Source organism: Bradyrhizobium sp. OAE829, assembly GCF_040546575.1.
In the GTDB taxonomy this organism is placed as follows: domain Bacteria; phylum Pseudomonadota; class Alphaproteobacteria; order Rhizobiales; family Xanthobacteraceae; genus Bradyrhizobium.
The window spans coordinates 2701547-3155768 of record NZ_JBEPOE010000001.1 but is presented as its reverse complement, the minus strand read 5'-3'; the positions used below and the strand labels follow the sequence as shown (position 1 = coordinate 3155768).

The window sequence follows — 454222 nt, the reverse complement described above, 5'->3', positions numbered from 1 at the left end:
ATCGTCAAGAGCGACGCGTTAAAGGAAGCCGCGCAGTTCGCGGAGGCGATCGGCGCGCCGGCCTATCAGTGTTCGACGCCCTACGGCGCGCACTTCCTGTCGGAGAGCCCGTGCTTCATGGGCGCGCTGTCGCGCCTGCAGAAGCAGGTTCGCGAGGTGCTGTCACCTTATGATCTGATGATCGTGCTCGGCGCCGATCCGCTGCGGATGTCGGTCTACAGCGAAGTCGATCCGCTGCCCGATGGGCTTGGCATCGTGCAGATCGGTTTGGTCGACTGGGACCTCGCCAAGAACTACGGCGCCGAGATCGCGCTCAAGGCTGATGTGAAGGAAACCCTTCGCGCGCTGGTGCCGGCGCTGAAGGCCGCCGGTGGTGGCGCGCTGGAGACACGTGCGAAGCAGGGCGTGGCCGCGCTGGCCTCCAAGAACTGGACCGCGAAACGGAAGCCGCTGATTGAACAGATATCGAAGGCCAGCACCAAATCACCGATCGATCCGGATTGGCTGGCGTTGCAGGTGGTCGAGGCGATGCCTGACAATGCGATCCTGGTCGACGAAGGCCTGACGTCGTCGCGCCAGATCCTGGCGCTGCGGCCGCACCGCGACCGCTACGGCTATCACGCGCTGGCCTCGGGCGGCATCGGCTGGGGCCTGCCGGCTTCGGTCGGCGTCAGCCTCGCCAATCCCGAGCGCCCGGTGGTGTGCTATTCCGGCGACGGCAGCTCAATGTATTCGATCCAGTCGCTGTGGACCGCGGCTAACCACAAGCTGCCGCTGACCTTCGTGATCGTCAACAATGGCGGCTACCGCATCATCAAGCAGCGCCTGCTCGCCTTCCACGGCGACGACCATTATGTCGGCATGGACTTCGTCGATCCGCCGGTGGATTTCACCGGCGTCGCAAAGTCGCTCGGGCTGGAAGCGATCAAGGTCACCGATCCCGGCGAGTTGAAGTCGGTGCTGGCGTCGGCGATTGGTCGCCCCGGCACCAAGCTGATCGAGGTGGTGGTGAGTAATTCGGTGAATTGATTGAATGCTGTCGTAGGGTGGGCAAAGGCGCACTTGCGCCGTGCCCACCATCCATCCAGATCTCGGTCTCCAATGGTGGGCACGCTTCGCTTTGCCCACCCTACGGACTACGGAGACGGTCTACTCCGCCGCCTTCACCCGCGCACCCGGCCGATACTGGCTGGCTGGATGCTGCGCCGTCAGCCTTGCGCGGCCGTCGCCGAACAGCTTCTCGCGCAGCGTGCCCTCGGCATACGCGCTCTTGTATCGTCCGCGACGCGTCAATTCCGGCACCAGCATGTCGGCGATATCCTCGAAATCGCCGGGCGAGGTCGCGAAGGCGACGTTGAGGCCGTCGACGTCGGTCTGCTCGAACCAGGCTTCGATGTCGTCGGCGACCTTCTCGGGCGTGCCGACCACGACGGGCCCGGCGCCGCCGATGCCGACATGTTCGATGACTTCGCGCACGGTCCAGACCCGGTCCGGATCGGCGCGGGTGACGTTATCGAGCGCGGAGCGGCCGGCGTCGTTCTGGACGTGGCGGACCTGCTGGTCGAGGTCGTAGCCGGAGAAATCGACGCCGGTCCAGCCCGACATCAGCGCCAGCGCGCCCTCGGGATTGATGTGCTTGCGATAGTCGGCGTATTTCGCCTTCGCCTCCGTCTCGGTGCGCCCGAGGATGATCGTCATCATGCTGAACATCAGGATCTCGGCCGGGTTACGCCCGATCTCGCGTGCCAGGTCACGGATCGCCGCGACGCGCGGCCCGATGATCTTGGCCGACGGGCCCGACATGAACACGCATTCGGCGTGCCGGGCCGCGAACTGCCGGCCGCGCGGCGAGGTGCCGGCCTGGTACAGCACCGGCGTGCGCTGCGGCGACGGCTCGCTCAGATGAATCGCATTGAGCCGGTAATGATTGCCCTCATGCGAGATTGGATGCACCTTCGCAGGGTCGGCGAAGATGCCGCGCGCACGGTCGCGCAGGACGGCGGCGTCTTCCCAGCTGCCTTCCCAGAGCTTGTAGACCAGCTCCATATATTCATCGGCGATCTCGTAGCGGTCGTCATGCGCGGTCTGCTTGTCCTTGCCGGCGCCGCGCGCGGCGCTGTCGAGATAGCCGGTCACCACGTTCCAGCCGACCCGTCCCTCGGTGAGGTGATCGAGCGTCGACATCCGCCGCGCGAACGGATAGGGCGGCTCGAACGACAGGTTGCTGGTGACGCCGAAGCCGAGATGCTTCGTCACCGCCGCCATCGCCGGAATCAGCATCAGCGGTTCATTCGAGGGGGTCTGCGCGGCGTTGCGCAGCGCCGCGTCGGGGCTGGAGCCGAACACGTCATAAACGCCGAGCACGTCGGCGAGAAACAGGCCGTCGAAACGCCCGCGCTCCAGCGTCCTGGCGAGATCGAGCCAATAGGGCAGGCGGTTATAGTCAAGGGTGCGGTCGCGCGGATGGGTCCACAGCCCGGGCGATTGATGCGCCACGCAGTTCATGGCAAAGGCGTTGAGCCGGATCTGTTTCTTCATGATGGTGGAACCTTGGGTATTCCCGGATACGCCGCCCGGTCGGGTGCCGGCTGTTGGCGGAAATTGTTGCATTCCATGAGGCTTAGCAAGGCCCTATTCGGTCCGACTCGTGCTACTTCCAGTAGATTGATTGTCTGGCTACACTAACCAGTGATACGTTCGCGAACGCAAAAGGAAAGAGCATGACGACGAGAGCCGACGCGATTGAAAATGTCCGTCAGCAGTTTCACTCCGGCGAATTCCTCGCCGAGCTCAACCGCCGGGTCGGTTTCCCTACGCAGAGCCAGGAGCCGCTGCCGGGCGATCCCCTGCGCGCCTATCTCGTAGAAGGATTGCAGCCGGCCTTTGAAGAACTCGGGTTTTCGACCCGGGTGATCGAATCGCCGATCGGCAAGGGCCCGTATCTGCTGGCGGACTATCGCGAGGATCCTTCGTTGTTGACGGTCCTCTCCTACGGCCATGGCGATGTCGTGGGTGGCATGGTCGGCGAATGGCGCGACAATCTCAATCCGTGGCAAACCACGACCAAAGGCGATCGCGTCTACGGCCGCGGCACCGCCGACAACAAGGGGCAGCACAGCATCAACATGGCGGCGTTGCGCGCCGTCCGCGAAGCCCGCGGCGGCAAGCTCGGCTTCAATGCCAAGTTCATCATCGAGACCAGCGAGGAGATCGGCTCGCCGGATCTGGCTGAGGTCTGCGAGTCTCTGCATCAAGAACTTAAAGCCGACCTCTTGCTCGCTTCCGACGGCCCGCGGCTTTCCGCCGATCGTCCCACCATCTTCCTCGGCTGCCGCGGCGGCGTGCGCATCCATCTCGACGTCAACCTGCGCGAAGGCGGCAATCATTCCGGCAATTGGGGCGGTCTGCTCGCCAACCCCGCGACCATCCTGGCCAACGCGATCGCCGCGCTGGTCGATCACAGGGGACGGATGAAACTCGACATCATGAAGCCGCCACGGATATCGAACCAGATCCGCGCCGCACTGGCCGATGTCGAGATCGAACCGATGGCGGATGAGCCGCAGGTTTCCGAGGATTGGGGCGAGGATGGCCTCTCCGCCGCCGAGCGGGTCTATGCCTGGAACACGCTGGAAGTGCTGGCGATGTCATCGGGCAATATCGAGCAGCCGGCGAACGCGATACCGGGGGTAGCTCGTGCCGTGCTGCAGCTTCGCTTCGTGGTTGGCACCGAATACGAAAAGGTGGTCGACGCTGTCAGGACCTATCTGCACGCCAACGGCTTTCCGATGGTTGATGTCAGCGGACAGCAGAGGTTTGGCGCATCGCGCACCGATTTCGACAGCCCCTGGGTCAGCTGGGCGGCGAACTCGATCCGCCAGACCACCGGAAAGGCGCCGGCGATCCTGCCGAATATCGGCGGTTCGCTGCCCAACGGCGTCTTTGCCGAAGGACTCGGTCTGCCGACGATCTGGATTCCGCATTCCTATCCCGGCTGCTCGCAGCACGCGCCGGATGAACACATCCTCCTGCCGGTCACCGAGGAGGCGCTCGCCATCATGGCGGGCCTGTTCTGGGATCTCGGCGAGATGCCGCGTAAATCGTGATGCCGTTAATGGTTCGTGTGACGGAATAAGAACGATGCTGCGGCGCGAAATGGCCGTATTACGCTACAAAATTTACCTTGGCGTATCGTCAGGCGAAATATTGCTCTGTCGCCCGCGCGCCGCGCTCTCTAGGATCAGGGGAGCGCGATGCGGGGGAGGGCGGCATGAACGCGACGTCACCTAAGAAGAAGCCAGCGCTGTCCGTCGTCGGGCAGCCGGCCAATTTCAACGCCATCCAGAAGGTCTGCGCGATCCTGCGCGTGCTGGCGCAGAACTCGCCGCTGCGGCTCACCGAGATCGCCGACGCCACCTCGCTGAACAAGGCGACGGCGCTGCGCATCCTCGGCTCGCTGATCGAGGAGGGCTTTGTCACCCGCGTGACCGGCGCAAAAACCTACGAGCTTGGCCAGGAGGCGCGGGTGATGGCGGTCAGCGCGCGCCGCACCGTCGACATCGCCGAATTGGCGCAGCCGAGCCTGCTGCGGCTTTCGGAGCGATCCGCCGATACCGCGCTGTTGTCGGTGCGCAGCGGCGTCGAGGCGCTGTATCTGGCGCGCTCCGTCGGCAGCCATCCGTTGCAGCCCAATTACCTGCAGATCGGCAGCCGCCGGCCGCTCGGCGTCGGCGCCGGCAGCCTTGCGCTGATGGTGTGGCTGCCGGATGCCGAGATCGACGCGATCATCGAAGTCATCATGCCGCGGCTGGCGAAATCGCCGCGCATCACATCGAAATATCTGCGCGAGCGGATCATGGCTGCCCGCAAGCATGGCCATACCGTGCAGATCGACGCCGCCCTTCCCGGCATGGGCGGGGTCGGCGTGCCGATCCGCGACGATGCCGGGCAGGTGATTGCGGCGCTGAGCGTCGGTGCCTCCAGCGACCGGATCAGGCGGCGCGAAGCGGAACTCGCGGAGATGCTGAAGAAGGAAGCGTTGATCCTGACACGGGCAATGGCGCAGCCGGCGAAACCGGGTGCGCTGAAAGTGATCAAGACGAGCTAGGCCGCTCGGGGGATCAAACCCCTTCATCCAGCGCGACCAGCTCGCGCTTCTTGCGCAGCGAGGGCAGCAGCGGTCCGACCAGCAGCACCACCGCAAGCGCCAGGCAGGTGGCCGAAATCGGCCGTGTCACGAAGGTCATCAGGTCGCCCTGGGAGAGGATCAGCGATTTGCGCAGGTTGTTCTCCAGCATCGGCCCGAGCACGAAGGCCAGCACCAGCGGCGCCGGCTCGTAGCCGAGCTTGCGCATGAAATAGCCGATCACGCCGAACGCGATCATGACGTAGACATCGAACACGTTGTTGCTGGAGCAATAGACGCCGATGATCGTGAACAGGACGATCAGCGGAAACAGGATGTTGTACGGTAGCTTCAGCAGCTGAACCCACATCCCGATCATCGGCAGATTGAGCACCAGCAACATCACATTGCCGATATACATGCTGGCAACGATGCCCCAGAACAGGCCCGGGTTCTGGGTGATCAGCAGCGGTCCGGGCTGCAGCCCGTGGATCACGAACGCCCCCAACAATAGCGCCATCACCACGTTCGGCGGGATGCCCAGTGTCATCAGCGGAATGAAGGCGCCGCCAGCCGCGGCGTTGTTGGCGGCTTCGGGTCCCGCCACGCCTTCGATCGCGCCATTGCCAAAACGCTCCGGCGTTTTCGACAGCCGCTTCTCCAGCGCGTAGGACGCAAACGACGAGATCACAGCACCGCCGCCCGGCAGGATGCCGAGGAAGAATCCGAGAACGGTTCCGCGCGCAACCGGCCCGGTGCTGGCCTTCCAGTCTTCCTTGCTCGGAAACAGCTGCGTGATCTTGGCGTTGATGATGTCGCGCTTGATGATCTGCTCGGTATTGAGCAGCACCTCGGCGACGCCGAACAAGCCCATCACCACGGGGACGAGGCCGATGCCGTCGATCAATTCAATCCGGCCGAAAGTCAGGCGCGGCTGCGCCGTGATGCTGTCCAGCCCGATCAGGCCAAGCACGATGCCGATGCAGGCCATCAGCAGCGCCTTCGCCATCGATCCCTGCGTGAGGAAGGTCAGCACCACGAGGCCCAGCGCCATCAGGCTGAAATAGTCAGCCGGTCCGAACGCGATCGCGACGCTGGCCAGTGACGGTGCCACCAGCATCAAGGCGATCAGCGCGAAGGTACCGGCGATAAAGGAGCCGAACGCAGAGATGCCGAGCGCCGGCCCGGCACGCCCTTGTTTCGCCATCTGGTGGCCGTCGATGCAGGTGACGACGGAAGCAGCTTCCCCGGGAATGTTGACCAGGATCGACGTGGTCGACCCGCCATACATCGAGCCGTAATAGATGCCGGCCATCATGATGATGCCGGATTCCGGCGTTCCCGACAGCGTGACCGGCAGCAACAGCGACATCGCCGAGATCGGCCCGATGCCGGGCAGCACGCCGACCAGCGTGCCGATGAAGACGCCGATGAAGCAATAGACCAGGTTGACCGGCAACAGAGCGATGCCGAAACCGTGCGCGACGTTGATGATAGTGTCCATATCGCGGTCAACCGATTTCAAAGATGCCCGAAGGCAGCTGGATCAAAAGCAAACGTTTCAGGATCCACCACATGCCGAGCGGCGCGATGACGGCGATCGGGATCGCCAGCGACCAGCGCACCGGATCGATCAGCCGCAACAGCAACACCATCAACGGGATCGACGACAGCAGAAAGCCGAACGTATCGAGCGAGAAGGCAAATGCGGTGAGGGAGGCGATAACGATCAGCGGCTTGGTCCAGCGCGCATTCTCCCAGCGCGAACCGAAGGTCGGTCCGCCCTCGGTGAGCGACGCAATGATGATCGATGCCGCGAACAGGCACATCAGGATGCCGGTGTAGAACAGCACGTAGCCGGAGCCGGGATCGTTGATGGTGCCCAGTTTCAGCTTGAGCCCGGACCGGATGACGAAAAGGCCGAGCCCGAGCCCGATCACCCCACCCCACAATTCGGAATTGTTGAAGCGGAATTTGACGTTGCTGTTATTGCTCATGGATTGCTCTCTCGGCCGTTCCCCGGGACGCTGCGCAGCACCATAAGCGCGCTTACGCGTGTCTTCCACACGCTATGGTGATGCGCTGCAGCGCCGGGGTGCATCTTGCTGTGTTGTGGGTCCCGGCGCCGCGGAGCAGCGCTTCGCGCCGCACCGCGTCCGGGACATGAGGATGGTCTATGCTACTTCTTCGCCAGCCCGAGCGAGTCGATCACCTTGCGCTCGGAATTGGTGACCTCGACGACGAACTTCTTGTAGTCCTCGGTGTTCTTGTAATTCGGCACCATGTCGTATTTCGCGAGCGTTGCGATCACGGCCGGGTCCTCGATGGCCTTCTTGAAGGCGTCGTGCAGCTTGGCGACGATCTTCGGGTCCATGCCCTTCGGTCCGGCGATGCCGAACGGCGAGTCATAGACCATGGGATAGCCGAGTTCCTTCAGCGTCGGCACGTCGGGGAAATTCGGCGAACGCGCCGAGGTCCACACCATCAGCAAGCGCAACTTGCCGGCGTCGACCAGCGGTCGCCATCCGGTCGAATCCGCCTGCAGCATGGTGTGCTGGCCGAGCACCGCGGCATTGGTCTCCGCGCCGCCCTTGAACGGCACCTGCGTCAGCTTGATGCCGGCCAGGGTTGCGATCTGCTCCATGCCGATATGCAGCGACGTTCCGGCGCCCGGGGTCGCATAGGTCACCTTGCCGGGATTCTGCTTGGCGAAGTCGACGACGTCCTTCCAGGTCTTGAACTGCGACTCGGCATTGGTGGTGACCCCGAAAGTATAGCCGGTGAGGTGGATGATGTAGGAGAAATCCTTGGACGGATCCCAGGATACTTCCTGCATCAGCGGCAGGCGGAACACGGTGATTGGTAGCTGCGCGATGGTGTAGCCGTCGGGCTTGGCGGCGGCCGCCATGGTGGCCGGACCGACGGTGCCGCCGCCGCCGGCCTTGTTATCGATCGCGATCGGCTGGCCGAGAATCTTGGAGGCGCTTTCGGCGATTGCGCGCATCGTGAGGTCGGTCGATCCGCCCGCCGGCCACGGCACGATCAGGGTGATCGGCTTGGTGGGATATTCCTGCGCGCCGGCGGCGGCGGAAATCAGCATGCCGACGGCGGCGACAGCGAACATCAAACGGCTTGGTCTCGACATCTCAAACTCTCCCTTGCGGCCCGTTGGAAGCGAGGCCTCTTTTGTTCTCTTGATGCCTTCAATCTTCCCTGAAAACGCAGGCGAAGAAAAGCGCATTGACCGCGCTAACGTATGCAATCGGCTCAGCAATTGGCCGGAATTGACATCTGCGACAATTGGTCTGCCGCGGCATCCCGAGATACGGAATTTACCGGGTCACTGTGTGCGGCAAGCATGGTTGCACGGCGCCAGCGCCGTGCCGCAAACCTTGCGACCACGGAATGTTCGGGCCATCATATCACGATGTGACGGACCGGTTCCGTTCTCCCGATGCCGTTATTGCCGGAAACCCCCTGGAGCGCATGAGTTTAGCTTCGAACGCGACCGACACTGCGGTTATCAAAGCATTCGCGACAATCCCCGCGCTGCTCGAACAGGCGCCGGAGCTGATCGTTCGCGGCCGGTTTCTCGACTGCGAGTGTCTGCTCGGGCCGACCGGCCATCCTCTTCACGCCTCGATCCGTGCCGGCCGGATCGTCGATTTGACACCGGCGCCGGTGCTGATGCGCTCCTGGCGGTTTGCCTATCGCGCTTCGCCGGCGGCCTGGGCGGCGTACTGGCAACCCGCGCCGCGGCCGGGCTGGCATGATCTGCTCGCTCTGACCAAGCGCGGCGAGGCCATTATCGAAGGCGATCTGCATCCCTTCATGACGCATCTGCAGTACTTCAAGGATGTGCTGGCGTTGCCGCGGCAGCATTTCGCGGTGGCGGCATCATGAGCGGCTATGTCGAGCCGCTGGTCGGCCGCTATGTCCATGTCGACATCGGCGGCGAAATGCATCGCATCTATTTCGAGGAAAACGGCACCGGCATTCCGCTGGTGTGCCTGCACACCGCGGGCTCCGATGCGCGGCAATGGCGGCATCTGCTTGCCGACGCAGAGTTTGCGAAGCATTTTCGGATCATCGCCTTCGACATGCCCTGGCACGGCAAATCGAATCCGCCGGCGAGTTGGAACGGCGACGAATATCAGCTGACCACGGCGCGCTATACCGAAACCATCCGCGCCTTCTGCAAGGCGCTGAAACTGGACAAGCCGGTGGTGATGGGCTGCTCGATCGGCGGCCGCATCGTGCTCAATCTCGCGATCGATCACGCCGCCGAATTCCGGGCGTTGATTGGCTTGGAAGCCGCCGATTTCCAGGCGCCGTGGTACGACACGTCATGGCTCAACCGCCCCGACGTTCATGGCGGCGAAGTCTGCGCCGCGCTGGTGTCGGGTCTGATTGCGCCGCAGGGCCCGCAAGCGGCGCGGACCGAGACGCTGTGGGGTTACAAGCAGGGTGGACCCGGAGTCTTCAAGGGCGATCTTTATTTCTATCGGGTCGACGGCGATCTGCGCGGCCGGGTCGAGAACATTGACACCGATGTCTGCCCGCTGTTTCTGCTGACCGGCGAATATGACTTCTCCTGCACGCCGGAAGATACTCAGCGCACGGCGGCAGCGATCAGGGGCGCCCATGTCACCATCATGGAGCAGCTCGGCCATTTTCCGATGAGCGAGAACCCCGAACACTTTCGTCGTTACATTGAACCGGTGCTGGCCCAGATCGTCGCGTCGGCCAAAGCTACCGGCTAGCCGCCGTCGCCGCTTCAAGCCGCGCGGTGCAAGGCGAAGGGTCCGCCTTCGATCGCCGGCGGCTTGCGGTCAATCAAATCCGCCGTCAGCCGCGCGCTGCCGCAGGCAAGTGTCCAGCCGAGCATGCCATGGCCTGAATTGATGAACAGCCCATCAAGCGGCGACCAGCCGATGATTGGGCGGCTGTCGGGCGTCATCGGGCGAAGCCCGCACCAGGGCTGGACGTCGCCGCCGGCGTCGATACCGAGCAACTCGGCTGAAGCGCGGCGCAGCGTGTCGATGCGCCCGACATCCATCCTGGCATCGTCACTCTCGAGGTCGGCGATGCCCGCGACCCTTATCGTCGTCCGTTCGCCGGACGTGAGCGGCGCGAACACCAGCTTGCGTTCCATATCGGTGACGCTGTGGCGAAGCGCGTGGGTTTCGTCAGGCGGTGTGAGGGTGATGCTGTAACCCTTGACCGGATAGATCGGCAGGTAGAATCCGCAAGTGCGCGCAAAGGCACGCGATGCCGCGCCCATGCACAGCACAAAGCGGTCTGCCTGCACACGCCCTTTCGTGGTCTCGACCGCCAAGAGGCGGCCGCCGGACCGGATCGGCCCAACCACCGGCGTGCCCAGCAGCCATTCGATGTTGCTTCGCTGCTTCATGCGGGCCGTGAGCCCGGCGCAGAACGCCGCACAATCGCCGACTTGCTCGGAGGCCGTGTAAACCCCGCCCGCGAGCTCGCGCACGTCGAGCTTGAGCCCAGGCTCCAGCGCCAGGCACTCGGCAGGTGTCAGGACCTGTTGCTGATCATCACCGGTGCCCATCCTGGCAATTGCGCCTCGCGCCGTGTCGAATTCCTTGCCTGTCCGGAATACGACGAGCTTGCCCGCAGTCTTCAATCCGAACGCGAGCCCAAGGGCCTCGGACAGCTGTGCCAACTCGCTCCGGCTCAAGGCGGCGAGCGCGAGTTGGGCGCCAATGGTCTCTCGCACGGCGTTCGAGCGGCAGGCGAGCAGGAAACGCGCGCCCCACGCCACCAAAGCAGGGTCCAAGCCCGGCCGGATGCGAATAGGCGAACCCTTCGACATCAATAGCGATGGAAGCTTCACCAACAGCGCCGGCGAGGCCAGCGGCGCCACGAAGGCGTAGCTGAGTTGGCCGCCGTTCGCAGCGCTGGCGTCCGCCCCGGTGGAAACGTTGCGGTCGACGACGATGACATCGTGTCCGGCTTCGGCGAGGCGCCACGCTGTGGTAAGGCCGATGACGCCGGCTCCAAGCACACAAATTTTCATTTCGATGTCTCTTTTTGAAACGGCCGCCCGATCGAAACGTAGCTCGGGACGAATGGATGGTGTGGACACCGCCAGACTAGGCCGTTCACTCACCGCCACTGATGCGAAGGTCGCATAATGCAAAACTTGCATCATCGGCCGCGGCGTAGCACGCTAGCGAGGGGTGATGGTTTTGAGCGGGTTGCGGGCCGGGTTATGACAGGGCGCCGATTGATCGGGATGGACCTTTCGGCGACGGCCGGGCGCCGTGATGCAAAGCTTGCATTGGTCAAGGCGCATGCCGATTGGCTAGGTTCCGCGCATGGGGGATCACATTCTTGACCGGCAACGAGCACCCGACGCTGTTCGCTGCCTTGCGCTGCCTGGAGAGGCGCCGCAGGTCGGAGCGGCGGCGCCACGCGTCCAGGCAAGGTGCGTGATGGAGCTGCGCTGGCTGCAGGATTTTTTGATGGTGGCCGAGACCGGCAACTTTACGCGAGCGGCCGAGCGACGAAATACCTCGCAGGCCGCGTTCAGCCGCCGGATCAAATCGCTGGAGGCCTGGCTCGGCTTCGACCTGATCGACCGCAGCGTCTATCCGACACAATTGACGCCGCAGGGTGAGCGGTTTCGCGAACATGCCGGCGAGCTGCTGCGGCAAATGCTGGACGCGCGGGTGGAGCTTGGCGGCAAGCCGGTTCGGCGTCACGAACATATAAGGATCGCGTTGCCGTTTGCGATGGCGACTTCCCGCCTGCCGCATTGGTGGCAGCTCTGGTCACAGGAACGGCGCCTGAGCTGCTCGGTCGTGGTCGGCAATATCCACGACCTCGTCACCTCGCTGGTTTCGAACAATGTCGACCTGATGATCTGCTACCACCACGCCCAGCAGCCGATCCATCTCGATCCGGACCGCTATGAACGTGCGATCCTCGGCACCGAATTTCTGAGGCCGTATGCCAGCCAGGCGCTGGTGACGAAGGGGGGCGCCTCGCTGCCCGGCCGGCCGACCCATCCGGTGCCGCTTCTGATGTACTCGCCGGGCGTCTATTTCGCGCGCCTGGTCGATCTCATCCTGGAGAATGCCCCGGTTTCCGGCACCCGGGTGATCGAAAGCGACATGTCCGACGTGCTGTGCGAAATGGCGCTCGCCGGCCGCGGCGTCGCCTGGCTGTGCGAGAGCACGGTTGCGGCGTCCGGCCGCAAGGGGCTGACGGCGGTCGGCGGTGACAAATGGGCGCTGCCTTTGTCAATGGTCGCCTTTAGAGATAGGACGAATAGCCAGCGGTCGCTAAATCTGTTTTGGTCTGAGTTATGCAGGTATAGTGCCGGACATGATGGGGGCAATCAGGAAAGGACCGCCTCGAGATCGTCGGCCAAATCACCTTCCAGGTCGTCGAGATCGAGTGGATGATGAATTTCAAACCAATAAAGGGAGAAGTCACGTGAAACACCGTCATATTATCGGCTGTCTGCTGGCCAGCGCGTTGTGCGCCACGCCGGCGATGGCGCAGGAACTCACCGGAACGTTGAAGAACATCAAGGATACCGGCGCCATCACGCTCGGCTTCCGGGATTCGTCGATCCCCTTCTCCTATCTCGATGACAGCCAGAAGCCGGTCGGCTACGCCATGGACATCTGCCACAAGATCGTCGATGCCGTGAAGAAGGAGCTCAAGCTCGACAAGCTCGAGGTCAAGCTCAATCCGGTGACGTCGTCGACCCGGATTCCGCTGCTGGCCAACGGCACCATCGATCTGGAATGCGGCTCGACCACCAACAACGCCGAGCGCCAGAAGCAGATCGCCTACACCAACACCCACTTCCTGACCGCGAGCCGCTACGTCTCGAAGAAGTCGAGCAAGATCAACTCGATCGACGATCTGAAGGGCAAAGCGGTGGTTTCCACATCGGGCACCACCAACATCAAGCAGCTCACCGAAGCCAATGCGGAAAAGAAGCTCGGCGCCAACATCATTCCGGCCAAGGACCACGCCGAAGCCTTCCTGATGGTCGAGACCGACCGCGCGGTGGCGTTCGTGATGGACGATATCCTGCTGGCGAGCCTGGTAGCCGGCTCGAAAGCGCCGGATGACTACGTGATCTCCAAGGACGCGTTCTCCAAGCCGGAGCCCTATGGCATCATGCTGCGCAAGGACGACCCGGCCTTCAAGAAGGTGGTCGATGCTGCCACATCGGCGCTCTATACGGGCGGCGAGGGCCAGAAGATCTACGACAAGTGGTTCACCCAGAAGATCCCGCCCAAGGGCCTGAACCTGAACTCGCCGATGAGTGCGGAGCTGAAGAACCAGTACGCCAAGCCGTCTGACTCGCCGGATCCGGACGCCTACAAATAAGCAAACAGGTGCTTTTGCCCATGCAATGGCCCAACCATTGCATGGGCACGTTTCGGCGACGTAGCGGATGGTAGGCCTTCGTGAATTACAATTGGAACTGGAGCATCTTCTTCGAGCCGGCCCCGGGCGGGACCGGCACCTATTTCCATATGCTGCTGACAGGCCTGTGGCTGACCATCCAGACCGGGATCTTCGCCTGGATCATCGCGCTGATATTCGGCTCGATAGTCGGCGTGTTGCGGACGCTGCCGTCGAAGACAGCCTACTGGGTCGGCTTCGCCTGGGTCGAATTCTTCCGCAACATGCCGCTTCTGGTGCAGCTTTTCCTCTGGTTCTTCGTGCTGCCGGAATTGCTGCCGCGGAGCTGGGGGCTGTGGCTGAAACAGATGCCAAATGCGCCGTTCTATACCGCGGCGATCGGAATCGGCCTGTTCATGTCGGCGCGCGTCGCCGTGCAACTGGCCGCCGGCATCGCTTCGCTGCCGCGCGGACAAAAACAAGCCGCGACTGCGCTCGGGCTGACGACGTTTCAAGGTTATCGCTACGTGCTGCTGCCGATTGCGTTTCGAATCATCATGCCGCCGCTGACTTCGGAGTTCCTTAACACCATCAAGAACACGGCGGTCGCGATCACCATCGGCCTGATCGAACTGACCGGCCAGGCGCGATCGATGCAGGAATTCTCGTTCCAGGTATTCGAGGCTTTCACCGCCGCGACCGTGATGTATCTCTTGATCAACATCATCGTCGTCACCGGCATGCGCTTCCTCGAACGCAGCCTGGCGATCCCCGGCTACATCACGGGGAAATAGCGCATGTTCGCCACTTTCGATTTCGACGTCATCCGCCGTTCGCTCGGCTACCTCTTCCTCGACGGCATGGCGTTTACGCTGACCTTGACCGCGCTCTCTGCGCTCGGCGGGATCATCTTCGGTACGCTGATCGCGCTGATGCGGCTGTCCGGTTTCAAGGTGCTGGGCCGGATCGCCGGGCTTTACGTCGACTTCATGCGGTCACTGCCGCTGGTGCTGGTGATCTTCTGGTTCTATTTCTTGGTACCCTATGTCGGGCAATGGCTGACCGGCGCGTCGCGCCCGATCAGCGTCGGCGCCTTCACCTCCGCGCTCGTCACCTTCATCATGTTCGAGGCGGCGTATTTTTCCGAGATCATGCGCGCCGGCATCCAGTCGATCTCCAAGGGCCAGCCTGCCGCGGCCAATGCGCTCGGCATGACCTACGCCCAGACCATGCGCTACGTCGTGCTGCCGCAGGCGTTCCGCAACATGTTGCCGGTGCTGCTGACCCAGACCATCGTGCTGTTCCAGGACACTTCGCTGGTCTACGTGCTGTCGATGCCGGATTTCCTCGGCGCTGCGAGCAAGGTGGCGCAGCGCGACGGCCGGCTGGTCGAGATGTACCTGTTCGCGGCGGTGGTCTATTTCACGATTTCCTGCGTCGCCTCGTTTGGCGTCCGGCGCCTGCAGGCGCGTATCAGTATTGTTCGTTAGGGAACGCGCATGATCGAAATCAATCACGTCAGTAAATGGTACGGGTCGACCTTCCAGGCGCTGAAGGACTGCACGACCAAGGTCGCCAAGGGCGAAGTGGTTGTCGTGTGCGGTCCGTCAGGCTCGGGCAAGTCGACGCTGATCAAATGCGTCAACGCGCTGGAGCCGATCCAGGAAGGCGAGATCATCCTCGACGGCATCAAGGTCAACGATCCCAAGACCGACCTGCCGAAGCTGCGCGCCCGCGTCGGCATGGTGTTCCAGCATTTTGAACTGTTCCCGCACCTGAAGATCATCGAGAATCTGTGCCTGGCGCAGGAGAAGGTTTTGGGCCGGTCGCACGACGAAGCGATGGCCAAGGCCGCCAAGCTGCTCGACCGCGTCGGATTGAAGGTTCATGCTAACAAATACCCGGCCGAACTGTCCGGCGGACAGCAGCAGCGTGTGGCGATTGCACGCGCGCTGGCGATGGATCCGATCGCCATGCTGTTCGACGAGCCGACCTCGGCGCTCGATCCCGAAATGATCAGCGAAGTGCTCGACGTGATGGTCGATCTGGCCCGCGAGGGCATGACCATGATGGTCGTGACCCACGAAATGGGCTTTGCCCGCAAGGTGGCGCATCGCGTGATCTTCATGGACCAGGGCGAGATCGTCGAGGATGCGCAGAAGGACGACTTCTTCGGCAAGCCGCGCAGCGACCGCGCGCAGAAGTTTTTGTCGAAAATTCTGTCGCATTAGCTGCCACAGTCATTCCGGAGCAGTCCGACAGGACTGAATCCGGAATCTCGAGCTTCTCCGATGTGCACTTGCACATCGTAGTTCGATGCTTCGCATCGCCCCGAATGACGTTGAGGGTTTATCCGCATTAGCAATTTGCGTATATGAGTCCTCAATCCCTCTTCGCGCTCTCAGGAGACTTCGCTTGGAACAGATCGCTTACGTCAACGGTTCATTCGTGTCCATGGCCGACGCCAAGGTGTCGATTCTCGACCGCGGATTCCTGTTTGCCGACGGCATCTATGAGGTCGCCGCCGTGCTGGAAGGCAAGCTGATCGACAATGCCTCGCATCTGGCGCGGCTCGAGCGTTCGGTTGGCGAGATCGAGCTGGCGCTGCCCGAGACCATCGAACGGATTCAGGAAATCCAGAAGGAACTGGTGACGCGCAACAACCTCGTCAACGGCATGGTCTATCTGGAAGTGACGCGTGGCGCCGACACCGGCCGCGATTTTGCGTTTCCAAAGGGCGTCAAGCCGACGCTGATTATGTTTACCTCCGTGAAAGACATCATCAACGCACCGTCGGCCAAGACCGGCATCGCCGTCATCACCGTGCCCGATCTGCGCTGGACCCGCCGCGACATCAAGAGCGTGGCGCTGCTGGCGCAAGTGCTGGCAAAGCAGGCGGCAGCGGTGGCCGGCGCCGGCGAGGCATGGATGATCGAGGACGGCAAGATCACCGAGGGCGGTTCGTCCTCGGCCTTCATCCTGACGCAGGACGACGTGCTGGTGACGCGGCAGAACGGCAGCGAGATCTTGCCGGGCTGCACCCGCAAGGCGGTGGTCAAGCTGGCCGAAGAACGCCAGCTCCGGATCGAGGAGCGCGCGTTTACGGTGGACGAAGCGCTCGCCGCGAAGGAAGCCTTCATCACCAGCGCCACCGTGTTCGTGCAGGCGGTGGTGTCGATCGACGGCAAGAAAGTCGCGACCGGAAAGCCCGGCCCGATGACCGATCGCCTGCGCGAAATCTATGTCGAGTTCGCCAAGGCGACGGCGGTTTAGGCGGCGCGACGCCGCCGCAGCCTTCGCTCTTACCGGGTAAATGGCGCCGAGGCCGATGGCGATCAGCCTCACCGCCTCAGCTCTTCGAATTGAAGGACGACGCCCTGCGCCAGGCTGACGACGGCAATTGCCGCGATCAGCCGCTGCGACCATTGCCGGAAACAGGCGTCGTCGATGGCCTCGAGCAGGATTCGCGACAGCTGCGTTCCGAGCAGCGCCGCCACGATGGCGAGCACGATCGCGACCGGTGAAATCGTGCCGCCGCCGGCGAAAAGCGCGTGACCGAAATAGACCAGCTTGATCAAATGTCCGCCGGTGTTGATCGCGGCCTTGGTCGCGACAATCTGCCGGGTGCCGAGATCGGAGCGCACGAAGAACAGGTCGAGCATCGGACCTGAGACGCCGCAGGTCAAGTGCAGCGCCGTGCAGAGCGTGCCGCAGCCGACGGCCTGCCGATGGTCCATGACGTTGGGCGTCCACCGGGCCGGCAGTGCAAGCCCGACCAGGCTCACCAGGCCAATGAAAATTAGGGCCATCGGCTTGGTGGGCGTGACCGGTCCGAACGCGATGGCAAGCGCTGCGATCAGCGCGCCGGCGGCGTAGCGCGCCGCGATCGGCCAGCAGATATGCTGCCGCCAGAGCCAGGCGCGGGCAGCGTTGGAGGCGATCTGGGTGATGGCGTGCAGCGCCATTGCGGGCGCCAAAGGCATGAATGCCAGCAGCAAACCCATCAGGATCATGCCGCCGGCCATGCCGAACACCCCCGAAATGAACGAGGTGGACAGCACGGACGTGGCGAGCGCTGCGGCGAAAGGCACACTGATCATGGTGACCTCCATGGAATTCGATGGGCCTTCATCGCGGATTTGACAGCCGCCGCGCAAACGGGTTTATCTGGCCCATAGGCTCAGGAAAACTTGGTCTGTCCGATGCGACGCCTGCCTTCGCTGAACGGATTGCGCGCCTTCGAGGCGGCTGCCCGCCATGGCAGCTTCGTCGGCGCCGCGGCCGAGCTGAACGTGACGCAGGCGGCTGTCAGCCGCATGGTGCGGCTGCTCGAGGAGCGGTTCGGCTTTCAACTGTCGAGCGCCGGGCCAACGGCCTCGACCTGACGCCGCAGGGCAAGGCGCTGCAGCCCGGCCTGACTTCGGCCTTTGACGCCATCGCCGGCATTGCCGAGCAGGTCACGGCGATGCGCACCACGCCGGTGCTGACACTTGGGGTCGGCCCCTCGTTTGCGGTCCGCTGGCTGATCCCGCGGCTGCGCGGCTTTTACGAACAGCATCCCGAAATCGACGTCCGGCTCTCGACCGGCGGCGCGATCAATCCGTTTCGCGACGACTGGACCTGCGGAATCCTGCTCGGCGACGGCAACTGGGAAGGCTACGAATCCGAATTGCTGTTTACGACCGACCTCTTTCCGGTTTGCAGCAAAGCGGTCGCGGCCCGTCTCAGCAGTCCATCGAAGCTGACCCGTCAAGACATGCTGCAGGTGTCGCACTCGCCGGAAGACTGGAGCCTGTGGCTCGCGGCGGCCGGGGTGAAGCCGCGCGGCAAGGTGCACGGGCCGAGCTTCGGCAATTACGCGATGGCGCTGCAGGCAGCAGTGGACGGAATCGGCGTCGCGATCGGGTTGCGCCCCTATGTCGAGGACGACATGGCGAGGGGACGTCTGGTGGCGCCGTTTTCAATCACCGTACCGAAGAAACGGGCCTGGTATCTTGTCTATCGCCCCTTCCGCCGCGACGATCCCGGTCTGGCCGTCCTGCGCGCCTGGTTGCTCGAATCGTTGGGATCGAAACCAACATCTGCTTGATGGCGGTTTGTGGTATATTCAAACATGCAATTTGCGCGCGATACGAAGATCCTGTCCGCCCTGTTGACGCTTGCCGCATGCCTCGCTTGGTCGAGCCCGCCCGCCTTCGCATTCTATCCCGACCGGACCATCAGGATCGTGGTGCCGTTCGCACCGGGCGGCGGCACCGACGTGATCGCGCGGACGCTGGCGCAGGAGATGGCAAAAGATCTCGGCGCCTCCATTATCATCGAGAACAAGCCGGGCGCGGGCACCATCATCGGCACGCAGTCGGTCGCGGCCAGCGCGCCTGACGGCTACACGCTGCTGATGGGAACCTTTGCCAATGCCGTCAATCCAAGCCTGAACGCGAAGCTGCCTTACGATGCGCATCGGGATTTTGCGGCGGTGGCGTTGATCGCGCGTTCCTTCAACCTCGTCGTGGTCAATCCGGCGTCGCCGATCAAATCGATTGCCGACCTGATTGCGGTGGCCAAGGCCGAGCCGAATAAATTGTCGTACGGCACCTATGGCACCGGCACCTCGGCGCATCTGGCCGGCGAATTGTTCAAGCACATGGCCAAGGTCAACCTGACCACCGTGCCGTACAAGGGCGCGGCACCCGCGATCACCGACCTGCTCGGCGGCCAGATCCAGGTGATCTTCACCACGGTTGCCAGCGCCGCCTCGCTGGTCGCGGCCGGCCAGTTGCGCGCGATCGCGGTGACGTCGGCGGAACGCTCGCCGGCATTCCCACAATTGCCGACGGTGTCGGAAGCCGGCGTTGCCGGTTACGCGGCCGAAGCCTGGTACGGCCTGTACGCGCCCGCCAAAACGCCGCCTGACATCATCGACCTCCTGAACAAGTCGGCCGCCAAGGCCGTGCAGTCGGAGGCGTTCAAGAAACTCGGCGTCAACGAAGGCCTCGTGATGGTGGCTGAGCCGCCCGAAGCACTCGATCGTTACTTCAGCGTCGAGGAAACGCGCTGGCGCAAGGTGATTCAGGACGCCGGGATCAAGATCGAGTAGGCATCCTACCGCTTCCCGCCACGAATCTGTTGCGCAGGGTGCCGATACCGGTGATGTCGATCTCGACGACGTCGCCGGCCTTCAGATCCGGCGAGGCGCCGTCGGTGCCCATCCAGATCACGTCGCCCGGCCACAGCGTGAAATATTTCGTCAGCTCGACGATGAACGGCACGATGCCGAAGATCATCTCGTTGGTACGGAAGCGGCCGGTCTCCTTGCCATTGACGCGGATCGCGGTTTCCATCCGATCGAGGTCGACGTCGGTTTCGATCCAGGGTCCCATCGGCTTGAAGGTGTCGGCGTTCTTGGATCGCCACAGGCTGCGATCGGCCTTCTGCCAGGTCCGTTCGCTGACGTCGTTGCCGATGGTGTAGCCGAACACGCAGGACATCGCGTTGGCTTCGTTAAGGTGTTTTGCTTTCTTGCCGATGACGACGACGAGTTCGCCCTCGTAATGGATTTTCTCGGTCGCGGTCGCCGGGATCACCACATCCTCATCATGGGCGATCAGCGCGTTCTGCGCGCGGTAGCCGATCTCGGGACGATCAGGCACGTTCGGAACCGTGCCGGCCTTATCGGCGGCTTCCTTCAGATGCTTCAGATAGTTCAGCCCGACGCAATAGAACGTGCGCGGGATCAGCGGCAGTTCGATCTTCACGTCCTTCAAAGCATGCGACTGCGCGCCGCGCTGCCACTCGCCAAAGGGATCGCCGCTGACAGGGATGACCTTGTCGCCCTCGACGAGGCCCCAGGATGTGTTGCCGGCGGCGGTGAATTTGAGCCAACGCATGAAGTGTCCTTTTGCTTTATTCGGCTGCGGCCTGCGGCTTGGCTTTCCAGGCGCCGGCTTTGGTGCGGGGCAGGCCGAGATTCTCGCGCAACGTCTTGCCGGCATAATCCTTGTGAAACAGGCCGCGGCGCTGCAGTTCCGGCACGACATGCTTGACGAAGTCGGCGTAGGAGCCGGGCACGATGGTGGCGGCGATGACAAAGCCGTCGCAGCCGCGCTCGACGAACATCTCTTCGAGTTTGTCCGCGATCTCCTTCGGGCCGCCGACGATCGCGTCCTGCACCTGGCCGCGGCCGGAGAAGGTGACGAAGTCGCGCGCGCTGGGATTGGTCTTGCCTGAATTCTTGAGCACGCCGTCGCGAATGCCGAGAATGCCTTGCATGCTCTTGAGCTCTTCTGTTGTCAGAGGCTCGTCGAGCGGCTTGGAGGCGAAGTCGTAATTCAGCGCTTCCGCAAGCAGCGACAGCGCATCGATCTGCAGCGGCAGCTTGTTGATGACAGCCATCTTGTCCTCGGCCTCGCTCCTGGTCGCACCGCAGACGGGGGTGGTGAGGTTGCAGAGGAACATCTGGTCGGGATCGCGGCCGGCTTTCGCCGCTTCGTTGCGGACCGCGGCATAGCCCTCCTTGGCGGCAGCCACGTTGCGCGCGGCGGTGAAAATCACCTCGCCCCATCGTCCCGCAAAGCGCTGGCCGCGGCCGGACGCACCGGCCTGGATGATGACGGGATGACCCTGCGCCGAGCGCGGCACGGTGAACGGCCCGCGCGACTTGAAGAATTGACCCTTGTGGTCGAGCCGCCTGACCTTGGCCGGATCGGCGAAGCGGCCGCTGTTCTTGTCCATGATCAGCGAGCCGTCCTCCCAGGTGTCCCAATGGCCGAGCACGACTTCCATGAATTCGTCGGCGCGGTCGTAGCGGAAGTCATGCTCGAGATGGGCATCCTTGCCCATGTTGTGGGCTTCGCCGTCATTGAGCGAGGTGACGACGTTCCACCCCGCGCGTCCGCCTGTCATCAAATCGAGCGTGGCGAAGCGGCGCGCGACATCGAACGGCTCGAAATAGGTGGTCGAGCAGGTCGAGGCCAATCCAAGTTTCTCGGTGACCATGCCCATCGTGGTCAGCACCACGATCGGGTCCATCTTCACGCAGCGGATGCCGTATTCGACGGTGTGGGCATGGTCATTGCCGTAGCGGTCCGGCATTGCCAGGCGATCGTCGAAGAACGCCATGTGGAATTTGCCGGCTTCCAGAATCCGGGCGATCTCCTGATAGTAATCGGCCGACATCGAATCGTCGCGCGAATCCGGGTGCCGCCAGGAACTCGGCAAATTGGTGCAGTTCTGCGCCTGCAGGAAGCCGACCATCGCCATCTGCCGTGTCATATCGTTCTCCCCGTATCGGCCAAGCGCGGCGTCATGTCAGATCGAGTTCGGCCGCGAGCTTGTACTCGCCGGCCAGCGCCCGCAATTTTTCCCAGGTCGCGTCCTCGATTTCGATGCCGGAAACCTTGCGCTGCTGCTCGCGGATATATTCGACCTCGCCCGGATAGAACACGCCGGTGGAGCCTTCGGATGGCGGCGTCTCTTTCAGATAGCGCGCGAATTCGGCGACTTCCTTCTTGAAATCCTTCAGCGGCCGGAACGCGGCGACGTTGAACACCGCCATGAAGCATCCGTCATTGTGACGCCCGGTCGGCTCGACGCCGAAGCCGAGCCCGGTGAGCAGCCCGCATAACACCTCGACCATCGCGGCAAGGCCGCTACCCTTGTAACCCTCGCTGCCGCCGAGCGGCAGCAGGGCGCCGCCCTTCCTGTATTCCCTGGGGTCTGTGGTGTGCCGTCCCTCGGCATCGACGATCCATCCCTTCGGGATTTCCTCGTTGCGCGACACGGCCAGCGCAATCTTGCCGGCGGCAACGGCGGAGGTTGCCATGTCAAGGTAAAACGGCGCGTCGAGATCAGAGGGAACGGCGATCGAGATCGGGTTGGTGCCGAGGCGTGCCTCGCGGCCGCCGAACGGCGCCACGATCTTCGGCGAGCGGCCGGAGTCGGCGGTCGCAATGCCGATCATGCCCTCCTGCATTGCCATCAACGGATAGGCGGCCAGCCGGCCGACATGGCTCTGGCGAAACACCGTGCAGGCGGCGACGTTGGCGGTCTTCGCCTTCTCGATCGTCAGCGCCATAGCCTTGGCGTTGATGTGAAACCCAAAACCCCAATGGCCGTCGATCACGGTCGTGGTCGGCGATTCCTGCACGATGGTCCACTTCGCCCCGGGCACGATATGGCCGGCCTTGACGCGGTCGATATAGGTCGGGATCGCGATGATGCCGTGGGAATCGTGGCCGGCGAGGTTGGCGTTGACGCAGCCGACGGCGACCGCTGTGGCTTCCTCGTCCGATGCGCCGGCGGCCCTGAGCAGTGCCGCGCCGATGCGTGTGAGACGGTCGGCCTGAACGTTCGGCATGGATTTCCTCATCGAATGCCCGCGAGCAGCGGGTCTTGCTTGTTGTTGTCGCAGCATGGTCTCAAAGCGGTGGCGGGAGAGCAAGGCCAGAATATCCGTACCGGGCATGCCCGTGAGGCGGGCTCGCGCGGTTCGGATTTCACCTGACGAAAATTGGCTATCGCGCCGCCCAGGCCGTTGGCCGCCGGAGGCCCGCCGCAGCCATGGCTGATAAATCGTGAACAGAACCGTAGTTCTTCGGAGGACGGCCTTGCGATGTTGGGCAGGCATTTACTCTGAATCGCAACTTCCGGCCGCCAATAACGACCATTTAGGCCTCTCCCGCGCATAAAATTCCGTGGGGCAGCAGGCCCTTATTGTCTGCTGGGAGCTTGAGAGCCGTGAAGACCAGTATCGCGCGTACATTTGCAGCGTTGAATGCGACCAACGAAGCGATCCTGTACGCGAAATCGCCGGAAGAACTGTACGAAAAGGTCTGTGAAGCCGCTTTCTCCAGCGGGGACTTCCTGGCCACCGCCGTCTTCTTGCTGGACCCGGATACCAATCTGCTTCGGTTTGCGGCCGGCTTCGGCGAAGACACCGCAAGGCTGCGCGGCATCGACATTTCGATCCTGGCCGATGCGCCGGAGGGCTCGGGGGTTTGCGGTCAGGCCTTTCGCGATCAAAAGCTCTGCATCAGCAACGATTATCTCAACGACGCGCATTCGCTGGCCTGGCGCCAGGGCGCCGCTGCCGGACAGGTCGGCGCGGCCGCAGGGTTGCCGCTGACCTGCAACGGCCGCAGCATCGGCGTCTTCCTCGTCACGAGGCGCGAAGTCGGGTCGATCGACGCTCCGGTCGTCGCATTGCTCGAACGCATGTCGGCGAACATTTCATTCGCCCTCGACAATTTCGATCATGAAGCTGCGCGCAAGGATGGCGAGCGGACGATGCGGCGGCTGAATCGCATGTTCGGCGCCATCAGCGCGACCAACGAAGCGATTCTTCGCGCCAAGACCGAACAGGAGCTCTACCAGCGCGTTTGCGACGCCGCCGTTTACAGCGGAAAGTCGGTCGCGACGGTGGTCTTGCTGTCAGAGCCGGATTCGATCTGGCTGAAGCCTGCGGCCGGCACCGGCGAGAGCCTCGATCTGCTGACCCGGACGCGCTTCTCGATCGATGCCGACAATGACTACGGCAAGGGGGTTGCCGGTCAGGCGTTCCGGACGCAGCGGCTTTGCGTCAACCACGACATCTCGCTGGGTGGCCCGTGGCAGCAGGCCGGACGTGAGGCCGGCGTCGTTGCCTGCGTCGCCGTGCCCCTGATCAGGGCCGGGCAAAGCGTCGGTGTCGTGATGTTCTTTGTCGGCAAGGCATGGGCGGCGGATGAGGAGATCATCGCGCTGCTGGCGCGGATCGGGGAAAACGTCTCGTTCGCCCTCGAAAACTTTGAACGCGCCAACGCCAAGGCGAAAGCCGACGAACAGAAGGAGCGGTTGACGCGGATGTTCGCGGCGCTCAGCGCGACCAATGAAGCGATCATGCGGGCCAGGTCGCGCACCGAGATGTTCGAACTGGTATGCGCTGCCGCAGCACAGGGGGGCCGCTTCAATTCGACCAGCATCCTCCTCGTCAGGTCAGGCAGCGATTCCTTCAACATGGTCGCCTCGGCCGGGCCGACGGCGGAAAACGCCCGCCGTCTGAAGGTCTCGATCAGCGCGGCTGTTCCGGAAGGCCGCGGGGTCTGCGGGACGGCGTTCCGTTCCCGGCAGGCCTGCATCAACAACAATTTCCTGGCAGGCCCGCAAAACAATGCGTTTGATCAGGTGATTAATAACGACGGCGCCAAATCAGGCGCCGCATTTCCGCTGCTGGTCGAGCAACGGATCGTCGGCGTGATGCTGTTCATTTCCTCCCAGGCGGACACGTTCACCGCGGAGTTTGCCGAACTGCTGCAACGGCTGGCCGACAATGTGTCTTTTGCGCTCGAAAATTTCGATCGTGCCGACGAGAAGGCGAAGACCGAATTCCAGAAGGAGAGCCTGACACGCATGCTCGCGGCGCTCAGCGCGACCAATGAGGCGATCGTTCGGGCGGGATCACGCGACGAGCTGTATCAACTGGTTTGCGAGGCGGCGGCAACCGGCGGCAGGTTCACCTCCACCACCATCGCGCTGGCAAAGCCCGGCAGCGATTTCATGGCAATCGTGGCCGGTGCGGGTCCGACCGGCCAGAGCGCACGGCAGATCACGCTGTCGATCAATGAAGCGCATCCGGAAGGCCGCGGTGTTTGCGGGATCACGTTCCGCTCGGGCCAGGCCTGTATCTTCAACGACTATCTTACCGATCCGCGCGCCGCGGCATTTCACGCCAAGGCCCGCGAACTCGGCTCCAGATCAGCCGCCGGCTTTCCGCTCTTCGTGCGAGGGCGGGTGGTGGGCGTCATGCTCTACGTCTCCCTGCAAAGGGACGCGTTCACGCCTGAATTCACCGAACTCCTGCAGCGGCTCGCCGACAACGTGTCGTTCTCGCTGGAGACGTTCGAGCGCGCCGACGAGAAGGCGAAGACCGAGGAGCAGAAAGAACGCTTGACGCGCATGCTCGCGGCACTCAGCGCGACCAATGAAGCGATCGTGCGGGCGACGACCCGCGCTGAGTTGTTCGATCTGGTGTGCCAGGCCACCGCAAACGGCGGCAAGTTTACCGCCACTTCCATTGCGCTCACGAGAACCGACAGCGATTATCTGGACATTGTAGCGGCCGCCGGACCGACCGCTGCCAGTTCGCGCGAGGTGCGGGTGTCCGCCAATAAGGCCCTTCCGGAAGGACAAGGGTCCACAGGCATGGCGATCCGCTCGGGCAAGCCCTGCATCATCAACGACTACCTCGCCGACCCGCGTAGCCAGGTGTTCCATGCGCGCGCCCGCAGGGATGGGACCCGTGCGAGCGCAGCCTACCCGCTGCTGGTGCGCGGGCGGGTCGTTGGCGTCATGATCTTCGTTGCGATCGAGAAGGATACGTTCACGCCGGAATTCTCCGAACTGCTGCAGCGGCTCATCGACAATGTATCGCTGGCGCTGGAGAATTTTGACCGCGCCGACGAGAAGATGCGGGCGGACGAGCGGATCGAATATCTGGCCTCGCATGACAGCCTGACCAACCTTCCGAACCGCGAGATGTTCAACGGCATGCTGCGCCGGGCGATCGATGCCGCGGAGCGCTATCAGCGGTCATTTGCGGTGCTGTTCATCGATCTCGACAGGTTCAAGGTCATCAACGACTCGCTGGGCCATGACGCCGGCGACATGCTGCTGGTGGAAATCGGAGGCAGGCTGCGTAGCGCGCTGCGTTCGAGCGATGTGGTGGCGCGGCTCGGCGGCGACGAATTCGTCGTGATCCTGGAAGAGGCCGCCGAACCGCACGAGGTCGAACGCATCGCCGGCGGGCTCTTGTCCGTGTTGAGCCAGCCCTTGCAGCTCAGCGGGCATGAGTGCCACACCACGGCCTCGATCGGCATCGCGATGTATCCGTCTGACGGCGCCGACATGCAGACGCTGACCAAGAACGCCGACATGGCGATGTATCTTGCCAAGGAGGACGGCAAGAACAGCTTCCGCTTCTTCACCAGGGAGATCAAGGCGCAGTCGATCGAGCGTCTGACGCTGGAGAGCGCCCTGCGCCGCGCGCTGGAGCGTGATCAGTTTTCGCTGCACTACCAGCCGAAGGTCGATATGGCGAGCGGTCAGATCACCGGCGTCGAGGCGCTGTTGCGCTGGAACCATCCCGAACTCGGCCTGGTGTCGCCGGGGCAATTCATTCCGCTGGCGGAAGAGACCGGGCTGATCGTGCCGATCGGCCGCTGGGTACTGACGGAGGCCTGTGCGCAGAACATGGCCTGGCAACGCCGCGGACTGCGGCCGGTAACGATGGCCGTCAACCTGTCGCCGCGGCAGTTCGCCGACGCCAATCTGTTGCATGATGTCGACGAGGCGTTGCTGGCAAGCGGCATGTCGCCGGTGCTGCTGCAGCTCGAAGTTACCGAAAGCATGGTGATGCGCAACGTGTCGCGGGCGATCAAGCTGCTCGACGCGATCCAGAACCGCGGCATCCGGCTTGCAATCGACGATTTCGGCACCGGCTATTCGTCGATGTCGCTGATGAAGCAATTCCCGATCGACACCATCAAGATCGACCGTTCCTTCGTCCGCGATCTGCCTGTTGATTCAGAGGACCAGGCCATCACGCAGGCGATCATCAGCATGGGCAAGGCGCTGGGGATGACCGTCATCGCCGAGGGCGTCGAGACCATCGAGCAGCAGACGTTCCTGCGCAATCATGCCTGCGATGAAATGCAAGGCTTCCTGTTCAGCAAACCGCTGCCGCCGCAGCAGATGGCGGATATGCTTCGGACCGAGCCGCTGCTGGCCTCGCCGCCGCTGCAACCCGACGCCGGCGATGCGCGTGAACCGGCTTCGCCTTCAAGGCTGGAAAGCACTGTCGTCTGACGGCTGCGCATGCAAATCGCGCACGTCGGAATCCGTGGACCTCACCTTGCGCGAAAAGTCATAGGGCCAGGGCTGGATGACCTGGCCAGCCAGGGAATGGAACAGCACGCCGGCGCCGTCGGCGTAAGTCGCACCATCGGGTAAACCCAATCTGGCGCTCCAACGCGCCGGTAGCGCCTGGGCGATATCCCGCACCCCGACCGCCGGTCCCCACCACCAAGCCGGAGCGGGCGGCCGGTCATCCTCGGCGAGCGCCCGCCATCGCCCAAATTCGACGACAACGCGCTCAAATTGCAGTTTTGCCGCCGGATGCATCGGAAGGTCCCTTCTTGCCGATGATATCCGCATCTGCGGCCGGCGCAATGCGCGCCGGTTAACCATTCAATAACCATACCTTCACATAGGCAAAACCCCGCCGGAAATCAGGCATCGTTTTCACGGAATTGACCGTTGGAGTATCGCAGGCGTTCCAAGCTTTTGTCCCGGGGCATCCGGAGCCAGCTCGATCAGGCACTGTTTATCTTAACGGCGAAGCGTTGTTTGAAGCGCTCAAGCGATCCTTTATTGTAGCAATCTGATCGGGATCGATCTCGATCGCCGGTCGCTCAGGACATCATGACGGGAAGTGGCGTGACTAAAAGCGTAGCATTGATGACCCCGACCTATCGCGGCGACCTCGATCGCTTCGCATTGCTCTGCGAGAGTCTCGATCGGTTCGTCAGCGGATACGAACGGCATTACGTCATCGTCAATGACGATGACCTGCCGTACTTTGCCCGGTTCGAGAATAGCCGCCGCACCGTGCTGCCGAGTTCGCGCTTCCTGCCATCCTGGCTGAGGGCGTTGCCGCCTTTTGTTTCGCGCAAGGGGCGCAGGACGTGGTGGTCGTTCCGGTCGGGCCCGCTCCACGGCTGGCATATCCAGCAGCTTCTCAAGATCGCGGGCGCCTTGCACCTGCCGCATCAGCGCTATTGCATCGTCGATTCCGATAACACGTTCTTTCGTCCGTTCGATGTGGCCGCCTATGCCGGCGCGGACTTGACCCCGCTCTATGTCGACCGTCTGGCGATTCCGGCCGATAAGCCGTCGCATTCCGTCTGGGTTCGAAACAGCGACCGCCTGTTGGGCAGCAGCACCACCGCGTTCCCGGCCGACGATTACATCGGCAATGTGCTCGTCTGGGACAGATCGACCTTGCGGGACATGACCGCCACGATCGAAGCCGTCACCGGAATGCCGTGGGCGGTGGCGCTTGGCAAGACGCGCTCGTTTTCCGAATACATCCTCTATGGGTACTTTGTGAACCAGTCGCCGGCCCACAGGGCGACGCACCGAATGACCACGCAAAGCCTGGCGACTTCCTACTGGGAGCCGGACCAGCTGGACGAGAAGGCACTGCTCGCCATGGTCGACAGCTCGCCGCCTGACGTCGTCGCACTTTGCATCGAGTCGTTCTCGGCAACCCCGGTATCGCTTATTCGCAAGGTCGCGGGTTTATCGAATAACGACGCGCCGTTGCAGCCGCAAGGTCCCGCTTCGGCGCAAGGCGCGAATGCGGTCATGACCAGGGAAGCCGTCTGAACTCGTCGTTTCCGCTAAGAACGCCGGACACGTCCGCGAACGAAGTTAGTTGCTGGAATAGAATTGCAGCACTGCGGCTATTTCTCTTCCGCTCCAGTCGAGGTCGCCGGACCTTCGCCCATGATCAGCAGAACGGCATCTTCATCCTTGGCGCCGTCCCAATGCACTTGTTTGGCGAAATGCGTGACGAAACTGCCCGCAGGCATCGGCGTCGTGTTGGCGGGATCGAATTTCGGGCCTGAACCGACCCACCAGGTACCCTGCAGCACGACGATATAGCGGTCGTTGGGATGGAAATGCGGGCGGCTGAAATGATTGCCCTTGGTCCATCTATTGTAGACCATATAGAAGCCCGGCTTGCTCGGATCGCCGACGACGACGGCACTTTGCGCGCCCGCGGCATTGACCGGGCCCCACGGAATCTGGTCCGGCAATTTGTAAGTGACGGCGGCAGGATTGAGTTCAGCCGCGGAGGAGATGCTGAGCATCCCGGCGAGAGCCAGGGGCGTCACGAGGTATCGCCAAAGCCGGTTGGTCGCCGTCATGGCCTGCTCCCTTTTGTCATGCGTGAGCTGAAATGCGCTCATCTGTGTTGTCGTGGATGCTAAAGCGTGATGGCATTAAGTTCGATAGCCTGAATTTTTGAGGTAGTTGGCACATTCCTCTGAGGTGAAGGCATCGAGTGCGTAGCCGATTGCGGCGCAGACCGCGTCGACGGTTCGCGCGGCAGCTTTGCGGACCAGATGCTTGAGCTTGGCAAAGACCTGCTCGATCGGGTTCAGGTCAGGCGAGTATTTTGGCAGGAAGAAGAGTTTGGCGCCGACCGAACGGATGAGCTGGCGAACTGCTTTGCTCTTGTGGCTGCCGAGGTTATCCAAAACGACGATATCGCCGGGTCGAAGGATGGGCAGAAGAACCTTCTCGACATAGGTGCGAAAGCTCACGCCATCGATCGGCCCCTCGATAAACCATGGCGCATCGATCCGGTCATGGCGCAGGGCCGCCAGGAAGGTCATGGTCTTCCAGCGGCCGTGGGGAACCTTGGCGTGAAGCCTGCGCCCGCGCGGCGCCCATCCCCGCAAGGGAGCCATATCGGTCCGCGTCCAGGTCTCGTCGATGAAGACCAGTCGCTCAGCTTCGACGCGACCTTGATACTTTGTCCATTGGAGGCGCCGCCGCGCCACGTCGGGTCGATCGCGTTCGTCAGCCGCCACGCTTTTTTTTGAAGCTGAGCTTCTCGGCATGCACGAAGTCCCACACCGAGTGGTAGTCGACCTTCAGGCCGCGTCCGGCAAGCTCGGCAACGAGCCCTCGTATGGTGAAATCGCCGTCTTTGATCCGTTGCGACAGCCAAACCGCATGGTCTCCCGAAACTGCCTTCGGCTTATGACCACCCATCTGGCCCGGAGCAACGCTGCCAGTATCCTCGACCCGCTGCATCCAACCGATCGCTGTGCTGATCGCGACCCCAAACTGCTTGGCTGCCTGATTGCGGGACATCCCGCCCTCGATCGCGGACACGACACGCTTGCGAAGATCCAGAGAATAAGGCTTGCCCATCCATGCTGGCCTCCGTCCAGCCATCATGGTGAATCAGAAACCCACTGATTTGGGAATCCCAAATCGATTCAACCTAACCCCATCCCGCTTTAGCCGGTCTCGTTCCCAAGGGGCAAGCCGCGTGCCTGCATGTGTGACAGGCGAGAGCGGATGATCGCGGATATACAGGGCAGCCGGGGGCAATCCGGCTTAAACCGATCGCACGTCGATGCACACTCAGCCGTTTTTGAGCGGATGAGCCTTCCTATGCCAGGCCCAGGCGGTGCGGATGATGGTCGCTAGATCCGAATAGGCGGGGCGGAAGTGCAGCGTTTCGTGCGCGGCGGAAGCGTCCGCGACCAGATAGGTCGGGTCGCCGGCGCGACGTGGCTTGACGACGTGCGGGACTTCGCGCCCGGTCTCGCTCGCGATCGCCGCGAGGATCTCCCGCACCGAAAATCCCTTGCCGGTGCCGAGATTGAAGACGCCGCCGGAATGCCCTTCGAGCAAGAGCTTCAGCGCCAGCACATGGGCGGCGGCAAGGTCGGTGACATGGATGTAGTCGCGGATCGCGGTGCCGTCCGGCGTCGCGTAATCGTCGCCGAATACCGCGAAGTCCGGCACGTGTCCCTGCAGCGCCATCATCGCGCGCGGAATGAGATGGGTTTCCACTTCGCGCTGCTCGCCGATGCCGCCGGCGGGATCGGCGCCGCTGGCGTTGAAATAGCGCAGCGCGAACGATCCGAGCCCATAAGCCCCGCGATAATCGGATAGCACCCGCTCGATCATCCATTTCGAGGCGCCGTAGGGATTGATCGGCGCGCAGGGATAGTTTTCGGGCAGCGCCTTGCTGTCGGCGTTGCCGTAGACCGCGCCGGTCGAAGAGAACACCAGGCGGCTGCAGCCGGCCTCGCGCATCGCATCCAGCAGTGCCAGCGTGCCGGCGAGGTTGTTGACGTAGTATTTCCGCGGGTCGACGACGGATTCGCCGACCAGGCTGGACGCGGCGAAATGCATGACCGCGACGATGTCATGCTCGGCGAAGGCGCGCGCCAGCGTGGCCTTGTCGGCGATGTCGCCGGTAACCAGCGCGCCCGCGACGAAGCTGCGGTGGCCGGTCGAGAAATTGTCGTAGCAGACGGGGAGATAACCGGCCGCATCAAGCGCCCGGCAGCAATGCGAGCCGATATAGCCCGCGCCGCCCGTGACCAGGATGGCCGGACGATCGCTCGCCAGACCGGCGCCCATCAGTCCAGGGCCCGTTCGGTGGCCGAAGGCCGGCTCTTGTTGAACAGCAGATAGAGCGCGCGCGGATTGGTGGTGAAATAGCGCCAGAACAGCCGGCGCGGTTCCAGCCAGATGCGCCAGGCCCATTCGAGTCCGACCGCCTGCATCCAAGACGGTGCGCGAGCCCGGCTGCCCGACAGGAAGTTGAACAGTCCGCCAGAGGTCTTGATCACGCCGACCCTGAACAGGCGCGAGGTGTATTCCTCGACAAAGGCCTGCTCATAGGGAACCCCGAGCGCAAGCCAGAGGTAATCGGGTGCCAGCGCGTTGATTTCGTCGACCTTGGCCCGCAGCGCGTCGCCGCGGAGGAAGCCGTGCGAATGTCCGATGATCTTCAGGTCCGGATAGAGCCTGCGAACGTTGGCGACGGCGGCGGCGTTCTCCGCCTCATCGGCGCCGAACATGTAGAAGGTCAATCCGGCCGCCTGCGCCTTGCGGGCGACAACGTGGAACAGGTCGGTGGTCGCGACGCGCTCGGGCAGCGGCGTCGACGATTTCAACCGCGACACCGTCACGAGCGGCTGGCCGTCGGCATTGATCAGGTCGGCGGAGCGAAACAGCCGGTCGGTCATCGGTTCGGTGGAGCAGCGCGCCAGCACCTCGCCATTGGCCGAGGTCAGATAAAGCGGGCGAGCGAGCCGGCGTTGCGGGAACACCATCTCGATCATGAAGTCCGCGGTCTGCTCGAGGTCGAGCACGGCAAGCCGCAGCCCGCCCAGTGTGATTCGGGGAACGCCGGCAGTAACGGCTCTGCCGAGGGGGTTTAAGCGACGCTCACGCATACTGTTTGTCTCGCTGACGGTTGACGGCCGTGGGGGTGAGTTCGTTGATGACGACACCGACCAGCTTGCGCTCGGTCTCGCCGAGCGCGGTGATGATGTCTTCCATGCTCTCGTTGATGTCGAGCTTGACTGGCAGGATCGCGACCAGCCCATCGGTGGCATCGAACAGCGCGTGGTCGGCAGGGCTCCACGGCATGGCGGGCCCGTCGAGGACCACCAGATCGTAGTCGCCGCCGATGCGCGCCTGCGCAATCGCCTTCCGGATGGTGTCGCTTGCCTTGGTATCCGAGGCCTTGAGGGCCGGCAGGATCGAAATTCCGTTCGCACTCTTGATGGCGCGCGCAGCCTTGACGCCAATATTGAGCCAGCCGAGACGGCCGGTCTCTTCCTTAGCCAGGTGAGCCACCTTGTTCGACAGCGTATGGGTCTTCTGATCGGCGTCGATCATCAGCACCCTGGCGCCATCGCGGGCGGCCGAGAGCGCGACGTTGAGGGCGGCAATGCTGCGGTCCTCGCCATTGCCGGCGCCGATCACGGCCAGGACGGACGCGGTGTCCTTGGCCGCGCGCGTCGCCAGTGCGGTCCGAATTTCGCGCATGGTGTTGAGGAACGTCATCAGCGGGAAACCGGCGCGGAGCGTCGGCCAGCCGAGCCTGACGACATCGAGGGTGCCGCCCGTCGCCAGGATTCCGCCGAGGGTGCGCACGACGTCCGATTCCTGGAGCCGGGTGATCGACGGCTTCGCGATCAGGCTGACGGCGGGCTGCGGGGTGGCGGACGGTTGCCTCGTGGCCGCAGGCGTCCGATTTTGCGCGGCGGATGAGGCCGGTGTATCGGGTCGAACCGGGTTGGCGCCAGGCGTCAACCGCTCGACGGCGATGATCCAGGCCGCCGAGGCGAGCCCGCCCAGCATAAAGCCGATCATGGCGAACAAGGCCATCCCCGGCGGGAAGGTGCGCCGCTGCGGGACGGTGGCATCGCCGATGATGCGGGCGCTCGAGGTGTTCAGGGTTTCCTGCTCTTCGGTCTCGCGCGAGCGCTTGAGGAACGACTGGTAGACGTCGCGGCTGGCTTCCACGTCGCGTTCGAGTTCGCGCAGCCGGACCGCGGCCTGGCTCATCTGCACGCTCTGGCGCTTCTGGGTTTCGAGCGCCTTGTTCAGCGATGCCTCGTAATCCCGGGCGCGGGTCAGGTCATTCTTCGCCGCCTGCAGAAAGCGATCGGTTTCCTCGCCGATGGTCCGGCGTAGATCCTCGACCTGCTTCTCCATCTGGCGCAAGGCGGGATGGCGCGGCCCCAACTCGCTCTGCAATTCGGCCTGGCGCTTCCTGGCTTCGGCATATTGCGAACGCAGATTGGCGATGGTCGGCGATTGCAGCGCTTCGGGAATGGCGCCGGCGTCTGCCGACGTCTTGCGGCTGGCTGCGATCTGATCGTACTTGGCCTGCGCGTCGAGCGTCAGCGCCCGCGCGGCGGCAAGCCGCTGGTTGCTGGCGGAGAGCTGCTGGTCGCTGATCAGGGTGTCCTGGGTGCCGACGAAATTGTTCTGCGCCTTGTAGACCGCGAGCGCATTTTCGGCGTTGCGTAGCCGTTCCTGCAATTCCGTCAGCCGGCTGGAAAGGTCGCTGGTGGCGCGCCGGACCCTCGCGGCCTGCGATTGCGTGGTTTCGGCCAAATAGGCCTTGGCGATCGCATTTGAGAGCATCGCCGCTTTCGCCGGGTCAATCGACCAGACGTCGATGTCGACGATGAAGGTCTTGTCGGTCTTCTTCACATTGATGTGGCGGATCAGGGTTTCCAGCGTCGCCATCTCAACGAGCTTCCGCTGCTCGGCGGTCGGGCGCAGATCGATTCCGAACAGGCCAAGCAGCGTACCGAACAGGCTCTTGCCGTCGCCGCCGCCGAATTCGGGGTCCCTCTCGAGATGGGTCTCGCGGATCACTTGCAACAGCACGTTGTTCGAGGTGATCACGCGCCCCTGGCTCTCGACCACCATCGCGAGGCCGGACAGGTCCGGGGCGCGCGGCGTGAGTTCGCGATCGACCAGCTGCAATTCGCGGGGATCGACGTAAAGCTGGGCCGTTGCGGTATATTTCGGTGTCAGGCTCTTGCCGATCGCCACCGCGACGCAGGCGCAGAGCAGCGCCGCCGAGGCGATCGCAATCTTCCGCCGCCACAGCAGCTGAACCAGATCGAGCACGCTGAAGCCACCCAATGCCGGCATTGCGGCGTGCCGGGGGTCAGGCTTGGCCTGGTTTATCGGCTCGTCATAGATAAGCATCGACCCCAGCTTCCATTCCAACTGCCGCAGACATCGGCTGAGGGGTTACTCTTCGCTTTACGCCACGCGCGCGGGACTTCAACGCGCCAAAAACGCAACAGGGAAAATTAACCATACTCATTGAGGGACTATTCACCGAAATGGCAAACAAAGCGTTTATGCGCGGGCGCATCGCAATGCCTCCGCCATGGTCATAGCCGGGATTTTCCGGCGCGCCGCCGCCTCGAGGGCGTGGTTGAGCAGTGCTGGCGAGCAGCCCCAGGGGCTCGGCTGTTCAGCGACGTCGTGGCCGTAGAAAATTAACCATCCGTTATTGGTTTCGGCCTCGTCGAACATGCGTTCGATCCCGGCGCGGTCCATCTGGCCGTCGATCAGCGGCACGGCGCGAAGAAGCTGTAAATCGACTGTGCCGCTGTTGATGCCAGGTTCGATGCTGCGGCAGGTCTGGAACTGATCCTTGAGCTGGTTCTTCCGTCCAACCGATCCTAGTCCGTAAGGATAGGCAAAAGTCTCGGTTTCGATCGAGGCGTCCAGCGCGCGGAGGTAGCCGCGGTTTCGCATGATTTCGTTGGCAAGGGCGGCCACGTCGAGATCGCTGGCGCGCCGGTGCGAGAATGTATGACAGCCGATTTCGTGGCCACGGCGATGCAGGGAAAGCAGGTCGTCCGCGTCGCCCGTCGGCCATTCCCGCGTTTCGCCGCCAATCAGGCCTCCCGATACATAGAAGGTGCCCCGCGCGCCGTGTGTTTCGAGCAGATCCGCGCCGGTCGTAGCCGCGCTTTTCGGCAGATCGTCAAAGGTAAAGCTGACCATCGGCGTGGCATTGCGCATCTGGAAGGAATTGGCGTGCAGGTGCATCGCCAGCCGGTGGCTGACCTTCGCTTTCGCCTCTGAGAACATCGCGTTCATTCTCAGCGCTTCCTCAAGATCACGTGGTAGTCGCCGTGCCGCACGTCGGTCTTGCCGGGCAGGAAGACGTTCAGCACCTTGGCGGCCGCGTCGATCAGGCTCGCGAACAGCGGCTTGCGCCGGCGCATCTCCGGATAGCGCGGGCTCTCATACTGCTTGCAATAGATCATCTGCAGCCCGTGCCTGTCGGCGAAGGCTTCCAGGTTCGCCAGCGTGACAAGCGGATGAAAATGAGTCGGGAACGGCGCGCAGCCGGGCAGGCCGGCGTTCTCATCGCCGCGGATATGGCGGTAGAACCAGACGTGGAACCAGTGCGGCGAATATTTGGTGACGACGCCGGACAGCGACCTTGGATTCGGCGCGCCGATCAGGATCAATCCGTTGTCCTTTAGCGCCTGGCAGAAGCCAAGCAGCGCAGCTTCCACGTCGGGCACATGCTCGATCACGTTGTAGCAGATCACGAGATCGAAACTGCCGGGCGCGAAGCGATGGGTCTGGATGTCGCCGAGGATCGTCTCCTGCGCGTAATCATTGTTGCGGATCTGGTCTTCGTCGATATCGACCACGGTGACGTGGGCGCGCTTCAGCACGCTAAGCGGCAGGAAGCTGGTCGAGCCGCCGCCGGCTTCATAAATTTTAAGGTCGGTCGCGGGCAATTTCGCTTCGAGAATGCTGTGAACGGTCAAGAGGCTCTGACGGGCCTCGCCGGGCGGCAGGTCGAGCAGCGACTGCGGATGCAGCGCGGCCGGCTTGTCGGCGGCGTCAGTGAAAGCCGAATGAAGGGGATTGAGGGCAAATGTCTTGGTCATTTGTTCTTATCCGTTGATGTTTGCGAATTTGGCCCGGAACATCGCGAAGCCGGTTTTCAGGCGGCCGCGAATCCGGGAGATGTCGAACAACCAGCACAGGGCCGCGTAGGTGATGAGTCCGGCGCTGGCCAGCACGGCGCAGGCGGTCAGATCGGCGACATGCAGGTTTCTGTCGAGCGCAGCGACGGCTAGCGCCATGACCAGTCCGGCGATCATGATCAGCGCCAGCCGGCCGAGCGGCAGCGGGACCTTGAATGCAAAGCGGCTGAGGACCAGCGCGCAGGAAAACCCGACTACGTCGGCGCCGAGCCGCGCCCAGGCCGCGCCGACCGTGCCGTAATGGCTGACCAGGACGTAGGACAGGATCACGTTTGCCGCGATGATCGAGGCGGTATTGATCAGATAGAACGAGTTGCGTCCGGAGAGCAGGAAGCTGGCATGCAGGTATTGCTGGGTCAGGATCTGGAAGACCACGGCTACCGCGATGATCGGCATGGTCTGCGCCGCCAGCTCGCGAAAATCCGGCCCGAGAATGATATTGGCGACATGGGCGGAAATGACGGCAAAGCCGAGGCAGGCCGGCAGCGTGATGCTGAGCAGCAACTCGACACAATCGGACAGATGCGATCGCACCGCGGCGTCGCCCTTGCTGGCGTGAATTTGCACCGCCATCGGGAAGAACGCCGCGGCGGCGCTCATGGCCGGCATCATCAGGGTCTGCCGGACCAGATCGAGCGCGGCGACATATTTGCCGGCATCCGCTGCGCCGACCAGATTGGCGATCATGAAGCGATCGGTGACGCTGGAAATCGCGAGCAGGGTAAGTGAAAGGGTGAGGGGCAGGCCGGTCTTCGCCAGCGCCACAAGGCCGGTGCCGTCGAATTTGACCTTGGTGCCGCGCCAGGCAGTGCGCGACTGGACCAGCACCGCAAGCAGGTAGGCGAGCGCGGACGACAGCAGCAGCAGGAAGCCAGACGGGCTGACAAGTGCTACGACAGCACCGAGGCCGAGCACAGCAACGGCGCGGACCAGCGTGGCCTTCATGACTGAAAGTGCCATCAGCCGGGCGCGAACCAGGTCCTGGGTCAGTTCGAACAGCCCGATCGCGACGGAAAGCACCACCGCCGCCAGCGCCGCGTTCGTATCCAGTCCAACCAGCCGTCCCAGGACGTAGGCGATCGGCGCGGTGAGACAGCAGATCAGGTAACCCGAGATCACGCGGCCGCGCACGTCGGGACCATCGTCGCGGGCGTGTCCACTCAGAATGAGATTACGAAACCAGCCGACGAGGAAAACGCTGATGACGGACGCAAAGCCGATTCCCAGCAGATAGACGCCATAATCATGCGGCGAGAACAGCCGCGTGAAAATGAACACGCTCAATAGCCCCAGCAACGCCGAGAGGATATTGGCGGTCAGATTGATGCTGGCTTGCCCAATCAGCATGGCGCTGCGAGCCCCGCGGGATTGCCCGTGACTCCGCGCCCGAGCATGGCGTCGCACGACGCTACTCGGTTGATGTCGGAAATTTCGCTGGCGATGACGTTCAAGGCGGGCACTTTCTGGACGCGGAATCCCTTTGCCAGACCATTGAGCAAGATCGGTGCCGAACGGTTCCGCTAACGGTCGCGGCGATCCGGTGTGGTTAATTCTGCGTTCGGTTCACCGTCGAAAGCGGGTTAACCGCTCGCGGTAACCACGATGCCAGCGCAATTCGTGCGCGAAGCGGCGGTTTTGCGGAGTTGCCCGGATATTGCAGAGCACGATTCCGCTTCGCCGATGTTCATCGCCATGAGTGCTCCCCATGACAGATTGCGCGCCATTCCAATCCAATTTCGCTGCGCCCGGTGAGGTCGCGGTGGCTTCAACCCGTTTCGGCACACCTTTGCTGTCCAAAGTGTCCGCTTTTGAAACGGTGAAGACCGGACTCGGCCGCGGCAGTGTCGCGAGGGCTCAGCAATGAAGTACCGCGCGGATATCGACGGGCTGCGGGCCCTCGCTGTGGTTCCGGTGGTTCTTTACCATGTCGGTGTACCCGGATTCGCGGGCGGCTTCGTCGGCGTCGACATCTTCTTTGTCATCTCGGGTTATCTGATCTGCGGCATGATCGATGCGGATATCCGCAACGGATCGTTCTCGCTCGGAAATTTCTACAAGCGCCGGATCCTGCGCATCCTCCCCGCGCTGTTCGTGATGTTCCTGGTGACGAGCGTCTTCGCCTATATCTATTTGCTGCCGGCCGAACTGATCGGCTATTCAAAGAGCCTTGCCAGCGCCATCGGCTCAGTCTCCAATGCCTATTTTGCGCAGACCGCCGGATATTTCGATGCGCCGGCCGAAACAAAGCCTCTGCTACATACCTGGTCGCTTAGCGTGGAGGAGCAGTTCTACTTCATCGCGCCGTTGTTGATGCTTTTTGTCTATCGCTGGGTCCCGAAGCACGCCAAATTCTTGTTCGCGGTTGTCGCTGCGCTCTCGTTAGCGGCTGCCATCGCCATGAGTACGAGAAATCTCACCTTTACATTCTATCTCACGCCGTTCCGCGCCTGGGAGCTGGCGCTGGGTGCGATGCTGGCCGTCAAATTCATTCCGGTGCCGGAAACCACATTCGGGAAGAACATTTGTGGCGGAGCGGGGCTGCTGCTGCTGCTCGGCGTGATCCTGCTTGGATCGGCATCAGCGCCGCTTCTCTTGATGACGTCATTGGCCTGCCTCGGCGCGGCGCTGGTGATCGCGTCCAGCGAAAGCGGGGTATCGATGGCCGGACGATTGCTGTCGCTGCCGCCATTCGTCGCCATCGGGCTGATATCCTATTCGCTCTATTTGTGGCACTGGCCGCTGATCGTGTTCCAGCGCACCGACATGGTGTTCGGCGCGGAATCGGCGGCATCGACCACGCTGACGTTGATCACGCTGTCGGTGGGGCTCGCCTATCTGTCGTGGAAGCTGGTCGAACTGCCGTTCCGTTCGATGGCGCGGGAGACATCGAAGGTTGCCGTCTTCGGCGCCGCGTCAGCCGCGATCGGCTCAACGTTTGCACTGTGCGCATTGGTGTTCGTCGCTAGTGGCGCGCCGTACCGTTTTCCGCAACGAGTCGTCGATATCGGCGCCTATCTTGCCTACGATTCGTCCGCCGCGTTCCGGACCGGACGCTGCTTCATATCGGCCAACCGCCAGCGGTTCGACGCCGAGACTTGCCTGAAGCTGGATCCGGCGCGGCCGAACTATCTGCTCATTGGCGACAGCCATGCCGCGCACCTCTGGTCCGGGCTGTCGGTCGCCATGCCGCAGGTGAACATCATGCAGGCAACTGTCAGCCAATGCCGTCCGGCTGTTCCGGCGGGGGCGCTGGTCGAAATGAAAGCCTGTCGCGATTTGATGGAACTCGCGTTCAACGATTTCCTCGTCAACAACCATGTCGACAAGGTGATTCTCTCCGCGTCATGGAAGGATGAAGACCTGCCTAGCCTGTCGTCTACGCTGGATACCCTGAAATCCAGAGGGATCGATGTCATCGTGCTTGGACCGATCGTCGAATACGATGCCCCTCTGCCGCGACTCCTGATCGACGGGATTCTCCGCGACCATCCTTCGCTTGCAAGCACAAAACGCACACCCGGAATCCGGGAGCGCGATCTTGCGATGAGCGCCCTGGTAAAGGCTCGCGGCGCGACCTATGCGTCGGTCTACGATGCAGTCTGCCGGGACGGTCGTTGCGATGAATTTGTCGAGGCCGATATTCCCTTGCAGTTCGACGCGGGCCATCTCACCGACAAGGGCGCAGCCGAGGTCGGCCGGAGGCTGTCTCGTACCTTCGGCAACAAATTGACGAGGACGTCTAATGTTTCGAACTGACCGCCCCGCGCCTCGCCGCCGGGTGGGCCTCAGGCGCCTGGTATTTTTCCTGGTGGCGTTCGTGTTGAGCCTGCTGTTGCTCGCCCGCGTCGACACCAACGCGGCCCCGCGCGTCAATTCCAGTCCTGCAAAGTTCGCCGGAGCCTTCGTCGATTGGGGTCCCGTTGGGCGCGAGCGCACGCTGCAGGCCTGGGAGAAATGGTTGAAGCAGCCGCCATCGTCGGTGGTCGGCGTGGATTTCTACGGCCAGGCGAACTGGGAAGATTTCCACAAGTTGACCTGGGTTCCCGGCATCTGGAAGAAGCTCAACCCGTCGCGGAATGTCGTCTGGTCGGTGCCGCTGACCGTTCCGGGGACGCCGCTCGCCGACGTCGCCAATGGCTTGCACGACGGTGAGTTCGAGGCGGCGGCGCGTGCGATCGCGGAAGCGCAGCCGAGGGCGATCATCCGTCTCGGCTGGGAGATGAATCTGTCGCAGATGGCGTGGTTCGCCAAGGATCATGACGCCGACTACATCGCGGCGTTCAGGCGCGTGGTCGGAATCTTCCGGCGCCACTCCAGCGAGTTCAAATATGATTGGTGTCCGGGATGGGGAACGCAGGATACGCCGGCCGACCTCGCCTATCCCGGTGACGATGTCGTCGACTACATCGGCCTGGATATCTACGATTTCAAGCATGAGGGCTCGCCGGAAGAGCGTTGGAACGCCTTCTATCTCAAAGCGCCGTTCGGTCTGGAATGGCACCGCGACTTTGCCGCCAAACATGGCAAGCAGATGAGCTATCCCGAATGGGGCGTCGGCAATTTCGGCGACAATCCATACTTCATTCAGCAGATGCATGACTGGTTCGTGAAGAACAGGAACAACATCGCCTACGCCGCCTATTTCGACGTCGACGGATTGTGGCCCACGCGGATCTCCAACGGGCAGTTTCCCAAATCCCAGAAGCTGTTCGGAAAGCTGTTCAGCCGCTGAGCGAGGGGCCTGAACCTGATTTAATTCAAACTTAACCCCGTCCATTAACCGTCGGGAACAATTCGCCACCACCAGGCATCCTGTCGGACCGGATATTGCAGCAATGCTCTTGTATCGTCTGGACCCATAGCAAACGTCATGCGCCAGAGTTTGAACGGATTGCCCGCCGATGGAAACCGCTGACACCATGCCGAACGCTGCCCGCGCCCTGGCGGCGATCTCGCCGGCCCTCGATCCTGCTTCGATCGGGATCGTCGTCTGCATTCCCTGCTTTCGCCGGCCGCAGCATCTGCGGCAGACGCTGGAATCGCTGGCCCGCCAGCGCACCGGCCACCGCTTTGCGGTTGTCATGGTCGAGAACGATGCGTTGCGGAGCGAGAGCGTTCCGGTTGCGACCGAGTTCCTGGCATCGAACAAGTTTCCCGGTCTCTGCGTGGTCGAGCCGCGTCAGGGCAATTGCCATGCGATCAACGCAGCGTTCGAGACGGCGCTGGCAACCTTCCCGGCAGCGTCAAGTTTCCTGATGATCGACGATGACGAAATTGCCTCGCCGGACTGGCTGGAGCGCATGATCTCGACGGCCGAAGCCACCGGGGCCGACATCGTCGGCGGGCCGGTCATGCCTGACTTCGACGACGCGCAAAAGCGCGGGCTGCGTCGTCACCCGGCGTTCGCCCCGGCCTACGACACGTCAGGACCGGTCCCGGTGATCTACGGCTGCGGCAATTGCCTGATCCGGCGCTCGGTGTTCGAGCGCGTCGACGCCCCGGCGTTCGATCTGCGTTTCAATTTTCTCGGCGGCGGCGACACCGATTTCTTCTACCGCTGCCTGCGTCTTGGCATGCGCTTTCACTGGGTGGCGGAGGCCACGATCAGCGAGACGGTGCCACCGAGCCGGACCAGGCTGAGCTGGCTGATCAGCCGCGGCCTGCGGATCGGCGCGATCAATTATCACGTCCAGCGCAAGGCGACACCGACACTCTGGCTGCGCGCCCGGCTGACGCTGAAATTGCTGGCGGCGTTTCCGCTGTCGTTTCTCCAGGCCGCGCGGGCGGCCCTGATCGAGCGCGACCGCATCATTGCGATGCATCCGATGACGGTAGCGATCGGCAGCGTGCTGGCCGCAATCGGCATCGAACCTCAACCCTACAAGGCCTCGAAGATCACGTGAGCCAACTCGCCATCACGTCTCAGCTTCGTATCGTCGCAGGAGGGGTTTGGCGGCAGCAAGTGCTGGATGTCGTTCGCTGCGCCGCGTTCGTCGGAGCGCTGGTGCTGGCATGGATTTCCTTGCGGCCGTTCGCCGATCTCGGCGACATACAGATCGGTGAAGTCAGTACCGGCAATGAGGCGCCGACCTATCTGGTGTTCGGCGCCCTTGCGGTGCTGATGATTACCCTCGCGGCGCGTAACAACATGCGCGGGCTCGCCACGTTGCTGACGCCATCGTTCCTGCTGTTTGCCGGATGGATCTGTGTGACGGTGGTTTTGTCGGTCGATCCTGCCACGTCGATGCGGCGGTTTGTTTTGACGGCGTGCGTTATCGCTGTGACGTCGAACATGCTGCTGCTGCCGAAATCGCAAAACGAGCTGATGCGGTTCCTCAGTATCGCGGCGCTGATCCTGCTCGCGGTCTGTTACCTCGGAATCTTGCTGGCGCCGCAATTTGCGATCCATCAGGCGACTGACCCGCAGGAGCCGCTTCTTGCCGGCGACTGGCGCGGCGCCTTCGGTCACAAGAACGTGGCCGCCGGCGTGATGGCGATGCTGCTGTTCCTGGGGATCTACATCGCGCGTTCCGGCGCCCTTCTGTCCGGCGCGGTCATTATCGGCCTTAGTTCGTTGTTTCTGTTTCATGCCGCCGGCAAGAGCTCGCTGACGTTGTGTTTCGCGGTGCTGCTTTTGACCTCGCTTACATCTGTGTTTCGCTCGTTCTGGGTGCGGGCGATCCTGCTCCTGACGCCGCTGCTATTGCTGAACATGCTAAGCGTCGGCACCGTGATGAGCGAAGGCCTGGCTGCGGTCGCCAAGCTGCTGCCGCTGGATTCGACCTTCACCGGCCGTACCGACATCTGGAATTTTGCGCTGGACGCGCTGCGGCAGCGGCTGGCAACCGGCTACGGCTTCGTGGCGTTTTGGGGCAGCAAGGCGTTCGAGGAGTTGCCGGCGGGCAAGGAATGGGCCGCGTTCGCGGCGCACAGCCACAATGGTTATCTCGATACCGCGCTCGGCATGGGCCTGCCCGGCCTTACTCTGCTCATCGTCGTGCTTGTGATCGCGCCGCTACGGAACTTCCAGCAAGCCGATCAGGGCGGCAACAACGGTCCGCTGGCGATGGCGCTGTTGCGCATCTGGCTGTTCGGACTTTATCTGTCGGCGATGGAGAGCTTCTTCCTCGACCGCGCGGATCCCCTGTGGTTCACCTTCCTGGTGGCGGTGTTCGGCTTGCACTTTCTGGCGCGATTTCGCGTCCGGGAGTGAGGCTCAAAGCTGCGCGCGCACCGCGTTCGCGACGTCCTGCCACCACCCATCGAAATCGAACGCGGCTTGCACCGGCGGCCGTTCCAGCGCGGCAACGATGCCATCGGCGTAGGCGTCCGCGCTCGATCCCCGCGGCACGAGCACGATGGCGCCGCGATCGATCAATGCCTTGAAGCGCAGATGATGGTCGAATTCGTCAGGCAGAGCAGGGCCGGTCACGATCAGCGGCCGGCCGGCCTGCACGCAGGCGAGAACGCTGGAGCGACGCGCGGTGAGCCCTTCGTCGAGCGGATAGCAAAACCCGTCGACCGCGCCGAACAGCCCGAACACCTCGTGATCGGAGGCGACGAAACCGGATACGATCACATCACCGGCGATTCCGAGCTCCGTGGCGCGGGCGTGGAAGTCCTCCTCGACATTGTCGGTGCCGCGGATGAAAGAGCCGACATAGACGATCAGGGGGCTCAGCCCACGCTGCTTCAGGATCGCGCCGATCTCCAGCAGCGCATTGGGTTGCTTGGCCGGATAGATCGAACCGAAATGGCCGATCACCAGCCGGCCGTCTTGCCTTGCAGCTGTGAGACGCCGGCGCAACTCCGAATCCGCCATCCCTGCAGACGCCTCTATGTTGGGCGGCAGCGGGGCTAGTACGCATTTCCTCGCGGTCCAGCCCACCAGGGAATCCTCGGCGAGTTCCCGCCGCACCAGCGGCGAGAACATGACGATGGTGTTGGCGAGCAGGAGGGCCGGCATGTAGGTGATCCGGCGCAGCCAATGCAGCCCGGCCCATTCGTGCTGAATCAGGACAGTTTTGCGCCGCCGCAACCGCGCCATGGCCATCGCCAGCAGCGGCGCGAACATCACGCGCTTCCAGGCCACGATCGGAAAGTTGCAGACCACGCTCCGTGCGGAGCCGACGGCGCGCCAGATATCGCTTAATGACCCTTCCGATCGCGTCAGGGTTAACGTCGTGCAGCTGCCGGGTTCGGCCTTTTCGATCCACTCGCCCAGCAATCGCGTGAATTGCCCGACGCCGCACTGCATTTGCGGTCCCGCGCCGAGAAGCAGCGCCCGATATTGCGGTTCTGTAGCCATCGTGGGGTTCGCCGGCGCTCTCTCGGTTATGCCAACGTTAGCCATACATCCCAGACCTTATCGTCCGGTAAGTGGGTGCGACACCCCTGCGGCATCCTTCTTGCCAGTTAGAGCGTGAAGGTTGTCCGGCCGTCTCATAACGGGACATCGGATGACCGACGGCGTGGCAGCCATCTGAGATTTCGGGACAGCGTGCAGGCGCAGATCGGAATCGGTCGTCATCCGGACGAAAAAAATTTGGTCAAAAGGAGTTGGACGATGGCAGCAGATCGCATTTTTAGTCATTGGGACGAGACCCATTCGGTGCTGTGGGGACACGCACCAATCCGGCTTGCGCACAACATGCACAAGTCACCGTTGTTCTCGATGGATCATCTTGCCGCACTGATCGAGAATTATCCGCGCGAGCACTACAGCCTGATGCAGACCGGCGTGAAGGGCGACAAGCGTATCTGGCGGCACGGCGATATCGGCAATTTCAGCGGCCATCAGGTCATCGACGCGATTTCCAGGGGTGACCTCTGGCTCAACCTGCGCATGGTTTCGGATATCGACCAGCGCTACAGCGACCTGCTGGCCCAGATGTTCGCCGAAATCGGCGAGAAGGTCCCGCACTTCGCGCTGCCGCACCAGTACAACGCCGGCATTCTGCTCTCGGCGCCGAAGGCGCAGGTTCACTACCACGCCGATCTTCCCGGCCAGAGCCTGATTCAAATCGCCGGCCGCAAGCGCGTCCATATCTATCCGTCGAACCCTCCCTTCGTGACTCCGAAGAATCTGGAGGATATCCAGCTGTTCGAGCTCGAACTCGATATGCCCTATCACGAATGGTACGATCGCTATGCGACCGTGCTCGATCTCGAGCCCGGTCAGATGCTGAACTGGCCGCTGAACGCGCCGCATCGCGTCGACAATCTCGGCACCGTCAACATCTCCATGACGGTGGGTTACGAGAATGAAGAGATCCGGCGGACCCGGATCGTCAATCTGGCCAACGGTCTGTTGCGCAATCGCTTCGGATATGCGCCCAAGAGCCGTTCGCTCAAGGGGCCGGCGTTCTGGGGCAAGGCGGTGATGCAGAAGGCACTGCGCAACACTTCCTGGGTCAAGCGCGAGCGCAAGGCGCGCAACGAGATCGAGTTCCGGCTCGACCATGACCATCCGGAGCAAGTGGTCGATCTTCCCAAGGCGGCATGAAGGCGGCTTGATCGTGACGACACTGACGAACGACGCGGCACGGCATGTGGGGCGGAACCGCACGTCGCAGGTTGCGGCGTTCTCCGTGGATTTCGACAATTGGGATACCGTCGCAGGCAACTGGGACGGTGCGTATCGTCGTGGACAGGCCACCATCTTCCAGCATGAGAAGTGGCTCGCGGCGTGGTATGGCGCGTTCGCCGGACAGCCCGGTATCGAGCCACTCATTGCAACTGTCAGGGACCGTGCGACAGGCGAAGTCGCACTGCTTCTGCCGCTGATCAGGCGCAAGCTGAAGCGCATCTGCGTCGTCGAGTTCGCCGACCTCGAACTGACCGACTACAATGCGCCGCTGCTCGGTCCGGCCGCGCCGCGCGAACCCAAGGCGGCAGCCATCCTGTGGCGTGAGCTGCGGCTGGCGTTGCGCCGGCTGCCTGGCGGCGCTGATCTCATTCGCTTCAAGAAAATGCCGCTCGATCTGCAGGGCGGGTCCAACCCGCTGGCGATGCTGGATGGAGCCGGGCTGTGCTCGCTGAACGGAAATCTCGTCACCACAGGCGAGGATTTCGATCAGTACAAGCGTTCGCTGAAGCGCGACGTTCGCAGGGTTCTCGAACGGAGCTGGCGCGCGTTTACGGCCTATCCCGGTGCTGAATTCAGGATTGCAGGAGAGAACGACGAAGCCTTGCGCGTTCTTGCCGCCCTGGATGCGCAACAGAGCGCCCGCATGCAGCATCTGGGGGCGAACTTCATTCTCGGCGACGGGGCCTGCGCCGATTTCTATCGAAACCTCGTGCGTGATGGCCTCAGTGAAGGCTATGCCGTGTTGTCGGCGCTGACGGTCGGCGAGGAAGTCGTCGCGACGTTGTTCGGCGTTCGCAGTGGCCCGCGCTATGTCATGCTGCGGGTCAGCAATGCCGGCGACAAATGGTCGGCTTGTTCGCCGGGCCGGCTGGTCATCGAACGTACCATGGCCGCCTTGCACAGAGACGGCGTGCGCGAGTTCGACTTCAGCGTGGGCGATTATGACTATAAGCGGCGTTTTGGCGTGACACCGCTGCCGCTGGTCGACATCAGCGCCGCCTTGAGCCTGCGCGGATTGCCCTACGCATTGCGCGACCGCGCCGCGCGCGAGCTGCGCAACTATCCGAAGCTCATGGCTTATTTGAAGCGCGCGCCCGGTAAACCCTTGCCGCGCGAAGAGAATTGACGCTGTGGCAGAGACGACACGGTCGTGCAAATCTGTCACACTCGGCGGGATTGTGCGGCTGTTCTACCTGTGTTCGCAAGAGTTCATGATCGCCTTTACGGCAGCGGCGTATGCTGATGGTCGGGTCAAGGGCTACAGCTGAATGCTTCCGTGGGGAGTGCCGACATGCCAGCCTATATCCACCATCACGACAACATCGAGCCGGCTTTCGTCATTTGTCCGAGCTGCATCGGGATTCCGATGTTTGTAAGGGACGTCGAGCCGCATTGGAGCATGGCGAAGATCGACTTCACCTTTGAATGCGCCGACTGCGGCGCCGAAGTTCGCCAGACCGTGGTCAAGCCGCAATTGCAGCACTAGCGCCGTTTCATTCCGGTTGGATTGCAACGTACTTCGCTATCTCATTTTGTGGCGAAAGCAGCGCCTCCCGGCTTTGCCCGTCCTGCGGAACTTCCTGTGGGCGACAGTCTCGAATACGATCGAGCATCGCAATGCCAGACGTTCGTCGTGGAAGACCGGTCTAGACCTGCCGCACCACGCCGGGTTGGCCCAAGTCGCATTCCAGCGCGTCGCGATCCCATTTCGCCGAAATCGCCGCGGCTTCATAGGTGCTTTGCAGGAAATCCAGCAACGCCTGGTCGGGATCGTCAGCCGTGCGCACGGCATCATAGGGCAGGATGAATTCGCCGAGCGCTTCGCTGAAGAACGCCGCGTCCGGCCGCACCTTCGTAGCGCGAAAGCCCGCAGGCTCCGGATAGGCATAGCAATAGAAGGCGGGATAATCGATCGCGCCGCTTCCCGGCCAGAAGCCGGCGCTGCTGACCTCGTGCGAATAGGCCTCCCAGGCGACGTCGTCGGAGAGATGCGGTACGCCACCGGGATGACGTGGCGCACGACGGCCGGAGAAGCGGGTCACCGCCAGATCAAAGCTGCCCCAGAAGAAATGCACCGGGCTGGCCTTGCCGAGGAAGCCGGTGCGGAATTGTTTGAAGATGCGATCGCAGTTCACGAGAATCTGCAGAAAGCCCTTGATCGCTTCGGGATCGTAGGAGGCGTGGACGTTATCTTCCGAAAAGCGGACCGGGTCCGGCAGTTCGTTCGGCATCTCGTCGATGGTGACGGAAATGTCCAGCTCGGTCAGCATCATCATGGTGGCGGCGTAGAAGCTGGCAACCGATTTTCCTCGAAGCGCGAACTGCTGCTTCGCGCCCTCGCTGGTTGAGATGCGCAAGACGTGATCGATGAAATCAAGATCGATCTGGAACGTTCGCGTGCCGTCCGGGACTGGCGACGTCGTCAGCCCGCGCGGAGTAACATAGAGCGCCACATGCCAGGAATGGTTCAGCCAGGGGGCCTTGCTCAACCTGATCTTGCCGACGATCTGGGTCCAGAGATGCAGCGTCGCATAGGTGTCACGCCACGCCGCTGTCGGCAATTCCGGCCACGGGGGTTGCGAAAGATTGCTCATGCCTGAACCCCGTATCGGTGAATAGCGAGTGGTGGATTCCGTATCACGAATCCGTTTCGTATCACGAAACCGTCAGACCGATTTCACGATTTGGTGCATTCCGGACAGCGCCGCTGGCCGCGCGAGGCGCGGAAAAGGCTGCGGCACCACCAGCGCCGTGCAATCGCCTGCAGCGGACGGCGCACCAGTTGGGCCATAAAGAGAAATTCGACCATCGCTAAATCCATCGCCCCTGACGGGTAGCTAGGGCGGCAATCTCAAATGAGAATGCCGCCCATCTCGGATCAGCCATGCAGTTAGCAATGGAGTTAGCCATGGAGTTTCTTGGCGGTCTCCGCGATCACGCGTCCTTGATAGCGCGCGCCGGCGAGCTCGTTATCGCTTGGCAGACGGCTGCCGTCGCCGCCGGTGATCGTGGTGGCGCCATAGGGCGCGCCGCCGGTGACTTCATCGAGCTTCATCTGGCCGGCAAAGCCGTAATTGAGGCCGACGATCGTCATGCCGAAGTGCAAGAGATTGGTGATGATCGAGAACAGCGTGGTCTCCTGGCCGCCATGTTGTGTGGCGGTTGCGCTGAAGGCGCCGCCGACCTTGCCGTGCAGGGCGCCCTTGGCCCACAGGCCGCCGGCCTGATCGAGAAAATTGGCCATCTGCGAGGCCATCCGGCCGAAGCGGGTGCCGGTGCCGACGATGATGGCGTCGTAATTGGCAAGCTCTTCGACCTTGGCGACGGGGGCGGCCTGATCGATCTTGTAATGCGAAGCCTTGGCGACCTCGACGGGCACCAGTTCGGGCACGCGCTTGACATCGACAGTGACGCCGGCTTCGCGTGCGCCTTCGGCAATGGCGTTCGCCATCGCTTCGATGTGACCGTAGGCGGAGTAATAGAGGACGAGTACTTTGGCCATGATGGCTCTCCTTTGAGGTTGAAAATGTAGGGTGTCGTCATGGCCGGGCATAGCCGTCCGAAGGACGGCGTCGCTTCCGCTCGCCTATGCCCGGCCATCCACGTCTTTCGATCTGCTGGGGGAAGTCGTGGATGCCCGGGTCAAGCCCGGGCATGACGACGATTGTGCTTGACGCCTACGCCGCGTCGACCAGCACCAGTTCGGAATCTTCCAGCGCCGTAATCGTCAGCCTGGCCTCATCGCGGATCGCAGCGCCATCGCGGGCGTTGACGCGCACGCCGTTGACTTCGACGCTACCCGCCGCCGGCACCAGATACAGATGCCGCGCCTTGCCGGCTTCGTATTCCGCGCTCTCGCCGGCCTTCAGCGTGGTGGCGAGCACGCGAGCATCGGCGCGGATCGGCAGCGCATCCCTGTCGCCGGCAATGCCGCTGGCGATGGTGACGAGCTTGCCGGAACGGTCCGACTTCGGAAACGGCTTTGCTCCCCAGGTGGGTTGGCCGCCTTGAGTGGTCGGCTCGATCCAGATCTGGAAGATCCGGGTGTTGGTCGGCTCCAGATTGTACTCGGCATGACGAATGCCCGATCCGGCGCTCATCACCTGCACGTCGCCGGCTTCAGTACGGCCCTTGTTGCCAAGCGAGTCCTGATGGGTGATCGCGCCTTCGCGCACATAGGTGATGATTTCCATGTTGGCATGGGGATGGGCGGGAAAGCCGGTGTTGGGGGCGATCTCGTCGTCGTTCCACACCCGTAAGGTACCGTGACCCATATTGTCAGGGTCGTAATGGCTGCCGAAGGAGAAGTGATGCTTTGCCTTCAGCCAGCCGTGGTCAGCGCCGCCGAGTTTTGCAAAGGGTCTGAGTTCGATCATGGGAGTATTCCTTTGAAAGTGTTTGCGAGGGGCGAGGCGCAACGCGCCCGGCTTCTCTTGGTTGGACTGGTCAGGCGCCGAAGCCACCATCGACGTTGAGCACGGTGCCGGTCACGAACGAGGCGTCCGGGCTGGTGAGGAACACGACGCCGGCTGCGATCTCTTCGGGGGTGCCGTAGCGTTGCAGCGCGTGCTGCGTACGCTGGGCTTCGGCGAAGTCGCCGCCATCCTTCGGGTTCATGTCGGTATCGATCGAGCCCGGCTGCAGCACGTTCACGGTAATGCCGCGGGGGCCGAGGTCGCGCGATGCGCCCTTGCTGTAGCCGACGATCGCCGCCTTGGTGGCGGCGTAGTCGGCGAGGCCCGGGAACGAGGTGCGGGTCGCAATGCCCGAACCGATGGTGACGATGCGTCCGCCTTCGCCCATCAGCTTCGAGGCAGCGCGGATCGCGGTGACCACGCCATGCACATTGATCGCGTCCTGCCGCGCCAGTGCCGCGGTGTCGGCGCTGGCATCATCGACTGCGCCGCTGACGGCGACGCCGGCATTGTTGACGAGAATGTCGAGCCGGCCAAAGTGCTTGGCGACGTCATTCACCAATTGCTCGACCTCGAGAGATGAAGCCTGGTCGGCCTTGAAGGCGCGAGCTTCGACACCTCTCGCTTTCAATTCCTTGACGACGGCTTCGGCCTTGTCAGGGGAGGCGACATAGCTGATGGCGACGTTGGCGCCCTGATCCGCGAGGGCGCGGGCGCTGGCTGCGCCGATACCGCGGGAACCGCCGGTAACGAGGGCTACCTTGCCCGAAAGTTTCTTGGCCATTGGATTTCTCCGTTGCTTGAATTCCGATGGCCATTGGATATGCCTCCCGACATGGTATATAAATAGAAACTATCGAAACACATTGTTTCTATTTGTGAGCTAATGGAAATGCCGCCTGTCCCGGACATCCATATTTGGACCCCAAGCCGCGGAATCGGCCTCCTGGACCGAACCGCCGGGCGGCTTGCCCAGACTGATGCCAGTCACTCGGGCGCGAGGCGCCGGGGAGGGGCGTCGTTCGGCGCCGTATGGAGGAGTTGCGCATGAACGCCGTTCGCCGCGGAGTATTGGGATTGATGGGAGCGCTGCTGGTGGCGGGACCGTCAGACGCCGGCGGCCGGAAGCCGGCCTCGTCCGGTCAGGATGCCGCAGCGAAAGCGCGGCGATTGGCGGTGAAACCTCGCCACGTTGTTTGCTTCCTTGGCGGTGCGAACGGCCTGGCGAAGCTGTCGGACGCGGCTTCAATGGCCATCCGCGATTTCGCCACCGGCTTCAGCATCGATCACACCTATTCCCAGGACAAACCGGATCCGCGCATGAGTCGCTCGTTTGGGGTTTCCTGGGATCGCGTGCATCCCAATGCCCGCTCCAGCGCCGATCAGGACGCGGTGGAAAACCACCAGTCGGTGCTGTACGTGCTGGGCCCGCCGATGACGCCGGAAACCGCCATGGTCGTTTCCACCGGTGCCTTGATGTTGGTCCATCAGGTCATCAAGGCGGGGGCTACCGCCGTCAAGGGCGAGAGCGCCGGTGTCGCGCACGGCCTCGTCAAATGGAACGAACTCATCCTTCAGGCCAGTGCCGCGCTGAAATCCGATGATGACTTCGCGTTGCGCCGCGTTTGCCGCCTGGCATTTGCCAAGCGGCCGCTGGCCTCGGACGATTATCTGGAAAGCGTGGGTTTTCACCTGGCGGGATTGCCCGAAGTGTTTGTGCCGAAGTCCCATGGCAGTGAACGCGAAGCCGTCGCGACCATGGATGCGGTTGCTGACGAGATCGCGCGGCAAGGATTGGAGGCAACGCTCAAGTCGCGCCGCGCCAAACTGTCGTTCGAGTCCGATTACGCGGAAGGCGATTTCAAATTCAGTCCCTATGGTATCGTCAAGCTTGCATCCTGATTTCGGGCAAGGCCCGAATCCGATCTGACAAGGCGGGCCGAATGGCGAAACTTCCGGATTTCGAAGCGCTGGCGATTTTCGCGAAGGTCGTGGAATTGCGATCGTTCGCGGCGGCTTCGACCGAACTCGCGCTGTCCAAGGCCACGGTGTCGAAGGCGGTGAGCCGGCTCGAACAACGCCTCGGCGCGCGGCTGTTCAATCGCACTTCGCGGCGGCTTGCTTTGACCGACGCCGGACAAAAGCTGGCCGAGCGCGCGACGCAGCTCCTGGTCGACGGCGAAGCGGCCGAGAACGAGGCGCTGTCGCAATCGACGGCGCCGCGCGGGCTGGTGCGGCTCGCGGTGCCGATGACGTTCGGGGTCAAGGCGGTGGCACCGCTACTGCCGGAATTCCTGAGCCAGTATCCGGAAGTCGCGATCGACCTGCATCTCAGCGATGCGACGGTGGATCTGATCGGCGAGGGCTTTGACGCCGGCCTGCGCATCGCGCGGCTGCCGGATTCATCGCTGATCGCGCGGCGGCTCTGCGCGATGCCGCGCTACACGGTGGCCGCGCCGTCCTATCTCAAGCGCCACGGCCGGCCGACCCATCCGATGCATCTCTCCCAGCACAAATGTTTCGGCTACGCCTATCTCTCGACGCCCGGCGTCTGGCACTACACCAACGCCGCTGGCGAGCAGGCCAGCGTGCGCCCGGCCGGCCAGCTCCGCGTCAACAATGGCGAGGCGGTGTTGCCGTCGGTGATTGCCGGGCTCGGCATCGCCGATCTGCCCGACTTCATCGTCGGCGACGCCATCGCCTCCGGCGAGGTCGAGGTGATCCTCAAAGGCTGGAAGCAGCCGGAAGGCGCGGTGCATCTGGTAACCCCGCCCGGCGGCCCGCGCCCCGCCCGCGTCGAGGTGCTGGCGGAGTTTCTGATGAAGCATTTTGCCAAGGGGAAGAAGAAGGCATCCTGAGGCGGCGCGACGAACGGCGCCTTTGCCCATGGGACCGAGTTTCGGCTAGGCTACCGCCAATAACCAAAACAAAACTCCGGGGGAACTGCCAAATGAATCGCCGCGAACTTCTCAAAGCCGCCGCCGTGCTGCCGCTGGCGCAAACCGCGCTCTCGCATGCGGCGTTTGCGCAAGGCGCGTACCCCTCGCGCAACATCACCATGATCGTGCCGTTTCCGCCCGGCGGCCAGGCCGATCTTGCGGCACGGCCGGTGGCGCAGGCGCTGGAAAAAATCCTCGGCAAGCCTGTGCTTGTCGACAACCGTGCCGGCGGCGGCGGCGGATCGGTCGGCAATGCGGCAGCGGCGCGCGCCGAGCCCGACGGCTACACATTGTTGATGACGTTGTCGTCGCTGGCGGTGCTGCCGGAAGCCGACCGGCTGTTCGACCGCCCGGTGGCTTACGAAGTATCGCAATTCGCGCCGGTCGCGCGCGTGCTCGCCGACCCCACGCTGCTGGCGGTGCCGGCCTCGGCTCCATGGAAGACGCTGCAGGATTTCGTCGATGACGCCAAAAAGCGCCCCGGTCAGATCCCTTACGGCTCGTCGGGGCCCTATGGCACGCTGCATGTGGCGATGGAAATGTTCGCGGCGAGCGCCGGCATCAAACTGCTGCACGTGCCGTTTCGCGGCGCCGCCCCTGCGTTGACCGCGCTGCTCAGCGGCACGGTGCAGGCGGTGGCCTCGGCGCCGGGCACGCTGAAGCAGCAGGTCGATGACGGCAAGATGCGCGTGCTCGCGAATTGGGGCGCCGCGCGCATCGCAAGCTTTCCCGATCTGCCGACCTTCCAGGAACTCGGCTACAAGGACGTCGAGTTCTACATCTGGGCGGGCTTGTTCGCGCAGAGCGCGCTGCCGGCGCCGATCATGGCGCAGTTGCGCGGCGCGATGGCGCAGGCGGTGAAGGCGCCCGAGGTCATCAAAACCTTCGAGACCGCGGGCAGCCCGGTCGCCTACATGGACGCGCCGGAATTTGCAAAATTCGTCGCCGACGACAGCGCGCGGCTGGTCGCCGCGGTGAAGAAGATCGGCAAGGTGGAGTAGGGGCCTGCCTCAGAATTCGCTGCGGATGGCGCCCCGCAATGTGTGCCGGTCGAAGCCCGGTGCAAACGCGCCCTCGTAGGAGGCCTTGAACGACGTCGAGGCCGTCAGATCCCACCGCGCCTCGAGGCCGGTGAGCGCCGTGGTACGGGCGCGTTCGACGCCGGTGATCGCGAACTGGATTCCCGGTGCGCCTTCGAAGGCCGCAAGCATGCCTGGCGCATTGCCGGAAAACTCATGGCGCGCGCCGAGTGTCACGCCGAACTGCGCCGGAAGGCCATTGGCCATCACGGTTTGATGCATCAAGCGCAGACCCGCGGTGCCGAACAGCGCGTCGAAGCCGCCAGCCTGTACCATCTGATTCACGCCGGGGGCGCCGGTTTCGCTGAAGCCGTTCTGCCGCGTCGCATACCAGTCGAGGTTGGCAAAGGGTTCGGCCTTGAAGCCGCCGAACTGGAACGGCCGGGCGATGCCGAGCGTGGCGGCAAACGTGTTGGCGCGGGACTGGCCGGTGGCGGTTTCTCCCAGGAAGGAGATCGCGCGCGAGGATTCCAGCGCCGCGAAGGAATAGCTGATGGCCGATGCGACGTTGAACCCGTAGCTCTCGCCGCGCGCATAGAACCCGGCGTGGCCGGCATTGGCATCGATCCGGTCGGCGCGGACCGCCGACCGGATCTTGCCGGTCGATGCGCCGACTGCGAGGCCGACTGTGGCACCGGGGCTGTTCCACAGATCGACACCGAGCGCGGCGCCGCCGATGCTGGTGTTGGTGCCGAAGGCGATGTCGGTCGCCGCCACCCTGTCCCAATTGCCATAGCCACCGAACCACACGCTCTGCGCCGGTGCGGCGCGGCGCGCGCGAAGCGCCTTGCCGATCGGGTCGGTCGGCTCCGGCGCGTAGGAAGAGGCCGACATCCGCACGGTCTCGCCGCGCGACTGGGTGCCGGCGTTCCACATGAAATTCTGGAAGGCACCGGCTTGATCGGTGGTGAAACGGCGCCCGTCGGCGTGAATTTGTCCGGCGAGATCGTCGAGACCGGCCTTGATGCCCGGCGTATTGAGCGCGGCAAGCGTGTTGATGGCGGTGGAGAGTGGCCCGGACGCGCCGCCGAGCTGCGCCTGGTCCAGCGTCGTGCTGACGGCGGACTGGTTCGGCGTCAGTCCGGTGAGCGTGCCGAAGCCCGCGACCTGTTGCAGCAGGAAATATACGTTGTTGGCATCGTAGCTGAGCTGCCCCGAAACCAGCGGCGCGGTCAGCGGCGCCAGTGAAGCGAAGGTACCGGTGACGCCGCCGGCCGCGGTGACGATCGTATATTGCGTGTTGGCGAGAAAGCCCGTGCCGAGCGGCACGATCTGCACGGTGCCGCCATTGAGGGTCGCAGTGCCGGTCGCGGCGATCTTGTCGGATTGTCCGGCGGCGTTGATTTCGACCTGATACGAGCCGGCGTTGAAGGTGACATTGCCGTTGACGTTGATGGTGCCGATTGAATTGCCGGGGGCGACCGTACCGAAGTTGTTGACGACGAGACCGCCGATCGTGCCGCTGCCGCCGAGATACCCGCCATGGACGGTGACGACGGATGGCAATGTGCCGTTCACGATCAGGCCGCCGGCTTCCACCGTCGTTGCGCCGTTGAAGGCGGTGGCGCCGGTCAGTGTCCAGACCGAGATGCCCGTTTTGCGCAGCAATTCAAACTCGTCATATTGCAGGCCGGCGCCGAGATTGCCGAGATTGCCGAGATTGAACGTGGCGCTTCCGGTCCCGTCAAATCCCAGCGTGTCGATGCCTGTGCCGCCGAGCGCTTTCCCGGTGATGGTCGATCCCGGCACCAGTGTAAGCGTATCCGCGCCGCCGTTGAGGTTGATCGCAGTTCCGCCCCCACCTGTGACGACGCCGGAGTTGAAGACGGTGTCAACGCCGGTCGAACCCGTGATTCCCGTATCGGTACTTCCGGAGATCGTGCCGGCATTGTTGATGACGTTGCCGCCTGCGGTGAAAGTAATTCCCTGCGAGCCGAGAACCGATCCGCCGGCCAGAATATTGAACACGTTTGAACCCGATGTCCCGCCGACATTAATGCCTTTCGCGCCGAGGGCGTTGCCGAACACGGTGCCGCCAATATTGATGGTGTTATTGCTTGAATTGAAAAGAACAATGGCGGGCGTGGCGTTGCTGGTCGTCGTGACAAGGCCGCCGGTTGCAACCGACACCGTGTTGTTGTTGGCTGAGCCGGTGAGTACGATTGCGTTGAAGGTGGTGCTCTCAACCGTTGCCTGCTCTCTAACGTTCACCTGCGATGAGGAGGTGCCGTCCAACACAATGGTGTGTAGTGCGGTAGTAAGCGAGGCTGCGGCCGCGCCGGTGCCGATATTCACCGTGACGTCGGTTTTTCCGGTCGCGTCGACGAGGTCGGTATTGCCGACGCCCGTGCAGGTCGCCACGTCGTTGGTGTCAAGTGCACCGATGGTGCCGGTGCCGACCACCGTGCAGGCGGCGTGCGCCGGGCCGGGTGCCAGCGAAAGCAGTCCCCCGAGCACGAGCGGCGCCAGCGCGGTGGTGACGAGCAGCCTGTTGCGCAAGGTATTCGCCATCACGGCGCTTTGGGCGCGGGCCTGTACTCCAGTCGGCATCGACAATTCCTTCGTTGCAGTATCCGAACTGCTAGCGGGAATGTTGCGGCGCTTCTTGGAGCCGTGCGAAACGCGTTATGGCTGAAGGCGCAGGACGCCGGTTTGCGCCGGCCTGTTGCGGCGATGTCACGGACGGGCGGTCCGGCGGCGCGACGGGTTCCCGCATTGAATGGACTACAGCGCAAATTGTCATGGCCTGGCGCGCAGTTGTGCTGGAAAACGTTGCGCCGGGCAGCCAACGCGATATGGATATTCCGTTACACGAGCCTGGAGACGTGCGCGCTTATGGCGGCCGACAGCCAATCGACCCGCGGCGCGCCGCGCCTCGGCTATGCCGGCGACCCGCATGGGCCTGCCTATGACGCCTGGCGGGAGGAGTTTTGCCGCCGCGTGATGTGCGGCGATGTGGCGCCCCTCGCGGCCGGGCCCGTGCGATGCGACGTGACCGCGGTGCCGCTGCCTGGCCTGATGATGTCGGGGGCCGCAGGCTCGCCGATGCAGTTCGTTGCGACCGGCGCCGACCGCGACAGCGCGCTCGCCTTCGTGATGGCCACGGCCGCGCCGGTGCGCATCACGGTCGGCGGCCGGTCGGTCGATCTTGAACCGATGGGCACCGGCCTTGCCGATGCGGCCCATGAAGGTGCCGACGTTTCGCAATTGGTCGAAGGGCGCTTCAAGTCGCTGTTCATCGAGCGCCGGACTCTGCTCGCCTATTGTCCCGACGCGGAAGATCGGATTGCGCGGCCGCTCGCGCATAACCCCGCGCTCGCGGCGATGTTGCACCAGTATTACGACCTCGCGGTTCAGCATGCCCCGGGTCTCGACGCACTGGCGCAAAGTGCTGTCTCGCAGCATCTTCTGGACCTGGTGGTGCTGATGCTGGGGACGGGACGCGACGAGACCGTTCTGGCGAAAGACCGCGGCCTTGCGGCGGCTCGCCTGGAAGCGATCAAGGCCGACATTCTGTCGCGCCTCGGCGACGGCAGGCTCACGCTCGCCGACCTCGCGCAGCGCCACCGCGCCAGCCCGCGCTCCATCCAGATGCTGTTCGAGCGCGCTGGCACCACGTTTTCGGAATTCGTGCTGGAGCAGCGGCTGCTGCGGGCGGCACGGCTGCTGCGCGATCCGCTGCGCCGGGCGAGCAAGATCAGCGATATCGCCTATCTCTCCGGCTTCAACGACGTCTCGTATTTCCACCGGTCGTTTCGCCGGCGTTTTGGCATGACGCCGCTGGACGCGAAAATGCGGCCCTCGGAACAAGAGTAGCATCACCTGGCGATGCGACGTCGCACGGACGGACGCTCGTGACGCGCCTCGCGAGGCGATGGCGCTGAAGATCGACAAGGAAGATCGGCAAGGCGGGGTAGGGAACTCCATTCACATTTTCTTGTCTACGCGAACGTTGCTTGGCCGCATTCATTGGAGAGTTTTGGGAGCGGTGCGAGTTGGAAACCGCATCGCCACACCACTCGAATGAAAGGACCGGACATGAAACGAGCGGACCCGGCCGCCCCACGCATCGGGCTCAGCCTTTTTGTGGTCAGACTTGCCCTCGCAATCGGAAGCGTTGGCGCCCTGCAATCAACCGCATTCGCCCAGGAATATAGGGGAACCTGGGAACAGCAGATGGCCTGCACCCCCGACGTATGGCGACTTTGCAGTGATCAGGTTCCGGATGTCAGCCGAATCGTGACGTGTTTGCGGCAGAATACGCCGCAGCTCTCCAACAATTGCCGCGCCGTGTTCGAGTCGCAGGCCAATGCACAACAGCAGCAACCGGGCGGACGGGGCCCGCAACAGCAAATGGCGCCGCGCGGCCGCGCAGCACCACTGGTACAGCCCCAGCCGCTGCCGCCGAGACCCTACTATCAAGACGACGACGATTAGGCGGTCGCTTCGCTTTCGGTTCTGACCTCGCAGACATCGACCCATTCGGCCGAGGTCAGTTCCGCCATGCGCGCAGGCGTGATGCGCACCGCGCTGTGGGTCGAGCCTGCCGCCGGAACCACGATATCGAACGCCTTTAGCGATACGTCGCAATAGACCGGAAGCGGCGTCTTCAATCCGAACGGACAGACGCCGCCGACTTCATGGCCGGTGATCTCGGCGACCTCGTCGAGCCCGAGCATCTTCGGCTTGCCCCCGAACAGCGCCTTCACCTTCTTGTTGTCCATCCGCGAAGTGCCGGCCGCCACGATCAGCACCACGCGTTCGCCGATCCGCAGACTGAGCGTCTTGGCGATCCGTGCCGGCTCGACGCCATAGGCCTCGGCCGCGAGCGCGACCGTTGCCGAACTCATGGTGGATTCGATCACCGTAATTTCGGGCGCCTTCTCGGCGAAGAAGGCGCGGACGGAGGCAAGACTCATTTCAGGACCTTTGGGCAGACACCAGGGCGGGAAGCTCGGCGAGACCATGGATGCGATGATCGGGCGCAACGCCGAGCTCGTCCATTTGGGTGCGCAATATCTCGAACATCGTCAAGGGCGGCAGCGTCTCGCTTTCGAGACAGGCCTGCGCCATCGCCTCCGGCGTCACCCGCTCGATCCAGGCGACGTTGAGGCCGAACGCCTTGGCGCCGCAGGCGTCCCACGGGTTCGAGGAGATGAACAGGACCTCGTGCGGCGGAATGTGAAGCGTGCTTTCAATCAAGGCGTAGGCGTCCGGGCTCGGTTTGAATACTTTATTGGCGTCGATGCTGATGGTGGCATCGAGCACGCGGTCGAGGCCACTGTTCTTCACCAGCGCGCCCAGCATGTCCGGGCTGCCGTTGGAGAGAATGGCAAGCTTCTTGTCCCTCATCGCCGCCAGCGAGGCAAGCGCATCGGGATAGAGATCGAGATGCCGGTACTTGTCCATGATCCCAGCGAAATCAGCCTCGTCGTATTTCAGGCCGAGGCAGCGCAGCGTGTAGGCCAGGGATTCCCGCGTCACATCAGAGAAATCCTGATAGCGCCGCATCAGCGAACGCAGCCAGGTGTATTCCAGCTGCTTGATGCGCCAGACCTGCGTGATGATTTCGCCGTAACCGGGAAACGCCTGCTCGGTGACTGACGCCACCGACTGGATGTCGTAGAGCGTGCCATAGGCATCGAACACGACGGCTTTGATATTCACGGCGCCGCCTTACCGATGGTGGTGTCGAGAAAGTCGCGCAACGCCTCGGTCGATTGATTCGTCGCCGACTGGTTGAATTCGAGATGATGTCCCTTCAGCAGGAGTGGCGTTGTGAGCCGCTGCGCATCGAATGCGTGGTAGGCGCCGGGAAAGACCATCAGCTTGATCGGTACGCCCTTGTCCTTCTGGCGCGATATCCCCCAGTCGTCGCGGCCCTCCACCACGTTCCGGCATTCCCTGGCCAAGGCCCAATCGTCGAGTTCGCCGATCAGGATCAGCGCCGGCGCGGTCATCTCGCCCTTGAGGCCAAGACAGGATGGATAGAATGCAACGGCCGCGCGGAACTTGGTTGGCGATGCCTGTTCCAGATAGCCACGTTCGATCGACATCAGGGCCACCCGGCCGCCGTTCGCAAAGCCGATCACCGCTACACGATCGGGATCGACGAATGGATCGCGCGCCAGAAACTTCAGGGCACGATAGGCGTCCTCGCTCGAATCGCTCGGAGCCCTGCCTTCGCAGGTCTTGAGTCCGCGTGGACCCAGGCTATCCACAGTGAGCACCACATAGCCCCAGGCCGCGATCTGCCTACCCCAGCTTTGATCGATCCGTTTCCAGTCGCCATGGCAGCTATGCAGCAACACGACGGCGGGCGAGGGGCCTACGCCGCCGGGTTGCCGGAGATAACCCTGCAGCGGATTTGAACTGGCAAGCGGGCTCTCGATCTCAACGGCAATCGGCGGCGATTCAGCCGCGAGGCACTGAACGATGCTTGCCGTCGAGATCGCGGTGACGAGGACAGCGATTTTGGCAAGTTGGGTCACTGGCCACCATCTCGTTCAACCGTCCGCCTGCGAAGCGAACGCCCCTTTATATACCCAAAATCTTCCGCGCGTTGGCCTTCAATACCTTGGGCCGGATCTCGTCGCGGATGTCGAGCTTGGCAAAATCCGCCAGCCAGCGGTCCGGCGTGATCACAGGCCAGTCCGAGCCGAACAGCATCTTGTCCTGCAGGATCGAGTTGATGTAGCGCACCAGGATCGGCGGGAAATATTTCGGCGACCAGCCGGAGAGGTCGATATAGACGTTCGGCTTGTGGGTCGCGACCGACAGCGCCTCTTCCTGCCAGGGGAACGACGGGTGGGCGAGGATGATCTTCAGGTCGGGGAAGTCAGCCGCGACGTCGTCCATGTACATCGGGTTGGAATATTTTAAGCGCATCCCCATGCCGCCGGGCATGCCAGAGCCGACGCCTGTCTGGCCGGTGTGGAACAGCGCGATCGCGCCGCCCTCGTTGATCGCCTCATAAAGCGGATAGGCCATGCGGTCGTTGGCATAGAAGCCCTGCATGGTGGGGTGGAATTTGAAGCCGCGGACGCCGTATTCCTCGATCAGCTTGCGCGCTTCGCGCACGCCGAGCTTGCCCTTGTGGGGATCGATGCTGACGAACGGGATCAGGACGTCGAGATGGTCGGAGGCGACTTCCAGCATCTCGTAATTGTTGTAGCGGCGGAAACCGGTTTCGCGCTCGGCGTCGACGGGGAAGATCACGGCGGCGATCTTCTTGGAGCGGTAATAGGCCGCGGTTTCCGGCACCGTCGGCGGGTGCTTGTGCGGCGACTTGAAATAGTCGGCCATCTGCGCCTGGAAATCGTCATAGCCGTCGTCGCCGTGCATGCCGCAGGGCTCTTCGGCGTGGGTGTGGATGTCGATCGCCACGACGTCGTCGATATTGGGCAGCTTGAGCTTGGCCATTTGGGGTTCCCCGCGGCTTGATTTTTCGGTCTGGGAAATTGATTATACTATATAACAAATTCCGCAAGGCGGCAGAATCAAAGATCGCGGAAAAACAGGGAGGATGGCATGGCGCAGGCGGAAGCCTTCGAGACCGATTTCTGGAAAGACGCCAATCTGCGCAAGGCCTGGGACGACATCGTGCCCGGCGAGCCGCGCGCGACCATCCCCTACACGCTGACCAAGGAAGCGATCGAGCTGTACTGCAGATCGGTCGGGGAAGATCACCCGATCTATTTCGACGAGGCTTACGCGAAAACCACCCGCTATGGTGGCCTGATCGCGCCGCCGTCGATCCATATCCTCTTGATGTTCTCGTGCACGCCGGCGGACGACTGGATGCGCTCGCCCGGCACCGTCAACGCCGGGCAATCCTGGAGCTACAACATTCCGGCGCGGCCGAATGACGTCATCACGTTACAGGCGCGCGCGCTCGACAAGTTCATCAAGCGCGAGCGGCTGTTCGTGGTGCACGACAACGTCTTCTTCAACCAGCATGGCGACGTGATCTGTTCCGGCCGCGGCTGGACCATCCGGCCCGAATGAGCGGAGAGCGTCATGACCACCAGCTTTGAAGACCTGAATGCCGGCGACAGCATCGATGGCCCGAAATTCGCGGTGTCACGCGAATCGATCCGGCTGTTTTGCGATGCCTCGCTCGACTACAACCCGCTGCATCTCGACGACGACTACATGAAGGGCAATTTCGGCAAGACGAATTTCGGTGGCATCATCATGCACGGCATGAACAATTTCGGGCTGATCTCGCGAATGATTACCGACTGGGCCTATCCGGCCGGCGCCATCCACCGCCGGCTGGAAACAAGATGGGTCAAGCCGGTGAAGCCCGGCGACACCATCCAGCCGACCGGAATCGTCAAGTCGAAGCAGGTGACCAAGACCTCGCGCTGGGTGCTGATCGACGTCATGGTGCGCAACCAGGCGGGCGAGAAGGTCGCAACCGGCGAGGCGATGGTCGAGTTTCCGAACTAAGCGGGATGAGATCAGGCTGTGAATCATAAATCTGCTGGGCGGCCGGCTTGTGCCGCGCTTGAGGTCGTTGCGGCTGGATCAGCGCATTCGGCGAGTCCGTTATGGTCACCCTACCGAGGCGATAATGCGCACCGGTCCCAGCGGGCGGCGTCCGCCGGAAACGTTCGGTGCGTGTGCTCCTGGCAGGTTCGGGCGGTAGTCGAGCGCGATGACTCCGATTTGGACGAGATGCTCGGCGACCGGTCTGTGATCTGAACCTGTTTCATATCGATCGACGGGACAGTTGCCGGAGCTGGATAATTTTGCCTGGATCGGCCCCTCCGGGCTCCGTGGCTTCGCCAACAATCTGAGGAAGCCCACACAAAATCCGAACGGCTCAAGCGCATATTGCTTCATGGCGGCCTCCGCGCAGGATGGCGTCTCTCTGCTCAGCATGATGCGTTGCGCGGGACTCACAATGCGGAAGGCGCTAAGGTAGCCTCAGGCTAGGCTGAAGGCTCCGATCCTATGGCTGAGCGATTTGATCTCACTGACCTTCGCTTGTTCCTGCACGTGGCGGACGCCTCGAACATCACCCGCGGGGCGCTTCGCGCGAACATGACTCTGGCTTCCGCCAGCGAGCGAATCCGCGACATGGAAGTCGATCTTGGCACGCCGCTCCTGGTGAGAAAGCGCCGAGGCGTCGAACTGACGGCGGCGGGAACGGCGCTCCTTCATCATGCCCGTCTCGTCATCCAGCAGCTCGAGCACATGCGTGGAGAATTGAACGATTATGCGAAAGGACTGCGGGCGCAGGTTCATGTTCGCTCCAACACGATGGGCATTTCGGTATTTCTTCCCGCGCGCCTGGCGCGTTTTCTCTCGGCCCATCCGAACATCGACGTGGATCTGGAAGAGGGCAGAAGTCGCGACATTGTGAGGGCGGTCGCCGCTGGAAAAGTGGAAATCGGTATCGTTGCCGAGGGGCTCGAAGCCGCTGCCGAGCTTGAGACGATGCCAGTCGGCGAATACCGGTTTGTACTTGTCGTGCCGCTCAGGCATCAGCTCGCGCGCTGCCGTAAAATACCGTTCAAGGAAGTGCTGGATTACGATCTGGTGGGCCTTCGAGCTGAGACTGCCTGGCAGGACTTTCTGAATGAGCAGGCAAAGCGAGCCGGCAAGAGGTTGAAACTGCGTGTGCGGCTGGACGGCTTCGATTCGATTTGCCGCGTGGTTGAAAACCGGATCGGGCTCGCCATCGTTCCCGAACCTGTTGCCCGGCGCTGGACCAGCAAGCTGCGCATCATTCCGCTGGACGAAGTCTGGGCTCTCCGTCACCTCACCCTGTGCGTGCGAAAGCTGGCATCGCTGTCTCCGCATGCGCAAAATCTCGTGAAATACCTGACGAAATCTCCCCCCGCTCGAAAGCCTGTCCCCTGACGGCGCCATGCCGCGTTCCGACAGATTACAGAAGCCTGGGGGCCGACATGCTGTGATGGTGTGATGAAACAGGATTTGGCGCCGGTCGTCGGAGCTGTCGGCTTCGCGGCGCAACAGCTTTTTCTTCTCGAGCGCGATGATGCCGTGTCGGATCTCCGCTTGCGGCCGAGCCAATCTGGCTGCTGGCTAGACCGGCGTAGTCAGGACCATCCGCCCCAGGTCGGTCAGGCCGACCGGGGGCGACTTCTGGTCGAGGTAGCCGTTTCACTCACAGCCGAATTGTCGGGACTTCGATTGCGCCGCGATAGTTGCTCTCCATCAGCTGCTTCTGAGCGATCATGAAGTCGGCCCTGACGCCAAAGCCAGTCGGATGCAGATGGATATATCCGCCCCCCGTGACGGCGGCGAGGTCGTTCTCGGTGAGGTCGCGAAGATCGCTCCGATTCCCGTTAGACATGGCACATTCTCCCTCTAGCTCGACCGGCGCGATCATTCGCCCCGTTCCGTCGATGCCGGGAAAATGCCTCACCTTGCAATGATGCGCTGTTCCCCCGGTAACAGCCAATAGGTGACCAGCATCACACGCCGAGGTCTCCCGCGCCCTCGATCATTCGCACCCTGCTTCAGGAAGTCCTCAAGGCAACCTGCGCGTCCGTTCGAAGTCGGCGAGGCGCCGCCGGATCATTTCCTCCTCGCTCACGTCTTGCCTTGCTTGCCGAAGTGGCAGGAGCGTTGTGGTTGGAATCTGTGCCGGCGCGGAATTATTGCGGACATGACGGCATACACAAAAAAGGCCGCCTGCATTGGCGCAAGCGGCCCAAGTCTAGGGAGGAAACGCCCAAAGAGGGCAGCGATAGCGCGAGGGGCGCTACCGCACCCCCTAGCTAAGACGATCGCGATCGGCGGCTCAATTGGACGTAGGTAAACGTCGGGTATCTCAACGGGTCGCGGAACTATACGAAGGTTTATGGCGCTCGCCCCTAAAGCCGACCACTTCCGCAAGGGGGTCAAAAGCGCCGTTCCGGCGGTCTGTCGGCCACTTCCGCTCTACCTCGATAGGCAGAAATAGTCCGAGTTTCTCGGCATGTCTTTAATCGTGCCAAACCCAGACATAGCGGATGCAGTCTTGCACAAAGAAAAACCGCCCGAAGGCGGCTTCCAAACTCAAAACCTGAAACAGTCAAACGACCACCAGTACCAAGTCTGACTTCCGACGATTTCGATCGAGGTGCACGATGGCACCCTCGATCCGTCATCCACGAAGCTTGTCAATTACCTTCCGAGCCGATTCGTTATACTTTTCCGTTATTCTCGTACCGCCATTCACCGCGTCGAGTTCGGCGGTGGTCAGGTCTGCCGTTTCCAGGTCGGGAGCTTTGGTGGTTTTCGCTTCCTCGTTTTGCTTCCTGATCTTGGCCATAGCGGACCTCCGTTGTGTGACCGCAGGTCGAACGAGACCACGGGTCGGTTTCGGGACGAGTTCGCAAGACATAGAAAATGACTTCATCCGGATTGCAGCATTGTTTCACGGCCCGGGCAATGGCTTATTTGATCTCCGGTGTGCGGAGGCGCAGCAAGTCTGTTTTAAGTCATTTGCGGAAGTCAGCGCCTGCATTGGCGAGGTCGCTCTGCTCCCAAAAACGGACGTCATCGGTTCGGCGGTCCGCGGCCGCCGTCCGCGTCCTAGAGCGTTTTCCAGCGAAGTGAATCTAGAGCCCCGTTCCGATTCAATCGAAACGGAAAAGGCTCTGGGTGCTGCACCGGCGCGCCACCTTACAATTCACCGAGCGCCGCCCAAAGCGGCACATGGCCGGCGAGTTTGTCGAGCAGGCGTTCGAACGCCTTGCGCTCCGGCTGCGTCAGGCAGGCAAGCATGTTGCGCTCGCGCTCGCGCAGCGCTGGAATGTACTGCGCATAGAGCGCGCGGCCGGCCGGTGTGATGAACAGAATCTGGCGCCGGTTGTCGGTGCTGTCGGCTTCGCGGCGCAACAGCTTTTTCTTCTCGAGCGCGATGATCCCGCGGCTGATATTCGCCTTGAGGTGGCCGGTATATTCGCAGATGTCGCTTGCGGTCACGCCCTCGCGAAAATTCAGGAAGATCAGCGTGACGATCTCGGGACGGGTCAGGCCGAACTCCATCTCGATCTTCCGGAATGAAGGCTCGCGGTAGAAGTTCAGCACGTAACCCATCTTGTAGGCGATCTTGATCTCGGTGCCGCCGAGCACGTCGGCGATCGCGCCGGCCGCACCCTGACGCGCGGTGCGGGCCGGTGCGGCCTTCGGTCTAGATAGTCTTATATGTGACTTTTTTAGTCTCATCTGTGACTTTCATCTTGCATCAGAATCGGTGCCACCTTAGCATCGCCGGACAACAAGAAAGATCAATGCGAGCGACAGGGAGGGTGGCATGGACGCCGTGCCGGCCCAGCGGGAATTCATGCCTGGGTCATAAGACAATGCGCCGCCTGCCTTCTACGCGGGAGCTGCGGCCCATCCCATCTATGTCGATCACATCCGTCCGACTGAACGCGTGCCCGGCAAGGCGCCTGTCGTCATGGTGCATGGGGGCGGCCATACCGGCGCCTGCTATCTGGCGACGCCGGACTTGCGGCCGGGCTGGGCGCCGCGCTTCGCCGCCGCGGGCCGCAGCGTCTTTGTGCCTGACTGGCCGGGCCACGGCCGCTCGCCGATGGGGTCGGACTTTGCAAGGCTTGGCACGCAAGATGTCGCAAGCGCGCTGCTCGGACTTCTGGAGCGGGTCGGGCCCGCGGTGCTGCTGGTGCATTCGGCCAGCGGACCGATGGCGTGGTGGATGGTGGAGCAGCGCCCCGATCTGGTGGCGGCGGTCGTCGCCATCGCGCCGGGACCGCCCGCGAACCTGCTTGCAGACCTGCCCGACGATCCAGCCGCCATTCTGCAGCTGCGCGACGACGCGCGCGCGGGCTGCCCGGTCTATTCCGGGGAGGACAGGCCGGTGTGGTTCGGCGCCGAATTCGCCGCCGCCTATTGGGCGAACGCGCCGCGCTTTCCGAGCCAAGCCTTCGGGAACTACCGCCGTTCGATCGTCCCGGAGAGCGCGCGCATCCTCAACGAGCGATTCAACATCGGCGGACGCGGCTTGAGGATCAGCGATCCGGCCAGTCTCAAGGAGCACCGGATTCTGATCGTGACCGGCGATCACGACGCGCGCCACCCCCGCGAGGTGGACGAGGCGACGGCGAGGTATCTCGGCGCGGAGTTCGTATGGCTGCCGGAGCGCGGCATCCGCGGCAACGGTCACATGATGATGATCGAGGACAACAGCGACGAACTCGCCGCGATGGTTCTCGACTGGCTCGACGCCAACGGCTGCTGACGCAAGACCACCAGAAAAGACCATCAGAAAACGCTTATGGGGAGGAAATCCAGGATGAGGCTGAATGTACTCGGCGTTGCACTCCTGACCGCATTGCTGCCGGCCGCGGCGCAAGCCCAGATCAGCGGCGATGTCGTCAAGCTCGGTGTTCTCACCGATCTTGCCGGCGTGACGGCCGATATCACCGGCAAGGGGTCGGTCGCCGCCGCCGAGATGGCGGTCGAGGAAATCGGCGGCACCGTGCTCGGCAAGCCCGTGCAGGTGATCTCGGCGGATCACCAGCACAAGGCCGACATCGGCCTCTCGATCGCGCGACGCTGGTTTGACGTGGACGGCGTCGATGCGATCGTTGACGTGCCGAACTCGGGCGTCGCGCTCGCGGTGCAGAATGCGGCGCGCGAGAAGAAGCGGATCGCGCTGTATTCCGGCGCCGGCACCACCGCGCTCACCAACGAACAGTGCTCGCCTTACGGATTCCACTGGACCTATGACACCTACGCGGTGTCGCACGGGACGGCCTCGGCAGTTGTGAAGGCGGGCGGAACGTCCTGGTTTATCCTCGCCTCGGACTATGCATTCGGGCACCAACTCCAGGCCGATGCGACCAAGGTGATCGAAGCCGCCGGCGGCAAGGTCGTAGGCGCCCTGCGGCATCCGCTCAACACCGCGGATTTTTCTTCCTTTCTGCTTCGCGCGCAGTCCTCCGGCGCGAAGGTCATCGGCATCGCCAACGCGGGTAATGACACCACCAACACGATGAAGCAGGCCGGAGAGTTCGGACTTGTGCAGGGCGGTCAGAATCTCGCCGCGCTGATCTTCTTCCTTCAGGATGTTCATGCCCTCGGATTGAAGGCGACACAGGGCACCTATCTCACCACCGCCTCCTACTGGGACGCGAATGAAGCGACGCGCAGCTGGTCGAAGCAATTCATGGCACGAACCGGGATGATGCCCTCGATGCTGCATGCCGGCGTCTACGGCGCGGTTCGCCACTATCTCAAGGCGGTCGCCAAGGCCGGCACCGACGACGCCGATAAGGTCGCCGCGGAGATGCGCACCATACCGGTCGATGACGTCTTCTCGGAGAACGCGCAGATCCGCGACGATGGCCGTGTCACACGCACGATGTATCTCGCGCGGGTAAAGAAGCCCGAGGAATCCCGCTACCCTTGGGACTATCTCGAGATCGTGCGCTCCATTCCGCCCGAGGAGACCGTGTGGCCGCTGTCCGAGAGCAAGTGCGCGCTGGTCAAGAACGCGACCCGCTGAAGCCTTTACTTTCGCCCGAGCGAGAAGCTCACCCTATCTTTGCATGGGGTTGTTTTCGCGATTTTGCGTCCCGGCCCCTAACCCTATTCGTTCGGGACGCCGGTCGAGCCGCGCGTCGTCAGCTTGCTCCCGGCAGTCTGCTTTGCCAGATGCGCGCTCGGCGGCACGACGTCGCTGGCGAGGCCCAGCCACGCCAGAAAGCGAATGGTGAGCCAGGTATTGTCCATCTCCCACCAGCGATGACCATGGCGCGCCGAGCGCGGATCGGCGTGGTGGTTGTTGTGCCAGCCTTCGCCGTTCGAGATCAGGCCGACGATCATGTTGTTGCGGCTGTCCTCGTCGGTCTCATAATTCCGGTAGCCCCAGACATGCGTCACCGAATTGACCGCCCAGGTGATGTGCCAGACCAGCACGGTGCGGACGAAGACGCCGAACAGGAGAATGCTGAGGCCGGTCTGGGTTGCGTCGGCCGGCGTGGCGCCAAACAGCCACGCCACAGCGAAACCGGCGGCGAAGAACAGCGGCATCTGGATGAGATTGATCCAGATCAGCCAGTGATGGCGTTCCAGCGCGACATAGAAGCGATCGCGCAAAATGTCCTTGGCGTAGCGCTCATAGATCCCGAGCCGCGACAGCTCCGGCTGATGCACCAGGATCCAGCCGATATGGGCCCAGAAGAAACTTGCCAGCGGGCTGTGCGGGTCCGGCTGCTGGTCGGCGAATTGATGGTGCCGGCGGTGGATCGCGACCCAGCGCGCCGGCGTTTCCTGCAGGCAGGACATCGCGATCACCACCATCGCGTGCTCCAGCCATTTCGGGCATTTCAGGCCGCGATGGGTGAGCAGCCGGTGGTAGCAAAGGTTGATGCCGAACAGCCCGCACAGATGCGTGCCCACGATGGCGACGATCAGGCCGCTCCAGCTGAAATAGCCTGGCAGCAACGCCAGCAGCGCCAGGGCGTGGTAGGCGCCGATCCCCAGAATGTAGGGCCAGTTGAGCTGATACGGCAGCACGCCGGCCGGCAGCAGCAGCCTGGCGCTTGGGCGCAGGTTAATCGGGGCGTCAGGGGTCAGCACCGCAGTCTTGACGGTCGGCCGGGGAGCGGTCGTCATAAGGAAGTTAGTTCCATTCTGCGGCGAGGCGCCGTCGGCGGCGCAAGGGAGCGATTCCTCTTATACGGTTCGCGCTGGCACCGGGGTCTAAAATCTGGGGCTAATTGACGCTGGATTCTCGAGAAAAATTGCTGGAGAATCAGCTGACTAGCAGCCCCCCGAGGCAGATGGATCGGATTTCGCAGGGTTGATTGACATTCTCCCCCGCGATGGCTTAGAAACCGCCCCGTCCCGGGCGGTATGGCCGCTGGCGGGAAAAATCTCATTTTCCCACTTTCGGGTAGCGCAGGTTCGGCCTCCATCACGGCCTTTCAACGCATCAGGATTGTCCCATGAAGGTCCGTAACTCGCTGAAATCGTTGCGCGGTCGCCACCGCAACAACCGTCTGGTCCGCCGCAAGGGCCGGGTCTACGTGATCAACAAGGTGCAGCGCCGCTTCAAGGCCCGTCAGGGCTGAGGTCGGCTTTTCGCCCTTAGATTCCGTCCCGCTTCACAGGTCTTTGACGACGTGCTGCTTTGCAGCGCGTTTTTGTGCGTCTAGACTTGCCCCATGGCTTTGAGATTCCTGCAAGCTCCTAACTGCCGGATCGCGATCCTTGTCGCCGCTGTCATGACAGCCGTGCCGGTGATGGCGTTTGCCCAGAACGACCCCCGGATCATCCCGCCGCCCAAGCAACAGAAGAAGCTGCCGGAAGCGCCGAGCAAACTGCCGAAGGTCGGCGCCGATCGGACGCGCGGGCTGGATTTCCTGTTCGGCGCGCTGAAGGCTGCGCCCGATGAGGCCAGCGCCAAGCATGTCGAGGCGCGGATCTGGGCGCTGTGGATGCAGACCCCGAGCGATACCGCGGCGCTGTTGATGGTGCGCGCCAAGGCGGCCATGGACGCGCAGAAGGCCGACGTCGCGCTGAAGCTGCTGGATGCCGTGGTCAAGCTGCGACCCGATTATGTCGAAGCCTGGAATCGGCGCGCGACGCTGTATTACCTGAAGAACGATTACGCCCATTCGCTCGAGGACATAAGGCAGGTGCTGGTCCGCGAACCGCGCCATTTCGGGGCGCTGGCCGGGCTCGGCATGATCATGCAGGACATCGGCGAGGAAAAGCGCGCGCTGGAAGCGTTCCGCAAGGCGCTCGCGGTCAACCCGTACCTCGAAAAGGTGCCGGAACTGGTCAAGACGCTGACCGAAAAGGTCGAGGGCCGCGATATCTGATTCAATCAGAAGCGCTGCGGTCCGTCGCGGTTAACCCTGTTTCCGGACAGGCCGGAACGTTTCCCGCCAACGCATTATTATCGGCCGTCAGCTTGTCAGGAGCGAAGCCATGAAATCATTGCTGCTGGCCGGCGCGGTGATTGTCACTGCCGGCACGAGCGCTTTCGGCGCAGACTATTGGGTGGTCGGCGACCGCGCGGCCAACAAATGCGAGATCGTCACCAGCAATCCAGTGATCAACGCGCAGGTCGGCGGAAATATCTGGTTCGGCAGCGGACCCTATCGATCGCTCGACGATGCCAAACTCGCACGCACGACCCTCAGCGCTTGCCCGAAGGTAGAACAGCCTTCCTCCGATGCGGGGGATGAGGACAAGTCGGACTAAACAAGTCGGACCAAATCAGGCTGAAGCGTTTTCAAGCCAAGCATGCCCTCGGATTTGGATCCGGGGGTGGATACCGTTTCGCGTAACGTCCTAGTGCAGCACGTTGCTGCCGCGCGCCATGCCGTCGAGGCCTGCCGCCGCGTAGAACTGCGCCAGCTCCGCTTCCAGCTGTTCATTGACCAGCAGCAGCGCCTTCAGCGCGCCGCGCAGGTCGCCATTGCAGGTCGCTACGATCTGGTCGATGGCCGCTTCGCTTGCGTCGGAAATCATGGGTAGTCCTCCGATTGTACCGTGGAACAATGTGTGGTCTTCGCCTGCGTTCCGGTGAGTTTTGGGTACAAGTTTCAGGTTTCGGCCACACCTCGATCAAACACGTCGACACATGGCGAAAGTGTTAGCGTGAATGTATAAAAAGCCCAGTGACGGCAGTATGACCCCGCTATCCACAGGGTTGGGCGGTCTGTGGAGAACTCCCGAAACCCGCACCCATTCCGGCCGTATCTCGTTGGTGCCAAAGATCATTCGGACATTCTCAATGGTGGTAGCGATTGTCGTGGCGACGCTGGCGATCCTGGCGTTGGTCACGCAGGGTGGGGTGTGGCTGACGCAGCGGGCCCATCCCGCCCAGGGCAGGATGGTCGAGGTTGCCGACGCGACCCTTCATGTTGTCGATATCGGCCCGCGCGATCCGGCCAGCCCTCCGATCGTGATGCTGCATGGCGCCAGTTCGAACCTGGAGGTGATGCGCCAGCCGGTGGGTGACCGGCTTGCGAAAAGCCATCGGGTGATCCTGATCGATCGTCCCGGTCACGGCTGGAGCACGCGTGCCAATCTCGGGGATTCAACGCCCGCGGTTCAGGGGCGGATGATCGCCGAGGCGCTGGCGAAACTCGGCGTCACCAAAGCGATCTTCGTGGTGCATTCCTGGGCCGGTGCGCTCGGCGCACGCATCGCGCTGGATTATCCGCAAGTGGTCGCCGGCATGGTGATGCTGGCGCCGGCCGCCTATCCCTGGCCGGGCGGGGTCGGACGCTACAACGAACTCGTCGCGACGCCGGTGATCGGCCCGCTGCTGGCGTACACGATCACGCTGCCGCTCGGCACATTGCTGATGGAATCCGGTATCCGCGGCGTGTTCTTGCCGCAGCCGATGCCGGCTGGCTTCATCGACAGCACCGCCACGCGCCTGTTGCTGCGTCCGCGCGAGTTTATGGCCAATGCGCGGGATCTCTCGACGCTACGGGCCGCCATGGCAGAACAGTCGCCACGCTACGGGGAGATCAAGGCGCCGATCACGATCATCGTCGGCGATGCTTCCGACAAGACGGTGTCAACCCACATCCATTCGCGGCCGCTCGCCGCCGTCGCGCCGAACGCGAAGCTGATCGTGCTCCCTGGCGTCGGCCACATGGTGCAATACGCGGTGCCTGATCTTGTGGTCTCGGAGATCGAGGCGATGATTGGCGGCATGGCGCAGAACACCGCCGCCGCAGCGAACTGAAGCGTTTTTGAGCGAAGCGTGCCCTCGGCTTGAGCCGGCGCGGCAAGCGGTCGGCGTCAGGAAGACGCATCAGACAAGAAGCTGGAGCTCCGGTTCTGGTTCAATCAGAACCGAAGCTCTGCAATCGCGATATTGGCGGCCGCTACTTCGTCTTGCCGTCCTTGTCGTATTGCACAAGGAACGCCCAGAGGTCGTTGGCCTCTTTCTCGTTCTTGATGCCGGCGAACACCATCTTGGTGCCGGGAATCTTCGCCTTCGGCTCCTTGATGTATTCGAGGAACACATCCTTGCCCCAGGTAATGCCGGAATTCTTGTTGGCCTCCGAATAGGAGTAGCCTGCCGTGGTGCCGGACTTGCGGCCGTCGAGCCCGTTCAGCTCCGGCCCGACCTTGTTCTTGGCGCCTTCGCCGATTGCATGGCAGGCCATACACTTGTTGAACGAGGATTTGCCGGCGGTGACGTCCTGCGCCAGCGCGCCCGACACGGCCATCAATGAGGTGACAACAACCAGCGTACCCAAGATCGGTGTTTTCATGTGGTGCTCTTCGTCTCTTTCCCTAGAGGTCGATTGCTTTTGGCAGGCTCGTTCCGATTGGACAAGCCACGAAACTTTGACAGGTTCCGGCACCGCAGGCTTGCCCGAGAGCGAACTCACGATTTGGGAGAGGCAATCCGACATTGGTGTGATGGCCTACCCAAATGCGCCCAGACGTGCTTGATTTACCGCGACAAATCGATAACGCGCTAGGCCCTGGAGGAAACGCATGGCCATTATGATGCCGGCCTCCGATCAGGCCGTTCTGGATCGCCGCGACGCCATTGTGGCCGCATTGCGGGGGATCGTGCCGGGTGAGGGCGTGATCGACAGCGCAGCCGAAATGCTCCCCTACGAGTCCGACGGCCTGATGGCCTATCGGCAGCCGCCGATGGTCGTGGTGTTGCCGGACACGACGGAGCAGGTCTCCAAAGTCCTGAAATATTGCTTCGAGCAGGGCATCAAGGTGGTGCCGCGCGGCTCGGGCACCTCGCTGTCCGGCGGCGCGCTGCCGCTGGCCGATGGCGTGCTGCTGGGTCTCGGCAAATTCAAGCGGATCCGCGAGATCGATTTCGACAACCGCGTGGTGGTGACCGAGCCCGGTGTCACCAACCTCGCCATCAGCCAGGCGGTGGCGCATGCCGGGTTCTATTACGCGCCCGATCCCTCGTCGCAGATCGCCTGCTCGATCGGGGGCAATGTCGCGGAAAATTCCGGCGGCGTGCACTGTCTGAAATACGGCATGACCACCAACAACGTGCTGGGCTGCGAAATCGTGCTGATGTCAGGCGAAATCCTGCGCATCGGCGGCAAGTCAGCCGAGAATAGTGGCTACGACCTGATGGGGATCATCACCGGCTCCGAGGGCCTGCTTGGCGTCATCACCGAGATCACGGTGCGGATCCTGCAGAAGCCGGAAACCGCCCGTGCGCTGATGGTCGGCTTCGCCGAGGTCGAGGCCGCCGGCGAATGCGTGGCCCGCATCATCGGCGCCGGCATCATTCCGGGCGGCATGGAGATGATGGACAAACCGGCGATTCACGCCGCCGAAGCCTTCGTCCATGCCGGCTACCCGCTCGATGTCGAGGCGCTCCTGATCATCGAGCTCGATGGTCCCGGCGTCGAAGTCGATGAACTGATCGGCCGCGTCGAGGCCATCGCCAAAGGCTGCGGCTCCACCACGCTGCAGATTTCCACGTCTGAAGCCGAGCGCAACCTGTTCTGGGCCGGCCGCAAGGCGGCGTTTCCGGCCGTGGGCCGGATTTCCCCTGATTATCTCTGCATGGACGGCACGATTCCACGCGGCGCGCTGCCCAAGGCGCTGGCGCGCATCCGCGATCTCTCGGCCAAATACGACCTGCGTGTCGCCAATGTATTTCATGCCGGCGACGGCAATCTGCATCCTTTGATCCTCTACGATGCAAACCAGCCCGGCGAGATGGAGCGGGCCGAGGCGTTCGGCGCCGACATCCTGCGCTGCTGCGTCGAACTCGGCGGCGTGCTCACCGGCGAGCACGGCGTCGGTATCGAGAAACGCGATCTGATGCCGGAAATGTTCAGCGAGATCGACCTCAACCAGCAGCAGCGGCTGAAATGCGCGTTCGACGCCCAGGGCCTGCTCAATCCCGGCAAGGTGTTTCCGACCCTACACCGCTGCGCCGAGCTCGGCCGCGTGCATGTGCACGGCGGCCGGCTGGCATTTCCCGAATTGCCGCGGTTCTAGCCGGATATTCCGGCTTTCGATCCAGAGCGTTTTCAAGCGAAGTGGATACCGGTTCGCGTGTAAGAAAACGCGTCAAAACAAAAAGATAGGGCCCCGTTCAGATTCCATCGGAACGGAAAAGGCGACGTGGTGCTCGCCTTCGGTGCGTCAGCACGGAGAAAATGGTCCTTTCCTGTCCGTTGGTGTTCAGGCTGGAATCGGTGCGACGTCGTTGCCGTGCAAGAAATTGATGCTTTCCCGCCAAAGCGCCGGACGCATGGCTTCCAGATGCATCAAATGGGTGCCTCGGCTGATCTTGATGTCGCGCTTCACGGGTGCTTGCGTGAACGCGTTGAATAGCCACCGCGCATCATTATCCAGCATCAGCCCATCCCATTCGCCGCGGATGATTGCGACCGGCGATTTGACCTGGGTCGGGTCGTAGGCAAGCTGGCCGTGCCACGCCTTGATAATCTCACTGAACGGACCGAGGGGTGTCTTGACGCCGGCAGGATCGCGTGAGCGGCCCTCCGGATCGCTGTCGAGATACAATTGGCTCCATTGGTCGAAGTGAACGCGCGAAAGCACCGGCGGCTCATGCGCGGGCACATCTTCGATGAACCTGTTCCACTGATCCTCCGTGGTCACGATGCGCCACGCAGGGAGCGCTGCTGGAGTTTCATAGCGCCGCGGCTCGCGTCGCCCGATCGGCGCGAACAGCACGAGCCGGTCAATCAGCGCCGGATGGGCCGATGCGAGCAGGCTCGCAGGCATCGAACCCCAGGAGTGTGAGATCAGCGAAAGTTTGTCGACATTCTGGTGGCCGAGGATGAAGCGGACTGCCGCTTCCAGTTGCTTCGCCGCATCCTGGGCTACGCAAAGCGGAGCGCTGTCTCCCGCCGGCTGATCCATTTCCGGATAACGGCCGGAGTGCCCGAAGCCGTAGAAGTCCAGTCCCCAGACATCGAAGCCGGCCTCCGTCAGCGCGTCACGCCAGGATTTGCCGTCAAATCTGTGCGCGATGGAAAGCGCGGATGGAAAGGTCGCGCCATGGACGTAGAGCACGACGCGACGCGGCCGGGATTCGCTATTTGGAACAGGCAGGAAGCGAAGGAACAGCGACAATCCCTCGCGCGGGCCAGGAAGCCGGAAATGCTGTTCCCGGGGGTCGAGTTTTGGCGCGGCCGAAACATCCGTCATGCGATTACCTGACCACGATTTGCGCTGATGGAACTTGCTTCGGAAACATCCGGCAGGCGCGTGAAGGTCCAGACAACCATCGCGCCTCGCCGGTATCAGTTTCCGCCGATCAATTCGATCACGGTCGAAGTGATGGTGCGTCGCAAGCCTAAAGCAAGGTGTATTGCATGCGCTCACGCTTGGTGAGAAGCGGCAGTGCTTCGCGGGCGATGTAGGTGTTGAAGTACACACTTTCCTGATGCGCATCGAACGCGGCCTCGTCACGGAACAGTTCGTAGAACAAAAACTGCGCCGGGTTTTCCTTGCCGCGTCCGATCAGGAACAGCTTTACGCCGAGATCGCGCTGAGCCTCAGGCAAGAAGCGCTGCAGAATATCGGCCACCTTGTCCGCCTGGCCTTCTTTGGCTTCCCATTGTGCAACCACCAGCAAACCACCGCCGCTGATGGCCTCACTGACGGTCTCCTTGTCCATTGCATATTGACTCACGTTCATCGCTCCCTGGTTTTGCTCGGATCGAGATGATGAAATGGCGAAAGGCGAGAAGTTGACGATCGCCATCACTGCACCGAATGTTCCGATTACCGATCGTCGGCTAAGCATTTCGGTGAGCGGCGGTTCGCGCCGCGTGACATTCGAACTCTGCATAATTTGCTCCATCGATTGTTGTCGGTCGCCGACCAACGCGACCTTGCATCGATGGTTCGCAGGATTCAATTCGGCCGCGGTCGAAGTACTCCCGTAAGATATAGTTCGATCGTAATCGAAGCGTTCAGGTGGAACGGCGTGCGAAAGAGCGCGTTGGTGCCCGACCGAACCTGGAGGCAGCAATGGCGACCATCGTCCCGCAACTCGCCGAAATCGCCCAACTGGCGGCGGACCCCGGTCGCGCCAATATTCTGTCGGCGCTGATGGATGGGCGCGCGCTCACTGCGGGTGAATTGGCTGCCGTCGCCGGGGTCACCCCGCAAACGACGAGTTCGCACCTCGCGAAGCTCGTCGAACGCGAGCTCTTGACGGTCGAAAAACGCGGGCCGCGCCGGTTCTATCGGCTGGCGACGCCACTCGTGGCGCGGATGCTGGAAGGGATGATGAATGTGGCTGTGACCGGGCCGCCGCGATTCCGGCCGCCGTCAAAAATCGACGATCAGATGCGCAGGGCGCGAACCTGCTACGATCATCTGGCGGGCGAACTTGGCGTCACGCTCACCGACAGCATGATCGAACGCGGGCATCTCACGCTTGAAGCCGACGCCGGCGAACTGACCGCGCAGGGATCGACGTTCCTGGCCGGCCTCGGTATCGATCTCAATTCGCCCGGCCGCGGCCGGCGAGCGTTCTGCCGGCCCTGTCTCGACTGGAGCGAACGGCGGCCGCATTTGGCGGGACGGGTTGGCGCGTCGATCGCAAATCTCGCCTTTGCGCGGGACTGGATACGCCGGCGGCCTCAGGGCCGATCGGTCGAAATCACCGAGGACGGCATCGCAGCATTCAGGGACTTGTTCGGGGCGCGAATTTGATTTCGGTCGCGAATTTGGCTACCCGCTAAGGCGTGGACACTCTCAAAGTACGTGATGCCAAGGACGTCGAGCAGGTGGTGCGGGCGGCGATCGCCAGCGAGCAGCCGCTGGAGATCGTTGGCCATGGTTCCAGACGCCTGGTCGGCCAGCCGATGGCGACCAATGCCCTGCTTGAGCTGTCGGCGCTGAACGCAGTCATCGCCTATGAGCCGAACGAGCTGATCATCACGGTCCAGGCGGGGGCGCCGCTTGCCGATGTGCTGTCGCTGATCGACTCTAAGAACCAGCAATTCGCGTTTGAGCCGATGGACACTTCGGCGCTGCTCGGCGTCTCCGGCGCCGGCACCATCGGCGGCATGATCGGCGCAGGCCTTGCCGGCCCGCGCCGCATCAGGGCCGGCGGCGCCCGCGATCACCTTTTGGGGGCGCATGCGGTGTCCGGTTTCGGCGACAGTTTCAAAACCGGGGGTAAGGTGGTGAAGAACGTCACCGGTTACGATCTCTGCAAACTGCTGGCGGGGTCGTGGGGCACGCTGGCGGTCATGACGGAAGTGACGCTGAAGGTGATGCCGAAACCCGAAAGCGAACGCACGCTGGTGCTGAGCGGGCTCGACGATGTCACCGCCAACCGGGCGATGACGGCGGCACTGGGCTCGCCCTACGACGTGTCGGGTGCGGCGCATCTGCCGTATCAGGCGTTCCGGCCCGCGGCCGGCGCCTTGGCCGGGCTCGGCGCGCCGGGGCAGGCGGCGACCCTGCTGCGGCTGGAAGGCATCGCGGCTTCCGCCGCCGACCGCGCCGGCTCGCTCGGCAAGACTCTGGCGCCGTTCGGCGCAGTGGAGGTCCTGCAAGACGCTGTTTCGGCCGCGATCTGGAGTTCGATCCGCGATGTCCTGCCGTTTGCCGCCCAAGGCGCGCTGGGGGCGTGGCCGGTGTGGCGGATCGTGTGTCCGCCGGCTTCCGGCGGCGCGCTCGGGCAGCAGCTTGCGCGCGACACCGGCGGCGACGTGATCTACGATTGGGGCGGCGGGCTGATCTGGGCAGCGTTGCCGCCCAGGCCGGACGCGCAGGCGGCGCTGCTGCGGGCGCGCGTCGATGCCGCCGGCGGCCATGCGATGCTGATCCGGGCGTCCGAACTGGTGCGGCGCAATGTCGACGTGTTCCATCCGCAAGCCGGCGGCGTGGCCGCCTTGAGCGAGCGCGTCCGCCTGAGCTTCGATCCCAGGAACATCCTCAACCGGGGCCGCTTGCTGCGGGCGGTCGCGACATGAAAACCGAATTCTCACTCGCCCAACTGGCCGATCCTGACATCGCTGAAGCCGACAAGATCCTGCGGGCCTGCGTGCATTGCGGGTTCTGCACTGCGACCTGTCCGACTTACGTGCTGCTCGGCGACGAACTCGATAGCCCGCGTGGCCGGATCTATCTCATCAAGGAGATGCTGGAGAAGGACCGCCCGCCGACCAAGGAGGTGGTCAAGCATATCGACCGCTGCCTGTCCTGCCTCGCCTGCATGACGACCTGCCCATCGGGCGTGAACTACATGCACCTGGTCGATCAGGCGCGGGTCAGGATCGAGCGGGATTATTCCAGGCCGCTGGGCGAGCGGGCCTTGCGCGCGGTGCTGGCCTTTGTGCTGCCGCGGCCGGGTCTGTTCCGCGCCAGCATGATCATGGCGCGGCTGGGCCGGCCGTTCGCGGGCCTGTTGCCGACACCGAAGACCGCACCGCCGACACCCACCCTGCTGCGGCGGATCAAGGCGATGCTGGCGCTTGCGCCCGGCAGCCTGCCGGCGCCGGGACCTGCCGCCGGCAGTGTTTTCCCGGCCATTGGCGACAGACGCGGGCGGGTCGCGCTGCTGCAAGGCTGTGCCCAGCAGGTGCTGGCGCCGCGCATCAACCAGGCCGCCATCAATCTCCTGACGCGCCACGGCATCGAGGTGGTGCTGGTCAGGGACGAACAATGCTGCGGCGCGCTCACCCATCATCTCGGGCAGGACGGCGACGCACTGGCGCGCGCCCGCGCCAACGTCACGGTCTGGCAAAGCGAAGCGGAACAAGGTGGCCTCGACGCCATCCTGGTGACGGCGTCAGGCTGCGGCACGGTCATCAAGGACTATGGTTTCATGCTGCGCGAGGACCGCGAATTCGCCGGTCCCGCTGCACGAATATCCGCGCTGACAAAGGATATCACCGAGTATCTCGCCGGCATCGATCTGCAGCCATCGAGCCAGCAAGGCGACGTCACCGTCGCCTATCACTCGGCTTGTTCGCTGCAGCACGGACAGAAAATCACGCACGCGCCGAAAGAATTGCTTTCCAAGAATGGATTCGTGGTGAAAGATGTGCCCGAGAGCCATTTGTGTTGCGGTTCGGCGGGGACCTACAACATTCTCCAGCCTGACATTGCGAGCAGATTGCGCGATCGCAAGATCGCCAATATTGCGACAGTCAAACCGGACATGATCGCTGCGGGCAATATTGGGTGCATGGTGCAGATTGCCGGCGGTACGTCAGTTCCTGTGGTGCACACGATTGAGCTTCTCGATTGGGCGACAGGAGGTCCAAAACCTGAATTGAAGGGGTCTGGACTGAGGCCGGCATTGAACTAATCGATCGGCCGACTATTCGAGCGCTCGACTGACACGACCAGCGGCAACAGGAGGACCACGATGGCTAAAGCGAAGAAGAGCAAGAAAAGCAAGAAGGCTAAAAAGGCCAAAAAGGCGGTAGCGGCGAAGAAGAAATCTGCGAAGAAGTCGTCGAAGAAGGCCGCCAAGAAGTCGGCAAAGAAATCGGCCAAGAAGGCTTCGAAGAAGAGCGCAAAGAAATCCGCCAAGAAGGCAGCGCCCAAGAAGGCTGCCAAGAAAGCCGCCAAGAAAGCCGCCAAGAAAGCTGTGGCGAAGAGCCCGGCGAAGAAAAAGAAAGCCGCCGCCAAGCCTGCTGCGTCCAAGCCGGCAGCCCCGGCGGCGGCTCCGGCGCCAGAGCCCGAAGCTGCGCCCGCTCCGAGCTGGGCAACGCCGAGTTCGGAGTCATCGACCCCGTCATGGGGCTCCGGCTCGTCCAATGGCGGCGATCAGCACTAGGTCGTCCGCGACCCGTCAAGGTTGATTGATCGGAAAGCCGCAGCGTCCACCGCTGCGGCTTTTTCCTTGAGGCCGGCTGATCAATCTCACCACGGATTTCTACGGAGGCTGTTGATTCGGCTGCTGTTCAGGCAAGCGGGGGCTGATTCCTAGTTTTGCCGGTTCCAGATGTCGCCTAACGGACACGAGGACCGCCAAACTTGTTGTGGGAATGCAACACCCGCAGACAACATTTTCCGAAACGGGTAGAACGCCTAAAAAGGCGGCAGATGATTGTCTTTTTTGCTTCACGCCCATGACGGCAAGTCCCAGATTGCAATCAGAATTTGGTTGCAGTCGGTTATCGCTTGCCCTGGGGGGCCACCGGAACGGGACTGTTCTAGAAGGTGATGGGGATCGTCATGAAGAAACTGGCTTTGTTAGCAACGGCGCTGGCAATGGTATCGGGTTCGGCTCTCGCGGCAGACTTGCGTGTCAAGGCTGTGAAGGCCCCGCCGCCTGTCGCGTTCGATCCCTGGGATATCGCCTTCGGCGCCGGCATCACCAACGATTACATCTTCCGCGGCATCACCCAGTCCAACCACAAGCCGTCGGTCAACGCCTATTTCGAGCCGCGCTACAACGTCACCAAGGACTTCCAGCTGTATGTCGGCCTGGGCGCTGCCAGCATCTCGTTCCCCAACCGTGCCGCCGCTGAAGTCGACGCCTACGGCGGTGCCCGCCTGACCGTCGGCGCCTTTGCCTTCGATGTCGGCGCCTGGGGCTACATCTATCCGGGTGGAACCTGCCAATACGGCGGCGGCGCCGTCGCCGATTTCGCCGGCGTTCCGCTCAGCGCTGAATGCCAGGCTAACACCCTGCTCAATCTCAACGTGCTCAAGAAGGACGTCAGCTTCTTCGAGGTCTACGGCAAGGTGAACTACACCTTCAACGACAACTTCTCGCTGGGCGGCACCGCCTATTATACGCCGAGCTTCCTCAACAGCGGCGCCGAAGGCACCTATGCTTCGATCGTCGGCAAGGCGATCGCGCCGAGCGCCTGGTTCGGCACCAGCGGCCTCGGAATGTACGTGTCGGGTGAGTTCGGCCGTCAGTGGCTGGGCACGTCGGACTCGTTCTACGGGACCGCGGTATTCCCGAACGGCATCAACTACGCCGACTACAACACCTGGAATATCGGCATCGGCTTCACCTACAAGGTGTTCACGCTGGACTTCCGTTACTCCGACACCAACCTGTCGAAGGGCGATTGCAACGCCTTCACCAGCGACTTCACCGCGCGCGGCGAAATCAACGCCTTCACCGGAACCAATGTCACTGCGATCAATCCGTCCGGCGTGGGTTCGAACTGGTGCGGCGCAGCCGGCATCGTCAAGCTCTCGGCTGACCTGACCGCGCTGACCAACCTGAAGTAATATCTCTTCGCGAAGATCTGGGGGCGGCAGAGCAATCTGCCGCCCCTTTGCTTTTGGGGCGGCTCCGATGCAATGGGATTGGCGGCGCACCGCGCGCGCGATCTATCACCGGAGGCGCAGCCGCGCGAGCTGATCGGCGGCCAGGTCATCAGCGCTAGGAGGTGGCTATCGGGCTTACGCCGGCTGGGCGCTGACCGCTTCCCGCAGCGTGAACCGGTCGCCGTCGCGGACCATGGCGACGTGGCGCTGGTGGAAGGCCTCGAGCGTCGAGCGGTGGCCGATCGAGACGATGGTGGTTTGCGGCAGTTTCGAGCCAAGCAAATTGTAGAGCGCGGCTTCCGAGGGTTCGTCGAGCGAGGCGGTCGCCTCGTCGAGGAACAAATATTGCGGCGCGTGCAACAGCGCGCGCGCCAGCCCGAGGCGCTGCTGTTCTCCAAGCGAGAGCATCCGGTTCCAGTGCGATTCCTCCTCCAGCCGCCCGGCAAGCTTGGGCAGGCCGACCAGGGTAAGCGCTTCGCTGACCCGATCGGCGCTGAAGGTTTCGGTTGCGCCGGGATAGGCGATCGCCCCATGCAGCGATCCGATCGGGAAGTAGGGCCGCTGCGGCAGCATCATGACAGACGCGCCGTCCGGAATGGCGATCGAGCCGCTGCCGAACGGCCAGATGCCGGCGATGGCGCGGAACAGGGTCGACTTGCCGGAGCCCGACGGGCCGGTGAGCAGCGTACGTTCGCCGCCGCGGAGGCTTAAGGCATCGGCCGAGACCAGCGGCGTGCCGTTGGGCAGGCGCAGCGTGAGCTCGCGCAGGTCGATCGCCGTGCCGCCCTCCGATGCGACGACGTCGATCGATTCGCTCGATTTCTCCAGCGCCGTGGCGCTCGCGATGGCTGCTTCAAACCCGTCGAGACGGGCGACGATGGCGCGCCAGTCGGCCAGCGTGCGGTAGATCGTGACGAAGATCGACAGCGCCGACTGCACGCTGCCGAACGCGGACGCGGTCTGGGTCAGGCCGCCAAGCTGGACCTTCTTTTCGAAGAAGGCCGGTGCCACCAGGATGTATGGAAAGATCACCGCGGCCTGCGAATAGCTCGCGGTGAACGTGGTCAGCCGCTTGGTTCGGCTCATGATGCCGTACCAGTTTTCGATCACATGGTGGAAACGCGCCCAAAGTCCCAGGCGCTCCGCGCGCTCGCCTTGCAACAGCGCGATCTGCTCGGAGTTCTCCCGTGCCCGAACCAGGTTGAAGCGGAAATCAGCCTCGAATTGCTGCTGCTTGAAATCAAGCCGCACCAAAGGCGAGCCGATCCATTGCGTCAGCGCCGTGCCGAGGACGGCGTAGATCAGCGCGCCCCAGACCAGGTAGCCCGGGATGGCGTACTCCTTGCCGAACAGGTGCAAGGGGGCTGCTGCCGACAGGCCCCACAGGATGATGACGAAGGAAAGCAGCGTCACCACCGAATTCAAAAGGCTCAGCCCGATATCCAGCGTCCGCTCGACGAACAGTCTTACGTCATCGGCAATGCGCTGGTCCGGATTGTCGGCGGCGTCGCCCTGCAATTGCATGCGGTAGTGATTGGCGCCGTGCATCCATTCGCCGAGATAGTGCCGGGTCAGCCAGCGCCGCCAGCGAATCTGCAGCCATTGATTGAGGTACAGCTGGTAGACGGCAAGTACGACGGCGCAGCTCGCCAGCACGCAAAAGACGCCGATCTCCCTGACGAAGACGTCCCAATTGTATTCCTGCAGCGCGTTGAAGAAGCGATTCTGCCACTGGTTCACGAGGACGTCGATCGCCACCAGCGCCAGTTGGATGGTGATCACGGCAGCGAGCAGCGCGCGGCCGGCCCATTTGTCCTCGGAACGGAAATAGGGAGCGGCGATCCGCCATACGGTCGCGAGCGTCGAGCGGATGTTCTTCACGATGGTCTCCGGGGAGGGGCCCTTAAAGGCCTGAAAGAATGGAAGAATTGGACGTTGGACTAAAGTCGTAGATTTTGCGGCCTGCGGCGACTTGTCGCGGGGGCCAGGCAGACCCTAGCATGGCTGTCACGGCGAGGGGCGGGGGACCTCTGGACTTCGCGAGGTTGTGAGCGGGTTTCGGCGAACTGCCGAACCAGCAGTCGATCTCGCGGATGAGAGCAACGCTTCCGCAGGCGCCAGGCACACCAGACCGTCCACACGGCCGGGTGCCCAATAATAATCCGGGGAGAATCCGAACATGTGGAATCAAGTCTACAATCCGCTGGGCAACGCGACCTTGTCGACGCTCGCCGCTGCCGTGCCGGTGGTCACACTCCTGGTGCTGATCGCCAGCGGCAAGGTCAAGGCGCACATCGCGGCCATCATTGCGTTGATCGTCGCCAACATCGTCACCATTGCCATCTACCACATGCCCGCGGGCATGTCGGTCCGGGCATCTCTGCTCGGCGTGGTGGTCGGCTTCTTCCCGATCGGCTGGATCGTCCTCAATGTCATTTTCCTCTACCGCATCACGGTCGAGACCGGCCGCTTCGAATTGTTGAAGCGCGCCATCGGCGGGGTCACCAACGACCGTCGCCTGCAATTGCTCCTGATCGCGTTCGCCTTCGGCGCATTTTTCGAGGGCGCGTCCGGTTTCGGCACGCCGGTCGCGATCACAGGCGCGGTTCTGATCGGGCTCGGCTTCTCGCCGCTGGCGGCCTCCGGCCTGTCGCTGATCGCCAACACCGCACCCGTTGCCTATGGCGCCTTGGGCACGCCGATCCAGGGCCTGGCCCAGGTCACCGGCCTCGATCCCTATATTCTCGGCGCGATGGTCGGCCGGCAATTGCCGCTGTTCTCGCTGATCGTGCCGTTCTGGGTGGTGTGGGCCTTTGCCGGCTGGAAAGGCATGAAGGACGTGTGGCCCGCGATTCTGGTCACCGGCGTCACGTTCGCGATTCCGCAATTCGTGATCTCGAACTACATCAACCCCTGGATCGTCGACATCGGCGCTTCCCTGATTTCGATGGGATGCCTGATCCTGTTCCTGAAAGTGTGGCAGCCCAAGGAACTCTGGTTGTCGCCCGCCTTGCGCGGCAAGGATGAATCGGCCGCGACCATGACGACGCCGAAGCCGATGGACAGGACGCCGCTCACGCAAGGCGAATTGTGGAGCGCGCTGCTGCCGTGGATCATCGTCTGTGTGGTGATGCTGATCTGGGGCAATGGCGGGTTCAAGAGCTGGGCGAACGCCAGCTTCGTCTGGAAATATCAGGTCCCCGACCTGCACAACCTGATCAACAAGGTGCCGCCGGTCGCCGCCAGGCCAACACCGGAAGCCGCGCTGTTCGACTTCACCTATCTGTCGTTCACCGGCACCGGCATGCTGATCGCCGCGATCATTTCCGGTTTCCTGATGAGCTTCTCGCCGGCGAGGATGATTGCGGAATACGGCCGCACCATCAAACTGTGCGCGATCTCGCTGATCACGATCTCGGCGATGCTGGCGATCGGCACGCTGACGCGGCTGTCCGGCGTCGATGCCACGCTCGGTCTGGCCTTCGCGGCAACCGGCGTGCTCTATCCCTTCTTCGGCACCTTGCTCGGCTGGCTCGGCGTGGCGCTGACGGGATCGGACACCGCCTCCAACGTGCTGTTCGGCAATCTGCAGAAGATCACGTCCGAGCAGCTGGGCCTGCCGCCGATCCTGATGGCCGCCGCCAATTCCTCCGGCGGCGTCATGGGCAAGATGATCGACGCGCAATCGATCGTCGTCGCCTCGACGGCGACCAACTGGTACGGCCACGAAGGCTCGATCCTTCGTTATGTGTTCCTGCATTCGATTGTGCTGGCCTGTCTGGTCGGCGGACTGGTGACATTGCAGGCTTACGTCTATCCGTTCACGTTGATGGTTCTGCAGTAGGGCGCAACCAAGGCCCGGCCATTGATCCCCGCGGCATTGTCCGCGGGGATTTTCCTGTTTGTACGGCGTCCGATTCACTGTGTGCGCCAGCTCACATTCAAGCGATGATGCCTGCTGTAGTTACGGACAGCCGAAGCAAATGGGTCCAGGAGCTTCGCGCAGGATGCAGTTGTAGCTCAGTTGGTTAGAGCGCCTGTCTGTGGAACAGGAGGTCGGTGGTTCGAGCCCACCCAACTGTACCAACAAAAACATCATCTTAGTTTGTAGCAATCTTCCGGAGTTTTCTCCGGGGTAACCTGCCGGGTAACGAAGCCATCATTTGCATGGGTGTGAGTTTCCTGGCTCGTTCTGGTTACGTTCGGTGCGCGCGAATGGGGAATACATATTTCACAAACCCAAAGGTGGTTTGGATATCCACACTCTCCGCTTTTAGGAGACTCCTCACTCTTGAACGGTGAGCGCAGTTCCGATACAAGGAACACATGTCGAACGGCGATTCCATCAAATCGGCCATTGAGGCCATGAACGCGGAAAAGGCGCGGCGGCTGGCGGAAGCCGCAGCCGAGATCGACCGCGACATGGCTGCGGACATGGCCGAATTGGAGCGGCTATCTGTGTTGGCCGCCAAGTATAACCTGCGGGTGGTCAGTGCAGATGCGGGCGGCCACATTACAACCGACCTAGCCGCTCTTACCGGCTCCACGACGATCAGCCACAACGGCATGACCGTTAAACTGATCTCCGACAAGTCCTGCGTCCAGACCCTAGCCGAATTGGCAACGATTTATCGCTCTGATGAGCGGTCGCCGTATCGCGCGCTGCGCTTCAAAGTGCGCGACGGCTACGACAGCATTATCAACCGCATTCTTGACGAATGCGGCCATATGTGTCTGACCGAATTGAACGCCGATGGCATCCAGCACCTTTATGACCGGTGGTCGGATGGCGGGACTAAACTCGCGACCGGTCACACGATGATGACGAGGCTTCGTGGCCTTTTCAGCTTTGGCACCACGACTCTTGATGACCCCGGCTGCCAGCGCCTCAGCACGATTATGAGCAAGATGCGCTTTCAGAACCCTGTGGCGCGCACCGAACAACTTACGCCCTTCTTGGTCAGCTCTATCAGAGCGAAGGCCCACGAAATGGGGAAGCCCTCTATCGCGCTGGCGCAAGCTATTCAGTACGAACTGATGCTCGCTCAGAAGGATACGATTGGGGAGTGGGTACCCGCCTCGGAGCCGGGAGAATCCGACATCGTCGTCGATGGGACCAAGTGGCTGCACGGAATTCGTTGGTCGCAGATCGACGACAATCTGATCCTTCGCCATGTGACAAGCTTCCGGCAGAAGAGTGTCGAGATAGATCTGAAGCGCGCACCGATGGTTATGGCAGAGCTAGAGATGCAGTTCGGCGGAGTACTACCCAAAACGGGACCGATTATCCGCTCTGAATGGAATGAAAGGCCTTGGTCGTCGGCGGAGTTTAGGCGGTGGTGGCGGAAGATTGCTGACGCCGCTGGAGTGCCGAAAAATATCAAGAACATGGACAGCCGTCCGGTGGAGCATCGCTCTGTCACGACGCGCAACTCACTGAACGCAATCCAGCGTCGGGAAGGGGTCGTCCATTGACACAAAACGGCGGGCAATGTCCGCCGTCTGAATCCTTCCTGCACGCAGGCCGTAGCACTGATGCAGGGGGTCTCCCGGGCGGCCGGGTATGATGGTCTTCGCGGGCCGTCGTCTAGGACCGGGGGAGCTGCGGAAGCCCCCGGGAAGGAGGTGGATTATGCAACCACCATAGAGTAGGCGTGGCGCGTTACCGGTCTGACCACTGGTAGCGCGTCACGCCCCTATTCTAGTAAAGCATTGAATAAATGCAAGGAATCCTGTGGGTAAACCCCAGCCTGGCGCACGATATAGGGAAGCTAAGGCCCAACGCGGTTCCTGCCCGGGGTGGTGGAGCGCGACAGGCTTGCTCGAGAAACGCGCAGAAATGGCCTTTTAACAAGAGTAGCAGCGTCCCCTTAGAAGGCTCTGACCAAAACGTAAGGCCCTCTCACGGCCTATTTCATTGCCCCACGCTCTTGCCGGATACAGTTTTCGCGGTCTCACTAATTGCCCGTGGTTCTTCGGGGGAGAACAGAGTCGCACCCGGCGGGTTAGTGCTCCCAGCCGTGCGCGTCGCCACTTTTCGCACTGGCCTGTTTAGACCCCATGGGCGGGCTCAACACCAGTGACTATCCGTAATCGTCCGAGGTACTGATCTAATGTCCGTTAGCGTACAACTGCCGTCATGATGCGATTCAAAGACACTGATCCCCAGCCTGCGAGAGTTGCGGCGACCAATGCTCGCGGCAATGAGGCAACTTGGCTCATCGCCCATGGTCTTTGCCTATAAATGCGAACCGTGCGCTTTCGCCATTCAGTAGAGGCAGTAAGTGCGGCCTCTGTTGTCCAATAGGGCACGAGACGTACGCCAGGCTAACCCTTCGGCCCTCCCATCAACCCGAGCTGAGTAATCGTCGTATCTGTAGTGACGCGCTCGTCCAGCCATCTGAGTGCAGCATCTCGCTGAGCTGGATTCACGTGAGCCGCAATCGCATCGATGATCACTTGCTCGACTTCATCGTCATAGCCACCGTACGTGCTCTTGGCCTACATCCATCTTTTTCAATATCCAGCCGGGCAGGTTGTGGCCCAGACATGGATTTTGCCCGTTGCCAATGGAGACCGCGCCGATCGCCGAGCCATCGCCGAGCACGATCGGTGACCCGCTCATACCGCTCTCGATCGCACCATCCGATACCCATAAAGGTCCCCCTAGATTGCGCACGGTACAGCGCCGCCACTGCATATCAAGCGAAAGCATCCAAGCAGCCTCGGATTTGCGACGGCGCACTTCGCTAATAGCAATCGGATCGACGCCGTCGAGGAGCGCGTTGTACGCGTCCCTTTGGTCGTAAAGATCATCATGAGAGGGTGGACCCAGCACCGCAATGTCTGCGATCGGATCGACGAACAAGCACTCAATCCAAACCGTCGGCTCCTCTCCCACCGGGCCGACAAAGTTTGGATAGGTTCGCTCTTCGTCATAGGACGCAGCATGGCTTGGCGGAAGGCGGGGCAGGCCATGCGCCGCCGTTACTACTAATTTTTCCCGCTCGACCTGCACGACAAAACCACGACCATTGCCAACCCTCACAATCGAGGGCACGATGCGATCAAGTTTCATGATGCCTATTCCTCCGCTTTAGGCATTACGGCAATCGCGGAAGCATAAGGATAATTCGCGCCATTGCAGCTTTGAAGCGGTTTTGTTGCCCCATCCCGGGAAACGGCACCGCGAACCGTTGAGCGTCGCTACCAGCTGCAGTTGCCGCAGCATCGACAATACTTTTGATGCCAATCATAAGTGAGACGATCGCTAACGGCTTGTATTCCGCAATTCGCGCCGCAAGGCTGGCCTGAGCACCCAAGCATTGCGCGTCGCGGTCTCGCTTCGTGAGATGATTCACCGGCGTTAAGACCAAATCGTCGAGATACCAGCCGTAGGCTTTGAAGCGTCGGAGAAAATCATCGTTTACGCCAAGCGCCTGTTCGACGACGCGCTTCATGTGAGTCAACATGGCGTTGTTGCCGTCGTAGAAAAAATCTCCGCTGACGGGGGCGGATTCACCCACGAATAACGTAGTAATAGTTGCCGGGCGAAATCTTGCCCGAGTGGCTTCGACAGCTTCCAAATCGTGGCCCATGTGCGCCGCCCGCCACCTGTCGGTCGAGTTGCAAATAGGCTAGCATAGGCAGCGCTTTCAACCAGTCGATTCTTTACCCTTCGGTTTGATAAAGTCATTTTTCAATGGCATCATTTTCTGAATTCCTTTCGACGTTCGATGCCGACATAAACCGGCGCGGAAGGCAATTCGAGCGCTTTGTAAAATGGTTTTTGAAGAATGATCCTGAATGGGCGACGCAAGTCGACTCCGTATGGCTTTGGGATGAATATCCCGGTCGATGGGGACGGGATTGCGGTATTGATCTAGTTTTCAGGAGCAAAATTGGAAAGACGTGGGCAGTACAAGCAAAGTGCTATTCCGTTAATTATGATATTTCAAAGAACGACGTTGATACGTTCCTAAGCGAATCCAACCGCAAGCAAATTGATCACCGGCTCCTAATCGCGACTACAGATCGTGTTGGCGCAAATGCGCGGCAGGTTCTTGATGCTCAAGAAAAGTCGGTTGTCCGGTATCTATTGTCGCATCTCGAGAGTGCTGCCGTCGAATTTCCGACCAGCATACAAACCCTATCTTACGGTAAGCGTAAACAACCGCCCGAATTAGATCGACCGCATCAAATAGAAGCCGTTGATGCTGTGTTATCCGGTTTCCAGAATGCCAGTCGCGGGCAGCTCATTATGGCTTGCGGCACAGGTAAAACATTTGTCTGCCTGTGGGTGAAAGAACGGCTGAAAGCCAAGCGAACCCTCGTTCTCGTGCCGTCGCTTGGCCTGCTCTCGCAAATGCTGAATGAATGGACGTTTGCCGCACGTGAGCCGTTTGACGCGCTGTGTGTATGCTCGGACCGGACAGTCAACGCTAGGGACGACGACGAAGCAATCAGCCGGGCTGCTGACTTTGCATTTCCTGTTACAGATGACGTTAATGAGATCGCCGACTTTCTGAAGGCGGACACGGATCAAGTTATTTTTTCGACCTACCAGTCATCGCCGCTGGTTGCTCAGGCGCAAAAACGCCCTGACGTGCCACAGTTTGATCTGGTCATCGCAGACGAGGCGCATAGGTGTGCCGGTAAAAGCGATACTGTGTTTGGGACGGTTCTAGATGATCGGCTGATCAAGAGCGATAGGCATCTGTTCGCCACTGCCACGCCCCGCGTTTATCGAACGGGCCTGAAAAAGGCGGCTGAAGATTTCGGTGTCGAAGTCGTTGACATGAACGACGAGGAGCGTTTCGGAAAGCGGTTTCATACCCTGACGTTTGGCGAGGCCATCAAACGAGAGCAGCTCACCGACTATCGCGTGCTGATCGTTGGTGTAGACGACGAACGCGTCAAGGAGTGGATCGAGAACCGTCGGCTTGTCGCAACTAGTACCGGGCTTGCAACCGACGCCAAATCGCTGGCGGGACAAATCGGACTGCTGAAAGCAATCAAGGACTGGAATCTTCGCAGGTTGATCTCCTTTCATGGCCGCGTGAAGGGAGCGCGCATATTTTCGGAGGATATCGTCGAAGTCGCCGAATGGCTGGATGACGATCACAAACCCTCGGGCAATCTTTGGGCAGACCATGTCTCGGGTGAAATGCCTGCCATCGTCCGCAGGCAGAAACTCAAGCGACTGAAAAATGTCGGCAACGGCGATATCGGGCTTCTATCGAATGCGCGTTGCCTGTCGGAAGGCGTAGATGTTCCGGCGCTTGATGGTGTTGCCTTCATCGATCCGCGAAGAAGTGAGATCGATATCATCCAATCGGTTGGACGTGCGATCCGTTTGAGCAAGAACAAGACAATGGGGACTATCGTGATCCCTGTCTTCATCGAGCAGAGCGACAATGCGGAAGAGACACTGGAAGCCAGTGATTTTAAGCCGATCTGGGACGTGCTAGAGGCGCTGAAATCGCATGACGAAAGGTTGTCGGATGAACTCGACCAGCTGCGGATTGAACTGGGCGCGAAGCGCCAAAGGACAGTTGCAGAGGGTGATCTGACGAAGATCGTATTTGACCTTCCTACGTCAGTGAATGGAAGTTTTGCCCAATCACTACGTACTCATGTTGTCGAGCAAACAACTGAATCATGGATGTTCTGGTACGGGCAGTTAGAGGGATTTGTAAAGAAACATAGTCATTGCGGTGTTACTTTGCGCTACAAGACTGAGGATGGCTATCAGCTTGGTAGGTGGGTTGGAAGCCAGAGAACAAAGAAGTTGACGATGGACCCAGATCGTCGGCAACGCCTAGAGGCACTGCCGAGTTGGTCATGGGACGTCTTTTCCGATCAATGGGAAAAGGCATTCTCTCAGCTCGAGCAGTTTTCTGAACGAAACGGGCATTGCCGTGTCCCCAGACTCTACAAGAGCGATGACGGTTTCGTACTCGGCTACTGGGTTAGTGGACAGCGAAATGCGAGGGATTCAACAGACCCAGATCGTCGGCAACGATTCGAAGGGCTGCAAGGCTGGTCATGGGAAATCTTTTCCGACGTGTGGGAAAAGGCATTCTCTCAGCTCGAGCAGTTTGCTGAACGAAACGGGCACTGCCGTGTGCCCAGATTCTACAAGGGCGATGACGGCTTTAAGCTAGGATCTTGGGTTAGCCGTCAGAGAACTTTTAATACCCGGGGCAGGTTGGACCCTGACCGTCGGCAGCGCCTAGAGGCGTTGCCGGGTTGGTCATGGGAGGTCCCCTCAACTCGGTGGGAGGAGGGCTTCGCTCAGCTTAAACAGTTTGCAGACCGAGAAGGGCATTGCCGAGTTTCTCCGGGTTACAAGACCGAAGGTGGCTTTGCGCTCGGAACGTGGGTTAGCTATCAAAGACTGGTTAAGACTAAAAATGAACCTGGCCGTCGTCAACGGCTAGAGGCACTCCCGGGTTGGGTTTGGAAAGTAGAAAGATAACACGGCACCCTACAGATGCGGGTTGTCTTGTCGCTAAGCCCATCAGAGCGGGGGCAGATCGGCTACTGACTATGTTCGCCGACGGTGAGCTACAGGCGAACCACTGAGTGAAGTGTTGTTGGCTGCCCTATCAAGCACGAGATCGCCGGAATTCCGCGCTCGGAGTATGCTAACGTGGGTCCATTAGCATCAAATGGAGATTCATATGCCCGCCTATTTTATTGTCCAAAGCACGATCAAGGACGAAGCGCAGTATCAGAAATACGTGCAAGCCGTCGTGCCGTTCATCGGCAGCTTCGGCGGAACGCTAGTTGCCAGACGCGCAAAAGTGGAAGTGCTGGAGGGGGAGCATGACGAGCGGCCAGTCGTTATGTTTGAGTTTCCGAACATGGAGGCGATCCATGCGTTTTGGAATTCGCCAGATTACGTTCCGATCAAGAAGCTGCGCGAGGGGATAGCCACGCTAAACATTTGGGCCTTTGCCAGCTCCTGATCGTTTGGGTCGCGAGGCGGCATCGAGCGCTTATTCGGTGGAGATTGAGAGTTTTGATGGGTTCCGCTGTTTTCCGGATGGGTCCATTAGTTATTCAATAACTTTAGAAAGTGGTTCGTCATGTGTGTGCAACTCGTCGAGCAAGGCCTGGGCTTGCTTCAAGTCCAACGTTTCAAAGCCTTCGGTGAACCAGCTGTAGATCGGAGTCAGAAGTTCTCGGGCTTGATCTCGCTTTCCTTGATCGCGCCACAGCCGGGCCATGCTTATCGCCGCGCGCAGCTCCCAGGATTTCGCCTGTTGTTGGCGCGCGACGGCAAGGGCACGCTCGAAATACCCCTCAGCTTTAGCTACATCCGGCACAGGCAATATGAGCGCAATTTCACCAGCAATTCGCTGCGTTTCAGCTTGCCACCACCACGACTTTGTTGTTGCTGCAGCGCTCATGGCGTCGTCAATACAGCGCGCGGCATTTTCAAACTGATTGAGGTCGGCGTAGGCGACTGCCAAATACGATAAATATAATGGCATGAATAACGTCGAGCCCGTCGAACTCGTAGCACCGATCCCGCAGGCGATCATTTCGACTGCGTTCCGGGGGCTGCCGGTCAGCGCAAACACGAAACCTTTAATGATCGTGCCTGGCGCTTTCCACAGCAACGCGCCTTTTTCGTCCGCCAAAGCCACTACTTCATCAGCTTGCGCGTTTGTTGTCTCATAGGCCCCACATTGGATGCAGGTCAAGGGCACGTGGCTCAACGCAAACATCAACGTCGTGGCTTGGCCAATCGAGCGTGCATTCTTGAGTGCAAGGTCTGTGTCTGCAAGCGCAGCCTCGGGATAGCCGAGTAACCACAGGGCCAACAACCGAAATGATAAGCATGCCACTTCGATGTCTTGGCCAAACCGCATCGCCAGTGGACGATGCTCGATGGGATTATAGAGCGCGATCGCCCGATCGTAATGCATCTTAGCTTCCGCGATGTCCCCAGTAAGCAGCAGGGAGCTGCCCATGAGACGGTGCCCTATCATGCGCGGGACGGTCTCTCCTTTCCTTTCTGTAAGCGCGAGGAACTGTCCCGCGAGCCCGCAGCAGACATCGCCATTGAACGCCACAAAGCTTGAGACCCAGGAGCTGTAGAGGACCGAGAACAGCAGCAATGGGTCTTCAGGAGGCTCTCCCAGTGCCTCCGCTCGCTCGATAGACACGCGCGCAAGATCGACAGCAACCTTAGTCTCGGCAGCGGCATAGCCTTTCGTGTGCATCATCGCAGTGGCAAGCGCGACCTGGAGCTTGATTTCTTCACGGCGCAGCGCGGGCGTCGTGGGCAAAGTGGCGATCTGGTTGAGGGCATGATTAAGCTGAGCTGCACCTTCGAGCAGGGCCGAGCGTGCCAGTGACCGTTGTCCCGCCTCGCCCCACAGCGCCGCCGCCTTCTCGATCAGCCCAGCCTCGGTGCAGTGATGTGCCAGCAACTGCGGCTGACTTGCGGTCACGTCCGCAAATTCGCCCTCAAGAGTATCGGCGATGCGGACATGAAGCGCGCGCCTCGGCCCCGTAGCAGCGTGCTGTAGGCCGCGTCCTGCACTAGTGCATGCTTGAACAGGTATGTCGCATGCGGCGGCATGCCCTGCCGGAACAGCAAACCAGCCGCAATTAGACGGTCGAGTTCCGTTCCTAGCTCCGCGTCCGGCTTGCGGGTCACCGCAGTCAGCACGCGACTTCCGGCCTACCTAGGTGAATGGGACATTCTCAGGATAGGCGGTCAAGTCTCAAATTGCCTGTCCGGACGCATTAGGCGTTGGCCTGGCGATACCGCGCAGTGCCTCGTCTCAATTGAAGGTATGCAATCTAAGTTTCAGCGAATTATCCGCTTGGCGCTCGAACACGTGCGTAGCGATGCCGGAAAAGTCCGCAGGCTTGCCATCCTTGTCCTTGCCTTTGGCGCTCCACTTTGCCGTGCCATATATGACTTTGTCATCGCCCCCGGCGTCGATCACTTCAAGTTTGTGGTTCGTTACGCCGTTGGCGTGGAGCCCAGCAAAAAACTTTTCGATCGCCGCCGGGCCCGAAGCAACCTCATGAGTTGGCGGTAGCACCTTTGCGTTCGGCAAGTATGCGGCGGCAATGGCCTTGGCGTCGCTCTTGTTGAACGCCGCATCCCATGCGGCGTAAGCCGCCGTGACATCGCTTTTGGCATCAGCGGCAAACAACTCCACCGGAGCAACTGTCAGCATCAATAGAGCGACGGCAGATGCGTGAATCAAGCGCATGAAATCCTCCCTTAAATTCTCACTCTATTATTGCCTTTGATTTTTGGGTGAAGGTTATGCTCGCGGTGTTACAACGTAAAGGCCAGTTCGCCCCGGAAGAATACCGTCAGCGACACTGCCAGAGCCCGCCTGGCCGACGCACTTAGGCTTAAAGGCGGCAGCGGTGCGCTCCATTGCTTGCGCCGAGCGGTTCCACAGCGGCCCGTCAGTGGATCAAACATGGCCTTAGAGCCTTTCGCGTAAAATTATCTCCGTTGGGAATAGACGGTAGCCTCCCGGCCTGCGTTGATAACTTTCTTTCGCTCGATTAAACCGTCCGCCGCCATGCCTCCCTATTTCTCTTTGGCGGTGACATGCGACCACAAAGAAACGCGCTTCCAGATTTCGAGAGCAGTGATTGCGTTCTCTTCGCCAATGGGTATGGAATTGATCAACTCGCGGGGGTAGGCATTCGATTGATCTCGGACAATGGCCTTACCTTGCAGTTGAAATACTGACGAATTGCCTGAGGCTGTTGACCAGCGGGCCAGCCTGAGTTGTCTATGCACAGCGCCTCACTCTCACGCTGTTATTTCCCAGAGTGGCCGATGAGCAACAGAGTACATCTTCCTGCTCGGCAATCGCACATTTCAGTTTACGCGCGTTTCGTTTCGCTCTTTGTTTCATGTACCGGGGCTGGCAGCGTTTCATACTTATCCATTTCAAACCCGGCGAGCCGCAGCGCGCCAATGCTTGGGGCTTTTGGGCAACCTCGGGATTCTAAGCACCGCCACCAACCGGCCTAGAGTAGGCGTCGCCCAGTGGCCGCTTCCAGAGGCCCTTTGCCGGTGCAAGCAGCGCCCGCACGTGCATTTTTTGGGCTTCCGCTGAAATTCGCACCGCACGTAAAGGCACCCCACAGCGGCTCCCGCGCGCAGCACAAATTTCGCAAAAATCCATTCATAAGACGCCTTTCATCGCTGCAGAGTTGGGCGCCGATGCCGACCCGTTCATGTTGCATCTTTACGCCGCGCTGGCTGAAAAAGAGCGGGCTCTCATTTCGCGACGCACTCGCTGCCAAAAAGGCGCAAGGCGCTAAACTGGGTGGGCTCAACGCGAGGGGCATCGCGAACCGCGTCGAGGCGTTGGAACGGGCCGAGCAGTTGCGTCCGATCCTCGCTGAACTCGCGGGCACGTCCGCGCGGTGCACGCTACGACGGATCGCGACGACCCTGGATCAGGTTTCGGACATCCGGCTGCTACATCTAGCAAGGCTCGATGACGGCGGCCGGATCATGGCCTGCCTCAAGGCAATGCTGAGAGCCGTCGGCAGCGCGCGCATGAGCGACTATCAGGATGCCGAGGCGATGCTCGAAGAGTTTCGGCCGCTCGTTGACGCAGCGCGGCGGCAAAGTTTCAACTGAGGCTTATCGGGTGTCCGTCATGAGAATGCATCTCTGGTCCGTTCTAGCCCTTCGTGGCGCTGCACAAAATCTGAGAGCGAAGACCTTATTAGATCGCACATCTGAAAATTGCACGGCGTCAATTCTCGCGAAACGTCCTCTTACCATCGCTCGGCAACGTCGCCGTGCGGGGGGACGCGGAGTGTCCTTCTCCCCGTTGCGTTGCACACTTGCTTCGCCGTTGACGTTTGCGTCGATTGGTTTGTAAGGTTCGGTCCGCTGTGTGGCTTGGCCGGGAGAAGGGTCGTATGAACCGGTGCAGGTCGGCCTGCCCCATCACCTAAAGAATTTTAAGCTATTTTTTCAGTTCTTTGACGACGTGAAAGGAATTGCGATGAAAAGCCGTTTTCTACTAGGTGTCGTGGCGAGCGCATTGCTGTGTTTTGCATCGTCTGCTGAAGCACAATACGCGCGACAGGCTATGCTTCCGTTCGAGTCCACCAACGTTTCTGCTTCCGACTTTCTGCAAGGGAAGAAGGGCACGCCGGTCATGATCGCCGGGCACTTACGACTGCCGAAAATGGAAGGCAAACAGCCGGTCGTCGTACTGATGCACGGCGCGCCTGCGGTCGGCGGAAGTGAAGCCCAGGTCGATACCTGGGCTCGTGCACTCAATGAAGCAGGAATCGGCGCCTTTGTCGTCGACAGCTTCAGTGGTCGCGGCGTCAACTCATTCGCGGATCTAGGCAAAATCTCACCGCTTGTGAGAGTCGCCGATGCCTACGGTGCGCTGAATACCCTTTCCAAACACCCGCTGGTCGACTCGTCTAAGATAGCCGTCATGGGATTTTCCCATGGTGGACCTTCAGCCATCTACTCTGATGTGCAACGCTTCCAGAAGATGCTGGGGCCCGACGCGAAGTTCGCGGCGCACATCGGCGTCTATCCGATCTGCAACGTCGCATACAAAGACGATGCCGAAGTTACGAGTCCGCTACTCTTGCTGCACGGCGCGGCGGACGATTGGGTTCCGTCGAAGAATTGCAAGGAATATGCGGATCGCCTCACGAAAGCCGGCAAGCACGTGCGATACATCGAGTACCCGGATGCGCACCATGTGTTCGATGCTCCCGTGTTCAAGCAAGAAATGAAATTTGCTCAGATCAATTCTCTACGGAAGTGTCATTTCGCTGAAAGTGAGGGAGGCATCATCATCAACGCCGAGTCGAAGCAGCCGACTGGACCGAATGATCCCTGTTTCGAGAAAGGGGTCACGGCGGCCTACAACGAAGCTGCCACGAAGAAGGCGCACGAAGATGTGAAAGCTTTCCTCAAAGGGGTCTTCGGAAGCTAGCCTTGCAACGCGGCGGCCTCAGTTCCCCGGTGTCGGCCCACTTTTGAACTTAACTTCGGAACGAATGAGTTCGGCGTAGCTTACCCTGCCGGAGGACTGCAACGAGGCAGTAGGGGAGAGGCTAAGTGAGCGATCGCGTCACGGTGCTGGTTGTCGAAGACGACCAGCTTATCCAAGCTTTGGTCGAAGAGGCTCTTTCAGACGGTGGCTTCCAGTCAGCCATCACAGCATCCGGCGAAGAGGCAATTGCGCTTCTCCAGGGCAACAAGTCTCAATATCGGGCGGTCGTCACTGACATCAATCTTGCCGGTAAACTCGAAGGCTGGGACGTTGCTCGCACCGCCAGAGAAGGCGACCCGTCCATGCCGATAATCTATATGACCGGCACCAACGGCGAGGAATGGGCGGCCAAGGGTGTGCCGAATAGCGTCCTGCTCGCTAAGCCATTCGCGCCAGCGCAGCTTGTGACTGCCATTTCCACACTGCTCAATACGGTAATCCCGCTAGCCGCACCGACAGAGTAAGGCCGCCTCAGTTGGCGGCCTCCTTCATTTGATCTGATGCGATACCATGTCGCCTGTTGGTACTTTTCGGAAGTCGTTCCCCCGATGCGCCATGTGCGCTGTAGGGAGCAGAGCGGAAGTCGCCTCTCCCGGGCGCTCCGACAGCTTTCGACCCAGGAGAGGACGACTACTCTAGCCCAATGGCTACCGAGCATGCTTTGATGCGTCCGCAAACGAAAACCATGGGGAAGCGGATGCGATACCTGATTTTGGGTGCGGGCGCGCTCGGGGGATTCTTCGGCGGAATGCTAATCAAGGGCGGCGCTGACGTGACTTTTCTCGTTCGGCCAAAGCGCGCCGCGCAACTTCAGCACGATGGACTGGTCGTAAAGCTACAGGACGGCAGTGAACTCCGTACGAAGGTAGTGACGGTCCAGCAGGGAGACCTGAACGGGACCTACGATGTTATTTTGCTGACTTGTAAGGCTTACGATCTTGATGGTGCCGTCGATGCCATCGCTCCGGCAATGACGGACCAGAGTGTAATTTTGCCCGTGTTGAACGGCGTGCGTCATATCGACATTTTGACGAAAAGGTTTGGCCAATCTCGTGTTCTGGGTGGCCTCACCACCATCAATGCTGCCCTCATGCCAGATGGAACGGTCCAGCAGAGTCCGCTCCGGATCAATCTCAATGCAATAGGAGAGCTTGACGGTCGTACTTCCGACCGCTGCACAGGCATCAAAATGTCCCTGGAAGCTGGCGGGATTCCCATCCAGATCAGCGACACCATCGTTGCAATGATGTGGGCCAAGTTTTTCGGTTTTGTTATTAGTGCGACGATAGCTAGTTTAACAAGGTCGCGAGCAGGAGCGGTTGCCGCGTCAACTGCCGGATCGCAGTTCGTCTCTGCCGTAATCGACGAATGCGCACGGGCCGTAACGGCGGCTGGCCATCCACCAGCTTCCCCTCCTGCCCCTGATACAGCTAGCATTATGCGTGCTATGTTTGCTCAACCAGGATCGACCTACGGGCCATCGCTGCTGATCGATATGGAAGACGGGCGGCCTACCGAAGGCGAACACACGGTTGGTGATCTGGCGGAACGCGCGGTCCAAATGGGCATCAGCGCTCCCCTCCTTACGGCGGCGCGATGCAATCTACAAGCATACGAAATCAACCGTCAAAAGTTGAAGTGGGTCGTTACTTCCGAGCTGTCGGGCGGATTGCAAATTCATTTGAGGGTATGAAACATGCGCTTAGAGGGAAAAGTTGCCGTTATCACGGGTGCCGGACAACAGCAGGGAGAGAATATCGGTAATGGTCGGGCTGCAGCGGTCCTTTTCGCACGTGAGGGTGCAAAGCTGCTGTTGGCAAATCGGAGCATGGCGTCCTTGGAGGAGACCCGTGACCTTTTACGCAAGGAAGGTTTCGACGCCGAATGTATGATTGCCGATATTAGCAAGGAGGATGACTGCGCGGCACTCGTCAATACAGCCACTTCGAAGTTTGGCCGCATCGATATTCTCCACAATAATGTCGGTATTGGTGCGCTGGACGGCGATACGGTGAATATCGAGAGGAGTGTTTGGGACAACGTGTTCAATGTAAATCTTGATGGGGCTATGCTGATCAGCAAGCATACATTGCCGATTATGCGGTCGCAGAAGTCTGGGAGCATCACACACGTTAGCAGCGTCGCTGCCATCGCTTCATCTCCGCTGATAGCCTACAAGACATCCAAGGCTGCATTGCACGAGTTTGTCCGATGGCTGGCATTTGAAAATGCGCGGCACAACATCCGTTGCAACGTGCTGATGCTTGGCATGATTGACACGCCAATGGCAATTGAAGGTTATCACAAGGTGACAGGAACGCCGCGTGATACCTTACGCAAGCAGCGAGATGCACAGGTCCCGATGGGCCGGATGGGTACGGCCTGGGAGACGGCCAAAGTTGCATTGTTCCTGGCCTCAGATGATGCGTCCTACCTTACAGGCGCAGTCATTCCCGTAGACGGCGGCATGCACACTCGCGTAGGATAACAGCCGTCGTATCACTCAGTCGTTGGCACTTTTTGGGCCTCGCGGCTGATCGTTCCGTGGACAAGCGCTGACGCCACGGCCGGGTTTGCGACGCGGCACTTACATCCGCATCAAGTGCGACGACCATCGACATCTGATACTCTAAAGACCCTCCCCTCGAACGCCATGGAGGATCGGATGAAGCGTCGCGAGTTCATAGCGGCTACTGCGGCACTACTTGTTTCGCCACGGCGTTCGCTCGTGCCGACGAGGTGATCGAATAGACGGAGCGGACAATTGCAGGGACGCTCGGCTCCGCAGATTACGAAGCCAAGCATCTTTTTTGGGTTATTGAGCCGTAAGGCTTGGTAGCCCGTGAGCTTTCGTCACCGGCGGCGGATTCCACTTGCCCGTCAGCGCCTCGGATTTAGGAGCATACAGACGCATCGTCAGATTGAATGAACCCTTGGGCGCAGGCAGCCAATTGGCTTCCATGTCCTTTCCGGGACTTTCGTTCTGGAAATACAGATCGAGCGAACCGTCCGCATTATACTTGAACGGCATCCAGCTACTAACTGCGAAGCGGTTCAGGACATTGCCGACCTGAAAACCCTCCTGATCGTAGAGAGTGATTGACCAGAACGCATCTACAGGGGGCGCTGCACCTTTTTCAAAGGTGATCGTGTATTTGTTTGCGCCGTCGAGCGGCCTTCCGCTTTCGTCACCCAGATTGAGAGGATAGATGGCGTCCTCCACCACATTCGCGCCAAGCCCCTGCTGCGAAAGAATTGCCCGCTTCAGGTAATAATTGCCGTACACGCCCACTGTGTCGGTATTCATCGACCAGCCGTTCACTACGCGTGCTAACGTGGGCAACTTCCAAACCATCAACTTCTGCCCGGCCTGCGGCGCGCTCTCAAGCGCCTTTTGTACCGCTGGATCGAGTTTGCTGATGTCAAAGCTCTTACCGACCTCGATGCCGATCTTCTTCATTCGAGCGAGGATCGGCTCGTCGGTAATGTGGGGTGGATGTTGCTTGAGCAATTCGGCTGCGTAGGCGAAATACTTTCCTGCCGACATAGTGTCTACTTGGACCTTCGGCGGCGTCTTCATATCGACGCTGGGGTCCGGCTTGAACTCTACTGGCTTTGGCGCTTTACCAACCTCGGAGAGAAGGGTGATCTTATAACCGGCCTGAATTTTACGGACCGCATCATAGTCAGGCGGGCCATCGGTTTTGGTGCGACCGATAAGCCAAACATAAGGTGTCGGTGCCTTGATCTGCGTCATCCCGCCAGGGACCGTCCCGTTCCAACCCGGAGGCGTTACCAGAAAATTCCCGGCTTTAGTGCCCGTGGTGCGCCAGCCTGGGGATGCAAAAACATCCGTCCACATGTCCAGCATGGGGAGTAGGTAGTAGCGTCCATCGGTATCCGGGGCTGAGATAACGACGGGCTCTTTGGTCATGTCCAGCCATGAGGCGGAGTACAGCGTATCGAAGTTTGACCGCACGACACCTTTGAAGTCCGCAGGCGGGTAGGCAGGCACGTTCATGAACGTATTCATCGGACTTTTGAAGTCGCTGGTGCCGTTGGTAAATTGCTTTCGAGAAACGTCCATAGACAGCAGCGGGTAGAAGTAAACATAGGCATCCACCGCGATAGACTGCGCTTCCTGTTCGGTCAGCGCGCTCTGTGCGTTAGCGACTAGCGGAAGTGTGGGAGCAATCAGGAACCCCAAAATAACGGCAGCCGTCAATTTTTTACTCAATTTGTGTCCTCCTATGCGCGAGGTTTGCGATCTATTGAACGTTAGATACTGATCGACGAACAGACTATGCAATTTTTGGCCCTTGCGTATCCGAATTGTCAGTCCGCATGCCTACCGGAGGGAGCCGCACGGCTGGGTTTGGCCTTTTGAGGCATGCCGACCGGCCGTGACTATGTCTGCTTTCGGGTGCAGATCGCAAGTCATCGGCCAAGACCCACCCGAAAGAGGCAATTAGTTGACAACTCAATTTTAGTTGACAACCTGGGGCGCGGACTCATTAGCGCGCAGCCATAGCCTGATTGATCCGGTTGAAGAACCGCTCGACCCGGTTCCGATCCCGGTAGAAAACAATGTCTTCGGATTGCAACGCGCTACGACAGGCTTGCCGCCAACTACCTTGCCTTGGTCCAGCTTGCATCACGCAGCGCGTTGCGAGAGAAATCAAAGTTATCTGGGATAGCGGCCGGACAAGCTACTTCCGCGACCTCCCGGCCAATGTTCATACGGCGTGACGGCCCTACCTGGCCTTGGAATACACGGGCACGGTACCAATCTCACGGCCCGCGTCGTTGATGATGGCGTTGCGGCGCTCAGGGTCGTCTCTGGGCTTGTCGATTGAAACTCCTACGGCCAACACCGTCGCTCTGATGAGAGCGGCGGTATCGTCGTCGCAAACAACCTGTTGCATCAAAAAGCCTGTGGCCGCTCTTACCGTCAAAAGTAGCGGGGCATGCAACCTCCATGTTGCCAAGCTCCTGCAAACAGCAATGTTCCGATATAAGGCCGCCCCTCCACTCTACGATCTGTTGACGCTGGGAGAGGGCAAAGCAGAATTTCAACAGGTCACCTCGGATAGGTCTATCCCGAAGAAAACCAGGGATTGGCGCGCCCCACGGACTTCAAATAGAGGCAACTCTAAGAGGACTGCAGGAGGAGCCGTTTCTGACTGCACAACATCATTTAGGCTTCGCGTCATGGCGAACCTGACGTGTCTATTTCTCATGGTTGTTGCCGCTCATTTTTTCCTGTTGCTGTGCAGATTGTGCCATTATCGGTATATCAGCTACCCGACGACAGGTGCGTTCGTAATTGTGCTGATGTGCCCCCGCTTCAAGCGTGCAATGATAGCCGCAGCCCCACGGATACGGGAGGGTGCGATGGCTTCCGTTGATCTGATGGTTGCCGCGCTTGATTGGCTTGATGCCTATCGTGCGGGCGACCTTTTCATAGTTGATTGTTATGCCGAAGATGCTTTCGTGCATTGCAACTGCGGGGACAAAAATGAATGGCGCGGCACGGACGCCATTACTGCGTACTGGCACCAATGGCTGGTTGAAAAGCCGCCCGGCGACCTCATCGACTTGCAGTGGAACGGCAGCGATGTTGTCCTCGACTTCCGCGTAGCGAGTGGTGTCGTACGGGCGTTGCTGACGTTCGATGCCGACGGGTCGCTTCTGCGTAGTCAGTGCGGCCCGCTGAATAATCAGGTCGCGACTGCAATATAAATGGCGAATCCGTGTTGCTTTATGGGAAATTGCGAAACGCCCGTTCGCGCGGGCGAGCGTATCCGAAGCGCGCGGCCGCTCGCTTCAGTCGTAAGTGTTAGGATTGATGAGTAGCTGCCGGTATTGCTGTTTGACCGTCTCAAAGCACTCGCAGGCGCTGTCCTTCAAGCCTTCAACGTCCATTATTTCTATCCGGCCTCTCGTGTAGTTGATCATCCCGGATGCCTGAAGCGTTTTGGCGACAGTGGTTACGCTCGTCCGTCGCACACCAAGCATTTCACCAAGAAACTCTTGGGTAAAGGGAAGCTCGTTGCTTCCCGTTAAATCGCGGGCGCGCAGAAGCCAACGGCAAAGGCGCGCTTCAACTTCGTGGTTTGCCATGCAAGCCGTCGATTGCTGGGCTTGGGCAAACAAGGTTTGTTCATGACGCATTACAATCGAAATCAAATTCTCCGATTGCATAGCGATCCGTCTGAAAACCGTTGGATCGCAGGACAATGCGTCGCCACTCAGTTGAACGATGGCTCGGCTGAGGGCAATCTTCCCATCCAGGGCTGATGCAATGCCAACTGCTCCATCACGACCCACCATCGCGGCTTCGGTCGTTTCGCCGGTTGCAAGCGTCACAACCAGAGAAATGACCGCATTTGTCGGAAAGTAAATCGATGGAATGGCGTCGCCGACCTCGTAGAGCACTGTCTTTTGCTTCAGATAGGTAGGCTTCAAGTGGGGCCGGAAAGCGGCCAATTCCCTTTCCGCCAGGGATGCCAAAATCACATTAGAAGTGTGCAGCATGTTTGCACTCCCTTCACGAGGCGGGAGTGCAAACATGCAAGAACTCTCGGTGCCAACGGCCCAGTGTCTCGGTCGGCAGTGGATGGACCATAACACTCCACCACGCTTGAAAGCGTACGGTAGACGACTCTCCGCCTGATGATTTTCCGTTTCTGCGAGCCACTTTTTCATGCTGTGGCGCACAATCAGCCGAACTTGAAATCGCAATTTCCGAGTCGTCTGGCGGACAGACGCTCCTGATTCGAGAGGAATAAAACTGGCAAGGGAGGCAGCCGTACCGGGAGAAATTGCCATGGCGCAGGTACGCCGACGGATCAAACACAAAACCACATTTGAAGAGCGATTAGCAGAAGAGGCTGAACGTTTCCGGCGGGCGGCTGAAAAGCAACCAGTCGGCAGCGCGGCACGCGAGCTGCTTTTGCACCGTGCGTGTCAGGCCGAAGCGGCATCTCATATGAACGATTGGCTGAAATTGCCAAGCCTGCGAAGCCCTAAATAGCCATGCCTTGGGGATACTATGCCTATGTCATCGGTGACGACGGACATATTCGAAATCGCATAGAAGTGCGGTGCGGAAATGACGATGAAGCCAAACGCTGCGCCGAACAGTTGGTCGACTGGTATGCGATAGACGTTATGGCAAGAGACGCGCAAGGTAGCGACCTTCAAACCCAAGTCTGAAAAATGAAAGCTCTCACATCCAAAGCTCCGATCCTTGTGCAGGTATCAGACGTGCTGCAACGCGCACGGAAGCTTCCGCCTGGACCGGGTCGTAATGACCTTCGGCAACTTGCGCAGGGTTTGCTGAAGCTTCACAGGGCGGGCATGCGGGCAGACGGGCAGATCATTGAACGGTCGCCGTCTCCCTTAAACTAACGCTTTGCTGATCAGGCCTACTTTTGAGAAGAGCAGTCGGCTGCCGGTTGCTCACCATCCGCGACGTCTGGGTTTGGCACTTTTGAGACATGCCGACCCCGCCCTCCGCATCAAGTGCGACGACCATCGACATCTGATACTCTAAAACCGTCTCCTCGAACGACATGGAGGATCGGATGAAGCGGCGGGAGTTCATCATTGCACTCATAAGTGCGGCATCCATGCTGCCACAGGCTGCATGGTCGCAGAATCCGACGAAGGTGTATCGGATCGCAATAGTGCATCCGTCACATCCGATAGCTGAGTTGAGCGAAGCCAGCCGGTTCCGTTACTATCGCGATTTCTTCGGGGGGCTTCGCCAGCTCGGGTATGTCGAGGGACATAATCTGGTGATCGAGCGGTTCTCGGGCGAAGGTCGGGTCGACAACTATCCTAAAATCGCCCGCGAGGTCGCAGCTCGCAATCCAGACCTTGTATTCGCGATCAGCGTTTCGGTCGTCGCTGCGTTTAAGGAGACATCGTCAACTATCCCGATTGTTGCCATGACAAGCGATCCAGTCGGCCACGGTATTGCAGCGAGTATCGCTCGGCCAGGTGGAAACATAACAGGCGTCACCGTGGATGCCGGTCTGGAGCTTTGGGCAAAACGCCTTCAGCTGTTCGAGGAACTCGTTCCAAGGATATCGAAACTCGGAATAATTGCTACACGCAAGAACCCGGAAGGAGCCGCAATGAAGGAGGCGGCTGAGAAAGCGGGCATCACGGCGGTTGGTCCATCCTATATCGACAGTGGGACTGATGAGGAATACCGATCTCTCTTCGCCACTATGTCGCAGGCGGGCGTTGACGCCCTTTTTGTTGACGGTAGTCCAGAGCATATCACAAAGCGACAACTGATCGGCGAGTTGGCTGCGAAATACCGAATACCCGCCATCTACCCCTTCCGTTCGTTTGTTGAAGCTGGTGGGCTCTTGGCCTATGGCATCGATCTCGTGGAGATTTTTCGTCGGGCCACTCGTGTCATTGATCTAATCCTAAAGGGCGCGAAGCCCGCTGACATTCCTTTCTATCAACCCACCAAGTTCGAGCTATCGATCAATCGCACCGCCGCAAAGGAAATCGGACTGGTAGTTTCGGAGTCGCTGCTCGCACGGGCCGACGAGGTAATTGAATAACTGTCCGATGTCAGCTTTGGCACCTTTGAGACATGGTGCCTATCCCCGAGAATGTCCGATCACCGAAGTAGACCGGAAGTCTCCGTGATCCGGCCAAAGCGACGCGAACGACTCGAGACGGACATTGGCCTAGCACCAGCATGTTCGCTGGGCTTACGTGCGACGCCCCCTAGTGGACACTGGAATGCCACACGGCGCGCTATGCTGGTTGTAATCTTCGATGTCGGCTTTTCGGCTGTTTAGCGGACATGGACCGCGCGCCTCGACTGATGTCACCTTTAGGCCAGGAGGCCGCACGTCAACGGAAATGGAACAATGTCCAAGCGAACTGATTGGAAATCGTTACGGCTTGGCTGGGATAGACAAGGAAGTATTCCTATCAGGGACGGAGGAGCAAAAATGGACGATGAACGAAAATCATCAAAAGCGGGGGAACGTGCCGCTGAAGGCTTGCGCGAGGCGGCTGCTAAGGAAGAAGCGAAAAAGGAGAGCAAGACGGGGCACGATCTAGCTAAGGGGGCTGATCGCTTCGAAGAACGCTCTAAAAGCTCCGATGGCAAAAGCGCAAAAGAAAAACAGAAAGGCTGAACTGATCGAGTTGAGCTTGGGCGGTGCCAGCGCCACGTCGTGGGGCGGATGCGATGGTGAAAGGTAGTTTCAACAGCTTATCGTGGCCAACCTATTCGAAGTGGCCCGCGAGACAGATCAAGGTCCGCGTATAAACGGGCCGCTGTCATTAATCACCACCGTGACAGAGGTACATTCCGAGGTTTGTGAGCGTAACGTGCGATCCAAATGTAGCGTGCGATGCGATATATCCACTTGGAGAGAATGGCTGGCCACTCGCCGTCCGCCGCTCGTTGCGCGTGTCCAGCCGCCTAGGGGCGCTGGGGCCGTTCTTTTGGAACCTCGCGACGCTTCATGAGTCGATTCGGCGCTCCCGGATCGATGTCCCCCTAAAAGCCACCGGGAGAAAACCCCAACTGGGTTGGCGGCTCTAGCGCGTCCCGCTGGGGCCGTTTTTGATTGCAGTTTTAAAGCTGGAGAGGAAACCGAAGAGACCGCAATGAGGTACTCCGGACTAGTCCCGAAAATCAAGCGAGCTGCGTAACTTACGCAGGCCGTCGGCAATCCGCCGTTGCCGAATCGGTTGGAATGGGCTGCCCCAGTGCACGCCAGTAGGCTGAGGCCGCTTATCCACGGTTCAGGGAAGCTCAATTGAGTTTTTGATCCTTTTCGAGAACTTCAGCGCGTCCTGTCTGCTCAACCTGTTGAGCAAATGTTGAATGCGTGACGGCGCGTCATGCTCGTGTTTTGAGAGATGCATCCGAAGCCGATGCCCTATTTCCTCTCGGATTTCGGCGTTGTGGTCTGAATCGGGGATGTTGGGGACGTTTCTGTGGGACATTGCATGGCCTCATGCATTTGCCCTGCCTGAATAGATCACGCGGGAGCTAGACAATCGTTCCGGCACAAAAGTACGAAAGTGAACTTAATGCGCCCAGGCTATAACGAAAAGAGTCCGCCAACAGAGTCGACCTTACTCCTTATTCAGCTTCCGCATTTGCTCGCGAAGCTCAGCTTCCAGAATGCGGATCATCTCGGCTGTGGGTCCCTCACGGAACTCCGATGCCAAATCGCGGCATTTGGCGAGCTTCTCCTCGATTGGGTGTTTTTCCCGATCTCGGTCCATGAACATAGGGTGCCTGGAAAGGCTAAAGGTCTCAAATGCCCGCGTTTCAACTAGGCCCGATGTTCCGACGCGAGTGTGCCGGGAGCGGTGGCCCGGGCCAGCACGACGGCATAATCACCGCAAAGGACGATGTGGGATCGTACCGCACTGGAGGCAGCCGGTTATTCAGGATAAAACCTTCACCGCGCTGGCCCAATTTGTGTGGAGGCGGTTACCCGCTTTTCAATTGAGAACGCCCTTCTGCGACCGCCCTGATCGCCATGTTGGTCAGCCGCATTCGACTCCTCACGCCCGCTCGCCATGCGTTCGCTATGGCGTTAGCGGCTAAGGTCTGCGCCTCCCGGAAATTCACGGCTTGCTCGGTGCGAATGAGATAGTCCATCGCGATATCGAGCGCTTCGTCCATCACGTTGTCGAAATCACCATGCGGCCAAGGGTACATCGAACGAACCGGAAGCTTGCCTGCTCATCAAGATTGCTGCGTGACTTGCCCGACGCGGGGGGTATCGGCCAGCTCTAACCTCTCGGCGTCTTTATCGAACTGTTTGGAAAGCTCCTTGAGCTGCGCGCACGCTTGGTTGTCGCTGACGCTCAATGCGAGGCGTTCCGCTCGTCGGGCTTGGTCTCTGAATTGTTCGCTTTGCTTGCTCATTCTGAGCCTCGCGCTGAGTCCGGTAACCGACACAAGATGAGTTCGTTCCGGTCGTGCGCGATTCGCGAAAGATTAATTTCTAGCCTTGAATGTTACGGAGTTGTTCCGCGAATGGAACTTCGCAAGCTGGCGTGCTTTTAAGAAACGCGCCGTGTCGGGTGCCCGACCGTACGCCATCAAAAATGCAGCTAAAAGTAAATGCGATCATGATTTAAGGTAGGCACCGTACCTTATGCCTAGCAACGAGATTAAAAATCTGCTTCTTGCGGCTCTTCCACGAAATGCGTTTGAAGCGCTGCGTCCCGATCTCGTCCATGTCGAACTGGAAAGCAGAACCCCAATCTATCTTCCAGACGATGAGGTCGAATGGGTCTATTTTCCCTCGACCGGCATGATCTCCATCTTACAATCCACGGCGGACAGTCGAGGCATTGAGCTTGCTACCGTCGGTAAAGAAGGCGCTCTTGGGGCAATTGCCGGGTTCGGATTAAACCGCGCTCTAACGGCAGCGGTCGTTCAAATGCCTTTGACCGCACTGAAAATATCGGCTGTCCGCTTTCGAAAACACCTTACGCAGTTTGCTTCTCTCCAAGAAATGGCTCTCAAATCCAATGAAGTCATCTTAGCGCAGACTCAGGTCACGGCGGCCTGTAATGCGCTTCACAATGTAAAACAGCGGTTTTGCCGGTGGTTGCTGCAGAGCTGGGATCGTTCGGAGGGCGACACCATTCCGCTGACCCAAGAATTTCTGGGCGAGATGCTAGGTGTAAGAAGAACATCGGTTACCGAGATTGCATCGCAACTGCAAGCTGAGGGTATTATCCGATATCGACGGGGAAACATCGAAGTTGTTAAACGCCGGGAACTGGAGAAGCGTTCTTGCGAGTGCTTCCACGCAGTTCGCCGGGTTGAAAAGGCAATAATGGGGATTGAGCTAAAACCCTAGAGCCTTTCTCTAAGTCGCACTTCCCAGAATCAATAGTCATTCGCGTGCACAGAACCCTCGGTGCCCTGTGCGACACGCGGCCGTTAGGGCCCTCGTATGAAACACCGGCATGCTTGTCTTCTTAGCCGCCCATGGTACGCCCCGTGAACGGTCATTATCAGCTCGGGCAGCTTTGCTCAGAGCTTAATTCTGAGCACCTCGTCAACGCATGCGGGCAGAGTCGGCGGAATGATCAGAACAAGTGCCTTCGCAGTTCTAGATTGACGACCAGTACGATCTTTGGTGCTTGCTTATTGCCTGCATCGCACCACGCGCATTCCTATTCAATCACCTCGTCGGCGCGAAGGAGGAGAGAAGCGGGAATTTTGATTCCCAAGGACTGCGCTGTCGCCGCATTGATTACCAATTCGAACGCTGTAGGTTGCTGAATAGGTAGATCACTCGGTCGAGCACCTTGTAAGATGAGAGCCGCGTAGATGCCGACTTTTTGAGAATTTTTGGCAAGGTTCGGCCCGTAACTCATCAGGCCGCCAACCGCCGGAAATTCACGGAATTCGTAGGTCGCCGGAAGCGAATGCCGGTTCGCCAATGCGACAAGTTGCATGCGCAGGCTCACAAACAGCGCATCGTTGCTGACGAGAACGGCACCGACTTGAGCGCTGACAAGCTGCGTGAATGCTGGTTCAAGGTCATTAACGTTGCGCGCCTTAGCGACCACCAAGGGCTGGCCGGTCGAACGGGCAACGTTCTCGATCTCCAGCAGCAAATCTTGATTTTCGGGGTTTACCAAGAAGCCTACGGTCGCGTTTTGTGGAAGGAGCTCCCGTATTAGTTCAAGCCGTTTAAGGGTGAGCGTTGCCGTCATCATGGCTATGCCGGTGGCGTTGCCTCCGGGATGTGCGAGGCTTTTTGCTAGTCCAATCTTCATTGGGTCCGACGCGATAGTGAATACGATGGGAACGGTTGAAGTAGCACGCATGGCGGCGAGCGCGACAACATTGCCTCCCACCCTGATTAAGGCCGGGTTGAGGCGCAGGAGTTCTTGTGCCAGCTCGGGAAGCCTATCGTAGTTTCCTCGTGCCCACCGATGTTCTATCATGACGTTTTTTCCGACGACGTACCCCCTTTCCGCGAGACCTCTCTCGAACGCTGCCTCAATATCCGGGACCGGTGAATCACCCGCGCTAAGCACACCAATGACCGGGATCGTTGGCTGTTGCCCTTGAGCCACTAGCGGCCATGTCGCCGCCATGACGCAGGGGAGAGTAATGAAGTCGCGCCGCCTCATGCCCACTCCGAAGGTCAGGTGACGGCATCATAGCCCATCAGTCGCATGCATGATAGCTATTCGATCACCTCGTCGGCACGAAGGAGTACGGACGGAGGCGCCGTCAGGCCGAGCAACTTCGCGGTCCATAGATTGATGATCAAATCGAATTGAGTGGGCTGCGCAACTGGCAGATGGGCCGGTCGCTCTCCCTTTAGAATCCGATCATACGTCGCACTTTGTCTCCAAGCGCAGGCGAGTTAGCACTGTACGACATCAGCCCGCCGCTTTTAGGAAATTGAAGAGCCACAGATGCCGATGGCAGCCGGCATTTTAGGAAAAGTTCAGCCAGGCCCGTTTGGAGCAGTGTCGGCTGAACGACCACAGCGTCCGCTCCATTCTCTTGGATCTTCCGAAGTATCGGGTCAAGTTCATCTGCCGAGGTTGCTTCCACTCGTTCCAGTTCAATGCTCAGCCTGCTTGTCGAGCCCTCAACGGCCGACAGGAAGGGCCTTGCGAATGGATCGGCAGAATTTATCAACACAGCAAGACGAGAGAGACTTGGAATTATCTCCCGCAAGAGCTCAACATTCTTCGAAGCGACTTCAGCCGCGATGCCAGATGTGCGCGTTATATTACCGCCGGGACAAGAACGGCTTTCTACTAGACCAGTGGCTACAGGATCGCCCGCCGACTGCCATTGCCACCTGTTCCCGAAATTTGCGTGCGAATGTCGGCTAGCGGACAGACAAAGTTCGGACCAAGAAATTAGCGTTAGGGAGTTGCCAATCCAGGATGGTACTCGACTCTTTGATTGCTCGACCCCTCTCAAATTGCCCGGCCTTTGAGCCGGGCGTTTTTTATTAGTGGGGTGTGTGAAATCTGCGAGGATGGCGCGCATCGCTTGGGCGATCATGGCCAAAGGAGGATACTCTCGAGCGCCGGAACTTGCTGTAGCCGCCTGAAGAGGCTTGGCAATGGGAGCATGAGGCGACAGCGGAGCAAGACAATCGATTGCGAGGGTGATGAGGGCGTGATGTGAAACGGTCGAGCCGTCGATTGGGACACCCCGCTTCTGGGTCATGGGCGTCAAAGCCCGGGCGATAGATTGGGACCCGATCCGCGAACTACATCAGGGCCAGCGGTCATGGTGCCGCGCAAACAGGCCGGACAAATGACTTGCACCCGACCGCAAGCCGAACGTCAGGATCTTCTTGCAATGCGGGCGTCGTCCACACATGACCCCAAAGCGGAAATAGGCGCTCTCAGACCGGTCTCGGCTTGAAAAGCGGGCTCGTTCAAAGCAAACTTGGTCGCTTGAGGGCTTGGGGGCACACCATGACATTTGTGACCAATCGCGGCGTACGTATTCACTATCAAACCATTGGCGAGGGTGATCCTCTTGTGTTGCATCACGGGCTTGGTGGAAGCGGGGCGGACTGGATTGATCTCGGTTACGTTGACGCGCTGAAAGATCGGCATCAAGTGATCCTGATTGATGCAAGAGGTCACGGACAAAGTGACAAGCCACACGACCCAGCAGCCTATGATCTGGTGGTTCGCGCATCCGATGTCGTCGCGGTACTTGACGGGCTGGGACACCGTACATCGAATTTCTTTGGCTATTCGTACGGTGGAAACGCAGCCTATGGCCTCGCCCAATACTATCCAGAACGGATCAGATCATTGGTAATTGGAGCCGCCCACCCATACGCCGAGAACTTGCAGCCCTTCCGTGACCTGTTTCCGAGCGATCAGGCGGCATTGGCTGCATCAATCGACAAGATTTTTGGGCATCTCGTACCTAACAGTTGGCGCACTAGACTTGTTGCAAATGATGTTGCTGCGATCCACTTGGCTGCGCGGGATCGTTCGTCGATAGCCGATGACGCATTACCGAAGATGACCATGCCCTGCTTGTTCTTCGTCGGCGAATTGGACCCACGCTTGGCGGCAGTCCAAGAGTGCGCATCGCAGCTAACGAATGCTACACTGCTCGTGTTGCCGGGTTGCGATCACATGACCGCTCTAGGACAAACTGAGACCGTTGTGGCGCGCGTTAATACGTTTTTGGCATCTAGCCGCTGACAGTCCACTCGTGGCACTTTTCGGACCTGACAGGCTCAGACGATGTCCGTTATTTAGGGCAAAGCCGACCTCCCGGTTGAGCATCCGTACTTCTGAGTTTGACCCATCTCGGACCATCCGAAGCAAAATTCCGATGGCAACTGTTGACCTAAACTGTGCTCCGACGCCGCATACCGTCCTGTAATGTACTGTGGTATGTTTCTAACCACAGCATTGGACGGGCTACATGGAACGCCGCGCGTTCTTTACCTTACTAGGGGGCGTAGTGGCGTCACCTTTTGTTTGCCCACTCGTCGCGCGTGCGCAGGGGAAGACATGGCGGCTCGGCTTTCTCACACCCGGAGCAGCCGAGACCAATAATCCCGGGAGTGTGCGACAAACAACCCTGAAAGTACTCGCGGATCGAGGGTTCAGTGAGGGACGTAACCTTATCTACTTGCCTGCGGGAGCCGATGGAAATTTGTCGCGCCTCCCCGGGCTCGCCAAAATGCTTGCTGAGCAGCGTGTCGACGTAATCATAGCAGTAGGCGCGCTGGCGGCTCGAGCCGCCATGAGAGCGTCCCCAGGGACTCCTGTCGTTCTGTCTTTTTCCGGTGACGATCCGGTGCAGGGCGGCCTCGCGGCTAGCTTGGCCCGTCCCGGCGGTTTGGTCACCGGTATCTTTTTTCGGGGTATTGAGACAGACGCGAAGCGGCTCGAGATCCTTCGCGAGGCTGTTCCCGCCGCACGCGTGTTCGGCTTTCTCGCGACACCGACGCTGGAGCCCGAGCGCTCAGAACTTCTCGCGGGAACTGCCGCCAAGCTGGACATTTCGCTGGCGACGCGTGTGGTCCAAAGTCCCGCTGACTACGTGGCCGCGTTTGATGCGTTCCACGCTGAGGGTGTAAGCGGAGTGCTGGTCATGGGGTCAATAATCTTTGCTGCCGATGCACCGATTGTATCCCAGCTTGCGACGGAGCGTGGAATGGCAACCATTTGCGAGTGGGACCACATGGCGCGGGCGGGGTGCATGTTGGGATTTGGACCCGACTTGGTTGGGCTAAGACGGCTCACAGGGGATTACGTGGCAAAAATCTTCAATGGTGCGAACCCTGCCGATCTTCCCATCCAACTGCCGGACCGCTTTAATCTTACAGTGAACCTTCGTGTCGTGGGGCAACTGAAACTGCAGCTTCCCACAGTCTTTCTCGGCCGCGTCGACGAGGTGATAGAATAGTAGCCGCGACTTCTGAGTTTGGCACGAAGGGGAAGAGCCGATCCGATCTGGCGATATCCGTTGACGGGGGTAAACCGAAAGTGGCTGGCCCACCGTCAAACAGACGCGATCCATGTGGTGGACGACGCCCGCTCCAGGCATCGAATGTGCCAAAGGGGCGATCGTTGAACAACGAATCACCGGAGGGGGTCGTCCACATGCATGTAACGCTGATCTCGCCAAGAACGTATTCCAAGTTCACTGCGTGGATAGTGCGGGCAAGGTTATCTTCACCCGACAGTTGCGGCGCAAGCACCGTGCGATTGATTGGGACCCGATCGGACTACATCAGGGCCAGCGGTCACGGTGCCGCGCAAACAGGCCGGACACATGACTTGCACCCGACCGCAAGCCGCACGTCAGATTCTTTTTGCAATGCGGGCGTCGTCCACACATGACCCCGAGCAGTCCTAACATCTGGATCGCGCGGTCCTGGTACGAAAACAAAAAAATTAGGTCAAAGCTGCTGCCCGAATGAGCTATCTCCTCCGGTCGGCCGCCTGGAAAGCTGCTACCCAAGGATCGTTCACAGGGCTATGCTCTCCTCCAGTGCCTCAGTCACCAAGGTTAAGTTTGATTCTAACGTTTGGGTAGCGCGCGCCGCTAATCAGTATGCGTGGGGAGGTTACGATGACACCATTCTCCCGTCGCCGTTTGCTCGACATTGCTGGCTCTATAACTGCTGCGTCTGTTCTCAGCGCACTGCGCCCCGTCCGAGTTGCGGAAGCGGCGGAGGATAAGAGCACATGGAATGTCAAAGGCCTCTTCATGGAAGCTTGCAATTGCGAGGCAATGTGTCCCTGCGTCGTGGGAAATGCCCCAACCCCCGGCATATGTGGGGTTCTTCTCGGCTACCATATTGAGTCCGGCCGAAAAGGCGATGTTGCGCTCGCTGGATTGAACGTGGTGAGAATGAACTTCTCACCAAGTCATATGGCGAAAGGTAATTGGCGGGGGGCGTTCTACATCGACGAACGCGCCAACCCTGCGCAGCGCGAGGCACTGAGCGCGATCTTCTCCTTCAAACCGGGCGGTGCGTTTGCGGCGCAGGCCGGGTTGGTCGCCGAAGTGCTCGACGTTAAATTCGTGCCAATCACGTTCGCGGGCCAAGGGCGGCAATGGAAGATGGTAATCGCCGGAATCGGGGATGCCGACATTACTGCGATCGAGGGGTTCGACGGCAAGGAGATCCGCGTCGAGAACTTACGCGGAAGAGCGTTTCCACACGTGGTCGCGAAATCCACGCATACCGCGTACAAAGACTTCGATCTCCAGTGGGAGATCAGCGGCAAGAATGGATTCTATGCGCCTTTCGCCTTCAACTCGGCCTGAGATTTTACGCCTGCTCTCGGTGGAGGTTTGGCGCCTTTTGCCGGTAGGAGCCGTGCTCGGGCTCTTGATCGGAGCGGGGTGGGCATACCTTGTCTACATGGCTTGGGGCATGCGCCACATGGATGCCGGTATGGACATGTGGATCATGCCGCAGATGGTGGACTGGGACGCGACCGATCTTGGCCTTGTGCTGCTGATGTGGACCGTGATGATGGCGGTGATGATGCTGCCATCGGTCCTGCCGGTGATCCTAGTTCTCGTCCGCTTCGGCGGTTCTGCGCACGCCGCTGGATTCATCGTGGGATATCTTGTGGCGTGGGGCGGGTTCAGCGTCGCGGCGACTCTCGTGCACTGGGCCCTGCTCAAGGCAACCCTAGTCACGCCGATGATGGAGAGCGCGAGCGTGCCCTTGACCGCCGCTGTACTGGCAGTCGCTGGCCTCTTTCAATTCACTCCATTGAAGCACGCGTGTCTCATCCGCTGCCGTTCGCCATGGGGTGCGGTGCTGAATCCGTCGAGTGCTACAATGGCGACGCGTGAGGGCTTTCGCCATGGCGCTTTCTGCGTCGGCTGCTGCTCGGCGTTGATGGCACTGCTGTTCGTCGTAGGCGTCATGAACCTGCTTTGGATCGCGGTCATTGCCGCCTACGTCATCGCAGAGAAATGGGCGCCGGGCGCGGAATGGTTTAGCCGCGCGGTGGGTGCGCTGTTGTGCTTAGCGGCGGTCGTGGTGGTCGGCGTCGGCGCAAGCTAAGAAGCCGTTCTTAACCTTCGACCCCGCCGACGATCACCATGTTGTCAGGCCCTCTGGCATTAAGCCTCAACGGAAGGAGCGCCTGATATGCCGGTGACTCATACCAAGCGCGCGCCGCTGCGAGCGTGGGAAACTCAACAATGAGCAGGCGGGTCGGCGTCCAGCCCTTATCGCGTCTGACTTCCCGTACGTCGATGTCGGTGGTTCGGACGATGACTCTGCCACTGTAAGGAATTAAAGTATCGAACGCTTTCTCCTTATAGGGCTTCATTGCTTCAAGATCGCCGCCCGGTGGGACATCAAAGATTACGTAGGCTGCCATTGCCTCTCTCCGAATAAAGCGCTGTACGCCGCCTCGCGATCCAAGACGATCAGGAGCTGGCAAAGGCCCAAATGTTTAGCGTGGCTATCCCTTCTCGCAGCTTCTTGATCGGAACGTAATCCGGCGAATTCCAAAACGCGTGGATCGCCTCCATGTTCGGAAACTCAAACATAACGACTGGCCGCTCGTCATGTTCGCCCTCCAGCACTTCCACTTTTGCGCGTCTGGCAACAAGCATTCCGCCGAAGCTGGCGATGAACGGCACGACGGCTTGCACGTATTTCTGGTACTGCGCTGCGTCTTGGATCGTACTTTGGACAATAAAATAGGCGGGCATATGAACCTCCATTCGACACCCACATTTGCATACTCCGAGCGGTGGCGACAGGCGGATCAATCCCATTGGCGCGAGAAACACTCAATTCTTCATGGACCATTCGATAAGCGACTGGTTCGCTCAAGCTATAGCGGACGAAGCCCTGCGACCCATAGCGGACATAAGGCCGCTATTGTTTGCTCAGTGAGGATTAATCCTTCCGGTCCTGGAATGAAGCAGCGCCACAGCGGGGTCATACTTCCATCGCGGCTGTCGTAGGACGTAGGAATCGTACTCAGCGGCTCGCTGGACCCAGATAAAGGACTGCGACTTTCCACAAATGCACCCAAAGCGACATAAGCGCCTACGCTGTAGCAGTGGACAAAGCTCGCCACCCGCCCGGCGATCTTAGTTTCACCGTAATGCACCGCCGTCGTTCTATGGGCAATCAAGGGGGCTGGGGCGATGCTTTCTTCCGAAAAATTGGCGCTCTTTATCGATGGCCTGAGCCTCCATCACACGGCGAAAGCCTTGAACTTCAGCATCGATTTCAAGAGGTTTCTCGCCGAGTTTAGGACACGTGGCGTGCTTGTGCGTGCGTATTACTACACGATTATCGCAGAAGAGTTTCAAACGACTCGGCCCCTCATCGATTGGCTCGAATATAACGGTTTCACAGTGCGTACAAACTCGGTCAAAGAGTTCGATGATGGTGAGGGCCGACGGAAATTCAAGCGCAATATTGGTATCGAACTCGTAGTCGATGCGGTCGAGATTGCGAAGCATGTAGACCACATATTGCTGTTTTCTGGGGAAGGCGATTTTCGTCCCCTCGTGGAAGCGCTCCAGCGCATCGGTCCCCGCGTCACGGTCGTATCGAGTATGCGAACGAACCCTATGACGGTCGCTGACGAATTGCGTCGGCAGGCGGATACGTTCCTTGAATTGGACGACCTCAAGGCTGCAATAGGGCGGACCACCGGGGAGAGCAGACTGCGCAACCAGAGGGATGAGTTCTCGTAGGGACAACATTCCCCACCGGCATTCTCGACATGCCGCGAAGCTGGTAAACCGAATTGAGCATTGGTCTTCATGTCCACCTTTGAGACATGCCCGCATATCCTGAGAATGTCCGTTCACGTGGGTAGACCGGAAGTCGCCTACCGACGCGAATGTAATCGTCGATGTCGGCTTTTCCGCTGTTTAGCGGACATGGACCGCGCCTCGACTGAGGTCACCTTTACGCCAGGGAGCGCACGCGCCTCAATTGAACTGGAACAATGTCCAAGCGAACTGATTGGAAATTGTTACGGATTAGCTGGGATAGACAACGAAGTATTCCTTGGAAAAGCGGTGTTTATCACGGAAGGAGCATAAAATGGATGACGAACGAAAATCATCAAAAGCGGGGGAACGTGCCGCTGAAGGCTTGCGCGAGGCGACTGCTAAGGAAGAAGCGAAAAACGAGAGCAAGACGGGGCACGATCTAGCTAAGGGGGCTGATCGCTTCGAAGAACGCTCTAAAAGCTCCGATGGCAAAAGCGCAAAAGAAAAACAGAAAGGGTGAACTATACAGCAGACCCGCCTAACCGACCAGCGCCCGGCATTGGCAGAGTCCGTTATGTGCGGCAAAGCCGCCATCGGGGCTCGCTTAGTGTCGTTTGATCCGCCCGGCAACGAAACCTCAGCCGCCGCGCCGCTCGCGCACTGAGCGTCGCGCGGGCTTGCCAAGCCCAACGTGCGGCAACCCATGCATACAGCGTCACCACGACGACGGTCTTCACCCACTGCCGTGCTTAAACAGTACGTTGATGACGGCGATCAAAGCGTCCAGGCGTGTCACTTCAGAACCCGCATGCTGCCACGGGTCTTCATGCGCTTAAGCGCTGGGACCATGTCCGACCGCTCCAGTACCATGACGGGCCGGTGAATTGTACTTGCGGGGTGCTGCATCGCTCCGGACTTGAAGTGTTCCCCAAGGATGCGCTGCGCGGCCTCACATGCATCGCGATCCGTGGCCATCTAACCTGGTTACATGTAGTCCTCCTCTTTTTCACTGCAATGCACGGCAGGCTAAGGTGTTCCATGTTTATCGTGCCGGACTTTGGGTTTTACGCCGACATCTCAGTTCGAGGAGCCGGTGCGGTAATAAGCGCCGATCTTGCCTTAGGTTTGTGTAGCGATTTGATCGATGCCCTCGGTAAGGCATGCACATCCTCACTCCGTTAGACCTGTGAGGTAATACAGTTCCATCTCGCCCTTGCCTCTAACTTCTACCGTACCACGTTTCTCAAATTGAAAGGCCTCGCCCAACGCGCGCTTAGTATCTTCAGTCACCTGTATCCTGCCAGCGCTGCCGTGCGATTCCATGCGCGAAGCGGTATTCACGGTGTCGCCCCAGACGTCATAGAACAGCTTGCGAGTGCCGATCACTCCGGCAACGGCGGGGCCGGTGTGAATCCCGACCCGCACCGCCAGATCCTCATGCAATTCGGCGCTCAACTTGCGCGTCACGTCCAGAATCTCCAACGCCATGTTGGCGACGTCAGCCGCGTGGCCAACTTGCGGGTCAGGCATGCCCCCGGCGACCATGTACGCATCACCAATCGTCTTGATCTTCTCCAGTCGATGCTTTTCAGCAAGTCGATCAAATTCAGAGAATACCCGGTTTAGGTATCGCACTACTTCGCGAGGCGGCGACTGGCTGGCACGCGGCGTAAAACCGACAATGTCCGCGAACAGGATCGTCACCTCGTCAAAATGATCGGCAATGATCTCGTTCGGATCATTCTTCAGCCGTGACGCAATCGACGTCGGCATCAGGTTCAGCAGAAGACCTTCAGATCGATCGAGTTCACGTTCCAACGCCGCTTCGGCGTTCTCGAGCATGCGAATCGCGAAATACACCGCCATAAAAATAAGCCCTATCACCCCGCTTACGCACGCTGCCCTGATCCCCATCAGCAGAGTCGGTGAGGCAGGCGCAATTGAGCCCTGCGGGGGGAAATAGAGTTCAACCAGCAGAAACAACACCAAGATGCACACAGTAATGAAGGCCGCGACCCGCACATGATGAGGACCAAAGAAAACGATCGCGGCAGGCGCTGCGAACAGGAAGAAGTGAACGCCGGAAGCAGTCCCGACGATGTAGGCCAAGAGCGCTAGTGCGCCGCCATTGATGACCGCTATCGACAGCATTGCTGCATAGTCGTTGACGCGATGAAGTATGGGAGGGATGACAAAGAGCGGCATCGTCGCCACTATCGCGATCACTAACGGGCGCAGCGCGTGCCAATCCACCGACGCATAGAAGGCAGCGAAGAGCCCGTAAAGAACAAAAATGAAACCGTTGAACGCATTAGTCTGCCGAAGTCGCCGGGCAGTTCCTCTGGAGTAATTGTCTGTGCCGTAATTCACGATTCTGGCCAAGACAGAATTCGATAACATGGACAAATTTTCCCACATCATGTCAGCAACCTCTCGTTGGATGCGGATATGTGAAAAGACTCATTACCATACGCCTCGGGAAGCCACTGTCACTGGACCTTTCCGGGGACTCAACTAGGTACCCAAACTGCGATCGATTGGGGGAAACGGCCGCTACTCCAACAGCATCGCGCTCGGCGTTGATGACGTTGCCCGTCCGAAGCGCGCTTGAAGGACGTTCGTGGCAGGCGGTTAAAGTACAAAACAACTCACTAGATCGGGCAAAAGCCGCAGGACCGTCAAAAGCAAAAGCTCAAACCTAACTGACTGACAAAGAGAAGTCCGAGCGGTTCAAGAAAACCGCTCGTTATGCCATGGCTTGCGCATGGCGGAAGGGACCACTCTTGCAGCTATACTATCCGAACCAGCGCAGATCCTCTATTGTTTGCACTCGGTGTTAATGGTCTGTCTTAGGGTCGGCGGTTCGGCTGTTGATTCCCACCTCGATCTTCGCAATAGACGCGGATTAGGCTATCTCGAACGCCGGACATCGCGCGAACTCGATTTTCTAGATGAGATATCTGGTATGACGGCCACAAGTGTGCAGCTCGTCTCGCGACCAGGGTTTGATCTCCTATCCAACATTTTCAGAACAGCGACGATGGGACGGAATGATAACTCGGATCAGCAATACGCTTTCAAGTGGATTATCGACGGTGAAGAGCTCCTTAGAATGGTGTCAGGATTTCTCAGTGCCCACTTGGGTCCGGAAAATGCTTCCGGGCGGAATGGCTATTGCATTCTTGTTCGTTCAGTCATGCTCTGCTCTCGCCTCGAACAAAATACCGCTGCCGCGACCGCGTCCGATAGAAGTGTCCCCGAGCACGCCCCCGGACAAAGGAATACCTGAGGTTCCTTCTGCCTGTCAGATTTCCCTAGCCGATCACATTGCGATCGCTCCAATTATGCCAACAATTCGAGAGCCAGGTGGATGTGGCGGCGAGGATCTGGTCCGTCTCGAGGCCATTATTCTTCAAAATGGCTCACGCGTGTCCTTAAAACCCGCTGCGGTCGTGCGCTGTCCCCTTGCAAAAGCGATCGCTGAATGGGTCCGGGACGATATTGCTGCTCTGGCGGCGAACGTCGGGGTGCTCCGCGAGATAAACATCGCCGGATCCTATGAGTGCCGAGATAGGAACAGAGCTTCCGGCGAGAGATTGTCCGAACACGCGCGGGCGAATGCGATCGATGTAGTAGGGATTAGCTTGCGCAGCGCGGGACCCTTATTGTTCACGGACAGACTCGCCTCGCGGGACCTGCGAGAAAAAGCACGCATCTCCGCATGCAGCCGATTCCCCACCGTTCTTGGGCCGGGATCGGATGGTTATCATGAAGATCACATTCACCTTGATCTGTTAGAGCGCAAGAGTGGGTACAGGATCTGCCAATGGAACGTATTGAGTCCCTAAACCTTCAAGATGCGGGAACTCGACTGGTTCGAATCGCTTATCGAGTATTGGAGAACGCTCGATGATAGGTCGATGGGTTGGGACTTTGCTGTTGCTTTCGCTGATATCTCCGGCTGTGGCAGCCAGCCTTGATGCCCCGTCGATTAACAATGCCGAATACCGGTCAAAGGCTGCGTCCGAAGATAAGATCGATCCTGCGGTCGTGAAGGCCCAGGTTCTTCTCGACCGCGCTCAATTCTCTCCAGGTGAAATCGACGGAAAGCTCGGCGAGAACGCAGAAAAGGCGCTTCGAGCCTTCGCCGACGCCAAAGGCCTTGCCTCCGATAAACCTCTTACCGAGGAAGTCTGGAAAAAGCTCGTGGAGGCAAGTCCCGACCCGGCCATCACTGACTACAAGATCTCCGAAGCCGACGTAAAGGGACCGTTCCTGGAAAAGCTTCCCGCCAAGATGGAGGAGATGAAAACCCTTGCTGCGCTCAGCTATACCAGCCCGCGCGAGGGGATTGCGGAAAAGTTCCACATGAGCGAAGGGCTGCTCCAGGCGCTGAATCCGGGCAAGAAGTTTGATCGCGTAGGAGAAATTATTGCCGTCGCCAACGTCGGCAATAAAGACAGCAAATTGGGAATTGGACGTATCGAAATCGACAAAAGGCGTCAGACTCTCAAGGTCTTTGCGACTTCCGGTGAATTGCTTGCGTTTTTTCCAGCGACAGTGGGAAGCAAGGAGAAGCCGACTCCGAGCGGCACTCTTAAGGTCGTGTCTGCCGACGCCAATCCCAATTACCGCTACAATCCGGACTATCAGTTCAAAGGCGTAAAATCCAAGGTGGCCTTTACGATCAAACCCGGACCCAACAACCCGGTGGGATCATTCTGGATCGGTCTCTCGGCGGAAGGCTACGGCATTCACGGCACTGCGAATCCTTCCAAGGTCAGCAAGTCTGAATCTCATGGGTGCGTCCGCCTTACCAATTGGGATGTAGGTTTATTGGGGAGGAATGTAAAGAAAGGTACGCCCGTCGAGTTCGTCGAAGAGCTAAAGACTGGCCAAAAGAATTGAATTGCTGCCGTCGGGCGACGCTTACCGCTAGGCTTGGCATCAGCCTATATGACCGGCCTTTCGCAATAATAACGGCTCCAGTGGCGGGGCAGCGAGTGGAGCCGTCTTTTATCGCATGCGCATGGGGATTCACGCACCCGGCAGTTCAGAAGTAATCATTCCTCCGGCGGCGGAAGGTAGTTAGGGCGCGGGCTCGTAAAATCCGTAGCTATAAAAGTACGTGCTGCAGAAAGATCTGCAGACCGCCAAGTCGCTGAAACCGAGCAAGACATCGAGCGGCTGAGGATGTGTCCGAAAGGCGCGCCCGACCCTCACGCGGAACCGATCCAGGAGCGCGCTGACAACCGTGCTCGGCGCCCGTTGGACGTCCGGCCTCATTAATTCTTCGGTCAGTTTGTTGCTGCTCTAGGTATAGTTGACGAGCGCGAATTAGACTGCGCCGCAGCAGACAGAGCGTACTGGTCCAATTCGCTTTTGAACGCGGATCACTGTAGCGGCGTGCCATCTTCCCCCATCTGGCGTCGCTATCTTGCGCTCGTTCAGCGCGGCGGCCATTGCCCGCGCGGACCGGCCCGCGAGTTCGGCAAGGATCGGACGCAAATGCTCGGCGCGTTCCATCGCCTCGTCACGGTTCGCAATGCCCCTTGCGTTGAGCCCACCTAGTTTTACACCCTGAGCCTTTTTGGCGGCGAGCGCGTCCCGAGTGCGACGGGAGATCATCGCCCGTTCTTTTTCAGCCAGCGCGGCGTACAGATGCAACATGAACGGGTCGGCATCGGCGCCCAACTCTGCGGCAATGAACGGCGTCTTGTGCGCCATCAGCCCGCTGATGAAATGGACGTCTCGGCTCAGCCGATCGAGCTTGGCAACGATGATCGGCGCCTTCAGCTTTCGAGCCGCCTTCAGCGCCGCCGCGAGTTGCGGTCGGCGATCGAGTGCATCCGTACCCTTGCCGGTTTCGATCTCCTTGAAGGTCTGGACCAGGTCGTAGCCCTCGGCTTCAGCAAATCTGGCCAGCGTTGCTTGCTGGGCCTCGAGTCCAAGGCCCGATTTCCCCTGGCGCTGAGTCGAGACCCGGACGTATGCAATGGCGGTCTTGGTCATAAGATTATAATCCTACTAACGTATAGCACACCGACGACCGTTGGCGTGTTTCAATCCATCTAACATACTGTAACTGAATGACTTTTTGTGAAATTTTTGTCCGACGCGCGAGCTGCTGTAGGATGCCTTTTGGCTTGGTGGCAAATTCACGCGGAAGCTCGAAAAATTGCCCCTGCGGGCGCTGCTGCACCGGCAAAGGGGTCTCTGGAAGCGGCCACTGTGCGACGCCCACTTGGGTCGGGCCGGAGGCCGCTTGTTGGCGCTACTGGCGCGGAGAATCCGGAAACCCCGGGCAAAGGGAGGCACGGCCAAGAAGTGCTATACCAGCCCGCTGTGGGCTGGAGAATTCTATTTTCGCCTAAATGCCTTGTAAGTAATTGGTTTCGCTGTTGAATTTAAGAATGAGACGGCGTTCAGGCCCGTTGCTGGGCGGCACCGAGGCCCAGTGGCTACAACCACTCAAAACTCGTGTCGTACGCGAGCTCGTCGACTGGCCAATAGGCCATCACCACTGCGTCGGCGAGGTTTGGGGAGCGTGTGCCCTCGGGCTGCTTGTCGATGATTAACTTCATCCGGGAATTCTTGCTCATGGTCGGTTGGCTCAATTCCTTTTCTAGCGTGCGCAGCAAGGGAAGCGTTGAGGGTAGGCTTATCAATTCCATCTGGTCGTACTTAACGCCGTCCCGCACAGCACGGTGCGTGCGCTCGAACCTGAGCCGCAATTTCCACCACGCTTGCGCTTTCAGATTTCCATAGAAGTCCTTGTTGAGCGGTGACTCGTCGTCCTCTGCGATCACGCGCTTGTCCGGGTTGAGCACCGCAGCGCCTGCATTCCATGACACGAGGCCAACGAACTTCGGCATCAGGCCGTCGTCCTTGAGGCGATTAGCCTCGGCCTTGACCCCAGCGCCGACGCCCACCGAGTCGTATTGAAGTTTTATACGCCGCCCTTTGCGTGCGTAGGCCGAAGCAGCATCAAGGGCTCGGCGCGTGGTGATGCCCGTGTCTCGTTCTCCCCACTGCTCAACGGACCGCAGGGTGACACCTTCCCGTATCGCCATTGCGTTACGGTCGCCCCCTCCGTCAGCTACGTCGAGCCCGCCGTAGCACGCGTGCTTGGTCTCATCTCCGAAATCCAGTCTCTCATGGGCGTCTATCGCGGACCGCACCCACTCGGCGGGAATCACCACGCCCTCGACCGAGGCGGAATAGTTTCGATCCACTTCCTGAGCGAATACGTGCAACAGTCCGGCATCGACGGCCAAGCTGCGGCGCTCCTCGTACCAATCCTGGGTCTTGTCCGGGTGATCACTCCAGTTCATCACGAACACGTTGGTCTTGCCTCGAATTGCTGGCCTGCCAGGCTCCCATTCGACGCCTGCTTCGCGCTTGCGGTGGAATACATTGCCCAGACCGTTGACGCTGGAGATGTCGATCTGAACTCTGGTGTTATCTGAAAGGGCTGCTTCGATAGCCTCGGGGTGCTCGTAGTGAGCCGACTCGTCCTTGAAGTAGATGAGAGTACGGCCACCGCGCCCGATGTCGTCGCCGGATTCACCCGTGATGCTGGAGTGATCCGAATAGATGCGCATGTAGGACATCGTCGAGTTGGGATCAAAGCCGGGGGGCCAGAACACCGGCGGCATCGAACGCAGGAGCCATCGCATTTTCTCGAAGATGCTCGACATGTCGCCGATCTGATCGACGCTCGCAGCCTTGCGGCTGCCCCAGCCAATGGTCGCGTCGCGCTCGAACAGAAACAACCAGGCACTGAACGCGACGCACAGCCACGTCGCACCCATGTCGCGGGACTTCTCGATCAAGCCGCCAGTCTCACTTCGCAGACAAGCGTGCAGGAACTCAATGAATTCGCGCTGACGCGGGAACAGCAGGAAGGGTATCTTGGTCGGCCTGTCGGTGCCAGCGTTGCGGGGGTCGAACGTGTAACACCAGTGCTCGATGAACTCGACGGGACGCGTGCGATAGTAAGCGCGGCCGACGGCAGCGCTCTCGAGACTCTCCAGCAAAATGTCGGCGCGTGCGAGGCGCGCCATCATTTCGCGTTTATAATCCGGCGGCCAAACATGCTGTGAAGTGCGATCAAGCATCCGTTGGATCCTGATCAATCATCAACGGCGGCGACGCAACGTCGATCGTTTCGAAGGCGGCCTTGATGCGACGCTCGAAGTTGTTGATCATCTCGTTGAGTGGCATGTTGACGGTTATGTTGGTCGCACCAACACTGCCCACGTGTTTGACGTTGGCTTGCACAGGGATCAATCGCCCGAGCAGGCTCGCGAACACCTCCGGTTTGTTGTCGGCCAGGTACAGAGCATAACCTTCCAGTGTCTTCGAAGCGGAGTGTTTGCTTAGCTCGGCAGCGTTGATGAGCGCCTCTTTAATCTCGCGCGTCATCTTGTTGGGTGTACCCTTGGCGCGACCCACTCTGCGCTCGCCTTTACGCATTGGACGCATGTTCTGGGGCATTCCACGCGGCATAACTAATCTACATTTTTCCTAGTTCAGGTTATCGTGCTACACATTTAATAGCACATTGCCGCCGGTTTGCCCAGTCGCCCAAGGATAGCGGCCGGGTGTGCTGGGCGTGCCGCCCGTAAGGCGACCCTCCGCATAGCCGCCACTAGGCCCGTCAGTCCGGTTGCGGGCGCCACCGGTGCAGGGAATCGCTTGGGCTGCGCCTAAGGCGCCTCGGCAAGGAGGCGCGTGCAACGCTGCAGATTGGCAGGCGTACGGCCTGCATAGGTGGCCCGCGCTCGACGCAAACCCGTAGGCACACCACCGGCCGCGTCTGTCTGTAGGCCAGGCTTTAGCGGCCTACAGACTGCGCTGCTGGGGTGCCCGCCCGTCTGCTGCGCAGTCCCGCAGTCTGTATATAGGTTTCCAGACTGCGCGCGGCCCTGGCGCAGTCTGCGCGGACAATCTGCGCACATACTGCGGAGACTACGCGGTTTGAAACTAAAAAACCTCATCGTCGGCCTCCGCCGGTGCCGCCTTGAGAACCTCGTATACCTTGACCTGCTTCTTGCCCTTGGAGCTATACCGCTCGACAACGCGGATAAATCCCGCCCTGACCAGTTGGCCTAGTGTTTCCTTTGCATGCTTTTTTGACAGATTGTACTCATCCTGCAACAACGCGTCGGCGCGACTAGATTTCGGGCCGTCAGCCGCTGCCGTGAAGGCTTCCCCGTTGCTCCTACCTTGCTTGAGCCGGTCCAAGAATCTCGGAAGCCACTCCGCCGTCAGTACGTCGTTGCTTCGTTGTTTCCACGGCTCGTGAACAAAGCGATAGTCGTCGGTGCCGTCTTCCAGCAGCACCGGGAGCTTGACGCTTTTCTTCCGAAACCATTTCGGGACGGAGTTGACGGTGTAGGACTGCTTCGGATCACCCAAGCGGCAGTATCGCATAAAGGTTTCTTGCTCGCTCTCGGGCAGTAGGTCCTCAGCTTCCGCCTTTGTCATGTTAGCCATGATGATTACGACGCGCGCCGCGTCGGTCATGGCGCTGGTCCCACGCGCGGCGTTCTGATCGTCCACCGTTCCCTTAGACATCTTGTTGGTATGGGAAACCAGCACCACGCCACAGTTTGCGCGGGTCGCGATGTCGTCGGCGGCGTTGTGAAGCTCTTGCATCTCGGCGGAATTTTCGTCGAGACCAGTGTGCAGGCGGATGAGCGGGTCGAGAATGACCAGATCAATACCTTGGTCGATGATGTCCTCACACAGTTCCTCATGAAACGGGGTTCGCTGAGCACCATCATTCTTCGCAGAACCCTTCGTGACCAAGGCGACGTTCTTGCCTTGGTAAATGAACAGCTTGCCCTTCAAACGCTCCTTGAACTTCTCGATGTCGACGGCCTTGTAGCCAACCCTATCAACCTCGATCGCAGCGATGCGCCGCCTTATCTCATCGAGCGGCTCCTCCCCCGATACGAATGCTATCTTCAGATTCTTGCGCATCGGGTGAAACCCCGCGAAGTCTTCGCCTAATGCGAACGCAATCGCTGCCTGGAGAGTGAACTGCGTCTTGCCGGTTCCTCCGGCCGCCGAGATGATGGTCACGGCCTTGCGGAGCGCCAAACCGAGCGCAACCCACGGCGTACCGGTCAGTTCCGAATGCTTGAACTCTAACGGCATCAGAACCGGCTTGCGCTTGGCCTTGACCTCGGCCACGGCCTTCACTTCAAGCTTGGATATGGTGCTCACGATCGCACCCCCGCGTCCAGCATCCTGCGGTAAAGTTGCCACCACGTGGGATCGTGTTCGTCGGCAAGCCGATATATGTTGTCGCCGCAGTGTCCGGGTCCATCGATGCACTGCTCCCAGCCCTTGCCGCCCCAGTCGGCGAACAGATCGGAGCCAGCATCGCCCAATTCGGTTCGGGCTGCCGAGCCAAAGGCGAACTGATACTTCTTATCGAACGGCAGGCGAGCGAGTGCGGCCCATATCTTGAGACGCGGATTGCATCGCTCCCAGTAAGGGTCGGCCAGCTTGGCGAGAGCTACCAGCTTGGCCATGCCGCTGAACCTTGTCGGGGGGCATTTGGTGATCGTGGTCCAGCGGTCTTCCGTCTCGGCTGCGTCGTATTTGGTGCTCTTCCGCGACCAGGCGTGGAGTATGGGAAGACCTTCCTCGCTGCCGCAGGTTGCGTGCCATATCGCCATGGCCTGCGTATTCCAGTCGTCCCACCCGAGGTCCCGGTTCGGAATGGCCCTGCATGCCAGCTTGATCCGCTCGATACTAGGAACATCATTGTCCTCCGGCAGGAGCGACACGCCCTTGCCAGCATCGGACTCCTCCAATGCATCGATCATGACCTCCAACGCTGGATTGCAGGGCTTGGCAGGTCGTGCGACATCCGCCCTTTTCTGCCGCACACCTTCCGACTTGGGCACTATTTCGATCAGCCACGATGGCGCGTCGGCTACGTCGAGGTCGTTGAGCCACCGATACTGGCCACCGCGCGGATGGTTCGACGGCGGTGCAATCACCATGCCGCCTTCGCCTCGAACGTCGATGCCAAGCGCGCGGGTGCCACCCTCGATAACGATCTCGGACGCGCTATTCTTAATCCTCATGCCTGGCGGCAGTCGGAAGTAATAGTGGACCGATCCCGTTGGCGATTGCGCCATTAACGTTGGTGGCAGCGGTCCGTACTTCTCCTCCAAAGCGCTGAGGGCCGCAAAACCGTCGTTCTTGTGATCAGCGGCGGTATCGACGTCGAGGACGAACAAACCGTTCACCGATCCCGTCGGAATGCCGAGGGGATCGTCGGGAAAATTGGTCCAGAGTTTTTGTATCTCAAGCGGGTCTTTTGTCATGGCCCAGTTAAGGCCGTTGGTTTTCTTGCCCGACCAGCGACCCTGCTTGTTCCACTTGCCGTTTTTCAGCGGCTTAAACCGCGCCTGGAACACGAACCAACCGCGCGCGGCGCAGGCCAGCGCGGCGTTGCGATGCGCGCTCATGCTGCAACACCTTCCGTAATCGCGGCCTCGACGATGGACAACCAGTCGGACTGCGGCATCGGATCAAACGTGATGCCAAACCGGTGCTTGATTGCGTTACAGAACTTGCGGTAGTTGCGAAGTTTACGATGCCGAAAATGCGTGTCCGTGCACACGCCCTTGATCGATACTAGCCAATCGGCCGTGCCGCCCGGCCCGCGCCGAAGGCTGGTGATTTCGGGGCGGTTGCCTGTGGTGGCGGTTTCAGCTAGGCTTGGAGCACTCTCATTAAGTACAGCAATGCCCTTTGCCCCGCCCGCAGTTGCCACTGCGGCGGGGCGTTTGCTTTTTTGCGCCATGCTCACGCGACCTCACACGAGCTGATGGCACTGCGCAACATCCGGCTTTTAAATTCCTCGAGCGCGCGGCGCGAGCGAAAGTTTTTCGTTCGGATTTTAATCGGGCGCGGAAATTTTAGGTTCGCATCATTCGTCCAGCGATAGAGCGTCATCGACGTGATGCCGAACTCTTTCCAAACAACAGGGTCGGGCACCAACTCGTCAGGCGGCTGTTTTTGCATGTAAGGCTCCAGCGTTAGCGTTACTAACTGGGGCCAACTATGCAGGTTACGTGGCCTGCCAACTACCGCGCCTCATGTGTCTTCTGTCGCGAAAAAACTCTGCCGATTATCTCGCCGCTTTTGCCGTTTGGCGTCGCCGCTTTTCTGCGACCCGGCTTGGGGGCCCGCTTGGCTTGGCGGCGGCCAGCACTGCTTCAACGGTCAGGCCCGCTGCTTCCTTTCCGAAATATTCCTTGCAGATATCTACGGCAAAGTGTTCGGCACTTATTCCGGCTTGTCTCTCGTCTCGTGTTCGGTTCAGCTTGCCGTACTGCTTCCGCCAAAGCGCCCGAATGTGCCGCGCATATTCTGCGGCCGTCTCGGCGACATCTGCTATCATCTCGTAGTTCGAGTATTTATTCTGCCCTTGGCTCCGTTTGGGCGAAGAAATGCAGTCGGCAAAATGCGGATAAAGTTTCTGCAGCCCCTGAGGATGTCCGGCCCGCGCTTCTTCGATGCAAATTTCTTCCCAGGTCGGTGCATTCGCGTTGGCATCACGATTTTCTTTAACAATACAGTCGTATATCTGATTACTCAGCCAAACCAGCATCTGTTTTCTCCATTGGTTCTGCTCAAGACGACTAGCTTTGGGTGGCAGTCTAAATAAGTCTGGTGCACTCGCGTTCATTGAGGATCCTCCAGCGGCACGACGTTTGCGCCGCCGCCCACCATGTCGTGGAGGCGCACGGACCAGCGCTGCAATGCGTCGGCTTTCTCGGCGGAGAATTCGTGCTTCTGATAGACGGAAACAATTCCACCGAACGAGCCGCTGACGTGATTTAACAGCCGCTCGATCACCGGTAACGACACACCGAGCCCGGCCAAGCCGCTCGCGAATGTTCTGCGCAGATCGTGAACGCGCCATGGCGTGACGGCGCCATTCGTGATCTTTGCCATCTCGGCATCGAGTGTCCTCTTGGCTTTCGAAAAGCCGCTGACTGGCGCCTTGCCGTTGGTGGTGAACACAAACCCGGCCTCGCTTTCGATCAACGGTACGCTGGTGATGACATCGAGTGCTAATTTCGGGAGGGGCAGCGCGAGCGTTCGGTGATTCTTAGTTCTAGTACCGGGGATTTGCCAGATGCCATCGTCGCCAAGCTCACTGCGCATCATGCCGCTCACTTCACGCAGCCTGCAACCGGTCAGCAGCAGTGTCTTGAACAGCGCGCCGAATGCGCCACCAACGCGATCGGCGGCCTGCCAGAATGTCACGATCTCGGCGTCGCTTAATGAGCGCTCGCGAGCTGCGGGTGGCCCCGGACGATCAACCCCGGTCACCGGGTTCACCGTGACGCGACGCTTCCGCCGCAGCCAGCCGAACACGACACTAAGCGCGGCAAATAACCTGCGTGCCCGGCCGTTGCTGCCGTGCTTTCGCGCTTCCTCGACCACGACGTGCACGTCGTGACTGTCAATTACCGCGACCGGCTTGTCGGCCCAGATGTCAGCTAGGCTGCCCTTGATGATTTCCGGCTTGGCAGTCATGAGGTCACTGCCCGGCGGATATCTTAATCCGAGCACAGCTGCATCGTCCCGCCAGCGCCGGGGCCGGGTCTGCCGCTTTGTCCGATATTCGACGAAGAACTCGCGGACGCACGTCCCGAAGCTATTGGCTGCGCGATCGGTAGCGGCGGTGCGCTGGCGCAATTTTTCGGCCTTGCGCTCCTCAACCACATCCACGCCCCGGGCGCGCTTGCGGTCGATCTCCGCGGCGAGCTGCCGGGCCTGCCCTAGGGTAAGCGCTCCGCCCATCACAGGTTCGTCGCTGGTCTCTTCACCGCCGGTATCGACTGGACCCAACGTCACCTTGGCTGTGCGGCCATCAGGCTTGCGAAGGCGGACCGCCCAGCTCATCGTTCCACTCGGTTGGATAATGAGGAAGAGACCTTGAGCCTTGCTATCGGCGATCTCGCGGCGGTCAGCGTGTGGTTTATATTTCTGAATTGCAGCGGCGGTAAAAACTGGCATTTATCCCCCCGGGTAACGGTGGGGTAACGCTTGGTGGCCGTTATATCGCGTTACCCCGTGTGGCTAACATAAGGTAACTTGAGCCTGAAAACTACGCTATTTCAAAGGATAAATGCCGAGGTTTGTTAGCTTGCGTTAGGCCGGGTGGTAGTATGTCGCAGGTCTGTGGAACAGGAGGTCGGTGGTTCGAACCCACCCAACTGTACCAGCCTTTCAAGGCGGTCAAATCAGCTTCCATCACAAAACCCATTTGCCTGGCCCATCGGGCCGAACCAAACGATTTGGTGAACGCAATTTCACTGCGGCCGACGTCGCAAGTGAGCAGCGAGGAATTGCACCTGCGGCGCTGGTTTGCGACTTCAATAAGTGCTGACGATCGTCTTCGCCTTCATCGCCGAGCGGACATCTGAACAACTGTTCAGAAATTTTCCATGAACGATGTCAATGACGCGCGCGTCAAACAGCCATGCACACGACTAGACACATTGACACGATCGACGACGAAGCAATTTCGACGCGCGTCATTGTGGCGCACGTCGAGATGAATGCGCAGTTCGTGTCTGATTTGCCTTGCGAATTCGCTTGCAGGTCCACGCTTCAAGAAGAGGCGAGTGCACCAACGTGTTTCAGCTCACGTTCAGCCGCAGACAACGATCATAGGGTTCGAACTACGGAGCAGATCCCCTGCTACCAGAACCCAAGGAGCTACCATGTCGTTTCGTAAAGCAATCCTCTCTGCAGTCGCTGCAACCGCCATCCTGGTCGCCGGCGTCTCCGCAAGCAGCGCGGGGCATTGGCATCACCATCATGGTCATCATCACCACGGCTGGCATCACCATCATGGTCATCACCATCATGGCCATTACTGGCATTGGCGCCGGCACCATCATCATCATGGCCATCACCATCACCACGGCCATCATCACCACCACGGTCACCACCACCACCACTAACGACAAAAAGCCGGCCGACGCCGTCGGCCGGCTTACCACCTCGGCTGGATCGCTGTTGATCCACTCTGATCACGTCCCTCCGACGCCTGTCGGCAACCGAACATCTGGAGAATGACAATGAAGAAGTTTCTAATGGTTGCTGCGCTGGTGGCTTCGTCCGCCAGTGCCTGGGCGCACGATCACCAGGGCACGAATGGCGGCAGGGTCGAGGATGCCGGCTCGTATCATGTCGAGCTGGTTTCGAAATCCGAAAAGGTCGATCTCTACATCAGTGATGCGAACCAGAAGCCGATCCCCGCAACCGGCTTCAAGGCCATCGGCATCTTTGTCGTCAATGGCAAGGCCCAGCGCGTTGCTATGGAACCTGCCGGAAGCGCGCGGCTTTCCGGAACCGCCAGCGACGCGCTGTCGGCGCAGCCGAAGGGGGTGGTGCAACTGACCTCACCCGATGGCAAAACCGTGCAAGCCAAATTCAACTGAGGTTGGGGTGCCAACCGTAATAGTATTCAGTTTCGAGCGTGGATATACACCCTGTCTGGACCGGCGGCCCCGTTCATCAAAGCCTCGTGAACCGTTGCTGGCCTGAAGACGACAGAAAGATGCAAGACGACTACAAATGGCCCGCAGCACGCGTTAGCCATCTTTAACCTGACCTATGCAGTGCCGAGAGCCCTGTGATATTGTGAGCATGATGAACGCGAACCCAAAGCTTTGGCAGTTTATTTGTGCGGTGATCGTCCTGATCGCCGTTCAATTTGCGCCTGCCTTGGCCCGTGCCCATGCCGACCAGGCCCACCGCCTGCAGGGACATGTCCACGTTCATCATCATGCGGTGCCTCACGGCGCCCATGCGCCGGTGGCGCATCACCTCACCAAGGCTGCGTTTACCAACGACGTCTTTGCCGACGCCTTCACCAAAACCGACGATTCTATCCCGCACGCGCTTATCCTGACCGCAAGTCGGCCGCCGGGCGCAGCGCCGATCGATGCGGACGGATGCGTGGACGGTTGTTGCGGGGCGGGCATGGGATGCTGCGGCGGCGCTGCTTTGGTCGCAGCCTCGCAATGTTTGCCTCCCGCGGTTCATTCGCACCGTCTTGATATCACCGGTGCCGTGCTTGCTTCGGGCATAGAACCCGCCAGCCTGCGTAAACCCCCCCGAGCGTTCACCTGAGCAACGATATCGCGGCGGCACGATGTGCCGGCCGCGCGAGCGAGAACACGCTTCTTCTCAGGTGAGTCATTCAGATGTCTTTTTTGTTCCGTGCCGCGCGGTGCGTGGCGGCTATGTTATTCCTGATCACGGCAGGTCCGGTGCTGGCGCACGAAGGCCACGATCATGGCGCGCCCGCTCCGGCGCCGAGCGCCAGTCTTACGCCGCGTGCCGAGACCGACTCGGACGCGCACGAACTGGTTGCGATTGCGCGCGAAGGCGTCCTCGTCATCTATCTCGACCGGTTCGCAACCAACGAGCCGGTGGATGGCGCCGAAATCGAAATCGAAACGCCCGCCGGGCCGCAGAAGGCCGAAGCCAGGCCGGGCGAGCCCTATCGCCTCGACGCGCCCTGGTCCAGCAAGCCGGGCGCTTACGACCTGATCTTCACGGTCGCGAAAGACGGCAATATCGATGTGTTGCCCGCCCGGCTGGTGATTCCGGATCTTCCAGGGGCGAAGGCCGGACCGACATCGTGGCTCTCGACCTCGGCCATTGCGGGAGAGGTCGGCTATCACTTCAATCACGACGGCCCGGCGCTGTTCATCGCAATCCTGGCCGGGCTTGCTGCCGGCATCGGCGTCATGGCGCTGATCCGGCGGCGTCGCAGAGCGGCGGCAATGGTTCTCCTCGTCGCCGGCGCGTTCGTCCTGTCCAACAATCCATCCCGCTCCCATGACGGCCACGATCACACAGCTCCGACAGCAGCGATGCAGTCGGTTCGCGACCTCGCGCAGCGCCTGTCTGACGGAGGCGTGTTCGTGCCAAAGAGCACGCAACGCATTCTCGCCCTTCGTACCGTGATGACCGAATCCCGCGCGCACCCGCGCGCCATCGAGCTGCCGGGCCGGATCATTCCCGATCCGAACGCCAGCGGCTTCGTGCAGGCTTCCGTCGGAGGTCGCCTCTCTCCCCCGCCGGGTGGCTTTCCGAGGCTGGGGACGCCGGTCAAGAAAGGCGACGTGCTCGCTTATGTCGACCCGCCGATGCAGGCCATCGACGTGTCGGATATGCGCCAGCGCCAGGGCGAACTCGACCAGCAAATTTCCATCGTGGAGCGCCGGCTCGCCCGCTATGAAACGCTGGTGCCGAGCGGCGCCATTGCCCGCTCCCAGCTCGAAGACACGAGGTCGGAGCTGCAAGGCTTGAAAGACCGCCGCGGATCGCTCGACCGGGTGCGGCGTGAGCCCGAAGCGCTGGTGGCTCCGGTCGACGGTGTGATTGCCGAGGGCACGCCGGTAGCCGGGCAGATCGCCCAGTCCAATGCCGTGATCTTCCACATCATCGATCCGACCCGTCTGTGGGTCGAGGCCCGCAGCTTCGACCCGCTGGCGGGCGTTCGCAGCGCGACCGCCAATCTCGGGACCGATCGCATCTTCACGCTGGTCTATCAGGGCTCCGGCTTTGCGGACCGTAATCAATCCATTCCGGTCCAGTTCGCCATTCAGGGCGACCATTCCGGCCTTCGCGCCGGGCAGTTCGTCACGGTGCTGGCCACCACCAATGAGGAAAAGGTCGGGCTTGCGGTGCCGCGGGCCAGTCTGGTGCGCAACGCCAACGGCCAGGAGGTGGTTTACGAGCACGTCGCGCCCGAGCGCTTCGAGCAGCGCCCGGTGCGGGTGGAGCCGCTCGATGGCGACCGCGTGTTCATCGCCACGGGCCTTGCCGGAGGCAAGCGCCTCGTCGTGCAGGGCGCTGAACTGCTCGACCAAGTGCGCTGAGGAGCAGGGCAGATGTTTCGCTTTCTCGTTACACAATCGCTGCGCAACAGCCTGCTGGTCATGGCGGCCGCGCTGGCCCTGGTGTTGCTCGGCATCTTCAGCGCCGGCCGGTTGCCGGTCGACGTGTTTCCCGACCTGAACAAGCCGACGGTCACGATCATGACCGAGTCGGACGGGCTCGCGCCCCCCGAGGTCGAACAGCTCGTCAGCTTTCCGATCGAAACCCAGATGAACGGTGTTCCCGGCGTGACGCGGGTCCGCTCGGTTTCCGGGATCGGCCTTTCGATCGTCTATGTCGAATTCGACTGGGGTACCGATATCTATCGTAACCGGCAGCAGATCGGCGAACGCCTCAACCTGATCCGCAACCAGTTGCCGCCCAACACTGTTCCGCAACTGGGACCGATCAACTCCATCATGGGCCAGGTGCTGCTGGTCGCGGTGACCAGCGACCGGGCCTCGGCGATGGAGGTTCGCGAGACCGCCGATTTTGTGGTGCGGCCGCGGCTGCTCACGATCCCCGGCGTCGCGCAGGTAATTCCGATGGGGGGCGAGGTCCGGCAATACCGGATCGCGCCCAATCCGCCGGCGTTGCGCAGCCTCGGCGTCACCTACGAGCAGGTCGAACTCGCCTTGAATCAGTTCGGCGTCAACACCGGCGGCGGATTTACCGATCAGCATGCCCGCGAATATCTGATCCGCAACATCGGGCGGACCACCAATCTGGACGACCTTCGCAACGTGGTGGTGGCGCAGGTCAATGGCGGACCGGTCTATCTGAAGCAGGTTGCCACCGTCGAGTTTGCCCCCAAGGTCAAGCGCGGCGACGCCGGCTATATGGGCAAGCCCGCCGTCGTCGTCTCGGTCGAGAAGCAGCCCAACGTCGATACGATCAGGCTCACGCGCGAGATCGAGCAGGCCCTGAAGGAAATCACGGCCTCGCTGCCGACAGGCATGAAGGCCGACCAGATCATCTTCCGCCAGGCCAATTTCATCGAGACCTCGATCGGCAATGTCGAGCGTGTCCTGCTGGAGGCCGGCGCGGTCGTCGCCATCGTGCTGTTTCTGTTCCTCATGAACTGGCGGACCACGGCGATCTCGCTGGCCGCGATCCCGGTGTCGATCCTGACAACCGCGGTCGTGTTCTATTTTGCCGGCCTGTCGATCAACACGATGACCCTTGGCGGCATCGCCATCGCCATTGGCGAGCTGGTCGATGACGCCGTCGTCGACGTCGAAAACATCTTCCGGCGCCTGCGCGAAAATCGTGCTTTGGAGCATCCGCGCTCCGCGTTCGATGTGGTCGTCTCGGCATCCCAGGAAGTCCGCTCCGGCATCGTCTATGCGACCGCCATCATCGTTCTGGTGTTCGTGCCGCTATTTGCGCTGTCGGGTATCGAAGGCCGGCTGTTTGCGCCGCTCGGCCAGGCCTACATCATCTCGATTCTCGCCAGCCTTGCGGTCTCCATCACCCTGACGCCGGTGATGGCGTATCACATGCTTCCGCATCTCAAGCGCCTCGATCATGGCGACAGCGCTCTGGTCGCGATGCTCAAGCGCGCCAATGCGGCCTTGCTCGAACGGGTTTTCCACCATCAGCGCGCCCTGATGGTTACCGCACTCGCGGCGGTCGTCATCGCGGCGGCTTCCGCATTCTATCTTCCCCGCGCATTCCTGCCGCCCTTCAACGAGGGCACCTTCACGATCAACATGCTCTTCAATCCGGGAATCTCGCTCGCCGAATCCCACCGCGTCGGGTTGATTGCCGAGCGCCTCGTCCTTGAGGTGCCCGAGGTCAAGACCGTTGGCCGGCGAACCGGGCGGGCGGAGCTCGACGAGCATGCCGAAGGCGTCCATTCGTCGGACCTCGAGGTCAATCTCAAGCCATCAAAACGGCCAAAGACCGAAATCGTCGCTGATATCCGGGCCCGGCTCGCCGTGCTTCCCGCTGCGATCAACGTAGGCCAGCCGATTTCGCACCGGCTCGACCATCTGCTTTCGGGCGTGCGAGCCGAAATTGCGCTGAAGGTGTTCGGCGACGATCTGAACAGCCTGCGCGCGACCGCTGACATGTTGCGCGGCAAGCTTTCTGAGATTCCGGGTCTCACCGACCTGCAGGTCGAAAAGCAGGTGCTGATTCCGCAGCTGGAAATCCGCGTCGATTATGGCCGTGCCGCGCTCTATGGCGTGCAGCCGGCCGCCGTGATCCAGCAGCTCAGCCGGCTCTCGAACGGCCGCGTCATTTCACGGGTGGTGGACGGCTATCGCCGGTTCGACGTCACGATGCGGCTGCCGGACCGGCTTCGCACCACGCAAACCTTGGGCGACCTCTTGATCGAAACGCCGGCCGGATGGATCCCGGCGCGGCAGATCGCCGACGTCAAGGAGACCGAAGGCCCCAACCAGATCCTGCGTGAGAACGGCCGCCGCCGTGTGGTGGTGCTGGCGAACGCCGACGGGACGGCCGACATGACCGACATCATCGCGGCGATCCGCAAGGTGACCGCGTCGACCAGGCTTCCCGAAGGCTTCTACGTTCGGCTGGAGGGAACGTTCCAGGCCCAGGAGGAAGCAAGCCGGACCATCGGCGTACTCTCGCTGCTGTCGTTGTTGCTGGTGTTTGCCATTCTCTACAGCCGCTACCGCTCGAGCGTGCTCGCCTTCATCATCATGGGCAACGTCCCGCTGGCGCTGATCGGGTCGGTCGCGGCGCTCTGGCTGGCGGGCCAGCCGCTCTCGGTTGCGTCGATGGTCGGATTTGTCACGCTGACCGGCATTGCGGTTCGCAACGGCATCCTGAAGATCAGCCACTACATCAACCTGGCGCTGAAGGAAGGAATGCCGTTTGGCCACGATCTCGTGGTTCGCGGCAGCGTCGAGCGGCTGACGCCGGTCCTGATGACGGCGATGTCGGCCGGCGTGGCGCTGGTGCCGCTGCTGATCGATGCGGCAACGCCCGGCAAGGAGATCCTGCATCCGGTGGCCGTGACGATTTTCGGCGGGCTCCTCAGCGCGACCCTGCTCGACACGCTGCTGACGCCCGTTCTCTTCCTTCGATATGGCGAAGCTCCTCTGGAGCGGCTGCGGCGAGGCGCCGAGGGCAAGGCGGGAACGGCCCCGGCAAATTCAGCCGCCGAAGCTTTTTGACATCAACATGCGGAGAATGACGGTGAATGCGAAATTCTTGATGGTTGCGGCCATGTTGGCCTGGTCGACTTGCGCCTCGGCGCACGACGAGAAGGGAACGAATGGCGGGTGGGTCGCGCATGCCGGCTCGTATCACGTCGAACTGGTGTCGAAATCCGACAAGCTCGAACTCTTCGTCAGCGACGAGAACCAGAAATCGATTCCGGCCACGGGGTTCAAGGCGATTGCGATCCTCATTGTCGACGGCAAATCCCAGCGGATCCTGCTGCAGCCTGCCGGGAGCGCGCTGCTTTCCGGCACCGCCAGCGTCGCATTGCCGGTTCAGCCAAAAGGTGTCGTTCAACTGACCGGTCCTGATGGAAAGACGGCGCAGGCAAAATTCGACTGAGCGGATTGCGAAGCAAGACCCGGATCGATCAACCAGATCCCCGCGGCGCAGCCCGCGGGGTTTTCTTGTCGGTGCGGCATTTTGCGCCTCAACCGACGCAGGACAGAAGACCGCTCCGAACCGGACGGCTCTAGAGCATGTTCCGATTGAATCGGAACGATGCTCTAGATTCTTGATTTGACGCGTTTTCTTGACGCGAACCGGTATCCACTTCGCTGGAAAACGCTCTAGCCAATGACATACTTGTTCAATAGAACGGCGCGATATCGGGGTTGAGGATTTTTCGAGAGAGGTTGCATGGTTTCATTCGCGCGCATGGTGAAGCTCGCAGGCGTTGCTTCGGTGCTGCTGGTTTCCGCCGTCCCCAATGCGGCTCAGGCCCAGGCCGACAACGGCTTTCCGTTCGGAATGGAAATGACCATGGATGTCCCGCCGCAGCCCGGCTCCAAGCGGATACCCAATCTGGAAATCGGCGACCGCGGCGAAGTGGTGCTCGAACTCTGGTGCAAGGGCGGCAAGGGCCAGTTTTCGGTGGCGGGCAACACCGTGATCTTCGTCGCCGGCGCGATGGAGAACCGCAATTGTCCGGCCAATCGCGCCCAGGCCGACGACGAACTGATTGCCGCGCTGACCGATGCCGCGACCTGGAAGCGGCAGGGCGATGCGATCTCTTTCATCGGCACCAGAACGCTGCGCTTCCGGCTCAATACGAACTAAAGCGTTTTCAAGCGAAGTGGATACCGGTTCGTGTCAAGAAAACGCGTCAAATCCAGAATCTAGAGCCGTTGCCATTCCGATTCAATCGGAACGGCAAAGGCTCTAGGCGCGCGAGCCGAGCCGGCGGCGGCCGCTACCAGCGGAATGAAAAGAAAACCTTCGGCGGCAGCGGCTGCGGATTGAGCGCGACCCAGTCCAGCTTGGAGGTGAACTGGCGCTGCAATCCGCCCACGATGATGATGCCACCCGCAACGCGGTCGAGTTCATCTGATGTCAATGCTTCGGTTTTGACGGGAGTGAAGTCGGTCATGGCTGTCTTCCCTTGGTTAGGCGCCGCACGATGCTGCGGCGAACCGGATTTTGCCTTTCTCCGCCCCGGCTTGTTCGTGATCCAGATCACGCTTGCCTCGCGATCGTCCTGGCTTCAGGCCTCCCGTGCATAGCGCTTGAGGGACGCTTTGAGGATGCCAAGCATTTCGTCCCTGATGGAATCGCGCGCGCCGCGGGTCCAGGCGGCTGCGAGCGGCAAGCGGTTCATGTCTGATCCCGCGAGCGGAACGAACCGAACGCCACGCGCCGCCATTCGCGACGTCCATCGCGGCACGATGGCAACGCCGAGTTCGGCCGCGACGAGATTCACGATGGTCTGCTTTTCATTGGCAATCTGGATGATTCGCGCCTGCAGCCCGGCCTGCGCAAACAGTTTCATGGTCAGATCGTGGCTATGCGGCCGCGAGCGGCGCTCGGGTACGATCAGCGGCTGTTCGGCAAGATCGGCGACGGTCACCCGTTTTCTCGACGCGAGGGGATGATGGTCCGGCACCGCGACGACGGCCGTCTCGTGCAGGAGAAACAGAAATTCGAGCCGCTTGTCAGGTTTCTGGGGAGGGCGCACCAGGGCCATGTCGAGCCGGCCGGAGAGCAGCGCCGGCAACAGCCGGATCGTCTTGTCTTCCGTCAATCTCACCGTGACGTCCGGCCTCTGTTCGCGAAAATCCGAAAGCAGCATCGGCAGCAGCCCCGCCGCTGCGCTGTCGATCGCGCCGACGCGGATGATCGCGCCCTGCTTGCGGCCCCGCGCCTGGAATTTGACCGCCAGATTGTCCGCCTGCGCCAGCAAGGCGCGGGCCTCCTTGAGCAGGACGACGCCATCATCGGTCAGCGTCACGCTGCGCGTCGTTCGCGTCATCAGCCTTGTGCCGAGATCGTCTTCGAGCAGCCGGATGTAGCGCCCGAGCGCGGAGGGCAGCATTTCCAGCCGCTGCGCCGCACGCCCGAAATGCAGCTCCTCGGCCGCCGCCACGAAGCAGCGAAGCTGGTGCAGTTCCATGTTTCGTCCTCCCCGGGCAGATTATATCAAATATTTGTATAATCGTATGCCGATTGAAGGCGCGTGACCTTTGGCCGTAGCTTGTCCGGAAGCGCTGAAATCAGCCAACCAACCAATTTCAGGGAGCGGTCCAATGCGGTTCAACCGTCGCACGATCCTATCCGGCGCCATCGCGGCCGCGTCGCTATGGGCGTCACAACCAGCCTTCGCGCAGACCGCCTTTCCGGCAAAACCGATCACCATCATCGTGCCGGCGGCGGCCGGGGGGCCGACCGACACCGTGGCCCGCCTCATCGCGGAATCGATGGGCCGAAGCCTCGGCCAGACCATCCTGGTCGAAAATGTCGGCGGCGCCGGTGGCACGCTCGGCATGGCGCGCGTGTCGAAGTCGGCCGCCGACGGCTACACGCTCGCGATCTGGCACATCGCGCACGCCACCGCGCCCGCGCTCTACGACTCCCTCAAATATGACGTCGTCGACGATTTCGACCACCTCGGCCGCATCACCGACGTGCCGATGACCCTGGTGTCGAAGCCGACACTCGCTGCCACCAATGTCACCGAGTACGTGGCGTGGATTCGCGCGAGCGGCGAAAAGGCCGTCTACGGACATGCCGGCATCGGTTCCGCCTCGCATCTTTGCATGCTGATGCTGATGAAGGAGCTCGGCGTGCAGATGAACGGGATTCCCTATCGCGGCACCGGGCCCGCCATGAACGACCTGCTCAGCGGCCAGTTCGACGTGATGTGCGACCAGACCACCAACACCACCAACCAGATCAAGGAAGGCAAGATCAAGGGCTTTGCGGTCACGACCAAAGCCAGGGTCTCGTCATTGCCCGACCTGCCGACGCTCGATAGTGGCGCCGTCAAGGGTTTCGAGGCCGCAGCCTGGCACGCCTTGTGGGCCCCGAAGGGATTGCCCAAAGACGCCACTGACAAGCTGGTCACAGCCCTTCAGGCTGCGCTGAAAGACCCCAAGGTGATCGAGCGGTTTGCCAATCTCGGCACCGAGCCGGTCGCGGCGGAGCTGGCGACGCCGGCGGCGCTCAAGGCGCATCTGACAGCCGAAGTGCCGCGCTGGGGCGCCGTGATCAAGGCTGCAGGCGCCAAGGGAAACTGAGCTCGAAATTGAACCCGCCGCCGCAAGCGTGCGGTCACCCAAAGCTGACAACGACATTCGCAATCCGGAGACCAATCGATGAAGACGTACGCCATAGCAGCCATCCCGGGCGACGGGATCGGCACCGAAGTCATTGCCGCAGGTGTCGAGGTGCTGCACGCGCTGGCCGAGCGCGACGGCAATTTCAAATTCAAGGTCGATCATTTCGACTGGGGGTCCGAATACTACAAGAAGCACGGCATCATGATGCCGGAGGATGGCCGCGACCAGATCAGGAATCACGACGCGATCCTGTTTGGTTCGGCCGGCGCGCCTGATGTGCCCGATCATATCACGCTGTGGGGGCTGCGGCTCGCCATCTGCCAGCCGTTCGATCAATACGCCAATGTCCGCCCGACGCGGATCCTGCCCGGCATCACCAGCCCGCTGCGCAACGTGCACGGCAAGGAACTCGACTGGGTGATCGTCCGCGAAAACTCGGAAGGCGAATATGCCGGCGTCGGCGGCCGCGTCCATAAGGGCCTGCCGCTCGAAGTCGCAACCGACGTCTCGATCCTGACCCGTCCCGGGGTCGAGCGCATCATGCGCTTCGCCTTTAGGCTCGCACAGTCGCGGCCGCGCAAGCTGCTCACCGTCGTGACCAAATCCAACGCCCAGCGCCATGCCATGGTGATGTGGGACGAGATCGCCACCGAGATCGCGGCCGAGTTCAAGGACGTGACCTGGGACAAGATGCTGGTCGACGCGATGACCATGCGCATGGTCATGAAGCCGGAGACGATCGATACCGTGGTGGCCACCAATCTGCATGCCGACGTGCTGTCGGATCTCGCTGCCGCGCTCGCCGGCTCGCTCGGCATCGCGCCAACCGCGAATCTCAATCCGGAGCGGACCTATCCCTCGATGTTCGAGCCTATCCATGGCTCGGCCTTCGACATCATCGGCAAAGGCATCGCCAATCCCGTCGGGACGTTCTGGTCATCGGTGATGATGCTGGAGCACATCGGCGAGCCGGCGGCCGCGACGCGGTTGATGCAGGCGGTCGAGCGTGTCACGGCCGACCCCCGCTTTCACACGCCGGACCTCGGCGGCAAGGCCAGGACCGACGAGGTCACGGCCGCGGTCGTTGCTTCCATCCACGGCGCAAACGACTGATCGCGCTATCCGTCGCGGCGATCCGAAACGAAGAAAGGGCGACCTTGCGGCCGCCCTTTGCATTGCCGGTTTCCTTTGCAGGTCCGGCAAAGTCCATCAGGTAACCCGGGTCACACCGGTGGACTGGCCGTACTTGTTGTGGCCGACAATGTACCAATGGCCGCCCATTTGGTAGTAGGTGGCCTTGCCGCCGGTGACGGCTTCGAGTTCGTGGTCGGCAAGTGCGCGCGTGTCGAGGGTACCGGCATTCCTGATCCTGGTATTCATCGCAGTATCTCCCTTTGCTCCGGGCGGCGCGACCATCGCGTCCGCTGTCCGGTGAGGAGGACAATGCCTGCTGCCGCGCCGGCGCGCTGTTCCCCAGGTGACAGGCGGGGGCGGGCGAGGAAATGCGGGGCCGGGTAGCTCCCGCACCGGCCGGCTTCGAAGATTTCGGTCTGGCTTCAGCTTGCGGAAGGTCTCAATAATCAGGAGTATTCACGCGCCAATTCGGGAGCCAAATCCCGGGATAAATAATTGAGGGGAGACGCCTATGACGGCTTTCACGCGCCGCGATCTGTTGTCGGCTGCCGCAGGCGCGGCAGCAGCCACGAGCCTGCCGTTCAATCAGCCCACCCGCGCCGCCACGCCGCCAGCGGGCAAGCAGACCGCCGGCTGGTACCGCTACAAGATCGGCAGCATCGAGGTGACGGTGGCCACCGACGGCGTCAACCGGTTCAAGATGGCGGAGGATCACGTCACCAACATCAAGAAGGATGTGGTGAACGCCGCGCTCGCTGAGGTCTTCATGGAAAAGGACATGATGACCACGCCATACAACCCGATCGCCATCAACACCGGATCGAAGCTGGCGATCATCGATACCGGCACCGGCGAGAGCAATTACAAGAAGAGCAACGGCACCGCCGGCCAGTTCGTGACCAACCTCGCGGCCGCGGGCATCGACCGCAACGCCGTCGATGTCGTGATCATCTCGCACTATCACGGCGACCACGTGAACGGCCTCCTGATGGACGACAATTCACTGACCTATCCGAACGCCGAGATCCTGGTGCCCGCCAGGGAGCACCAGTACTGGATGGACGACGGCGAAATGAGTCGCGCCCCCAAAGGCCGTATCGAGGGCGTCTTCAAGAATGCGCGGCGGGTCTTCACACCGGAGGCTCTGAAGCGTGTGAGAACCTATGAGGGAGGCAAGGAAGTGATTCCCGGCGTCACCGCGCAGGGTACGCCCGGGCACTCGCCCGGCCATAGCTCGTTCGTGATCGCTTCAGGCCCGGACTCCGTCTACGTGCAGTCCGATGTCACCCACGTGCCGTTCCTGTTCGTCCGGCATCCCGACTGGCACGTCTTTTACGATCAGGACCCGGCGATGGCGGAAGCGACCCGCCGCAAGGTTTACGACATGCTGGCGGCCGACAAGATGCGGGTGCAGGGTTTCCACTATCCGTTTCCGTCGCTCGCGCATGTCGAGAAACACGGCAGCGGCTACCGGGAAATTCCGGTGATGTGGAATCCGAATATTTGACGGGGGGTCGGTGACGCGGCGGCGGGCTCGCTGCACCTCTCCCGCTTGCGGGGGAGGTCGGATCGCATCGGAAGATGCGATCCGGGTGGGGGCTTTCTCCACCCGACGACTCGTGGAGAGAGCCCCCACCCCAACCCTCCCCCGCAAGAGCGGGAGAGGGAGCGCACTTCCTTCGCGGTCGCTATTTCATCCCGCTCACGCAACCGCCGCTATTCCACCTTCAGCCCGAGCTGATGCACGAGCTTGCTCCACTTCTTCTCTTCCTTGTCGATGTCGTCGGCGTACTCGGCCGGCGTCGAGGCCAGGGGATCGCCGCCTTCGAGACGGATGCGTTTCTGCACCTCCGGATCGCTGACAAGTTTGCGCAGCTCGGCGCTGAGGAGTTCGACGATCTCAGGCGGCGTGCCTGACGGCGCCAGCAGCCCGTAATGCAGCACGGCTTCGAAGCCCGGCATCCCGGACTCGTCGAAAGTCGGCACGTCAGGCAGTAGCGAGAAGCGCGCCTTGCTGGTCACGGCGATGGCGCGCAACTGGCCGGCCGCGATATTGCCGAGCGCCGGCGGCAGCACGCCGAACGCGACAGGCACATGGCCGCCGAGCAGGTCGTTCATCACGGGCGCCGTGCCCTTGTAGGGAATGATAGCGGCATCGATACCGGATTCGGCCTTGAACAGTTCCGCGCACATGTAGCCGCCGGTGCCGACCGGCGATGTGCCGATATTGAGTTTGCCCGGCTCCTTTTTTGCGAGCGCGATCGTTTCAGCAACCGTCTTGGCTGAGAACGACGGGTGCGCGAGCAGGGCCACCGGCATCGACGCGACGAGACCGATCGGCGCAAAATCCTTGCGCGGGTCCATGCCGAGCTTGGTGTAGAGGCTGGGATTGATCGACAGCGTCCCGGTGTGGCCCAGCAGCAGCGTGTAGCCGTCAGGCGCGGCGCGCGCGACAGCGCGGGTGCCGATGGTTCCTCCGCCGCCGCCGCGGTTGTCGACGGTCACGGTCTGGCGGAACGTGTCCGACAGTTTTTGCGCCACCACGCGCGCCATGGCGTCGACGCCGCCGCCGGCCGGGTATGGGACGACGAGCGTGATGCTGCGCGCTGGAAACTCGGCGGCATGCACGACCGCGCTTGCCACCAGCGGGCCTGCGAAGGCGATGGCGGATGCAACGGTGATCACGGCATTCATGACATTGCGACGATGTGAGAGCTTAACCACCAGATTGCCTCCCTCCAGCGATGTCGATCCACGTTCTTATGGGTGGCCTCATTTCACCGCAAGCCCGGCGCGTAGCCGCGGATGACGGCCAACCATAGGCCTGACCTTGAACTGCCTGCCAAGGCCGCATAGGTTCGGTGATTGGAAACGCCTGCCGGGCAACAAGCAACAAGAGGGATACCCCCCAGTCGATGAGCTCCGCGTTGCGGCGCCCTTTTGCCCACCGCCGGGGCCTGATCATCGTCGCGACCTTGGCCACGGCCTATGTCGCCAGTCATTTTTTCCGCGCCGCCAACGTCACCATCGGCCTCGACCTGATGCGCGACCTCGCCATCGGACCGGAAGCCTTGGGCGCGCTGACGGGCGCGTTCTTCTTCGGCTTCGCCGCGATGCAGATCCCCTGCGGCCTTCTGTTCGACCATTTCGGCCCGCGGCGCACCGTGGCTTGCATGCTGATCCTCGCCACGACAGGCGCTGCGATCTTCACGCTGGCGCCCAGCTGGCCGGTTCTGCTCACCGGCCGCGTCCTGATGGGCGCCGGCTTCGGCGTCATGCTGATCGGCAGCATGGTGGTGATCTCGCGCTGGTTTCCACCGGATCGTTTTTCCACGCTCACCGCCATGGTGCTGTCGATCGGACTGCTCGGCAATCTCTTCGCCACCACGCCGCTGGCATGGGCCTCGGGGGCCGTCGGCTGGCGCGCCGTGTTCGGGGCTGTCGTCGTCTTCATCGCACTCGCCACCATCGCCGTGTGGCTGGTGGTGCGCGACGCGCCGCCCGGCCATCCGTTTCTCGACCGCACCCCGGAGCCGCCACGCCAGATGCTGCAAGGCCTGATCGAGGTGCTGGGCAACCCGCGCCTCCGGCCGATCCTGGCGATGAATTTCTGCAACTATGCCTGCACCTTCACCGTTCAGGGCCTGTGGGGCGGCTCGTTCCTGCGCGAGGTGTATGGCATGAGCCCGATCGAGGCCGGCAACGTGCTGTTGGCCGCCGTGATAACCTACCAGCTCGGCATCGTCGCCTTCGGCCCCCTGGACCGCGTGCTCGACACGCGCAAATGGATTGCCATCGGCGGCACCATGGTGACCATATCCATGCTTGCGACGCTGGCGCTCGCTTCCCGCCCGCCGGTCTGGGTGCCCGTCGGCGCCATCGTCGCCATCGGTTTCTTCAGCGCCTCCAGCACCATGGTGATGACGCATGGCCGCGGCATCTTCCCGGACCGGCTGATCGGCCGCGGCATTGCGACCATCAACACCGCCGTGATGCTGGGCGTCGCCTGCATGCAGACGTTGTCGGGCATCATCGTCGGCGGGTTCGAGCCCCTGGCCGATGGCGCCCGCTCCGAGACCGCCTACCGCGCCTTGTTCGGCGTGCTTACCGTGGTGTTGATATCGGCCGTTGCGATCTACAGCCGCTCGCAGGACGTCAGGCCCAGCGACGAAATGCGCGCCCGGGCGGCGGCGTGATGCCTCAACGCGGCGGCCCACGTGGCTTGCCATGATGCGGGTAAACCTGTGAACATGCCGCCATGAACCTCGGCGCGCTGAAAAGCAATATCCGGCGGCTTTACGAAAGCGACACGCCGCTCGGCGTCCGCTTTCGCTACGCGCTGCTGGCGTTCGACATCGTCACGGTGCTGTTCATCGTCGTAACGTCGTTCCTGCCCCCAAGCGAGATCGTCGAAACGCTCGACGTCCTGTTCGGCGCGGTGATCCTGGCCGATTTCGCCGCGCGCCTGTTCATCAACCGTCGTCCGTTGCGGGCATTTACCCGCATTTCGACCTGGACCGATCTGATCGCGATCGCCTCGTTCCTGGCCCCGCTGGCGGGAGAAGCGGGCGGCTTTCTGCGCATCCTGCGCACCTTGCGGCTGCTGCGCGAGGTTCAGATGCTGACCCGGCTGCGCGGCGACAGCACGTTTTTCCGGCGCAACGAGGAAGTGATCTTCGCCGTCACCAATCTTGCGGTCTTCATTTTCGTGATGACCGCGATCGTCTACGAGACCCAGAAGTTTCGCAACGAGCAGATCACGAATTATGCCGACGCGCTGTATTTCACCGTCACGGCGCTGACGACGACCGGCTTTGGCGACATCACCCTGCGCGGAACGGTCGGCCGCATGATTACGGTCGTGATCATGATCTTCGGCGTGACGCTGTTCTTCAATCTTGCCCGCGCGCTGCTGTCTCCGAGCAAGGTGCGTTTTCCCTGCCCCTCCTGCGGCCTGCAGCGCCATGACAGCGATGCCGTGCACTGCAAGGCGTGTGGTGTGGTGCTGAATATTCCTGACGAAGGGGCGACGTAGCGAGCCGTGCGGCGATCAGGATGGCCTCGCTTTGGGGCGGCATCAGGAATGATGCGATCGGGAGACTGACCGTCGAAACTGTCCCGGTGGAACGCCGAACTCGCGCTTGAATGCGCGATTGAAGGCAGCCTCTGAATCATACCCGACCTCCGACGCGATCTGGAGCACCGCGTCGCGCGTCGTCTGCAGCATCCTTGCAGCCAGCTGCAATCGCCAGCGTGCGAGGTAAGTCAGTGGCGGCTCGCCGAGGAAGCGGGAGAACCGCTCGGTGAGAACCGAGCGCGAGGTCGCGAGCTCGGCGGCAAGTTCGTCCAGCGTCCAGTGATGCCGGGGCTTGCGGTGCAGAAGCGCCAGCGCGCCGCCGACGACCGCATCCCGCGCGCCCGCAAGCCAGCCGGTCTGCTCCGGTGGCAACGCCTCCATATAGCGGCGAATGGTCTCGATGAAGAGCGCCTCCGCCATCTTGGAAAGCAGCACCGATTGTCCCGGTCGCGCCGATCCGGCCTGCGAAACCAGGTGACGAACCGAGCTCTCTAGCCATTCGCCGGCCGGGTCGCCGCGAAGATTGATCTTGATCATCAGCGGCAGGCCGGCAAGGAAAAGCCGATCGGCATGCCGCTCGCAGCCGAAATAGCCGCAGACAAATCGGGTCATCTCGCCGCCGCCGCCCAATCGCATGGTGGTCTGACCGCCCGCCAGGAATTCGGCGAGCGAGACGCCGCTGTCGATCAGGGTTGACGGCGAGCCGTTCGAAACCGTGTGGGCATCGCCGTGGGCGATGATCAGGATGTCGCCCGCCGTGACAGCAATGTCCTCTTCACCGGGGAAGGTCACCACCGCTTTCCCATCGGTGACCAAATGATAGCTGACCAGTCGCTCGGTCCCGGGGGCCAGCACGTGGGCGACGTCCTGCAAATGCGGCACGCTGAACCCCCAGGGAGCGGTGCACTCCGCGTGATAGAAGATCGCGCCGGTCATGCGCACCGACGCCAGGGCTTCCGACAAGGCATCCATTTACTTGCTCCGGCCGACGGCGGAACCTTCTGCCAAGCAAAGAAGCACGGATTTTCGGCAAAGTTTGGAATTTGAAGCTCTGTCATGTTGATCCCCTGAAGGTCAGCGTCGCTGCCAGTTAGCCATGCGGCAAACGGCCCGCGCGCAAGCACTGAGGGAGATTTCGATGGGCAAGGCATTCGATGTGATCGTCGTGGGTGCGCGATGCGCCGGTTCCTCAACCGCAATGCTGCTGGCCCGCAAGGGCTACCGCGTGCTCGCGGTCGACCGTGCATCGTTCCCGAGCGACACCGTCTCAACGCATATTCTGCATCCCCTCGGGGTGGCTGCCGTCTCGCGATGGGGGCTGCTCGACCGCCTCATAGCGACCGGATGTCCGCCGATCCACACCTACGCCTTCGACTTCGGCCCCTTCACGATTGCCGGCGCCCCAGGCACCGACCAGCATCCTCTCGCCTATTGTCCGAGGCGGACGATCCTCGACAAGCTGCTGGTCGACGCCGCTGCCGAAGCCGGCGCGGAGATCCGTCAGGGCTTTACGGTCGAGGAGATCATGATCGAAGGCGGGCGTGCCGTCGGCATCAAGGGGCGATCAAAGCAGGGCGGGTCGGTCACGGAGCACGCCGCAATCATCGTCGGGGCCGACGGCCGGCATTCGATGGTGAGTGAGGCGGTTCAGCCGGAGCAATACCGCGAGAAGCCGCCCTTGCTGGCGGGTTACTACAGCTATTGGAGCGGGCTGCCGATGAACGGCCGGCTGGAAATTTATAGCCGCGATATGCGCGCGTTCGCGGCAGTGCCGACCCATGACGATCTGACGCTTGTGATCGCCGGATGGCCTTACGCAGAGTTTGCAAAAAACAAGCAGGACATCGAGGGAAGCTACCTGAAGACGATCGAACTGGCGCCGGCCTTTGCCCAGCGCCTGCGTAGCGCGACCCGCGAAGCGCCATTTGCCGGCGCCGCGGTGCCGAACTATTTTCGCAAGCCCTGCGGCCCCGGCTGGGCCCTCGTGGGGGACGCCGGCTACAACAGGGACTTCATCACCGCGCAGGGCATTCTCGATGCGTTCCGCGACGCCGAACTCTGCGCGAGCGCGCTCGACCAGTCGTTCTCGGGCGCGCGCCCATTCGAGGATGCCATGGGTGAATATCAGCGCACCCGGGACGCGCAAGTCGGGGCGATGTACGACTTCACTTGCGAACTCGCGACGCTGGAACCTCCGCCGCCCGAGCTGCAACAACTGCTCGGGGCAGTTCACGGCAACCAGGCGGCCATGGACGGATTTGCACGCCTCAACGCCGGCACGATATCGCCGACTGAGTTTTTTGCACCCGACAATGTCGACGCGATCTTCGCCGCAGCGGCTTCAAGGGCTACGGGTTAGCGTGCTTTGCCTTACGCCTCACTCTTCGCTGGCATCGGGCAGTTCGGCGAGCCGCGGAATCAGCCGAACCTCGATATTGGCTTCGTTCAGCATTTGGCCGGAGATGGAGAAATCCTCGGCCCAGTTCGAGTTCGGCCGGTCGGGTGCGTAGGCGACGAGCGCCGTGATGCCGCATTGGATGATGGCCTTGGTGCACTCGACGCAGGGAAACCAGGGAACGTAGATGGTGCAGCCCTTGAGCGCGACGCCAATGCGGGCCGCATTGAAGATCGCATTCTGTTCGGCGTGGCAGCTCCAGATATATTTGGCGCCAGTGATGCGCGAATGGCGCTCCTCGAGGTCATCGCGAACGCCGCGCGGCAGCCCGTTGAAGCCGGTCGAGCGGATTTCATGATCCGGCCCGACGATCACGGCGCCGACGCGCCGCCCTTTCTCGATACTCCAGGAGGCAAGATGATGCGCCAGGAGCATAAATCGCTCATCCCATTTTGGATCCAGCAATACCGTTCCCTCAAAAATCAGTGCGCTCTATGCGCCAATGTTCCACCATCAACCATGGCGAGACAACAGCGAGAGCATCCACATCCCGTTAATGCCCGTGTGGCCGCGGTCAGCACCTGACAGTTTTAAGCCCGGCGGTAGCCGCTTGTCGATGACTGCTTGGATCGTAAGCTTAACGCCTGGATACGCCTATTCCTCGTCCGCGCCCGGCGCCGGCCTCAGCATGAAATGCCCGAACGCCGAGGCGATCGGTTTGGTCCGGTCGTCCTGCCAGGCCTGCGCCTCGAAGGCGACGACGCGCCGGCCCTGCTTGACGATCGAGACGTTGGCGTAGCTGTCCAGCGCGCGGCCGGAGCGCAGATAATTGATCGTCAGCCCGATCGGCTTCGGCAGCGACACGCCGAGTTCGCGCGTCACGCCGACGATGGCGGTGGTTTCGAGAAAAGCGCCGGTCATGCCGCCATGGATCGCGGGCAGGATCGGGTTGCCGATGATCTTCTGTGAGAACGGCATCACCAGCGTGCCGTCGTCACTGACGCGGATGCCGAGGGCGCGCGCGAACGGGCTTTGGGCGAACGGGCCGGTCGGATCTTCCGGCGCTTCAAGCGTCGGCAGCGCGAGATCCTCCCTCGAGCGGCCCTTGAGCATGTTGGTGCGGTTGGCGCCGACCATGAAGCAGGCCGTTGCGGTGGCGACCGGATCGTCCTCGGTCTCCTGATAGGCGGTCGCGCGCACGAAGGCGATCGAGCGGGTGACGCGGTAGCAGATCGCATGCGCCCTTATGTCGAGGCCGGGCGTTGCCGGCTTCAAATAGTCGATGCGCAGATCGAGCGTTGCGATCGCGCGCGTGCCGTCGAGCGCGAGCTGGACCGCCATGCCGCAGCTCTCGTCGAGCATCGCGGTGACGACGCCGCCATGAAGCACACCGGTTCCGGTGTCGCCGACGAAGACCGGGCGGTAGGGCAGGCTCGACCAGGCTTCGCCAGGGGCGGCGCGGTCGAGCTGAAGCCCGCTGATGTGCCCATAGACGGAGCGGTGGCTCTTGATGGCGTCGGCCAGTTCGTCAAACGGCAGCGGCGTGTCGACTTTTGATGCTTCGGACATACGGACGTTCTAGACCATATTGATGGACGAGCCAAAGACGGCTCAGCCGTTCGTCGCGTGCACGCTGGGCTTCCGTCCCGAGTTCCACTTTCCGCCGAGCGCGCGCTCGATCTGCGCCGCCAGCTGCAGCAGCAGGCTGTCATTGGCCTGCCTGGCTTGGGCCTGAATGCCCAGCGGCAGGCCATGCTCATGCTGTGCCATCGGCAGCGAGATCGCGGGAATCCCGCACAGATTGGCGAGCGGCGTGAACGCAAAATTGCGCCACAGATTGCCGAACCAGTCCAGCACCGACGGATTGTCCGAGATGGTCAGATATTCCGTGGTGCCGACCTTCGGCGTCGGCAGCGCAGTGATCGGCGTCAGGATGATGTCCCAATCCTCGAAGAATGCGCCGAAGCCGCGCGAGGTCGTGTTGAAGACGGCCTGCATGCGCGCCCGCTCGGCGAAGGTCGTGTGCCGGCCGGCTTCCCAGATCCGGATGTTGACCGGTTCGATGAGGTCCGCCGGCGGCTTTTCGAGCCCGCGGACGGCGAGCATGTTGCTGATGACCACCGCAAAATTGCTGATGTAGCAGGTGGTCTGGGCTTCAAACGCGGCGCGGTAGTCGACCGCCGGCAACGCGTAATCGACGTGATGGCCGAGGCCTTCGAGGAATTGTCCGGCCTTTTTCAGCTCCGACGCGATCTGCGGTGTCGCCTGATAGTCGCCCCATTGGTGCGAGAGCGCGATTTTGAGCCTCCCCGGATCGCGCTTGATCATGTCCTGATAGGGCTCCGGCGCGGTCCAGAACGGCATCAATTCGCCGGGCGCGGGACCGCGGCAGGCATCGACGAAGGCGGCGGTATCGCGCACCGTGCGCGACTGGCAGCCCTGGATCGACACCAACCCGCTCAAGTCAGAGAGATGTGGCGCGAGCGAGAACACGCCGCGTGAAACCTTGAGACCGATGTTGCCGTTGACGCCGGCCGGAATGCGGATCGACCCCCCGCCGTCGGTGGCATGCGCGATCGGTACCGCGCCCGCCGCGACCATCGCGGCGCTGCCGGCCGACGATCCGCAGGTGGTGTAGTCGGTATTCCATGGGTTGCGCGTGACGTAGACGGCGGGATTATCAGCCGAACTGCATACGCCGAACTCCGGCGTGGTGGTCCGTCCGATCAAATTGAGTCCGGCCTGGCGCATCTTCGACGTCAGGAACGTATCTGACGTGGCGCGGTTGCCGCGCATCAGCAGCGATCCCATTTCCTGCAGGCGCCCGTTCATGGTCGGACCCAGATCCTTCATCAGGAACGGCAGGCCGGCAAACGGCCCCGCAAGATTGGCGCCGGCCTTGGCGGGATCGTCGATCGCGTCCTCGAACACTTCGACCACGGCAGACAGCGCCGGATCGACTTTCGCGATGGCCGCGGCCGCCTGGCTTGCCAATTCCTGCGCCGTCAGCTCGCCTTTCCTGACGCGCTCCGCCAGCGCCACGCCGTCGTGCTGCGCCCATTCGTTCCAGTTCATCGGCAAAGTCATTCGGTCGATTTCCTTACGCGCGGCGTCCTAATGGGACGCCGCTTCATGCGCCAATCCGGTTTCCTGTATCGCCGGCATCCACAACCGTGCCAGCACCGGGATCACCAGCAGGCTACAGATCGGGGACAGCAGCATTCCGCCGACGATGACGCAAGCCAGCGGTTGCTGAACCTGCGAACCGATTCCGGTCGAGAACGCCGCCGGGACCAGGCCGATACAGGCCGACAACCCGGTCATGAAGATTTGCCGCATCCTTGTTTCGGCGGCGCTGATGATCGCGTCCTCGGTTCCCATGCCTTCATCGATTTCGCGCCGGATATAGGACATCAGGAGAATGCCATCCATCGCTGAGACGCCGAACAGCGAGATGAATCCGACCGCGGCCGAGACGCTGAAATTCAGGCCGCCGATATAGAGCCCCAGAATGCCGCCGGCCACCGCAAAGGGGATGCCCGACAGCGCCAGCAGACTGTCGCGGATCGAATTGAACAGGCTGTACAGCAGCATCAGGATCAACAGCAGGCTGAGCGGCACGATCAGCGCGAGCCGCTTCTTGGCGTCGACCAGCGCGCCGTATTCGCCGGACCATTCCATCGAGTAGCCTTGGGGAACCGGGACCTTCTTCGCGATCCGGTCCTGCGCCTCGACCACGGTCGAGCCGAGATCGCGGTCGCGAACGCTGTATTTCAGCGGGATGAAGCGCTGGCTGTTCTCGCGGTAGATATAGGCCGCACCGCTGACGAGCTTGACCTCGCCGAGGTCGCCGAGCCGGATATAGGCGGTCGGCGTCTTCGGATCCGAATTCGGCAGCGCCACCGGGATCGCGCGGATGGCATCGACATCCCTGCGGAATTCGGGCGCCAGACGCACCGTCAGCGCGAAGATCATCTCACCTTCATAGACCTTGGAAACCTCCTGGCCGCCGATCGCGGCCTGGACCACGGAATTGATGTCGCTGATCGAGAAGCCGTAGCGCGCGGCCTTGGCGCGATCGATCTGGACGACCAGATTGGGCTGTCCGAGCAGATTGAAACTGGCGGGATCGGCGACGCCGCGCACGCCGGAGAGTTCGGTCTTCACCGATTTCGACAGCCGCTCCAGCTCAGTGAGGTCCTTGCCGAAGATCTTGATCGAGTTCTCGCCTTTCACGCCGGAAACGGCTTCCTCGATATTGTCCTGGATGTATTGCGAGAAGTTGAAATCGATGCCGACGAATTCGCGGTTGAGCTTCTCGCTCATCTGCTTGACCATCTGCTCCTTGGTCAGCCCCGCCGGCCAGGTGTCGGCCGGCTTGAGCGGGACAAAGAACTCCGCGAGGAACGATCCATCAGGGTCGGTGCCTTCCTCGCCGCGACCCTGCTCGGAAAACACGGTCTGGACCGGCGGGTAGCTCGATATGATGGCGCGGATCTTGGTCACCGTTTCCATGCCGGCTTCGAGCGTGATGGTCGGCGGCATCACGGCGCGGATCCAGAGATTGCCTTCTTCCAGCTTGGGCAGGAATTCGGTGCCGAGCCGGAAACTCAAGCTGAGGCACAGCGCGAGAAACACCGCGGCGATCACAGCTGACCTTCGATAGTTGCGGACCGCGGGCACCAGGATGGCCTGGTAGACGGTCCGGATATGGCGGACCACGAAGGTTTCGACTTCCCTGACATGGGCCGGCAGCAGGATCGAGGCCAGCACCGGCGTCACGGTGAAGGTGGCGATGACGGCGCCGAGCAGCGCATACGCATAGGTGCGCGCCATCGGCCCGAAGATCTGGCCTTCGACGCCCTGCATGGTGAACAGCGGCAGGAAGGCCGCGATCGTGATGATCACCGAGAAGAAGATCGCCTTGTCGACTTCGATGGCGCCGGTCAGGATCCGGTGCAGCTTGTCGCTGAGCCGCGCCCGCCGGTCCGGGGCCACCCCCGGCGTGTGGTGGGCGATATGGCGGAAGATGTTCTCCACCATGATCACGGTGCCGTCGACGATGATGCCGAGGTCGATGGCGCCGACCGACAACAGATTGGCGGACTCGCCCCGCATCACCGTGATCATGACGGCCAGGAACAGCGCCACCGGAATGTTCGCCGCGACGATGACCGCGCAGCGCAGATCGCCGAGAAAGACCCACTGGATCAGAAAGATCAGCGCGATCCCGAACAAGAGGTTATGCAGCACGGTCTGCACCGTGATCGCAACGAGATCGCCGCGGTCATAGAACGGCACGATCTTGACGCCTGACGGCAGCGATCCGTCGGTGTTGATCTTCTCCACCGCCGCGCGCACGCGCTTGACCACGTCCATGGTGCGTTCGAGCTTCTGCATCAGCACGATGCCGGTCACGACGTCGGTCTTGTCGTCACGGCCGGCGAGACCGAGCCGGGGCGCGAACCCGATCTGGACCTTGGCGACGTCGGATACCAGCACCGGGACGCCGCCCTGCTGGGTCAGCACGATGTTGCCGATGTCGTCCATCGAACTGATGACGCCGATGCTGCGGACATTGACCGACTGTTCGCCGATCGAGATGGTGCGGCCGCCGACATTGGAGTTGCTGCCCGAGATCGCGGTCATGATCTGCGGCAGCGTCAGCCCGTAGGCCATCATGCGGTCGAGATTGATCTCGGCCTGGAATTCCTTGGTCTTGCCGCCGAGCACCGCGACGTCGGCGACCCCTGGCACGATGCGCAGCTTGCGCTCGACCACCCAGTCCTGCAGCGCCTTGAGCTTCATCACGTCCATGCCCGGCGGGCCGACCAGCTCGTAGCGGAAGATTTCGCTGATGCCGCCGGCGGGCGAGATCACCGGCAGCACGCCGGCCGGCAGCACCGCGTCCTTCAGCCGGTTGAGGGTCTGCTGGCGCACGAAATGATAGTCGCGGCCGTATTCGAACTGCAGGCGGACGAAACCGAGCCCGTAGACGGTATTGGAGCGAATGAACTTCAGCCCCGGCGTCGAGGCGACCGCGATCTCGATCGGGATCGTGATGTAGCGCTCGACTTCCTCCGGCGACTGGCCCGCCTGCTGGGCGATGATCTCGACGATCGGCGGCGCCGGGTCGGGATAGGCCTCGATGTTCAGCATCAGGAAGGTGACGTAGCCGAGGCCGAGAAAGGCCGCGAACGCGACCATCACCAAGAGCCGCCGCGACAGGCAAAACGCAATCAGACTACGCAGCATCCGTGGCCCCGGCTTCTTTATTTGACGCGTTTTCTTGACGCGAACCGGTATCCACTTCGCTTGAAAACGCTATCTTCATTGACGCCACTCGTTGTCGACGAAGATCGCGCCGCGCGCGAGGACTTTTTCTCCGGCCTCGAGGCCGCTGCGAATTTGCGTCAGGCCGTCCTGCTGGATTCCGATCTCGACCGGGCGGCGTTTGAAGAGCAAGGGCTCGGTCTCGACCCAGACGGTGGCCGCTATCGCCCTCGCGAATCACAGCGTCGGTCGGCACCGCGGGATTTCGCGATGTTTCACCGATGCTGATCCTGAACATCGCGAACATCTCGGATTTGAGCGCATGATCCGTATTCTCGATCTCGGACCGGACCACGACACGGCGCGTCGTCAGGTCCGACGTCGCGTTGATGGCGTTGATGCGGGCCTTGAACACCCGGTTCGGCACCGCGGAAACCCTGGCCTCGATCTCCTGGCCGATCCGCACCTGCGCGATATCCTGCTCGAAGATCTGCGCCTTCAGCCACACCGTCGAAAGGTCGGCGATCGTGTACAGGGCCTCGCCGGAGTCCGCTTTGACAAATTGCCCCGGTCCGACCTTGCGCGAGACGACGGTGCCGTCGATCGGCGCGGTGATCGTGGTCACGCGGCTCAGCATGCCATCCTGCTCGAGTTTCGAAATCTCCGCATCGGTCCGGCCTAAAATCCGCAGGCGGACGCGGGCGGCTTCGAACGCCGTCTCCGCCGATCGCATGTCATGTTCGGCGGCGGCAAGCTGCGCCTCGGCCTGCTGCAGGTCCTTGGAGGGCGCAGCCTTGCCTTCATGGAGATCGCGAACGCGCTTCTCGAGGATGACAGCCAGATTGTGCTGGGAGCCTGCCTTGCGTCTTGCCGCCTGGGCGGCGATGAAGTCGTTCTGCGGGACCAGCTGCTCGGGGCTGTCGATTTCCAGCAGCGGATCGCCCTTCTTGACCCGATCGCCGAGCTTGGCAACCAGACGGGTCACCCGGCCCGAGAACGGTGTCAGGACGATCGTGGAGGCATCCTCATTATATCCGATCTGGCCGATCGCCGATCTTTGCGGGCGAAACGCAAACGTCTCAACCTTCGCGACCTCCAGCTGATGCATTTGATCAGGGACGACCCGGACAAAGTCCGCCCCCTTCATGGTGCCTTCGGCCAAAGCAACCGATGTCACGGCGGACGATGTCATCAACGACACGCCGAACAGGGCAATCAGCCAGGAAAAATGCGTTTTCGCCTTAATTGACATACCCCGGACGATACCCAGCCGCGCAACCCAAAACAAAGAAATTCGCGCGGACCAAAGCATGCCGGCCGGGCCGCAGCTAGGGGCGTTGAGGCTCAAACCACCGGAAAGGCAGCCGCATCAAACCTCAATTGCCGAGCGTGATGTTGGCTTCCTGAATGATCCCTGCGAACTTATCCGATTCCGAACGGACGAAGGCGCGCAGCTCGGCATCGGTCATGCTGCGGGACACGATGCCCTGGATCGCCAGTTTCTCGGTGATATCGGACCGCTGCATGATCTGCGGCATCACCTCGGCGAGACGGGCGAGGATCGGCGGTGACGAGCTGGCGGGTGCGAACATCGCAAACCAGTTGAGGAGCTCGTAGCCGGCCAGTCCCGGAGCATCGCCGAGCGGCGCGACATCGGGCAGTTGCGGCATGCGCTCGCGCGAGGTGACGGCGACCGCGCGGATCTTGCCGGCCTGGATCAGCGGCAGCGCGGCGGCGAGGCTGCTGAAGCTCATGGTGACGGCGCCGACCGCGACGTCGGTTACCGCCGGCGCCGAACCGCGATAGGGCACGTGCTGGACGTCGGTGCCGGCCATCTTGTTCATCAGCTCGCCGGCGAGATGCTGCGGATTTCCCACGCCCGAGGACGAATAGCTCAGTTTGCCCTTGTTGGCCTTGGCGTAGGCGATCAGGTCCGCCGGCGTCCGCACCGCCGACGCGTCGGCCACGACGACCACACAGGGCACAATGCCGGCGAGCGCGATCGGCACCAGCTCGGTCTCGGGCTGATAGGTCATCTTTTCCTTGTAGAGATGTTTGTTGACCGCGATCTCGCCCGAAGCCGCCATCAGCAGCGTGTGGCCGTCATTGCCCGCCTTGGCGACGGCCTGGGCCGCGATCATGGCCGCCGCGCCGGCGCGGTTCTCGACGATCACGGGCTGCCCCAACACCTCCCGCATCGGATCGACCACGAGCCGCGCCACCAGATCGACGCCGCCGCCGGCCGGATAGCCGACGAGAATGCGCATCGTGTGATCGGGATAGCCGGATTGGGCCAGTGCTGGTTTGCCGCCCGTGAGCGCCGCCGCACCGGCCGCGATGAACAAACGGCGGGAAATCATGGTGGTCTCTCCCAATGGGTCGCGCTTATAGGCGATTTTCCCGCGGCCTGCGTGGTCCGCACAGTTTACGAAATTGATCATGCCGACACTAGTCGGCGTGACATTGTAAACGATCGAACCAGTTTGTCCTACGGTCCTGGGATGATGGTTCTTAAAGCCTGATCGCCTGCCGGCGTTATGCAGTACGTCCGGCCGTCTGGTTGTTTTTCAATCCAGCCTTTCGCAAACATTCCCGCAATAACCTGCTTCCCTGCTGGATGCATCTGTTCCGGCTTGAGCCCGCGTGTTGGGCTCATCTTTTGTAACGCAGTGCGCTCGGTGGCGTGCGGAATATGACTGGGTCGCGCTGGCATTCAATTCCTCTTGGTCTTCAGCCCCAGCTCTACACGCTTCGGGGCATTCGCTAATATGTCAGCGGCAGCACGCGTTGCACAATCGCGCCGAGGCAAACGAGCACCACGAGCAACTTGAGCAGATTTGCCAGTCGGCCGTCGGTGGCGAACTTGTCGATCGCCCAAAAGCAGATTGCGCCGACGACGACGATAATTAAGACCCCAATCAAAACTGAAATCATGTTGCCCTCGGAGTGTTGTCGATTCCTATTTCGCCTTCGCCTTTAGACCCAGTGCCACCAGGCGGCGGATGGCGTGCGCTCGGGTCAGCGTTTTGTCGGATGACGATGCAATCCAGGCATCAATTGCGACCAGTTCGGAAGGGTGCCAGCGCTCGCCAACCTGAACGCCCTTGCCAGTCGGCGGCGGCCCCCGTTTTTTCTTTGGTACCACACCTGTCTTTGCCATAAACCATGGTACCATAGAAACAAGCCGGGCCGAAGCTGGAACTTCCCCTCCGGCGCTTGCTCGAAGAGGCCGCAAACTGAGGCGCCGCTGTTCGGTTTAGACCGCTTTCGAAAGAAATTTGTATTTCCCTGGGAAGAGGTGAGGGGGCTCCGGTATTCGGAATTACTCCGAAGGCACACCTTTGTCGCGCATGCCTTGTTCGGTCTGGTTCGTCATCATTGTACTGCGCGGGCGGATTGAGCCGGAGGCGTAATCCGCCATCTGTATTGGCAACGCGAGATCTGCCTTAAAGGCCTGCCCCTTGGATATTCGCAATACCCTCATTTCCGCCTCTCATGAGGTCGAGCAGGCTTCCGCCTTCCAAATAATTTCCGATTTACGGAAATTGCTCTTGACAGCTTCGCTAAATCAGAATATATCGGTTTTGTCTCATCCCTTCACGAGGGGCGTATCGCGATCGTCACGGACGTGGGGTGGGATGCGGTGGACGCCGATGTTGCGCTTGACGGGCGCAGCAGAGGCGTACGGCGAAAGCGTGTGGTCCTGGCGCCCGTAACGGCGTCAAGTCTTGCGGAGCGATCCGCGAGGCGACGGTGGCAATAGAGGCCGTCTCACCGGGGAGATCACGTCATAAGCCGTAAAGCCATTGCGCAGGGGATGTCGGATGTTCTCCGCTGCCCTGTATGCTCATGTGCAGTGTTCTTAGCACAATTCGCACATGAGACCGCGGGTGCAGCGCGCATCCGGCATTCCCTGCTCCCTTGTTTTTGGGAGAAACGGCATCAACCACTCGGGCGCATGGCGTCGCGAGATCGCGAATTCGTATTCAGGTGTCATCGCCCGGCTTGACCGGGCGACCCAGTATTCCAGAGACGTCAATGATTGAATCGATCGGCCGCGGCGTACTGGGTCCCCCGCTTTCGCGGAGGACGACAGGTGGGTGCGGAGCGACACCGACTCCGTCATTGCGACCCATAGGCTCGCAATGACGCCCTGGCTGTTTGAAAACCAAATCCGAAAGTTTCACTGCATCGAGGCCGCAATCTTCTCCGCCGACATCAGGACCGGAAAATTGGTGTTGGCGCAGGGCACGACCGGGAAGATCGAGGCGTCGACGACGCGCAGGCCCTGCACGCCCTTGACGCGGCCCTCGGTGTCGACGACCGACATCGGGTCCTCCGGCCGGCCCATCCGGCACGAGCACGAGGCGTGCCACACGCCGATGGTCCCCTTGCGCACGAAGGTCTCCAGCGCCTCGTCGTCGTTGATCACGTCGTCGAACGAAAATCCTTCGACCACGAAATTGTCGATCATGTAATGGCGCAGCGCCGCCGGGCCGTCCATCAGGGTGGCGGCGATCTTGGTGAGGATCCTGTTCTTGTTGTTGACCACGCCGATCTTGCGCACGCGGTCGGTATAGGAGGCCGGAAACGGCTTGTCGGTGACCGCCCTGACGGCGTCGCTCATTTGCACCGCCGCCATCTTGCGGAAACCGCTCATCAGGCGATCGAGGTCGCGCCGGTCGGACAACAAATTGAACTCGACGATCGGTTCAGCCGCCGGGTCGCGCGAGGCGAGCTTGACCTGTCCGGTTTCGGAATAGGTCTTGTTGACGAATGTCAGGGCCGAGCCGATTTGCTCGCCGACCGCATGCCAGGCCGATTTGCTGAGCACCACGACGAACATGTCGCCCTTCGGCACGCCGGGCAGCCCGGACGAATAACGCAAGCCGACCTGCATGTGACGCCTGGTATGCCCGTTCATGCGCGCGCCGCGGCGGACAAAAGAGGATAGCGAAATCGAGGGATGATCCATCAGGCGCTGGCCGACGCCTTCAAGTCCCATCAGCACGGGAATGCCCATGTCCTTGAGATGACCGACCGGGCCGATGCCGGCGCGCAGCAGATGCGCCGGCGAATGGATGGCGCCGCTGCACAGAATGATCTCGCGGCCGCGGAATTCCTGCTCCTTGCCGTCGACGAGGGCCTTCACGCCGACGCACTGCGTGCCTTCGAACAACAATTCCCTGACCTGCGTGTTGGTGGAGATCGTGAGATTGGCGCGCTTGCGCGTTTCGCGGTCGAGATAGCCCATCGCGGCCGAGACGCGTTGCTCGGCCTGGTTGGAATGCGTCACCGGGAAATAGCCGTCGACGAACTCGCCGTTCTGGTCCGGCAGGAATTGATGGCCGGCTTGCTGGAAGGCGTCAGCGAAAGCCTGCGAATGCTTCGTCCAGTGCTCCCGCGGGATCCGGCGCACCGGGATACGGCCGTCCTTGCCATGGTACGGTCCGTCGAAATCAAGATCGCGCTCGACCTTTTTGAAATAGGGCAGCACGTCCTTCCAGCTCCAGCCGGTGGCGCCCCGCGTGTCCCATTCATCGTAGTCGGTCGGCGCGCCGCGGTTGGCCATCTGGCCGTTGATCGAGGAGCCGCCGCCGAGAACCCGCGCCTGCTCGTATTTGCGTAAGGGAGGACGCCCCTCGTTGGGATTGTTATGGCTGACGATCTGCGTCGTGACCTTGAGTTCGGTCCAGTGGAAGCGCGGATCGAAATAGGCGGTGCCCGGATAGCTGTCCCTGATCTCGGCCGGCTCGTTGCCGGGCGGGGTGTCCTGGCCGGCCTCGCACAGCAGGACTTTATTACTGCTTTTCGCCGACAACCGGTGCGCCATGACCGAACCTGCCGAGCCGCCGCCTACGATGATCGTGTCATACACTTTGGCATTCCCTCTATTTTTTTGTTCTCTTGTTGATCTCGTTGTTGCCGGGAGGCTAGCGCGGCTCCGCGCCCGGGTCACGCCGGCAGAGTTAGCCCTCTCGCAAAATCATGTCGGCGCAGACACCGGCCGATTGCACGACGCCGGTGTAGCCGCCGAAACCGGCATAGGCGGATGCCAGATAAAATCCTGATACCGCCGTGCGCGGCGAGCGGAACGGATTGCTCCAGATCGTCTGTGGCGGGGTCGGCGCAAATCCGTAGACGGCGCCGTCAGGCGCGTTGAGATATTGCCGCACCGACAGCGCGCTGTTGAACGAGGATGCGACGACGGCTTCGCCAAGCCCCGGATAGATCGAGGAGAGATAGCGCACGATCGCCTCCTGCCAGCGCCCGCGCTTCTCGCGATAGGCGTCCATGTCGGAGGCGTCCCAGTTCGACAACAAATCGGGGCCGAGGATCGAAAGCACATAGGGCGGCGCCGGCACGCCGGAATCGATCGCGGCATAGTCGACCACCGACATCGGCGGCATGCGCTCGCCGGGCTCTTCCGCCATCAGCGTGGCGCCTTGCGCGTAGTCGGTCAATCGCTTCATCCAGGGCGGCAGCAACTGCGTGGAATAGGCGGCGATGCCGAATTCGCGCGGCGGTTTTGATAGCCCCAGCGTCAGCGCGAACAGCGAGGTCGAAGGCGCCTGCCGGGCATAGCTTTGGTTCAGCTGTTCGGCGGCGTCCGCCTGCATCAGGGGTTCGAGCGCCGCGGGCGCGGCGTTGCCGATGATCCGTGCGCATTGCACGGTCCTGGGATCGCTGCCGTCCTTGGCGGTGTGGGTGATGGATTTGGCGCCGTCGCCGAGCGCAATCGCGCTGACGACACGGCGCACCAGAACTTCGCCGCCGGCCACCTTGATGGCGCGGGCGAGCGCGCTGGAGAGCCGCTGCGAGCCGCCCTGCACGTAGCGGCCGCCGCTCTGCAGATAGCTGCCCTGCGCCATCGCGAAATAGATCCACCACAGCGTCGTGGGGTCGTCGTGGAAATAGGACAGGTTGGCGGCGAGGGCGCATTTGACGGCTTCATTGTCGCCGAATACGCGGTCGAGCTTTTGCGACAGCGACAGTTGCCAATCCGCGGCGTCAGGCAACAGCTTTATCAGGGCGCCCAGACGGTCGCGCGAGGTTTCCGTTGCGTGGTCGCCGTGCGAGAACCGGTTCATGACGCCGACGATCGTTTGCATCTCGCCGAGCAGTTGATCGATGCCGGCGCGGGCCTCCGGGAAGCGCTCGGTCAACGCACGGCGCGCGGCGTCGAAATTGTCGGGCATCAGGAACGGCGGATCGAGCGGGCCGCCGCGCGCCTGGTAGAACGCACCGGACGGAATCCATTTGACGGCGTCGATCACGCCGGCACGCGTCAGCACGTCATGTTTGGGGTCGCGCGGGTCGTGCGGGTCGCTGGTCTCGTGCAGCGATCCCTCGACAAAGAGTTCGCCGGATTTGTAGCTCGACGCCGCACCGCCGACGGAATTGCTGCGCTCGACCACCAGCACCTTGCGGCCGGCGCGCGCCAGGATCGCTCCGGCAGTGAGGCCGCCAAGGCCGGCGCCGACAACTACGACATCATAACGTGTCATTCAGCGTAGAACCCTGGAAGCCATTGCAAGATCAGGGTGTTTCATTGCCGCTCGGGTGCGACATGTCAAATGCGCTGACCGCATGGAGCGGTGCGCGGAAAGCCGCCTTCAGGGATTTAGAAAGGATCGAGAAAGGGAACGGCTGGAAACCTCTATTTCCAGGTCGATTTGTCGATGTCCCAGCGCTGGCCCTTGAATTCTCTGGCGAGGGCTTCGACCGAACCATTATCGTCCTCCGGTTCGCCGCCTTCCTCCTCGCCGCCGGCGCCTTCGGACAGGTTCAGCTTGGGACCTGCGCCTTCGTCGATGGTCGACGTCACCGGGCTCGAGATCCACAGCATCAGCCGGTCCGATGCGCCGGGTTTGTCGGGCGAGACCAGCGCGGTGACCTCGATGCTGTCGGTGAGGCCGAGCGCCGGGTAGATCTCGCTCGGCCGCTTGAAGGTCAGTGTCAGCTTGCCGGTGTTGGCGTTCCACGTCGAACCCGCCGCCTTGGCCGCGAGCGTCTTCGACAGCACCGCGGATACTGCGGCGGCGATCTTGTCCTTGTTGATCTTGTCGCCATCGCGCCAGTCGGCGGCGGCAAAACGGATGGTGCGGTCCATCTCGACGATGCCGGTGGTCCATCCCGCGGTGACCACGCCCGGTGTCGCCTTGGCCTTGGCGATCAGCGCCGCCGACCGCTCCGGATCGGCGGTGAGATTGATGGTCTGCTCGCCGGCGCGGAGCGCGTCGCAGGAAATCGACAGGCTGCTCAGGCCGAGCTCCACCTCCTGGCCCTTCAGGCCCTTGAGGAAATCCAGCGCCGCATCCAGCTTTATCCGCACGCCGACCGATTCCGGCGATACTTCGGTGAAATCCTTCGGCGCCGGCGTGATGCCGTCATCGGTGGTCTGGTTGTCCAAAAACTCCTTCTCGCTGAGATCGGAATTGTCGGTCGAGGCCACTTCCGTCACCGCCTGGCCGATGGTGATCCGGCCGCGGAATTCGAAGCCGTCGGCGCTGGCCTTGCGCGCGAGGTTCACGGTGACCGGCAGCTTGTCACCGATGCTTTGCGTCGAGCCGGTCAGGGTCTGGCCGCTGACGGTGAGGTTGGCGACGAAGCGGTCCTTGCGCTCGGAGCCCTTTTCGACGGGGTAGCAGACGTCGAGCACGGCCGCGGTGACGGTTTTGCCCTGGCGGATCTCCTTGAGGACCACGTCGGCGTTGCCGCTCATCAATCCGTCGATCGAGGTGAAGTACCGGACTTCGCTGCCGCCGGGTGCCGGTGCTGCCTTGGAGGGGAGCTTCATCTGGGCGACAGCGAGATCCGGGGAGACCGTCACCAGACCGAACAGGCAGAGCAGGAGTGCGCGCATGGGAATTCCTCAAGGGAGAGAATCAGCGTCGTCGTAAGTAGCAAACCTCCCAGTCATTTCCCCAAAAAAGAAGGCCGCCCGGAGGCGGCCTACTATGATTGTTGGCATTGGTCGGCGGGGCTTAGAAGCCCATGCCGCCCATTCCACCCATGCCGCCGCCACCGCCGGGCATTGGCGGGGCCGGCTCCTTCGGCAGTTCGGCGACCATGGCTTCGGTGGTCACCAGCAGGCCGGCGACGGAAGAAGCGTCCTGCAGGGCGGTGCGCACCACCTTGGCCGGGTCGATGATGCCCTTGTCGACCATGTCGACATACTGCTCGGTCTGGGCGTCGAAGCCGAAGGTCTCGGACTTGTTCTCGAGGATCTTGCCGACCACGATCGAGCCCTCGACACCGGCGTTCTCCGAGATCTGGCGAACCGGAGCTTCTAGCGCCTTCAGCACGATGTTGATGCCGGCCTGAACGTCGGAATTGTCGTTCTGGATGCGGCCGACCGCCTTCTTGGCGCGCAGCAGCGCCACGCCGCCGCCCGGCACGATGCCTTCCTGCACGGCCGCGCGGGTTGCGTTGAGCGCGTCCTCGACGCGGTCCTTCTTCTCCTTGACCTCGATCTCGGTCGCACCGCCGACGCGGATCACCGCGACGCCGCCGGCGAGCTTGGCAAGGCGCTCCTGCAGCTTCTCGCGGTCGTAGTCCGAGGTGGTTTCCTCGATCTGCGCCTTGATCTGGCTGACGCGGGCTTCGATCGCCGGCTTCTTGCCGGCGCCGTTGACGATGGTGGTGTTCTCCTTGTCGATCACCACCTTCTTGGCGCGGCCGAGCATGTTGACGGTGACGCTTTCCAGCTTCATGCCGAGTTCATCGGAGATCAGCTGACCGCCGGTCAGGATCGCGATGTCTTCCAGCATCGCCTTGCGGCGATCGCCGAAGCCCGGCGCCTTGACGGCGGCGACCTTCAGTCCGCCGCGCAGGCGGTTGACCACCAGCGTCGCCAGCGCCTCGCCCTCGACGTCCTCGGCGATGATCAAGAGCGGACGGCCGGACTGCACCACGGCTTCCAGCACCGGCAGCATCGCCTGCAGGCCGGAGAGCTTCTTCTCGTGCAGCAGCACGTAGACGTCCTCGAGCTCGGCGGTCATCTTTTCCGCGTTGGTGATGAAGTAGGGCGACAGATAGCCGCGGTCGAACTTCATGCCCTCGACGATGTCGACTTCGGTCTCGAGCGACTTGTTTTCCTCGACGGTGATGACGCCTTCATTGCCGACCTTCTGCATCGCCTGCGCGATCATCTTGCCGATGGCGGCATCGCCATTGGCCGAGATGGTGCCGACCTGGGCGACTTCGGCGGAGGAGGCGACCGGCTTGGCGCGCTTTTCGATGTCCTTGACCACGGCCAGCACCGCGATGTCGATGCCGCGCTTCAGATCCATCGGGTTCATGCCGGCGGCAACCGACTTGGCGCCTTCGCGCACGATCGCCTGGGCGAGCACGGTCGCGGTGGTGGTGCCGTCACCGGCGGTGTCGTTGGTCTTGGAGGCGACTTCGCGCAGCATCTGCGCGCCCATGTTCTCGAACTTGTCCTCGAGTTCGATCTCCTTGGCGACGGTAACGCCGTCCTTGGTGATGCGCGGGGCGCCGAAGCTCTTGTCGATCACGACGTTGCGGCCCTTCGGGCCGAGCGTCACCTTCACGGCGTTGGCGAGGATGTCGACGCCGCGCAGCATGCGGTCGCGGGCGTCTCCGGCGAATTTAACGTCTTTGGCAGCCATTTTATGAACTCCTGAATGATTGGATACGGTCGCTCGCCGCGTTTCCCTTGCTGTCATTGCCGGGCGTAGCCGTCTGAAGGACGGCGTCGCTTCCGCTCGCCTATGACCCGGCAATCCATCGCCTGCGCAAGACTCTTCCGAAGCGGATGGATGCCCGGGTCAAGCCCGGGCATGACAAATGAGGGTGCGGCGGCAGTCAGGCGTGCTTAAACCAGCACGCCCATGATGTCGGATTCCTTCATGATGAGGAGTTCCTCACCGTCGAGCTTGACCTCGGTGCCCGACCATTTGCCGAACAGCACGCGGTCGCCGACCTTGAGGTCGATCGGGATCAGCTTGCCGGCTTCATCCCGGCCGCCCGGGCCGACGGCCGTGATTTCGCCCTGCGAGGGCTTTTCCTTGGCGCTGTCGGGAATGATGATGCCGCCCTTGGTCTTCTCTTCGGCGTCGATACGCTTGACCACGACGCGGTCATGCAGCGGGCGGAATTTGGATTTGGCCATGAGGTTTCCTCTTTGGAAGGCTTGGTTTCAGGTCTGATTGCCGTCAAAATGGCTGCTAATGCCGGGTATTCGACACCGTCCCGGGCGGGACGGCCAAACTCCTTACTTGCCTTAGCAATCGTCGCATTTGAGTGCTAATGTGTGGCTCGGGGAATATGGCTTGGCGCCGATCCTGTCAAGCAAGGGGGTTAAGGCCCAAAAAAGGTTAAGGCCTTGGTGAGGCCAATATAGGATGCTCCCTGGGAAACCAAATCGGAGCGGCGGCGTAATTTGATGGACGTCATTGCTCCGGCACGTGTTTTACGGTTGGCTGCAGGACGGGTGCGGCCAAAAAACTTGTTTGGGGGAATGCGATGATCGGGTCCGGTACTGCGCGCGTGGTTGCCAATCTGGCGATCGCCTCAGCGCTCACAATACTCCTGGGAGCATGCAGCAGCATGAGCCTGCCGTCGCTGTCATCAAGTTCCGCGCCTCCGCCCGAGCCGGGCGTGGCTCCCGACATGCCGGCGACCATCCGCTCCGACGAGATCGTCGGCCGCTGGGGTCTCGCCTCGTACCAGAATCCGAACGACCGGGCCCGCACTGAAAAGATGGCCCGCGATCAGTGCAGGCAGCCTTATGTGATCACCGCCGGCACCTCCGGGGGCGTGGTCATGCATCTGGCCGACCAGGCGACCCCGCAGGAACTGCGCCTCAAGGGCTCGCCGAGCGGCAAGAACTATATCGGCCCGGCCGGACCGACCCCGGGCGAGCAGGACCGCGAGATCGTCTCGTTCGACGGCCGCGTTCTGGTGACCCGCTTCGTCGACAAGGATGCCGGGGTTCGTTACGGCAACATGGTCTATGTCCGCTGCGCGCCGCGCGCCTGAGCCGACAAAAGCCTTAACCTCATCCGCAATAAAAAAACGCCGGCTTCGCGCCGGCGTTTTCTTTTTCACGATGTGACGCTGCCAGGAGTTGCCACCCGGCGCGCCGGAATATTAATCGAACAGCGCGTCGATATCGTCCTGCGAGGCATGGCCGACGTCGCCGTCGAGCTTCGGACCGTTGAGCAGCTTGGCGTCGCCTTCACGGGTATCGACGATCGGGGTCGCGTGCGCCTTCAGCGCGTCGACGCCACCCCAGATGTCCATCATGACGTTGATGTGGTTCTCGATGAACTTCATCGTGGTCATCACTTTGCTGATGCGCTGACCGGTGAGATCCTGGAAATTGCAGGCTTCGAAGATCGCGATGACGCGTTCCTGGATTTCCTCGCTGAGCAGCTTCTGCTGGTCCTGCGAAGTGTTCTTGGACAGCGCGGTCGCCGCCTGGTCGATCGCCTCGGTGGCTTCGAGAATCTGCTGCGTGGCCTGCTCGGTACCGCCGACGACGGCGCCGAGTTCACCATTGACCTTGGCCATTTCGCCGCCGTCAAAGCTCTTGCCGTGCAGCGTTGCGATTTCGCGCTTGGTGCGGTTGATGGCGTCGTGAATGAGGTCGAGTTCGACCTTGAGCTTTTCGCACTGCTCGATCTGGGCACGATAGGTTTCCAGCAGCGCCTGGGCTTCGGCAACCTCGCGCGCCACCGACGCTTCCGCCGATTCAGTCACGACGGAACGGCCTTGACCGCCCGCGGCCATCTGGGCGCGGATCGAGCGCAGCTCGCTCATGATCTCGCGATGCATCGGGCCGATGTCGCCGCCTTCGGCAACCGCGGACACCGGCATTGGCACGTCGCCCAAAATGGCTTGTTCGATACGAAAACGTTTGCGATTAACCGACATGTTTATTCCCACCCCTTACTCCGTGAGCTGTTTTAGACAGATGCGATTTAACGTGAGGTTCACGCGGGGAACACATCGCGGCGTAGTCTTCCGCGGGGCGCACACCAGGGATTAACCATGTGTGCGCGGCGTTCACTCAAAATAAACGCTACCGGACAAATCAGCGCGCAATCGGCGACGTGGTGAATCGAAACGCCGTTTCTGTTTACCAAACCGATGTGGTTTTGACCCTTTATTGACCACGTGCAACGGCGCCGCTCAGGCGTCGCCAAGATCTAACAGTGACGAAACAGTACAGAGTACGTCGATGTTCAGAAAAATGTCTCTCGCGCTCCTTGCGGGCGTGTCGTGCCTTGGCTTCTCCGATTCCGCGTTGGCGATCGACGCCTCCCCGCTCGCCGAACCCACCGTGATCTACGCCAATCAGCCCGCGCAACCTGCGCCGGTACGCATCGCTTATGCCGAACGTTCGCAAATGGGCGGCGGCTTCATTGAATTCCTGTTCGGCGATGGGCCGGTGCAGGGCGGCCGCTATCAGCAGCAGCCGGATTACCAGCAGCAGCCGGGTTACGGATATGGCGGACGGCGCGGCACCCTGCCGCCGATGGATCCGCAACAATCGATGCGTCAGCAGCAGGAAGAAGCGATCGAGCCGGCACAGCGCCCGGTCGATCCAAAGTACAACAAGCAGGTTGTCGACTATCACGGCAAGGAAGGTGTCGGCACCATCGTCGTCGATACGCCCAACAAGTTCCTGTTCCTGGTGCAGGGCGACGGCAAGGCGCTGCGCTACGGCATCGGCGTCGGCCGTCCCGGCTTCACCTGGTCCGGCGTCAAGACGATCTCGGCGAAGAAGGAATGGCCGGCCTGGACCCCGCCGCCGGAAATGCTGGCACGGCGTCCCGATCTGCCGCGGCACATGGAAGGCGGTCCGCAGAATCCGCTCGGCGCCCGCGCGATGTATCTGGGATCGACGCTCTATCGCATCCACGGCTCCAACGAGCCCTGGACCATCGGCACCAACGTCTCGTCCGGCTGCATCCGGATGCGCAATGAGGACGTGATCGATCTCTACGGCCGCGTCGGCGTCGGCGCCAAGGTCGTTGTGATCTGAGCAATAGCGTTTTCGCGCGAAGTGGGATGCCGGTTCGCGTAAAGAAAACGCGTCAAAAGTAGAGTCTCCAAACCGACAAAAGCAAACGGCCGCTCGATCGAGCGGCCGTTTTCTTTTTCAGACGTGGCGCCGTTCAGGCTTAATCGTCGTCGCCGCCGCCGTCACCATCGAAGCCGTCATCCATGTCGTCATAATTGTCGTCGTTCGATGCGTTGTCGAAGTATCCGCTGCGTGAGCTGTCACCGCTGTTGTTGTCGTCGAACAGCCCGGTGCGCGAACTTCCGGACGAGCCGATGTCGTTGGCGCCGGCCTCCCGCGCCAAATCGCCGCCGGATTGATCGCTGCCGCCCGGCCGCCGGTCTTCGACGCTGCCACGATGACCACCGGAATCGCCGCCGAAAGCCGCCTGCTGGTTGCCGCCGCCGCCCATCATCGAGCGGATGCCGCCGAGCAGCATCGATCCGCCGACCACGCCGGCCGCTGCCGCCGCTGCCGTTCCGAGGAACGAGCCGCCGCCTCCGCCGCCGAGCGGCGGCGGCTGTTGCGCGCCACCGTACGGTTGACCATAGGCCGGCTGCTGCCCGTAGCCGGGCTGGCCGTATTGTCCGGGTCCTTGTTGTCCTTGCGTCTGTTGCACCACCTCGCCGCTGTTCCAGACCGGGCGGCCGCCCATGCCGGGCGAGCGGACGTTAGGTACAGAGCCTTGGGGCATCGAGCCGCGCGGCTGGCTCTGTCCGAAGATGGTGTCACGCATCGAATCGAGGAAACCGCCGGGTTGATTCTGTTCGCCAGCGTGTCCGGCTTCCAGTTGCTGGATGCGGTCGTTGGCGCGCTTCAGCGCCTCGTCCTGCACCAGCGCCGTCTGCACCAGCGCATAGACGGCATTGGGCGCACCACGCAGGCCCTGCACGATCGCGGACATGGCTTCGGGATCGCGCGGGGTGTTCTCCAGCTTGGCAAGGCGGTCGAAAAGATCGTCAATCAGTTGGCGTTCTTGCGGTGTCATGGCGTTCTCCATCGCATCGAGTGCCTCGAAGCGCGGGGCAGATGTAGGGCGGAGTTTGTGTCGCAAGTAGTGGGAGGGCAGATTAAATTTCTGTATGCGACAAAACGACCGGCCGGTTTATTGAGCAAATTCAAGCCAGTGTAACATTGTTCCGCGCCAGCAGCGGCGGCAATTGCGCGCCGGCGAGAAACGCGTGCTCGCCTTCGCGCTGGGTGGTCAGGGGATCGAGGCTGATGAGGGTTTCGTCGACAAAGCCCGGATGACACATCACGAGCCCGCCCTCCGGCATGCCCTGCAGGAATTGTCCCATCAGGACGCCGAAATCGGGCGTCTTCGAAAAATCATAGGCGCCGGCAAAGGCCGGATTGAACGGGATACCGGCACGGGTGGCGAGCTTGCGAAACCGCGAGCTGAGAACATCGAGCAGCAGCGCCTTGGGCGCGCCGAGCCGTTTGGCCAGTGGCTGCAGGCGTCCGCCCTGGCGAACCCAGGCGGCGGGCGCGGCCTGCTTCACCGCGCGCAGAAACGCATCGCGCACCTGCGGGAAGAGCTGCGCATGCTGATGGCCGTCGACGAAATCCGGCGGGCGGCCGAACAGATCCTGGAACGCCGCCAGCTGATCGATCAATTCGGCATGGATCATTTCAGGGTCGAGCCGCCGCAACAGGCCCGATCGCAGCATCGCCGGCAGCGGCAGAAACATGCCGCCATCGGTCGGTCTGAAGTGCATCGTCAGCGGCCGGAACGGCGCGGTCAGCGTTGCATGCAGGCCGATCGCGCAGCGCGGGCTGCCGGCGGCGGCGTCCTGCAGCGCAGTGACCTCGCCGCGGCCGATCGCCGGGCCGACCACCATCACCGATGTCGCATTGAGCCGGCCCTGGCCGATCAGCTCGCGAATGGCGCGATTGACGCCCTCGCTGATCCCGTAATCATCGGCGCACAGCCAGATACGGCGCGGCGGCGCGGCATCGTTCATTCCGCGGCGGTCCGTTCGGGGCTGGTCCGTTCAGAGACGCTTGCGGTGGTCGTTTCGTCCGCGTGCTTCTCGGAGTGTTCGGCGACGAAATAGATCGGACGCGCTTTCAGCTCCGACAGGATCTTGCCGATGTATTCGCCGACGATGCCGATCATGATCAGCTGCACGCCGCCGATCGTCATCAGGCCGATCACGAGCGAGGGATAGCCGGGGACCTGCTTGCCCGTGGTCAAGACTTCCCAGAGAATGGTCAGGCCGAACAGAAAGGCGCCCACGGCGAGCAGCACGCCGAACAGGCTGGCAAAGCGCAACGGCGCCACCGAGAACGAGGTCAGCCCCTCGATCGACAGGCCCACCAGCCGGCCGGCGCTGAAGGTGGTGACGCCGTGCGCGCGCGGCGCCGGCTCGTAATCGACGCGGATCTGGCGGAAGCCGATCCAGCTCGCCAGACCCTTGAAGAAACGATTGCGCTCGGGCAGCTGCTTGAGCGCTGCCGCGGCGCGCGGCGACAGCAGGCGGAAGTCGCCGGCATCCTCGGGAATTTTTTGCCGTGCGCCGTAGTTGATCAGCGCGTAGAAGCCGTGCACGGCCAGACGCCGCAGAAACGATTCATTGTCGCGATGCGCCTTTGCCGTATAGACGACGTCGTAGCCGTCATCGATCCAGTGGCCGACCAGCTTCTCGACCAGGGTCGGCGGATGCTGGCCGTCGCCGTCCATGAACAGCACCGCGCCGCGCCGCGCATGGTCGAGCCCCGCCATCAAGGCGGCTTCCTTGCCGAAATTGCGCGACAGCGACACCACCTGAACGTCGAGCGCGTCGGCCTTCAGGGTGCGCGCGATGCTGAGCGTGGTATCGGCGCTGCCGTCGTCGACATAGACCACTTCGCTGGCGAGGCCGTAACGCTGCCGCAATGTCCTGGCGAGGCCGATCAGCCGCTCGTGCAGCAACGCGAGCCCGGCGGCCTCGTTATAGACAGGCACGACAATCGACAGCCCCCGCGCTGCGGCGCTCGCCGCGGTGGTGGACAGGCCGGAAACGTCAGAGCCAAGCGTCATCGATCAGGTTCCAAATCATCCATATGTTTTGAGCATGATCTCTTCGGAAAACCGGTGTCCACCTTTCCGGATCATGCTCCCAACAGCATATGTTACTTGCCACTAGCTGTCGCTACGATGAACGAAAACAAGAGCCGCTTTGAAAACACAGCCGCCTTATTGTCGCAGGAACGCCTCGAGCCTGGCGAACAGCGGGTTCTCCCGGTCGAGCACATAGTCGAGGGCAGCCACCGAAACCGTGTCGGCGCCGTGCTCGCGCAGGAAGCTGCCGAGCGCGTAGAGCTTCGACGGCGGGCAGTGCAGCGTCAGCATGCCCGACGAGGTCGGGCCGCCGAACGGGGCGACGACACCGAAGCGGTTATGCGCCTCGGTCAGCAGCCTGTCGTTGCAGCCGGCAAAGCGGGTGCGGACTTCGCGATATTTGCTGGCGCGGGCACGTGCGGCGATGTGATCGAGGATGACGCGCGCGGTCTCGCGCGCCCCGCTCGACCAGTCGGCATCCTTTGAGGCGACGAGGTTGGCCTGGCTGCGCAGGATCACGCCGTCGTCGAGCACCTTGAGGCCGTTGGCGACAAGGGTGGCACCCGTTGTCGTGATATCGACGATCATCTCGGCGGTGCCGACCGCGGGCGCGCCTTCGGTGGCGCCGGCGCTCTCGACGATGCGGTAGTCGACCACGCCATGGGTGGCAAAGAAGTTCCGGGTCAGGTTGATGTATTTGGTCGCGACCCGCATGCGCCGGTTATGCTGCGCGCGGAAACCCGTCGTGACGTCGTCGAGATCGGCCATGGTGCGGACGTCGATCCAGGCCTGCGGTACCGCGACCACGACATTGGCGCTGCCGAAGCCGAGATTGTCGATCAACAGCACGCGCTTGTCGGCGTCGACGATGCTTTCGCGCAGGAGATCTTCGCCGGTCACGCCAAGATGCACCATGCCGCGGGCGAGCTGCGAGGCAATCTCGCTCGCCGAGAGATAGGCGATCTCGACATTGTCGAGCCCGGTGATGGTGCCGCGATAATCGCGCGCGCCGCGCGGCTTGGCGAGGCTGAGGCCGGCGCGCGAGAAGAACGCCTGGGCTTCTTCCTGCAGGCGGCCCTTGGAGGGAACGGCGAGAACGAAGGGCGCGGTCATGATGCGTTCCCGACCGGTTTGCGGAGTTGCGTCAGGGCTTCGATCCAGACCGAGAAGCCGACCGCCGGGATCGGCGCCGCCGAGCCGAGCTGGGTCATCAGCCCGTCATAGCGCCCGCCCGCCACCAGCGGCTCGACGCCGTTGTCCTTGACGTGACCTTTGGCGTGCAGTTCGAATTCGAAGCCGGTGTAGTAGTCGAGGCCGCGCCCGAAGGCGGTCGAAAAGCGCGTCAGGCTGGTGTCGATGCCGCGCGCGGCCATGAAGCCGACGCGGCTTTCGAGCTGATCGATCGCCGCCGTCAAATTGAGGTTGGTGTCCTCGGCCAAGGCGCGCAGTTGCGCCACGGCGTCATCGGGATCGCCCGCGATGGCAAGAAAGCGCTTGATGGTCGTGAGCGCGTCGCGCGGCAGCGCGCCGCTCTTGAGCGTCGATTGTTCGAGAAAGCGGTCGGCGATTTCGGCGACCGTGCGGCCGCCGACATTGGTGGTGCCGGCGATCGACATCAGGTCGGTGACCAGCGCCAGCGCGGCCTTGCGGTCGGAGCCGGCAAGGGCTGCCAGCACGCCTTCATATTCGTTGCGGCCGGGGGCGGTCACCAGTGTCAGCTGCTCGATGTCCTGGGTGAGGCTGACCTTGCGGTTGAAATCCTTGATCAGCCGCCGCTTCCAGACCGGATAAAGCTCGAGCGCATCGATCAGCGCGGTGAACAGCGCGACGTCGCCGGTGCGGATTTCGACATCGCTCAGGCCGAACGCCGAAGTCGCCTCCAGCGCCAGCGCCAGCATTTCCGCATCCGCCGCGGCGCGATCCTGCCGGCCGAAGGATTCGATGCCGGCCTGCAGGAACTGGCTCGGCTGGCCGTCGCGATAGCGGAACACCGGCCCAAGATAGCTGAAGCCCGCGGGCTGGCCGGCGCGCCCCGAGGCCAGATAGTCCCGCGCCACCGGAATGGTGAGGTCGGGACGAAGGCAGAGCTCCTCGCCGCTGGCGTCTGATGTCAGATAGAGGCTCTTGCGGATGTCCTCGCCGGAAAGGTCGAGGAACGGCTCGGCCGGCTGCAGGATCGCCGGTTCAGCCTGGACGTAGCCGGCCTGCGCAAACGACAAAAGCAGCGCGTCCGCCCATGTGGCGGACCCGGCGGCACCATCGATGGCGGCGGTTACGGTCATTTCGCGTCCAAATATCCCGAAAAACGGGTTCCAAGAGGTATCAAGCGTTTATTGGCGGAGGCCTTAGCATGGCCCGGGCAGGGTTTCGACAGAGATTGGTGTCGTCGCTTAACGCGGGGTTCAATGAGGCTTAACGGCCTCGGCTGCCTAACCCGGTCCGGCCCAGTCGCCGAGCGCGGCCTGCACCAGCGCCAGCGCCGCGACGCCGGCCGTATCGGCGCGCAAAATTCGGGGGCCGAGCGAAAGCCGCAGCGTTCGCGGCTGGCGCAGCAGCAGCGCGCGTTCTTCCTCGGCAAATCCGCCTTCGGGTCCGATCAGGATGTCGATGCCGTCAGCCGTTAACCCGCTTTGCAGCGCCTGCAGCGGCGAGGTGGTTTCCGCCGCCTCGTCGCAGAAAACCAGGAGGCGCTCCGGCTGGCGCTGGCCCAAATAGCGATCGAGCGGCATCGGTTCGGCAACATCGGCCAGGCTCAGGATGCCGCATTGCTCGGCGGCCTCGATGACATTGGCGCGCATCCGCTCGCCATTGACCCGCGAGACCTGGGTGAAACGCGTCAACACCGGCTGCAGCTTCGAGGCGCCCATCTCGACCGCCTTCTGCACCATGTAGTCGAGCCGGGCATGTTTTAACGGCGCAAAGACGTAGGCGATGTCCGGGAGCCGATCCTGCGGCCGGTTCTGGACGAGGATCTCAAGGCTGTCGGGCCGCTTGCGCCCGATAATCTGCGCCTGCCATTCGCCGTCGCGGCCGTTGAACACCAGAATTGATTCGCCGGCCGATAGCCGCAGCACATTGCCGAGATAATTGCTCTGGTTGCGCTCCAGCGGGACCTTTTCGCCCGGGCTCAGGGGGGCATCGACGAACAGGCGAGGGGCACGAAAATCGAGTTCAGGCATCTGTGATTGTTCCGTTTCGCGCCGGTTTTAGCCTAAAGGGTTAGAATCCGGGGACAATTTAATGATTCGGTGCGGCCCAGCGCCGCGCTGCCGCCTAAATCCACGGGTTGTTAAGGGCCGGCAGGAATCGTAAAAAGCCCCGTCGGAATTGTGCTTCGATCGGAAGTCGCCCGGGCCCTGCTGGACCTTTGCCGGAGAAACACCTTTGATAATCCGCCGTCTCATTGTGCCCCTGACGATTGCCGTCGTGACCATTCACGCGGGGCAGGCCTTTGCGCAGACCCCATTTCCGGCGCCACTGCCCAACGGACAGGCTGCACCCGCAACCGCAAGCAGCGCGTCGCCGTTCCCGCCGGTGAACGGCGCGGCGCCTGCGGCATCGGTGGGTGGTCCTTCACCGTTCCCGTCGGCGGGAGCCGCCCCGGGCGGGGGCTCGGCATTCGACCGTGGACCGCCGCCACAAGCCAGCGGCGCGGCGGATGCCTGCATGAAGGGCTTCGTTCCCTTGCGCGAGGACGCCGAGAAGCGCGGCAAGCTGATCAAGGCCGCCAGCGATCGCAAGGCGTCGCCGGACGAGGCCTGCAAGCTGATCGGCAGTTACAGCCAGGCCGAACTCAAGATGATCAAATATGTCGAGACCAACTCCGCGAAATGCGGAATTCCGCCGCAGATCGCCGAGCAGCTCAAGAACGGCCACAAGAACACCGAGAAAATGCAAAAGCAGGTCTGCACGGTTGCGCAGCAGGGAGCACAGGCGCAGCGCGCGGCCGCGCCGAGCCTGAGCGAAGCGCTCGGCTCTTCGGCGGCGCTGCCCGAGGCGCAAACCGTTCGGAAGGGCGGCAGCACGTTCGACACGCTGAACGGCAACGTTCTCACCCGATGACCGCCTCCCGATGAGCGACGTCACGGCCCGCGTTGCCGACGCCACCGGCAACTGGGTCGATACGCGCGCGCCGTCCTGGTCGCGGCCCTATCTACGCCTTTCCCGTTTCGACCGGCCGATCGGCTCCTGGCTATTGCTGATGCCATGCTGGTGGTCGGCGGCGCTGGCCGCCGGCATCGGGCGCGACGCCGGTCAGTTGCTGTTCGTGATCGTGCTGTTCTTCATCGGCGCCTTCGTGATGCGCGGGGCGGGGTGCACCTGGAACGACATCACCGATCGCGACCTCGATGCCAAGGTCGAACGGACGCGGTCGCGGCCGATTCCCGCCGGGCAGGTGAGCGTGCCGCAGGCACTTGCATGGCTGGTGCTGCAGGCGCTGATCGGGCTCGCCGTGTTGCTGCAGTTCAACCGCTTCGCCATCATGACCGGCATCGCGTCGCTGATCATCGTCGCGGTCTATCCCTTCATGAAGCGCATCACCTGGTGGCCGCAGGTCGTGCTCGGCCTCGCCTTCTCATGGGGCGCCTTGATGGGATTTGCGGTCACGCTCGGACGCATCGACCTCACGGCGCTCGTGCTCTATGCCGGCTCGATCGCCTGGGTGATCGGCTACGACACCATCTACGCGCATCAGGACGCCGAGGACGACGCGCTGATCGGCGTCAAATCGACCGCGCGTCTGTTCGGCGCCGCGACCCATCGGGCGCTGGTCGTGTTTTATTCACTGGCGGTGGTGCTGATCGGCGTCGCGATGGTGCTGGGCGGGGCGCGATGGCCGGCATGGATCGGCTTGGTCGCGTTCGCTGTTCATCTGGTCTGGCAAATCCGGCGCCTGGACATCAGCGATCCCACGCTGTGCAAGCGCATCTTCCACTCCAACCGCGATGCGGGCCTGCTGCTGTTTGCGGGACTGCTGGTCGATGCGGTGATGCGCTGAAGCGTCGTTCGTAGGGTGGGCAAAGGCGCTCTTGCGCCGTGCCCACCATCCATCTCCGAGTCTCAATGAAAAGGGTGGGCACGCTTGCGCTTTGCCCACCCTACAAGATCGAACGACCTCAATCCCTTGCGATGATCTCGCGCTCGCCCTGGTGAATATTCGCGGGGTTGAGCAAGTCGCCGGCGCGGCGGCGCACCAGGAATTTCGGGCGGCGGGCGCGGATCGCGTTGTGGCGGCGGCGGCGCTGGGCCGGATCGCGGCGCTTGTCCTCCGGCAATAGCGGAAGCGCGAAGATATCGCTCCACATCTGCCAGGCGGAAGAAATCTCCTCGGCATCGGAGCTGACGCCAAGCGGAATGTTCAGCGAAGGGTCGCGATGCACCAGCACCAGCATCTGCGCGTCGTCGAGACCGCGCAAAGCCACGCCGAGAAAATCGCTGACGCGAACGTTGACGGCCATCTGCATGCCGCGGATAGCACGGCGCAGCACGACGCGTTCGCGGTGAAGTTCGATCTGCCGCACACCGCCGTCGGCGCGGGTGTCCTGCGCATCGAAGCGGACCGGAAGGGAAAGAGGGTCGAGCCGCAATACGCGGCCCGACCCGGCGGGATTGATCCCGCTTGTTGCTGTTTGACGCCTCACGGCTTTTAGTCTCCCCGCCGGAATTATGTTCCCGGTCGATGCGTGAGACCTTAGCCGAGCGGTTTCCGTTTTGGCTTAAAAAGGCTGGTTAACCCGAGGTCACCGGCGTTGCTTCTGCCCGCATGATTGACAAGAGCTTGGCGCGCATGATTGACGAGTCCTTGATTTGAAGCCGAAAATGATTGGCTTTTGAGGCGTCAAAATGCTTGAAATCCCCGTGAATCAGGCACATCTGATGGGTCGGCTGATTTGCGTCCCAACTCGCTTCAATGTCAGGGATTTTGTTTGTGAACTCTTCACCATCCAAGCCTTCATCTTCCGCGACCTCCGACCTGTTCGACCAGTCGGCGCTCTCGACACTGGCGCAGCAGCTGGTCGAGGCCGCCAGGCGCGCCGGCGCCGATGCGGCTGATGCGGTCGCGGTGCGCGGCGTCAGCCAAGGCGTCGAAGTGCGCGATGGCCGCGTCGAGGAATCCGAGCGCTCGGAAGGCGACGATGTCGGATTGCGCGTGCTGGTCGGACAGCGCCAGGCCGTGGTCTCGACCAACGACGTCAGCGGCGATGGCATTTCGAAACTCGCCGAGCGCGCGGTCGCGATGGCGCGCGTCGCACCCGACGACAAATATGTCGGTCTCGCCGATCCCTCACTCCTGGCACGCGAGTTCGCCGATCTCGATCTGCTCGATCGCACGGTTCCCTCGACCTCCGAACTGGAACGCCGCGCCGTAGAAGCGGAGGCCGCGGCGCTTGCGGTCAAGGGCGTGACGCGATCCGGCGGCGCGTCGGCATCGAGCGGCATCGGCGGCATGGTGCTGGTGACCTCGACCGGGTTCCACGGCTCGTATTTGCGATCGAGCCAGGGCATCTCGATGACCGCGATATCAGGCGAAGGCACCGGGATGGAGCGCGACTACGACTACACGTCGGCGCCGCATGCCTCCGATCTCGCCGCGCCCGAAAGCGTCGGCCGCAAGGCGGGCGAGCGCACGGTGGCGCGCGCCAATCCGCGCAAGGTCGAGACCTGCAAGGTGCCGGTCGTGTTCGATCCGCGGGTCTCGGGATCGCTGGTCGGCCATCTCGTCGGCGCCGTCAACGGCGCTTCGATCGCGCGCAAAACCAGTTTCCTGAAAGACCGCATGGGCGAGCAACTGTTCGCCAGGAACATCCGCATCATCGACGATCCCCTGCGGGTGCGCGGATTGCGTTCGCAGACCTTCGATGCGGAAGGCGTCACGGTGAAGAAGCTCGCGATCATCGACGAGGGCGTGCTGACCTCGTGGCTGCTGGACACCGCGACCGCGCGCGAACTTGGACTGGTCACGACCGGCCATGCGCATCGCGGCGTGTCGTCGTCGCCGTCGCCGGGGTCGTACAATCTGCACATGGAGGCGGGCGAGCCGACGCCGGCCGAGTTGATCTCTGATATCAAGCAGGGCTTTTACGTCACCGATTTGATCGGCTCCGGCGTCAACGGCGTCACCGGCGATTACAGCCGCGGCGCGTCCGGCTTCTGGATCGAGAACGGCGAGATCACCTATCCCGTCAGCGAGGTGACGATCGCGGGCCACCTCTTGCCGATCTTCAAGTCGCTGACTGCAGCCAACGATCTGGAATTCCGCTATGGCGTCAATGCGCCGACGGTGCGCATCGAGGGTTTGACGCTTGGCGGACGCTGATACGCTGGGCACGACAAACGCGCGCGACGCCGCGCTGCTGACGGAGACGGTGCGCGAGGCGGGGGCGCTGGCGCTGTCGTTGTTTCGCACCGAGTTGAAGAACTGGACCAAGGGCGCCTCGTCGCCGGTGTCGGAAGCCGACATCGCCGTCAACGATCTCGTCGAAAGCCGGTTGCGTGCGGCAACGCCTGATTATGGCTGGCTGTCGGAAGAAAGCGTCGACGACGACACGCGCCTCGGCAAGAAGCTGGTCTGGATCGTCGATCCCATTGACGGCACCCGCGCCTATCTGGCCGGCCGCGAAGACTGGTGCGTGAGCATCGCGCTGGTGGCCGATGCGACGCCGGTGCTGGCGGCGGTGTTCGCGCCGGCGACCGACGAATTCTTCTTCGCGATGCGCGGGCAGGGCGCCACGCGCAACGGCAAGCGCGTGCTGGCGACCGCAGGCACGGATCTGGATTTTTCCCGCATGGCCGGCCCCAAGCCGCTGGTGCAGCGGCTGAGCCCGTCATCCGATGAGATCACGCTGTTTCCGCGAATCGGCTCGTTGGCGCTTCGGCTGTGCCGGGTCGCCGACGGCAGCCTGGACGCCACTTTTGCGGGCGGTCAGAGCCGCGATTGGGACCTTGCGGCGGCGAATTTGATAGTGCACGAAGCCGATGGTAGGATGACGGCGCTCTCGGGGGACACGATTGAGTACAATCGCCGGGAGGTGACGCACGGGGTGCTGGTGGCTGCGGGACGTGATCGGCATGCACGCATTGTCGAGCATTTTCGAATCCGTCCGCTGCCCTGAACACGCCGGACCTGCGTCACGGTTCGTCACGCCACTCATCATGCGATACGCCTCAACAACCTTGCTTGCCGGGCACCTCGTTAGGAACAACCATCATGCCAGATAGTGCCCCGCCGCAACTGCTTCATCTCGTCATCGGCGGCGAGTTGACCGACCTCGAGCACACGACGTTCAAGGATCTCGACCAGGTCGAGATCGTCGGCGTGTTTCCCAATTACGCCACCGCCCATGCGGCCTGGAAGGCGAAGGCGCAGCAGACCGTGGACAACGCCCACATGCGCTATTTCGTGGTCCACCTCCACCGGCTGCTCGATCCGGGACAGGATACGAAGCAAGACGCGAAGCCTGCCCGTTGAAACGTTTCCTTCGCGATTTGCTGCGCAGCAGCTGGCTTCAGCGCGCGCTCGGTGTGCTTGCGGCCGAATATCTGCGGCTGGTCTGGATGACCAACAAGTTCAGCTACGAACCGGCTGACGTCTATGACAAGGTCGAGCCCGTCATGCCGGCGATCCTCGCCTTCTGGCACGGCCAGCATTTCATAACGCCGTTCATCAAGACCAAGAAGAGCCATCGCGCCAAGGTCCTGATCTCGCGGCATCGCGACGGCGAGTTCAACGCCATTGCGGCCGAACGGCTCGGCATCGGAACCATCAGAGGTTCCGGCGACCATGGCGGCGCGTTCCACCGCAAGGGCGGCGTCGGGGCGTTCCGGGAGATGGTGCAGGCGCTGGAGCAGGGGTGGAATGTCGCGACCACCGCCGACGTGCCGAAGCGGGCTCGGGTGGTGGGGCTCGGCCTCATCATGCTGGCGCGGGAGTCCGGGCGGCCGATTCTCCCCTTTGCGATGGTGACCAGCCGGTTCATCCGGTTGAAAAATTGGGACTCCTCCACCATCAATTTGCCATTCGGCAGGGGTGCCGTGGTAGGCATCGATGCGGTTTTCGTGCCGCCCGACGCCGACGCAGAAACCATGGAAAAGCTGCGCCAACAGGTAGAGACTTATCTGAACGAAGCGACCCGTCGCGCCTACGCGGCTGTCGGTCGTCCGGAGGCCGCCCTTGGTTAATTCGCTGCCGCTGCCGCTACCGCTGCGCGTCTACCGGAGCCTGTCGTCCGCGATGGTGCCGCTGGCGCCTGCGTTCATCAACCGGCGGCTGAAGCTCGGCAAGGAAGATCCGGCGCGCGTCAGTGAGCGCCGCGGCGTGAGCGCCGATGTTCGCCCGGTCGGGCCGCTGGTATGGATTCACGGCGCCAGCGTCGGCGAGGTGCTGGCCTCGGCAGCGCTGGTCGAGCAGCTGCGGGCGCTGAACCTGCGCATCCTCCTCACCTCCGGCACGGTGACCTCGGCGGCGGTTGTCGCCAAGCGGTTTCCGCCCGACGTCATTCATCAATATGTCCCCTACGACTCGCCACGCTATGTCGCGCGGTTTCTCGACCATTGGCGTCCGTCGCTGGCGCTGTTCATCGAGTCCGATCTGTGGCCGAACTTGATCCTGTCGAGCGCGGCGCGGCGCGTGCCGATGGTGCTGATCAACGGCCGCATGTCGTCTCGCTCGTTTCCGCGCTGGCGGCGGGTCTCCGGCACCATCTCGGCGCTGCTCGGCCGGTTCGAGCTGTGCCTCGCGCAGTCGGAAACCGATGCCGACAGGTTTTCGACGCTTGGCTGTCCCAACGTCGTGACGACAGGCAATCTGAAGCTCGACGTTCCAGCACCACCGGCGGATCAAGCCAAGCTGGAGCGGCTGATGTCGATGACGCGCGGCCGTCCGGTCGTCATCGCCGCCTCCACCCATCCCGGCGAGGACGAGATGCTGGCGGAGGCGCACAAGACGCTCGCCGGATTCTTTCCGAACCTGCTCACCGTGATCGTGCCGCGGCATCCCGACCGCGGCGAGGCGATCGCGCGCATGGTCGAGGCGACTGGCCTGCATGCGTCGTTGCGTTCGCGCGAGGAATTGCCTGTCGCTGCGACCGACATCTATGTCGCCGACACCATGGGCGAGCTCGGGCTGTTCTACCGGTTGTCGCCGATCGTGTTCATGGGCGGATCGCTGGTCGAGCATGGCGGACAAAATCCGATCGAGGCGATCAAGCTCGGCGCCTCGATCGTCCATGGCCCGCACGTGTTCAATTTCGGCGACGTCTACGAGGCGCTCGATCGGGCCGGTGGCGCGCGAAAGGCCGACACCCAGGAAGCCCTGGTCAAGCAGCTCGGTCAGCTGCTCGCCGATCCCAGGGCGCGCGAAGTATCGCTTGCCACCTCCGAGCGCGTGGTCGAACAGCTCGGCGGCGCGCTGGATCGCACGATGATCGCGCTCGAGCCGTATCTGTTGCAGCTGCGGCTCGAAATGGGAGCCGCGAATGCGTGAGCCGCGCTTCTGGCACGGCCCGCCTTCCTTCAAATCCGATCTATTGACACCGCTCGCCGCCCTCTACGGCGCCATCGCCGCGAGACGGATGCAGCGCGGGGGGCTGGACGCCGGCGTCCCCGTCATTTGTATCGGCAATTATCACGTCGGCGGCGCCGGCAAGACGCCGACGGTGCTGGCGCTGGCGAAGCTGCTCCGCGAACTCGGCGAAACGCCCGTCGTGCTCAGCCGCGGCTATGGCGGAAAATTGCGCGGCCCGGTGCGGGTCGATCCGGAGCGGCATGCCGCCGCCGATGTCGGCGATGAGCCGCTGATGCTGGCGGCGACGCTGCCGGTGGTGGTCGCGCGGCAACGCGCCGACGGCGTTCCGCTGGCGCGTTCGCTGGCGGCGTCCGTGATCCTGATGGATGACGGTTTTCAGAATCCCTCGGTCGCCAAGGACGCCTCGCTGATCGTGATCGATGCCGGCCGCGGCCTCGGCAACGGGCAGGTGTTTCCCGCAGGCCCCCTGCGCGCGCCGCTAAAGCCGCAACTGGCGCGCACCGATGCGCTCATCATCGTCGGCAACGGCAAGGCAGCGGACGGCGTAGCGGCCGATATCGCCGCGCAGGACAAGCCGGTGCTGCGCGCGCGCCTTGTGCCGAACCAGGATTCTGTGGCTTCGCTGCGCGGCAAGCGCGCGCTGGCCTTCGCCGGCATCGGCGATCCCGCACGGTTCTTCGGCACGCTGACGGCAAGCGGCGTTGACGTGGTCCGGCAGCACGCCTTCGCCGATCACCACGCGTTTTCCAGGGCCGAGATCGGCAGCCTGATCGCCGAGGCCGGCCGCGATGCGCTGACGCTGGTGACGACGGAAAAGGATCTGGCGCGGCTGAGACTCGGCGGCGGATTGCCGGATTGGGCGACAGCGATCGTGCCGTTCGCGGTGACGCTGGAGTTTGAGGACGGCGCGAAGCTGAAGAGGTTGGTGACCGATCAACTCTTCAAGGCGCGCGAGAAAAAATTTCGTTCCGCGTCGTCCCGGGCTTGACCCGGGACCCATACGCCGCGGCCCATCCGTGAGAGCGCTGGCGTTAAAGACCTTACTGTTACAATGACCGCCGCGGCGTATGGGTCCCCCGATGCGCAATTGCGCATGAGCTCAAGGCCGGGACGACGGCTGTCTTTATCCTTCCGTCTTCAGCGCGCCGGGAAAATGCCGCTGCAGCACGGCTGATGGCACCGAATAGGCTTCCTGCAGATCGACGCTCCAGTATTTCAACTCGTCGAGCGGGATTCGCACATCCGATATGGCGCAGCGCACATAGGTTCCCGGCGAGACCACGCGGAAATCGCCATCCAGATATTGCACCTGCGCTTCGCCATGTCCCGAGGGACCGAATTTATTCAGCACCGTAAACTCTCCGGCAGGTCGGCCAACTCTAGAGGGCCGACTAAAGTGTATTTTCCAAATCCGATCTATCACAGATAGGTTGGGCTGTCCGCTCCCGAAACCCACCTGCAAAAAACCACTTGATTGTGATGAATTTCCGCCGATTACGCATGATAACCTCCTGATTATGGTACGCTTTGCCCCAAGCGCCATAACCACCCGGCGAACACGGATGCGCCCAGCGACGCTGCTATTCCTGACGCTGTTTGCCGCGGCCTGCGCTGGCGTGCACGCCACTTCGGCCGCGCCATTGCCGGCCCCCAAACAGGTCGATATCCCCGCGCCGAAGCTCAACTTGCACGCCCAGCTCTACAAGCCTGACGGCGACGGTCCGTTTCCGACCGTGATCGCGCTGCATGGCTGCGGCGGCCTGAGCGGGCATTCCGAGCTGGTGCTGTCGCGCTACCGCGACTGGGTTGAACAGCTACTGAAGGCGGGACATGCGGTCGTGCTGCCGGACAGTTACGGCTCGCGCGAACTGGGCCCGCAATGCCGCGACAAGGAGCGCCGCGTGCTGGCGCGCCGCGAGCGGGTGGCCGATATCGTGGCGACGCGGCGATGGCTGGCGCAGCAGGCCTGGGTGGCGCAGGATCGCGTCAGCCTGATGGGGTGGGCGAACGGGGCCAGCGCGCTGTTGTGGGCGGTGCGTCCGCAAGCCTGGCGCCATGACGGGCCGGATTTCCGCTCGGCGGTCGCGTTCTATCCGGATTGCCGGATTTCCGCCGGCCTCGGCTGGAGCGCGCGGATGCCGACGCTGCTGCTGATCGGTGCCAAGGACGACGTCAGTTCGCCGTCGGCCTGCCGCCAGATGGTGGACGGCGCCCGCGGCCGCAGCGCGCTGGCGCGGATCGAAATCTATCCCGGCGCGCCGCACGATTTCGACCGCGCCAACCTGCCGCTCCGTGCGCTCGGCGGCGGCGATGCCGGCCAGCCCGAACGCGGCCACATCGGCACCGACGCCGAGGCGCGCATCGATTCGCAAAAGCGCGTGGCGGAATGGCTGGCGCGGTGAACCCAAGAATGTCATTGCCGGGCTTGACCCGGCAATCCATCTCCTTGGAAAAGCTTTTTGCGAAGAGTGATGGATGCCCGGGTCAAGCCCGGGCATGACGGGAAGAGATTCCCGCCTAAAACAAACTGCCCTGATCGACCGGCTTGACTGCGCGCTTGGGCGCAAGTGTCTTGGTTTCTCGCCGGGCAAGTGTCGGCTGGCTCGTCGGTGCCGACGACGTCGCCGCCGGCCGGTCCGCATCGGCTGTTGCCGCCACGCGGCCATCGGCGAATTCGATCGAGAGCGGCGCGCCCGGCCCGATCGAGGCGGCGGCATGCACGGCGTGGCCGTGTTCGTCGCGCACCAGGGCAAACCCGCGCGCGAGTACGCCACGGTATGACAGCGCCGACAGCAATTGGCCGCTATGATTGATGCGGGCGTCGAGCCGCTGCAATGCGGTCTTGAGCGCGCGGCGCGCGCGCTCGGCGAGCCGATGCGTGCGTTCGCGGTCGCGCGCGATTGCATTTCGCTGTGCTTGCGCGTTGGAAAGTTTCGACGCTTTCAGCCTGACTTCAAGCCCGGCAAAGCGATCGCGCCGGTTGCGCAGCAGCGCGCGCGCGGAAAGCCTGATGCGCTCGCCGGATACGGTGAGACGGTGCCCCGCCTGCGCGACCTGTCCGCGCAACACCTTCAATGTCAGGCCGGCGCTGAGCTGCGAGAAACGGCGATGATGCGCGTTGGTGTTGGCTTTCAGGCCGCGGGGCAGGGCGCTACCTGCGCTGTCCAGCCGCTGCCGTGGGATCGCCAATAATTCGCTGGCTGCGGGCAGGGCGCGGGCCGCGGCGCGCAATTCATTGCGGCGGCTTTCCTGGCCGCGCAGCCAGCACACCATGGTGCGCCGCGCCAACCCTGCGACCTCGACCAGCAATTCGCTGCGCACCGGCACCGCCATTTCGGCGGCCGCCGTCGGCGTCGGCGCGCGCTTGTCGGCGGCGAAATCAATCAGCGTGATGTCGGTCTCGTGGCCGACCGCCGAGATCAGCGGGATCATGCTCTCGGCCGCGGCGCGAACCACGATCTCCTCGTTGAACGACCACAAATCCTCCAACGAGCCGCCGCCGCGCGCGACGATCAGCAGATCCGGCCGCGGAATTTTGCCGCCTTCGGGCAGCGCGTTGAAGCCGCGGATCGCGGCCGCGACCTGTTCGGCCGAGCCTTCGCCCTGGACCTTCACCGGCCACACCAGCACGCGGCGCGGAAACCGGTCTTCGAGGCGGTGCAGGATGTCGCGAATGACCGCGCCGGTCGGCGACGTCACGATGCCGATCACTTCCGGCAGCCACGGCAGCAATTGCTTGCGCGCCTCGTCGAACAGGCCTTCGGCGCCGAGCTTCTTCTTGCGCTCTTCCACCAGCGCCATCAGCGCGCCGATGCCGGCGGGCTCGATGGCTTCAATGACGATCTGGTATTTCGACGAGCCCGGATAGGTGGTGAGCTTGCCGGTCGCGATGATCTCGAGCCCCTCCTGCGGCTTGAACCGCATTCGGGAATGCACGCCCTTCCAGATCACCGCCTCGATCTTGGCGCTCTCGTCCTTCAGCGCGAAATAGCAGTGTCCGGAGGAATGCGGCCCGCGGAAGCCGGAGATTTCGCCGCGGACCCGGACATGGCCATAGGCGTCCTCCACCGTCCGCTTCAGCGACGAGGACAGTTCCGAGACGGTGTATTCGGGCGCGTTGAGCAGGGGTTCGGTCGCGGGCATCTCGTCCAATCGAATCAGGCTTTTGGAGCTTCCACGCAAGGTAGGGATTTCGCCCATCCCCGCCAATCTAAGCTTGCGTTGCAGATAACTCTGTAATATAGAGTTCTCTAAGATGAACCGAATGATGAGGAACGACCATGTTCAGGCAGTTGGTACGCGGCAGCTTCAGCACTTTGAAATGGGCGCTCAGCGCCGTTGGCGCGATCGCTTTGCTGATCACGGGGCTGGTCGCCACGCCATTGACGCGCCCCCCGGAGCTGCCATCGATCTCGGCTGCCCGCGGCACGGTTGATCTCAGCACCTTGCCCGCGGTCGAGCGGTTTCAGGCGCGAGACGGCACTGCGCTCGGTTTCCGCCACTATGCCGCTCATGGCCCGGCGACCGGCCGTGCAGCGATCGTGGTCCACGGCTCCTCCGGATCGAGCGGCGGAACTATCCACGCGCTGTCCTCTGCGCTGGCCGCGCGCGGCGTCGAAACCTGGGCCGTTGATATTCGCGGCCACGGCACGTCTGGCACCCGCGGCGACATCGGCTATGTAGGCCAGCTCGAGGATGACCTCGCCGATTTGGTCGGCATTATCCGCAAGACTGCGCCCGCCAAGCCGCTGACGCTGGTTGGCCATTCCTCCGGCGGCGGTTTTGCGCTGCGCGTCGCGGGCTCGTCGATCCAGGACCTGTTCGAGCGTACGGTGCTGCTCGCGCCCTATCTCGGTCACGACGCTCCGACCGGCCGGCCCAATTCCGGCGGCTGGGCCAAGGCCGATGTTCCGCGCATCGTTGGTCTGCTCGCGCTGCGAACCATCGGCATCACCTGCTGCGACGCGCTGCCGGTGCTGGCGTTCGCAGTGCCGCCGAATTCCGAGAAGAACCTGGTCGGAACCTACAGCGACCGCTTGATGCGCAATTTCGCGGTCCGCGACCGCGATTTCCGCCGCGATTTCGCGGCGGCCAGGAAGCCGATCACGATCATCTCCGGCGCCGATGACGAACTGATGTTCGCGGACAAATATGCGCCTTCTGTGCATGCCGTCGCGCCCGCGGTTGACGTCAAGCTGATCGATGGCGTCAATCACATGGGCATCGTCAGCGTACCCCGCGCGGTATCTGCGATCGCCGAGGACGTCGCCACGCGCGGCATAACCGGGTCGTAACCGCGATCGAGGGGAAGGCGACATGATCGACAGCCAGCAAGCTTCCGAGGCGCTCGCGGATATCAGGGAGATCGCGCGCCGCGTCCGCCAGTCGCGGATCTACAATCTGGCGAGCCTGTTGATGATCATGTGGGGCGCGCTGGTGTTCATCGCCAATGCCGCCTCGTTTGGCTGGCCGCGCCATGCCGGCTACATCTGGATCGCGGTCAATGTGGTCGGCCTCGCGGGCTCGTTCGTGGTCAGCGCCTTCACCCATTCGCGGACCGGCGTGCGCACCTTCGACCTGCGGACGCTGATGGCGTTCCTGCTGTTCTTTGCCTTCGGGCTCGCCACCTGCATGCTCGCCCATTTCGGGCCGCGCGAACTCGGCGTGTTCTGGGCGATCTATTTCATGCTGTTCTATACCATCGCCGGGCTCTGGGTCGGTCTCGCCTTTGTCGTCATCGGCGTCGGCATCTCCGCGCTGACCTTGATCGGCTATTTCCTGGCCGGCAACTGGTTCGAGCCGTGGATGGCGGTAGTGAACGGCGGCGGGCTCGTGCTGGGCGGTCTCTGGATGCGCCGGGAATAGCGATGACGGGGCTCGACGACATCATCCACCAGCCGCTGCGCTTGCGAATCATGGCCGCCTTGAACGCGTTGCCGCCGGGCACCGGGCTCGAATTCGCCAAGCTGAAAAAGCTGACCGGCGCCACCGACGGCAATCTCGGCGCCCATATCGAGACGCTGTCGAAGGCCGGCTATGTCGCGGTCGACAAGGCCTTCGTCGGCAAGAAGCCGCAGACCACCGTGACCGCGACCGCCGCCGGCCGCGGCGCCTTCGCCCGCCATGTCGCGATGCTGCAGGAAATCATCGCGGGGTCGGGAAGGTAGGCATAATCTATCCGTCATTCCGGGGCGATGCGAAGCATCGAACCCGGAATCTCGTGCTGGGGACGCCGGCATCAAACAATCTCGAGATCCCGGATCGGCGCGCAGGCGCGCCGTCCGGAATGACGGTCGTTCGCTGTTGATATCCCCTTGCAGACGGCGGGAGATTCGTGCGACCGACGGGCCATCGGTCCCCACATCTGGCTCCAGTCATGAACATCCTCCTGCTCGGTTCCGGCGGCCGCGAACATGCTCTGGCATGGAAGATCGCCGCGTCCCCGCTGCTCACCAAATTGTGGTGCGCGCCGGGCAATGCCGGCATCGCCAAGGATGCCGAATGCGTCGCGATCGATATCACCGACCATCCGGCCGTGGTCGATTTCTGTAAGGCGCACAAGGTGGATTTCGTCGTGGTCGGCCCCGACGCGCCGATCGCGGCCGGGATCGTCGACGATCTCAACGCCGCCGGCTTCAAGGCGTTCGGACCGACCCAGGCCGCGGGCCGGCTCGAGAGCTCGAAAACCTTCACCAAGAATCTCTGCCGCGACAACAGCATTCCGACCGCGGCCTATGAGCATTTCACCGAGGCCGCGAAGGCAAAAGCCTATATCCGCAAGCAGGGCGCGCCGATCGTGATCAAGGCCGATGGCCTTGCCGCCGGCAAGGGCGTCGTGGTCGCGATGACGGAGCAGGAGGCGCTTGATGCCGTCGACATGATGTTCGGCGGCGGGTTTGGCGATGCGGGCGCCGAGGTCGTGGTCGAGGAATTCATGGTGGGTGAGGAGGCCTCGTTCTTTGCGCTGTGCGATGGCGAGCACGCGCTGCCGCTGGCGACCGCGCAGGACCACAAGCGCGCCTTCGACGGCGACCAGGGCCCGAACACCGGCGGCATGGGCGCCTATTCCCCGGCACCGGTCATGACGGAAGCGATGTGCGCGCGCGTCATGGACGAGATGATCCATCCGACGCTGCGCGCGATGAAGGCGATGGGATCGCCCTACAAGGGCGTGCTCTTTGCCGGCGTGATGGTGACGAAAGACGGCCCGAAACTCGTCGAATACAACGCCCGCTTCGGCGACCCCGAAACCCAGGTGCTGGTGATGCGGATGATGTCGGATATCTTGCCGGCGCTGATCGCCAGCGCCGACGGCCAATTGAAGAATTTCAGTCTGCGCTGGTTCGACGACGTCGCGCTGACCGTGATCATGGCGACCAAAGGCTATCCCGGCAGCTACGGCAAGGGCTCGGTGATCTCTGGTCTCGACGACGCCGCAAAAGTCGAGGGCGTCGAAATCTTCCACGCCGGGACGATTGAGAGGGACGGAAATATTCTCGCCAGCGGCGGCCGCGTGCTCAACGTCTGCGCCATGGGCAAGACGGTGACCGAGGCGCAGAGCCGCGCCTATGCGGCCGTCGATCGCATCAACTGGCCGGAAGGCTTTTGCCGGCGCGACATCGGCTGGCAGGCGGTGGCGCGGGAGCGCTGACGCCGGCTGCATTCCGCGCAACGCTTCCCCGCGCTTTGGCCCACTGGACACGCATCTGCTGCGCTGTCCAAAATCGCCAAAACGGAGGAACTGCCCGATGGCGATTATCGATTCCCAGGTTCATGCCTATGAGGCGAACACGGCGAAGCGGCCCTGGGCCACAGTGCCGAACTGGCCCGATCACGTCACCGGCGACGAGATGGTGGCGGCGATGGACAAGGTCGGTGTCGACGGCGCGATCTTCATCTCGGCCTTTTCGATGTACCGCTACGACGCCAGCTATGCCGTGGAAGTGGCGCGCGCCCATCCCACCCGGCTCGCCATCGTCAAGCCCGTCGATCCGGATGATCCTGATGTCGCTGACGTCGTCGCCGAGTGGAAGAAGACGCCGGGCGCGGTCGGCATCCGGATCATGCTGACCAAAGAGAACAAGCGCGAGCCCGGTCACCCCGGCATCGACCGCATTGCGCGCGCGGCCGTTCAGCATGATTTTCCGGTGAACCTGCTGTGCTGGGATAATCTCGACGCCGGCACGACGCTGGTCGATCGTCATCCCGACACGCGCTTCATCCTCGACCATCTCGGCATCCTGCAGCCGCGCACGCCGCCGGCGCCCGCGCAGCCCTGGTCCCCTTGGGCCGAACTGCCCAAGGTGCTGGCGCTCGCCAAGCGCAAGAACGTGGTGATCAAGGTCAGCGGCGCCTGTACGCTGTCCAAAGAGCCGTATCCATTCCCCGACATCTGGGACCCGCTGGCCCGCGTGTTCGACGCCTGGGGTTTCGACCGTTGCCTGTGGGGCACCGACTGGACCCGCGCCTTCGCCGTCGTCAATTATGAGCAGGCCGTCACGCCCTTCCTCAAGACGGATCGCCTCAGCGCTACCGAGCGCGCGATGCTGATGGGCGGTGCCTGCGCCAAGGCCTATGGCTGGTCGCCGAAGAAAGGCTAGCGCATTTCAACAGCGGCCCTAGCCCGGGGATTGCAGCCCACTGACCATCGAAATAACCGCACGTGCGAGATCGGCGGGAGAATCCACCAACTGGTCTGCGCCGGCCGTCTCAAGTTCGTCCCTTGTGCCATAACCCCAGAGCACGCCGAGACCGCGCATCCCGACCGCGTGGGCGCCGGAAATATCATGCCGGCGATCTCCGACCATCAGGCTGTGAGACGGCGACAGACCATGCCTGGACAGAATATGGGCGAGCAGCTCGGGCTTGTGATCCAGCTCGCCGCTCGGCACCGAGCCGTGGATGCCATCGAAGTAGGCGGCAAACCCCAGATGCTCCAGAATGCGGCTCGCGAAAATCTCCCGCTTCGAGGTCGCGAGATAGATCCGCAATCCGCATCGCTTCATCTCTGCAAGGGAGTTGCCAATTCCCGGATAAGGCACGCTGCCGAGAAACCCGCTTTCACCGTAGTGCTGACGATAGGCCGTGACGGCTTCACCGACCCGGTCGTCTCCATATGACTGCAGCAGCGTTTGCATGATCTCTTCGAGCGGCGGCCCGATGATGCGTCTTATGTCGAGGGTTTCATCCGGTTCATGTCCAAGGGCGCGCAGCGCCGCCAGGCAGCTTGCTGATATGCCGGGATACGAATCGATCAGGGTGCCGTCGAGGTCCAGAAGAACGGAGCCAGTCATGATCCGACGCTAGCGGCCAAAGCAAACCTGTACAAGTTTGCTTAACTTCGTTCCTGTTTCGGGTCATTCGCTGCAAGGGGCAATGCAGCGGCAAGTCCAGCCATGTCGGCGGTGACGCCGAAAGCGGAAAAACGGGTTAGCGACGTCCGAGTCTTATCCAACGCAGCCACCGCCCTCGTTTCCCGTTACTAGCCTAAGCCGATCCGATGGCTTATTCTGAGGCCCGGGGCAGGCAATGACACCACGTTCTGCAGCAGGCGGCGGATCAAAAAAGCCGCAAAGCCGTACGGCGAAGCCGCGAAAGCGGAGCATTGCGCCAAAGGTCGCGCGCGCTTCCAGGTCAGCGAAAACGGACGTCGAAAATCCAGCGCAAACCGAGATCGAACGACTTGCCCTCGAACTCCAGCAAGCCAGAGAACGCCAGGCCGCGACATCCGAGGTCCTGAGCCTCATCGCCGACGCGCCGACCGATCTGGCGCCGGTGTTCGACCGGATCGTCAGGAACGCAGCGCGGCTCTGCCAGAGCGTGCTGAGCGCCGTCTATCGCCGCGATGGCGATCAGGTCCACCTGGTCGCGCATGATCAGTTTTCTCCGGCATCGGTAGCGGCGGTGCGCAAGGCCTATCCGGCGCCGCTCACCAGCAAGAATCTGATCTCGGTGGCGATCCGCGAGCGGCGCGTCGTGCATGAGCCGGATGTGCTGGTCTCCGGCGGCTACAGCGAACTGCAGAAGACATCGGGCTATCGCAGCATCCTGATCGTGCCGATGCTGCGCGACGAGGTCGCCATCGGCGCGATCGCGGTGATGCGGCTGGAGCCGCAATTGTTTCCGAAGGCGCAGGTTGAGCTCCTGAAGACCTTCGCCGGGCAGGCGGTCATCGCCATCGAGAACACGCGGCTGTTCACGGAAGTGCAGGAACGCACTAGGCAGCTGTCGCAATCGCTTGAAGATCTCCGCGCCGCGCAGGGCAGTCTGGTACAGACCGAGAAATTGGCGGCGCTGGGACGGCTGGTGGCGGGCGTCGCGCACGAGATCAACACCCCCGTCGGCACCAGCCTCACCGTTGCCTCCGCCTTGATCAACAAGACCAAACGATTTGAAGCCGATGTCGCCAAGGGCGACGTGCGCCGCTCGACGCTCTCGGAATTCATTGCGGCCAGCCGCGAGGCGGCGTCGCAGATCATGTTCAATCTTGGCAACGCGGTCGAACTGATCCAGTCGTTCAAGCAGGTTGCGGCCGACCGCAACGTTTCGGACCGCAGGCGCTTCGATCTCGGCGAGGTGACCGAGCAGGTCGTCAGGGGATTGCGGTTCGGGCTGCGAGGTCAAAACCTGACGGTCGCCGTCGAATGCGAGCCCGATCTTGTCATGAACAGCTATCCCGGACCTTACGGCCAGGTGCTCACCAATCTGGTTCTCAATTCCGCGGCGCACGCCTTCCCGGATGGCGGCGGGGGATCGGTCCATATTGCGGCGCAGGCGTCGGGCAAGGGCAATGTCGAAGTGCTGTTTTCAGACGACGGCTGCGGCATGAGCCCGGAGGTCAAACGCCAGGTGTTCGACCCGTTTTTCACGACCCGGCGCGACCAGGGCAACACCGGCCTCGGGTTGCACATCGTCCACAACATCGTGACCAATCGTCTGGGCGGCCGGATTCATCTGGAAACCAAACCCGGTGCTGGAACGAAAATCCAGATCATCATGCCGCGCGAAGCGCCGCGGGAGTCGGCGGCGGAGTAGGGCGGGGCTCTCACGTCTTGTCATTCCGGGGCGCGCGTAGCGCGAGCCCGGAATCCATCAGGCCACATGCACTGTCGCACCATGGATTCCGGGCTCTCGCTTCGCGAGCCCCGGAATGACGGCGGAGAGAGGTGCGACAAATTAACCCGTCGGGCTAAATTCCACTTTCCTCGTCGGGCAAATCAGCGGTTTGAATCGTCGCGTCCCGCCCGACAAGAGGGGCGTGCGCACGTCACGAACGCGCGGCGGGATGCGGTGGACGTTTGTTGCGCCTGACGACGGCGTATACAGGCGTACGGCAAAACCGTGTGGTCCTGGCGCCCGTTGCCGGCGTCAAGCTGTCGAAGAAGCGCGAGCGGAAACGGCAGCGACGGAGTCAACCCAGAACTCGTCTCCGGGGAGAGCGCGGCATAAGCCGTAAAGCCATTGCGCAGGGAAGGCCGGGTGTTCACCGCTGCCCTGTATGCTCGTGTGCAGCCTACTTAGTGCAAACCGCACACGGGACCGCGGGTGCAGCGCGCACCCGGTCTTCCCTGCGCCCTCTCAATGAGAGGGTAAGGAAGTTTCCAGCGAAGCTCGGGCGCAATGCGTCGCGAGAATGCGAAACTGCGTTTCGGATGATGTTGCCAACAACAAACACCGCCGTCGTCCCGGCCTTGAGCTCAGATGCGCAATTGCGCATCGGGGGACCCATACGCCGCAGCGGTAGTTGTTTCGCACGATAGTCGACGGCTTCTTTCAACAACAGATGACCGGGGTTATGGGTCCCGGCGTTCGCCGGGACGACACCTGTATTTATGCGACGCCTACAGCAAATCCCCACCGACAGCGCTCGCCGTCGTGCCATGCTCGCGGAACGCCTTGATGACGTTCTTGCCGATCTTCCACCGGTGCACCTCGTCCGGACCGTCGACCAGCCGCTGCGAGCGCACCTGCGTGTACCATTTGGCGAGCGGCGTATCCTGGCTGAAGCCGAGCGCGCCGTGGAGCTGGATCGCGGTGTCGATCACCTTGTGCACCATGTGGGCGTGGTAGACCTTGGCAATCGAGTTCTCCTGCCGGATATCGAGGCCCTTCTCCGCCTTGTAGGCGATATGGAGAAGCATGAGCCGGCCGATATAGAGCTGCTCGGCGCAATCGGCGAGCATGAACTGCACGGCCTGGCGGTCGGCGAGCAACTGCCCGAAGGTCGAGCGTTTGGTGATGTGGCCGACCGCCATGTCGAGCGCGCGCTGCGCCTTGGCGACGTTATGCATGCCGTGGCGAAGGCGGCCATAGGCGAGACGGTGCTGGCCCATATTGAAACCGTTGCCTTCGCCGCCGAGCAGATTGTCGGCCGGCACTTTCAAATCCTTGATCTCGATCTCGGAGTGGCCGCCATGGATCGCGTCGGCATGCGGCCCCTCGATCGCCATGTTGGCGACGTTGCGCTTGATCTTGTAGCCGGGGTTCGGCAGCTCGACGATGAAAGTCGAGTGCTGCTTGTGGCGCGGCGCGTTCGGATCGGTTCTGGCGACCACCAGCGCCATGTCGGCGACGCTGGCCGAGGACGAAAACCATTTCTCGCCGTTGAGGATGTAGTTCTCGTTGCCGTCCTTCACCGCCGTGGTCTGCATGCCTGTCGCGTCGGCGCCGGCGGCCTTTTCGGTCATCGAGAAGCAGATGCGCTTGTCGCCGTTCAGCAGGGGTTTAAGGAACTTCTCCTTCTGATATTCCGTGCCGTGGGCCAATATCGTCATCATCGAGGCATCGTCAGGGCCCTGCGTGTTCATCGACAGCGCCCCCAGCATGCTCTCGCCGAGCTCCATCTGCACCAGCGCATTGGCGAGGGGGCCTAAGCCCATGCCGCCATACTCCTTCGGCACCCACGGGCACCACAGGCCGCGCGCGCGGGCCTTGGCCCGCAGCGGCCCGAGCACTTCAGCGAGCGGCTTGGTATCGAGTTCCTTTTCCGCGGGGATGCACTCTTCCTGCACCCATTTGCGGACCTTCTCGCGGATCGCCTTGGCTTCGGCCGGAATCTCGAAATCGATCGACATGGCACTTCCTCGCTTTTTGGTTCTTGTTGGGCAGACTTGATGAATGGCATAAACCCCGGACGTGCCAGCGGCAACGCCAAACAATGTTTAAAGCAGCGGCCCGCCGCGAAGGGAGCGCTCACCATGCCTGATCTTGCCGACCTGTTTCCCGGCTATGCCTCCGAATGGATCAACACGTCAGCGGGCCGCATTTTCGCCCGCGTCGGCGGCAAGGGGCCGCCGCTGTTGCTGCTGCACGGATTTTCATCGACACACGTGATGTGGCATCCGGTAGCATCACAACTGGCTGATAAGTTCACGCTGATCATCGCCGACCTGCCCGGCTATGGCTGGTCGGACATGCCGCGCACCGACGAGCACCACACCCCCTACACCAAGCGCGCGATGGCCAAGGTGATGGTCGAGGCGATGGAGCAGCTCGGCCATGTGCATTTCGCGCTCGCCGGCCACGACCGCGGCGGGCGGGTGTCGTACCGCCTCGCGCTCGATCATCCCGGCCGGTTATCAAAGCTCGCCGTGCTCGATATCGCGCCGACTTATGATTACTGGGAGAAGCTGAACCGGCTCTCCGCGCTGAAAATCTACCATTGGGCGTTCCTGGCCCAGCCGCATCCGCTGCCGGAAACGCTGATCGACGGCCACGGCGAGTTTTTCCTCAGGCAGAAGATGGCGAGCCAGACCAAGAGCCAGACGCTTGATGCCATCGACCCGCGCGCGCTGGAGCATTACCTCGCGCCGTTCCGCGATCCCGCCCGCGTCCACGCGATGTGCGAGGATTACCGCGCCGGCGCCTATGCCGATTACGAGATCGACAAGGCCGATTTCGACGCCGGCAAGAAGATCACGATTCCGATGCTGGCGCTGTGGGGCGACGCCGGCGTCGCCAGCGCCGCGACCACCCCGCTCGACACCTGGAAGAAGTGGGCGACCAACGTGCAGGGCGCGCCGGTCGACAGCGGGCATTTCTTGCCGGAGGAGAATCCGGAGGTGACGGCGAGGTTGTTGAGGGAGTTTTTTCTGGCGTGATGTGTGTTGCGGCTCACCGGCAACGAAGGTGCGCTCCCTCTCCCGCTTGCGGGGGAGGCGTAGGCGGCCTACGGCCGCCGTTCTTGGGGTTAAGAACGCCGATGCGCAGCATCGGCTATGGGTGGGGGCTCTCTCCGCGAGTCATGGTGTGGAGAGAGCCCCCACCCGCCGCGCTTCGCGCGTCGACCTAAGAGCGAGCTTCGCTCGTCTCGACCCCCGCAAGCGGGAGAGGTGCACCGTCATCTCCTCACCCTGAAAAAATCCTTCAGCAGCGTCGCCGCCTCGGTCTCACCGACCGACGAATACACCTCCGGCACGTGATGGCAGGTCGGCTGCGCAAAGAACCGGACGCCGGAATCGACCGCGCCGCCCTTCGGATCGGCGGCGCCGTAATACAGCCGCCGGATCCGCGCAAACGAGATCGCGCCGGCGCACATGGTGCAGGGCTCGAGGGTGACATAGAGGTCGCAATCGACCAGCCGCTCGGTCCCGATGGCGTCCGCGGCCTGCCGGATCGCCAATATTTCGGCATGGGCGGTCGGATCGCGGTCGGTCAGGGTCCGGTTACCGGCGGTGGCGATGACCTCATAACCCCGGACAATGACGCATCCGATCGGAACTTCGCCCGCCTTGGCGGCGTTTTTGGCCGTTTTGAGCGCCAAATCCATGAAAGAAGGGGCAGTCATCCCTCGTATCATCGGAAGAAACCTGCTACTAGAAGCGCCTTCAGCAAACGTGGATACCGGTTTTGCGTGAGATTGCGCCTTGAGCCAAGTGCGCGCGCGTTACCGCTATGACAGCCGATCCACATCCGCCTGATCGCCATTTCAGCTACGAACGAGAGACTATTCATGCCCCGCGACAACGACAAAGACAACGATTCCCGCGGCCGGCGTGATCGCCCCGGCGGTGGCCGACCCTCGGGCGGCCAAGGCCGCGCCGGCGCTAGTAAGGGCCGTTCGGGCGCGGCCAGGGGACCTGAGAAGAAATTCGCCAAGCGCGGTTTTGCCGGTAAGGGTGACGGCGACAAGCGCGACGGCGAGCGACGTCCCTATGCCGGCAAGCCAGACGGCGCGCGGTCGTTCGACAAGAAGCCTTATGCGGGCGGGGCTAAGCCCTACGCCGGCAAGCGCGACGGCGATCGTCCGCCGCGCCGCGATTTCGACGCGCCGCGCCCGCCGCGTGGCGACCGGCCGTTCCGCGATCGCAGCGAGGGCAGTGATCGTCCGCCACGCTTCAACCGCGATGACCGTCCCCGTGGCGACCGGCCGTTTACCAGCCGTCCGTCCCGTGGCGACGACGGCGAAAAGCGCTCGTTCAAGCCGCGCGAGGATCGTGGCGGCGAGAAGCGCCCGTACACGCCGCGCGGCGACCGCCCGAACTTCAATCGCGACGACCGTCCGCCGCGCCGGGACCGCGAGGGCGGCCCTCGGGATAGCAAGAGCGGCCCTGGGGATCGCGATAACGCGCGTCCGGCCTCGCGCTTTGGTGAGAAGAAATTCGGAGAGAAGCGTCCCTATACGCCGCGTGGCGAGGGTGGTGGTGAGAAGCGGCCGTACACGCCGCGTGGCGACGGCCCTCGCGGCGATCGGCCGGATCGGAAATTCGGCGGCGACAAGAAATTCTCCTCACGTGGCGCCCCGGACCGCGGACCACGCAAGAGCTTCGGTGCCGATCGCGGCGATTCAAAGCCGTGGCAGAAGCGCGAGGATCGCGGCGATCGGGATTCCCGCCCGCCGCGCGATGGCACGCGCAGTTTCGACAAACCGCGCTTCGACCGTTCCCGCGACGACCGCGGCGGTGAGGAGCGTCCGCGCTTCTCGCGTTCGCGCGAGGATCGTCCCGCCGGCGATCGTCCGAAGTTTGATCGTCCGCGCCAACGCCCCGAAGGCCGCACCGACTGGCGGGAGCATCCGCGCAGCGAGCCGGGTGACGAACGTCCGCGCCGCGAGAACGAGGACGACAGCAGGATTTTTGCAAAACGTCCGGCGTTCGGCGGCCGTGGCGCTTATCGCGAGCGCAAGACCGAATTCGAAAAGCGCGGGCCGAAGCCGCCGAAGGTCAAGAAGTCAGGTGAGCGCATCGCCAAGGTGGTGTCGCGCGCCGGCCTGGCCTCGCGCCGCGATGCCGAGGAATGGATCACGCAGGGCCGCGTCAGCGTCAACGGCCGCGTCATCAATTCGCCGGCGCTCGACGTCACCGCCAATGATGCGATCACCGTCGACGGCAAGCCGTTGCCGCCGCGCGAGCGAACGCGTCTGTTCATGTTCCACAAGCCGCGTGGTTTGATCACCACCCATGCCGATCCCGAAGGGCGGCCGACGGTATTCGACAATCTACCCGAAGGCCTGCCGCGGCTGATCTCGATTGGCCGGCTCGATTTCAACACCGAAGGCCTGCTGCTGCTGACCAATGATGGCGGGCTGGCGCGCGCACTCGAACTGCCCGACACCGGCTGGCTGCGGCGCTACCGCGTCCGCGCCCATGGCGAAGTCACGCAGGCGCAGCTCGATGAGCTGAAGAAGGGCGTCGAGGTTGACGGCGTCAAATACGGCTCGATCGACGCGACGCTGGAGCGTGACCAGGGCGCCAATGTCTGGCTGGTGTTTGCGATCCGCGAAGGCAAGAACCGCGAAGTGCGCAACGTGATGGCGCATCTCGGCCTCGAGGTGAACCGGCTGATCCGGGTCTCCTACGGCCCGTTCCAGCTCGGCGAACTCGCCGAAGGCCAGGTCGAGGAAGTCAAAACCCGCGTGCTGCGCGAGCAGCTCGGCGAGAAGATTGCTGAGTTGGCGGGCGCTGACTTCAACCGGCCGATGCCGGGTGACAAGGAGCCAACGCCTCCCAAGCCCGTGACCCAGCGAGGCGTGATCGCCGACCGCAAGGGCCGCCGTGTGCTGGTGCAGCGCACCGGCAGCGAGGAAGCCCGCGCGCGCAACGAGGAGGAGGCCAACGGCTACGGCCCGCCGCGCCGCCCGCAGCGCGGCTATCACGGCAAGCGCGATCTGAAGCCGCGGGACGAGTAGCTGCGCTATGCGTGTCGTCGGCGGACGGTTGAAGGGTCGTAATCTGGCCTCGCCCTCATCGCGCGAGATCCGCCCGACCGCGGATCGCTTGCGCGAATCCGTGTTCAATATTCTCGTCCACGCCTATGACGATCCGATCGAAGGCGCGCGCGTGCTCGACCTGTTCGCGGGCACCGGCGCGCTCGGCATCGAGGCGACCTCGCGTGGCGCATCATTCACGCTGTTCGTCGACAACGGCGCCGAGGCTCGTGCGTTGTTGCGCAATAATGTCGAGGCGTTAGGGCTGGGCGGCGTGACAAAAGTCTATCGCCGCGACGCCACCAATCTCGGTCCCGCGCATCCGATGGAGCCGTTCTCGCTGGTGTTCCTCGATCCGCCCTACGGCAAGGGCCTCGCGGAAAAAGCGCTGGCCTCGATGCGCGAGGGCGGCTGGCTGACGCCGGGCGCGCTGCTGGTGGTGGAAGAGGCGAAGGCCGCGGCGTTCGCGGCACCCGAAGCATTCGAGGAGCTGGAGCGGCGGGCTTATGACGATACGGAGTTCGTGTTCCTGCGATCACGGTGATCCGTAGGGTGGGCAAAGCGCACCGTGCCCACCATCAAGTGCTGAGTGCCGATGGTGGGCACGGCGCGAGGCGCCTTTGCCCACCCTACAATTCCGTCACCGTCGCCCGAACAGCTTCTCGATATCCGACAGCTTCAATTCCACATAGGTCGGGCGGCCGTGGTTGCATTGGCCGGAGTTCGGCGTGTCTTCCATCTCGCGCAGCAGCGCGTTCATCTCTTCCGGCTTGAGGCGGCGGCCAGCGCGCACCGAGCCGTGACAGGCCATGGTGGCGGCGACGTGCATCAGCCGGCGCTCCAGCGGCAGTGCCTCATCCCATTCCGCCATGTGCTCGGCGAGGTCACGGAGCAGCCCCGCGGCATTCGCCTTGCCGAGCAGCGACGGCGTCTCGCGCACCGCAACCGCGCCGGGGCCAAAGGAATCGATCGCCAGTCCGAACGTCGCCAGTTCCAGCGAACGATCGAGCAGCTTCTCGACCGTGGCCTCGTCGAGTTCGACGATCTCGGGGATCAGCAGGATCTGCCGCTGCACGCCGTTCTTCGCCAGCGAGGCCTTCAGCTTCTCGTAGACGATGCGCTCATGGGCGGCGTGCTGGTCCACGACGATCAGTCCATCGCGGGTCTGCGACACGATATAGGTCTCGTGGATCTGCGTTCGCGCAGCACCCAGCGGACGATCGAGCATGTCGGCGGCGGGCTGCGCCTCGAAGCGCACATCGGCCGTCGGCGTGCCGACATCGAATGCGGCCTGTCCGGCTTCCGCGAACGCCGGCGCCGCCGAGCCGGCGAAGGCGGGCATCGGGCCTGTCGGATAGGAAGGCGAGCTGCGCCAGTCCCAATTGCTTGGGCGCGGCGCGAATGACGGGCGGAACGAGGCGAGCGCAGCACCGTCGGTGTTCGCAGCCGTGCGCCGGCCTTCGCGCGCGAGGCCGTCCTTGAGCGCATGCACGATCAGCGCACGGACCAGGCCGGCGTTGCGGAACCGGACCTCGGTCTTGGCGGGATGCACGTTGGCATCGACTTCCTGCGGCTCCAGCGTCACGAACAGCGCCACGACCGGATGGCGGTCGCGCGGCAGATAATCGGAATAGGCCGCGCGCACCGCGCCGAGGATCAGCTTGTCGCGCACCGGGCGGCCGTTGACGAACAGATATTGCCCGAGCGCATTGGCGCGCGTCAGCGAGGGTGCGGCGGCAAAGCCTTCGACCACCACGCCTTCGCGCTCGCTGCGCACTTCGATCGCGCTGGAACGGAAATCCGCGCCGAGGATATCGCCGAGCCGCGTCAGCCGGCCCGGAGCACCGGGCAGTGCTGCGGCCCAGGTCACCGGCGCGCGCTCTTCGCCGGCCAGCGTAAAGGCGATGTCGGGCCGCGCCATTGCCAGCCTGCGAACCACTTCGCGGATCGCTTCGGCTTCGGTGCGGTCGGTCTTGAGGAATTTCAGCCGCGCCGGTGTCGCATAAAAGAGATCGCTTACTTCTACACGGGTGCCCTGGCTCAGCGCCGCCGGCATGATCGGCGACTTCGCGCCGCCTTCGACCGACAGCGACCAGGCATGCGGCTCGCCTGCATGGCGTGTGGTAATGCCTAATTTAGCCACAGCGCCGATCGAGGGCAGCGCCTCGCCGCGGAAACCCAGCGTGCGAATCCGGAGCAGATCCTCGTCGTCGAGTTTGGAGGTGGCGTGGCGATCGACCGCCAGCGCCAGGTCGGCATGCGTCATGCCGCTGCCGTCGTCGGTGATGCCGATCCGCCGCCGGCCGCCGCCATCGGTGAAGATGTCGACCCTGGAGGCGCCGGCGTCGATGGCGTTCTCGACCAGTTCCTTGACCACGCTCGCAGGCCGCTCCACCACCTCGCCGGCGGCGATGCGGTTGACGACCTGTTCTGGGAGCTGGCGGACGGGCATGGGCTTCGTTCAGGGACCGATTCTGGGCTTGTCGCATTCTAGGCCGCCGTGACGGCAAATGCATTGGGCGGCGACCGAATCGGTTCCCGCTGGGGATGAGCACTGACTATCACATTGAAGATGCTGATGTTCGGCGCCGCAACGCGGGGCTCGCGAGAGCTTTCGCTGTCCACGACGTGGGATTGTGAGGTCGCCTGCGCAGGTATATCGTTTAGAAAAGTTATAAACTGACGGGAGGACTGCCATGTGCCAGCTGTTCGCGCACCAGCCGCAACGCGACTACGAATCGCAGACCCGATCGCTGCGGATCGGTGGCCATTGCACCTCGATCCGGCTGGAAATGTCGTTCTGGGACACGCTGGAGGAGATCGCGGCGAAGGAGGGAATGAGCCTCGCGAAATTCCTTACCAAGCTGCACAACGAAGTCCTCGACCACCATGGCGAGGTCAACAATTTTGCGTCGCTGCTGCGGTGCTCGTGTCTGATCTATCGTTCCAGGAGTGCGTTGGCAGTGAGTGCCGCGGCGATCGCGGAGTTTGGTGGCAATGCGCCCGTCATTCTCGACGCGGCCGAATAGAGCTTGCGCCTTCCAATAGAATGCGGCCCTGTCCGGGACAGGGCCGCATTGTTATTCAGGCAGCTAGATCTCCTTGCGTTGCATCGCACCTGCGATGTGATCCGCCTGCCGGATCGCCAATGAGACGATCGTCAGCGTCGGATTGCAGGCAGCTCCGCTGGTGAACTGGCTGCCGTCGGAAATGAACAGATTCTTGATGTCGTGCGTCCGGCCGAACTTGTTGACCACGCCATCCCTTGGCTTCTCGCTCATCCGGTTGGTGCCCAGATTGTGGGTGCTGGGATAGGGCGGCGTCGGATAGGTCACCGTGGCGCCGATCGCCTCGTAGACGGCGGCGCCCTGCTTGTAGGCGTGATTGCGCATCGCGATGTCGTTGGGATGGTCGTCGAAATGCACACTCGCCACCGCCATGCCGAACTTGTCCTTGGCCTTGGGATCCAGCGTGATGCGGTTGGTTTCCTGCGGCATGTCCTCGCCGACCAGCCACATGCCGGCCATGCGCGGATAGGCCTCCATCGCGGCCGAGAACGGCCGTCCCCACGCGCCCGGATTGAGGAATGCCGCCATGAAGGGCACACCGATCGACAGCGTTTCCATCTCGTAACCGCCGACGAACCCACGCTTTGGATTGTTGGTGGCCTCATCCCGGATGATGCCGGCCATCGTGGTGCCGCGATACATATGCACCGACTTCTCGAACGCCGCGTAGACGCTGCCGGTCATGTGCCGCATGTAGTTGCGGCCGACCTGGCCGGACGAATTGGCAAGACCGTCGGGGAACATGGTCGATGCGCTGTTGAGCAACAGACGCGGGCTCTCGATCGAGTTGCCGGCAACCGCCACCACGCGCGCCTTCTGGCGTTGCATCGCGCCTGACGCGTCGGCATAGACGACGCCGGTCACTTTGCCCGACGCATCGTGCTCGATCTTGATCGCCATGCTGTTGGGCCGTACCTCGAGATTCCCGGTGTCTTCACCCTTTGGAATCTCAGTATAGAGCGTCGACCACTTCGCACCGGACTTGCAGCCTTGGAAGCAGAATCCGATCTGCTGGCAGGCGGCGCGCCCATCGCGGGGCTCGCTGTTGATGGCCATGTTGCCCGTATGCACGGTCTTGTAGCCGAGCTTCCTCGCGCCGGCCTCGAGCACCCTGAAATTATTGTTGCCGGGCAGGCCGGGAATGCCGTTGGTGCGCGTCACGCCCATCTTGTTTTCGGCCTTGGCGTACCATGGCTCCATTTCGGCGAGTGTGATCGGCCAGTCCAGCAGGTTCGCGCCGGGCAATCCGCCATAGGTCGTCTTCACCTTGAATTCGTGCTCGTCGAAACGCAGCGACGCCCCGGCCCAATGGGTCGTCGAGCCACCGACGGCCTTGACGATCCAGGCCGGCAGGTTGGCGAAGTCCTTGGCGACCCGCCAGCTTCCCGACGTGGTGCGCATGTCGGTCCATGCAAGCTGGGTAAAGCTCTCCCATTCGTCGTTGACGAAGTCATGGTTCTCGATGCGGGCGCCGGCTTCGAGGATCACGACGTTGACGCCCTTCTGTGCAAGTTCATTGCCCAATGTTCCGCCGCCGGCGCCTGAGCCCACGATCACCACCACGCCGCTATCATTCAGATCGAATTTTGCCATTTGGATTTCCTCCTCACCGCTGTTTGTTGAGTTGCCTGGGCCTAGACCTTCGGCAGCCAGTCGATGTCGGCGAAGCCACGTTTGATGTAGCCGCCATGCTCCGCGGAGGAACCTTCGTAACCGAACTTCGGCCACAGCTCTTTTTGGTTGTAGAGCGAGACGACGAGGTCGCCACGAATCTTCTGGAAGAATGCGGTCTGCTCGATCCGCTGCAGCAACACCACGCGGTCCGCTTCCCAGGGCACCTGGGCATAGGCAACCTTGTGTCGGTCGTTGGCGTCCTGATCCAGCCGCGTGACGCCGTCATTGATCAGCGACTTCACCGCCGGGTCCTTCGCCGCCTTGCCGTCCCATGGCTTGATCGCGGTGATGTAATAGCTGTCGCCGAGAAAATCGTGCGGATAGATATCGCGCGCCATCTTGACCAGCGTCTTGAGTGTCGCAGGGGTCAACGACGTGGCACCGTCGGCCCAGGCTTCCCCAATGCCGAGGCCTGTGCTGGTAGCAATCGCAACGGCCGGTACCGCGGTTGCCGCGCCTTGGAGAAAGATGCGGCGATTGTATTTGCTTCGACGATCGACTTCTCTCATGGGTTCCTCCATTGAACGTTTTATTGATTGCGACTAACCGAAGCGGCCACCCCGCTGGATCACTTCGATCTTGTAACCGTCGGGGTCGGTGGCGAAGAAGAAGCGCGCCAGCGTCCGGCCGTCATGCTTGAAGTCGCGCAACGGTCCGGGAGATAGCTTCTCTCGTTCAAACCTGACGTGTTCGGCATCGACGTCGTCGACGACAACGGCGAGATGGCCGTAGCCATCGCCGAGGGAGTAGGGCTCCTTGCGATCGTAATTGACGGTCAGTTCGACCTCGAAGGGCGAGGAGGGATGGCGCAGATAGATCAGCGCAAAATCCGGAAACTTAAGATGATCGGCGACTTCGAGCCCGAAGGCGCGCGCGTAAAAGTCCAGCGACTTCGCCTCGTCGAGCACGCGGATCATCGAATGAACGGGTTTTGCCATTCAGTTCAGCTCCTTTGGGCAGGCGATGATGGCCGTTCGCGTGCACAGAATTTAGGTCGCTGTCCGCAAGCGGTGGTAGTAGCGGGCTGTTTCACGGCAGAACAAAAGCGGCCGGGTTCCGGAAACGGGCGAGATCGGGGTGCTAAAAAACTTGCCAGTCCGCGAACCGAAAGCCCGGCGGGGCGGCTCTATGACACGAGAACGGACAGTTCTCTCGTGAAATCAAAGGAGCTAGAATGTTCTATCGCAAGAATCTGCCGGGCTGGGAGCGGGCGATACGGGGTATCGGGGGCATCATGATGATCGCCTATGGGCTGATGGCGATGCCGGGCACGATGGCCGGCTATGCGATCGCCGGCGCCGGAGCGGTCGCGATCGCGACCGGATTCCTCGGCTTTTGCCCGATGTGCGCCATGGTCGGCCGCCGGCTGCCCTCGCCATGAATGCGCTGGTCCGAACCAGCCGCTGCGATCCCGCCCTGGTCGAGGCGGCGCGGGGCGGGGACGCCGACGCGCTGGTGTCGCTGATATCAGCGGCCCAGCCTGACGTCCGTCGCTACGCGGCGCGCAACTGCCGCGCGGCCGACATCGACGATGCGGTTCAGGAAACGCTGCTGCTGCTGTACCGGCGCGTCGGAACGCTGCGGGCGGTGACGTCGTTTTCGGCGTGGCTGTTCGCGGTCGCGCGGCGCGCCTGTCTGCGGCTCCTGCGCCGGTCGGTCGGAATGGCCGACGCGCCGGCGGAAGACACTGAAACGCGTCTGGCGCATTGGCGTCCCGAAGACCTTCGCATCGACCTTTCGCGCGCCATCCAGTCGCTGCCCGAGCATTATCGCGAAGTGATCCTGCTGCGCGACATCGAGGAATTGTCGATTGACGAGATCGCCGGCGTGCTCGGCCTCTCTCGCGAAAGCGTCAAGGCCCGCATTCATCGCGCGCGGATCATGATCCGGGAATATTTGATTCGCGACTGACACAACGACAGTTCCACGCGCCGCATATTGGGTCGATCCGTGGCCAAGTTTTCGTGAAATTGCCCCGAAATCCCTAAACGAAGACCACACGGCGCGGATTGTCTGGTGCGTGCGCCGTTCGCGACAAATTGCTCTGTGCGATGGGCAGGTCCGGACGGATGGCGCGTGGAACAACCGAACCGCTCATCGCGATCAAACCCAGGAGAACTGAATGAAGTTAGTAAAAACCTCGGCGATCGCGCTTGCCATCTCGGCCATGGTGGCCGGTCCCGTGCTGGCGCAGGGTACCTCGTCCGATAGCAAGATCCGCGGCGGCATGCAGGGCAAGAGTCAGATGCAGGGCGGGACGTCGGCCACCGACGACGAGGAACTCAGTGCGCAGCCGAGTGCGGCCGGACAGAAAGCTGCGAAGACCGGTGCGAAGGGCACCGTCGGCGCCGGCAGTGGCGCGGCCAAGGGCACTGGCGGTACAGCCGGCGATACCGCGACCGGCGGCAAGCGCTACTAGAGCGTTTTCCAGCGAAGTGGACACCGGTTCGCGTGAAGAAAACGCGTCAAAACAAGAATCTGGAGCCACGTTCCGATTCAATCGGAACGGGGTTCTAGTCCCGCGCGAGCTTCAACAGGTTCCAGTTACAACTCGGAAACTCCGGTCGCGCGTCGGCCGGAGTTTTTTCTGACTCGATCAGAACCGAAGCTCTGGCGCAGCAGACCAATGCCCGCCGCCAACTCCGTCAGTCGTCGAAGCGCACCGCGCCGCGCTTCGACTTGACGTCGCTGCGGCTCTTCTTGCCTTCCAGCCGCCGCTGCTTCGAGCCGAAGGTCGGCTTGGTCGCGCGCCGCGGCACCGGCCTCACCATGGCTTCGCGCAACAGTTCGAGCAGCCGGTCGATGGCATCGGCGCGGTTGCGCTCCTGGGTACGGAAGCGCTGGGCGTGGATCACGATCACGCCTTCCTTGGTCATGCGCTGGCCGGCGAGCCGGTTGAGCCGCAGGGCGGCGTCTTCCGGCAGCGTGATCTTGCGCGTGTCGAAGCGCAATTGTGCGGCGGTCGAGAGCTTGTTGACGTTCTGCCCGCCCGGACCGGAGGCGCGGACAAAGCCGATCTCGATGTCGTTCTCGTCGATTGAAAGGTCGCGGGAGACCCGCAGCATGGCGTTCACCGGGCGTGGATTAGAATCGGTGCGCGCAAGATAGCGTTTTTGGACAGAAGTTGCTCTGTCAGTTCGCCTTCGGCGGCGGGGCAGCAACAGCCGGCTGGGCGGCGGCTTGCGGGGCGCGGCCGACGATCACGGTGAGCAGGCCCTTGCCCCACAGCCGCTGTGCGGCCTTTTTGGCGTCGTCGAGCGTCACGGCATCGACGAGGGCGTTGCGCCGTTCGATGTAATCGATCGGAAGCTTGTCGAGCTGGTACTGCAGCAGCGCTGCGGCGAGCTTCGAGGAGGTATCGAGCGCCAGCATCTGCGAGCCCTTTAAATAGGACTTGGCTTCGTCGAGCTCCTTCTGGGTCGGGCCGTCCTCGGCGATACGGCGGATCTCCTTTTCAACGGCATCGACCGTTTCACCGGCGCGGTCGGCGCGGGTGCCGGTATTGCCCACGAACAGGGCGGAGCGGTCCATCCAGAGCAGGGATTGAGAGATCGAATAAGCCAGCCCGCGTTTTTCGCGGACTTCCTTGTAAAGCCGCGACGATGATCCGCCACCGAGGATGTGGTTCACGACATAGCCGGCCATGAAATCCGGATCGTGGCGGCGGATGCCGGGACCGCCGAACATGACGACCGTTTGCGGCACGTCGAGCGGAACGAAGGCGCGCTGCGGCGGCGGGGCGGCCTGGATTTCGGCGACCGGCGTCAGGCCGGCTTTGGCCGGCAATCCGCCGAACGTCTGGTCCAGGAGCTTGCCGAGCGTGTCGGCGTCGACATCGCCGACCACGGATATCCGCAATGTGTCCTTGGCGATGATGCGGCCGGCATAGGCCTTCATGTCCGACACGTCGATCTTGGGCACGCTGTCCAGCGTGCCGTTGGACGGACGGCCATAGGGATGATCGCCGAACGCGACTTCCAGGAACTTGCGGCTCGCCAGCGAGGAGGGGTTGGTGGTCTCGCGCCGCAGGCTGGAGATCACCTGCGCGCGGATGCGCTCGACGTCGGCGGCGTCGAAACGTGCCGAGGTCAATGCCAGCTGCAGCAGGTTGAAGGCTTCGTCCTTGTTGTCCTTGAGCATGCGCAGCGAGCCGCGGAAATAATCCCGCGTCGATGAGAAGCTGAGCTCGATGGCGCGGCGGTCAAGCCGCTCGTGAAAGGTCTTTGAGTCGAGATCGGCAGCACCTTCATCGAGCAGGCCGGCAACCAGATTGCCGGTGCCGGGCTTGTCGGCGGGGTCCTGGCTCGAGCCGCCGCGGAAGGCATATTCCATCGCGATCAGGGGCACGGTGGCGTCCTGCACGAACCAGGCTTCAATGCCGCCGGGAGAGATCAGGCGCTGGATTTTTGCGGCGGCGTGCGTTGGTGCCGAGGTCAGCAACAGCAGTGCCGCGAGGGCGGCAATGGCCGATGTGAAGCGCTGCGCGCCAATCGAAAAATGGATCACGAGCGCTTCTCCTCGCGTTTCGGCGTGGGGTCCTTGATCAGATAACCCGTCACCGAACGCTTCTTGTCGAGCCATTTATGGGCGGCGTTACGGACCTGTTCGGCGGTGACGGCGCGGATGCGATCAGGCCAGCTGCGGATGTCCTCGATGCTCAGGCCGGTGGTGAGCGCGCCGCCATACCAGCGCGCCAGCGTCGCCTGATTGTCCTGCGCGTAGATCGCCTCCGCGATCAGCTGGGTCTTGACGCGTTCGATATCCTCGGCGCGGGCGGGATTCTGGATGACGTCCGTTATCACGTCGTCGATCGCCTGCTCGACTGCCGAGAACTCCACCCCGGGCTTCGGCGAGACCGAGATCGAGAATTGCGACGGATCGAGCGAGGTACCCTGATAGCCGGCACCGGCGTTGATCGCGAGCGGGCGGTCGATCACCAGCGCGCGGTAGAGATAAGAGTTGGAGCCGCCGCCCATCAGTTGCGCAAGCACGTCGAGCGCCGGGCTTTCGCCGGCGGCCGCGGTCGTGGAAGAGGGAACGAGGTAATAGCGCCGCAGGCCGGGCTGTTCGACGCGGGGATCGGACAGCGTCACGGTGCGCGGTGCTGCGGGCACCGGCTCTTGCGGACGAATGCGCTGCGCGGGAATTGCCGGCTGTGCGGGCACCGCGCCATAGGCGTGCTCCACCATCGCGCGGATCTCCTTGGCGTCGACATCGCCGGCGATCACCAACGTGGCGTTGTTCGGCGCGTAGAAGCGCTTGTAGAACGCCAGCGCGTCCTCGCGGTCGAGCTTCTCGATCTCCTGGCGCCAGCCGATCACGGGGCGGCCATAGGGATGGTTGAGATACAGCGCGGCCATCATCTGTTCGTTCAGCCGCGCGTCCGGGTTGTTGGCGACCCGCATGTTGTATTCCTCGAGCACGACGTCGCGCTCGGGCAGAACATTTTCGTCCTTCAGAATGAGGCCGGTCATGCGGTCGGCCTCGAATTCCATCATCCGACCGAGCTGCTCGCGCGGCACGCGCTGGAAATAGCCGGTATAGTCGACCGAGGTGAAAGCGTTTTCGTTGCCGCCGATCCGGCGCACGGTTTCGGAGAATTCACCGGCGGGATGCTTGGCGGTGCCCTTGAACATCAAATGCTCGAGGAAATGCGCCAGTCCCGATTTTCCCGGCGTCTCGTCGGCGGAGCCGACCTTGTACCAGATCATCTGCGTCACGACGGGGGTGCGGTGATCGGGGATTACCACCACGTGCAAGCCATTGCCGAGCGTGAAGCTGGCGGGACGCTCCGACGTCACCGTGGTCTGGGCCGGCGCGCCGCTGCTGGAAAAAGCGATTGTCGAAATCAAAGCGGCAGCGAGCGAAACGGCAAAGCGATGGGGGGACATCATGACCTGTCTGGAAGCCCGAACCCAAGCGTTCGGGACAAAGCCGCGGGATCGTACACCGCGCGTATCACGCCTGATGTCACGATGCAGAGAGCAAAACGCCTGGCGGTACCAACAGCGGTCCTCACCGGTGAGGGCGCGGAGCCGAAATTGGCGTCAGCGTTCCTTGCCCGTCATGACGTCGTAGTTCTTGTTCAGCGATTCCTTGGGCCCGGTGCCGTAGGCATAGTTCGGCGAGGGCGTCTGGTACCCAGCCGGAGGCTCGACCAGCGACTGCCGCGGCGGTTCGCCCTTGAACTCCGCCGACTCGGACTTGTTGCCCTTGAACATACCGAACAAACCGCCTTCATAGCCGAGCTGCGATGGGCTCAGCTGGGGGGCGTTGTTGGTGGTGCCCGGCTGGATCGGATCGTTGTTGGTGCGCGTGGGCGCGGCGGTCCTGCCGACATTGAGTTCGGACGGCGTCAGGGTGCGGGCCGACAGGGTCGGGTCCTTGTTGTCTTTCTTGCGGGCCGCGATCGCAGCCCTGCGGCGCGCCTCGTCCGGATCCTTTGGCCAGTTCGGCGCGTTCGCGGCGGCCGAGGAGCCGGCCGGCCGCGGCAGATCGAGTTTCGGGGGCACCACCAGCGGAGATCGCTCGCGGTACTCGATGCCCTTGCTTTCCATGTTCGTGCCGCCGAGGCCGCTCATGATATTGCCGATGATCTTTTCCTCGAAGGTCCTGTCGTCTTCGTCATCGTCATCGGCCGCGCGCACGGGACCGGCGGCCATCACGAGGCCGACGCCCAGGGCAATGGCGGCGAACCGCATCGCCCGCGTCAGCGAGGTTGTCTGCACCATCCAGAAGCTGGCTTCGGTCTCGCGCATCGCGCTCGTTCCCATTTCAAATTTCCGCAAAACTTGCAAACTTCTACAAAACTTGCCGGCTGGCCTTGAGGCACAATCCCGAGTTTGCGAGGCAATATTACCGCCAAGGAGCCGCAACGGCCCGTATCGACCGGGATCAGGGCGCTTTTGCGGCGGGTACCCCCAGGAAGGAATCATACAATAGGGCTGCTACCCCGGCAACAATGGCCACATCGGCCACGTTAAACACGTACCAATTGAAGGTATTTCCCCCGATCTCGACGTGGAAGAGGGCAAAATCGACCACCGCGCCATAGGCGACCCGGTCGATGGCGTTGCCAACAGCCCCGCCGATGATCAGGCCGAGCGCCACGGTGGCCAGCCAATTGCGCGAGTGGGCCATCCAGACCGCCAGAACGACCACGGCCACCGCCTTGATCGCGGTCAGGATGGCCTGGGCCAGGAAGCCGTCGTTCTGGAACCAGCCGAAGCTGATCCCGACATTCCAGGCCAGCACCAGATCGAAAAACGGCGTCACCTTCACCGCACCCCGCCGGCCGATATCGAACACGAACAGCAGCCAGAGTTTCGAGGCCTGGTCGAGCACCAGGGCTGCGACGGCGGCGATGATCCCGGGGCGGAGGTGAGGGCTCATGGGCGTGACGCCAGCACAATGCAAGCTGTCGTCCCTGCGAACGCAGGGACCCATACGCCGTGCTGGTTATTGGTTGAAAGACCGTGGATCATCTTCCTTGTTCTATCTCAGACGCCGGTGGTTATGGGTCCCTGCGTTCGCAGGGACGACGATAGGATCTTAGACTCGCACTCCAGAATCCTAGACGCCCACTCCGAGCGCTTTCCACTCCCGCAGCGCCTGCGCGTCGCGCGGCGAGACATCAGGATATTCGGCGTCGTCGCCCACGGTCGGCAGGATCTTCCACGACCGCGCGCATTTGGTGCCGACGGCCTTTTCGACCACGACCGCGACGCCGGGAACGTCGGCGAGGGTGAAGGCCGCGGCCGGCGCGTCGTCGTTGGTCACCATCGCATTCGAGGTGATGCACACTTCGGCCAGATCGACGTCGAACAGCGTGTTGAAGATCGCCTTGTCCGACACATAGACCAGAGGCGACGCTTCCAGCGACGAGCCGATGTTCTTGGCGGCGCGTTCGAGTTCGAGCGCGCCGGTGACGACGCGCCTGACGTTGCGGATGGTTTCCCATTTCGCAGCCAGCGCATCGTCGCGGAATGAACCCAGATCCGTCGGGAACAGCGTCAGGTGCACCGACGGCGCGGCGCCCGGCCGGTACATCCGCCAGGCTTCGTCGGTGGTGAAGCTGAGCACCGGCGCCAGCCATTTCAGGATCGAGTCGCAGATGATGTCGATCGTGGTCAGCGCCGCCTTGCGCACCGGCGAGGACGGCGCGTCGCAATACAGCACGTCTTTGCGGATGTCGAAATAGAACGCCGACAATTCGGTGTTCATGAACGCCGACAGGCTGGCGACAACCGTCTTGTAATCGAACTCGGCATAGGCCTGCCGCACGATCGCGGCTTGTCCGCCGAGTTGATGCAGCATCAGCCGTTCGAGTTCCGGCATCTCCTCATGCGCAACCGCGTCACTGGGATTGAAGTGGTGTAGTGTGCCGAGCATCCAGCGAATCGAGTTGCGCAGTTTCTTGTAGGTCTCGACGGTGTTTTTCAGGATCTCCGCACCGATGCGCTGGTCGTCGGCATAATCGGTCGAACAGACCCACAGCCGCAGGATATCTGCGCCGGAATCCTTCATCACCTTTTGCGGTTCGACGGTGTTGCCGAGCGACTTCGACATCTTGCGGCCGTTCTCGTCCAGCGTGAAGCCGTGCGTCAGCACCACGTCGTAGGGCGCGCGGCCGCGGGTGCCGCAGCTTTCCAGCAGTGAGGAATGGAACCAGCCGCGATGCTGGTCTGAGCCTTCCAGATACATCACGGTATCCTCGCCGCCGTCGACCTTGCGGACGATGTTGCCGAGCGTGGGGAAATTCTGGTGGTCTTCCAGCACGAAAGCATGCGTCGAGCCGGAATCGAACCAGACGTCGCAGATATCGTCGACCTTCTTCCAGTCTTCGCTCGCGCGGGACCCAAGAAAGCGTTCGCGGGCGCCGTCCATGTACCAGGCGTCGGCGCCTTCCTCCATGAAGGCCTCGGCGATGCGCTGGTTGACGATTTCGTCCAGCAGGATTTCGGCGGAGCCGTCGCCCTTTTCGCGCACGAACACCGCGATCGGCACGCCCCAGGCGCGCTGGCGCGAGATCACCCAGTCGGGGCGGCCGGCGATCATGCCGTTGATGCGGTTCTGCCCGGCGGGCGGCACCCATTGCGTCACCGAGATCGCATGCAGCGCGCGGGCGCGCAACGTATCGCCGGGCTTGGTCTTGCCGTTGTCAGCGATGTCCTTGTCCATCGCGATGAACCATTGCGGCGTGTTGCGGAAGATCACCGGCTTCTTCGATCGCCAGGAATGCGGATACTGATGTTTGAGGCGGCCGCGCGCCAAGAGCTTGCCGCCTTCGATCAGCACCTTGATCACGGCTTCGTTGGCGTCGCCCTTTTCGCCCTTGTCGTTGATCACGCGCTTGCCGGTGAAGCCCGGGGCGTGGTCGGTGAAGGCGCCGTTCTCGTCGACGGTATAGGGGATCGCGGTGTTGATGCCGCGGCTGTCGAGTTCGCGCGCATTCGCCATCCACGCATCGAAGTCTTCGCGGCCGTGGCCGGGCGCGGTGTGCACGAAGCCGGTGCCGGTGTCGTCGGTGACGTGGTCGCCGGGCAGCAGCGGCACGGTGAATTCGTATCCGCCGCTGAAGCCTTTCAGCGGATGGGCGCATTCCACCGCGTCGAGCGTGTCGGCCGGCAGCTCGCGCACCTTCTTGTAGGCGGTAACGCGGGCCTGCTTGAACACGCTCTCGGCGAGCGCGTCGGCGAGGATCAGGAGGTCGCCGTTCTTGGCCCAATTGTCCGCGGGCGCGTCGGTGACCTCAAACAGGCCGTAGGCGATCTTCGGCGAGAAGCTGATGGCGCGGTTGCCGGGCAGCGTCCATGGCGTCGTGGTCCAGATCACGACGGACGCATTGGCCAGCGCGCCATGCGCCGGCGAGGTGACCGGAAACTTCACCCACACCGTATCCGAGGTGTAGTCCTCATATTCGACCTCGGCCTCGGCGAGCGCAGTCTTCTCCACCACGCTCCACATCACGGGCTTGGAGCCGCGATAGAGCGTGCCGTTGGCGGCGAACTTCATCAGTTCGCGCGCGATCTGGGCTTCAGCGGGATAGCTCATGGTGGCGTAGGGATGGTCCCAGTCGCCGATGATGCCGAGCCGCTTGAACTCCTCGCGCTGCACGTTGAGCCAGTGCGTCGCATAGGCGCGGCATTCCTTGCGGAACGCCACCATCGCCGTGGAGTCGCGGAAGTCGGGCTTCGGCTTGCCCTTGGAGCGGTAGTTCTCTTCCTCGATCTTCCATTCGATCGGCAGGCCGTGACAGTCCCAGCCCGGCACATAGTTGGAGTCGAAGCCGAGCATCTGCTGGCTCTTGGTCACGACGTCCTTGAGGATCTTGTTCAGCGCGTGGCCGATATGGATGTTGCCGTTGGCGTAGGGCGGGCCGTCATGCAGCACGAATTTAGGCCGCCCGTCGGCCGCCTCGCGCAGCTTCTCGTAGAGGCCGATCTTGTTCCAGTGGTTGAGGATTTCCGGCTCGAGCTTGGGCAAGCCGGCGCGCATCGGGAATTCCGTCAGCGGCAGGAACAGGGTCTTGGAATAGTCTGGTCCTTCGGATTTTTCGGACTTTTGCGGTTTTTCGGACATGAATGCTCTGGTTTGGCTGAAAAGGCGCGAGATACGCTGGTCATTCGCGGGGTAAACGGGGAAATCCCGGTCTTGCGCCGAGCCAAAGCTCAGGCGGAAGCCGGGCCGCTAATGGGGATGGTGCGCCGCGCAAACATGGGCTTTCCATAGCAGCCGGAAGGGGAAACCGCAAAGCCCTGCAGGGGTGTCCCCCCGCATCTCAGGACGACTGTTTCGGCCTTGCCGGGTTTCCCGTGACGGTCACGTCAGCGCCGACGTCGCGCGTGACCACGCTGCCGGCGCCTATCACGGCACCGTCGCCAATGGTGACTCCCGGCAGGATTATGGCACCGCCGCCGATCCAGACGTCGCTGCCGATCCGGACCGGGCGCCCGAATTCGAGGCCTTCGCGCCGAGTCTTGGCGTCGCGGGGGTGGTCGGCGGCGTAAATCTGCACCGCGGGCCCGATCTGGGTGCGGTCGCCGATCGATACTTCGACGACATCCAGGATGACGCAGTTGAAGTTCATGAACACGCCGTCGCCGATGCGGATGTTGTAGCCGAAATCGCAGAAGAACGGCGGCCGGATCACGGCATCCTTGCCGACATGGCCGAGGCGTTCGCGCAGCAGCGCGTGCCGCTCCGACACCGGCTGTGCCAGCGCCGCATTGTAACGCACCAGCCAGGCCTTATTGACCGCCTGTTCGGCGCCGAGTTCGGCGTCAGGGCGATACAGTTCGCCTGCGAGCATCTTCTGCTTTTCAGTCTTGCTCAATCAATCACTCCAAGCTTCGGATACGCATCGGGTGCGGCCGCGAGCGCGGCGCGGGCCCGGGCGCTGTCGTCGTCCATCTGGCGGATCAACGCCTCGATGCCGTCGAATTTAAGTTCATCGCGGATGAAGGCGATGAAGGCGACGTCGAGCACCGAGCCATAGAGATCGCCTTTGAAGTCGAACAGGAACACTTCCAGCAGCGGTGCGCCATTGTCGAAGGTCGGACGGCGGCCATAGCTCGCCACGCCGTTGAGCCGTTCGGTTCCGAGCCCGACCCGCACCGCATAGATGCCGTGCTTGAGCGCGCAATTCTTGTCGAGGCGGATGTTGGCGGTGGGATAGCCGAGGTCGCGGCCGCGCTTCTCGCCATGGATCACCTCGCCGGTTGCAAACCACGGTCCGCCCAGCATCGCGGTGGCGTCGTCGATCTGGCCCTCCGCCAGCGCCATGCGGATGGCGCTGGAAGACACCGGCCGCTCGGCGATGTCGACATGGGCCTGGACATCGACTTCGATCCCGAGCCGCGGCGCTTCGCTGACCAGAAGGCTGGGCGAGCCGACCCGGCCCTTGCCGAAATGGAAGTCGTAGCCGACCGCGATGCCGCTGATCCCGAGCCGACCGATCAGGTCATGGTGAATGAAATCTTGCGCTGACGTTCCGGCGCGGCCCTTGTCGAAGGTCATCACCACGGCGCCGGCTAGCCCGGTGGCGGCCAGGAGCCGGAGCTTGTTGGTCTCGTCCGTGAGGCGGAATTGCGGGCTGTTCGGGCTGAAAAAACTGCGCGGATGCGGCTCGAAGGTCACCGCAAAAGCGGGTTTTCCGTGGGCGTGCCCCATGTTCAGTGCAGCTGATATCACGGCCCGGTGACCGAGATGGACGCCGTCGAAATTGCCCATGGCGACCACCGCCCCCTTGGGGATGTCGGCGGCGGGGGTGGTGTCTCGAATAACGGTAAAACCAGTTGTCATGTGACGGATTCTTGCAGGATTCTTGCGGGTTCTAAAAAGACCTTGGGCCGCGATGCGCGCGGCCGGACCGTGACGTGGGGGCGCGGGCGAAGTCAAGCCGGACGGCTTTGGTTCAAAACCGAGGCAATCCACCCGCGCCCGATTAACGCGCTGTTTAACGCCTTGATGCTAGGGGTTGGGCGAGGACTGCGGGTCGCGCAGGCCTGCCGATTTTTAGTGGCATAAGCGTTAGTGGGGGAAGAGATGGCGGTTGATTTGTCGATGTCGGTTCTGGTGGTCGATGACTACAACACCATGATCCGGATCATCCGAAATCTTTTGAAGCAGCTCGGCTTTGAGAATATCGACGATGCCAGCGACGGTTCGGAAGCGCTGAACAAGATGCGCGGCAAGAAATACGGGCTCGTGATTTCCGACTGGAACATGGAGCCGATGACCGGCTACGACCTGCTCAAGGAAGTCCGTGCCGATCCTAACCTCGCCACCACGCCTTTCATCATGATCACGGCGGAATCCAAGACCGAGAACGTGATCGCGGCCAAGAAGGCCGGCGTGAACAATTACATCGTCAAGCCGTTCAACGCGGCGACGCTGAAGACCAAGATCGAGGCGGTCTTCCCGGATATGGCGACGGCGTAAGGCGCCTAGCGGCGATTAGCATCCAAATCTTCGTCATGGCCGGGACAAGCCCGGCCATGACGAAAGCTGTTTCAGCCGCGCGCTACCACTTCAGCTCCCGCATCAGCGCCTTTGGCGGATGGCCGAACAATTCCCTGACCGAGGCCGGGTCGAGCTGGTCGATGCCTTCGAATTCCTCGGAATGGATGCCGCGGGTCACGAACAGGCAGTCGATGCCGAAACCCAAGGCCCCGGTGAGGTCGGTGCGGACGGAATCGCCGATCGCCAGCACCCGGTCGAGCGGGGCCGCATGGCCTCGGTGTTCGGCGGCGAGCGCCATCGCGCGTTCATAGATCGGCCGGTGCGGCTTGCCGTAGAAGATCACCTCGCCACCGAGTTCGCGATAGAGTTCGGCGATCGCGCCCGCGCAATAGACCAGGCGGTCGCCGCGTTCGACGACGATATCAGGATTGGCGCAGATCAGCGGCAGCTTGCGCTCGCGGGCCTGCAGCATCATCGCGCGATAGTCTTCGGCTGATTCGGTTTCGTCGTCGAACGGTCCGGTGCAGACGATGTAATCGGCCTGTTCCAGCGGAGCCATCACCGGATCGAGGCCGCGGTAGATCGAATTGTCGCGCTCCGGACCGAGCCAGAAAACTTTCTGCCCCGGATGGTCGGCGACAAAGTGCCGGGTGAGATCGCCGGAAGAGACGATCGCGTCATAGGTCTCGTCGGCGACGCCGAGCTTGCGCAACTGCCGCTGCACCGAATCGGCGGGCCGCGGCGCGTTGGTGATGAGGATGACGGTGCCGCCGCGCTGGCGAAACGTGTGCAGCGCCGCGCAGGCCACCGGGAATGCCTCGAGCCCGTTATGCACCACGCCCCAGATATCGGAGAGGATGACTTCCACGCCATCGACGAGGTCGCTCAGGTTTTCGACGAACCGGAGTGTGGTCATGACATCGGGCGCCGGTTAGCCCGGTCCGGCGGCGCGGCGCGCCAGCGCGGCATTGCCGGTCGCCCGTGTCGAAGGTTCGACGATCGGCGTGGCGACGGGAGCAGGGGTGCTGGGGGCATTGGAACCATTGGTGCTGTTGGAAGGCGCCCCGCCGGTAGCAGATGCCCCCTCGGGCCGCAACGGCCGGGGCGGCGCGAACAGGAAGCCCTGGCCGAACCGCACGTCGAAATCCAAGAGATCGACCACCGCGCGCTCGCCCTCGATCTTTTCGGCAATCAGGTCGATGCCGAAGCGGCCGAGCAGATCCGACAGGTCAGAGGGGTGAATGTCCGACGTCGAGCTCTGCCTGGGATCGAGCAGCAGCGCCGCTGGAACCTTGATGAAGCGGACGCCGCGGTCGGCGAGTTCCCGCGGTTCGACCCGCAGATCGCTGACATGGTCGATCGAGAAACGATAGCCGCGCTGCGACAGCGCCGCCAGATGCTCGGTCTCGGTCGGGCCGAGGTTGCGGAACGTGGCCTGCTTGAACTCGAGCACGAAGGACGGCGCCAGCGCGCGATTGGCTTCGAGGAAATCGAGGCATTGCGCGAAGGTGGTGGGATTGGCCAGCGTCGCGGCGGAGACGTTGCAGAACACGCCGACATCCTTGTTGCGCACCATCAGGCGGCGCAGCACCTGCACACAGCGCAACATCACCATGTGGTCGATGCGCCCCATCAGGCCGCCGGCTTCGGCGGTGGCGATGAAATCGTCGGCGGCAAGAATCTGGTCGTTGTCGTCGCGCAGCCGCGTCACCGCCTCGTAGAAGCGCACCTTGCGCTGCGGGAGCGTCACCATCGGCTGCAGATAGATGTCGAGCCGGTTCTCCTCGATGGCGTTCTTCACCGCGGCGAGAAGCTGCGGCTGGCTGCGCGCGGCGGCTTCGGCCGGCGCTGGCGCGGTGACCGGTGCCGGCCTGGCGACGACGGGCGGCGCTGCGGCTTCGGTGGATAATGGCGGTGAGATTTGCGGCTCGGCGACGGGCGCAGCCACGATCGCGGCTGGTGCCGGTGCCGGTGGCGCTGCCGCCGCGCCCGAGGCAAACAAATCCTCATGGCTGGCGACGGAGACCGCGAGCTGCTTGACCAGCACGCCGAGTTCGTTGATCTCGCCGACCACGGCCTGGATGCGGTCGCTGCTGGCGGAATTCGCCGACACCACGCGGCCCTCGACGGCCGCGAGCCGGCGGCCGAATTCGGCGACCTGGCGGGCGAGGTCGGCGGTGCCGCGCGACAGGTCCGCGATCTGGCCGCCGACATCGGAGCGATCGCGCAGCCGCATCGAAACCGCGTTGTAGAGGATCAGGAAGGTCAGCGCCGTCAGCGCCACGATCGCGGATTCGGTTCCGCTGATGCCGGCGACCGCATGCAGGACCAGGCCAAGCGAGGCTGCGACCAGCACCATGCAGATGGCGATAAAAATCGTCGAAATGCGAATCATGTCGCGCGCTACGCCTTCAGGTCCGAACTACCCCACCCGGGAAAACGCGGAAGTTGTCAGGCATCGTCCGGTTTGCGCTCCCCCAAGCGCAATGACCTTAGCATCAATGTTGATTCGCAGGTCTAGTGTTCTTTCAGGAGGCTGGAACCGCCGGTCCCAGCGTATCGGCCATGGCGGCATCGCGGCTGCCCAGCGGCTTTCGATGGCCGACGGTGGTATCGACCGCGGTCTGGTGCTCGATTTCCGAGTTCAGCTCCGCCCCGAACAGCACGACGATGGCCGACATCCACATCCACATCATCAGGCCGATGGCGGCGCCGAGCGAACCGTAGGTCGCATTGTAATCGCCGAAGTTCGACAGATACCAGGATAGCGCCGCGGAACCGGCGATCCACAGCAGGGCGGCAAGCAGCGTGCCGATACCAAGCCATTCCCATCGCGGTGCGCGGCGGCTCGGCCCGAACCGGTAGAGGAATGCAAGCGCCGTCAGCAGCGCCGCGAACAGCAGCGGCCACCGCGCGAGGCTCACGATCAACAGCCTATCCGGGGCCAGACCAACCAGACCAAGATGATCGAGCGCCAGCGGAAACGCCACAACGGCGCCGACCATAACCATCAGGGCGGCGATCCCACCGACGGTGAAGGACAGCGAAAGCAGGTTCAATCCGATGAAGCTGCGCTTCTCTCGTTCGTCATAGACCACGTTGAGCGCATCGATCACTGCCTTGACGCCTGCATTGGCACTCCAGAGGGCAAGTCCGAGGCCGAACAGGAAGGTCCAGCCCAGCGCGGTGCTGCCCTTTTCTAGCACCCGTGCAATCTGCTCCTGCACGATCTGGAAGGAGCCTTCCGGCAGCATCACCGCCAGCGTCTGCAGATTGGCGCCGATGGTCGAGGGGTCGGCGAACAGCCCGTACGAGGAAACCAGCGCGGTTACGGCCGGGAACACCGCGAGCAGGCCGAAGAATACGACGCCCGCGGCTGTGGCGAGCAGACGGTCGTCGTTGAACTCGTCATAGGTGCGCCAGAGAATATCTTTCCATCCCGCCCAGGGAATGCTGAACGGGCTGCGCGCGCGCCGGCCGTGGCCATGCTGGGCGAGTTCGCGTGTAAAGTTGCCGTCTTTCGTCGCCGCGGGGCTTCGGGGTTCGGGCGTGGCAGGATCGAGGGGTTCGGGTGCGAACGTCCGGAAGTAACGCTGCGCGCTCAGGATCACGAGGGTGGTGGCCGCGATCAGGATCAGATTATCCGTATGCTCGGAGCGGGCGCGGGACATCAGACTTCTACGTGCCGTGCCTGCTGCCGCCGGCGCACCGCCGCGTAGCCCAACAAGCTAGCCATCAGGATCAAGCCGATTTGCACGTTTCTACTGTCGTGTCCGGACCGGCCGCGACGGCTCCGATGTCCCACGGGCGCCGCGGGGGCTTGCAGGATCGCCGCAGCGGTATCCCGGACGGCCTCGATCTGGTCGGGCTTGACGGGGCTGGCCTTGAGCGCCACCCGCAAGCGGCTGGTAAGCGACGGGAACTGCGGCGGAGGCCGTTTGAGCTTGACGACGGCTACAGCGGCGCAGATGCCGGCGATGACCGCGAGCAGGCCGCCGATGGCGCCAAACGCCCAAAAAAGTCCGTAGTTGATTTCAACCCAGCGAAACAGCGCTGTCGCGCCGACGAGGAGCGCCGCGATCAGAAAAATACCGGCGGCCGCGAAGAGACCGGCGGCGATGGCGTAGGAGGTGACGGTGCCGGTGGCCTGGTTGGTCCGGTCGCGCAGATAGGATTGCGTCGCGCGCTTGACCTGGTTGAGCTTCAGCGCAATGCCAGCGCGCAACAAGCCGCTCGAAGGCCCGGGCATATCAGTTTTTCCTCCACCGGCGACGGCATGATTGCCTCCGCCATGAATGAACGCGGTTTGTTTTCGAATGTTCCGGAAAGTGACTTACGCCAGCGCCTAAAGATCGTCGGCCGTAATATAAAATACTTCGGCTTCCGAATCCTCGGTGTCGAGCCACATCAGCGGCAATTGCGGATAGGCTGCTTCAAGCGCGGGCCGGCAACGGCCGATTTCGCAGAGCAGCCCGCCATCCGGCGTCAGATGTTGTTTGGCCTCGTCGAGGATGCGCCTAACGATGTCGAGCCCGTCAGCGCCGCCATCGAACGCGAGTTTTGGTTCGACGCGGCATTCGCGCGGCAGCGAGGCCATACCTTCGGCGTCGACATAGGGCGGATTTGAAATGATGAGATCGTAGCGTTTGTCGCCCAGCGGCTTGAACAGGTCGCCGCGGTGCAGGTGGAGGCGATGTTGCAGCCCGTAATCGGCAACATTGTGCGCGGCGACATCGAGCGCATCCCTTGAAATATCGACCGCATCGATTTCGGCGTTGGGGAAACTCCGGCTCGCCAGGATGGCAAGGCAGCCCGAGCCGGTGCAGAGGTCGAGCACATTTTCCACCGCCGCCGGGTCCGCGATCAGCGAACCGCCGGTGACGTCGTCGTCGCCGCCGAAATGGGAATCCAGCAATTCGCCGATGAAGGAGCGCGGCACGATGGTGCGCTCGTCGACAAAGAACGGCAGGCCGCGCATGTAGATCTTGTTGACGAGATAGGCGGTCGGCGTCCGCGTGGTGACGCGGCGCTCGATCAGGCTGAGGATCTTCTTGCCTTCGGCGGCCGTCACCCGCGCGGTCGCGAACGCTTCGAACTGGTCGGGGTGAAGATGCAGGGTTTCGCAAACCAGGAACGCCGCTTCCGATACCGGATCGGTGGTGCCATGCGCGAAAACCAGGTCGGCTTCGATAAAGCGGCTCACCGCAAAGCGGACGAAATCCAAGAGCGTCAGCAATTCACCGGCGCGGACTTTTGGAAATTTCGGCTTGATGTATTTCGGCAGACCGCGTTTGACGGGAGCCTTGCTGGGTTTGGCCATCAGGATTTGGTCCAGCGCGCCGCGGCGTCGTCGTCATGGCCGCGCGCCTCGATCCAACTCGTTCCCTTCGCGCTTTCCTCGCGCTTCCAGAACGGTGCGTTGGCCTTCAGATAATCCATCAGGAACTCCGCCGCCTGAAACGCCGCCTGGCGGTGTGCCGACGCCGCCAGCACCAGCACGATGTTCTCGCCCGGCGTGATGCGTCCGAAGCGATGCACCACGGTGAGGCCGGTGAGCGGCCAGCGCGACATCGCTTCGTCGGTGTGCCGCTTGATTTCGGCCTCCGCCATGCCGGGATAGTGCTCGAGCGTCAGTGCCGCGATCGGCTCGCCGTTCTCGCTGCCGCGGCAGATGCCGCTGAAGGTCACGACCGCGCCGACATCGCTGCGGCCCTTGGTCAGCGCCGCAATCTCCTGAGCGATGTCGAAATCGGCTTGCTGGATGCGGATGGTCGCGGCGGCGGTCATTGGAGAGGTCAACCGCCGGTCATCGGCGGAAAGAACGCGATCTCGCGGGCGCCAGATATCATCGCGTCCGGCTTGACATGGGTATGGTCGATCGCCGCGCGGATCACCTTTGGCTTCTCGAACGCGTAGGCATAGGTCTCGCCGCGCTTGGAGAGCCAGCCGATCAAATCGTCCACCGTGCGCACGGCGGCCGGCGGCTCGACCATTTCCTCCGAAATGCCGATCCGTTCGCGCACCCAGGCGAAATATTTGACCTTCATCCCTCATCCTCCTTGATGAGGTGGTGGATGCCGGCGCGGAAATAATCATAGCCGGTATAGATCGTGACGATCGCCGACGTCCACAGTAGGGCGATCCCGATCATGGTGGTCGGGGCGAAAATCTGTTCGCCCGCCTCGCCGGCGATCAGAAAGCCGATCGCGACCAACTGGACGGTGGTCTTCCATTTCGCGAGCTTGGTCACGGGGACGCTGACCCGGAGCGCCGCGAGATATTCCCGCAAGCCCGAGACCAGGATTTCGCGGCACAGGATCACGATGGCGGCCCACAGCGTCCAGCCATGGATGCTGTTGTCGGCGGCCAGCATCAACAGGCAGGACGCCACCAGCAATTTGTCGGCGATCGGATCGAGCATGCGGCCGAAGGCGGATTGCTGATCCCACGCCCGTGCATAATAGCCATCGAGAACGTCGGTCACGGCGGCGGCGATAAAGAGCGCCAGCGCCACCCAGCGCAGCCACAGCGGGCCGTCCATGATGGATTGGGCATAGACGCAGCCGACCACCACCGGGATGGCGGCGATGCGGGCATAGGTCAGGATATTCGGGAGGGACAGGCTCTTGGACTGGCCCTTGGTGGTTGCGATGTTCATCCGTCTTACCAATACCGCTCAGGCGTGAAGGTCAACCGTGCAGGCCCCAGATGATCTGTCGCAGGCGACGGCCAAATGAAACGCCCAGGTGAACGTCATGTGAATCCGCTCCCTTTAACCCGGTTGCGCATGGAAAAACTCGAAAATCTTGCGGGCGCTTTCGGCGCTGACCCCTGGAACCTTGCCAAGGTCGGCAATCGAGGCCCGCTCGATTTCCTTCAGCGTTCCAAAGTGATGCAGCAAGGCACGTTTGCGTGACGGGCCGATGCCCGGAATCTCCTGCAAACCGGCTTCGCGGATGTCCTTTTTGCGCAGTTTGCGGTGCGATCCGATCACGAAACGATGCGCCTCGTCGCGCAGCCGCTGGATGAAATACAGCACGGGGTCGCGCGGTTCGAGCTTGATCGCCTCGCGGTCCGGCATGAACAGCGTTTCCCGGCCGGCGTCGCGGTCCGGCCCCTTGGCCACGGCCAGCAGCGTGACTTGCGTCAGTCCGAGGGTCTCGAAGATCTGCCTTGCCGCGTTGAGCTGGCCGCGGCCGCCGTCAATAATGACCAGATCCGGCCATTGCGGAAACGAATCGTCGTCGGCCTTGATCTCGGCTTTTGCTTTGGCGGTATCGTCTTCCGGCGGTTTCAACAGCCGCTTGAAGCGCCGCTCCAGCACCTCGCGCATCATCGCGTAATCGTCGCCGGGCGTCAGGCCTTCCGACTTGATGTTGAACTTGCGGTACTGGTTTTTGATGAATCCGTCAGGCCCCGCCACGATCATCGCGCCGACCGCGTTGGTGCCCTGGATGTGGCTGTTGTCGTAGACCTCGATGCGCTTGGGCGCATGCGGCAGCCCGAGCGTCGTGACCATGCCCTCCAGCAGGCGGCCTTGGGTCGCGGTATCGCTGAGCTTGCGGCCGAGCGCCTCGCGGGCGTTGGTCAGCGCATGTGCGACCAATTCCTTTTTCTCGCCGCGCTTCGGCGTCGAGACTTCCACCTTGTGGCCCGCCTTGACGGCGAGGGCGTCGGCCAGCAAGGCGCTTTCCTCGATCTCGTGCGACAGCAGGATCAGTTTGGGCGGCGGCTTGTCGTCGTAGAATTGTGCCAGGAACGAGGCCAGCACTTCCTCCGGCGTGAAGGATTTCTCCGCGCGCGGGAAATAGGCGCGGTTGCCCCAGTTCTGGCCGGTGCGGAAGAAGAACACCTCGACGCAGGAATACCCGCCCTCCTGGTGGATGGCGAACACGTCGGCCTCTTCCACGGTGCGCGGATTGATGCCCTGCTGCGACTGGATCGCCGAGAGTGCGGCGAGGCGGTCGCGGTAGAGCGCGGCAGTCTCGAATTCGAGTTCGGCGGACGCCTTCTCCATCTCGCCGGCCAGTTCTTTTTTGACCAGATGGCTGCGGCCGGACAGGAAGTCGCCCGCCTCGCGCACCAGCTCGGTATAGCCGGGGAAATCGATCTCGCGGGTGCAGGGGCCGGAGCAGCGGCGGATTTGATAGAGCAGGCAGGGCCGGGTGCGGCTCTCGAAGAAGCCGTCGGTGCAGGAGCGGATCAAAAACGCGCGCTGCAGCGCCGTGATGGTGCGGTTGACGGCGCCGGCATTGGCGAACGGCCCAAAATACCGTCCGGGCCGCGACTGCGCGCCGCGATGTTTGAGGATCTGCGGCGCCCAGTGGTCGCCGGTGATCAGGATATAGGGAAACGACTTGTCGTCGCGCAGTTGCACGTTGAAGCGCGGCCGCAGCTGCTTGATCAGATTGGCCTCGAGCAGCAGCGCCTCGGTCTCCGTCGTGGTCGAGATGATCTCGACCGCAACGGTGGCCGCGATCATGCGCAGGATTCGCGCCGGCAGCGGCGCGTTGACGCGGGCGTAGGAGGCAAGCCGCTTGCGGACGTTCTTCGCCTTGCCGACGTAAAGCACGTCGTTGCCGGTGTTGAGCATGCGGTAGACACCGGGCGAGGTCGGCGCCAGGCGCACGGCATTTTCGATCGCGGCATGGCCGACCGCAAGCGGACCTTCGGCCACCGCCTCCGTGGTGTCCTCGGCGGTTTCCTCCGCGGGTTCCGGCAGGCGGGCCTCATCCTCGTCCTCGGCGGCAGACGTCGCCGGATCGAGATCGGCGGGGCCAGGCTCCTGAGCAGGGTCCTTTGCAAGGTCCTTTGGGAGCAAATCCGGCTGGGAACCCCGCTGCGGCTTGCCCGGAGCTTTCGGATGGTCGGTAGAATCGTGATCCATGGGCCTAAATTAAGCGCTGCTGGGCGCCATCGCCAGCGTGCCGGCGGCGACCGAGCCCGCGCCCGGTAACACATTCTTAAGACTGATGATCGGGCGGTAAGAGGGCTTAACAACCCTTTAACTTAAAACTCTCGATAAATCTTACAGGAAAAAAGTGGAATTCCGTAACCAAGCCGGCCTCGGCCGGAAGGGTGCGGCTGTTGCGTGGTGGAGTTGAGTGATGGGCAGCTTTGTTTTGCGGGCGCTGGCGGTGGTCGCCGCAGCCTGGACGATGTCGGCGCAGGCGGCCGACATGAATTACGGATCGCGCGCGCCCTATACCGTCAATCAGCCGCTCAACGCCTATAGCTGGGCCGGTCCCTATCTCGGCGGCAATCTCGGCTATGCCTGGGGCTCGGTCGACAACAACCCGACCAAGCCGTCGGGCTTCGCAGGCGGCGTGCAGGCCGGCTACAACTTTCAGAACGGGCCGTGGGTGTTCGGCCTCGAGGGCGATATCAACGCGACCGGCGCGGCCGACACCTTCGCGCCGTGGAAGTTCTCCAACCCCTGGTTCGGCACGCTGCGCGGCCGGGTCGGCTACGCCTTCAACAACGTGATGTTCTACGGCACCGGCGGTCTTGCCTTCGGCGAACTGCGCGCCACCACGTTCGGCCTGTCGGAATCCCATACCACGGCGGGCTGGACCGCGGGCGTCGGCGCTGAAATGGGCTTTGCGCCGAACTGGAGCGCCAAGGTCGAATATCTCTATGTCGACCTCTCCAACACCAGTTTTGTCATCACCGGAGCATCGAACGGCTATAGCTTCGGGCTGATCCGCGCCGGCGTGAATTATCGCTTCTGAGATCAAGAAAACGCAAAGAAACCATCTGTTGCAGCCTCCCGGCGGCGCCAAGCCGCCGGGATTTTTTTGTCTCGTGGACAGTGCGCAGCGGCACGCCTAAAATTGTTCGATGCAGCCGGGGCAGCCAAGTCTGACCGCGTTGGGCGCCGCCCGCTTGCGCGCGGCGCATCAGGTGCTGGATAACGCATCGATCCTTTGGGATCCGCTGGCGTTACGCATTCTCGGCGACGATATCCAGGTCTCGCTCGACCATGCCCGGGCCCACACGTCCGGGCCACGGTTGCGCTGGTTCATCGCCGCGCGCTCGCGCATCTCGGAAGAAGCGCTGACGGAAGCGGTAAACAATGGTGCGACGCAGCTCGTGGTGCTCGGTGCAGGGCTCGATACGCTCGCCTACCGGACGCCGCTCGCGGGTGGCCTGCGAATTTTCGAAGTCGATTTTCCCGCCACGCAAGCACGCAAGCGCGAGATGCTGGCCGCTGCGACAATCGCCGTGCCGGACACGCTGACCTATGTCGGGATAGATTTCGAACGGCAGACATTGGCCGAAGCACTGGACGCCGCAGGCTTTGTCGCCGCCAAACGCAGCTTCTTCAGCTGGCTCGGCGTGGTGCCGTATCTGACCGAGACGGCGGTGTTCTCGACGCTCGGCTATATCGGGCAGCTAGAGGGCGGCGCTGAGGTGGTGTTCGACTACGTCAACCCCGCAAGCTCGGTCGCACCGGCCGGCCGCGCCGCGCATCAAGCGCTTGCCGAGCGGGTGGCCGCGGTTGGCGAAAGCATTCAGAGCTATTTCGATACCGCGCCGCTTTGCGCCCGCATGAGCGCGACCGGCTTCCGGCATGTCGATGATGTCGGCCCTGACAGGATCGCGGCGCGGTTCTTCCCCGAGAGCGAACGCAACGCACCGGGGCGCGGCGGCCACATCATGCACGCGTCCACGTTCTGAGCCGCGCCTCGCGCTCAGTGGGATTTGGTGCAGGCAAAACTTCAGTCCGCTTTCACCGAGAAGCTTCAGCTCACGCGTCAGCTTACGATGAAATCACCAGGTTGACCGCCTTGGGGCCTTTGCCCTTCTTGTCCGGTTCGACCTCGAATGTAATGCGCTGTCCTTCAGTCAAATCCTTCAATCCGGCCCGCTCAACGGCAGTGATGTGAACGAACACGTCGCGGCCGCCGTCATCGGGCTTGATGAAGCCGTAGCCGCGTTCTCCATTGAAGAACTTGACTGTACCAGTCATGGCCATCGGGAAAACTCCTCCCCCGCATTGCTTTGCCGCTACGCGCAATTCGCGTATCGGCCGACCGGACATTCGTTGTCGGAAGCTTGGCCACCTGAACCGATCGGGTCACGCACCGATCAGTCTGGATTTTTTTAGGCCTTGATCACTCCGCCGCAACCATTCGCGGAAGCGGAACGTAAAGCCAGTCATAACAACCGAGCATAATACGGTTCCGCGCAAATTGACTATGGCTCAATCGTACTTTTCGGCCCAATGCACTGCCTTGAAGGCTTACCTCGAAAGGCTTGCTTTCAAGGCTTGCGTTCAAGACTAGCGTTCAAGGTTTGGGCGTCTCAAGCCTGAAGCGGCCGGCGCCGCCCTGGCCGAGCGGTTTTTCCAATTCGGGTAAAATGGTCTTCAGCTCGCCCGCCAGCGTCCACGGCGGGTTGACGATCAGAAGCCCGGTTGAGGTGAGGGGACCGCCGGCCTGCTGCGGTGCGACGCTGAATTCTAGCCGCAGACATTTCCCGGCCGGCTTGCCAGTCTCAGCCACGGCGGCGACATGCCGCGCCAGGCCGTCGGTGATGCGCCGGCTCTTGACCGGATACCACAAGAGATAGCTGCCGGTCGGCCACTTCGCATAGGCCTCAGCAAAGCCGTCGGCGAGCTTTTCGAACTCGTCCTTTTGCTCGAACGAAGGGTCGATGAGCACGAGGCCGCGCCGCTCGTTCGGCGGCACGAAGGCCGGCAACGCCGTCCAGCCGTCGAGATCGACCACCCGGGCCTGGGTGTCGCGGCGCAGCGCATCGATCAATTGCTTGTGGGCTTTCGGCTCGATCTCGCACGCCGTGAGGCGGTCCTGCGGCCGCAGCAGCGCGCGCGCGATCAAGGGCGATCCGGGATAGGCTTTCAGCTCGGCTTGCGCGTTGAAGGCCCTGACGATGTCGAGATAGGGCGCCACCAGCGGCAACGCATTTTCCGAGAACCGCGCCTGCATCACCCTTGCGATGCCGGTCAGCCATTCGCCGCTGCGGCGGGCCTCGTCGCCGGACAGATCGTAGCGTCCGGCGCCGGCATGGGTGTCGATGACGCGAAAGGCGGCGGGCTTTTCCTGCAGATAGGTCAGCATCCGCACCAGCACGATGTGCTTGATGACATCGGCAAAGCCGCCGGCATGAAAGGCGTGTCGGTAGTTCATGGTTGACCGGCTGACTCAATTTGAGAAGACGCAACGTCTTCTACCCGTCATGGCCGGGCATAGTAAGTCTGCTGCGCAGACTACGTAAACTTGTCTGCGCTCCCGGCCATCCACGTCTTTGATCACCAGACGAAAGAAGACGTGGATGCCCGGGTCATCTAGCGCGAAGACGCGCTTCGCGCTTCTGCCCGGGCATCACGACGAGGGAGGTTTTAACTCCCCCGCACCGGCGGCATCACGACCTCGTCGCGGCGGCAGGCGCGGCGGTCGATTTCCTCGCAGGAGCGGAATTGCAGGTCCTTGCTCATGCAGACCCTGACTTCGCTGAGGCGACGGCTGCTGCAGACGACCGAAATCGCCGAGCTGCTCAGGCCGGGATTGACCTTGATGAAGGCTGCCTCGAGCGCCTCGGGGGCGATTGTCTTCGATTCCGACAATTGCAGGAATTCCTCGGGGATCTTCACCGCGGCGCGGGCTTTGCGGATGTTCTCGAAATAGGCCCGCGCGCCAAGGCCGGAACAGGTGCCGTGCTTGTCCCATTCGTTGAAGATCAGCCCGGGCGCCGGCATCAGGTCCAGCATCGACGTCATGATGTTGCGGTCGAGACGGGGCGACGGCCGCTGGCAATATTCGGGAAAGCCGCGCTCATATTGCGGCCACAGGCCGTGGACCACGAAGGAAAACGGGCGCTCGCACTGGATCTGCGCAGAACGGCCGCTATTGCCGCGTTCGGAGGCCGCCTCGCAGAAGGAGGGCGACCACGACAGGGCCAGCACGTAGAAATCGAACTCGCCAGGGGCGTTTTGCCGGCGGTCCTGCGCGGCGGCGTGGCCCGCGGTGACAAAAACAAGTGCCAGCGAAATCAGCAGCCGCGAAACAATGACCGATGGAAACATCAACCGCTCCCTTACTCGCCAAGCATGACGTACTCGATTACCCGAGCCTAGCAGGGAACCGGAACATTTCAAGAACAAAAATAGCGTTAGGCGCGAATCGGGTAGCGCCGGCCACCGCGATCGAAAAACTCAGGAAGTGTGGGGATAAGCTTAAGGCCGTGCGGCCTTGCAGCCGGGGTTATAGGCCCAGTTGCGGTCCAGCCCGGTGACGCACCATTCGACGCCCTGGCCGAACCCGGCAAAGCCGCCATCCTCGACGATCGAATAGTGCACGTGGCGCACCTTGCCGTCGCTCAGCATCACGTCGCCGGTGCAATAGCGGCGCGGAATGTTGTCGGATTGCCAAGGCCGGAACGTGGTTTCGTGGACCCGGCCATAGGCGGTGATGGTCAGGGGCGAATTCCAGAAGGTGCTTTCCTTCTCGCGGAACTGCGAAATGATGGTCGGCAGCGCCGATTCGCACGGCGCAACGCGCCCGTCATAGCGGGGACCGGACAGCCAGAAATTCAATTCCAGCGGATTGGCGGCCTCTGCCGACTGGCCGAATGCCAGCACGGCAAGTGCCGCAGCCAGGCCGAAGGTTTTCAACGATGTGAAGAGGGTGCGCATGGGAATTCCGCCGGTCATCCAACCCTCCGGACCGTGCCGTGAAGCCCGGACGAGGTCAAGTGCAGCGCGGCAACACCTTGCAGACAAGTAGGGGTTCGGCCGTAACCCATTCTTTTCACAGCCGCCGGCGCACTCTATGGTGGCCCCAGCGAAATGGAGTCGGCAATGCAAAGAATTGGGGCCGCGTGCCTGGTTGCGATGTGCGGGATGCTGGCGGCTGCGCCGGCGCAGGCCGACTGGGTACCGCCGTTCAAGGGTAATGATACCGGCGGTATCATCGCCTATTCGCTGGCCAGGCAGGCGGATGCGCGCCAGCTCGCGGTCGATCACTGCGCTGGCTACGGCAAGGTGGTGAAATTCCTCGCGGTGCAGCCCTATGACGGCGGATACGTCTCCTTCGCCTGCCGCTGGGTGCCCTATGGGGCCAACGCCCGGCCGCTGCGCACGCTCTACTGAGCCGGACCTGAACGCCTCATCCACGACCAGCGGAGCGTGAGCATGGCGCGACAGCTTCATTCATTTTGTTTGGCGCTTGGGCTGCTCGCGATGTGGCCTGCGAGCCATGCCGGCGCCGTCGAGCTGCCGGTGCGCAAGGCCGGCCTGTGGGAAATGAAGGTGGTGCAGACCGGCTCGCCGGTGCCCGAGATGACGATGCAGCAGTGCACCGACGCGACCACTGACAAGGATATGAGCACCTCGTTCTCGCCGATGGCCAAGGACGTCTGCTCGAAAAACGATATCCAGAAGACCGCGACCGGCTATGTCACCGATTCCGTCTGTGGCTCCGGCGGCATGTCGGTCAAATCGCGTGCCGAGATCACCGGCGATTTCAACTCCGCCTACACCGTGAAGTCGACCTCGAACAGCACCGGCGCTCCGGCCGGCGTGCCGCGCGACTCCACCACCACGATCGAGGCGAAGTGGTTAGGGGCCTGCAGGGCCGATCAAAAGCCCGGCGACATCATCATGCCCGGCGGCATGAAGATAAATCTCAAGGACATGGAAAAGCTGAAGGGTTTGCTGCCGAAGCAGCCGCCGAAGTAACCCGCGGGAATTTGTAGATGGGGTAACGGGCCCCGGTCTGCCTTCCAAGCAAGCCGCGCTTGCTACGGCGCTGTTGGGTGCGCGCTTCGCGCGGCTTGCTTGGAAGGCGGGCGGTCGTCCCTCACATGGATGGTGTTTACGGAGTCGAGGATGGACCTCGCTCCAAGCATCAAGGAGAGACGACCATGGAGTATTATGCAGGAATCGACGTGTCATTGGAATGCTCAAGCGTGTGCGTTGTTGATGGGAACGGCAAGATTTTCCGCGAGAGCAAGGTGGCAAGCGAGCCGGCGGCGCTGATCGGTTGGTTCACCTCGCTCGGGATCGGGCTGGGCCGGATCGGGCTGGAAGCTGGGCCGCTGTCGCAATGGCTGTACGCGGTGATGAAGCAGGCTGGGCTCGCAGTTGAGCTGTTGGAGACGCGGCACGTGCACGACGCGTTCAAGGCGATGCCAGTGAAGTCGGACCGCAATGACGCACGGGGGATCGCGCAACTGATGCGGCTGGGCTGGTTCCGGCCGGTTCACTGCAAGTCGGTGGCGGCGCAGGAAGTGAGAGCCTTGCTGACGGCGCGCAAGCTGGTTCAGAGCAAGCTTCTGGACGTCGAGAACAGCCTGCGCGGGATCTTGCGCGGCTTTGGGCTGAAGGTCGGCAAAACGACGGGAACAGATTTTGCTGGACGGATCAACGAGTTGGTGAAGGGGCATCCCAACCTGGAAGTGATCGCAGAAGCGCTGCTCAAGGTGCGGACCGTCCTGCTGAGCGAGTTCAAGGCCTTCGAGAAGCGGGCAGGCAGGATGTCGCTGATGAATGCCAAGGCCAGGTTGTTGATGTCGACGCCTGCGGTGGGGCCAATCATCTCACTGACCTATGCCGCAGCGATCGATGATCCCGCGCGGTTCACATCCTCCAAGCAAGCCGGGTCGCATTTTGGGTTGACGCCGAAGAAGCACCAGTCCGGCGAGACCGACCGATCGGGCCGGATCAGCAAGATCGGCGACGCTTCCGTGCGCGAGGCGCTCTACCAGGCCGCTCACATCATGCTGACGAAGCCGATCAAGGGATGTTCGCAGCTCAAGAGCTGGGCGATGCGGATCGCCAAACGGGCCGGCATGAACAAGGCTAAGGTCGCGCTGGCCCGCAAGCTCGCCGTGATCATGCATCGCATACTCAAGGACGGTGCGCCCTTCAATCCGGCCACCAAGGCTAACGCTGCAACGGCTTAGGAGCAAAAACGACAGGTTTTCGGGCGGGTCACGACACCAGCCTTCCCGAAGCGAAGTCCCTTCGCCGGGACGATGGATCAGGTCAGGCCGACATCCGGGATGTCGACACATCGAACGATGTGATCACGCTTCCGTAGATTGGCCGACCTATCCTCTTACGAACCCCATCAGGCGACGGCCCTTGCGCCGATCCCGTACAGAAGCAAGTTCCCGGCGAGCGGATGACGCAAAAGGGATTGACTAATCGAGGCCCGTTACAGAAGCCCGGATGAAGCGCAGCGAAATCCGGGGGGGCTCGCAGGCGGCGAAACCGTCCCGGATTGCGCTGCGCTTCATCCGGGCTACAGGGCTCTTCTTACACCGGCACCCTGACCGCCGCTCTTAATCCCCCCATCGGACTGTCGCCGAGCGTGATGTCGCCGCCATGCGAGCGGGCGATGTCGCGGGCGATCGCCAGCCCAAGGCCGGTGCCGCCTTCGTCCTGGTTGCGGGCGTCGTCGAGCCGCAGGAACGGCTTGAACACTTCCTCGCGCATGTTGGCCGGAATGCCCGGTCCATCGTCGTCGATCGTGACCGTCAGATAGCGGTGGTCGCGATGACCGGTGATCGAAATCGTATTGGCGTGCCGCGCGGCATTGGAGACGAGGTTGGCGAGGCATCGCTTGAACGAGGCCGGTTTGACGGTCACCACCGGCAGGCCGTGGAACGCCACCGTCGCGGTGTGGCCGTGGCGCTCGGCATCGCTGCGCAACTCCTCCAGCGCCATCGACATGTCGGTCGGCTGCGCGACCTCGCCGCTGTCGCCGCGGGCAAAGGCGAGATAGGCCTCGAGCATGGCGGACATCTCGTCGACGTCCTTGCGCATGCCGTCGACCTCGGGAATGTCGCCGATCAGCGCGAGCTCGAGCTTGAAGCGGGTCAGGATGGTGCGCAGATCGTGGCTGACGCCGGCGAGCATCGCGGTGCGTTGCTCGATCGAGCGTTCGATGCGCCCCTTCATCTCCAGGAACGCCTGCGCCGCGCGCCGCACTTCCCGCGCGCCGCGGGGACGGAAGTTCGGCGCCTCGCGGCCCTTGCCGAAACTTTCGGCGGCGTCGGCGAGCCGCAGGATCGGCCTGATCTGGTTGCGCAGGAACAGCACCGCGACGATCAACAGGATCGAGGACGTCCCCAGCATCCAGAAGATGAAGATCTCCGAATTGGAGGCATAGGCGGCACTTCTTTGCGCGAAAATGCGCATGACTGCGTCGTCGAGCTGAATGCGGATCTCAACGAGGTTGGATTTGCCGACGGTATCGATCCAGAACGGGCGGCGGATCTGACGGCCGATCTGCGCCGACAGGGTCTGGTCGAGCAGCGAGAAGAACGGCTTCGGCCCCGGCGGCGGCATGTCGCCGACCGGGAGGAAATCAACCACGAGCTGCAGCCGCTGCCCGACGAGGCGCAATTGCGCGCGGTCCTTGTCCTGCGGAAAGAACTTGTAGATGTCGATCAGGCTGGCGATATCCTGCACCACGGCAGCCGACAGGCGCCGCGTCACCGTGTTCCAGTGCCGCTCCATGAACACGAACGCGACCACGGTCTGCAGCACCACCATCGGCACGATCATGATCAGGAGCGCGCGGGCGTAGAGGCCGGTCGGCATCCAGCCCTTGAACGCGTTGCCCATCCAGCCATTGACCTTGGAGACCCGGCCGGCGGCGGTGCGGATCAGCGTGAGGCCGGTGTCGAGCGTGCTCATCGCGCTTGGTTCGTTTGGCTCACGGCGACGCCACCAGGCGATAGCCGATGCCGCGCACCGCCTGCAGGAACAACGGATTGGCCGGATCTTTTTCGATCTTGCGGCGCAGCCGGTTGATCTGCACGTCGACCGCGCGCTCGTTGACGGTGCCGCCGCCGGTCAGCGCCGCGCGCGGCACCGTCTCGCCGGGGCTCAGGCTCAGGATGCGCAGCATCTCGCGTTCGCGGTCCGTCAGGTGGATGATCTCATCGCCTTCGCGCAGCTCGCCGCGTTCGAGATGATAGACGTAGGGCCCGAACGCGATCTGCTCCAGCGCTTCCACTGCCGGCGTCGCGGTGCGCTTGAGGATGTTGCCGATCCGCAAGACCAGTTCGCGCGGCTCGAAGGGTTTCGCCACATAATCGTCGGCGCCGATCTGCAGGCCTTCGATGCGGGCTTCCGCCTCATGGCGCGCCGTCAGCATGATGATCGGCACCGAGGATGAGGTGCGGATGAAGCGGGCGAGATCGAAACCGGTTTCGCCGGGCATCATGACGTCGAGGATCAGGAGGTCGAAATGCAGGCCGAGCAGCTTGGCGCGGGCGTCGGTGGCGCTCGCCGCGGTCGTGACGCGATAGCCCTCGCCGGACAGGAAGCGCGACAGCAAGTCGCGGATACGGCGGTCGTCGTCGACCAGCAGCAGATGCGGGGCGTCGTCGGCCATTTGCCGCGGCGTCCGCACGGTAGCTGCGGCGACGGTTGGGTTGGCAGTCGCGTTTGGAATTCCGTTCGGGGTTACGTTTGGGGTTCCTTGGGCCACGGTCACTCCCTTGGCTTCTTTCCGCTGCCGAAGATCGTCTCCAGCACCTTGTCCGGGTCGTCGCGATCGATCATCGCGCGCAGGAACTGCCGCAGCACTTCCTGGCCAGCGGTATCGATGTCCTGCATGGCGCGGTTGATACGATCGGTCTGCAGCCCGGCGAGCTTGCCCACCAGGGCCTCGCCCTTCGCCGTGGCGTAGAGAAGGCGCTGCCTGCGGTCGTTATTGCCGGTCTTCTGCACGATATAGCCTTCGTCCAGCAATTGCTTGAGCACCCGGCCCAGCGACTGCTTGGTGATGCGCAATACGTCGAGGAGGTCGGCGACCTTGAGGCCGGGGTAGCGGTGGACGAAATGCATCACCCGGTGATGGGCGCGGCCGAACCCGAACGCCTCGAGCTCATGGTCGGCGTCGCCGACGAAGTCGCGATAGGCGAAGAACAGGAGCTCGATGATATCCCAGCGCAATTCGCCCGCACGCGGGGCCGGCGACACGCCGTCAGGCCCCCTCGAATCGGGGTCACCGGCAGGCCTTGAGAAATTTATGTCAGTCATGTTGACATATCTTGGGTTCAATGTTACAAAACTACCAGCCACGACGAAACTTTAAGTCGTTTCGGCCTTGGCAACGTAAGGGGCGGCCGGAGTAAGCCAGCGATGGCGGCAACGGCCGCGAATTGGACTACCGTGCGATTGTCGTGCGGCATTTGCGCAAACATACTGGACTTCGGCATTCCGCAAAAGCGTGTCCTCAAGGGACTTGCCAGCGATGGAAACCAGCGGCAAGGCCGGTGGTGGTGAAGTTCGGACCAATCAAGCAAGCAGGCTTGACGAAACAGGCCTGCGCCAGGAAACGCACCGGTTCCGACAGCAGGAAGCAAGGGCGGGAAGCAAGACAATGAGTTTGAAATTCGAAATCCGGCCAACGCCCACTCCGACATCCGAGCAGGAGCGCACGGCAAAGCTCGCGGACCCCGGCTTCGGCCGGGTCTTCACCGATCACATGGCGATCGTCCGCTACAACCAGGCCAAAGGCTGGCATGACGCGCGGGTCGAATCCCGCGCCAATTTTCCGCTCGATCCTGCCGCCGCCGTGCTGCACTACGCGCAGGAGATTTTCGAGGGCCTCAAGGCCTACAAGCGCGACAACGGCGTGAACCTGTTCCGCCCCGACGCCAATGCGAGGCGCTTCAGGAATTCGGCCGAGCGCATGGCGATGGCGCCGATCCCTGAGGACGTCTTCATCGAAGCGGTCGAACAACTGGTGCGCATCGACAGCGCCTGGATACCCGGCGGCGAGGGCAGCCTCTATCTGCGGCCCTTCATGATCGCGAGCGAGACCTTCCTCGGCGTTAAGCCTTCCTCCGAGTACATCTTTTCCGTCATCGCCTCGCCGGTCGGCTCTTATTTCAAGGGCGGACCCGCGCCGGTGTCGATCTGGGTGTCGGAGAACTACACGCGTGCCGCGATCGGCGGCACCGGCGCCGTCAAATGCGGCGGCAATTACGCAGCCAGCCTGCGCGCGCAGGCCGAGGCGATCGAGCACGGCTGCGACCAGGTGGTGTTCCTCGATGCGGTCGAGCGCCGCTACATCGAGGAGCTCGGCGGCATGAACGTGTTCTTCGTGTTTGACGACGGCTCGCTGCTGACGCCGCCGCTCGGCACCATCCTGCCCGGCATTACGCGGGATTCGATCATTGCGCTGGCAAAGGATTCCGGCACGCGCGTGCGTGAAGAGCTCTACACGATCGACCAGTGGCGCAGCGACGCCGCCAGCGGAAAGCTGAAAGAAGCCTTCGCCTGCGGCACGGCCGCGGTGATCTCGCCGATCGGCAAGGTATGTTCGGCAAGCGGCGATTTCCTCATCAGCGGCGGCGCTGCCGGCCCCGTCGCCATGGGAATGCGCAAGAAGCTGGTCGACATCCAGTACGGCCGTGCGGACGACCCGCACGAGTGGATCCGAAAGGTCCTGTAACCGGCGACGGAATTATTCCGCCGCTTCTGAGACAAGCAACGTTTTTTCGACCTGAGCACGGGGCCGCGCGCGCCTCGCGGAGTCGCGCGCCGTGCGCGGTCAAACTGGGAGAGAGGCCATGGGAATTTCCTTCGACAAGATCGATGGTGTCATCTGGTACGATGGCAAGCTCGTGCCGTGGGCTGACGCCAACGTCCATGTGCTGACCCACGGCCTGCATTACGCGAGCTGCGTGTTCGAGGGCGAGCGTGCCTATGGCGGCAAGGTGTTCAAGAGCACGGAACATTCCGAGCGGCTGAAGAACTCGGCCAACATCCTCGATTTCGAGATTCCGTATTCGGTCGCCGAGATCGATGCCGCCAAGCAGCTCGTGATCGACAAGAACAATCTGCCTGACGCCTATCTTCGCCCGATCGCCTGGCGCGGTTCGGAGATGATGGGCGTGTCGGCGTCCTCAAACACCATTCATCTGGCGATCGCCGCCTGGGACTGGCCGAGCTATTTCGATCCGGCCACCAAGATGAAGGGCATCCGCATGTGCCTTGCCGAATACCGGCGGCCCGATCCGCTGACGATTCCGGCGATGGCGAAGGCCTCCGGCCTCTACATGATCTGCACCATCTCAAAGCACAGAGCGGAGCGTGCCGGCTATGCCGACGCCATGATGCTGGACTGGCAGGGGCGGGTCGCCGAATGCACCGGCGCCAACATCTTCTTCATCGCCGATGGCAAGATCCACACCCCGATCGCCGACTGCTTCCTCGCCGGCATCACCCGCGCCACCGCGATCGATCTCGCGCGGCGTCGCGGCATCGAAGTGATCGAACGCCGCATCATGCCGGACGAACTTTCTGGTTTTACCGAGTGCTTCATCACGGGCACTGCCGCCGAAATCACCCCGGTGGCTGAAATCGCCGAGTGGAAGTTCACGCCCGGCAAGATCTCGGAACAGCTGATGGTGGATTTCGCGGTCGAAGTGCAGCCGAAGGGCAAGGCCGTCGCGGCGTAAGCTCTTCCCCTCTCCCCTTGTGGGAGAGGGTGGCACGAACGCAAAGCGTTCGTGACGGGTAAGGGGTTCTCTCCCCACGGTAAGATTTCACGCCGGGGATACAGACCCCTCATCCGGCGCTTCGCGCCACCTTCTCCCACAAGGGGAGAAGGGAAGTGAACTGTTTCGCCCCCTTGCGCGACCAACTCCCGGACTTGCGGATAGCGGTGCGTGAAATGGTGACAATGACCTCAGTCCTCTCGACATGCTCGAAATGCGTCGTCGCGGCCGCCTTCGCGGCGGCGCTTGCGCTTCTCGGCTCCCCTACAACGAGTGTCCGGGCCGAAGACCGTTCCCCCGTGATCGACTTTCGCAATGGCGACCCGGAGATCAATGCCGCGATCGCGCAGGCGCGTTCCACGCTGCCGAAATTCTGGGCCTCCTACGACGCGCCAAAACCGTCGGAGACCGGTCACTCTCTCAAGGCGCGTTTTCCATATCCGAACAACAGCGGCGAGCATATCTGGATGGCCGAGGTGAAGAAGATTGGAGACGGTCGCTATTCGGGCAGGTTCGCCAATGCGCCGCGCCATTTGCCGGGCAAGCGGGCCGGCGACCTGGCCGAGTTCAGGGAGGCCGACATCTCGGATTGGATGTTCCTGCGCAACGGCAAGATCGTCGGCGGCGAGACCATCCGGCCGATCCTGAAGAAGATGTCGAAGGCCGACGCCGATGCGCTGCGCGCCAGGATGGAAACCCCCTAAACGCCGGGCAGGACGTTCTGGCCAAAACCGGCCCGGTGGGCTAAGTGCGAGGGATGGGCTTGGCGAAACGAGCCCACCCTGTTTTTCCCGGTGAGTGCGGCGCCAGAAGTGGCTTTGCCCACCCTACACAAGTTGCAACGCCGCCCATGGCCGACAAATCCAAGAAACCCCAGAAGCTGAAGGCGCGCCTGCCGCGCGGGCTGGAGGATCGCGGTCCCGCCGCGATCTCGGCGACGCTGCAGATGGTCGAGAAAATCCGCGAAGTCTATGAGCGCTACGGTTTTGAGCCGGTGGAAACCCCGGCGATGGAATTTACCGACGCGCTCGGCAAATTCCTGCCCGACCAGGACCGGCCCAACGAAGGCGTGTTCTCGTTCCAGGACGACGACGAGCAGTGGATTTCGCTGCGCTACGATTTGACCGCGCCGCTGGCGCGCTATGTCGCGGAAAATTTTGACTCGCTGCCGAAGCCCTATCGTTCCTATCGTTTCGGGTGGGTATTCCGCAACGAGAAGCCGGGTCCGGGTCGCTTCCGCCAGTTCATGCAGTTCGACGCCGACACCGTCGGCGCGCCGACGCCGGCCGCCGATGCCGAGATGTGCATGATGGCGGCGGATACCATGGAAGCGCTCGGCATTCCCCGCGGCAGCTATGTGGTGAAGGTCAACAACCGCAAGGTCCTCGACGGGGCGCTCGAAGCGATCGGCCTCGGCGGTGAGGAGAATGCCGGACGCCGGCTCACGGTGCTGCGCGCCATCGACAAGCTCGACAAATTTTCCGCCGACGAAGTTCGCAAGTTGCTCGGTCCCGGGCGATGGGATGGAGGCGAAGAAGGCAAGGGCGACTTCACAAGCGGAGCCGGCCTGAGCGCCGCGGACGCCGACATCGTTTTGGCCGTCACGCAAAAACGCGACGACTGGAAAGAGGCAATTGCCGCCGCGGATGCTTATCTCGCCAGGAGCGACGTGGGTCAGGCCGGTGTCAGCGAGTTGGAAGAGATTGCCAAACTGGTCACAGCATCCGGTTACGCATCGGATCGCATCCGGATCGATCCTTCTGTCGTCCGCGGTCTCGAATATTACACCGGTGCAGTCTACGAAGTTGAGCTGCTGCTGGAAACCAACGACGAAAAGGGCCGTCCCGTGCGTTTCGGCTCGGTCGGCGGCGGCGGACGTTACGACGGCCTGGTCTCGCGCTTCCGCGGCGAACCCGTTCCCGCAACCGGCTTCTCCATCGGCGTGTCGCGGCTGCAGGCGGCGCTGACGCTGATCGGCAAGGTCGATACCAAGCCCGCTGTCGGGCCTGTCGTCGTCACCGTGTTCGGCGGCGAAATCGCCGATTACCAGAAAATGGTCGCGACGCTGCGCAACGCTGGTATCCGCGCGGAACTATATCTTGGAAACCCGAAGCACAGCCTCGGCCAGCAGATGAAATATGCCGACCGCCGCAACGCGCCCTGCGCGATCATCCAGGGCTCGGACGAGCGGGCCAACGGCAAGGTTCAACTCAAGGATCTCATCCTCGGAGCGGGCCTGACCGAGATCAAGGACCGCGAGGAATATCTGAAGAAGCAGTCCGAAGCCCAATACGAGGTCGATGCAAGCAAGCTCGTCGATGCCGTGCGCGAAGTTCTGGCGCGCCATGACGTGAAGTGGAATTAGGTCCGTCATACGCGGGCTTGACCCGCGTATCCATCTTCCTTGAAAAGGGATGGATTGCCGGGCATAGGCGAGCGGAAGCGACGCCGTCCTTCAGACGGCTATGCCCGGCAATGACAGTGTGCAAGTACAGCAAGAGCAAAGGGAGAAGAAAAAAATGCCCGAGATTACCGTGAGCATGGCCGCCGGCCGCACCGACGAGCAGAAGGCCGGCATGATGCGTGACATCACCCAGGCGCTGGTCAAGAACCTCGGCGTCGATGCCGATGCGGTCGTGATCCAGATCAACGAAGCCCCGCTCGCCCACAAGATGAAGGGCGGCAAGACGTTCGTCGAACGCGCGGCCGCGGCGAAGAAGTAGTTTCATCCGTCGTCCCGGCCTTGAGCTCAGATGCGCAATTGCGCATCTGAGCTCAAGGCCGGGACGACACCGGTTTTGTGGAAACCACCCATGGACGCACGCGAAATCATAAAAATTGGTATGAGCGCCGAGCGCACCCTGGTGGTGCCGCCGGAGCGCACGGTTGGGCATTTCGTGCCTGATATGCCGATGGTCTATGCGACGCCGATGATGATCCTGGAAATGGAGCTGGCGTCGGGCGATGCCATTCGTGACTATCTGCAGCCGGGCTGGATCACTGTCGGCACCGAGGTCGATATCCGCCATCTCGGCGCTTCGCTGGTCGGCTCGACCGTGCGGACCACGGCAAAAGTGGTCGCGGTGGAACGCCGCGTGATCCGCTTCGAGGTCGAGGCGTTTGAGGGCGAGCGCAAGATCGGCGACGGCCGCCACGCCCGCGGCCTCGTCAATGTCGAGATGTTCAATAAGCGGTTTGGGGCGAAGTAGCTGCAGTCGCCAGCTGCGTAGGGTGGGCAAAGGCGCATCTGCGCCGTGCCCACCATTTTTACGCATGTGTAGCTAGTTGGTGGGCACGCTTCGCTTTGCCCACCCTACGATACCCAGCTACTTCGCCAGGTCCTTCGAGCGCTGCGTCGCCGCGGCCACCGCGCGCGTCATCAGCTTCTGCATTCCGTCAGAACCCATCAGCACTTCGAGCGCTGCCGCCGTAGTGCCGCCGGGAGAGGTGACGTTCTGGCGCAATGTCGCCGACGACAGGTCCGAGCGATGCAGCAGTTCGCCGGAGCCGGCGACGGTTTCCCGCGCAAGCTTGGTAGCAAGATCCTCCGGCAGTCCGGCCGCGACACCGGCGCGCGCGAGTTCTTCGGCGAGCAGGAATACGTAAGCCGGCCCCGAGCCGGACACCGCCGTCACCGCGTCCATCAGGCCTTCCTTGTCGACCCATTCGACCGAGCCCGTCGCGCGCAGCAGCGCGTCGGCGATCGCGCGCTGCGCGGCGCTGACTTTCTTGGCGGCGACCGCAACCGTGATGCCGCGGCCGATCGCGGCCGGCGTGTTCGGCATGGCGCGAACCACGCTGCCGCCGACGATCGCTTCGAGCACGGCAATCGTCGTGCCCGCCATGATCGAGACCACCAGCGTCGAGGATCCTACGAAAGCCTTCAGCGTCGCACCGGCTTCGCGGAACGATTGCGGCTTCACCGCCACCACCAGCGTATCGACCTCGCCGGCATCCTTCGGCGTTGGGTTCAGCCGGATGCCTTGCGCCGCCAGCGCGTTGATCTCGCCGGCAGGATGCGGCTCGATCACGACGACGCGCCGGGGATCGAGCCCCTGAGCCAGCCAGCCGGTCAGCATCGCGCCGCCCATCTTGCCGGCGCCCGCGAGCGCGATGGTGCCGTGGACGGATTTCAGTGCGTTGGTTGTGCTCAAGGTGATCACCACGAATTCGCTGTCGTCCCGGCCCGGTGCGCAATTGCGCACCAGGAGCCGGGACCCATAACCACAGCCGGTTCTAGTGAAGCGAGGGACAGGCCACAAGCAGTTTGCTTTAGCCATTGACGTCACGGCGTATGGGTCCCCCGATGCGCAATTGCGCACTGAGGTCAAGCCCGGGACGACACCGACTATGTGGAGGCGGTTCGGGCTAGAGCGCCTACGCCTCGCCCTCGGTATCAAACATCGCGGCGCTCATGGCTTCCGCGGCGGTCTTGCCGGCCCAGACCACGAACTGAAACGCGGGGTAATAGCGTTCGCAGGCGTGGATGGCGCCAACCAGCATGGCTTCGCATTGCGCGGTCGAGGCGGTGAGGCCGTTCGGCAACACCAGCGCCTGCCGGTACATGATCATGCCGGTGTGGGTCCAGATGTCGAAATGGCCGATCCACAATTGCTCGTTGATCGCTGATATCAGCCGCTGCACTTCGGGCCGGCGCGCGGGTGGAATCTTCATGTCGAAGGCGCAGGCCAGATGCAGCGCCTCGATCTCGCCCATCCAGGTGAAGGAGAGCTGATAGTCGGTCCAGTCGCCCTTGGAGACGATGGTCACCTCGTCTTCGCCGGAACGCTCATACGCCCAGTTGTTATCGCTGGCGATGTCCTCGACAACCGCGAGCGGGTTGTTCGGGGAATCGATAATGCTTTCGAGGAGGGACATTCCGTCTCGACCTTGCCATTTCACGTGAGTTGATACGCACAACGGGGACCGGCGGGCGCGGGAGGTGGTGCGTCGCTGCCGACTGCAATCCCCTGATTATTCCTGATCGTCTTTGGGGCTTGCCGGCTCAAGTGATGTGATTTGCGGAATCTGCGCAACCGACCCCTGAGTCCGTCCACAGCCAATGCGCGGGCCGTCCACAGCTCTTCGTCGTCGTAATTATTAATTTGAGAACAAATCGGAATCGGATTCTGTGGATTGGTGTCGGCCGCCACCGGAAGAGCACCGGCCCGCCACAATGGTTAATTTTTTCTTAACCTGAATTGACAGCCGCTTCGGTCACGGCGCATATTTTTCCACAGGGTGGATACGACCCGCTGCTTGCGCCCCTTCGAGGGTACGGTGAACGTATCGAGCCGTTCGAGGCCTCCTTTGCCCAGCGAACGAGTCAGTAACGCAAGCGCCTGACACACCTTGTTCGCCAATGCAGAGGAAGTATCCCATGCGCGATTTTCGCGATGCCAAGGCTATGGCGCATTCGTTGCGCGAGGCTCTCAAGGCCAAATCGGTTTCTCTCACCCACAGCGAAAGCCTGGAACTTGTCGCCAGGACGTTGGGCCTGCCCGACTGGAATCATCTCGCCGCGCGAATTGAGTCGAGCCTGCCTCCGCTCATGCCGGCCGGAGCAACAAATCCGGTAACCGCGGGCATCCCGATCGTGCCGATGCGGGACCTCGTGGTGTTTCCGCAGATGGTCGCGCCGATTTTCGTCGGGCGCGAAAAAACCCGGCGCGCGATCGAGCGCGCGATGGCGACGGACCGCCGCGTCCTCGTGGTCACGCAGCGGCGCTCGGCCGACGACGATCCGCAACTGGACGCGCTCTATCCGGTCGGCGTCACCGCAGCCGTGATCAATCGCGTGGTGCTGACCGACGGAACGCTCAAGCTGGCGATCTCCGGCCTCGAACGCGCCGCGGTCGGCAAGGCGGTCGCGGACGAATTCCTGGCGGCCGAGATTGCGCCGATCGAAGAGAGTAACGGCCAGACCGACAAGGCCGTCCTGCTGTCACGCCTCGTCCTCGATGCCTACCGGATGTTTGCCAACGTCGATTACTCCAACGTTCCGCCGCAGCTTCAGGCGCGTCTTCACCTTCCCGACATCGGAGACCCCAGTCTGCTCGCCGACACCGTGGCGCCGCTGCTGCCGGTCAGCATCGAGCAGCGGCAAGAGCTGCTGGAAACCAGCGACGTCACCGCGCGGCTTGAGGCGATCCTCGACCTGATCAAGGCGGCGCAAAAGGCGGCTTAGACACGATGAGATTGGGTTGAGCTGTATCCACGACGGCGCGCGCTCCCTCTCCCGCACTTGCGGGGGAGGGTTGGGGTGGGGGTGTCTCCGCGGGCGACACCGATCGTGTGGATAGACCCCCACCCGCCGCGCTTCGCGCGTCGACCTTCGCCGCAAGCGGGAGAGGTGAAGTGAGTCCGCGCGAATCCGCCCGCTGCCCTGTCCCGCCGTCATGGGGATCATGCAGATTCCCGGTGCTGATGGCGCTTGCCGATGCCGCGGCCTTTGGTCATATTTGCCGACAGGTCGTCCATTCCGGGCGGCCGATGTTCTCAGGGCGGGGTGAAAATCCCCACCGGCGGTAAGGGTGACGTAGCCCAAGCCCGCGAGCGCCTTCTTCTCCCGAAGAAGGGTCAGCAGATTCGGTGTGATTCCGAAGCCGACGGTTAAAGTCCGGATGAAAGAGAACGGTTGCGGCGGCCCGCGCGTTTGCGTGGGTCAATCGTCGTTCCGTGTGCCCTGATTCTGGTCCTGAAAGAGGAAAGCCATGAATCAGATGTTGCAAGAGCCTGAAGCCCAAACCCAACAAGCCCAAACGGTGGAATCCGAGATCAGGGTTCCCGACACGCCCGAGCGCCCGCCGGCGCCCGTGCATCCGCGTTTCGTCAAGCCGCAGCGGGTCGCCTTCGTGCAGGCGTCCTGGCACCGCGACGTGGTCGAGGAATGCCGCATCGCCTTCCTCGAAGAGATCGAGGCGCGGCATATTTCGCGTGCGCAGGTCGATCTGTTCGAAGTACCCGGCTCGTTCGAGATCCCGCTGCATGCGCAGTTGCTCGCCAAGACGCGGCGCTACACCGCGATCGTGGCGGCGGGGCTCGTGGTCGATGGCGGCATCTACCGCCACGAATTCGTCGCCGACACCGTGATCAAGGCGCTGATGGACGTGCAGCTGAAGACCGAAGTGCCGATCTTCTCGGCGGTGCTGACGCCGCAGCAATTCCACGAAAGCGCGGTGCACCACGATTTCTTCCGCAAGCATTTCGTCATCAAGGGCATCGAAGTCGCCGAAGCCTGCGCCAACACCCTGCACAGCCTCGAGCGGCTGCGCGGACAGGTCGCCGCGGGGATTACGGGGTAGGGCCGTAGGATGGGTAGAGCGTAAGCGAAACCCATCATCTCACCTCGTCTCAAGTCATTGATGGGTTTCGCTAGCGCTCTACCCATCCTACGATCAGGCCGCGGCGGCGATATGTGCCGCCGCGACCGCAAAAAAATCACAGCAGGGAGCAAGGGCCATCATGACCGGACAAAATCCACCCGATTGGCTCGGCCTGACAGGCCGCGTGTGCGTGGTGACGGGCGGCGGTGGCGGCATCGGCCGCGCCACGGCGCTCAGCCTCGCGCAGGCCGGCGCCCGCGTCGCCGCGATCGACCTCGATGAGCGCGGCCTCGAAACCACGCGAAGTGAACTGCGCCACTTCGGCGCCGAACATTTCGTCGGGCGCTGCGACACCGCGAATGCCGAGAGCGTCGCCGGCGTGTCCGAGGCGGTCGAGCAATCGCTCGGGCCATGCAGCGTCCTCGTCAACACCGCCGCGGTGCTGCGGCCGGGTGGCCTTGAGAATCTGACGCTGGCCGAATGGAACGCGGTGCTGGCGGTCAATCTCACCGGCTACTTCCTCTGCGCGCAGAGCTTCGGCCGGCAGATGCGTAAATCCGGGCGCGGCAGCATCGTTCACGTGTCGTCGATCGCCGGCAGCCATGCGCAGGGCCACAGCGGCGCCTACAGCGTCAGCAAGGCCGGCGTCATCATGCTCTCGCGCCAGCTCGCCAGCGAATGGGGACCGGCAGGCATCCGCAGCAACGTCGTCAGCCCCGGCATGGTGATCACGCCGATGAGTCAGGCGTTCTACGATACGCCCGGCGTCACCGAACGCCGCTCCGCCGTGGTGCCCTTGCGCCGTGTCGCCGTGCCGCAGGATATCGCCGACGCCATCCTCTATCTCGCCAGCGACCGCTCCTCCTACGTCAATGGCGACGAGATCACCGTCGACGGCGGTTACGCCAACATGCTGATGAACCTCGTGCCGCGACCGGGATTTGAGTGACGAAGAGGTGGTCTTGCGCACCCTCACTGCTGATCTCTCAATCACGCTCGTTCAATTTGTGCAATGCGCGACGCGCTTTGCGCAGCGCTGTTGCTTGTCTGCTCGCGTGCGACCTTTCAGCTTAGGGTTGCCAAAGCCGCCGGTACTCCACAAAAAAACAACAATCCGGTCAGCTAATGGCGTGGCGCATCGAGGGACATGTCATGGTGCACCGCACCGACGTCGCCGGGGAATGTTGGGGGCAGGCAAGCCCCGGCAATGACCGCGTGTGCCGCGCTGCACTGAAATCGTCCCCGCCTCGAAAACGATCCTTCGCCCCGACCAATTCTTCATTCGGACCAATGCCCGCTTCTCAGTCAGGCGGCATGAAGTGCTGCCGTCTAACGACGGCAGTCCCGCCGGTCCATGCCATCCATCTCGAACTGCCGACCCCATGAGGCTTTGATACCTGAAGAGGCTTTGACACCAGAACATCCTGCAAGCGTCGCGAAGAAAATTCGACCCAACAAACAAACACAAAGGGAGGATGCAGATGATTTTCTACGGACGATCTATTGTCGGCTGCGCCGCGCTGGCGGTAGCTGCCCAAGTCACTGTCACTGCCGCCGTCTCGCCGGCGCGCGCCCAGAACGCTGCGGCGCTGAATGCCGAGGCGGCCATGAACGACTGGCCGACCTATCACGGCACGTACAAGTCCTATCATTACAGCGGCCTCGACCAGATCAACGCCGGCAACGTCAAGAATCTCGAAGTCGCCTGGATGCATTTTCCGGAGCGCGCCACCCGCGGCCTGCAGTCGACGCCGCTGGCCCTTGACGGCGTGCTGTATTATTCGGGCTCCTACAGCCGCGTCTACGCGCTGGATGGCGCGACCGGCAAGACGATCTGGGCCTATGCGCCGGAGCTCGACGAGGAGCTGGTCGCCAAGCAGACGCACTCGCCGTACAACCGCGGCATCGCCATCGGAGGCGGCAACCTCTATGTCGGCACCGTCGACGGGCGCCTGATCGCGCTCGATCTGAAGACCGGCAAATCGGTGTGGGACACCAAGCTGCTGGATTCCAAGAAGGTGACCGTCGGCTTCACCGGCGCGCCGCTGGTAGTCAAGGACATGGTGATCATTGGTGCGCAGGGCGGCGAGTGGACCGGTCGCGGACCGATCTTCGGCGTGGACGGCAAGACCGGCCAGAAGAAATGGGAATTCTTCACGGTAGCCGGGACCGAAGAGGCGATGAAGACCTGGGGCGGCGAGTCCTGGCGGACCGGCGGCGGCGGCGGCTGGATGCCCGGGACCTATGATCCGGAAACCAATTCGGTGTGGTGGGGCACCGCCAACCCGGCGCCGCTCTACGACTGGTCGGGCGCGGACTGGAAGAAGAGCGGACCGCGGCCGGGCGACAATCTCTATACGACATCGGTCATCGCGCTCGATCCCGATACCGGCAAGCTCAAATTCTATCATCAGGAATTGCCGCACGATGCCTGGGACTTCGACTCTTCCGTCGGCGAGTTCGTCATGATCGAGCGCGGCGGCAAGAAGCTCGTCGTGCACGCCAACAAGAGCGGATACGTCTTCGTCTATGATCGTTCCAACGCCAAGGTCGAGAACGTCTGGGCGCTGGTAAAGAACATCAACTTCGTCAAGGGCATCGATCCGAAGACCGGCGAACTGATCGGTCGCCGCGACCTCGTCGAAGGCAAGGTGGACCCGCCACTGTGTCCGGCCATCGCCGGCGGCATCAGCTGGAACTCCGGCGCCTACAGCCCCAAGAACGGGCTGTTCTACCGGATCGGGCAGGAGTGGTGCATGGAGATGAGCGTCGAGAAGACCACGCCGATCATGGAGCCGATGGCCCAGCTCAACATCGGCGCCACCTTCAAGATCGTGGCGCCGCCGGACGGGCCGGCCCGTGGTCATCTCAGCGCCCGTGATCCCGTCACCGGCGCCAAGAAGTGGGAGGTCGCCTACAAGCAGCCGCCACTCGCCAGCGTTCTGGCCACTGCCGGCAACCTGGTCTTCGTGCCGGACGCCGAAGGCGTCGTGCACGCCTACAATGCCGACACCGGCGAAGAGCTCTGGTCGCGCAACAACGGCATGGGACATAATGCCGGCATCATCAGCTACATGGCCGGTGGCAAGCAGTACGTCGCCGTACCGGCGGGTTGGGGCAGCCTGGTGGCCGATGAGTTCGTCGCGCTCTATGGCGAGCCCTTCAAGAGCATGTCGAAGAATACCGGCGCTCTGATTGTCTACGCACTCAGGCAATAATGGTTGGTGCGGGCGGCAGGGATCTCCTTGCCGCCCTCGCCGTCAAGGCCCTTGCCGCCCTCGCGGTCAAGGCCCTTGCCGCCCTTGCGATCAATACATTGCCGCGCTTGCGGTCAATAGGATGCTGGAATGCGAATACCGTTGCTAGTTGTTTCGACCATCGTCTGGCCATTTCTGTCGACCGCCGCGTTAGCCCAACAGGCTGCAAATCCGCTGCCGCAAGCCGAAGCCTCGCCTGATGACATCGAGGGCGGGAAAATGTTCGCCACCACCTGTGGCTTCTGTCACCAGGAGGGCGGCCGCCATGCGGGCAGGGGTCCGAAGCTGTCGAAGTCCGAGCGCAGCGACGAATACCTCGTCGAGCGCATCAAGAAGGGCAAGGTCGGCGCCATGCCCGCCTATGGTTCGGTGTTCAGTGACGGCCAGATCATCGCGATCCTGGCCTACATCAGAGGGCTTGATGACTAAAGCGGCGTGGAGACCGCGATATCGCCTCTCGCGATGCGCGGCAGGTCTCGCGTTGCTGATGCTCTGGAGCGCGCCGGTGGATGCCCGCTCGCTGGAAGCCGTCATCGAGCGCGGCGCGTTGACGCTCTGCGCCAGCCCCAACGCGCTGCCGTTTGCCAGCAAGTCCGGGCCGGTCCCGGGATTTCAGATCGAACTCGGCGAAAAAATTGCCGGGCAGCTCGGCGTCAAGCTGACGCGGGAGTGGGTGGTCAGCGCGATCCAGTATCGCCGCGCCGATTGCGACCTCGTGCTCGACGTCATCGCCCGCAAGGATACGCCGCCCGCCGGCGGTGTGCGGACCTCGCGTCCTTACCATCGCAGCGGCGTCGTGCTCGCGGTGCGCGGCGATTCACAGGCGTCCTCGCTGGCCGGCCTCGGTCCCGACCAGCGGGTCGGGGTACCCGTCGGCTCGGTGGTCTCGATGACGCTCGCCAAGGGCGGCGCCGCCACGTCTCCGTTCGCCTTCGAGGAAGATATTGTTGCGGCGCTCGCCAGTCGTGAGATCGAGGCTGCCGCCGTCACCCCGATGACGGTCGGCTGGTTCAATCTGCAGCACGCCGACAAGCCGTTGCGCCTGATTCCGGCGTTCGGCGACGATCAGGACCTGAACTGGAATATTGCCGCCGGGCTGCTTCGCCCCGACGACCAGCTGCGCGCGCGTGTCGATGCGGCGATCGAGGCCCTGCTGGCCGACGGCACCATCGCGCGGATCTATGCCCGCTACGGCATCGAGCTGCGACCTCCGCAGTGAGGCGCGGTATCGCGCGATGGGTTGAAGCAAACCTCGCACTTGTGTGAAGCGAGGTTTGAAAATAACCCACCTGAGACATTGGCTCGGGACTTCTTTCCCGCGCTTTGCTTTTAGGACCACGGCGGCTCTTCGCTCGCCCCGGCTGCCTCGTGGTGGGTCGTGACACCCGCCGAACGCAACCCGGTCAGCAATACAGTTCTCACGGAGGCAGGATCAAATCCAATTTCCTTGGCGTTTGGTGGATGTGCTTCGCTGCCCTTCAATCGGAGCGCCAGGTGCAATTGCTCGCAAAGATGCTGAACGACGAGATTGACCTGATCGTCAGTCATGATCGGCTCTCCTGCTGCCAGTTTGCACCCAACTAAGTAGCACACATGAAAATAGGGTGGTACGCGATTGGACCGCCCTTGCGCGCGCTGACGCCGTAATTGAATAGCCCTGCTCTTCGCTGCAGTGCACGAGCCCGCTATTGGCGGCTTTCAGGCCTGCCGAAGCGGCCTGACGACGTCCGTTCATCGGCATTCCCGACAAAGGAACGCCGCTGGAGGAACGCCGCTGGTTCAGGCGCGTTAAAAAAGGCGAAGCAAATCCATTTTGCCCGGTCGTGCTTGTGACGTCGCGGGGTGACGATTTGTCGGCTCAAGCCTTTTCCCTGACGGCGAGCGAATGTCACGCCTGGGGCTGGTCTGGTCGAACAGGTGGGAACAATGAGGATCTGCGGAGTGGTGCGGGTCGGTTTGTTGACCGCATTCATTGCGGCGGCTTGGCTCGGCCAACTGGTCCGGGAGGGGCTCGCCCAAACCCGACCATCCGTTTCTGCGAGTGAACGCGCCAAAGCGCCTGCGCCCAAGGCGAGCGCTCCCAGGAAGGAAGCGGGAGCAGCTGTGAGCCCGTACACCGCAGGATTGGTAACCGGTCCGCCGCAAAGCACCGAGTTCGCCATAACTCAAGACATTGCGACAACCTTGGCCACCGGCCAGGAGACCGGTCCGCGCGGCGAGGTCGCATTGCGGGTGCTCCCGATGGTGGGAAACGGTGGCATCCGTAACATCCTGGACGTGCTTACGCTGGCGGGTGCCGACATGGCGATCGCGCCTGTCGTCCTGGTCGACCGGCTGCGGGAGACAAGGACGATCCCGGACATCCAGAACAAGCTCGTCTACATCACCCCGCTTTTTATCGAAGAGTTCCATCTCCTCGCGCGCTCCGAGATCAGGAGCCTGGCGGATCTTGAGGGAAAGACGGTCAATCTCGGCGAAGAAGGCAGTGCTGCCGCGCTGCTTGGCCGTGAGGTGCTCAACCGTCTGGAGGTGAAGATCAGCGAATTGAACCTGGGGCTGGACGCCGCGCTGGATGGGATGAGGAAGGGGCAAATCTTCGCCAGCCTGCTGGTGTCGGGAAAACCGGTCAACGCGCTCGCCCGCACCGCGCAAATGGATGGCATTCACCTGCTGCCGATTCCGTATTCCCGGGCGCTGCAGCAAGATTATCTGCCATCGACGTTCCGCCGCGAGGATTACCCAAACATCGTTGGGACCGATGAAAGCGTCGACACGATCAAGAGACATCGACGATCACAAGCTATTGGAGGCGCCGGGGTTCGCTGGCGCAGCGCTTGACCACGTCAGCATCTACTTCAACCCGGGTCACCCCGGAGTGGACCTGCCGCATTATCACTTCGTGATCTGGCATGTGACCAGGAAGCAGGAAGCGCGTGTTGCAAAATGACGCGCGCCGACGATGTTCCGTCCTTGCGATAGAAAGGATATGATGGAGCGGATATGATCCGGGACACTCAGTCCTCGGCGGCACCGCCAGACGCATCCCCTCATGGGTTCGCCCCTGGCGATGTCGAAGATGTCGGCCGACTGTGAAGTAGTTTACAGTCCTGTGTTGTTGGCCCGGGCTAGGATGGCGGAAGGCTTCTTTCTTGAAGGAGGCATCAGATGCTCGAGACAATCAGGAACTCCCGATATAGCGCTCGCGGATGGGTGACGATGGCTGGTGCGCTCGTTGTGCTCCGCGCCCTGAATGCATTGCGACAGAGGGGTGAAAGCAAGCGAAGGCCGCCACTCTGGAAACACTTCGACGACACCCATCATTGGGACTCAAGTGCGGAGGAATGGGTCCCCAACGATGATCGTGATCGTGCAACGCATCATGCGTCCCGCACGCCGAATTCCGAGACTCAGGGTCCCTCTCGCTGACCGGGCCCGTCGAGCGGTGCGAGCGCGACAAGTGGCTGGATCGAGATGTGTGTGTCTGCTGGCCGCCTCATAGTGGTCAAGCGATGGGCCGGCGTGGGCTCAAAGCCGCCGGGGCGTTCCATGCGGATGGCAAGCCGCCGGCGTGTGGCCGGGTTACTCATACGAACCACCGACCTTCCCAGCCCCGTTGTTGTGCGACAAAACAACGCGACGGGCAAATCAATTCTGATTTAAAGAAATCGTGTCAAGCCCCGAAATAAAAAATATTTCGCTTTTCACGAAGGGCAAATCAGGGGCATGTTTGTCGCCATCCCGTCCTGGTCAGAAGGGCGTCGGCCGTCGTCACGGACGTTGGGCGGGTTGCGGTGGACGCTGGTTTACGCCTCGACGACGGCGTGGATGAGCGTACGGCAAAACCGTGTGGTCCTGGCGCCCGTTGCAGGTGTCAAGCTGTCGGAGAAGCGCAAGCGGGAACGGCGGCGACGGAGTCAACCAAGAACTCGTCTCCGGGGAGAGCACGGCATAAGCCGTAAAGCCATTGCGCAGGGAAGGCCGGGTGTTCTCCGCTGCCCTGTATGCTCGTGTGCAGCATTTCTTGTGCAAACCGCACACGGGACCGCGGGTGCAGCGCGCACCCGGTCTTCCCTGCGCCCTCAGTTTGAGAGGGCAAGGAAATTTCTGGCAAAGCTCGGGCGCAATGCGTCGCGAGAATGCGAACGTGCGTTCCGCGCACAATGGAGCAACAAACACTGCTGTCGTCCCGGCCTTGAGCACAGATGCGCAATTGCGCATCGGGGGACCCATAACCACAGGGAGAAGTTTTGCGGATGGTCTCTGCTATCGAGGCTTTGTCGAGAGATCACGCTGTATGGGTCCCGGCGTTCGCCGGGACGACATGAAGAGGCGACGTTGCGCCCCTTAATCAAACAAGCTCGAAACAGACTCTTCCGCCGCGGTGCGGCCGATGGCTTCGGCGATCAGCGGCGCGATCGACAGCGTGCGGATGTTGGCGGCCTTGTTGACCGCTTCCGTCGGCAGGATCGAGTCGGTGATGACCAGCTCTTTCAGCCTGGAGCCGGCGATGCGCGCTGCGGCGCCGCCCGACAGCACGCCATGGGAGATGTAGGCGTAGACTTCCTTGGCGCCGTTGGCGATCAGGGCGTCGGCCGCGTTCACCAGCGTGCCGCCGGAATCGACGATGTCGTCGATCAGGATGCAGGTATAGCCGGCGCAGTCGCCGATCACGTTCATGACTTCGGATTCGCCGGCGCGCTCACGGCGCTTGTCGATGATGGCGAGCGGCGCGTTGATCCGCTTGGAGAGGCCGCGGGCGCGCACCACGCCGCCGACGTCGGGCGACACCACCATCACATTGGCGAGGTCGAAGCGTTCCTTGATGTCGCGCACCATCAGCGGCGAGGCGTAGAGATTGTCGGTCGGGATGTCGAAGAAGCCCTGGATCTGGCCGGCATGCAGGTCGAGCGTCATGACGCGATCGATGCCGGCATGCGTGATCAGATTGGCCACCAGCTTGGCCGAAATCGGTGCGCGCGAGCCGACCTTGCGGTCCTGCCTGGCGTAGCCGAAATACGGGATCACCGCCGTGATGCGGCGCGCGGACGAGCGGCGCAGCGCATCGGTGATGATCAGCAATTCCATCAGATGGTCGTTGGCCGGAAACGACGTCGACTGGATGATGAAGGCGTCCGAGCCGCGCACGTTCTCGAGCACCTCGACGAAGATTTCGTTATCGGCAAAGCGGCGGACGCTGGCCTTGGTCAGCGGCAGATCCAGCCCTTCGGCGATGGCCTTCGCCAAAGCTGGGTTCGAATTGCCGGCGACCAGCTTGATGGAGCCATTCTTGGCGGACATCGAGGCCTCTCCCCGCGCCTTGCTGGATACGACGTTCAGCATCTGGGATACCTGTATACCGGCGGGTTTCGATGCGCGAGGAGATATCAGGCAGGTGGCGCGGCTGGCAACCCGTCGCAGCTGTTTTCCCGATTAAAAATGAGCCGATACGGGACTTTACGGGGTAGGCTTAATGGCTGCTGAAGCCCAGCGCGGCGACACCGAATGCACCCTCGGCGGGTGCGGTCTGCTCCACGCTCGCGACCGCGGAGCCGCGGAGGCTGGGGGCCGCCGGCGCGGGCTGCGGTGCTCCCGGTGTGCCGTTGATCATGCCGCTGAGGCCGCTCAGGCCGGCCTGCGCGATCTTCCGCAGCACGAGATCGTCGGCGGCGGCCCAGGCGTCGCGTCCGGCCTTGCCCGCCGGCTCCTCGCCGGACAGCCGCAGCGCGCGCTGCTGGTTGTTGTCGTAGACGTCCCAGACCCAGGCGATCATGGTCTTGCCGCGCACCACCTGCGCCGAGAGATAGCTGCGCACGCGATAGGAAGCGCCGCCCTCGCGCGAGACGATCTGCAGGTTCCGCAGCTTCGATTCGCTGTCGATGACGCCGACCATGCGGTCGAAGACGTGCGGCGGCGGGCCGTCGATCGATTCGAACGCCACGGTCGAACCGCCGCCACTGGTCGCCATCGCGAACGATCCGCTCGCCGCGCCGCCACCGGCGCAGCCGCCAAGCGCGCACGAAACGGCGAACAGCGCCGCGGCGATGATCGCGCGCGGGGCTCGCAGGCAGGAGGCTGGGATGAGGTCCCTCATCGCCCTGCGATATCGTTAAAAAGCATTAAGGTCTAGGGCAGGGAAGCCACAGCAATGGTTCAAACCCAATCACGGTTCCAAGGCGATGGCGTGAACATGCCTTCCGTAATCCGGCTCTTTCCGATGCACCGAGCGGCGGTAGCTGTAGAAGCGTTCGTCGGAATAGGTGTCGACGCCGATGTCGTCGATCATCAGCACGCCGGCATTTTCCAGCCGCATCCGGATGTAGCCGGCAAGGTCGAACATCGAATGGCCGGCGCGCTCCGAAGCAATGAAGTAGGCGGCATTGCCGGCATCGGCATCCAGAAAACGTTCGACGAATTCGCCGCCGACCTCGTAGGAATGCTGGCGGATCAGGGGGCCGATCGCCGCCACCATGCCGCTGCGGTCGGCGCCGAGTCTTTCCATCGCATCCACGGTGGATTCGATTACCCCGGTCAGCGCCCCCTTCCAGCCGGCATGGGCCGCACCGATCACGCGGGCCGTGGGATCGACAAACAATATCGGCCCGCAATCGGCCGCGGTGACGCCGATCGCAAGGCCTTCGGTGCGGGTGACGAGGGCGTCGGCGCGCGGCTTGTCGCCGGTCCAGGGGCCGGTCGCCACCACGGCATCGGGCGAATGGATCTGGTGCACGCTGAGAAAACGATCCGGTGCGACGCCCATCTGCTCGGCCATCCGGCGGCGATTTTCCGCGACGTGGGCGGCATCATCGTTCGAACCGAGGCCGCCATTGAGGCCCTCGTAAATCCCGCCCGATACGCCGCCCTCGCGGGTGAAGAAAGCGTGGCGCAGGCCCGGAATGGCCGAAAGCAACGAGGATCCGTAGGTCATGACGCCTCTTCGCCGGCAGATTCCTGTTCGTCGGACAGGCCCGCGACCGAGGTGAGATGGGGCTCCGTGATCGCCAGCACCTTGAACATGGAGCCCATGCCGCCGCGGCCGCTGTCGGTCAGCCGCTTCAGCGCATTGGAAATATCGGCGGATACTTCCGGCGTGGTCTTGCCCATCAGCGTGAGGGCGCGGGTCTCGATGCCGAGCCGCTTGAGGAACTCGCCTTGCGTCACCGGGCCGTGGGCACGGGCGCCCATGTCTTCGGCGGCGCGCACCAGCGCCTGGAAATCGACATGGGCGGTCACGTCAGCCTGTCCCGGATTCTTCAGGGGATCGGCGAAGCTGTGGCGGGCGATGGCCTGGAAGGTGTCGCCCGCGTCGCTGCGCAGATGGCCGTAATCGATGATCAGCGCCGCGCCGTCCTGTTCGCGAACGCGCTTGGCGATCTTCATGATCTCGGCGTCGGGCCGCCATTCGAACACGGCGCCGACGGGGGCGGCACGCACCAGCGGCGGCAGCAGCACCTCGAAGCGCGGCGTCGGCTCGTCGGCGGCCGCGAATACCAATTTGCCGCCGTCGTCGAGCTTGATCACGCGCTCGTGCCAGCCGGTCTCGCGCTTCACCACCTGGTGGATCGGCAGCACGTCGAAATACTCGTTGGCGAAAATGACCGCGGGGCCCTCGGGCACGTCGTCGATGCTGTCGTGCCAGCTGAGATTGCGAACGCCCGACAGCGTCGCGCGCTGCTTCTCGCGCAGCACCGGATTGATCTCGACGAGGTGTGTGCTGAGCGACTGATAGAGCGGCGGCAGCACCCGCAGCGCGCGCAGCGCGTCCGCCATCATGGTGCCGCGGCCGGGCCCGAGCTCGACCAGCCGCAGCGCCGGCGGCGAGCCGATCGCCCTCCAGACCGAAGCGGCCCACAACCCGAGCAGTTCGCCGAACATCTGGCTGACTTCGGGCGCGGTGGTGAAATCGCCCTCGCGGCCGAGCGGATCGCGCGACACGTAATAGCCGTGGTCGGGATGCATGAGGCACAATTCCATATACCGCCAGACCGGCATCGGGCCTGACGACTGGATCAGCTTCCTGATCTCGGACTGTAGCGGCGAAAGTTCGGTCACGGCCTTCCTTGCCTTAAATGGGCTTCTGCAAATGCTCCGGCGCCTTGCGCCATGCCATCACCACCAGGATGGCTCCGGCAATGATCATCGGCACCGACAACAGCATACCCATTGTCAGCCCGCCCCACAAAAATCCAAGCTGCGGGTCCGGCTCACGGAAGAACTCGCTTATTATTCGGGCAATTGCGTAGATCGCGATGAAACTGCCGAGGATCAGGCCCGGCCGCTTCAGGGCACCCATCCGAATCATGACCGCCAATATCGTAAACAGCAGAATGCCCTCGAGCGCCGCCTCATAGAGCTGGCTGGGGTGGCGCGGCAGCGGCCCGCCATTTGGGAATACCATCCTCCAGGGCACGCTGGAATCGGCCGGCCGGCCCCACAACTCGCTGTTGATGAAGTTGGCGATCCGCCCGAGGAACAAGCCGATCGGCCCGACGCCGGTGGTGATGTCGCCGAGCGACAGGATCGAAATGCCGTGCTTGCGGCAGAACAGCATCACTGCGGCGACGCAGCCGAGGAAGCCGCCGTGAAACGACATGCCGCCGTTCCACAATTCGAAAATCTCGGCCGGGTGCTGCGCAAAGTAGGCGGGATTGTAGAACAGCACGTAGCCGGTGCGGCCGCCGACGATGATGCCGATCGTGACCCACAGGATGAAATCGTCGAGCTGCACCAGCGTGATCGGCGCCGGCCCGCCCCATAATCTCTCATTTTTGACCAGCGACCGCGCATAAATCCATCCCAGTACGATGCCGCCGATATAGGCGAGCGCATACCAGCGAATGGCGATCGGTCCGATCGAGAGCGCGATCGGATCGAATACCGGAAAGGCGATGGTCAGGAAGGGCATCTGGCTCACAGGGCTTTGGTGTAGACGGCATAGGCCACGCCGAAAATCGGCGGAGCGTCATAGGCTTTGACAAAACCCATCTTGAGATACATCGGCAAGGCCACCGTCATGATCGGACTGGTGTGGAGCGCAATCAGCGGTGCTCCGTCGCGTTTGGCCCTGGCGATACATTCCTTGGTCAATGCGTGCCCGATCCCTTTACAGCGAAATGCGGGATCGACGATGAGCATGCGGATGATCGGCCAGCTTTGATCGAAGAACGGGGCCTTGGGACGGTCCGGCCCGAAATAGGCGACCGCGCCGGCGAACTTGTCCTGCAATTCGGCAATGATGACTTCTCCGGTCGTGCCAAGCGCCGAGGTCTTCGACAGGCCGGCGAGCATCGCCGGCCAATCATTGTAGTGATCGCGAAACTGGCCAAAGGCAGCGACGGCTGTCCGATTGAGGTTGTCCGCATCCGAACCTTCATAATCCCTGATTCGGATGTCAGTCATCTCTGCCCTACATCGGAACCTTGCGATCAGGCGGCGAGGTTACGGCGATAGAGCGCCAGCAGCCGCTCCCAATGCCGCTCGGCGGCGTCGCGGTGATAGACCGGCCGCTTCGGGAAGGCGAAGCCGTGATGGGTGCCGGGATAGACCTCGACCTCGTTGTTCGATCCCTTCATGCCCTGCTTCAGCTGCTCGATGATTTCAGCCGGCGCGTAGATGTCGGTTTCGGCGCAGGCGAAGTACAATTCGGCCTTGGTCTTGCCGGCGGCAATATGCGGGCTGTCCGGCTGGTCGGTCGCCAGATGCGTGCCGTAGATCGAGGCTGCGGCTTTCACCTGGTCCGGAAAATGCGTCGCCGCGTTGACCGCGTAGCGGCCGCTCATGCAGTAGCCGACGGTGCCGACGATGGCGGTGTTCGCGGCCTTTTGGGTCGCGGCATAGGCGAGCAGGGCCTTGGTGTCCTCCATCACCATCGGGATGTTGATCGAGGCCATGAACTCGAACATCCGCTTGCGCTCGGGCGCTTCCGGGTCCGGCGGAATCGGCCCCAACTCCATCACGCCGGAGCGGTAATACATATTGGGCAGCATCACGTAATAGCCTGAGGTTGCGAGCCGCCGCGCCATGTCCCGCAGTTCCTCGCGGATCGCGGGCGCATCCATGTAGAACAGGATGACGGGAAACGGTCCGCCGCGCTCGGGATGGGTGATGAAAGTGGTGGTTTTGCCGTCCTTGGTCTGGATGTCGATCTGCTGGTCGATCATGTGCGTTTCTGTTTTCTGATTTTGGTTCTTGGGGCGGGCGCCCGCCACGATTGCAAGGAAAGGAGGGCATGACAAGGCAAACGGACATCACCTTGGCGTTGAACGGCACTCTTGAACCCGGGCGTTTGGATCGCCATTGTCTTGGTGGAAGCAGACCCAGTTGCAGCGACCGGAGCGTTTAGCGATGACCCAGACCAACAATCGGTTTTTCGACGAGATCGGTCGTTTGATGAACGACGCCGCCGGCGCCGCCCAGGGCGTCAAGCGCGAGGTCGATGCGGTTGTTCGCAACCAGGCCGAACGCATCCTGCGCGACCTCGACCTCGTCAAGCGCGAGGAGTTCGACGCGGTAAAGGACATGGCCCGGCTGGCGCGCGAGGAAAACGAGGCGCTGAAGACCCGCATCGAAGCGCTGGAAGCCAGGCTAGGGGGTTCTCAGCCGGCGACCAGTTGAGGGTCTATGTCATGCCCGGGCATAGCCGTTCGAAGAACGGCGTCGCTTCCGCTCGCCTGTGCCCGGGTATCCATCAATCTTCATGAAAAATCCCGCGAAGAGGGATGGATTGCCGGGTCAAGCCCGGCAATGACAGGCTTTGAAGGGGGGCAGAAAAATCCCCTGATTTCCTTGTCATTTTGGTGCTTTGGGGCTAAAAGCCCGCCACGTCCGCAGCCCCCGCACCCCTGGAGGCTTGCTGTCGGACGCTACCGGGCCGCGTTGCGGCCTTTAACTTTTTAGAAAACAAGGACTTAACACGATGGCGACCGTCAAGGAATTGAAGGCGACCGCGCGTCCGCAGAGCGGCAAGGGGGCCGCCCGGGCAGAGCGTCGCGCCGGGAGAGTTCCCGGAGTGATCTATGGCAACAACCAGCCCCCCGTGACCATCTCGGTCGACGACGCCGAACTGCGCCAGCGCATTCTGGCCGGCCGGTTCCTGACCACGATTTACGACATCGATCTCGAGGGCAAGAAGCACCGCGTGATCCCGCGCGACTTCCATCTCGATCCGGTGCGTGACTTCCCGCTGCATGTCGACTTCATGCGGCTCGGCGAAGGCGCCACCATCCGCGTCAGCGTTCCCCTGCATGTGGTCAACGGCGAAGTCTCGCCCGGCGTCAAGCGCGGCGGCACGGTCAACATCGTCACCCACACCATCGAACTCGAGTGTTCGGTCGACAATATTCCGCAGTACATCGAGGCCGATGCCAGCACGCTGGAAATCAGCCACTCGCTGCATCTGTCCGACATCAAGCTGCCCGCTGGCGTGAAGTCGCTGTCGCGTGAAGATGCGACGCTGGTGACCATCGTGCCGCCGTCCGGCTACGCCGAAGAACTCAAGGCGGCGGCTGCGGCTGCCGCTGGCGGTGCTGCGGCTCCTGGTGCTGCTCCGGCGGCGGGGGCTGCTGCTGCGCCCGCAGCGGGTGCCGCTGCTCCGGCGGCGGGTGCGAAGGCGCCGGCGGCTGGCGCCAAGGCGCCTGGCGGCGACAAGAAGAAGTAAGCGAACGCGGGATGCCGCGTCATGCGCCTGTTTGTCGGCCTCGGTAATCCCGGCACGAAGTACGCGAACAACCGGCATAATATCGGTTTCGCGGTCGTCGATGAAATTGCGCGGCGTCATGGTTTCGCACCATGGCGCCGCCGTTTTCAGGGCGAGACGTCGGAAGGCACGCTTGAGCGCGAGCGCGTGGTCCTGCTTAAGCCCACGACCTACATGAACGAGTCCGGGCGTGCGGTGCAGGAAGCCGCGAACTTTTTCAAGCTCGGGGTCGGTGAGATCATCGTGTTTCAGGATGAGCTCGAACTGCCGCCGGCGAAAGTGCGAGTCAAGGTCGGTGGCGGCATTGCCGGCCATAACGGGTTGCGCTCGATCTCCTCGCATATCGGCAACGACTATCGCCGGGTGCGGCTCGGGATCGGTCATCCCGGCGTCAAGGAGCTGGTACACAGCCATGTGCTGTCGGATTTCGCCAAGAGCGATCGGCCCTGGGTCGAGGCGCTGTGCGAGGCGGTCGCCGACAATGCCGGCTTGCTCGCGACCGAGCGCGCCTCGACGTTTCAGAACAAGGTGCACCTGGCGCTGCAGGCCAAGGGATTTTTAGACAAGGGCGATGACGGCGCTGCGTAACGCGCCGCCGACCGCCAGCAACAGACTTCAGGACACGTCATGGGATTCAAATGCGGTATCGTAGGCCTGCCCAATGTCGGCAAGTCGACGCTGTTCAACGCGCTGACCGAGACGGCAGCGGCGCAGGCGGCGAATTATCCGTTCTGCACCATTGAGCCGAATGTCGGCGAGGTGGCGGTGCCTGATCCCAGGCTCGACAAGCTGTCGGAGATCGCCAAATCAGCGCAGATCATCCCGACGCGGCTGACCTTCGTCGACATCGCGGGCCTGGTGCGCGGCGCCTCCAAGGGCGAGGGCCTCGGCAACCAGTTCCTCGCCACCATCCGCGAGGTCGACGCGGTGGCGCATGTGGTGCGCTGCTTTGAGGATTCCGACATCACCCATGTCGAAGGCAAGATCGCGCCGCTGGCCGATATCGAGACCATCGAGACCGAGCTGATGCTGGCCGATCTCGACAGCCTCGAAAAGCGCGTCGACAACCTTTCAAAGAAGGCCAAGGGCAACGACAAGGACGCCAAGGAACAGCTCGACCTCGTCAACCGCGCGCTGGTGCTGCTGCGCGACGGCAAGCCGGCGCGGTTCCTCGAACGCAAGGCGGAAGAAGAGCGTGCCTTTGGCATGCTCGGCCTGTTGACGTCGAAACCGGTGCTCTATGTCTGCAACGTCGAGGAAGGCTCGGCCAAGGACGGCAACAGCTTTTCAAAACAGGTGTTCGAGCACGCCAAGAAAGAGGGGGCGGTCGCGGTGGCGATTTCGGCCAAGATCGAATCCGAGATCGCGACTTTGTCACGCGAGGAGCGCGCCGAGTTCCTCGATACGCTCGGCCTCGAAGAGGCCGGCCTCGACCGCCTGATCCGCGCCGGCTACCAGCTGCTCGACCTCATCACCTATTTCACCGTCGGGCCGAAGGAGGCCCGCGCCTGGACCATCAACCGCGGCACCAAAGGGCCTGCGGCGGCCGGGGTGATTCATACCGATTTCGAAAAGGGCTTTATCCGCGCGGAAACCATCGCCTATGCCGACTATGTCGCGCTGGGTGGCGAAGCCGGCGCGCGCGATGCCGGCAAGCTGCGGCTGGAGGGCAAGGAATATGTCGTCGCTGACGGCGACGTCATGCATTTCAGGTTCAATAACTAAGCATGATCCGGAAAAGTGGGCACCGGTTTTCCGAAAGGATCATGCTCAAACAAGAAATAAAGCGGGATGACTGTTAGTCATTGCGCTCAATGCGTCTGGCCCTGGTCGCGGATTGCGCCGAGGTGCTCGTTGATGCGGAACACAATCAGGATGAATTCTGCGGCGATGCGTGAGAACACCACGCCGACCACGACGCTGGCGATCGAGGACAGCAGCACGATGAATCCGCCGAACGGGCTGATCGCCATCGCAGCTAGCCCTGAGAAAATGCCGGATATGCCGAACAGCACGATCAGGCCGATCACCAGCCAGTAAAAGGTCTTGATGATCGTGGGCGTGATAAAACGGTCCCACTGAAACAGATCCTGAAAATCGAACATCGGTGGTTCTCCCGGCAAGTCGAAAGTGATTCGCGTCCAGCCTCGCTCCTGAGAGCACAGGGCCTAGCTCCGAATGGGGTCCCGAGCAAGCCGAAGGCGGGCACCGGTCGCGACGGTGTTCGCCCCGTCGGGCACGAGCCATGCGGGTGGACGGGTTGAGATTGCTGCAAATAACGGCCACAATCGGGCTTCCGCACTGTAAAATCCCATCATGACAACGCTCACCTTCGAAGATTTCAAACCCGGCCATTTCGGTACGTTCGGACCGCGCCACGTCACGCGCGAGGAGATCCTGACTTACGCTGCGGAGTACGACCCGCAGCCGATGCATCTGGACGAAGCGGCCGCAGCCAAGTCGATGCTGAAGGGCCTTTCCGGGTCGGGCTGGCATCTTTGCTCGCTCATGATGCGGATGATGTTCGACGGCTTCATCGGCCGCACCGCGTCGATGGGCTCGCCGGGCGTCAACGAGATGCGCTGGCTCTCACCACTTCGGCCGGGTGATGATTTGACGCTCGATATCGAGGTCGCGGAGGCGCGAGTCTCGCGCAGCCGTCCCGAGACCGGCATCGTGACGTTCAAGGGTGTGGTCAAGAACGCCGCCGGCGTGACGCTGTGCGAGATGGTGTCGCCGATCATCGTGCGCCGTCGCGCCGATGCCGCGGCGGAATAGGATCTTCGATGCGTTTCTTTGAGGACATTGAAATCGGATCGCGGCGTGAGCTTGGATCGTTCACCTTCACCGCCGAGCTGATCAAGCAGTTCGCCGCGCAGTTCGATCCGCAGGCGTTTCACCTCGACGAGGAGGCGGGACGCCAATCGCTGTTCGGCGGGTTGGCGGCGTCAGGATGGCATGTCGGCTCTGTCTGCATGAAGCTCTTGGTCGCCGACGGCCAGCGTCTGACGCGGGAGGCCATCGCGCGCGGCGAGGAAGTTGCGGTCTGGGGACCGTCGCCCGGCTTTCGCGAACTGCGCTGGATCAGGCCGGTACTGGCCGGTGACACCATCAGTTTTTCGAGTGTCGTCGAAACCAAGCGCACGTCGGACAAGCGTCCCGAATGGGGCATCCTGCAGGCCCGCAATACCGGCGCGAACCAGCGTGGCGAACAGGTGTACTCGTTTTTGGCCACCGCCTTCGTGCCGCGGCGGAACGCGGGTTCCTGACCCGAGCCGGTATGCTTAGCGAACCGTTTTCTTAGTCCGGGCGCAGTTTACCATTCTGCGAAGCAATTTATTTGCTAACACATTTTGAACTTTCTGCCTGCCATATGAGACCTAGGGGAAGTACCGAGGGCACGACCATGGCAGATCGCAGTCACCTGAAACTTGTCGGCTTTATTTTCGCTACCGTCACGCTTTGCGTGATGCTGACGACTGCGATGGTGGTGAAGGGTTATGCCGACGGCGGCTACACGCTCGAGAGCACGTCGTCCGTCCAATAAGGTCAGGCTTTGCTAACCATGGCGCTGGATCGTACCAGCACCTGGAACTGATCGTCGCCGGATCAGCTGTTCCAGATCAGCGTCATCAGCACCACCGCAACCGTCAGCAGTCCGACGAACCGGACCATGAGCGTGCCCATGCCATGTGCCGAATGCGGCAGTGGATGGGTGTTGTTGGGCTGACCGTTTTGCATCTCGTATCCCTGGAAGTTTGCCTACCGTTGGTGGCGGCACCCGTCCCTTGATCCCGACGCGCTGCTTATAAAGTTCAAAACAGCCACATATCAAACGAAACCGCCGCCTTCTGTTGAAGAAGACGGCGGGTGTAGGATTTTTGCAACGGTCTGGAATCAGTAAAAGATCCCGGATCAGCCAAGATCCCGGATCAGCTGTTGCGCAGCCCGTCGGCGGCGCGCTTCCACTGCGTGACGTTGTCGGCGATCATGCGCGTCGACTTCATCGCCGCCTGGCTGAGCTGCGCATAGCCGGAGATCTCGCGCTGAACGCGCTGGCCTTCGGCATGCAGGAGATCGCGCAGGCTCTCCAGTTCCGAGATCAGCTTCTCGATTTCAGCAAGCGAGGTGCCGGCGACGCGCTGGATCAGCGAGTTGACGTTGTTGACGGTGGCCTCCGCGCTGGCATCGAGCGGCACGGTTTCCGTGGCACCGGCAGGCGGACGGCGCAGATAGGCGATGTCGTTGCGGACGAAGTCGCGGATCCCGGCCTCGACTTCCGACACCGCAGCGAGGTTGCTGTCGACGACATCCTCAGTTGATTCAACTTGTTCGGTTCGATTGGTAGCGTTCATCGGCCATTCCTCTGTTTCGCGAAAAGCGAGCGCGGACGTCCCCCGCACGACGAAGTGAAGCGTTCCTATCAGTAGTGCGGAATTTGACCGCATCTGGGCCAATATGCGGCAATGCTGCATCATTCTGAAAAGGATTGGCGAAGAAGTGCAGGGGCTTACCAGCTGCGCTTGAAGCCTGCGCCAAAGCTCTTGTTAACCACGCCCGAGGGGGTCTCGCCGACCGAACCCGAGATGGTGACGCCGTCGAACAGCTTTTGCTCGGCGCCGACCTTGCGCAGCCATTTGTCGTCCGCGGTCGACAGCGTCTGGCCGGCCATGAAGCTCGTGCCGGTGTCGGCGATGCTCAGTCGCGCCGACTGGTCGGTCTCATAGCTGCGGGTCGGATGGCTGATGATGCCGGGCACGGGAACGATGCCCTGCTGGATCAGATTGTAGCTGTTCTGCAGCGTCAGCGAATATTGCTCGTTGAGCGGCAGCGATTTGCTCAGGGAGGTGCCGAGCTTGCTCTGGTCCGCCCCGGGATCGACGCGGGCTTCGACTGACGTCTTGTCCCAGATCGCGCCGACACCCGGCGCTGTGATCGCGGCCCAGGCGGTGCCGGACGATTGCGGCAGGCTGCCGCCATTGGCGAGTTTTTCCGACAACAGCTCCTGGGCCGTCAGCGTGCCTTGCCGGGCAACCGTCATGTCGGCGCCGATCCGCGCATCCCAGAACGGGGTCAGCGATTGCTTGACCGACACGGCGGAGCTGCCGTTCGCCTTTTCGTTCGCCGACCAGGCCATGTCCGCGCTGGTCGCCGCTGCGGCTTTCGACGCGGCGCGGGTTTTTGCGCCAAGCCCGGTCAGGGGCGCGGCATCGAGGTCGAGCTGGCTCCAGTCGAGCTTGCTGACGTCGATATCCTTCATGATATCGAGGTCACTGACATCCGGCGCCGCCGCGACGTCGGGCGCCGCTTCCTCCGCCGTCTCCTCGGTGTCTTCATCGGCGGGCGGCGTTTGCGCCGCCACGGCCAATACCGCGGCCAGGCTGAAGCCGGCCACCAGCAACGGCAGCCTTATCCAGCCAAATCGTGTCGAGGAAATCATAACCCGCCCGCATTCCAAATCAGGCAGAGAATGCGTCGGCGGTGGTGCGAAATTATGGCGAGGGCGCATTCGCGCGCCCTCGCACTCCGTCATGTCCGGGCTACAGCGCCGAGGGCGGCCTCGCTGCTCGATCAAGCGCGAAGCGTGCCTCGACGTGTTGTCGCAACCACGTCTTCCAGGGGCTGGTGAGGAGGACGTGGGTCCCCGCGATTCTCCAGCGCGAAGACGGGCTTCGCGCTTTTGTCCGGCCATGACGAAAGGGATTGGCGGCTAGACCGCCATTCGCGGCAGATGGATGGGATAACCCACCGCCTGCTCGACCAGGTCGAAGGTGTCGACCAGCACGCGCAGGTTGGTCAGCTTGCCGGCCTTGAACTGCGCGAAATGCGCGACCCGCAGGCTGATCGGCTTGTTCGAATCCAGCGCGGTCAGTGAGTAGCGCATCATCGAGGCGGCCGAATCGACCCCCAGCATGATCGACTCGCGGTCGAAGCGATGGACGCGGACGTTCTCGGCGATCTGCCTGACTACCTCGATCACGGCCGCTTTGCCCCGGCGCGAGCCGAAGAACGGAAACATGTCGATCGGGCCATAAATCGCCCAATCGACGTCCTCGTCGAGCAGGGCGTCGAGATCGGCGGGCTGGCGTTCATTGATCGCACGATGCAACGCGCGAGAAAAACGCCAGAGACTATGCTCTGTCATTTGAGATGGTCCTTGAAACTGATTTCAAACGGCAACGGCCCAGGGGGCGTCCGCATCGACGCCGTGCCAGTCGCTAAATTCATTCGTACACTAACAATAGGCGTTTTTCGCTAAAATACAACCGACGTTTTTGCATTGCCCAAATGCAGGATTTTCCGTGTTTTTACCGCCCCTGGCGCCGCTTTTACCGCTCCCGGCGGCGCACCGGCTCGCGCTCGATGGCGATTTCGGCGTCCTTGATCGCGATCACGCCGAACAACAAAGCGCCTGCGATCCCGCCGATTGCGGCGCCCAGCGGCATGAAGGTGAAGAACACCAGCATGCCGTTATAGCCTTCAAAACTCGTGACTTTAAAGATTTCGACCCAGGCGAGCCCGGCCCCGATTCCAAGCGCTGCACCTCCCAGCGCCCCCAACGCCAAACCCAGCAGAGCCAGCAACGCGATCTTCATATGTTCTTTTGCCCCGGAAAAAGCCTTGTGGTGTGTCGCCGCCGGGGCGGTGAGGTTCAACGTCGTCGGGAAAATAAGGCCCGGACGGCCAGGGCCAAAGGCCGGCTCTATTCCGGCTTGTCGCCCTTCAGGATCGCGCTGACGTCGCGCTCCAGCACCTGCTCGACCATGTCGAAAGTGTCGATGATCTCGCGGATCTGGGCGATGCGGCCGTCGCGGAAGGTATAAAACGCCGCGATGTCAAAATGCACCATCCGCTGATTGCTGCGCTTGCGGAAGAACACCCGGATGTTGGCCGCCACCCTGTCGCCCTCGGCGACCAGGATCGGCACCTCGCAGCGCATCTCGGAATAGCGGGCGTGGACGGTGGTCCACATCTCGCGCATCGCTTCCGTGCCCCGCCGATGCCCCATGTGGGGAAGCAGGTCGACCGGGGCGTTGGCGACGAATTCGACGTCGTCGGTGCAGCGCGCCAGCGCGCCCTCGATGTCGCCGCCATAGTAGACGTCGAGGAAATTCAGTAGGCGCTGCCGATGCAGGTCCGCGGTCATCCGATCTTTCTCCGCCGAGTCTCAACCTGCGCCGCGGCGGCCGGTTCCACAGCGAACGCCATAACAAAGCGGCCGATCCGCAAAAGCAGGCACAAAGTCTGACGTCGCCAGCGTGGAAACGGTTCACTACCGCCAGCTGCAAGCCTTCAATCTACACGTGCAGCCGACGCCCGGATCCATTGTGGGCCGAACCGCTGGATTGGCAATGCGAGGAACTACGGAGACCGCTGGCGTACGCTGCACCAGCGCGGCCGACGGTGCGTTCGCGTGCGAATGAAATGGATTCGAATTTCAAAGAGCCAGGCCGTCTTACCGACGATGCCACTCCACACCGTGCTGTCGTCACCCGCCACCGGGTCGGCCGAATGGCCGCCCGATGACAGGCTCCGGTCGGGTGATCCAGTACGCCGCGGCTTATCGGTTCTATCATCGGCGTCTCTGGAATACTGGGTCGCCCGGTCAAGCCGGGCGATGACAGCTGGGTGTGTGGCCGCATTCTCGCGACGCATTGCGCCCGAGTCTTGCTTGAAGTTCTCGCCCTCCAAGAATCCAGAGGGCGCAGGGAATGCCGGATGCGCGCTGCACCCGCGGTCTCGTGTGCAATGTGCACAAGGAAGTGCGCACACGAGCATACAGGGCAGCGGAGAACATCCGACATTCCCTGCGCAATGGCTTTACGGCTTATGGCGTGCTCTCCCCGGTGAGACGGCCCCTATTGCCACCGTCGCCCCTCGGAAGCGTTAGCTCCCGAAAGACTTGACGCCGTTACGGGCGCCAGGACCACACGCTTTCGCCGTACGCTTCAGTCGCGACCGTCAATCGCAACTGTTACGTCCACCGCAACCCGCCCCTCGTCGTGACGACGGCCGACGCCCCTCTGAGTGGGACGGGATGGCCAAAGATATGCCTCTGATTTGGGTGGATGGAAACAAGAATATTTTCGCTTTTCAGAAATTATTGTCTTGACACGATTTCCGTAAATCGGAAGTGATTTGCCCGTCGTGCCGTTTTGCCGCAGCTGGCTACTATTGTAATCGTCGTCCCGGCGAAGGCCGGGACCCATACCCACCAGCGGCAATTGGTACAGACGCTGGTCGTTATCTTCCTTTTTCACCAACGTCCGCCGCGGCGTATGGGTCCCGGCCTTCGCCGGGACGACAAGACTCACAACGCCTCACCCCTGCGGCGTCACCTTGCGGGTGGCGAGATCGATGATGAACTTGCCGCGCTTCTCGTAGCCTTCCGGCACGTACGCCTCGCCGCGCGAAAGCTTGCCGAAAACTTCCTTCGGCCTCGGAAACCCCTTGCGGCAGGCCTTCCTGATCGTGCTCGCGTCGGCATGGCGAACCGTCACGGTCACGGTCTGCGGCCGCGGCCCGGCCTTGATGTCCGAGACCTCGAAATATTTCGAACGCTCCTTGCAGGTGACGACGTTGGCGCCATAGGCGCGAATGGAATCTACCGCGGTGATCAGAAAATCCGGCGAGATGCTGACGTTCCTGCCGTAGTCCTGGGTGAACACGAACTCAGCGACGCCGGTTTCCAGATTGCCCTGGCCGATATGGCCGGTGATGCACATCAGCCAATCCTGCTGCGCGCTCCGGGCCATGTTGATGCAGTCATTGACCTGCGAGCCCGGCTGGAAGCTTCGGAAAATGCTTTTGCCGCCGCTCTGCTCGAACACGACCGAGCCGCCATTGTCGGTCGCGTGCGGCTCGCATCCGCTCTCGTAATTGACCACCAGCAGCGGATTGCCCGCGGCGATGAACCGGCCGCTATGGCGATCTGCGGTCAGCTTGACGTCGCATTCGCGGTTTCCCGCATCCGGATAGTTCTTCGCCCGCTTGCAGGTCGATCCCTCGATATCGGCGGCGTCGCAAAACGTCGACAGCAGCGCACGGTCGGCATCGTCGGCGCGAGCCGGACTGGCGAGCAGGCAGGCGCCGGCAATGGTCAGCGCAACGAAGGCATGAATTTTCGGCATCGGGCAGATCATGTTTCGGTCGGCGGGAACAATTAGTTCATGTTGGCTTGGTCGGCGCAAGGCGGGGCCGCGTTCACGCCGGGAACGAGTCCGGCCTGTCCCGCGTTTCTCCTCCTATCAATGGAGAATCTGATGACCAAACCGCTTGAAAAAACCATTACGCCCGTTCCCGAGGAGAACAGGAGCCACAAGGGCCCCGGCAGCACGCCGAAGGTGCCCGTCGACACCACCAAGGGCCATCGCGACGACGAGAAGAACAACATCAACGAGCAGGGCGACCACGGGAATATGACGCAGAACACGAGCAACCGGCGGTCGGGGTGATCGCTTCAACCTCGCCCCGCTTGCGGGGAGAGGTCGCCCGGCGAAGCGTAGCGAAGTCGGGCGGACGAGGGGGTACAGGTCCGACAATTGCACCGATCTCGCGGTGAGAGCCCCTCACCCCAACCCTCTAAGAGCGAGCTTCGCTCGTCTCGACCCCGTAAAGAACGGGGAGAGGGGGTAACTTGAATCCGTGACACGCATCACGTCACACCCCTGCGCAAGCACCTATCCTGGCGGCATCAACGTCCCCAAGGGGACCACAGGAAGCCGCCGCCATGAACGCCATGTCAGCCCCGAAATCCAACTCGCGGAACCGTCTCGAAGGCTTTGTGCTGACCGCGCTGTTCCAGGGCTTCCCCACCTTCGCCGCCGCCGCGCTGATGCTCAAGCTCGTCGGCAGCCATGAAATCGTCGGCCAGCGCTACGGCGCCGCGATCTTCGTCGTGCTGGCCGCGCTGTTCTACGCCCTGTTGACGCCGTGGCTCGCGCGCAAATTCCCGAAGCGGTTCGGGTACGGCTTCGAACCGCTGTTCTTCGACGCCAGCCTGTCCTTCATCGAAAAGATCGCGCGCTGGCGGACACAGCCGCTGACCTCGCTGCAACTGGTGACCAACGTGATGCTGCTGTCGCTGCTGGCGGTCGGGATCGCGAGCGTGGGGTAGGGCTGTTGTGCGTTAGCTAAAGCGGTTCGAATTCTCATTCCGTCTCCAGTCGTTAAGTTGTATTGCGCGCACACGCTTGGTGGATGAGCCGCGCGGCGACAGGCCGCGCTCTCGACCAACGGAGGTGTATCATGCGCAAGAACAGCGATTACGAAAACCTCCCCTGCTTTCAGCGTCACGCGTAAGCGGCGGAAGTCATTCCCCTCGGAAACCCATGTCAAGCGTGGACGGCGTGTGGTCCATGGCGATGTCGAGCTGATCGAAAAGCTTGGCCGCAATGATTTGTGCCCGTGCAGTTCCGGACGCAGGTTTCAAAGCCTGCTGCATGAAGTCCGGTGCTTATGATGGATCGAACCGGGATTATTACTTTTAGGGAGTATCGGTGGAATCTCCGCCGTCATTCCGGGGCGCCGCGAAAGCGGCGAACCCGGAATCCATAACCACGATCGGGAGTGTGGATTCCGGACAGCCGCTGCGTGGCTTCCGGAATGACGACGACCTTAATCCGTTTCAACAACCGCAAGAAACTCTTCGGCCTTTGCGCGCGTGGGAAAACGACCAAGCTCGCGATAGTCAGGATCGTGTTCGGCCGAACTCGGCGAGCGAATGGCGACAAACTCCGCACCGTCCGGCGCGATAATTTCGGTCAGGTCCTCGCTATGGCACGGCGACATGTGCCGTGCGCCGCAGTGCGGGCAATCGTCGTCGCAGGTGCAGGACCACTCGTCGGTCCAGACGCGCGTGCAACGGGCGCATCGATAGACATTGAGAAACCATGCCACGTATTTCCTCCTACGATCGCAAACGATAATTTCCTCGGGAAACGAATTCGATAAACCCTCGGTCACGTAGAAACTGTAGCTGCTGGCGTATCTTTGGTTTGACGTTCTGATTGCCGGGATAGAGCTTTGCCAGCCTTTCCTCGAAGGCATAGATCTCATCCAGCGTGAAGTCCCGTTTTCCAAGCGCTTCCACGCATTTCATGACGTCGAGCAGCCAGCCTCGGGTCTCCAGTGATTGGTCTCTCAGAAACAGCGTTCTTTGCCATTCCCCGAGAACGGCGTCCTTCGGTCGAATAACACCGCCCTTGACGATGTGAATCTTGCCCGACTCCGGAATCCGGCTGAGCAGGATGTTCGACCCGATCCATCCAGCGCGCCGCGCAGTCGCAGCGAGCGGCTTACGTTCTTCGATAATGTCCCGGACAAAGAAGTGCTTGGGCACGATGAGCAAATTGACGACCGCAAGTGATTGGAGGTCGTAGTTCATCAGCAAGAGGCTTGGATTGTTCTTGGCGGCAAGCCGTTCGCACTTCGTCCTGAACGCGCCGTCCACGACCCTCCTGCCAAATTTGCCCTTCTGGCTCTTGAGTTCAAACTCCTCGCTGCAGGACGGGCAGAAGAAATCGGCAAGAGGACTGTTGTTGGGGAAGGGAGAAATCCTGGCGCCGCCGCAGTGCGGGCAATACGCCCAGGCGCGGACCCACGCCTCCGTCCATGCCTTGGCCTTCTGGGAGCCGCTGCTGTAGCCGGTTTGCGATTCTTCGAAGCCGAGTTTCATGGCGTCAGCCTAGCGAGACTCGCTCGGATTGCCAGCGCGATGGGAGGCGAATTACCAAGTTCGGATATGCCGGATCGCACCAACAAGCTCGCCCGAGGGTTGCACTTATTCGGACGGTCCGCCATGTTCGTTCCTGCCAACGGTCGTCCGCTCGGTGGAGAATTCGCAAGGGGAGGCTATGAACCCTCACAGCTTGTATTTATTGAAGTTGTTCTGGGGCACCGTTTTCGCTGGCGTCTTTCTTTGTTGGTTCTTTTCTTTCTTGAAGCGGGCCGCGAAGGCGAAAGGTGTGAAGTATAACTGGTTCGCTGTTGTGTTGTCGTTTTCCACGATGGGACTCGCCTTGTATCTGATTTTCTTTGCTCAGATTTGAGTCTGGTAAGGCAAGCAGAGCCAACATCTTCCTACCTCTTCTTCCATCCGCCCCGATGCCCCGGTGCGCCGCCGCTCGATCGCGGCGACGGGCCGAATTCCGGGCCAGATTGGCGCGAGTCGGTGGGCTGGAAGATTTTGGTGTTGCCGCTGATGTCGGGCTTGCGCGGTTTGGCGCCGCTGGGGCGGTAGGGCAGTGATTCCGGGCCGTGCATTTCGTCGAGGTGGGGTTTGTGGACTTTGGAGGTGGAGCCACGAGCACCACCCGTGCGATACCCCTCTCCCTGACCCTCCCCCGCAAGGGGGGAGGGAACGGAGGGACCGCCGCTGCGGGACGAGCCGCCGCGCATTCCGCCGCGCTTCTTCGAGGCGCTGGCGGGCAGGTTCGCGGAGTCGCCGTATTTCTTCGTGCCCGCGTACGCCCCGGCCTTCGCCGCGACGCCGCGCTGCTTGATGGTGGGGTCGTCGACCACGGCTAGCTCCGTGGCGCGGAGGCGTTTGACTTCGTCGCGTAATCTGGCGGCTTCCTCGAAATTCAAATCGGCGGCGGCTTCACGCATTCTGGTTTCGAGGTCGTTCAGCACGGTCTCGAAATTGTGGCCGATCGAGATGACGTCGTCGGCCATGCCGCCGTCGCCGATTTCCACCAGCACATGGTCGCGCTCGTAGACACTGTTCATGATGTCGCCGATGGACTTCTTGATGCTTTCGGGCGTGATGCCGTTGGCGGTGTTGTATTCGACCTGCTTCTCGCGGCGGCGGTCGGTCTCGGCGATGGCGCGCTCCATCGAGCCGGTCATCTGGTCGGCATAGAGGATCACCTTGCCGTCGACGTTGCGCGCGGCGCGGCCGATGGTCTGGATCAGCGAGGTCTCGCTGCGCAAAAAGCCTTCCTTGTCGGCGTCGAGGATCGCGACCAGCGCGCATTCGGGAATGTCGAGGCCCTCGCGCAAGAGGTTGATGCCGACCAGCGCGTCGAACGCGCCGAGGCGAAGGTCGCGGATGATCTCGATGCGCTCGATCGTGTCGATATCTGAGTGCATGTAGCGCACGCGAATCCCCTGCTCGTGCAGGTATTCGGTGAGATCTTCCGCCATCCGTTTTGTCAGCACCGTGATCAGCGAGCGATAACCGGCCTGCGCGGTGGCGCGGACTTCGCCGACGAGGTCGTCAACCTGCGTGCGCGCCGGGCGGATGTTGACCGGCGGATCGATCAGGCCGGTGGGGCGGATCACCTGTTCGACGAACACGCCGCCGCTCTCGTTCAGCTCCCAGCCTGATGGCGTCGCCGACACCGCGACCGATTGCGGGCGCATCATGTCCCATTCCTCGAAGCGCAGCGGACGGTTGTCCATGCAGGAGGGCAGCCGAAAACCGTATTCGGCCAGCGTCGCCTTGCGCCGGAAGTCGCCTTTGAACATGGCGCCGATCTGCGGCACCGTGACGTGGCTTTCGTCGGCGAACACAAGCGCGTTGTCGGGGACGTATTCGAACAGCGTCGGCGGCGGCTCGCCGGGGCGGCGGCCGGTGAGGTAGCGCGAATAGTTCTCGATGCCGGCGCAGCTTCCCGTCGCTTCCATCATTTCGAGATCGAACGTCGTCCGCTGCTCCAGCCGCTGCGCTTCCAATAGCCGGCCCTGGTTGTTGAGCTGATCGAGCCGCAGCTTCAATTCTGATTTGATCGACTTGATCGCCTGCACCAGCGTCGGGCGCGGCGTCACATAGTGCGAGTTGGCGTAGATCTTGATGAACTCGAGATCGTCCTGCTTGTGGCCGGTGAGCGGATCGAATTCCTCGATATTTTCGACGGTGTCGCCGAACAGGTTCACGCGCCAGGCGCGGTCTTCATAGTGCGCCGGGAAGATGTCGATGACGTCGCCGCGCACGCGAAAAGTGCCGCGGGTGAAATCGGCCTGGGTGCGCTTGTATTGCAGCGCCACGAGGTCGGCGATCAATTGCCGCTGGTCGATGCGCTCGTTCTTCTTCAGCGCAAATGTCATCGCGGTGTAGGTCTCGACCGAGCCGATACCGTAGATGCACGACACGGAGGCGACGATGATGACGTCGTCGCGCTCCAGCAGCGCGCGCGTCGCCGAGTGGCGCATGCGGTCGATCTGCTCGTTGATCGAGGAGTCCTTCTCTATGTAGGTGTCGGTGCGCGGCACATAGGCTTCGGGTTGGTAGTAGTCGTAATAGCTGACGAAGTATTCCACGGCGTTGTCGGGGAAGAAGCTCTTGAACTCGCCATAGAGCTGCGCCGCCAGCGTCTTGTTCGGCGCCAGGATGATGGCGGGGCGCTGGGTAGCCTCGATCACCTTGGCCATGGTGTAGGTCTTGCCGGAGCCGGTGACGCCGAGCAGCACCTGGGTGCGGTCGCTGCGCGCAATGCCTTCGACCAGTTCCTTGATCGCGGTGGGCTGGTCGCCCTTCGGCTCATATTCGGACTTGATCTCGAAGCGCACGCCGCCTTCAGACTTCTCCGGGCGCGGCGGGCGGTGCGGCGTCCAGACCTTCACGCCGCCGCCTTCGCCCTTGAATTCGGGGCGGCCCTCGCGGATCAGATCTTCCAGCGCATCGGCCGTGGCCTGGACGCCGAGCGCCTCCATCTTGTTGCGCGGCGGGCGCGCCAGCGCGGCGGCGTCTTCCTCTTCGGTGGTGAAGCCGAATTGTTTTGCCAGTTCCGGATCGAGCGTCGGGATAGTGGCTGACGTGCCGTAATTGGCTTGCGGGGCTTCGTCGAGGCTGTCCGGGCTTCGTGCGCCCGGCGGCTGCGGATTCGGGCGCAGCGGTTGCGGATAGGGATCAGCGGAACTCGGCGGGAAGTTCTTGGGCGTCGACGATCGCGCGCGATGCACGGCGGCCTCGCCGCCGGAACGGCGGTCCTTCGAATTGTCCGGCGGCGGCTGCAGGCCGGTGCCCGAGCCCATGCCGGCATCGCCGCGGTTGATCGCAGGATTGAGCAGTTCCGCCAAGGCGGGCCCGATCGGCTGAACTTCCGGCCGGTGAGCTTTGGATTTCGGGGTTTTGCCGGATTTTTTTGGGGAGTCGGGTTTCTTCGCCATGGGGCGAATATGGGCCCAATCGGCGCGCGAAAAAAGGGCAAAGCCGGTGCTGATTTCACCTCGTCATGCCCGGCCTTGTGCCGGGCATCCACGTCTTGGCTGGATGTGTGAAAAAGACGTGGATGGCCGGGACAAGCCTGGCCATGACGGTGTTGATTATTGCAATGTCAGCAGATGTCAGCGTCAGGCGAAGACGTCGCTGGAATCCGCAACCGTCGCGGCCGGCGAATCCGCCTTGACGATGTCGAGATGGATGCCGCCGCACTTCGTGCAGCGCATGGTCCAGTATTCGACGCCAGCCTTGCCGGGGATGATGCGCAGCACCGCGAGGGAGGCGCTGCATTGCGGGCAGTTCGACATCACCTGCCGGGAGGATTGTGTCGCGGGCTCCGGTTCAGGTTGCGACATCGCAGCAGCCTGCTTCAGGCCGCCGCCGTATAGCGTTGCCGGTTCTGGTCGATATAGGCTTTCGCATCCGCGATCGCCGCTTCCGGATCGGACCATGCAAAGCCGACTTCGAGCGTCGGAAACGACAAGCCATCGATGACGACCGGCGCGAGATCGGCTCGTTGTATCCTGGCGTGCCATTGCCCTCTCCCCGCTTCGAACGACTGAATTTCAAAGCCGCCGTAAATCATGGCTGAACTCCCGGCATCACGATCGCCCCCCGCGATCATCCGGGCCTGATCAGACCATGGTTTTTCGACCGCCGGTGTGAACCGGTTCACATCTCGGCGTATTTTCGGGCAGAGGGAACTTCAGCGGCGGGCGGCGATGTGATCGGCGAGCACGGCGGCATCGTCGCCGACGCCGGACAAAAAGGCGGAATACAGTTTCGACAGAAACGGCAGGCCGAGGAAGTAGAGCCCCGGTACCTCTGACACGCCACCCCGATGGACCGGTTCGCCGCTGCTGTCCCTGACCGGAAGGTCGATCCAGCTGAAATCGACGCCGTAGCCGGTGGCCCAGATTACCGCATGGATCTCCTCCTTGCCGAGGTCGATGCGCCGGATCGGTTCGGTGACGCAGGGCGGGTCGGCCAGCACAGTACGGGCGGCGGGGTCAGCGGGCAGATGGAGGCCGTGCTGTTCGACATGCGCGTCCATCATGTCGAGGAAACCTGCATAATAGGCATCGCCGGTCGCGAGGCTCTCGGCCAGGCCGGGGCCAATCTCGAGCACGCCGTCGCGCGCCGCCTGCACCCGTCCCAGCAGCGTGATGCCGTCGGCGGCGAACTTGCGGAAGTCGATGGTGTAGCCGCCATAGGCGCCTGTGATCGACGGGTTGACCCGGATCGGGCCGCGCTGCTCCGCCGTCATGTCGAACAGGCGAAGGGCGCCGAACCACCAGGTCAAATCCTGTCCGCGGTAACGGCGCGGCATGCGGGTGTGCTGGCCGACCGCAAGAAAGACCCGGAGGCCGGCGCGATGCAGTTCGTCGGCGATCTGCGCGCCGGATGCGCCTGCGCCAACCACCAGCACGGCGCCCGGTGGCAGCTGGCCCGGATTCCGATAGCTGTTGGCATGGATCTGAAACACCGGATGATCGCGCAGCAGATCCGGCACCAGCGGCTGCTGATAGGGCCCGGTCGCGACCACGACGTTGTTGGCCTCGATGATGCCATCAGCGGTCTCGGCGATGAATCCGGCATTGCCGCGCTTCAAACGCGTTACCTCGACGCCGCAGCGGATTGGCGGCGCGACGAATTCGGCAAAGGCGTCGATGAACTCCACGATCTCGCCTGATGTGGCGAAGGCGTCAGGATCGCTGTGCGGAAAGGCAAAATCGGGCAGCTGCACCGACCAGTTCGGAAACTGGAATTTCAGCCCGTCCCAACGTTCGCTGCGCCAGCGCTCCGCAATGCGCGCCCGCTCCAGCACGAGGTGCAAAATGCCGCGCTGCTTCAGCCGGTAACTCATCACGAGCCCGGCCTGGCCGCCGCCGATCACGAGCGTGTCGATGCGTTCAATTGGCATGGCGCGGGCCCTTGCGGCGGGCGGCGGGCTCGGCGGCCGCGCGGATGATCCAGCGCCGGAACGCGACAAAGTCGCGCTGGCCGGTGCGGAATTCGCGATAGACCAGGTACCAGCGCATGCCCTTGGGCACGCTCAGCGCAAACGGCGCCACCAGCCGGCCGGCGGCGAGGTCGTCGTCGATATAGGGGCGGATGCCCATCGCGACGCCGAGACCGTCGACCGCGGCCTGCAGCGCCTGGCCGTAGAATTGAAACTCCGGACCGCGCGCGCTGACGCGGGCGACGCTTGCCGCCTTCAGCCATGACGGCCAATCGTCGGGCGAATGCGCGACGCGTAGCAGCGTGGGCCCCTTCAGATCGCCGGGCCGCTTGAGCGAGCTTGCAAGGCGGGGCGCGCAGACCGGCAACAGGTCGGCCGCGAACAGCGGCTCGGCGATCAGCCCCGGCCATTCGCCGTCGCCGAGCTGGATGCCGCAGCTCCAGTCCTCGCCGAACGGCGCGGCGGCGCCGCCGGTGGTGATGCGCACGTCGATGTTGGGCTCCTGCTTGTGAAAATCGGCCAGCCGCGGGATCAGCCAGCGCATCGCAAAGGTCGGCCCGACGCCGATGGTCAGCACGCGGACGGTGGAGGGCGCCGTGACCTGCGCGGTCAGGCTCGCCAGCGCGTCGAAGATCGGCGTCAGCCCGCTCTGATAGGTGCGCCCGGCGGCCGTCGTCACCAGGCGGTTGGCCTTGCGCTCGAACAGTGCCACGCCAAGCCGGTCTTCCAGAAGATGCACCATCCGGCTGACCGCCGCCGCCGATACGTTGAGTTCGCTACCAGCCGCCGCAAAGCTGCCGCTCCGCGCCGCGGCCTCGAATGCCTTGATGCCGTTGAGGAAGAGCAGCCGCCGCATTCGAACCCTCAGGAAAACTGATGCCAGGGCAAGATAACTCAGTTTGCACGCGCCGTCCAAGCGCGGCAGAAGTATGTCAGGAGATTCAAGATGACGCCGCTTCTGATCGCAGCACTTGGCTTGTTGATGGTCGCGACAGCTTTCCTGTCGGGCCTGTTCGGCATGGCCGGCGGCATGATCCTGATCGGCGTGCTGCTGGCCCTGATGCCGCTGCCGACCGCGATGGTGCTGCATGCGATCACGCAGATGGCGTCCAATGGCTGGCGCGCCTTCCTGTGGCGCGCGCATATCAGGTGGCGGCCGGTCGCGGTCTATCTGATCGGCTGCGCACTGGCGCTCGGGCTCTGGTCGCTCTCGCGCTACGTGCCGGACAAGCCGATCGCGCTGCTGCTGCTCGGGGTCACGCCGTTCATGGCGCGGCTGATGCCGGCGAATTTGAAGCCGAACCCCGACAGCATCTGGCAGGGCAGTTTCTACGGCTTCATCTGCATGGGACTGATGCTGATGACCGGCGTATCCGGGCCATTGATGGATACGTTCTTCCTCGGCGGCAAGTTCGACCGCCGCGAGATCGTCGCGACCAAGGCGACCTGCCAGGTCGCGAGTCACCTCGTCAAGCTGGTCTATTTCGGCGGCATCATCGATCAGGCGGCGACGCTCGATCCGGTGCTGGCGGCGGTTGCGATCGCAGCCTCGATGCTCGGCACCACGCTGGCGCGGCGCATCCTGGAAGCGATGAGCGACGCGCAGTTCCGAACCTGGGCGGGACGGCTGATCACGACGGTTGCCGGCTACTACATCCTCTACGGCGGCTGGCTCCTGGTCACGCGCTCCAGCGCGATGGCTTTTTGATAGCGACGGCATTCCGGACGAAGGAGGACCCGATGACCGAGACGACAGACGCACTGGTGCTCGATCTCGTCGAATGGGTGGCGCGCGAGCCGAGACTCTATTCCGAAGTAATCGAGACCTGGCGCACCTCATGCCCGCGGCTGACGATCTGGGAAGACGCGGTCGAGCGCGGCTATGTCGCGCGCCAGCCGGTCGAAGGTCTCGGCGTGCGCGTCGCGATCACCGAAGGCGGCAAGAATTTCCTGCGGGAACACGGCCGGGCGAACTGATCGTTTCCCGCGCGTGCGGGAAGTCATCACATTCGCGCGCACGGCACCAATTCCATTGACTCCACGACGCGACACGACCACATTCATGCATCCGCATCCTTTTTGCGATGCGTGCAATTTCATCAACGCGGGACCGTGCCAATGATCGACCTTCATTACTGGACCACGCCGAACGGCCACAAGATCACGATGTTCCTCGAAGAGACCGGGCTGAAGTACAAAATCTTTCCGGTGCAGATCGGCAAGGGCGAACAGTTCAACCCGGAGTTTCTGGCGATCGCGCCGAACAACCGCATTCCGGCGATGGTCGATCACGAGCCGAAGGGTGGCGGCAAACCGATCTCGGTGTTCGAGTCCGGCGCGATGCTGCTGTATCTCGCCGAGAAGACCGGAAAGTTCCTGCCATCAGATATCTATGGCCGCTATGACGCGATCCAATGGACGTTCTGGCAGATGGGCGGGCTCGGGCCGATGGCCGGGCAGAACCACCATTTCCGCAACTACGCCCAGGAAAAAATCAAATACGCCATCGACCGCTACGTGAACGAGACCAACCGGCTCTACGGCGTGCTCAACAAGCGCCTCGCCGACCGCGAATTCATCGCCGGTGATTACTCGATCGCCGACATGGCGAGCTATCCCTGGATCGTGCCCTACAAGAACCAGGAACAGAACATCGACGACTTTCCGCATCTGAAGCGCTGGCTGGAAACCATCCGCGCGCGGCCCGCGACCGAGCGCGCCTACGCGCTGGCGAAAGAGGTCAATCCGAATTTCGGCCAGCCGGTCAACCGCACCGAGGAAGAGCGCCGGGTGTTGTTTGGGCAAACCGCTGCGGTGGTGCGGTAGGACACATCTCTAGCGCCGTCATTGCGAGCGCAAGCGAAGCAATCCATCGCGCGGCAAGCGAGTGGATTGCTTCGTCGCTTGCGCTCCTCGCAATGACGGTTAGGGTGGTGGCTGACATCGCTTAGGTTCTGCATCTGTGACTCTCAAACTCTTCGAACTCGTCGGCGCCGACGCCGCCCGCCCGTTCAGTCCGTACTGCTGGCGGACGCGGATGGCGCTGGCGCATAAGGGGCTTTCCGCGGAAACCGTTCCGTGGTGTTTTACGGAAAAGGACGCGATCGCGCCGCACGGATCCGAAAGGGTGCCGGTGCTGCTCGACGGCGAAACGTCTGTCGTCGATTCCTGGACGATCGCGAACTATCTCGAAGACAAATATCTGGACCGGCCGTCGCTGTTCGGCGGCGAGGGCGGCCGCGCCATGGCGCGCATGCTGAACTGGTGGGGCGATGTCGCCGTGATCGGCGGCTTGTCTCCGATGATCGTCGCCGACATCCCGTTAAACCTGAAGCCGGTGGACGCCGCCTATTTCCGCAAGTCACGGGAAGTGCGCTTCGGCAAGCCGCTGGAAGAGGTGGTGGCGGGCCGGGACAAGGCGGTCGAAGGCTTTCGCAAATCGCTCGACCCGTTGCGGCTGACCTTGAAGACGCAATCCTATCTCGGCGGTGGGCAGCCGAACTATGCGGACTACATCGTGTTCGGCGGGTTTCAGTGGGCGCGCGTGGTCAGCCCGTTCAGGCTGCTTGAGGAAGACGATCCGGTCTATGCCTGGCGCGAGCGGCTGCTCGACGCTTTCGACGGCATGGCGCGCAGATCGCCGGGATTTGCGGTGTAGGTTCCGGCGCGCGACAGCGACAGCCCGCTTGACAGAAACCGGTCGTCTCCGTCATTCTTTCAGGGCTGCATGTAGGGCGCATCGGCTTTCGCCGAAGGGGCAATGCCCACCTACGTAACGTCAACCGTAGCTGCGCCCATGCCGAATCTCGAAAACCTCAGGAAGCAGGCCAAGCTCGTTCTGCGCTGGCATCGTGACCGCTATTATCCGGTCGCGGCACAGATCAGGTCGGGCCTGCCTCGCTATGGCCAAATGACCGATTCCGAAATCCTCGCGCAAAGCTTCAAGCTCGGCGATGCGCAGGAACTGGTCGCGCGGCAGTATGGCTTCGAGAACTGGCAGGCGCTCAAGACAGGACTCAACACCATGTCAGATCATGCAGACGTCATTTCCACCAAAGCCGTCATATCAGCCGCCGAGCCGCAACTTTTCGTCGCCGATATCAAGGCTTCCTGCGATTTTTTCACCGGCAGGCTGGGCTTCGCCGTTGCGTTCACCTATGGCGAGCCGCCGTTCTATGCACAGGTGAAGCGCGACGGGGCGCGGCTCAATTTGCGTTGCGTCGAGGGGGCGATGATTGACCCCGGTCTGCGCGACCGCGAGCAATTGTTGTCCGCGTCACTCACGGTCGCGACGGCGGAAGCGATCAAGCAACTCTTCCTGGAGTTCCAGGCTGCGGGTGTCACGTTCTTCCAGACACTGAAGCGAGAGCCATGGGGCGCCAGGGATTTCATTCTGAAAGATCCAGACGGCAATCTGCTGCTGTTTGCCGGGCCGGCGGAGTAGTCCGGCAACCACCACGTCATTGCGAGCGCAAGCGAAGCAATCCATTGGCGCCGAGGAGCGAAGTGTGGATTGCTTCCGCCTTCGCTCGTGAGCTACGGCGGACAAGTCGTCGCGTTGCTCTCTTGAGCAAACGCTTCGCGTTTGTCGCCGGCAATGACGGTTGCTACGGGCAGCACAATGCCGCCTAGCCGACATCACCGGCCGCGATAGCTCGGCGGCCGTCGCTCGCTCCAGGCGGCCAGGCCTTCGCGGAGGTCGCTGGTCGGCACCATGGCGGCGAACTGCTCGCTCTCGACTTGCAGTCCTTCGCCGATGGCCATGTTCAATCCGCGGGTGACTGATGTGATGATGCTGCGGACCGCAAGCGGCGAGTGACGCATGATCCGGTGAGCCAGTTGGCGCGCCGCGGGCAGCAATTCATCATGCGGCACGACTGAATTGACGAGACCGATCTCCAGGGCCCGCGCGGGCGAAAAGGGATCGCCGGTTAATAGCAGCTCCAGCGCGCGTTTGCGCCCGGCCAGCCGCGGCAGGCGCTGGGTTCCGCCGAAGGTCGGCGGCATGCCGAGATTGATTTCCGGTTTTGCAAACTGCGCCCGGTCGCTGGCGATGGCCAGATGCACCGCCTCGGTGATCTCGCATCCGCCGCCGAACGCCAGGCCATTGACCGCGGCGATCACGGGCTTTCGGAACGCCTCAAGACGCACCGTCATCGCCTGTCCGCGCCGGACGAAGTCGCGTATCGCCGCATTCGGGCCCTGCCGAACGCTGCCCGAAAACTCCTTGATGTCGGCGCCTGCGGAGAACGCCCGCTCGCCGGCGCCGGTCAGGATCACGGCGCCAATGCCGGCATCGGTCTCGATCGTGTCGAGCGCGGTCATCAAACGATCGATCAGATCGTAATTCAGCGCGTTGAGTTTTTCGGGCCGGTTGAGCGTGATCAGCGCAATCGCGCCTTTGGTTTCGAGCAGCACGGCGTCGGACATGACGGTCTCCGCAAATGTCGGTGTCGGTGGTACCTTAGGCGCGGCATCACATTGTGTATATTCACTGGTCGGTATACATAGACACATGGCGAAATCGGAAACTCCCACCCGCGAGCGGATCGTTTCGGCGGCAAACGCGCTGTTTTACGCCGACGGTATCCGCGGCGTGAGCGTCGACGCGGTGGCGGCGAAGGCCGGCGTCACCAAGCGGACGCTGTATTATCATTTCAAGAGCAAGGATGACTTGGTGGCGGCTTATCTTGCCGGCCGAGACCAGCCAAATCTCGCGCTGTTCAAGCAATGGTTCGCGGAGGCTGACGGCGGATTGCCGGTAAAGATCGAGCGGATTTTTCGCAATCTCGCCCGCTCGGCCCGGCATCCCAAATGGAAGGGGTGCGGCTTCCTGCGCACCTCGGCGGAACTGGCCAACATGCCCGGCCATCCCGCGATGAAGATCGGCGCCGCCCACAAAAAGAAGTTCGAGCACTGGCTGCGCGCGACGTTCGAGGCCGAGGGGATCGCCGAAGCAGCGCAACTCGCCCGGCAGATATTGCTGTTGCTGGACGGATCGTTCGCCGTCGTCCTGCTGCATCGCGATCCCAGCTATATGGAGACCGCAGGTCAAGCCGCGCATGCGCTGACCAAGGCGGCGCTGCCGGCGCGGGGGAAATCGCGGGCGCGATAGATGCGGTAGTCCGTCATTGCGAGCGAAGCGAAGCAATCCACGCCCGCCGCAAGCGGAGATATGGATTGCTTCGCTTCGCTCGCAATGACGGCTACGACGAGCGGCGTCCAAACCCACCGCGCGTTCGCAGCACCTCAAGCACCGCGCCGAGATCGTCCACGACAGCCGCGCATCGGGCGCGCGATTCATCCGTCGGCGGCACCATATCCGGCACCATGATCGTGATCGCGCCGGCGGCATGCGCGGATGTCACGCCATGATTTGAATCCTCGACGGCCACGCAGAACTCCGGGTTCAGGCTGAGCCTGGACGCCGCCAGCAGATACAGATCAGGGCTCGGCTTGCCGCGCGTGACGTCGTCGCGGGTCAGAACATGGTCGAAACGGCTGCGGATTCCGGCCAGCGTCAAATGCGCATCCGCCGTGCGGCGTGACGACGAGGTCACGATCGCCATCGGGCATTCGCTGCCCTGCAACGCATCGAGCAATTCGACGGCGCCGCGCTTCAGCGGCAGGCCGGCGCCAAGAATTTCGTCGCGCCGTGCGATGAAGGCCTCGTTGATCGCGGGCAGCGGAAAGTCCTCACCATAGCGCGCAATGAGCATGGCCTCGCAGTCCGGGGCGGGCAGGCCGACCATCGCATGGCACAGCGTCTCGACAGCGTCGGTATAACCGAACGCGCCGAGCGCCGAGACCAGGCTGTCGAAGTAAACCCGCTCGGTGTCGAGCAGCGTTCCATCCATGTCGAGCAGAACGGCCCGGACGTCCCATTCGCCGGTCACGTTGCGGCCGCGCTCGAGGCGCGCGCCGCCGCCTGGCGCAGGCAAGCCGGGCACAGGCAATCGCTGCCGTCCAGCGGCATCGGCATCCGGAAAGCTTCCTCGCTGCACCAGCACGGCCCGGACAGGCTGCAGGAGAACTCGGTGCCGCAGCCGGCGCAGTCGAGGCGGCGCGAGGGAGGATTGTCTGACCGATTTGTCATGAAACGAGGTGTTTTCTAACCGGGTTTTAATTCGGGCTTCATCCCGAAAGGCGTTATGCTTACCGGCAAATCATATACCGGGGACGTGCTGAGGGAAATCCGATGGCCCGCGATTCGCAAGCCGCATTGGTCGCGCTCAATCGCTTCGGATTCGGCGCGCGCGGCGGCGCATCCGGCGATTTCGTCAATGCGGCCTCCGATCCCAGAGGTTTCGTCAAGGCGGAAATGAGCCGGCCCAACGGCGTGCTGCTTGAAGTGCCCGGTTTGCAGTCAACCGCGGCGCTCGGCAAGGCGGTGTTCGACTATCAGTTCGAGATCCAGCAGGGCCGCGACGCGGCTGCCAAATCGGCGCCGTCGGCTGCGACCGAGGGACCGCAATCGCCTGTCGATGCGAAAGGGCAACGGCGAAATCTGTCGCTGAACAGCATCGCCATGGATATGGCGCCGAAGGAGTCGCCGGCAAAGCCGCAGGAAAGCGCCAATGCGTCTATGACGCCTCCCGAGACGATGCAGCCCGCCGCGCCAAAGCCGCCGCCACAACCGCTCAACATCATTCAGAAGACGTTCCGCGCCGAAGCGCTGGCGCGGCTGCAGCGGGCTATCATCGCCGATTGCGGGTTCACCGAGCGGCTTGTCGTGTTCTGGTCCAATCATTTCTGCATCTCCGCCAACAAGGGCGGGGTGGCGCGGATGTGGGCGGGCTCGTTCGAGCGCGAAGCGATCCGGCCCTTTGTGCTCGGGCGCTTCGGCGACATGCTGAAGGCGGTCGAGCAGCATCCGGCGATGCTGTTCTTTCTCGACAACCAGCAATCGCTGGGGCCGGATTCGCGCGCCGGAAAAAACCGCAACCGCGGCCTGAACGAAAATCTCGCGCGCGAAATCATGGAGCTGCATACGCTCGGCGTCGGCGGCGGCTATTCGCAGGACGACGTGACGTCGCTGGCGCGAATCATCACGGGGTGGACCTATGCCGGACGGCAGGGCCAGCTCGGCGCGCCCGGCACCTTCGTCTTCAACGCCAATGCGCACCAGCCGGGCGCGCAGCGCGTGATGGGCAAGAGCTACGAGTCCAATGGCGTGGCGCAGGGCGAGGCGGTGCTGGCGGATATCGCGCGGCATCCCTCGACCGCAAAGTTCATCGCCACCAAATTCGTCCGTCATTTCGTCGCCGATGATCCGCCGCCGACGCTGGTGGCGCGGCTGGCCGATGTATTCGGCAGGACCGACGGCGATCTCAAGGCGCTGGCGACGGCGCTGGTTGATTCCGACGAAGCCTGGAAGGCGCCGCTGACCAAAGTGCGCTCGCCGTATGAATTCCTGGTCGCGTCCGGCCGGTTGCTGGCGCAAATCCCCGGCGATCCCGGCCGCTATCTCAACGGCCTCAACGTGCTGGGTCAGCCATTATGGGCGCCCGCCGGCCCGAACGGTTTTCCCGACAGCAACGCAGCATGGGCGGCACCTGAAGGCATGAAGCTGCGGCTCGATATATCGGCGCAGATCGCCTCGCGCCTCGCCGACACCATCGATCCGCGCGACCTGCTTGAACTCGTCGCTGCGGACGCTGCGTCGATCGAAACAAGGCGCACGGTCGAGCGCGCGGAATCGCGGCAGCAGGCGCTGGCGTTATTGCTGATGTCGCCGGAATTCCAGAGGAGATGACGCCAATGGAAACGACACCAAGGGAGACGACAACGGATTGCTGCGAAAGCCCGACATCTCCTTCGCGCCGCGCGATGTTGCTCGGCGGCGCTTCCTTTGCGGCCTGGGCTTACTTGCCGAAATTCGCGCGTGCTGCCGATGGGCGAGATCCACGTCTGGTCGTCGTCATCCTGCGCGGCGCGCTGGACGGCCTTGCGACCGTCGCCCCGATCGGCGACCCCGATTATGCCGGCCTGCATGGCTCGATCGCGCTGACGTCGAGCGGACCCAACGCCGCGCTGATGCTGGATTCGTTCTTCGCGCTGCATCCGGCGATGCCTGAATTCGCGCGGATGTACCGCCAGAAGCAGGCCGCGGTGATCCACGCGGTCGCGACCTCCTATCGCGAGCGCTCGCATTTCGACGGGCAGGACGTGCTCGAAAGCGGCTTTGCCGGTCCGGGCCGGGTGCAATCCGGCTGGCTCAACCGTGCGCTGGAATCATTGCCGAAGGGCGAACGGGTGACGAGCGCGCTCGGCGTCGGCCCGACCACGCCGCTGGTGCTGCGTGGCGCGGCACCGACCGTCGGCTGGACGCCCGCGGCGTTGCCGCAGGCCGCCGAGGACACCGCAATGCGCCTGATCGAACTCTATCGCCACCGCGATCCGGCGCTGGCGGCGGCGCTGACGCAAGGGCTCGCGCTCGACAAGGCCGCGCAAGGCGACGACATGAAACCGAAGCCCGGCACCAATGGCGCAGGTGCGATGCGGCTGGTGGCGCGCGGCGCCGCCAAGCTGATGGCGGCCGATGACGGCCCGCGGATCGGCGCGCTCGCCTTCGACGGCTGGGATACCCACGCCAATGAAGGCGGGCCGGTCGGCCGTCTGGCGCAACTGCTGTCGGGCCTCGACGGCGCGCTCGCGGAATTCGAAAGCGGGCTGGCGCCACGCTGGCGCGACACGGTCGTGGTCGTCGTCACAGAATTTGGCCGCACCGCGCGCATCAACGGCACCGCCGGCACCGACCATGGCACCGGCACCGTGGCGCTGCTCGCCGGCGGCGCGGTGAAGGGCGGCCGGGTGATTGCGGATTGGCCCGGCCTGAAGGTAGCCAATCTCTATCAGGCCCGCGACCTCGCCCCGACCACAGACCTCCGCGCCGTCATGAAAGGCGTGCTGCAGGACCAGTTCGGCCTGACTGAGCGCGTGCTGGCGGAAGCCGTGTTTCCGGATAGCGCGTCAGTGAAGCCGATGAAGGGGCTGGTGGGGTAGGGCGGCCCCACTCACAGTGTCGTCCCGGCCTTGAGCATCTAGCACTCGTCGTCCCGGCCTTGAGCCGGGACCCATACGCCGCGGCCCATCGGTGAGATCGCCGGCGTTAGCGACCTTCTGCAACAATAACGGCCGCGGCGTATGGGTCCCGGCGTTCGCCGGGACGACACTGTTTATGTTGCCTCCACTACCCCTTCGTAATCGCATCGATCTCCGCGAGCTCCTGCGCGCTCAGCGCCCAGCTGATCGCTTTCACGTTCTGCTCGACCTGTTCGACGCGGGTGGCGCCGGCGATGACGCTGGAGACTTGCGGGTGCGAGGCGAGCCAGGAGAAGGCGAGTTCGAGCATGGTGTGGCCGCTCTTGTCGGCGAAGGCCTGCAGCTTTTCGACGATGTCTTCGTTGCGCGGCGTGACGTAACGCTCCTTGAGTGCAGGGGCTTTTGCAAAACGCGTGTCGTCGGGCGCCGCGGCGCCGCGCTTGTATTTGCCGGTGAGCAGGCCGCTTGCCAGCGGGAAGAACGGCAGCAGGCCGAGTTTGTATTCTTTCGCGGCGGGCAGCAGATCGTTTTCGATGCCGCGCACCACGAGGCTGTATTCGTCCTGGCAGGAGACGAAGCGGTTGACGTTCATCTGCCGCGCGACCAGTTCGGCTTCTGCAATGCGCCAGGCCGGAAAATTCGAATTGCCGATGTAGCGGACCTTGCCCTGGCGGACGAGATCGTCGAGCGCGCGCATGGTCTCCTCGATCGGCGTCAGGGGATCGTAATCGTGCTGCTGGTAGAGATCGATGTAGTCGGTCTTCAGCCGTGTCAGGCTGGCCTCGACCGCGGACATGATGTAGCGGCGCGAGGCACCCTGCTTGGTGCCGTCCGTGCTCATCGGCTTGGAATATTTGGTCGCCAGCACGATGTCCTTGCGGCGGTCGCCGAGCACGGTGCCGAGCACGGTCTCGGAGCCGCCCATCCCGGCATAGATGTCGGCGGTGTCGAACAGGGTGATGCCGAGGTCGATCGCCTTGTGGATCACCTTGCGCGAGGTTTCGAGGTCGGTGCGCTGGCCGAAATTGTTGCAGCCAAGGCCGACGGCGGAAACGCGCAGGCCGGAGCCGCCGAGATTGCGAATTTGCATGGGAGATCCTGTGGGGTGGGCGAGGGGGCCGCATAGTGGCCCGCGCACCCCTGAGCCCGCAAGATGCGGTCTGACCGCGCACGGCATGCCTGAGCAGCAGTTCCGGCGTAGCTCGGCGTAAAGGGTATGAAAGTGCTGCGAAAAAAGATGCGGCCCCGGTCAGACGCGGCGACTGACGGGGGCCGCTGGGGGCGCGTGATCTGAGACGGGGGGCCTGATCAAACGCAGGCGCAACCTAACCGGGCTTTGTTACGCCCCGGTGACATCTGGATTTATCCACAGGCCGCTCAGAACACCTTGCGATAGACGACAATCCCGGTCTTCTCCGCCACCTTGTCGTAAAGCTGCATCGCGGTGTGATTGGTGTTGTAGGTGAACCAGTACACGCGCGGCGATCCGGCGAGCCTGGCCTGTTCGTAGACGCCGTTGATCAGCGCGCGGCCGACACCTTTGCCGCGTGCGGCTTGGCTGGTGAACAGATCCTGCATGTAGAACGTCGGCTCGATCGCGGTGGTTGAGCGGTGAAGCAGAAAATGCGCCAGCCCGAGCAGTTCGCCGTCGCGTTCGGCGACCAAAGCGTGCACCGGCTCGTAGGCATCGAAGAAGCGCGCCCAGGTCATCGCGGTGATGGCGGGATCGAGCGCGGTCGGTCCCGTCCGCTCGTAGAACGCGTTGTAGCCGTCCCACAAAGGCAGCCAATTTGCGTAGTCCTGTCTTGTGACAAAACGAATCGTTACATCGTCGGGCATGATTGATTCCGTATTCGGGAAGGGAGCGGCGTCGTCGACGCGCGGGCTGATGGCGACAGCCTACAGGCGCCACCGCGACGGATCAATCGGGAGAGAGGCTTTGCCGCGTCGCTGCCGCTATTCGGCGGCGCGCAGGTGCCGCGCCAGGCTGCGTTCGCTGCCGCCGCGCAGCGAACGGTAGTAGTCGGCATTGCCGATGTCGTCGGTATGGCGGACGAGGTCGGTGACCGGCGTATAGCTCAGCATGCGCCCGCCATCGGGCAGCGCCGTGCAGGAAAAGCGCAGCACCTGCCCGTCAGCCATCTTGATGTTGATCGGCGTGGAATCGCCAGCCCGCATCATCTCGGTGCGCTGCGCGATGAAGAGGCTCAATTCGTCTTCCGGCAGCTCGTAGGCGCCGGTGTCGCGGCCGTGATACATCAGCGCGATGAACGGCGGCTTGGCGTCGGCCTGCTGGTCGGACAGCGAAAAATAATCGCGAAAGGCGCGGTTGATGAATTCGGCGCGGGTATCCGAATCGAGTAGCACGATGCCGATATCGACCTGGTCGAGCGCGGCCGACAGCCGCATCGCGGTGGCATGGTGCTTCTGCTCCCAGGCGAAGGCGTCGATCCATTTTTGCCGCAGCATCCCGGTGATCACAGCGGTTCCGACCGCGGTCGCCGCCAGCAGCAGCATGCGCATCAGGTCGGAGGCGTCATAGCCCGGCACGGCGCGATGGTTGAGGAAGAACAGCGCCGAGGACACCACGGCAATCGCGGCGCTGGTCAGGCCGGAGGCGAGCCCGCTGACTGAACTGGCCAATGCCACGATGCAGACGAAGAGCGGCGCGGGGTTCGGAACCGCAATGACATAGCGGTCGACAAGGAAGGCGGCGAGCGCCGTCGCTGTCGTCAGAGCCGGACCGGAGATGGCGCGCCAGTCGAACTGCATGCCGGTTCTCGCTGCCTCCCAAGGCGTTGATCGAGCGGCCGTTTGAGGCCGTTCCCGTTGCGTCGAGAATAAGGCACGCAGTGTGACGGATGTTTCGTTTTGTGGCGGGTTTTCTTTTTCTGTCATTAAGACGGGGTTGACTGCCTGCGCAAAGCTTTCGCGTTTTTAAGTTCAAATGCTATGCGAAACGGCTGGAACCGGGCTCCGCGCCCGCTCGTTAGCGCACGAAATTCATGAGGACATCATGCCGACCGTCTCCCCGCAGATCCTGCCGATATTGATGCTGTTCGCCTCCAACGTCTTCATGACCTTTGCCTGGTATGGCCATCTCAAGTTCAAGCAAAGCCCGCTGGTGCTGATCATTCTGGCGAGTTGGGGGATCGCGTTCTTCGAATACTGGCTGGCGGTGCCGGCCAACCGCTGGGGCAGCGCGGTCTATTCGGCGGCCCAGCTCAAGACCATGCAGGAAGTGATCACGCTGGTCGTGTTCGCGGCATTCTCGACGCTGTATCTGAAGGAGCCGCTGGCCTGGAATCACGCTTTGGGTTTTCTCCTGATTGCCGGCGGCGCGTTTTTGATTTTCCACAAGTGGTAGCAAAGCGTTTTCAAGCGAAGTGGGTACCGGTTCGCGTCAAGAAAACGCGTCAAAACAAAAAGTATCAAAGCCCGGTGATCGAGCGGTAATGATCGAGCAGACTCTTGCCGGAGTCATAGATGATGTTGGCGATGCGCCAATCGTCGTCCGGGCCGATGACGTGAACCAGGATCCGGTGCGGCTGGCCGCGATGCTCGATCTCGACGCGGATGGTGGCCGGCCCCATCTCGTCGCCGGAATGGTGCTCGACCTTGCCGACCTTGATCTCGGCGCCCGGCAGCACGCCCCAGCCGAAGAAGGCGTTGAGCAGCGGGCCGATCGTCTGGCTCTTCGGATATTGCCGCGGCGCCTGCATCAACCGGCGCATGCCGGGCGAGAACAGCGCGTGGAAGTCGTCGTTGCTGGGCGGGGTTTTGGCGGCGTGCAGGCGCGCCTGCTTGTAATAGGTGGTTTCGACGAATTCCCTGAGACTGAGGCCGCCGCATTCGGCGCGGCCGGGCCGCGTGGCGGCGAGCAGTGTCAGGGCTCCCGACAGAGCGAAAACAAACTGGCGCCGGTTCATGCGTTGCGTGTCCGAAAACTGTTGGACCTTGCCTTTGGTCGCAGCTTCCCGTTCACGCGTTCATCCGCGTTTTGGCGTCATCACTTTACGGAGGGCGACACCCGCAGGATGCGTCCGTTGGAGCTGTCGGTCAGCAGCCACAGGGCGCCGTCCGGGCCTTGCCTGACGTCGCGAATCCGCTCGTGCAGATTTTGCAGCAGGCGCTCTTCGCCCGCGACGCCGTTGCCGTTCAGCGACAGCCGCACCAGCATGCTGCCGGACAGCGCGCCGACGAAGAGGCTGCCGGACCATTTTGGAAACAGCTTGCCGGTATAGAACAGCATGCCGGATGGGGAGATCGACGGCACCCAGTATTTGACCGGCTGCTCCATGCCGTCTTTGGCGGTGCTTTCATGGATCTTGCCGCCGCTGTATTCGAGGCCGAAGCCGATCACCGGCCAGCCGTAATTCTTTGCCGTCTTGATGATGTTGAGCTCGTCGCCGCCGCGCGGGCCGTGCTCGACTTCCCAGACGTCGCCCGACGCCGGGTTGATCGCCAGGCCCTGTCCGTTGCGGTGGCCATAACTCCAGATTTCCGGCTTGGCGCCGGCGCGGCCGATGAACGGGTTGCCGGCGGCGGCCGATCCATCCGGTGCGATCCGGATCACCTTGCCGAGATGATTGCCGAGCTCCTGGGCCTGGTCGCGATGCGAACCATGATCACCCAGCGTCACGAACAAATTGCCGTCGTCGGCCTGCACGATGCGGCAGCCATAATGATTCCCTGATGACAGCGGCCCTTCCTGGCGGAAGATGATCTTGGTTTCGTCGAGGCGGCCGGCGGCGTCGTTGAGTTTGGCGCGCGCGATCGCGGTGCGACCGCCGCCGCCGGTCCGCTCCGCAAAGCAGAAATAGATCGTCTTGTTCTGCGCATAGGATTTGTCGATCGCGACGTCGAGCATTCCGCCCTGGCCGGACGCCCACACGTCGGGCACGCCCTTGAGCGCCGGCGACAGCTGTCCTTCCGCGGATACGATCCGGATTCGGCCTGGCCGTTCGGTCACCAGCATCCTGCCGTCGGGGAGGAACGCCAGCGACCACGGATTGACCAGACCCCTTGCAAAGGTGCGCACTTCGAGCGCGCCGGCGGCCGACGGAAACTCCGTCTCTTCGCCGCGGGTGCCGGTGGCGATCACCAAGGTCGCGGTCAGCAGGATCGCTGCCGTCAGCGCCACGGTCACAAGTCCGACAGGTGTCTTCATCTTCGTCCGCCCGCGATGCCAATCATCGTGCGTTGCGCTCGGAAAAGGTCCAATCAGGAAATGCCGGAGTCACGCCGGAATCGGCATGGCCATGGTCACCTTGATCGAGAGCACTGTCAGCGCAACGACGAGGCACAGCGACAGCGTACCGATCGCCAGAGAGGCGGCAATGGCGTTGGTCAGTCGGGCGGAAGCGACTGGCGCAGAGCGGCTTTCGAAGCCGGCCGTGCCGGGCGACCGTGTCATGGGTCTAATTCCTTCAAGACGCGGGCGAATCACCTGCGACATCGGGAAGTTCACAATTGTGGCCGGCAATATTGGGGCGCGAGAGTGCCAAAAATGGCGAAATCACGGCAAAGGTTAACGTTATTCCCGCTGTCCTTAACCTTCGGGCGCCTCTTCAAGCGAACGTGAATCGGACCGCGCCTCAGGCTCCGGCGGCGACGCTGGCGGGGTCCTCGACCTCGGCATCCGGCCGCCAGTCCATGGTCACGAAACCGGGGGTCTGTTCGACCCGCCGCAGCCAGGCGCGGATCGCGGGGAAGGTCGCGAGGTCAAAGTCGCAGCGGTCGGCGACATGGGTGTAGCCGTACAGCGCGATGTCGGCGACGGTGAGCTGGTCAGCGGCGAAATAGGCCCGGGTCTTGAGATGGTTTTCCATCACCTGAAGCGCGGCGTAGCCGCGCTCCATCCAGTCCTCCAATGCGTGGGTCTGCAGGTCGCGGCCGCCCTTGACCAGCGACAGCCAGAAATAGGCCGCGCCGAGATTGGGCTCCAGCGCGTGCTGTTCGAAGAACATCCACTGCAGCGCCTCGGCGCGCTCGACCCGCGATTCCGGCGCCAGCGAGGTGCCGCCGGCGACGTACCAGAGGATGGCGTTGGATTCGGCGAGGTAGCGTCCATCGGCGACTTCCAGCAGCGGCACCTGTCCGCTCGGGTTCATCGCCAGAAAATCCGGCGTCCGGCTTTCACCGCGCAGGATGTCGACTTCGATCGCGCAATACGGCGCTTTGAGCAGCGACAGCGCAAGGCGAACCTTGTAGCTGTTGCCGGAGCGCTGCATCGAATAGAGCTTGTACATCGTATGAATTTCAATCGATCAGTTGCACGTCTATCGCGCGCGGATCGCCGCAACGCGGATAAACAATGATGCCGTTAGGGTTGCGTCGCAAGACCCGCATTATGGAAAAAGTCGAAAACTCTACCGCACTGCACGCGCGCAGAACGCCATGCCTCGACGGAGCGATCACGTGGTCGGGATTTGTGATCGGAACGCTTCAAGCTTTCGCGACATTGTCGATGCGTGCAGGCGCGGAATTTGAAATCTCCGCGAGATGGATCGACGTCTATTCTGAATTGACCTCGGAGCAATCCATCGCGGCACCCGATCGCGCCAGAGGGCTATACCCCGGCGGCGTGCGGGCCGGGATGATCAGGCCGTCGCCCAATCGCCAAGACCGTCGCGGCCGTGCCGGTTTCCTTCGCGGGTTTCCTCCACCGGTTTCCTTGGCCAGATATGAGTCATTTCGGCGCAGAATTTTTCCAAATATTGCGCCGATCGCGCCTGCGACCGCGTAAAATTTGAGCCTTTCGGGCCAAGCTTCTTGCGATGCGGCGCTGAGCGCTTTAGGGTGCGCCGATCCCAACATTTGGAATCACGGATCATTCCCGAAACGGGCACACGTGTGCCCACACACGCCATTCCCAGGAGATGATGATGCCTTTTCTGTCCGCTGCGCTCGACCGTGTGAAGCCGTCCGCGACGATCGCGGTCACGGATAAAGCACGCGCGCTGAAAGCGGCCGGCCGCAACGTCATCGGCCTTGGCGCAGGCGAGCCCGATTTCGACACGCCCGCCAACATCAAGCTGGCGGCGATCCACGCCATCGAGGCCGGCAAGACCAAGTACACCGCGGTCGACGGCATTCCCGAGCTGAAGGAGGCGATCATCGCCAAGTTCCAGCGCGAGAACGGCCTGACCTACAAGCCGAACCAGATCATCATCGGTACCGGCGGCAAGCAGGTGCTCTACAACGCGCTGATGGCGACCATCAATCCGGGCGACGAGGTCATCATCCCGGCGCCCTATTGGGTCAGCTATCCGGAAATGGTGGCGCTGGCCGGCGGCGAGCCGGTGTCGGTGGTGTGCCCGGCGGAGCAGGGCTTCAAGCTGCAGCCCGACGCGCTGGAAAAGGCGATCACGCCGAAGACCAAGTGGATCATTCTCTGCTCGCCGTCGAACCCGACCGGCGCTGCCTACTCGCGCAGCGAGCTGAAGGCGATCACCGACGTGCTGGTGAAGCACCCCAATATCTGGGTGATGACCGACGACATGTACGAGCACCTGGTCTATGACGACTTCGAGTTCACGACGCCGGCGCAGATCGAGCCGAAACTGTACGACCGCACGCTGACGGTGAACGGCGTGTCGAAGGCCTATTGCATGACCGGCTGGCGCATCGGCTATGCCGGCGGCCCGGCCGAACTGATCAAGGCGATGGCGACGATCCAGTCGCAGTCGACCTCGAACCCGTCATCGATCTCGCAGTGGGCGTCGGTCGAGGCGCTCAACGGTCCGCAGGACTTCATCCCCGCGAACAACAAGGTGTTCAAGGAACGCCGTGACCTCGCGGTGTCGATGCTGAACCAGGCCAAGGGCATCGAATGCCCGCGGCCTGAGGGCGCGTTCTACGTCTATCCGTCCTGCGCCGGAACCATCGGCAAGACCTCGCCGTCCGGCAAGGTGATCGCGAATGACGAGGACTTCGTCACTGAGCTGCTGGAGACTGAAGGCGTTGCCGTGGTGCAGGGTTCCGCGTTCGGGCTTGGCCCGGCGTTCCGGATCTCCTACGCCACCAAGACTTCCGATCTCGAAGACGCTTGCAAACGCATCCAGCGCTTTTGCGGCAATCTGAGATAACGCGTTTTGAAGCGAAGCCTGTTCCGCAGATGATGCGGGACAGGTTTCGGTTTGTTTCCAATAATTTCTGTAAAGAAAGCGCGCAAAGGAAACGCGTCAGAATAAAGGCGTGTCAAATCACATCACGCGTAGACCTCATGATGTTTTGAAGTCTTCTTTTTGCAAAGCGCCATGTTTTGGACACGGCGCTTCCTTCCTGTCCCCCGCACATTCAGTTCATCAAGCGGGGACGACACATGCTTTTCGGAAAACGTTTTACGACCTTCGGCATCGCGATCGCGGCGCTCGTTGCGCCGATCGCGAGCGCGGATGCTGCACCGCCGGTTCGCGCCGGCGTCCTGCAATGCCAGGGCGGCCAGAATGTCGGCTATGTCGTCGGCTCCGTGACCAGCCTCGAATGCGTGTTCAAGAGCGAAGGCCGCCGGCCGGAGCCTTACATTGCCACCGTGCGTCGCTACGGCCTCGATCTCGGCATCACCGCGCAGACGCAATTGGCCTGGGCGGTGAACGCGCCGAACAGCCGCGTCAGCCGTGGCGATCTCGCCGGTAGCTACGGCGGCGTCGGCGCCAACGCGTCGGTCGGTATCGGCGGTGGTGGCAACTTCCTCGTCGGCGGTCCGGCCAATTCCTACGCGCTGCAGCCGCTCAGCGTGCAGGGCCAGACCGGGCTGAACGTCGCCGCCGGGATTGCCGACATCCAGCTGGAGCCGTTCCGCGGCTATGGCCCTCCGCGCCGTCACCACCGCCGGCATCATCGCCGCGGTTGAAGATAGTTTTGATGAAAAGGCCCGCGGAAGCGGGCCTTTTTTTGTTGGCAACATCTGCCGTCATTCCGGGTTCGATGCTGCGCATCGCCCCGGAATGACGAGCTAAAGCCCAAATCTGGAACCGCCGCGACTGTTGTGCCATAGAGAGGCGCGCACTTTTTTCGTGCACCTTCTCTGCTCGCATCACATCGTTTCAGCCGGAGATTCTTCATGCATCGCTCGCTTCTCCTTGCCGCTGCCGCCATCGCCGTGTGGGCCACCTCGATTCCCGGCGCCAATGCGCAGCAGGTGGCGCGGGTGCAGGTCGGCATTCTCGAATGCCGCGGCGGCGCCAGCATTGGCTTCATCGTCGGTTCCGTCACCAATCTTGGTTGCGTGCTGCGCGCCGACGGCATGCCGGAAGACCGTTACGTCGCCACCATCCGTAAAGTGGGTCTCGATCTCGGCATTACCCAGGAATCCGCGCTGGCATGGGGCGTGTTTGCGCCGTCGGTGCAGCTCGGGCCGGGCGGCCTCTCCGGCAATTATGTCGGCGCGCAGGGCAGTGCCACGCTCGGCGTCGGCGTCGGCGGAAACGTGCTGGTCGGCGGTTCGGCAAACTCGATCGCGCTGCAGCCGCTCAGCCTGCAGGGCCAGGTCGGCGTCAGCATCGCTGCCGGATTGGAAAGCCTGGAACTTCGGCCGGGACGATGATTCAGTCAACCGACTTAGAAAGGGCCCGCGTGATGCGGGCACTTTTTCTTCAGTCAGTATTTGGCGACGACGCCGTAATTGCCGAGCCTGTAATTGACGCCGAGCTTGACGGCATGAATATCCAGGTTCGTTTCGACGGGGATCCCGACGGAATTTGACAGGGTGCTCGTGTTGCTGATCGTCGTGGTGTTGTCAAACCTCATGAAATTGTACTCCGCTTTCCACGACCAGTTGCCGAGGAAGGCGTTCTCGATGCCGGCCCCCACGGTCCAGCCGACTCGCGTCGCATGAGCGTCGTTACGTATGCTGCGCAACGGAGCTGTCAGCGCGTAGGTCTCGTGCATTACGGCGGCGCCGCCCTTGCCATAAGCCAGCCAGCGGTCCCAGGCGTAGCCCACGCGCCCCGCGAGAGTGGCGGTCCAGTCAACCTCAGTCTTGTAAATGAAGGGGCCGGACCCGCCTGCATCGACAACGGAGTTTGCACCAAGGCTCGCGGCTGAAAGATCCGCCTCCAGCCCGACCACCCAATTACTCGCCTGCCGATTGAAGCCGATTTGCCCGCCACCCACGAAGCCGGTCGGATTTTGCGTGAACGGCGGCGTGACCACGTTCCCGGCGACTGCAAAATATGTGGCACGGAAATCCCGCCCAGCGGCTGCCCAGCCGGCGTGTCCGCCGATGTACAACCCGGTCCAGTCATACGCGCTCGCGATCGGAGCTTTGTAAGCCAGCGATGGCCGAACACCTGCAGCGAGAACGGGGCCGCCGAACCTGTAGTTTATGCCAGCCTTGACGAGGTGAAGGTTTACATCGGTATGGGACGTGACCCCCGTATTTGTTGATACGGAGAGGGTGTTGGTGATGCTGTCGTTGCCGTCAAACCGCATGTAGCTGTATTCGGCTTTCCATGACCAATTATCCAGAAAGGCATTTTCGATACCCACGCCGACCGTCCATCCGAGCCGGGCGACCTTGGCGTTGAGGTATGGCGAATCCGGTGTGATCAGGCCGGGCGCCCTCAGGGCATAGGTCTCGTGCATCACCGCGGCGCCACCCTTGCCGTAAAGCATCCAGCGGTCCCACGCGTAACCGAGGCGCCCGGTCACGCTCGCGGTCCAATCGATGTTCACATCAAAGGCCTGGGTAATCAGCGGAAGTGTGGGAACGGCAACGGTGGTCGAACTGCGAAGCGTGGTGCCGGTAAGCTCTGCTTCAAGGCCCCAGACCCAATCCCCAGTCTGGCGGTTGAAGCCGATTTGGCCGCCACCGGCAAAGCCGTTTGGATGCTGCGAAAAGCCGGGATTGACAACCAATGTGACGACCCCGTTGCCGACAAAGGTTCGTTCGAACGAGCGGTCGGCGCCGGCCCAACCTGCGTGGGCACCGATGTACAGGCCGGTCCAGTCATAAATAGTGGCGATCGGCATCGCCTTATAGGCCGGACGCGGTCCGAGATCGGCCGCGAATGCAGCAGAGAGACTGCCCAATGAGATGGCAGCGGCTGCGAACGTCGTCCGCGATAGATGATGCATGATGTTGCCCTGAACAATTCTGCTGATGAGTCCTGGTCCTGAATCGTCAGGTCCGAATTCGCGAAGTCCTGTTTCATTCTTACCAAGGCCCCAATAATCGCTTTGTCCTGGCTGGCCCTCGATTTGCACCGTGTGGCATCGCCTCCTGATTGCCGGCGAGCGTTGCAATCGCGCCACGGGTTGCGAAACTGGCTGGTACAATTGGTTTAACTGGCACTGTCTGGATCGTCCCGATGCAGCTATTTTATCTTGATCGGGATTAGCTCGAAGCGAAGCGAATTTTCAGGGCATCGCAGGCGATGGACGTTGATGAGTTCGGCGGAAAAGCCGTTGGCGGCAGGATCCAGAAAGTTGTTTTTGCGTCAGAGCAACTTCCGTCCCATCTGAACGGTCAGGAAAAATTCTCGCATTGGCAGGATCAGTGGAATGCGGTTTATGGTTCAGTCGATCATCAGCGCGCGGATGACCGCCCGTTCACGGTGAACTTTGAATTCGTGCCGATCGGCGCGGCTGGTATCGGTCAGCTCGACGGCAGCATCGATCGGATAGAGCGCAGCCAGCGCGACGTCGCTTCCGATGGTGCGGACAATTTTTGCGTCGCGCTTCATAGCGGTCGCTCCGATATAATCAGCATCCAGAACGGGCAGGAGGCGACGATCAGCCGCGACACCGCGGTGCTTCTGACTGCCGAACCCGGCGAGGTGCTCAGAGGTCCGGAAAATGGCTGGTATGCGATCAATATTTCGCGCGCCCGGCTTCTTGCATTGGTCCCAAACGCTGACGACCTCATAGGCAAGCCGCTCGATGCGTCCTCACCGGCGTTGCGTCATCTCGGCCGGTACGTCGAGTTTCTCATGGGCCTGAAGCAGGATGGCGATCCGGCGCTCGACCGGCACATCGAGACCATGCTTGTCGATCTCGTCGCACTTGCGCTCGGCGCGCGCGGCGATCCGCCGGAGATTGCGGTGAGCCGCGGCGTGCGCGCAGCACGATTGCACGACGTTCTTGCGGCCATCAAATCGGGCTTTCACGATCCGGAATTCTCGTCGCAGAGCGTTGCGCAGCGTTTGGGCCTGTCGCGTCGCTACGTGAACGATCTGCTGGCCGAAAGCGGATCTGGTTTCGCCGAGCGCGTGCTTGAGATGCGGCTGCATGAGGCGAGGGTGATGCTGCTGGATGCAGCCCACGATCGATTGAAGGTGAGCGAAATCGCATGGACCTGCGGGTTCAACGAGGTCCCTTACTTCAATCGCCGCTTTCGCCGCCGTTTCGGCATGACGCCGACCGAACTGCGCGAAGCGTCGCGCCGAACGAAATAGGGTGACGAGCCGACCGTTCCGCGAATTTCAATCGCGCGCTGTCGTTGAGCTTACGCGACCCAAGCCTGCACAGCATCGTTGGGCTGGAAAGCCTGGAACCTAGGCCGGAGCGTCAACTTTTCTCCCTCGGCCGCCGCCGCGGGAGGCGGGTGAGCCGGCCGCCCCCCCCCGCGCCGGTCACGATGCAGCGCAGCAACTTTTTCTGACTTGCCAAATCGTCGCGGCGGGCGGAGCATCTGACCCGCCGACCCAATCATGGGCCGAGCTCCAAACAAGGAGGCGGCAATGGGACAAGACGTCAGAAGTCCCCCAGGTACTAAAGAATCGGGTCCACGGTGCATTGCGCTGGTGGGCCCTTTCCAGAGCGGTAAAACTACACTTCTTGAAGCCATATTGGCGCGCACAGGCGCCATCCACCGCGCCGGCAGCGTCGATGCCGGAACTTCGGTCGGCGATTCCAGCCCCGAGGCGCGGCACCACAAGATGGGCGTGGCCTTAAGCGCGGCCACCACGACCTTCATGGGCGACAGCTATACCTTTATCGATTGTCCCGGCTCGATCGAGTTCGCGCAGGACATGCGCGCCGCGCTGCCGGCGGTCGATGCCGCGATCGTGGTCTGCGAAGCCGATGAAAAGAAGCTGCCGCAGCTGCAGATCATCCTGCGCGAGCTGGAGGAATTGGGCATTCCGCGCTTTTTGTTTCTGAACAAGATCGACAAGGCCAACAAGCGGATCCGCGAAACGCTGGCGACACTGCAGCCGGCCTCGCGCGTGCCCTTGGTCTTGCGCCAGATTCCGATCTGGAACGGGGAATTGATCGAAGGATTTGTCGATCTCGCGCTGGAGCGCGCCTTTGTCTATCGCGAACACAAGCCCTCGGAAGTGATCGCGCTGGACGGCGGCAATCTCGACCGCGAGAAGGAAGCGCGCTTCTCGATGCTGGAAAAGCTCGCCGATCACGACGACGTGCTGATGGAGCAGCTCCTGGAAGACATCCAGCCGCCGCGCGACGCCGTGTTCGACGATCTTGCGCGCGAATTGCGCGAAGGCCTGATCTGCCCGGTGTTGCTGGGTGCCGCGACACGCGAAAACGGCGTGCTGCGGCTGATGAAGGCGTTGCGGCATGAAGCGCCCGGCGTGGCCGAGACCGCCAAGCGCCTCAGCGCCTCTTCAGGCAAGGATGCGCTGGGCTATGTGTTCAAGACCGTGCATCAGCCGCACGGCGGCAAGCTGTCGCTGGTGCGGCTGCTCGCCGGGCACCTCGATGACGGTGCGACGCTGCAATCCTCGTCCGGCGAAGCGGGCAGGGTCTCCGGCATCCTCGCGGTCAGTGGCGGGCACGACAGCAAGCGGGCGGCGGCGGAAGCCGGCGAAACCGTGGCCCTCGGCAAGCTCGACGCCATCAAGACCGGCGACACGCTCTCGAGCGGCAAGACCGCGCCGACCTCGCTCGCGCGGGTCGAGCCGACGCCGCCGGTGCTGGCGATGTCGCTGGCCGCGAACGATCGCAAGGACGACGTCAAGCTCGGCCAGGCGCTGCTGCGGCTGAACGAGGAGGACCCGTCGCTGACGATGATCCACAACACGCAGACCCACGACATCGTGCTGTGGGGGCAGGGCGAGATGCATCTGCGCGTCGCGCTCGAGCGGCTCAAGGATCGCTTCGGCGTCAACGTCAAATCGCAGGCGCCGGCGATTGGCTATCAGGAGACGATCCGCAAATCGATCACGCAACGCGGGCGCCACAAGAAGCAGTCCGGCGGCCACGGCCAGTTCGGCGACGTGGTGCTGGAAATCAAGCCGATGCCGCGCGGCTCGGGTTTCGAATTCCACGAAAAGGTCGTCGGCGGTGCGGTGCCGCGCAACTATATCGGCGCGGTGGAAGAGGGCGTGGTCGACAGCCTCGCGCGCGGGCCGCTCGGCTTTCCCGTGATCGATCTCCACGTCACCCTGACCGACGGCTCCTATCACAGCGTCGATTCCTCCGATCTTGCCTTCCGCACCGCGGCGCGGCTCGGCATGAGCGAGGCGCTGCCGCAGTGCCAGCCGGTGCTGCTGGAGCCGATCCACATGGTGGAGATCGTCTGCCCGACGGAGGCGACGGCAAAAATCAACGCCATCCTGTCGGCGCGGCGCGGCCAGATCCTCGGCTTCGACACCCGCGAGGGTTGGGCCGGCTGGGATTGCGTCCGTGCCACCATGCCGGAGGCCGAGATCGGCGACCTGATCGTGGAATTGCGCTCGGCCACCGCCGGCGCCGGCGGCTTCACCCGGCAGTTCGACCGCATGGCCGAAGTGACCGGCCGCGCTGCCGACCAGATCATCGCCGCGAACCGGGTCGCGGCGTGATGGTTTGACGCTGGTCTTTTTCGTCATGGCCGGGCAGAGCCGTCTGAAGGACGGCGTAGCTTCCGCTCGCCTATGCCCGGCCATCCACGTATTTCTTGGTTAGGTGAAGACGTGGATGCCCGGCACAAGGCCGGGCATGACGAGTTTGGCTACAAGCAACAGCTCCATACTGCCACCCCACCCCAGCATTGACACCGCCGCCGCCATGGCCGAATTGACTGCCATGACCCGAGCAACCAGACCCCCCGCCGCGTGCCTGATCGGATGGCCGGCCGCGCATTCGCGCTCGCCGCTGATCCATCATTACTGGCTGCGCACGCTGGGGATCGAGGGCGGCTACGTCATCGAAGCGGTGCCGCCCGACGAGTTTCAGGACTTTGTGTTTCGGCTTTCGCTGCGCGGCTTTGTCGGCGCCAACGTCACCATTCCGCACAAGGAGCGCGCGCTGGCGCTGTCGAAGCCGGACGACCGCGCCCGCGCGGTCGGCGCCGCCAACACCTTGTGGTTCGAGAACGGCGAGCTGTGTTCGACCAACACCGACGTCGAGGGTTTTATCAATAATCTCGACGCCTGCGCGCCCGGATGGGAGCGGGCCGAGGATGCGCTGGTGCTGGGCGCCGGTGGTGCGTCGCGCGCGGTGCTGTTCGGGCTGATCGAACACGGCATCAAGCGCGTGCATCTGGCCAACCGGACCGGGGAACGCGCGCAGGCGCTGGCGGATCAATTCGGCGCGCGCGTATTGCCGGTGGCGTGGGATGCATTGAGCGAATTGCTGCCGCGCGCGGGACTGCTGGTGAACACGACCTCGCTCGGCATGCACGGCCAGCCGGCGCTGGAACTCGATGTCGGCCGGTTGCCGCAGGGCGCCGTCGTCAGCGATCTGGTTTACGTGCCGCTGGATACGCCATTGCTTGTCGCTGCGCGCCAGCGCGGGCTGCAGACCGCCGACGGGCTCGGGATGCTGCTGCACCAGGCGGTGCGCGGCTTCGAATTGTGGTTCGGAAAGCGTCCCGAGGTGACATCAGAACTTCGTGCGATCGTCGAGGCCGATCTCAACAAAGTTTGAGCGGGAATATCGTTGCGGGAATTGGGGTCAATGGCTACGTGGTGGCCTACCGGAGATCTCTCATGCGCAACAATCTGTCCAAGCATCGTTCTACACTCATTCGTCCGCTGCTCGCCGTCGCGATGGTGGCCGCGTCCACCATCTACGCCATCGCCCAGCAGCCGCCGACGCGGGTTCGCGGCACCATCGAGGGCGTCGCGGGCGACGTGCTTGCGGTCAAGTCGCGCGGCGGTGAAGACGTCAAACTGCACATGACCGGCGATATCAGGGTGGTCGGGGTTACCAAAATCTCGCTGTCCGACGTCAAGGTCGGTTCGTTCATCGGCGCCACCACGGTGCCGGGACCGGACGGCAGCCAGAACGCGGTCGAGGTGCATGTGTTTCCCGAGGCGATGCGCGGCACCGGCGAGGGCTCGCGGCCGTATGATCTGCGCCCCAACAGCACCATGACCAATGCGACGGTGGATCAGTCGGTAGCCGGCAATGACGGTCACACGCTGTTGATCAAATATAGGGGTGGCGAGAAGAAGGTTCTGGTCTCACAGGAGACGCCGGTCGTGACCTTTGTTCCCGCCGACAAATCCGATCTCAAGCCTGGTGCCAAGGTGATCGCGGCCATCAAGCAGCTGCCGGATGGCTCGTTCGAAACCAACCGCGTCAGCGTCGGCCGCGACGGGCTGACCCCGCCGATGTGACGCGCAGCGTCATTCCGGGATGGTCCGAAGGACCAGACCCGGAATTTCGAGATTCCGGGTTCGCGCTTTGCGCGCCCCGGAATGACTATGGGAATACGCATTCCCTCCCGGTGTTCGCGTTGAGGGGACGCTCAAGGACATCGGAAGGGATACCGCCATGCGGATGACGTCACGCCTGCTCGCTGCTGCATTGACATTTGCCACCGTGTTTGGGGCGTCCGCCTGGGCGCAACAACCGCCGACACCGACGGTGCGGATCCGCGGCACCATCGAGGCCGTCGATGGATCTGTCCTGTCGATCAAGTCGCGCGAGGGCGCCGACCTGAAGGTGCGCATGACCGACAATGTGGCGGTGTTCGGTGTCGCCAGGACCGAACTGTCTGACATCAAGGAAGGCTCCTACATCGGCGTCACCGGCCTGCCGGAGCCCGACGGCACCCAGCGGGCGGTTGCCGTTCACATCTTCCCCGAAAACCAGCGCGGCGCCGCGGAAGGTTTCCGGCCCTGGGATGCGCGCCCGAACTCGACCATGACCAACGCCACCGTTGCCCAGACGGTCAAGGGCACCGATGGCCAGAACATCCTGGTCAAGTACAAGGACGGCGAGAAGAAAGTCGTGGTGCCGCCGGATACGCCTGTTGTCACCTTCGTCGCGGGCGACAAGTCCGAACTGAAGCCGGGTGCCAAGGTCATCATCTTCAGCGCGACGAAAAAGGAAGACGGCACGCTGGAAGCCGCCCGCGTCAATGTCGGCCGCAACGGGATCGCACCGCCGATGTGAGGCGCTTTTTTTTCCCTCTCCCCTTGTGGGAGCCGAGACGAGCGAAGCTCGCTCTTGGGGTGGCTTCGCGAAGCGAAGACGGGTGAGGGGTTCTCTCCTCACGGTAAGGGTTGCGATGAGGATAGAACCCCTCATCCGGCGCGCTTCGCGCGCCACCTTCTCCCACAAGGGGAGAAGGGAAGTAAGGAGCCGGGACGACGAGAATTTTTGTGGCCCCTAAATCGCCAGCACGTGATCGTCGATTTCGGCGATGGTGTTGACGCCGCACAGGCCCATCGTCACCAGCATTTCGTTGCGGATCAGATCGAGCGCCTTGGCGACACCCTCTTGTCCGCCGGCGCCGAGGCCGTGGACGAAGGCGCGGCCGATCATGCAGGATTTGGCGCCGAGCGCGAGCGCGCGCATGACGTCCTGGCCGGACCGGATGCCGCCGTCGAACATGATCTCCATCTTGTCGCCGACCTCATCGACGATCTCGGGCAGCACCTCGATCGACGACGGCGCGCCGTCGAGCTGGCGGCCGCCATGGTTGGAGACCACCATCGCATGCGCGCCGGTCTTCACGGCCTCCTCGGCATCCTCGACGTCGAGAATACCCTTGAGGATCAGCTTGCCCGGCCAGATCGAACGGATCCAGTCGACATCCTTCCAGCTCAGCGTGGTGTCGAACTGCGCGTTGGTCCATTGCGAGAGCTGGGTGATATCGTCGGTGCCTTTGACGTGGCCGGCGATGTTGCCGAAGGTGCGGCGCTTGCCGCGCATCACGCCGGCGACCCAGGCCGGCTTGGTCGCGAAGTCGATCAGCTTCGACAACGACCATTCCGGCGGAATCGTCATGCCGTTCTTGATGTCCTGGTGGCGCTGTCCCATCACCTGCAGGTCGACGGTCAGCACCAGCGCGCTGCATTTTGCCGCGATCGCGCGCTCGATCAGGGATTTGATGAAGCCGCGGTCCTTCATCACGTAAAGCTGGAACCAGAACGGCTTGTCGACATTGGCGGCGACGTCCTCGATCGAGCAGATCGACATCGTGCTCAGCGTGAACGGAATGCCGGCGGCCTGCGCAGCGCGGCAGGCGGCGATTTCGCCGTCGCCGTGCTGCATGCCGAGCAGTCCGACCGGGGCGAGGCTCAGCGGCAGTGCGGCCGGCTCGCCCAGGATCGTCGTCGACGTATCGCGCCTCGACACATCGACCAGGATGCGCTGGCGGAACTTGATCGCTTCGAGATCGGCGCGGTTGGCGCGCAGCGTGTCCTCGGAATAGGAGCCGCGATCCGCATAATCGAAAAACGCCTTCGGCACCCGGCGCTTGTGCAGCTGGCGCAGATCTTCGATGCAGGTAATGTGCTTCATGGACGATCCGGCCCCTTCTTGAATTTCTTGTCTGTGTCGTCATCTAGCATGGTTGGTACCTCAGCCAAATCAGGCTTGCGGAACCCTGCGGTGAGGACATTCCATGACCGGATCCGATCGTCATCCAAAGCCTGATCTCAAGCCTGTTCGCACGCCCCGCGAGAGCGCCGAAAAGCGCCGTTTGGACGAGGCCCTGGAGGAGGGGCTGGAGGAGACTTTTCCGGGCTCGGACGCCGTGAATGTGACCCAACCGGCGCCGTCGAAGGGCGACCATCACATCAAGCGGCGCGATTAAGGAGTACCCAGGAAGCGGGCGGGTTGAAAAAGATATTGTTTTGCAATGGGTTAGTCGCCGATCTCGATTTCCGATGCCGGTAATGATTCATCATATTTTTTGAAGCCATTTTAGCGCCCGAGAGACTATAAGGCCGGTGCACGCTATGATGGTGGGCGTTCGCTGCTTCTTGCCGGATGGCTTAAGAGGCGCGGAATTGCTGGGGGGTATATGAGCCGCAAATATTTCGGTACCGACGGAATTCGGGGCCGTGCAAATGGTCTGATCACGCCGGAGCTCGCACTCAAGGTGGGGCAGGCGGCCGGCCTGGTGTTTCAGCGCGGCGATCACCGCCATCGCGTCGTCATCGGCAAGGACACGCGGCTGTCCGGCTACATGATCGAATACGCCATGGTCGCGGGCTTTACCTCTGTCGGCATGGACGTGCTGCTGCTCGGTCCGATGCCGACGCCGGCGGTCGCGATGCTGACCAAGTCGATGCGCGCCGATCTCGGCGTGATGATATCGGCCTCGCATAATCTGTTCGAGGACAACGGCATCAAGCTGTTCGGCCCGCAGGGTTTCAAATTGTCCGACGACGTCGAGAAGCAGATCGAGCAATTGCTCGACGAGCCGATCGACCGGCGTCTGGCGCAGAGCGCCAGCCTCGGGCGCGCCCGCCGCATCGACGGCGTCCATGACCGCTACATCGAATTCGCCAAGCGTACGCTGCCGCGCGAACTTTCGCTCGACGGCCTGCGCGTCGTGATCGACTGCGCCAACGGCGCGGCCTACAAGGTGGTGCCGGAAGCGCTGTGGGAACTCGGCGCCGACGTCGTTGCCATGGGTGTCGATCCTGACGGTTTCAACATCAACAAGGAATGCGGCTCGACCTCGCCGGAGGCATTGAGTCGGAAAGTGCGGGAAATGCGCGCCGACATCGGCATCGCGCTCGACGGCGACGCCGATCGCGTCATCCTGGTCGACGAGCGCGGCCATGTGGTCGACGGTGACCAGCTGCTCGCGGTGATCGCACAGAGCTGGAAGGAAGACGGCCGTCTCGCCAAGCCCGGCATCGTTGCCACCGTGATGTCCAATCTCGGGCTGGAGCGTTTCCTCGAAGGCATTGGGCTGGAGATGGTGCGCACGCCGGTCGGCGACCGCTATGTGCTCGAGCAGATGCTCAAGCAGGGCTACAATCTCGGCGGCGAGCCGTCGGGCCACATCATCCTGTCCGACTATGCGACCACGGGCGATGGTTTCGTCGCGGCGCTGCAGGTGCTGGCCGTGGTGCAAAAGCTCCGCCGCCCGGTGTCGGAAGTCTGCCACAAATTCGATCCGCTGCCGCAAATCCTGAAGAACGTGCGCTATCGCAGCGGCAAGCCGCTCGACGACGCCGAGGTCAAATCCGCCATTGTCGATGGCGAAAAACGCCTCAACGGCTGCGGCCGCCTGCTGGTCCGCTCGTCGGGCACCGAGCCCGTGATACGCGTGATGGGCGAGGGCGACGATCGCATCCTGGTCGAGGACGTGGTCGATCACATCGTCACCGCCCTCGGCCACGCCGCCGCGGCTTAGGCTAGCTCTCTCATGCGGCGTTTCTTCCCTCTCCCACAAGGGGAGAAGGGAAGAAGTGCCTGCCAGCGCACCCCAACGCATCGCAGCCATTAGCTATTGATGCTGGTCGCAGCACCGCGCGCGGCGTAGGAACGGGCATTATTGCAAGTCGATATTCGGGAATCTCGCCCTTGAACAAGCCCGTCACCGTCTCCGAGGAAGCCCTCACCGCGCCCGTGGTGATGCCCGACGTGGCGCCGGCGCTCGCCGCCAAGGCGGCCGCCGCAGGGCCGGCCTATATCGTGCTCACCGGGATCAGCTTCTCGCACTTCCTCAACGACACCATGCAGTCCCTGATTGCGTCGGTCTATCCGATCCTGAAGCACAATTACGCGCTGGACTACGCGCAGATCGGCCTGATCACGCTGGCGTTCCAGTTTACCGCGTCGCTGCTGCAGCCGCTGGTCGGACACTTCACCGACAAGAAGGCGCAGCCGTTCTCGCTCGCGATCGGCATGGGGTTCACGTTCTTCGGCCTGCTGCTGCTCAGCGTCGCGCATCAATACGCGGTCATTCTGATCGCGGCCTCGCTGGTTGGATTGGGATCGGCCGTGTTCCATCCGGAATCGGCGCGGATCGCGCGGCTTGCCTCGGGCGGGCGCTACGGTTTTGCGCAATCGGTGTTTCAGCTCGGCGGCAGTTTCGGCACCTCGATGGGGCCGGTGCTGGCGGCGTTGATCGTGGTGCCGTTCGGCCAGCCCAGCATCGCGTGGTTTTCCTCGATCGCGTTTCTGGCGATCGTGATCCTGTGGCGGATCGGCGTCTGGTACCGGCCGCAGATCACGACGAAGAAGTCCGCCGTGGTCGAACGCCATCCGGATGCGCCGGACGCGCGCCGCGTCAAGATCGCACTCGTGGTGCTGGTGGCGCTGCTGTTTTCAAAACAGCTCTACGTGTCGAGCCTGTCGAGCTATTACATCTTCTATCTGATCGACAAGTTTGGCGTCTCGACCCAGGCAGCCCAGCTCTATCTCTTCATCTTTCTCGCCGCCAATGCCGCAGGCGCGTTCTTCGGCGGGCCGCTCGGCGACCGCTATGGCCGCAAATACGTCCTCTGGTTCTCGATCCTCGGCGCGCTGCCGTTCACATTGGCGCTGCCCTATGCCGGCCTGTTTGGAAGTGCGGTGCTGACTGTCATCATCGGGTTGATCCTGTCCTCGGCGACGTCGTCGATCATCGTGTTCGCGCAGGAACTGATGCCGCATCGCTTCGGAATGATTTCCGGCGTGTTCTTCGGCGTCGCCTTCGGCATCGGCGGGCTCGGGGCGGCGGTGCTCGGCAAGCTTGCCGATCACACCGGCATCGCCTTTGTCTACCATCTCTGCGCCTTCCTGCCGGCGCTCGGCCTGCTTGCCGTGTTCCTGCCGAAGATGCCGAAGCTCGCGCGTTAACGAAGCGTTTGCAAACGGCGCGGGCAAGCAAGCGGGTAGGTCAGCATCCGTGTCATTTCCGTCAACGCATCGTTAGGATGTATGGCGGTTTCGCCATTTTCTGTGCTGCAAATGCATCAGATTGCATGCTGCATAAACGCGCGCGCGAAAAATGTGTGAGCGCGATCAGAAAAAGTGGATTCCGGTTTTTCGTCCGATCGCGCTCAAAAATATAAGTGGCGCATGATCTTATCGCCGAACCGCGACGCACTTCGGCGGATCATGCGCAACGGATTATCAACCTTAAAAATTAGGGTTAAGCGCCGCTTAAGCATTTGCTGGCATCGTCCGCCCGTGAGTTTTTGATGTGAGGCCTCCGCAGTCGCCTCACCGGACAAAAGGACGAAGCCAATGCGTAGCGTTAAGTCTCTTCTTGCCGCCGGAGCGGCATCCCTCTTGTCGTCGGTGGCCTTCGCCGCGGACATGCCTTCGATCGCACCGCCGCCTCCGATGGCCTATGCACCGGCTCCGGCGCAGGATTTCGGTGGCTGGTATCTGCGCGGCGACATCGGCATGACCAACACCCAGAGCAAGCTGCACGTCAACGCCTACGACACCCTGCCGGCCAATACGGTCTGGACTCAGAACGGCCATGGCTTCGACAGCGGCATGATGTACGGCGTCGGTATCGGCTACCAGTTCAACAGCTGGTTCCGTGCTGACATCACCGGCGAATATCGCTCGAAGGTCAGCTTCAAGGGCAACGACTTCTTCATGTTCAATCCCGGCGGCGGCCTCGCTGATACCTACAGCGGCGGCTACAAGAGCTGGGTCGGAATGGTCAACGGCTACGTCGACCTCGGTACCTGGTGGTGCATCACGCCGTTCATCGGTGCCGGCTTCGGCGCAGCCACCATCAAGACCACCGGCTTTAGCGATGTCGCGACGTTCCCGGCGTTCGATGGCCGCAGCAGCGCGTACTTCGCCGAGGGCGCGAGCAAGACCAACTTCGCCTGGGCCGTGCATGCCGGTCTTGCCTACAAGGTCAGCAACAACTTCACGGTCGAACTGGCGTACCGCTACCTTGACATGGGTACCGGCATCCACGGCAACGGCCGCTTCTTCGATGGCACCAATGCCGGTCCCTCGACCTTCCAGTACCGCGACATGACCTCGCATGACCTCAAGCTCGGCGTGCGCTGGAACCTGGAAAGCCCACAGGTCTATGCGCCGGCGCCGTTGATGCGCAAAGGTTAATTGCGACTGCCATCTGTTAAGGATTGCGGACGGCGCGGGATCTTCCCGCGCCGTTTTGCTTTTGGCGCGATCGCACCTGGCGCCAGTCGCAAGCAGGAAAGGCGTTTGGCTTTTTCCCGCAAGATCACGTCGCATCGGGGCCTGCGATAACGATTGGTTAGGGTTAACGAGCGATGATCAACGCAAGTTAGAGTTGCTCGATGGAGTATTGCGATGCGTCGATTCTTGCTGGTGGCGATGATGTGTGGCGCGGCGGCTGGCGCGCAGGCGGCAGATATGCCGGACTATCTCCGCGGCAGTTTCACTGACGGGCTGAGCAGAATCGAAGTCAACTGGTCGGGCGTCTATGTCGGCGGCCAGGTCGCGCGCGGCGCTGGGGACATGGACTTCACCAATTCCACCACGGACATGATGACCCGGCTGGTCAACAATTCCTCGGCTGACACGCAGTTCAACGTCTCGCAATGGCCCTTGCTCGGCAAGGCGCATGCGCCGAGCAACTCCGCCTACGGGGCTTTTGCCGGTTACAATTTTCAATGGAGCGACGTGCTGATCGGCATCGAGCTCAACTACAGCCATGGCGCGTTTGGGGCCTCGAGCACCGGCTCGCAGGTGCGGACCGTTACATCTAACAATGTGACGACCAACGTCATCGCCCTCGCCAGCGGTTCGATGCGCGTGACCGATTTCGGTTCGCTTCGCGTCCGCGGCGGCTATGCGGTCGGAAGCTTCTTGCCCTACGCCTTCGTCGGCGTCGGATTGGGGCAGGCCGATATCAACCGCAGCGTTGAACTCGTTGTCAGGTACGATGCGCCGGGTGTGGCTTCCACTTTCGCCCCTCGCATGCTCCTGACCGACAACGCCAATTCTCACTTCGTCACGGGATTTGCCGGCGGTCTCGGCATCGACATGATGCTGTATGCGGGCCTTTTCCTGCGCGCCGAGTGGGAATATCTCCGGTTCACTTCCAGCGTCGATACCACCGTCAACACGGTCCGCGCAGGCCTGGGCTACAAGTTCTGATGGGCTACAGGCTCAGACGACTTGGCCTCAGACTTGGCCTGGTCCGTCGTCGATCCTGATACCGTTGACAGATTTGCCGCAGGCTGTTGCACTGTCGCCATAACGAGGGCGGCCGCGCATGAAAATCTACGGCGATACCAATTCCGGCCAACTGCCTGAAGGTGAAGTGGGTGTGCGACAAACTCGCGCTGCCTTATAGCTGGGTTGCGATCGACACACTCAAGAGCCAAACCCGCACGACCGAGTTCCTCAAGCTCAACTATGCCGGCCAGGTGCCGACGGTCGAATTCGACGACGGCCGCACGCTGGCGCAGTCCAACGCCATCATCCGCTATCTCGCCCGCGGCAGCGACCTCATTCCGACGGATGCGTTCGCCGCCGCCAAGATGGACGAATGGCTGTTCTGGGAACAATACAGCCACGAGCCCTATATCGCGGTCTGCCGTTTCCAGATGTTCTATCTCGGGAAATCTGCCTCCGATCTCGACCCCGACAAGGTCAAGCGCGGCTATGCGGCGCTGGCGCGGATGGAGCATCAGCTCGCCACCACGCCGTTCCTGGTCGGCGACGCCGTCTCGCTCGCCGACGTCTCCCTGCTGGCCTATACAAGACTGGCGCATGAAGGCGGTTTCCATCTCGATGGCTATGCCGCCGTGCGCCGCTGGATCGGCGAGACCGAAAAATTGCTCGGCCTGCCGCCGGCGCGCTGAGTTTCACCGGAAAACCCCATGGCCGCCGTTTCGCAAGTCACCATCCGTCGCGCGCGCCGTGACGATGTCGGTCACATCGTCGTCATGCTGGCGGACGATCCGCTCGGTGGCCCGCGCGAGCGGCTCGAAGATCCGCTGCCGCAAGCCTATTTCGACGCGTTCGAACGCGTCGCGGGCGACCGGAATATCCATCTCGTGGTCGCCGAAGACGGCGAGGGCGCCGTCGTCGGCTGCCTGCAGCTGTGCATCCTGCCCGGCCTGAGTTCGCAGGGCGCCTCGCGCGGTTTGCTCGAGGATGTCCGCGTCGCCAGCCATTGCCGTAGCCGGGGCATTGGCGAGCAACTGGTGCAATGGGCGGTTTCAGAAGCACGCGCCAAGGGCTGCAAGCTGGTGGAACTGCTGACGCATCATACGCGCGTCGATGCGCAACGGTTTTATGAACGGCTTGGGTTCGCGCGCAGTCATGTCGGCATGACCTTGAGATTCTGAGCTTTATTCTTGTGCAAAGTTGAGTCGCGGCGCAGGCAATTGCCTGGAGTAGTCGTGACTCTGCAATCCCATTAACAGGCGATAAACTACCTCGACCTCCGTGATTTTACGGAGAGGAACGTCTCCGCTATGTCAGCGTCTCCCATGGGGCCGTGGGCAACTCTGGGGATTTTCGATGAAGGATTTTTCGATCGTGCGGATCGGCAACGAATATGTCGTGCAGGCTGGCGAGAAAAGCGTTTTGAAAACCTCGAGCCGGCGAATGGCCGCCAGGCTGATCAACGATGCGGCTGGACTGCTGGAGCAGCAGCCGGTTTCGTCCACCGACGTCGATGCTTCAATCACCTGTGATGTCAGGGACATATCGGAAGCGTCCGAAGTTCCTTGACGATCGGGCGCGATTCCCCTAATCACCGCCGCGGGACACCTCCCCCCAACGGGAGGCTTGCTATCTGGAAGGATAGAATATGACCGTAGCGAAGCCCGCTTCGCGGCCCAACGTGCCGCATTTCTCCTCCGGCCCCTGTGCCAAGCGCCCCGGCTGGAACCCCGCAAATCTCAAGGACGCCGCGCTCGGCCGATCGCATCGCGCGAAGGTCGGCAAGGCCAAGCTCAAGCTCGCGATCGAACTGACGCGCGAAGTGCTTGAAGTGCCGGCCGGATACAAGATCGGCATCGTGCCCGCGTCCGATACCGGCGCGGTCGAAATGGCGCTGTGGTCGCTGCTCGGCGCGCGCCCCGTCACCACCATCGCCTGGGAATCCTTCGGCGAAGGCTGGGTCAGCGATATCGTCAAGGAACTGAAGCTCAAGGACGTCACCAAGCTGCACGCCGGCTATGGTGAAATCCCCGATCTTTCCAAGGCCGATCCCGCATCCGACATCGTCTTCACCTGGAACGGCACCACGTCCGGCGTGCGCGTGCCCAATGCCGACTGGATCAAGGCTGACCGCCAAGGCCTCACCATCTGCGACGCAACGTCCGCCGCTTTCGCGCAGCCGCTCGATTTCGCAAAGCTCGATGTGGTGACGTTCTCCTGGCAGAAGGCGCTGGGCGGCGAGGCCGCGCACGGCATGCTGATCCTGTCGCCGCGCGCGGTGGAACGGCTGGAGACCTACAAGCCGGCGTGGCCGTTGCCGAAAATCTTCCGCCTGACCAAGGGCGGCAAGCTCAACGAAGGCATCTTCGAAGGCGAGACCATCAACACGCCGTCGATGCTGTGCGTCGAGGATTATCTCGATGCGCTGAATTGGGCGAAATCGATCGGCGGCCTCAAGGCCCTGATCGCGCGCGCCGACGCCAACACCAAGGCGATTGCCGACTGGAAGGCCAGGACGCCGTGGATCGACTTCCTGGCCAAGGATGCGGCGATCCGCTCCAACACCTCGGTGTGCCTGAAGTTCGTCGATCCCGCGATCACCTCGCTGACGGCTGACGCGCAGGCGGACTTTTCGAAGAAGCTGGTCGCGCTGGTGGAAAAGGAAGGCGCCGGTTACGACTTCGCCTATTACCGCGACGCGCCGGCGGGCCTGCGGATCTGGTGCGGCGCCACCGTGGAAGCCTCCGACGTCGCGCTGCTGACGCAGTGGATCGACTGGGCATTCGCCGAGACCAAGGCCGCGTTGCCGAAGGCTGCTTGATTTCACTTCGTCATCGTCATGGCCGGGCTTGACCCGGCCATCCATCAAACAAGATGGACCCGCGGGTCTCAAGCGCGAAGACGCGCTTCGCGCTTTAGCCCGCGGGTGACGACATCGGTACATCGCCCATCACAGGGAAGCTCACATGTCCAAACCCAAAGTTCTCATCTCCGACGCGCTGTCCCCCGCCGCCGTGCAGATCTTCAAGGACCGCGGCATCGATGTCGACTTCCAGCCCAATCTCGGCAAGGACAAGGACAAGCTCGCTGAGATCATCGGCAATTATGATGGGCTTGCGATCCGCTCCGCGACGAAGGCGACCGCGAAGATCATCGAGAAGGCCAAGAAGCTGAAAGTGATCGGCCGCGCCGGCATCGGCGTCGACAATGTCGAGATTCCCGCCGCGACCGCCAAGGGCATCATCGTGATGAACACGCCGTTCGGCAATTCGATCACGACCGCCGAACACGCCATCACCCTGATGCTGGCGCTGGCACGCGAGATTCCGCAGGCCGACGCCTCGACGCAGGCCGGCAAGTGGGAGAAGAACCGCTTCATGGGCGTCGAGATCACGGCCAAGACGCTCGGCGTGGTCGGCTGCGGCAACATCGGTGCGATCGTCGCCGACCGCGCGCTCGGCCTGCGCATGAAGGTGATCGCCTTCGATCCGTTCCTGTCGGCGGAGCGCGCCAAGGACATCGGCGTCGAGAAGGTCGAGCTCGACGATCTCCTGAAGCGTGCCGATTTCATCACGCTGCATACGCCGCTGACCGAGAAGACAAAGAACATCATCGACGCGGGCGCCATCGCCAAGATGAAGAAGGGCGTGCGCATCATCAATTGCGCCCGCGGCGGCCTGGTCGACGAGCAGGCGCTGGTCGATGCCCTGAATTCCAAGCATGTCGCGGGCGCCGCCTTCGACGTCTTCATCGAGGAACCCGCTACCTCGAACGTGCTGTTCGGCCATCCCAACGTGATCTGCACGCCGCATCTCGGCGCCTCCACCACCGAAGCGCAGGAGAACGTCGCGCTGCAGGTCGCCGAGCAGATGTCGGATTATCTTTTGACCGGCGCGATCTCCAACGCGGTCAATTTCCCTTCGATCACCGCCGAAGAGGCGCCGAAGCTGAAGCCGTTCATTGAATTGGCCGAGAAGCTCGGCTCGTTCGCGGGCCAGCTCACCGAGAGCGGCATCCTCCAGGTGCAGATCACCTATGAGGGTCATGTCGCCGAAATGAAGATCAAGGCGATCACCTCGGCGGTGCTGTCCGGCCTGCTGCGGCCGATGCTGGGCGACGTCAACGTGGTCTCGGCGCCTGTTGTCGCCAAGGAGCGCGGCATGGTGGTCGACGAGATCGTGCGCGCGGCGCAGAGCGATTACGAAAGCCTGATCACCGTGACCGTCGTCACCGAGCGCCAGGAGCGTTCGGTGTCGGGCACCGTCTATCACGACGGCAAGCCGCGACTGGTCGATATCAAGGGCATCCGCGTCGATGCCGAGTTCGGCAAGTCGATGATCTACGTCACCAATGAGGACAAGCCCGGCTTCATCGGCAGCTTTGCCGGTTTGCTCGGCGACGCCAAGATCAACATCGCGACCTTCCATCTCGGCCGCGTCAAGCAAGGCGGCGACGCCATCGCGCTGGTCGAAATCGACGGTGAAATTCCGGCCGACGTGCTCGCCAAGGTGCAGGCGTTGCCGCAGGTGAAGCAGGCCAAGGCGCTGGTGTTTTAAGAGGTATTTTCTCGTCCTCTCTTGGAAAGAGCGCGGGCCAGGTGGATTGGGGGAACCCTCAATCTCCACTTGGCGGGCGTCCTAACCGGCGCGGCTCTAGTCGGGTGGTGCCCTCGTTTCCGCGCTAGATGGAGCTGCGACGCGAGCAAGCAACGGCGGGACGCACAAGCGAGCGGATGCTCGTAATGAGCGAGGCGGAGAAAATTCGTCACAAGCTTCTGGGACCAGATCAGTCACCGGAAAGTGAGCGTGACGAGGCCACGGAGTTCTGATCATTAAATACCTCCACACCAAGGAGGTTCTCATGCCCGCGTATGCTATCCTTACTCTTGCTATTATCGGCGAGGTCATCGGCACCAGCGCAATGAAAGCGTCGGAGGGATTCAGCCGGCTAGGCCCCTCAATTCTTACTGTGTTGGGCTACGCTGCCGCGTTTTTCTTCCTGTCCCAAGTCCTCGATCGGATTCCTGTCGGCACCGCCTATGCGGTCTGGGCCGGCGGCGGGATTCTGCTTGTCGCGATGGCCGCGTGGGTGCTCTACGGCCAACGCCCTGACCTTGCGGGTTTCGCGGGAATGGGCCTGATCGTTGCGGGCGTCTTGGTCCTTAACCTGCTGTCGAAAAGCAGCGTTCATTAGATTGGGTTTGCCAAGTATAATATTCCCCGTGGGGGTCCGAGCGACCTTTGCTCGTCTCAAACCCCTCCAGGGAGCGTAAAATATCCGGCCGATAGCTTCGCCTCTGCCAATCTGTGCCACCCGCCGCGGTGCCGCCTCGCATAAGCCTCACCGAAACCCCAATCGAACCAGTTCCTCGCTCGCAACGTCTCATCACCAGGGGTGGTGGGATTTTTGCGTCGCTGTTCAGCAAGCGGCCTTTCGGAGAGGGAATCCAATGCAGTTTCTAGCCAAGTATCTTGTGACGACCAGCCTCGTCGTGGTTGCGGCGTTGGCCGCAGCTCCGGCGCGGGCGGCCGATGTATCTGCCAGTTCGGCTGTCGATGCCGTCACCGTCTATCCCGACGGCGCCAGCATCACCCGGGTCATCACCCTCGATCTTCCGGCCGGCGACCACTCGGCCGTGCTGAAGGATTTTCCGCTGACGCTGGATCCGTCGTCGTTGCGAGTCGAAGGCGAGGCGGGCGCGAAACTCACCATTGGCGCCATCGACGCCAAGCCGCCGCGCGCGGCGCCGCCGGTCAATCTGCCCGAACTGGACAAGCGCATCGAGGCGCTGAAGGACCAGCGCGCCGATCTGCAGGGCGCGATCAATTCAGCCGCGGCGCGGCGCAAATTCGCCGAGCGGTTTGCCGAAGCCTCGCCGGCCGGGATCGGCGACAAGGGCGAGGCGCGCCCGATCGCCGAATGGCGCGCGGCCTTTGCCGCCGTGGCCGAGGAGGTCGCCACCGCCGACAGCGCGATCCGCGACGCCGAACGCAAGCAGCGCGAGCTTGACCGCGAGATTGCGCGGCTGGAAGCCGACCGGGCGCAGAAGCCGCCGAACAAGCTCGAGGTCCGGATCGAACTCGCCGCGGCCGCCGCGACCAAGGCCACGTTGCGGGTGACCTATGCGGTGCGTAACGCGCGCTGGACGCCGCTGTACGACGCCCGCCTCGACACCGGCGCCAAAGACCGCAAGCCCGCGCTCGAACTGGTGCGCCGCGCCGAGATCACCCAGAACACCGGTGAGGACTGGTCGAATGTCGCGCTCGCCGTTTCCACCGTGCGCACCGCGCGCGGCGGCAAGGCGCCGGATTTGAACTCGCTGATCGTGCAGTATCCGCCGCCGCCACGGGCTGCCGCATCCATCAGCGGTGGCATGGATGCCGCCAAACCATTGGTTCGCGCGGCGCCGGCGCCGATGACGCAGGAGGCACGTAGCAGGGTAGCCGAGGAGCAACAAGCCACGGCAGAAGTCGACGGCTTCCAGGTCACCTTCAAAATTCCCGGCCGCGTCAGCCTCGGCGCCAGCGAGGGCGCAAAAAGCCTGCGCGTGGCCTCCGCGATCATCGCGCCGGACCTCGCGGTTCGCGCCGTGCCGGTGCTGGACCCGACCGCATTCCTTGAAGCCAGCTTCAAGCAGACCGAGGACGCGCCATTGCTGCCCGGTCGGGTCTCGATCTACCGCGACGGCGTGTTCGTCGGCCGCGGCCAGATGGCCGCTGCCGGCAAGGACGAAACCGTCCGTCTCGGCTTCGGCGCCGACGACAAGATCAAGATCGAGCGCACGACAATCAAGCGCAACGAGGGTTCGGCCGGCCTGATCGTGACGACGTCGAAGACCGATGAGCGTTCGTTCAAGACCACCATCCGCAACGGCCACGACTTCTCGATCAAAGTCGCGATCGAGGATCAATTGCCGGTCAGCGAGAACGAGGACATCCAGGTCGAAATGCTGTCGTCCTCGACGCCGCCGACCACGACCAACCTCCGCGACAAGCGCGGCGTTCTTGAATGGGCGTTCGAGGCCAAGGCCGGCGAAGTCCGCGACATCGGCTTTGCGTGGCGCGTGCGCTGGCCCAAGGACAAGGGCGTGGTGATGATTCCGGCGGGCTAGCCCGTCATGGCCGGCGTAGCCGTCTGAAGGACGGCGTCGCTTCCGCTCGCCTATGTCCCGGCCATCCACGTCTTTCTTTGGTGAGAAATAAGCAAGCCGTGGATGCCCGGCACAAGGCCGGGCATGAAGGAAAGTGAGCAATAGCCGCGAGGGCAGACCTGCATCCCGCGGCCTTGCCGCGGTCTATGACTTCCTCTCTGATGGCATGAAGATGCCGAGACCGCCCAACAGGTCCCGCGAACAGGGAGAAGCCGCCAATGCCCTACGAACACATTCTCGTCGATGATCCCCGGCCGCGGGTCCGGCGCGTCACGCTCAATCGTCCCGAGAAGCGCAACGCGCTGAACAACCGCCTGCGGGCGGAAGTGTTCGAGGTGCTGGAGCAGGCCGATCGCGATCCTGACATCTCGATCTCGATTCTGCGCGGCGCTGGTCCCTGTTTTTCCGCCGGCTACGATCTGTCGGCGGATAACCGCGTCGACCAGCCCTTTCACTCGGCCGCAGGCCCCGGCCAATGGTCGCGGCACGTCGTCGAGGGCTGGTTCGGGATCTGGGATCTTGCAAAGCCCGTGGTGGCGCAGGTGCACGGCTATTGCCTTGCCGGCGGCACGGAGCTGGCGACGGCCTGCGATATCGTCTACGTCGCCGACGACGCGCAGATCGGTTATCCTCCGGTGCGGCTGATGTCGCCGCCCGACATGCAGTATCACCCCTGGCTGGTCGGCATGCGCCGCGCCATGGAACTGATGCTGACCGGGGACGCGATGTCCGGCCGCGAGGCCGCCGAATGGGGGTTTGCGACGCGGTCGTTTCCGCTCGAAGAATTAGATGCGCGGACGCTGGATTTCGCCGAGCGCGCCGCCAAAGTGCCGATTGAACTGCAGCAGCTCAACAAGCGCTCGGTGCACCGCGCGATGGAGATCATGGGCGCCCGCGCCGCGATGCGCGCCGGCACCGAAATCCAGGCGCTGGCGTTCACGACGGAGGCTTCCCGCAACTACATGTCGACATTCCGCCGCGACGGTGGAAGCGTGAAATCACAGCTCGACCAGCGCGACGCGACGTTCGGAGATTACCGGACAAGGAAGGAGTAGGGCTTGCTTCCCAACCTCGCCCCGCTTGCGGGGAGAGGTCGGTTCACATCGCAGATGTGATCTGGGTGAGGGGGTACAGGTCCAACCTTTAACACTAACTGTGTCGAGAGAGCCCTCACCCCGCCCCTCTAAGAGCGAGCTTCGCTCGTCTCGACCCCGTGAAGGACGGGGAGAGGGAGGAGTAACGTCTCACTTCGCCTTCAAGAACTCACCCACTTCCAGCAGCACGAACTCGTTGTCGTCGGCCTTGTTCGGATCGCGGCTCGAGGAGAACGGCAGGTTGTTGTCGTTGCCGACGATGATGTGGGTGTCGTCGACGCGGTCGACGTTCTCGATGGTGAAGAACGGGAACGTCAGCACGCCGTCATTGAGCGGCTTCTTTGCCTTCTTGTCGGGATCCTTGATCTTCATCAGGTCGATATAGGCGATCTTGCGCATCGGCTTGCCGGCGTTGGCGTCGTTAAGCTCGACCTTGTAGACGCGTTTGAACTTGGCCAGATCCGGGAAGCAGTTTTCGCCGCGGGTGCCTTGCGGGCATGCCTTGTCCACGGTGCCTTCGCCATTGTCGCGCTCGATGATCAGGCCGGAGGAGGCGTCGATCATGTTGAAGTCGCCGATCGCGTGGCCGTTGGCCTCGAACACATAGTGCCAGTAGCGCCCGGTGAATTTTTCCGCCGCGACGTCGAACTCGAGGATCCGCGCGGCTTCCTTGCCGTCGACCTTTTCAACATCCTTTTTCTCGGCGTCCCACAGCGGGCCTTCCAGCAGGCCATAGAGGAACTTGCCGTCCTTCGATCCGCCAAAGCCTTCATAACCCTTGGAGCGGCGCAGGTTGACGGTGGTGTAGCTGGCTCCTGGCGCGCCCGGCGACTGCACCGACCAATGGTCGGGCGAACGCACCGGCTTGCCGTCGGCGGTGGTGTCGAACACGGCGAGCACTTTTCCGGTCTTGTCGGCTTTGAGGATGTAGGGACCGAATTCATCGCCGATCCAGAAAGTGTCGCCGATGATCTGGAAACCTTCGGTGTCGAAGTCGGCGCCGGTGAGATAGCGCTTGGCGGTGGCTTCGTGGACGATGCGGAACGGCACCTTCTTGTCGGGATCATGCAGGAAGACGGTTTCCTGGCGGTCGACCTTGCCGGTCGCCCAGTCGATCTTGTGGCGGTTCAGATACAGCATCGAGTCGGCCGAGTTATAGCGCGAGCCCATGCCGTTGTCGGTGAGCACCCAGAACGAGCCGTCCGCCATCACCTTGATGCCGGAATGGCCCTGCAGCGGCTGGCCCTTGAAGGGCAGCGCGACGCCGGTCGGGCGCTCATAGGATTTTCCCATCACGCTGCCGACGGCATCCACGCGGCGGCCGGTGGTGTATTTGCCTGATGTCTTGAGATCATCAGGCGCGTCGGCGGGGGCCTCGACAAAGGATTGGGCGGGGAGGATGGCGTGGCCCTTCAGCGTGGCGGGAAACTCGCCTTCGCCTTGCGCAAACGCGGCACCTGTAGCCAGAAAGACCGAGGCGACGGAACAGAGCAGTGACATGCGCATGGTAGTATCTCCTGTGAGAAGCGATGCCGTGTTCTCCGGGGAGCGTGTAACAGCCGCCTGACAGTTTTATGAAACGCCGGTGATGCTGTTGGATAAAGTTGCGGCCTTACGCCGCCGGCGCGTTGTGGGCGGCTACCGGGTCGCGACCGGCCGCATGGTCTGCGGCAGCAGGAACGGCACGCCATGGTCGGTATATTCGACCGTGACGTCCACTTCGAAGATGCGGCGGATGGTTTCGGCCGTGATGGCGTCGGTGCGGCCGCCGTCGATCGCCAGCCTGCCGCGGTGCAAGAGCACGATCCGGTCGGCGAAACGCATCGCGAGGTTGAGATCGTGCAGCACCGCGATCACGGCGGTGCCGCCCCGCGCGCGCAGCTTGGCGGTTTCCACCAGGTCGATCTGGTGGCGCATGTCGAGGCTCGAAGTCGGCTCATCCAGCAGCAGCAGGCCCGGCCCGTGCTGCGCCTCGCCGCAGGCGAGTTGCACCAGCACGCGGGCAAAATGCGCGCGCTGCTGTTCGCCGCCGGACAAGGTCGGCAATTGCCGGTGGCTGAAGCGCTCCAGCCCGACCTCGTGCAGCGCCGTCTCGACCAGCCTTTGCGTGGCGGCGCGGCTGTTGTCGCCGGTGCCCATCGCGACGATCTCTTCGACCGTGAACGGGAAGGTGACGTTGACGTGCTGTGACAGCATGGCGCGATGCTGGGCCAATTGGCGCGGTCTGTAGGCGTCGATGCCGCGCCCTTTGAGTTCGACATGGCCGCGGGTCGGCCGGAGATCGCCGGACAGCATCCGCAGCAGCGTTGATTTACCCGCGCCGTTGGGCCCGACGATCGCGACCATCTCGCCGGCAGCGACGCGAAGATCGATGGCGTCGACCAGGGTCGCGTCGCCGATCCGCAGCGACACCGACCGTGCTTCGAGGATCGGGTTCATAGCCCGACCAGCCCGCGCTGGCGCAGCAGCATGGCGAGGAAGAACGGCGCGCCGATCGCCGCGGTCAGGATGCCGATCGGCAATTCGGCAGGCGCAACGATGGTGCGCGCCAGCGTATCGGCCCCGACCAGCAGGATCGCGCCTGATAATACCGAGGCGGGCAGCAGCAGCCGGTGGGCGGGTCCGATCACCAGCCGCAGCAGATGCGGAACCACGATGCCGACAAATCCGACGACGCCGCAGATCGAGACCGCGACGCCGGTCATCGCCGACACCAGCACGATCGAAATCCGCTTCAGCCGCTCGACGTCGAAGCCGCTGTGAAACGCCTCGGCCTCGCCGAGCACGAGCACGTCGAGCCCACGGCCGATCCACAGGCAGGCGATCAGCGCGAACAGCAGCACCGGCGCCAGCGTGGCGACCTTGGGCCAGGTCGAGCCGCTCAGCGATCCCAGCAGCCAGAAGGTGATGTCGCGCAGCTGGCGGTCGTCGGCGACGAACACCAGGAGCCCGATGCCGGCATTGGCGATGGCTGCGATCGCCAGCCCCGCCAGCAGGAATATCGCAATCGAGGTCCGTCCCGAACGGCTGGCAATGCCGTAGAGCATTATGGTGGTGGCCAGCGAGCCGAAGAAGGCGGCGAGCGGCAGCAACTGGTTCTGCATGAAGTGCAGGTTTTCGCCGAGATGGCTGTTGGTGAACACGATGGCGCTGGCCGCCGCAAACGCGCCGCCGCTGGAGACGCCGACGAGGGCGGGATCGGCCAGCGGATTGCGGAACAGCCCCTGCATGATGGTGCCGGACGCGGCGAGCAGGCCGCCGACCATCGCCGCCGCCGCGATCCGCGGAATCCGGATCGACCACAGCACGAGCTGATCGCGCGCCGCCAGCGGATGCGGCGATGCATCGCTCCACAGACCGAGCGCTGCCGGAAGCCGCGACAGCGGAATTCCCGCAGCGCCCATAGTCAGCGCGATCAGTGCCGCACCGGCCAGCGCCAGCAACAACCCGACCAGCGTCAGCGTGGCGGCGGGCCGCAGCGCGGAGCCGCTGCGGCGCTTCGCGCTCTCCGCCTCGGCCACGGCGGTCATTGCCGGCAATTTGCCGTCAGCGCGGCCGGCGTGAATCTTTCCGCCTGTGGCGCCAGCGCCGGATAGAGCTTGACCGAGAGATCGCGCGCGGCGGCCGCGGTGCGCGGACCGAAGCCAAGCAGATAGAGGCCTTCCATTGCAATGAAGGCCTTGTTCGCCACCACAGGCGTCATCGCGAAGGCCGGATGGACAAAGACGGCTTCGGCTTCTAGCGAGCCCTTGCTGCGCTCGATCGAGAGCACCACGTCGGGCCTCGCCGCGACGATCGCCTCGTCATTGATGATCTTGTAGCCCTCATAGCTGTCGATCGCGTTGACGCCGCCGGCCAGCGCGATGATTTCATTCGCCGCGGTGTTCTGGCCCGCCGCCATGGCGCGGCCGTTGAGCAGCGACATCACGAACATCACGCGCACGGGTTTTGTCACTTTGGCGCGCAGGTCGCGCAGTTGCGCCAGGTCGCCGGATACCGCCGCGGTGAGGCATTCGGCGCGCGCGTCGGCGCCCATGGCGTGGCCGACCAGCTTGATCTTGTCGAGCAGGCCCTGTTCGGAAAAGGTTTCGGGCACCAGCACCAGCGGCACCTTCGCCGCCTCCAGCACGTCCATGGTTTCCTTCGGCCCCGATCCCTGCACGGCAAGCACCAGCGAAGGGTTGAGCCCGAGCACGCCCTCGGCCGAGAGCTGGCGCATATAGCCGACATTTGGTTTGTCGCGCAGCGCCGACGTCGGATAGAGGCTGGTCGCATCGACACCGGCCAGCCGGTCCTCGAAGCCCAGCGCGTAGAGGATCTCGGTGATGGCGCCGCCGATCGAAACGATCCGCGCCGGGTCCGAGATCGTGACGTCGCGGTTGCGCGCGTCATGCACCGTAATGCCCGCGGCCAGCGCCGCGCCGCCAATGGCGAAGGCGCAGGTGGTGGCGAGCAGAGCGAGTGTGCGACAGATTGCCATCAGGGATCACTTGGTCAGGATCAGCTTGTTTTGCGACGTCAGCCGCAAGCGGTAATTGTCTTCGCCGTGCGCAATGATGATCTCGCGTTCGGTTGCAAACAGCTCGCGGCTGTCGAGCCGGTTGCCGCTCATGACAACCGATCGTGCGGCAACAGGGGGAGTCCCTGCTTTCCCGGTGGCGTCTGCGAGTTTGTCTCCGGAAGGTGCGGCCATCTAATTCTGTTGTGCCCCAAAGAAGTTCTTATGATCCAACCTTGTATAGTTGGGCCGAAGCGCAATCCAACCGCGGCAATTTACAATAGATATAAAGTGCGCCCTGCGGTCATTGACCGCTCCGACGCCACCGCTTAACCAATTATGACAGAATGCGGGCCGGGGGGCCTGCGTTCGAAAAGTGGTAGCCAGCAAGCAGCTCGCACGTCGCGCAGCGCCCGCCAGCCAGACCCGAGAAATAGATAACAGGTTGGGGTTGTTATGGCTGACGGGGCTAGGTATCCGCGCGCTCTTTTTTTGGGCGCGTCGGTGGTGTCATTTGCGTTGCTGATGGGCGACGCCGCGGTTGCGCAGACCGCGGACACGCAGGAGACCGGTCGTCCGTCGGAGCGGAAAAAACAGGCCAAGCGCAGACCCGTCAAGCCGCAAGCCGAGCAGGCAGCCGCGCCGGTGTTGAATGCGTATGCGCAGGTCGGCCGCGCACCCGTGCAGTCGCTCGATACCATCACGGTCGCAGCATCGAAGACCGAAGAGCGCGCGATCGACGCGCTGGCGCCGGTCAGCGTCGTGACGCTGGAACAGATCCAGGGGCGTCAGGCCTCTACGGTCGGCGATCTCCTCTACAACATCCCCGGCGTCTGGGTGCAGAATCGCGGCGATGAACCGTCCACCGCAATCAACATTCGCGGCCTGCAGGATTTCGGCCGTGTCGCCGTGGTGGTCGACGGTGCCCGGCAGAATTATCAGCGTACCGGCCATTTCGCGAACGGCTCGTTCTTCCTCAATCCCGAACTGATCGCCGGAATCGACATCGTGCGCGGCCCGACCGCGAACATCTACGGCTCGGGCGCGATCGGTGGCGTGGCCTCGTTCCGCACCAAGGACATCGAAGACGTGGTGCGCCCGGGCGAGCGCTGGGGCGTGGATGCCAAGACGATCCTCGGAACCAATTACGGCCGTGCGCTCGGTTCGATCTTCGGCGGCGTTCACGTCAACCCGAACGTCGATGTGTTTGCCGGCGGCACCTACAGCACGCAGGAGAACTACAAGGACGGCACCGGCTATGAGGTCGCCAATACCGGAAACCGTCTCAACAGCGGTATCGGCAAGCTGACGGTGCGCCCGGCCGACGGGCACGAGGTCAAGCTCGGGGCGATATTCCAGGAGAATATCTACAGCGTCGGCCAGCCGCCACGGCGCGCCGGTGATCCCAATTCGACCAACGCGAACGGCACCAACAACCTCAACGGCACGTCGATCTACGCAACCAATGTGAAGAACTACACGACCACGCTCGGCTGGAAATATTCGAAGCCGGAAGACAAGTGGTTCGATTGGGACGCCAAGGTCTACTGGAATCGGACCGACAACGATCAGATCAAGACGGGGCACACGAGCACGCTTGGGTCGGTCTATTGCGGCGGCCTACCCGGAAATCCGGTCTCCGGCTGTATCGGAAGCAACCGCGGATATCTGCTCGATACGATTGGTGTCGACGTTCACAACACGACGCGATTTGAAACCTACGACTGGCGTCACGCGGTGACCTATGGGCTGGATGCGTTCCAGGACAAGGTGTCGACCGAGGACACCCGCGGTACCTCCGAGATTACGACCCCGGGCGGCCGGCGCACGGTGTCCGGCGGGTTCGTGCAGTGGAAGGCCAATTACAGCTCGATGCTCGAAGTGGTCGGCGCGCTGCGTTACGACAATTACAAGCTGGAATCGGCCACGACATCCTCCGGCGGCGATCGCTTGTCGCCGAAGATCACGATCGGCCTGATGCCCCTGGCCGTGCTGACGCCCTACGTCAGCTATGCCGAAGGCTACCGCGCGCCGTCGATCACGGAGACGCTCGTCAGCGGTTCGCATGTCGGCGCAACCATCAACGACTCCTTCTTCCGCTGTCCGTCGGGCACGCCGGGTCCTGGTGCCGATTCGACATTCTGCTTCGTTCCCAATCCGAATTTGCGGCCCGAGGTCGGCAAGACCAAGGAAATCGGCTTCAATCTGAAGAAGAACGACGTGTGGGTTGCCGGCGACAGCATCCGCGGCAAGTTCAACTTCTTCCGCAACGATATCACCGACTACATCGATCAGGTTGCGTTCGGAACGCCGGTCGTCGTTCCCGGCTTTGGCAGCTTCTTCCCGTTCCTGCAGTACCAGAACGTTGCGAGCGCCAGGATTCATGGTTTCGAGGCCGAAACCATGTACGACGCCAACCTCTGGTTCGTCGGGGTCGCAGGCACCTTCCAGGAGGGCAAGAACCTTCAGACCAATTTCGGGCTATACAGCGTCCCGCCGCAGAAAATCACGACAACGGCTGGTCTGAGGTTCCTGCAGAATACGCTGGTGGTCTCGGTGATGTGGACGTCGGCGAAGGCAAACAGGGACATTCCTGTGACCTATACGCCCGCAACGTCGTACGATCTCGTCAACCTGTATCTTCAATACAAGCCGACGGCCGACCTGACCCTCAATCTCTCTGCCGAGAATATCTTCAACACGTACTACCGGCCTTACGCCATCCCGGTCGGCACCACCGGCGACACGCAGAACGACGTGAAATGGGCGAGTGCGGGACCCGGAATGGTCTTCAAGGGCGGTCTCAAATATCACTTCGGAGGCACCTGATCGAGGTAAGAAGAACCGGCGGTCTCTTGATCGATTGAGAGACGGCCACCATCAACCCTCCGAGCCGTGCTGATGTCCCAGCGCGGCTTAGGGGGGCGTTTCTGCGTTACGATACGATCGGGTCGAACCGGCCACGACGGCAACAAGGAGAATTCTATGTTTATCGCGATGAACAGGTTTCAGGTGAAGTTGGGCCAGGAGCAGGCTTTCGAGACGGTGTGGGCAACGCGGGAATCCTATCTCGGCAACATGGCCGGCTTCGTCGAATTTCATCTGCTCAAGGGTCCGGTCGCCGACGACCACACGCTGTATTCGTCGCACACCACCTGGGTCGACAAGGCCGCGTTCGAAGCCTGGACCCGTTCGGACGAGTTCCGCCGCGCCCACGCCCGCGCCGACAACAAGACCGGCGAAAGCCTCTACCTCGGCCATCCCAAGTTCGAAGGCTTTGAGGTGATCCAGTCCGAGCGCAAAACCAGCGCCGCCGCCTGACGGGAGGCCTGCATGTCGAGCACGCAGAGCGCCGATCTCAAGGCGTATATGGCGGACAATCCGGGCGCGGTGATCGAGGACGTTGCGCGCGAGCGCAACGTCACGCCGCGCGCGGTGATCGATGCGATGCCCGAAACGATGGTGCGTATCGGTGCCGGCAGCCATTTCGTCGCCGCGATGCAGGACATCGCGCAATGGGGCGAGGTGACGCTGATTGTCCATACCAGCGATGCGATCTTCGAGTTCACCGGAGCGATCCCGGCGGGCGAGGTCGGCCGCGGCTATTTCAACCTGATGCAGCCGAAGGGATTGCACGGCCATCTCAGGCATGAACGCTGCGACGCAGTCGCCTTTGTCGAGCGTCCCTTCATGGGCAAGTCGTCTGCCTTCGTCGCCTTCATCAATGTCGATGGCGGCATCATGTTCAAGGTGTTCGTCGGCCGCGACGAGACCCGCGCGTTGCGCGGCGATCAGCTGAAGCGTTTCCAGTCGCTTGCGGACAGCCTTGCTTCGGCAAAGGCGGCCTGACCATCCGCGTTGTTGTCAGCCGGGAGGTGACGATGCAGCAGAATGTGCGCAAGTCGGGATCGAGAAAGCTGGCGGTCTTGATGGCCGCTGGCGTGGCGGCGTTTCCGGCGGCGGCGCTCGCCGCCACCGATACCGCGTTGCTGCCGCGCAATCTCTCGCCATGGAACATGTTCGTCAACGCCGACATCGTGGTGCAAGCCGTCATGGTCGGTCTGGCATTTGCCTCGCTGGTGACCTGGACGATCTGGCTGGCGAAGACGCTCGAGATCAAGCGCAAGACCGCGACCGCCAGGCGGCGGATTTCCCTGCTCGAGACCGATACGGTGCTCGCCGACGTCGAAAAGCAGTGCCGCAACAGTGGCGACGCGGTAGCGCAGATCGTGCAGTCCGCCGCGCGCGAAGCCAGTCTTTCCGACGGCATCGCCGATGACGGTTTCAAGGAGCGGATCGCGCTGCGGCTGGAACGGGTCGAGGCCGCGATGTCGCGGCAGATCGCGCGCGGCACCGGCGTGCTCGCGACGATCGGCGCCACCGCGCCGTTCGTCGGCCTGTTCGGCACGGTGTGGGGCATCATGAATGCCTTCATTGGCATTTCCGAAGCCCACACCACCAATCTTGCCGTGGTCGCCCCCGGCATCGCCGAGGCGTTGCTGGCGACCGCGCTGGGGCTGGTGGCGGCGATCCCGGCGGTCGTGATCTACAACCATCTGACGCGCACGATTTCGGCCCATCGCGCGTTGCTCGGCGACGCCTCTGTCATGGTCATGCTGCTGATCAGCCGCGAGGGCGATCGCGGCTCGTTCCGGCTGGCGCGCGCCGCGGAGTGAATCATGGGCGCTAGATTGGGCACACGCGCAAGCTTCGGCGGCCGGTCGCGCGGCGGCGACGACGATCTTGCCGAGAACCACGAGATCAACGTCACGCCGTTCATCGACGTGATGCTGGTGCTGCTGATCATCTTCATGGTGGCCGCGCCGCTGGCCACCGTCGATCTCGGCGTCGATCTGCCCGCCAGTGCGGTCGAGCCGGCGCCGCGTCCGGACAAGCCGGTGTTCGTTACGGTGAAGCCGGATCTGTCGGTCGCGGTCGGCGAGGACATCATCGCGCGCGACACGCTGACCGCGACGCTCGATGGCGCCACCAAGGGCCGCAAGGACGAGCGGATCTATCTGCGCGCCGACAAGGCGGTCAGCTATGGTGAGCTGATGGAGGTGATGAACCTCTTGCGCAACGCCGGCTATCTCAAGGTCGCGCTGGTCGGCCTCGACGGGCGAAGCTGACCGCGATGAACGCGTTCGCGCTGCATGATGCCACCGATCACGCCGGGGTGCGGCGCTGGAGCACATCGAGCATTGCGATTCTTGCAGCCCATGCTGCGCTGATCGCGCTGTTCATGAACTGGTACACGCAGCGGCCGCCGCCGGGCGCCACCTTGCCCGCGATCATGGTCGAGATGGCGCCGGTATCGGCGGCGCCGCAATCGACTGAGCTGGAGCGCGCGCCTGACCAGTTGATGGAGCAGGCTGACGCCTCGCCGCCGGAGCCGGTCAAGCAGCAGGAGGTGGTCGAGGAGCAGATCGCGCCGACCCCGCCGCAGGAGAAGCCCGAGGTGGTGGCGCCGCCCGAGCAGAAGGTGGAAATGAAGCCGGCGGCCGAGCCTGCCAAGCCCGTCCCGACCGCCACGCCGACACCCGTCAAGCCGAAGGTCGTCCGGCTCGACGCGAAGAAGCCGAGCCAGGCGACACCCGCGCCACGCACCGCGGCGCCGCCGCGTGTTGAGCGCCAGGCCCAGACCGCCTCCGCCGCCAGCGCCGGTGCATCGGCCTCGGCGCTCGCGTCCTATAATCAGCGCGTCCGCGCGCATCTGATGCGTTTCCACCAGTACCCGTCGGGGGCCAACGGCCAGCGCGGCGTCGCGCGGCTGTCCTTTACGGTGAGCCGCAGTGGACAGGTCAGCGGAGGCCGCCTCAGCGGATCGTCGGGCGTCGCCGCACTCGACGCGCAGGCCTCGGCGATGATCCGCCAGGCTTCCCCGTTTCCCCCGATCCCGTCCGAAATCCCGCAGGGATCGATCAGCTTCACGATCCCCGTGGCGTTTACGGTCAGATAATCGGTCGTCTACTCCTTCACCGCGCCGGTCAGCGACGAGACGTAATAGTCGACGAACAGCGAATAGAACAGCGCGACCGGCAGCGAGCCGAGCAGCGAGCCCGCCATCAGCGCGCCCCACTGGTAGACGTCGCCGGTGACGAGTTCGGTCAGGATCGCGACGGGAACGGTCTTGTTGGCGCCACTCTGGATGAAGGCCAGCGCGTAGATGAACTCGTTCCAGGACAGCGTGAACGAGAAGATGCCGGCCGAGATCAGGCCGGGCACCGCCAGCGGCAGCGTGATCCGCCGCAGGATCTGCAGCCTTGTGGCGCCATCGACCAGCGCGCATTCCTCCAGCTCATAGGGGATCGACTTGAAGTAGCCGATCAGCAGCCAGGTGCAGAACGGCACCAGGAAGGTCGGATACACCAGGATCAGCGCCATCGGCGAGTCGAACAGGCCGAACTGCACGATCACGGTGGCCAGCGGAATGAACAGGATCGAGGGCGGCACCAGATAGGCGAGGTAGATCCCGAGGCCGACATAGGGGCTGCCGCGGAAGCGCAGCCGCTCGATCGCGTAGGCGGCCAGTGTCGAGGCGAACAGCGACAGGAAGGTCGAACCGACAGCCACGAACATCGTGGTCTTCAGCCAGGTCGGATACGCCGTGTTGAACAGCAGATGCTTGATGTGGGCGATGGTCGGCGAGGTGATCCAGAACGGGTTGTGCTCCTTGTAGTTCAGAAGCTCCGCGTTCGGTTTGAACGAGGTGATCGCCATCCAGTAGAACGGAAACAGCAGGATCAGCACGAAGCACGACAGCGGCAGATAGATCATCATCACCCGCCGGGCGCGGGAATCCCACGACATGGTATCCGGCGTGGCGCTGGCGACATTGCTGTTGCCCGGTGAGGCGGCTACGTCAGTCATTGGCTTCTCCTTGCTGCCATTTGCGGCGGGCGAGGCCGAAGTAGCTGAACAACGTCGCGAAAACGAGGAACGGGATCATCGACACTGCGATCGCCGCACCCTCGCCGAGCTCGCCGCCGGCGATGCCGCGCTGGAACGCCAGCGTCGCCAAGAGATGCGTCGAGTTGACCGGCCCGCCGCGGGTGATGGCGTAGACGAGCTGGAAGTCGGTGAAGGTGAAGATGATCGAGAAGGTCATCACGATGGCGAGAATCGGCATCATCATCGGCAGCGTGATGAAGCGGAAGCGCTGCCAGGCGGTGGCGCCGTCGAGCATCGCCGCCTCGTAGAGCGAGGGCGAGATGGTCTGCAGGCCCGCCAAGAGCGAGATCGCCACGAACGGAATGCCGCGCCAGATATTGGCGACGATCAGCGAGAACCGCGCCGGCCACGGCGTGCCCAGGAAGTCGATGTTGGTGGTGCGGACGTGCAGCACGTCGACCAGCAAATAGGAAATAATCGAGAATTGCGGATCGTAGATCCACCAGAACGCCAGCGCCGACAGCACCGTCGGCACGATCCACGGCAGCAGGATGATGGCGCGGAGCAGGCTCTTGAGCGGGAAGTGGTTGTTGAGCAGCAGCGCCAGCCAGAAGCCGAGCGCAAATTTCCCGATGGTCGCGACCGCGGTGTAGAACACGCTGTAGAACACCGCGTTCCACCACAAGGGATCCTTCAGCAGGTACTGGAAGTTCTCCAGACCGATGAAGACGCCGCGCTGACCGATGGTGGTGTCGGTGAAGGCGAGCCAGACGCCGAGGCCGAGCGGGTAGGTGAGGAACACCGCCAAGAGGCCGATCGCCGGCGCAAGGCACATCACGATCAGGAACGGCTTGTAGTCGAACAGGCGCACGATCCAGCCCGGTTGCCGCTGCTCAATGATGCGTCGAGGTCGAGAAGGTAGGGTCGTCACAGACATCAGATGGTTGTCCTAGGTGTCCCAGTCATTCCGGGCTGGTCCGAAAGACCAGACTGCAGGTGCGCAATTGCGCACCGGGGAATCTCGAGATTCCGGGTCTGGTGCTTACGCACCATCCCGGAATGACGAAATTTAACTTCTGCAACGGCGCGCCGTTACCGCTCCTGGCGCCGGAAGTAACGCTTCGCACGCTGCTCCGCCTCGGCGGCGGCGGCTTCCGGCGTCGAGGCCCCGGTCGCAACTGCTGCGCACATCTGCACCAGCACGTAATCGGCGCTGACAGCACCCGTTGCGGTCGAGATCGGACCCTTGTAGCCGTCGTAATACGTGCTCTGCATGGTGTTCTTGAAGATCGCGACCTTGGGATCCTCGGACCAGACCTTGGCCTCGGAGTAGGCGGCCAGCGGCTGCGACCAGTAGCCGGAGTTGGCGTTGAGCCACGGCTCGTACTGGTCCTTCTCTAGCATGAATGTCAGGAAGGCCTTGGCGGCGTTGGGATACTGGCTGTGCTTGAACAGCATCGCGTTCAGCGTCAGGCCCGCCATCGGCGAGATCTTGGCATTGCCCTTCGGCAGCAACTGATGCTCGCTGTCCTCGGCGATCGCCTTGGTCGCCGGATCGTTCTTCAGCGAGAAATACAGTGAGACGCCGTTGGCGGTCAGCGAGATTTCCTGCGCGGAGTAGGCGCGGTTGTTGCTCACGTCGTTCCACGACGGCGTGCCGGCGATGAAGGTCGGGTACAGTTCCTTGACCCATTTCAGCGCGGCGATGGTTTCCTTGCTGTTGATGACGATGTTGCCGGATTCATCGAGCAGGGCAGCGTTATGCGACCACAGCACCCAGTTGGCAAAACCGTTGCCGTCGCCCTTGGCGTTGCCGAGCGCGAAGCCGGCAGGCTTGCCGGCCTTCTGCAGCTTCTGGCACAGCTCGAGAATTCCGGCGTGATCTTCCGGGACCGAGTCGTACCCGACCGACTTCAGGATTGACTTGCGGTAGATCAGGGGGCCGGCGGTCGCGCCGAACGGCAATCCGATCCAGGCGTTGCCCTTGCTGCGCTTGCCATAGGTCTGCGCCAGCGGCAGCCAGCCGCCGTAGCGCTTGCCGAGGTAATCGGCGACGTCGCTCAGTTCGACCAGCTTGTCGGCGTAGATGTGCGGCGCGTCGGAGAAGCCGATGATCATGTCGGGGCCGGCGCCGGAATTCGAGGTCACCGCGGTCTGCTGGTTGATGTCTTCCCAGCCGACGAAGTCAACCTTGACCTCGACCCCGGTCTCCTTGGTGAACTTGGCGGCATTGGCGCGGAACACGTCCTCGTCGGCCTGCACGAAGCGCACCGGGCGCAGCATGCGCAAGGATGCGCCTTTTTCGATCGCAAACTTCGGCGCCGGAACATCGGCGGCCTTGATCGGTGATTGCGCCGATGCGCCGGTGGCGGCCAGCGCGGCGGCGGAAACACCCAGTGCCAGCGCCTCGCGGCGGGTAATATCGATCGTCATTATTATCGTCTCCCTGTTTTCTGCTCCCGGCGTTGATCGCCAATGAGCTCGCGGCCTCCGGTTCCTGGCGGAACCAAAGGGTATTTCTTTCTGGTGCGTCTTCCCGGGCGCGGACCGCTCTCCGCGTTGCCCGATAGATAGCGCGTTCAGCCGGCCCTAGCTGTTGGGCCCCCGGTCCATGCTGACAGGTTGCCAGCGACGAAGCGAGGTGTTTTGCAGCACCGATGGATTGACGCAGCTTACCGGCCACATGCCGGACAATACCAGTGACAATTCGTAGCCCACGCGGCGCTTGCGCGCCTCGTCGAATCGTGCCGATGCCGAGGCGACATGCGCCGTCAGCGTGACGTTTTCCATGGAGAGCATCGGGTTGTTGTGCGACGGCGGCTCGGTTTCCAGCACGTCGAGGGCGGCGTGCGCGATCCAGCCCTCCTGCAGCGCCTTGATCAGCGCTTCCTCGTTCACGGTGGCGCCGCGGCCGGTATTGATGAAGATTGCGCTCTTCTTCATCTGCTTGAAGTGCTTCTCGCCGAGCATGTGATGCACCTCCGGCCGCGCCGGGGCGTGCATCGAGAGGAAATCCGACTGCGACAGCACCTCCGACAGGGTCGCCGGGAGCACGCCATGGTCGGAAATCAGGGTTTCCTGGATGAAGGGGTCATAGGCGATCATCCGCAGGCCAAACGGGGCGGCGCGCTTGGCGACCGCGCGTGCCACCCGGCCGAACGAGATGAAGCCGAGCGTCTGCCCCATCAGCCGCGGAATCTTCAAAAGCTGCGGCCGGCCTTCGGACCAGCGACCGGTGCGGACCATCTTGTCCTGCTCGACCAGGCGGCGGAAGCCCGAGAGCAGCAGCATCATGGCGTGGTCGGCGACCTCCTCGATGAAGGTGTCGGGGATATTGGTGACGGGGATGCCGCGTGCGGTCGCGGCTTTGACATCGACGCTATCGACCCCGACGCTGCCGAGCGTGATGACCTTGCAATTATCGAGCGCGTCGATGACCGTTTTCGAGATCCGCATGCCCTTGGCGTAGATGGCGTCGGCGGTGCGGGCGGCGGCGATGAATTCCGCCTCGTTGGCCGGCGCTTCGATGATCTCGGCCCCGATCGGGTCCAGCGCCTCCATTTCATAGTCGTAGCCGCCGCCGGCGACCGTGAAACTCGCGCCTTTCGGCGTCAATATCCTGAATTTCGGCATTTCTTGCTCCCGATTTGACTCTTCGGTGTTGATTATGGCTGCGGCGGCGTGCCGCGGCCCCCCGAATTATAAACGTCCTGATCAGCTTCTCGCACAATCCCGCCGCATAGAGACCAATGCTTTTTGCATGTCCGGGCTTCTACGGAGCGGCTTCGTAACAAAGCGCTAAAGGCTCGCACGATAACGTGCGGCGAATCAATTCGCCAATCGCGTCCCGCGCGCATCCCCGGAGTGCCCCCCCCGTGAAGCTGACAAATCTGAAGATCACCCCCAAGCTCGGTATCTTGGTGGGGGTGACGCTGTTCGGCCTGTGCGCGGCCGGTGTGCTCGCGGGCTACCTTATGCAGCGCGAGATGCTGAACGCGCGCATCGACCAGACCAAGGCGATCGTCGATATGGCGCTCAACATGGCCGCCGGCCTGAAGAAAGAGGTCGATGCCGGCAAGATGACCAAGGAAGCGGCCATCGCCGAGTTCGGCAAGCGCGGAAACACCCTGACCTACGACAAGGGCGCCGGCTATCTGTTCGGCACCGCCTATAACGGCATCACCATCATGACGCCCAATCCGGCGCAGGTCGGTACCAACCGCATGGACGTGGTGACCAACGGCCGAAAACTTTCCCAGGAACTGATGGATGGCGTCAAGGCCAACGGTTCGATCCTGCTCACCTACGAATACATGAAGCCCGGCGAGGAAAAGCCGATCCGCAAGATGGGCTACGCGGTGGCGGTCCCCGGCTTCGACATGTATGTCGGCACCGGCGCCTATCTCGACGATCTCGATGCCAAGCTGAAGCCGATCGCCTGGCTGCTGGGGCTCGCCATTCTCGGTATCGGCTTGATCGCGGGCAGCATCGCCTGGATGATCGGTCGCAGCATCTCAAAGCCGCTCAACCAGCTCGGCGCCAGCATGCAGGCGCTGGCCGATGGCAAGATCGACGGTGAAATTCCCGGTCTCGGGCGCGGCGATGAGGTCGGCGCGATGGCGGCAACCGTGCAGATCTTCAAGGACAATGCGGTGCGGATCCGCGGCCTCGAACAGGCCGAAGCGGCGACACAGTCGCGAGCTGCAGCCGAACGCCGGACCGCGATGGAAAATATCGCCAGCGATTTCGAGCGCAGCGTCAACGGCATCGTCCGCTCGGTATCGACCGCCGCCGCCGGCATGCAGACCACGGCGCAATCGATGACGGCGACCGCCAGCGACGCCAGCGCGCGCGCCGCCACGGTTGGCGCGGCATCGGAAAGCTCGTCGAACAATGTCGGCACGGTCGCGGCCGCAGCCGAAGAGCTGTCGAGCTCGGTGGCCGAGATCTCCCGCCAGGTGGCGCGCTCGAGCGAAATCGCCAGCAAGGCGGTGGGCGATGCCGAGCGCACCAACTCCACCGTCCAGGCGCTCTCCACCGGTGCCGAGAAGATCGGCGAGGTCGTCAAACTGATTCACTCGATCGCCGCGCAGACTAATCTCCTGGCGCTGAATGCGACGATCGAAGCGGCGCGCGCCGGTGAATCCGGCCGCGGATTTGCGGTCGTCGCTTCCGAAGTGAAGGCTTTGGCCAACCAGACCGCGAAGGCGACCGAGGAAATCTCGGCCCAGGTCGCGGCGATGCAGGCTTCCACCAGCGAGGCGGTCTCCTCGATCGGCGGCATCACCGAAACCATCGCACAGATGAGCGAGATCACCGTGAGCATCTCGACGTCGATCGAACAGCAGGGCGACGCGACGCGCGAGATCGCGCGCAACATCCAGTCGGTGGCGGCGGGATCGAGCGAGATCAGCGCCCATATCGGCGGCGTCACCACGGCGGCGGCAGCCACCGGCAAGGCGGCGTCCGACGTGCTCTCGAACGCACGCGAGCTCGACAATCAGTCCGGCATGCTGCGCAACGCGGTCGACGAATTCCTCGTCAAGGTGCGGGCGGCGTAAGCAGTTCTTAGCGCTAACCTCTTCGTGCCCGGGATTTCGCGAAGCGCGTCTTCGCAATGTCCCGGGCATGATGCTTTTGGACCGGGGGCGGGCCTGCTATTCTGCCGTCTTGAGCGAATTCTTCCCGGAAGCTGGCATGACCGATCGACGTGCGCGTCCCATATCCAATTCGGAAGCAGGGGTTCTTGAGCTTCTGCGCCTATTTGGCGACAGCCAGCCCATGGCGGACGAATATGCGGCCTTGTGCCTGCTGAAGGCGAAAGCCCTCGAGCCCGCGCTGAAAGCGTTTGAATATCTGCCCGTCGATACCGCGCGGCGGCCAGGCCCGCTCTCGGGCATTCCGGTGGCGATCAAGGATATCATCGCCACATCGGACATGCCGACGACGAACGGTTCGCCCGTCTATGCCGGTCAGGTTCCAACCGCAAATGCCTGGGTGGTCGAGCGGTTGCGCAATCTCGGCGCGACGATCTTCGGCAAGACGGTATCGACCGAATTCGCCTGGCGGCATCCGGGACCGACGGTCAACCCCTGGAATCGCGAGCATACGCCGGGCGGATCATCGTCAGGTTCGGCGGCCGCCGTTGCCGCGGGCCTGGTGCCGCTGGCGCTCGGCACCCAGACCCTCGGTTCGATCATCAGGCCGGCCGCGTTCAACGGCATTGTCGGATTCAAGCCGAGTTTCGGCGCCATCCCGCGCATCGGCGTGCATCCGCTCAGCCCGTCGCTGGACCACGTCGGTTTCTTTGCCCGGCGGGTCGATGATGTCGCGTTCGCATTGTCGCATCTCGCCGGATCGAGCGATCGCGATCTCCATGGCCGGCCGTTGCCCGCCTTTGCCGTCGATATCGGGACCGGCCTGCCGCCGCTGAACAAACCGCGGCTTGCCGTCGTGCGTTTTGCAAAATGGCCGCGCGTTGAAGGCGAGCAGCAGAAGGTGTTCGAGGCTGCAATCGACCAATTGCGTGGCGAGGGCGCCATTCTGGAGGAGCTTGAATTATCCGAACTGGACGAGGCGAGCTGGACGGCGATCAATTGCATCCTGTCGAGCGAGGCTGCGCCGATATTCGCCGATCTCGTCGCAAATTATCCGGAACGTACCAGTGATCACCTGAAGTCGCTCGTCGAGAGCGGCAAGACGCATTCGGCGACCGGCTACCTTGCGGCCAGAGCGTTCCAGGACGCCTGGCGCCACAGATTGACTTTGGAAATGTCGGGCTATGATGCCGTGCTGACCTTGCCGGCGTTTGGCGAAGCCCCGCGCGGGCTGCACTATACCGGCGACGCGGAATATTGCGCGCCGTGGACCTTGCTCGGCGTGCCGGCCGTCACCCTTCCGGCCGGATTCGGCAAGCATGGCCTTCCGCTCGGCCTTCAGATCGTCGGCCCGTATCTGAATGACCATCGTATGCTGCGGGTGGCGAAATGGATCGAAGGCGCTTTGGGCTTCGAGCCAGGTATTCCGACCGGCCTCGCTTCGTAGGGTGGGCAAAGCGAAAGAGTGCCCACCATTCCTGATGACGGTCAATCGATCGATGGTGGGCACGGCGCGATGCGCCTTTGCCCACCTTACGATCTACCCTCTACTGCTTCTCGATCCCCGCGTCGGCGATCAGCTTTTCCCACAGCACCAGCTGCTCTTTCAGGAACGCGTCGAACTCTTCCGGCGTGCTCGAAAAGGCCTCCATGCCGCGCTCGGCTAGCTGGCTCTTGATGTCCGGCCGCTCGATGACCTTGCGGATTTCCGCGTTCAGCTTGGTGACCATGTCCTTCGGTAAATTGGCCGGGCCGAAATAGCCCTGCCATGAGGTGATGTCGAAGCCCTTCACCGTGGCGTCCATCGTGGGGAGCTGTGGCAACAAAGCGGAGGGTTTCTTGGTGGTGACGGCCATCGCCTTCAGCGCCTTGGCATTGACGTGGGGCAGGCCGGTCGGGACGTCGATGAACATCATCGAGACGCGGCCGGCGATGACGTCGGTCAAGGCGGGCGGCGAGCTCTTGTAGGGCACGTGCAGCAAATCGATGCCGGCGAGGCGGGCAAACGTCGCGCCGGAGACGCTCGCCGATGAACTGCCGCTGGCATAGGAGTATTTGCCCGGCTCCTTCTTCGCCAGCGCGATCAGCTCGGCGACCGAATTGGCGGGAACGTCGGGATGGATCACCAGCATGAACGGCAGGTCGCCGGTCCGCGCGATCGGCGTGAAATCCTTGACCGGATCGTAGCTCATGGTCTTCAGGAGAAACGGATTGGCCGAATGCGTGGTGTTGGTCGTCACGAACAGCGTGTAGCCGTCCGGCGCCGATCGGGCGACATAGCTTGCGGCGATCGAGCCGTTGGCGCCGGCCTTGTTGTCGATCACCATGCTGACGCCGAGCGAGACGCCGATCTCCTTCGAGATCAGGCGCGTCGTGGTGTCGGTGCCGCTGCCGGCGGCGAATGGCAGCACCAGCGTGATGTTGCGGTTCGGATACGGAGCCTGCGCGGAAGCCGTTGATGCCAGCGCGAACAGCAGAGATGCTGCCGCCGCCATGCGCCGGTATCGTTTCAAGGACGCGATCATAGGGTCGTTTCTCCCGGTTGGTTTTTTTGAGGGGTTGGCGGGCAAGCTAGCCTGCCCGGAGGGAAAGCGGAAGCGGTACAGCATGGTCGAGAGGTCGCAGCCGCGCGTTTTCATTTCCGCGCCGAGCCGCGCCTTGACGCGATCACGACGCCGGCCAGCACCAGCGCATAGCCGACCAGGTGAAACAGCCGCAACTGCTCGCCGAGCAGCAGGATCGCCATCGCCGAGCCGAACACCGGCACCAGGTGGAAGAACGGCGCGGCGCGGTTCGGCCCGATCAGCGCCAGGCCGCGGTTGAAGAACGTGTAGGCCAGCGTCGATGGAAAGATCAGGACATACGCCAATGTGGCCAGCGTCAGGAAATCGAATTTCAGCACGGCACCGGTCGAAAACTCCCAGACCGAGAACGGCACCAGCATCATCGCCCCGCAGCAGGTGGTGAAGGAGATCAGCGACAGTTGATGCGTCACCGGGCGGCGCAGCATCAGCGCCGAGTAAAGCCCGAACGACACCAGCGATGAGCCAAACATCACGTCACCCTTGTTGAAGCTGATGCTGGCGAGCGCCGAGAAATCACCGCGCAGGATGATGGTCAGGACGCCCATCAGCGAAAGGGCAATGCCGGCTAGCTGCGCGCCGGTCAGCCGCACGCCGAACAGGACCAGCGACCACATCGCCACGAACAGCGGGCCGGACGACTGGATCAGCAGCGCGTTCAGCGCCTGGGTGTATTGCATCGCCCAGAAGGAGATCGCGTTGTTGTAGGCAAAGCCGATCAGTGAGAGGAACAGCATCAGCGGCAGATGCGCGCGCAAAACCGTCCAGTCGCGCTTGAGATGCGGCCAGGCGAACGGCAGCAGGATCAGGAACACACCGAACCAGCGGATAGTTGTCAGCGTGATCGGCGGCACGTGGTCGCCGACATGCCGGGCCAGCACGATGTTACCGGCCCAGAACAGCGAGGTCAGGGTCAGCAGGATATAAGGCTGGTTGTTGAGCCAGCCGACCGGATCGCGGGCGGGCGGCAGTGGCGCGGGGCTGGTCATGGTCTCGCGGGAGTTGTGCCGGATTTTCGCTGCGCGACAAGGCCTGAGTCTGCAATGCTACTATGGCTGCAATGCTACAATGTCCTGAATCCGTCTGAGCCGGCCGGGAGCACGTCATTTAGGAGTAAGTCACTTAGGAGTAAGCCATGGGCGTCGATCTGTTGAATGTCAGGGGTCTCAAGGAGCTGGCGCATCAGGGGCCGGTCGTGATGGTCAATCTGATGCGGTTCCGCGAACGCTCGCTCGATGGTGACGGCTCGGGGTGGGATGCCTATTTGCGCTACAGCGCGCTTACCGTGCCGATGATCAAGGCGCGCGGCGGCACGCTGCTATGGACCGGCGACGCCAAGGCGGTCGCGCTCGGCGCGCAGGAGGGCAATCAGTGGGATTATCTGGCGCTGGTGTATTACCCCGACGTCGCCGCTTTCATCGACATGATGACATCAGCCGATTACGAAAACCGCTGCGATCCGCACCGCCACAATGGCTGCGCCGAGCACGTGATCATCTGTACGAATGAGGCGTACAGCAAGTTCGGAATTGGGGCATCGGCGTCATCCTGAGAGGATGGCCAAATAAGCGGCCGGTGCTTTTCGGGTCTTGCCCAATAGCTTGAAAAACGATTCGTATCTGTCGTCATGCCCGGCCTTGTGCGGGGCATCCACGTCTTTACTTTACTTGAGCAAGAAAGACGTGGATGGCCGGGACAAGCCCGGCCATGACGACAGAACCCGATAACAATCGTCCTACTTCTTATAGGCAGCGACCACGGCTTCACCGTCGGCGCCGGCCTTCTTCGACCAGTCGGCCGTCAGCTGCTCGCCGATTTTCTCGAGCCCGGACTTCAGCGCGGGAGGTGGCGGCAGCACCTTCATCTTGTTGGCCTGAAGCTGCTCAAGATACCACTTCGCCTTTTCCTCGGCGAGCTTCCAGCCGCGTTCTTCGGCGACCGCGGCCGCCTTGAGGATCGCTTCCTGCGTCGGCTTGTCGAGCCCGTCGAAAGCCGCCTTGTTCACGAAGGTGACGTTCTTCGGAATCCAGGCCTGCGTGTCGTAGAAGTGCGTCATGGTTTCCCAGGCCTTGCTGTCGTAGCCGGTCGAGCCCGAGGTCATGAACGCGTTGACGACGCCGGTCGCCAGCGCCTGCGGCAGTTCCGCCGCCTGGATGGTGATGGGCTGCGCGCCGACCAGTTCGGCGATGCGCGACGTCCCGACATTATAGGCGCGCCATTTCAGGCCTTTCATGTCCTCGATGGTGTTGAGGTCCTTCTTGGCATAGATGCCCTGCGGACCCCACGGCACCGCGAACAGCAGCATCAGCCCCTGCGACGCGAGCTTCTTTTCGACGGCGGGCTTCGACGCCAGCCACAGCTTCTTGGCCGCCGGATAGCTCGTCGCCAGGAACGGGACGACATCGACGCCGAACAACGGGTCCTCGTTCTCATGCAGCGAGATCAGAACTTCGCCCGCCTGCGCCTGACCGGTCGCGACCGCGCGCTTGATTTCCGGCGCCTTGAACAGCGACGCCGCCGCATGCACGGTGATCTGCAGCTTGCCGCCGGTGGCGTCGCCGACGTCCTTGGCAAACGCGGTCAGATTGACCGAATGCGGATTGTCCGCCGGATAGGCCGCCGGAAGATTCCATTTCGTCTGCGCCGTCGCGGGAGCGAGCGTTGCGGAAATCGCAAGCGCCGCGACGCCGGCAGCCATTGCGCACGTTTTAACCAGCCTCAACATGACAATACCTTTCTCTAGCCAGGGAACGCTATCCGCGGCAGCAGCATCACGATATCAGGAAACACCGTGATGATGGCAACCGCCAGAACGAGCAAAAAGAAGAACGGCAGGGCCGCCTTGGCGACGGTGTTGGAATCCTTGCCGCTCATGGTCTGCAACACGAACAGGTTGAAACCGACGGGCGGAGAGACTTCAGCCATTTCCACCACCAGCACCAGGAAAATACCGAACCAGACGAGATCGAATCCGGCCTGCTTCACCATCGGAATAACGATGGCCGTGGTTAGCACGATCATCGAAATGCCGTCGAGGGCCGTGCCGAGCACGATGTACATGACGGTGAGCGCCGCGATCAGCGCATAGGGACTGAGGTGAAGACCGTTCACCCAGTTCGCGAGCGCCAGCGGGATGCCGGTATAGGCCATCGACGTGCCCATGTAGGAAGCGCCCGCCAGGATCAGCAGGATCATGCAATTGACCCGCGTTGCGCCCATGACGCTGGCCCAGAACGCCTGCCAGGTCAGCGCGCCCTGCCACCATGCGATCGCGAGCGATCCCAGCACGCCCCAGGCGGCACATTCCGTCGCCGTCGCCCAGCCCATCAGCAATGACAGAAAGACGAAAGCGATCAGCAGCAGACAAGGGAGCAGGTTGAGCGATTCCGAGATGCGCCTGCGAAAGCTCATCGGCGGGTCGGCCGGCGGCGTGCGCTTCGGATTGGCAAGCGACCAGACGGCGATGTAGCCGGAGTAAAGCGCCATCACCAGCAAGCCCGGCAGAAAGCCGGCGAGGAAGACCTGAATGATGGAGACGTTGGCCTGCACGGCGTAGACCACCATGGTGATCGACGGCGGAATCAGAATGCCGAGCGTGCCGGCGCCGGCCAGCGAGCCGAGGCTCAGGCCTTCGTCATAGCCGCGCTTCTTCAGTTCGGGCAACGCGATCTTGGCCACCGTGGCGCAGGTCGCGGCCGATGATCCCGACACCGAACCGAACACGCCGCAGGCGAGCACGTTGACGTGCATCAGCCGGCCCGGCAGCCAGTTCAGCCACGGTGCAAATCCGCGAAACATTTCTTCCGAGAGCCGCGTGCGGAACAGAATTTCGCCCATCCAGATGAACAGCGGCAAGGCTGCCAGCGACCACGACGCGCTGTTGCCCCACACCGTTGTCGCCAGCACGCTGCCCGCCGGAATGGCGCCGCCGGCGAATTGCATGCCGGCCCATCCCGTCGCCAACAAGGCGACGCCAATCCAGACGCCGCCACCGAGCAGCAGCGCAAGAAATCCCAGCAGGATGGCGGCGATCGAAAGCAGCTCCATGTCAGACCCCGCTCTGCATGGCGCGCTCGACGATCTCTTCGGCGCTCTTTGGTTTCGGCAATTCGTAGCGCGGCGGAAAACCGCGCAGCACGTGGATCAGCTCGTCGACAAAGGCGATGAAGAGAATCACGAGGCCGCCGCTGTAGCCGAGCTGCGGGATCCACAGCGGCACCGCGATGACGCCTTGCGAAATGTCGAAAAACTTCCACGACTGCCAGGTCATGACCGAGGCGTTCCAGGCGAAAAAGCCGATGAAGCCGGTGCCGACCAGCAGCGCGGCGATCTCCACGTAATGGCGGACGCTGTCGCTGAGCCGGTCGATCAAAAGACCCACGCGGATCATCTCGCCGTGCTTGAACGTATGGGCGAGCCCGAGGAAGGCGGTGGCCGCCATGCACCAGGAGATGAAATCGTCGCCCGCCGGAATGTTGATGCCGAGCGGCCGGCCAGCCGAAAGCAGCATCATCAGCACGAAAATCGCAATCAGGAAAAGTCCGGCGAGATAGCCGGAGAACAAATAGAGCCGATCGAGAAACAGGCGGATCATCGTGTGTTCTTTCCCCTCAAGCGCAGATTGCCCGGAAGCAATAGACGTACCACTTCAGCCAACCGTCGCTGGCCGGAAATGCCCCGTCAGCCGTGCTCGAAACGGGCGACTGAAGTCAATCCCGAAAAGCGCGGGCAGGGTTTCCGAGTTGTTCAGAACCGTCAATGGGACGTTCTGGGAATGCCGAAGAAGGCCGCCACGAACTATTTCAGCGCCAGGACGACCTCACCCGCCGCCGGATCGGTGACGCCGAGGCCGCCGCCGAGGTCTTCGAGCGTATCGCGAAAGGAATTGAGGGTCGCGATCATGTTCGGCCGCGCCGCGACGCACGCGTCCATGTCTTTCCACTCGGCGATAATGCAGTAGGAGCGGTCGCCGGTCTTGATGATGTTGGCGTGCGTCAGGCCCGGCCACGTCGCTTCAACGTTCTTGTGGGCATCCAGAAATTCCTGATCGCGTCCTGGTTTCACCCGGAAACGCACCGTATTGAAAGCGGTCATCGGCCTTCTCCCCTCGCCTTTGAGGGGGCCGAGGATACCCAGCCTGCACAGGGTTGGGCAATACAATAGGGGCCCCTGACCCGCCGGGCTCGAGCAGTCCCATACCTGCAATGTGCTGCGGGCCGGCCCTAGAACTTTCGTACCAGATCCGGCGTGATCTCGCTGATGCTGCGGATGCCGAGCAGCGCGAGGTCGCGGTCGATTTCGGCATGGAGCAGGCTGATGGCGCGCTGCACGCCGGCCTCGCCGCCGGCGATCGCAGCATAGAGGAAGGGACGGCCGACCCAGACGAAATGGGCGCCGAGCGCCAGCGCCTTGATCACGTCGGTGCCGCGGCGGATGCCGCCGTCGACCATGACGGTCATGCCTTTCGCCTCGGCCGCAATCTCCGGCAGCGTGCGCAGGCCCGACATCGTGTAGTCGAGCTGGCGGCCGCCATGGTTGGAAAGCATCACGCCATCGACGCCGCTCTCGCGCGCGATCCGGGCGTCGGTGGGCGAGACCAGTCCCTTGACGACGAGCTTGCCCTTCCAGCGCTTGCGGATCAGTTCGACATGCTTCCAGGCGAGCTGGTCGCGGGCGCCGATGTTGCGCATCAGATTCTTGGCCAGCACCGGCGGACCGCGCTGCGCGTCCATGTTCTCGAAATGCGGCATGCCGTGGTTCTTCACGGTGCGCAGCCAGGTGCCGAACAGCCAGTGCGGATGGGTGACCGTATCCCAGGCGACGCGCGGCGTGATCGCCAGCGGCACCTGAAAGCCGTTGCGGATGTTGTTCTCGCGGTTGGGCGGCACCGGCACGTCGGCGGTGACGACGAACGTGTCGTAGCCGGCCGCGGCGACCCGGTCGACCAGCGGCTCGATACGGGCGGGCAGGCCCGCCAGATAGGCCTGGTACCAGGCGGCCGGATTTTCCCGGCGCACGTCCTCCAGCGTGATCAGCGAGGAGGCGGAGAGAATCATCGGCACGTTTTCGGCGGCCGCCGCCCGCGTCAGCACGATGTCGCCGCGATAGGCGCACAGCGCCGAGGAGCCCATCGGCGGAATGCCGAACGGCGAGGCGTAGGTCTTGCCGAACAGCGTCGTGGTCTGGTCGCGGCCGGAGACGTCGTTGAGCACGCGCGGCACGAAGCCGTATTCGTCAAAGGCCGTGCGGTTGTCGCGGACCGCGGCGTCGGTCTCGGCGCCGCCGGCGATATAGCCGTAGAGGAATTTCGGAATCCGCCGCCGCGCCGTCGCTTCGAAATCGTCAAGCGAGAGATAGCGTTTCAAGTGACGTGGAACCGCGCTCGTGGCCCGGGTCACTGTTGCGGGCGGAGCGGTCAGGCCAGCGGATTTATCGAGCACGGCGGAGCAGTCCCTGTTCTTGGTTATTATCGGGGCAAGACGCTACAGCATGATCCGGAAAAGTGCGAAGCGGTTTTCCGAAAAAGATCATGCTCAAACAAAGAGCGCTTTAGCGCCTGGCGGGGGGCGCGGCAAACTTGCTGTTGTTGATGGACTGGCTGAGATCGATCAGCATTTTCCGGGCTTCTTTCAGCGCCGTGTCGGACTTCTTGTCGAAGCTTACGATCAGTTCGCGCATCGAAATCACGGTCGGCAACAGGTCGCCGCCATATTTGTCGCTGCCGAGCCCGCCGAGGAAATCCTTGGTCTTGGTCAGCGCTCCGTCGACCGCGTTGATGCCGTCATCGGCGGTGCCGATGATGTTGCTGATCCGCTCGCCACTGCCGGACAGCGAGGCGGTGAACGTTTCGAAATTGCGCAGCGTGTCTTTTACGGCGACTTCATTGTCGGCGATGATCTTGTCGACGTTGCGCAGCGCCACGCGGATTCGTTCCTGCATGTCCAGCAGTCCTTCCGGATCCGCGGTCAGTTCGGGAATGCCGTCGGCGCCGAGCGGCGGCGGATCGACCGTGCCGCCGGTAAAGGAGATCGCGGCGATGCCGGTCAGGCCCTGGAATTCGAGGCCGACCTGGGTGTCCCGGCGCACCGGGGTGTTGCCGTCGATCATGGTGAGCACAACGACGCGGCGCGGGTGGTCCAGTTGCATCGACACCACTTCGCCGACCCGCACGCCTGCGAAATTCACGCTGCCGCCCTGGCGCAGGCCGGAGGCGGAGCCCTCGAAGATCACCCGGAACGGCGTCTTCTGCTTGTTGCCAGCGAATTTCTGATAGCCAAGGAACGAGCCGAGCGACCCGGCGATCAACGCCAGGGTCAAGGTCCCGATCATCAGATTGCTGGCGCGCGCCATCAGCGAAATCCTGCGAAGCAGGCCCAGTAGATAGCGGATTTGCCGCTGCAAGTCACCGCAACCGGGCTGTCCAAAACTAGCTGGGCTGCTTTCGCGACGCCACAAAAACACCGGTCAGGACCAGCGCAAACCCTAAGAAGTGGAACGGCTGCGGGTGCTCGCCGAGGAAGGCGATCGACATCACGGTTCCGAACACCGGCACCACGTGAAAGAAGGGGGCGGCGCGGTTGGCGCCGATCAGCTGCACGCCGCGATTGAAGCACAGATAGGCCAGCGTCGAGGGAAACAGCGCGACATAAAACAGCGTCAGCAGGTTGGCGGTGTCGATCCGCATCAGGGGCCGTGCGAACAGTTCCCAGATGAACAGCGGGATCAGGCACGCTGCACCCGCGCCGAAGGTGAAGGCGACGAACGACAGGCCATGGATGGCCGGGCGTTTCAGCGACAGCACCGAATAAAGCCCGAAGATCGCCAGCGCCACGGTGAAGATGAGGTCGCCTTTGTTGAACTCGATGTTCTTGAGCGTGGTGAGATCGCCGTGCAGCAGGATCACCAGCACGCCGGCCAGCGACAGCAGAACCCCGCCGGCCTGGGCCAGCGTCAGCCGCACGCCGAACAGGACCAGCGACCACACTGCGACGATCAGCGGCCCGGCCGACTGCAGCAGCAGCGTGTTGAGCGCCTGGGTGTGTTCGAGCGCCCAGTATTGCAGGGTGTTGAAGGCGCCGATGCCGGCGATCGACAGAAAGATCATGATGCCGAGGTGGCCGCGGATCGCGGCCCAGTCGCGCACCAGATGTTTCCAGGCAAAGGGAAGGATGATGAGGAAGGCGAACGACCAGCGCAGGAACGACAGCGTCACCGGTGGGATATGCCCGGCGGCGAGGCGGCCGACGATGGCGTTGCCGGCCCAGCACAGCGCGGTGATGCTGAGCAACAAATAAGGCTGGTTGGCGATCCAGGTCGCGGGCTGGGCGGGCGCGTTGGGTTCGGAAGCAGACATTCGCAAAGACAAGGCCCGGTTCATGACGCCGCGGCCCGCCCGGCGATGCAAGCCGGGCCGGAGAAGGTCGCCCGGCCTGTGTCACAGACACCGATTTGCCGCGCTCATCAATGGGGCAGATGCATCGCGACCATGCGCGGAGGGAGATGTGCGGGCGTTCCGGTTAACCCGCCTGGTCGGGGCCCGCGGCCTGACGCTTGACGATCTGCTCGGCGAGCTGGATCAGCATCCGCTTGGTATTGTTGTCCTGCACTTCGCGGAACACGCGCAGCAAACGCAATTCGAGCAGCGCCTGCATCGTATCGGAATTGGCGATACCGGCTTGCGGCTTTTGCGGCTTGGTCGACGGCGACAGGCCCTCGAACAGATCGTGGGAGACGCCGAGCGCGTCCGCCACCTGCATCAGGCGGCCGGCACTAACGCGGCCCGACCCGTTGTTGGCCATCGGCGTCGGCTGGCCGGAGGCTCCGAGTACTTCCGCAAGATCGTTCTGCGAAAGCCCGAGCGCGAGCCATCGCGCCTTCACCAGTTGATCGATTTGCCCGTCGGTCGACTTGCTCATTTGTCTCGCTCAGCCAATCTTTGACCGTGATTCTTTCATGAAACCAGCGAACAGATTCACCAGCGGCTCGCCCTTGTAGGTTTTCTGCAAATCGTCGGGATGGACAAACTCATCCCGAAACCACGGATATTTGCGGCCGTCGAACGCCTGGATGGTCCAGTCGATCAATTGCTTGACGCGTGGAATGCGCTTCGCATCGGGATGATAGGTGAGCCAGATATCGAGCGGAAACTGGACACCGAGATCGAGCGGGATCAAGGGCCCGGCGATCGCCGGTATGTAGGTCGGCAACCAGCCGATGCCGGCGCCTTTGGAGACAGCCCAGACATGCGCGCTGGAGACGTTGTTGCGCATCGCGACAAAGCCGAGCTGTTCGCGTGCGGCATGCCGTTCGTACATCTCCTTGCCTTTGGTCTGTTCTGATTCCTGAATCACCATGCGATGGTTTTGCTGCAGGTCGTTCAGATCTGTCGGCATGCCGTAGATTTCGACATAGGACGGACTGACGAACGGCATGATGTGAAGCCGGCCGATCTTGACCCGCTTCAGGTTGGGATTGGCGGGCTCCTCGAGTTGCACCGCGACATCGGCTTCGAGCCGGAGCACGTCCGCCGATCGCATCTCGCATTTCAGATCGACCAGCAGTCCGGAATAGACCCGCTGGAATTCGACCAGCCGGGGCGCCAGCCAGAACGTGCCGAGCCCCTCGGTGACGGCAAGCCGGACCTCGCCGGTGAGCGCCGGCGTCGCCCGGCTTAGCGCGCGGTCGAGCCCGAAGGACGCCTCTTCCATCCGTTTGGCGGCGTCCAGAACCGCCTCGCCTTCCGGCGTCAGCCTGATGCCGTCGACGTGGCGGGTCATCAGGGGCGTCTTGTAGGTATTCTCCAGGACTGAAATGCGCTTGCTGAGGAAATTGGCGGACATGTTCAGCTCCGCAGCTGCGGCGCGGAAGCTTCCGGTTCTGGCGACCGCCAGGAAAATCCGGACGAGATCCCAGTTCGCCATTCGTCCCGGCATGTGCGCGCCGCTGTGCGCGCCCCTGCGCTCACCTGAGTGCATACAAATCGCCTCGTTTATCGCCTTCTAATTTAAGGGAACCATATTTCTATTCTTGGCAGAAAACTCAGCCTTACACAATCAAGAGACGATCAATGAACGCGCTCGACATCGATCTGATCAGAAAATCCGCCCGCGAGCACGCTCGCGCCAGCCGCTCGGTTCCCGCCAGCCGGTCTACGGCCCATTCTCTCGAGAGAATGACCAATCTTCAAGTGGCCAGACGCACGGTGATTTTCACCGTCGGGGCCGCCGGCATCGCCTCGCTGGTTGACAGGGCCCGCGCCGACATACCGGGATTAACCAAGAACGAAATCCTCCAGGCGGCGGCACGCCACAACCCCGATATTTTCTGGGCCATCGCGCGAAGCGACCGGTTCGACATCGAAGACCCCAAGGGCGAGGGCTTCCTTGCGGTGTTGCCGCTAACCCATGAGGGCATGCGCCGGCTGCTCGACGGCCGGCTCAACACCAAGGATCCCGAGCTGTGCTACGTCGCGCGGCAATCCGAGCGTCCGGCCGGCATCTATGTCTGGGCGATCCATGCCAAGGGTACGCTCGCGGCAGCGATCCCGCTCGTGCTGCAGAAAATCTCCTCGCCGCTCTACCAGGGCGTCAACCTCTATTCGCGTCCCATCACCAAGGGCGGCCTGCGCGTGCTGGAGCCGCTCGGCTTCCAGCCGGGCGCAAGCTACGAGGAATTGTTCGCGCCGCATCTGCAGATGTTCGACCGCTCGAAGGACCTTCCGCGGGTCAAGCCAATGCCGCCCGAGCCGGTCACCGTCGAGGTCGTCCGCTCGATGGACGAGATGGCGCGGGTCATTGCGATCCGCGGCGCGGTCTACATGGGCGAACAGCATTGCCCGTTTGAAGAGGAATTCGACGGCAACGATTTCTCCGCCACCCATCTGATCTGCCACAAGGATGGTGAGCCGGTCGGCTGCATGCGGATCCGCTACTTTGCCGATTTCGCCAAGCTCGAACGACTGGCCGTCCGCAACGAAAGTCGCAACGCCGGCCTGGCCGGCCAGATCGTGGACACGGCCATCGAGCTGTGCCGGAAGAAGGGCTACCGCGTGCTGTACGCGCATGCGCAGGCCCGGCTGCTCGGCTTCTGGGAGCAACGTGGCTTCAAGCGCTCGCCCGGCCGCAAGTTCGTGTTTTCGGACTTTGACTATGTCGAGGTCAAACTCGAGACCGAAAAGCATCCGCAATGTATCACCCTCAACGATGATCCCTACGTGCTCATTCGTCCCGAAGGCCGCTGGGATAGACCAGGCATCCTCGAGAAATCTACCAGCCGGGGAGTTTGCGAAGCGGCGGATGTCCAATGAGTTCGGTCATTGATCTGCGAACCTATGTCGGCGCCTCGCGTGGCCGCCTGCTGATCATGGTCGACCTGCAGGAGAAAAACTACGCCGCATTGGCCAGGGACAACGCGCGCGACATCCAGCGTTCGATGAACAACTGCATGGCCGCGATCCGGCATGCGCGCGAGTTCGCCATACCGATCGCGTTCACGCGGCAAGCCGAGGGGCGGGGCGATGGCCCGGGCATACTCGAACGCTCGAGCCAGTCGGCCTGGATTTCCGGTCTCGAGCCGCGGCGGTCGGACATGGTGTTCGAGCGCCAGCAGCCGTCCTGCTACAGCAATCATCTGTTCGAAAGCGTGGTCTCGCAGGCCGGAAGCTTCGCCATTGCCGGTCTCGTCGCCGAGGAAACCTGCCTTGCGACGGCGATGGATGCCGCGCGCAGGGAGCACAGCGTCACCTTCCTGAGCGATGCATCCGTGAGCCGGTCGCGGCCCAATACCGATGCCGCCGCCGTGCATGTGCTCGCCACAAGGGCGATCGAACTTTTCGCCGACGTCGCCACCACGGGCCAGTGGCTGGTCGCGACGTCGCAGCGACCTCTCAAAGGGCATCGCTATGGATGAGTTAAGTGCGCGTCGTTTGCGTAATGTGCTTCCGGTGCTGGTAGAGCAGCGCAATTTGCTGGTTTCCGGCGGCGTCTCCTTTGCCGGCCATCTGGTCGATCTTGCGATCATGCAGCTGCGTCTCTCGCTGCACGAGATCTCCGAGGATGAATTATCCGAGTTCTCCAACGTGCTCAGCGGCGAACGCACCGATTGAACCCCTGGAGTATCCGTATGCCCGGACGCAAGTGGATCGTCCTTGCGGTGTTGTTCGCGACGCGTGCGGCCATCGGATTCCAGTTTCAATCGATCGGGTCGGCGGCCAATCTTCTGATGGCCGATCTCGGCATCGGCTATTCGGAAGTCGGCATGCTGCTCGGCGCCTATATGCTGCCGGGCGTCCTCGTCGCATTCCCGGCCGGATTGCTCGGTAGCCGGGGCCGCGAAAAGACGCTCGGGATCGTCGGCCTGGTGCTGATGGCGGTTTCCGGCCTGGCATTGGTTTATTCCGGTGATCTCGCCTTCGCGCTGGCGGCGCGCACGGTTGGCGGGGTCGGGGGCACGATCGTGGGTCTGGTCGCGACCAAGATGGTGGCGGACTGGTTCGACGCCCGCGAGATGGTGCTGGCGATGTCGATCTTGCAGATGAGCTGGCCGTTCGGCGCCATGATTGCGCTGCCGATCCAGACCTGGATCGCCCATTCGCTCGGCTGGCAGGCGGTGATGGCGTCGGGGGCGATCTGTTCGGTGGCGGCGCTGCTGGCGTTTGCGATGATTCCGCGCGCGGCGCAGTCAATTCAGGCGGAGGCCGCCGGCCCCGGACGGCTGCCGCGCGCGGCGCTGATCCCGGTGGTGATATCGGGCGCCATCTGGGGCGCGATGAATCTCGCCTGCGTTCTGTTCTTCAGCTACGCGCCGCTGTTGATGGTGGCGCAGGGATCCTCGCCGACGGTTGCGGCGTCGCTGACGAGCCTTTCGATCTGGTTCACCATCATTGCCATTCCGGCCGGCGGCTATCTCGTGCACCGCGCCGGCCGGCCGATCACCGCAATCATCGCCTGCAGCTTGATCGCAGCCTGTGCGCTGATGCTGTTCGTGGAGAATTTTCATCCGACGATCGCATGCCTGATCTTTGGCGTCGCGATCGGTCCGATGTCGGGCGCGATCCTGTCGATGCCTGCCAGGGTGCTCGAGCCGGCCGATCGGTCGATGGGATTCGGCCTGTTCTATACCTGCTTCTACGTCCTGATGGCGGCCGGACCCACCGTCGCCGGAAGCCTGCAGGACGCCTGGGGATCGCCGTCGGCGGCGCTGGTCGCCAGCGCCGCGCTGCTGGCATCGATGGTGCCGCTGGTCCTGCTGTTCCTGGCCGTCGCGAAGCGCTGTGATTTCGCGCAGCCGAGCCCCGAAGCAAAACTGCGCGCGGTGTCTTGAACCCTCACGCCGTCAGCGCCGGCGCGATCGCGCCGAGCGCCTGCATCGCGTCATCAGGATCGAGCTCGACCTGCAATCCGCGCTGCCCGCCATTGAGGAACACGGTCGCGTGGCCGAGCGCTGTGGCCTCGATCGCGACCGGCACGCGCTTCTTCTGCCCGAACGGCGAGATGCCGCCGACATGATAGCCGGTGAGTCGCTCGGCATCCGCCGGGCGCATCATCTTCGCGGCCTTGCCGCCGAACGCAGAGGCGAGCTTCTTCATGCTGACTTCGCCGTCCGACGGCACCACGACGCAGACCGGCTTGCCGTCGACCTCGGCCATCAGCGTCTTCAGCATCCGGGAGGGCTCGACGCCGAGCGCCTCGGCCGCCTGCAGGCCGATGCTGTCGGCGGTGGAATCATAGACATAGCTGTGCAGCACAAACTTCACGCCGAGCTTTTCCAGCGCCTTTGTCGCAGGAGTGGTTTTAGACATTTGCCAGATTACTCCGCGTTCATGTCGCCGCCTTGGCGCCGCCACAAATTTTTGGGGGATATCAAAGGGTTGTCCTCCTTTTTGACGACCCCCGAAGCTTGCTTCTTGCTTGCCTAGACGGGCTGCTTCCTTTATCCGGTTGGGCTGCCTCGCATGCGAACGGCCTTAAGGCCGTGATTTGGGCTGGGCGATCTAAAGCATGATCCGGAAAGTCGGGCAGTAGTTTTCCGGGGAGGTCATGCTGAAACCACGTGAGCCGCAGGGAAAACCTTAGAAATGGCCAATGTTGTCGTCGTCGGCGCCCAATGGGGTGACGAGGGGAAGGGCAAGATCGTCGACTGGTTGTCGGAGCAGGCTGACATCGTCGTGCGCTTCCAGGGCGGCCACAATGCCGGCCACACGCTCGTCATCAATGGCGAGACCTACAAGCTGGCGCTGCTGCCGTCGGGCGTGCTGCGGCCTTCGAAACTGGGCGTCATCGGCAACGGCGTGGTGTTCGATCCGCAGGCCTTTCTCGACGAGGTCACCCGGCTGAGGGGCCAGGGCGTCGCCATCAGCCCGGAAAATCTCCGTATCGCGGAGAACGTCACGCTGATCCTGCCGCTGCACCGCGAACTCGACGCCTTGCGCGAATCATCCAACGCCGGCACCGCGATCGGCACCACCCGCCGCGGCATCGGCCCGGCCTATGAGGACAAGGTCGGCCGCCGCGCCATCCGCCTGATGGACCTCGCCGACCTCGACACCCTGCCGCACAAGATCGACCGCCTGCTGGCGCACCACAACGCGCTGCGCCGCGGCCTCGGGCTGGAGGAGTTTGACGGCCGCGTCATCCTGAAGGACCTCACCGCGCTGGCGCCGCAATTGTTGCCCTACACCGAGACCGTGTGGCGGCTGCTCGATCTCAAGCGCCGCGAGGGCAAGCGCATCCTGTTCGAGGGCGCGCAAGGCGCGCTGCTCGACGTCGACCACGGCACCTACCCCTATGTCACCTCGTCCAACACCGTGGCGGCGCAGGCCGCGACCGGCAGCGGCCTGGGGCCGAGCGCGGTCGGCTATGTGCTCGGCATCTGCAAGGCCTATACGACGAGGGTCGGCCAGGGCCCGTTCCCGACCGAATTGGACAATGAGATCGGCCGCAAGATCGGCGAGCGGGGCCGCGAGTTCGGCACCAATACCGGCCGGCCGCGGCGTTGCGGCTGGTTCGACGCCGTCTTGGTACGACAAGCCGCAAGAACCTGCGGCATCACCGGCCTCGCCTTGACCAAGCTCGATATTCTCGACGGCTTCGACACGATCGAGGTCTGCACCGGCTACATGCTGGACGGCAAGGAAATCGACCATCTGCCGGCCGGCGAGGGTGCCCAGGCCCGGGTGGTGCCGATCTACGAGACCATCGAAGGCTGGAAGGAGCCGACCGCCAATGCCCGTTCCTGGGCGGATCTGCCGGCCCAGGCCATTAAATATGTCCGCCGGGTCGAGGAATTAGTGGGCTGCCCGATCGCGTTGCTTTCCACCAGCCCGGAACGCGAGGATACTATTCTCGTTCAAAACCCGTTCGAGGCTTAACGAGTTGTTACCCATAAGTCCGCATTGTTGAGTCGTTATGGCTGACTACTACCCGCTGATCGCCCGCGCCATTGCCGGACTGGACCCCAGTGCTCCCGGCGAGAGCCGCCGTGCGCTTTATGAGCGGGCCCGCTCGGCGCTGATCGCGCAGCTGCGCAGCGTGCAGCCGCCGCTGAGCGAATCGGAAATCACCCGGGAGCGGCTGTCGCTGGAAGAGGCCGTCCGCAAGGTCGAGTCCGAGGCCGCCCAGCGCGCCCGCGACGCCTCGCGGCCCGGCGGCGCCGGGGCTTCGCGCGGCGGCGACGCCTTCCGCCGCGCCAATGCGCGCCCGCCTGAATCCGGCGCGCCTGCAGCTAACCCGCCCCGTCCGCGCCCGGCAGCCCCGCCGCCCGCGCGCGAGGGCCGTCCGCCGTCTGGTGACGGCGAACAGCAACGCGCGCCGCGCAACCTGCGGCCCGATTTGCCGCCACCGCCGCCCCGTCCGCCGCAACTGCCGGCGCAGGAGCCGCCGCTGCCGCCGACCCGTGAACGGTCAGGCGCGGCGCGCCGCGGCCCCGACAATTCAGCGCCGCAGATGCCGCAGCCGCCGGGCATGCGCGGCTTCCGCGACATCGCCGCCGACGCCGACGATCTCGGCCGCGCCGCCGCCCAGGCCAACCGCTCGGCGCGCAAGACCTACGCCAACGTGCCCTCGCCCTCGCCGGAGTTCGACCGGCTCGAGCCGAGCATGGAGAACCGCGGCGCCGATCCGGAAGCGCCGTATTCCTATGAGGAGTCGCTCGAGGAGGCCGACCGCTATTCGCCGCAGGCTTCCCCGATGCAGCCGCCGCCGCAGCGTTCGCGGCTGTCGCAGGATCGCGACCGCGAGCCGAAAAAGCCACGCCGGGTCGGCGCGGCTTTCCCGTTCAAGAGCGCGATCGCGGTCGGCATCGTGCTTGTCGTGATCGGCGCTGCGATGGTCGGGGGCAAGTCCGCCATCAACGTGGTGAGCAGCCTGTTCAAATCCTCGCCCGTCGTCGAAGCGCCGAAGGATCCGTCAGCGCCGCAGTCGAAGCCGAAGATCCCCGATCGCGTCGGCCAGCCGTCGTCGGACCAGGTAGCGCCGGTGGCGCAGCGCGTGGTGCTATATGACGAGGACCCGTCCGATCCCAAGGGCAAGCAATATGTCGGCTCGGTGATCTGGCGTACCGAACCGATCAAGGGGAGCGGCAGCCAGAAGCCCGATATCAGCGTGCGCGCCGACATCGAAATTCCCGACCGCAAGTTCAAGATGACGATGTCGTTCCGCCGCAACACCGACACCTCGCTCCCCGCAAGCCACACCGCGGAGCTCACCTTCATCCTGCCGCAGGATTTCTCCGGCGGCGGCGTCGGCAACGTGCCGGGCATCTTGATGAAATCCAACGAGCAGGCGCGCGGCACGCCGCTGGCGGGGCTCGCGGTGAAGGTCACCGACGGCTTCTTCCTGGTCGGCCTCTCCAACGTCGACGCCGACCGCGCCCGCAATCTGCAGCTCCTGAAGGAGCGTTCCTGGTTCGACGTGCCGCTGGTCTACGTCAACCAGCGCCGCGCCATCATCGCGATCGAAAAGGGCGCGCCGGGCGAGCGGGCGTTCAACGAGGCGTTCGCGGCCTGGGGCGAATAGCGGGCGGCGGCGGATTGTTTCGCAACGCTTCCGTCAAGCCTGTCGAATTTTCCGCAAGTTCGTCGTAAGACTGAGACCGCATCTGATCCGGCGATTGGAAGAGGACGGTCCATGAAACGCTATCTGATCTTCGGAGCCATCGGCCCGTTCGTCGGCGGGTTGCTGATGCTGTTCGCGATCACGATGGCTTCCGGCTACTGGGCCCAGACCGATTGGAAGGAGGTCGGGAAATTCTTCGGCACTTTCGCCAAGACGCTGCAATACAGCTATCTGTTCGGCGTCGTGCCGGCGCTGATGATCGGCGCCATCGACGACATCCTTTATCACGTGCGGCGGATTCCCTGGTGGGTGCGGTTATGCATCGTGGGCGCGATCGGGTTCACGGTCACGGAACTGCTCTATGGCTCGCGCGGCCCGGACACCGGCGTGACGCAGTTCATCCTCTACGGGCTGGTCGGCGGCGTGCCCGCGGTGCTGTCGTCGTGGTTGGCGCACAAATATGCCGACGAACAGACGCCGGTGCATTCGACGTAAAATCGCGACAATTTGGCGCGACGGCTGCGCCCGGCGTAGCCTTGGCGATGTGTCCGCCGGAGCTCAACGAGCGAAGGCGGAAGCCGGGGCAGATCAATTTTGATTGTCAGAAATCGTGTCAAGCCAGCACACCCCGTGCGCAATTGCGCACTAGGCCGGGACGACATTGCTGTTTGAAATTGAATCTGAATTCCACGTCATTGCCTGCGACAAACGCGAAGCGTTTGCGCAAGGGAGCGAAGCGACGAAGCAATCCATTCTTGCTTTGCGGCCCGATGGATTGCTTCGCGGAGCCTGTCATCGGGCGCGCGTTCGCGCGACCCGGTGGCTCGCAATGACGGAAGTGGGTTCCTGCGCGGTTGGGACGGACTTCGACGGCCGCACGGGTGCTGACTCAGCAAGTTCAGCGATAATTTGACGCAACTTGCGCACGCCTTTTGCGTTACCATCTGATGGCCATGACAAACGACGATATTTTTGTGCCGAACCGCGCCCGCGCCGAACGTCCCTCACCGGGGCGCGCGAAGGGCCGTGGGCCTGTGATCGACCAGGAGGGGCGCGAAATCCCCGACCCCAGCCTGCGCGGGCAGTTCGAGGGTTTCCGGATCGACTTCGGGAATTCCAGCGCCAACCCGTTCGGCAATCTCACCCGCGAGCAGCGGTTGGCGCGGCTGGAAGCGCTGTCGAAACTGCTCGACGTCGCCTTCATCGTGCCGGGCACCAATATCCGCTACGGCATCGACGGGCTGATCGGGCTGATCCCTGTCGTCGGCGACATCATCACGACAGCGATCTCGCTGTGGGTGGTGCGCGAGGCGCGCGCGCTCGGCGCGCCCTGGTACATCACGACGCGGATGCTGGGCAATGTCGCGCTCGATGGCGTGGTCGGCCTGGTGCCGATCGCGGGTGACGCCTTCGATGTCATGTTCCGCGCCAACGTCCGCAACGTGCGGATGCTCAAGCGCTGGCTCGACAAGCAGCCGCGATAATCATCTTCACACGCCGCGAAAAAATGCCCCCGGACATCGTCCGAGGGCAGACAAGCTCGAAAGCTTACTGTTACGCAGCGTCGGCGTTGGTTTCGGTCGCTGCGGGCGCACGGGGGCGGCGCGTCAGCGGGAAGGCCTCGCTCTCATAGAGCGTGCGGATGCCGCTCTGGTCGAAGCGTGCTTCCTCCACCTGCAGATAGGCGCCGTTCAGCGAGTCCGCCGGCAACTCCTCGATCGCGAAGCGAACCGCTTCGGCCGCGGTGCCAAAACGCCGATATGCAAAGCCAGCCCGCTTCTTCTTGCGGATCGCGGCAGGAAACAGTTCGGCAGCGGTATCGTAGCTGAATGGACGCATGGTTTGTGACCTCAATCTTTTTGGCTCGTTCGTCGAGCGAGTGGGGATTGGATGACGGTGGGCCGCTATCCCGGGCGGCGCGCCGTGCACGTCATTTCGACCCCCAATATAAGCCTGTTTGACAGAAATGCGACTCCTGATCCGCAGATCGGGGGTGATGATGAATTCGCGCATGGCTGGCTTTGGGCCCGTTTCGGACCGAAATAAGTCCTGTTATTTCAATGGGCTACGAACCCTAAAGTTTGCCGAGCAGCACCAGGATGAGCAGCACGATCAGGATCACCCCGACAAGCCCCATGCCGGAATGGCCGAGACCATAGCCATAGCCGCCAAAACGGCCGGAGAAGCCGCCCAACAGGAAAATAATCAGGATGATGATCAGTATCGTGCCAAGCGACATGGCAGCCTCCTGAAAGCGTGGCCGGCGTCAGGTGAAAACGCCCCGCGGCCCGGAGCAAAGCATACTCCAGGCCGCGAGTCCTCGCTCCGCCGAAAAGGGGAAATTGTCATTCCGGGGCGCGAAGCGAACCCGGAATCTCGAGATCCCCCGGTGCGCAATTGCGCACCTGAGGTCTGGTGCTAACGCACCATCCCGGGATGACGCGCTTAGCGCGTCATTTCTTCGTCTCGTCGATCGGCAGCACCTTCAGCGGCGTCGCATAGGGCTCGACGCGCAGCGAGTCCGTGGCGAGCAGGCCGATCTTGTGCAGCGGCGCCTGTTCGAGGTCGCCCGAGGCGGACTTGTGCACGGCGTAGCGCCAGACGCTCATCGAGCCCTTGGCGACCAGCATCTTGGCGATGCCGCCGGCGTTCTTGCCGTCCATCTGCGCCAGGTCGTCCTCGGCGATGCCGATGACGATTTCATCTTTCGCGGTAATGACCTTGAACAAGGAAACCTTGTCGGCGGCAAAAGCGGGCTGGATCACAACGCTCTCCATGATGAGGGTGGCTGCGCCGAGACCGAGCAGCAGACGTTTCGATATTTGCATTAAACCTTCCTTGATTTGCGCGCCGGGCAAACCGGAGAAGCACCCCTGAAAAATGAAAAACCCCGCGCGACCAGCTCTTGGTCGCACGGGGCAGGAAATGAGTTCGAATGTTAGGTGCGATTATTATCCATCTGTCGTCATTGCCGGGCATAGCCGTCCGAAGCACGGCGTCGCTTCCGCTCGCCTATGCCCGGCAATCCATCATCTTGAGAGAAGTCGATGGATGCCCGGGTCAAGCCCGGGCATGACGAGTGAGGGACAACAGCCGCCGCAGCTATTTCGGCTGCAGTTTCAGCGCGGCCGAATTGATGCAGTAGCGTAGGCCGGTCGGGCCGGGGCCGTCTTCGAAGACGTGGCCGAGATGGCCATTGCATTTCGAGCACAAAACCTCGGTGCGGATCATGCCGTGGCTGACGTCGCGTTCCTCGTCGACATGGCTGTCGACGGCGGGTGCGGTGAAGCTTGGCCAGCCGCAGCCGGAATCGAACTTGGCGTCGGATTCGAACAGTGTCTGCCCGCAGCCGGCGCAGGTATAGGTGCCCTTGCGGTGCTCATGCTCGTATTCGCCGGAGAACGGCCGCTCGGTCGCCTTTTCGCGCAGCACCGCATACTGCATCGGCGTCAGCTCGCGGCGCCACTCGGCCTCGCTCTTCTCGACCTTGGTCTTGGTGTCGGACATGGAGTCTCCTTTTCATTTAATCGTCATTGCGAGGAGCGAAGCGACGAAGCAGTCCATACTTGCGGTGCCGCTATGGATTGCTTCGCTTCGCTCGCAATGACGGGAACTAGCTCCTCAGTTGCTGGCCTTCGCACTGCTCACCAGCGTCGGCTTGTCGAGGTAGTCGCTCGCAAAGATCTTCTTGAGGTTATGGACCTTTGGGATGTCGTTGAAGGCAATATAGGGCTGGTTCGGGTGCAGCGTCATGTAGTCCTGGTGATAGGCCTCCGCCGCATAAAACGCCTCCAGCGGACCGACCTTGGTCACGATCGGCTTCTTGTAGACCTTGGCGGCGTTGAGCTGGGCGATATAGGCCTCCGCGACCTTTTTCTGCTCGTCGCTGGTGGTGAAGATCTCCGAGCGATATTGCGTGCCGGTGTCCGGGCCCTGGCGGTTCAGCTGGGTCGGATCGTGCACGACCGAGAAGAAGATCTGCAGGATCTTGCCGTAGCTGATCTTGTTCGGGTCGTATTTTACCTCGACCACTTCCGCATGCGCCGTGGTTCCCATCGAGACCAGATTGTAGTCGGCGCTCGCCTTGGTGCCGCCGGCGTAACCGGATACGGCGTTGACCACGCCCGCGGTGTGCTGGAACACGCCCTGGACGCCCCAGAAGCAACCGCCGGCAAGGACCGCGGTCTGGAGGCCGCTGGCCGGCTGCACGTCGGCGGCGGGCGGGGGAATGATCACGGCTTCTTCCGCGGCGTGCGAGGAGGTGACGGCGAACGCGGCAATGGCGAGCGCGCCGATGGCGGCGGCGCAGCGCGAAAGGCGGCTGGATCGGCGAGGGGACATGGTTTCCTCTTGGGGCTGTTGGAAGGCAGTTTAGAGCGGGAGCCGCGTTTCGCAATCGGCGCAGCTCCCTCCGATACGCCGAGATACGGGCCCAGGCTCATTTTGTTACGGCCGGCGACACACGAGTTCGTGAATAAAACCGCGCCGGCGCAACACGTTAGGCGCGATGTTTGGCCACGCTTGACCGGACCTCGCACAGCTTCCCAAAATGAACCGCCGGCAGCATCCGGCGACCAAAAGTCATGCGCCGGAGCGTTTCACTGATGTTGCGCACCTTTTTCCTGGTCATCGTCACGCTTGTCGCCGCCGGCTCCGCGCGGGCGGCGGGCGAAATCGACACCTGCCGGAATAAGGATGCGGAACCGGTCGCAAGACTGGCCGCCTGCGAGACCGTCATTGCCGACAACAAAATGCCTGCCAAAGCCAGGGCGGGCGCTCTCGCCGTTCGCGGCGAGGCGCTGATCAAGAAGCGCGACTATGACGGCGGGATCGCTGCCTATACCACGGCGATCGATCTGGTTCCCGATAACGCCGGATACATCAACATGCGCGGCCTCGCCTATAGCAGCAAGGGCGAGGACGAACGGGCCCTGGCCGACTACGCGCAGAGCTCGAAACTGCAGCCGAATTTCTCGAGCCCCTACAACAACCGCGCGCTTATTTTCATGCGTCAGGGCGACCTGCAGCGCGCCCTCGCCGAACTCGATTCCGCCGTCAGGCTCGCGAACAACGACGCCAGCCGCTACAATCACCGCTTCAACCGGGGGCGCGTGCAGACGTACCGCAAGCAATACGATGCGGCGCTCGCCGATTTCGCAGAGGCGAAAAAGATCAATCCCGATGCCCCGCAGGTCGCGGCCTACCGTTGCATCACCTACACAGAGATCAGGAAGTTCGACGAAGCGATCGCGGATTGCAACGTGGCGTTGGTCCACACGCCGAATTCGGTCTATGCGATGACCAGCCGCGGCAATGTCTATCTGGCAAAGGGCGACCTCGACGCTGCGCTGAAGGATTACAACGAGGCGCTCAAGATCAACCCGAACAATATCCGCGCCCATGCCAACCGCGGCAAGGTGTTCGAAAAGCGCGGCGACCTCGCCGGCGCGCGCGGCGAATACCGTGCGGCGAGCGCGGCCCTGACCAAGTTCGATGATATCGATACCGCCATTGCGCGCCGCTTCGCCAAGGAGCGCCTGGCGGCGCTGACGACCGCAGCTCCCGCATCATCAGGTCCGCGCAAGGTCGCCTTGATCGTCGGCAACAGCGCCTACAAGAACGTGCAGCCGCTCGCCAATCCGGCGCGCGACGCCAAACTGATCGCGTCCACGCTTCGCGACCTCGGCTTTGCGACCGTGACGCTGGCGCCGGACCTCACCCGCGACAAGTTTTTCGCGGCCCTGCATGAGTTCGGCACGCAAGCCGAGAAGGCCGATTGGGCGGTGGTCTATTATGCCGGTCACGGCATGGAGATCGGCGGCGTCAACTATCTGATCCCGACCGACGCCAAGCTCGCCGCCGACCGCGATGCGGAGACGCAGGCGGTGGCGCTCGAGCAATTAATCGCCGCGGTTTCCGGCGCGCGCAAGCTGCGGCTGGTGATACTAGATGCCTGCCGCGACAATCCGTTCGAAAAGAACATGCAGCGGACCATTGCGCTGAAGCTGGTCAACAAGGGCTTTTCCAACATCGAGCCGGAGGCCGGCTTCATGGTGGTCTATGCCGCCAAGCACGGCGAGACCGCGCTCGACGGCGATTCCGTCAACAGCCCGTTCGCAACCGTGCTGGCGCGTGAACTCAAGACGCCGAAGGTCGAGGTACGGAAACTGTTCGACATCGTCCGCGACGACGTCTGGACGATGACCAAGCGCGCACAACAGCCCTTCACCTACGGCTCGCCGCCGGGCAGGGAAGATTTTTATTTCGTCGCGGAGAAGTAAGTCTCGCCGTCATGGCCTGCGACAAACGCGAAGCGTTTGCGCAAGTGAGCGCAGCGACGAAGCAATCCACATCTTCCGCGCTGCTGGTCCGGTCAGAGCCGTAGATGCCGCTTTGTTGCCTCACCATCTCGAAGCGGGTGCGCGTCTGAAAACATTTTCTCTGATGTTTGGAGCGTCAGATTTTGACTTCACGCCAGGTTGCTGCGGCCGCGAAAGCTAGAATGATAACAAGGATGTAACAGTTTTTGCCTTCATTCTTCCTTTGTCACAGGCCCGATCCAACTTCACGCATTTGCAATCTTTGATTGTAGTGATAGGCTCTTACCTTTAGGCCCGGGGCGAGCGATGAAGAATTCCTATCAAGCCACAGGTACCAATTCCAAAGCACCATTCACTCTTAAAATTCATCGCGGCGACGGAATGGTGTTGCTCGCGATGAACTGGCGAAGCGGCAAGCCACCGCGCGATTTCGTCGGTTTTGCAATCGAATACAAGGAACCGAAGTCGGATCAGTCTTGGCCGGTGAGAAATCGCATTGGTTTCCCGGGTCAGCGCAAGAAACCGACCGACCCGACGATTCCGAGCACCAGAGCGCCTTTTCAGAAGTTTCGTTGGGTGCACTTTCCTTTCAATGCGGACAAGCAAGGCGATTTTCATTACCGCATCACGCCCATGTTCATGGATGAGGGTGGGACGTTGAGCCGGGGCGAACCGCAGGAGGCCTCGATCGCGTTGATGCGCGATACCATTCCCGGCAAACTCAATGTCGCTTTCACGCGCGGCTATGTCTCATCGCAAGCCTTTGTCACTAATTTTGCGCCCGATCGCAAACTCGGCACGCTTATTCCCGACAACGCGAAAGATGGGTTGGGCTTCAAACCAACCCATAAAAAGGCCAAGGAAGCCCTTGAGTGGATGGGTTTTGAAGCGCGGAAGTCGATCTTTGAGGTGCTTGATGAGGCAATCGCCGCTAAAGCCGAAGTTCGCGTCATTGCCTATGACTTTAACATGCCCGAAATCTTGACGCGGCTCGAAAAGCTCGGAAAGCGGCTCAGGATCATCATTGATGATTCAAGTGCAAAGGGCGGCGGGCACAAAGCCAAGGATTCGCCCGAGAGTGTCGCCGAGAGGCGCCTACGCAAATCCGCGGGTGCCGCCAACGTCAAACGCCAGCACATGGCCAGTTTGCAGCACCACAAGTCTATCGCGGTTTCCGGCAAGGGCGTGCATAAGGTTGTCTACGGCTCTACCAACATGAGTTGGCGCGGATTCTATGTACAGTCCAACAACGCCGTCATCGTCAGCAGCAAGCCCGCGGTAGATGACTATTTCAAAGTTTTCGAAAGCTACTTTTCGGCCGACAGCGCCGGAGACTTTCGCGATGCCAAGGCGTCTGCGGGCTTTCGCAAACTTGGCATAACCGGACTGGACGCGAAGGTCGGATTTTCGCCGCACTCTGAGGAGAACGGACTGCTGGCGTTGGTCGGCAAAGACGTCGCTAAGGCAAAATCCAGTGTGCTTTTCTCGCTCGCATTTCTCGGGCAAACCAAAAAGGGGCCAATCGGCCCCGCGCTTGGCCGCGCGATCAAGAGCAAGACGGTGTTCACCCTGGGAATAGCCGACGCGCGCGTCAAGGAAGGAAATCTCGGCGTGACGGTCCTGACCCCCGACAATAAGCGGCGCGTGGTTCGTTCATCTGCTCTGACCGGCAATGCGCCGGCCCCCTTCAGCACCGAACCGTCCGGGCTTTCCGGCAGCGGCGGTCAGCACCGCGGCACGCGCATGCATCACAAGTTCGTCGTTCTGGATTTCGATACCGATGACGCGCGAGTATATTTGGGCTCGTACAATTTTTCCGAACCTGCAGACTTCGACAACGGCGAAAATCTGCTGCTGATCAAGGACCGCACGGTTGCGACAAGCTACATGATCGAAGCGTTGCGGCTCTACGACAGCTACCGGTTTCGATCGGCACGGGAAGACCAAAAGGGGAAAGCTACCAAGGTGCTCGAACTCAAGCTGCCGCCCAAAAAGCCTTCCGAGAAGCCGTGGTGGCAGAAAGACTGGGATGATCCCATCGGCAAGCGGGATCGCGAGTTGTTTTCCTGAAGCGCTTTATCCTCCCGGGCGCACTATTGCGGTAGACAGGACTCGGCACTCCAAACCTGCCGTTCTTGCGCTGAAAATGCACCGAGGCGCTCGGCCGGATGGCCTTGGACAGCACTCGCCGCTCCGGACTGGATGGATTGCTTCGCTTCGTTCGCAATGACGGAGAGGGAGCGGGTAAATCCCGTTACACCACCACGCTCAGCCGCTTCGCCGCGCGCGTGATGCCGGTGTAGAGCCAGCGCGCGCGGCTGTCCTGGAAAGCAAAACTTTCGTCGAACAGCACCACGTCGTCCCATTGCGAGCCCTGCGACTTGTGCACGGTCAGCACATAGCCGTAGTCGAACTCGTCATAGGGCTTGCGCTGTTCCCACGGGATGGTCTCGATGGCGCCGCCAAAGCAATCGCCGCGCACCGAGACCTTGGTCACCTTGTGGCCGAAATCCTCATCGGGCGACAGCCGCATGGTGATGATCTTCGATTTCGACTGCGCGCGCGACTTGACCCGCCACAGCCCGCCGTTGAACAGGCCTTTCTTGCGGTTGTTGCGCAGGCAGACCAGCTTGTCGCCGGCGACCGGCAAGGGATCCTCGATGTTCTGCTTCTGCCGCACCCGCATGTTGTAGGCGCGGCGGGTATTGTTGCGCCCGACCAGCACCTGATCGGCCTTCATCACCCGGTCCGGGTCGAGTTCGTTGCGCGACACCACCTCGCTCTCGCCGTGGCGGCCGATTTCGAGTTCGCGGCCCTCGCGGATATCCATCGACATCCGCACGATCGGATCGTCCTGGGCCTGGCGATGCACCTCGGTCAGCATCGCGTCGGGCTCGCTATCGGTGAAGAACCCGCCGCCCTGGATCGGCGGCAGCTGCGCGGGATCGCCGAGCACCAGCAGCGGACAGTCGAACGACATCAGGTCGCGGCCGAGCTCGGCGTCGACCATCGAACACTCGTCGATCACGATCAGTTTTGCCTTCGAGGCCGGCGCGTCGTCCCAGAGCTCAAAACTCGGTTGCTCGACGCCGGATTCACGGGCTCGGTAAATCAGCGAATGGATCGTGGAGGCGTTGTCGCAGCCCTTGTTGCGCATCACCAGCGCGGCCTTGCCGGTGAAGGCCGCGAATTTCACCTCGCCATCGACGCCGTCGGCGATGTGCCGCGCCAGCGTGGTCTTGCCGGTTCCGGCAAAGCCGAACAGCCGGAAAACCGGCGGCGTGCCGTTCTTGCCGGGCTTTGCCTTCATCCAGTCGGCAACGGCTTTCAGCGCGGAATCCTGATGCGGCGTAAACGTGGTCATTTGGTCTCGGCGGAGGGGCGAGCGGGCGGTGATCGGCCGCGACTCAGGCAGACCCTCAAACTAATCATTCGCGCGTTCCATGCAAGCCGGCTTCCGCTGCGCGGAATTGGAGTTTCATGCCCGAGGCTAGACTTGGGCAGCGCGGCGAATACACTGCAACAAAACAACAATCGGGAGCGACGTCATGAAGTTCGGCATCTTTTATGAGCTGCAACTGCCGCGCCCGTGGGAAGAGGGCGATGAGCTCCGGCTCTACCAGAATGCCCTGACGCAGCTCGAAACCGCCGACCGGCTCGGCTATGACCACGCCTGGGTCGTGGAACATCATTTCCTGGAAGAATATTCGCATTCGCCGTCGCCCGAATCGTTCCTCGCCGCCGCGTCCCAGCGCACCAAGAAAATCCGGCTCGGTCACGGCATATTCCAGCTCACCACCAACCATCCCGCCCGCGTCGCCGAACGGGTCGCGGTGCTGGATCTGCTCAGCAACGGACGCTGCGAATTCGGCATGGGCGAGAGCGCCTCGATCACCGAACTGACGCCGTTCGGCCGCGACATGGAAACCAAGCGCGAGGTGTTCGAGGAGGCTGTCGCCGCGATCTTCCCGATGTTCACCAAAGTGGGCACCGAACATCACGGCAAATATTTCGACATCCCCTTGCGCAACGTGGTGCCGAAGCCGGTGCAGAAGCCGCATCCGCCGCTGTGGATGGCGTGCTCGCAATTGCAGACCATCGAACGCGCCGGCGAGAACGGTTTTGGCGCGCTGGGCTTTCAGTTCGTCAGCGCCGAAGCGGCGCATGCCTGGGTGCACGCCTATTACAACGCGATCACCAAGCGGCTGAAGAAACTCGCGGACTACCAGATCAATCCGAACATGGCGCTGGTGTCGTTCTTCATGTGCGCCAAGACCGACGAGGAGGCGCGGGCGCGCGCCGATGGCGCGACCTTCTTCCAGTTCGCGCTGCGCTATTACGGCGCGTCGCAGAACCGGCAGCGCCCCGACCCCGGCACCGTCAACATGTGGGACGAATACAACAAGTGGAAGCGCGAAAACCCGGAGGCGCAGGAAGCGGCCCTTCGTGGCGGCCTGATCGGTTCGCCGGAAACCATCCGCAAGAAGCTGCGTCGGTTCCGTTCCTCGCATATCGACCAGGTGATCCTGCTCAACCAGGCCGGCAAGAACAGCCATGAGCACATCTGCGATTCGCTGGAATTGTTCGCCAAGGAAGTGATGCCGGAATTCCAGCACGATCCCGAGCACGAGGCCTGGAAGGCCGGCGTGATGAGCGGTGCGATCCAGCTCGAGGAAATCGACACCGAGGCGTTCAAGGACCGCTACGGCAAGCTGGCGGTCAGCGTCGCGCCGACGCAGAAGGTCGCGGCAGCGGGATAGCGGGCACGCCGAGGTCGCCTGGGGAAGTCTTGATCAGGAGGCGTCGAACAGCGCGATAGCCCGTTCCCTGACGGCTCCGCCGCTGCCACCCTCATGCGCGATCAGGACGTAGTCCGTGCAGGGCGCTCCCGATTTTGCGGTGGTGAAGCGTCTGCGGACCTTCGCGCCGTGCACAATATTGAAGTATAGCGCCGCGCTCTCATCCTCCAGCTGTCGGAAGCATGAGAGTTCCTCGCGTGCTCCCGCGAGATGCCGGATGGTGTAATGCGGGATCATGTCTGATGCAGCCCAGTACGTTTCGTTGAGTGGCCTTCCGCCGGGAAGTTCAGAATTTAGTGAAAGCCCCAGACGATCATCGCTAGCAGCGCCGCCTGGCAGATGATCGCTGCCGCCATTTTGATTGGATAGATCGTGCTGCGTTGAATCATCGGTCACCTGATGCGCGTGCTCGCTTGGTCGGAAGTATGGGCCGGCACCGGATGCCGGCCCGTTCGTTCGGGTCGATACGTTGGCGTCAGTTCGATCCGGCGGCTGCTGCCGTAAAGCTGCGATCGACGGCCTTGCCGACATCGAGCGTCTTGGAGAGGATGCCGTAGCGGGTGGCGCGGTCGGAGGCTTCCTGTACTTCCTTGACGATGTTGGCATCGATCACGATCGGGCTGGTCTTTTGCGCGGTGTAGGCGCTGAGCAGCACGTCTTCCGGCAGCTTGGTCAGCTCGGAGGTGTTTTTGGCATATTCGGGCAGGTGATCGAGCGACCACAGCCGCGCCTTGTTGAGCCGCTGCACGAGATCCTGCACGGCCGCCCGCTTGGTGGCGATGGCGGAATCGGATGCCACGATGAAGGTGATGGTTGGCGTCAGGCCTTCGCCGTTGGCGACGACGCGGGCCTTATCCTTCAGCGTTGCGTAGGACACGTAGGGTTCCCACACCGCCCATCCGTCGATCGAGCCGGCGACCAGCGCGATCTTGGCATCGACCGGTCCGAGCGGCGCAAAGGTGGCGTCGTCGACCTTGTATCCGGCTTTCTCCAGCGTCGCGTCGATCAGGAACTGGCCCCAGCCGCCGCGCGTTCCCGCCAGCCGCTTGCCCTTCAAATCCGCGGCCGTCTTGATCGGAGAATCCTGTCGAACGAGAATTGCCTGCGTGCTGGCGTCGGATCGCGTGCCGCCGATCGCCTTGATCGGCGCGCCGGTGGCATAGACGGTGAGGAAGGACAGGTCACCGGTATAGCCGACATCGAGCGCGCCGGCGTTCAATGCTTCGAGTATCGGCGCCGCGGCAGGAAATTCCGACCATTCGATCTTGTAGGGAAGATCCTTCGCTAGTCCCGCGATCTCGAGCAGCGAACGGTTGCCGCCCTTCTGGTCGCCGACGCGCAGCGTCACGGTGTCTGCCGCCATGGCCGATGCTGTTATCGCCAGCCCCAGCGCCGCGCCGAACAGCGTGGCGCCAAGTTTGCGGATGCGTAAGCGCGGTGTTGATTCGAGTTTGTTCATGCCTTTGTTCTTTCCGGTGTGATCCGCCGCATTGCATGACGCAATCAGCGATGCACCAAGCGTACGAGCGACGGCTCCGCAGTCAATGAAATGCCTGACTGAATATTTTGATGCGTCGGCAATGATCGTCTCGCTACCCATGCGAAGATGAAAGGTGTCTGCTGTGAGTCTTGAATCAGTTCGAATTCAGCAGAATTGAATTGACGCATGGTCGCTGCATAACTGGTGAGCGCGCGAAAACCGTTTCATCGCACGACGATATCAGCGTGGAGATAATCTCTCCGTTCGCTTTCACATTCAAAATTCCATTTCATTGACGACGGCGTTGCTGCCGCGCATCATTTGAACGTCAGATCAAAGGAGGCGAGATCGGAGTCTCGCCGGAATTGAACCGAATAACCGATCGCCAGTGTGGAACATAACGGGCCGCAGCATCGACGTGCTGCGCCGACGGCGGCGCCATGCCGTCTTGAGAGCAGGAGTGCAGGATGTCACGGGATGAAAAGAATGGCATAGCGCGGCTGGATCGCCGAACGTTGCTGCGCGGCGGGGCTGCCGCGGCGCTGGCCGCACCGTTAGGCGTGTTCGGCGCGCAGGCCTTTCCGTTTCGTGCGGCCACGCCCGGCATCGATTTCTCGGAGTTCCCGATCTGCAGGACCGCCTCCAACGCGCCGGCGCTATCAGGAGCGCCTCGGAAGCTGAAATTGTCGTGGAATGCCGGCGCGGTCTGCCTCGTGCCGGTTCCAGTGGCGATCGACCAAGGCATCTTCAAGAAGCACAATCTCGACGTCGAACTGATCAACTACAGCGGCTCGACCGATCAGTTGCTGGAGGCGATCGCGACCGGCAAGAGCGACGCGGGGCTCGGCATGGCGTTGCGCTGGCTGAAGCCGCTGGAGCAGGGGTTCGACGTCAAGATCGCGGCTGGAACCCATGGCGGCTGCATGCGCGTGCTGTCGCGCACCAATTCCGGTGTCGACAAGCTGACCGACCTCAAGGGCAAGATCGTCGCGGTCGGTGATCTCGGCGGGCCGGACAAGAATTTCTTTTCGATCCAGCTTGCCAAGCAGGGCATCGATCCCAACAAGGATGTCGACTGGCGCGCCTATCCCGGCAATCTGCTGCAGCTCGCCGTCGAGAAGGGCGAAGTTCAGGCGTTCCTGGCCTCCGATCCGATTGCCCATATCTGGCTGAAGGACTCTGCCTACAAGGAGGTCGCGTCCAACCTCGACGGTGAATACAAGGACAAGACCTGCTGCATCCTCGGCTTGCGCGGCAGCCTGGTTCGCGAAGAGCCGCAGGTCGCGCGCGCCATCACGCAGGCGCTGCTCGATGCTGCCATGTACACCGCACAAAACCCTGACGTGGCCGCGGCTTCGTTCCAGCCTTACGCCCCCAAGACGGCGAGCCTGCAGGATTTGCAGGCCATGGTCCGCTACCACACCCATCATCACCATCCCGTCGGCGAAGTGTTGAAGCGGGAACTGAAGGCCTATGCGGACGACCTGAAGAGCGTTTCGGTTTTCAAGGCCAGCACCGATACGGCGAAATTTGCGGAGCGGATCTATGTCGACGTATTCGGCGTCTAAGACGGTCGCACTGGCGCAATCGGCGGAGGAAGGCGCAGCACTTTCAGGGCGGCCGCTGTCGCTGGCGTTCTCGTTTCCGGCAGGTGGCACCGGCGTGTTCGCCAGCCTGGCATGGGCCGGGTTTGGCATCTCGTGCCTGTGGTGGCCTGACATCGGCGACTGGACGCGCACCCATCAGCTTGCCGCCGCTGCCTTTGCTATCTCCGGCGCCATTTTCCTGGCGACGGTGGCGGGCAGCCGGCTCGGGCGGTTCAATGCCGGCCTGCAACGGCGTGCGCCGTGGCTACTGGTATCAGCGTTGTTCCTGACGCTGTGGGAAGTCGCGACCGCAAAGTTCGGGTGGCTGCCGCTGCCGTTCTTTCCGCCGCCGCAATCCATCATCGAAGTCTACACCGATGATCTGCCCAAATTGCTCGACAGCATTTTTGCTTCCGTAAAGCTTCAGCTCGGCGGATATGTCATCGGCGCCACGGTCGGCTTCCTGACCGGCGTGTCGATCGGCTGGTCGCGCAGCGTGGGTTACTGGGTGCATCCGGTGCTGCGGTTCATCGGCCCGTTGCCGGCGACGGCGTGGCTGCCGATCGCGTTCTTCACCTTCCCGTCGAGTTGGAGCGCCTCTACGTTCCTGATCGCGCTGGCGACCGGATTTCCGGTCACCGTGCTGACCTGGTCCGGTGTCGCGAGCGTCAGCAACGCTTATTACGACGTGGCGCGGACGCTCGGCGCAAAGCCGTCGTTCCTGGTGCTGAGGGTCGCGATTCCCACCGCATTGCCGCATGTGTTCGTCGGCCTGTTCATGGGCCTCGGATCGTCGTTTGCGGTTCTGGTCGTCGCCGAGATGATCGGCGTCAAGGCCGGGCTCGGCTGGTATCTGCAATGGGCACAGGGCTGGGCGGCGTATGCCAACATGTATGCCGCGTTGATCGTGATGTCGCTGCTGTGCTCGGGCGCGATCACGCTGCTGTTCCGGACGCGCGACCGCCTGCTGATCTGGCAGAAGGGAGTCGTCAAATGGTAGCGCATGCTTTGGCCGAAGTGGTCACGTATCCGGCCGTCGGCGCCTCGCTCGATGTCGAGCGCATCAGCCACGCCTTCGACATCGACGGCAGCGTGTTGCCGGTGCTCGACGATGTGAATTTCAGCGTCAAGCCCGGCGAATTCATCGCGCTGCTCGGTCCCTCCGGCTGCGGCAAGTCGACCTTGCTGCGGCTGGTCGCGGGGCTCGAGGCGCCGCGATCAGGCGTGCTGCGCGAGGACGGCGATCCCGTCACCGGACCGTTTCCGTCCCGCGTGGTGGTGTTTCAGGATCCGACGCTGTTTCCGTGGCGAACCGTCTGGAACAACGTCGCGCTCGGGCTGGAGGCGCAGGGCATCCTGAAGACCCAGCGCCATCGTGTCGATGCCGCGCTTGACCTCGTCGGGCTGTCGCAATTTCGCAACGCCTATCCGCATCAATTGTCGGGCGGCATGGCGCAGCGCGTCGCGCTGGCGCGGGCGTTGGTGAACGATCCAAAGATCCTCATCCTCGATGAGCCCCTCGGCAAGCTCGATTCGCTAACGCGGATCACGATGCAGGCCGAAATCGTCGCGCTGTGGCAGCGCAAGGGATTCACCACGCTGCTGGTGACCCATGACGTCGAGGAGGCCTTGTTCCTCGCCAATCGCGTCATCGTGTTCAGCGATCGTCCCGCGCGTATCAAGGCCGACATCGCGGTCGATCGGCCCTATCCCCGGCACCGCGGCGATCCCAGGCTGGCGGAGCTTCGCCGCAACATCCTTGGCCTGCTCGGATTGGACGCCACATGGTGAGTGCAATCAACAGTTCGATACGCAAGGAGTCGCCGGCGGAGGCCGCGCCGGTGCCGTACGATTGCGCGCGGGCGCTTGCATCCGAATTCGCGGCACGGGCGGCGCAGCATGATCGCGACGCCAGTTTTCCGCATGAGAATTTCAAGGAGCTTGCCGAAGCGGGATTGTTGGCGCTGACCGTACCGACGGCGCTCGGCGGCCACGGCGCGGGTGCGCTCGACACGGCGCGCATCCTCGGCATCTTCGGCAAGGCCGAGCCATCGACGGCGCTGGTGCTGTCGATGCACTACATCCAGCATCTGGTGATGGCGCGCAGCACGCGCTGGCCGGGGCGTCTGTCCCGCAAACTGGCGCGAGAGGCGATCGATGGCGTGGCGCTGATCAATGCGCTGCGGGTCGAGCCGGATCTCGGCTCGCCCGCGCGCGGCGGGCTGCCGGCGACAACCGCGCGAAAGACCGAGACGGGATGGCGGCTCAGCGGCCGCAAGGTCTATTCGACCGGCGCGCCGATCCTGAAATGGTATGCGGTGTGGGCAAAGACCGACGAGCCGGAAACGCGCGTCGGCCTGTTCCTGGTGCCTGCGGGATTGCCGGGCACGCGGATTATCGAAACGTGGGACCATCTCGGCCTGCGCGCCAGCGGCAGCCATGACGTCGTGTTCGAAGACGTCGTGTTCCCGCTCGACCATGAGATCGATGTCCGCACGCCCGAGGAATGGCGGGTGCCGGATTTCACCCAGTCCGTGGTGCATGCGATCTTCGTCGCCGCGATTTATGATGGCGTCGCCCGTGCCGCGCGCGACTGGCTGGTCGATTTCCTCAGGAATCGGAAGCCGTCCAATCTCGGCGCATCGCTGGCGACGTTGCCGAGGGTGCAGGAGATCGTCGGCGGCATCGAGGCGCGTCTTGCCGTCAATGCGCGCCTGATCGACAGTTTTGCCGGCGATTTCGACGATGGCGTGCAGCTCAGCGCGTCCGAATCCAGCATCGTCAAGCTCACGGTCACCAACAATGCGGTCGTGATTCTCGAGGATGCGCTGTCGCTGACCAGCAATCATGGTCTCACCCGCGCCAATCCGCTGGAGCGGCATTATCGCGATGTCCTGTGCGGGCGGGTTCACACGCCGCAGGACGACGCCACCCGCGTCAACGCCGGACGTCTGGCGCTCGGCGTCTGAACATCAACGAACCAATCCCAAAACTCTGGAGCAAGCCCATGTCAGTGGAATTCATCGGATATATCGGCAACAATTATTCGTCCGAAACCGTCGTGCGGAACGGCCCGATTCTCGACCGTCACTACATCGAGACCGTGGCGAAGGCACATGAGAACGCAGGCTTTGATCGCGCCCTGCTGGCGTTTCACTCGACCACGCCTGACGGTCTGCAGATCGGCCAGCACGTACTCGGCGTGACCGACAAGCTCAATGTCCTGATCGCGCAGCGCCCCGGCTTCACCGCGCCGACATTGCTCGCCCGGCAGCTTGCGACCGTCGATCAGCTCTCTGGCGGCCGCGTCGCCCTGCATGTCATCACCGGCGGCAACGCCACCGAGCTGCGGCAGGACGGCAACGTCATCGATGACAAGGACGAACGCTACGCCCGTACGAGCGAGTTCCTGGATGTGGTTCGCGCTGAATGGAGCAGCGAAAAGCCGTTCACCTATGAGGGGAAATATTATCAGGTGCAGAACGGCTTCTCGCAGCTGAAGCCGTATCGCAGCGAGGGCATTCCGATATTCGTCGGCGGTGGCTCCGATGCGGCAATCGAGGTCGCGGGCAAGCATGCCGATACGTTCGCGCTGTGGGGCGAATCCTATGCGCAGGTGCGCGATGTGACGTCGCGGGTTCGCGCGGCAGCCGCGAAGCATGGCCGGCCGACGCCGCGCTTCAGCCTCTCGGTTCGCCCGATCCTCGCCGATACCGAGGAGAAGGCCTGGGCCAAGGCCGATGAAATCCTGGCCCGCGCCACCGCGCTGCAGGACAAGACCGGATATCGCAAGCCCGCGGACGGCCATGCCACCGCCGGTGCGAAGCGGCTGCTGGCGCTGGCCGAGCAGGGGACCCGAATCGACAAGCGGCTCTGGACCGAAATCGCAAAGCTCACCGGCGCGAACAGCAACACCACGGCGCTGGTCGGCACGCCCGCACAGGTCGCCGAAGTGTTCGGCGATTATTACGATCTCGGCATCAGCCGTTTCCTGATTCGTGGCTTCGATCCCCTGATCGATGCCATCGACTACGGCCGCGAACTGATCCCGCTGACGCGCCAACTGATCGCCGGACGCAGTGTTGCCCGCGGAGTGGCCGCAGAATGATGCGCAATGTTCTCATTGCGGGCCTGCTGCTGGGTGCGATTGCCTCGGCGGATGCCCAGACCACATTGCGGGTCGGCGATCAAAAGGGGAATTCGCAAGCCGTGATGGAAGCGGCCGGCGTGTTGAAAGATGTTCCGTACAAGATCGAGTGGAAGGAATTCGCGGCTGCGGCGCCGCTGTTGGAAGCGTTAAGCGCGGGCGCGATCGAAACCGGCCTGGTCGGCGACGCGCCGTTCACCTTCGCTGCAGCGGCCAATGTTCCCGTGAAAGCCATTGCCGCGATCCGGCAAACGCGCGAAGGGCTCGCAATACTCGTTCCGAAGAACTCGCCGATCCCTGATTTCGAAAGCCTGAAAGGCAAGAAGATCGCGACCGGCCGCGGCTCGATCGGTCATCAACTGATTCTTGCCGCGCTTGAATCGAAGGGGTGGTCGACCAGCGACGTCCAGATCGTGTTCCTCGCGCCATCGGACGCCAAGGTCGCGTATACGCAAGGCTCCGTCGACGCCTGGTCGACATGGGAGCCTTATGTCAGCCAGGAGGAAGTGTTGTTCCAGTCGCGGCGCGTGATCACGGCGGAGGGGCTTACGCCGGGACTGGGATTCCAGGTCGCGACGCCGAACGCGATCCGCGACAAGCGGCCGGAACTGGAAGATTTTGTCAGGCGGCTGACGGCGGCGCGGGCGTGGTCGCAGACCAATGTCAGCGCTTATGCCGAGACGTGGGGCAGGCTGATGAGCATTCCGCCCGCGGTGCCGCTGAACTGGCTGAGCCGGGCGAAAGTCCGTGTTGCGCCGATCGATGACGGCGTTGTGGCCGACGAACAGCAAACCATCGATCTCTATTTCCGCTCGGGCCTGATCAAGCAGAAGCTCAACGCCGCCGACATCGTCGATCGATCGTTTTCCGGAGCCATCGGCAAGGGCGCGGGTCTTTAAACTGGAGAACGCGGTCCGCGCATCAAGTCTTTCTCCGACCGCGCCAAATTTCGAAACGGTAGTCGGCTTGTGTGGAACTATTTTCTGAATACCATTGTCGATAGCAATGCATTTGGAAGAAAGTTTCACATATGAGCGAAGTTGTTACCTCTGCCCCGGAACAGACCCGCCGCATCGACGCGATCGACCGCAAGATCCTGCGGGTGCTTCAGGAGGATGCATCGCTGTCGGTAGCCGAGATCGGAGAGCGCGTCGGGCTTTCCTCCACGCCGTGCTGGAAGCGCGTCCAGCGCATGGAGCAGGAGGGCATCATCACCGGCAAGGTCGCGCTGGTGGACCAGAACAAGATCGGCCTCGGGCTATCGGTGTTCGTCTCGGTGGAGAGCGACGATCATTCCGATGCGTGGCTGAAGAAATTCGCAGCCGCCGTCAGCGCCATGCCTGAAGTGATCGAGTTCTATCGCATGGCCGGCGACGTGGACTATGTGCTGCGCGTCGTGGTCGCCGACATGCGGAGCTATGATCTTTTCTACAAGAAGCTGATCGGCGCGGTCGCGCTGAAGAACGTGACCTCGCGGTTCGCGATGGAAAAGATCAAGTCGGTTACCGCATTGCCGGTTCCGGCATTCGAGGCGGCATAGAAGCCGCGAATGGACTGCGCTCCCTCTCCCGCGCTTGCGGGGGAGGGCTGGGGTGGGGGTATCGCCGCGAGTCGTATTGAGGAGAGAGCCCCCACCCGGATCGCATCTTCGATGCGATCCGACCTAAGAGCGAGCTTCGCTCGTCTCGACCCCGCAAGCGGGAGAGGTGCAGCGAGTCTGCCGCCACACCATTCATCCCAACATCATGCCACCGCCTCTATCAATCGCGCTTCGGCGTCCAGATCTTCGCATCGCCCGCGTTGACCTTTACCGGCAGCAATCCTTCCGCAAAGAACGCGTCCGCAATGCGTTGCTGTTCGGACAGGCCGGACGCCGAGACAATTCCGACCTTGTAGGAACGGTGGCTGTTGGCTTCCTTCACCGTCGCCGCATCGATGCCCCAGAGGCCCGACAGCAGTTTGGCCGCGTCATCCTGATGCGCCTTGACCCATCTGCCGGTCTCGTCGAGCTTGCCGAAGATGGCATTGAGCACGTCGCCGCGCCGATCGGCAAACGCAGCCGAGGACAGATAGTAACGCTTGTAGCTGGCAAGGCCGTTGCTGCCGTCGGACAGCACCCGCGCGTTGGATTGACGCCGGGCGCTGGTCAGGAACGGATCCCAGGCCACCCACGCATCGACATTTCCGCCGATGAAGGCGGCGCGGCCGTCTGCCGGGGTGAGGTAGGCCGGCGAGATATCCTTGAAGCTAATGCCCGATTTGGCGAGCGCGGCGAGCAGCAGGAAATGGCTGCCGGCGCCTTTCGTCACCGCAACCTTCTTGCCCTTCAGGTCGGCCAGCGTCTTGATGGGCGATTCCGCGCCGACCAGAATGGCCTGCGCCGACGGTGAAGCGGCTTCCTCCGCGATATAGGCAAGCCTGGCGCCTGCGGCTTGCGCGAACAGCGGCACGGTATCGGCGACGTCAGCGCCGAAGTCGATGTTGCCGGTGTTGATCGCCTCCAGCAGCGGCAAGCCGCTGGTGAATTCATGCCAGGAGACGCGAACGCTGAGCGGCGCGAGCGCCTTTTCCAGCTCGCCGTTGGTTTTCAGGATGGCCGTCAGCGTCGAGGATTTTTGATAGCCGATGCGAATCGTATCGGATGGCGGCGTCTGCGCGGCCACGGATGTTGCTGAAACGGCCGCGATGGTTGCGATGGCTCCGATAATTGATGCGGTACGGTTACCCATGGAATTTGATCTGCCTGAAATTAAAAGGATGCAGTCAAGCTAAAGACGAGGCGACCTCAGTCAACAGAACCGCCGTCTATTGTTGTCAGGCGATCGGCATGACGATGCTACGCCGGCCGCTGTTCGCAGAGATAAATTCCAAGCGGCATATTTGCCAAGCGTTCGTCGATCCCAGCGGCGGTCGCTTATGACTCCGGGTTGATCAGGTTCCGCCGCTGCCTAATGCAAGATTAACGAAATGGTGTCGGGCAAGCGTCAAGAAAAATGCGTCGTTGCAAATCGTGTTCCGGCAATAAACACGTCGTCACGAGCCAGACCAGCAGTGCCGTCATTGCTATTTTTGCAGAGCACTCGACAGCGTTTCAAAGCGCCACCATCATCTCTTGCATCGCATGATCGCGCATCGCCGCGAGCATGATCGTTCAGGAGAATGTGATGAAGCGTCGGGAGTTTCTCGGATTGTCGGTTGCCGGTGCCGTTGTCGCGCTGTCGCCGCGGGCGCGGGCGCGGGCGCAGGCGCCGGTGAAGGAAATCCGCATCGGCTATCAGAAGACCGGCGTGCTCGTGATCGCGCGGCAGCAGGCTATTCTGGAAAAGCACTTCGCCACGAAACAAATTTCCGTCAAATGGATCGAGTTCACGTCGGGCCCGCCGTTGCTGGAGGCGATGAGCACAGGCAGTGTCGATCTCGGCGCGGTCGGCGATACGCCGCCGATCTTTGCCCAGGCCGCCAATGCGAACATCGTCTATGTGGCGGGATCGCCGATCACCAACGGGCAGGGCATTCTGGTTCCCGCCAATTCCACCATTCGCTCGATTGCCGATCTGAAAGGCAAGCGGATCGGATTTGCCAAGGGCACCAGCGCCCATAACGTCCTGATCGCGACGCTGGAAAAGGCCGGTCTCACCTACGCCGATATCACGCCGGTCTATCTGTCGCCACCCGATGCCGGGCCGGCCTTCGCCAATGGCAGCATCGAAGCCTGGGCTATCTGGGATCCATACTTTGCGATCGGCGAGAAGAAGCAAAACGGCCGGATCCTGATCAACGCCTACGAGGTCGCCAAGACCAATTCGTTCTATCTCGCCAACCGCGATTTCGCGAACACCAACATTCAGCACACCCGCGACATCATCGCGGGCCTGGCGGAAGCCGCGCGCTGGGCGGAAGGAAATCGCGACGCCGTGGCAACTGCGCTCGCCGCCGTGACCGGCGTTCCGCTTGATGTCCAGACCGTCGCGGCCAACCGGGCCTCGTTCGCGATCGGACCGGTGACGGAGCCGATCATCGAGACCCAGCAGGCCGTCGCCGATCGCTTCTTCAAGCTCGGGCTGATCCCGAAGCCGATCGTGGTTCGCGACATCGTCTGGCGCAACACCCAGACCTGAATTCGAGAAAAACCATTCCAATCGACGCAGAGGATTTCATCATGAAGCGTTTCATCAAACGCCTGATCGCGAGCGCCATGCTGTCTCTCGCCATCGTCGGCTCGACGGTCGGCCTCAGCTACGGGCAGGACAAGGTCGTCCGCATCGGCTTCCAGAAATACGGCAAGCTGGTGCTGCTCAAGAGCAAGGGCACGCTGGAGAGCAAGCTGAAGGCCGCCGGCTATCAGGTGGTATGGACCGAGTTTCCCTCCGGGCCGCCGCTGCTCGAGGCGCTCAATGTCGGCGCCATCGATTTCGGCAACACCGGCGAAGCGCCGCCGATCTTCGCGCAGGCCGCAGGCGCGCCGATCCAGTATGTCGCCTATGAGCCCCCGGCGCCGAAGGGCGAAGCCATCCTGGTGCCGAAGGACAGCAAGCTCACTTCAGTTGCCGATCTCAAGGGCAAGAAGGTGGCGCTGAACAAGGGCTCCAACGTCCACTATCTCTTGGTGAAGGCGCTGGAGAAAGCGGGTGTCAAATACTCGGAAGTTGAGCCGGTGTTTCTGGCGCCGGCCGATGCACGCGCGGCGTTCGAGCGCGGCGCGGTCGACGCCTGGGTGATCTGGGATCCGTTCCAGGCCGCCGCTGAAGCTGCCACCGGCGCGCGGACGCTCGCCGACGGCACCGGCATCGTCTCGAACTATCAGTTCTACTTCGCCTCGAAGAAGTTCATTGGCGCCGACCCTGGCATCGTCGATCTCGTGCTGGCCCAGCTCAGCGAAGTCGACGATTGGGCCAAGGGTGACATTCACACCGTCGCCGAGCAACTGGCGCCGGCAATCGGGCTGCCGATACCCGTCGTTGAAGTGGCGTTGAAGCGGCAGTCCTACGGCATCAAGCCGATCACCGACAGCGTGATCGCCGACCAGCAGCAGGTTGCCGATACCTTCTTCGCGCTCGGCCTCATTCCCAAACAGATCAAGATTTCCGACGCGGCACGGAGGCCGGGTTCATGAGTGACCAATCGAACGCCAATATCCTCTGGTTCCTGCCGACCCATGGCGATGGCCGCTATCTCGGCACCACCACCGGCGGCCGTGAAGTGAACTTCAATTACCTGCGCCAGATCGCGCAGGCGGCGGACCAGCTCGGCTATTACGGCGTGCTGCTGCCGACCGGGCGAAGCTGCGAAGATTCCTGGGTGGTGGCGTCAGCCGTCGCGCCCTGGACCGAGCGATTGCGCTATCTGGTGGCGGTGCGGCCCGGCCTGCAATCGCCGAGCGTCGCCGCGCGCATGACCACGACGCTCGACCGGCTGTCGAACGGGCGGCTCTTGGTCAACGTCGTTACCGGCGGCGATCCCGTCGAGAACAAGGGCGACGGCATTTTCCTCGATCACGACGCGCGCTATGCGGTGACGCGCGAGTTCCTCAACGTCTATAGTGACCTGCTCGCGGGCAAGACCGTCAATGTCGAAGGCAAGCACATCCGCATCGAGGATGGCCGGCTGCTGTTTCCGCCGGTGCAGTCGCCGCGGCCGCCGCTGTATTTCGGCGGATCGTCGGATGCCGGCATCGATGTCGCGGTCGACACCGTCGACAAATACCTGACCTGGGGCGAGCCGCCGGCGCAGGTGGCCGAGAAGATCAATCGCGTGAAAGCCGTCGCGGACGCGCGCGGGCGAAAACTCTCGTTCGGCATCCGCCTGCATGTGATCGTCCGCGAGACCAACGCCGACGCCTGGAAAGCGGCGGATGAATTGATCCAGCATGTCACCGACGAGACGGTGGCCTCGGCGCAGAAGATATTTTCCCGAATGGATTCGGTCGGCCAGCAGCGCATGGCGCAGTTGCATGGCGGCAGGCGTGACAAGCTCGAGATCAGCCCCAACCTCTGGGCCGGTGTCGGTCTGGTGCGTGGCGGGGCAGGGACGGCATTGGTCGGCGATCCCGCCACGGTGGCGGCGCGGATCCGCGAATACCAGGATGTCGGCATCGATACCTTCATCATGTCGGGCTACCCGCATCTGGAGGAAGCCTATCGCTTCGCCGAACTGGTGTTTCCGCTGCTGTCGCTGAAGCAGCCGAACAATGTGACGCCGATCCGCGTCAATACCGGCCCGTTCGGCGAGACCATCGCCAACGAACATCGTCCCCTCGTCAAGGCATCGCAATCATGAGTCTGATCGAAAGTCTTCCGCGTGTCCGACGCCTGCGCTTGCCGCGGGCCGACGGCCTCATTCCATGGATCGTGCCGCTTGCGATCATCCTGCTCTGGCAGGTGGCTTGCGTCACCGGCTTCGTCTCGGCGCGGGTGCTACCGGCGCCGAGCGATGTGGCGCTGGCTGGATGGAAGCTGCTGCTGTCGGGTGAACTGGTGCGCAATATCTGGGTCAGTTTCTGGCGCGCCAGCGTCGGCTTCCTGATCGGTGGCAGCATCGGCTTTACCTTCGGCCTCGCCAACGGCCTGTCGCAGCTATCGAGCAAATTGACCGACACGACGTTGCAGATGGTGCGCAACATTCCGCATCTGGCGCTGATCCCGCTGGTGATCCTGTGGTTCGGCATCGATGAATCGGCAAAACTGTTCCTGGTCGCGCTCGGCGTGTTCTTTCCGATCTACCTCAACACGCTGCACGGCATCCGCACCGTCGATCCGCAGCTGATCGAGATGGGCCGCATTTACGGCATGACCGACGGCGAATTGTTCCGCCGGGTGATCTTTCCGGGCGCGTTGCCGTCGATCTTCGTCGGCCTGCGCTTTGCGCTCGGCATCATGTGGCTGACCCTGATCGTGGCGGAAACCATCGCGGCGTCGTCCGGCCTCGGCTACATGGCGATGCAGGCGCGCGAATTCATGCTGATCGACGTCGTGGTGCTCTCCATCCTGATTTATGCGTTGCTTGGCAAGCTTGCCGACAGCGCGTCACGCGCGCTGGAGCGGCTGACGCTGTCCTGGCATCCGGCCTTCCAGAAACATTGAGGATTACAATGCAAGAAGCTCTTCGTTTTCGCGCCGCGGACGCCGAGGCAGTCGACCGCGCCGATTTCATCGAACAGGCGCGTCAGGTGCGACGTGGTGCGGAAGCTCCAACGCGCGGGCTTTCGCTGACAATCCGGGGATTGCGCAAATCGTTCGGCGACAACGAGGTGCTGCGCGGCATCGATCTGCACATTCCGGCAGGGCAGTCCGTCGCCATCGTCGGCCGCAGCGGGTGCGGTAAGAGTACGCTGCTGCGGCTGATCGCGGGCCTTGAAACGATTACCGCGGGGACCATCAGTTTTGGCGAGGAAACGCGCGCGGAGGACGTCCGCGTGATGTTTCAGGAGCCGCGGCTGTTGCCCTGGGCCCGGGTGCTCTCGAACGTCGAGGTTGGCCTCGGCCGCGAGCGGACCTCGCCGGACGCGCAGGCCCGCGCCGACAGCGCGCTGGTCGAAGTCGGCCTAGACGACAAACGGGCGCAATGGCCGGCGGTGCTCTCCGGCGGGCAAAAGCAGCGCGTGGCGCTGGCGCGGGCCCTGGTCAGCCGCCCGCGCGTGCTGGCCTTCGACGAACCGCTCGGCGCGCTTGACGCGTTGACGCGGATCTCGATGCAGCGGCTGCTGGAGCGGGTCTGGCAGGATCAGGGCTTCACCGCGATCCTGGTGACGCATGACGTCGCCGAGGCCGTGGCACTGGCCGACCGCGTTCTGGTGATTGAGGACGGCCGCATCGCGCATGACATCGACGTCAATATCCCGCGCCCAAGGCGTCGGGGTTCGGCGGAACTCGCCGCGCTGGAAGGCTCGATCCTGAAGAACCTGCTGCAAGGCACCGAGGACACTTCCGACCTGTGAGGCCATGATGAACTCCGTTGTCCGGCATATCGCGATCGACCGTCAGGTTTCCCAAGAGGTGCCCCGCGCGGTTTCTCAAGACGATTTCCGCGGCGCCATGCGCCAGTTGACGGGCGGGGTGAGCGTCGTTACGGCGGGGCGAGGCAAGGATATTTCAGGGATGACGGTGACCTCGGTGTCGTCGCTGTCGGTCGATCCGCCGGCGCTGATCGTCAGCGTCAACCGGAACGCGTCCTCATGGCCGCTCGTGCAGCGCTACGGCTTCTTCGGCGTCAATATTCTGACGTCGGACCAGATCGATGTCGCCGAGCGCTTTGCCGGCAAGGACGGGCTCAAGGGCGCCGAGCGGTTTGCCGGCGCCGAGTGGAAGACGCGCGCTTCAGGCGTGCCGCTGCTGGTGGGCGCGCTCGCCGCGATCGAGTGTGAGGTGGAGGAAATCGTCGAGCGGCATTCCCACGCGATTCTGATCGGCCGCGTGCTGGACCTGCAGCTCTCGACCCGCACCGCGGCGCTGGCCTATTGGCAGGGGCAATACGTCGCGATCGATCGCGACGAAGACGCGGTCCGGCTGGCGGAGGTCAGCGTCCCCGCGCCACGAGCCCCTCGCGATAATGTCAGCCGGTCTAGTTCAGGATCGCGCTGAGGCTCGCCGGTGAGTCGATGATCACTGTGCTGCCACGCACGCCTCGCCACAGAGCGGTAATGGTTTGCGCTGCACCGGCCAACGGTATGTTGACGATCAGCGTGGTTGGTACGCGGCCGGTGTTAGGTACGACTGGCATGCCGCTCGTGAATCCTCCCACGACCGGCGACACGGCGCCATTGATCGCGATGCCGAAGATTCCGCCAGGTGACGCTGGACCCTCGGCGTAAACATAGGGCAAGTTCAGGATAATCAACGCGGAAGTGCCGACGCCCTCCGGAATGCTGAAGGTGAGCCCGGGAATCGGTACGTACGAATCGGACGTTGTCGACTGCGTCCCGCTCGTCTGCGCATATATCGTCATATCGCTCTCCCGTTGCCTGATAAAAGCATAGCAACAAAAGGTTGTGCGAGGCAAATGGAATCGCGGACCGGAAAATGTGAAAATTTGGTGACGAGGGACCGGCGCGGACTGGTCGTGGCCATGGTGTTCAGCCGCCGCACGGATTAGAACGCTCACTTCCGCCCGGAATGAGAGCGCGCCTTGGAACGCAGACTTTCCAAAACTGTTTTGCCGCTGCGGTGGTTTTGCCGGCGCGACGTCGCGCGCCTGATCCGATACGGGGTGGTGGCCCGATGAAGCGTATCGCGGTCTGGGCATTCTACGGCGTCGGCGCGCTTGCGATCGGCTATCTCGCGCTTTACGCCTATGCGGTCTTCACCGGTCGCGATCTGCAGCCTGGCGACCCCATCCACATCTTCCGCAAGCCGGACGCACCGAGTTATTCGTGATGTCGAAGCTGAGGTAATGCACAGTAGCGATAACTCGAGGCGTCATTCCAGGGCGATGCAAGGCATCGAACTACGATGTGCAATTGCACATCGGAGAATCCCGAAATTCCCCGATGCGCAATTGCGCATCTGAGGTTTGGTCCTTCGGACCATCCCGGAATGACAGTGGTTATGTAACTACCCCGCCGCCGCAAAGCGCTGATAGTCGCCGGCGCCGGCCGGCGTGATCGGTATGCCGCCGTCGGCATATTCGTTCAGCTTGTTGCGCAGCGTGCGGATCGAAATGCCGAGGATGTTGGCCGCGTGGGTGCGGTTGCCGAGGCAATGCTTGAGCGTCTCCAGGATCAGGTCGCGCTCGACGTCGGCCACGGTGCGGCCGACCAGCGCGCGCGTGACCTGTTCGGCGGCGAAGGTGGCGTGGGCCACGGCCGGTGCGGTCTTGGCGAGGTCGAGACGGTCGCCGTCCGGGGTCAGGATCGCGTCGGCGCCGATTTCGTCGCCCTGCGCCATCAGTACCGAGCGGTGCATGGTGTTTTCCAGCTCGCGGACGTTGCCCTGCCAGCGGTTGGAGGTCAGCACCCGGCGCGCCTCGCTGGAGATCGGGCGCAGCGGCACGCCATTGGCTTCGGAATATTTCTTCGCAAAATGGTGCGCCAGTTCGATGATGTCCGCCGGCCGGTCGCGCAGCGCCGGGATCTTCAGGTTGACGACGTTGAGCCGGAACAGCAGGTCCTCGCGGAAGGTGCCTTCGCGCACGGCGTCGGCCAGGTTGCGGTTCGAGGTCGCGATGATGCGGATGTCGACCGGGACCGGCTTGGTGCCGCCGACGCGGTCGATCACGCGCTCCTGGATCGCGCGCAGCAACTTCGATTGCAGCCGCACGTCCATCTCGGAGATTTCGTCGAGCAGCAGCGTGCCGCCGGTGGCTTCCTCGAACTTGCCGATGCGCCGCGCCACGGCGCCGGTGAAGGCGCCCTTTTCGTGGCCGAACAGTTCGGATTCAAGCAGGTGCTCGGGGATCGCCGCGCAGTTGATCGAGATGAACGGCCGCTTGGCGCGGGCCGAGCGGGTGTGGACGTAGCGTGCCAGCACTTCCTTGCCGGTGCCGGATTCGCCGGTGATCATGACCGAGGCGTCGGAGCCCGCGATCTGCTGTGCCAGCTTGACGACCTTGCCCATCGCCTCGTCGCGATAGATCAGGTCGCGGGAATCGTTGGCGACGGCGGCGAGCACGGCGGCGATCAGTTCCGGATCGGGCGGCAGCGGGATGTATTCCTTGGCGCCGGCGTGGATCGCGGCGACCGCGGCGCGGGCGTCGTTGGAGATGCCGCAGGCCACGATCGGCACATGGATGTGTTCGGCCTCGAGCCGCATCACCAGATCGCGGATATCGAGCGCGACATCGACCAGCATCAGGTCGGCGCCCTTGCCGCCGCGCAGCACCGCCATCGCCTGTTCGATCGTCTCGGCGTGGGTCACCGAAGCGCCGTTGTCCATCGCGATCTTGGTGGCCGTGGTGAGCTGGCCCTTCAATGTGCCAACGATGAGAAGCCGCATCATAGTCTCCTGTTCGTCTGTTCGCGCAGCTTGTGCGCGTGCCGTTGTTTAGTTGCGTTCCGCCTTGATGATTTCCGTCATGGTGACGCCGAGCTTGTCTTCCACCAGCACCACTTCGCCGCGCGCCACCAGGCGGTTGTTGACGTAGATGTCGATCGCTTCACCGACGCGGCGGTCGAGCTCGAGCACGGTGCCGGGGCCGAGCTTCAACAGCTCGCCGACGTCCATCTTGGAGCGCCCCAGCACCGCCGAGACCTGCACCGGCACGTCGAACACGGCCTCCAGGTCGGCCGCGATGCGCGAGGCCTGTTCGTCTTCATTGTAGGCCAGATCGTCCGCGGGCTCCGCGGCTGACGCGTTGAGGTCTTGCAGCGGGACCTGTGTGTCGGTGTCGCTCATGGTTCAGTCCTCACGGCCTTCCGGCCTGATCGCGGGACGCCATGTAGCGCCCGACTAGTTCGTTGATCTTGGCTTCGATGGCGGCTCGCTCCAGCACCACGCCGCCGTCGGCCCATTCGATCCGGCAGTCGCCGGTTGCGATCCCGGGCTCGGCCAGGATCACCAGCCGGCCCTCGAAGCCGCTCTGCGTGGCCTGCCGCTCGATCTTTTCGCGCGCGGCGTCGTAGAGGGAGTCGTTGATGCGGACCACGAGGTGCGGCGTCGCGACCAGATGCGAGAAGCAGTCGCCCACCAGTCCCGTGATCTCGCCGAGCGGCTCGGCGGCGATCAGTTCGCTGCACAGCTTGCGGGCCACCGCGACCGCGACATCGACCGCCTCGGTCTCCATCCGCGCCTCGATGCCGCCAAAGCGCGAGGCGATGCCCTTGATCGCAATGCCGATCTCCTCCAGCGCCAGCGCGGCGCGGCGGTCGCTTTCGGCCCTGGCCTCGCGTTGCGCGGCCTCGTAGCCATCGCGATAGGCGCGGGCCTCGGCCGCGGCGATCTTCTGTGCGATCTCGGCGGGCGTGGCGGGGCGCTCGCGCGCCTTGTCCGGCGCGCCGAAGTCCATGTCGAACAGGAATTTTGCGGGCGCGGCCATCAGTACACCAGCTCGTCGTCGGCGCGGTTCTTGGTCAAGGTGATTTCACCCTTGGCGGCCATGTCCTTGGCGAGGTTGACGAGCAGCGCCTGCGCCTCGTCGACGTCGCGCAGCCGCACCGGTCCCATCGCGGCCATGTCGTCCAGCAGCATCTTGCCGGCGCGCGACGACATGTTGCCGAGGAAGAAGCTGCGCACCTCCTCATTGGCGCTTTTGAGCGCAATGCCGAGCTTGTCCTTGTCGATGTTGCGCATCAGCGTCTGCGCCGAGGCGGAGTCGAGCTTGATCAAATCGTCGAAGGTGAACATCAGCGCCTTGATGCGCTCGGCGGATTCGCGGTTTTCCTCTTCCAGCGAGGTGATGAAGCGGGTTTCGGTCTGGCGGTCGAAATTGTTGAAGATTTCGGCCATCACCTCGTGGGCGTCGCGGCGGCGGGTCTGCGACAGGTTCGACATGAACTCGGTCCGCAGCGTCTGCTCGACGCGCTCGATGACTTCCTTCTGCACCGCTTCCATCTTCAGCATGCGCCCGACCACGTCGAGCGCGAGATCCTCGGGCAGGATCGCCAGCACGCGGGCGGCGTGCTCCGGCTTCAGCTTCGACAGCACCACGGCGATGGTCTGCGGGTATTCGTTCTTGAGGTAGTTGGCGAGCACCTCTTCCTGCACGTTGGAGAGTTTCTCCCACATGTTGCGGCCGGCGGGGCCGCGGATTTCGTCCATGATGCCGGTGACGCGCTCGCTCGGCAAATATTGCTGCAGCAGCCGTTCGGTGGCGTCGAAGGTGCCCATCAGGGCGCCGGAGGCCGACATCCGCGAGACGAATTCGAGCAGCAGGTCCTCGACCACGTCGGCCTCGACGGTGCCGAGCGTCGACATGTGGATCGACAGTTCGCGCACCTCGTCGTCGTCGAGCAGCGCCCAGACCTTGCCGCCATATTGTTCGCCCAGCGCGAGCATCAGGATGGCGGCGCGCTGCGGGCCGCTCAGCGGCTTGCCCTTCGGCCTTGTCGCCTGACGGCTCGCCAGCGCCGAGATGACGGTGGTGATGTCGTTGGCGTTGGTGGTTTGCGGTACGGCCATGTCAGCTTACTCGACAGGTTCGGTGAGCCATTGACGAACAATGGAGGCGGTCTCGTTCGGATTTCGTTCGGCGAGTTCACCGACCCGGTGCACGGCCTGGGCGTGGACCTGGCCCTGAACCTGGGCGACGTCGATCAGCGCTGCGGCGCCGCCAGCGGGAATCAGGGCCTGGCCGGGCGCGCCTTCGGAGGTGCCGTCGGCCAGCGCCGGCAGCGCGGCGCCGCCGGCCAGCGCGGGAACGGCTTCGGCGGCCAGGATGCGCTTGACCAGCGGGCGGATCACCATGAACAGGACGACGAGGCCGAGCAGCATCATGACGCCAAGCTCGATGACGTACATGACGTCATCCTTGGTGAACTGGAACATGCCGAGCAGGCCGGTTGGCTCGGCGACCGGGGGCACCGACGGGGCTTCGGCAAAGCGCAGGTTCACGACCTCGACCTGGTCACCGCGCTTCTGGTCGAAGCCGATCGCCGAGCGAACCAGCGTGGCGATGCGGTCGAGCATTTCCTTGCTGCGGTCCTGATAGACCATCTCGCCTTTTTCGTTCTTGGTGTAGGCGCCGTCGACCAGCACCGCGACCGAGATCTTGTTGACCCGGCCGGCCTCGGTGACTTCGGTCTTGGTGACGCGGGAAATCTCGTAATTGTTGGTTTCTTCGCTCTTCTTGCTCTGGTCGCGCGCCGCGACGCCGGCATTGGTCTGGTTGCCGGGCAGTTCGTTGTTGACCGTGACCTGGCCGGTGTCGCCGGCGGTGGCCGAGGATTCCTCGCGGGACTGGCTGGAGCGCAGCACGCGGCCTTCGGGATCGAACTTGTCCGAGGTCTGGGTGACCTTGTTGTAGTCGAAATCGGCGGTGAGCTGGACGCGGGCGCGGCCCTGGCCGACCACCGAGGAGACGATCGCCTCGACCTCGTTGCGCATCCGCTTCTCGAAGGCGGTGCGGCGCTCGTCGCCGCTGGCGCCCTCGGGATTGCTGCTGGCGCCGTCGGCGAGCAGCCGGCCGCCTTCGTCGACGATCGACACCCGCTGCGGCTTCAGCCCGTTGACGGCGGATGCCACCACGTGGCGGATGGCGCGGATCTGCTGGGGCTCGAGGCTGCCGCGCACCCGGACCACGATGGACGCCGACGGCTCCGGGATTTCGCGCGAGAACAGCGGCCGTTCCGGCAGCACCAGATGGACGCGCGCAGCCTGGATGCGGTCGATGGCGCGGATGGTGCGGGAGAGTTCGCCCTCCAGCGCGCGCAGATGATTGATGTTCTGGACGAAGCTGGTGGTGCCGAGTGCGTCGGACTTGTCGAAGATCTCGTAGCCGACGCCGCCGCCCTTGGGCAGGCCGCCTTCGGCCAGCTTCATCCGCAGCCGCGTCACCTTGTCCTTCGGCACCATGATCACGGCGCCTTCGTTGCGCATTTCGAAGGGGATCGCCTGGCGTTCCAGGTCCTTGATGATGCTGGAGGAGTCTTCAGCCGAAAGGTCGGTGAAGAGGGTGGTCATCTGCGGCGTCGTGACGCGCATGATGACGAACGCGAAGAAGCCGATCAGGGCTGCGGTCACGGCGACCATCGCCATCAGCCGCGACGCGCCAAGGCCTTTCAGGAAAGCAACGAGACTTTGCACCAACCGCCCCCAGGGGTTCGGCCCAGATTCGTACCCGGGGACCGACTGGGCAATTATTGCCTAGGGGATGGTTTCCATATGGTTAACGACCGTTAAAGTCGGTGAAGAAGTTTGGGCATGAAAAAAACCAGCTTCGCAAAACGAAGCCGGTTTTCATCAAATCTTCCGGTTTGGAGCGTTTATTGCCGGTATTGCTGGATGCGGGTGGTCCGCAAGCCTGCAAGGCCATGCTGGTCGATGGAGAACTGCCAGGACAGGAACTCGTCCACCGTCAGCGTGTAGCGGCTGCAAGCCTCCTCGAGGGAGAGCAGGCCGCCGCGAACCGCGGCAACGACTTCGGCCTTGCGGCGGATCACCCACCGCTTGGTGCCGGGCGCGGGCAGGTCCGCAATTGTTAATGGACTTCCGTCAGGCCCGATGACGTATTTTACCCTCGGGCGATGGGGTTCTGTCATGGCGTACTCACAAACTCTCAACCACTGAACTCACCCTGATAACCTACGCCGTGCGACTTAAAATTTGCCTAAGCCCAAGGGTTCAATACGAATCTCGTTGGAAATGGCTGGAACTGGGGCCGGGGAGGCGTCTGGGGAAGACGGTGAGGCGGGTGGGCGGATTGGAGCCGGGGAAGAGATTCCTACTGGCTGATACTAGCCGCGAGTTTAATTAGGGCGTGGACTCATTAGCGCGTAGCCAAATTCGGATTGATGCGAGCTTGATAAACGCCAGATAGTTGGCTGCGTGTTTGTCGTACCGGGCGACACGCCGACATTGCTTGATCTTGTTGAAGAACCGTTCGATCAAGTTCCGCGCACGATACAGATGCGGGCTGAAGCAGATCGGGTCCGTGCAATTCGTTTCGGCGGAATGTTCGCCCATGCTCCTTGCTGGCGGGCAAACTCCCTGATCCAGTCCGCGTCGTGTCCACGAGCCTTGAAGGCCGCACGCACATGTATGGCGCTCGGGATCAGATGAGACGGGATTCACTACGTCGGAGCGGTTTAAAGGTGAAAAGTCTCTTCACTGCGTGCCATATGCGGAACCCGACCGGCTATTGACCGCTTCGGAGAGGGGCGTCAGGTTCCTGTCTTGTGTCATTGAGATTCAAAGCATGAATAGCAGCACTGCGCGTCTTCATTCGGCGATTGAAGCGATTTATGACGCCGCGCCAGAGCCGGCGAACTGGCCGCAGGCCCTTGACAAGATCGTCGGTTGTTTTGACGACGTCGGGGCCATCCTGCAGTGGCGGAAGGACGACGGCACGTTCGGCACCATCGCTACTGAAAGTTTGATGGGCGCACAGCAGGATTACATCGAAGGGGGCTGGTCTCAACGCGACATAAAAGCCAATCGCGCCATCGAAAGGGGATATTTCTTTAACGGAACTCCGTTCTGCGATCGTCACGTCTGCTCGGAGGACGAACTACGGAGCGATCCGTTTTGTGCGACGTTTTTGACAAAACATGGTCTCGGTTGGTTTGGCGCTGTCGCGGTGTCGCCGCATCCGCAAATCGGGGTGCTTCTAAGCATCCAGCGGGACTTGAAGAAAAAACAACAATATTCGGATGATGAACTTGATAGCTTGGCTCATCTCGGGCGCCATGTCGAAAAATCACTGCGATTGTCGATTAGGTTGCTGGAGACCAGGGCGACCAATCTCGCCGTCGGCGAAGCCCTTGCCCGCATCGATGTCGGCGTGTTCGCGCTGGATTCAGGGGGGCGCCTATTGTTTGCCAACTCTTCGGGACAGCGACTGGTCGGCAATGTGCTCGAACTAGTGGATGACCACCTGCGCATCAGGCATCGACCTTCGCAAAATGCGTTTGAAGGCGAAATCGCTCGAACGACCGTGAGTGACTCGCATGACCTGACCTCCCGCTCCAAGCCAATCATTGTTCAATCCAGATCCTCCAAGCAACGATGGGTTTTCTACGTATTGCCGATTGCAGGCCCGTCGAATTTGACAGAAGAGTTTTTGACACGGACCCGGGCAATCGTGCTGGCTGTTGAACAGAAGATCGGCGAGCCAGCCGATCCTGCGCTGGTTCGCGACGTGTTCGGCTTGACGCTGGGAGAGGCCCGTGTCGCCGCCTTGGTTGGTTCGGGAGTGGCGCTGGAAGACACGGCCGCGCGCCTCGGCGTTGGCAAGGAAACCGTCCGCACCATGCTCAAGAGCGTTTTTCGAAAGCTTGGCGTATCCCGCCAGGCTGAACTCGTGGCGCTGCTCGCGCGGATGATGTTGTCCTAGCCCATGTCTCAGGGCAAGCCATCATCGAGGGGGCCATCTACCGACTACCGACGTGGCTGCGTCGCCTTGCGCGTAAGCGAAATCTCGCGGGCCGCGTGCGACAAATCAACCCGTCGGGCAAATCAATTCTGATTGTCAGAAATGATGTCAACCCCCGTAATAAAAAATATTTCTGTTTACCAGAATGAAAATCAGGGGTATGTGGTTGCCCATCCCGTCCTGGTCAGAAGGGCGTCGGCCGTCGTCACGGACGTTGGGCGGGTTGCGGTGGACGCCTGTTTGCGCAGAGACGATGGCGCAGGTGGGCGTACGGCAAAACCGTGTGGTCCTGGCGCCCGTTGCAGGCGTCAAGCTGTCGGAGAAGCGCAAGCGGGAACGGCAGCGACGGAGTCAACCAAGAACTCGTCTCCGGGGAGATCACGGCATAAGCCGTAAAGCCACTGCGCAGGGAATGTCGGATGTTCTCCGCTGCCCTGTATGCTCATGTGCATTTTGTGTTGTGCTAATCGCACATGAGACCGCGGGTGCAGCGCGCATCCGGCATTCCCTGCGCCCTCAGTTTTTCGAGGGCGGGAAATTCCCAGCAAAGCTCGGGCGCAACGCGCCGCGAGGTTGCGAACACATATTCAGCTGTCATCACCCGCGCATGCGGGTGATCCAGTATTCCAGAGGCGCTCATGATTGAACCGAGAAGCCGCGGCGTACTGGATCGCCCGGTCAAGCCGGGCGATGACGGCAAGGTTGTTTGACAATTGAATCCGAAGTCTCACTCCACGTCGTCCCTGCGCACGCTCAGATGCGCAATTGCGCATCGGGGGACCCATACCGCGTTGTGCTCACGAATAAGCAGGATAGATGAGGCGTTCTTCGCAAAACCATAGCCGGTGGCTATGGGTCCCTGCGTTCGCCGGGACGACGAGGACGAGAGCGCGACCCGTCAGCTTGTAGCGCTAGCTAGAGGTCGAAGGCCGCACCACGCGCTTGATCTTGTCGGTGGTGTAGCTTTGCCCGCCGATCGAGAGCAGCGGCGGGGAGGCGCTGAGGTCGACCGAGTCGACGACGCCCTGGACTTCGGTGGAGATCGAGACGTTGTTGCCTGAACTGTCCTTGCCGGTGGCGGTCAGGGTGTAGGTGCCGGCCGGCCACTGCACGCCGTCATTGCCCTTGCCGTCCCAGACGAAACTGGAGCCGCCCTGCTTCAGCGTGTAGCTGCCGGAATAGGCCGTCAGTCCCGTCGAGTTGGTGATCGTGATCGATGCCGTGGTGTCTTTCTCCGACTTGAAATTCCAGGTCGCCGATTTGTCGAACTGCGCCTTGCTGCCGTCGACCGCAACCGTGTTGCCGACATATACCAGCGCCTGCGTCGCCTGCGCGCTCTTTTCGATTTCGATCAGCGACTTCAACTGCTCGTTGGACCGCAGCTGCTGCTCGACGCCGGCGAACTGCACCAGCTGCTGGGTGAACTGGTTGGTGTCGAGCGGATCCATCGGATTCTGGTTCTGCAGCTGCGTCGTCAGCAGCGTCAGAAAGGTCTGGAAATTGTCCGCGATCCCCGTCGTCGCCGTCGAGGACGTGGAGCTGGTGGAGGTCGAACTGCCCGTTCCGGCCGCCGACACGATCGGTGTCGGCATGGTTGCTTCGATTGCCATAACGTCTCCGTTAAACCCTGATGTCCACGCCGCCGCTCGCTCCGAGCATGCGGCCATAGTTGCGGCCGGCAACCGCCGCCGGAATGCTGTCTTCTTCGCTGACGACCAGCCGATGGGCGTTGGGATTGGACTGGTTGCCGTCGTTCTGGCCCTGCGAGGATTGATCGCGCAGGCTGAATTGCAGCCCGCTATTGCCGGTCGAAAGCCCGGCATTGTCGAGCGCGCGCTGCAGCTGGTTGGCGTCCTGGCGCAGCATCGACAGCGTCTCCGGCCGTTCCACCGTCAGATGCGAGGTGACCTGGCCGTTGCGATCGACATCGATGCGGACGTCGATGCGGCCAAGCTCGGCCGGGTCGAGCCGGATTTCGAAACGGCTCTTGCCGCTCTTGGCGGACGCTGCGATTTCCATCGCAAGCCCGCTGAGCGGCACCGCCGCTGATGTCGCGACGGCGACGTTGAGCTGGGGGGCCGGGGCCGGCGTGGTGGAAGATGCCGGCTGCTGCGTCTGGATCGCGCCTGCGGCCTGGAAGCCGTTGTTCGATGCGCTGACCAGCGTCTGGCTGGCGTCGGCTGTGACCGGATGCGCATGGGCGGCTGCATTGGCCGATGGTGCCGGCGCGCCGTTGCCTGCGACATCAGCCTTGGCGGCGTCGACGACGCCGTTCTCGGCTTTCGGCTGGCCTGCGACCTCCGCCTGCGGCGTGACTGATGGAACGATGGTGCCGGGCGCCGGAGCCGCGGGGCCAGCGGTCGTGCCGGCAGCCTTGTCGGACTCGCCCGATGTCGCAGTGGCTTCCTTCGTGGCGACCGTCGTCTTGGCTTGCGTTGCGTTTTTCGACGCGCCGGCAGCCGTCGCGGCTGCGGATGCAGCCAATGCGATGCCTGTTCTGACCGTGGTGTCGGCGGGCGTGGCCTGCGCGGTGACGGCGACGCTGACCTCGGTCTGCGTATCGATCTTCGCGCCCTCTGTCTTGGCGGCGTTGGCGGTCGCTGCCGGATTTGCGCTGGCATCGGCCGCCGGAGCGGCTGCTCCGGTGAGCGAGGCAGCGGCGGCAATGGCGGCCGCGGCGATCGCAAGCGGCGCCGTCGCGGTATCGGTCGGAGCTTTTGCGCTCGAGGCTTCCACTGTTGCCGTGGCGACGGGAATGACTGATGCAACGGCGCTGGCCGTCACCAGTGCTGCCGTATCCTGTGTCGCTTCGGTCTGATCGGTGGCCGCAGCGCCTTCGCCGGAAGCGGGCTTGCCTTCCGCCTTGGTCTCATCCGGTTTCGACGCGTCGGACTTGGAGGAATCCGATTTCGGCTTGGAGCGGCGGGTTGCGTCGGTGTTGGTGTCTGCTTCGGCGTTGTCGCGGGCGTTGCTGCCGGCATCGCGGCCGCTGGAATCCTGGCGTGCGTCGCTGCGCGCGGCCTTGTCGGATGCCGCTTTGTCCGAAGCCGCCTTGTCCGATGCGGCGGCGTTGTCGCGCGCCCGGTTGTCCGCCGGGATTTGCGAATCATCGGCGCGTCGCGGCGCAGAGTCCTGGGTACGGTTGTCGCTGTTGGCAGCGGCCTTGTTGCTGTCGACCAGCGCGGCAAAGCTGTCGTTTCCGGCCGTCTGGTCGGAATCCGGCCGCCCCGACCTCGCCGTCGCGCCTTGAAAAGACACGTTTGCCAATAGTTCTGACGTGACACTAACCACGGGCGACCCTCGCGCTGAAACCTTGGCTATCCCTGAGCAAGGACCGGGCCACGCTGAAGTCTGCAAAAACATTGTTTTATTTCAATATCTTAGAGTGGAGCCGGGTCGGCCACAAAGGCCCTGGGCCGGCCCCTTTTTCTGCCCGGCGGCAAGATTTGCCGTCTATTGCCGGGCCAAACCCGGTCCGGCTGATTGCCTCCCGGGAATACGGCCTATATTAAAGAGCGGGCTTCCGGTCCGGCCAAAAAGGGCCGGACCGGGCCTTAAGGCCTTATATGTAAAAGGCTTTTTTGAACTCTTGCCGCGCGGCGCTGCCTCGCGATTGAAGCCGATTGACCTGCCATGCCGAACAGTCTGGACCTCGAAGGCCGCCCCCAGGACACACGGATCGTGGTCGCCATGTCTGGCGGCGTCGATTCCTCGGTGACGGCTGCCTTGCTGAAGTCCGAGGGCTACGACGTGGTCGGCATCACGCTGCAGCTCTACGACCATGGGGCGGCCACCCATCGCAAGGGCGCCTGCTGCGCCGGCCGTGACATTCACGATGCCCGCAACGTCGCCGAGCGGATCGGCATTCCGCATTACGTGCTCGATTACGAAAGCCGTTTCCGCGAGTCGGTGATCGACAATTTTGCCGACAGCTACGCGCTCGGCGAAACGCCGGTGCCGTGCATCGAGTGCAACCGCTCGGTCAAGTTTCGCGACCTGCTGTCGACCGCGCGCGAGCTTGGCGCCAGCGCGCTCGCCACCGGACATTATGTCGCCTCGCGACGTCTCGCTGACGGATCGCGGGCGCTGGTGTGCGCCGCCGACGCCGATCGCGACCAGAGCTATTTCCTGTTCGCGACCACGCGCGAGCAGCTCGACTATCTGCGCTTTCCGCTCGGCGACATGACCAAGCCGCAGGCGCGCGAACTGGCGCGGCGCTTTGGCCTCGAGGTCGCCGACAAGCAGGACAGTCAGGACATCTGCTTCGTCCCGACCGGGCGCTACACCGACATCATCGGCCGCCTGAAGCCCGGCGCGATCGAGCCCGGCGACATCGTCGATCTCGACGGCCAAATTATCGGCCAGCATCAGGGCATCGTTCATTTCACCGTCGGCCAGCGCAAGGGACTGGGCATCGCGTCAGCCGCGCCGCTCTATGTCGTCAAGCTCGATGCCGCCAGCCGCCGCGTCGTGGTGGGGACCGCGCGAGGCGCTGCGGATGGACCGTATCCAGCTGCGCGACGTCAACTGGATCGGCGACGGCGCGCTGGAGCGCGTGATCGGCGCAGGCATCGAGATGTTCGTGCGCGTGCGCTCGACGCGTCCGCCGCAGCCGGCCTGGCTGCGTGCGGTCGACGGCGGCTATGAGGTCGAACTCGTCGCCGGCGAAGAGGGCGTTTCGCCGGGCCAGGCCTGCGTGTTTTACGACGCGCCCTCGGGGCAGGCGCGCGTGCTCGGCGGCGGATTCATCAAAAGTGCGACCGCGCGGAACGCCGCGGCGAGGGCAGGGGTGGCGGCAACTTCACCACCGCTTGCCGAGGTGATGCGCGGCTAAAAAAATGCGGGGCATAAGGGCGGGGGCTTAAGGGAATGACTGCGGACATCGACCGCGAGGGGGTCGAAAAGGCTTATGGGCGCTGGGCGCCGGTCTACGATCTCGTGTTCGGCAAGGTGTTCGAGCACGGCCGTCAATCGACGATCGCGGAAGCCGACAAGATCGGCGGACGCATTCTCGACGTCGGCGTCGGCACCGGATTGTCGCTGTCGGATTATTCGCGCAGCACCAAATTGTGCGGCGTCGATATTTCCGAACCGATGCTGCGCCGGGCGCAACAGCGGGTTCGCGCGCTCGGTCTCTCCAATGTCGAAACGCTCGCGGTGATGGATGCCAAGAATCTGGCGTTCAAGGATTCCTTCTTCGACGCGGTGGTGGCGCAATATGTCATCACCGCGGTGCCGGATCCCGAACGCACGCTGGATGATTTCATCCGCGTGCTGAAGCCCGGCGGCGAACTCATCCTGGTCAATCACATCGGGGCCGAAAGCGGCCCGCGGCGCGTCTTTGAACTTGCCTTCGCGCCATTGGCGCGGCGGCTCGGCTGGCGGCCGGAATTCCCCTGGGAACGATTGACCAATTGGGCTGCCAAGCATGGTGGCGTCAGTCTGACAGAACGGCGGCCGATGCCGCCGATGGGGCATTTTTCGCTGATCCGCTTCCGCAAGTCCTGAAATTGCAAGTCCTGAGATTGCAAGTCTTGAAATCAGCCGGGAACCTCCGCGGCCGCGGACCGTTTTCCCTGCATGGCAATAAAACGCTCGCTCTTTCTGTCGTGTGTTCTGATGGCGGCCTCCGGCGTGGCGGCGGCGCAGGCCCCGCCGAGTCCGGCCACTCCCCCGGCTCCGACCGCGCCGCCATCGCTCGCGCGGACCGCCAATTGCGCGCCGATGCATCCAGCGCCGCATTCCGGCGCGGCAGCACCGGAGGGCACCACCACCGGCCAGCGGGCCGAACCGCTCGGCGAAAGATTGGCCCGTTCCGACGGCGTACTGTGCCCGCCCGCCGGCATTGATCCCGAAATGCATGCACCGGCGCCCGGTGGCGGCAAAACGCCGGTGATTCCGCCGCCCGGCAGCCCCGGCGGCGACCAGTCGATCCGGCCCAAATAGCGCCGTTTGCAGGCACTTTTCGAACCAAGCAGGTTTGCTTGACAGGTCGGCGACCGACTCCTTATATGCCGCGCGTTCGCGACTGCGGTATATTAGAGCCGTGACGGTGAACCGTGGCGAGGTAGCTCAGCTGGTTAGAGCACGGGAATCATAATCCTGGGGTCGGGGGTTCAAGTCCCTCTCTCGCTACCACCTTTCCCCACACCCCTCGAACGTTGTGGGGGTAGGCCTGCTCCCCGAGCAGTGCGTTCAAGCGTCCGACTATCTCAACCGTGACCCCGCCCGGATGTGAGGGGTTCCGGAATACCGTTACTGTCTCGACGAGATCTCTGATTGCTTCCGCGGCCTCAGAATCCCCCGCATTTACGCCCTTCGACAATGCATCCTGAAGATGGGCCAGTTGTTGCTCATAGCGCGCAAGTACTGCCGGATGGAGCGAGATGACATCATCGACCGTGGGCTCGGCATTCAACTGCTTCGCGACCTGCTTCCGCTCTTCGTCTAAGACACTCGATCGCGGCCCGAGCACCGCTGGGTCACCGTGCCCTTTTGCTATCGCGTCCACGAGCCGGTAGATCTCGCGCTTGAGCTCGCCGAGCCGCAATTTGAGGTGAGCGCGTCTAGCATTCGTCTTGGCGGAAAGACGTTTGCGCTCATCATGGTAAGTGCGCACGTATTCGGCAATCACGCTTGGATGCCGCATCTCGGCCTTCAGGCCGGCAAGGACAGCACCTTCCACAGTCGTGAGATAGAATGTCTTTGCATCCCGACACGCACCACTCTCCGTTGCAGCTGAACAGCGGATGCGAATGCGTCCCGACTTATCCTTGCCGTTGGTTGACATCCCTGAACCGCATGCTCCGCAGCGGAGGAGACCGGACAGCATGTGGCGCGGCCGCCGCTGATGGTTCGGGTGGGTAATCCCGCGCGCCTGTTTGCGACTCTGCGCATCGTCAAATAGTTTTTGAGAGATAATGCGCAGATCTGGCACGTCCGCAGCCTGCCAGTCGTTCTTGGCGTTCGGACGCGATAGTCGCTTCCCTGTGTCAGGATCTTTGATCATCCGCACTTTATTCCAGACGAGCCGCCCCGCGTAGAGTTCGTTCTGGATTATGCCCGTGCCACGCCGCAGGTTGCCGTTAATTGTCGAGGCGTTCCATGAACGCCCGCGCGGCGGCGATATGCCTTCGTTGTTCAGATCGTATGCGATTTCACGAGGTGTCTTTCCAGCAACGTACTCCTCGAAAATCCGCCGGACGATTTTAGCTTCGGCTTCGACAATGATCCGCTTGCCCTTTTCGCCGACTGCAGGAGCATAGCCATAGGCCTTCCCACCTGCATTGAGGCCTTGGCCGATGCGACCAGCCAGGCCTCTGCGCACCTTGTGGGCATTGTCCTCGCGATATAGCTGACCCACCAGTCCGCGAAGTCCAACCAGGACTGTGTTCACGACGCCTTCGTGGACGGCACGTATTTCAATACCGAGAAACGAAAGCCGCTTATGGATACCGGCGAGGTCTTCCATATCGCGCGAGAGGCGATCGAGAGCCTCGACGACCACGATGTCAAAAGATCGGTCTCTTGCTTGATCCAATAGACGGAGTAAGCCCCCCGTCCCATTATGGAGCCGCCAGAGCGGGCTCTATCCTCATACACTTCGATGATGTTTATATTTTCGCGCGACGCGTAAGCCCGACAGAGCGTGATTTGGTCCTCGATCGATCTCTCGTTTTGCAGGTCCGTCGAGAACCGGGCGTAGATCACCGCTTTCTTGATTGAAGGTTCCGGTGCTGACCTGATCTCGTTCATGATCTTCCCTTGCCGCTTGGCGTGCCAATGCCCGTGCAAGGCGTAGAATCGCCTCATCCGGAATCGACTGCAAGGGCAATTTTGGTGTTCCGCGAGGCACGATCAAACGCTTCGCTGATGGCAACGGCACAGCATGATCGGTTGACCAGACTCACGCGAGTGCTGATTGCAAACCGCACGACTGATATTGATCTCATCTCTAGTCATACGCTAAGCGTGCAGCCGCGCGTATTCGGCTGAAAGTTCAAAATCCCTTTTGTCGTAGAATCAGAAACCGTAGCGTGCGAATCGGTCGGCGTCCTTTCGATGGTTTCGTAGACCCAAGTCGGCAGTACCAACAAAAGAGCACGAGGATCCAGGAGCGAACAATCTTCCGAGACGAGTAGGAACCTGAAACCAGACCGTTATGAGCGGCAGAATATCGATCACCTTCTTTTGCTGCGTTTTTGTTCGATTTCGATCGCGTTCGTTGCGTTCTGATGAAGTTGTTTCTGGTGCGAAACTGGTGCGGCGTTTCTGAAGCCTGATCCCTAACGGTTCTGTATTGAGACTTCAGCTGCACAATCGACGTGGGCCAACCCCTGCATCCCTGGGTCAAAATGGTGAGCGGCAGCTTCTGGCGCAAAGCGGTCCATCACGAAACATAGCCGACCGTTGACGGGCCGTGCGATGAACAAAGCAGCAGTGCGGGTTCGCCTGTTTGTGCGATATTGCCGCCAAGTCTACGATCAAAGAGGAGAGACCATGGCCCGATCGAACGGGAAACATTAATTTGCGGGCACTGGACTACGGCAATGAGCGACGAAGCGGGGCGTTTCTGGTGCGGTAGTTCAGTGGAGCAATGAAGCAGGACGAACTAACCCATTGATTTTTGGTGGGCCCGGCAGGACTCGAACCTGCAACCAGACCGTTATGAGCGGCAGAATATCGATCACCTTCGTTGATTTTGCTGCGTTTTTGTTCGATTTCGATCGCGTTCGTTGCGTTCTGATGAAGTTGTTTCTGGTGCGAAACTGGTGCGGCGTTTCTGAAGCCTGATCCCTAACGGTTCTGTATTGAGACTTCAGCTGCACAATCGACGTGGGCGAACCCCTGCATCCCTGGGTCAAAATGGTGAGCGGCAGCTTCTGGCGCGAAGCGGCCGTTAAAGGCGTGGCAATTCTGCATCCTTGGTGATGCGACGCGGTTCGAACAGAAAGGATTATGCTTGAGAAAAGCAGCCCGGCCTTGCAGGCCAGGCCCAAGTCTGGGAGGAAACCGTCACTCAAATGAGGTCAAGTAATACTAGCCGCCGGGCAACGAATGTGTTGGTGGCCTTGGCAGGAACAAAGATCGCACGTTGTGTGCAGCATTTTGTGCCGAAGCGGCGATTGAAACAGAAAAACTTCCGAATTTTAATTCGTTATGTCTGCACCATCGACCGTGCCATCCTGGTGGACGCTCGTTCCGCTTCAAGCGGACAGTAGGGAAATTGAACTGCAAGGCTATGAGGTATCGATTGAAGCGTTCTAACAAGTTCGCCAGCCGGGCAATGGTCTTAACTTACGTTGAAATTAGCATGCACGTCTACGTGCGGTGTCCCCAAAATCAAAGTCGAGTCTGGTTTTTCCGAAACCGTTGAGCTTTCGCACCTCGCCCTTGCAGCCTTCTCTCTATGTCTCGCGCCTGCGTAGCACGGTTTGATTTCAACGGGGCGCGATGAATCGATAGGAAGCATGGTCTTGTGCGAAATCTTTTTGAGTGCGAGGTTGGACTTGATGCTTGAGACGCCAGGAATTCTCGATAGTTTATTGACGATGAGGTCCTCAAGGTCCTCGATATCCGCCACCAGGACTCGAAGAAGATAGTCGCTGTCTCCCGTCATGAGATAGCATTCCATCACTTGGCTCATGCGATCAATTGCGCGAGTGAAATTGTCAAGCGACAGCTGAACTTGCTTTTCGAGCTTTATGTGAATGAATGCAGTGACACTGAGACCGAGCACGCAAGGATCGAGAACCGCGATTCGGCGATCAATGACGCCAACGTTCTCGAGATGTCTGACTCGGGCCAGACAAGGTGATGGAGAGAGATTTACCCGCGTGGCAAGTTCGACGTTCGTCAAACTCGCGTTCTGCTGCAGTTCGTTCAGAATTTTGATATCGATCCTGTCGAGTGACATCACGGTCATATCGTTGTCCTCCTAATGGACAAATGGCTCGGTACCGAAGCTTCTCCTCCGCGATTGACGCGAGGTGACATCTCCATGACGAGAATGCTAACTCGTCCTGACCGTGTAGAATTTCGACAAAATGCCGACTTATATCGAAAAACTGACAGAAGTGACCCAAGCTAGCCGCGTTTCTTCGCCCTAGGCGTTTGCTTCCAAGGACTACTCTATCGAAGGCTGTGTACGGGCGACGCTTCCGTGCCCCTTAAGCGGAAGCTTGTTGCAGCACAGAATAGGGCAAAGCCGAGCGTCGCAGGTCGTTTCTGTCGTCGAGTGAGGAAATAGCAGATTAGTTCGGCAGACTATTCGACGAAGCCTCGAATACGGTCGTGAACATGGACCGTTCCGATATCCTCATTATTGAGCGTGAACTCGACTTGGTCGTGATGACCATGAATCGCCCGCCCGCTAACGCCTTGAACAACGACCTCATTTCGAGTCTTTTAGACAATATCCGTGCGTTCGCAACCGAGCCGTCGCCGCCGGGCATAGTTCTAACGGGGAAGGGCGATCGCTTCTTCAGCGCGGGCGGTGACATCAAAGAAGTCGCCAGTGTCGAAATTGCTACCCCGCGATTGAGGGCTTTTCACGCGTGGCTCTGCGAGCTGGAGCGGTATCCGGGCCCAGTCGTTTGTGCCGTGCGCGGATATGCTGTCGGCGGCGCTTTCGAATTCTTGCTCCACGCTGACTACATTGTCGCCAACCAGGAATGTCAGGTCGGTTTCCCGGAAATAAATCATGGCCTTCTGCCGGCCGTCAAAGGTATGCGCCAGGCCGTGCAAATGCTCGGTCGTCGCGCGGCGCAATCGTTGTTGTACTGGGGCGAGCTAATCGATGCGTCGAAGGCAATAGAGATCGGGGCAATCGACGAGATCGTCGAAACCAGCAAAGTAAGGGATCGAGCAATCTCGGTTTGCCGCCAGCTTCGGGGAAAGGATAAGAAGCTCTTTGCCGCCATAAAGCGGTCGCTGAACTTGACCGGGTTGATGGACGATGATGCGCTCGACGCAATGACTATTGACGACCTAAAGGAATACCTCGGCGAGAAAGCTTCCGCAGACGCGCGCGCGCGCTTTCTGGCAAAAAACATAAAGCAATCCTGAATGACTACGACCGAGTATAATGACGAGTTGCGTCTCGAACTTATGACCTTTGAGGACGTCTCTGCCGCCTTGAAGCGTGGGTTTGATACAGTGGTTGTGCCATGTGGCGCAGTTGAGCAGCATGGGCCGCACCTACCGCTATGCATGGACGCTGATCATGCGGAAGCCTTGGCCGCCTTGGTCGCGCGGCGACTTGGTCGAACGCTTGTTGCGCCGACAGTAAGAGTGGGCTGTTCTTCTCACCATCTTGCGTTTGCCGGCACGATATCGTTTCGTCCCGAAACATTCGAGGCGATCTGCCGGGATTATTGCACGAGTTTGGCCCGCCACGGCTTTTCGAGAATTATTCTGTTCTCAGGGCATATCGGTAACTTCCCAATTCTCCGCGAGATACTTCCCCGATTGCGAAGCTGCGTAGCCCAGCCGATCAGGATCGACGCATTTGTCGATTCGGAGAGTTGGTTGGATCGATGGCGCAAGGCCGTTGAGATTTCCGGCGGCGATCCTGCGGCAGTAGGCGGGCACGCCGACATAGCAGAGACCTCGCTGATGATGAAACTTCGTCCCGACAGTGTGCGGGCCGACCGATTTGAGCCCGGCAACCTCGGTTTGCTATCGCAAGAGCAACTCAAGTTGATGTGGAAAGATGGGATCTCGTCGATCACCAAGAATGGAATCCTCGGCGATCCTCGCGGTTCGACCGTGCAGATCGGTGATAGCTGCCTTGAAGCGATAGCTGACCTCTTGGTCGGCTCCTTCAAATCGTAGAATCCATAATCGGCTCAAACATCTTAGCGTAACAGCGGCTGCGCCGAACCCTCGCCTGGGACGGAGCATCGTCGTCGCGCGCGTTCAACGTTCGCCGATACCCAACGCTTATTCAGAAATAAAGATCGACTTCCAGACCAGTCGTAGCCGCCAGCAAGTCCGCTGGGCGCGTTTCCATTCACCAGACAGCATAAAATTCGGAAAGTGGGGCGGGAGCGAACCGTATTCAGGGGAAAATATCGTCCGGTCTGCAGCATTGTGTCTTCGTCACGAACACCGGAAGGAAGTTAGAATGGCACTCAAATTTGGGTTCTGGTCGGAGCAGGAAACCCAGGTCGGGCACAGCTATGCTCGCAGGCTTCACGAACTCGTAGATGAGGCTCGTCTCGCCGAACAGATGGGCTTCGATTCCATCGCACTCTCGGAGCAGCACGTCGCCCTCGGCGGTATTTCCAGTTCAGCTCCTGAAGTAGTGTTCGGCTATCTCGCTGCGGTCACTTCGCGCGTCAAGCTGCGCTCGGCCGTCACCCTCATGCCCCAACGCATCAACCATGCCCTGCGCAACGCGGAGCGCTTGGCGGTCACCGACATTCTTTCGAATGGCCGGATGGAATTCTACGGCGGTCGCGCCAATACGACCATTGCGATGCGGGCGTTCAACGTCGATCCCTCAGAAACTCTTGCCCAGATGGAAGAGGGGATCGCATTGCTTCGCAAGTCAATGCGCGAGGACATCTTTACGTTTGAAGGTAAGTACTACCAGGTGCCGCCGCGTATGCTGGTGCCGAAGCCACTCCAGAAGCCGCATCCCGTGATCGGTATCGCTGCCACCAGTGAGCGTAGCCACAGTTGGGCGGGCTCAGAAGGCCTGGCCGTAATGAGCAGCTGCATCTACCAGGGGTGGGAAGCACAAAAGAAGCTGTTCGATGCCTACCACAAAGCATGGAAGCGGGACGAGCTTGGCCCGCTCGACCGCCCACGAAAGGGTATCCCGCTGTTTTTTGGAATCGGCCCCACGGATCAGAAGGCAAAGGACGATTTCGCCGAACCGTTGATGCACTACGCCCGCATCTCGACCGACGCGTACCCGCGCCTGGCTAAGCTCGCCGACGACTATGCATACATGAGCGAGAGCATTCCATCCATGGAGCGGGCAGGGCGGGACTGGGACTATCTCCTAAATCATTCCGCCACCACGGTCTGCGGCAGTCCGGAGACCGTGATCAGACAAATCGAGCAATACCAGGCGCTCGGCGTGGATGAGGTCCTGCTGCACCTCGACTCGGTGCCGCACGAAAAGATCATGGAGGCCATCGACATGGTCGGACGCTACGTCATCCCTCATTTCAACGACAAGAACAACGTTGTTCGTCCTACCGAGGACATTCTCGAGACTATTCGGGCGATGCGCCCGCAGAAGTCAGAGCCGTTGAAGGCAATACGATAAGGAACAAGAACATGTCGCAAGCGAACTACAAATTTCTCCTCGTCGAGAAGCGTCCAAGCGGGGTCGCTGTTGTCACGATGAATCGCCCCGAAATCCTGAATGCCGTCAATTGGGATATGCACGATGAGCTGGAGCAGGTGTGGGTTGATCTCGACAAGGATAAATCGGTCCGGGCGATCGTGTTGACGGGGGCCGGTCGTGGCTTCTGCTCGGGAGGTGATCAAAAAACCCTCGACAAGGGGACAATTCCGTCGGCGACCCGCGGTGGACGTCACCTCGTCCGGAACATACTCGAGGTAGAAGTTCCAATCATCGCCGCTGTTAACGGTGTAGCTGTTGGTCTTGGTGCGACGCTTGCTCTGATGTGCGACGTCATTTTTGCACATTCAACTGCCCGATTTGCCGATACCCATGTCACGGCCGGCGTTGTGGCGGGTGACGGCGGGGCGGTTATTTGGCCACTTCTGATCGGTCCGGCTCGCGCCAAGCATTACCTCATGACCGGCGCCTTTGTGTCCGCCGAGCAGGCTGCCTCGATGGGCATGATCAACGAGGTCGTATCAGATCGCGACGTCCGTGAGGTCGCCATCGAATACGCAGAAATGTTGGCCAGCGGACCGCGAGACGCGATCAATTGGACCAAGTATTCGGTAAACAAAATCGTCAAGGAGTTTACGCATCTCCTGCTCGATACATCCGGTGCGCTGGAAACCCTGACATTCGCAACGCCCGAGCGTCGCGAGGCGGTGGCGGCCTTTGCGGAGAAGCGTAAGCGTTTCGCGGAGCGGCAAAAATGAACGTAGCGTCCATCACCTCGGGCGCGCAGCTTGCCTCGGTAACGCTTCCGCAGCTTCTGCAAGCACGACTTACCGAACGGCCCAAGGCCGTCGCGTATCGCCAGAAGCGCGCCGGCGAATGGATCTCGGTGTCGTGGCAGGATTATGCGACAAAGGTATGCCGATTGGCATGTGCCCTTCAGAAGGCCGGACTCGAGCGTGGTGACCGTGTCGCCATCATGGGAGACGCGTCCCAGGAATGGTTGCTTGCCGACATGGCCACCATGTGCGCCGGCGCGGTTACCGTAGGCGTCTATTTCACGTCGTCCGTCGAGGAAGTTGATTATTACCTCGACGATTCCGGAGCCAGATTCGCCTTCGCAGGAGATGCGGTCCAACTACGAACAATGCTTTCGGCGGGCGGCGCCGCGGCGCTTCGGAAGATCGTCGTAATGGATCCGTCGTGGGACGGGGAACCTGGAGCTAAGAATGTTCTTTCGCTTGCCAAATTTCTCGAACCCATTTTGCTCGATTGCGACACGTTCCTTCGCGATCAGGTCTCGCTCGCCAGAGCAGACGAACTGGCCAGCATAGGTTACACGTCCGGTACGACAGGCTTCCCGAAGGGGGCAATGCTGTCGCACCTCTCATTGCTTGCTGGCGCTCATGTAGCGACGACTTTCTGCCCGATCATGCGGTCAGAGACGCAACGGCTTGTCGTTCACCTGCCGATGTCTCACACGGTTGCTCGAGCCCAGGCAACCACGTTGCCGCTACTGTCCGGCGTGGTTCCTCACTTCGGTGAAACGACCGCCGCGTTCGCACAGACAATCAAGGAAGTGAAGCCAACGTACTACATGGCTCCCCCTAGGTTCTACCAGAGGTTCGCGACCCAGATACTCAGCATGGTCAATTCGGCAAGCGTCAAAAGAAGGAAAGACTATCAACTGGCGATGCGAATCGCCCGCAAGGCACTCGACGATCGCCAGGCGGATAGGGCGCCGGACCCGTATTTGAGTGATCTCTTTCTCGCGTGCAGCAGGCACATCTTCCGCCCGCTGTTGGCGGAGGTCGGCTTTGACGAATTGAAGATCGCCTACACTTCATCTGCTCCGATGCCCTCTGAAGTCATGACACTTTGGCAGCTATGGGGCCTTAATCTTAAGGAATGCTACGGCCAAACCGAAATGGTGGGAGGCAATCTCGTCCAGATGGTAGACTGGCCGAAAGCCGGCAACGTGGGCATTCCCGTTCAGGATTCGGCTTGGGAAACCGCAATACTCGAAGACGGCGAGTTGATTGTTCGCGGACCGGGCCTGTTCACCGGATACTGGAACAAGCCCGAGGAAACGAAATCAACTCTGCGGGACGGATGGCTGTACACGGGCGACATCGCCGAGATCGGAGCGGACGGAAATTTCAAGCTGGTCGATCGGAAGAAGGAAATCATCAACACGTCCGGCGGAAAGACGGTGAGCCCGACTCAAATCGAGAATGAGATCCGACAAAGCCCCTACATCTCCGAAGCAGCGGTTATCGGAGAGGGCAAGAAATACCTGACCGCTCTTATCGAAGTCGATGCCACTGCGACAATGGATTGGGCTAAATCGCGGGACAACGATATCAAGCAGTACGCGGATCTCGCCAAGTCAGAGATCGTAGTGCGAATGATCGAGGGAGAGGTCGCCAAGGCCAACAATCGCCTGGCTCGCGCCGAGCAGATCAAGGCATTTCGCATCCTCCCTGAAGAGCTCTCTCCGGAAAACGGCGTCATGACACCGACGCGAAAGAAGCGGCGCAGGCAGCTCATGGAGCGATATCAATCGCTCATAGACACGCTCTACGACGAATCCGAGGAGAAGTTGATCAAGGCGCAGGTCGGTTAATCAGGGGCGGAAAGGTCAGTGCACGATGAAAGTAAAGCACGTCTATCTCACCGCTAGTCAGCCGGCGAGACTTGCGGAGTTCTACGAGAAGGCAGGTCTCTCCATCCGTTTCGCGGACGGTGAACGTTGGATCCAGTTTCGTACAGAAGGGGCCGCCTTCTGCGTTTCGGGAATTGAAGAATCTGCGGCGGCTGCGTCTTCAAATGCGGTCGTGGTCTTTGAGGTCGACAAGCTGGAACCGGTCCTCGACCGAGCTATCGCAGCAGGCGCCACGATCGTCGCTCCGGCTCGGGACATGGGTAGTCATGGACGAGTAGCGCAAATTTGCGACCCGGATAACAACGTTATCCAGCTCTTCGAAGCAGCGACGAAACCGAATGGATAGCATGATGCCGACAGCACTCTTGCATAAATCTCGAAGCGATCTTGCGGAGCGGAGCATGATGAACGAGTTGATGTCAGCGGATCCGACCGAGGGTCTCGATGGTGGTCACCTAATCGATGGTGTCTCCTTCAAGACGGCGCTTAGAAACGTTAGCGGGAGCGTGTCCATCGTAACATCCGGCCGCGCTCCGGAGCGGCATGGCCTAACCGTCACCGCCGCATCGTCACTTTGTGTCGACCCTTCGACCGTCATGATCTGTGTAAACAAATCGGCTGGCGCTCACGACACCATCGTGAAGACCAGGTGCTTCGGTTGGAACGTGTTGACCGTCAGTCATGTAGACCTCGCGAAAAAATTTGCGGGAATGGATGGAAGCAAAGGGGACGTACGTTTCAGTGATGGCAGGTGGACGGAACTGGTATCTGGCTCGCCAATCCTGATCGGTTCGCTGTGCAGTTTCGATTGCCAGGTCATTGGCATGCATCCGGTGGCAACCCACACGGTGTTCTTCGGAGCGGTGCTGGGCGAGGTGCACCAGGACAATTACGAAGGCCTCATCTACCGACACGGCAAATTCGCGGTTCCACAAGTCCTTCCCGAAATAGGCTGCTGAGTCTGCTTCGGAGCAAGCGTACGTCTTACAGGCACATATAACGGGGGAAGAACAGAGATGCGGGACATCATCGGTAGGGGTTTGACACGGCGAACCGTTCTGGGTGGCAGCCTTGCCGTGGCTGCCGGCTTGGTGCCGTGGCGGGCAGCCGCTGCCTCACGCACGGTCAAGGTCGGTTCGATCATGCCGAGTAGCGGCGTCCTGGCGTTTCCCGGGCAGTCCTGCGTTCGTGGCATCGATCTTGGAGCCAGATTTGCCAAGGAACGGTTCGGAGTCGAATTGGAGGTCGTTCACGCCGACACCCAAAGCAAACCGGAAAACGGTCGTATCGCTGCGGATAGTCTGATCAGGCAGGGTTGCACAGTGCTTATAGGAGCGTGGGATTCGGGAGCAACGATCTCCGCGCTGCAGGCCGCCGAGGCGGCAAAAGTGCCCATGGTGGTCCACATCGCAACCGCTACGCAGGTGACGTCCCAGGGATTTACCCAGGTTTTCCGGTTCTACCCGACCTCGTTGACAGTTGTCCGAAAGTCGCTCGTTGAGTTCAAGGCCATGCTCGCGGGGATTGATAATCCACCGCAAAGTGCCGCGGTGCTGCACTTGAACAACACGATGGGTCAGTCCACGGCGGCGAGCATCGATCAAGCCTGGAAAGAGTCCAACATCCCTGTAAGAATTATCGAATACATCCCCTACGACGAAAAAGCGCGCGATCTGTCCGTTGAGGTCGCGAAGGCAAAAGCGTCCGGCGCAGACTCATTGATCAGCGTCACGCGTGTCAATGACGCCATCATGGTGACCCGCGAATGCGTAAAGCAGGGATGGAATCCCAAGATCATTTTTACGCCCAATGGAAACGGCGTTCAGGACAAGGCGTACTACGAGGCGTTGGGTAAATATGCTGACGGCGCGTTGGCGTCGACCATGTACTACAATCCGAAAGCGCCGGACGCTGGCGCGATTATCAAGAGATTTGAGACGGATTACCCCAATCAGTGGCTGGATGCTAATTCCGGTTGTGCATTTGAAGCAGTACAGATTGTCGCCGATGCCGTAGTCCGTGCAAATTCGTCGGCTTCGGCGGACATCCATGCCGCGCTCAAAAAGACCGACATGGCGCCAGTTCTCATGAACAGCGGCAAGATCAAGTTCGACGAGACCGGTCAGAACATCAACAGTGCCATCACGATGCTGCAGGCGCAAAAGGGGAAGCCACGAGTTATTGCACCGCGCGACATCGCCGAGGCAAGCATTCAGTATCCTGTCCAGCCATTCGAGGCTCGCTGATGGCATTGCTTTGGACAAATGTCGTCTTGAGCGGCGTCCTGATGGGGTTGGTCTACGGGCTGATTGCGTTGGGACTTACCATCATCTTCGGCGTCATTCGCGTGGTCAATTTCGCGCATGGAGCTATGGTCGTATTTGGTCTTTACATCGGATACTTCACGGGATTGTGGTGGGGTATGCCCACCATCGTAGCGGCCCTGATCGCGGGCGCCCTGATGTTCGCGTTGGGATATTGCTTGGAAACCGTGATCGTCAAACGGTTCGTTACCAGGCCGCATCACGTGCAATTCATCGTATTTATCGGTCTGTCGCTGCTGTTTATGGGCGTGCAACTTATTTCATTCGGCCCTGATCCAAGGCCGTCCGTATCGCAGTTGTCGTTCCAAACCATCACCTTCGGCAGCATTCGAGTCGACCTGGCGCGTTTACAGGCCGCCGGCGCCACCACTGTCCTTATCCTGGCTCTGGCTGCCTTTCTGAAGTACTCCTCTTTCGGACGATTCATCCGAGCTGCGGCCGACAACCGCCTGGGTGGTCTGATAGTCGGTATCCCAATTCCGCAGATCTACGCAATCACGTTCGGAATTGGCACTGCCTGTGCCGGATTTTCCGGTGCGTTGATTTCGCCCTTGTTCGATGCGCAACCATATCTTGCCGTCGATTTCACGTTGTTGGCTTTCGTAACGGTCATCGTCGGAGGACTTGGGAGTTTCGTCGGAGCGCTGATCGGGGGATTAACGATTGGTGTGACTGAAGCGGTTGCGGCGCTCTTGATTGCCCCCTCCATGAAGACGGCCTTTTCCTATGGCCTGCTGATTTTGGTGCTCATTCTGCGTCCGAGGGGATTCTTCGGTGCCAAAGAAACTTGAACCCAATCGCGACCTTGCCCAGCTTGTGGGAAGCGTCTTCGTATTTCTTGTCGTCGCGTTGCTCGGGACAGTATTCAACCCCTACCTGATCTCATTGCTGACGATCGTGTTCCTGTTTGCGTTTATAGGGCAATCATGGAGTCTCATGTTGGGTCTGGGCGGCCAGCTTTCCATAGGTCACGCCCTATTCGTTGGTATCGGAGCCTATTCTGTCGCGGTGCTGAACATCAGGTACGGCCTCAGCCCCTGGATTGGTCTGGTTGTCGGGTCACTTATCGCGGGGGCAGTCGGAGCTGCCTTGGCATGGCTCAGCTTCCGGTTCGAGGTGCGTGGAATCTATTTCGGCTTGTTGACGATTGCTGCTGCTGAATTTGCTCGAGTTTTGTTCAGCGGGTGGGAGTTTGTAGGTGGAATGCAAGGTCTCTTCTTCCCCGCCCAATCGGGAGAAAACTCACTTTTGATGCTACGGGGCAACGCCAAATTCTACTATTTCGTCTCGCTCGCAGCGGTCGCTGCCGGAGTAGGGGTAACTGCACTCATACGAAGATCGTTCTTGGGGTATGTTTGGAGAGCGATGCGTGACGACGAAGATGCCTCAAGAGCGCTTGGGGTGAGGACGTTCCTTCACAAGGTGTTGGTCGTATCCATATCGGGGGCTTGGGCGGCCATCGGCGGTGGCTTACTTGCCTTGGTCCAGGGATCGATTTTCCCCGATTCGATAATGGGCATGGGTATCTCAGTCGACGTCTTGATAGGGCCTATCGTCGGTGGATTGGGAACTGCCTTCGGACCGTTGCTGGGAGCTCTGATCATAATTCCGATGGACCATTTGATGAGTTCTCTTAGCGATATGATCGGTGTGCCAGGATTGAACAACGTTGCCTACGGTGTCGTTCTCATCGCAGTTGTCTGGTTCATGCCGGATGGTATTTGGCCGCCGCTATTCAGTTTCTTTAGGTCGTTACGCGGCTCGTCGCGGAGCCATGCTGTTCAGGCGAAGGAAGTCAAACCATGACTAGCCTTCTCGAAGTTACCAATATTTCGAAGCGTTTTGGCGGGTTACTTGCGGTCGACAATGTAAGCTTCAACTTGAGAAGCCGCGGAGTCACTGCACTTGTCGGACCAAATGGAGCTGGCAAGACAACGTGCTTCAACCTTATATCTGGAGCCCTTCAGCCGACGGCCGGTACAATTCGCTTTGAAGGTGGTTTGATCTCCGGTCGCCCAGCCGAAGCGATTTGTCGTCTCGGAATTGGACGCACGTTTCAGATCGTTCGGCCAATGCGCGATATGACCGTTCTTGAGAACGCGATGGTGGGGGCCTTTAGTTGGACCAGGAAAGTCGCGGAAGCAAGAGAGACCGCGTTCGACTCGCTGGAGACCGTAGGTCTTGCCGGTAAGGCAAAATCGTCGATCAGTCAATTGACGCTGCCCGATCGAAAAATGTTGGAAACGGCGAAGGCGCTCTCGACGCGACCTCGCTTGCTGCTGCTCGACGAGGTGATGGCCGGGCTCCGTCCGACTGAGGCTGCGTCCGTGGTTCGTGTTCTGCGGCGTCTCGTGGAACGAGGCCTGACAATCTTGCTCGTCGAACACGTGATGCGAATCGTGATGGAAGCCGCCGAGAACGTAGTTGTTCTGCACCACGGTGCAAAGATTGCCGAAGGAACTCCAGAATACATCGTCAAGCACCCGGAAGTTCTCGCTGGATACCTCGGAGATGGGTTCGGTGGCTAAAGATCCAGTACTAATCCTAGACCGCTTGAGCGTGAGTTACGCCGGATCGGTAGCCCTCAATGGCGTGTCGCTCGCTGTCCAGGCGGAAGAGCTTATCTGTGTCATTGGCGCCAATGGCGCCGGCAAGACTTCTCTGATCAGAACGATCGCCGGCATTGTACGTCCATCGAGTGGACGAATCCGTTGGTGCGGCAGGGACATCACGGGGATGTCGCCTTGGGAAATCTGCGAACTCGGTATAGCCCAGGTCGCGGAAGGCCGGGAGCTCTTTCCTTCACTCACCGTGGAGGAAAATTTGCTGATTGGCGGATCCCTAAAGCGAGCCCGCGGTCGGCGAGATGTCAATCTGCGGCGCGTTTATGAGCTGTTTCCAAAGTTGGATGAGCGGCGTCGTCAGTCTGCGGGAACTTTATCGGGCGGCGAACAGCAAATGGTCGCGATAGGCAGGGCAATGATGTCCGAGCCAGAAATGATAATGCTGGACGAGCCATCAATCGGACTTTCGCCCGTATTGACCGGTGTGATGTTCAACGTCGTCAAGGCGCTTCACAGTCAGAAAATAACGATTTTGTTGGTCGAACAGAATGTAGCCAGCTCGCTCTCAATTGGCGATCGGGGCTATGTACTCGAAAACGGAGCCGTCGTCCTCGATGGAACGGGAAAGGATCTGCTCTCTAACGACGAAGTCCGACGCGCCTACTTGGGACTGTAGTCGAAGGGTTGCGGTCCAGCCATTCTGGACCGTTCCGCGAGAAAGCGTCTCGGGCTTGTGCCCATCGTCTTCTTGAACATCGTGATGAAAGCGCTCGGTGACTCGTATCCTAAATCCAGCGACACGGTTTGGACAGAGGCTCCCGCAGATAGGCGCTGCAAAGCGACCAGAATGTGAAGTCGCTGGCGCCAACGCCCGAAGGTCATGCCGGTTTCTTTGAAAAGCAACCGTGCAAGAGTGCGTTCGCTCATTGCGTATCGAGCGGCCCAGTCTTCGACGGTGCTGCGGTCTCCTGGCTCGCGCAAAAGCGAAGCTGCTAACTGCTGAAGTCGGATATCCGCCGAGATTGGCAGATACATCTGTTCGGTCGACATTTGGACCAGTTCGTCAAGGAGAACACAGCCAAGTCTGCTAGTTGGCCCTTCCATCGGATAGAGCGGGGGAAATACGGCAAGCCTATGTATTAACTCTCGAACGAGAGGCGATATCGTAAAGGTGCAGCAAAAGTTCGGAAGCTTAGTTGCGGATGGATCGATGAAGACGACGTAAATCCTGCCGAAATCAGCGACACAGTTGCTGTGTAGTACGCCTGCTGGAATCCAAACCGCGCCTTGAGGCGGCACGATCCAGAGTCCTCCCGTAGTGCGGCACATGACCGATCCTCGGGAAGCGACTACAAGCTGGCCCTTTTGATGGGAATGAAGCGGAAGTTCATCGTCGTTCTGGCCAGCCTCGAGGCATAGGGAGACGACAGGGCGATCGAAGTGATCCGGATCAATGGGAGTGTAATTGATCTGCAGATCCGGGATTTTCATCCTTGGTAGAGGATAATCGTCGTCAACGATGAATGTCTGCATTGCTTTCGCTCGCATGCGTCAAAACGACGTCAAACTACCACCATTGGCCCAGGCGAGGGTCACCTAGCTCACAGGAACCGTCCCCATTGCACAGCATAGCGGCCTAGGGTAGCTGCGGCCACGAAAAACGACGGGGAGACGCGTTGCCCTGCGGCCCCTGATGCGGGCAGCCGCGCTCCAGGACTCGTGCCCGATTACAATCCACCCGAACAAGAACCCCTCGTGTGGCCAGCCACCAGCTCACGCGTTACTTGGAGAGGGCGTGCTCCTGTCGCTTGTCCCTACTGGGCGGGTGACCATAAAACTTCTTGTATGCTTGAGCAAAGGCGCTTTCGTTGGCATATCCGACCTCGATCGCAATATCGAGGAGACGGCTTCCACGATGCTGTAGTTCGAGCGATCGTGCCATGCGAACGTAATGACGCCATTGCTGGAATGAGAGGCCGGTATGTATATGAAAAAGGCGCTGTATTGTCTTCTCACTGGCACCTACGACCCGTGACCAGGTTGTCAAGGAACGTTTGTCGGCGGGGTTCGCTTCTATAGCGCGGCAGATTGGATTTAGGCGGCGTTCTCCTGGGTATTTCTACGGCTCGGTTCAGATGCACAGCGTGCTGCATCTCATCCATTAATATTTTTGCTCTGTCTCGGTCTGCGGCTCGACGGTCTGGATCCCGAAACCATGACTCGGCGTCAAGAATGAGCTCTCTGAATAATGGCCGCACTTGGAGAATCTGCGCAGAAGGGCCGTGGAAGAAGGCGGGATCGACGTAGACGCTGTGATACCGATATGTCTGATTGAGAATGACAGAGTGCAGTACGTTGCTTGGGATCCACGCAGCCCGGTCGGGCGCCAGACGGATAACCTTATTGTCCAGTTCCAGAATCAGGACGCCAAGCTGCGGATAAATAAGCTGGCCTTCGAGATGCTGATGAATGGGCCCGTCCACCTGCTTGCCCTCGCGGACAATCGATACCAATGGTGCTTCAGAGGCTGAACTGAGAAACATCATTATGCGATTGTCCGCTTTTAGATGAAGTTTGACCGATTTAAACGGGTGAAACGGGTAGCCCACGCGTACCTTCAAAGCACAGAAGACAACAGCTGGGGGCTAATGCTGAGCAGATCATAACTCCGTCCGGTGCCGGCACACAATGCATTTCCGAATGAAACTATGATCGAAATTGCCGCCAACTCTCGAACGTGCCGCCACATTCCGAATGGTGGTTTGTTGTCGACGAAGATCCTAAGCGGAACTTGCGCAAAGGTGCGGGAGGTTTTGTTCAAGGCGATCGTTTCGAGTGAGCGTGTTGTTCGGAGTTGTCGTTCGGTGTCACTCTCTCGCTCCCACATCGCATTGCCGCCGACCACAAAGGCAGAATTTATGGCGACCGCGGCATGAAAACGACGCTCACGCAAACTGCGTCTCACTGGGGCGTGTACAACGTCGAGACGGGCGAAGCGGGTGCGATCCTCAACGTGCATCCGTTTGAAGGTGACCGCGAACCGTCTGTTTTGATCCGGGGCCTTCAGAGCATGGTGCGCAGTTCGTTGCGGATCGACCAGCCCTACGTGCGTCAAGGCTATCTGCGCAACCCCGGTGCCAAAGGTCCGCACAATCGCGGTGGCGAACCGTTCGTCCCTGTCTCTTGGGATAGAGCGCTGGATCTGGTCGCCGACGAATTCCGCAGAGTAAAGGCCGAACACGGCAACGAGGCCATCTATGGAGGGTCCTACGGATGGGCGAGCGCCGGGCGGCTCAACCACGCGCCGAGTGTCCTCAAGCGCTTTCTTGGCCTTTATGGCGGCTATGTCGACAAGCGTGGCAACCACAGCTTCGGGGCAGCCCTAGCGCTCATGCCGCACGTGATCGGGTCTGCCGACATCCCCGACATGGTGACGTCCTGGCGTAGCGTCATCGAAAACAGCGAACTCGTGGTTATGTTTGGCGGTGCGCACGTCAAGAACATGCAGATCGATTCCGGCGGAGCCGTCACGCACGAAAACAACTCAGGTTTCATGCGCGCGCGTGCTGCTGGGGTCAAGTTCATCAATATCAGCCCGTCGAAGCGCGACCTCACGGATGCCGTAGAAGCCGAATGGCATATGATCCGCCCGGGCACCGATACTGCGATGATGCTGGCGATCGCCTACACGTTGGCCGTTGAGAGACTGCTCGACCGAAGGTTCCTCGACCGCTACTGCGTTGGATACAAGCGGTTCGAACGTTACCTTCTCGGCGAAACCGACGGCCAGCCAAAAACACCGGAGTGGGCTGCGGCCATCACTAAGGTCGATGCAAGGTTCATAGTCAAGTTGGCACGGCGGATGGCCTCGTCGCGGACGCTGATTGCAACAAGCTGGTCCGTCCAACGCGCGGATCATGGCGAACAGCCCGTATGGATGACCGTAACGTTGGCGGCCATGCTTGGGCAAATCGGGAGGCCCGGCTGCGGCTTTGCGCTGGGATTCGGTGCGACGAATGGGAGCCTGGCGTCGCGATTTAAGGATATCCCGCGTCCGACCATTTCGCTGGGCCCCAACGCCATCAAATCCGTCGGGCCGGCGGGCCGTACCAATGACTTACTGCTTCGACCCGGGGATGAGCTTGACTTCAACGGCATGAAGATGAAGCTCCCGGACATTAAGCTGCTCTATTCGGCCGGCGGCAACCCATTTCATCACAACGCTAATATCAACCGGCTCGTGCAGTCGTGGCAGCGGCTCGACACGGTGATCGTCAACGAGCCATGGTGGAATCCGGCGGCCAAGCACGCCGACGTCGTCTTTCCGGCAACGACGACGATGGAGCGCAATGACATCCTTGCAGCCGAACAGCAAAGCGCTTGGATGGCGATGAAGAAGGTCATTGAGCCGTACCGGGGAGCCCGCAACGATTTTGACATTTTTGCAGATCTCGCATCGCGCCTCGGTATCGGAGACGCCTACACCGAGGGGCGCGACGAGATGGCATGGCTCCGGCATATGTACGATGAGGCGAGATCGACGGCCGTCGAACGCGGCTATGGACCGCCGCCCTTCGATGAGTTTTGGGAGAAGGGGAGCTACCACTTCCCACTCCCTCCGTCCGACAACCCGCTGCTCGCCGATTACGTCGAGGATCCCGTCGCCAATCGACTGAAGACGCCTTCGGGCCGGATTGAAATATTCTCGGAGAACGTCGACAGTTTCGGTTACGACGATTGTCCGGGACACCCGACCTGGCTCGAGCCCGCGGAATGGCTCGGGTCACCACTCGCCAGGCGCTTTCCCTTTCACCTGCTCTCCAATCAGCCCTCGAAGCGGCTGCACAGCCAACTTGATGCATCACCGGAGAGTCGTAAGACGAAGATACAGGGTCGCGAGCCGATCGAGATCGCGCGCGTCGACGCAACAGCCCGCGGATTCAAGGACGGCGACATCGTCCGAGTATTCAACGATCGCGGTGCGACGCTCGCCGGCGTGCGGGTAGTCGACGATCTCTTTCCGAGTGTCGTGATGATCGCGACAGGCGCATGGTACGATCCCCAGTACCCGGGGCATCCGGGTTCGTTGGAGAAGCATGGTAACCCCAACGTCCTTACCCTAGACAAGGGCGCGTCCCGAGTCGCGCAGTCCATTGCGGCACAAACTGTCCTCGTCGGCATCGAGCTCCACGAAGGTCCGCTACCAGAAGTTACCGCGTTCGACAGACCGCCAATCATCGACCAGCCGCCCGATAATGAAACGCTCAAGCAATGACGAGTGGGCTGACCTTGCGAACAGCTGAGCGGTTTCGATTCGCTCGTAATCCGTTCGTCCACAAGACGAGGGGCTCTTGGCCCCGCAACTTATCCCAAAAGGCCACCGGCCCACGTGGAGGACCAAATGCAATCCGGATCATCGGGCAAAGGGAGAGGGACTATGCAAGAAATCAAGAAGGGCGGCCTGACGCGCCGGATGTTACTTGGTGGCAGTTTCGGTATTGCCGCCGGTCTGATGCCGCGGCGCGTGATGGGCGCGCCGCCTAAGGTCAAGGTCGGTGCCATCATGCCGAGTAGTGGAATTTTTGCTTTCCCGGGCCAGGCTTGCGTTCGCGGTATTGACCTCGGAGCGAAGTTCGCAAGAGAGCGATTCGGTGTGGACATGGAGATCATTCACGCGGATTCGCAGAGTAAGCCGGAGAGGGGACGCGTGGCCGCAGAGGGCCTGATTAGGCAAGGTTGCACAGTTCTTATTGGGGCGTGGGACTCAGGTGCTACCATCTCAGCCCTTCAAGCTGCCGAGGCCGCTAAGGTTCCTATGGTGGTTCACATAGCGAGTGCCACACAGGTCACATCGCAAGGATTCACTCAGGTTTTCCGCTTCTATCCGACGTCATTGACGATTGTTCAACAGTCATTGAATGAGCTTAAGACCATCATTTCGACGATCGATAATCCGCCCAAAAGTGTTGCTGTCGTCCACTTGAACAATACGGCGGGTCAGTCAACGGCGGCGAGCATAGACCAGGCTTGGAAAGACGTTGGTGTCTCGCTGAAGATCGCGGAGTATATTTCTTACGACGAAAAAGCACGAGACTTATCCGTTGAAGTCGCGAAGGCGAGGGCGTCCGGTGCGGAAGCGCTCATGTCCGTGACACGAGTCAACGACGCCATCATGATCATTCGTGAATGCGTGAAACAAGGTTGGAACCCCAAGCTGATCTTTTCTCCAAACTCAAACGGCGTCACCGACAAAGCTTACTATGATGCGCTGGGCAAGTATGGTGATGGCCAGATCCTATCGACGATTTGGTGTAACCCGAAAGCTCCTGATGCCGAAGCAATACTTAAGAGGTTCGAGACCGATTATCCTGACCAATGGATGGACGCCAATGCAGGATGCGCTTTCGAAGCGGTGCAGATTGTTGCAGATGCTGTCGTCCGTGCAAATTCACCGGCTTCGCCTGATATCCACTCTGCGCTCAAGATGACCGATATGACGCCGATCCTCATGTACAGCGGTAAGATTAAGTTCGATGCAACAGGTCAAAACATGAACAACGCCGTGACCATCCTTCAAGGGCAAAGGGGCAGGGCGCGCGTCATTGCACCGCGGAGCATCGCCGACGCAGGCCTGCAGTATCCGCTCCCACCGTTTGAGGCTCGATGAGAGCATCGCTACGGAATAATAAGCTTCATCCCGGAATCGAGTTAGGACGAGCGTGCTTAGTCAGTCGGTCTGTTCTATAACGTCAGACAGGTGAGCGGCCGCTTCTGGCGCAAAGCGGCCGCTGAGATGTGTGAAACTTGATCTAGCTAGCTTTCGCTGGCTGGACCTAGCTTAAACTTCCCCATGATGGATTGGAGCGAGTGTTTAGTTCTTTCAAATAGTTAGAAGGCGGCGTGTGCACGACGTGTGCACCGAGAGGTCAAAGAAAATCCAGGGACGAACAACGTGAGCAGGTTGAACTGAACGCGCTGCGGACGTTCAAGCTATTTGCGGGATCAACTAAGAACGCGCCGCGCGTCTAGGATCTGACTGTTCCGTCCACCATCACTTCGATGAGCTTGGTGCCCGGCCGATTGAAGGCCGATGAAAGAATCGACGGCAAGTCGTCCCCGACGGTAACGCGCACGGCCTCCACGCCGAGTGCCTTGGCCATCGCCGTGAAATCAACGGACGGATCCTTGAAATCCATCCCGACGAAGTGGTCGTCGCCGTGGAATGCGAGCAGGCGCTGCTTGATGATCCGATAGCCGCCATTGTTTATCAGCACTACCGTCAGCGGAAGCTTGTGATGCGCTGCCGACCACAGCGATTGAATTGAATACATGGCGCTGCCGTCACCCACATAGCATACGACGGGTCGCCCCGGATTGGCGAGGCTGGCACCGATGGACGCCGGAAGTCCCCACCCGATTCCTCCGGATGCGAGGGCATGGTAGCCGTAGCGGTCCCGGTGCGCCCGCAGAGATGAGATGTAGCGAGACGATGTCAGGCCCTCGTCAACCAGGATTGCGTTTTCAGGCATGGCCTCGACGACTTGAAGAGCAAGCCAGTCCGGATCGATGGGATATTCTGTGCCCTTCGCTGAGATTTGAGCGACTAACTCCCGACGCTTCGAGGACCAGTTATTGGCCGTCAATCCGTCCAGGCCGCTTCGTGCCCGGCTGCGCAATGCGGCGCTACCAACTGACTCGAGAGCTGGAATCAATACACGCAGCGTTTCCCTGACGTCGGCCTTGAGCGCAATTTCGACCGGAAAGTTCTTGGCCAGGTCAAAGTCGACAAGCCCGATTTGGACAATCGACATCCCTTCAGGGAGAGGTGCGCTTTCGCTGTAAACCGACATCCGAACCGGATCCGCGCCGAGCACGATCAGCAAATCGTGAGCGCCGATGATTGTACTGGTCTGCCTCTGGACCCGCGGCAACGGCCCCATGAAGCAGGCATTCTCAGACAGGAAATGAGCGCCGTAGGCGATGGTCTGTTGGTAGACGGGGCATCCGAGGGTCGTTGCAAGGCACGCAGCCTCTTCGAGGGCGTTGCTCTTTACGATCTCGTCCCCCACCACGATCACCGGGCGGTCGGCTGCCAAAATCCGACGAGCCAGCGCCTCGAGCCCTTCGGCGGACGGCGCAACGCGCGTATCGACCCGCGTCGAGTGGCCCAGCTCGATGCCGGCTTCCGCGTTGAGGATGTCGCCGGGAAGCGAGATGAATACGGGTCCCGTGGGGGGAGTGGTTGCGATCTTGGCCGCCCGGCGCACGATGCGGGGCAGGTCTTCGAGCCGAGTAACCTCGACCGCCCATTTAACCAGCGGCTCGGCAATCCGGACAAGCGGTTCGTACAGCAGGGGCTCCATCAATCCATGGCCCTGCTCCTGCTGTCCTGCAGTGATAATCATCGGTGTACCGGTGAACTTCGCGTTGTAAAGCGACCCCATGGCGTTGCCGAGACCCGGTGCGACATGGACGTTGCAGGCGACCAGGCGGCCGGATGCCCGGCTGAATCCGTCGGCTATCGCAACCACCAGGCTCTCCTGCATCGCCATGACATAGGTCAGCTCCGGATGATCCTTCAGCGCGTGCATGATGGGAAGTTCGGTCGTGCCGGGATTTCCGAACAAATGGGTGATGCCCTCATCCTTCAGCAGGGCCAGGAAGGCCGAGCGGCCGGTGACGCGATTCATGGGTGGCTCCGGTTCATTAGGCAAAAAAAAGTAAAGGTCATCGCCCCGACCTTGCTGCAGGCGATGTTCGTTCTGTTTCGATCGGCAGCGAACGCCGAAAGGCAAAAAAAAGCCCCGACCTTTGCAAGGCGGGGCCCCAAGTCTGGGAGGAAACGACTATTGGCCGAGCCAAACCTTCGGTGCCTGGAGGGCTACTTGCGCCGCCCGCACTTCAACTTCGGCCTGAGTGATCGAACTCACGGGATGGTCGATGACGATCGGAATCAGACCCTGCATGCCGATGGCGGTACGGGTCAGCTCGGTCTCTCGCTCGAATTCGGTGGTGATGATCGCTGCTGAGGGGATGCCGAGCTTTTCGAGAGCGACGGAATCGCGGATGCAGCACGAACAGCAGGAACCGCAGTCGCCGATCGCCGTCAGTACGATATCGTTGTTTGCGGCGATCTCGGCGATGAGTTCCGGAGCCGCATCCTTCGAGAAACTGTGCTTCACGTAGTAGTTGACCTTGGCAAACCTGAAGTTCATTTCCAAGGCCGCCGTCGACGTGCGCAGGATCTTGTTCGCATTCCACTTGGAATTGTCGAGAATGGCAAGCCGCAGTCCGTCCAGTTTCTTCACGCGCGCCGCGATCGGAATGTTGGCCGATTCCACGACGCCGCGCGGATCGAATACCAAGAGCGTGTTCTTGTCGGTAACCTTCATCAGCATGTTCATTTCCTCCCTGGTTAAAGCGCGCATACGCCGTCGGTGCAGCCGTAGTCGTCCGGAGCCGACGTCGGGTCGATGGCCTTGAGGACCGGAGTGTTCATATGGCCCCATCCGGGTATGAAGGCCGAGAACCGGCCGGCATGTCCTCCCATGATGAAAAGATGGATGTTGTCGGCGGACGGCACGATCGGAATTCTGGTGTCGGGATCCCGCTTCAACCACTTCGGCAGGTTGCGATTATAGACTTTGCCGTAACGGTGATCGCGAGAGATGGCCTTGAAGGCATTTCCGGAGTTCATCCAGAGATAATGCCGGATGTCGGAACGGGTCCAGCCGGCCTTCGCGATGTCCTTGGCGTGTTCGAGGCCGAGAATGACGGTACAATGCCCGCCCAACACCGCCGAGTTGGATGCGATCGTGCTCATCGCGGAGCACATCGTGTCGAGGATACCCTCCGGATCATTGCACTGATGGTCGGTGACGCTATGCGGCGCCTCCGCGGCGATTGCGAAAACGGTGGAGTCCTCGGGACGATAGCCGTGCTCGACGTGATAGGGGGCGAACGGACTATCGGCCTCGTTTTCGGCGACGCAATAGGTGTACTTGCCCGGATGGCCCAGGGTGCTCTTGTCGAAATCCGGGGGCCAGCCTCCGCCAACGTTGAGCATGATCAGACGAACGGCGCGGCCGATGGTGGCGTTGGCGCGATTGCCGGATCCGAATGCATTCGGGCCGCCGTTCATCCCGACTTCCGCGGCGAGAGGGCCGTTCACGATGATGAGCGGAGAGGCAACGTGGGTGGTCGCCTGGACGCCGTTCAGATTGAACTCGCGATCGGTCAGAGCCAGCACCGCCGCGCGGACGATCGGAGCATATTCGGGACGGCATCCCGCCATCACCATGTTGACCGCGAGGATCTCCCGGGTGAGGGCGCCCCAACGCGGTGCTACCTTGCACTCGACGAACTGCGGATCGCCACCCAAAGCCGCAACGATCGCGTCGACTTTCTCCTGGGTCGGGGGGACGACCGGGAGTCCGTCGGACCATCCGCGGTCGTAATAGAGTTCGATGAGGTCCGTGCCCGTCGGTACGGTCTCGATGGCCACCGAAGCGCCAACCTGTTCCAATGTCTGCGTCGCCATTTGCTCGCTCTCCGGCTGTTTCAACCCGGAGTCATCCTAGGAGCAATTGCTTATATGCCAAGAAAAACCTGATAGCCGAGATTAATACGGTTGGGATATATATTCGACCCTCGGCTATTGTCCGGCTTTGTCCCACGACCCTTTGATCAACGACATCAGGCCGGTGGCGGCAGGGGAGGGTTCTCTTTCCTTCAGCGTGATGATTCCGAGATCACGCGCAAGCGGCCGTCCGCGGATTGGTACGGCACTCAATTCTTTTCCCAGGAAACTCGCGACGCCGCTCTTGGGGGCGATCGCCAAACCGATGCCGGCGCGCACGAAGCCGAGCATCGTGGCGAACTGCGAGACGGTAACGACGTGGTTCAAGGTCAGCCCCACCGACGAGGCGGCTCCGTCGATGACGCGCCTCGTCCTTGAATCGCTGGGCAGCGAGACGAGAGGCGCGCCTTTGAGATCCGAAAGCGACAGGCTCTTCTTCTTGGCCAATTCGTGATTTCTAGGGAGCACGACCGTGAACTGCTCGCTGCCGACGCGGACCGAGAGGAACGGGACGGGCAAGTCGTCCAGATAGGTGATACCGAAATCCGCCGCTCCGCTGCGCACGTCTTCAATTACCGTTCCGTGGACACCGTCCCGAACGTGAAGTTCGATGCCCGGATGACCAAGGCGGTAGGCCGAGACCAGCCCCGGAAGCTTTCCGTTCGCGACCGACATGATGCTCGAGATTATGATCTGCCCCCGGCGCTGATCGGAAAGTTCCCGCATGCTGCGAAGCGTGATCTTCAGATCGTTCTGAATCCGCGCGGCGACCGCTACAAATTCCTTGCCCGCCGCAGTAATCTGCACCGAGCGCGTGCTGCGGTCGAACAGCTTGATACCGAGAACGTCTTCGACGTGCTTGATCGTACGCGTCACTGCAGGCTGCGAGGTCTTGAGCAGCGAGGCGGCCGCGATGAAGCTCCCGTATTCTGCCAGCGCGAGCACGGTCTGTAGTTGGCGCGAGGTTAGGTCCGGCATTGCCAAGGGAGTCATGATTTATATCCTTTTTGGAATTATCGATGGTATCAGAATTTTCTTGATATAACCAGCCTTTCATCAGACCGTCGCCCCGCAGCAGTGTGGAGCGACCATGGGTCAGACAGAACGGGCAGGGCGAGCGACGACGTCTCGCGCCCAATTCAAGTGGGACGACGCGTTTCTCCTGGAACTTCAGCTCACTGAAGACGAGCGGATGATCCGTGATACCGCTCGGCAATATGCGCAGGAAAGACTGCTTCCCCGTGTGACCGACGCCTACCTCGAAGAAAAAACCGACCGCGATATCTTCCGCGAGATGGGCGAACTCGGGCTGATCGGCGTGACATTTCCTGAAGAGTACGGCTGCGCTCACGCAGGCTACGTCTCTTATGGGCTGGTAGCCCGCGAGATCGAACGTGTCGATTCCGGCTACCGCTCCATGAACAGCGTCCAGTCGTCGCTGGTGATGTATCCGATCTACGCGTACGGCGACGAGACGCAGCGCAAGCGATATCTACCGAAGTTGGCAAGCGGCGAATGGATCGGCTGCTTCGGACTGACCGAGCCTGATGCCGGGTCCGATCCCGGCGGGATGAAAACCCGGGCCGAGAAGGTGGCCGACGGTTATCGTCTGACCGGCACCAAGATGTGGATTTCAAACGCGCCCATCGCCGACGTGTTCGTGATCTGGGCGAAATCGGTTGCGCACGATAACCAGATCAGAGGGTTCATACTCGAAAAGGGAATGAAGGGTCTGTCCGCTCCCAAGATCAAGGGCAAGCTGTCGCTGCGGGCGTCCATTACGGGTGAAGTCGTGATGGACGGCGTCGTGGTTCCCGAGAGCGCGCTGCTACCGAACGTCTCCGGGCTGAAGGGTCCGTTCGGTTGTCTGAATCGGGCGCGCTACGGCATTTCCTGGGGCGCGATGGGCGCAGCGGAAGATTGTTTCCATCGCTCGCGCCAGTATGTGCTCGACCGAAAGCAGTTCGGCCGGCCGCTGGCAGCGACTCAACTGGTTCAGAAGAAACTCGCGGACATGCAGACCGAGATCGCGCTGGGTCTGCAGGCCTCCCTGCAGGCCGGCCGGCTGATGGATTCCGGGCAGATGGCGCCCGAGATGATCTCCCTCGTGAAGCGTAACAACTGCGGAAAGGCGCTGGATATCGCGCGCGTAGCCCGTGACATGCACGGCGGCAACGGAATCTCAAGCGAGTTTCAGGTGATGCGCCACGCGCAGAACCTGGAAACCGTGAATACCTACGAGGGCACGCATGACGTTCATGCGCTGATCCTCGGGCGAGCAATCACCGGCATACAAGCCTTTTCGTGAGGAAGCCATGAACGCATGTCTGACCGGCCTCCGCGTTCTGGATCTCAGCCGCATCCTTGCAGGACCGTGGGCGACCCAGCTTTTGGCCGATCTCGGCGCCGACGTGATCAAGATCGAGCGGCCGGGAGACGGGGATGACACGCGCGCCTGGGGACCGCCCTTCGTCGTCGGCGACAATGACGGCGACCTGTTCAGTGCCTACTACCTGGCCGCCAACCGGGGAAAGAAATCTGTCGGAGTAGACTTCAGTTCTTCTGAGGGCCGCGGGATCGTCGCGTCGCTCGCGAAGTCTTGCGACGTCGTCGTTGAAAACTTCAAGGTCGGCGGCTTGAAGCGGCTCGGGCTCGACTATGACGCGCTGTCCGCCATCAATCCGGCGCTCATCTATTGTTCAATCTCGGGCTTCGGTCAGACCGGTCCCTATAAGGACAAGCCCGGCTACGATCTGCTCGTACAGGCCATGGGCGGCCTGATGAGCATCACCGGCTCCCCTGACGGCGAGCCGATGAAGGTCGGTGTCGCCGTTGCCGATATTCTTACCGGCTTGTACGCGACTGTCGCGATTCTGGCGGCACTCAACGAGCGACGTGGCAGCGGCGTGGGCCAGCATATCGATCTGGCTCTGTTGGACGTACAGATAGCCACCCTGGCGAACCAGGGAATGAACTTTTTGGCGTCGGGAAAGGCGCCTCTCCGTCACGGCAACGCCCATCCGAACATCGTACCGTACCAGGCATTCGCCACCAGCGACGGACACATCGTGGTGGCCGTCGGCAACGACGCCCAGTTCGCGCGCTTCTCCGCGATCCTAGGGCTCCCGGAGTTAGCGAATGATCCGCGATTTCAGAAGAACTCCAACCGCGTCCACAACCGCAGCGAATTGATCGAGCTATTGAGCGCAAGAATCCGTACTTTCCGGAAAGTCGATCTGCTGAGCAAGCTGGATGCCGAGCTCATTCCGGGCGGGCCGATCAACGAGATGCACGAAGTCTTCGCGGATCCACATGTCGAGGCGCGCGGCCTCGTGGTCGAGCAGAATCTGTCACCGGACGGTTCACCCACGAAGATCCTCGGCAATCCCATCAAGTTCTCCCGGACACCGATCGAATATGGGCGTGCGCCCCCGCGATTGGGAGCACACAGCGCGGAGGTTCTCCGCGGCGAATTGAAAATGCTCCAGTCCGAGCTGGACCGTCTGGTCGAACAGGGGATCGTTTCGAAAAAACATCGCCTAAATCCGCCGACAGAAGCGGGGCGCATCGAGGGAACAAGGAGGACGCATGAGCAGGACTAGAATTTCGCGCAGAACGGCGCTGGGAGTGATCGTAGGTGCAGTCGCAGCACCGGCTGTCGCGAGAGCGCAGCAGGCCACGGAGGTTCGGGCCATCATCCAGTACGGCGTATCGTACTTGCCGCTGATGATGATCGAGGAAGAAAAGCTGCTCGGAGCGGCACTTGCTGAGCAGGGCGATCCCAGGATCGAACTGAAACTTCAGCGGGTGAGCGGTTCGACGGCGGTGAACGAGGGACTGCTCGCCGGCCTGGCAGATATGGGCGTGATGGGAGCGCCGTCCCTGCTGATCATAAACGAGAAGACCCGCGGCGGCGTCAAGGGGCTCGCCGGCGCGTCGTCGTTTCCGATGGTGCTGAATACGGTTCTCGATCGCATCAAGACCCTCGCTGATTTCACGCCGCAGGATCGCATCGCGGCTCCGGCGATCACTGCGCCACAAAACCTCTGTCTGCGCATGGCGGCGGAAAAATATCTGGGCGATGCCAAGAAACTCGACACGAATGTCGTCGCACTGCCGCATCCGGACGCGATGGCCGCGATGCTGTCCGGGACGGAAGTGGTGGCTCACTTCACCAATGCGCCTTTCGCGCAATTTGAAGCGGACGACAAACGGGTGCATCGCGTTCTGAGTTCGGAGGAGATACTCGGCAAGTCGGCGACTTTCGTTCTACTTGCGGCCAACACCAAGTTCGTCGAGCAGAATCCGAAGGTGTCCGCGGCCATGGTGAGGGCAATGGATACCGCAATCGCGCGCATTGCAGCGGATCCCACGAAGGCCGCCGCGCTCTACCTGAAGCTGGAGCCATCAAAGTCCATGACGCCCGCATACGTGGAGAAGATACTGCGCGATCCCGAGAATATCTTCAGCGTGGCGCCGGGAGGCGTCATGGCCTACGCGGAGTTCATGCAGCGCACCGGTCAACTCAAGACCAAACCTACGAAGTGGCAGGACGTATTCTTTCCGTTCATCCAAGAACGCATAGGGAGTTGAGCATGAATATGATGAATCAGCCCCAGGTCAAGGACGCCCGCAACCTGCCGGATATCAAGCCGGTGCTGAGCCTGAAGGATGTGACGCTGCGGTATCAGACCGATAGCAGTATCGTGACCGCGGCTTATGACGTCAGCTTCGATGTCTATCGAGGCGACAGGTTCATCCTGCTGGGCGCGTCCGGTTGCGGGAAGTCATCGCTGTTGAAAGCCGTCGGGGGCTTTCTGAAGCCTGCGTCCGGGGAGATCAGGCTCGACGGCAGGATCATCGACGCTCCGGGTCCGGATCGCATGATGGTGTTCCAGGAGTTCGACCAGCTACTTCCGTGGAAGACGATTCATCAGAACGTGGCATATCCCATGCAGAAGGTCGGGCGATGGTCGTCGTCGGAAATCATGGACCGGACCAGACTATTCACCGCGAAGGTGGGATTGGAGAAATTCGCCGACGCCTACCCGCATACGCTTTCGGGCGGAATGAAACAGCGTGTCGCCATCGCACGCGCCATGGCGGTAGAGCCCAAGATCCTGCTGATGGACGAGCCGTTCGCGGCACTCGACGCCCTGACCAGGCGGAAGATGCAGGACGACCTTCTGGAACTCTGGAGCGACACGCGTTCGACCATCCTCTTCGTCACGCATTCGATAGAGGAGGCGGTGATCGTCGGCTCGCGCATCCTGGTGCTGACGCCGCATCCGGGTCAGGTGCGGGCGGAGATCAACGCCCATCAATTTGCCTATGCCGACCAGGGGGGCGGCGAATTCGGAACTCTCTGCAGTCGCATTCACCAAATGCTTTTCACGCCCTGTCCCCGGCATCCGAAAGGATAAAGTATGACGACTATCGATCGTGCCGCAGACATGGCGCTTGTGCTTCCTCCCATTCGCGACGAGTTCGAGCTCCTGAGCGTGGTCGAGCCGGCCGCCAATGCCGAAATTCCGCTTCCGCTGCACGTCCAGATCTTTCAGAGCACCGTCGTCAGGCGCCTCATCGTCGTCGGCATCCTCGGTGCTTTCTGGGAGGCCTACGCGACGTATCTGGATAATGCGCTCATGATGCCGCGCCTTTCCGAGGTGATCGTCGCGCTCGTCTCGTCGCTGGTATCCGGCAGCCTGGCGATGCGGGTCATGATGACCCTGAAGGTGCTAATGATCGGCTATTCAGCCGGCCTCCTGGCGGCAGCCACGCTGACGATCTTGGCTTCCACCACCCGCTTTGGCAGCGACGTGCTGTCCACATTGACATCGATGTTCAATCCACTGCCTGCCGTGGCGCTTCTACCGCTCGCCTTGCTGTGGTTCGGCCTTGGTATGGGAAGCCTGGTGTTTGTCATCATCAATTCCGTGCTGTGGGCGGTCGCGCTCAGCACGCATACGGGCTTCCAATCCGTGAGCGAGACCTTGCGGATGGCGGGTCGTTGCTTCGGACTCGGAGGCCTGTCTCTCGTCGCGGAGATCCTGATACCGGCGGCGCTGCCGTCTATTCTCGCCGGCCTGAAGATCGGCTGGGCGTTCGCCTGGCGCACGCTGATCGCGGCAGAGCTGGTGTTCGGCGTTAGTTCCGGACAGGGAGGTCTTGGTTGGTTCATCTACGAGAACCGCAACAATCTCGAGACGGCGAACGTGTTCGCGGGATTGCTATGCGTGATCCTGATCGGCCTCTTCGTCGAAAGCGTGATCTTCCGGACTATCGAGCGCCGAACCGTGCGGCGGTGGGGAATGCAGAAGTTCTAAATTAACGAGGTTAGACATGTCGCGTGAATTGAAGACCGACGTTATCATTCTGGGCGCGGGGCCGGCCGGCTACACCGCTGCGATTTACGCAGCGCGTGCGAGCCGCCATCCGATCCTTCTCACGGGCATGCAGCCCGGCGGACAACTCGTAACGACCACGGATGTCGAGAATTATCCAGGCTTCGTCAATGTCATCCAGGGCCCCTGGCTGGTCGAGCAAATGCAGGCCCAGGCCGAGCACATGGGTACGCGCATCATCTACGATCACATCGTTTCGATCGAGACGGCGTCGCGGCCGTTCCGGCTCTTCGGAGACAGCGGAGACGTCTATATCTGCGACGCGTTGATCTATGCCACTGGGGCGCAGGCCAAATGGCTCGGAATTCCCTCGGAGGAGACATTCCGGGGCTTCGGCGTCTCGGCGTGTGCCACCTGTGACGGCTTCTTCTTTCGTGAGAAGCGGGTGGCCATCGTGGGCGGCGGCAACACCGCCGTGGAAGAGGCGCTGTATCTCGCGAATATCGCGAGCGGCGTTACGTTGATCCACCGTCGCGATACGCTCCGCGCCGAGCGTGTGCTTCAGGACCGCCTGTTTGCTCATCCAAAAATCTCGATTCGCTGGAACAGCGAGGTTGACTCAATCATCGGTGAGGAAAGGCCCGCAAAGGTCGACGGAATCATGGTCAGGAACTGCCTCAATGGCAGCCTTGACAGGGTCGACATCGACGGCGTCTTCGTGGCGATCGGACACGCGCCGGCGAGCGGTCTCCTTGAGGGGAAGGTCGATCTCCATGCCGATGGATACATCAAGGTAAAGCCGGGAACGACCACCACCAGCGTGCCGGGGCTGTTTGCTGCTGGTGACGTAGCCGATGGCGCCTACCGTCAGGCGGTAACGGCCGCGGCGCTCGGATGTATGGCGGCGCTCGAAGCAGACCGTTTCCTTACGCTACATGCGGCTTCGAAGAAAGCGGACGCGGGTGCGGTCGCAGCATTTGCTTGACCGAAAAGGTATACGGCATGCCGGTTGAGACCAGTTCTGTTTTGGTAAAGTCTGCGATTGGTCTATTACGAGATCCAGATCGGCTGCAACAGGAGGTGATCGGTCCGAACGTGGGGAGCGAGGTCTGATCACCGACCCGGAGGCCATGCAGCCGCATCTGGTGACCTGGCGCGACAATTGGGGAGGCCGTGTGCCGGCGGTCGTCCTGCCGGCGACGACCGAGGAAATGGCTGCGGTCGTTGCCATTTGCGCCGCAACAAAAACCCCGATTGTGCCGCAAGGAGGGAATACAGGCCTTACAGGTGCCGGGCAGCCTCACGATGAAACGTGCTTTCGATCCTGATGGCATCATGAATCCGGGCAAATTGCTGACGATACCGGACAGACGCTCCTGGCCTGCAAATCGGACCGGGCGCACCAACACGCCCCTGGCGATGAACGATTGGAAAGGCGCGTTTCGCCTGCATCACCCAGCGGACGTCACACCGTTGTGCTGGTTTGCGAACGCCGTACGCGCGGGGCAGAGGGGGACGTCAGTTCGTCGTCGATAAACTCCATTCGGTCCTTGCCCCAAAACATCTCGTCGCCGACGAAGAAGGTAGGCGCGCCGAACACACCGCGTTCCAGGGCGCGATCGGTCTCGGAAACGAGTTCGTCGCGGATTTCATCGCTTTCGACCAGCCTTTCGAATTGGTCCTGATCGACCCCTAAGCCGGACGCGATGGGCTTAAGGCCGGCGATCTCACCAACAGAAGCGTCGTTTCTCTCCCAGTATGCGGCGAAGATGTGCTCCATAAACTCCCACTCCCTGCCGAAGCGGCGCATGGCGAGCGCGCCGCGCAGTGCCGGACTCGTCTTCATCGGGAATTTCGTCGGCATGCTGAAGGGCAAATCATAGCGTTTGGCCCACCTCATGAGGTCGACCTTCCGCGCGCGAAGCTTCACCTTCGGCTCCTCCATCAAGACATACGATTGTTTGCGGAACACGTAGCCGAGGTTGTAGGGGTGCGGCACGACGTTCGCGCCATGCTTTTCCGCCACAGGCTTGATCAGATGAAGCGCGAAATAGCTATTGGTGCTTCCAAGATCCCAGTAAAATTCGATCGTCTTGATCATGATGCGTCCTCCTAGCTTTCCGTTGGTTTTGCCGCGTCGCTGTCACGATGGCTAGGCGCTGCCGAAAACTGGTTGCTTCCGAACAAATTGTCCCAGGCCTTCCCCATCGGCGGATTCTTGTTCTTTTGAAGCCGCTCATCCAACACGGCCAGTCCGCGCTGGACCGCTGGGCGTTCTCGGACGGCGTTGTACCAGCGCTGTATCGCCGGGTAATCCTCGAGCTTCTGTCCCTGCCAAGAGTGCGCGCGAAGCCATGGATAGGCAGCCATGTCCGCAATGGAGTACTCGCCGGCTAGATATGCATGATCTGACAGCCTGGTCTCCATGACGCGGTAAAGGCGGGCGGCCTCGGACGTATATCTGTCGATCGCGTAGGGAATCTTGTCTGGCGAATATTTACGGAAATGATGAGCCTGGCCCAACATCGGTGCCATGCTGGCCGCCTGAAACATCAACCACTGTACAACATCGAATCTTGCAGCCATGTCCTGTGGTAAAAACCGGTATCCGGCCTTTTCCGCCAGATACAACATAATTGCTGCGGACTCGAACAGCTTATAGGGCTTGCCGTTCGGCCCGGTGGGATCGATGAGCGCGGGGATTTTGTTATTCGGGCTGACCTGCAGGAATTCTGGAGCAAACTGCTGGCCCTTGCCGATGTGGACGGGTTCGACCGCATAGGGCAATCCAAGTTCCTCCAGAAGGATCGAAATCTTGTAGCCGTTCGGGGTCGGCCAAAAGTACAGCCTAAGCAAGACGCGCCTCCCTGGTAGCCTCTCTCGGACTTGCGAACGCTATGCGAGCCTCAAAGCGTCGTCCAAGACGATCCAAGACATAGTTCATTCGCAAAACGACTGGCGGGCCAGGTGCATAGGTCGCAATCCGTCTTGATAAAGTTGTGTTTCATATTGGACCGCCGCCAGGCGGGCGCTTATCCCATGAGGAACGGTTTCTTGGAAAACGCGTGTGGAGGCGTCATGGCGCTGGATGGAATGCTTCAGATGCTTTCGGGTATCAAAGTCATCGACATGACGCAGTTCGTCGCCGGGCCCACCGCATCGCGAATTCTTGCCGAGGTTGGGGCCGATGTGATCAAGGTCGAGCTTGCCCCGTTCGGTGACCGGTCCCGCGTGCAGGGCGTAAAGCCGAAGCAGCCGGAGGAGGGGGCTGCACCGCACAGCACCTACTTCTTCCAGCACAACCATTCGAAGCGTGGAATCGCGTTGGATTTCAAGAATCCGAAAGCGCGCGACATCCTCAAGCGCCTGATCGAACAGGCGGACGTCCTCGTCGAGAATTTCAGCCCTGGCGTCATGGCGCGGGCGGGCTTGGCTTACGAGGATCTGAAGAAGATCAATCCAAGGCTGGTAATGTGTTCGATTTCATTCGCCGGTCAATCGGGACCACTCAGCGGGAAGCCTGGCTACGACTATATTGGACAGGCATATGCTGGCGTCACCGGAATGATCGGCGAGCCTGACGGTTCTCCCGCGATGGTGACGATGGCGATCGGGGACGTCTCGACGGGCGTATCCGCCGCGATGGCGATCGCGGTTGCCCTCTTTCACCGGGAGCGAACCGGGGAAGGGCAACATGTGGAAAGTACTCTCTTGGATACCTACTTCCATATGCATGAGGCGAGTATTCCGCGCGTCTCCATGCTGGGAGACAAGTACACCCAACAGAGGACGGGCTCCCAGCATCCCGATGGAGGGCCAACAGGCATCTTCAAGTGCGGCGACGGACAATACATCACGCTCATGTCGCTGGCCCATCAATGGCCGCAGCTTATCAAAGCGCTTGATATGCCGGAGCTGCTCGACGACGCGCGTTTCGCCACGGCGAGTATGCGCCGCAAGAACAACGGTCTATTGAAAGATATTCTCGAAGGATGGCTGGCCTCGGTCGGTTCAAGGGCGGCTTGCCTCGCCAAACTGGAAGAACAAAGGATTCCTTCCGCTCCCGTGCTTAATCTGAACGAAGTCATTGCGCTCGAACATTTGAACGAACGCGGTACGGTGCGCACCGCCGTCGATCCGCTTCTCGGGTCGTTCAAGATTCCAGGGATGCCGACCCGCTTCTCGGCCTGGAAGGGAACGGGGCAATTATCCGCCGCGCGGCTCGGGGAGCATAATACCGAGGTGCTGAAGGAGCTGGGACTGTCGCCGGGTGAAATCTCCGAACTTCACGAACAAAAGGTGTTCGTGAAGGATGCATCTTTGCGGAATGCCGTTTGATCTATTTTGAGCTGCGGCTTTGCCGCCTTTTGGGGTTGTCTTTCGACCCAGCGGGAGGGACGTCGTCCTTCGACTTCAGGCGCGCTGCCGCCTGGAATAGTTGGCGCACCAAGGAGGAGCGGTCGTCCCAGCGCTTGGCGATCCAAACGGCTGTTTGCGCTTTGGGCTCGCGCAACGATTTGAAGATCAGACCTTCGAACGAAAGACGCTCGAGTGAAGCCGGCAGGATCGATATTCCGATGCCGGCGGCGACCAGGCCCATCATTGTGGGAGTCGCATTGGCTTCCTGGGCCACGTTCGGAGTGAAGCCGGCGTCCCGGCAGAGGTCCACGATTTTCTGGTGAAGCCCGCTGCCGATCGAACGCGCGTACAGGACCAATGGTTCATTGACGAGCTCCAGGAGCGAAATGTCACCGGCTTTCAAAGCCAACGGATGGTCGGACCGCATGACCACCATCAGCCGCTCCCGGGAAATCTCGACTGACTGAATGGATGCGGGCTTCGGCTGCAGCGGACGGACAAACCCCACATCGAGGCGCCCATTGAGAATTGCGTCCACCTGCTGGTAGGTCGGCATTTCCTGCAGCACGAGATGGATCATCGGGTGCTGCTTTCGGAAGTCGAAGACCAATTGTTGAAACTCGTCGACGAACGGTGCGGAGCCGAAGAATCCGATCTTCATCTCGCCGATCTGTCCCTGATGCATTCGTTGAGCGAGGGCCGCGGCGCTGTCGACCCTTCCCAGGATATCGCTCGCCTCCTTGAGGAAAAGTTTTCCCGCTTCCGTCAATTCAACCCGGCGGTTCGACCTTTCGAATAGCCGCGCGCCGATCTCGCGCTCCAGGGCGAGGATCTGTTGGCTCAATGGTGGTTGGGAGATGCCTAGGCGTTCGGCAGCCTTCCCAAAATGAAGGTCCTCCGCGACGGCAACGAAGTACCTGATATGCCTCAGCTCGATGTTCATCGCACGAGACTACCAGAAATTCGTGATCCGCAGGAAGCAGGTATCCCAAGCATTCGTCATACGTATCGAATGGGACCTAATGGGTATTGGACGATTTGTTCGGGTCCGATGAAGGTGTCGCGGAATGCGCAAGTTTGGAGTCGAACGTGGCTACAACAAGTGACCGCCCCGCGAGCGGGCTGGACGGCTCCGTCGATCTGAGACCGGCCATTCTGCAAGGCATCCGCGTTCTTGACCTCAGCCGTTTCCTTTCCGGTCCGCAAGCAACGTTGTTTCTGGCGGGTATGGGCGCCGAGGTCATCAAAATCGACGAGCCGCGCGGTGGCGATCCGACCTTCGGTGCGCCCCCTTATTTCGGTGCAGACGGCGTTACGTTCGACCGGCGGTCTGACGGAGATCTCGGCATCGCCTATCTCAAACGCGCCCGCGGCAAGAAGTCGATCACGCTCGATCTCAAGGCGGCCGAGGGAAGGGACATCCTGTTACGGCTCGTCCGCGAGGCCGACGTGCTTGTCGAGAACTTCAAAGTCGGAGTCACCGACCGTCTAAAGATTAATTACGAGACGCTCCGGGAGGTTAACCCGCGGTTGGTGTACTGCTCGATCACGGGCTACGGGGCAACCGGACCGGACCGTCATCGGAAGGCGTTCGATCTTATGGTGCAGGCGGCGACCGGTATGATGAGTATCACGGGCGACCCGCCCGGGTCGCCCAGCAAGACCGGTGCATCACTGTCGGACGGTATCGCGGGGACGTTCGCGTTGGCGGGCATCCTCGGTGCGCTTTATCAGCGGCATGCCACCGGTCTCGGTCAGTTTGTCGATGTTTCGATGGCCGATTGCCTGGTGTCACTGATCTTCGATGAGCCGTTCGAGTGCTATAGCGAGCTTGGGTTGGCTCATCGTCAAGGCAACCGGATCGCGAGGTTCTCGCCTTTCAACACCTACCCAACCGCCGACGGTTCGGTTGCGATAGGCGCTGGAACGTCGAGCGACTGGAGCAAGCTACTTAAGGTCATGGGGCGCGAGGATCTCTTGGCTTCGTTCGACTTCATGAACGCGGGTTGGCGCATCGAGAACAACGACAGGGTCGATGCAATCGTCGCGCAATGGACACGTAGCCGTCGGACAGAACGAATCATTGCCGAACTGGACAGTGAGGACATCACGTGCGGGCCGATCCGTTCGATCGAAGAGGTGGTTGCCTGGGAGCATCTGCGCGACCGTGGCATGTTCCAGCCGGTCCGCAATCCGAACTTTCCAGCCGCCGATGGGCCGCTGGCGGCGGGCTTCCCGCTGAAGTTCAGTGGAGCGGACGTTGGACACGAAACCCGTGTCCCTATGCCGAGCGAACACAATCTCGAGATCTACGAGAACCTGCTCAATCTCTCTCGCGCTGAAATCGAAAGGCTGACGGAGCTGGGAGTTGTCTAGCTTCGATGCGCGGCCATTCTATGATCGCAACTAAAAGTAATTAGAAGAGAGGAAGCTACATGAGGAAAATACTTTGTGTATTGTCAGCTTTGTGCTGGCTTTCGGTGCCTGCCCTCTCGCAATCATATCCAGACCGACCGATTACCATGATCGTGCCGTACGCGGCCGGTGGGCCAACCGACACGGTGGCACGCATCGTTTCGGAGAAGATGGGTCGCGAATTGGGCCAGCGCGTGATCGTCGAGAATGTAGCCGGAGCGGGCGGTACGCTCGGTTCGGCGCGAGCGGCCAGATCCGAACCTAACGGTTACACTTTGCTGCTCAATCACATAGGGATGTCGACAGCGCCCACTCTCTATCCCGGTTCGACCGATCCGCTCACGGCCTTCGAGTTCATCGGGCTGGTGGCTGATGTCCCGATGACGATTGTTGCACGACGCTCGTTTCCGTCGAACACCCTGCAGGAGCTGGTCGAATACGCCGTCAAACAGGGAGATAAGGTCTCCTACGCCCATGCAGGCGCCGGCACGGCCTCGCATATCTGCGGCATGCTATTTGCGGCTGAAACTGGCGCGCAACCTTTGACTATCCCATACAAGGGGACGGGCCCGGCCATGATCGATTTGCTTGGAGGGCAGGTGGATTTCATGTGCGACCAGACGACGAATACGACGAACCAGATTCAGGCGGGAGAGATTCGGGCGTATGCCGTCACCGCAGCCCACCGAATACCGGCATTGCCAAACGTTCCCTCCGTGAATGAGGCGGGCCTCGGGAAGATGGAGCTCTCGATCTGGCACGGGATCTACACGCCCAAGGGGACGCCGCAAGAGGTCAGGCGAAGGCTGACATCTGCGTTGCAAGCTGCGCTCGCGGACACGGCCGTATTGGAGCGGTTTCGTCAGCTCAGTGCGCTCGCTGTTTCCCGTGAGGAGGCCACTCCGGAGGGGTTGAAGTCAAAACTGACAGCGGAGACCGCCCGCTGGAAGAAAGTGCTGGCCGTCGAGACTCAAAAATAACTATCTCCGCCGGACCGGGCCGATGATTGCCGGCAACCACACCGACAGCTTAAGCAGGCCTTCTGCGTCTGCATAAGGCATTATACTTTATTGGCTTCGAGCTTCCTCACTTTCCGGCGTTGCCGGACTTTGGATCGTTCTGCGAGGTCCGAGCGGCGGCTCTTGGCGCAAGGAAGACATCGCGTATTCTGAGCAAACGTCAAGAAATACCGTCGCGCGCCACGTCCCCGGGGCGTTCGCTGGTTGTAATTCTAGCTTTCTGACGCGGGCTTGTAGAGCGCACTGGAGAAATTCCCCTGATCGTCTTTTGCTAACAAGCCGAACCTGCCATGCAGGCCGCGCACCAATGTGATCAGCATGCTTCGGATCAAACACACTGGAGATTCCTTTCGCGCACCGGAAGATCACCAAATGTGCGCGAGCCGAACCGCAAAAGACAGTTTTAATTAGGTGCACAGGGTGCGCAGTTATTAGGCAATTGCCTCTAGACAGGGCTCGGGTAGCAAAAACGGTCAAGCACGCGTTTCCGAAAAATCGTTGCGTTTGAATGAGTTTTCATTTGGCACGCCTTCTGCATTAATGTGTTTGAGTTGGTTGCTAGGGTTCCGGCTTTGCACAGTGCAGGGTGCTGGTCCGAGAGCGGCCGCTTGTGGGGGAGACATCCCCACAGGTGCACGGCGGGACAAAAGCCCGGGAGACCTCGTTGGCCAAGGGATTGGCGGAGCGATGGTCTATCGCCATTCCCTTTTTGTAATTTTTTACAAGAGGGATCTGCAATGAACAAACTCACATCCTTTCTCCGCTCCGTCGTTGTTGCCGCGGCGCTGACGGCAGCGCTCACCTCGATTGCCTGTGCAGCACCGAAGAAGGACTTCAAGATCGCGTGGTCGATCTATGTCGGATGGATGCCTTGGGGCTATGCGGCGGATACCGGCATCGTGAAGAAGTGGGCGGACAAATACGGCATCACGATCGAAGTGAAGCAGTTCAACGATTACGTTGAGTCGATCAACCAGTACACCGCCGGCGCCTTCGACGCAGTAACCATCACCAATATGGATGCCCTGTCGATTCCCGCGGCCGGCGGTGTCGATACTACCGCCGTCATCATGGGTGACTTCTCCAACGGCAACGACGCGATCATCCTGAAGGGGAAGTCCGACCTTGCGGCAATCAAGGGCCAGAAGATCAATCTGGTGGAGTTCTCGGTCTCGCACTATCTGCTGGCACGCGCGCTTGAGACCAAGAAGCTCGCCGAGAAGGACATCAAGGTTGTCAACACCTCGGATGCGGATCTTGCGGCAGCTTACAAGACGCCGGAAGTGACCGCGGTGGTGACATGGAATCCCATCGTATCCGAAATTCTCGGCGCAAAGGATGCGAAGAAGGTGTTCGATTCATCGCAGATTCCCGGCGAGATCATGGACTTGATGGTCGCCAATACCGCGGTGGTGAAGGAAAATCCGGACTTTGCCAAGGCGCTCGTCGGCATCTGGTACGAGACGATCACCAAGATGAATGCGGCAGGTGCTGATGGCAAAGCGGCGAAGGAAGCCATGGCCAAGGCGTCCGGCACCGATCTCGCCGGCTTCGACAGTCAGCTCGCATCGACAAAACTGTTCGACAAGGCCGCGGACGCGGAAGCCTTCACCAAGAGCAAGACTGTTGGGGCAACGATGGACCGCGTGCGCAAGTTCCTTTTCGAAAAGGAGCTGCTCGGAAAGGGCGCGAAGTCCGTTGACGCTGTTGGCATCGAGCTTGGCGACAAGTCGGTGCTTGGCGACAAGGCCAATGTGAAGCTGCGCTTCGATGCTACCTACATGGACGCCGCAGCGAAGGGCAAGCTCTGACCGGAGCATTGGATGCAGCTTCGACAGGAGCACGGCCATGCGACTCGTAAACATCCGGCCGGGCCGGCAGGTGCGGTTCTATCTCGCCGCACTTCCGTTCGTGCTGCTGGCGGTCGCATACTTTCTCGGTTCTAATGCGAGGCTGACGGAAAATCCGAATGACAAGTTGTTGCCTGCGCTGTCGAGTATGGCGCAGGCGGTGAAGCAGATGGCATTTCAGGCCGATACGCGTACCGGCGCGTATCTCATGTTATCCGACACGGTCGCGAGTCTCGGCCGACTGGCCTCGGCGCTGGCAATCTCGACTGTCGCCGCGCTGGTTCTGGGAATTGTGGTCGGACTGTTGCCGGGCGCGAATGCGTTGCTCGGTCCGTTTGTTTCGGTGACGTCGATGGTGCCGCCATTGGCGCTGCTTCCCATCCTGTTCATCGTCATGGGCCTCGGTGAAAACTCCAAGATCGCGCTGATCGTGATCGGAACTGTGCCCTGTATCATCCGCGATCTCGCGATGAAGGTGCAGGAGCTGCCGCGCGAGCAACTAATCAAGGCGCAGACGCTTGGCGCATCGACATGGCAGATGGCGCTGCGCGTGGTGACACCGCAAATCCTGCCGAGACTAATCGACTCGCTGCGGCTCCAGCTTGGACCTGCGTGGCTGTTTTTGATAGCCGCCGAAGCCATCGCCTCCGATTCTGGACTTGGCTACCGCATCTTTCTGGTCCGGCGCTATCTCGCCATGGACATCATTATTCCTTACGTGATCTGGATCACCCTTCTTGCCTTCCTGATGGATGCCGGACTGCGCCTGCTCCAGCGCAAGGCGTTTCCCTGGTTCGCGTCGGTGAGGGCGGAATGAGCGGGATCCGCTTCGACAATGTCTGGAAGGAGTACGGTGATCACATCGTGCTCGAACAAATCACGCTCGACGTCGAGCCACGCGCATTTCTCGCGCTTGTCGGTCCCTCAGGATGTGGCAAGACTACGTTTCTGCGCATGCTGCTTGGCGAGGAAAGCCCGACGCGCGGGAAAATTCTCGTGGATGGTGTGCCGCTCTCTCCTGAGCCCAATGCCGACCGCGGCGTGGTGTTCCAACGTTACTCCGTCTTTCCGCATCTGACCGTGCTGCAAAATGTCTTGCTGGGACGTGAGTTGCAGCATGCCAGGATCGTCAGCCGCCTGTTCGGCGCCGCGCGCCGTGCCGCGGTCGATGAGGCGATGGCCTTGCTCGCGGAAGTGGGATTAGCCGGGCAGGAAAACAAGTATCCAGCGTCGCTTTCGGGCGGCATGCTGCAGCGGCTGGCGCTGGCGCAGGCGATCATGCGCGGTCCCAAAATTCTTCTGCTCGACGAGCCGTTCGGTGCGCTCGACCCTGGCATTCGTGCCGACATCCATGTGCTGATGAAGCGGCTATGGAACGAGACCGAACTCACGGTGGTCATGGTTACGCATGATCTCAGCGAAGCCTTCCGGCTGGCGACGCGGGTGATCGCATTCGAGCGTAACCGCAACCGGCCCGAGGAACGCGAGCGCTACGGCGCCACTATTTCGCGCGATCTCGAAATCTTTCCTCGCCGCACTGCCGAGGTGCGGCAGCTTGCAACATTCCGCTCTGGCCGGGACGACCCGGCCAAAAAAGGAGCATGAGCCGGGACGGCCCGGCGTGTCTGTCTGAGAAGGGCAAACCATGATCCTGACCAACGAGCAGCAGGCCGAGGTCGCGGCCAACAGAAAGCGCTACGAGGAATTGAAAGCGGCGGGGCAGGGCCACGCGCCGCGTGCCCTGCCGCCGCCGACACCGCGCGACGGTGCGGCCATCGTCGCATCGGCGATCATTCATCGGGAGATCATTCCCGGCGGCTGGTACTGGACTACGCGGCTCAACTGCGGTGAGGCGCTGCGGCTTATCACCACCGGAGGTGCATCCAGCATCTGTCTGCTGGCATGGAGCGCGGCCGATACAAGCGAACGGTTGAATCATGCGGATACCATCAAGGTTCAATGGGCGGCCAGCCTGCGCAAGGGCCGCGTCATCCTGTCCGATATGGGCCGCGTGCTGTTCAGTATTGTGGAAGACACCACCGGCGGCGCGCATGACGCGCTAGCGGGCGGCTCGACAACGGCAACCAACGAAACCCGCTACCACACGCGTACCCTTCGCAATACGCGCGATAATTTCATTCTCGCGGCCGGGAAACTGGGCCTTGACCGCCGCGACGTTCATCCGTGCATCAGCTTCTTTGCGCCGGTGAATGTCGACGCCGAAGGACGCTTCCAGTGGGACCCAAGCCGCCGGCAGACAGGCGATTTCATCGACCTGCGCGCCGAGATGGATGTGCTGGTGGCGTTGTCCAATTGTCCGCATCCGCTGGACCCGTCGCCGACCTATGCGCCGGGCGATGCGGAGATTGTACGCTATCGCGCAGGACGCGTGAGGGCCGACGACCTTTGCCGCACGGCAAGCGCGGAAGCCGCGCGCGCCTTCGAGAACAACGCCTTCTTCCTTAATTCCGGCGCGGAGGCGTGACCATGGCGATTCATTCAGTACCCGTCACTGGGCGCGTTGTTGTCGACGTGGAAATTCCCGCCAACGCTCCGTGGTCAATCGTTATTCGCAAGGGACAAACACTGCGCATCATCGACAGCCACGGCCAGCAGGCGGTAGATACGCTGTTCTATAGCGCCGACGACTATCAGGAGCGTTACAGCGCCCAAGACACCTTGCGCGCGCAAGCTTCCGCCTATGTCAGCACCGGCACCCGCATCATGTCCAACGAGGGGCACGTCATGCTGCGCGTCACCGCGGACACTTGCGGCTTGCACGATACGTCTGCGGGCGCTTGTTCGTGTGAGAGCAATACCGTTCGTTTCGGTCATGGCACGAAATATCTCCATGCCTGCCGCGAGAATTTCCTGATCGAGGCGGCGAAACACGGCATGTCGAAGCGCGACATCGTGCCGAACCTGAACTTCTTTATGAACGTGCCGATCGATCCGTCCGGCAATTTCACTGTGGTCGACGGCGTCTCAAAGCCCGGTGACTATGTCGAAATGGTCGCGGAGATGGACGTGCTGTGCCTGATCTCCAATTGCCCGCAGATCAACAATCCATGCAACGGCTTCTTTCCGACGCCGATCCAGGTGATGATCTTCGAAGCGCAAGAGGACTGATCGCATGTTCAGCAAAGTCCTGATTGCCAACCGCGGCGAAATCGCTGGGCGGATAGGCAGAACACTGCGCCGCATGGGCATCGCGTCGGTTGCCGTCTATTCCGATGCCGATCGGTTCACTCGGCCTGTGCTTGACGCGGACGAGGCGGTGCGAGTCGGTCCCGCGCCGGCCGCGGAGAGTTATCTCAACGACGATGCGATCATCGCCGCGTGTCTGAAGACCGGCGCGCGGGCGGTGCATCCGGGTTACGGGTTTCTCTCGGAGAATCGCGGTTTTGCCGAGAAGCTGGCCGAACATGGCATCGCGTTCATCGGGCCGCGTCCGGAGCATCTCGATGCGTTCGGGTTAAAACACAAGGCCCGCGAGATCGCGCGGTTAAGTCGCGTTCCGCTTCTGCCCGGGTCCGGACTGCTCGAGACCGTCGAGGAGGCGTTGGCTGAAGCCGAAAATGTCGGATATCCGTTGATGCTGAAAAGCACCGCAGGCGGCGGCGGCATCGGCATGCAGCTTTGTTATGATGCCGATACACTCCGTGAACGCTTTGCCGCCGTGCAGCGCACGGCGCGGGCGAGCTTCGGCGATGCGCGGGTTTATCTGGAGCGGTTTGTCGCCGAGGCGCGGCACATCGAGGTGCAGATATTCGGCAACGGCAAGGGCAACGTGGTGGCGCTCGGCGAGCGCGACTGCTCGCTGCAGCGGCGCAATCAAAAGGTGATCGAGGAAACACCTGCGCCGGGTCTGAGCGATGAGATACGCGCGAGACTTCATGAAGCAGCGGTGGCGCTCGGCAAGAGCGTTGCCTACGAGTCCGCTGGCACGGTGGAATTCATCTACGACGTTGAGCGCGAGGATTTCTACTTTCTCGAGGTCAACACCCGACTTCAGGTCGAGCATCCGGTGACCGAGGCCGTGTTCGGCATTGATCTGGTTGAGTGGATGGTGCGGCAGGCCGCCGGTGAGGATGTATTGGGTGGATTGAGTCCGCTTGTGCCCAAGGGCGCGGCCATCGAGGTGCGGGTCTACGCAGAGAATCCCAATGCTGGCTTTCGTCCCAGCGCCGGACGCCTGACCCGTGTCCATTTTCCGAAGGATGCGCGTGTCGACGGCTGGATCGAAACCGGGGTCGAGGTCACGCCGTTTTACGATCCCATGCTGGCGAAGGTGATTGTCGCGGCGGACACGCGCAAGGACGCGATGGAAAAGCTCGTCAGCGTGCTGGAACGCTCAACCGTCGCTGGAATCGAAACCAACCTTGGCTATCTCCGCGCAATCGCCAGCTCGGAAGTCTTCCGCAGCGGGCGCGTCGCTACCAATGTGCTGAACAATTTTGTGTTTTCCCCGCGGACCGTCGATGTGCTGGCTCCCGGCGCGCAATCCGGATTGCAGGAATTGCCGGGCCGGTTGCATCTGTGGCACGTCGGCGTTCCGCCGAGTGGCCCGATGGACGAGCGTTCGTTCCGCTTGGCCAACACCATCGTCGGGAACCCCGAGACGACAGCCGCACTGGAATTGACCGTCAACGGGCCGACATTACGCTTCAATGCGGACGCCACCATCGGTCTTGCCGGTGCGCAGATGTCGACGAAGCTCGACGGTGTCGCGGTCGAGCATGGTTCACCCGTCGTAATACGGGCGGGTCAGACGCTTGCGGTCGGAAAAATCGAGGGCGCGGGCCAACGCTGCTATCTCGCCGTGCGCGGCGGATTCGACGCACCGGAGATTTTCGGATCACGCGCGGTGTTCACACTCGGCATGTTCGGCGGCCATGCCACCGGCGCGCTGAAGGCGGGAGACGTGTTGCATATCGCTGCGAATACCGGCGGTTTGAAGACGCCGCGCTCTTTGACCAGCACTCAGCGCCCGGTATTGACCCGCAATTGGGAGATTGGAGTGATCTACGGGCCGCATGGAGCACCCGATTTCTTTCGCGACGATGACATCGCAACATTGTTCTCCGCGCAATACGAGGTGCATTTCAACAGCGCGCGCACAGGCGTGCGGTTGACGGGGCCCAGGCCGGCATGGGCGCGAGCGGACGGCGGTGAGGCGGGGCTGCATCCTTCCAACATCCACGATAATGCCTATGCGGTGGGATCAATCGATTTCACCGGTGACATGCCGATCATTCTCGGCCCTGACGGGCCTAGCCTCGGCGGTTTCGTTTGTCCTGTCGTAGTGGCGCGCGACGAACTCTGGAAAACCGGGCAGCTTCGGCCCGGCGACACCGTCCGTTTCGTTGCTGTTACCCGGAAAGACGATCCGGTTGGCGGGCCACTGGCATTGAATGGAAACCCGGCTCTCGGATCGGCCATTGTTGGACGTAGCGATGACGGGCCACTCCCGGTGATCTATCGGCGGGCCGGCGATGACAACTTGCTGGTCGAATATGGTCCGATGGAACTCGATATCGCGCTGCGGCTTCGCGTTCATGTTCTGGCAAAAGCTGTCGCCAACGTGAATCTGCCGGGCGTCATCGACCTCACGCCCGGAATCCGATCGCTGCAAATTCACTATGATAGCAATGTCCTTTCGCGCCGGCGCCTGCTTGATGTTTTGAAAGAGCTCGAACGGAGCCTGCCGCCGGTCGATGCCATGAAAGTGCCGAGTCGCATCGTGCATCTGCCATTGTCGTGGAACGATCCGGAGGTCGTAATGGCGATGCAAAAGTATCAAGAACTGGTGCGTGCCGACGCTCCGTGGTGTCCATCGAACATCGAGTTCATCAGGCGCATAAACGGCCTGGATAGTGAGGACGATGTTAAGCGGATCGTGTTCGATGCCAGCTATCTCGTGCTCGGCCTGGGCGATGTTTACCTTGGTGCGCCCGTGGCAACGCCCGTCGATCCGCGTCATCGGCTTGTCACAACGAAATACAATCCGGCGCGCACCTGGACGCCGGAAAATGCCGTGGGCATCGGCGGTGCCTATATGTGTATCTATGGCATGGAGGGGCCGGGCGGCTATCAATTGTTCGGTCGCACGATTCAAATGTGGAATACATGGCGAACCACGCCGGTGTTCAAGCCGGGGCATCCCTGGCTGCTGCGATTCTTCGACGAGATTCGCTTCTTTCCCGTCAGTGCGGAGGAATTGCTGGAGGCTCGCGCGGCGTTTCCGCACGGCGCCTATCCGCTAATGATCGAAGAGGGCGAATTTTCCTACGCTGATTATGCCAGGGGTCTGGCCCGTGACCGCGACGACATTGCGACGTTCAAGCAGCGGCAGCAAGCGGCCTTCGAGGCCGAACGTCAACGCTGGAAGGATATGCGTATCGATAAGGTGCCGGACGATATCGGAGTAAGCGCAGGCGCTGATGCCGAGGATATTCCGGATGGCAACACAGGCGCGTTTTCGGAGGTGCCGGGCAACGTCTGGAAAGTTCTGGTGGATGAAGGCGCAGATGTCGCGGCTGGCGATGCGCTTGCAATCATCGAGTCGATGAAGATGGAAATCAGCATAGTGGCTCCCGTCGCCGGTCGCATACTATCTATCCGCATCAAGCCCGGGCAGACATTGCGCGCAGGCGACGTTGTGGCAGTGATCAACTCTTTCTAAAGGGAGTTGGCGATGATGGGGGCGGACGATAGCCAGGGCTACTGCCGGCGCGAGGCGGATGGGCGCCTTGGCGCAACTGATAAGCAAATGGTAAATCGAGCCAGTTCTTGACTGATAGGGTATGAGTGAAAAGCTTATCAGTCGTTCAATGACCGCTGCTGGCGCAAAGCGGTCCATCACGAAACATAGCCGACCGTTGACGGGCCGTGCGATGAACAAAGCAGCAGTGCGGGTTCGCCTGTTTGTGCGATATTGCCGCCAAGTCTACGATCGAAGAGGAGAGACCATAGCCCGATCGAACGGGAAACATTAATTTGCGGGCACTGGACTACGGCAATGAGCGACGAAGCCGGGCGTTTCTGGTGCGGTGGTTGAGTGGGCAATGAAGCAGGACGAACTAACCCATTGATTTTTGGTGGGCCCGGCAGGACTCGAACCTGCAACCAGACCGTTATGAGCGGCAGACTATCGATCGGGTTCGTTGATTTTCCTTTGTTTTTGTTCGATTTCGATCGTGTTTGTTTTGGTTTGTTCAGGTCGTTTCTGGTGCGAAACTGGTGCGGTGATAAAACGTTTAGGGAATTTGGGATCGTGCACCGGATTATCGCCCTAGGACCTGCTAACTCTTAATCATCGGGTCCCAGGTTCGAGCCCTAGTGCGCCCATCAAATCAATGCCTTAGCGAGGGAAATCGTTTGAGCAGCTGACTCCTCAAACGGTTATTTTGGGAGAGGGCCAAGCAGTGCTCCGTCGGCCGCGCCGCTTCTGCTACGTGTCCGCTTGCGGCGGCATAGCTGACATGGCCTGACTTGCCGCTTGGTCGCTCGTGTAGCGAGTGAGCCAACGGTCAACGTCGGCTCTAGGTGAGCGTTGCTTCCTGCTCGATAAGCGTCGCGTAGCACTCGCAGGAAAGCCGTTCCAGCTGGGCGCGATCCAGGATCGTAATCACCCCGCGCGCGTAGGTGATGGCGCCCTTGTCCTGCATTTTGCGTGCGACATCCGTAACAGAGGTTCTGCGCACCCCAAGCATCTCGGCCAGCAACTCCTGCGTCAGCGTCACGGTGTCACTTGCGGCCCGATCGGATGACTGTAGCAGCCAGCGGCAGAATCGCTCTTCGATGGGGTGCAGCGCATTGCAGGCAGCGGTGATCCGCGCTTGGGTCAGCATGACCTCATTATAGCGAATGCACAGATCTCGAACTGCGTCGCTCGCGGCGACAACGCGCCGGAACGCCGAAGCGGGGATCCTGCTGGCAGGAAGCGGTAACTGGACCACCGCGCGAACCAGCGACCTGTATAGTCCCAACCCGGCCATGGCGCCGACCACGCCCTCGCGTCCCACGGTCGCGGTTTCGATGGCTTTGCCATCTCGCATCACGGCTAGCAGGGAAACCATGCCGCCACTGGGAAAGTAGATATGATCGACCTCCTCGCCGGCTTGATATAAGACCTCGCCCTGCGCCATTGACACGTGCGTCAAATGCGCGGCCAAGATGTCGAAATCCCTGCGCGGCAATTTAGCAAGTAACTTGTTGTCCAGCGAGTTGGCCGTAGGCGTGTGCAAGAGCGGCTTTCCGGCTCGATCGGTCGAGCGGCGATACCGCAGGGGATGGAATGCGCGCTCCGAGGGGGCGCTCCGCGGGAATGGCTGATACTAGGATCGGCACAATGCCCTTGTCGGTCCGGTACCTGCTTCTGAGGGGACATCCGCAGACTTATTGCAGGCAGGGAAAATATAGCACATTCGGGACAATCTGTCGGACTATTACTCCTCTGGTCGCGCTAGGTGTCCGATAACCGACATGGACGCCGATTGGCTTCTTTACGCGAGATGTGTCATCTTGGCTGACACAGTGCAGGAAAAAGCTTTGAAATTGCAGCTATTCTGCCGAATCGCTTCGGAACGAACTGTCCGCCCGTAAGTTCGTCCACCAGCACAGCCTTTGTCCGGTATCCGACACAGGAAAGGGCGGCGCGCAACATGCAACAGTGGTACAGGCTAATGCAGCGAGAAGCATGCGGTCGACCCGCCGTGCTCATCGTCGAGGACGAGGTATTGCTTCGATGGTCGACTGTCTCGGTGATCGACGAGACGGGGTTCAATGCGTTCGAGGCCGGGAGCGCTGTCGAGGCCATTTCGATTTTGGAACGGCAGAGCGACGTGTGGGCCGTCGTCACCGACGTCCAAATGCCCGGCTCAATCGACGGCCTTAAACTTGCGCATTTGATCCGCACCCGTTGGCCGCATGTTAAGATCGTGATCACTTCCGGAAGAGTCAGGTTACGCGAGGACGATATGCCGGCCGGCTGTCAATACTTGCATAAGCCCTATGACCCCTCGCAGCTCATTAGTATCCTCGAGGCTTGGGTCACTGAGTAGAAGCTGTATCCTGTGGGAAGATGTCCGGTACCGGACAGACGCACATCCCTAACAAACATTAATCTCTCAGATAGCAACGCCCTTCACCAAATTGGGGAAAGGAGCGCGTCATGGAGAGACGCCGTTTCAAGCAAGAGACGCCACTAGACCAGCGCCTCGAAGATCACGCAAAGCGCCTGCGAAAAGAGGCCCGAGGTACGCCCCCAGGTATCAAACGGGACGAACTGATACGGCGCGCGAGACAGGCTGAAACCGCCGCACATATCAGCGAATGGATTTCGTCCCCGGGACTACAGTCGCCCAAGTGAACGAGTACCGCGCATATACGATGGGCCATGACGGGCACATCAAAAGCTCACGCGCCTTCGTATGCGAGAGCGACGAAGATGCTACCGTGTGGGCAAAGCAGCTGATAGACGGACACGACATTGAATTATGGAGTGGCGAACGCTTTGTGATCCGGCTGGCCCATCAAAAAGAGAAGTGAGCTACCACAGGTGGCGGTTCACTTGTTCAAGCACCTTCGTTTTCCGTACCCGGCACTTAGATTGCTTCGAAGCGGAATTTGATCCGCTACCAAGCGACTTTAGTAAGGGACCGTCCGGCCGGCCGTTGGGTTTCTGAAATCGCTGGCCGAAACCCGACGCCTCGCTGCGCGGCAGGAGTGGTGCTACCAGCACGTCCAGGCTCTCATGGTTGCGATCGACCAACGCGGAAGCCGCGACCGGCAACCGCTCCTACCCGAAGGTGAAACACTCGAGTATTCGCACCCGAGTCGATCACTTAATGCTGAGACGTCCTCAACCATGTCGGACGTCTGGGCGCCGCGGGCGCGGTGGCCTGGTCGTGCCACAGGTACCAGGCCAGCTTGGCGCACCCGCCGAGCCCGTAGAGAGGCTAAATTGGACGACGAATTCTACAAGGAAAGAGCTCGGCACATACGAGAACTCGCCGACAAAGCCTTGACCTTTATCAGGAAGCGCTTGCTGGATTTGGCCGGCAACTACGATTCAATCGTGAGGGGACCATCTCGTACAATGGCCACCATGCCTCCCATTCTGCCGGGTGTCCCAGCCGGCAATAACCCGCCGTCTGATACGATGCAGAGTCGTCCGCCGGCCTATCTCGGCGATGGGAGCTCCGGCGGCTTCTGAAGGGCCAAACCCGCTGCCCCCGGTTATGAATCGGCAGCTTTCTTGCTCGCCAAATCCTTCTCCCAGCCGAATACCGATCGGCC

443 protein-coding genes, 2 tRNA genes, 7 pseudogenes and 2 riboswitches (2 of these 454 cut by a window edge) are annotated in these 454222 nt (G+C 62.0%); of the genes and pseudogenes, 236 read left to right on the top strand and 216 right to left on the bottom strand.

Annotation, left to right across the window (positions count from 1 at the left end):
* Positions 1-1029, top strand: partial view of a thiamine pyrophosphate-binding protein gene (locus tag ABIE49_RS15385; RefSeq protein WP_192740341.1) — the 3' portion only. It extends 636 nt beyond the left edge of the window; only the last 1029 of its 1665 coding nucleotides appear in the window; its start codon lies beyond the left edge, outside the window; its stop codon occupies positions 1027-1029.
* 120 nt (positions 1030-1149) lie between these two features.
* Here the strand turns inward: ABIE49_RS15385 and ABIE49_RS15380 are convergent, their stop codons facing one another.
* Positions 1150-2538, bottom strand: coding sequence for an LLM class flavin-dependent oxidoreductase (locus ABIE49_RS15380; RefSeq protein WP_192740340.1), 1389 nt, complete (start codon positions 2536-2538; stop codon positions 1150-1152).
* Between the two features lie 182 nt (positions 2539-2720).
* Between ABIE49_RS15380 and ABIE49_RS15375 the strand changes: the two genes are divergently transcribed.
* Both ABIE49_RS15375 and ABIE49_RS15370 read left to right on the top strand, forming a co-directional pair.
* A complete protein-coding gene (locus tag ABIE49_RS15375; RefSeq protein ID WP_192740339.1) occupies positions 2721-4106 on the top strand; it encodes a M20 family metallopeptidase in 1386 nt (461 codons plus the stop codon).
* 164 nt (positions 4107-4270) lie between these two features.
* Entirely contained in the window at positions 4271-5107 is an 837-nt protein-coding gene (locus ABIE49_RS15370) for an IclR family transcriptional regulator (protein ID WP_192740338.1), read from the top strand.
* Between the two features lie 13 nt (positions 5108-5120).
* Here ABIE49_RS15370 and ABIE49_RS15365 read toward each other — a convergent pair whose 3' ends face one another.
* From ABIE49_RS15365 to ABIE49_RS15355, 3 genes are all read right to left on the bottom strand, one after another.
* The gene (locus ABIE49_RS15365) at positions 5121-6629 is read right to left on the bottom strand and encodes a tripartite tricarboxylate transporter permease (protein WP_192740337.1); all 1509 of its coding nucleotides are present in this window, start codon (positions 6627-6629) and stop codon (positions 5121-5123) included.
* A gap of 7 nt (positions 6630-6636) precedes the next feature.
* The gene (locus ABIE49_RS15360) at positions 6637-7122 is read right to left on the bottom strand and encodes a tripartite tricarboxylate transporter TctB family protein (protein WP_192740336.1); all 486 of its coding nucleotides are present in this window, start codon (positions 7120-7122) and stop codon (positions 6637-6639) included.
* A gap of 182 nt (positions 7123-7304) precedes the next feature.
* Positions 7305-8270, bottom strand: a complete 966-nt coding sequence (locus tag ABIE49_RS15355; protein WP_192740335.1) for a tripartite tricarboxylate transporter substrate binding protein — start codon at positions 8268-8270, stop codon at positions 7305-7307.
* A gap of 341 nt (positions 8271-8611) precedes the next feature.
* On the opposite strand from ABIE49_RS15355, the gene ABIE49_RS15350 reads away from it, so the two are divergent.
* Together ABIE49_RS15350 and ABIE49_RS15345 are read left to right on the top strand one after the other, a co-directional pair.
* Positions 8612-9028 carry a hypothetical protein gene (locus tag ABIE49_RS15350; protein WP_192740334.1) on the top strand — a complete coding sequence of 139 codons (417 nt, stop codon included), beginning with the start codon at positions 8612-8614 and terminating at the stop codon, positions 9026-9028.
* Positions 9025-9888 carry an alpha/beta fold hydrolase gene (locus ABIE49_RS15345; RefSeq protein WP_192740333.1) on the top strand — a complete coding sequence of 288 codons (864 nt, stop codon included), beginning with the start codon at positions 9025-9027 and terminating at the stop codon, positions 9886-9888. Before ABIE49_RS15350 ends, ABIE49_RS15345 begins: the two co-directional genes overlap by 4 nt.
* A 14-nt stretch (positions 9889-9902) precedes the next feature.
* Here ABIE49_RS15345 and ABIE49_RS15340 read toward each other — a convergent pair whose 3' ends face one another.
* A complete protein-coding gene (locus ABIE49_RS15340) occupies positions 9903-11168 on the bottom strand; it encodes a D-amino acid dehydrogenase (RefSeq protein WP_192740332.1) in 1266 nt (421 codons plus the stop codon).
* A gap of 418 nt (positions 11169-11586) precedes the next feature.
* Between ABIE49_RS15340 and ABIE49_RS15335 the strand changes: the two genes are divergently transcribed.
* The 6 genes from ABIE49_RS15335 to ABIE49_RS15310 all read left to right on the top strand — a co-directional run bounded on the left by ABIE49_RS15335 (position 11587) and on the right by ABIE49_RS15310 (position 16795).
* Positions 11587-12561: a LysR family transcriptional regulator gene (locus ABIE49_RS15335; protein ID WP_192740331.1), complete on the top strand. Its 975-nt coding sequence runs from the start codon at positions 11587-11589 to the stop codon at positions 12559-12561.
* A 91-nt stretch (positions 12562-12652) separates the two neighbouring features.
* Positions 12653-13504 (top strand): amino acid ABC transporter substrate-binding protein, encoded by an 852-nt coding sequence (locus tag ABIE49_RS15330; RefSeq protein WP_249150154.1) that lies wholly within the window; start codon positions 12653-12655, stop codon positions 13502-13504.
* An 80-nt stretch (positions 13505-13584) separates the two neighbouring features.
* A complete protein-coding gene (locus ABIE49_RS15325; RefSeq protein WP_192740330.1) occupies positions 13585-14316 on the top strand; it encodes an amino acid ABC transporter permease in 732 nt (243 codons plus the stop codon).
* A 3-nt stretch (positions 14317-14319) separates the two neighbouring features.
* Positions 14320-15012 (top strand): amino acid ABC transporter permease, encoded by a 693-nt coding sequence (locus ABIE49_RS15320; protein ID WP_192740329.1) that lies wholly within the window; start codon positions 14320-14322, stop codon positions 15010-15012.
* 9 nt (positions 15013-15021) lie between these two features.
* The gene (locus ABIE49_RS15315) at positions 15022-15753 is read left to right on the top strand and encodes an amino acid ABC transporter ATP-binding protein (protein ID WP_192740328.1); all 732 of its coding nucleotides are present in this window, start codon (positions 15022-15024) and stop codon (positions 15751-15753) included.
* Between the two features lie 184 nt (positions 15754-15937).
* The gene (locus ABIE49_RS15310; RefSeq protein WP_192740327.1) at positions 15938-16795 is read left to right on the top strand and encodes a D-amino-acid transaminase; all 858 of its coding nucleotides are present in this window, start codon (positions 15938-15940) and stop codon (positions 16793-16795) included.
* A 68-nt stretch (positions 16796-16863) separates the two neighbouring features.
* Here the strand turns inward: ABIE49_RS15310 and ABIE49_RS15305 are convergent, their stop codons facing one another.
* Positions 16864-17622 carry a TSUP family transporter gene (locus tag ABIE49_RS15305; protein WP_192740326.1) on the bottom strand — a complete coding sequence of 253 codons (759 nt, stop codon included), beginning with the start codon at positions 17620-17622 and terminating at the stop codon, positions 16864-16866.
* A 102-nt stretch (positions 17623-17724) separates the two neighbouring features.
* Between ABIE49_RS15305 and ABIE49_RS15300 the strand changes: the two genes are divergently transcribed.
* The 3 genes from ABIE49_RS15300 to ABIE49_RS15290 all read left to right on the top strand — a co-directional run bounded on the left by ABIE49_RS15300 (position 17725) and on the right by ABIE49_RS15290 (position 19619).
* Positions 17725-17907, top strand: coding sequence for a LysR family transcriptional regulator (locus ABIE49_RS15300; RefSeq protein WP_210337555.1), 183 nt, complete (start codon positions 17725-17727; stop codon positions 17905-17907).
* A gap of 80 nt (positions 17908-17987) precedes the next feature.
* A complete protein-coding gene (locus tag ABIE49_RS15295; protein WP_210337554.1) occupies positions 17988-18611 on the top strand; it encodes a LysR substrate-binding domain-containing protein in 624 nt (207 codons plus the stop codon).
* A gap of 24 nt (positions 18612-18635) precedes the next feature.
* Positions 18636-19619 carry a tripartite tricarboxylate transporter substrate binding protein gene (locus ABIE49_RS15290; RefSeq protein WP_192740325.1) on the top strand — a complete coding sequence of 328 codons (984 nt, stop codon included), beginning with the start codon at positions 18636-18638 and terminating at the stop codon, positions 19617-19619.
* Here the strand turns inward: ABIE49_RS15290 and ABIE49_RS15285 are convergent.
* Genes ABIE49_RS15285 through ABIE49_RS15275 form a run of 3 tightly spaced genes read right to left on the bottom strand, consistent with a single transcriptional unit; the run spans position 19606 to position 22877 of the window.
* Positions 19606-20409 carry a fumarylacetoacetate hydrolase family protein gene (locus ABIE49_RS15285; protein ID WP_192740324.1) on the bottom strand — a complete coding sequence of 268 codons (804 nt, stop codon included), beginning with the start codon at positions 20407-20409 and terminating at the stop codon, positions 19606-19608. The genes ABIE49_RS15290 and ABIE49_RS15285 overlap by 14 nt on opposite strands.
* A gap of 16 nt (positions 20410-20425) precedes the next feature.
* Positions 20426-21793, bottom strand: coding sequence for an LLM class flavin-dependent oxidoreductase (locus tag ABIE49_RS15280; protein ID WP_192740323.1), 1368 nt, complete (start codon positions 21791-21793; stop codon positions 20426-20428).
* Between the two features lie 31 nt (positions 21794-21824).
* A complete protein-coding gene (locus tag ABIE49_RS15275; protein ID WP_192740322.1) occupies positions 21825-22877 on the bottom strand; it encodes an Ldh family oxidoreductase in 1053 nt (350 codons plus the stop codon).
* A 380-nt stretch (positions 22878-23257) separates the two neighbouring features.
* Here ABIE49_RS15275 and ABIE49_RS15270 point away from each other — a divergent pair, with 380 nt between their 5' ends.
* The gene (locus ABIE49_RS15270) at positions 23258-27361 is read left to right on the top strand and encodes a bifunctional diguanylate cyclase/phosphodiesterase (protein ID WP_192740321.1); all 4104 of its coding nucleotides are present in this window, start codon (positions 23258-23260) and stop codon (positions 27359-27361) included.
* Here ABIE49_RS15270 and ABIE49_RS15265 read toward each other — a convergent pair.
* On the bottom strand, positions 27335-27676 hold the full coding sequence (locus ABIE49_RS15265) for a hypothetical protein (protein ID WP_192740320.1): 342 nt from the start codon (positions 27674-27676) through the stop codon (positions 27335-27337). The genes ABIE49_RS15270 and ABIE49_RS15265 overlap by 27 nt on opposite strands.
* Positions 27677-27991: 315 nt before the next feature.
* Between ABIE49_RS15265 and ABIE49_RS15260 the strand changes: the two genes are divergently transcribed.
* Positions 27992-28942: a DUF6492 family protein gene (locus tag ABIE49_RS15260; RefSeq protein ID WP_354066835.1), complete on the top strand. Its 951-nt coding sequence runs from the start codon at positions 27992-27994 to the stop codon at positions 28940-28942.
* A gap of 77 nt (positions 28943-29019) precedes the next feature.
* Here the strand turns inward: ABIE49_RS15260 and ABIE49_RS15255 are convergent, their stop codons facing one another.
* The 8 genes from ABIE49_RS15255 to ABIE49_RS15220 form a co-directional block, all read right to left on the bottom strand.
* Entirely contained in the window at positions 29020-29487 is a 468-nt protein-coding gene (locus ABIE49_RS15255) for a cupin domain-containing protein (RefSeq protein WP_210337552.1), read from the bottom strand.
* A 75-nt stretch (positions 29488-29562) separates the two neighbouring features.
* A protein-coding gene (locus ABIE49_RS15250) for an IS630 family transposase (RefSeq protein WP_502915856.1) occupies positions 29563-30502 on the bottom strand; the annotation gives its coding sequence in 2 pieces (ribosomal slippage) (positions 29563-30165 and positions 30167-30502; 939 coding nt in all).
* A 216-nt stretch (positions 30503-30718) separates the two neighbouring features.
* On the bottom strand, positions 30719-31729 hold the full coding sequence (galE, locus tag ABIE49_RS15245; RefSeq protein WP_192739000.1) for a UDP-glucose 4-epimerase GalE: 1011 nt from the start codon (positions 31727-31729) through the stop codon (positions 30719-30721).
* Positions 31729-32550, bottom strand: a complete 822-nt coding sequence (locus ABIE49_RS15240) for a WecB/TagA/CpsF family glycosyltransferase (RefSeq protein WP_192738999.1) — start codon at positions 32548-32550, stop codon at positions 31729-31731. The genes galE and ABIE49_RS15240 overlap by 1 nt, the downstream gene beginning before the upstream one ends.
* Positions 32543-34831 carry a GumC family protein gene (locus tag ABIE49_RS15235; RefSeq protein WP_192738998.1) on the bottom strand — a complete coding sequence of 763 codons (2289 nt, stop codon included), beginning with the start codon at positions 34829-34831 and terminating at the stop codon, positions 32543-32545. Before ABIE49_RS15235 ends, ABIE49_RS15240 begins: the two co-directional genes overlap by 8 nt.
* Before the next feature lie 156 nt (positions 34832-34987).
* On the bottom strand, positions 34988-35740 hold the full coding sequence (locus ABIE49_RS15230; protein WP_354066833.1) for a polysaccharide deacetylase family protein: 753 nt from the start codon (positions 35738-35740) through the stop codon (positions 34988-34990).
* Between the two features lie 2 nt (positions 35741-35742).
* On the bottom strand, positions 35743-36549 hold the full coding sequence (locus tag ABIE49_RS15225; protein ID WP_192738997.1) for a class I SAM-dependent methyltransferase: 807 nt from the start codon (positions 36547-36549) through the stop codon (positions 35743-35745).
* A 6-nt stretch (positions 36550-36555) separates the two neighbouring features.
* On the bottom strand, positions 36556-37995 hold the full coding sequence (locus tag ABIE49_RS15220) for a lipopolysaccharide biosynthesis protein (protein ID WP_192738996.1): 1440 nt from the start codon (positions 37993-37995) through the stop codon (positions 36556-36558).
* Positions 37996-38508: 513 nt separating this feature from the next.
* On the opposite strand from ABIE49_RS15220, the gene ABIE49_RS15215 reads away from it, so the two are divergent.
* The 4 genes from ABIE49_RS15215 (at position 38509) to ABIE49_RS15200 (ending at position 43861) form a co-directional block, all read left to right on the top strand.
* Positions 38509-40404 (top strand): acyltransferase family protein, encoded by a 1896-nt coding sequence (locus tag ABIE49_RS15215; protein ID WP_192738995.1) that lies wholly within the window; start codon positions 38509-38511, stop codon positions 40402-40404.
* Positions 40391-41380 (top strand): glycoside hydrolase family 26 protein, encoded by a 990-nt coding sequence (locus ABIE49_RS15210; RefSeq protein WP_192738994.1) that lies wholly within the window; start codon positions 40391-40393, stop codon positions 41378-41380. Before ABIE49_RS15215 ends, ABIE49_RS15210 begins: the two co-directional genes overlap by 14 nt.
* A gap of 169 nt (positions 41381-41549) precedes the next feature.
* A complete protein-coding gene (locus ABIE49_RS15205; RefSeq protein ID WP_192738993.1) occupies positions 41550-42551 on the top strand; it encodes a glycosyltransferase family 2 protein in 1002 nt (333 codons plus the stop codon).
* On the top strand, positions 42548-43861 hold the full coding sequence (locus ABIE49_RS15200) for an O-antigen ligase family protein (protein WP_192738992.1): 1314 nt from the start codon (positions 42548-42550) through the stop codon (positions 43859-43861). Before ABIE49_RS15205 ends, ABIE49_RS15200 begins: the two co-directional genes overlap by 4 nt.
* Before the next feature lie 3 nt (positions 43862-43864).
* On the opposite strand, the gene ABIE49_RS15195 is transcribed toward ABIE49_RS15200, so the two are convergent.
* On the bottom strand, positions 43865-44956 hold the full coding sequence (locus ABIE49_RS15195) for a glycosyltransferase family protein (RefSeq protein WP_192738991.1): 1092 nt from the start codon (positions 44954-44956) through the stop codon (positions 43865-43867).
* A gap of 258 nt (positions 44957-45214) precedes the next feature.
* On the opposite strand from ABIE49_RS15195, the gene ABIE49_RS15190 reads away from it, so the two are divergent.
* From ABIE49_RS15190 to ABIE49_RS15180, 3 genes are all read left to right on the top strand, one after another.
* Positions 45215-46153 carry a hypothetical protein gene (locus ABIE49_RS15190; RefSeq protein WP_192738990.1) on the top strand — a complete coding sequence of 313 codons (939 nt, stop codon included), beginning with the start codon at positions 45215-45217 and terminating at the stop codon, positions 46151-46153.
* A 13-nt stretch (positions 46154-46166) separates the two neighbouring features.
* Positions 46167-47363, top strand: a complete 1197-nt coding sequence (locus ABIE49_RS15185; protein WP_192738989.1) for a GNAT family N-acetyltransferase — start codon at positions 46167-46169, stop codon at positions 47361-47363.
* Positions 47364-47528: 165 nt separating this feature from the next.
* Positions 47529-47723: a hypothetical protein gene (locus ABIE49_RS15180; RefSeq protein ID WP_192738988.1), complete on the top strand. Its 195-nt coding sequence runs from the start codon at positions 47529-47531 to the stop codon at positions 47721-47723.
* A gap of 160 nt (positions 47724-47883) precedes the next feature.
* Here ABIE49_RS15180 and ABIE49_RS15175 read toward each other — a convergent pair whose 3' ends face one another.
* The 5 genes from ABIE49_RS15175 to ABIE49_RS15155 form a co-directional block, all read right to left on the bottom strand.
* On the bottom strand, positions 47884-48831 hold the full coding sequence (locus ABIE49_RS15175) for a DUF5996 family protein (RefSeq protein ID WP_192738987.1): 948 nt from the start codon (positions 48829-48831) through the stop codon (positions 47884-47886).
* A gap of 83 nt (positions 48832-48914) precedes the next feature.
* Complete coding sequence (locus tag ABIE49_RS15170; protein ID WP_354066832.1) at positions 48915-49046, bottom strand: hypothetical protein; 132 nt, start codon at positions 49044-49046, stop codon at positions 48915-48917.
* A gap of 93 nt (positions 49047-49139) precedes the next feature.
* Positions 49140-49739 carry an NAD(P)H:quinone oxidoreductase gene (gene wrbA, locus ABIE49_RS15165; protein WP_192738986.1) on the bottom strand — a complete coding sequence of 200 codons (600 nt, stop codon included), beginning with the start codon at positions 49737-49739 and terminating at the stop codon, positions 49140-49142.
* A gap of 175 nt (positions 49740-49914) precedes the next feature.
* A complete protein-coding gene (locus ABIE49_RS15160; protein WP_192738985.1) occupies positions 49915-50613 on the bottom strand; it encodes a pirin family protein in 699 nt (232 codons plus the stop codon).
* Positions 50614-50683: 70 nt separating this feature from the next.
* Positions 50684-51436 carry an SDR family NAD(P)-dependent oxidoreductase gene (locus ABIE49_RS15155; RefSeq protein ID WP_192738984.1) on the bottom strand — a complete coding sequence of 251 codons (753 nt, stop codon included), beginning with the start codon at positions 51434-51436 and terminating at the stop codon, positions 50684-50686.
* Between the two features lie 263 nt (positions 51437-51699).
* Between ABIE49_RS15155 and ABIE49_RS15150 the strand changes: the two genes are divergently transcribed.
* The 3 genes from ABIE49_RS15150 (at position 51700) to ABIE49_RS15140 (ending at position 54592) form a co-directional block, all read left to right on the top strand.
* Positions 51700-52554, top strand: a complete 855-nt coding sequence (locus ABIE49_RS15150) for a hypothetical protein (RefSeq protein ID WP_192738983.1) — start codon at positions 51700-51702, stop codon at positions 52552-52554.
* Positions 52555-52595: 41 nt separating this feature from the next.
* Positions 52596-53510, top strand: coding sequence for a LysR family transcriptional regulator (locus ABIE49_RS15145; protein WP_192738982.1), 915 nt, complete (start codon positions 52596-52598; stop codon positions 53508-53510).
* A gap of 92 nt (positions 53511-53602) precedes the next feature.
* On the top strand, positions 53603-54592 hold the full coding sequence (locus tag ABIE49_RS15140) for a Bug family tripartite tricarboxylate transporter substrate binding protein (protein ID WP_192738981.1): 990 nt from the start codon (positions 53603-53605) through the stop codon (positions 54590-54592).
* 9 nt (positions 54593-54601) lie between these two features.
* Here ABIE49_RS15140 and ABIE49_RS15135 read toward each other — a convergent pair whose 3' ends face one another.
* Entirely contained in the window at positions 54602-57220 is a 2619-nt protein-coding gene (locus tag ABIE49_RS15135) for an autotransporter outer membrane beta-barrel domain-containing protein (protein ID WP_192738980.1), read from the bottom strand.
* A 285-nt stretch (positions 57221-57505) separates the two neighbouring features.
* Between ABIE49_RS15135 and ABIE49_RS15130 the strand changes: the two genes are divergently transcribed.
* Together ABIE49_RS15130 and ABIE49_RS15125 are read left to right on the top strand one after the other, a co-directional pair.
* The gene (locus ABIE49_RS15130) at positions 57506-58486 is read left to right on the top strand and encodes a helix-turn-helix transcriptional regulator (RefSeq protein WP_192738979.1); all 981 of its coding nucleotides are present in this window, start codon (positions 57506-57508) and stop codon (positions 58484-58486) included.
* Positions 58487-58708: 222 nt separating this feature from the next.
* Positions 58709-59107: a hypothetical protein gene (locus ABIE49_RS15125; RefSeq protein ID WP_192738978.1), complete on the top strand. Its 399-nt coding sequence runs from the start codon at positions 58709-58711 to the stop codon at positions 59105-59107.
* Here ABIE49_RS15125 and ABIE49_RS15120 read toward each other — a convergent pair.
* From ABIE49_RS15120 to ABIE49_RS15105, 4 genes are read right to left on the bottom strand one after another with little or no spacing between them, the layout of a single operon-like run.
* Positions 59104-59589, bottom strand: coding sequence for a YbaK/EbsC family protein (locus ABIE49_RS15120; RefSeq protein WP_192738977.1), 486 nt, complete (start codon positions 59587-59589; stop codon positions 59104-59106). The genes ABIE49_RS15125 and ABIE49_RS15120 overlap by 4 nt on opposite strands.
* Position 59590: 1 nt before the next feature.
* Entirely contained in the window at positions 59591-60337 is a 747-nt protein-coding gene (locus ABIE49_RS15115; RefSeq protein ID WP_192738976.1) for a haloacid dehalogenase type II, read from the bottom strand.
* Positions 60334-61161 carry a dienelactone hydrolase family protein gene (locus ABIE49_RS15110; protein WP_192738975.1) on the bottom strand — a complete coding sequence of 276 codons (828 nt, stop codon included), beginning with the start codon at positions 61159-61161 and terminating at the stop codon, positions 60334-60336. Before ABIE49_RS15110 ends, ABIE49_RS15115 begins: the two co-directional genes overlap by 4 nt.
* Before the next feature lie 46 nt (positions 61162-61207).
* On the bottom strand, positions 61208-62092 hold the full coding sequence (locus tag ABIE49_RS15105) for an amidohydrolase family protein (RefSeq protein WP_192738974.1): 885 nt from the start codon (positions 62090-62092) through the stop codon (positions 61208-61210).
* A 108-nt stretch (positions 62093-62200) separates the two neighbouring features.
* On the opposite strand from ABIE49_RS15105, the gene ABIE49_RS15100 reads away from it, so the two are divergent.
* Positions 62201-62677: a MaoC family dehydratase gene (locus tag ABIE49_RS15100; RefSeq protein WP_192738973.1), complete on the top strand. Its 477-nt coding sequence runs from the start codon at positions 62201-62203 to the stop codon at positions 62675-62677.
* A 12-nt stretch (positions 62678-62689) separates the two neighbouring features.
* Complete coding sequence (locus tag ABIE49_RS15095) at positions 62690-63124, top strand: MaoC family dehydratase (protein ID WP_192738972.1); 435 nt, start codon at positions 62690-62692, stop codon at positions 63122-63124.
* Between the two features lie 105 nt (positions 63125-63229).
* On the opposite strand, the gene ABIE49_RS15090 is transcribed toward ABIE49_RS15095, so the two are convergent.
* The gene (locus tag ABIE49_RS15090) at positions 63230-63520 is read right to left on the bottom strand and encodes a hypothetical protein (protein WP_192738971.1); all 291 of its coding nucleotides are present in this window, start codon (positions 63518-63520) and stop codon (positions 63230-63232) included.
* 111 nt (positions 63521-63631) lie between these two features.
* On the opposite strand from ABIE49_RS15090, the gene ABIE49_RS15085 reads away from it, so the two are divergent.
* Positions 63632-64543 (top strand): LysR family transcriptional regulator, encoded by a 912-nt coding sequence (locus tag ABIE49_RS15085; RefSeq protein WP_192738970.1) that lies wholly within the window; start codon positions 63632-63634, stop codon positions 64541-64543.
* Between the two features lie 268 nt (positions 64544-64811).
* On the opposite strand, the gene ABIE49_RS15080 is transcribed toward ABIE49_RS15085, so the two are convergent.
* From ABIE49_RS15080 to ABIE49_RS15070, 3 genes are all read right to left on the bottom strand, one after another.
* Positions 64812-65000 (bottom strand): hypothetical protein, encoded by a 189-nt coding sequence (locus ABIE49_RS15080; RefSeq protein WP_192738969.1) that lies wholly within the window; start codon positions 64998-65000, stop codon positions 64812-64814.
* A 795-nt stretch (positions 65001-65795) separates the two neighbouring features.
* Entirely contained in the window at positions 65796-65963 is a 168-nt protein-coding gene (locus tag ABIE49_RS15075) for a hypothetical protein (protein ID WP_192738968.1), read from the bottom strand.
* Between the two features lie 353 nt (positions 65964-66316).
* On the bottom strand, positions 66317-66862 hold the full coding sequence (locus ABIE49_RS15070; protein WP_354066831.1) for a MarR family winged helix-turn-helix transcriptional regulator: 546 nt from the start codon (positions 66860-66862) through the stop codon (positions 66317-66319).
* A gap of 235 nt (positions 66863-67097) precedes the next feature.
* On the opposite strand from ABIE49_RS15070, the gene ABIE49_RS15065 reads away from it, so the two are divergent.
* Together ABIE49_RS15065 and ABIE49_RS15060 are read left to right on the top strand one after the other, a co-directional pair.
* Positions 67098-67898 (top strand): alpha/beta fold hydrolase, encoded by an 801-nt coding sequence (locus tag ABIE49_RS15065; protein WP_192738967.1) that lies wholly within the window; start codon positions 67098-67100, stop codon positions 67896-67898.
* Between the two features lie 54 nt (positions 67899-67952).
* Positions 67953-69167 (top strand): ABC transporter substrate-binding protein, encoded by a 1215-nt coding sequence (locus tag ABIE49_RS15060; RefSeq protein ID WP_192738966.1) that lies wholly within the window; start codon positions 67953-67955, stop codon positions 69165-69167.
* 83 nt (positions 69168-69250) lie between these two features.
* Here the strand turns inward: ABIE49_RS15060 and ABIE49_RS15055 are convergent, their stop codons facing one another.
* Positions 69251-70279, bottom strand: a complete 1029-nt coding sequence (locus ABIE49_RS15055; protein ID WP_192738965.1) for an acyl-CoA desaturase — start codon at positions 70277-70279, stop codon at positions 69251-69253.
* Positions 70280-70611: 332 nt separating this feature from the next.
* Between ABIE49_RS15055 and ykgO the strand changes: the two genes are divergently transcribed.
* The 3 genes from ykgO to ABIE49_RS15040 all read left to right on the top strand — a co-directional run bounded on the left by ykgO (position 70612) and on the right by ABIE49_RS15040 (position 71875).
* On the top strand, positions 70612-70737 hold the full coding sequence (gene ykgO / locus ABIE49_RS15050; protein WP_002718645.1) for a type B 50S ribosomal protein L36: 126 nt from the start codon (positions 70612-70614) through the stop codon (positions 70735-70737).
* 93 nt (positions 70738-70830) lie between these two features.
* Positions 70831-71490, top strand: a complete 660-nt coding sequence (locus ABIE49_RS15045) for a tetratricopeptide repeat protein (protein WP_192738964.1) — start codon at positions 70831-70833, stop codon at positions 71488-71490.
* 109 nt (positions 71491-71599) lie between these two features.
* Positions 71600-71875, top strand: coding sequence for a hypothetical protein (locus ABIE49_RS15040; protein ID WP_192738963.1), 276 nt, complete (start codon positions 71600-71602; stop codon positions 71873-71875).
* 90 nt (positions 71876-71965) lie between these two features.
* On the opposite strand, the gene ABIE49_RS15035 is transcribed toward ABIE49_RS15040, so the two are convergent.
* Positions 71966-72145 carry a hypothetical protein gene (locus ABIE49_RS15035; protein ID WP_192738962.1) on the bottom strand — a complete coding sequence of 60 codons (180 nt, stop codon included), beginning with the start codon at positions 72143-72145 and terminating at the stop codon, positions 71966-71968.
* A gap of 265 nt (positions 72146-72410) precedes the next feature.
* Here ABIE49_RS15035 and ABIE49_RS15030 point away from each other — a divergent pair, with 265 nt between their 5' ends.
* Positions 72411-73376, top strand: a complete 966-nt coding sequence (locus ABIE49_RS15030) for an alpha/beta fold hydrolase (RefSeq protein WP_192738961.1) — start codon at positions 72411-72413, stop codon at positions 73374-73376.
* Positions 73377-73518: 142 nt separating this feature from the next.
* On the opposite strand, the gene ABIE49_RS15025 is transcribed toward ABIE49_RS15030, so the two are convergent.
* The gene (locus tag ABIE49_RS15025) at positions 73519-73911 is read right to left on the bottom strand and encodes a c-type cytochrome (RefSeq protein ID WP_192738960.1); all 393 of its coding nucleotides are present in this window, start codon (positions 73909-73911) and stop codon (positions 73519-73521) included.
* 229 nt (positions 73912-74140) lie between these two features.
* Here ABIE49_RS15025 and ABIE49_RS15020 point away from each other — a divergent pair, with 229 nt between their 5' ends.
* Positions 74141-75634: an FAD-linked oxidase C-terminal domain-containing protein gene (locus ABIE49_RS15020; RefSeq protein WP_192738959.1), complete on the top strand. Its 1494-nt coding sequence runs from the start codon at positions 74141-74143 to the stop codon at positions 75632-75634.
* A gap of 186 nt (positions 75635-75820) precedes the next feature.
* On the opposite strand, the gene ABIE49_RS15015 is transcribed toward ABIE49_RS15020, so the two are convergent.
* Both ABIE49_RS15015 and ABIE49_RS15010 read right to left on the bottom strand, forming a co-directional pair.
* Positions 75821-77059: an alpha/beta hydrolase gene (locus tag ABIE49_RS15015; protein ID WP_192738958.1), complete on the bottom strand. Its 1239-nt coding sequence runs from the start codon at positions 77057-77059 to the stop codon at positions 75821-75823.
* Complete coding sequence (locus ABIE49_RS15010; RefSeq protein ID WP_210337469.1) at positions 76962-77459, bottom strand: putative quinol monooxygenase; 498 nt, start codon at positions 77457-77459, stop codon at positions 76962-76964. Before ABIE49_RS15010 ends, ABIE49_RS15015 begins: the two co-directional genes overlap by 98 nt.
* Positions 77460-77641: 182 nt before the next feature.
* On the opposite strand from ABIE49_RS15010, the gene ABIE49_RS15005 reads away from it, so the two are divergent.
* From ABIE49_RS15005 to glcF, 3 genes are read left to right on the top strand one after another with little or no spacing between them, the layout of a single operon-like run.
* On the top strand, positions 77642-78331 hold the full coding sequence (locus ABIE49_RS15005) for an ArsR/SmtB family transcription factor (protein ID WP_192738957.1): 690 nt from the start codon (positions 77642-77644) through the stop codon (positions 78329-78331).
* A 32-nt stretch (positions 78332-78363) separates the two neighbouring features.
* A complete protein-coding gene (locus tag ABIE49_RS15000; protein WP_192738956.1) occupies positions 78364-79602 on the top strand; it encodes an FAD-binding protein in 1239 nt (412 codons plus the stop codon).
* Positions 79599-80942, top strand: coding sequence for a glycolate oxidase subunit GlcF (glcF, locus tag ABIE49_RS14995; protein WP_192738955.1), 1344 nt, complete (start codon positions 79599-79601; stop codon positions 80940-80942). Before ABIE49_RS15000 ends, glcF begins: the two co-directional genes overlap by 4 nt.
* On the opposite strand, the gene ABIE49_RS14990 is transcribed toward glcF, so the two are convergent.
* Positions 80939-81397: a hypothetical protein gene (locus ABIE49_RS14990; RefSeq protein ID WP_192738954.1), complete on the bottom strand. Its 459-nt coding sequence runs from the start codon at positions 81395-81397 to the stop codon at positions 80939-80941. The two genes, glcF and ABIE49_RS14990, sit on opposite strands and share 4 nt — an antisense overlap.
* 420 nt (positions 81398-81817) lie before the next feature.
* On the opposite strand from ABIE49_RS14990, the gene ABIE49_RS14985 reads away from it, so the two are divergent.
* On the top strand, positions 81818-82831 hold the full coding sequence (locus ABIE49_RS14985) for a TorF family putative porin (protein ID WP_192738953.1): 1014 nt from the start codon (positions 81818-81820) through the stop codon (positions 82829-82831).
* A gap of 174 nt (positions 82832-83005) precedes the next feature.
* Here ABIE49_RS14985 and ABIE49_RS14980 read toward each other — a convergent pair whose 3' ends face one another.
* Positions 83006-84751 carry an ABC transporter ATP-binding protein/permease gene (locus tag ABIE49_RS14980; protein WP_192738952.1) on the bottom strand — a complete coding sequence of 582 codons (1746 nt, stop codon included), beginning with the start codon at positions 84749-84751 and terminating at the stop codon, positions 83006-83008.
* Positions 84752-85049: 298 nt separating this feature from the next.
* On the opposite strand from ABIE49_RS14980, the gene ABIE49_RS14975 reads away from it, so the two are divergent.
* The 3 genes from ABIE49_RS14975 (at position 85050) to ABIE49_RS14965 (ending at position 88345) form a co-directional block, all read left to right on the top strand.
* Complete coding sequence (locus ABIE49_RS14975; RefSeq protein WP_192738951.1) at positions 85050-86714, top strand: L-lactate permease; 1665 nt, start codon at positions 85050-85052, stop codon at positions 86712-86714.
* A gap of 165 nt (positions 86715-86879) precedes the next feature.
* Positions 86880-86956: transfer RNA gene (locus ABIE49_RS14970), tRNA-His, on the top strand.
* Between the two features lie 240 nt (positions 86957-87196).
* Positions 87197-88345, top strand: a complete 1149-nt coding sequence (locus tag ABIE49_RS14965; RefSeq protein ID WP_192738950.1) for a hypothetical protein — start codon at positions 87197-87199, stop codon at positions 88343-88345.
* A 1000-nt stretch (positions 88346-89345) separates the two neighbouring features.
* Here ABIE49_RS14965 and ABIE49_RS14960 read toward each other — a convergent pair.
* Both ABIE49_RS14960 and ABIE49_RS14955 read right to left on the bottom strand, forming a co-directional pair.
* On the bottom strand, positions 89346-89948 hold the full coding sequence (locus tag ABIE49_RS14960; protein ID WP_192738949.1) for a hypothetical protein: 603 nt from the start codon (positions 89946-89948) through the stop codon (positions 89346-89348).
* Positions 89949-89973: 25 nt separating this feature from the next.
* Positions 89974-90468: a hypothetical protein gene (locus tag ABIE49_RS14955; RefSeq protein ID WP_192738948.1), complete on the bottom strand. Its 495-nt coding sequence runs from the start codon at positions 90466-90468 to the stop codon at positions 89974-89976.
* Positions 90469-90572: 104 nt separating this feature from the next.
* On the opposite strand from ABIE49_RS14955, the gene ABIE49_RS14950 reads away from it, so the two are divergent.
* The gene (locus ABIE49_RS14950) at positions 90573-93350 is read left to right on the top strand and encodes a DEAD/DEAH box helicase (RefSeq protein WP_192738947.1); all 2778 of its coding nucleotides are present in this window, start codon (positions 90573-90575) and stop codon (positions 93348-93350) included.
* Positions 93351-93555: 205 nt separating this feature from the next.
* Complete coding sequence (locus ABIE49_RS14945; RefSeq protein ID WP_192738946.1) at positions 93556-93843, top strand: DUF1330 domain-containing protein; 288 nt, start codon at positions 93556-93558, stop codon at positions 93841-93843.
* Between the two features lie 90 nt (positions 93844-93933).
* On the opposite strand, the gene ABIE49_RS14940 is transcribed toward ABIE49_RS14945, so the two are convergent.
* Together ABIE49_RS14940 and ABIE49_RS14935 are read right to left on the bottom strand one after the other, a co-directional pair.
* Positions 93934-95337 (bottom strand): ATP-binding protein, encoded by a 1404-nt coding sequence (locus ABIE49_RS14940; RefSeq protein ID WP_192738945.1) that lies wholly within the window; start codon positions 95335-95337, stop codon positions 93934-93936.
* Between the two features lie 336 nt (positions 95338-95673).
* A complete protein-coding gene (locus ABIE49_RS14935) occupies positions 95674-96078 on the bottom strand; it encodes a YybH family protein (RefSeq protein ID WP_502915996.1) in 405 nt (134 codons plus the stop codon).
* Between the two features lie 857 nt (positions 96079-96935).
* On the opposite strand from ABIE49_RS14935, the gene ABIE49_RS14930 reads away from it, so the two are divergent.
* The 5 genes from ABIE49_RS14930 to ABIE49_RS14910 all read left to right on the top strand — a co-directional run bounded on the left by ABIE49_RS14930 (position 96936) and on the right by ABIE49_RS14910 (position 101398).
* Positions 96936-97517, top strand: coding sequence for a hypothetical protein (locus tag ABIE49_RS14930; RefSeq protein ID WP_210337468.1), 582 nt, complete (start codon positions 96936-96938; stop codon positions 97515-97517).
* 295 nt (positions 97518-97812) lie between these two features.
* Positions 97813-98850: a dienelactone hydrolase family protein gene (locus ABIE49_RS14925; RefSeq protein ID WP_192738943.1), complete on the top strand. Its 1038-nt coding sequence runs from the start codon at positions 97813-97815 to the stop codon at positions 98848-98850.
* A gap of 125 nt (positions 98851-98975) precedes the next feature.
* Positions 98976-99374 (top strand): response regulator, encoded by a 399-nt coding sequence (locus ABIE49_RS14920; RefSeq protein ID WP_192738942.1) that lies wholly within the window; start codon positions 98976-98978, stop codon positions 99372-99374.
* Between the two features lie 233 nt (positions 99375-99607).
* Entirely contained in the window at positions 99608-100603 is a 996-nt protein-coding gene (locus tag ABIE49_RS14915; protein WP_192738941.1) for a 2-dehydropantoate 2-reductase, read from the top strand.
* 3 nt (positions 100604-100606) lie between these two features.
* Positions 100607-101398, top strand: a complete 792-nt coding sequence (locus ABIE49_RS14910) for an SDR family NAD(P)-dependent oxidoreductase (RefSeq protein ID WP_192738940.1) — start codon at positions 100607-100609, stop codon at positions 101396-101398.
* A 327-nt stretch (positions 101399-101725) separates the two neighbouring features.
* Here the strand turns inward: ABIE49_RS14910 and ABIE49_RS14905 are convergent, their stop codons facing one another.
* On the bottom strand, positions 101726-103120 hold the full coding sequence (locus tag ABIE49_RS14905; protein ID WP_354067499.1) for a DUF1254 domain-containing protein: 1395 nt from the start codon (positions 103118-103120) through the stop codon (positions 101726-101728).
* A 326-nt stretch (positions 103121-103446) separates the two neighbouring features.
* On the opposite strand from ABIE49_RS14905, the pseudogene ABIE49_RS40060 reads away from it, so the two are divergent.
* A pseudogene (locus ABIE49_RS40060) lies at positions 103447-103567 on the top strand (IS5/IS1182 family transposase); the annotation flags it as partial.
* A gap of 554 nt (positions 103568-104121) precedes the next feature.
* Positions 104122-104652, top strand: coding sequence for a hypothetical protein (locus ABIE49_RS14900; RefSeq protein WP_192738938.1), 531 nt, complete (start codon positions 104122-104124; stop codon positions 104650-104652).
* 84 nt (positions 104653-104736) lie between these two features.
* Here the strand turns inward: ABIE49_RS14900 and ABIE49_RS14895 are convergent, their stop codons facing one another.
* Positions 104737-105447 (bottom strand): Crp/Fnr family transcriptional regulator, encoded by a 711-nt coding sequence (locus ABIE49_RS14895; RefSeq protein ID WP_192738937.1) that lies wholly within the window; start codon positions 105445-105447, stop codon positions 104737-104739.
* 292 nt (positions 105448-105739) lie between these two features.
* On the opposite strand from ABIE49_RS14895, the gene ABIE49_RS14890 reads away from it, so the two are divergent.
* The 3 genes from ABIE49_RS14890 to ABIE49_RS14880 all read left to right on the top strand — a co-directional run bounded on the left by ABIE49_RS14890 (position 105740) and on the right by ABIE49_RS14880 (position 108086).
* Complete coding sequence (locus ABIE49_RS14890; RefSeq protein WP_192738936.1) at positions 105740-105946, top strand: hypothetical protein; 207 nt, start codon at positions 105740-105742, stop codon at positions 105944-105946.
* A gap of 553 nt (positions 105947-106499) precedes the next feature.
* Positions 106500-107498 carry an ABC transporter substrate-binding protein gene (locus ABIE49_RS14885; RefSeq protein WP_192738935.1) on the top strand — a complete coding sequence of 333 codons (999 nt, stop codon included), beginning with the start codon at positions 106500-106502 and terminating at the stop codon, positions 107496-107498.
* 399 nt (positions 107499-107897) lie between these two features.
* Entirely contained in the window at positions 107898-108086 is a 189-nt protein-coding gene (locus ABIE49_RS14880) for a hypothetical protein (RefSeq protein ID WP_192739006.1), read from the top strand.
* A gap of 1316 nt (positions 108087-109402) precedes the next feature.
* On the opposite strand, the gene ABIE49_RS14875 is transcribed toward ABIE49_RS14880, so the two are convergent.
* Together ABIE49_RS14875 and ABIE49_RS14870 are read right to left on the bottom strand one after the other, a co-directional pair.
* Positions 109403-109597: a hypothetical protein gene (locus ABIE49_RS14875; RefSeq protein WP_192738934.1), complete on the bottom strand. Its 195-nt coding sequence runs from the start codon at positions 109595-109597 to the stop codon at positions 109403-109405.
* A 63-nt stretch (positions 109598-109660) separates the two neighbouring features.
* Positions 109661-109843 carry a hypothetical protein gene (locus ABIE49_RS14870; RefSeq protein ID WP_192738933.1) on the bottom strand — a complete coding sequence of 61 codons (183 nt, stop codon included), beginning with the start codon at positions 109841-109843 and terminating at the stop codon, positions 109661-109663.
* 232 nt (positions 109844-110075) lie between these two features.
* Between ABIE49_RS14870 and ABIE49_RS14865 the strand changes: the two genes are divergently transcribed.
* The gene (locus ABIE49_RS14865) at positions 110076-110789 is read left to right on the top strand and encodes a Crp/Fnr family transcriptional regulator (protein WP_192738932.1); all 714 of its coding nucleotides are present in this window, start codon (positions 110076-110078) and stop codon (positions 110787-110789) included.
* A gap of 319 nt (positions 110790-111108) precedes the next feature.
* Here the strand turns inward: ABIE49_RS14865 and ABIE49_RS14860 are convergent, their stop codons facing one another.
* The 3 genes from ABIE49_RS14860 to ABIE49_RS14850 are packed head-to-tail and all read right to left on the bottom strand — an operon-like array spanning position 111109 to position 112957.
* Positions 111109-112077 (bottom strand): ABC transporter substrate-binding protein, encoded by a 969-nt coding sequence (locus ABIE49_RS14860; protein ID WP_192738931.1) that lies wholly within the window; start codon positions 112075-112077, stop codon positions 111109-111111.
* A gap of 56 nt (positions 112078-112133) precedes the next feature.
* On the bottom strand, positions 112134-112277 hold the full coding sequence (locus ABIE49_RS14855; RefSeq protein WP_192739005.1) for an ABC transporter substrate binding protein: 144 nt from the start codon (positions 112275-112277) through the stop codon (positions 112134-112136).
* A complete protein-coding gene (locus ABIE49_RS14850) occupies positions 112271-112957 on the bottom strand; it encodes an ABC transporter substrate binding protein (RefSeq protein ID WP_354067496.1) in 687 nt (228 codons plus the stop codon). Before ABIE49_RS14850 ends, ABIE49_RS14855 begins: the two co-directional genes overlap by 7 nt.
* Positions 112958-113394: 437 nt before the next feature.
* On the opposite strand from ABIE49_RS14850, the gene ABIE49_RS14845 reads away from it, so the two are divergent.
* The 4 genes from ABIE49_RS14845 to ABIE49_RS14830 all read left to right on the top strand — a co-directional run bounded on the left by ABIE49_RS14845 (position 113395) and on the right by ABIE49_RS14830 (position 117485).
* Positions 113395-114144, top strand: a complete 750-nt coding sequence (locus ABIE49_RS14845) for an alpha/beta fold hydrolase (protein WP_192738929.1) — start codon at positions 113395-113397, stop codon at positions 114142-114144.
* 226 nt (positions 114145-114370) lie between these two features.
* Entirely contained in the window at positions 114371-115360 is a 990-nt protein-coding gene (locus ABIE49_RS14840) for an ABC transporter substrate-binding protein (protein ID WP_192738928.1), read from the top strand.
* A gap of 669 nt (positions 115361-116029) precedes the next feature.
* Complete coding sequence (locus ABIE49_RS14835) at positions 116030-116731, top strand: DUF1326 domain-containing protein (protein ID WP_192738927.1); 702 nt, start codon at positions 116030-116032, stop codon at positions 116729-116731.
* 130 nt (positions 116732-116861) lie between these two features.
* Positions 116862-117485, top strand: a complete 624-nt coding sequence (locus tag ABIE49_RS14830; RefSeq protein ID WP_192738926.1) for a DUF2182 domain-containing protein — start codon at positions 116862-116864, stop codon at positions 117483-117485.
* Positions 117486-117495: 10 nt separating this feature from the next.
* Here the strand turns inward: ABIE49_RS14830 and ABIE49_RS14825 are convergent, their stop codons facing one another.
* Together ABIE49_RS14825 and ABIE49_RS14820 are read right to left on the bottom strand one after the other, a co-directional pair.
* On the bottom strand, positions 117496-117807 hold the full coding sequence (locus ABIE49_RS14825; RefSeq protein ID WP_192738925.1) for a DUF1330 domain-containing protein: 312 nt from the start codon (positions 117805-117807) through the stop codon (positions 117496-117498).
* A 49-nt stretch (positions 117808-117856) separates the two neighbouring features.
* Positions 117857-118144 (bottom strand): DUF1330 domain-containing protein, encoded by a 288-nt coding sequence (locus ABIE49_RS14820; protein WP_192738924.1) that lies wholly within the window; start codon positions 118142-118144, stop codon positions 117857-117859.
* Between the two features lie 444 nt (positions 118145-118588).
* Between ABIE49_RS14820 and ABIE49_RS14815 the strand changes: the two genes are divergently transcribed.
* Both ABIE49_RS14815 and ABIE49_RS14810 read left to right on the top strand, forming a co-directional pair.
* Positions 118589-119146, top strand: a complete 558-nt coding sequence (locus ABIE49_RS14815; RefSeq protein ID WP_192738923.1) for a LabA-like NYN domain-containing protein — start codon at positions 118589-118591, stop codon at positions 119144-119146.
* A gap of 355 nt (positions 119147-119501) precedes the next feature.
* Positions 119502-119690 carry a hypothetical protein gene (locus ABIE49_RS14810; RefSeq protein WP_192738922.1) on the top strand — a complete coding sequence of 63 codons (189 nt, stop codon included), beginning with the start codon at positions 119502-119504 and terminating at the stop codon, positions 119688-119690.
* Positions 119691-120340: 650 nt separating this feature from the next.
* Here ABIE49_RS14810 and ABIE49_RS14805 read toward each other — a convergent pair.
* Complete coding sequence (locus ABIE49_RS14805) at positions 120341-121570, bottom strand: adenylate/guanylate cyclase domain-containing protein (RefSeq protein ID WP_192738921.1); 1230 nt, start codon at positions 121568-121570, stop codon at positions 120341-120343.
* A gap of 650 nt (positions 121571-122220) precedes the next feature.
* Here ABIE49_RS14805 and ABIE49_RS14800 point away from each other — a divergent pair.
* Both ABIE49_RS14800 and ABIE49_RS14795 read left to right on the top strand, forming a co-directional pair.
* Entirely contained in the window at positions 122221-123018 is a 798-nt protein-coding gene (locus ABIE49_RS14800) for an extensin-like domain-containing protein (RefSeq protein ID WP_354066830.1), read from the top strand.
* Positions 123019-123079: 61 nt separating this feature from the next.
* Positions 123080-124078, top strand: a complete 999-nt coding sequence (locus ABIE49_RS14795) for a L,D-transpeptidase family protein (protein ID WP_192738919.1) — start codon at positions 123080-123082, stop codon at positions 124076-124078.
* Between the two features lie 429 nt (positions 124079-124507).
* Here the strand turns inward: ABIE49_RS14795 and ABIE49_RS14790 are convergent, their stop codons facing one another.
* The 9 genes from ABIE49_RS14790 to ABIE49_RS14750 all read right to left on the bottom strand — a co-directional run bounded on the left by ABIE49_RS14790 (position 124508) and on the right by ABIE49_RS14750 (position 133231).
* The gene (locus tag ABIE49_RS14790; protein WP_192738918.1) at positions 124508-125182 is read right to left on the bottom strand and encodes a recombinase family protein; all 675 of its coding nucleotides are present in this window, start codon (positions 125180-125182) and stop codon (positions 124508-124510) included.
* A 449-nt stretch (positions 125183-125631) separates the two neighbouring features.
* Positions 125632-127290 (bottom strand): TerL protein, encoded by a 1659-nt coding sequence (locus tag ABIE49_RS14785; RefSeq protein ID WP_192738917.1) that lies wholly within the window; start codon positions 127288-127290, stop codon positions 125632-125634.
* Positions 127283-127648 (bottom strand): hypothetical protein, encoded by a 366-nt coding sequence (locus tag ABIE49_RS14780; RefSeq protein ID WP_192738916.1) that lies wholly within the window; start codon positions 127646-127648, stop codon positions 127283-127285. The genes ABIE49_RS14785 and ABIE49_RS14780 overlap by 8 nt, the downstream gene beginning before the upstream one ends.
* Positions 127649-128158: 510 nt before the next feature.
* On the bottom strand, positions 128159-129406 hold the full coding sequence (locus tag ABIE49_RS14775) for an AAA family ATPase (protein WP_192738915.1): 1248 nt from the start codon (positions 129404-129406) through the stop codon (positions 128159-128161).
* Entirely contained in the window at positions 129403-130665 is a 1263-nt protein-coding gene (locus ABIE49_RS14770) for a bifunctional DNA primase/polymerase (protein ID WP_192738914.1), read from the bottom strand. The genes ABIE49_RS14775 and ABIE49_RS14770 overlap by 4 nt, the downstream gene beginning before the upstream one ends.
* Positions 130662-131009, bottom strand: coding sequence for a hypothetical protein (locus tag ABIE49_RS14765; RefSeq protein WP_192738913.1), 348 nt, complete (start codon positions 131007-131009; stop codon positions 130662-130664). The genes ABIE49_RS14770 and ABIE49_RS14765 overlap by 4 nt, the downstream gene beginning before the upstream one ends.
* Positions 131006-131224: a hypothetical protein gene (locus ABIE49_RS14760; RefSeq protein WP_192738912.1), complete on the bottom strand. Its 219-nt coding sequence runs from the start codon at positions 131222-131224 to the stop codon at positions 131006-131008. The genes ABIE49_RS14765 and ABIE49_RS14760 overlap by 4 nt, the downstream gene beginning before the upstream one ends.
* Positions 131225-131330: 106 nt before the next feature.
* Positions 131331-131813: a hypothetical protein gene (locus tag ABIE49_RS14755; protein ID WP_192738911.1), complete on the bottom strand. Its 483-nt coding sequence runs from the start codon at positions 131811-131813 to the stop codon at positions 131331-131333.
* A gap of 74 nt (positions 131814-131887) precedes the next feature.
* Complete coding sequence (locus ABIE49_RS14750; protein WP_192738910.1) at positions 131888-133231, bottom strand: tyrosine-type recombinase/integrase; 1344 nt, start codon at positions 133229-133231, stop codon at positions 131888-131890.
* Positions 133232-134038: 807 nt separating this feature from the next.
* Here ABIE49_RS14750 and ABIE49_RS14745 point away from each other — a divergent pair.
* The 7 genes from ABIE49_RS14745 (at position 134039) to ABIE49_RS14715 (ending at position 141370) form a co-directional block, all read left to right on the top strand.
* The gene (locus ABIE49_RS14745; protein ID WP_192738909.1) at positions 134039-134299 is read left to right on the top strand and encodes a hypothetical protein; all 261 of its coding nucleotides are present in this window, start codon (positions 134039-134041) and stop codon (positions 134297-134299) included.
* A 2-nt stretch (positions 134300-134301) separates the two neighbouring features.
* Complete coding sequence (locus ABIE49_RS14740; RefSeq protein ID WP_354066829.1) at positions 134302-134664, top strand: hypothetical protein; 363 nt, start codon at positions 134302-134304, stop codon at positions 134662-134664.
* A gap of 208 nt (positions 134665-134872) precedes the next feature.
* Positions 134873-135358: a hypothetical protein gene (locus ABIE49_RS14735; RefSeq protein WP_192738907.1), complete on the top strand. Its 486-nt coding sequence runs from the start codon at positions 134873-134875 to the stop codon at positions 135356-135358.
* A gap of 74 nt (positions 135359-135432) precedes the next feature.
* Complete coding sequence (locus ABIE49_RS14730; RefSeq protein ID WP_192738906.1) at positions 135433-137118, top strand: efflux RND transporter periplasmic adaptor subunit; 1686 nt, start codon at positions 135433-135435, stop codon at positions 137116-137118.
* 12 nt (positions 137119-137130) lie between these two features.
* Entirely contained in the window at positions 137131-140265 is a 3135-nt protein-coding gene (locus ABIE49_RS14725) for an efflux RND transporter permease subunit (RefSeq protein ID WP_192738905.1), read from the top strand.
* Positions 140266-140287: 22 nt separating this feature from the next.
* On the top strand, positions 140288-140653 hold the full coding sequence (locus tag ABIE49_RS14720) for a hypothetical protein (protein ID WP_354066828.1): 366 nt from the start codon (positions 140288-140290) through the stop codon (positions 140651-140653).
* Between the two features lie 297 nt (positions 140654-140950).
* Positions 140951-141370: an META domain-containing protein gene (locus ABIE49_RS14715; protein WP_192738904.1), complete on the top strand. Its 420-nt coding sequence runs from the start codon at positions 140951-140953 to the stop codon at positions 141368-141370.
* Positions 141371-141503: 133 nt separating this feature from the next.
* Here the strand turns inward: ABIE49_RS14715 and ABIE49_RS14710 are convergent, their stop codons facing one another.
* Both ABIE49_RS14710 and ABIE49_RS14705 read right to left on the bottom strand, forming a co-directional pair.
* A complete protein-coding gene (locus ABIE49_RS14710; RefSeq protein ID WP_192738903.1) occupies positions 141504-141770 on the bottom strand; it encodes a hypothetical protein in 267 nt (88 codons plus the stop codon).
* Positions 141771-141794: 24 nt separating this feature from the next.
* Entirely contained in the window at positions 141795-142700 is a 906-nt protein-coding gene (locus tag ABIE49_RS14705) for a LysR family transcriptional regulator (protein ID WP_192738902.1), read from the bottom strand.
* A gap of 133 nt (positions 142701-142833) precedes the next feature.
* On the opposite strand from ABIE49_RS14705, the gene ABIE49_RS14700 reads away from it, so the two are divergent.
* Both ABIE49_RS14700 and ABIE49_RS14695 read left to right on the top strand, forming a co-directional pair.
* Positions 142834-143823, top strand: a complete 990-nt coding sequence (locus ABIE49_RS14700; RefSeq protein WP_192738901.1) for a tripartite tricarboxylate transporter substrate-binding protein — start codon at positions 142834-142836, stop codon at positions 143821-143823.
* A 78-nt stretch (positions 143824-143901) separates the two neighbouring features.
* The gene (locus ABIE49_RS14695; protein ID WP_192738900.1) at positions 143902-144978 is read left to right on the top strand and encodes a tartrate dehydrogenase; all 1077 of its coding nucleotides are present in this window, start codon (positions 143902-143904) and stop codon (positions 144976-144978) included.
* A gap of 96 nt (positions 144979-145074) precedes the next feature.
* Here the strand turns inward: ABIE49_RS14695 and ABIE49_RS14690 are convergent, their stop codons facing one another.
* Positions 145075-145245, bottom strand: a complete 171-nt coding sequence (locus ABIE49_RS14690; RefSeq protein ID WP_192738899.1) for a hypothetical protein — start codon at positions 145243-145245, stop codon at positions 145075-145077.
* Positions 145246-145510: 265 nt separating this feature from the next.
* On the opposite strand from ABIE49_RS14690, the gene ABIE49_RS14685 reads away from it, so the two are divergent.
* Complete coding sequence (locus ABIE49_RS14685; protein ID WP_192738898.1) at positions 145511-146506, top strand: MBL fold metallo-hydrolase; 996 nt, start codon at positions 145511-145513, stop codon at positions 146504-146506.
* Positions 146507-146715: 209 nt separating this feature from the next.
* Here ABIE49_RS14685 and ABIE49_RS14680 read toward each other — a convergent pair whose 3' ends face one another.
* Complete coding sequence (locus tag ABIE49_RS14680; protein ID WP_192738897.1) at positions 146716-147723, bottom strand: Bug family tripartite tricarboxylate transporter substrate binding protein; 1008 nt, start codon at positions 147721-147723, stop codon at positions 146716-146718.
* A gap of 191 nt (positions 147724-147914) precedes the next feature.
* On the opposite strand from ABIE49_RS14680, the gene ABIE49_RS14675 reads away from it, so the two are divergent.
* Together ABIE49_RS14675 and ABIE49_RS14670 are read left to right on the top strand one after the other, a co-directional pair.
* On the top strand, positions 147915-149195 hold the full coding sequence (locus tag ABIE49_RS14675; protein WP_192738896.1) for an MFS transporter: 1281 nt from the start codon (positions 147915-147917) through the stop codon (positions 149193-149195).
* 62 nt (positions 149196-149257) lie between these two features.
* On the top strand, positions 149258-150034 hold the full coding sequence (locus ABIE49_RS14670) for a potassium channel family protein (RefSeq protein ID WP_192738895.1): 777 nt from the start codon (positions 149258-149260) through the stop codon (positions 150032-150034).
* Between the two features lie 42 nt (positions 150035-150076).
* On the opposite strand, the gene ABIE49_RS14665 is transcribed toward ABIE49_RS14670, so the two are convergent.
* Positions 150077-151048, bottom strand: coding sequence for an AraC family transcriptional regulator (locus tag ABIE49_RS14665; RefSeq protein ID WP_192738894.1), 972 nt, complete (start codon positions 151046-151048; stop codon positions 150077-150079).
* A 166-nt stretch (positions 151049-151214) separates the two neighbouring features.
* On the opposite strand from ABIE49_RS14665, the gene ABIE49_RS14660 reads away from it, so the two are divergent.
* Positions 151215-152435, top strand: coding sequence for an NAD(P)/FAD-dependent oxidoreductase (locus ABIE49_RS14660; RefSeq protein WP_192738893.1), 1221 nt, complete (start codon positions 151215-151217; stop codon positions 152433-152435).
* 18 nt (positions 152436-152453) lie between these two features.
* Here ABIE49_RS14660 and ABIE49_RS14655 read toward each other — a convergent pair whose 3' ends face one another.
* The 13 genes from ABIE49_RS14655 to ABIE49_RS14595 form a co-directional block, all read right to left on the bottom strand.
* Positions 152454-152936, bottom strand: a complete 483-nt coding sequence (locus ABIE49_RS14655) for a deoxycytidylate deaminase (RefSeq protein WP_354066827.1) — start codon at positions 152934-152936, stop codon at positions 152454-152456.
* 189 nt (positions 152937-153125) lie between these two features.
* The gene (locus ABIE49_RS14650) at positions 153126-154040 is read right to left on the bottom strand and encodes a PaaI family thioesterase (RefSeq protein ID WP_192738891.1); all 915 of its coding nucleotides are present in this window, start codon (positions 154038-154040) and stop codon (positions 153126-153128) included.
* Between the two features lie 42 nt (positions 154041-154082).
* Positions 154083-155558: an amidase gene (locus ABIE49_RS14645; protein WP_192738890.1), complete on the bottom strand. Its 1476-nt coding sequence runs from the start codon at positions 155556-155558 to the stop codon at positions 154083-154085.
* A 27-nt stretch (positions 155559-155585) separates the two neighbouring features.
* A complete protein-coding gene (locus ABIE49_RS14640) occupies positions 155586-158726 on the bottom strand; it encodes an efflux RND transporter permease subunit (protein WP_192738889.1) in 3141 nt (1046 codons plus the stop codon).
* Positions 158716-160092 carry an efflux RND transporter periplasmic adaptor subunit gene (locus ABIE49_RS14635; protein WP_354066826.1) on the bottom strand — a complete coding sequence of 459 codons (1377 nt, stop codon included), beginning with the start codon at positions 160090-160092 and terminating at the stop codon, positions 158716-158718. Before ABIE49_RS14635 ends, ABIE49_RS14640 begins: the two co-directional genes overlap by 11 nt.
* Before the next feature lie 28 nt (positions 160093-160120).
* Positions 160121-161104 carry a Bug family tripartite tricarboxylate transporter substrate binding protein gene (locus ABIE49_RS14630; protein ID WP_192738887.1) on the bottom strand — a complete coding sequence of 328 codons (984 nt, stop codon included), beginning with the start codon at positions 161102-161104 and terminating at the stop codon, positions 160121-160123.
* 403 nt (positions 161105-161507) lie between these two features.
* Positions 161508-161678 (bottom strand): hypothetical protein, encoded by a 171-nt coding sequence (locus ABIE49_RS14625; RefSeq protein ID WP_154070762.1) that lies wholly within the window; start codon positions 161676-161678, stop codon positions 161508-161510.
* A gap of 25 nt (positions 161679-161703) precedes the next feature.
* Entirely contained in the window at positions 161704-161904 is a 201-nt protein-coding gene (locus ABIE49_RS14620) for a hypothetical protein (protein WP_192738886.1), read from the bottom strand.
* 1023 nt (positions 161905-162927) lie between these two features.
* A complete protein-coding gene (locus ABIE49_RS14615) occupies positions 162928-164622 on the bottom strand; it encodes a GMC family oxidoreductase (protein WP_192738885.1) in 1695 nt (564 codons plus the stop codon).
* Between the two features lie 91 nt (positions 164623-164713).
* Positions 164714-166252, bottom strand: a complete 1539-nt coding sequence (locus tag ABIE49_RS14610; RefSeq protein WP_192738884.1) for a phytoene desaturase family protein — start codon at positions 166250-166252, stop codon at positions 164714-164716.
* Between the two features lie 152 nt (positions 166253-166404).
* Entirely contained in the window at positions 166405-167610 is a 1206-nt protein-coding gene (locus ABIE49_RS14605; protein WP_192738883.1) for a hypothetical protein, read from the bottom strand.
* Positions 167611-167731: 121 nt separating this feature from the next.
* Complete coding sequence (groL, locus tag ABIE49_RS14600; protein ID WP_192738882.1) at positions 167732-169378, bottom strand: chaperonin GroEL; 1647 nt, start codon at positions 169376-169378, stop codon at positions 167732-167734.
* A 206-nt stretch (positions 169379-169584) separates the two neighbouring features.
* The gene (locus ABIE49_RS14595; protein WP_192738881.1) at positions 169585-169881 is read right to left on the bottom strand and encodes a co-chaperone GroES; all 297 of its coding nucleotides are present in this window, start codon (positions 169879-169881) and stop codon (positions 169585-169587) included.
* Positions 169882-170234: 353 nt separating this feature from the next.
* On the opposite strand from ABIE49_RS14595, the gene ABIE49_RS14590 reads away from it, so the two are divergent.
* The gene (locus tag ABIE49_RS14590; protein ID WP_192738880.1) at positions 170235-170750 is read left to right on the top strand and encodes a hypothetical protein; all 516 of its coding nucleotides are present in this window, start codon (positions 170235-170237) and stop codon (positions 170748-170750) included.
* Between the two features lie 111 nt (positions 170751-170861).
* Here the strand turns inward: ABIE49_RS14590 and ABIE49_RS14585 are convergent, their stop codons facing one another.
* On the bottom strand, positions 170862-171647 hold the full coding sequence (locus ABIE49_RS14585; RefSeq protein ID WP_192738879.1) for a protein phosphatase CheZ: 786 nt from the start codon (positions 171645-171647) through the stop codon (positions 170862-170864).
* Positions 171648-171954: 307 nt separating this feature from the next.
* Between ABIE49_RS14585 and ABIE49_RS14580 the strand changes: the two genes are divergently transcribed.
* A complete protein-coding gene (locus ABIE49_RS14580; RefSeq protein ID WP_192738878.1) occupies positions 171955-172761 on the top strand; it encodes a L,D-transpeptidase in 807 nt (268 codons plus the stop codon).
* A 139-nt stretch (positions 172762-172900) separates the two neighbouring features.
* Here the strand turns inward: ABIE49_RS14580 and ABIE49_RS14575 are convergent, their stop codons facing one another.
* The 6 genes from ABIE49_RS14575 to ABIE49_RS14550 all read right to left on the bottom strand — a co-directional run bounded on the left by ABIE49_RS14575 (position 172901) and on the right by ABIE49_RS14550 (position 179001).
* Entirely contained in the window at positions 172901-173767 is an 867-nt protein-coding gene (locus ABIE49_RS14575) for a DUF2076 domain-containing protein (protein ID WP_192738877.1), read from the bottom strand.
* 130 nt (positions 173768-173897) lie between these two features.
* Positions 173898-174743, bottom strand: coding sequence for a ChbG/HpnK family deacetylase (locus ABIE49_RS14570; protein WP_192738876.1), 846 nt, complete (start codon positions 174741-174743; stop codon positions 173898-173900).
* Entirely contained in the window at positions 174740-175801 is a 1062-nt protein-coding gene (locus ABIE49_RS14565; RefSeq protein ID WP_192738875.1) for a glycosyltransferase family 2 protein, read from the bottom strand. Before ABIE49_RS14565 ends, ABIE49_RS14570 begins: the two co-directional genes overlap by 4 nt.
* A 156-nt stretch (positions 175802-175957) precedes the next feature.
* Positions 175958-176935 carry an ATP phosphoribosyltransferase gene (hisG, locus tag ABIE49_RS14560; protein ID WP_192738874.1) on the bottom strand — a complete coding sequence of 326 codons (978 nt, stop codon included), beginning with the start codon at positions 176933-176935 and terminating at the stop codon, positions 175958-175960.
* On the bottom strand, positions 176932-178104 hold the full coding sequence (locus tag ABIE49_RS14555) for an ATP phosphoribosyltransferase regulatory subunit (RefSeq protein ID WP_192738873.1): 1173 nt from the start codon (positions 178102-178104) through the stop codon (positions 176932-176934). The genes hisG and ABIE49_RS14555 overlap by 4 nt, the downstream gene beginning before the upstream one ends.
* A gap of 147 nt (positions 178105-178251) precedes the next feature.
* A complete protein-coding gene (locus ABIE49_RS14550; protein ID WP_192738872.1) occupies positions 178252-179001 on the bottom strand; it encodes a 16S rRNA (uracil(1498)-N(3))-methyltransferase in 750 nt (249 codons plus the stop codon).
* A gap of 208 nt (positions 179002-179209) precedes the next feature.
* Here ABIE49_RS14550 and ABIE49_RS14545 point away from each other — a divergent pair, with 208 nt between their 5' ends.
* A complete protein-coding gene (locus ABIE49_RS14545; protein ID WP_192739003.1) occupies positions 179210-179884 on the top strand; it encodes a hypothetical protein in 675 nt (224 codons plus the stop codon).
* Between the two features lie 10 nt (positions 179885-179894).
* Positions 179895-180821, top strand: a complete 927-nt coding sequence (ubiA, locus tag ABIE49_RS14540; protein WP_192738871.1) for a 4-hydroxybenzoate octaprenyltransferase — start codon at positions 179895-179897, stop codon at positions 180819-180821.
* 118 nt (positions 180822-180939) lie between these two features.
* Here the strand turns inward: ubiA and ABIE49_RS14535 are convergent, their stop codons facing one another.
* On the bottom strand, positions 180940-181464 hold the full coding sequence (locus ABIE49_RS14535) for a DUF6101 family protein (protein WP_192738870.1): 525 nt from the start codon (positions 181462-181464) through the stop codon (positions 180940-180942).
* An 88-nt stretch (positions 181465-181552) separates the two neighbouring features.
* Entirely contained in the window at positions 181553-181771 is a 219-nt protein-coding gene (locus ABIE49_RS14530) for a hypothetical protein (protein WP_192739010.1), read from the bottom strand.
* On the opposite strand from ABIE49_RS14530, the gene ABIE49_RS14525 reads away from it, so the two are divergent.
* From ABIE49_RS14525 to lpxK, 6 genes are all read left to right on the top strand, one after another.
* Positions 181734-183140 carry a TldD/PmbA family protein gene (locus ABIE49_RS14525; protein WP_192738869.1) on the top strand — a complete coding sequence of 469 codons (1407 nt, stop codon included), beginning with the start codon at positions 181734-181736 and terminating at the stop codon, positions 183138-183140. The two genes, ABIE49_RS14530 and ABIE49_RS14525, sit on opposite strands and share 38 nt — an antisense overlap.
* Complete coding sequence (locus tag ABIE49_RS14520) at positions 183127-183936, top strand: inositol monophosphatase family protein (protein ID WP_192738868.1); 810 nt, start codon at positions 183127-183129, stop codon at positions 183934-183936. The genes ABIE49_RS14525 and ABIE49_RS14520 overlap by 14 nt, the downstream gene beginning before the upstream one ends.
* 95 nt (positions 183937-184031) lie before the next feature.
* Positions 184032-184292, top strand: a complete 261-nt coding sequence (locus ABIE49_RS14515) for a DUF4170 domain-containing protein (protein ID WP_192738867.1) — start codon at positions 184032-184034, stop codon at positions 184290-184292.
* Positions 184289-185002 carry a lysophospholipid acyltransferase family protein gene (locus tag ABIE49_RS14510; RefSeq protein WP_192738866.1) on the top strand — a complete coding sequence of 238 codons (714 nt, stop codon included), beginning with the start codon at positions 184289-184291 and terminating at the stop codon, positions 185000-185002. Before ABIE49_RS14515 ends, ABIE49_RS14510 begins: the two co-directional genes overlap by 4 nt.
* 52 nt (positions 185003-185054) lie before the next feature.
* Entirely contained in the window at positions 185055-186305 is a 1251-nt protein-coding gene (locus tag ABIE49_RS14505) for a 3-deoxy-D-manno-octulosonic acid transferase (protein ID WP_192739002.1), read from the top strand.
* Entirely contained in the window at positions 186298-187335 is a 1038-nt protein-coding gene (lpxK, locus tag ABIE49_RS14500) for a tetraacyldisaccharide 4'-kinase (protein WP_192738865.1), read from the top strand. Before ABIE49_RS14505 ends, lpxK begins: the two co-directional genes overlap by 8 nt.
* Before the next feature lie 135 nt (positions 187336-187470).
* Here lpxK and ABIE49_RS14495 read toward each other — a convergent pair whose 3' ends face one another.
* Positions 187471-187698, bottom strand: coding sequence for a DUF2093 domain-containing protein (locus ABIE49_RS14495; RefSeq protein ID WP_192738864.1), 228 nt, complete (start codon positions 187696-187698; stop codon positions 187471-187473).
* 211 nt (positions 187699-187909) lie between these two features.
* Here ABIE49_RS14495 and ABIE49_RS14490 point away from each other — a divergent pair, with 211 nt between their 5' ends.
* Entirely contained in the window at positions 187910-188749 is an 840-nt protein-coding gene (locus tag ABIE49_RS14490; RefSeq protein WP_354066825.1) for a dienelactone hydrolase family protein, read from the top strand.
* A gap of 115 nt (positions 188750-188864) precedes the next feature.
* Here the strand turns inward: ABIE49_RS14490 and xseA are convergent, their stop codons facing one another.
* On the bottom strand, positions 188865-190490 hold the full coding sequence (xseA, locus tag ABIE49_RS14485; protein ID WP_192738862.1) for an exodeoxyribonuclease VII large subunit: 1626 nt from the start codon (positions 190488-190490) through the stop codon (positions 188865-188867).
* 137 nt (positions 190491-190627) lie between these two features.
* On the opposite strand from xseA, the gene ABIE49_RS14480 reads away from it, so the two are divergent.
* From ABIE49_RS14480 to ABIE49_RS14460, 5 genes are all read left to right on the top strand, one after another.
* Positions 190628-191641, top strand: coding sequence for an alpha/beta hydrolase (locus ABIE49_RS14480; RefSeq protein WP_192738861.1), 1014 nt, complete (start codon positions 190628-190630; stop codon positions 191639-191641).
* Between the two features lie 22 nt (positions 191642-191663).
* Complete coding sequence (locus tag ABIE49_RS14475; protein ID WP_192738860.1) at positions 191664-192212, top strand: hypothetical protein; 549 nt, start codon at positions 191664-191666, stop codon at positions 192210-192212.
* A gap of 2 nt (positions 192213-192214) precedes the next feature.
* Positions 192215-192514, top strand: a complete 300-nt coding sequence (locus ABIE49_RS14470; RefSeq protein ID WP_192738859.1) for a winged helix-turn-helix domain-containing protein — start codon at positions 192215-192217, stop codon at positions 192512-192514.
* 209 nt (positions 192515-192723) lie between these two features.
* Positions 192724-193998: a phosphoribosylamine--glycine ligase gene (gene purD, locus ABIE49_RS14465; protein ID WP_192738858.1), complete on the top strand. Its 1275-nt coding sequence runs from the start codon at positions 192724-192726 to the stop codon at positions 193996-193998.
* Positions 193999-194095: 97 nt separating this feature from the next.
* Complete coding sequence (locus tag ABIE49_RS14460; protein WP_192738857.1) at positions 194096-194947, top strand: amidohydrolase family protein; 852 nt, start codon at positions 194096-194098, stop codon at positions 194945-194947.
* Positions 194948-194965: 18 nt separating this feature from the next.
* Here ABIE49_RS14460 and ABIE49_RS14455 read toward each other — a convergent pair whose 3' ends face one another.
* Positions 194966-195640, bottom strand: a complete 675-nt coding sequence (locus tag ABIE49_RS14455) for an HAD hydrolase-like protein (RefSeq protein ID WP_192738856.1) — start codon at positions 195638-195640, stop codon at positions 194966-194968.
* A 340-nt stretch (positions 195641-195980) separates the two neighbouring features.
* Complete coding sequence (locus ABIE49_RS14450) at positions 195981-196220, bottom strand: hypothetical protein (RefSeq protein WP_354067745.1); 240 nt, start codon at positions 196218-196220, stop codon at positions 195981-195983.
* On the opposite strand from ABIE49_RS14450, the pseudogene ABIE49_RS40055 reads away from it, so the two are divergent.
* A pseudogene (locus ABIE49_RS40055) lies at positions 196122-196472 on the top strand (GAF domain-containing protein); the annotation flags it as partial. The gene ABIE49_RS14450 and the pseudogene ABIE49_RS40055 overlap by 99 nt on opposite strands.
* 111 nt (positions 196473-196583) lie before the next feature.
* Positions 196584-197381: pseudogene (locus ABIE49_RS40050) on the top strand (sensor histidine kinase); the annotation flags it as partial.
* Positions 197382-198187: 806 nt separating this feature from the next.
* On the opposite strand, the gene ABIE49_RS14440 reads toward ABIE49_RS40050, so the two are convergent.
* Complete coding sequence (locus ABIE49_RS14440; protein ID WP_192738854.1) at positions 198188-199420, bottom strand: acyl-CoA dehydrogenase family protein; 1233 nt, start codon at positions 199418-199420, stop codon at positions 198188-198190.
* 123 nt (positions 199421-199543) lie between these two features.
* On the opposite strand from ABIE49_RS14440, the gene ABIE49_RS14435 reads away from it, so the two are divergent.
* On the top strand, positions 199544-200446 hold the full coding sequence (locus ABIE49_RS14435; protein ID WP_192738853.1) for an alpha/beta fold hydrolase: 903 nt from the start codon (positions 199544-199546) through the stop codon (positions 200444-200446).
* A gap of 239 nt (positions 200447-200685) precedes the next feature.
* On the opposite strand, the gene ABIE49_RS14430 is transcribed toward ABIE49_RS14435, so the two are convergent.
* The gene (locus ABIE49_RS14430; RefSeq protein WP_192738852.1) at positions 200686-201144 is read right to left on the bottom strand and encodes a nucleoside deaminase; all 459 of its coding nucleotides are present in this window, start codon (positions 201142-201144) and stop codon (positions 200686-200688) included.
* 153 nt (positions 201145-201297) lie between these two features.
* On the opposite strand from ABIE49_RS14430, the gene ABIE49_RS14425 reads away from it, so the two are divergent.
* On the top strand, positions 201298-203472 hold the full coding sequence (locus ABIE49_RS14425; RefSeq protein ID WP_192738851.1) for a pseudouridine synthase: 2175 nt from the start codon (positions 201298-201300) through the stop codon (positions 203470-203472).
* 7 nt (positions 203473-203479) lie between these two features.
* Positions 203480-204034 carry a 16S rRNA (guanine(966)-N(2))-methyltransferase RsmD gene (gene rsmD / locus ABIE49_RS14420; RefSeq protein ID WP_192738850.1) on the top strand — a complete coding sequence of 185 codons (555 nt, stop codon included), beginning with the start codon at positions 203480-203482 and terminating at the stop codon, positions 204032-204034.
* A 96-nt stretch (positions 204035-204130) separates the two neighbouring features.
* Here the strand turns inward: rsmD and mutL are convergent, their stop codons facing one another.
* Positions 204131-205942: a DNA mismatch repair endonuclease MutL gene (gene mutL / locus ABIE49_RS14415; RefSeq protein WP_192738849.1), complete on the bottom strand. Its 1812-nt coding sequence runs from the start codon at positions 205940-205942 to the stop codon at positions 204131-204133.
* 244 nt (positions 205943-206186) lie between these two features.
* Between mutL and ABIE49_RS14410 the strand changes: the two genes are divergently transcribed.
* A complete protein-coding gene (locus ABIE49_RS14410) occupies positions 206187-206519 on the top strand; it encodes a ribbon-helix-helix domain-containing protein (RefSeq protein ID WP_192738848.1) in 333 nt (110 codons plus the stop codon).
* A gap of 63 nt (positions 206520-206582) precedes the next feature.
* Here the strand turns inward: ABIE49_RS14410 and ABIE49_RS14405 are convergent, their stop codons facing one another.
* The 3 genes from ABIE49_RS14405 to ABIE49_RS14395 are packed head-to-tail and all read right to left on the bottom strand — an operon-like array spanning position 206583 to position 209170.
* Positions 206583-208151, bottom strand: coding sequence for a GMC family oxidoreductase (locus ABIE49_RS14405; protein WP_192738847.1), 1569 nt, complete (start codon positions 208149-208151; stop codon positions 206583-206585).
* A gap of 41 nt (positions 208152-208192) precedes the next feature.
* Positions 208193-208741 (bottom strand): gluconate 2-dehydrogenase subunit 3 family protein, encoded by a 549-nt coding sequence (locus ABIE49_RS14400; RefSeq protein WP_192738846.1) that lies wholly within the window; start codon positions 208739-208741, stop codon positions 208193-208195.
* 33 nt (positions 208742-208774) lie between these two features.
* Positions 208775-209170, bottom strand: a complete 396-nt coding sequence (locus ABIE49_RS14395) for a VOC family protein (RefSeq protein WP_192738845.1) — start codon at positions 209168-209170, stop codon at positions 208775-208777.
* A gap of 236 nt (positions 209171-209406) precedes the next feature.
* On the opposite strand from ABIE49_RS14395, the gene ABIE49_RS14390 reads away from it, so the two are divergent.
* From ABIE49_RS14390 to ABIE49_RS14380, 3 genes are all read left to right on the top strand, one after another.
* Positions 209407-209613, top strand: coding sequence for a YgaP-like transmembrane domain (locus tag ABIE49_RS14390; RefSeq protein ID WP_192738844.1), 207 nt, complete (start codon positions 209407-209409; stop codon positions 209611-209613).
* Positions 209610-210143 carry an RNA polymerase sigma factor gene (locus ABIE49_RS14385; RefSeq protein ID WP_192738843.1) on the top strand — a complete coding sequence of 178 codons (534 nt, stop codon included), beginning with the start codon at positions 209610-209612 and terminating at the stop codon, positions 210141-210143. The genes ABIE49_RS14390 and ABIE49_RS14385 overlap by 4 nt, the downstream gene beginning before the upstream one ends.
* A 211-nt stretch (positions 210144-210354) precedes the next feature.
* Positions 210355-210651 (top strand): hypothetical protein, encoded by a 297-nt coding sequence (locus ABIE49_RS14380; protein WP_192738842.1) that lies wholly within the window; start codon positions 210355-210357, stop codon positions 210649-210651.
* A gap of 226 nt (positions 210652-210877) precedes the next feature.
* Here ABIE49_RS14380 and arfB read toward each other — a convergent pair whose 3' ends face one another.
* The 8 genes from arfB to ABIE49_RS14340 form a co-directional block, all read right to left on the bottom strand.
* Positions 210878-211297: an alternative ribosome rescue aminoacyl-tRNA hydrolase ArfB gene (gene arfB, locus ABIE49_RS14375; RefSeq protein WP_192738841.1), complete on the bottom strand. Its 420-nt coding sequence runs from the start codon at positions 211295-211297 to the stop codon at positions 210878-210880.
* Between the two features lie 67 nt (positions 211298-211364).
* Entirely contained in the window at positions 211365-212738 is a 1374-nt protein-coding gene (locus ABIE49_RS14370) for a M16 family metallopeptidase (protein ID WP_502915906.1), read from the bottom strand.
* Positions 212735-214126 carry a M16 family metallopeptidase gene (locus ABIE49_RS14365; protein WP_502915905.1) on the bottom strand — a complete coding sequence of 464 codons (1392 nt, stop codon included), beginning with the start codon at positions 214124-214126 and terminating at the stop codon, positions 212735-212737. Before ABIE49_RS14365 ends, ABIE49_RS14370 begins: the two co-directional genes overlap by 4 nt.
* A gap of 153 nt (positions 214127-214279) precedes the next feature.
* Positions 214280-215005: a hypothetical protein gene (locus ABIE49_RS14360; RefSeq protein WP_502915904.1), complete on the bottom strand. Its 726-nt coding sequence runs from the start codon at positions 215003-215005 to the stop codon at positions 214280-214282.
* 121 nt (positions 215006-215126) lie between these two features.
* Entirely contained in the window at positions 215127-215624 is a 498-nt protein-coding gene (gene lspA, locus ABIE49_RS14355) for a signal peptidase II (protein ID WP_192738838.1), read from the bottom strand.
* Positions 215625-215804: 180 nt separating this feature from the next.
* Positions 215805-218813: an isoleucine--tRNA ligase gene (gene ileS / locus ABIE49_RS14350; protein ID WP_192738837.1), complete on the bottom strand. Its 3009-nt coding sequence runs from the start codon at positions 218811-218813 to the stop codon at positions 215805-215807.
* A 199-nt stretch (positions 218814-219012) separates the two neighbouring features.
* Positions 219013-219567, bottom strand: a complete 555-nt coding sequence (locus ABIE49_RS14345) for a sugar O-acetyltransferase (protein WP_192738836.1) — start codon at positions 219565-219567, stop codon at positions 219013-219015.
* A complete protein-coding gene (locus ABIE49_RS14340) occupies positions 219564-220535 on the bottom strand; it encodes a bifunctional riboflavin kinase/FAD synthetase (protein WP_192738835.1) in 972 nt (323 codons plus the stop codon). Before ABIE49_RS14340 ends, ABIE49_RS14345 begins: the two co-directional genes overlap by 4 nt.
* Positions 220536-220778: 243 nt before the next feature.
* Here ABIE49_RS14340 and ABIE49_RS14335 point away from each other — a divergent pair, with 243 nt between their 5' ends.
* Positions 220779-221174 (top strand): response regulator, encoded by a 396-nt coding sequence (locus tag ABIE49_RS14335; RefSeq protein WP_192738834.1) that lies wholly within the window; start codon positions 220779-220781, stop codon positions 221172-221174.
* A gap of 82 nt (positions 221175-221256) precedes the next feature.
* Here ABIE49_RS14335 and ABIE49_RS14330 read toward each other — a convergent pair whose 3' ends face one another.
* The 9 genes from ABIE49_RS14330 to uvrC form a co-directional block, all read right to left on the bottom strand.
* A complete protein-coding gene (locus tag ABIE49_RS14330; protein WP_192738833.1) occupies positions 221257-222111 on the bottom strand; it encodes a TIGR01459 family HAD-type hydrolase in 855 nt (284 codons plus the stop codon).
* Positions 222112-222126: 15 nt separating this feature from the next.
* On the bottom strand, positions 222127-223590 hold the full coding sequence (locus ABIE49_RS14325) for an EAL domain-containing protein (protein ID WP_192738832.1): 1464 nt from the start codon (positions 223588-223590) through the stop codon (positions 222127-222129).
* Between the two features lie 133 nt (positions 223591-223723).
* Entirely contained in the window at positions 223724-224866 is a 1143-nt protein-coding gene (locus tag ABIE49_RS14320) for a YihY/virulence factor BrkB family protein (RefSeq protein WP_192738831.1), read from the bottom strand.
* Positions 224866-225444: a phage holin family protein gene (locus ABIE49_RS14315; protein ID WP_192738830.1), complete on the bottom strand. Its 579-nt coding sequence runs from the start codon at positions 225442-225444 to the stop codon at positions 224866-224868. The genes ABIE49_RS14320 and ABIE49_RS14315 overlap by 1 nt, the downstream gene beginning before the upstream one ends.
* Before the next feature lie 96 nt (positions 225445-225540).
* Positions 225541-226515: a 50S ribosomal protein L3 N(5)-glutamine methyltransferase gene (gene prmB / locus ABIE49_RS14310; RefSeq protein WP_192738829.1), complete on the bottom strand. Its 975-nt coding sequence runs from the start codon at positions 226513-226515 to the stop codon at positions 225541-225543.
* Entirely contained in the window at positions 226515-226982 is a 468-nt protein-coding gene (locus tag ABIE49_RS14305; RefSeq protein ID WP_192738828.1) for a molybdenum cofactor biosynthesis protein MoaE, read from the bottom strand. The genes prmB and ABIE49_RS14305 overlap by 1 nt, the downstream gene beginning before the upstream one ends.
* Positions 226983-226990: 8 nt before the next feature.
* A complete protein-coding gene (gene moaD / locus ABIE49_RS14300; RefSeq protein WP_192738827.1) occupies positions 226991-227242 on the bottom strand; it encodes a molybdopterin converting factor subunit 1 in 252 nt (83 codons plus the stop codon).
* Positions 227239-227853, bottom strand: a complete 615-nt coding sequence (pgsA, locus tag ABIE49_RS14295; protein WP_192738826.1) for a CDP-diacylglycerol--glycerol-3-phosphate 3-phosphatidyltransferase — start codon at positions 227851-227853, stop codon at positions 227239-227241. The genes moaD and pgsA overlap by 4 nt, the downstream gene beginning before the upstream one ends.
* 114 nt (positions 227854-227967) lie before the next feature.
* Positions 227968-230082, bottom strand: coding sequence for an excinuclease ABC subunit UvrC (gene uvrC / locus ABIE49_RS14290; protein ID WP_192738825.1), 2115 nt, complete (start codon positions 230080-230082; stop codon positions 227968-227970).
* 220 nt (positions 230083-230302) lie between these two features.
* On the opposite strand from uvrC, the gene ABIE49_RS14285 reads away from it, so the two are divergent.
* The gene (locus ABIE49_RS14285) at positions 230303-230926 is read left to right on the top strand and encodes an outer membrane protein (RefSeq protein ID WP_192738824.1); all 624 of its coding nucleotides are present in this window, start codon (positions 230303-230305) and stop codon (positions 230924-230926) included.
* A gap of 109 nt (positions 230927-231035) precedes the next feature.
* Complete coding sequence (locus ABIE49_RS14280; protein ID WP_192738823.1) at positions 231036-231875, top strand: class I SAM-dependent methyltransferase; 840 nt, start codon at positions 231036-231038, stop codon at positions 231873-231875.
* Positions 231876-231957: 82 nt separating this feature from the next.
* On the opposite strand, the gene ABIE49_RS14275 is transcribed toward ABIE49_RS14280, so the two are convergent.
* The 4 genes from ABIE49_RS14275 to ABIE49_RS14260 all read right to left on the bottom strand — a co-directional run bounded on the left by ABIE49_RS14275 (position 231958) and on the right by ABIE49_RS14260 (position 234852).
* Positions 231958-232173 carry a cold-shock protein gene (locus ABIE49_RS14275; protein ID WP_028350729.1) on the bottom strand — a complete coding sequence of 72 codons (216 nt, stop codon included), beginning with the start codon at positions 232171-232173 and terminating at the stop codon, positions 231958-231960.
* Between the two features lie 313 nt (positions 232174-232486).
* Positions 232487-233347: a 23S rRNA (adenine(2030)-N(6))-methyltransferase RlmJ gene (locus tag ABIE49_RS14270; protein ID WP_192738822.1), complete on the bottom strand. Its 861-nt coding sequence runs from the start codon at positions 233345-233347 to the stop codon at positions 232487-232489.
* 212 nt (positions 233348-233559) lie between these two features.
* Entirely contained in the window at positions 233560-234243 is a 684-nt protein-coding gene (locus ABIE49_RS14265; protein ID WP_192738821.1) for a ribonuclease T2 family protein, read from the bottom strand.
* A 150-nt stretch (positions 234244-234393) separates the two neighbouring features.
* Complete coding sequence (locus tag ABIE49_RS14260; protein ID WP_192738820.1) at positions 234394-234852, bottom strand: hypothetical protein; 459 nt, start codon at positions 234850-234852, stop codon at positions 234394-234396.
* Between the two features lie 165 nt (positions 234853-235017).
* Here ABIE49_RS14260 and ABIE49_RS14255 point away from each other — a divergent pair, with 165 nt between their 5' ends.
* The 3 genes from ABIE49_RS14255 (at position 235018) to ABIE49_RS14245 (ending at position 237122) form a co-directional block, all read left to right on the top strand.
* The gene (locus ABIE49_RS14255) at positions 235018-235308 is read left to right on the top strand and encodes a hypothetical protein (RefSeq protein WP_192738819.1); all 291 of its coding nucleotides are present in this window, start codon (positions 235018-235020) and stop codon (positions 235306-235308) included.
* A gap of 42 nt (positions 235309-235350) precedes the next feature.
* Entirely contained in the window at positions 235351-235896 is a 546-nt protein-coding gene (locus ABIE49_RS14250) for a DUF3617 family protein (RefSeq protein ID WP_192738818.1), read from the top strand.
* Between the two features lie 185 nt (positions 235897-236081).
* On the top strand, positions 236082-237122 hold the full coding sequence (locus ABIE49_RS14245; RefSeq protein ID WP_192740894.1) for an IS110 family RNA-guided transposase: 1041 nt from the start codon (positions 236082-236084) through the stop codon (positions 237120-237122).
* A gap of 355 nt (positions 237123-237477) precedes the next feature.
* Here the strand turns inward: ABIE49_RS14245 and ABIE49_RS14240 are convergent, their stop codons facing one another.
* The 3 genes from ABIE49_RS14240 to ABIE49_RS14230 all read right to left on the bottom strand — a co-directional run bounded on the left by ABIE49_RS14240 (position 237478) and on the right by ABIE49_RS14230 (position 240216).
* Positions 237478-238863, bottom strand: a complete 1386-nt coding sequence (locus ABIE49_RS14240; protein ID WP_192737697.1) for an ATP-binding protein — start codon at positions 238861-238863, stop codon at positions 237478-237480.
* 19 nt (positions 238864-238882) lie between these two features.
* Positions 238883-239566 (bottom strand): response regulator, encoded by a 684-nt coding sequence (locus ABIE49_RS14235; RefSeq protein ID WP_192737696.1) that lies wholly within the window; start codon positions 239564-239566, stop codon positions 238883-238885.
* A 98-nt stretch (positions 239567-239664) separates the two neighbouring features.
* Complete coding sequence (locus ABIE49_RS14230) at positions 239665-240216, bottom strand: MarR family winged helix-turn-helix transcriptional regulator (RefSeq protein WP_192737695.1); 552 nt, start codon at positions 240214-240216, stop codon at positions 239665-239667.
* Positions 240217-240559: 343 nt separating this feature from the next.
* Here ABIE49_RS14230 and ABIE49_RS14225 point away from each other — a divergent pair, with 343 nt between their 5' ends.
* The 6 genes from ABIE49_RS14225 to ABIE49_RS14200 all read left to right on the top strand — a co-directional run bounded on the left by ABIE49_RS14225 (position 240560) and on the right by ABIE49_RS14200 (position 245893).
* Positions 240560-241636, top strand: coding sequence for a branched-chain amino acid aminotransferase (locus ABIE49_RS14225; RefSeq protein WP_192737694.1), 1077 nt, complete (start codon positions 240560-240562; stop codon positions 241634-241636).
* A 118-nt stretch (positions 241637-241754) separates the two neighbouring features.
* Positions 241755-242645: a branched-chain amino acid aminotransferase gene (locus ABIE49_RS14220; protein ID WP_192737693.1), complete on the top strand. Its 891-nt coding sequence runs from the start codon at positions 241755-241757 to the stop codon at positions 242643-242645.
* A gap of 224 nt (positions 242646-242869) precedes the next feature.
* Complete coding sequence (locus ABIE49_RS14215; RefSeq protein ID WP_192737692.1) at positions 242870-243388, top strand: YegJ family protein; 519 nt, start codon at positions 242870-242872, stop codon at positions 243386-243388.
* Positions 243389-243534: 146 nt separating this feature from the next.
* Positions 243535-245049: a histidine--tRNA ligase gene (gene hisS / locus ABIE49_RS14210; RefSeq protein WP_192737691.1), complete on the top strand. Its 1515-nt coding sequence runs from the start codon at positions 243535-243537 to the stop codon at positions 245047-245049.
* A 154-nt stretch (positions 245050-245203) separates the two neighbouring features.
* Positions 245204-245407, top strand: a complete 204-nt coding sequence (locus tag ABIE49_RS14205) for a tautomerase family protein (RefSeq protein ID WP_025590867.1) — start codon at positions 245204-245206, stop codon at positions 245405-245407.
* A gap of 90 nt (positions 245408-245497) precedes the next feature.
* On the top strand, positions 245498-245893 hold the full coding sequence (locus ABIE49_RS14200; protein WP_192737690.1) for a thioesterase family protein: 396 nt from the start codon (positions 245498-245500) through the stop codon (positions 245891-245893).
* 117 nt (positions 245894-246010) lie between these two features.
* On the opposite strand, the gene proC is transcribed toward ABIE49_RS14200, so the two are convergent.
* Complete coding sequence (gene proC, locus ABIE49_RS14195; protein ID WP_502915903.1) at positions 246011-246838, bottom strand: pyrroline-5-carboxylate reductase; 828 nt, start codon at positions 246836-246838, stop codon at positions 246011-246013.
* A 223-nt stretch (positions 246839-247061) separates the two neighbouring features.
* Positions 247062-247562, bottom strand: coding sequence for a type III secretion system chaperone family protein (locus tag ABIE49_RS14190; RefSeq protein ID WP_192737688.1), 501 nt, complete (start codon positions 247560-247562; stop codon positions 247062-247064).
* A 502-nt stretch (positions 247563-248064) separates the two neighbouring features.
* Between ABIE49_RS14190 and ABIE49_RS14185 the strand changes: the two genes are divergently transcribed.
* The 6 genes from ABIE49_RS14185 to ABIE49_RS14160 all read left to right on the top strand — a co-directional run bounded on the left by ABIE49_RS14185 (position 248065) and on the right by ABIE49_RS14160 (position 254485).
* Complete coding sequence (locus ABIE49_RS14185) at positions 248065-248871, top strand: LON peptidase substrate-binding domain-containing protein (protein ID WP_192737687.1); 807 nt, start codon at positions 248065-248067, stop codon at positions 248869-248871.
* A gap of 303 nt (positions 248872-249174) precedes the next feature.
* Positions 249175-249323: riboswitch (FMN riboswitch) on the top strand.
* 74 nt (positions 249324-249397) lie between these two features.
* Complete coding sequence (locus ABIE49_RS14180) at positions 249398-249988, top strand: 6,7-dimethyl-8-ribityllumazine synthase (RefSeq protein WP_192737686.1); 591 nt, start codon at positions 249398-249400, stop codon at positions 249986-249988.
* A 160-nt stretch (positions 249989-250148) separates the two neighbouring features.
* Positions 250149-250958, top strand: a complete 810-nt coding sequence (locus ABIE49_RS14175) for an SDR family NAD(P)-dependent oxidoreductase (protein ID WP_192737685.1) — start codon at positions 250149-250151, stop codon at positions 250956-250958.
* Positions 250959-251490: 532 nt separating this feature from the next.
* Positions 251491-253227, top strand: a complete 1737-nt coding sequence (locus tag ABIE49_RS14170) for a pyrroloquinoline quinone-dependent dehydrogenase (protein WP_192737684.1) — start codon at positions 251491-251493, stop codon at positions 253225-253227.
* Positions 253228-253356: 129 nt separating this feature from the next.
* A complete protein-coding gene (locus ABIE49_RS14165) occupies positions 253357-253695 on the top strand; it encodes a c-type cytochrome (protein ID WP_192737683.1) in 339 nt (112 codons plus the stop codon).
* On the top strand, positions 253688-254485 hold the full coding sequence (locus tag ABIE49_RS14160) for a substrate-binding periplasmic protein (protein ID WP_192737682.1): 798 nt from the start codon (positions 253688-253690) through the stop codon (positions 254483-254485). Before ABIE49_RS14165 ends, ABIE49_RS14160 begins: the two co-directional genes overlap by 8 nt.
* A gap of 110 nt (positions 254486-254595) precedes the next feature.
* Here the strand turns inward: ABIE49_RS14160 and ABIE49_RS14155 are convergent, their stop codons facing one another.
* Positions 254596-254814, bottom strand: a complete 219-nt coding sequence (locus tag ABIE49_RS14155) for a hypothetical protein (protein ID WP_192737681.1) — start codon at positions 254812-254814, stop codon at positions 254596-254598.
* Between the two features lie 393 nt (positions 254815-255207).
* Between ABIE49_RS14155 and ABIE49_RS14150 the strand changes: the two genes are divergently transcribed.
* Positions 255208-256104, top strand: coding sequence for a TAXI family TRAP transporter solute-binding subunit (locus ABIE49_RS14150; RefSeq protein WP_354066824.1), 897 nt, complete (start codon positions 255208-255210; stop codon positions 256102-256104).
* A 1506-nt stretch (positions 256105-257610) separates the two neighbouring features.
* Here ABIE49_RS14150 and ABIE49_RS14145 read toward each other — a convergent pair.
* The 7 genes from ABIE49_RS14145 to ABIE49_RS14115 form a co-directional block, all read right to left on the bottom strand.
* A complete protein-coding gene (locus ABIE49_RS14145; protein ID WP_192737680.1) occupies positions 257611-258564 on the bottom strand; it encodes a ribose-phosphate pyrophosphokinase in 954 nt (317 codons plus the stop codon).
* Between the two features lie 169 nt (positions 258565-258733).
* Positions 258734-259357 carry a hypothetical protein gene (locus ABIE49_RS14140; protein WP_192737679.1) on the bottom strand — a complete coding sequence of 208 codons (624 nt, stop codon included), beginning with the start codon at positions 259355-259357 and terminating at the stop codon, positions 258734-258736.
* A gap of 69 nt (positions 259358-259426) precedes the next feature.
* Positions 259427-260191: a peptidoglycan editing factor PgeF gene (pgeF, locus tag ABIE49_RS14135; RefSeq protein ID WP_192737678.1), complete on the bottom strand. Its 765-nt coding sequence runs from the start codon at positions 260189-260191 to the stop codon at positions 259427-259429.
* Complete coding sequence (locus tag ABIE49_RS14130) at positions 260188-261315, bottom strand: class I SAM-dependent methyltransferase (protein WP_192737677.1); 1128 nt, start codon at positions 261313-261315, stop codon at positions 260188-260190. Before ABIE49_RS14130 ends, pgeF begins: the two co-directional genes overlap by 4 nt.
* A gap of 13 nt (positions 261316-261328) precedes the next feature.
* Entirely contained in the window at positions 261329-262168 is an 840-nt protein-coding gene (lgt, locus tag ABIE49_RS14125; protein ID WP_192737714.1) for a prolipoprotein diacylglyceryl transferase, read from the bottom strand.
* A 5-nt stretch (positions 262169-262173) separates the two neighbouring features.
* A complete protein-coding gene (locus ABIE49_RS14120; protein WP_192737676.1) occupies positions 262174-262662 on the bottom strand; it encodes a GNAT family N-acetyltransferase in 489 nt (162 codons plus the stop codon).
* 26 nt (positions 262663-262688) lie between these two features.
* Positions 262689-263423 (bottom strand): dienelactone hydrolase family protein, encoded by a 735-nt coding sequence (locus ABIE49_RS14115; protein ID WP_192737675.1) that lies wholly within the window; start codon positions 263421-263423, stop codon positions 262689-262691.
* Between the two features lie 184 nt (positions 263424-263607).
* Between ABIE49_RS14115 and ABIE49_RS14110 the strand changes: the two genes are divergently transcribed.
* From ABIE49_RS14110 to ychF, 4 genes are all read left to right on the top strand, one after another.
* Positions 263608-263877, top strand: a complete 270-nt coding sequence (locus ABIE49_RS14110) for an accessory factor UbiK family protein (protein ID WP_192737674.1) — start codon at positions 263608-263610, stop codon at positions 263875-263877.
* A 301-nt stretch (positions 263878-264178) separates the two neighbouring features.
* Positions 264179-264919, top strand: a complete 741-nt coding sequence (locus ABIE49_RS14105; RefSeq protein WP_192737673.1) for a 50S ribosomal protein L25/general stress protein Ctc — start codon at positions 264179-264181, stop codon at positions 264917-264919.
* Between the two features lie 21 nt (positions 264920-264940).
* Entirely contained in the window at positions 264941-265546 is a 606-nt protein-coding gene (pth, locus tag ABIE49_RS14100) for an aminoacyl-tRNA hydrolase (protein ID WP_192737672.1), read from the top strand.
* A 39-nt stretch (positions 265547-265585) separates the two neighbouring features.
* On the top strand, positions 265586-266683 hold the full coding sequence (ychF, locus tag ABIE49_RS14095) for a redox-regulated ATPase YchF (RefSeq protein ID WP_192737671.1): 1098 nt from the start codon (positions 265586-265588) through the stop codon (positions 266681-266683).
* Between the two features lie 86 nt (positions 266684-266769).
* Here ychF and ABIE49_RS14090 read toward each other — a convergent pair whose 3' ends face one another.
* Positions 266770-267063, bottom strand: coding sequence for a DUF4282 domain-containing protein (locus ABIE49_RS14090; protein WP_192737670.1), 294 nt, complete (start codon positions 267061-267063; stop codon positions 266770-266772).
* Between the two features lie 211 nt (positions 267064-267274).
* On the opposite strand from ABIE49_RS14090, the gene ABIE49_RS14085 reads away from it, so the two are divergent.
* From ABIE49_RS14085 to ABIE49_RS14075, 3 genes are all read left to right on the top strand, one after another.
* The gene (locus tag ABIE49_RS14085; protein ID WP_192737669.1) at positions 267275-267736 is read left to right on the top strand and encodes a MaoC family dehydratase; all 462 of its coding nucleotides are present in this window, start codon (positions 267275-267277) and stop codon (positions 267734-267736) included.
* Positions 267737-267744: 8 nt separating this feature from the next.
* A complete protein-coding gene (locus ABIE49_RS14080; RefSeq protein WP_192737668.1) occupies positions 267745-268227 on the top strand; it encodes a MaoC family dehydratase in 483 nt (160 codons plus the stop codon).
* A gap of 137 nt (positions 268228-268364) precedes the next feature.
* Positions 268365-268505 carry a hypothetical protein gene (locus tag ABIE49_RS14075; RefSeq protein ID WP_192737667.1) on the top strand — a complete coding sequence of 47 codons (141 nt, stop codon included), beginning with the start codon at positions 268365-268367 and terminating at the stop codon, positions 268503-268505.
* 62 nt (positions 268506-268567) lie between these two features.
* Here the strand turns inward: ABIE49_RS14075 and ABIE49_RS14070 are convergent, their stop codons facing one another.
* From ABIE49_RS14070 to ABIE49_RS14040, 7 genes are all read right to left on the bottom strand, one after another.
* Positions 268568-268699, bottom strand: coding sequence for a hypothetical protein (locus ABIE49_RS14070; RefSeq protein WP_283813723.1), 132 nt, complete (start codon positions 268697-268699; stop codon positions 268568-268570).
* 191 nt (positions 268700-268890) lie between these two features.
* Positions 268891-269313 (bottom strand): hypothetical protein, encoded by a 423-nt coding sequence (locus tag ABIE49_RS14065; protein ID WP_192737666.1) that lies wholly within the window; start codon positions 269311-269313, stop codon positions 268891-268893.
* 155 nt (positions 269314-269468) lie between these two features.
* Positions 269469-270398, bottom strand: a complete 930-nt coding sequence (locus tag ABIE49_RS14060; protein WP_192737665.1) for a hypothetical protein — start codon at positions 270396-270398, stop codon at positions 269469-269471.
* Positions 270399-270668: 270 nt separating this feature from the next.
* On the bottom strand, positions 270669-271103 hold the full coding sequence (locus tag ABIE49_RS14055; RefSeq protein WP_192737664.1) for a nuclear transport factor 2 family protein: 435 nt from the start codon (positions 271101-271103) through the stop codon (positions 270669-270671).
* A gap of 184 nt (positions 271104-271287) precedes the next feature.
* Complete coding sequence (locus ABIE49_RS14050; protein ID WP_192737663.1) at positions 271288-271554, bottom strand: hypothetical protein; 267 nt, start codon at positions 271552-271554, stop codon at positions 271288-271290.
* A gap of 107 nt (positions 271555-271661) precedes the next feature.
* On the bottom strand, positions 271662-272105 hold the full coding sequence (locus ABIE49_RS14045) for a nuclear transport factor 2 family protein (protein ID WP_192737662.1): 444 nt from the start codon (positions 272103-272105) through the stop codon (positions 271662-271664).
* A gap of 1174 nt (positions 272106-273279) precedes the next feature.
* On the bottom strand, positions 273280-274089 hold the full coding sequence (locus ABIE49_RS14040; RefSeq protein WP_192737661.1) for a hypothetical protein: 810 nt from the start codon (positions 274087-274089) through the stop codon (positions 273280-273282).
* A gap of 132 nt (positions 274090-274221) precedes the next feature.
* Here ABIE49_RS14040 and ABIE49_RS14035 point away from each other — a divergent pair, with 132 nt between their 5' ends.
* The 3 genes from ABIE49_RS14035 to ABIE49_RS14025 all read left to right on the top strand — a co-directional run bounded on the left by ABIE49_RS14035 (position 274222) and on the right by ABIE49_RS14025 (position 275420).
* Positions 274222-274413, top strand: coding sequence for a hypothetical protein (locus ABIE49_RS14035; protein ID WP_192737660.1), 192 nt, complete (start codon positions 274222-274224; stop codon positions 274411-274413).
* Between the two features lie 275 nt (positions 274414-274688).
* On the top strand, positions 274689-275075 hold the full coding sequence (locus ABIE49_RS14030) for a hypothetical protein (protein WP_192737659.1): 387 nt from the start codon (positions 274689-274691) through the stop codon (positions 275073-275075).
* Positions 275076-275309: 234 nt separating this feature from the next.
* On the top strand, positions 275310-275420 hold the full coding sequence (locus ABIE49_RS14025) for an SEC-C metal-binding domain-containing protein (RefSeq protein WP_354066823.1): 111 nt from the start codon (positions 275310-275312) through the stop codon (positions 275418-275420).
* 155 nt (positions 275421-275575) lie between these two features.
* Here the strand turns inward: ABIE49_RS14025 and ABIE49_RS14020 are convergent, their stop codons facing one another.
* Together ABIE49_RS14020 and ABIE49_RS14015 are read right to left on the bottom strand one after the other, a co-directional pair.
* Positions 275576-275857 (bottom strand): hypothetical protein, encoded by a 282-nt coding sequence (locus ABIE49_RS14020; protein ID WP_192737658.1) that lies wholly within the window; start codon positions 275855-275857, stop codon positions 275576-275578.
* Positions 275858-275867: 10 nt separating this feature from the next.
* Positions 275868-276635: a DpnI domain-containing protein gene (locus tag ABIE49_RS14015; protein WP_192737657.1), complete on the bottom strand. Its 768-nt coding sequence runs from the start codon at positions 276633-276635 to the stop codon at positions 275868-275870.
* 123 nt (positions 276636-276758) lie between these two features.
* Here ABIE49_RS14015 and ABIE49_RS14010 point away from each other — a divergent pair, with 123 nt between their 5' ends.
* Positions 276759-276935, top strand: coding sequence for a hypothetical protein (locus ABIE49_RS14010; protein ID WP_192737656.1), 177 nt, complete (start codon positions 276759-276761; stop codon positions 276933-276935).
* A 104-nt stretch (positions 276936-277039) separates the two neighbouring features.
* Here ABIE49_RS14010 and uvrB read toward each other — a convergent pair whose 3' ends face one another.
* The 5 genes from uvrB to ABIE49_RS13985 form a co-directional block, all read right to left on the bottom strand.
* Complete coding sequence (gene uvrB / locus ABIE49_RS14005) at positions 277040-280069, bottom strand: excinuclease ABC subunit UvrB (protein WP_192737655.1); 3030 nt, start codon at positions 280067-280069, stop codon at positions 277040-277042.
* Between the two features lie 183 nt (positions 280070-280252).
* Positions 280253-280477: a hypothetical protein gene (locus tag ABIE49_RS14000; RefSeq protein ID WP_192737654.1), complete on the bottom strand. Its 225-nt coding sequence runs from the start codon at positions 280475-280477 to the stop codon at positions 280253-280255.
* A gap of 14 nt (positions 280478-280491) precedes the next feature.
* On the bottom strand, positions 280492-280707 hold the full coding sequence (locus tag ABIE49_RS13995; protein WP_192737653.1) for a hypothetical protein: 216 nt from the start codon (positions 280705-280707) through the stop codon (positions 280492-280494).
* Between the two features lie 120 nt (positions 280708-280827).
* Positions 280828-282045, bottom strand: coding sequence for an NAD(P)-binding domain-containing protein (locus ABIE49_RS13990; protein WP_192737652.1), 1218 nt, complete (start codon positions 282043-282045; stop codon positions 280828-280830).
* A complete protein-coding gene (locus tag ABIE49_RS13985) occupies positions 282035-282940 on the bottom strand; it encodes a LysR substrate-binding domain-containing protein (RefSeq protein ID WP_192737651.1) in 906 nt (301 codons plus the stop codon). Before ABIE49_RS13985 ends, ABIE49_RS13990 begins: the two co-directional genes overlap by 11 nt.
* 90 nt (positions 282941-283030) lie before the next feature.
* On the opposite strand from ABIE49_RS13985, the gene ABIE49_RS13980 reads away from it, so the two are divergent.
* The 5 genes from ABIE49_RS13980 to ABIE49_RS13960 all read left to right on the top strand — a co-directional run bounded on the left by ABIE49_RS13980 (position 283031) and on the right by ABIE49_RS13960 (position 286528).
* On the top strand, positions 283031-283792 hold the full coding sequence (locus ABIE49_RS13980) for a sulfite exporter TauE/SafE family protein (protein ID WP_192737650.1): 762 nt from the start codon (positions 283031-283033) through the stop codon (positions 283790-283792).
* 32 nt (positions 283793-283824) lie between these two features.
* Positions 283825-284061, top strand: a complete 237-nt coding sequence (locus ABIE49_RS13975; RefSeq protein ID WP_192737649.1) for a hypothetical protein — start codon at positions 283825-283827, stop codon at positions 284059-284061.
* 141 nt (positions 284062-284202) lie between these two features.
* Complete coding sequence (locus ABIE49_RS13970; RefSeq protein WP_192737648.1) at positions 284203-284910, top strand: glutathione binding-like protein; 708 nt, start codon at positions 284203-284205, stop codon at positions 284908-284910.
* Positions 284911-285046: 136 nt separating this feature from the next.
* A complete protein-coding gene (locus ABIE49_RS13965) occupies positions 285047-285742 on the top strand; it encodes a glutathione S-transferase family protein (RefSeq protein WP_192737647.1) in 696 nt (231 codons plus the stop codon).
* Positions 285743-285880: 138 nt separating this feature from the next.
* Positions 285881-286528, top strand: a complete 648-nt coding sequence (locus ABIE49_RS13960; RefSeq protein ID WP_192737646.1) for a VOC family protein — start codon at positions 285881-285883, stop codon at positions 286526-286528.
* Positions 286529-286722: 194 nt separating this feature from the next.
* Here ABIE49_RS13960 and ABIE49_RS13955 read toward each other — a convergent pair whose 3' ends face one another.
* The gene (locus ABIE49_RS13955; protein WP_192737645.1) at positions 286723-287514 is read right to left on the bottom strand and encodes a crotonase/enoyl-CoA hydratase family protein; all 792 of its coding nucleotides are present in this window, start codon (positions 287512-287514) and stop codon (positions 286723-286725) included.
* Positions 287515-287599: 85 nt separating this feature from the next.
* Here ABIE49_RS13955 and ABIE49_RS13950 point away from each other — a divergent pair, with 85 nt between their 5' ends.
* Positions 287600-288199, top strand: a complete 600-nt coding sequence (locus tag ABIE49_RS13950) for a TetR/AcrR family transcriptional regulator (protein ID WP_192737644.1) — start codon at positions 287600-287602, stop codon at positions 288197-288199.
* A 91-nt stretch (positions 288200-288290) separates the two neighbouring features.
* Here ABIE49_RS13950 and ABIE49_RS13945 read toward each other — a convergent pair whose 3' ends face one another.
* Both ABIE49_RS13945 and ABIE49_RS13940 read right to left on the bottom strand, forming a co-directional pair.
* Positions 288291-288980, bottom strand: a complete 690-nt coding sequence (locus ABIE49_RS13945) for an HAD family hydrolase (protein WP_192737713.1) — start codon at positions 288978-288980, stop codon at positions 288291-288293.
* Entirely contained in the window at positions 288977-289180 is a 204-nt protein-coding gene (locus tag ABIE49_RS13940) for a cysteine-rich CWC family protein (protein ID WP_354066822.1), read from the bottom strand. The genes ABIE49_RS13945 and ABIE49_RS13940 overlap by 4 nt, the downstream gene beginning before the upstream one ends.
* A 102-nt stretch (positions 289181-289282) precedes the next feature.
* Between ABIE49_RS13940 and ABIE49_RS13935 the strand changes: the two genes are divergently transcribed.
* Both ABIE49_RS13935 and ABIE49_RS13930 read left to right on the top strand, forming a co-directional pair.
* Entirely contained in the window at positions 289283-290839 is a 1557-nt protein-coding gene (locus tag ABIE49_RS13935; RefSeq protein ID WP_192737643.1) for a DUF1800 domain-containing protein, read from the top strand.
* Positions 290840-290844: 5 nt separating this feature from the next.
* Positions 290845-292089, top strand: coding sequence for a DUF1501 domain-containing protein (locus tag ABIE49_RS13930; RefSeq protein ID WP_192737642.1), 1245 nt, complete (start codon positions 290845-290847; stop codon positions 292087-292089).
* 187 nt (positions 292090-292276) lie between these two features.
* Here the strand turns inward: ABIE49_RS13930 and ABIE49_RS13925 are convergent, their stop codons facing one another.
* From ABIE49_RS13925 to ABIE49_RS13915, 3 genes are all read right to left on the bottom strand, one after another.
* Positions 292277-293218, bottom strand: a complete 942-nt coding sequence (locus ABIE49_RS13925) for an aldo/keto reductase (RefSeq protein WP_192737641.1) — start codon at positions 293216-293218, stop codon at positions 292277-292279.
* A 287-nt stretch (positions 293219-293505) separates the two neighbouring features.
* Positions 293506-293967: a GNAT family N-acetyltransferase gene (locus ABIE49_RS13920; RefSeq protein ID WP_192737640.1), complete on the bottom strand. Its 462-nt coding sequence runs from the start codon at positions 293965-293967 to the stop codon at positions 293506-293508.
* A gap of 117 nt (positions 293968-294084) precedes the next feature.
* On the bottom strand, positions 294085-294900 hold the full coding sequence (locus tag ABIE49_RS13915) for a PAS-domain containing protein (protein ID WP_192737639.1): 816 nt from the start codon (positions 294898-294900) through the stop codon (positions 294085-294087).
* A gap of 244 nt (positions 294901-295144) precedes the next feature.
* Here ABIE49_RS13915 and ABIE49_RS13910 point away from each other — a divergent pair, with 244 nt between their 5' ends.
* Positions 295145-295495, top strand: a complete 351-nt coding sequence (locus ABIE49_RS13910) for a DMT family protein (RefSeq protein ID WP_192737638.1) — start codon at positions 295145-295147, stop codon at positions 295493-295495.
* 64 nt (positions 295496-295559) lie between these two features.
* Here the strand turns inward: ABIE49_RS13910 and ABIE49_RS13905 are convergent, their stop codons facing one another.
* The 4 genes from ABIE49_RS13905 to ABIE49_RS13890 all read right to left on the bottom strand — a co-directional run bounded on the left by ABIE49_RS13905 (position 295560) and on the right by ABIE49_RS13890 (position 298379).
* Positions 295560-296057, bottom strand: a complete 498-nt coding sequence (locus tag ABIE49_RS13905) for a hypothetical protein (protein WP_192737637.1) — start codon at positions 296055-296057, stop codon at positions 295560-295562.
* Positions 296058-296137: 80 nt separating this feature from the next.
* Positions 296138-297298, bottom strand: a complete 1161-nt coding sequence (locus tag ABIE49_RS13900) for a PQQ-dependent sugar dehydrogenase (protein ID WP_192737636.1) — start codon at positions 297296-297298, stop codon at positions 296138-296140.
* 69 nt (positions 297299-297367) lie between these two features.
* Positions 297368-297544, bottom strand: a complete 177-nt coding sequence (locus ABIE49_RS13895; RefSeq protein ID WP_192737635.1) for a hypothetical protein — start codon at positions 297542-297544, stop codon at positions 297368-297370.
* A 181-nt stretch (positions 297545-297725) separates the two neighbouring features.
* The gene (locus tag ABIE49_RS13890) at positions 297726-298379 is read right to left on the bottom strand and encodes a glutathione S-transferase family protein (RefSeq protein ID WP_192737634.1); all 654 of its coding nucleotides are present in this window, start codon (positions 298377-298379) and stop codon (positions 297726-297728) included.
* A 68-nt stretch (positions 298380-298447) separates the two neighbouring features.
* Between ABIE49_RS13890 and ABIE49_RS13885 the strand changes: the two genes are divergently transcribed.
* The 4 genes from ABIE49_RS13885 to ABIE49_RS13870 all read left to right on the top strand — a co-directional run bounded on the left by ABIE49_RS13885 (position 298448) and on the right by ABIE49_RS13870 (position 301678).
* Complete coding sequence (locus ABIE49_RS13885) at positions 298448-298876, top strand: hypothetical protein (RefSeq protein ID WP_192737633.1); 429 nt, start codon at positions 298448-298450, stop codon at positions 298874-298876.
* 139 nt (positions 298877-299015) lie between these two features.
* Positions 299016-300218, top strand: coding sequence for a pyridoxal phosphate-dependent aminotransferase (locus tag ABIE49_RS13880; RefSeq protein ID WP_192737632.1), 1203 nt, complete (start codon positions 299016-299018; stop codon positions 300216-300218).
* A gap of 236 nt (positions 300219-300454) precedes the next feature.
* Positions 300455-300985: a DUF992 domain-containing protein gene (locus ABIE49_RS13875; RefSeq protein WP_192737631.1), complete on the top strand. Its 531-nt coding sequence runs from the start codon at positions 300455-300457 to the stop codon at positions 300983-300985.
* A gap of 210 nt (positions 300986-301195) precedes the next feature.
* Positions 301196-301678, top strand: coding sequence for a DUF992 domain-containing protein (locus tag ABIE49_RS13870; RefSeq protein WP_192737630.1), 483 nt, complete (start codon positions 301196-301198; stop codon positions 301676-301678).
* A gap of 53 nt (positions 301679-301731) precedes the next feature.
* Here ABIE49_RS13870 and ABIE49_RS13865 read toward each other — a convergent pair whose 3' ends face one another.
* Positions 301732-303339, bottom strand: a complete 1608-nt coding sequence (locus ABIE49_RS13865; protein WP_192737629.1) for an outer membrane protein — start codon at positions 303337-303339, stop codon at positions 301732-301734.
* Positions 303340-303509: 170 nt separating this feature from the next.
* On the opposite strand from ABIE49_RS13865, the gene ABIE49_RS13860 reads away from it, so the two are divergent.
* From ABIE49_RS13860 to ABIE49_RS13840, 5 genes are all read left to right on the top strand, one after another.
* A complete protein-coding gene (locus tag ABIE49_RS13860) occupies positions 303510-304529 on the top strand; it encodes an AraC family transcriptional regulator (RefSeq protein ID WP_192737628.1) in 1020 nt (339 codons plus the stop codon).
* Positions 304530-304814: 285 nt separating this feature from the next.
* Positions 304815-306878, top strand: a complete 2064-nt coding sequence (locus ABIE49_RS13855; RefSeq protein WP_192737627.1) for an elongation factor G — start codon at positions 304815-304817, stop codon at positions 306876-306878.
* 223 nt (positions 306879-307101) lie between these two features.
* Positions 307102-307944 (top strand): shikimate dehydrogenase, encoded by an 843-nt coding sequence (locus tag ABIE49_RS13850; RefSeq protein WP_192737626.1) that lies wholly within the window; start codon positions 307102-307104, stop codon positions 307942-307944.
* A gap of 122 nt (positions 307945-308066) precedes the next feature.
* Positions 308067-308639, top strand: a complete 573-nt coding sequence (locus ABIE49_RS13845; protein WP_502915995.1) for a hypothetical protein — start codon at positions 308067-308069, stop codon at positions 308637-308639.
* Between the two features lie 163 nt (positions 308640-308802).
* Complete coding sequence (locus ABIE49_RS13840) at positions 308803-309420, top strand: hypothetical protein (RefSeq protein ID WP_354067485.1); 618 nt, start codon at positions 308803-308805, stop codon at positions 309418-309420.
* 216 nt (positions 309421-309636) lie between these two features.
* On the opposite strand, the gene ABIE49_RS13835 is transcribed toward ABIE49_RS13840, so the two are convergent.
* A complete protein-coding gene (locus tag ABIE49_RS13835; protein ID WP_192737624.1) occupies positions 309637-310773 on the bottom strand; it encodes an alpha-hydroxy acid oxidase in 1137 nt (378 codons plus the stop codon).
* 103 nt (positions 310774-310876) lie between these two features.
* Here ABIE49_RS13835 and ABIE49_RS13830 point away from each other — a divergent pair, with 103 nt between their 5' ends.
* The 13 genes and pseudogenes from ABIE49_RS13830 (at position 310877) to ABIE49_RS13770 (ending at position 324537) form a co-directional block, all read left to right on the top strand.
* Entirely contained in the window at positions 310877-311068 is a 192-nt protein-coding gene (locus ABIE49_RS13830) for a hypothetical protein (RefSeq protein ID WP_192737623.1), read from the top strand.
* Between the two features lie 210 nt (positions 311069-311278).
* Positions 311279-312625 (top strand): phosphoglucosamine mutase, encoded by a 1347-nt coding sequence (glmM, locus tag ABIE49_RS13825; RefSeq protein ID WP_192737622.1) that lies wholly within the window; start codon positions 311279-311281, stop codon positions 312623-312625.
* 170 nt (positions 312626-312795) lie between these two features.
* Positions 312796-314055: an MFS transporter gene (locus ABIE49_RS13820; RefSeq protein WP_192737621.1), complete on the top strand. Its 1260-nt coding sequence runs from the start codon at positions 312796-312798 to the stop codon at positions 314053-314055.
* Between the two features lie 390 nt (positions 314056-314445).
* Positions 314446-315291 (top strand): outer membrane protein, encoded by an 846-nt coding sequence (locus tag ABIE49_RS13815; RefSeq protein WP_192737620.1) that lies wholly within the window; start codon positions 314446-314448, stop codon positions 315289-315291.
* Positions 315292-315504: 213 nt separating this feature from the next.
* Positions 315505-316314, top strand: a complete 810-nt coding sequence (locus tag ABIE49_RS13810; RefSeq protein ID WP_192737619.1) for an outer membrane protein — start codon at positions 315505-315507, stop codon at positions 316312-316314.
* Positions 316315-316432: 118 nt separating this feature from the next.
* Positions 316433-317024: pseudogene (locus tag ABIE49_RS13805) on the top strand (glutathione S-transferase family protein).
* Between the two features lie 18 nt (positions 317025-317042).
* Positions 317043-317513 (top strand): GNAT family N-acetyltransferase, encoded by a 471-nt coding sequence (locus tag ABIE49_RS13800; RefSeq protein ID WP_192737617.1) that lies wholly within the window; start codon positions 317043-317045, stop codon positions 317511-317513.
* A 175-nt stretch (positions 317514-317688) separates the two neighbouring features.
* The gene (locus ABIE49_RS13795) at positions 317689-317901 is read left to right on the top strand and encodes a hypothetical protein (protein ID WP_192737616.1); all 213 of its coding nucleotides are present in this window, start codon (positions 317689-317691) and stop codon (positions 317899-317901) included.
* 79 nt (positions 317902-317980) lie between these two features.
* Positions 317981-319153 carry a phosphoserine transaminase gene (locus ABIE49_RS13790; protein ID WP_192737615.1) on the top strand — a complete coding sequence of 391 codons (1173 nt, stop codon included), beginning with the start codon at positions 317981-317983 and terminating at the stop codon, positions 319151-319153.
* Positions 319154-319298: 145 nt separating this feature from the next.
* The gene (gene serA, locus ABIE49_RS13785; RefSeq protein ID WP_192737614.1) at positions 319299-320888 is read left to right on the top strand and encodes a phosphoglycerate dehydrogenase; all 1590 of its coding nucleotides are present in this window, start codon (positions 319299-319301) and stop codon (positions 320886-320888) included.
* Positions 320889-321192: 304 nt separating this feature from the next.
* Positions 321193-321525 carry an SMR family transporter gene (locus ABIE49_RS13780; RefSeq protein ID WP_192737613.1) on the top strand — a complete coding sequence of 111 codons (333 nt, stop codon included), beginning with the start codon at positions 321193-321195 and terminating at the stop codon, positions 321523-321525.
* Positions 321526-321781: 256 nt separating this feature from the next.
* On the top strand, positions 321782-323443 hold the full coding sequence (locus ABIE49_RS13775) for a mucoidy inhibitor MuiA family protein (protein WP_192737612.1): 1662 nt from the start codon (positions 321782-321784) through the stop codon (positions 323441-323443).
* 257 nt (positions 323444-323700) lie between these two features.
* Positions 323701-324537 (top strand): enoyl-CoA hydratase-related protein, encoded by an 837-nt coding sequence (locus tag ABIE49_RS13770; protein ID WP_192737611.1) that lies wholly within the window; start codon positions 323701-323703, stop codon positions 324535-324537.
* 189 nt (positions 324538-324726) lie between these two features.
* On the opposite strand, the gene ABIE49_RS13765 is transcribed toward ABIE49_RS13770, so the two are convergent.
* From ABIE49_RS13765 to ABIE49_RS13745, 5 genes are all read right to left on the bottom strand, one after another.
* A complete protein-coding gene (locus ABIE49_RS13765) occupies positions 324727-326082 on the bottom strand; it encodes an esterase-like activity of phytase family protein (protein ID WP_192737610.1) in 1356 nt (451 codons plus the stop codon).
* A gap of 132 nt (positions 326083-326214) precedes the next feature.
* Entirely contained in the window at positions 326215-327015 is an 801-nt protein-coding gene (locus tag ABIE49_RS13760; RefSeq protein WP_192737609.1) for a heme ABC transporter ATP-binding protein, read from the bottom strand.
* Complete coding sequence (locus ABIE49_RS13755; protein WP_192737608.1) at positions 327012-328106, bottom strand: FecCD family ABC transporter permease; 1095 nt, start codon at positions 328104-328106, stop codon at positions 327012-327014. The genes ABIE49_RS13760 and ABIE49_RS13755 overlap by 4 nt, the downstream gene beginning before the upstream one ends.
* Complete coding sequence (locus ABIE49_RS13750) at positions 328103-329056, bottom strand: heme/hemin ABC transporter substrate-binding protein (RefSeq protein WP_192737607.1); 954 nt, start codon at positions 329054-329056, stop codon at positions 328103-328105. Before ABIE49_RS13750 ends, ABIE49_RS13755 begins: the two co-directional genes overlap by 4 nt.
* A 6-nt stretch (positions 329057-329062) precedes the next feature.
* The gene (locus tag ABIE49_RS13745) at positions 329063-329269 is read right to left on the bottom strand and encodes a hemin uptake protein HemP (RefSeq protein WP_249150650.1); all 207 of its coding nucleotides are present in this window, start codon (positions 329267-329269) and stop codon (positions 329063-329065) included.
* A 261-nt stretch (positions 329270-329530) separates the two neighbouring features.
* Here ABIE49_RS13745 and ABIE49_RS13740 point away from each other — a divergent pair, with 261 nt between their 5' ends.
* From ABIE49_RS13740 to ABIE49_RS13715, 6 genes are all read left to right on the top strand, one after another.
* Positions 329531-331903, top strand: a complete 2373-nt coding sequence (locus ABIE49_RS13740; RefSeq protein WP_192737605.1) for a TonB-dependent hemoglobin/transferrin/lactoferrin family receptor — start codon at positions 329531-329533, stop codon at positions 331901-331903.
* 156 nt (positions 331904-332059) lie between these two features.
* Positions 332060-332395: a heme-degrading protein HmuQ gene (gene hmuQ, locus ABIE49_RS13735; RefSeq protein ID WP_192737604.1), complete on the top strand. Its 336-nt coding sequence runs from the start codon at positions 332060-332062 to the stop codon at positions 332393-332395.
* A gap of 12 nt (positions 332396-332407) precedes the next feature.
* Entirely contained in the window at positions 332408-332923 is a 516-nt protein-coding gene (gene hutX, locus ABIE49_RS13730; protein WP_192737603.1) for a heme utilization cystosolic carrier protein HutX, read from the top strand.
* 32 nt (positions 332924-332955) lie between these two features.
* Complete coding sequence (gene exbB, locus ABIE49_RS13725; protein ID WP_192737602.1) at positions 332956-333750, top strand: tonB-system energizer ExbB; 795 nt, start codon at positions 332956-332958, stop codon at positions 333748-333750.
* A gap of 3 nt (positions 333751-333753) precedes the next feature.
* Positions 333754-334203, top strand: coding sequence for a TonB system transport protein ExbD (gene exbD, locus ABIE49_RS13720; protein ID WP_192737601.1), 450 nt, complete (start codon positions 333754-333756; stop codon positions 334201-334203).
* A gap of 5 nt (positions 334204-334208) precedes the next feature.
* Complete coding sequence (locus ABIE49_RS13715) at positions 334209-335033, top strand: energy transducer TonB family protein (protein WP_192737600.1); 825 nt, start codon at positions 334209-334211, stop codon at positions 335031-335033.
* 8 nt (positions 335034-335041) lie between these two features.
* Here ABIE49_RS13715 and ABIE49_RS13710 read toward each other — a convergent pair whose 3' ends face one another.
* The 4 genes from ABIE49_RS13710 to ABIE49_RS13695 all read right to left on the bottom strand — a co-directional run bounded on the left by ABIE49_RS13710 (position 335042) and on the right by ABIE49_RS13695 (position 339598).
* Positions 335042-335944, bottom strand: coding sequence for a carbohydrate ABC transporter permease (locus tag ABIE49_RS13710; RefSeq protein WP_192737599.1), 903 nt, complete (start codon positions 335942-335944; stop codon positions 335042-335044).
* Positions 335937-336902: a carbohydrate ABC transporter permease gene (locus tag ABIE49_RS13705; protein ID WP_192737598.1), complete on the bottom strand. Its 966-nt coding sequence runs from the start codon at positions 336900-336902 to the stop codon at positions 335937-335939. The genes ABIE49_RS13710 and ABIE49_RS13705 overlap by 8 nt, the downstream gene beginning before the upstream one ends.
* 155 nt (positions 336903-337057) lie before the next feature.
* A complete protein-coding gene (locus ABIE49_RS13700) occupies positions 337058-338398 on the bottom strand; it encodes an ABC transporter substrate-binding protein (protein ID WP_192737597.1) in 1341 nt (446 codons plus the stop codon).
* A 156-nt stretch (positions 338399-338554) separates the two neighbouring features.
* The gene (locus ABIE49_RS13695) at positions 338555-339598 is read right to left on the bottom strand and encodes a C-terminal binding protein (RefSeq protein ID WP_192737596.1); all 1044 of its coding nucleotides are present in this window, start codon (positions 339596-339598) and stop codon (positions 338555-338557) included.
* Between the two features lie 242 nt (positions 339599-339840).
* Here ABIE49_RS13695 and ABIE49_RS13690 point away from each other — a divergent pair, with 242 nt between their 5' ends.
* Positions 339841-341526, top strand: a complete 1686-nt coding sequence (locus tag ABIE49_RS13690) for a methyl-accepting chemotaxis protein (protein WP_192737595.1) — start codon at positions 339841-339843, stop codon at positions 341524-341526.
* 136 nt (positions 341527-341662) lie between these two features.
* Positions 341663-343009: an amidase gene (locus ABIE49_RS13685; RefSeq protein WP_192737594.1), complete on the top strand. Its 1347-nt coding sequence runs from the start codon at positions 341663-341665 to the stop codon at positions 343007-343009.
* A gap of 100 nt (positions 343010-343109) precedes the next feature.
* Here the strand turns inward: ABIE49_RS13685 and ABIE49_RS13680 are convergent, their stop codons facing one another.
* Both ABIE49_RS13680 and ABIE49_RS13675 read right to left on the bottom strand, forming a co-directional pair.
* Complete coding sequence (locus ABIE49_RS13680; RefSeq protein ID WP_192737593.1) at positions 343110-344087, bottom strand: Bug family tripartite tricarboxylate transporter substrate binding protein; 978 nt, start codon at positions 344085-344087, stop codon at positions 343110-343112.
* A 110-nt stretch (positions 344088-344197) separates the two neighbouring features.
* Entirely contained in the window at positions 344198-345133 is a 936-nt protein-coding gene (locus tag ABIE49_RS13675; RefSeq protein ID WP_192737592.1) for a DMT family transporter, read from the bottom strand.
* A gap of 146 nt (positions 345134-345279) precedes the next feature.
* Between ABIE49_RS13675 and ABIE49_RS13670 the strand changes: the two genes are divergently transcribed.
* Positions 345280-345696, top strand: coding sequence for a DUF1330 domain-containing protein (locus ABIE49_RS13670; protein ID WP_192737591.1), 417 nt, complete (start codon positions 345280-345282; stop codon positions 345694-345696).
* A gap of 183 nt (positions 345697-345879) precedes the next feature.
* On the opposite strand, the gene ABIE49_RS13665 is transcribed toward ABIE49_RS13670, so the two are convergent.
* From ABIE49_RS13665 to ABIE49_RS13625, 9 genes are all read right to left on the bottom strand, one after another.
* Positions 345880-346842 (bottom strand): TRAP transporter substrate-binding protein, encoded by a 963-nt coding sequence (locus ABIE49_RS13665; protein WP_192737590.1) that lies wholly within the window; start codon positions 346840-346842, stop codon positions 345880-345882.
* A gap of 41 nt (positions 346843-346883) precedes the next feature.
* Positions 346884-348191, bottom strand: coding sequence for a TRAP transporter large permease (locus ABIE49_RS13660; RefSeq protein ID WP_192737589.1), 1308 nt, complete (start codon positions 348189-348191; stop codon positions 346884-346886).
* Between the two features lies 1 nt (position 348192).
* Positions 348193-348738, bottom strand: a complete 546-nt coding sequence (locus ABIE49_RS13655; protein ID WP_192737588.1) for a TRAP transporter small permease — start codon at positions 348736-348738, stop codon at positions 348193-348195.
* 203 nt (positions 348739-348941) lie between these two features.
* Positions 348942-349238, bottom strand: coding sequence for an antibiotic biosynthesis monooxygenase (locus tag ABIE49_RS13650; RefSeq protein ID WP_192737587.1), 297 nt, complete (start codon positions 349236-349238; stop codon positions 348942-348944).
* Between the two features lie 128 nt (positions 349239-349366).
* Positions 349367-350509: an alpha-hydroxy acid oxidase gene (locus ABIE49_RS13645; RefSeq protein WP_249119327.1), complete on the bottom strand. Its 1143-nt coding sequence runs from the start codon at positions 350507-350509 to the stop codon at positions 349367-349369.
* A 184-nt stretch (positions 350510-350693) separates the two neighbouring features.
* Positions 350694-351494, bottom strand: coding sequence for an MlaD family protein (locus ABIE49_RS13640; RefSeq protein ID WP_192737586.1), 801 nt, complete (start codon positions 351492-351494; stop codon positions 350694-350696).
* 76 nt (positions 351495-351570) lie between these two features.
* On the bottom strand, positions 351571-352497 hold the full coding sequence (locus ABIE49_RS13635; protein ID WP_192737585.1) for a DMT family transporter: 927 nt from the start codon (positions 352495-352497) through the stop codon (positions 351571-351573).
* Positions 352498-352660: 163 nt separating this feature from the next.
* Entirely contained in the window at positions 352661-353059 is a 399-nt protein-coding gene (locus tag ABIE49_RS13630; RefSeq protein ID WP_192737584.1) for a helix-turn-helix domain-containing protein, read from the bottom strand.
* Positions 353060-353068: 9 nt separating this feature from the next.
* Positions 353069-354076: a LysR family transcriptional regulator gene (locus tag ABIE49_RS13625; protein WP_354066821.1), complete on the bottom strand. Its 1008-nt coding sequence runs from the start codon at positions 354074-354076 to the stop codon at positions 353069-353071.
* Between the two features lie 239 nt (positions 354077-354315).
* Here ABIE49_RS13625 and ABIE49_RS13620 point away from each other — a divergent pair, with 239 nt between their 5' ends.
* From ABIE49_RS13620 to ABIE49_RS13605, 4 genes are read left to right on the top strand one after another with little or no spacing between them, the layout of a single operon-like run.
* Positions 354316-355449 carry a GNAT family N-acetyltransferase gene (locus ABIE49_RS13620; protein WP_354066820.1) on the top strand — a complete coding sequence of 378 codons (1134 nt, stop codon included), beginning with the start codon at positions 354316-354318 and terminating at the stop codon, positions 355447-355449.
* Positions 355446-356051 (top strand): isochorismatase family protein, encoded by a 606-nt coding sequence (locus ABIE49_RS13615; RefSeq protein WP_192737582.1) that lies wholly within the window; start codon positions 355446-355448, stop codon positions 356049-356051. The genes ABIE49_RS13620 and ABIE49_RS13615 overlap by 4 nt, the downstream gene beginning before the upstream one ends.
* A complete protein-coding gene (locus tag ABIE49_RS13610) occupies positions 356044-356247 on the top strand; it encodes a hypothetical protein (RefSeq protein WP_192737581.1) in 204 nt (67 codons plus the stop codon). Before ABIE49_RS13615 ends, ABIE49_RS13610 begins: the two co-directional genes overlap by 8 nt.
* A 17-nt stretch (positions 356248-356264) precedes the next feature.
* Positions 356265-357464 (top strand): MFS transporter, encoded by a 1200-nt coding sequence (locus ABIE49_RS13605; RefSeq protein ID WP_192737580.1) that lies wholly within the window; start codon positions 356265-356267, stop codon positions 357462-357464.
* Positions 357465-357468: 4 nt separating this feature from the next.
* On the opposite strand, the gene ybaK is transcribed toward ABIE49_RS13605, so the two are convergent.
* Positions 357469-357942: a Cys-tRNA(Pro) deacylase gene (ybaK, locus tag ABIE49_RS13600; RefSeq protein WP_192737579.1), complete on the bottom strand. Its 474-nt coding sequence runs from the start codon at positions 357940-357942 to the stop codon at positions 357469-357471.
* Positions 357943-358218: 276 nt separating this feature from the next.
* Between ybaK and ABIE49_RS13595 the strand changes: the two genes are divergently transcribed.
* From ABIE49_RS13595 to ABIE49_RS13580, 4 genes are all read left to right on the top strand, one after another.
* A complete protein-coding gene (locus tag ABIE49_RS13595) occupies positions 358219-359511 on the top strand; it encodes an adenylosuccinate synthase (RefSeq protein WP_192737578.1) in 1293 nt (430 codons plus the stop codon).
* 37 nt (positions 359512-359548) lie between these two features.
* Positions 359549-361156, top strand: a complete 1608-nt coding sequence (locus tag ABIE49_RS13590) for a hypothetical protein (RefSeq protein ID WP_192737577.1) — start codon at positions 359549-359551, stop codon at positions 361154-361156.
* A 111-nt stretch (positions 361157-361267) separates the two neighbouring features.
* Positions 361268-361690, top strand: coding sequence for a DUF5413 family protein (locus ABIE49_RS13585; protein ID WP_192737576.1), 423 nt, complete (start codon positions 361268-361270; stop codon positions 361688-361690).
* A gap of 452 nt (positions 361691-362142) precedes the next feature.
* Positions 362143-362679 carry a DUF4112 domain-containing protein gene (locus tag ABIE49_RS13580; protein WP_192737575.1) on the top strand — a complete coding sequence of 179 codons (537 nt, stop codon included), beginning with the start codon at positions 362143-362145 and terminating at the stop codon, positions 362677-362679.
* A gap of 70 nt (positions 362680-362749) precedes the next feature.
* Here ABIE49_RS13580 and ABIE49_RS13575 read toward each other — a convergent pair whose 3' ends face one another.
* From ABIE49_RS13575 to msrA, 5 genes are all read right to left on the bottom strand, one after another.
* On the bottom strand, positions 362750-363034 hold the full coding sequence (locus ABIE49_RS13575) for a hypothetical protein (protein WP_192737574.1): 285 nt from the start codon (positions 363032-363034) through the stop codon (positions 362750-362752).
* Between the two features lie 235 nt (positions 363035-363269).
* Positions 363270-363434: a DUF3309 family protein gene (locus ABIE49_RS13570; protein WP_192737573.1), complete on the bottom strand. Its 165-nt coding sequence runs from the start codon at positions 363432-363434 to the stop codon at positions 363270-363272.
* Between the two features lie 214 nt (positions 363435-363648).
* Complete coding sequence (locus ABIE49_RS13565) at positions 363649-364023, bottom strand: hypothetical protein (RefSeq protein WP_354066819.1); 375 nt, start codon at positions 364021-364023, stop codon at positions 363649-363651.
* A gap of 274 nt (positions 364024-364297) precedes the next feature.
* Positions 364298-364702 (bottom strand): peptide-methionine (R)-S-oxide reductase MsrB, encoded by a 405-nt coding sequence (msrB, locus tag ABIE49_RS13560; RefSeq protein ID WP_192737572.1) that lies wholly within the window; start codon positions 364700-364702, stop codon positions 364298-364300.
* A gap of 114 nt (positions 364703-364816) precedes the next feature.
* Complete coding sequence (gene msrA / locus ABIE49_RS13555) at positions 364817-365536, bottom strand: peptide-methionine (S)-S-oxide reductase MsrA (protein WP_192737571.1); 720 nt, start codon at positions 365534-365536, stop codon at positions 364817-364819.
* A 263-nt stretch (positions 365537-365799) separates the two neighbouring features.
* Here msrA and ABIE49_RS13550 point away from each other — a divergent pair, with 263 nt between their 5' ends.
* Together ABIE49_RS13550 and ABIE49_RS13545 are read left to right on the top strand one after the other, a co-directional pair.
* Positions 365800-367476, top strand: coding sequence for a caspase family protein (locus tag ABIE49_RS13550; protein WP_192737570.1), 1677 nt, complete (start codon positions 365800-365802; stop codon positions 367474-367476).
* 345 nt (positions 367477-367821) lie between these two features.
* Positions 367822-369585, top strand: a complete 1764-nt coding sequence (locus ABIE49_RS13545; RefSeq protein WP_192737569.1) for a phospholipase D-like domain-containing protein — start codon at positions 367822-367824, stop codon at positions 369583-369585.
* A gap of 184 nt (positions 369586-369769) precedes the next feature.
* Here ABIE49_RS13545 and ABIE49_RS13540 read toward each other — a convergent pair whose 3' ends face one another.
* Entirely contained in the window at positions 369770-370879 is a 1110-nt protein-coding gene (locus tag ABIE49_RS13540; RefSeq protein WP_192737568.1) for an ATP-dependent DNA helicase, read from the bottom strand.
* Positions 370880-371063: 184 nt separating this feature from the next.
* Between ABIE49_RS13540 and ABIE49_RS13535 the strand changes: the two genes are divergently transcribed.
* On the top strand, positions 371064-372275 hold the full coding sequence (locus tag ABIE49_RS13535; protein WP_192737567.1) for an LLM class flavin-dependent oxidoreductase: 1212 nt from the start codon (positions 371064-371066) through the stop codon (positions 372273-372275).
* Positions 372276-372308: 33 nt separating this feature from the next.
* Here ABIE49_RS13535 and ABIE49_RS13530 read toward each other — a convergent pair whose 3' ends face one another.
* Together ABIE49_RS13530 and ABIE49_RS13525 are read right to left on the bottom strand one after the other, a co-directional pair.
* Positions 372309-372710 carry a hypothetical protein gene (locus ABIE49_RS13530; RefSeq protein WP_192737566.1) on the bottom strand — a complete coding sequence of 134 codons (402 nt, stop codon included), beginning with the start codon at positions 372708-372710 and terminating at the stop codon, positions 372309-372311.
* Positions 372711-372789: 79 nt separating this feature from the next.
* Positions 372790-373773 carry an ABC transporter substrate-binding protein gene (locus tag ABIE49_RS13525; RefSeq protein ID WP_192737565.1) on the bottom strand — a complete coding sequence of 328 codons (984 nt, stop codon included), beginning with the start codon at positions 373771-373773 and terminating at the stop codon, positions 372790-372792.
* Positions 373774-374261: 488 nt separating this feature from the next.
* Between ABIE49_RS13525 and ABIE49_RS13520 the strand changes: the two genes are divergently transcribed.
* The 7 genes from ABIE49_RS13520 to ABIE49_RS13490 all read left to right on the top strand — a co-directional run bounded on the left by ABIE49_RS13520 (position 374262) and on the right by ABIE49_RS13490 (position 381067).
* Positions 374262-375362, top strand: coding sequence for an ABC transporter substrate-binding protein (locus tag ABIE49_RS13520; RefSeq protein ID WP_192737564.1), 1101 nt, complete (start codon positions 374262-374264; stop codon positions 375360-375362).
* Complete coding sequence (locus ABIE49_RS13515; RefSeq protein WP_192737563.1) at positions 375340-376380, top strand: ABC transporter permease; 1041 nt, start codon at positions 375340-375342, stop codon at positions 376378-376380. Before ABIE49_RS13520 ends, ABIE49_RS13515 begins: the two co-directional genes overlap by 23 nt.
* Positions 376374-377171 (top strand): ABC transporter ATP-binding protein, encoded by a 798-nt coding sequence (locus ABIE49_RS13510; protein WP_192737562.1) that lies wholly within the window; start codon positions 376374-376376, stop codon positions 377169-377171. The genes ABIE49_RS13515 and ABIE49_RS13510 overlap by 7 nt, the downstream gene beginning before the upstream one ends.
* Positions 377165-378349 (top strand): acyl-CoA dehydrogenase family protein, encoded by a 1185-nt coding sequence (locus ABIE49_RS13505; protein ID WP_192737561.1) that lies wholly within the window; start codon positions 377165-377167, stop codon positions 378347-378349. Before ABIE49_RS13510 ends, ABIE49_RS13505 begins: the two co-directional genes overlap by 7 nt.
* Positions 378350-378387: 38 nt before the next feature.
* Entirely contained in the window at positions 378388-379488 is a 1101-nt protein-coding gene (locus tag ABIE49_RS13500; protein ID WP_192737560.1) for an LLM class flavin-dependent oxidoreductase, read from the top strand.
* Positions 379485-380426 (top strand): ABC transporter substrate-binding protein, encoded by a 942-nt coding sequence (locus ABIE49_RS13495; protein WP_192737559.1) that lies wholly within the window; start codon positions 379485-379487, stop codon positions 380424-380426. The genes ABIE49_RS13500 and ABIE49_RS13495 overlap by 4 nt, the downstream gene beginning before the upstream one ends.
* A 131-nt stretch (positions 380427-380557) precedes the next feature.
* Positions 380558-381067, top strand: coding sequence for an Lrp/AsnC family transcriptional regulator (locus ABIE49_RS13490; protein ID WP_192737558.1), 510 nt, complete (start codon positions 380558-380560; stop codon positions 381065-381067).
* A 220-nt stretch (positions 381068-381287) separates the two neighbouring features.
* Here ABIE49_RS13490 and ABIE49_RS13485 read toward each other — a convergent pair whose 3' ends face one another.
* Positions 381288-382256 (bottom strand): aliphatic sulfonate ABC transporter substrate-binding protein, encoded by a 969-nt coding sequence (locus ABIE49_RS13485; protein ID WP_192737557.1) that lies wholly within the window; start codon positions 382254-382256, stop codon positions 381288-381290.
* Between the two features lie 435 nt (positions 382257-382691).
* Between ABIE49_RS13485 and ABIE49_RS13480 the strand changes: the two genes are divergently transcribed.
* Genes ABIE49_RS13480 through ABIE49_RS13455 form a run of 6 tightly spaced genes read left to right on the top strand, consistent with a single transcriptional unit; the run spans position 382692 to position 388103 of the window.
* Positions 382692-383645 (top strand): aliphatic sulfonate ABC transporter substrate-binding protein, encoded by a 954-nt coding sequence (locus ABIE49_RS13480; RefSeq protein ID WP_192737556.1) that lies wholly within the window; start codon positions 382692-382694, stop codon positions 383643-383645.
* Between the two features lie 41 nt (positions 383646-383686).
* Positions 383687-384640: a sulfonate ABC transporter substrate-binding protein gene (locus tag ABIE49_RS13475; protein WP_192737555.1), complete on the top strand. Its 954-nt coding sequence runs from the start codon at positions 383687-383689 to the stop codon at positions 384638-384640.
* Entirely contained in the window at positions 384637-385803 is a 1167-nt protein-coding gene (gene ssuD, locus ABIE49_RS13470; protein WP_192737554.1) for an FMNH2-dependent alkanesulfonate monooxygenase, read from the top strand. The genes ABIE49_RS13475 and ssuD overlap by 4 nt, the downstream gene beginning before the upstream one ends.
* Complete coding sequence (locus tag ABIE49_RS13465) at positions 385800-386606, top strand: ABC transporter permease subunit (protein WP_192737553.1); 807 nt, start codon at positions 385800-385802, stop codon at positions 386604-386606. Before ssuD ends, ABIE49_RS13465 begins: the two co-directional genes overlap by 4 nt.
* A gap of 8 nt (positions 386607-386614) precedes the next feature.
* Complete coding sequence (locus ABIE49_RS13460; RefSeq protein WP_192737552.1) at positions 386615-387460, top strand: ATP-binding cassette domain-containing protein; 846 nt, start codon at positions 386615-386617, stop codon at positions 387458-387460.
* A 7-nt stretch (positions 387461-387467) separates the two neighbouring features.
* Entirely contained in the window at positions 387468-388103 is a 636-nt protein-coding gene (locus ABIE49_RS13455; RefSeq protein WP_192737551.1) for a flavin reductase family protein, read from the top strand.
* Here ABIE49_RS13455 and ABIE49_RS13450 read toward each other — a convergent pair.
* Complete coding sequence (locus ABIE49_RS13450) at positions 388084-388467, bottom strand: hypothetical protein (protein ID WP_192737550.1); 384 nt, start codon at positions 388465-388467, stop codon at positions 388084-388086. The two genes, ABIE49_RS13455 and ABIE49_RS13450, sit on opposite strands and share 20 nt — an antisense overlap.
* A gap of 272 nt (positions 388468-388739) precedes the next feature.
* On the opposite strand from ABIE49_RS13450, the gene ABIE49_RS13445 reads away from it, so the two are divergent.
* Positions 388740-388895, top strand: a complete 156-nt coding sequence (locus ABIE49_RS13445) for a hypothetical protein (RefSeq protein WP_192737549.1) — start codon at positions 388740-388742, stop codon at positions 388893-388895.
* A 177-nt stretch (positions 388896-389072) separates the two neighbouring features.
* Here ABIE49_RS13445 and flbD read toward each other — a convergent pair whose 3' ends face one another.
* The 7 genes and pseudogenes from flbD to ABIE49_RS13410 all read right to left on the bottom strand — a co-directional run.
* Positions 389073-390452 carry a sigma-54-dependent transcriptional regulator FlbD gene (flbD, locus tag ABIE49_RS13440; protein ID WP_192737548.1) on the bottom strand — a complete coding sequence of 460 codons (1380 nt, stop codon included), beginning with the start codon at positions 390450-390452 and terminating at the stop codon, positions 389073-389075.
* A gap of 48 nt (positions 390453-390500) precedes the next feature.
* Positions 390501-390851 carry a flagellar motor switch protein FliN gene (fliN, locus tag ABIE49_RS13435; RefSeq protein ID WP_192737547.1) on the bottom strand — a complete coding sequence of 117 codons (351 nt, stop codon included), beginning with the start codon at positions 390849-390851 and terminating at the stop codon, positions 390501-390503.
* 10 nt (positions 390852-390861) lie between these two features.
* The gene (locus tag ABIE49_RS13430) at positions 390862-391491 is read right to left on the bottom strand and encodes a FliH/SctL family protein (RefSeq protein ID WP_192737546.1); all 630 of its coding nucleotides are present in this window, start codon (positions 391489-391491) and stop codon (positions 390862-390864) included.
* Positions 391491-392573 (bottom strand): flagellar motor switch protein FliG, encoded by a 1083-nt coding sequence (fliG, locus tag ABIE49_RS13425; RefSeq protein ID WP_192737545.1) that lies wholly within the window; start codon positions 392571-392573, stop codon positions 391491-391493. The genes ABIE49_RS13430 and fliG overlap by 1 nt, the downstream gene beginning before the upstream one ends.
* A gap of 6 nt (positions 392574-392579) precedes the next feature.
* Entirely contained in the window at positions 392580-394196 is a 1617-nt protein-coding gene (gene fliF / locus ABIE49_RS13420) for a flagellar basal-body MS-ring/collar protein FliF (RefSeq protein WP_192737544.1), read from the bottom strand.
* 179 nt (positions 394197-394375) lie between these two features.
* Positions 394376-394651, bottom strand: a complete 276-nt coding sequence (gene sciP, locus ABIE49_RS13415; protein ID WP_002714638.1) for a CtrA inhibitor SciP — start codon at positions 394649-394651, stop codon at positions 394376-394378.
* A gap of 211 nt (positions 394652-394862) precedes the next feature.
* A pseudogene (locus ABIE49_RS13410) lies at positions 394863-395125 on the bottom strand (IS5/IS1182 family transposase); the annotation flags it as partial.
* Between the two features lie 182 nt (positions 395126-395307).
* Here ABIE49_RS13410 and ABIE49_RS13405 point away from each other — a divergent pair.
* On the top strand, positions 395308-396444 hold the full coding sequence (locus ABIE49_RS13405) for a helix-turn-helix transcriptional regulator (protein WP_192737543.1): 1137 nt from the start codon (positions 395308-395310) through the stop codon (positions 396442-396444).
* Between the two features lie 950 nt (positions 396445-397394).
* Here ABIE49_RS13405 and ABIE49_RS13400 read toward each other — a convergent pair.
* Positions 397395-398093, bottom strand: a complete 699-nt coding sequence (locus tag ABIE49_RS13400; RefSeq protein ID WP_192737542.1) for a flagellar hook assembly protein FlgD — start codon at positions 398091-398093, stop codon at positions 397395-397397.
* Between the two features lie 10 nt (positions 398094-398103).
* Positions 398104-399741 (bottom strand): flagellar hook-length control protein FliK, encoded by a 1638-nt coding sequence (locus ABIE49_RS13395; RefSeq protein WP_192737541.1) that lies wholly within the window; start codon positions 399739-399741, stop codon positions 398104-398106.
* Positions 399742-400116: 375 nt separating this feature from the next.
* Here ABIE49_RS13395 and mnmA point away from each other — a divergent pair.
* The 4 genes and pseudogenes from mnmA to ABIE49_RS13375 all read left to right on the top strand — a co-directional run bounded on the left by mnmA (position 400117) and on the right by ABIE49_RS13375 (position 402621).
* Positions 400117-401317: pseudogene (gene mnmA / locus ABIE49_RS13390) on the top strand (tRNA 2-thiouridine(34) synthase MnmA).
* 35 nt (positions 401318-401352) lie between these two features.
* Positions 401353-401991 (top strand): class I SAM-dependent methyltransferase, encoded by a 639-nt coding sequence (locus tag ABIE49_RS13385; RefSeq protein ID WP_192737539.1) that lies wholly within the window; start codon positions 401353-401355, stop codon positions 401989-401991.
* Between the two features lie 72 nt (positions 401992-402063).
* Positions 402064-402429 (top strand): hypothetical protein, encoded by a 366-nt coding sequence (locus ABIE49_RS13380; protein WP_192737538.1) that lies wholly within the window; start codon positions 402064-402066, stop codon positions 402427-402429.
* Between the two features lie 115 nt (positions 402430-402544).
* Positions 402545-402621 (top strand) — tRNA-Met (locus ABIE49_RS13375).
* On the opposite strand, the gene ABIE49_RS13370 is transcribed toward ABIE49_RS13375, so the two are convergent.
* The 3 genes and pseudogenes from ABIE49_RS13370 to ABIE49_RS13360 form a co-directional block, all read right to left on the bottom strand.
* On the bottom strand, positions 402578-403273 hold the full coding sequence (locus tag ABIE49_RS13370) for a hypothetical protein (protein WP_354067481.1): 696 nt from the start codon (positions 403271-403273) through the stop codon (positions 402578-402580). The genes ABIE49_RS13375 and ABIE49_RS13370 overlap by 44 nt on opposite strands.
* Positions 403274-403420: 147 nt before the next feature.
* Positions 403421-404238 (bottom strand): annotated as a pseudogene (locus ABIE49_RS13365) (recombinase family protein); the annotation flags it as partial.
* 1537 nt (positions 404239-405775) lie between these two features.
* Positions 405776-406408 carry an Lrp/AsnC family transcriptional regulator gene (locus ABIE49_RS13360; RefSeq protein WP_210337379.1) on the bottom strand — a complete coding sequence of 211 codons (633 nt, stop codon included), beginning with the start codon at positions 406406-406408 and terminating at the stop codon, positions 405776-405778.
* Between the two features lie 374 nt (positions 406409-406782).
* Here ABIE49_RS13360 and ABIE49_RS13355 point away from each other — a divergent pair, with 374 nt between their 5' ends.
* The 12 genes from ABIE49_RS13355 (at position 406783) to ABIE49_RS13300 (ending at position 418030) form a co-directional block, all read left to right on the top strand.
* The gene (locus ABIE49_RS13355; protein WP_192737537.1) at positions 406783-407550 is read left to right on the top strand and encodes an enoyl-CoA hydratase/isomerase family protein; all 768 of its coding nucleotides are present in this window, start codon (positions 406783-406785) and stop codon (positions 407548-407550) included.
* A complete protein-coding gene (locus ABIE49_RS13350) occupies positions 407551-408318 on the top strand; it encodes a creatininase family protein (RefSeq protein WP_192737536.1) in 768 nt (255 codons plus the stop codon).
* 292 nt (positions 408319-408610) lie between these two features.
* Complete coding sequence (locus tag ABIE49_RS13345) at positions 408611-409765, top strand: LLM class flavin-dependent oxidoreductase (protein ID WP_192737535.1); 1155 nt, start codon at positions 408611-408613, stop codon at positions 409763-409765.
* An 11-nt stretch (positions 409766-409776) separates the two neighbouring features.
* Positions 409777-410562, top strand: coding sequence for an enoyl-CoA hydratase/isomerase family protein (locus tag ABIE49_RS13340; RefSeq protein ID WP_192737534.1), 786 nt, complete (start codon positions 409777-409779; stop codon positions 410560-410562).
* The gene (locus tag ABIE49_RS13335; RefSeq protein ID WP_192737533.1) at positions 410559-412427 is read left to right on the top strand and encodes an AMP-dependent synthetase/ligase; all 1869 of its coding nucleotides are present in this window, start codon (positions 410559-410561) and stop codon (positions 412425-412427) included. The genes ABIE49_RS13340 and ABIE49_RS13335 overlap by 4 nt, the downstream gene beginning before the upstream one ends.
* Before the next feature lie 25 nt (positions 412428-412452).
* The gene (locus tag ABIE49_RS13330) at positions 412453-412812 is read left to right on the top strand and encodes a VOC family protein (RefSeq protein WP_192737532.1); all 360 of its coding nucleotides are present in this window, start codon (positions 412453-412455) and stop codon (positions 412810-412812) included.
* Positions 412813-412867: 55 nt separating this feature from the next.
* Positions 412868-413425: a flavin reductase family protein gene (locus tag ABIE49_RS13325; RefSeq protein WP_354066818.1), complete on the top strand. Its 558-nt coding sequence runs from the start codon at positions 412868-412870 to the stop codon at positions 413423-413425.
* Positions 413426-413482: 57 nt separating this feature from the next.
* On the top strand, positions 413483-414712 hold the full coding sequence (locus ABIE49_RS13320) for an ABC transporter substrate-binding protein (protein WP_192737531.1): 1230 nt from the start codon (positions 413483-413485) through the stop codon (positions 414710-414712).
* Positions 414712-415581, top strand: a complete 870-nt coding sequence (locus tag ABIE49_RS13315; protein WP_192737530.1) for a branched-chain amino acid ABC transporter permease — start codon at positions 414712-414714, stop codon at positions 415579-415581. Before ABIE49_RS13320 ends, ABIE49_RS13315 begins: the two co-directional genes overlap by 1 nt.
* Complete coding sequence (locus tag ABIE49_RS13310) at positions 415565-416596, top strand: branched-chain amino acid ABC transporter permease (protein ID WP_354066817.1); 1032 nt, start codon at positions 415565-415567, stop codon at positions 416594-416596. The genes ABIE49_RS13315 and ABIE49_RS13310 overlap by 17 nt, the downstream gene beginning before the upstream one ends.
* Positions 416593-417318, top strand: a complete 726-nt coding sequence (locus ABIE49_RS13305; RefSeq protein WP_192737529.1) for an ABC transporter ATP-binding protein — start codon at positions 416593-416595, stop codon at positions 417316-417318. The genes ABIE49_RS13310 and ABIE49_RS13305 overlap by 4 nt, the downstream gene beginning before the upstream one ends.
* A complete protein-coding gene (locus ABIE49_RS13300; protein ID WP_192737528.1) occupies positions 417302-418030 on the top strand; it encodes an ABC transporter ATP-binding protein in 729 nt (242 codons plus the stop codon). The genes ABIE49_RS13305 and ABIE49_RS13300 overlap by 17 nt, the downstream gene beginning before the upstream one ends.
* On the opposite strand, the gene ABIE49_RS13295 is transcribed toward ABIE49_RS13300, so the two are convergent.
* The 3 genes from ABIE49_RS13295 to ABIE49_RS13285 all read right to left on the bottom strand — a co-directional run bounded on the left by ABIE49_RS13295 (position 418015) and on the right by ABIE49_RS13285 (position 419963).
* Positions 418015-418887 carry a helix-turn-helix domain-containing protein gene (locus tag ABIE49_RS13295; protein ID WP_354066816.1) on the bottom strand — a complete coding sequence of 291 codons (873 nt, stop codon included), beginning with the start codon at positions 418885-418887 and terminating at the stop codon, positions 418015-418017. The genes ABIE49_RS13300 and ABIE49_RS13295 overlap by 16 nt on opposite strands.
* Before the next feature lie 247 nt (positions 418888-419134).
* A complete protein-coding gene (locus ABIE49_RS13290) occupies positions 419135-419401 on the bottom strand; it encodes a helix-turn-helix domain-containing protein (protein WP_354066815.1) in 267 nt (88 codons plus the stop codon).
* On the bottom strand, positions 419367-419963 hold the full coding sequence (locus tag ABIE49_RS13285) for an AraC family ligand binding domain-containing protein (RefSeq protein ID WP_354066814.1): 597 nt from the start codon (positions 419961-419963) through the stop codon (positions 419367-419369). Before ABIE49_RS13285 ends, ABIE49_RS13290 begins: the two co-directional genes overlap by 35 nt.
* A 323-nt stretch (positions 419964-420286) precedes the next feature.
* Between ABIE49_RS13285 and ABIE49_RS13280 the strand changes: the two genes are divergently transcribed.
* On the top strand, positions 420287-422629 hold the full coding sequence (locus ABIE49_RS13280; protein WP_192737526.1) for a molybdopterin-dependent oxidoreductase: 2343 nt from the start codon (positions 420287-420289) through the stop codon (positions 422627-422629).
* Positions 422630-422791: 162 nt separating this feature from the next.
* Positions 422792-424021: an ABC transporter substrate-binding protein gene (locus tag ABIE49_RS13275; protein ID WP_192737525.1), complete on the top strand. Its 1230-nt coding sequence runs from the start codon at positions 422792-422794 to the stop codon at positions 424019-424021.
* A gap of 358 nt (positions 424022-424379) precedes the next feature.
* On the opposite strand, the gene ABIE49_RS13270 is transcribed toward ABIE49_RS13275, so the two are convergent.
* From ABIE49_RS13270 to ABIE49_RS13255, 4 genes are all read right to left on the bottom strand, one after another.
* Entirely contained in the window at positions 424380-426044 is a 1665-nt protein-coding gene (locus ABIE49_RS13270; protein WP_192737524.1) for a thiamine pyrophosphate-binding protein, read from the bottom strand.
* 156 nt (positions 426045-426200) lie between these two features.
* A complete protein-coding gene (locus tag ABIE49_RS13265; RefSeq protein WP_192737523.1) occupies positions 426201-426752 on the bottom strand; it encodes a UGSC family (seleno)protein in 552 nt (183 codons plus the stop codon).
* Positions 426753-426769: 17 nt separating this feature from the next.
* Positions 426770-427894 (bottom strand): hypothetical protein, encoded by a 1125-nt coding sequence (locus ABIE49_RS13260; RefSeq protein WP_192737522.1) that lies wholly within the window; start codon positions 427892-427894, stop codon positions 426770-426772.
* Between the two features lie 114 nt (positions 427895-428008).
* On the bottom strand, positions 428009-428926 hold the full coding sequence (locus ABIE49_RS13255; RefSeq protein ID WP_192737521.1) for a LysR family transcriptional regulator: 918 nt from the start codon (positions 428924-428926) through the stop codon (positions 428009-428011).
* Between the two features lie 97 nt (positions 428927-429023).
* On the opposite strand from ABIE49_RS13255, the gene ABIE49_RS13250 reads away from it, so the two are divergent.
* The 7 genes from ABIE49_RS13250 (at position 429024) to ABIE49_RS13220 (ending at position 435605) form a co-directional block, all read left to right on the top strand.
* Positions 429024-430241, top strand: coding sequence for an acyl-CoA dehydrogenase (locus tag ABIE49_RS13250; RefSeq protein ID WP_192737520.1), 1218 nt, complete (start codon positions 429024-429026; stop codon positions 430239-430241).
* 7 nt (positions 430242-430248) lie between these two features.
* Complete coding sequence (locus ABIE49_RS13245) at positions 430249-431535, top strand: CaiB/BaiF CoA transferase family protein (RefSeq protein ID WP_354066813.1); 1287 nt, start codon at positions 430249-430251, stop codon at positions 431533-431535.
* A 124-nt stretch (positions 431536-431659) separates the two neighbouring features.
* A complete protein-coding gene (locus ABIE49_RS13240; protein WP_354067477.1) occupies positions 431660-432526 on the top strand; it encodes an ABC transporter substrate-binding protein in 867 nt (288 codons plus the stop codon).
* Positions 432527-432537: 11 nt separating this feature from the next.
* Entirely contained in the window at positions 432538-433356 is an 819-nt protein-coding gene (locus ABIE49_RS13235) for an ABC transporter ATP-binding protein (RefSeq protein WP_502915994.1), read from the top strand.
* A gap of 3 nt (positions 433357-433359) precedes the next feature.
* Positions 433360-434259: an ABC transporter permease gene (locus ABIE49_RS13230; RefSeq protein ID WP_354066812.1), complete on the top strand. Its 900-nt coding sequence runs from the start codon at positions 433360-433362 to the stop codon at positions 434257-434259.
* Between the two features lie 16 nt (positions 434260-434275).
* Complete coding sequence (gene trxB, locus ABIE49_RS13225; protein ID WP_192737517.1) at positions 434276-435262, top strand: thioredoxin-disulfide reductase; 987 nt, start codon at positions 434276-434278, stop codon at positions 435260-435262.
* Between the two features lie 145 nt (positions 435263-435407).
* Complete coding sequence (locus tag ABIE49_RS13220; protein ID WP_192737516.1) at positions 435408-435605, top strand: FAD-binding protein; 198 nt, start codon at positions 435408-435410, stop codon at positions 435603-435605.
* Positions 435606-435742: 137 nt separating this feature from the next.
* On the opposite strand, the gene ABIE49_RS13215 is transcribed toward ABIE49_RS13220, so the two are convergent.
* Together ABIE49_RS13215 and ABIE49_RS13210 are read right to left on the bottom strand one after the other, a co-directional pair.
* Entirely contained in the window at positions 435743-436378 is a 636-nt protein-coding gene (locus ABIE49_RS13215; protein ID WP_192737515.1) for a 2-hydroxychromene-2-carboxylate isomerase, read from the bottom strand.
* Positions 436379-436389: 11 nt separating this feature from the next.
* Positions 436390-437133, bottom strand: coding sequence for a glutathione S-transferase family protein (locus ABIE49_RS13210; protein WP_192737514.1), 744 nt, complete (start codon positions 437131-437133; stop codon positions 436390-436392).
* Between the two features lie 222 nt (positions 437134-437355).
* Between ABIE49_RS13210 and ABIE49_RS13205 the strand changes: the two genes are divergently transcribed.
* The gene (locus ABIE49_RS13205) at positions 437356-438615 is read left to right on the top strand and encodes a CaiB/BaiF CoA transferase family protein (RefSeq protein WP_192737513.1); all 1260 of its coding nucleotides are present in this window, start codon (positions 437356-437358) and stop codon (positions 438613-438615) included.
* 1 nt (position 438616) lies between these two features.
* Here ABIE49_RS13205 and ABIE49_RS13200 read toward each other — a convergent pair whose 3' ends face one another.
* Positions 438617-439579: a LysR substrate-binding domain-containing protein gene (locus tag ABIE49_RS13200; RefSeq protein ID WP_210337378.1), complete on the bottom strand. Its 963-nt coding sequence runs from the start codon at positions 439577-439579 to the stop codon at positions 438617-438619.
* A 146-nt stretch (positions 439580-439725) separates the two neighbouring features.
* Here ABIE49_RS13200 and ABIE49_RS13195 point away from each other — a divergent pair, with 146 nt between their 5' ends.
* From ABIE49_RS13195 to ABIE49_RS13160, 8 genes are all read left to right on the top strand, one after another.
* Complete coding sequence (locus tag ABIE49_RS13195) at positions 439726-441012, top strand: CaiB/BaiF CoA transferase family protein (protein ID WP_192737512.1); 1287 nt, start codon at positions 439726-439728, stop codon at positions 441010-441012.
* A gap of 59 nt (positions 441013-441071) precedes the next feature.
* Positions 441072-442031 carry a tripartite tricarboxylate transporter substrate-binding protein gene (locus tag ABIE49_RS13190; RefSeq protein ID WP_192737511.1) on the top strand — a complete coding sequence of 320 codons (960 nt, stop codon included), beginning with the start codon at positions 441072-441074 and terminating at the stop codon, positions 442029-442031.
* A gap of 586 nt (positions 442032-442617) precedes the next feature.
* Positions 442618-442730: riboswitch (guanidine-I (ykkC/yxkD leader) on the top strand.
* 77 nt (positions 442731-442807) lie between these two features.
* A complete protein-coding gene (locus tag ABIE49_RS13185) occupies positions 442808-443881 on the top strand; it encodes a putative urea ABC transporter substrate-binding protein (RefSeq protein ID WP_192737510.1) in 1074 nt (357 codons plus the stop codon).
* 37 nt (positions 443882-443918) lie between these two features.
* Positions 443919-444737: an ABC transporter permease gene (locus tag ABIE49_RS13180; protein ID WP_192737509.1), complete on the top strand. Its 819-nt coding sequence runs from the start codon at positions 443919-443921 to the stop codon at positions 444735-444737.
* Entirely contained in the window at positions 444734-445525 is a 792-nt protein-coding gene (locus tag ABIE49_RS13175) for an ABC transporter ATP-binding protein (protein ID WP_192737508.1), read from the top strand. The genes ABIE49_RS13180 and ABIE49_RS13175 overlap by 4 nt, the downstream gene beginning before the upstream one ends.
* Positions 445526-445565: 40 nt before the next feature.
* Positions 445566-446405, top strand: coding sequence for an urea amidolyase associated protein UAAP1 (locus ABIE49_RS13170; protein WP_192737507.1), 840 nt, complete (start codon positions 445566-445568; stop codon positions 446403-446405).
* Between the two features lie 2 nt (positions 446406-446407).
* On the top strand, positions 446408-447049 hold the full coding sequence (locus ABIE49_RS13165; protein WP_192737506.1) for an urea amidolyase associated protein UAAP2: 642 nt from the start codon (positions 446408-446410) through the stop codon (positions 447047-447049).
* Between the two features lie 4 nt (positions 447050-447053).
* Positions 447054-450605, top strand: coding sequence for a 5-oxoprolinase/urea amidolyase family protein (locus ABIE49_RS13160; RefSeq protein ID WP_192737505.1), 3552 nt, complete (start codon positions 447054-447056; stop codon positions 450603-450605).
* A gap of 859 nt (positions 450606-451464) precedes the next feature.
* Here ABIE49_RS13160 and ABIE49_RS13155 read toward each other — a convergent pair.
* Positions 451465-452169, bottom strand: coding sequence for a Crp/Fnr family transcriptional regulator (locus ABIE49_RS13155; protein ID WP_210337377.1), 705 nt, complete (start codon positions 452167-452169; stop codon positions 451465-451467).
* Positions 452170-452637: 468 nt separating this feature from the next.
* Here ABIE49_RS13155 and ABIE49_RS13150 point away from each other — a divergent pair, with 468 nt between their 5' ends.
* A complete protein-coding gene (locus ABIE49_RS13150) occupies positions 452638-452985 on the top strand; it encodes a response regulator (RefSeq protein WP_354066811.1) in 348 nt (115 codons plus the stop codon).
* A 902-nt stretch (positions 452986-453887) separates the two neighbouring features.
* Entirely contained in the window at positions 453888-454139 is a 252-nt protein-coding gene (locus tag ABIE49_RS13145) for a hypothetical protein (RefSeq protein ID WP_192737503.1), read from the top strand.
* Positions 454140-454162: 23 nt separating this feature from the next.
* Here the strand turns inward: ABIE49_RS13145 and ABIE49_RS13140 are convergent, their stop codons facing one another.
* Positions 454163-454222, bottom strand: the final stretch of a protein-coding gene (locus tag ABIE49_RS13140; protein ID WP_192737502.1) for a DUF763 domain-containing protein. The gene runs 1185 nt beyond the window's last position; 60 of the gene's 1245 nt are visible here — the last part of the coding sequence; its start codon lies beyond the right edge, outside the window — the gene reads right to left on this strand; its stop codon occupies positions 454163-454165.

Coding starts and splice junctions, on each gene's coding strand:
- ABIE49_RS15380 (WP_192740340.1), bottom strand. CDS start 2,538: ATGAAGAAACAGATCCGGCTCAACGCCTTTGCCATGAACTGCGTGGCG.
- ABIE49_RS15375 (WP_192740339.1), top strand. CDS start 2,721: ATGACGACGAGAGCCGACGCGATTGAAAATGTCCGTCAGCAGTTTCAC.
- ABIE49_RS15370 (WP_192740338.1), top strand. CDS start 4,271: ATGAACGCGACGTCACCTAAGAAGAAGCCAGCGCTGTCCGTCGTCGGG.
- ABIE49_RS15365 (WP_192740337.1), bottom strand. CDS start 6,629: ATGGACACTATCATCAACGTCGCGCACGGTTTCGGCATCGCTCTGTTG.
- ABIE49_RS15360 (WP_192740336.1), bottom strand. CDS start 7,122: ATGAGCAATAACAGCAACGTCAAATTCCGCTTCAACAATTCCGAATTG.
- ABIE49_RS15355 (WP_192740335.1), bottom strand. CDS start 8,270: ATGTCGAGACCAAGCCGTTTGATGTTCGCTGTCGCCGCCGTCGGCATG.
- ABIE49_RS15350 (WP_192740334.1), top strand. CDS start 8,612: ATGAGTTTAGCTTCGAACGCGACCGACACTGCGGTTATCAAAGCATTC.
- ABIE49_RS15345 (WP_192740333.1), top strand. CDS start 9,025: ATGAGCGGCTATGTCGAGCCGCTGGTCGGCCGCTATGTCCATGTCGAC.
- ABIE49_RS15340 (WP_192740332.1), bottom strand. CDS start 11,168: ATGAAAATTTGTGTGCTTGGAGCCGGCGTCATCGGCCTTACCACAGCG.
- ABIE49_RS15335 (WP_192740331.1), top strand. CDS start 11,587: ATGGAGCTGCGCTGGCTGCAGGATTTTTTGATGGTGGCCGAGACCGGC.
- ABIE49_RS15330 (WP_249150154.1), top strand. CDS start 12,653: ATGGCGCAGGAACTCACCGGAACGTTGAAGAACATCAAGGATACCGGC.
- ABIE49_RS15320 (WP_192740329.1), top strand. CDS start 14,320: ATGTTCGCCACTTTCGATTTCGACGTCATCCGCCGTTCGCTCGGCTAC.
- ABIE49_RS15315 (WP_192740328.1), top strand. CDS start 15,022: ATGATCGAAATCAATCACGTCAGTAAATGGTACGGGTCGACCTTCCAG.
- ABIE49_RS15305 (WP_192740326.1), bottom strand. CDS start 17,622: ATGATCAGTGTGCCTTTCGCCGCAGCGCTCGCCACGTCCGTGCTGTCC.
- ABIE49_RS15300 (WP_210337555.1), top strand. CDS start 17,725: ATGCGACGCCTGCCTTCGCTGAACGGATTGCGCGCCTTCGAGGCGGCT.
- ABIE49_RS15295 (WP_210337554.1), top strand. CDS start 17,988: ATGCGCACCACGCCGGTGCTGACACTTGGGGTCGGCCCCTCGTTTGCG.
- ABIE49_RS15290 (WP_192740325.1), top strand. CDS start 18,636: ATGCAATTTGCGCGCGATACGAAGATCCTGTCCGCCCTGTTGACGCTT.
- ABIE49_RS15285 (WP_192740324.1), bottom strand. CDS start 20,409: ATGCGTTGGCTCAAATTCACCGCCGCCGGCAACACATCCTGGGGCCTC.
- ABIE49_RS15280 (WP_192740323.1), bottom strand. CDS start 21,793: ATGACACGGCAGATGGCGATGGTCGGCTTCCTGCAGGCGCAGAACTGC.
- ABIE49_RS15275 (WP_192740322.1), bottom strand. CDS start 22,877: ATGCCGAACGTTCAGGCCGACCGTCTCACACGCATCGGCGCGGCACTG.
- ABIE49_RS15265 (WP_192740320.1), bottom strand. CDS start 27,676: ATGCATCCGGCGGCAAAACTGCAATTTGAGCGCGTTGTCGTCGAATTT.
- ABIE49_RS15255 (WP_210337552.1), bottom strand. CDS start 29,487: ATGACGGCGACCAACCGGCTTTGGCGATACCTCGTGACGCCCCTGGCT.
- galE (WP_192739000.1), bottom strand. CDS start 31,729: ATGGGCGCCGGTCTGGCGAGCGATCGTCCGGCCATCCTGGTCACGGGC.
- ABIE49_RS15240 (WP_192738999.1), bottom strand. CDS start 32,550: ATGCGTGAGCGTCGCTTAAACCCCCTCGGCAGAGCCGTTACTGCCGGC.
- ABIE49_RS15235 (WP_192738998.1), bottom strand. CDS start 34,831: ATGCTTATCTATGACGAGCCGATAAACCAGGCCAAGCCTGACCCCCGG.
- ABIE49_RS15230 (WP_354066833.1), bottom strand. CDS start 35,740: ATGAACGCGATGTTCTCAGAGGCGAAAGCGAAGGTCAGCCACCGGCTG.
- ABIE49_RS15225 (WP_192738997.1), bottom strand. CDS start 36,549: ATGACCAAGACATTTGCCCTCAATCCCCTTCATTCGGCTTTCACTGAC.
- ABIE49_RS15220 (WP_192738996.1), bottom strand. CDS start 37,995: ATGCTGATTGGGCAAGCCAGCATCAATCTGACCGCCAATATCCTCTCG.
- ABIE49_RS15215 (WP_192738995.1), top strand. CDS start 38,509: ATGAAGTACCGCGCGGATATCGACGGGCTGCGGGCCCTCGCTGTGGTT.
- ABIE49_RS15210 (WP_192738994.1), top strand. CDS start 40,391: ATGTTTCGAACTGACCGCCCCGCGCCTCGCCGCCGGGTGGGCCTCAGG.
- ABIE49_RS15205 (WP_192738993.1), top strand. CDS start 41,550: ATGGAAACCGCTGACACCATGCCGAACGCTGCCCGCGCCCTGGCGGCG.
- ABIE49_RS15195 (WP_192738991.1), bottom strand. CDS start 44,956: ATGGCTACAGAACCGCAATATCGGGCGCTGCTTCTCGGCGCGGGACCG.
- ABIE49_RS15190 (WP_192738990.1), top strand. CDS start 45,215: ATGGCAGCAGATCGCATTTTTAGTCATTGGGACGAGACCCATTCGGTG.
- ABIE49_RS15180 (WP_192738988.1), top strand. CDS start 47,529: ATGCCAGCCTATATCCACCATCACGACAACATCGAGCCGGCTTTCGTC.
- ABIE49_RS15175 (WP_192738987.1), bottom strand. CDS start 48,831: ATGAGCAATCTTTCGCAACCCCCGTGGCCGGAATTGCCGACAGCGGCG.
- ABIE49_RS15170 (WP_354066832.1), bottom strand. CDS start 49,046: ATGGTCGAATTTCTCTTTATGGCCCAACTGGTGCGCCGTCCGCTGCAG.
- wrbA (WP_192738986.1), bottom strand. CDS start 49,739: ATGGCCAAAGTACTCGTCCTCTATTACTCCGCCTACGGTCACATCGAA.
- ABIE49_RS15160 (WP_192738985.1), bottom strand. CDS start 50,613: ATGATCGAACTCAGACCCTTTGCAAAACTCGGCGGCGCTGACCACGGC.
- ABIE49_RS15155 (WP_192738984.1), bottom strand. CDS start 51,436: ATGGCCAAGAAACTTTCGGGCAAGGTAGCCCTCGTTACCGGCGGTTCC.
- ABIE49_RS15150 (WP_192738983.1), top strand. CDS start 51,700: ATGAACGCCGTTCGCCGCGGAGTATTGGGATTGATGGGAGCGCTGCTG.
- ABIE49_RS15145 (WP_192738982.1), top strand. CDS start 52,596: ATGGCGAAACTTCCGGATTTCGAAGCGCTGGCGATTTTCGCGAAGGTC.
- ABIE49_RS15140 (WP_192738981.1), top strand. CDS start 53,603: ATGAATCGCCGCGAACTTCTCAAAGCCGCCGCCGTGCTGCCGCTGGCG.
- ABIE49_RS15135 (WP_192738980.1), bottom strand. CDS start 57,220: ATGCCGACTGGAGTACAGGCCCGCGCCCAAAGCGCCGTGATGGCGAAT.
- ABIE49_RS15130 (WP_192738979.1), top strand. CDS start 57,506: ATGGCGGCCGACAGCCAATCGACCCGCGGCGCGCCGCGCCTCGGCTAT.
- ABIE49_RS15125 (WP_192738978.1), top strand. CDS start 58,709: ATGAAACGAGCGGACCCGGCCGCCCCACGCATCGGGCTCAGCCTTTTT.
- ABIE49_RS15120 (WP_192738977.1), bottom strand. CDS start 59,589: ATGAGTCTTGCCTCCGTCCGCGCCTTCTTCGCCGAGAAGGCGCCCGAA.
- ABIE49_RS15105 (WP_192738974.1), bottom strand. CDS start 62,092: ATGGCCAAGCTCAAGCTGCCCAATATCGACGACGTCGTGGCGATCGAC.
- ABIE49_RS15100 (WP_192738973.1), top strand. CDS start 62,201: ATGGCGCAGGCGGAAGCCTTCGAGACCGATTTCTGGAAAGACGCCAAT.
- ABIE49_RS15095 (WP_192738972.1), top strand. CDS start 62,690: ATGACCACCAGCTTTGAAGACCTGAATGCCGGCGACAGCATCGATGGC.
- ABIE49_RS15090 (WP_192738971.1), bottom strand. CDS start 63,520: ATGAAGCAATATGCGCTTGAGCCGTTCGGATTTTGTGTGGGCTTCCTC.
- ABIE49_RS15085 (WP_192738970.1), top strand. CDS start 63,632: ATGGCTGAGCGATTTGATCTCACTGACCTTCGCTTGTTCCTGCACGTG.
- ABIE49_RS15080 (WP_192738969.1), bottom strand. CDS start 65,000: ATGTCTAACGGGAATCGGAGCGATCTTCGCGACCTCACCGAGAACGAC.
- ABIE49_RS15075 (WP_192738968.1), bottom strand. CDS start 65,963: ATGGCCAAGATCAGGAAGCAAAACGAGGAAGCGAAAACCACCAAAGCT.
- ABIE49_RS15070 (WP_354066831.1), bottom strand. CDS start 66,862: ATGAGACTAAAAAAGTCACATATAAGACTATCTAGACCGAAGGCCGCA.
- ABIE49_RS15065 (WP_192738967.1), top strand. CDS start 67,098: ATGGTGCATGGGGGCGGCCATACCGGCGCCTGCTATCTGGCGACGCCG.
- ABIE49_RS15060 (WP_192738966.1), top strand. CDS start 67,953: ATGAGGCTGAATGTACTCGGCGTTGCACTCCTGACCGCATTGCTGCCG.
- ABIE49_RS15055 (WP_192738965.1), bottom strand. CDS start 70,279: ATGACGACCGCTCCCCGGCCGACCGTCAAGACTGCGGTGCTGACCCCT.
- ykgO (WP_002718645.1), top strand. CDS start 70,612: ATGAAGGTCCGTAACTCGCTGAAATCGTTGCGCGGTCGCCACCGCAAC.
- ABIE49_RS15045 (WP_192738964.1), top strand. CDS start 70,831: ATGGCTTTGAGATTCCTGCAAGCTCCTAACTGCCGGATCGCGATCCTT.
- ABIE49_RS15040 (WP_192738963.1), top strand. CDS start 71,600: ATGAAATCATTGCTGCTGGCCGGCGCGGTGATTGTCACTGCCGGCACG.
- ABIE49_RS15035 (WP_192738962.1), bottom strand. CDS start 72,145: ATGATTTCCGACGCAAGCGAAGCGGCCATCGACCAGATCGTAGCGACC.
- ABIE49_RS15030 (WP_192738961.1), top strand. CDS start 72,411: ATGGTGGTAGCGATTGTCGTGGCGACGCTGGCGATCCTGGCGTTGGTC.
- ABIE49_RS15025 (WP_192738960.1), bottom strand. CDS start 73,911: ATGAAAACACCGATCTTGGGTACGCTGGTTGTTGTCACCTCATTGATG.
- ABIE49_RS15020 (WP_192738959.1), top strand. CDS start 74,141: ATGGCCATTATGATGCCGGCCTCCGATCAGGCCGTTCTGGATCGCCGC.
- ABIE49_RS15015 (WP_192738958.1), bottom strand. CDS start 77,059: ATGCGCATCAGGAAAGTGTGTACTTCAACACCTACATCGCCCGCGAAG.
- ABIE49_RS15010 (WP_210337469.1), bottom strand. CDS start 77,459: ATGCAGAGTTCGAATGTCACGCGGCGCGAACCGCCGCTCACCGAAATG.
- ABIE49_RS15005 (WP_192738957.1), top strand. CDS start 77,642: ATGGCGACCATCGTCCCGCAACTCGCCGAAATCGCCCAACTGGCGGCG.
- glcF (WP_192738955.1), top strand. CDS start 79,599: ATGAAAACCGAATTCTCACTCGCCCAACTGGCCGATCCTGACATCGCT.
- ABIE49_RS14985 (WP_192738953.1), top strand. CDS start 81,818: ATGAAGAAACTGGCTTTGTTAGCAACGGCGCTGGCAATGGTATCGGGT.
- ABIE49_RS14975 (WP_192738951.1), top strand. CDS start 85,050: ATGTGGAATCAAGTCTACAATCCGCTGGGCAACGCGACCTTGTCGACG.
- ABIE49_RS14965 (WP_192738950.1), top strand. CDS start 87,197: ATGTCGAACGGCGATTCCATCAAATCGGCCATTGAGGCCATGAACGCG.
- ABIE49_RS14960 (WP_192738949.1), bottom strand. CDS start 89,948: ATGAAACTTGATCGCATCGTGCCCTCGATTGTGAGGGTTGGCAATGGT.
- ABIE49_RS14955 (WP_192738948.1), bottom strand. CDS start 90,468: ATGGGCCACGATTTGGAAGCTGTCGAAGCCACTCGGGCAAGATTTCGC.
- ABIE49_RS14950 (WP_192738947.1), top strand. CDS start 90,573: ATGGCATCATTTTCTGAATTCCTTTCGACGTTCGATGCCGACATAAAC.
- ABIE49_RS14945 (WP_192738946.1), top strand. CDS start 93,556: ATGCCCGCCTATTTTATTGTCCAAAGCACGATCAAGGACGAAGCGCAG.
- ABIE49_RS14935 (WP_502915996.1), bottom strand. CDS start 96,078: ATGCTGACAGTTGCTCCGGTGGAGTTGTTTGCCGCTGATGCCAAAAGC.
- ABIE49_RS14915 (WP_192738941.1), top strand. CDS start 99,608: ATGCGATACCTGATTTTGGGTGCGGGCGCGCTCGGGGGATTCTTCGGC.
- ABIE49_RS14910 (WP_192738940.1), top strand. CDS start 100,607: ATGCGCTTAGAGGGAAAAGTTGCCGTTATCACGGGTGCCGGACAACAG.
- ABIE49_RS14900 (WP_192738938.1), top strand. CDS start 104,122: ATGGCGAACCTGACGTGTCTATTTCTCATGGTTGTTGCCGCTCATTTT.
- ABIE49_RS14895 (WP_192738937.1), bottom strand. CDS start 105,447: ATGCTGCACACTTCTAATGTGATTTTGGCATCCCTGGCGGAAAGGGAA.
- ABIE49_RS14890 (WP_192738936.1), top strand. CDS start 105,740: ATGGCGCAGGTACGCCGACGGATCAAACACAAAACCACATTTGAAGAG.
- ABIE49_RS14885 (WP_192738935.1), top strand. CDS start 106,500: ATGAAGCGGCGGGAGTTCATCATTGCACTCATAAGTGCGGCATCCATG.
- ABIE49_RS14880 (WP_192739006.1), top strand. CDS start 107,898: ATGGACGATGAACGAAAATCATCAAAAGCGGGGGAACGTGCCGCTGAA.
- ABIE49_RS14875 (WP_192738934.1), bottom strand. CDS start 109,597: ATGGACGAAGCGCTCGATATCGCGATGGACTATCTCATTCGCACCGAG.
- ABIE49_RS14870 (WP_192738933.1), bottom strand. CDS start 109,843: ATGAGCAAGCAAAGCGAACAATTCAGAGACCAAGCCCGACGAGCGGAA.
- ABIE49_RS14865 (WP_192738932.1), top strand. CDS start 110,076: ATGCCTAGCAACGAGATTAAAAATCTGCTTCTTGCGGCTCTTCCACGA.
- ABIE49_RS14860 (WP_192738931.1), bottom strand. CDS start 112,077: ATGAGGCGGCGCGACTTCATTACTCTCCCCTGCGTCATGGCGGCGACA.
- ABIE49_RS14850 (WP_354067496.1), bottom strand. CDS start 112,957: ATGCGCGCCATCCTCGCAGATTTCACACACCCCACTAATAAAAAACGC.
- ABIE49_RS14845 (WP_192738929.1), top strand. CDS start 113,395: ATGACATTTGTGACCAATCGCGGCGTACGTATTCACTATCAAACCATT.
- ABIE49_RS14840 (WP_192738928.1), top strand. CDS start 114,371: ATGGAACGCCGCGCGTTCTTTACCTTACTAGGGGGCGTAGTGGCGTCA.
- ABIE49_RS14835 (WP_192738927.1), top strand. CDS start 116,030: ATGACACCATTCTCCCGTCGCCGTTTGCTCGACATTGCTGGCTCTATA.
- ABIE49_RS14830 (WP_192738926.1), top strand. CDS start 116,862: ATGGACATGTGGATCATGCCGCAGATGGTGGACTGGGACGCGACCGAT.
- ABIE49_RS14825 (WP_192738925.1), bottom strand. CDS start 117,807: ATGGCAGCCTACGTAATCTTTGATGTCCCACCGGGCGGCGATCTTGAA.
- ABIE49_RS14820 (WP_192738924.1), bottom strand. CDS start 118,144: ATGCCCGCCTATTTTATTGTCCAAAGTACGATCCAAGACGCAGCGCAG.
- ABIE49_RS14815 (WP_192738923.1), top strand. CDS start 118,589: ATGCTTTCTTCCGAAAAATTGGCGCTCTTTATCGATGGCCTGAGCCTC.
- ABIE49_RS14810 (WP_192738922.1), top strand. CDS start 119,502: ATGGATGACGAACGAAAATCATCAAAAGCGGGGGAACGTGCCGCTGAA.
- ABIE49_RS14805 (WP_192738921.1), bottom strand. CDS start 121,570: ATGTTATCGAATTCTGTCTTGGCCAGAATCGTGAATTACGGCACAGAC.
- ABIE49_RS14800 (WP_354066830.1), top strand. CDS start 122,221: ATGATAACTCGGATCAGCAATACGCTTTCAAGTGGATTATCGACGGTG.
- ABIE49_RS14795 (WP_192738919.1), top strand. CDS start 123,080: ATGATAGGTCGATGGGTTGGGACTTTGCTGTTGCTTTCGCTGATATCT.
- ABIE49_RS14790 (WP_192738918.1), bottom strand. CDS start 125,182: ATGACCAAGACCGCCATTGCATACGTCCGGGTCTCGACTCAGCGCCAG.
- ABIE49_RS14785 (WP_192738917.1), bottom strand. CDS start 127,290: ATGCTTGATCGCACTTCACAGCATGTTTGGCCGCCGGATTATAAACGC.
- ABIE49_RS14780 (WP_192738916.1), bottom strand. CDS start 127,648: ATGCGTAAAGGCGAGCGCAGAGTGGGTCGCGCCAAGGGTACACCCAAC.
- ABIE49_RS14770 (WP_192738914.1), bottom strand. CDS start 130,665: ATGAGCGCGCATCGCAACGCCGCGCTGGCCTGCGCCGCGCGCGGTTGG.
- ABIE49_RS14760 (WP_192738912.1), bottom strand. CDS start 131,224: ATGCAAAAACAGCCGCCTGACGAGTTGGTGCCCGACCCTGTTGTTTGG.
- ABIE49_RS14755 (WP_192738911.1), bottom strand. CDS start 131,813: ATGCTGGTTTGGCTGAGTAATCAGATATACGACTGTATTGTTAAAGAA.
- ABIE49_RS14750 (WP_192738910.1), bottom strand. CDS start 133,231: ATGCCAGTTTTTACCGCCGCTGCAATTCAGAAATATAAACCACACGCT.
- ABIE49_RS14745 (WP_192738909.1), top strand. CDS start 134,039: ATGGTCATCATCACCACGGCTGGCATCACCATCATGGTCATCACCATC.
- ABIE49_RS14740 (WP_354066829.1), top strand. CDS start 134,302: ATGAAGAAGTTTCTAATGGTTGCTGCGCTGGTGGCTTCGTCCGCCAGT.
- ABIE49_RS14735 (WP_192738907.1), top strand. CDS start 134,873: ATGATGAACGCGAACCCAAAGCTTTGGCAGTTTATTTGTGCGGTGATC.
- ABIE49_RS14730 (WP_192738906.1), top strand. CDS start 135,433: ATGTCTTTTTTGTTCCGTGCCGCGCGGTGCGTGGCGGCTATGTTATTC.
- ABIE49_RS14725 (WP_192738905.1), top strand. CDS start 137,131: ATGTTTCGCTTTCTCGTTACACAATCGCTGCGCAACAGCCTGCTGGTC.
- ABIE49_RS14715 (WP_192738904.1), top strand. CDS start 140,951: ATGGTTTCATTCGCGCGCATGGTGAAGCTCGCAGGCGTTGCTTCGGTG.
- ABIE49_RS14705 (WP_192738902.1), bottom strand. CDS start 142,700: ATGGAACTGCACCAGCTTCGCTGCTTCGTGGCGGCGGCCGAGGAGCTG.
- ABIE49_RS14700 (WP_192738901.1), top strand. CDS start 142,834: ATGCGGTTCAACCGTCGCACGATCCTATCCGGCGCCATCGCGGCCGCG.
- ABIE49_RS14695 (WP_192738900.1), top strand. CDS start 143,902: ATGAAGACGTACGCCATAGCAGCCATCCCGGGCGACGGGATCGGCACC.
- ABIE49_RS14690 (WP_192738899.1), bottom strand. CDS start 145,245: ATGAATACCAGGATCAGGAATGCCGGTACCCTCGACACGCGCGCACTT.
- ABIE49_RS14685 (WP_192738898.1), top strand. CDS start 145,511: ATGACGGCTTTCACGCGCCGCGATCTGTTGTCGGCTGCCGCAGGCGCG.
- ABIE49_RS14675 (WP_192738896.1), top strand. CDS start 147,915: ATGAGCTCCGCGTTGCGGCGCCCTTTTGCCCACCGCCGGGGCCTGATC.
- ABIE49_RS14670 (WP_192738895.1), top strand. CDS start 149,258: ATGAACCTCGGCGCGCTGAAAAGCAATATCCGGCGGCTTTACGAAAGC.
- ABIE49_RS14665 (WP_192738894.1), bottom strand. CDS start 151,048: ATGGATGCCTTGTCGGAAGCCCTGGCGTCGGTGCGCATGACCGGCGCG.
- ABIE49_RS14660 (WP_192738893.1), top strand. CDS start 151,215: ATGGGCAAGGCATTCGATGTGATCGTCGTGGGTGCGCGATGCGCCGGT.
- ABIE49_RS14650 (WP_192738891.1), bottom strand. CDS start 154,040: ATGTCCGAAGCATCAAAAGTCGACACGCCGCTGCCGTTTGACGAACTG.
- ABIE49_RS14645 (WP_192738890.1), bottom strand. CDS start 155,558: ATGACTTTGCCGATGAACTGGAACGAATGGGCGCAGCACGACGGCGTG.
- ABIE49_RS14640 (WP_192738889.1), bottom strand. CDS start 158,726: ATGCTGCGTAGTCTGATTGCGTTTTGCCTGTCGCGGCGGCTCTTGGTG.
- ABIE49_RS14630 (WP_192738887.1), bottom strand. CDS start 161,104: ATGATTTCCCGCCGTTTGTTCATCGCGGCCGGTGCGGCGGCGCTCACG.
- ABIE49_RS14625 (WP_154070762.1), bottom strand. CDS start 161,678: ATGATTTCAGTTTTGATTGGGGTCTTAATTATCGTCGTCGTCGGCGCA.
- ABIE49_RS14620 (WP_192738886.1), bottom strand. CDS start 161,904: ATGGCAAAGACAGGTGTGGTACCAAAGAAAAAACGGGGGCCGCCGCCG.
- ABIE49_RS14610 (WP_192738884.1), bottom strand. CDS start 166,252: ATGACACGTTATGATGTCGTAGTTGTCGGCGCCGGCCTTGGCGGCCTC.
- ABIE49_RS14605 (WP_192738883.1), bottom strand. CDS start 167,610: ATGCGCGCACTCCTGCTCTGCCTGTTCGGTCTGGTGACGGTCTCCCCG.
- groL (WP_192738882.1), bottom strand. CDS start 169,378: ATGGCTGCCAAAGACGTTAAATTCGCCGGAGACGCCCGCGACCGCATG.
- ABIE49_RS14595 (WP_192738881.1), bottom strand. CDS start 169,881: ATGGCCAAATCCAAATTCCGCCCGCTGCATGACCGCGTCGTGGTCAAG.
- ABIE49_RS14590 (WP_192738880.1), top strand. CDS start 170,235: ATGATCGGGTCCGGTACTGCGCGCGTGGTTGCCAATCTGGCGATCGCC.
- ABIE49_RS14585 (WP_192738879.1), bottom strand. CDS start 171,647: ATGTCGGTTAATCGCAAACGTTTTCGTATCGAACAAGCCATTTTGGGC.
- ABIE49_RS14580 (WP_192738878.1), top strand. CDS start 171,955: ATGTTCAGAAAAATGTCTCTCGCGCTCCTTGCGGGCGTGTCGTGCCTT.
- ABIE49_RS14575 (WP_192738877.1), bottom strand. CDS start 173,767: ATGACACCGCAAGAACGCCAACTGATTGACGATCTTTTCGACCGCCTT.
- ABIE49_RS14570 (WP_192738876.1), bottom strand. CDS start 174,743: ATGAACGATGCCGCGCCGCCGCGCCGTATCTGGCTGTGCGCCGATGAT.
- ABIE49_RS14565 (WP_192738875.1), bottom strand. CDS start 175,801: ATGACGCTTGGCTCTGACGTTTCCGGCCTGTCCACCACCGCGGCGAGC.
- hisG (WP_192738874.1), bottom strand. CDS start 176,935: ATGACCGCGCCCTTCGTTCTCGCCGTTCCCTCCAAGGGCCGCCTGCAG.
- ABIE49_RS14555 (WP_192738873.1), bottom strand. CDS start 178,104: ATGACCGTAACCGCCGCCATCGATGGTGCCGCCGGGTCCGCCACATGG.
- ABIE49_RS14550 (WP_192738872.1), bottom strand. CDS start 179,001: ATGCCTGAACTCGATTTTCGTGCCCCTCGCCTGTTCGTCGATGCCCCC.
- ubiA (WP_192738871.1), top strand. CDS start 179,895: ATGAGCGACGTCACGGCCCGCGTTGCCGACGCCACCGGCAACTGGGTC.
- ABIE49_RS14525 (WP_192738869.1), top strand. CDS start 181,734: ATGTCAGGGATTTTGTTTGTGAACTCTTCACCATCCAAGCCTTCATCT.
- ABIE49_RS14515 (WP_192738867.1), top strand. CDS start 184,032: ATGCCAGATAGTGCCCCGCCGCAACTGCTTCATCTCGTCATCGGCGGC.
- ABIE49_RS14505 (WP_192739002.1), top strand. CDS start 185,055: ATGGTGCCGCTGGCGCCTGCGTTCATCAACCGGCGGCTGAAGCTCGGC.
- lpxK (WP_192738865.1), top strand. CDS start 186,298: ATGCGTGAGCCGCGCTTCTGGCACGGCCCGCCTTCCTTCAAATCCGAT.
- ABIE49_RS14490 (WP_354066825.1), top strand. CDS start 187,910: ATGCGCCCAGCGACGCTGCTATTCCTGACGCTGTTTGCCGCGGCCTGC.
- xseA (WP_192738862.1), bottom strand. CDS start 190,490: ATGCCCGCGACCGAACCCCTGCTCAACGCGCCCGAATACACCGTCTCG.
- ABIE49_RS14480 (WP_192738861.1), top strand. CDS start 190,628: ATGTTCAGGCAGTTGGTACGCGGCAGCTTCAGCACTTTGAAATGGGCG.
- ABIE49_RS14475 (WP_192738860.1), top strand. CDS start 191,664: ATGATCGACAGCCAGCAAGCTTCCGAGGCGCTCGCGGATATCAGGGAG.
- ABIE49_RS14470 (WP_192738859.1), top strand. CDS start 192,215: ATGACGGGGCTCGACGACATCATCCACCAGCCGCTGCGCTTGCGAATC.
- purD (WP_192738858.1), top strand. CDS start 192,724: ATGAACATCCTCCTGCTCGGTTCCGGCGGCCGCGAACATGCTCTGGCA.
- ABIE49_RS14460 (WP_192738857.1), top strand. CDS start 194,096: ATGGCGATTATCGATTCCCAGGTTCATGCCTATGAGGCGAACACGGCG.
- ABIE49_RS14455 (WP_192738856.1), bottom strand. CDS start 195,640: ATGACTGGCTCCGTTCTTCTGGACCTCGACGGCACCCTGATCGATTCG.
- ABIE49_RS14450 (WP_354067745.1), bottom strand. CDS start 196,220: ATGCGCGACCAGGTGGACCTGATCGCCATCGCGGCGATAGACGGCGCT.
- ABIE49_RS14440 (WP_192738854.1), bottom strand. CDS start 199,420: ATGTCGATCGATTTCGAGATTCCGGCCGAAGCCAAGGCGATCCGCGAG.
- ABIE49_RS14435 (WP_192738853.1), top strand. CDS start 199,544: ATGCCTGATCTTGCCGACCTGTTTCCCGGCTATGCCTCCGAATGGATC.
- ABIE49_RS14430 (WP_192738852.1), bottom strand. CDS start 201,144: ATGATACGAGGGATGACTGCCCCTTCTTTCATGGATTTGGCGCTCAAA.
- ABIE49_RS14425 (WP_192738851.1), top strand. CDS start 201,298: ATGCCCCGCGACAACGACAAAGACAACGATTCCCGCGGCCGGCGTGAT.
- rsmD (WP_192738850.1), top strand. CDS start 203,480: ATGCGTGTCGTCGGCGGACGGTTGAAGGGTCGTAATCTGGCCTCGCCC.
- mutL (WP_192738849.1), bottom strand. CDS start 205,942: ATGCCCGTCCGCCAGCTCCCAGAACAGGTCGTCAACCGCATCGCCGCC.
- ABIE49_RS14410 (WP_192738848.1), top strand. CDS start 206,187: ATGTGCCAGCTGTTCGCGCACCAGCCGCAACGCGACTACGAATCGCAG.
- ABIE49_RS14405 (WP_192738847.1), bottom strand. CDS start 208,151: ATGGCAAAATTCGATCTGAATGATAGCGGCGTGGTGGTGATCGTGGGC.
- ABIE49_RS14400 (WP_192738846.1), bottom strand. CDS start 208,741: ATGAGAGAAGTCGATCGTCGAAGCAAATACAATCGCCGCATCTTTCTC.
- ABIE49_RS14395 (WP_192738845.1), bottom strand. CDS start 209,170: ATGGCAAAACCCGTTCATTCGATGATCCGCGTGCTCGACGAGGCGAAG.
- ABIE49_RS14390 (WP_192738844.1), top strand. CDS start 209,407: ATGTTCTATCGCAAGAATCTGCCGGGCTGGGAGCGGGCGATACGGGGT.
- ABIE49_RS14385 (WP_192738843.1), top strand. CDS start 209,610: ATGAATGCGCTGGTCCGAACCAGCCGCTGCGATCCCGCCCTGGTCGAG.
- ABIE49_RS14380 (WP_192738842.1), top strand. CDS start 210,355: ATGAAGTTAGTAAAAACCTCGGCGATCGCGCTTGCCATCTCGGCCATG.
- arfB (WP_192738841.1), bottom strand. CDS start 211,297: ATGCTGCGGGTCTCCCGCGACCTTTCAATCGACGAGAACGACATCGAG.
- ABIE49_RS14365 (WP_502915905.1), bottom strand. CDS start 214,126: ATGATGTCCCCCCATCGCTTTGCCGTTTCGCTCGCTGCCGCTTTGATT.
- ABIE49_RS14360 (WP_502915904.1), bottom strand. CDS start 215,005: ATGGGAACGAGCGCGATGCGCGAGACCGAAGCCAGCTTCTGGATGGTG.
- lspA (WP_192738838.1), bottom strand. CDS start 215,624: ATGAGCCCTCACCTCCGCCCCGGGATCATCGCCGCCGTCGCAGCCCTG.
- ileS (WP_192738837.1), bottom strand. CDS start 218,813: ATGTCCGAAAAACCGCAAAAGTCCGAAAAATCCGAAGGACCAGACTAT.
- ABIE49_RS14340 (WP_192738835.1), bottom strand. CDS start 220,535: ATGACAACTGGTTTTACCGTTATTCGAGACACCACCCCCGCCGCCGAC.
- ABIE49_RS14335 (WP_192738834.1), top strand. CDS start 220,779: ATGGCGGTTGATTTGTCGATGTCGGTTCTGGTGGTCGATGACTACAAC.
- ABIE49_RS14330 (WP_192738833.1), bottom strand. CDS start 222,111: ATGACCACACTCCGGTTCGTCGAAAACCTGAGCGACCTCGTCGATGGC.
- ABIE49_RS14325 (WP_192738832.1), bottom strand. CDS start 223,590: ATGATTCGCATTTCGACGATTTTTATCGCCATCTGCATGGTGCTGGTC.
- ABIE49_RS14320 (WP_192738831.1), bottom strand. CDS start 224,866: ATGTCCCGCGCCCGCTCCGAGCATACGGATAATCTGATCCTGATCGCG.
- ABIE49_RS14315 (WP_192738830.1), bottom strand. CDS start 225,444: ATGCCCGGGCCTTCGAGCGGCTTGTTGCGCGCTGGCATTGCGCTGAAG.
- prmB (WP_192738829.1), bottom strand. CDS start 226,515: ATGGCCAAACCCAGCAAGGCTCCCGTCAAACGCGGTCTGCCGAAATAC.
- ABIE49_RS14305 (WP_192738828.1), bottom strand. CDS start 226,982: ATGACCGCCGCCGCGACCATCCGCATCCAGCAAGCCGATTTCGACATC.
- moaD (WP_192738827.1), bottom strand. CDS start 227,242: ATGAAGGTCAAATATTTCGCCTGGGTGCGCGAACGGATCGGCATTTCG.
- pgsA (WP_192738826.1), bottom strand. CDS start 227,853: ATGAACATCGCAACCACCAAGGGCCAGTCCAAGAGCCTGTCCCTCCCG.
- uvrC (WP_192738825.1), bottom strand. CDS start 230,082: ATGGATCACGATTCTACCGACCATCCGAAAGCTCCGGGCAAGCCGCAG.
- ABIE49_RS14285 (WP_192738824.1), top strand. CDS start 230,303: ATGGGCAGCTTTGTTTTGCGGGCGCTGGCGGTGGTCGCCGCAGCCTGG.
- ABIE49_RS14280 (WP_192738823.1), top strand. CDS start 231,036: ATGCAGCCGGGGCAGCCAAGTCTGACCGCGTTGGGCGCCGCCCGCTTG.
- ABIE49_RS14275 (WP_028350729.1), bottom strand. CDS start 232,173: ATGGCCATGACTGGTACAGTCAAGTTCTTCAATGGAGAACGCGGCTAC.
- ABIE49_RS14270 (WP_192738822.1), bottom strand. CDS start 233,347: ATGAACTACCGACACGCCTTTCATGCCGGCGGCTTTGCCGATGTCATC.
- ABIE49_RS14265 (WP_192738821.1), bottom strand. CDS start 234,243: ATGTTTCCATCGGTCATTGTTTCGCGGCTGCTGATTTCGCTGGCACTT.
- ABIE49_RS14260 (WP_192738820.1), bottom strand. CDS start 234,852: ATGCGCACCCTCTTCACATCGTTGAAAACCTTCGGCCTGGCTGCGGCA.
- ABIE49_RS14255 (WP_192738819.1), top strand. CDS start 235,018: ATGCAAAGAATTGGGGCCGCGTGCCTGGTTGCGATGTGCGGGATGCTG.
- ABIE49_RS14250 (WP_192738818.1), top strand. CDS start 235,351: ATGGCGCGACAGCTTCATTCATTTTGTTTGGCGCTTGGGCTGCTCGCG.
- ABIE49_RS14245 (WP_192740894.1), top strand. CDS start 236,082: ATGGAGTATTATGCAGGAATCGACGTGTCATTGGAATGCTCAAGCGTG.
- ABIE49_RS14240 (WP_192737697.1), bottom strand. CDS start 238,863: ATGAGCACGCTCGACACCGGCCTCACGCTGATCCGCACCGCCGCCGGC.
- ABIE49_RS14235 (WP_192737696.1), bottom strand. CDS start 239,566: ATGGCCGACGACGCCCCGCATCTGCTGCTGGTCGACGACGACCGCCGT.
- ABIE49_RS14230 (WP_192737695.1), bottom strand. CDS start 240,216: ATGACTGACATAAATTTCTCAAGGCCTGCCGGTGACCCCGATTCGAGG.
- ABIE49_RS14225 (WP_192737694.1), top strand. CDS start 240,560: ATGAGTTTGAAATTCGAAATCCGGCCAACGCCCACTCCGACATCCGAG.
- ABIE49_RS14220 (WP_192737693.1), top strand. CDS start 241,755: ATGGGAATTTCCTTCGACAAGATCGATGGTGTCATCTGGTACGATGGC.
- ABIE49_RS14215 (WP_192737692.1), top strand. CDS start 242,870: ATGACCTCAGTCCTCTCGACATGCTCGAAATGCGTCGTCGCGGCCGCC.
- hisS (WP_192737691.1), top strand. CDS start 243,535: ATGGCCGACAAATCCAAGAAACCCCAGAAGCTGAAGGCGCGCCTGCCG.
- ABIE49_RS14205 (WP_025590867.1), top strand. CDS start 245,204: ATGCCCGAGATTACCGTGAGCATGGCCGCCGGCCGCACCGACGAGCAG.
- ABIE49_RS14200 (WP_192737690.1), top strand. CDS start 245,498: ATGGACGCACGCGAAATCATAAAAATTGGTATGAGCGCCGAGCGCACC.
- ABIE49_RS14190 (WP_192737688.1), bottom strand. CDS start 247,562: ATGTCCCTCCTCGAAAGCATTATCGATTCCCCGAACAACCCGCTCGCG.
- ABIE49_RS14185 (WP_192737687.1), top strand. CDS start 248,065: ATGCGCGATTTTCGCGATGCCAAGGCTATGGCGCATTCGTTGCGCGAG.
- ABIE49_RS14180 (WP_192737686.1), top strand. CDS start 249,398: ATGAATCAGATGTTGCAAGAGCCTGAAGCCCAAACCCAACAAGCCCAA.
- ABIE49_RS14175 (WP_192737685.1), top strand. CDS start 250,149: ATGACCGGACAAAATCCACCCGATTGGCTCGGCCTGACAGGCCGCGTG.
- ABIE49_RS14170 (WP_192737684.1), top strand. CDS start 251,491: ATGATTTTCTACGGACGATCTATTGTCGGCTGCGCCGCGCTGGCGGTA.
- ABIE49_RS14165 (WP_192737683.1), top strand. CDS start 253,357: ATGCGAATACCGTTGCTAGTTGTTTCGACCATCGTCTGGCCATTTCTG.
- ABIE49_RS14160 (WP_192737682.1), top strand. CDS start 253,688: ATGACTAAAGCGGCGTGGAGACCGCGATATCGCCTCTCGCGATGCGCG.
- ABIE49_RS14155 (WP_192737681.1), bottom strand. CDS start 254,814: ATGACTGACGATCAGGTCAATCTCGTCGTTCAGCATCTTTGCGAGCAA.
- ABIE49_RS14145 (WP_192737680.1), bottom strand. CDS start 258,564: ATGTCCGCCAAGAATGGCTCCATCAAGCTGGTCGCCGGCAATTCGAAC.
- ABIE49_RS14140 (WP_192737679.1), bottom strand. CDS start 259,357: ATGAGGGACCTCATCCCAGCCTCCTGCCTGCGAGCCCCGCGCGCGATC.
- pgeF (WP_192737678.1), bottom strand. CDS start 260,191: ATGACCTACGGATCCTCGTTGCTTTCGGCCATTCCGGGCCTGCGCCAC.
- lgt (WP_192737714.1), bottom strand. CDS start 262,168: ATGCCCTTCCTGACCATCGCCTTTCCGGTATTCGATCCGATCGCGCTC.
- ABIE49_RS14120 (WP_192737676.1), bottom strand. CDS start 262,662: ATGACTGACATCCGAATCAGGGATTATGAAGGTTCGGATGCGGACAAC.
- ABIE49_RS14115 (WP_192737675.1), bottom strand. CDS start 263,423: ATGATCGACCAGCAGATCGACATCCAGACCAAGGACGGCAAAACCACC.
- ABIE49_RS14110 (WP_192737674.1), top strand. CDS start 263,608: ATGACCCAGACCAACAATCGGTTTTTCGACGAGATCGGTCGTTTGATG.
- ABIE49_RS14105 (WP_192737673.1), top strand. CDS start 264,179: ATGGCGACCGTCAAGGAATTGAAGGCGACCGCGCGTCCGCAGAGCGGC.
- pth (WP_192737672.1), top strand. CDS start 264,941: ATGCGCCTGTTTGTCGGCCTCGGTAATCCCGGCACGAAGTACGCGAAC.
- ychF (WP_192737671.1), top strand. CDS start 265,586: ATGGGATTCAAATGCGGTATCGTAGGCCTGCCCAATGTCGGCAAGTCG.
- ABIE49_RS14090 (WP_192737670.1), bottom strand. CDS start 267,063: ATGTTCGATTTTCAGGATCTGTTTCAGTGGGACCGTTTTATCACGCCC.
- ABIE49_RS14085 (WP_192737669.1), top strand. CDS start 267,275: ATGACAACGCTCACCTTCGAAGATTTCAAACCCGGCCATTTCGGTACG.
- ABIE49_RS14080 (WP_192737668.1), top strand. CDS start 267,745: ATGCGTTTCTTTGAGGACATTGAAATCGGATCGCGGCGTGAGCTTGGA.
- ABIE49_RS14075 (WP_192737667.1), top strand. CDS start 268,365: ATGGCAGATCGCAGTCACCTGAAACTTGTCGGCTTTATTTTCGCTACC.
- ABIE49_RS14070 (WP_283813723.1), bottom strand. CDS start 268,699: ATGCAAAACGGTCAGCCCAACAACACCCATCCACTGCCGCATTCGGCA.
- ABIE49_RS14065 (WP_192737666.1), bottom strand. CDS start 269,313: ATGAACGCTACCAATCGAACCGAACAAGTTGAATCAACTGAGGATGTC.
- ABIE49_RS14060 (WP_192737665.1), bottom strand. CDS start 270,398: ATGATTTCCTCGACACGATTTGGCTGGATAAGGCTGCCGTTGCTGGTG.
- ABIE49_RS14055 (WP_192737664.1), bottom strand. CDS start 271,103: ATGACAGAGCATAGTCTCTGGCGTTTTTCTCGCGCGTTGCATCGTGCG.
- ABIE49_RS14050 (WP_192737663.1), bottom strand. CDS start 271,554: ATGAAGATCGCGTTGCTGGCTCTGCTGGGTTTGGCGTTGGGGGCGCTG.
- ABIE49_RS14045 (WP_192737662.1), bottom strand. CDS start 272,105: ATGACCGCGGACCTGCATCGGCAGCGCCTACTGAATTTCCTCGACGTC.
- ABIE49_RS14040 (WP_192737661.1), bottom strand. CDS start 274,089: ATGCCGAAAATTCATGCCTTCGTTGCGCTGACCATTGCCGGCGCCTGC.
- ABIE49_RS14035 (WP_192737660.1), top strand. CDS start 274,222: ATGACCAAACCGCTTGAAAAAACCATTACGCCCGTTCCCGAGGAGAAC.
- ABIE49_RS14030 (WP_192737659.1), top strand. CDS start 274,689: ATGAACGCCATGTCAGCCCCGAAATCCAACTCGCGGAACCGTCTCGAA.
- ABIE49_RS14015 (WP_192737657.1), bottom strand. CDS start 276,635: ATGAAACTCGGCTTCGAAGAATCGCAAACCGGCTACAGCAGCGGCTCC.
- ABIE49_RS14010 (WP_192737656.1), top strand. CDS start 276,759: ATGTTCGTTCCTGCCAACGGTCGTCCGCTCGGTGGAGAATTCGCAAGG.
- uvrB (WP_192737655.1), bottom strand. CDS start 280,069: ATGGCGAAGAAACCCGACTCCCCAAAAAAATCCGGCAAAACCCCGAAA.
- ABIE49_RS14000 (WP_192737654.1), bottom strand. CDS start 280,477: ATGTCGCAACCTGAACCGGAGCCCGCGACACAATCCTCCCGGCAGGTG.
- ABIE49_RS13995 (WP_192737653.1), bottom strand. CDS start 280,707: ATGATTTACGGCGGCTTTGAAATTCAGTCGTTCGAAGCGGGGAGAGGG.
- ABIE49_RS13990 (WP_192737652.1), bottom strand. CDS start 282,045: ATGCCAATTGAACGCATCGACACGCTCGTGATCGGCGGCGGCCAGGCC.
- ABIE49_RS13985 (WP_192737651.1), bottom strand. CDS start 282,940: ATGCGGCGGCTGCTCTTCCTCAACGGCATCAAGGCATTCGAGGCCGCG.
- ABIE49_RS13980 (WP_192737650.1), top strand. CDS start 283,031: ATGACGCCGCTTCTGATCGCAGCACTTGGCTTGTTGATGGTCGCGACA.
- ABIE49_RS13975 (WP_192737649.1), top strand. CDS start 283,825: ATGACCGAGACGACAGACGCACTGGTGCTCGATCTCGTCGAATGGGTG.
- ABIE49_RS13970 (WP_192737648.1), top strand. CDS start 284,203: ATGATCGACCTTCATTACTGGACCACGCCGAACGGCCACAAGATCACG.
- ABIE49_RS13960 (WP_192737646.1), top strand. CDS start 285,881: ATGCCGAATCTCGAAAACCTCAGGAAGCAGGCCAAGCTCGTTCTGCGC.
- ABIE49_RS13955 (WP_192737645.1), bottom strand. CDS start 287,514: ATGTCCGACGCCGTGCTGCTCGAAACCAAAGGCGCGATTGCGCTGATC.
- ABIE49_RS13950 (WP_192737644.1), top strand. CDS start 287,600: ATGGCGAAATCGGAAACTCCCACCCGCGAGCGGATCGTTTCGGCGGCA.
- ABIE49_RS13940 (WP_354066822.1), bottom strand. CDS start 289,180: ATGACAAATCGGTCAGACAATCCTCCCTCGCGCCGCCTCGACTGCGCC.
- ABIE49_RS13935 (WP_192737643.1), top strand. CDS start 289,283: ATGGCCCGCGATTCGCAAGCCGCATTGGTCGCGCTCAATCGCTTCGGA.
- ABIE49_RS13930 (WP_192737642.1), top strand. CDS start 290,845: ATGGAAACGACACCAAGGGAGACGACAACGGATTGCTGCGAAAGCCCG.
- ABIE49_RS13925 (WP_192737641.1), bottom strand. CDS start 293,218: ATGCAAATTCGCAATCTCGGCGGCTCCGGCCTGCGCGTTTCCGCCGTC.
- ABIE49_RS13920 (WP_192737640.1), bottom strand. CDS start 293,967: ATGCCCGACGATGTAACGATTCGTTTTGTCACAAGACAGGACTACGCA.
- ABIE49_RS13915 (WP_192737639.1), bottom strand. CDS start 294,900: ATGCAGTTCGACTGGCGCGCCATCTCCGGTCCGGCTCTGACGACAGCG.
- ABIE49_RS13910 (WP_192737638.1), top strand. CDS start 295,145: ATGCCGACCGTCTCCCCGCAGATCCTGCCGATATTGATGCTGTTCGCC.
- ABIE49_RS13905 (WP_192737637.1), bottom strand. CDS start 296,057: ATGAACCGGCGCCAGTTTGTTTTCGCTCTGTCGGGAGCCCTGACACTG.
- ABIE49_RS13900 (WP_192737636.1), bottom strand. CDS start 297,298: ATGAAGACACCTGTCGGACTTGTGACCGTGGCGCTGACGGCAGCGATC.
- ABIE49_RS13895 (WP_192737635.1), bottom strand. CDS start 297,544: ATGACACGGTCGCCCGGCACGGCCGGCTTCGAAAGCCGCTCTGCGCCA.
- ABIE49_RS13890 (WP_192737634.1), bottom strand. CDS start 298,379: ATGTACAAGCTCTATTCGATGCAGCGCTCCGGCAACAGCTACAAGGTT.
- ABIE49_RS13885 (WP_192737633.1), top strand. CDS start 298,448: ATGCCGTTAGGGTTGCGTCGCAAGACCCGCATTATGGAAAAAGTCGAA.
- ABIE49_RS13880 (WP_192737632.1), top strand. CDS start 299,016: ATGCCTTTTCTGTCCGCTGCGCTCGACCGTGTGAAGCCGTCCGCGACG.
- ABIE49_RS13875 (WP_192737631.1), top strand. CDS start 300,455: ATGCTTTTCGGAAAACGTTTTACGACCTTCGGCATCGCGATCGCGGCG.
- ABIE49_RS13870 (WP_192737630.1), top strand. CDS start 301,196: ATGCATCGCTCGCTTCTCCTTGCCGCTGCCGCCATCGCCGTGTGGGCC.
- ABIE49_RS13860 (WP_192737628.1), top strand. CDS start 303,510: ATGGACGTTGATGAGTTCGGCGGAAAAGCCGTTGGCGGCAGGATCCAG.
- ABIE49_RS13855 (WP_192737627.1), top strand. CDS start 304,815: ATGGGACAAGACGTCAGAAGTCCCCCAGGTACTAAAGAATCGGGTCCA.
- ABIE49_RS13850 (WP_192737626.1), top strand. CDS start 307,102: ATGACCCGAGCAACCAGACCCCCCGCCGCGTGCCTGATCGGATGGCCG.
- ABIE49_RS13845 (WP_502915995.1), top strand. CDS start 308,067: ATGGTGGCCGCGTCCACCATCTACGCCATCGCCCAGCAGCCGCCGACG.
- ABIE49_RS13840 (WP_354067485.1), top strand. CDS start 308,803: ATGACGTCACGCCTGCTCGCTGCTGCATTGACATTTGCCACCGTGTTT.
- ABIE49_RS13835 (WP_192737624.1), bottom strand. CDS start 310,773: ATGAAGCACATTACCTGCATCGAAGATCTGCGCCAGCTGCACAAGCGC.
- ABIE49_RS13830 (WP_192737623.1), top strand. CDS start 310,877: ATGACCGGATCCGATCGTCATCCAAAGCCTGATCTCAAGCCTGTTCGC.
- glmM (WP_192737622.1), top strand. CDS start 311,279: ATGAGCCGCAAATATTTCGGTACCGACGGAATTCGGGGCCGTGCAAAT.
- ABIE49_RS13815 (WP_192737620.1), top strand. CDS start 314,446: ATGCGTAGCGTTAAGTCTCTTCTTGCCGCCGGAGCGGCATCCCTCTTG.
- ABIE49_RS13810 (WP_192737619.1), top strand. CDS start 315,505: ATGCGTCGATTCTTGCTGGTGGCGATGATGTGTGGCGCGGCGGCTGGC.
- ABIE49_RS13800 (WP_192737617.1), top strand. CDS start 317,043: ATGGCCGCCGTTTCGCAAGTCACCATCCGTCGCGCGCGCCGTGACGAT.
- ABIE49_RS13795 (WP_192737616.1), top strand. CDS start 317,689: ATGAAGGATTTTTCGATCGTGCGGATCGGCAACGAATATGTCGTGCAG.
- ABIE49_RS13790 (WP_192737615.1), top strand. CDS start 317,981: ATGACCGTAGCGAAGCCCGCTTCGCGGCCCAACGTGCCGCATTTCTCC.
- serA (WP_192737614.1), top strand. CDS start 319,299: ATGTCCAAACCCAAAGTTCTCATCTCCGACGCGCTGTCCCCCGCCGCC.
- ABIE49_RS13780 (WP_192737613.1), top strand. CDS start 321,193: ATGCCCGCGTATGCTATCCTTACTCTTGCTATTATCGGCGAGGTCATC.
- ABIE49_RS13775 (WP_192737612.1), top strand. CDS start 321,782: ATGCAGTTTCTAGCCAAGTATCTTGTGACGACCAGCCTCGTCGTGGTT.
- ABIE49_RS13770 (WP_192737611.1), top strand. CDS start 323,701: ATGCCCTACGAACACATTCTCGTCGATGATCCCCGGCCGCGGGTCCGG.
- ABIE49_RS13765 (WP_192737610.1), bottom strand. CDS start 326,082: ATGCGCATGTCACTGCTCTGTTCCGTCGCCTCGGTCTTTCTGGCTACA.
- ABIE49_RS13760 (WP_192737609.1), bottom strand. CDS start 327,015: ATGAACCCGATCCTCGAAGCACGGTCGGTGTCGCTGCGGATCGGCGAC.
- ABIE49_RS13755 (WP_192737608.1), bottom strand. CDS start 328,106: ATGACCGCCGTGGCCGAGGCGGAGAGCGCGAAGCGCCGCAGCGGCTCC.
- ABIE49_RS13750 (WP_192737607.1), bottom strand. CDS start 329,056: ATGGCAATCTGTCGCACACTCGCTCTGCTCGCCACCACCTGCGCCTTC.
- ABIE49_RS13745 (WP_249150650.1), bottom strand. CDS start 329,269: ATGGCCGCACCTTCCGGAGACAAACTCGCAGACGCCACCGGGAAAGCA.
- ABIE49_RS13740 (WP_192737605.1), top strand. CDS start 329,531: ATGGCTGACGGGGCTAGGTATCCGCGCGCTCTTTTTTTGGGCGCGTCG.
- hmuQ (WP_192737604.1), top strand. CDS start 332,060: ATGTTTATCGCGATGAACAGGTTTCAGGTGAAGTTGGGCCAGGAGCAG.
- hutX (WP_192737603.1), top strand. CDS start 332,408: ATGTCGAGCACGCAGAGCGCCGATCTCAAGGCGTATATGGCGGACAAT.
- exbB (WP_192737602.1), top strand. CDS start 332,956: ATGCAGCAGAATGTGCGCAAGTCGGGATCGAGAAAGCTGGCGGTCTTG.
- exbD (WP_192737601.1), top strand. CDS start 333,754: ATGGGCGCTAGATTGGGCACACGCGCAAGCTTCGGCGGCCGGTCGCGC.
- ABIE49_RS13715 (WP_192737600.1), top strand. CDS start 334,209: ATGAACGCGTTCGCGCTGCATGATGCCACCGATCACGCCGGGGTGCGG.
- ABIE49_RS13710 (WP_192737599.1), bottom strand. CDS start 335,944: ATGACTGACGTAGCCGCCTCACCGGGCAACAGCAATGTCGCCAGCGCC.
- ABIE49_RS13705 (WP_192737598.1), bottom strand. CDS start 336,902: ATGTCTGTGACGACCCTACCTTCTCGACCTCGACGCATCATTGAGCAG.
- ABIE49_RS13700 (WP_192737597.1), bottom strand. CDS start 338,398: ATGACGATCGATATTACCCGCCGCGAGGCGCTGGCACTGGGTGTTTCC.
- ABIE49_RS13695 (WP_192737596.1), bottom strand. CDS start 339,598: ATGCCGAAATTCAGGATATTGACGCCGAAAGGCGCGAGTTTCACGGTC.
- ABIE49_RS13685 (WP_192737594.1), top strand. CDS start 341,663: ATGACCGATCGACGTGCGCGTCCCATATCCAATTCGGAAGCAGGGGTT.
- ABIE49_RS13680 (WP_192737593.1), bottom strand. CDS start 344,087: ATGATCGCGTCCTTGAAACGATACCGGCGCATGGCGGCGGCAGCATCT.
- ABIE49_RS13675 (WP_192737592.1), bottom strand. CDS start 345,133: ATGACCAGCCCCGCGCCACTGCCGCCCGCCCGCGATCCGGTCGGCTGG.
- ABIE49_RS13670 (WP_192737591.1), top strand. CDS start 345,280: ATGGGCGTCGATCTGTTGAATGTCAGGGGTCTCAAGGAGCTGGCGCAT.
- ABIE49_RS13665 (WP_192737590.1), bottom strand. CDS start 346,842: ATGGCTGCCGGCGTCGCGGCGCTTGCGATTTCCGCAACGCTCGCTCCC.
- ABIE49_RS13660 (WP_192737589.1), bottom strand. CDS start 348,191: ATGGAGCTGCTTTCGATCGCCGCCATCCTGCTGGGATTTCTTGCGCTG.
- ABIE49_RS13655 (WP_192737588.1), bottom strand. CDS start 348,738: ATGATCCGCCTGTTTCTCGATCGGCTCTATTTGTTCTCCGGCTATCTC.
- ABIE49_RS13650 (WP_192737587.1), bottom strand. CDS start 349,238: ATGACCGCTTTCAATACGGTGCGTTTCCGGGTGAAACCAGGACGCGAT.
- ABIE49_RS13640 (WP_192737586.1), bottom strand. CDS start 351,494: ATGGCGCGCGCCAGCAATCTGATGATCGGGACCTTGACCCTGGCGTTG.
- ABIE49_RS13635 (WP_192737585.1), bottom strand. CDS start 352,497: ATGTCTGCTTCCGAACCCAACGCGCCCGCCCAGCCCGCGACCTGGATC.
- ABIE49_RS13630 (WP_192737584.1), bottom strand. CDS start 353,059: ATGAGCAAGTCGACCGACGGGCAAATCGATCAACTGGTGAAGGCGCGA.
- ABIE49_RS13625 (WP_354066821.1), bottom strand. CDS start 354,076: ATGCCGGGACGAATGGCGAACTGGGATCTCGTCCGGATTTTCCTGGCG.
- ABIE49_RS13620 (WP_354066820.1), top strand. CDS start 354,316: ATGACCAATCTTCAAGTGGCCAGACGCACGGTGATTTTCACCGTCGGG.
- ABIE49_RS13615 (WP_192737582.1), top strand. CDS start 355,446: ATGAGTTCGGTCATTGATCTGCGAACCTATGTCGGCGCCTCGCGTGGC.
- ABIE49_RS13610 (WP_192737581.1), top strand. CDS start 356,044: ATGGATGAGTTAAGTGCGCGTCGTTTGCGTAATGTGCTTCCGGTGCTG.
- ABIE49_RS13605 (WP_192737580.1), top strand. CDS start 356,265: ATGCCCGGACGCAAGTGGATCGTCCTTGCGGTGTTGTTCGCGACGCGT.
- ybaK (WP_192737579.1), bottom strand. CDS start 357,942: ATGTCTAAAACCACTCCTGCGACAAAGGCGCTGGAAAAGCTCGGCGTG.
- ABIE49_RS13595 (WP_192737578.1), top strand. CDS start 358,219: ATGGCCAATGTTGTCGTCGTCGGCGCCCAATGGGGTGACGAGGGGAAG.
- ABIE49_RS13590 (WP_192737577.1), top strand. CDS start 359,549: ATGGCTGACTACTACCCGCTGATCGCCCGCGCCATTGCCGGACTGGAC.
- ABIE49_RS13585 (WP_192737576.1), top strand. CDS start 361,268: ATGAAACGCTATCTGATCTTCGGAGCCATCGGCCCGTTCGTCGGCGGG.
- ABIE49_RS13580 (WP_192737575.1), top strand. CDS start 362,143: ATGGCCATGACAAACGACGATATTTTTGTGCCGAACCGCGCCCGCGCC.
- ABIE49_RS13575 (WP_192737574.1), bottom strand. CDS start 363,034: ATGCGTCCATTCAGCTACGATACCGCTGCCGAACTGTTTCCTGCCGCG.
- ABIE49_RS13570 (WP_192737573.1), bottom strand. CDS start 363,434: ATGTCGCTTGGCACGATACTGATCATCATCCTGATTATTTTCCTGTTG.
- ABIE49_RS13565 (WP_354066819.1), bottom strand. CDS start 364,023: ATGCAAATATCGAAACGTCTGCTGCTCGGTCTCGGCGCAGCCACCCTC.
- msrB (WP_192737572.1), bottom strand. CDS start 364,702: ATGTCCGACACCAAGACCAAGGTCGAGAAGAGCGAGGCCGAGTGGCGC.
- msrA (WP_192737571.1), bottom strand. CDS start 365,536: ATGTCCCCTCGCCGATCCAGCCGCCTTTCGCGCTGCGCCGCCGCCATC.
- ABIE49_RS13550 (WP_192737570.1), top strand. CDS start 365,800: ATGTTGCGCACCTTTTTCCTGGTCATCGTCACGCTTGTCGCCGCCGGC.
- ABIE49_RS13545 (WP_192737569.1), top strand. CDS start 367,822: ATGAAGAATTCCTATCAAGCCACAGGTACCAATTCCAAAGCACCATTC.
- ABIE49_RS13540 (WP_192737568.1), bottom strand. CDS start 370,879: ATGACCACGTTTACGCCGCATCAGGATTCCGCGCTGAAAGCCGTTGCC.
- ABIE49_RS13535 (WP_192737567.1), top strand. CDS start 371,064: ATGAAGTTCGGCATCTTTTATGAGCTGCAACTGCCGCGCCCGTGGGAA.
- ABIE49_RS13525 (WP_192737565.1), bottom strand. CDS start 373,773: ATGAACAAACTCGAATCAACACCGCGCTTACGCATCCGCAAACTTGGC.
- ABIE49_RS13520 (WP_192737564.1), top strand. CDS start 374,262: ATGTCACGGGATGAAAAGAATGGCATAGCGCGGCTGGATCGCCGAACG.
- ABIE49_RS13515 (WP_192737563.1), top strand. CDS start 375,340: ATGTCGACGTATTCGGCGTCTAAGACGGTCGCACTGGCGCAATCGGCG.
- ABIE49_RS13510 (WP_192737562.1), top strand. CDS start 376,374: ATGGTAGCGCATGCTTTGGCCGAAGTGGTCACGTATCCGGCCGTCGGC.
- ABIE49_RS13505 (WP_192737561.1), top strand. CDS start 377,165: ATGGTGAGTGCAATCAACAGTTCGATACGCAAGGAGTCGCCGGCGGAG.
- ABIE49_RS13500 (WP_192737560.1), top strand. CDS start 378,388: ATGTCAGTGGAATTCATCGGATATATCGGCAACAATTATTCGTCCGAA.
- ABIE49_RS13495 (WP_192737559.1), top strand. CDS start 379,485: ATGATGCGCAATGTTCTCATTGCGGGCCTGCTGCTGGGTGCGATTGCC.
- ABIE49_RS13490 (WP_192737558.1), top strand. CDS start 380,558: ATGAGCGAAGTTGTTACCTCTGCCCCGGAACAGACCCGCCGCATCGAC.
- ABIE49_RS13485 (WP_192737557.1), bottom strand. CDS start 382,256: ATGGGTAACCGTACCGCATCAATTATCGGAGCCATCGCAACCATCGCG.
- ABIE49_RS13480 (WP_192737556.1), top strand. CDS start 382,692: ATGAAGCGTCGGGAGTTTCTCGGATTGTCGGTTGCCGGTGCCGTTGTC.
- ABIE49_RS13475 (WP_192737555.1), top strand. CDS start 383,687: ATGAAGCGTTTCATCAAACGCCTGATCGCGAGCGCCATGCTGTCTCTC.
- ssuD (WP_192737554.1), top strand. CDS start 384,637: ATGAGTGACCAATCGAACGCCAATATCCTCTGGTTCCTGCCGACCCAT.
- ABIE49_RS13465 (WP_192737553.1), top strand. CDS start 385,800: ATGAGTCTGATCGAAAGTCTTCCGCGTGTCCGACGCCTGCGCTTGCCG.
- ABIE49_RS13460 (WP_192737552.1), top strand. CDS start 386,615: ATGCAAGAAGCTCTTCGTTTTCGCGCCGCGGACGCCGAGGCAGTCGAC.
- ABIE49_RS13455 (WP_192737551.1), top strand. CDS start 387,468: ATGAACTCCGTTGTCCGGCATATCGCGATCGACCGTCAGGTTTCCCAA.
- ABIE49_RS13450 (WP_192737550.1), bottom strand. CDS start 388,467: ATGACGATATATGCGCAGACGAGCGGGACGCAGTCGACAACGTCCGAT.
- ABIE49_RS13445 (WP_192737549.1), top strand. CDS start 388,740: ATGAAGCGTATCGCGGTCTGGGCATTCTACGGCGTCGGCGCGCTTGCG.
- flbD (WP_192737548.1), bottom strand. CDS start 390,452: ATGCGGCTTCTCATCGTTGGCACATTGAAGGGCCAGCTCACCACGGCC.
- fliN (WP_192737547.1), bottom strand. CDS start 390,851: ATGAGCGACACCGACACACAGGTCCCGCTGCAAGACCTCAACGCGTCA.
- ABIE49_RS13430 (WP_192737546.1), bottom strand. CDS start 391,491: ATGGCCGCGCCCGCAAAATTCCTGTTCGACATGGACTTCGGCGCGCCG.
- fliG (WP_192737545.1), bottom strand. CDS start 392,573: ATGGCCGTACCGCAAACCACCAACGCCAACGACATCACCACCGTCATC.
- sciP (WP_002714638.1), bottom strand. CDS start 394,651: ATGACAGAACCCCATCGCCCGAGGGTAAAATACGTCATCGGGCCTGAC.
- ABIE49_RS13405 (WP_192737543.1), top strand. CDS start 395,308: ATGAATAGCAGCACTGCGCGTCTTCATTCGGCGATTGAAGCGATTTAT.
- ABIE49_RS13400 (WP_192737542.1), bottom strand. CDS start 398,093: ATGGCAATCGAAGCAACCATGCCGACACCGATCGTGTCGGCGGCCGGA.
- ABIE49_RS13385 (WP_192737539.1), top strand. CDS start 401,353: ATGACTGCGGACATCGACCGCGAGGGGGTCGAAAAGGCTTATGGGCGC.
- ABIE49_RS13380 (WP_192737538.1), top strand. CDS start 402,064: ATGGCAATAAAACGCTCGCTCTTTCTGTCGTGTGTTCTGATGGCGGCC.
- ABIE49_RS13370 (WP_354067481.1), bottom strand. CDS start 403,273: ATGTCAACCAACGGCAAGGATAAGTCGGGACGCATTCGCATCCGCTGT.
- ABIE49_RS13360 (WP_210337379.1), bottom strand. CDS start 406,408: ATGACCGTGATGTCACTCGACAGGATCGATATCAAAATTCTGAACGAA.
- ABIE49_RS13355 (WP_192737537.1), top strand. CDS start 406,783: ATGGACCGTTCCGATATCCTCATTATTGAGCGTGAACTCGACTTGGTC.
- ABIE49_RS13350 (WP_192737536.1), top strand. CDS start 407,551: ATGACTACGACCGAGTATAATGACGAGTTGCGTCTCGAACTTATGACC.
- ABIE49_RS13345 (WP_192737535.1), top strand. CDS start 408,611: ATGGCACTCAAATTTGGGTTCTGGTCGGAGCAGGAAACCCAGGTCGGG.
- ABIE49_RS13340 (WP_192737534.1), top strand. CDS start 409,777: ATGTCGCAAGCGAACTACAAATTTCTCCTCGTCGAGAAGCGTCCAAGC.
- ABIE49_RS13335 (WP_192737533.1), top strand. CDS start 410,559: ATGAACGTAGCGTCCATCACCTCGGGCGCGCAGCTTGCCTCGGTAACG.
- ABIE49_RS13330 (WP_192737532.1), top strand. CDS start 412,453: ATGAAAGTAAAGCACGTCTATCTCACCGCTAGTCAGCCGGCGAGACTT.
- ABIE49_RS13325 (WP_354066818.1), top strand. CDS start 412,868: ATGATGAACGAGTTGATGTCAGCGGATCCGACCGAGGGTCTCGATGGT.
- ABIE49_RS13320 (WP_192737531.1), top strand. CDS start 413,483: ATGCGGGACATCATCGGTAGGGGTTTGACACGGCGAACCGTTCTGGGT.
- ABIE49_RS13315 (WP_192737530.1), top strand. CDS start 414,712: ATGGCATTGCTTTGGACAAATGTCGTCTTGAGCGGCGTCCTGATGGGG.
- ABIE49_RS13305 (WP_192737529.1), top strand. CDS start 416,593: ATGACTAGCCTTCTCGAAGTTACCAATATTTCGAAGCGTTTTGGCGGG.
- ABIE49_RS13300 (WP_192737528.1), top strand. CDS start 417,302: ATGGGTTCGGTGGCTAAAGATCCAGTACTAATCCTAGACCGCTTGAGC.
- ABIE49_RS13295 (WP_354066816.1), bottom strand. CDS start 418,887: ATGCAGACATTCATCGTTGACGACGATTATCCTCTACCAAGGATGAAA.
- ABIE49_RS13280 (WP_192737526.1), top strand. CDS start 420,287: ATGAAAACGACGCTCACGCAAACTGCGTCTCACTGGGGCGTGTACAAC.
- ABIE49_RS13275 (WP_192737525.1), top strand. CDS start 422,792: ATGCAAGAAATCAAGAAGGGCGGCCTGACGCGCCGGATGTTACTTGGT.
- ABIE49_RS13270 (WP_192737524.1), bottom strand. CDS start 426,044: ATGAATCGCGTCACCGGCCGCTCGGCCTTCCTGGCCCTGCTGAAGGAT.
- ABIE49_RS13265 (WP_192737523.1), bottom strand. CDS start 426,752: ATGCTGATGAAGGTTACCGACAAGAACACGCTCTTGGTATTCGATCCG.
- ABIE49_RS13260 (WP_192737522.1), bottom strand. CDS start 427,894: ATGGCGACGCAGACATTGGAACAGGTTGGCGCTTCGGTGGCCATCGAG.
- ABIE49_RS13255 (WP_192737521.1), bottom strand. CDS start 428,926: ATGACTCCCTTGGCAATGCCGGACCTAACCTCGCGCCAACTACAGACC.
- ABIE49_RS13250 (WP_192737520.1), top strand. CDS start 429,024: ATGGGTCAGACAGAACGGGCAGGGCGAGCGACGACGTCTCGCGCCCAA.
- ABIE49_RS13245 (WP_354066813.1), top strand. CDS start 430,249: ATGAACGCATGTCTGACCGGCCTCCGCGTTCTGGATCTCAGCCGCATC.
- ABIE49_RS13240 (WP_354067477.1), top strand. CDS start 431,660: ATGATGATCGAGGAAGAAAAGCTGCTCGGAGCGGCACTTGCTGAGCAG.
- ABIE49_RS13235 (WP_502915994.1), top strand. CDS start 432,538: ATGAATCAGCCCCAGGTCAAGGACGCCCGCAACCTGCCGGATATCAAG.
- ABIE49_RS13230 (WP_354066812.1), top strand. CDS start 433,360: ATGACGACTATCGATCGTGCCGCAGACATGGCGCTTGTGCTTCCTCCC.
- trxB (WP_192737517.1), top strand. CDS start 434,276: ATGTCGCGTGAATTGAAGACCGACGTTATCATTCTGGGCGCGGGGCCG.
- ABIE49_RS13220 (WP_192737516.1), top strand. CDS start 435,408: ATGCAGCCGCATCTGGTGACCTGGCGCGACAATTGGGGAGGCCGTGTG.
- ABIE49_RS13215 (WP_192737515.1), bottom strand. CDS start 436,378: ATGATCAAGACGATCGAATTTTACTGGGATCTTGGAAGCACCAATAGC.
- ABIE49_RS13205 (WP_192737513.1), top strand. CDS start 437,356: ATGGCGCTGGATGGAATGCTTCAGATGCTTTCGGGTATCAAAGTCATC.
- ABIE49_RS13200 (WP_210337378.1), bottom strand. CDS start 439,579: ATGAACATCGAGCTGAGGCATATCAGGTACTTCGTTGCCGTCGCGGAG.
- ABIE49_RS13190 (WP_192737511.1), top strand. CDS start 441,072: ATGAGGAAAATACTTTGTGTATTGTCAGCTTTGTGCTGGCTTTCGGTG.
- ABIE49_RS13185 (WP_192737510.1), top strand. CDS start 442,808: ATGAACAAACTCACATCCTTTCTCCGCTCCGTCGTTGTTGCCGCGGCG.
- ABIE49_RS13180 (WP_192737509.1), top strand. CDS start 443,919: ATGCGACTCGTAAACATCCGGCCGGGCCGGCAGGTGCGGTTCTATCTC.
- ABIE49_RS13175 (WP_192737508.1), top strand. CDS start 444,734: ATGAGCGGGATCCGCTTCGACAATGTCTGGAAGGAGTACGGTGATCAC.
- ABIE49_RS13170 (WP_192737507.1), top strand. CDS start 445,566: ATGATCCTGACCAACGAGCAGCAGGCCGAGGTCGCGGCCAACAGAAAG.
- ABIE49_RS13165 (WP_192737506.1), top strand. CDS start 446,408: ATGGCGATTCATTCAGTACCCGTCACTGGGCGCGTTGTTGTCGACGTG.
- ABIE49_RS13160 (WP_192737505.1), top strand. CDS start 447,054: ATGTTCAGCAAAGTCCTGATTGCCAACCGCGGCGAAATCGCTGGGCGG.